This window comes from Streptomyces sp. NBC_01298 (assembly GCF_035978755.1).
Taxonomy (GTDB): domain Bacteria; phylum Actinomycetota; class Actinomycetes; order Streptomycetales; family Streptomycetaceae; genus Streptomyces.
Genome location: NZ_CP108414.1, coordinates 4,274,925 through 4,730,442 on the forward strand (window position 1 = coordinate 4,274,925; position 455,518 = coordinate 4,730,442).

410 protein-coding genes, 4 tRNA genes, 1 rRNA gene and 14 pseudogenes (2 of these 429 only partly in view) are annotated in these 455,518 nt (G+C 71.7%); 209 read left to right on the forward strand and 220 right to left on the reverse strand.

The features are described from left to right. Both OG730_RS19270 and OG730_RS19275 read left to right on the forward strand, forming a co-directional pair. A protein-coding gene (locus OG730_RS19270; protein WP_327305387.1) for a metal ABC transporter permease crosses the window boundary here: on the forward strand, positions 1-385 show its 3' portion. It extends 521 nt beyond the left edge of the window; 385 of the gene's 906 nt are visible here — the last part of the coding sequence; its start codon lies beyond the left edge, outside the window; it ends in the stop codon at positions 383-385. Continuing rightward, positions 325-1,173 (forward strand): ABC transporter substrate-binding protein, encoded by an 849-nt coding sequence (locus OG730_RS19275; RefSeq protein WP_327305388.1) that lies wholly within the window; start codon positions 325-327, stop codon positions 1,171-1,173. The genes OG730_RS19270 and OG730_RS19275 overlap by 61 nt, the downstream gene beginning before the upstream one ends. Before the next feature lie 86 nt (positions 1,174-1,259). On the opposite strand, the gene OG730_RS19280 is transcribed toward OG730_RS19275, so the two are convergent. After that, positions 1,260-3,113, reverse strand: coding sequence for a class I adenylate-forming enzyme family protein (locus OG730_RS19280; RefSeq protein WP_327305389.1), 1,854 nt, complete (start codon positions 3,111-3,113; stop codon positions 1,260-1,262). Next, entirely contained in the window at positions 3,110-5,167 is a 2,058-nt protein-coding gene (locus tag OG730_RS19285) for a CoA transferase (RefSeq protein ID WP_327305390.1), read from the reverse strand. The genes OG730_RS19280 and OG730_RS19285 overlap by 4 nt, the downstream gene beginning before the upstream one ends. A gap of 259 nt (positions 5,168-5,426) precedes the next feature. Between OG730_RS19285 and OG730_RS19290 the strand changes: the two genes are divergently transcribed. Beyond that, entirely contained in the window at positions 5,427-6,596 is a 1,170-nt protein-coding gene (locus OG730_RS19290) for an acyl-CoA dehydrogenase family protein (protein WP_327309336.1), read from the forward strand. A 495-nt stretch (positions 6,597-7,091) separates the two neighbouring features. Here the strand turns inward: OG730_RS19290 and OG730_RS19295 are convergent, their stop codons facing one another. Further along, positions 7,092-8,171: a sugar ABC transporter permease gene (locus OG730_RS19295; RefSeq protein ID WP_327305391.1), complete on the reverse strand. Its 1,080-nt coding sequence runs from the start codon at positions 8,169-8,171 to the stop codon at positions 7,092-7,094. Then, positions 8,168-9,283, reverse strand: a complete 1,116-nt coding sequence (locus OG730_RS19300; protein ID WP_442815203.1) for an MFS transporter — start codon at positions 9,281-9,283, stop codon at positions 8,168-8,170. Before OG730_RS19300 ends, OG730_RS19295 begins: the two co-directional genes overlap by 4 nt. A gap of 311 nt (positions 9,284-9,594) precedes the next feature. Here OG730_RS19300 and OG730_RS19305 point away from each other — a divergent pair, with 311 nt between their 5' ends. Both OG730_RS19305 and OG730_RS19310 read left to right on the forward strand, forming a co-directional pair. Beyond that, entirely contained in the window at positions 9,595-10,392 is a 798-nt protein-coding gene (locus OG730_RS19305) for a hypothetical protein (RefSeq protein WP_327305393.1), read from the forward strand. 212 nt (positions 10,393-10,604) lie between these two features. After that, the gene (locus tag OG730_RS19310) at positions 10,605-11,213 is read left to right on the forward strand and encodes a sigma-70 family RNA polymerase sigma factor (protein ID WP_327305394.1); all 609 of its coding nucleotides are present in this window, start codon (positions 10,605-10,607) and stop codon (positions 11,211-11,213) included. Between the two features lie 90 nt (positions 11,214-11,303). Here the strand turns inward: OG730_RS19310 and OG730_RS19315 are convergent, their stop codons facing one another. Continuing rightward, positions 11,304-11,693 (reverse strand): SHOCT domain-containing protein, encoded by a 390-nt coding sequence (locus OG730_RS19315; protein ID WP_327305395.1) that lies wholly within the window; start codon positions 11,691-11,693, stop codon positions 11,304-11,306. A 102-nt stretch (positions 11,694-11,795) separates the two neighbouring features. On the opposite strand from OG730_RS19315, the gene OG730_RS19320 reads away from it, so the two are divergent. Together OG730_RS19320 and OG730_RS19325 are read left to right on the forward strand one after the other, a co-directional pair. Further along, positions 11,796-12,926, forward strand: a complete 1,131-nt coding sequence (locus OG730_RS19320; protein WP_327305396.1) for a sulfite oxidase — start codon at positions 11,796-11,798, stop codon at positions 12,924-12,926. Between the two features lie 107 nt (positions 12,927-13,033). Continuing rightward, the gene (locus OG730_RS19325) at positions 13,034-13,480 is read left to right on the forward strand and encodes a DoxX family membrane protein (protein WP_250744887.1); all 447 of its coding nucleotides are present in this window, start codon (positions 13,034-13,036) and stop codon (positions 13,478-13,480) included. A 44-nt stretch (positions 13,481-13,524) separates the two neighbouring features. Here OG730_RS19325 and OG730_RS19330 read toward each other — a convergent pair whose 3' ends face one another. Genes OG730_RS19330 through OG730_RS19340 form a run of 3 tightly spaced genes read right to left on the reverse strand, consistent with a single transcriptional unit; the run spans position 13,525 to position 15,633 of the window. Beyond that, positions 13,525-14,133, reverse strand: a complete 609-nt coding sequence (locus tag OG730_RS19330) for an HD domain-containing protein (RefSeq protein ID WP_327305397.1) — start codon at positions 14,131-14,133, stop codon at positions 13,525-13,527. A gap of 6 nt (positions 14,134-14,139) precedes the next feature. Further along, complete coding sequence (gene codA, locus OG730_RS19335) at positions 14,140-15,447, reverse strand: cytosine deaminase (RefSeq protein WP_327305398.1); 1,308 nt, start codon at positions 15,445-15,447, stop codon at positions 14,140-14,142. A gap of 18 nt (positions 15,448-15,465) precedes the next feature. Further along, complete coding sequence (locus tag OG730_RS19340) at positions 15,466-15,633, reverse strand: hypothetical protein (protein ID WP_327305399.1); 168 nt, start codon at positions 15,631-15,633, stop codon at positions 15,466-15,468. A 140-nt stretch (positions 15,634-15,773) separates the two neighbouring features. Here OG730_RS19340 and OG730_RS19345 point away from each other — a divergent pair, with 140 nt between their 5' ends. Then, positions 15,774-17,591, forward strand: coding sequence for a S9 family peptidase (locus OG730_RS19345; RefSeq protein ID WP_327305400.1), 1,818 nt, complete (start codon positions 15,774-15,776; stop codon positions 17,589-17,591). Positions 17,592-17,669: 78 nt separating this feature from the next. Continuing rightward, positions 17,670-18,479, forward strand: coding sequence for an SURF1 family protein (locus OG730_RS19350; protein ID WP_327305401.1), 810 nt, complete (start codon positions 17,670-17,672; stop codon positions 18,477-18,479). A 95-nt stretch (positions 18,480-18,574) separates the two neighbouring features. On the opposite strand, the gene OG730_RS19355 is transcribed toward OG730_RS19350, so the two are convergent. The 7 genes from OG730_RS19355 to OG730_RS19385 all read right to left on the reverse strand — a co-directional run bounded on the left by OG730_RS19355 (position 18,575) and on the right by OG730_RS19385 (position 24,958). Then, entirely contained in the window at positions 18,575-19,798 is a 1,224-nt protein-coding gene (locus OG730_RS19355; RefSeq protein ID WP_327305402.1) for a hypothetical protein, read from the reverse strand. Beyond that, positions 19,795-20,538 (reverse strand): SigE family RNA polymerase sigma factor, encoded by a 744-nt coding sequence (locus OG730_RS19360; RefSeq protein WP_442814959.1) that lies wholly within the window; start codon positions 20,536-20,538, stop codon positions 19,795-19,797. The genes OG730_RS19355 and OG730_RS19360 overlap by 4 nt, the downstream gene beginning before the upstream one ends. 258 nt (positions 20,539-20,796) lie before the next feature. Further along, positions 20,797-21,891 (reverse strand): aspartate-semialdehyde dehydrogenase, encoded by a 1,095-nt coding sequence (locus OG730_RS19365; RefSeq protein WP_327305403.1) that lies wholly within the window; start codon positions 21,889-21,891, stop codon positions 20,797-20,799. Next, a complete protein-coding gene (locus OG730_RS19370; RefSeq protein ID WP_327305404.1) occupies positions 21,888-23,165 on the reverse strand; it encodes an aspartate kinase in 1,278 nt (425 codons plus the stop codon). The genes OG730_RS19365 and OG730_RS19370 overlap by 4 nt, the downstream gene beginning before the upstream one ends. Positions 23,166-23,312: 147 nt before the next feature. Further along, the gene (locus OG730_RS19375; RefSeq protein WP_327305405.1) at positions 23,313-23,960 is read right to left on the reverse strand and encodes a DUF5063 domain-containing protein; all 648 of its coding nucleotides are present in this window, start codon (positions 23,958-23,960) and stop codon (positions 23,313-23,315) included. Next, positions 23,953-24,552 carry a recombination mediator RecR gene (recR, locus tag OG730_RS19380; RefSeq protein WP_243330636.1) on the reverse strand — a complete coding sequence of 200 codons (600 nt, stop codon included), beginning with the start codon at positions 24,550-24,552 and terminating at the stop codon, positions 23,953-23,955. The genes OG730_RS19375 and recR overlap by 8 nt, the downstream gene beginning before the upstream one ends. 61 nt (positions 24,553-24,613) lie before the next feature. Then, entirely contained in the window at positions 24,614-24,958 is a 345-nt protein-coding gene (locus tag OG730_RS19385; protein WP_327305406.1) for a YbaB/EbfC family nucleoid-associated protein, read from the reverse strand. A 269-nt stretch (positions 24,959-25,227) separates the two neighbouring features. On the opposite strand from OG730_RS19385, the gene OG730_RS19390 reads away from it, so the two are divergent. Continuing rightward, complete coding sequence (locus OG730_RS19390) at positions 25,228-25,953, forward strand: SLATT domain-containing protein (RefSeq protein ID WP_327305407.1); 726 nt, start codon at positions 25,228-25,230, stop codon at positions 25,951-25,953. Between the two features lie 48 nt (positions 25,954-26,001). Here OG730_RS19390 and OG730_RS19395 read toward each other — a convergent pair whose 3' ends face one another. The 4 genes from OG730_RS19395 to OG730_RS19410 all read right to left on the reverse strand — a co-directional run bounded on the left by OG730_RS19395 (position 26,002) and on the right by OG730_RS19410 (position 31,624). Continuing rightward, entirely contained in the window at positions 26,002-26,652 is a 651-nt protein-coding gene (locus OG730_RS19395; protein WP_250744899.1) for a putative DNA-mimic protein, read from the reverse strand. Positions 26,653-26,770: 118 nt separating this feature from the next. Then, complete coding sequence (locus tag OG730_RS19400) at positions 26,771-29,233, reverse strand: glycosyltransferase family protein (RefSeq protein ID WP_327305408.1); 2,463 nt, start codon at positions 29,231-29,233, stop codon at positions 26,771-26,773. Continuing rightward, entirely contained in the window at positions 29,230-29,910 is a 681-nt protein-coding gene (locus OG730_RS19405; RefSeq protein ID WP_327305409.1) for a GntR family transcriptional regulator, read from the reverse strand. Before OG730_RS19405 ends, OG730_RS19400 begins: the two co-directional genes overlap by 4 nt. A 361-nt stretch (positions 29,911-30,271) precedes the next feature. Then, positions 30,272-31,624, reverse strand: a complete 1,353-nt coding sequence (locus OG730_RS19410) for an aspartate aminotransferase family protein (protein ID WP_327305410.1) — start codon at positions 31,622-31,624, stop codon at positions 30,272-30,274. 274 nt (positions 31,625-31,898) lie between these two features. On the opposite strand from OG730_RS19410, the gene OG730_RS19415 reads away from it, so the two are divergent. Next, positions 31,899-32,681 (forward strand): type 1 glutamine amidotransferase family protein, encoded by a 783-nt coding sequence (locus OG730_RS19415; RefSeq protein ID WP_327305411.1) that lies wholly within the window; start codon positions 31,899-31,901, stop codon positions 32,679-32,681. 391 nt (positions 32,682-33,072) lie between these two features. After that, complete coding sequence (locus OG730_RS19420) at positions 33,073-33,516, forward strand: MarR family winged helix-turn-helix transcriptional regulator (protein ID WP_327309339.1); 444 nt, start codon at positions 33,073-33,075, stop codon at positions 33,514-33,516. Between the two features lie 8 nt (positions 33,517-33,524). Here the strand turns inward: OG730_RS19420 and OG730_RS19425 are convergent, their stop codons facing one another. Continuing rightward, the gene (locus tag OG730_RS19425) at positions 33,525-34,055 is read right to left on the reverse strand and encodes a GNAT family N-acetyltransferase (protein ID WP_327305412.1); all 531 of its coding nucleotides are present in this window, start codon (positions 34,053-34,055) and stop codon (positions 33,525-33,527) included. On the opposite strand from OG730_RS19425, the gene OG730_RS19430 reads away from it, so the two are divergent. The 8 genes from OG730_RS19430 (at position 34,021) to OG730_RS19465 (ending at position 42,990) form a co-directional block, all read left to right on the forward strand. Further along, on the forward strand, positions 34,021-35,805 hold the full coding sequence (locus OG730_RS19430) for a serine/threonine-protein kinase (protein WP_327305413.1): 1,785 nt from the start codon (positions 34,021-34,023) through the stop codon (positions 35,803-35,805). The genes OG730_RS19425 and OG730_RS19430 overlap by 35 nt on opposite strands. A gap of 70 nt (positions 35,806-35,875) precedes the next feature. Further along, a complete protein-coding gene (locus tag OG730_RS19435) occupies positions 35,876-36,289 on the forward strand; it encodes a nuclear transport factor 2 family protein (protein ID WP_327305414.1) in 414 nt (137 codons plus the stop codon). A 221-nt stretch (positions 36,290-36,510) separates the two neighbouring features. Next, a complete protein-coding gene (locus OG730_RS19440; RefSeq protein WP_327305415.1) occupies positions 36,511-37,515 on the forward strand; it encodes an alpha/beta hydrolase in 1,005 nt (334 codons plus the stop codon). Then, positions 37,502-38,809, forward strand: a complete 1,308-nt coding sequence (locus OG730_RS19445) for an acyltransferase family protein (protein ID WP_327305416.1) — start codon at positions 37,502-37,504, stop codon at positions 38,807-38,809. The genes OG730_RS19440 and OG730_RS19445 overlap by 14 nt, the downstream gene beginning before the upstream one ends. Next, positions 38,802-40,247, forward strand: coding sequence for a sensor histidine kinase (locus OG730_RS19450; RefSeq protein WP_327305417.1), 1,446 nt, complete (start codon positions 38,802-38,804; stop codon positions 40,245-40,247). Before OG730_RS19445 ends, OG730_RS19450 begins: the two co-directional genes overlap by 8 nt. After that, positions 40,244-40,918 carry a response regulator gene (locus OG730_RS19455; RefSeq protein ID WP_327305418.1) on the forward strand — a complete coding sequence of 225 codons (675 nt, stop codon included), beginning with the start codon at positions 40,244-40,246 and terminating at the stop codon, positions 40,916-40,918. The genes OG730_RS19450 and OG730_RS19455 overlap by 4 nt, the downstream gene beginning before the upstream one ends. Before the next feature lie 90 nt (positions 40,919-41,008). Next, positions 41,009-42,334: a sensor histidine kinase gene (locus OG730_RS19460; protein WP_327305419.1), complete on the forward strand. Its 1,326-nt coding sequence runs from the start codon at positions 41,009-41,011 to the stop codon at positions 42,332-42,334. Next, positions 42,331-42,990, forward strand: a complete 660-nt coding sequence (locus OG730_RS19465; protein WP_327305420.1) for a response regulator — start codon at positions 42,331-42,333, stop codon at positions 42,988-42,990. The genes OG730_RS19460 and OG730_RS19465 overlap by 4 nt, the downstream gene beginning before the upstream one ends. 70 nt (positions 42,991-43,060) lie before the next feature. Here OG730_RS19465 and OG730_RS19470 read toward each other — a convergent pair whose 3' ends face one another. Both OG730_RS19470 and OG730_RS19475 read right to left on the reverse strand, forming a co-directional pair. Then, positions 43,061-44,671, reverse strand: coding sequence for an ABC transporter permease (locus tag OG730_RS19470; protein WP_327305421.1), 1,611 nt, complete (start codon positions 44,669-44,671; stop codon positions 43,061-43,063). Next, positions 44,668-45,585, reverse strand: coding sequence for an ABC transporter ATP-binding protein (locus OG730_RS19475; RefSeq protein WP_327305422.1), 918 nt, complete (start codon positions 45,583-45,585; stop codon positions 44,668-44,670). The genes OG730_RS19470 and OG730_RS19475 overlap by 4 nt, the downstream gene beginning before the upstream one ends. 93 nt (positions 45,586-45,678) lie before the next feature. On the opposite strand from OG730_RS19475, the gene OG730_RS19480 reads away from it, so the two are divergent. Together OG730_RS19480 and OG730_RS19485 are read left to right on the forward strand one after the other, a co-directional pair. Next, entirely contained in the window at positions 45,679-46,194 is a 516-nt protein-coding gene (locus OG730_RS19480) for a GbsR/MarR family transcriptional regulator (protein WP_327309340.1), read from the forward strand. A 97-nt stretch (positions 46,195-46,291) separates the two neighbouring features. Further along, positions 46,292-46,990, forward strand: a pseudogene (locus tag OG730_RS19485) (alpha/beta hydrolase). Here OG730_RS19485 and OG730_RS19490 read toward each other — a convergent pair. Next, positions 46,965-47,690 carry a hypothetical protein gene (locus tag OG730_RS19490; RefSeq protein ID WP_327305423.1) on the reverse strand — a complete coding sequence of 242 codons (726 nt, stop codon included), beginning with the start codon at positions 47,688-47,690 and terminating at the stop codon, positions 46,965-46,967. The pseudogene OG730_RS19485 and the gene OG730_RS19490 sit on opposite strands and share 26 nt — an antisense overlap. Positions 47,691-47,755: 65 nt before the next feature. Then, the gene (locus OG730_RS19495; protein ID WP_327309341.1) at positions 47,756-48,703 is read right to left on the reverse strand and encodes a diacylglycerol kinase; all 948 of its coding nucleotides are present in this window, start codon (positions 48,701-48,703) and stop codon (positions 47,756-47,758) included. Between the two features lie 184 nt (positions 48,704-48,887). On the opposite strand from OG730_RS19495, the gene OG730_RS19500 reads away from it, so the two are divergent. Beyond that, the gene (locus tag OG730_RS19500) at positions 48,888-50,171 is read left to right on the forward strand and encodes an adenylosuccinate synthase (RefSeq protein WP_327305424.1); all 1,284 of its coding nucleotides are present in this window, start codon (positions 48,888-48,890) and stop codon (positions 50,169-50,171) included. A gap of 101 nt (positions 50,172-50,272) precedes the next feature. Here the strand turns inward: OG730_RS19500 and OG730_RS19505 are convergent, their stop codons facing one another. From OG730_RS19505 to OG730_RS19550, 10 genes are all read right to left on the reverse strand, one after another. Further along, positions 50,273-51,199, reverse strand: a complete 927-nt coding sequence (locus tag OG730_RS19505) for an alpha/beta hydrolase family protein (protein WP_327305425.1) — start codon at positions 51,197-51,199, stop codon at positions 50,273-50,275. A gap of 170 nt (positions 51,200-51,369) precedes the next feature. Then, the gene (kynU, locus tag OG730_RS19510; RefSeq protein ID WP_327305426.1) at positions 51,370-52,587 is read right to left on the reverse strand and encodes a kynureninase; all 1,218 of its coding nucleotides are present in this window, start codon (positions 52,585-52,587) and stop codon (positions 51,370-51,372) included. Next, complete coding sequence (locus OG730_RS19515; protein ID WP_327305427.1) at positions 52,580-53,428, reverse strand: tryptophan 2,3-dioxygenase family protein; 849 nt, start codon at positions 53,426-53,428, stop codon at positions 52,580-52,582. Before OG730_RS19515 ends, kynU begins: the two co-directional genes overlap by 8 nt. 195 nt (positions 53,429-53,623) lie before the next feature. Next, positions 53,624-54,037 (reverse strand): DUF3151 domain-containing protein, encoded by a 414-nt coding sequence (locus tag OG730_RS19520; protein WP_327305428.1) that lies wholly within the window; start codon positions 54,035-54,037, stop codon positions 53,624-53,626. Between the two features lie 106 nt (positions 54,038-54,143). Beyond that, positions 54,144-55,166 (reverse strand): class II fructose-bisphosphate aldolase, encoded by a 1,023-nt coding sequence (fbaA, locus tag OG730_RS19525; protein ID WP_112446238.1) that lies wholly within the window; start codon positions 55,164-55,166, stop codon positions 54,144-54,146. A gap of 254 nt (positions 55,167-55,420) precedes the next feature. Continuing rightward, positions 55,421-55,960 (reverse strand): orotate phosphoribosyltransferase, encoded by a 540-nt coding sequence (gene pyrE, locus OG730_RS19530; RefSeq protein WP_327305429.1) that lies wholly within the window; start codon positions 55,958-55,960, stop codon positions 55,421-55,423. Positions 55,961-55,981: 21 nt separating this feature from the next. Next, a complete protein-coding gene (locus OG730_RS19535; protein ID WP_327305430.1) occupies positions 55,982-56,770 on the reverse strand; it encodes an aldose epimerase family protein in 789 nt (262 codons plus the stop codon). A gap of 110 nt (positions 56,771-56,880) precedes the next feature. Next, positions 56,881-57,765: an SRPBCC family protein gene (locus OG730_RS19540; protein ID WP_327305431.1), complete on the reverse strand. Its 885-nt coding sequence runs from the start codon at positions 57,763-57,765 to the stop codon at positions 56,881-56,883. A gap of 74 nt (positions 57,766-57,839) precedes the next feature. After that, the gene (locus OG730_RS19545) at positions 57,840-59,510 is read right to left on the reverse strand and encodes a polyamine aminopropyltransferase (protein ID WP_327305432.1); all 1,671 of its coding nucleotides are present in this window, start codon (positions 59,508-59,510) and stop codon (positions 57,840-57,842) included. 170 nt (positions 59,511-59,680) lie between these two features. After that, positions 59,681-60,262: a DUF2617 family protein gene (locus tag OG730_RS19550; RefSeq protein WP_327305433.1), complete on the reverse strand. Its 582-nt coding sequence runs from the start codon at positions 60,260-60,262 to the stop codon at positions 59,681-59,683. A gap of 783 nt (positions 60,263-61,045) precedes the next feature. Between OG730_RS19550 and OG730_RS19555 the strand changes: the two are divergent. Both OG730_RS19555 and OG730_RS19560 read left to right on the forward strand, forming a co-directional pair. Next, positions 61,046-61,804, forward strand: a pseudogene (locus OG730_RS19555) (aminotransferase class I/II-fold pyridoxal phosphate-dependent enzyme); the annotation flags it as partial. A 114-nt stretch (positions 61,805-61,918) separates the two neighbouring features. Continuing rightward, positions 61,919-63,076 carry a pyridoxal phosphate-dependent aminotransferase gene (locus tag OG730_RS19560; protein WP_327305434.1) on the forward strand — a complete coding sequence of 386 codons (1,158 nt, stop codon included), beginning with the start codon at positions 61,919-61,921 and terminating at the stop codon, positions 63,074-63,076. Between the two features lie 136 nt (positions 63,077-63,212). On the opposite strand, the gene OG730_RS19565 is transcribed toward OG730_RS19560, so the two are convergent. The 3 genes from OG730_RS19565 to OG730_RS19575 are packed head-to-tail and all read right to left on the reverse strand — an operon-like array spanning position 63,213 to position 67,261. After that, complete coding sequence (locus OG730_RS19565) at positions 63,213-64,328, reverse strand: ComEC/Rec2 family competence protein (RefSeq protein ID WP_327305435.1); 1,116 nt, start codon at positions 64,326-64,328, stop codon at positions 63,213-63,215. Beyond that, complete coding sequence (locus OG730_RS19570) at positions 64,325-65,035, reverse strand: ANTAR domain-containing protein (RefSeq protein ID WP_327305436.1); 711 nt, start codon at positions 65,033-65,035, stop codon at positions 64,325-64,327. Before OG730_RS19570 ends, OG730_RS19565 begins: the two co-directional genes overlap by 4 nt. A gap of 3 nt (positions 65,036-65,038) precedes the next feature. Beyond that, on the reverse strand, positions 65,039-67,261 hold the full coding sequence (locus OG730_RS19575) for an ATP-binding protein (RefSeq protein WP_327305437.1): 2,223 nt from the start codon (positions 67,259-67,261) through the stop codon (positions 65,039-65,041). A 142-nt stretch (positions 67,262-67,403) separates the two neighbouring features. Between OG730_RS19575 and OG730_RS19580 the strand changes: the two are divergent. Together OG730_RS19580 and OG730_RS19585 are read left to right on the forward strand one after the other, a co-directional pair. Then, a pseudogene (locus OG730_RS19580) lies at positions 67,404-67,544 on the forward strand (aminotransferase); the annotation flags it as partial. A gap of 194 nt (positions 67,545-67,738) precedes the next feature. After that, positions 67,739-68,719 (forward strand): helix-turn-helix domain-containing protein, encoded by a 981-nt coding sequence (locus OG730_RS19585; protein ID WP_327305438.1) that lies wholly within the window; start codon positions 67,739-67,741, stop codon positions 68,717-68,719. Positions 68,720-68,780: 61 nt separating this feature from the next. On the opposite strand, the gene rrf is transcribed toward OG730_RS19585, so the two are convergent. Together rrf and OG730_RS19595 are read right to left on the reverse strand one after the other, a co-directional pair. Continuing rightward, positions 68,781-68,897 (reverse strand): 5S ribosomal RNA (gene rrf, locus OG730_RS19590). A gap of 163 nt (positions 68,898-69,060) precedes the next feature. Further along, positions 69,061-69,467, reverse strand: a pseudogene (locus OG730_RS19595) (hypothetical protein); the annotation flags it as partial. A 115-nt stretch (positions 69,468-69,582) separates the two neighbouring features. Between OG730_RS19595 and OG730_RS19600 the strand changes: the two are divergent. Together OG730_RS19600 and OG730_RS19605 are read left to right on the forward strand one after the other, a co-directional pair. Continuing rightward, complete coding sequence (locus OG730_RS19600; protein ID WP_327305439.1) at positions 69,583-71,043, forward strand: Eco57I restriction-modification methylase domain-containing protein; 1,461 nt, start codon at positions 69,583-69,585, stop codon at positions 71,041-71,043. Then, entirely contained in the window at positions 71,040-72,017 is a 978-nt protein-coding gene (locus OG730_RS19605) for a BsuBI/PstI family type II restriction endonuclease (RefSeq protein WP_327305440.1), read from the forward strand. Before OG730_RS19600 ends, OG730_RS19605 begins: the two co-directional genes overlap by 4 nt. Before the next feature lie 276 nt (positions 72,018-72,293). Here the strand turns inward: OG730_RS19605 and OG730_RS19610 are convergent, their stop codons facing one another. Both OG730_RS19610 and OG730_RS19615 read right to left on the reverse strand, forming a co-directional pair. Beyond that, complete coding sequence (locus tag OG730_RS19610) at positions 72,294-72,734, reverse strand: hypothetical protein (protein ID WP_327305441.1); 441 nt, start codon at positions 72,732-72,734, stop codon at positions 72,294-72,296. Beyond that, positions 72,731-73,669: a DUF6192 family protein gene (locus tag OG730_RS19615; RefSeq protein WP_327305442.1), complete on the reverse strand. Its 939-nt coding sequence runs from the start codon at positions 73,667-73,669 to the stop codon at positions 72,731-72,733. Before OG730_RS19615 ends, OG730_RS19610 begins: the two co-directional genes overlap by 4 nt. Positions 73,670-73,955: 286 nt before the next feature. On the opposite strand from OG730_RS19615, the gene OG730_RS19620 reads away from it, so the two are divergent. The 7 genes from OG730_RS19620 (at position 73,956) to OG730_RS19650 (ending at position 80,816) form a co-directional block, all read left to right on the forward strand. Then, the gene (locus OG730_RS19620) at positions 73,956-74,618 is read left to right on the forward strand and encodes an HAD-IA family hydrolase (RefSeq protein WP_327305443.1); all 663 of its coding nucleotides are present in this window, start codon (positions 73,956-73,958) and stop codon (positions 74,616-74,618) included. 89 nt (positions 74,619-74,707) lie between these two features. Beyond that, positions 74,708-75,910, forward strand: coding sequence for a helix-turn-helix domain-containing protein (locus tag OG730_RS19625; RefSeq protein ID WP_327305444.1), 1,203 nt, complete (start codon positions 74,708-74,710; stop codon positions 75,908-75,910). 193 nt (positions 75,911-76,103) lie between these two features. Beyond that, positions 76,104-76,547 carry a recombinase family protein gene (locus OG730_RS19630; protein ID WP_327305445.1) on the forward strand — a complete coding sequence of 148 codons (444 nt, stop codon included), beginning with the start codon at positions 76,104-76,106 and terminating at the stop codon, positions 76,545-76,547. 156 nt (positions 76,548-76,703) lie between these two features. After that, on the forward strand, positions 76,704-77,825 hold the full coding sequence (locus OG730_RS19635) for a sugar-transfer associated ATP-grasp domain-containing protein (RefSeq protein WP_327305446.1): 1,122 nt from the start codon (positions 76,704-76,706) through the stop codon (positions 77,823-77,825). 13 nt (positions 77,826-77,838) lie between these two features. Next, positions 77,839-78,744: a hypothetical protein gene (locus tag OG730_RS19640; RefSeq protein ID WP_327305447.1), complete on the forward strand. Its 906-nt coding sequence runs from the start codon at positions 77,839-77,841 to the stop codon at positions 78,742-78,744. Between the two features lie 78 nt (positions 78,745-78,822). Further along, on the forward strand, positions 78,823-80,199 hold the full coding sequence (gene cysS / locus OG730_RS19645) for a cysteine--tRNA ligase (protein ID WP_327305448.1): 1,377 nt from the start codon (positions 78,823-78,825) through the stop codon (positions 80,197-80,199). Continuing rightward, on the forward strand, positions 80,196-80,816 hold the full coding sequence (locus OG730_RS19650) for a 2OG-Fe(II) oxygenase (protein WP_327305449.1): 621 nt from the start codon (positions 80,196-80,198) through the stop codon (positions 80,814-80,816). Before cysS ends, OG730_RS19650 begins: the two co-directional genes overlap by 4 nt. Before the next feature lie 162 nt (positions 80,817-80,978). On the opposite strand, the gene OG730_RS19655 is transcribed toward OG730_RS19650, so the two are convergent. The 8 genes from OG730_RS19655 to OG730_RS19690 all read right to left on the reverse strand — a co-directional run bounded on the left by OG730_RS19655 (position 80,979) and on the right by OG730_RS19690 (position 89,728). Next, positions 80,979-81,374, reverse strand: coding sequence for a hypothetical protein (locus OG730_RS19655; RefSeq protein ID WP_327305450.1), 396 nt, complete (start codon positions 81,372-81,374; stop codon positions 80,979-80,981). Between the two features lie 192 nt (positions 81,375-81,566). Then, the gene (locus tag OG730_RS19660; protein ID WP_327305451.1) at positions 81,567-83,300 is read right to left on the reverse strand and encodes a relaxase/mobilization nuclease domain-containing protein; all 1,734 of its coding nucleotides are present in this window, start codon (positions 83,298-83,300) and stop codon (positions 81,567-81,569) included. Further along, positions 83,297-83,692, reverse strand: coding sequence for a plasmid mobilization protein (locus OG730_RS19665; RefSeq protein WP_327305452.1), 396 nt, complete (start codon positions 83,690-83,692; stop codon positions 83,297-83,299). The genes OG730_RS19660 and OG730_RS19665 overlap by 4 nt, the downstream gene beginning before the upstream one ends. A gap of 313 nt (positions 83,693-84,005) precedes the next feature. After that, the gene (locus OG730_RS19670) at positions 84,006-85,358 is read right to left on the reverse strand and encodes a hypothetical protein (RefSeq protein ID WP_327305453.1); all 1,353 of its coding nucleotides are present in this window, start codon (positions 85,356-85,358) and stop codon (positions 84,006-84,008) included. A 316-nt stretch (positions 85,359-85,674) separates the two neighbouring features. Continuing rightward, a complete protein-coding gene (locus tag OG730_RS19675; RefSeq protein ID WP_327305454.1) occupies positions 85,675-87,213 on the reverse strand; it encodes a DnaB-like helicase N-terminal domain-containing protein in 1,539 nt (512 codons plus the stop codon). A 140-nt stretch (positions 87,214-87,353) separates the two neighbouring features. Further along, positions 87,354-87,542 carry a hypothetical protein gene (locus OG730_RS19680; RefSeq protein WP_327305455.1) on the reverse strand — a complete coding sequence of 63 codons (189 nt, stop codon included), beginning with the start codon at positions 87,540-87,542 and terminating at the stop codon, positions 87,354-87,356. Between the two features lie 287 nt (positions 87,543-87,829). After that, on the reverse strand, positions 87,830-88,021 hold the full coding sequence (locus OG730_RS19685; protein WP_327305456.1) for a hypothetical protein: 192 nt from the start codon (positions 88,019-88,021) through the stop codon (positions 87,830-87,832). A gap of 261 nt (positions 88,022-88,282) precedes the next feature. Beyond that, positions 88,283-89,728, reverse strand: a complete 1,446-nt coding sequence (locus OG730_RS19690) for a recombinase family protein (RefSeq protein WP_327305457.1) — start codon at positions 89,726-89,728, stop codon at positions 88,283-88,285. 23 nt (positions 89,729-89,751) lie between these two features. On the opposite strand from OG730_RS19690, the pseudogene OG730_RS19695 reads away from it, so the two are divergent. Further along, a pseudogene (locus OG730_RS19695) lies at positions 89,752-90,189 on the forward strand (aminotransferase class I/II-fold pyridoxal phosphate-dependent enzyme); the annotation flags it as partial. A 74-nt stretch (positions 90,190-90,263) separates the two neighbouring features. Here OG730_RS19695 and OG730_RS19700 read toward each other — a convergent pair. Together OG730_RS19700 and OG730_RS19705 are read right to left on the reverse strand one after the other, a co-directional pair. Then, entirely contained in the window at positions 90,264-90,614 is a 351-nt protein-coding gene (locus OG730_RS19700) for a hypothetical protein (RefSeq protein ID WP_327305458.1), read from the reverse strand. After that, positions 90,611-91,096, reverse strand: a complete 486-nt coding sequence (locus OG730_RS19705) for a prevent-host-death family protein (RefSeq protein WP_266935814.1) — start codon at positions 91,094-91,096, stop codon at positions 90,611-90,613. Before OG730_RS19705 ends, OG730_RS19700 begins: the two co-directional genes overlap by 4 nt. 122 nt (positions 91,097-91,218) lie before the next feature. Between OG730_RS19705 and OG730_RS19710 the strand changes: the two genes are divergently transcribed. Continuing rightward, complete coding sequence (locus OG730_RS19710; protein ID WP_327305459.1) at positions 91,219-92,100, forward strand: hypothetical protein; 882 nt, start codon at positions 91,219-91,221, stop codon at positions 92,098-92,100. A gap of 210 nt (positions 92,101-92,310) precedes the next feature. Continuing rightward, positions 92,311-93,498, forward strand: coding sequence for a mannosyltransferase family protein (locus tag OG730_RS19715; protein WP_327305460.1), 1,188 nt, complete (start codon positions 92,311-92,313; stop codon positions 93,496-93,498). A 25-nt stretch (positions 93,499-93,523) separates the two neighbouring features. Here the strand turns inward: OG730_RS19715 and OG730_RS19720 are convergent, their stop codons facing one another. Together OG730_RS19720 and clpB are read right to left on the reverse strand one after the other, a co-directional pair. Further along, positions 93,524-94,087 carry a type III secretion system chaperone family protein gene (locus tag OG730_RS19720; RefSeq protein ID WP_327305461.1) on the reverse strand — a complete coding sequence of 188 codons (564 nt, stop codon included), beginning with the start codon at positions 94,085-94,087 and terminating at the stop codon, positions 93,524-93,526. 187 nt (positions 94,088-94,274) lie between these two features. Beyond that, on the reverse strand, positions 94,275-96,860 hold the full coding sequence (gene clpB, locus OG730_RS19725; RefSeq protein WP_327305462.1) for an ATP-dependent chaperone ClpB: 2,586 nt from the start codon (positions 96,858-96,860) through the stop codon (positions 94,275-94,277). Between the two features lie 99 nt (positions 96,861-96,959). Between clpB and OG730_RS19730 the strand changes: the two genes are divergently transcribed. Next, positions 96,960-97,406, forward strand: coding sequence for a pyridoxamine 5'-phosphate oxidase family protein (locus OG730_RS19730; RefSeq protein WP_327305463.1), 447 nt, complete (start codon positions 96,960-96,962; stop codon positions 97,404-97,406). A 184-nt stretch (positions 97,407-97,590) separates the two neighbouring features. On the opposite strand, the gene OG730_RS19735 is transcribed toward OG730_RS19730, so the two are convergent. After that, complete coding sequence (locus OG730_RS19735) at positions 97,591-97,902, reverse strand: Rieske (2Fe-2S) protein (protein ID WP_266879787.1); 312 nt, start codon at positions 97,900-97,902, stop codon at positions 97,591-97,593. 282 nt (positions 97,903-98,184) lie between these two features. Between OG730_RS19735 and OG730_RS19740 the strand changes: the two genes are divergently transcribed. Continuing rightward, positions 98,185-99,219 carry a helix-turn-helix transcriptional regulator gene (locus tag OG730_RS19740; protein WP_327305464.1) on the forward strand — a complete coding sequence of 345 codons (1,035 nt, stop codon included), beginning with the start codon at positions 98,185-98,187 and terminating at the stop codon, positions 99,217-99,219. Between the two features lie 133 nt (positions 99,220-99,352). Here OG730_RS19740 and OG730_RS19745 read toward each other — a convergent pair whose 3' ends face one another. Genes OG730_RS19745 through dnaK form a run of 4 tightly spaced genes read right to left on the reverse strand, consistent with a single transcriptional unit; the run spans position 99,353 to position 103,597 of the window. After that, the gene (locus OG730_RS19745) at positions 99,353-99,805 is read right to left on the reverse strand and encodes a heat shock protein transcriptional repressor HspR (protein WP_327305465.1); all 453 of its coding nucleotides are present in this window, start codon (positions 99,803-99,805) and stop codon (positions 99,353-99,355) included. Between the two features lies 1 nt (position 99,806). Then, positions 99,807-101,009 carry a molecular chaperone DnaJ gene (gene dnaJ / locus OG730_RS19750; RefSeq protein ID WP_327305466.1) on the reverse strand — a complete coding sequence of 401 codons (1,203 nt, stop codon included), beginning with the start codon at positions 101,007-101,009 and terminating at the stop codon, positions 99,807-99,809. Positions 101,010-101,069: 60 nt separating this feature from the next. Then, positions 101,070-101,750 (reverse strand): nucleotide exchange factor GrpE, encoded by a 681-nt coding sequence (gene grpE, locus OG730_RS19755; protein ID WP_327305467.1) that lies wholly within the window; start codon positions 101,748-101,750, stop codon positions 101,070-101,072. Beyond that, positions 101,750-103,597: a molecular chaperone DnaK gene (gene dnaK, locus OG730_RS19760; protein WP_327305468.1), complete on the reverse strand. Its 1,848-nt coding sequence runs from the start codon at positions 103,595-103,597 to the stop codon at positions 101,750-101,752. Before dnaK ends, grpE begins: the two co-directional genes overlap by 1 nt. Before the next feature lie 304 nt (positions 103,598-103,901). On the opposite strand from dnaK, the gene OG730_RS19765 reads away from it, so the two are divergent. Both OG730_RS19765 and OG730_RS19770 read left to right on the forward strand, forming a co-directional pair. Next, positions 103,902-104,372, forward strand: coding sequence for a sugar transferase (locus tag OG730_RS19765; RefSeq protein ID WP_327305469.1), 471 nt, complete (start codon positions 103,902-103,904; stop codon positions 104,370-104,372). Positions 104,373-104,548: 176 nt separating this feature from the next. Continuing rightward, the gene (locus OG730_RS19770) at positions 104,549-107,275 is read left to right on the forward strand and encodes a (Fe-S)-binding protein (RefSeq protein WP_327305470.1); all 2,727 of its coding nucleotides are present in this window, start codon (positions 104,549-104,551) and stop codon (positions 107,273-107,275) included. 121 nt (positions 107,276-107,396) lie between these two features. Here the strand turns inward: OG730_RS19770 and OG730_RS19775 are convergent, their stop codons facing one another. Further along, positions 107,397-108,443: a hypothetical protein gene (locus tag OG730_RS19775; RefSeq protein WP_327305471.1), complete on the reverse strand. Its 1,047-nt coding sequence runs from the start codon at positions 108,441-108,443 to the stop codon at positions 107,397-107,399. Between the two features lie 245 nt (positions 108,444-108,688). Here OG730_RS19775 and OG730_RS19780 point away from each other — a divergent pair, with 245 nt between their 5' ends. Further along, entirely contained in the window at positions 108,689-109,624 is a 936-nt protein-coding gene (locus OG730_RS19780) for a Yip1 family protein (RefSeq protein ID WP_327305472.1), read from the forward strand. Between the two features lie 108 nt (positions 109,625-109,732). Here the strand turns inward: OG730_RS19780 and OG730_RS19785 are convergent, their stop codons facing one another. Beyond that, a complete protein-coding gene (locus OG730_RS19785; RefSeq protein WP_327305473.1) occupies positions 109,733-110,245 on the reverse strand; it encodes a phosphoribosyltransferase in 513 nt (170 codons plus the stop codon). Continuing rightward, on the reverse strand, positions 110,242-110,829 hold the full coding sequence (gene dcd, locus OG730_RS19790; RefSeq protein ID WP_243330723.1) for a dCTP deaminase: 588 nt from the start codon (positions 110,827-110,829) through the stop codon (positions 110,242-110,244). Before dcd ends, OG730_RS19785 begins: the two co-directional genes overlap by 4 nt. A gap of 467 nt (positions 110,830-111,296) precedes the next feature. Here dcd and OG730_RS19795 point away from each other — a divergent pair. After that, positions 111,297-111,367 (forward strand) — tRNA-Gly (locus OG730_RS19795). A 387-nt stretch (positions 111,368-111,754) separates the two neighbouring features. Here OG730_RS19795 and OG730_RS19800 read toward each other — a convergent pair. Beyond that, positions 111,755-112,231: a hypothetical protein gene (locus OG730_RS19800; RefSeq protein WP_327305474.1), complete on the reverse strand. Its 477-nt coding sequence runs from the start codon at positions 112,229-112,231 to the stop codon at positions 111,755-111,757. Positions 112,232-113,029: 798 nt separating this feature from the next. Here OG730_RS19800 and OG730_RS19805 point away from each other — a divergent pair. Further along, positions 113,030-113,203 carry a hypothetical protein gene (locus tag OG730_RS19805; RefSeq protein ID WP_327305475.1) on the forward strand — a complete coding sequence of 58 codons (174 nt, stop codon included), beginning with the start codon at positions 113,030-113,032 and terminating at the stop codon, positions 113,201-113,203. Positions 113,204-113,576: 373 nt separating this feature from the next. Here the strand turns inward: OG730_RS19805 and OG730_RS19810 are convergent. Then, positions 113,577-113,765, reverse strand: a pseudogene (locus OG730_RS19810) (tyrosine-type recombinase/integrase); the annotation flags it as partial. Between OG730_RS19810 and OG730_RS19815 the strand changes: the two are divergent. Then, positions 113,704-113,901, forward strand: a pseudogene (locus tag OG730_RS19815) (helicase-associated domain-containing protein); the annotation flags it as partial. The pseudogenes OG730_RS19810 and OG730_RS19815 sit on opposite strands and share 62 nt — an antisense overlap. Before the next feature lie 459 nt (positions 113,902-114,360). Here the strand turns inward: OG730_RS19815 and OG730_RS19820 are convergent. After that, on the reverse strand, positions 114,361-114,699 hold the full coding sequence (locus tag OG730_RS19820; RefSeq protein ID WP_327305476.1) for a type II toxin-antitoxin system PemK/MazF family toxin: 339 nt from the start codon (positions 114,697-114,699) through the stop codon (positions 114,361-114,363). Beyond that, positions 114,696-115,040, reverse strand: coding sequence for a hypothetical protein (locus OG730_RS19825; RefSeq protein WP_327305477.1), 345 nt, complete (start codon positions 115,038-115,040; stop codon positions 114,696-114,698). Before OG730_RS19825 ends, OG730_RS19820 begins: the two co-directional genes overlap by 4 nt. A 323-nt stretch (positions 115,041-115,363) precedes the next feature. On the opposite strand from OG730_RS19825, the gene OG730_RS19830 reads away from it, so the two are divergent. Both OG730_RS19830 and OG730_RS19835 read left to right on the forward strand, forming a co-directional pair. Next, positions 115,364-116,353 (forward strand): hypothetical protein, encoded by a 990-nt coding sequence (locus OG730_RS19830; RefSeq protein ID WP_327305478.1) that lies wholly within the window; start codon positions 115,364-115,366, stop codon positions 116,351-116,353. 246 nt (positions 116,354-116,599) lie between these two features. Then, positions 116,600-117,260: pseudogene (locus OG730_RS19835) on the forward strand (response regulator). 358 nt (positions 117,261-117,618) lie between these two features. On the opposite strand, the gene OG730_RS19840 reads toward OG730_RS19835, so the two are convergent. The 3 genes from OG730_RS19840 to OG730_RS19850 form a co-directional block, all read right to left on the reverse strand. Continuing rightward, positions 117,619-118,056 carry an NUDIX hydrolase gene (locus OG730_RS19840; protein WP_327305479.1) on the reverse strand — a complete coding sequence of 146 codons (438 nt, stop codon included), beginning with the start codon at positions 118,054-118,056 and terminating at the stop codon, positions 117,619-117,621. Positions 118,057-118,085: 29 nt separating this feature from the next. After that, positions 118,086-118,529, reverse strand: coding sequence for an SDR family NAD(P)-dependent oxidoreductase (locus OG730_RS19845; RefSeq protein ID WP_327305480.1), 444 nt, complete (start codon positions 118,527-118,529; stop codon positions 118,086-118,088). Between the two features lie 149 nt (positions 118,530-118,678). Beyond that, a complete protein-coding gene (locus tag OG730_RS19850; RefSeq protein ID WP_327305481.1) occupies positions 118,679-119,680 on the reverse strand; it encodes a hypothetical protein in 1,002 nt (333 codons plus the stop codon). Between the two features lie 168 nt (positions 119,681-119,848). On the opposite strand from OG730_RS19850, the gene OG730_RS19855 reads away from it, so the two are divergent. Further along, complete coding sequence (locus tag OG730_RS19855; protein WP_327305482.1) at positions 119,849-120,022, forward strand: hypothetical protein; 174 nt, start codon at positions 119,849-119,851, stop codon at positions 120,020-120,022. On the opposite strand, the gene OG730_RS19860 is transcribed toward OG730_RS19855, so the two are convergent. Continuing rightward, positions 120,019-120,516: a histidine kinase gene (locus tag OG730_RS19860; RefSeq protein WP_327305483.1), complete on the reverse strand. Its 498-nt coding sequence runs from the start codon at positions 120,514-120,516 to the stop codon at positions 120,019-120,021. The genes OG730_RS19855 and OG730_RS19860 overlap by 4 nt on opposite strands. Before the next feature lie 248 nt (positions 120,517-120,764). Continuing rightward, complete coding sequence (locus tag OG730_RS19865) at positions 120,765-121,481, reverse strand: DUF4232 domain-containing protein (protein ID WP_327305484.1); 717 nt, start codon at positions 121,479-121,481, stop codon at positions 120,765-120,767. Between the two features lie 320 nt (positions 121,482-121,801). Here OG730_RS19865 and OG730_RS19870 point away from each other — a divergent pair, with 320 nt between their 5' ends. The 10 genes from OG730_RS19870 to OG730_RS19915 all read left to right on the forward strand — a co-directional run bounded on the left by OG730_RS19870 (position 121,802) and on the right by OG730_RS19915 (position 131,566). Beyond that, the gene (locus tag OG730_RS19870) at positions 121,802-123,286 is read left to right on the forward strand and encodes a helix-turn-helix domain-containing protein (protein WP_327305485.1); all 1,485 of its coding nucleotides are present in this window, start codon (positions 121,802-121,804) and stop codon (positions 123,284-123,286) included. Positions 123,287-123,622: 336 nt separating this feature from the next. Beyond that, positions 123,623-123,826 carry a cold-shock protein gene (locus tag OG730_RS19875; protein WP_267034052.1) on the forward strand — a complete coding sequence of 68 codons (204 nt, stop codon included), beginning with the start codon at positions 123,623-123,625 and terminating at the stop codon, positions 123,824-123,826. Positions 123,827-124,144: 318 nt separating this feature from the next. Then, entirely contained in the window at positions 124,145-125,695 is a 1,551-nt protein-coding gene (locus OG730_RS19880) for a DEAD/DEAH box helicase (protein WP_327305486.1), read from the forward strand. A gap of 182 nt (positions 125,696-125,877) precedes the next feature. After that, entirely contained in the window at positions 125,878-126,189 is a 312-nt protein-coding gene (locus OG730_RS19885; RefSeq protein ID WP_327305487.1) for an SCO5918 family protein, read from the forward strand. 192 nt (positions 126,190-126,381) lie between these two features. Continuing rightward, positions 126,382-127,536: a N(5)-(carboxyethyl)ornithine synthase gene (locus OG730_RS19890; RefSeq protein WP_327305488.1), complete on the forward strand. Its 1,155-nt coding sequence runs from the start codon at positions 126,382-126,384 to the stop codon at positions 127,534-127,536. 800 nt (positions 127,537-128,336) lie between these two features. Further along, positions 128,337-128,675, forward strand: coding sequence for a MerR family transcriptional regulator (locus tag OG730_RS19895; RefSeq protein ID WP_327305489.1), 339 nt, complete (start codon positions 128,337-128,339; stop codon positions 128,673-128,675). 110 nt (positions 128,676-128,785) lie between these two features. Continuing rightward, positions 128,786-129,193 carry a hypothetical protein gene (locus tag OG730_RS19900; protein ID WP_327305490.1) on the forward strand — a complete coding sequence of 136 codons (408 nt, stop codon included), beginning with the start codon at positions 128,786-128,788 and terminating at the stop codon, positions 129,191-129,193. Positions 129,194-129,222: 29 nt separating this feature from the next. Then, positions 129,223-130,572 carry a hypothetical protein gene (locus OG730_RS19905; protein ID WP_327305491.1) on the forward strand — a complete coding sequence of 450 codons (1,350 nt, stop codon included), beginning with the start codon at positions 129,223-129,225 and terminating at the stop codon, positions 130,570-130,572. Between the two features lie 29 nt (positions 130,573-130,601). Beyond that, a complete protein-coding gene (locus OG730_RS19910) occupies positions 130,602-131,102 on the forward strand; it encodes a hypothetical protein (RefSeq protein ID WP_327305492.1) in 501 nt (166 codons plus the stop codon). A gap of 2 nt (positions 131,103-131,104) precedes the next feature. Then, on the forward strand, positions 131,105-131,566 hold the full coding sequence (locus tag OG730_RS19915) for a hypothetical protein (protein WP_327305493.1): 462 nt from the start codon (positions 131,105-131,107) through the stop codon (positions 131,564-131,566). A 75-nt stretch (positions 131,567-131,641) separates the two neighbouring features. On the opposite strand, the gene OG730_RS19920 is transcribed toward OG730_RS19915, so the two are convergent. Genes OG730_RS19920 through OG730_RS19935 form a run of 4 tightly spaced genes read right to left on the reverse strand, consistent with a single transcriptional unit; the run spans position 131,642 to position 135,351 of the window. After that, positions 131,642-132,913, reverse strand: coding sequence for a cation:proton antiporter (locus OG730_RS19920; protein WP_327305494.1), 1,272 nt, complete (start codon positions 132,911-132,913; stop codon positions 131,642-131,644). A gap of 16 nt (positions 132,914-132,929) precedes the next feature. Next, positions 132,930-133,115, reverse strand: coding sequence for a hypothetical protein (locus tag OG730_RS19925; protein WP_327305495.1), 186 nt, complete (start codon positions 133,113-133,115; stop codon positions 132,930-132,932). Between the two features lie 41 nt (positions 133,116-133,156). Continuing rightward, positions 133,157-133,996 carry a methyltransferase domain-containing protein gene (locus OG730_RS19930; protein WP_327305496.1) on the reverse strand — a complete coding sequence of 280 codons (840 nt, stop codon included), beginning with the start codon at positions 133,994-133,996 and terminating at the stop codon, positions 133,157-133,159. A gap of 11 nt (positions 133,997-134,007) precedes the next feature. Next, positions 134,008-135,351: a cytochrome P450 gene (locus OG730_RS19935; protein WP_327305497.1), complete on the reverse strand. Its 1,344-nt coding sequence runs from the start codon at positions 135,349-135,351 to the stop codon at positions 134,008-134,010. Positions 135,352-135,741: 390 nt separating this feature from the next. Here OG730_RS19935 and OG730_RS19940 point away from each other — a divergent pair, with 390 nt between their 5' ends. The 10 genes from OG730_RS19940 to OG730_RS19985 all read left to right on the forward strand — a co-directional run bounded on the left by OG730_RS19940 (position 135,742) and on the right by OG730_RS19985 (position 145,571). Continuing rightward, on the forward strand, positions 135,742-136,122 hold the full coding sequence (locus tag OG730_RS19940; RefSeq protein WP_327305498.1) for a hypothetical protein: 381 nt from the start codon (positions 135,742-135,744) through the stop codon (positions 136,120-136,122). Between the two features lie 44 nt (positions 136,123-136,166). Next, positions 136,167-137,114, forward strand: coding sequence for an ABC transporter ATP-binding protein (locus tag OG730_RS19945; RefSeq protein ID WP_327305499.1), 948 nt, complete (start codon positions 136,167-136,169; stop codon positions 137,112-137,114). A gap of 140 nt (positions 137,115-137,254) precedes the next feature. Continuing rightward, positions 137,255-138,013, forward strand: coding sequence for an ABC transporter permease (locus tag OG730_RS19950; protein WP_327305500.1), 759 nt, complete (start codon positions 137,255-137,257; stop codon positions 138,011-138,013). Between the two features lie 36 nt (positions 138,014-138,049). Next, positions 138,050-139,318, forward strand: coding sequence for a cytochrome P450 (locus tag OG730_RS19955; protein ID WP_327305501.1), 1,269 nt, complete (start codon positions 138,050-138,052; stop codon positions 139,316-139,318). Then, positions 139,311-140,558, forward strand: a complete 1,248-nt coding sequence (locus OG730_RS19960; RefSeq protein ID WP_327305502.1) for a flavin monoamine oxidase family protein — start codon at positions 139,311-139,313, stop codon at positions 140,556-140,558. Before OG730_RS19955 ends, OG730_RS19960 begins: the two co-directional genes overlap by 8 nt. Beyond that, positions 140,555-141,493 carry a Rieske 2Fe-2S domain-containing protein gene (locus OG730_RS19965; RefSeq protein WP_327305503.1) on the forward strand — a complete coding sequence of 313 codons (939 nt, stop codon included), beginning with the start codon at positions 140,555-140,557 and terminating at the stop codon, positions 141,491-141,493. Before OG730_RS19960 ends, OG730_RS19965 begins: the two co-directional genes overlap by 4 nt. Next, positions 141,490-142,341, forward strand: a complete 852-nt coding sequence (locus tag OG730_RS19970) for an alpha/beta fold hydrolase (protein WP_327305504.1) — start codon at positions 141,490-141,492, stop codon at positions 142,339-142,341. The genes OG730_RS19965 and OG730_RS19970 overlap by 4 nt, the downstream gene beginning before the upstream one ends. A 97-nt stretch (positions 142,342-142,438) precedes the next feature. Next, positions 142,439-143,314, forward strand: coding sequence for a hypothetical protein (locus tag OG730_RS19975; protein WP_327305505.1), 876 nt, complete (start codon positions 142,439-142,441; stop codon positions 143,312-143,314). Continuing rightward, positions 143,260-143,928 carry a VOC family protein gene (locus tag OG730_RS19980; RefSeq protein ID WP_327305506.1) on the forward strand — a complete coding sequence of 223 codons (669 nt, stop codon included), beginning with the start codon at positions 143,260-143,262 and terminating at the stop codon, positions 143,926-143,928. The genes OG730_RS19975 and OG730_RS19980 overlap by 55 nt, the downstream gene beginning before the upstream one ends. A gap of 221 nt (positions 143,929-144,149) precedes the next feature. Further along, entirely contained in the window at positions 144,150-145,571 is a 1,422-nt protein-coding gene (locus OG730_RS19985) for an NAD(P)/FAD-dependent oxidoreductase (protein WP_327305507.1), read from the forward strand. Positions 145,572-145,620: 49 nt separating this feature from the next. Here OG730_RS19985 and OG730_RS19990 read toward each other — a convergent pair whose 3' ends face one another. After that, complete coding sequence (locus tag OG730_RS19990) at positions 145,621-148,164, reverse strand: AAA family ATPase (protein ID WP_327305508.1); 2,544 nt, start codon at positions 148,162-148,164, stop codon at positions 145,621-145,623. Positions 148,165-148,442: 278 nt separating this feature from the next. Here OG730_RS19990 and OG730_RS19995 point away from each other — a divergent pair, with 278 nt between their 5' ends. The 6 genes from OG730_RS19995 to OG730_RS20020 all read left to right on the forward strand — a co-directional run bounded on the left by OG730_RS19995 (position 148,443) and on the right by OG730_RS20020 (position 158,801). Continuing rightward, positions 148,443-150,695 (forward strand): TOMM precursor leader peptide-binding protein, encoded by a 2,253-nt coding sequence (locus OG730_RS19995; protein ID WP_327305509.1) that lies wholly within the window; start codon positions 148,443-148,445, stop codon positions 150,693-150,695. A 67-nt stretch (positions 150,696-150,762) separates the two neighbouring features. Further along, positions 150,763-152,199, forward strand: coding sequence for a SagB family peptide dehydrogenase (locus tag OG730_RS20000; RefSeq protein WP_327305510.1), 1,437 nt, complete (start codon positions 150,763-150,765; stop codon positions 152,197-152,199). Beyond that, positions 152,196-153,008 carry an HlyD family efflux transporter periplasmic adaptor subunit gene (locus OG730_RS20005; RefSeq protein ID WP_327305511.1) on the forward strand — a complete coding sequence of 271 codons (813 nt, stop codon included), beginning with the start codon at positions 152,196-152,198 and terminating at the stop codon, positions 153,006-153,008. Before OG730_RS20000 ends, OG730_RS20005 begins: the two co-directional genes overlap by 4 nt. A gap of 70 nt (positions 153,009-153,078) precedes the next feature. Further along, positions 153,079-155,424 carry an NHLP family bacteriocin export ABC transporter peptidase/permease/ATPase subunit gene (locus OG730_RS20010; protein ID WP_327305512.1) on the forward strand — a complete coding sequence of 782 codons (2,346 nt, stop codon included), beginning with the start codon at positions 153,079-153,081 and terminating at the stop codon, positions 155,422-155,424. Beyond that, positions 155,421-158,420 carry an NHLP bacteriocin export ABC transporter permease/ATPase subunit gene (locus OG730_RS20015; RefSeq protein ID WP_327305513.1) on the forward strand — a complete coding sequence of 1,000 codons (3,000 nt, stop codon included), beginning with the start codon at positions 155,421-155,423 and terminating at the stop codon, positions 158,418-158,420. Before OG730_RS20010 ends, OG730_RS20015 begins: the two co-directional genes overlap by 4 nt. A 198-nt stretch (positions 158,421-158,618) precedes the next feature. After that, on the forward strand, positions 158,619-158,801 hold the full coding sequence (locus tag OG730_RS20020) for a hypothetical protein (protein WP_327305514.1): 183 nt from the start codon (positions 158,619-158,621) through the stop codon (positions 158,799-158,801). 44 nt (positions 158,802-158,845) lie between these two features. On the opposite strand, the gene OG730_RS20025 is transcribed toward OG730_RS20020, so the two are convergent. The 3 genes from OG730_RS20025 to OG730_RS20035 form a co-directional block, all read right to left on the reverse strand. Next, positions 158,846-160,639, reverse strand: a complete 1,794-nt coding sequence (locus OG730_RS20025; RefSeq protein WP_327305515.1) for a serine/threonine-protein kinase — start codon at positions 160,637-160,639, stop codon at positions 158,846-158,848. Positions 160,640-160,734: 95 nt separating this feature from the next. After that, complete coding sequence (locus OG730_RS20030; protein WP_327305516.1) at positions 160,735-161,070, reverse strand: YnfA family protein; 336 nt, start codon at positions 161,068-161,070, stop codon at positions 160,735-160,737. A 41-nt stretch (positions 161,071-161,111) separates the two neighbouring features. Beyond that, positions 161,112-161,894, reverse strand: coding sequence for a TSUP family transporter (locus tag OG730_RS20035; protein WP_327305517.1), 783 nt, complete (start codon positions 161,892-161,894; stop codon positions 161,112-161,114). A gap of 42 nt (positions 161,895-161,936) precedes the next feature. Between OG730_RS20035 and OG730_RS20040 the strand changes: the two genes are divergently transcribed. Next, positions 161,937-162,107 (forward strand): hypothetical protein, encoded by a 171-nt coding sequence (locus OG730_RS20040; RefSeq protein WP_327305518.1) that lies wholly within the window; start codon positions 161,937-161,939, stop codon positions 162,105-162,107. A 10-nt stretch (positions 162,108-162,117) separates the two neighbouring features. On the opposite strand, the pseudogene OG730_RS20045 reads toward OG730_RS20040, so the two are convergent. Both OG730_RS20045 and OG730_RS20050 read right to left on the reverse strand, forming a co-directional pair. Continuing rightward, positions 162,118-162,258 (reverse strand): annotated as a pseudogene (locus OG730_RS20045) (RNA polymerase subunit sigma-70); the annotation flags it as partial. Between the two features lie 12 nt (positions 162,259-162,270). Then, a complete protein-coding gene (locus OG730_RS20050) occupies positions 162,271-163,494 on the reverse strand; it encodes an NAD(P)/FAD-dependent oxidoreductase (protein WP_327305519.1) in 1,224 nt (407 codons plus the stop codon). Between the two features lie 193 nt (positions 163,495-163,687). Here OG730_RS20050 and OG730_RS20055 point away from each other — a divergent pair, with 193 nt between their 5' ends. Next, a complete protein-coding gene (locus tag OG730_RS20055) occupies positions 163,688-164,146 on the forward strand; it encodes a GtrA domain-containing protein (protein WP_327305520.1) in 459 nt (152 codons plus the stop codon). Here the strand turns inward: OG730_RS20055 and OG730_RS20060 are convergent. The 3 genes and pseudogenes from OG730_RS20060 to OG730_RS20070 form a co-directional block, all read right to left on the reverse strand. Beyond that, on the reverse strand, positions 164,136-164,735 hold the full coding sequence (locus OG730_RS20060) for an alkyl sulfatase C-terminal domain-containing protein (RefSeq protein WP_327305521.1): 600 nt from the start codon (positions 164,733-164,735) through the stop codon (positions 164,136-164,138). The genes OG730_RS20055 and OG730_RS20060 overlap by 11 nt on opposite strands. A gap of 70 nt (positions 164,736-164,805) precedes the next feature. Further along, a pseudogene (locus OG730_RS20065) lies at positions 164,806-164,982 on the reverse strand (GNAT family N-acetyltransferase); the annotation flags it as partial. Positions 164,983-165,011: 29 nt separating this feature from the next. Then, entirely contained in the window at positions 165,012-165,653 is a 642-nt protein-coding gene (locus OG730_RS20070; RefSeq protein WP_327305522.1) for a TetR/AcrR family transcriptional regulator, read from the reverse strand. Positions 165,654-165,820: 167 nt separating this feature from the next. Here OG730_RS20070 and OG730_RS20075 point away from each other — a divergent pair, with 167 nt between their 5' ends. Next, complete coding sequence (locus tag OG730_RS20075) at positions 165,821-166,858, forward strand: GlxA family transcriptional regulator (RefSeq protein WP_442814964.1); 1,038 nt, start codon at positions 165,821-165,823, stop codon at positions 166,856-166,858. 16 nt (positions 166,859-166,874) lie between these two features. Here the strand turns inward: OG730_RS20075 and OG730_RS20080 are convergent, their stop codons facing one another. Next, positions 166,875-167,831 carry an alpha/beta fold hydrolase gene (locus tag OG730_RS20080; protein WP_327305523.1) on the reverse strand — a complete coding sequence of 319 codons (957 nt, stop codon included), beginning with the start codon at positions 167,829-167,831 and terminating at the stop codon, positions 166,875-166,877. Between the two features lie 132 nt (positions 167,832-167,963). Here OG730_RS20080 and OG730_RS20085 point away from each other — a divergent pair, with 132 nt between their 5' ends. Beyond that, positions 167,964-168,602, forward strand: a complete 639-nt coding sequence (locus OG730_RS20085) for a TetR/AcrR family transcriptional regulator (protein ID WP_327305524.1) — start codon at positions 167,964-167,966, stop codon at positions 168,600-168,602. On the opposite strand, the gene OG730_RS20090 is transcribed toward OG730_RS20085, so the two are convergent. From OG730_RS20090 to OG730_RS20110, 5 genes are all read right to left on the reverse strand, one after another. After that, positions 168,556-170,079, reverse strand: a complete 1,524-nt coding sequence (locus OG730_RS20090; RefSeq protein WP_327305525.1) for an alpha/beta hydrolase — start codon at positions 170,077-170,079, stop codon at positions 168,556-168,558. The genes OG730_RS20085 and OG730_RS20090 overlap by 47 nt on opposite strands. 148 nt (positions 170,080-170,227) lie before the next feature. Further along, a complete protein-coding gene (locus OG730_RS20095) occupies positions 170,228-170,599 on the reverse strand; it encodes a hypothetical protein (RefSeq protein ID WP_327305526.1) in 372 nt (123 codons plus the stop codon). A 40-nt stretch (positions 170,600-170,639) separates the two neighbouring features. Then, a complete protein-coding gene (locus OG730_RS20100) occupies positions 170,640-171,392 on the reverse strand; it encodes a CbtA family protein (RefSeq protein WP_327305527.1) in 753 nt (250 codons plus the stop codon). Between the two features lie 30 nt (positions 171,393-171,422). After that, entirely contained in the window at positions 171,423-171,641 is a 219-nt protein-coding gene (locus tag OG730_RS20105; RefSeq protein WP_327305528.1) for a CbtB domain-containing protein, read from the reverse strand. A gap of 210 nt (positions 171,642-171,851) precedes the next feature. After that, positions 171,852-173,144, reverse strand: coding sequence for a phytase (locus OG730_RS20110; RefSeq protein WP_327305529.1), 1,293 nt, complete (start codon positions 173,142-173,144; stop codon positions 171,852-171,854). A gap of 127 nt (positions 173,145-173,271) precedes the next feature. Between OG730_RS20110 and OG730_RS20115 the strand changes: the two genes are divergently transcribed. Then, positions 173,272-173,775, forward strand: coding sequence for a histidine phosphatase family protein (locus OG730_RS20115; RefSeq protein ID WP_327305530.1), 504 nt, complete (start codon positions 173,272-173,274; stop codon positions 173,773-173,775). A gap of 66 nt (positions 173,776-173,841) precedes the next feature. Here the strand turns inward: OG730_RS20115 and pucL are convergent, their stop codons facing one another. From pucL to OG730_RS20135, 4 genes are all read right to left on the reverse strand, one after another. Beyond that, positions 173,842-174,759: a factor-independent urate hydroxylase gene (pucL, locus tag OG730_RS20120; RefSeq protein ID WP_327305531.1), complete on the reverse strand. Its 918-nt coding sequence runs from the start codon at positions 174,757-174,759 to the stop codon at positions 173,842-173,844. Between the two features lie 273 nt (positions 174,760-175,032). After that, positions 175,033-176,412, reverse strand: a complete 1,380-nt coding sequence (locus tag OG730_RS20125) for an aspartate aminotransferase family protein (RefSeq protein ID WP_327305532.1) — start codon at positions 176,410-176,412, stop codon at positions 175,033-175,035. Positions 176,413-176,480: 68 nt separating this feature from the next. After that, on the reverse strand, positions 176,481-177,233 hold the full coding sequence (locus OG730_RS20130; RefSeq protein WP_327305533.1) for an SDR family NAD(P)-dependent oxidoreductase: 753 nt from the start codon (positions 177,231-177,233) through the stop codon (positions 176,481-176,483). 468 nt (positions 177,234-177,701) lie between these two features. After that, positions 177,702-178,931 carry an RNA-guided endonuclease InsQ/TnpB family protein gene (locus OG730_RS20135; protein ID WP_327305534.1) on the reverse strand — a complete coding sequence of 410 codons (1,230 nt, stop codon included), beginning with the start codon at positions 178,929-178,931 and terminating at the stop codon, positions 177,702-177,704. Between the two features lie 143 nt (positions 178,932-179,074). On the opposite strand from OG730_RS20135, the gene kdpF reads away from it, so the two are divergent. The 4 genes from kdpF to kdpC are packed head-to-tail and all read left to right on the forward strand — an operon-like array spanning position 179,075 to position 183,597. Further along, positions 179,075-179,164, forward strand: coding sequence for a K(+)-transporting ATPase subunit F (gene kdpF, locus OG730_RS20140; RefSeq protein WP_215024204.1), 90 nt, complete (start codon positions 179,075-179,077; stop codon positions 179,162-179,164). Positions 179,165-179,169: 5 nt separating this feature from the next. After that, complete coding sequence (kdpA, locus tag OG730_RS20145) at positions 179,170-180,834, forward strand: potassium-transporting ATPase subunit KdpA (protein WP_327305535.1); 1,665 nt, start codon at positions 179,170-179,172, stop codon at positions 180,832-180,834. Beyond that, the gene (gene kdpB, locus OG730_RS20150) at positions 180,831-182,930 is read left to right on the forward strand and encodes a potassium-transporting ATPase subunit KdpB (RefSeq protein WP_327305536.1); all 2,100 of its coding nucleotides are present in this window, start codon (positions 180,831-180,833) and stop codon (positions 182,928-182,930) included. The genes kdpA and kdpB overlap by 4 nt, the downstream gene beginning before the upstream one ends. A gap of 34 nt (positions 182,931-182,964) precedes the next feature. Next, positions 182,965-183,597 (forward strand): potassium-transporting ATPase subunit KdpC, encoded by a 633-nt coding sequence (gene kdpC / locus OG730_RS20155; protein WP_327305537.1) that lies wholly within the window; start codon positions 182,965-182,967, stop codon positions 183,595-183,597. 199 nt (positions 183,598-183,796) lie between these two features. Here the strand turns inward: kdpC and OG730_RS20160 are convergent, their stop codons facing one another. Beyond that, the gene (locus OG730_RS20160) at positions 183,797-184,180 is read right to left on the reverse strand and encodes a Ser-Thr-rich GPI-anchored membrane family protein (protein ID WP_327305538.1); all 384 of its coding nucleotides are present in this window, start codon (positions 184,178-184,180) and stop codon (positions 183,797-183,799) included. A gap of 231 nt (positions 184,181-184,411) precedes the next feature. On the opposite strand from OG730_RS20160, the gene OG730_RS20165 reads away from it, so the two are divergent. After that, positions 184,412-185,353, forward strand: coding sequence for an SMP-30/gluconolactonase/LRE family protein (locus OG730_RS20165; protein ID WP_327305539.1), 942 nt, complete (start codon positions 184,412-184,414; stop codon positions 185,351-185,353). Between the two features lie 43 nt (positions 185,354-185,396). Beyond that, entirely contained in the window at positions 185,397-185,951 is a 555-nt protein-coding gene (locus OG730_RS20170; RefSeq protein ID WP_327305540.1) for a GNAT family N-acetyltransferase, read from the forward strand. A 95-nt stretch (positions 185,952-186,046) separates the two neighbouring features. Here OG730_RS20170 and OG730_RS20175 read toward each other — a convergent pair whose 3' ends face one another. Further along, complete coding sequence (locus OG730_RS20175; protein ID WP_327305541.1) at positions 186,047-187,513, reverse strand: NsdA family TPR-like regulatory protein; 1,467 nt, start codon at positions 187,511-187,513, stop codon at positions 186,047-186,049. A gap of 134 nt (positions 187,514-187,647) precedes the next feature. Here OG730_RS20175 and OG730_RS20180 point away from each other — a divergent pair, with 134 nt between their 5' ends. From OG730_RS20180 to OG730_RS20200, 5 genes are all read left to right on the forward strand, one after another. Then, positions 187,648-188,886, forward strand: coding sequence for a 3-oxoacyl-[acyl-carrier-protein] synthase III C-terminal domain-containing protein (locus OG730_RS20180; protein WP_327305542.1), 1,239 nt, complete (start codon positions 187,648-187,650; stop codon positions 188,884-188,886). A 135-nt stretch (positions 188,887-189,021) separates the two neighbouring features. Continuing rightward, positions 189,022-189,888 (forward strand): hypothetical protein, encoded by an 867-nt coding sequence (locus OG730_RS20185; protein ID WP_327305543.1) that lies wholly within the window; start codon positions 189,022-189,024, stop codon positions 189,886-189,888. Between the two features lie 445 nt (positions 189,889-190,333). Next, positions 190,334-190,981, forward strand: coding sequence for a class F sortase (locus tag OG730_RS20190; RefSeq protein ID WP_327305544.1), 648 nt, complete (start codon positions 190,334-190,336; stop codon positions 190,979-190,981). A gap of 178 nt (positions 190,982-191,159) precedes the next feature. Then, the gene (locus OG730_RS20195; protein ID WP_327305545.1) at positions 191,160-191,495 is read left to right on the forward strand and encodes a hypothetical protein; all 336 of its coding nucleotides are present in this window, start codon (positions 191,160-191,162) and stop codon (positions 191,493-191,495) included. A 97-nt stretch (positions 191,496-191,592) separates the two neighbouring features. Then, positions 191,593-191,751: a hypothetical protein gene (locus OG730_RS20200; RefSeq protein WP_266879589.1), complete on the forward strand. Its 159-nt coding sequence runs from the start codon at positions 191,593-191,595 to the stop codon at positions 191,749-191,751. Positions 191,752-192,005: 254 nt separating this feature from the next. Here the strand turns inward: OG730_RS20200 and OG730_RS20205 are convergent, their stop codons facing one another. Continuing rightward, the gene (locus OG730_RS20205; RefSeq protein ID WP_327305546.1) at positions 192,006-192,419 is read right to left on the reverse strand and encodes a hypothetical protein; all 414 of its coding nucleotides are present in this window, start codon (positions 192,417-192,419) and stop codon (positions 192,006-192,008) included. 370 nt (positions 192,420-192,789) lie between these two features. On the opposite strand from OG730_RS20205, the gene OG730_RS20210 reads away from it, so the two are divergent. From OG730_RS20210 to OG730_RS20225, 4 genes are all read left to right on the forward strand, one after another. Further along, positions 192,790-193,617, forward strand: coding sequence for a hypothetical protein (locus tag OG730_RS20210; protein ID WP_327305547.1), 828 nt, complete (start codon positions 192,790-192,792; stop codon positions 193,615-193,617). A 93-nt stretch (positions 193,618-193,710) separates the two neighbouring features. Continuing rightward, positions 193,711-195,762, forward strand: a complete 2,052-nt coding sequence (locus tag OG730_RS20215; RefSeq protein ID WP_327305548.1) for an FUSC family protein — start codon at positions 193,711-193,713, stop codon at positions 195,760-195,762. 91 nt (positions 195,763-195,853) lie between these two features. Beyond that, the gene (locus tag OG730_RS20220) at positions 195,854-196,579 is read left to right on the forward strand and encodes a hypothetical protein (protein WP_327305549.1); all 726 of its coding nucleotides are present in this window, start codon (positions 195,854-195,856) and stop codon (positions 196,577-196,579) included. A 15-nt stretch (positions 196,580-196,594) separates the two neighbouring features. Continuing rightward, a complete protein-coding gene (locus OG730_RS20225) occupies positions 196,595-197,851 on the forward strand; it encodes a sensor histidine kinase (protein WP_327305550.1) in 1,257 nt (418 codons plus the stop codon). 78 nt (positions 197,852-197,929) lie between these two features. Here OG730_RS20225 and OG730_RS20230 read toward each other — a convergent pair whose 3' ends face one another. Then, positions 197,930-200,032, reverse strand: coding sequence for a PhoX family protein (locus OG730_RS20230; protein WP_327305551.1), 2,103 nt, complete (start codon positions 200,030-200,032; stop codon positions 197,930-197,932). Positions 200,033-200,324: 292 nt separating this feature from the next. Here OG730_RS20230 and OG730_RS20235 point away from each other — a divergent pair, with 292 nt between their 5' ends. Both OG730_RS20235 and OG730_RS20240 read left to right on the forward strand, forming a co-directional pair. Beyond that, positions 200,325-202,073 (forward strand): VWA domain-containing protein, encoded by a 1,749-nt coding sequence (locus OG730_RS20235; protein WP_327305552.1) that lies wholly within the window; start codon positions 200,325-200,327, stop codon positions 202,071-202,073. A gap of 173 nt (positions 202,074-202,246) precedes the next feature. Further along, positions 202,247-203,314: pseudogene (locus OG730_RS20240) on the forward strand (RNA-guided endonuclease InsQ/TnpB family protein). Here the strand turns inward: OG730_RS20240 and aspS are convergent. After that, positions 203,298-205,103, reverse strand: a complete 1,806-nt coding sequence (gene aspS / locus OG730_RS20245; protein WP_327305553.1) for an aspartate--tRNA ligase — start codon at positions 205,101-205,103, stop codon at positions 203,298-203,300. The pseudogene OG730_RS20240 and the gene aspS sit on opposite strands and share 17 nt — an antisense overlap. A gap of 183 nt (positions 205,104-205,286) precedes the next feature. On the opposite strand from aspS, the gene OG730_RS20250 reads away from it, so the two are divergent. The 3 genes from OG730_RS20250 to OG730_RS20260 all read left to right on the forward strand — a co-directional run bounded on the left by OG730_RS20250 (position 205,287) and on the right by OG730_RS20260 (position 209,300). Continuing rightward, complete coding sequence (locus tag OG730_RS20250) at positions 205,287-207,512, forward strand: SpoIIE family protein phosphatase (RefSeq protein ID WP_327305554.1); 2,226 nt, start codon at positions 205,287-205,289, stop codon at positions 207,510-207,512. Between the two features lie 88 nt (positions 207,513-207,600). Continuing rightward, on the forward strand, positions 207,601-208,179 hold the full coding sequence (locus tag OG730_RS20255) for a hypothetical protein (RefSeq protein WP_327305555.1): 579 nt from the start codon (positions 207,601-207,603) through the stop codon (positions 208,177-208,179). Positions 208,180-208,262: 83 nt separating this feature from the next. After that, the gene (locus OG730_RS20260) at positions 208,263-209,300 is read left to right on the forward strand and encodes an AI-2E family transporter (RefSeq protein WP_327305556.1); all 1,038 of its coding nucleotides are present in this window, start codon (positions 208,263-208,265) and stop codon (positions 209,298-209,300) included. 13 nt (positions 209,301-209,313) lie between these two features. Here the strand turns inward: OG730_RS20260 and OG730_RS20265 are convergent, their stop codons facing one another. After that, on the reverse strand, positions 209,314-210,711 hold the full coding sequence (locus tag OG730_RS20265) for an APC family permease (protein ID WP_327309343.1): 1,398 nt from the start codon (positions 210,709-210,711) through the stop codon (positions 209,314-209,316). A gap of 106 nt (positions 210,712-210,817) precedes the next feature. After that, a complete protein-coding gene (locus tag OG730_RS20270) occupies positions 210,818-211,462 on the reverse strand; it encodes a TetR/AcrR family transcriptional regulator (protein ID WP_327305557.1) in 645 nt (214 codons plus the stop codon). Positions 211,463-211,587: 125 nt separating this feature from the next. Here OG730_RS20270 and OG730_RS20275 point away from each other — a divergent pair, with 125 nt between their 5' ends. Then, the gene (locus tag OG730_RS20275; protein WP_327305558.1) at positions 211,588-212,463 is read left to right on the forward strand and encodes an NAD(P)-dependent oxidoreductase; all 876 of its coding nucleotides are present in this window, start codon (positions 211,588-211,590) and stop codon (positions 212,461-212,463) included. Positions 212,464-212,531: 68 nt separating this feature from the next. Beyond that, entirely contained in the window at positions 212,532-213,203 is a 672-nt protein-coding gene (locus OG730_RS20280) for a phosphotransferase (protein ID WP_327305559.1), read from the forward strand. A 250-nt stretch (positions 213,204-213,453) separates the two neighbouring features. Here the strand turns inward: OG730_RS20280 and OG730_RS20285 are convergent, their stop codons facing one another. The 7 genes from OG730_RS20285 to OG730_RS20315 all read right to left on the reverse strand — a co-directional run bounded on the left by OG730_RS20285 (position 213,454) and on the right by OG730_RS20315 (position 219,999). Next, positions 213,454-214,233 carry a hypothetical protein gene (locus tag OG730_RS20285; RefSeq protein ID WP_327305560.1) on the reverse strand — a complete coding sequence of 260 codons (780 nt, stop codon included), beginning with the start codon at positions 214,231-214,233 and terminating at the stop codon, positions 213,454-213,456. Between the two features lie 52 nt (positions 214,234-214,285). Further along, positions 214,286-215,548, reverse strand: a complete 1,263-nt coding sequence (locus OG730_RS20290) for an ABC transporter permease (protein WP_442814965.1) — start codon at positions 215,546-215,548, stop codon at positions 214,286-214,288. Then, positions 215,545-216,249: an ABC transporter ATP-binding protein gene (locus OG730_RS20295; protein WP_442815204.1), complete on the reverse strand. Its 705-nt coding sequence runs from the start codon at positions 216,247-216,249 to the stop codon at positions 215,545-215,547. Before OG730_RS20295 ends, OG730_RS20290 begins: the two co-directional genes overlap by 4 nt. 53 nt (positions 216,250-216,302) lie before the next feature. Next, positions 216,303-217,817 carry a peptidoglycan-binding protein gene (locus tag OG730_RS20300; RefSeq protein ID WP_327305561.1) on the reverse strand — a complete coding sequence of 505 codons (1,515 nt, stop codon included), beginning with the start codon at positions 217,815-217,817 and terminating at the stop codon, positions 216,303-216,305. Positions 217,818-218,269: 452 nt separating this feature from the next. Beyond that, positions 218,270-219,268 carry a pirin family protein gene (locus OG730_RS20305; RefSeq protein ID WP_327305562.1) on the reverse strand — a complete coding sequence of 333 codons (999 nt, stop codon included), beginning with the start codon at positions 219,266-219,268 and terminating at the stop codon, positions 218,270-218,272. Positions 219,269-219,388: 120 nt separating this feature from the next. After that, positions 219,389-219,553 carry a hypothetical protein gene (locus tag OG730_RS20310; RefSeq protein WP_327305563.1) on the reverse strand — a complete coding sequence of 55 codons (165 nt, stop codon included), beginning with the start codon at positions 219,551-219,553 and terminating at the stop codon, positions 219,389-219,391. 83 nt (positions 219,554-219,636) lie between these two features. Next, a complete protein-coding gene (locus OG730_RS20315) occupies positions 219,637-219,999 on the reverse strand; it encodes a hypothetical protein (RefSeq protein ID WP_327305564.1) in 363 nt (120 codons plus the stop codon). 208 nt (positions 220,000-220,207) lie between these two features. Between OG730_RS20315 and OG730_RS20320 the strand changes: the two genes are divergently transcribed. Further along, positions 220,208-220,633, forward strand: a complete 426-nt coding sequence (locus OG730_RS20320; protein WP_327305565.1) for a hypothetical protein — start codon at positions 220,208-220,210, stop codon at positions 220,631-220,633. An 18-nt stretch (positions 220,634-220,651) separates the two neighbouring features. Here the strand turns inward: OG730_RS20320 and OG730_RS20325 are convergent, their stop codons facing one another. The 3 genes from OG730_RS20325 to OG730_RS20335 all read right to left on the reverse strand — a co-directional run bounded on the left by OG730_RS20325 (position 220,652) and on the right by OG730_RS20335 (position 223,148). Next, positions 220,652-221,611 carry an ArsR/SmtB family transcription factor gene (locus OG730_RS20325; RefSeq protein WP_327305566.1) on the reverse strand — a complete coding sequence of 320 codons (960 nt, stop codon included), beginning with the start codon at positions 221,609-221,611 and terminating at the stop codon, positions 220,652-220,654. Positions 221,612-221,633: 22 nt separating this feature from the next. Next, positions 221,634-222,098: an SseB family protein gene (locus tag OG730_RS20330; RefSeq protein ID WP_327305567.1), complete on the reverse strand. Its 465-nt coding sequence runs from the start codon at positions 222,096-222,098 to the stop codon at positions 221,634-221,636. Positions 222,099-222,227: 129 nt separating this feature from the next. Next, a complete protein-coding gene (locus tag OG730_RS20335) occupies positions 222,228-223,148 on the reverse strand; it encodes a helix-turn-helix domain-containing protein (protein ID WP_327305568.1) in 921 nt (306 codons plus the stop codon). A 113-nt stretch (positions 223,149-223,261) separates the two neighbouring features. On the opposite strand from OG730_RS20335, the gene OG730_RS20340 reads away from it, so the two are divergent. From OG730_RS20340 to OG730_RS20360, 5 genes are all read left to right on the forward strand, one after another. Continuing rightward, the gene (locus OG730_RS20340) at positions 223,262-223,471 is read left to right on the forward strand and encodes a hypothetical protein (protein ID WP_327305569.1); all 210 of its coding nucleotides are present in this window, start codon (positions 223,262-223,264) and stop codon (positions 223,469-223,471) included. Then, a complete protein-coding gene (locus OG730_RS20345) occupies positions 223,468-223,875 on the forward strand; it encodes an ATP-binding protein (RefSeq protein WP_327305570.1) in 408 nt (135 codons plus the stop codon). The genes OG730_RS20340 and OG730_RS20345 overlap by 4 nt, the downstream gene beginning before the upstream one ends. A 67-nt stretch (positions 223,876-223,942) precedes the next feature. After that, the gene (locus tag OG730_RS20350) at positions 223,943-225,769 is read left to right on the forward strand and encodes an acyl-CoA dehydrogenase (protein WP_327309346.1); all 1,827 of its coding nucleotides are present in this window, start codon (positions 223,943-223,945) and stop codon (positions 225,767-225,769) included. A 183-nt stretch (positions 225,770-225,952) separates the two neighbouring features. Further along, positions 225,953-226,696 carry a hypothetical protein gene (locus OG730_RS20355; protein ID WP_327305571.1) on the forward strand — a complete coding sequence of 248 codons (744 nt, stop codon included), beginning with the start codon at positions 225,953-225,955 and terminating at the stop codon, positions 226,694-226,696. A 99-nt stretch (positions 226,697-226,795) separates the two neighbouring features. Then, complete coding sequence (locus OG730_RS20360) at positions 226,796-228,094, forward strand: M18 family aminopeptidase (RefSeq protein ID WP_327305572.1); 1,299 nt, start codon at positions 226,796-226,798, stop codon at positions 228,092-228,094. A gap of 92 nt (positions 228,095-228,186) precedes the next feature. On the opposite strand, the gene OG730_RS20365 is transcribed toward OG730_RS20360, so the two are convergent. From OG730_RS20365 to OG730_RS20375, 3 genes are all read right to left on the reverse strand, one after another. After that, on the reverse strand, positions 228,187-230,016 hold the full coding sequence (locus OG730_RS20365) for an NHL domain-containing thioredoxin family protein (protein WP_327305573.1): 1,830 nt from the start codon (positions 230,014-230,016) through the stop codon (positions 228,187-228,189). Between the two features lie 94 nt (positions 230,017-230,110). Continuing rightward, positions 230,111-231,001, reverse strand: coding sequence for a hypothetical protein (locus OG730_RS20370; protein WP_327305574.1), 891 nt, complete (start codon positions 230,999-231,001; stop codon positions 230,111-230,113). Beyond that, the gene (locus OG730_RS20375) at positions 230,998-231,549 is read right to left on the reverse strand and encodes a SigE family RNA polymerase sigma factor (protein ID WP_327309347.1); all 552 of its coding nucleotides are present in this window, start codon (positions 231,547-231,549) and stop codon (positions 230,998-231,000) included. Before OG730_RS20375 ends, OG730_RS20370 begins: the two co-directional genes overlap by 4 nt. Before the next feature lie 273 nt (positions 231,550-231,822). Between OG730_RS20375 and OG730_RS20380 the strand changes: the two genes are divergently transcribed. Beyond that, a complete protein-coding gene (locus OG730_RS20380) occupies positions 231,823-232,284 on the forward strand; it encodes an SCO4225 family membrane protein (protein ID WP_327305575.1) in 462 nt (153 codons plus the stop codon). 29 nt (positions 232,285-232,313) lie between these two features. Here the strand turns inward: OG730_RS20380 and OG730_RS20385 are convergent, their stop codons facing one another. After that, positions 232,314-233,114: an ATP-grasp domain-containing protein gene (locus tag OG730_RS20385; RefSeq protein WP_327305576.1), complete on the reverse strand. Its 801-nt coding sequence runs from the start codon at positions 233,112-233,114 to the stop codon at positions 232,314-232,316. A 32-nt stretch (positions 233,115-233,146) separates the two neighbouring features. On the opposite strand from OG730_RS20385, the gene OG730_RS20390 reads away from it, so the two are divergent. After that, positions 233,147-233,656, forward strand: coding sequence for an LURP-one-related/scramblase family protein (locus OG730_RS20390; protein WP_327305577.1), 510 nt, complete (start codon positions 233,147-233,149; stop codon positions 233,654-233,656). A 33-nt stretch (positions 233,657-233,689) separates the two neighbouring features. Here the strand turns inward: OG730_RS20390 and OG730_RS20395 are convergent, their stop codons facing one another. Beyond that, a complete protein-coding gene (locus OG730_RS20395; RefSeq protein ID WP_327305578.1) occupies positions 233,690-234,469 on the reverse strand; it encodes a carbon-nitrogen family hydrolase in 780 nt (259 codons plus the stop codon). A gap of 172 nt (positions 234,470-234,641) precedes the next feature. Here OG730_RS20395 and OG730_RS20400 point away from each other — a divergent pair, with 172 nt between their 5' ends. Continuing rightward, the gene (locus OG730_RS20400) at positions 234,642-235,472 is read left to right on the forward strand and encodes a maleylpyruvate isomerase family mycothiol-dependent enzyme (RefSeq protein WP_327305579.1); all 831 of its coding nucleotides are present in this window, start codon (positions 234,642-234,644) and stop codon (positions 235,470-235,472) included. 60 nt (positions 235,473-235,532) lie between these two features. After that, on the forward strand, positions 235,533-236,165 hold the full coding sequence (locus OG730_RS20405) for a helix-turn-helix domain-containing protein (protein ID WP_327305580.1): 633 nt from the start codon (positions 235,533-235,535) through the stop codon (positions 236,163-236,165). Between the two features lie 136 nt (positions 236,166-236,301). On the opposite strand, the gene OG730_RS20410 is transcribed toward OG730_RS20405, so the two are convergent. From OG730_RS20410 to OG730_RS20450, 9 genes are all read right to left on the reverse strand, one after another. Further along, positions 236,302-237,813 (reverse strand): MFS transporter, encoded by a 1,512-nt coding sequence (locus OG730_RS20410; protein ID WP_327305581.1) that lies wholly within the window; start codon positions 237,811-237,813, stop codon positions 236,302-236,304. Then, complete coding sequence (locus OG730_RS20415) at positions 237,810-238,469, reverse strand: GntR family transcriptional regulator (protein WP_327305582.1); 660 nt, start codon at positions 238,467-238,469, stop codon at positions 237,810-237,812. The genes OG730_RS20410 and OG730_RS20415 overlap by 4 nt, the downstream gene beginning before the upstream one ends. Positions 238,470-238,575: 106 nt before the next feature. Next, positions 238,576-238,884, reverse strand: a complete 309-nt coding sequence (locus OG730_RS20420) for a protease inhibitor I42 family protein (RefSeq protein WP_327305583.1) — start codon at positions 238,882-238,884, stop codon at positions 238,576-238,578. A gap of 26 nt (positions 238,885-238,910) precedes the next feature. After that, positions 238,911-240,875: a C1 family peptidase gene (locus tag OG730_RS20425; RefSeq protein ID WP_327305584.1), complete on the reverse strand. Its 1,965-nt coding sequence runs from the start codon at positions 240,873-240,875 to the stop codon at positions 238,911-238,913. Positions 240,876-241,061: 186 nt separating this feature from the next. Next, on the reverse strand, positions 241,062-241,892 hold the full coding sequence (locus OG730_RS20430; RefSeq protein WP_327309348.1) for a hypothetical protein: 831 nt from the start codon (positions 241,890-241,892) through the stop codon (positions 241,062-241,064). Between the two features lie 132 nt (positions 241,893-242,024). Then, on the reverse strand, positions 242,025-242,930 hold the full coding sequence (locus OG730_RS20435) for a hypothetical protein (RefSeq protein ID WP_327305585.1): 906 nt from the start codon (positions 242,928-242,930) through the stop codon (positions 242,025-242,027). Between the two features lie 208 nt (positions 242,931-243,138). Beyond that, on the reverse strand, positions 243,139-243,624 hold the full coding sequence (locus tag OG730_RS20440; protein ID WP_327305586.1) for a GNAT family N-acetyltransferase: 486 nt from the start codon (positions 243,622-243,624) through the stop codon (positions 243,139-243,141). Beyond that, complete coding sequence (locus OG730_RS20445) at positions 243,621-243,797, reverse strand: DUF397 domain-containing protein (RefSeq protein ID WP_327305587.1); 177 nt, start codon at positions 243,795-243,797, stop codon at positions 243,621-243,623. The genes OG730_RS20440 and OG730_RS20445 overlap by 4 nt, the downstream gene beginning before the upstream one ends. Beyond that, on the reverse strand, positions 243,794-244,672 hold the full coding sequence (locus OG730_RS20450; protein WP_327309349.1) for a helix-turn-helix domain-containing protein: 879 nt from the start codon (positions 244,670-244,672) through the stop codon (positions 243,794-243,796). Before OG730_RS20450 ends, OG730_RS20445 begins: the two co-directional genes overlap by 4 nt. Positions 244,673-244,879: 207 nt before the next feature. Here OG730_RS20450 and OG730_RS20455 point away from each other — a divergent pair, with 207 nt between their 5' ends. From OG730_RS20455 to OG730_RS20465, 3 genes are read left to right on the forward strand one after another with little or no spacing between them, the layout of a single operon-like run. Then, a complete protein-coding gene (locus tag OG730_RS20455; protein ID WP_327305588.1) occupies positions 244,880-245,278 on the forward strand; it encodes an ATP-binding protein in 399 nt (132 codons plus the stop codon). A 10-nt stretch (positions 245,279-245,288) separates the two neighbouring features. Beyond that, positions 245,289-246,527 (forward strand): DUF1266 domain-containing protein, encoded by a 1,239-nt coding sequence (locus OG730_RS20460; RefSeq protein ID WP_327305589.1) that lies wholly within the window; start codon positions 245,289-245,291, stop codon positions 246,525-246,527. Then, entirely contained in the window at positions 246,524-247,102 is a 579-nt protein-coding gene (locus tag OG730_RS20465; protein WP_327305590.1) for a GNAT family N-acetyltransferase, read from the forward strand. Before OG730_RS20460 ends, OG730_RS20465 begins: the two co-directional genes overlap by 4 nt. Positions 247,103-247,116: 14 nt before the next feature. On the opposite strand, the gene OG730_RS20470 is transcribed toward OG730_RS20465, so the two are convergent. Together OG730_RS20470 and OG730_RS20475 are read right to left on the reverse strand one after the other, a co-directional pair. Next, positions 247,117-248,319, reverse strand: coding sequence for a DUF418 domain-containing protein (locus OG730_RS20470; protein WP_327305591.1), 1,203 nt, complete (start codon positions 248,317-248,319; stop codon positions 247,117-247,119). 27 nt (positions 248,320-248,346) lie between these two features. Further along, positions 248,347-249,315 carry a DMT family transporter gene (locus tag OG730_RS20475; RefSeq protein ID WP_327305592.1) on the reverse strand — a complete coding sequence of 323 codons (969 nt, stop codon included), beginning with the start codon at positions 249,313-249,315 and terminating at the stop codon, positions 248,347-248,349. Positions 249,316-249,443: 128 nt separating this feature from the next. Here OG730_RS20475 and OG730_RS20480 point away from each other — a divergent pair, with 128 nt between their 5' ends. Then, entirely contained in the window at positions 249,444-250,394 is a 951-nt protein-coding gene (locus tag OG730_RS20480) for a LysR family transcriptional regulator (RefSeq protein ID WP_327305593.1), read from the forward strand. A 106-nt stretch (positions 250,395-250,500) separates the two neighbouring features. On the opposite strand, the gene OG730_RS20485 is transcribed toward OG730_RS20480, so the two are convergent. Then, a complete protein-coding gene (locus tag OG730_RS20485; RefSeq protein WP_327305594.1) occupies positions 250,501-251,154 on the reverse strand; it encodes an FMN-dependent NADH-azoreductase in 654 nt (217 codons plus the stop codon). A gap of 98 nt (positions 251,155-251,252) precedes the next feature. On the opposite strand from OG730_RS20485, the gene OG730_RS20490 reads away from it, so the two are divergent. Further along, a complete protein-coding gene (locus OG730_RS20490; protein WP_327305595.1) occupies positions 251,253-251,621 on the forward strand; it encodes a winged helix-turn-helix transcriptional regulator in 369 nt (122 codons plus the stop codon). Between the two features lie 130 nt (positions 251,622-251,751). Next, on the forward strand, positions 251,752-252,162 hold the full coding sequence (locus tag OG730_RS20495) for a PPOX class F420-dependent oxidoreductase (RefSeq protein WP_327305596.1): 411 nt from the start codon (positions 251,752-251,754) through the stop codon (positions 252,160-252,162). Between the two features lie 8 nt (positions 252,163-252,170). Here OG730_RS20495 and OG730_RS20500 read toward each other — a convergent pair whose 3' ends face one another. The 4 genes from OG730_RS20500 to OG730_RS20515 all read right to left on the reverse strand — a co-directional run bounded on the left by OG730_RS20500 (position 252,171) and on the right by OG730_RS20515 (position 256,174). Continuing rightward, entirely contained in the window at positions 252,171-252,920 is a 750-nt protein-coding gene (locus OG730_RS20500; protein WP_327305597.1) for a hypothetical protein, read from the reverse strand. Positions 252,921-252,950: 30 nt separating this feature from the next. Further along, complete coding sequence (locus OG730_RS20505) at positions 252,951-254,420, reverse strand: MFS transporter (protein WP_327305598.1); 1,470 nt, start codon at positions 254,418-254,420, stop codon at positions 252,951-252,953. Between the two features lie 32 nt (positions 254,421-254,452). After that, entirely contained in the window at positions 254,453-255,436 is a 984-nt protein-coding gene (locus OG730_RS20510; RefSeq protein WP_327305599.1) for an NADPH:quinone reductase, read from the reverse strand. Between the two features lie 156 nt (positions 255,437-255,592). Continuing rightward, the gene (locus OG730_RS20515) at positions 255,593-256,174 is read right to left on the reverse strand and encodes an NADPH-dependent FMN reductase (RefSeq protein WP_327305600.1); all 582 of its coding nucleotides are present in this window, start codon (positions 256,172-256,174) and stop codon (positions 255,593-255,595) included. A 247-nt stretch (positions 256,175-256,421) separates the two neighbouring features. On the opposite strand from OG730_RS20515, the gene OG730_RS20520 reads away from it, so the two are divergent. Further along, on the forward strand, positions 256,422-257,324 hold the full coding sequence (locus OG730_RS20520) for a pirin family protein (RefSeq protein ID WP_327305601.1): 903 nt from the start codon (positions 256,422-256,424) through the stop codon (positions 257,322-257,324). 88 nt (positions 257,325-257,412) lie between these two features. On the opposite strand, the gene OG730_RS20525 is transcribed toward OG730_RS20520, so the two are convergent. Beyond that, positions 257,413-258,147, reverse strand: a complete 735-nt coding sequence (locus tag OG730_RS20525; RefSeq protein WP_327305602.1) for a TetR/AcrR family transcriptional regulator — start codon at positions 258,145-258,147, stop codon at positions 257,413-257,415. A 109-nt stretch (positions 258,148-258,256) separates the two neighbouring features. Here OG730_RS20525 and OG730_RS20530 point away from each other — a divergent pair, with 109 nt between their 5' ends. Continuing rightward, positions 258,257-259,351, forward strand: a complete 1,095-nt coding sequence (locus tag OG730_RS20530) for an alpha/beta fold hydrolase (RefSeq protein WP_327305603.1) — start codon at positions 258,257-258,259, stop codon at positions 259,349-259,351. Between the two features lie 46 nt (positions 259,352-259,397). On the opposite strand, the gene OG730_RS20535 is transcribed toward OG730_RS20530, so the two are convergent. Continuing rightward, complete coding sequence (locus OG730_RS20535; protein WP_327305604.1) at positions 259,398-260,048, reverse strand: TetR/AcrR family transcriptional regulator; 651 nt, start codon at positions 260,046-260,048, stop codon at positions 259,398-259,400. A 187-nt stretch (positions 260,049-260,235) separates the two neighbouring features. Between OG730_RS20535 and OG730_RS20540 the strand changes: the two genes are divergently transcribed. From OG730_RS20540 to OG730_RS20580, 9 genes are all read left to right on the forward strand, one after another. Beyond that, positions 260,236-260,772 carry an SRPBCC family protein gene (locus OG730_RS20540; protein WP_327305605.1) on the forward strand — a complete coding sequence of 179 codons (537 nt, stop codon included), beginning with the start codon at positions 260,236-260,238 and terminating at the stop codon, positions 260,770-260,772. Between the two features lie 173 nt (positions 260,773-260,945). Further along, positions 260,946-262,580, forward strand: coding sequence for a class I adenylate-forming enzyme family protein (locus tag OG730_RS20545; RefSeq protein ID WP_327305606.1), 1,635 nt, complete (start codon positions 260,946-260,948; stop codon positions 262,578-262,580). Next, positions 262,580-263,836: an FAD-dependent monooxygenase gene (locus tag OG730_RS20550; protein ID WP_327305607.1), complete on the forward strand. Its 1,257-nt coding sequence runs from the start codon at positions 262,580-262,582 to the stop codon at positions 263,834-263,836. The genes OG730_RS20545 and OG730_RS20550 overlap by 1 nt, the downstream gene beginning before the upstream one ends. Then, the gene (locus tag OG730_RS20555) at positions 263,833-265,830 is read left to right on the forward strand and encodes an FAD/NAD(P)-binding protein (RefSeq protein ID WP_327305608.1); all 1,998 of its coding nucleotides are present in this window, start codon (positions 263,833-263,835) and stop codon (positions 265,828-265,830) included. Before OG730_RS20550 ends, OG730_RS20555 begins: the two co-directional genes overlap by 4 nt. Continuing rightward, entirely contained in the window at positions 265,827-267,248 is a 1,422-nt protein-coding gene (gene pcaB, locus OG730_RS20560) for a nitrosuccinate lyase (RefSeq protein ID WP_327305609.1), read from the forward strand. The genes OG730_RS20555 and pcaB overlap by 4 nt, the downstream gene beginning before the upstream one ends. Before the next feature lie 119 nt (positions 267,249-267,367). Then, on the forward strand, positions 267,368-268,747 hold the full coding sequence (locus OG730_RS20565) for an MFS transporter (RefSeq protein WP_327305610.1): 1,380 nt from the start codon (positions 267,368-267,370) through the stop codon (positions 268,745-268,747). After that, the gene (locus tag OG730_RS20570; RefSeq protein WP_442814968.1) at positions 268,731-270,881 is read left to right on the forward strand and encodes a molybdopterin oxidoreductase family protein; all 2,151 of its coding nucleotides are present in this window, start codon (positions 268,731-268,733) and stop codon (positions 270,879-270,881) included. The genes OG730_RS20565 and OG730_RS20570 overlap by 17 nt, the downstream gene beginning before the upstream one ends. After that, positions 270,878-272,287: an FAD-dependent oxidoreductase gene (locus tag OG730_RS20575; RefSeq protein ID WP_327305612.1), complete on the forward strand. Its 1,410-nt coding sequence runs from the start codon at positions 270,878-270,880 to the stop codon at positions 272,285-272,287. Before OG730_RS20570 ends, OG730_RS20575 begins: the two co-directional genes overlap by 4 nt. Further along, complete coding sequence (locus tag OG730_RS20580; protein ID WP_327305613.1) at positions 272,284-273,495, forward strand: NAD(P)/FAD-dependent oxidoreductase; 1,212 nt, start codon at positions 272,284-272,286, stop codon at positions 273,493-273,495. Before OG730_RS20575 ends, OG730_RS20580 begins: the two co-directional genes overlap by 4 nt. Before the next feature lie 103 nt (positions 273,496-273,598). Here OG730_RS20580 and OG730_RS20585 read toward each other — a convergent pair whose 3' ends face one another. Beyond that, positions 273,599-274,972 carry an aldehyde dehydrogenase family protein gene (locus OG730_RS20585; protein ID WP_327305614.1) on the reverse strand — a complete coding sequence of 458 codons (1,374 nt, stop codon included), beginning with the start codon at positions 274,970-274,972 and terminating at the stop codon, positions 273,599-273,601. Between the two features lies 1 nt (position 274,973). Next, on the reverse strand, positions 274,974-276,077 hold the full coding sequence (locus OG730_RS20590) for a phenylacetate--CoA ligase family protein (protein WP_327305615.1): 1,104 nt from the start codon (positions 276,075-276,077) through the stop codon (positions 274,974-274,976). A gap of 226 nt (positions 276,078-276,303) precedes the next feature. On the opposite strand from OG730_RS20590, the gene OG730_RS20595 reads away from it, so the two are divergent. The 6 genes from OG730_RS20595 (at position 276,304) to OG730_RS20620 (ending at position 281,408) form a co-directional block, all read left to right on the forward strand. Continuing rightward, the gene (locus OG730_RS20595; RefSeq protein WP_327305616.1) at positions 276,304-276,927 is read left to right on the forward strand and encodes an NAD(P)H-dependent oxidoreductase; all 624 of its coding nucleotides are present in this window, start codon (positions 276,304-276,306) and stop codon (positions 276,925-276,927) included. Between the two features lie 128 nt (positions 276,928-277,055). After that, positions 277,056-278,072: a 3-oxoacyl-ACP synthase III family protein gene (locus tag OG730_RS20600; RefSeq protein ID WP_327305617.1), complete on the forward strand. Its 1,017-nt coding sequence runs from the start codon at positions 277,056-277,058 to the stop codon at positions 278,070-278,072. A gap of 165 nt (positions 278,073-278,237) precedes the next feature. Continuing rightward, positions 278,238-279,050, forward strand: a complete 813-nt coding sequence (locus OG730_RS20605; protein WP_327305618.1) for an arylamine N-acetyltransferase family protein — start codon at positions 278,238-278,240, stop codon at positions 279,048-279,050. Between the two features lie 7 nt (positions 279,051-279,057). Next, the gene (locus OG730_RS20610) at positions 279,058-279,459 is read left to right on the forward strand and encodes a YybH family protein (protein ID WP_327305619.1); all 402 of its coding nucleotides are present in this window, start codon (positions 279,058-279,060) and stop codon (positions 279,457-279,459) included. Positions 279,460-279,594: 135 nt separating this feature from the next. Continuing rightward, a complete protein-coding gene (locus OG730_RS20615; RefSeq protein ID WP_327305620.1) occupies positions 279,595-280,008 on the forward strand; it encodes a VOC family protein in 414 nt (137 codons plus the stop codon). Positions 280,009-280,010: 2 nt separating this feature from the next. Then, positions 280,011-281,408 (forward strand): FAD-binding oxidoreductase, encoded by a 1,398-nt coding sequence (locus OG730_RS20620; protein ID WP_327305621.1) that lies wholly within the window; start codon positions 280,011-280,013, stop codon positions 281,406-281,408. A 75-nt stretch (positions 281,409-281,483) separates the two neighbouring features. Here the strand turns inward: OG730_RS20620 and OG730_RS20625 are convergent, their stop codons facing one another. Next, the gene (locus OG730_RS20625; protein WP_327305622.1) at positions 281,484-282,338 is read right to left on the reverse strand and encodes an NAD(P)H-binding protein; all 855 of its coding nucleotides are present in this window, start codon (positions 282,336-282,338) and stop codon (positions 281,484-281,486) included. Between the two features lie 25 nt (positions 282,339-282,363). Next, the gene (locus tag OG730_RS20630) at positions 282,364-283,599 is read right to left on the reverse strand and encodes an acyltransferase family protein (RefSeq protein ID WP_327305623.1); all 1,236 of its coding nucleotides are present in this window, start codon (positions 283,597-283,599) and stop codon (positions 282,364-282,366) included. Positions 283,600-283,922: 323 nt separating this feature from the next. On the opposite strand from OG730_RS20630, the gene OG730_RS20635 reads away from it, so the two are divergent. Together OG730_RS20635 and OG730_RS20640 are read left to right on the forward strand one after the other, a co-directional pair. Beyond that, on the forward strand, positions 283,923-284,702 hold the full coding sequence (locus OG730_RS20635) for an alpha/beta fold hydrolase (RefSeq protein WP_327305624.1): 780 nt from the start codon (positions 283,923-283,925) through the stop codon (positions 284,700-284,702). A gap of 123 nt (positions 284,703-284,825) precedes the next feature. Next, positions 284,826-286,316: an MFS transporter gene (locus OG730_RS20640; protein ID WP_327305625.1), complete on the forward strand. Its 1,491-nt coding sequence runs from the start codon at positions 284,826-284,828 to the stop codon at positions 286,314-286,316. Positions 286,317-286,486: 170 nt separating this feature from the next. Here OG730_RS20640 and aroC read toward each other — a convergent pair whose 3' ends face one another. Genes aroC through OG730_RS20665 form a run of 5 tightly spaced genes read right to left on the reverse strand, consistent with a single transcriptional unit; the run spans position 286,487 to position 293,076 of the window. Next, entirely contained in the window at positions 286,487-287,671 is a 1,185-nt protein-coding gene (aroC, locus tag OG730_RS20645; RefSeq protein WP_327305626.1) for a chorismate synthase, read from the reverse strand. Next, positions 287,668-288,858 (reverse strand): 3-hydroxybenzoate 6-monooxygenase, encoded by a 1,191-nt coding sequence (locus tag OG730_RS20650; protein WP_327305627.1) that lies wholly within the window; start codon positions 288,856-288,858, stop codon positions 287,668-287,670. The genes aroC and OG730_RS20650 overlap by 4 nt, the downstream gene beginning before the upstream one ends. Positions 288,859-288,884: 26 nt before the next feature. Then, positions 288,885-290,195 carry a 3-phosphoshikimate 1-carboxyvinyltransferase gene (gene aroA / locus OG730_RS20655; RefSeq protein ID WP_327305628.1) on the reverse strand — a complete coding sequence of 437 codons (1,311 nt, stop codon included), beginning with the start codon at positions 290,193-290,195 and terminating at the stop codon, positions 288,885-288,887. Continuing rightward, positions 290,192-292,321: a transketolase gene (gene tkt / locus OG730_RS20660; RefSeq protein ID WP_327305629.1), complete on the reverse strand. Its 2,130-nt coding sequence runs from the start codon at positions 292,319-292,321 to the stop codon at positions 290,192-290,194. Before tkt ends, aroA begins: the two co-directional genes overlap by 4 nt. 53 nt (positions 292,322-292,374) lie before the next feature. Next, positions 292,375-293,076 (reverse strand): SDR family NAD(P)-dependent oxidoreductase, encoded by a 702-nt coding sequence (locus OG730_RS20665; protein WP_327305630.1) that lies wholly within the window; start codon positions 293,074-293,076, stop codon positions 292,375-292,377. A 223-nt stretch (positions 293,077-293,299) separates the two neighbouring features. Between OG730_RS20665 and OG730_RS20670 the strand changes: the two genes are divergently transcribed. Continuing rightward, a complete protein-coding gene (locus tag OG730_RS20670; protein ID WP_327305631.1) occupies positions 293,300-293,809 on the forward strand; it encodes an AtaL-like protein in 510 nt (169 codons plus the stop codon). A gap of 57 nt (positions 293,810-293,866) precedes the next feature. On the opposite strand, the gene OG730_RS20675 is transcribed toward OG730_RS20670, so the two are convergent. The 5 genes from OG730_RS20675 to OG730_RS20695 are packed head-to-tail and all read right to left on the reverse strand — an operon-like array spanning position 293,867 to position 298,708. Continuing rightward, positions 293,867-294,190 (reverse strand): hypothetical protein, encoded by a 324-nt coding sequence (locus OG730_RS20675; protein WP_327305632.1) that lies wholly within the window; start codon positions 294,188-294,190, stop codon positions 293,867-293,869. Continuing rightward, a complete protein-coding gene (locus OG730_RS20680; RefSeq protein WP_327305633.1) occupies positions 294,187-296,082 on the reverse strand; it encodes an anthranilate synthase family protein in 1,896 nt (631 codons plus the stop codon). The genes OG730_RS20675 and OG730_RS20680 overlap by 4 nt, the downstream gene beginning before the upstream one ends. Further along, positions 296,079-296,753 (reverse strand): isochorismatase family protein, encoded by a 675-nt coding sequence (locus OG730_RS20685; RefSeq protein ID WP_327305634.1) that lies wholly within the window; start codon positions 296,751-296,753, stop codon positions 296,079-296,081. Before OG730_RS20685 ends, OG730_RS20680 begins: the two co-directional genes overlap by 4 nt. A gap of 58 nt (positions 296,754-296,811) precedes the next feature. Next, positions 296,812-297,582, reverse strand: a complete 771-nt coding sequence (locus OG730_RS20690) for a 2,3-dihydro-2,3-dihydroxybenzoate dehydrogenase (protein WP_327305635.1) — start codon at positions 297,580-297,582, stop codon at positions 296,812-296,814. 28 nt (positions 297,583-297,610) lie between these two features. After that, the gene (locus OG730_RS20695; RefSeq protein ID WP_442814969.1) at positions 297,611-298,708 is read right to left on the reverse strand and encodes a 3-deoxy-7-phosphoheptulonate synthase; all 1,098 of its coding nucleotides are present in this window, start codon (positions 298,706-298,708) and stop codon (positions 297,611-297,613) included. Positions 298,709-299,085: 377 nt separating this feature from the next. On the opposite strand from OG730_RS20695, the gene OG730_RS20700 reads away from it, so the two are divergent. Then, the gene (locus OG730_RS20700) at positions 299,086-300,117 is read left to right on the forward strand and encodes a transaldolase family protein (RefSeq protein ID WP_327305637.1); all 1,032 of its coding nucleotides are present in this window, start codon (positions 299,086-299,088) and stop codon (positions 300,115-300,117) included. Here OG730_RS20700 and pabB read toward each other — a convergent pair. Together pabB and OG730_RS20710 are read right to left on the reverse strand one after the other, a co-directional pair. Continuing rightward, on the reverse strand, positions 300,038-302,155 hold the full coding sequence (gene pabB / locus OG730_RS20705) for an aminodeoxychorismate synthase component I (protein WP_327305638.1): 2,118 nt from the start codon (positions 302,153-302,155) through the stop codon (positions 300,038-300,040). The two genes, OG730_RS20700 and pabB, sit on opposite strands and share 80 nt — an antisense overlap. A 23-nt stretch (positions 302,156-302,178) precedes the next feature. After that, positions 302,179-302,928, reverse strand: a complete 750-nt coding sequence (locus tag OG730_RS20710) for a methyltransferase domain-containing protein (RefSeq protein WP_327305639.1) — start codon at positions 302,926-302,928, stop codon at positions 302,179-302,181. 284 nt (positions 302,929-303,212) lie between these two features. Between OG730_RS20710 and OG730_RS20715 the strand changes: the two genes are divergently transcribed. Further along, the gene (locus tag OG730_RS20715; protein WP_327305640.1) at positions 303,213-305,147 is read left to right on the forward strand and encodes a helix-turn-helix domain-containing protein; all 1,935 of its coding nucleotides are present in this window, start codon (positions 303,213-303,215) and stop codon (positions 305,145-305,147) included. Between the two features lie 56 nt (positions 305,148-305,203). On the opposite strand, the gene OG730_RS20720 is transcribed toward OG730_RS20715, so the two are convergent. From OG730_RS20720 to pdhA (OG730_RS20740), 5 genes are all read right to left on the reverse strand, one after another. Then, complete coding sequence (locus OG730_RS20720; RefSeq protein ID WP_327305641.1) at positions 305,204-306,358, reverse strand: IS701 family transposase; 1,155 nt, start codon at positions 306,356-306,358, stop codon at positions 305,204-305,206. A 310-nt stretch (positions 306,359-306,668) separates the two neighbouring features. Beyond that, the gene (locus tag OG730_RS20725) at positions 306,669-307,616 is read right to left on the reverse strand and encodes a GNAT family N-acetyltransferase (protein ID WP_327305642.1); all 948 of its coding nucleotides are present in this window, start codon (positions 307,614-307,616) and stop codon (positions 306,669-306,671) included. Positions 307,617-307,733: 117 nt separating this feature from the next. Then, positions 307,734-309,275, reverse strand: a complete 1,542-nt coding sequence (locus OG730_RS20730) for a dihydrolipoamide acetyltransferase family protein (protein ID WP_327305643.1) — start codon at positions 309,273-309,275, stop codon at positions 307,734-307,736. A gap of 13 nt (positions 309,276-309,288) precedes the next feature. Continuing rightward, on the reverse strand, positions 309,289-310,269 hold the full coding sequence (locus OG730_RS20735) for an alpha-ketoacid dehydrogenase subunit beta (protein ID WP_327305644.1): 981 nt from the start codon (positions 310,267-310,269) through the stop codon (positions 309,289-309,291). A 5-nt stretch (positions 310,270-310,274) separates the two neighbouring features. Then, positions 310,275-311,480, reverse strand: a complete 1,206-nt coding sequence (gene pdhA, locus OG730_RS20740; protein WP_327305645.1) for a pyruvate dehydrogenase (acetyl-transferring) E1 component subunit alpha — start codon at positions 311,478-311,480, stop codon at positions 310,275-310,277. A gap of 325 nt (positions 311,481-311,805) precedes the next feature. On the opposite strand from pdhA (OG730_RS20740), the gene OG730_RS20745 reads away from it, so the two are divergent. Continuing rightward, a complete protein-coding gene (locus tag OG730_RS20745; RefSeq protein WP_266906697.1) occupies positions 311,806-312,468 on the forward strand; it encodes a response regulator in 663 nt (220 codons plus the stop codon). A gap of 311 nt (positions 312,469-312,779) precedes the next feature. Then, entirely contained in the window at positions 312,780-313,196 is a 417-nt protein-coding gene (locus OG730_RS20750; RefSeq protein WP_327253906.1) for a pyridoxamine 5'-phosphate oxidase family protein, read from the forward strand. 90 nt (positions 313,197-313,286) lie between these two features. Here the strand turns inward: OG730_RS20750 and OG730_RS20755 are convergent, their stop codons facing one another. Beyond that, on the reverse strand, positions 313,287-314,876 hold the full coding sequence (locus OG730_RS20755; RefSeq protein WP_327305646.1) for a protein kinase domain-containing protein: 1,590 nt from the start codon (positions 314,874-314,876) through the stop codon (positions 313,287-313,289). A 251-nt stretch (positions 314,877-315,127) separates the two neighbouring features. On the opposite strand from OG730_RS20755, the gene OG730_RS20760 reads away from it, so the two are divergent. The 10 genes from OG730_RS20760 (at position 315,128) to OG730_RS20805 (ending at position 327,446) form a co-directional block, all read left to right on the forward strand. After that, positions 315,128-316,843, forward strand: coding sequence for a protein kinase domain-containing protein (locus OG730_RS20760; RefSeq protein ID WP_327305647.1), 1,716 nt, complete (start codon positions 315,128-315,130; stop codon positions 316,841-316,843). A gap of 86 nt (positions 316,844-316,929) precedes the next feature. After that, positions 316,930-317,517, forward strand: coding sequence for a hypothetical protein (locus OG730_RS20765; protein WP_327305648.1), 588 nt, complete (start codon positions 316,930-316,932; stop codon positions 317,515-317,517). Between the two features lie 108 nt (positions 317,518-317,625). Next, a complete protein-coding gene (locus OG730_RS20770) occupies positions 317,626-318,282 on the forward strand; it encodes a PadR family transcriptional regulator (protein ID WP_327305649.1) in 657 nt (218 codons plus the stop codon). A 33-nt stretch (positions 318,283-318,315) separates the two neighbouring features. After that, positions 318,316-319,047 (forward strand): ABC transporter ATP-binding protein, encoded by a 732-nt coding sequence (locus tag OG730_RS20775; protein WP_327305650.1) that lies wholly within the window; start codon positions 318,316-318,318, stop codon positions 319,045-319,047. Next, positions 319,044-321,893, forward strand: coding sequence for an ABC transporter permease (locus OG730_RS20780; RefSeq protein WP_327305651.1), 2,850 nt, complete (start codon positions 319,044-319,046; stop codon positions 321,891-321,893). The genes OG730_RS20775 and OG730_RS20780 overlap by 4 nt, the downstream gene beginning before the upstream one ends. Before the next feature lie 95 nt (positions 321,894-321,988). Continuing rightward, complete coding sequence (locus OG730_RS20785; RefSeq protein WP_266906713.1) at positions 321,989-322,528, forward strand: bacterial proteasome activator family protein; 540 nt, start codon at positions 321,989-321,991, stop codon at positions 322,526-322,528. A 525-nt stretch (positions 322,529-323,053) separates the two neighbouring features. Continuing rightward, positions 323,054-323,956, forward strand: coding sequence for an NTP transferase domain-containing protein (locus OG730_RS20790; RefSeq protein ID WP_327305652.1), 903 nt, complete (start codon positions 323,054-323,056; stop codon positions 323,954-323,956). Then, positions 323,953-325,326: a molybdopterin molybdotransferase MoeA gene (locus OG730_RS20795; RefSeq protein WP_327305653.1), complete on the forward strand. Its 1,374-nt coding sequence runs from the start codon at positions 323,953-323,955 to the stop codon at positions 325,324-325,326. Before OG730_RS20790 ends, OG730_RS20795 begins: the two co-directional genes overlap by 4 nt. Next, positions 325,314-326,414, forward strand: coding sequence for a potassium channel family protein (locus OG730_RS20800; protein ID WP_327305654.1), 1,101 nt, complete (start codon positions 325,314-325,316; stop codon positions 326,412-326,414). The genes OG730_RS20795 and OG730_RS20800 overlap by 13 nt, the downstream gene beginning before the upstream one ends. 54 nt (positions 326,415-326,468) lie before the next feature. Beyond that, a complete protein-coding gene (locus tag OG730_RS20805; protein WP_327305655.1) occupies positions 326,469-327,446 on the forward strand; it encodes an NAD(P)H-quinone oxidoreductase in 978 nt (325 codons plus the stop codon). 220 nt (positions 327,447-327,666) lie between these two features. Here OG730_RS20805 and OG730_RS20810 read toward each other — a convergent pair whose 3' ends face one another. From OG730_RS20810 to pdhA (OG730_RS20820), 3 genes are read right to left on the reverse strand one after another with little or no spacing between them, the layout of a single operon-like run. Beyond that, the gene (locus OG730_RS20810; RefSeq protein ID WP_327305656.1) at positions 327,667-329,109 is read right to left on the reverse strand and encodes a dihydrolipoamide acetyltransferase family protein; all 1,443 of its coding nucleotides are present in this window, start codon (positions 329,107-329,109) and stop codon (positions 327,667-327,669) included. Beyond that, the gene (locus tag OG730_RS20815; RefSeq protein ID WP_327305657.1) at positions 329,109-330,122 is read right to left on the reverse strand and encodes an alpha-ketoacid dehydrogenase subunit beta; all 1,014 of its coding nucleotides are present in this window, start codon (positions 330,120-330,122) and stop codon (positions 329,109-329,111) included. The genes OG730_RS20810 and OG730_RS20815 overlap by 1 nt, the downstream gene beginning before the upstream one ends. Then, entirely contained in the window at positions 330,119-331,273 is a 1,155-nt protein-coding gene (gene pdhA, locus OG730_RS20820; RefSeq protein WP_327309350.1) for a pyruvate dehydrogenase (acetyl-transferring) E1 component subunit alpha, read from the reverse strand. Before pdhA (OG730_RS20820) ends, OG730_RS20815 begins: the two co-directional genes overlap by 4 nt. Positions 331,274-331,450: 177 nt before the next feature. On the opposite strand from pdhA (OG730_RS20820), the gene OG730_RS20825 reads away from it, so the two are divergent. Continuing rightward, positions 331,451-332,026 (forward strand): Lrp/AsnC family transcriptional regulator, encoded by a 576-nt coding sequence (locus OG730_RS20825; protein ID WP_327305658.1) that lies wholly within the window; start codon positions 331,451-331,453, stop codon positions 332,024-332,026. Between the two features lie 185 nt (positions 332,027-332,211). After that, the gene (locus OG730_RS20830) at positions 332,212-332,400 is read left to right on the forward strand and encodes a hypothetical protein (protein ID WP_327305659.1); all 189 of its coding nucleotides are present in this window, start codon (positions 332,212-332,214) and stop codon (positions 332,398-332,400) included. A gap of 4 nt (positions 332,401-332,404) precedes the next feature. Here OG730_RS20830 and OG730_RS20835 read toward each other — a convergent pair whose 3' ends face one another. Further along, positions 332,405-332,992, reverse strand: a complete 588-nt coding sequence (locus OG730_RS20835; protein ID WP_327305660.1) for a TetR/AcrR family transcriptional regulator — start codon at positions 332,990-332,992, stop codon at positions 332,405-332,407. After that, the gene (locus tag OG730_RS20840; protein WP_327305661.1) at positions 332,989-334,569 is read right to left on the reverse strand and encodes a 3-hydroxyacyl-CoA dehydrogenase; all 1,581 of its coding nucleotides are present in this window, start codon (positions 334,567-334,569) and stop codon (positions 332,989-332,991) included. Before OG730_RS20840 ends, OG730_RS20835 begins: the two co-directional genes overlap by 4 nt. Positions 334,570-334,726: 157 nt before the next feature. Here OG730_RS20840 and paaN point away from each other — a divergent pair, with 157 nt between their 5' ends. Beyond that, the gene (paaN, locus tag OG730_RS20845; protein WP_327305662.1) at positions 334,727-336,409 is read left to right on the forward strand and encodes a phenylacetic acid degradation protein PaaN; all 1,683 of its coding nucleotides are present in this window, start codon (positions 334,727-334,729) and stop codon (positions 336,407-336,409) included. Between the two features lie 4 nt (positions 336,410-336,413). On the opposite strand, the gene OG730_RS20850 is transcribed toward paaN, so the two are convergent. The 3 genes from OG730_RS20850 to OG730_RS20860 all read right to left on the reverse strand — a co-directional run bounded on the left by OG730_RS20850 (position 336,414) and on the right by OG730_RS20860 (position 339,189). Further along, positions 336,414-337,181: a TrmH family RNA methyltransferase gene (locus OG730_RS20850; protein ID WP_327305663.1), complete on the reverse strand. Its 768-nt coding sequence runs from the start codon at positions 337,179-337,181 to the stop codon at positions 336,414-336,416. 143 nt (positions 337,182-337,324) lie between these two features. After that, positions 337,325-338,536 (reverse strand): HTTM domain-containing protein, encoded by a 1,212-nt coding sequence (locus tag OG730_RS20855; protein WP_327305664.1) that lies wholly within the window; start codon positions 338,534-338,536, stop codon positions 337,325-337,327. Continuing rightward, positions 338,524-339,189 carry a DUF5819 family protein gene (locus OG730_RS20860; RefSeq protein ID WP_327305665.1) on the reverse strand — a complete coding sequence of 222 codons (666 nt, stop codon included), beginning with the start codon at positions 339,187-339,189 and terminating at the stop codon, positions 338,524-338,526. Before OG730_RS20860 ends, OG730_RS20855 begins: the two co-directional genes overlap by 13 nt. A 145-nt stretch (positions 339,190-339,334) precedes the next feature. Here OG730_RS20860 and paaA point away from each other — a divergent pair, with 145 nt between their 5' ends. From paaA to OG730_RS20890, 6 genes are all read left to right on the forward strand, one after another. Then, a complete protein-coding gene (gene paaA, locus OG730_RS20865) occupies positions 339,335-340,396 on the forward strand; it encodes a 1,2-phenylacetyl-CoA epoxidase subunit PaaA (RefSeq protein ID WP_327305666.1) in 1,062 nt (353 codons plus the stop codon). Continuing rightward, a complete protein-coding gene (gene paaB / locus OG730_RS20870) occupies positions 340,393-340,677 on the forward strand; it encodes a 1,2-phenylacetyl-CoA epoxidase subunit PaaB (RefSeq protein WP_243331024.1) in 285 nt (94 codons plus the stop codon). The genes paaA and paaB overlap by 4 nt, the downstream gene beginning before the upstream one ends. After that, positions 340,674-341,432, forward strand: coding sequence for a 1,2-phenylacetyl-CoA epoxidase subunit PaaC (gene paaC, locus OG730_RS20875; protein WP_327305667.1), 759 nt, complete (start codon positions 340,674-340,676; stop codon positions 341,430-341,432). Before paaB ends, paaC begins: the two co-directional genes overlap by 4 nt. Beyond that, on the forward strand, positions 341,426-341,929 hold the full coding sequence (gene paaD / locus OG730_RS20880) for a 1,2-phenylacetyl-CoA epoxidase subunit PaaD (protein WP_327305668.1): 504 nt from the start codon (positions 341,426-341,428) through the stop codon (positions 341,927-341,929). The genes paaC and paaD overlap by 7 nt, the downstream gene beginning before the upstream one ends. Next, positions 341,930-343,072, forward strand: a complete 1,143-nt coding sequence (locus OG730_RS20885; protein WP_327305669.1) for a 2Fe-2S iron-sulfur cluster-binding protein — start codon at positions 341,930-341,932, stop codon at positions 343,070-343,072. It begins immediately after the preceding gene. Positions 343,073-343,170: 98 nt separating this feature from the next. Beyond that, entirely contained in the window at positions 343,171-344,322 is a 1,152-nt protein-coding gene (locus OG730_RS20890) for an acyl-CoA dehydrogenase family protein (RefSeq protein WP_327305670.1), read from the forward strand. A gap of 20 nt (positions 344,323-344,342) precedes the next feature. On the opposite strand, the gene OG730_RS20895 is transcribed toward OG730_RS20890, so the two are convergent. From OG730_RS20895 to OG730_RS20915, 5 genes are all read right to left on the reverse strand, one after another. Then, positions 344,343-344,687, reverse strand: a complete 345-nt coding sequence (locus tag OG730_RS20895) for a rhodanese-like domain-containing protein (protein ID WP_250738739.1) — start codon at positions 344,685-344,687, stop codon at positions 344,343-344,345. A gap of 126 nt (positions 344,688-344,813) precedes the next feature. After that, positions 344,814-345,653, reverse strand: a complete 840-nt coding sequence (locus OG730_RS20900; RefSeq protein WP_327305671.1) for a J domain-containing protein — start codon at positions 345,651-345,653, stop codon at positions 344,814-344,816. A gap of 96 nt (positions 345,654-345,749) precedes the next feature. Next, positions 345,750-347,195, reverse strand: coding sequence for a DUF2252 domain-containing protein (locus OG730_RS20905; protein ID WP_327305672.1), 1,446 nt, complete (start codon positions 347,193-347,195; stop codon positions 345,750-345,752). Between the two features lie 44 nt (positions 347,196-347,239). Further along, positions 347,240-347,899 (reverse strand): response regulator, encoded by a 660-nt coding sequence (locus tag OG730_RS20910; RefSeq protein WP_327305673.1) that lies wholly within the window; start codon positions 347,897-347,899, stop codon positions 347,240-347,242. Between the two features lie 8 nt (positions 347,900-347,907). After that, the gene (locus OG730_RS20915; RefSeq protein WP_327309351.1) at positions 347,908-349,545 is read right to left on the reverse strand and encodes a sensor histidine kinase; all 1,638 of its coding nucleotides are present in this window, start codon (positions 349,543-349,545) and stop codon (positions 347,908-347,910) included. Between the two features lie 292 nt (positions 349,546-349,837). Between OG730_RS20915 and OG730_RS20920 the strand changes: the two genes are divergently transcribed. Together OG730_RS20920 and OG730_RS20925 are read left to right on the forward strand one after the other, a co-directional pair. Further along, a complete protein-coding gene (locus tag OG730_RS20920) occupies positions 349,838-349,999 on the forward strand; it encodes a hypothetical protein (RefSeq protein ID WP_327305674.1) in 162 nt (53 codons plus the stop codon). Positions 350,000-350,087: 88 nt separating this feature from the next. Beyond that, the gene (locus tag OG730_RS20925) at positions 350,088-351,341 is read left to right on the forward strand and encodes a helix-turn-helix domain-containing protein (RefSeq protein ID WP_327305675.1); all 1,254 of its coding nucleotides are present in this window, start codon (positions 350,088-350,090) and stop codon (positions 351,339-351,341) included. A gap of 142 nt (positions 351,342-351,483) precedes the next feature. On the opposite strand, the gene OG730_RS20930 is transcribed toward OG730_RS20925, so the two are convergent. The 7 genes from OG730_RS20930 to OG730_RS20960 form a co-directional block, all read right to left on the reverse strand. After that, positions 351,484-352,467, reverse strand: a complete 984-nt coding sequence (locus OG730_RS20930; protein WP_327305676.1) for an LLM class flavin-dependent oxidoreductase — start codon at positions 352,465-352,467, stop codon at positions 351,484-351,486. Positions 352,468-352,525: 58 nt separating this feature from the next. Then, the gene (locus OG730_RS20935; protein WP_327305677.1) at positions 352,526-357,889 is read right to left on the reverse strand and encodes a type I polyketide synthase; all 5,364 of its coding nucleotides are present in this window, start codon (positions 357,887-357,889) and stop codon (positions 352,526-352,528) included. Further along, a complete protein-coding gene (locus tag OG730_RS20940) occupies positions 357,886-361,704 on the reverse strand; it encodes an AMP-binding protein (RefSeq protein ID WP_327305678.1) in 3,819 nt (1,272 codons plus the stop codon). The genes OG730_RS20935 and OG730_RS20940 overlap by 4 nt, the downstream gene beginning before the upstream one ends. A 110-nt stretch (positions 361,705-361,814) precedes the next feature. Next, positions 361,815-362,597 (reverse strand): ABC transporter permease, encoded by a 783-nt coding sequence (locus OG730_RS20945; protein WP_327305679.1) that lies wholly within the window; start codon positions 362,595-362,597, stop codon positions 361,815-361,817. Further along, the gene (locus OG730_RS20950; RefSeq protein WP_327305680.1) at positions 362,584-363,366 is read right to left on the reverse strand and encodes an ABC transporter permease; all 783 of its coding nucleotides are present in this window, start codon (positions 363,364-363,366) and stop codon (positions 362,584-362,586) included. Before OG730_RS20950 ends, OG730_RS20945 begins: the two co-directional genes overlap by 14 nt. Then, positions 363,359-364,327: an ABC transporter ATP-binding protein gene (locus OG730_RS20955; protein WP_327305681.1), complete on the reverse strand. Its 969-nt coding sequence runs from the start codon at positions 364,325-364,327 to the stop codon at positions 363,359-363,361. The genes OG730_RS20950 and OG730_RS20955 overlap by 8 nt, the downstream gene beginning before the upstream one ends. 18 nt (positions 364,328-364,345) lie before the next feature. Next, positions 364,346-366,442: a PhoX family protein gene (locus tag OG730_RS20960; RefSeq protein WP_327305682.1), complete on the reverse strand. Its 2,097-nt coding sequence runs from the start codon at positions 366,440-366,442 to the stop codon at positions 364,346-364,348. Positions 366,443-366,645: 203 nt separating this feature from the next. Between OG730_RS20960 and OG730_RS20965 the strand changes: the two genes are divergently transcribed. Genes OG730_RS20965 through OG730_RS20980 form a run of 4 tightly spaced genes read left to right on the forward strand, consistent with a single transcriptional unit; the run spans position 366,646 to position 371,215 of the window. Then, on the forward strand, positions 366,646-367,065 hold the full coding sequence (locus OG730_RS20965; protein ID WP_327305683.1) for a phosphopantetheine-binding protein: 420 nt from the start codon (positions 366,646-366,648) through the stop codon (positions 367,063-367,065). Between the two features lie 8 nt (positions 367,066-367,073). Next, positions 367,074-369,743, forward strand: coding sequence for a non-ribosomal peptide synthetase (locus OG730_RS20970; protein ID WP_327305684.1), 2,670 nt, complete (start codon positions 367,074-367,076; stop codon positions 369,741-369,743). Positions 369,744-369,750: 7 nt separating this feature from the next. After that, entirely contained in the window at positions 369,751-370,770 is a 1,020-nt protein-coding gene (locus OG730_RS20975) for a thioesterase domain-containing protein (protein ID WP_327305685.1), read from the forward strand. 7 nt (positions 370,771-370,777) lie between these two features. After that, positions 370,778-371,215, forward strand: coding sequence for an FAS1-like dehydratase domain-containing protein (locus tag OG730_RS20980; RefSeq protein ID WP_327305686.1), 438 nt, complete (start codon positions 370,778-370,780; stop codon positions 371,213-371,215). Positions 371,216-371,273: 58 nt separating this feature from the next. On the opposite strand, the gene OG730_RS20985 is transcribed toward OG730_RS20980, so the two are convergent. Further along, on the reverse strand, positions 371,274-372,275 hold the full coding sequence (locus OG730_RS20985; RefSeq protein ID WP_327305687.1) for a Gfo/Idh/MocA family protein: 1,002 nt from the start codon (positions 372,273-372,275) through the stop codon (positions 371,274-371,276). A 141-nt stretch (positions 372,276-372,416) separates the two neighbouring features. On the opposite strand from OG730_RS20985, the gene OG730_RS20990 reads away from it, so the two are divergent. The 8 genes from OG730_RS20990 to OG730_RS21025 are packed head-to-tail and all read left to right on the forward strand — an operon-like array spanning position 372,417 to position 380,393. Beyond that, positions 372,417-373,217, forward strand: a complete 801-nt coding sequence (locus OG730_RS20990; protein ID WP_327305688.1) for a class I fructose-bisphosphate aldolase — start codon at positions 372,417-372,419, stop codon at positions 373,215-373,217. Next, positions 373,210-374,325: a 3-dehydroquinate synthase II domain-containing protein gene (locus OG730_RS20995; protein WP_327305689.1), complete on the forward strand. Its 1,116-nt coding sequence runs from the start codon at positions 373,210-373,212 to the stop codon at positions 374,323-374,325. The genes OG730_RS20990 and OG730_RS20995 overlap by 8 nt, the downstream gene beginning before the upstream one ends. A 6-nt stretch (positions 374,326-374,331) precedes the next feature. Next, complete coding sequence (locus OG730_RS21000) at positions 374,332-374,574, forward strand: acyl carrier protein (protein ID WP_327305690.1); 243 nt, start codon at positions 374,332-374,334, stop codon at positions 374,572-374,574. After that, a complete protein-coding gene (locus OG730_RS21005) occupies positions 374,567-375,616 on the forward strand; it encodes a cysteine peptidase family C39 domain-containing protein (protein WP_327305691.1) in 1,050 nt (349 codons plus the stop codon). The genes OG730_RS21000 and OG730_RS21005 overlap by 8 nt, the downstream gene beginning before the upstream one ends. Beyond that, positions 375,613-376,857 carry an aspartate aminotransferase family protein gene (locus tag OG730_RS21010; protein ID WP_327305692.1) on the forward strand — a complete coding sequence of 415 codons (1,245 nt, stop codon included), beginning with the start codon at positions 375,613-375,615 and terminating at the stop codon, positions 376,855-376,857. The genes OG730_RS21005 and OG730_RS21010 overlap by 4 nt, the downstream gene beginning before the upstream one ends. After that, positions 376,850-378,271 carry a beta-ketoacyl synthase N-terminal-like domain-containing protein gene (locus OG730_RS21015; RefSeq protein ID WP_327305693.1) on the forward strand — a complete coding sequence of 474 codons (1,422 nt, stop codon included), beginning with the start codon at positions 376,850-376,852 and terminating at the stop codon, positions 378,269-378,271. The genes OG730_RS21010 and OG730_RS21015 overlap by 8 nt, the downstream gene beginning before the upstream one ends. Further along, positions 378,268-379,083 (forward strand): hypothetical protein, encoded by an 816-nt coding sequence (locus OG730_RS21020; protein WP_327305694.1) that lies wholly within the window; start codon positions 378,268-378,270, stop codon positions 379,081-379,083. The genes OG730_RS21015 and OG730_RS21020 overlap by 4 nt, the downstream gene beginning before the upstream one ends. After that, a complete protein-coding gene (locus tag OG730_RS21025) occupies positions 379,080-380,393 on the forward strand; it encodes a class I adenylate-forming enzyme family protein (RefSeq protein WP_327305695.1) in 1,314 nt (437 codons plus the stop codon). The genes OG730_RS21020 and OG730_RS21025 overlap by 4 nt, the downstream gene beginning before the upstream one ends. Before the next feature lie 91 nt (positions 380,394-380,484). On the opposite strand, the gene OG730_RS21030 is transcribed toward OG730_RS21025, so the two are convergent. Genes OG730_RS21030 through OG730_RS21055 form a run of 6 tightly spaced genes read right to left on the reverse strand, consistent with a single transcriptional unit; the run spans position 380,485 to position 386,334 of the window. Next, on the reverse strand, positions 380,485-381,750 hold the full coding sequence (locus OG730_RS21030) for a glycosyltransferase (RefSeq protein WP_327305696.1): 1,266 nt from the start codon (positions 381,748-381,750) through the stop codon (positions 380,485-380,487). After that, on the reverse strand, positions 381,747-382,682 hold the full coding sequence (locus OG730_RS21035) for an ACP S-malonyltransferase (protein ID WP_327305697.1): 936 nt from the start codon (positions 382,680-382,682) through the stop codon (positions 381,747-381,749). The genes OG730_RS21030 and OG730_RS21035 overlap by 4 nt, the downstream gene beginning before the upstream one ends. After that, the gene (locus OG730_RS21040; protein WP_327305698.1) at positions 382,679-383,419 is read right to left on the reverse strand and encodes an SDR family oxidoreductase; all 741 of its coding nucleotides are present in this window, start codon (positions 383,417-383,419) and stop codon (positions 382,679-382,681) included. The genes OG730_RS21035 and OG730_RS21040 overlap by 4 nt, the downstream gene beginning before the upstream one ends. Then, the gene (locus OG730_RS21045; RefSeq protein WP_327305699.1) at positions 383,416-384,564 is read right to left on the reverse strand and encodes a hypothetical protein; all 1,149 of its coding nucleotides are present in this window, start codon (positions 384,562-384,564) and stop codon (positions 383,416-383,418) included. Before OG730_RS21045 ends, OG730_RS21040 begins: the two co-directional genes overlap by 4 nt. A gap of 1 nt (position 384,565) precedes the next feature. Next, the gene (locus OG730_RS21050) at positions 384,566-385,369 is read right to left on the reverse strand and encodes an HAD family hydrolase (RefSeq protein ID WP_327305700.1); all 804 of its coding nucleotides are present in this window, start codon (positions 385,367-385,369) and stop codon (positions 384,566-384,568) included. Then, complete coding sequence (locus OG730_RS21055; protein ID WP_327305701.1) at positions 385,366-386,334, reverse strand: NAD-dependent epimerase/dehydratase family protein; 969 nt, start codon at positions 386,332-386,334, stop codon at positions 385,366-385,368. Before OG730_RS21055 ends, OG730_RS21050 begins: the two co-directional genes overlap by 4 nt. Before the next feature lie 28 nt (positions 386,335-386,362). Between OG730_RS21055 and OG730_RS21060 the strand changes: the two genes are divergently transcribed. The 5 genes from OG730_RS21060 (at position 386,363) to OG730_RS21080 (ending at position 392,058) form a co-directional block, all read left to right on the forward strand. Next, a complete protein-coding gene (locus OG730_RS21060) occupies positions 386,363-387,178 on the forward strand; it encodes an endonuclease/exonuclease/phosphatase family protein (RefSeq protein ID WP_327305702.1) in 816 nt (271 codons plus the stop codon). A gap of 239 nt (positions 387,179-387,417) precedes the next feature. Then, positions 387,418-388,257 (forward strand): hypothetical protein, encoded by an 840-nt coding sequence (locus OG730_RS21065; protein WP_327305703.1) that lies wholly within the window; start codon positions 387,418-387,420, stop codon positions 388,255-388,257. Beyond that, complete coding sequence (locus OG730_RS21070) at positions 388,254-390,626, forward strand: lantibiotic dehydratase (RefSeq protein WP_327305704.1); 2,373 nt, start codon at positions 388,254-388,256, stop codon at positions 390,624-390,626. The genes OG730_RS21065 and OG730_RS21070 overlap by 4 nt, the downstream gene beginning before the upstream one ends. A 2-nt stretch (positions 390,627-390,628) precedes the next feature. Then, entirely contained in the window at positions 390,629-391,489 is an 861-nt protein-coding gene (locus OG730_RS21075) for a nucleotidyltransferase domain-containing protein (protein WP_327305705.1), read from the forward strand. Then, on the forward strand, positions 391,486-392,058 hold the full coding sequence (locus tag OG730_RS21080; protein WP_327305706.1) for a P-loop nucleotide/nucleoside kinase family protein: 573 nt from the start codon (positions 391,486-391,488) through the stop codon (positions 392,056-392,058). The genes OG730_RS21075 and OG730_RS21080 overlap by 4 nt, the downstream gene beginning before the upstream one ends. 119 nt (positions 392,059-392,177) lie before the next feature. Here OG730_RS21080 and OG730_RS21085 read toward each other — a convergent pair whose 3' ends face one another. The 3 genes from OG730_RS21085 to OG730_RS21095 are packed head-to-tail and all read right to left on the reverse strand — an operon-like array spanning position 392,178 to position 394,934. Beyond that, positions 392,178-392,849, reverse strand: a complete 672-nt coding sequence (locus tag OG730_RS21085) for a 4'-phosphopantetheinyl transferase family protein (RefSeq protein WP_327305707.1) — start codon at positions 392,847-392,849, stop codon at positions 392,178-392,180. Continuing rightward, positions 392,846-393,625: a thioesterase II family protein gene (locus OG730_RS21090; protein ID WP_327305708.1), complete on the reverse strand. Its 780-nt coding sequence runs from the start codon at positions 393,623-393,625 to the stop codon at positions 392,846-392,848. The genes OG730_RS21085 and OG730_RS21090 overlap by 4 nt, the downstream gene beginning before the upstream one ends. A 46-nt stretch (positions 393,626-393,671) precedes the next feature. Further along, the gene (locus OG730_RS21095; RefSeq protein ID WP_327305709.1) at positions 393,672-394,934 is read right to left on the reverse strand and encodes a helix-turn-helix domain-containing protein; all 1,263 of its coding nucleotides are present in this window, start codon (positions 394,932-394,934) and stop codon (positions 393,672-393,674) included. 370 nt (positions 394,935-395,304) lie between these two features. On the opposite strand from OG730_RS21095, the gene OG730_RS21100 reads away from it, so the two are divergent. Then, complete coding sequence (locus OG730_RS21100) at positions 395,305-395,931, forward strand: helix-turn-helix transcriptional regulator (RefSeq protein ID WP_327305710.1); 627 nt, start codon at positions 395,305-395,307, stop codon at positions 395,929-395,931. A gap of 61 nt (positions 395,932-395,992) precedes the next feature. On the opposite strand, the gene OG730_RS21105 is transcribed toward OG730_RS21100, so the two are convergent. Both OG730_RS21105 and OG730_RS21110 read right to left on the reverse strand, forming a co-directional pair. Next, on the reverse strand, positions 395,993-396,277 hold the full coding sequence (locus tag OG730_RS21105; protein ID WP_327305711.1) for a hypothetical protein: 285 nt from the start codon (positions 396,275-396,277) through the stop codon (positions 395,993-395,995). Between the two features lie 243 nt (positions 396,278-396,520). Next, positions 396,521-396,603: transfer RNA gene (locus OG730_RS21110), tRNA-Leu, on the reverse strand. A gap of 293 nt (positions 396,604-396,896) precedes the next feature. Here OG730_RS21110 and OG730_RS21115 point away from each other — a divergent pair. From OG730_RS21115 to OG730_RS21145, 7 genes are all read left to right on the forward strand, one after another. Further along, entirely contained in the window at positions 396,897-397,745 is an 849-nt protein-coding gene (locus OG730_RS21115) for an FHA domain-containing protein (protein ID WP_327305712.1), read from the forward strand. Positions 397,746-397,755: 10 nt separating this feature from the next. Next, positions 397,756-398,259 (forward strand): FHA domain-containing protein FhaB/FipA, encoded by a 504-nt coding sequence (locus OG730_RS21120; protein WP_327305713.1) that lies wholly within the window; start codon positions 397,756-397,758, stop codon positions 398,257-398,259. A 147-nt stretch (positions 398,260-398,406) separates the two neighbouring features. Then, positions 398,407-399,882, forward strand: coding sequence for a PP2C family protein-serine/threonine phosphatase (locus tag OG730_RS21125; protein WP_327305714.1), 1,476 nt, complete (start codon positions 398,407-398,409; stop codon positions 399,880-399,882). A 31-nt stretch (positions 399,883-399,913) separates the two neighbouring features. After that, on the forward strand, positions 399,914-401,338 hold the full coding sequence (locus OG730_RS21130) for an FtsW/RodA/SpoVE family cell cycle protein (RefSeq protein WP_327305715.1): 1,425 nt from the start codon (positions 399,914-399,916) through the stop codon (positions 401,336-401,338). Then, the gene (locus OG730_RS21135) at positions 401,335-402,810 is read left to right on the forward strand and encodes a peptidoglycan D,D-transpeptidase FtsI family protein (RefSeq protein WP_327305716.1); all 1,476 of its coding nucleotides are present in this window, start codon (positions 401,335-401,337) and stop codon (positions 402,808-402,810) included. Before OG730_RS21130 ends, OG730_RS21135 begins: the two co-directional genes overlap by 4 nt. Positions 402,811-403,026: 216 nt before the next feature. Beyond that, positions 403,027-405,057, forward strand: coding sequence for a Stk1 family PASTA domain-containing Ser/Thr kinase (gene pknB / locus OG730_RS21140; protein ID WP_327305717.1), 2,031 nt, complete (start codon positions 403,027-403,029; stop codon positions 405,055-405,057). A gap of 139 nt (positions 405,058-405,196) precedes the next feature. Beyond that, positions 405,197-406,234, forward strand: coding sequence for a restriction endonuclease (locus OG730_RS21145; RefSeq protein WP_327305718.1), 1,038 nt, complete (start codon positions 405,197-405,199; stop codon positions 406,232-406,234). Between the two features lie 47 nt (positions 406,235-406,281). Here the strand turns inward: OG730_RS21145 and OG730_RS21150 are convergent, their stop codons facing one another. The 6 genes and pseudogenes from OG730_RS21150 to OG730_RS21175 all read right to left on the reverse strand — a co-directional run bounded on the left by OG730_RS21150 (position 406,282) and on the right by OG730_RS21175 (position 410,228). After that, positions 406,282-406,998, reverse strand: coding sequence for a class E sortase (locus OG730_RS21150; protein ID WP_327305719.1), 717 nt, complete (start codon positions 406,996-406,998; stop codon positions 406,282-406,284). Between the two features lie 10 nt (positions 406,999-407,008). Further along, positions 407,009-407,689: pseudogene (locus OG730_RS21155) on the reverse strand (class E sortase); the annotation flags it as partial. Between the two features lie 161 nt (positions 407,690-407,850). Beyond that, positions 407,851-408,489, reverse strand: a complete 639-nt coding sequence (locus tag OG730_RS21160; protein ID WP_254382122.1) for an aminodeoxychorismate/anthranilate synthase component II — start codon at positions 408,487-408,489, stop codon at positions 407,851-407,853. Continuing rightward, positions 408,486-408,686 carry a hypothetical protein gene (locus tag OG730_RS21165; RefSeq protein WP_266960486.1) on the reverse strand — a complete coding sequence of 67 codons (201 nt, stop codon included), beginning with the start codon at positions 408,684-408,686 and terminating at the stop codon, positions 408,486-408,488. Before OG730_RS21165 ends, OG730_RS21160 begins: the two co-directional genes overlap by 4 nt. Positions 408,687-408,751: 65 nt before the next feature. Further along, entirely contained in the window at positions 408,752-409,444 is a 693-nt protein-coding gene (locus OG730_RS21170) for a class E sortase (RefSeq protein WP_442814971.1), read from the reverse strand. Between the two features lie 7 nt (positions 409,445-409,451). Next, positions 409,452-410,228: a DUF881 domain-containing protein gene (locus OG730_RS21175; protein WP_327305721.1), complete on the reverse strand. Its 777-nt coding sequence runs from the start codon at positions 410,226-410,228 to the stop codon at positions 409,452-409,454. Between the two features lie 91 nt (positions 410,229-410,319). Here OG730_RS21175 and crgA point away from each other — a divergent pair, with 91 nt between their 5' ends. Next, positions 410,320-410,574: a cell division protein CrgA gene (gene crgA, locus OG730_RS21180; RefSeq protein WP_327305722.1), complete on the forward strand. Its 255-nt coding sequence runs from the start codon at positions 410,320-410,322 to the stop codon at positions 410,572-410,574. 106 nt (positions 410,575-410,680) lie between these two features. Here crgA and OG730_RS21185 read toward each other — a convergent pair whose 3' ends face one another. Beyond that, positions 410,681-411,553: a rhomboid family intramembrane serine protease gene (locus tag OG730_RS21185; RefSeq protein WP_327305723.1), complete on the reverse strand. Its 873-nt coding sequence runs from the start codon at positions 411,551-411,553 to the stop codon at positions 410,681-410,683. A 108-nt stretch (positions 411,554-411,661) separates the two neighbouring features. Next, positions 411,662-412,189, reverse strand: a complete 528-nt coding sequence (locus OG730_RS21190; RefSeq protein ID WP_327305724.1) for a peptidylprolyl isomerase — start codon at positions 412,187-412,189, stop codon at positions 411,662-411,664. A 176-nt stretch (positions 412,190-412,365) separates the two neighbouring features. On the opposite strand from OG730_RS21190, the gene OG730_RS21195 reads away from it, so the two are divergent. Next, on the forward strand, positions 412,366-413,121 hold the full coding sequence (locus OG730_RS21195) for a DUF5324 family protein (RefSeq protein ID WP_327305725.1): 756 nt from the start codon (positions 412,366-412,368) through the stop codon (positions 413,119-413,121). Positions 413,122-413,218: 97 nt separating this feature from the next. Here the strand turns inward: OG730_RS21195 and OG730_RS21200 are convergent, their stop codons facing one another. Together OG730_RS21200 and OG730_RS21205 are read right to left on the reverse strand one after the other, a co-directional pair. Beyond that, positions 413,219-413,725 carry a LysM peptidoglycan-binding domain-containing protein gene (locus OG730_RS21200; protein ID WP_327305726.1) on the reverse strand — a complete coding sequence of 169 codons (507 nt, stop codon included), beginning with the start codon at positions 413,723-413,725 and terminating at the stop codon, positions 413,219-413,221. Positions 413,726-413,839: 114 nt separating this feature from the next. After that, positions 413,840-414,322, reverse strand: coding sequence for a MarR family winged helix-turn-helix transcriptional regulator (locus tag OG730_RS21205; RefSeq protein WP_327305727.1), 483 nt, complete (start codon positions 414,320-414,322; stop codon positions 413,840-413,842). A 102-nt stretch (positions 414,323-414,424) separates the two neighbouring features. On the opposite strand from OG730_RS21205, the gene OG730_RS21210 reads away from it, so the two are divergent. Continuing rightward, positions 414,425-415,921 carry an MFS transporter gene (locus tag OG730_RS21210; protein ID WP_327305728.1) on the forward strand — a complete coding sequence of 499 codons (1,497 nt, stop codon included), beginning with the start codon at positions 414,425-414,427 and terminating at the stop codon, positions 415,919-415,921. A 138-nt stretch (positions 415,922-416,059) separates the two neighbouring features. Here OG730_RS21210 and OG730_RS21215 read toward each other — a convergent pair whose 3' ends face one another. Next, a complete protein-coding gene (locus OG730_RS21215; protein WP_327305729.1) occupies positions 416,060-416,878 on the reverse strand; it encodes an isocitrate lyase/PEP mutase family protein in 819 nt (272 codons plus the stop codon). 255 nt (positions 416,879-417,133) lie between these two features. On the opposite strand from OG730_RS21215, the gene OG730_RS21220 reads away from it, so the two are divergent. The 4 genes from OG730_RS21220 (at position 417,134) to OG730_RS21235 (ending at position 421,139) form a co-directional block, all read left to right on the forward strand. Beyond that, complete coding sequence (locus OG730_RS21220) at positions 417,134-417,871, forward strand: hypothetical protein (RefSeq protein ID WP_327305730.1); 738 nt, start codon at positions 417,134-417,136, stop codon at positions 417,869-417,871. A gap of 168 nt (positions 417,872-418,039) precedes the next feature. Beyond that, entirely contained in the window at positions 418,040-419,245 is a 1,206-nt protein-coding gene (locus OG730_RS21225) for an argininosuccinate synthase-related protein (protein ID WP_327305731.1), read from the forward strand. 68 nt (positions 419,246-419,313) lie between these two features. After that, positions 419,314-420,048 carry a 2OG-Fe dioxygenase family protein gene (locus OG730_RS21230; protein ID WP_327305732.1) on the forward strand — a complete coding sequence of 245 codons (735 nt, stop codon included), beginning with the start codon at positions 419,314-419,316 and terminating at the stop codon, positions 420,046-420,048. A 53-nt stretch (positions 420,049-420,101) separates the two neighbouring features. Continuing rightward, positions 420,102-421,139, forward strand: a complete 1,038-nt coding sequence (locus tag OG730_RS21235; RefSeq protein ID WP_327305733.1) for a DMT family transporter — start codon at positions 420,102-420,104, stop codon at positions 421,137-421,139. Here the strand turns inward: OG730_RS21235 and OG730_RS21240 are convergent. Next, complete coding sequence (locus OG730_RS21240; protein WP_327305734.1) at positions 421,074-422,087, reverse strand: LuxR C-terminal-related transcriptional regulator; 1,014 nt, start codon at positions 422,085-422,087, stop codon at positions 421,074-421,076. The genes OG730_RS21235 and OG730_RS21240 overlap by 66 nt on opposite strands. Before the next feature lie 244 nt (positions 422,088-422,331). Between OG730_RS21240 and OG730_RS21245 the strand changes: the two genes are divergently transcribed. Beyond that, positions 422,332-422,457 (forward strand): hypothetical protein, encoded by a 126-nt coding sequence (locus OG730_RS21245; protein WP_327305735.1) that lies wholly within the window; start codon positions 422,332-422,334, stop codon positions 422,455-422,457. 2 nt (positions 422,458-422,459) lie between these two features. After that, positions 422,460-423,305 (forward strand): hypothetical protein, encoded by an 846-nt coding sequence (locus OG730_RS21250; RefSeq protein WP_327305736.1) that lies wholly within the window; start codon positions 422,460-422,462, stop codon positions 423,303-423,305. A 65-nt stretch (positions 423,306-423,370) separates the two neighbouring features. Here the strand turns inward: OG730_RS21250 and OG730_RS21255 are convergent, their stop codons facing one another. Beyond that, positions 423,371-424,537 (reverse strand): epoxide hydrolase family protein, encoded by a 1,167-nt coding sequence (locus tag OG730_RS21255; protein WP_327305737.1) that lies wholly within the window; start codon positions 424,535-424,537, stop codon positions 423,371-423,373. Positions 424,538-424,633: 96 nt separating this feature from the next. After that, positions 424,634-424,709 (reverse strand) — tRNA-Ala (locus tag OG730_RS21260). A gap of 159 nt (positions 424,710-424,868) precedes the next feature. Between OG730_RS21260 and OG730_RS21265 the strand changes: the two genes are divergently transcribed. Further along, on the forward strand, positions 424,869-425,420 hold the full coding sequence (locus OG730_RS21265; protein WP_266879309.1) for a helix-turn-helix domain-containing protein: 552 nt from the start codon (positions 424,869-424,871) through the stop codon (positions 425,418-425,420). A gap of 59 nt (positions 425,421-425,479) precedes the next feature. Then, positions 425,480-426,775 carry a serine/threonine-protein kinase gene (locus OG730_RS21270; RefSeq protein WP_327305738.1) on the forward strand — a complete coding sequence of 432 codons (1,296 nt, stop codon included), beginning with the start codon at positions 425,480-425,482 and terminating at the stop codon, positions 426,773-426,775. Here OG730_RS21270 and OG730_RS21275 read toward each other — a convergent pair. From OG730_RS21275 to dnaA (OG730_RS44325), 12 genes and pseudogenes are all read right to left on the reverse strand, one after another. Next, positions 426,772-428,076 (reverse strand): hypothetical protein, encoded by a 1,305-nt coding sequence (locus tag OG730_RS21275; RefSeq protein ID WP_327305739.1) that lies wholly within the window; start codon positions 428,074-428,076, stop codon positions 426,772-426,774. The two genes, OG730_RS21270 and OG730_RS21275, sit on opposite strands and share 4 nt — an antisense overlap. Positions 428,077-428,200: 124 nt before the next feature. Next, positions 428,201-428,335, reverse strand: a complete 135-nt coding sequence (locus tag OG730_RS21280) for a DLW-39 family protein (RefSeq protein WP_208809277.1) — start codon at positions 428,333-428,335, stop codon at positions 428,201-428,203. A 157-nt stretch (positions 428,336-428,492) separates the two neighbouring features. Beyond that, positions 428,493-428,566: transfer RNA gene (locus OG730_RS21285), tRNA-Ile, on the reverse strand. Between the two features lie 107 nt (positions 428,567-428,673). Continuing rightward, a complete protein-coding gene (locus OG730_RS21290) occupies positions 428,674-429,318 on the reverse strand; it encodes a DUF3566 domain-containing protein (RefSeq protein ID WP_327305740.1) in 645 nt (214 codons plus the stop codon). Between the two features lie 2 nt (positions 429,319-429,320). Further along, a complete protein-coding gene (gyrA, locus tag OG730_RS21295) occupies positions 429,321-431,936 on the reverse strand; it encodes a DNA gyrase subunit A (RefSeq protein ID WP_327305741.1) in 2,616 nt (871 codons plus the stop codon). 40 nt (positions 431,937-431,976) lie between these two features. Beyond that, complete coding sequence (gene gyrB / locus OG730_RS21300; protein ID WP_327305742.1) at positions 431,977-434,034, reverse strand: DNA topoisomerase (ATP-hydrolyzing) subunit B; 2,058 nt, start codon at positions 434,032-434,034, stop codon at positions 431,977-431,979. 405 nt (positions 434,035-434,439) lie between these two features. Then, complete coding sequence (locus OG730_RS21305) at positions 434,440-435,000, reverse strand: DciA family protein (RefSeq protein WP_327305743.1); 561 nt, start codon at positions 434,998-435,000, stop codon at positions 434,440-434,442. Continuing rightward, positions 434,997-436,133: a DNA replication/repair protein RecF gene (recF, locus tag OG730_RS21310; RefSeq protein ID WP_327305744.1), complete on the reverse strand. Its 1,137-nt coding sequence runs from the start codon at positions 436,131-436,133 to the stop codon at positions 434,997-434,999. The genes OG730_RS21305 and recF overlap by 4 nt, the downstream gene beginning before the upstream one ends. 112 nt (positions 436,134-436,245) lie before the next feature. Next, on the reverse strand, positions 436,246-437,121 hold the full coding sequence (gene gnd, locus OG730_RS21315; protein WP_243331108.1) for a phosphogluconate dehydrogenase (NAD(+)-dependent, decarboxylating): 876 nt from the start codon (positions 437,119-437,121) through the stop codon (positions 436,246-436,248). Positions 437,122-437,418: 297 nt separating this feature from the next. After that, positions 437,419-438,549: a DNA polymerase III subunit beta gene (gene dnaN / locus OG730_RS21320; RefSeq protein ID WP_243331110.1), complete on the reverse strand. Its 1,131-nt coding sequence runs from the start codon at positions 438,547-438,549 to the stop codon at positions 437,419-437,421. An 878-nt stretch (positions 438,550-439,427) separates the two neighbouring features. Then, a pseudogene (dnaA, locus tag OG730_RS21325) lies at positions 439,428-440,834 on the reverse strand (chromosomal replication initiator protein DnaA); the annotation flags it as partial. 104 nt (positions 440,835-440,938) lie between these two features. After that, positions 440,939-441,239, reverse strand: a pseudogene (gene dnaA / locus OG730_RS44325) (chromosomal replication initiator protein DnaA); the annotation flags it as partial. A 359-nt stretch (positions 441,240-441,598) separates the two neighbouring features. On the opposite strand from dnaA (OG730_RS44325), the gene rpmH reads away from it, so the two are divergent. The 9 genes from rpmH to OG730_RS21370 all read left to right on the forward strand — a co-directional run bounded on the left by rpmH (position 441,599) and on the right by OG730_RS21370 (position 448,097). Next, a complete protein-coding gene (rpmH, locus tag OG730_RS21330) occupies positions 441,599-441,736 on the forward strand; it encodes a 50S ribosomal protein L34 (protein WP_100597229.1) in 138 nt (45 codons plus the stop codon). A gap of 22 nt (positions 441,737-441,758) precedes the next feature. Next, positions 441,759-442,133: a ribonuclease P protein component gene (rnpA, locus tag OG730_RS21335; protein WP_243331112.1), complete on the forward strand. Its 375-nt coding sequence runs from the start codon at positions 441,759-441,761 to the stop codon at positions 442,131-442,133. Next, positions 442,130-442,411 (forward strand): membrane protein insertion efficiency factor YidD, encoded by a 282-nt coding sequence (gene yidD, locus OG730_RS21340; RefSeq protein WP_076043740.1) that lies wholly within the window; start codon positions 442,130-442,132, stop codon positions 442,409-442,411. The genes rnpA and yidD overlap by 4 nt, the downstream gene beginning before the upstream one ends. A 3-nt stretch (positions 442,412-442,414) precedes the next feature. Further along, complete coding sequence (yidC, locus tag OG730_RS21345; RefSeq protein WP_327305746.1) at positions 442,415-443,521, forward strand: membrane protein insertase YidC; 1,107 nt, start codon at positions 442,415-442,417, stop codon at positions 443,519-443,521. A gap of 15 nt (positions 443,522-443,536) precedes the next feature. Then, on the forward strand, positions 443,537-444,046 hold the full coding sequence (locus OG730_RS21350; protein ID WP_327305747.1) for a Jag family protein: 510 nt from the start codon (positions 443,537-443,539) through the stop codon (positions 444,044-444,046). 174 nt (positions 444,047-444,220) lie between these two features. Beyond that, positions 444,221-444,931 carry a 16S rRNA (guanine(527)-N(7))-methyltransferase RsmG gene (rsmG, locus tag OG730_RS21355; RefSeq protein WP_327309352.1) on the forward strand — a complete coding sequence of 237 codons (711 nt, stop codon included), beginning with the start codon at positions 444,221-444,223 and terminating at the stop codon, positions 444,929-444,931. 265 nt (positions 444,932-445,196) lie between these two features. Next, entirely contained in the window at positions 445,197-446,288 is a 1,092-nt protein-coding gene (locus OG730_RS21360; RefSeq protein WP_327305748.1) for a ParA family protein, read from the forward strand. Next, entirely contained in the window at positions 446,285-447,379 is a 1,095-nt protein-coding gene (locus OG730_RS21365; protein WP_327305749.1) for a ParB/RepB/Spo0J family partition protein, read from the forward strand. The genes OG730_RS21360 and OG730_RS21365 overlap by 4 nt, the downstream gene beginning before the upstream one ends. A 100-nt stretch (positions 447,380-447,479) precedes the next feature. Then, the gene (locus OG730_RS21370; RefSeq protein ID WP_327305750.1) at positions 447,480-448,097 is read left to right on the forward strand and encodes a GNAT family N-acetyltransferase; all 618 of its coding nucleotides are present in this window, start codon (positions 447,480-447,482) and stop codon (positions 448,095-448,097) included. A 114-nt stretch (positions 448,098-448,211) separates the two neighbouring features. Here OG730_RS21370 and trxA read toward each other — a convergent pair whose 3' ends face one another. The 7 genes from trxA to OG730_RS21405 all read right to left on the reverse strand — a co-directional run. Further along, positions 448,212-448,550: a thioredoxin gene (trxA, locus tag OG730_RS21375; RefSeq protein WP_327305751.1), complete on the reverse strand. Its 339-nt coding sequence runs from the start codon at positions 448,548-448,550 to the stop codon at positions 448,212-448,214. Positions 448,551-448,603: 53 nt separating this feature from the next. Beyond that, positions 448,604-449,563 (reverse strand): thioredoxin-disulfide reductase, encoded by a 960-nt coding sequence (trxB, locus tag OG730_RS21380; protein ID WP_327305752.1) that lies wholly within the window; start codon positions 449,561-449,563, stop codon positions 448,604-448,606. 125 nt (positions 449,564-449,688) lie between these two features. Next, on the reverse strand, positions 449,689-450,651 hold the full coding sequence (locus OG730_RS21385) for an anti-sigma factor family protein (protein WP_327305753.1): 963 nt from the start codon (positions 450,649-450,651) through the stop codon (positions 449,689-449,691). After that, positions 450,648-451,349 (reverse strand): RNA polymerase sigma factor SigM, encoded by a 702-nt coding sequence (gene sigM / locus OG730_RS21390; RefSeq protein WP_327305754.1) that lies wholly within the window; start codon positions 451,347-451,349, stop codon positions 450,648-450,650. Before sigM ends, OG730_RS21385 begins: the two co-directional genes overlap by 4 nt. Before the next feature lie 25 nt (positions 451,350-451,374). Continuing rightward, positions 451,375-453,096 carry a protein kinase family protein gene (locus tag OG730_RS21395; RefSeq protein ID WP_327305755.1) on the reverse strand — a complete coding sequence of 574 codons (1,722 nt, stop codon included), beginning with the start codon at positions 453,094-453,096 and terminating at the stop codon, positions 451,375-451,377. A 117-nt stretch (positions 453,097-453,213) separates the two neighbouring features. Continuing rightward, positions 453,214-455,391 carry a murein biosynthesis integral membrane protein MurJ gene (murJ, locus tag OG730_RS21400; RefSeq protein ID WP_327305756.1) on the reverse strand — a complete coding sequence of 726 codons (2,178 nt, stop codon included), beginning with the start codon at positions 455,389-455,391 and terminating at the stop codon, positions 453,214-453,216. A 46-nt stretch (positions 455,392-455,437) separates the two neighbouring features. Continuing rightward, a protein-coding gene (locus OG730_RS21405) for a DUF6049 family protein (RefSeq protein WP_327305757.1) crosses the window boundary here: on the reverse strand, positions 455,438-455,518 show its final stretch. The gene runs 2,187 nt beyond the window's last position; only the last 81 of its 2,268 coding nucleotides appear in the window; the start codon falls outside the window, past its right edge — the gene reads right to left on this strand; the stop codon is at positions 455,438-455,440.

Genomic DNA, 455,518 nt, shown 5'->3' on the forward strand with positions numbered 1-455,518 from the left:
GCTCGCGCAGTGTTCGGGCGTGCCGGTGCGGGCGCTGACCACGGTCCTGCTGGTGCTCGTCGCGGTCGCGGTCGCCGGAGCCATCAAGCTCACCGGCGCCCTGCTGGTCGACGCGCTGACCCTGTTGCCCGCCCTGGCCGCGCGCCGGCTGGGCACCTCGCTGAAATCGATCACCGGATGGGCGGTGGGCATCGGCGTCTTCGTGAACCTGACCGGCTTCCTCATCGCCCTCCGGCTGGACTGGCCCCCCGGGCCCGTCCTCGTCCTGACCGCGGGGGCGCTCGTCCTCGCGGTGCACCTCGTACCCGAACGGAGAATCCGCTCATGGCGCCCCGAACCCGCGTCCGCAGCAGCTCGGCCCGCATCGCCCTCCTCCTCGCACTGACCCCGGCACTGGCCCTGGTGGCCGGCTGCGGCACCGAGGACGGGAAGGGCGGCGGTGGCGGCGGCGCCTCCGCCGGGGGCGGCGCGCCCTCCCGGACGACCGTCGTCGTGACGACCACCTGGGAAGGCGCCTTCGCCAAGGCCGCCGGCGCGCGGGACGTCAAGGTGATCGTGCCGCAGTCCGTGCACCACGCCCCGGACTACGACCCCAAGCCCTCCGACCTCGCGGCCGTCGCCGGGGCCGACTTCGTGCTCTACGCGCCCTTCGAGCCGTACGCCGCGAAGATCAAGGAGGCCGCCGGTTCGAAGGCGGAGCTGGTGGAGGTGAACCTCGACAACGACGCCGACAAGGTCAGGGCCGAAGTCACTCGGCTGGGCGCGCTGTTCGGCACGCAGGCCGCCGCCGCCAAGTGGACGGCCGACTTCGACGCCGAGTACGGGCGGGTCGCGCAGGACGTCCGGGCCGCCTGGCCCGGCGGCAAGAGTCCGTCGGCCGTGAGCCAGGTGTTCACCGCCTGGTCCGCGAAGCTGGCGGGCGCCACCACCGTGGGCACCTACGGCCCCGAGGCGGTGACCCCGGCGCAGCTGGCCGAGCTGTCGGCGAAGAAGCCCGCGCTGGTCCTGGACAACGCGCACATGTCGACCGGGACCGTGCTGCCCGACTCCGGCGCGCAGCAGGTGCGGATCGTCAACTACCCGGGGAACGACCTGGACCTGCTCCCGGTCTACCGCAACGCGGGGGCCGCGCTGAAGGCGGCCATGGGCAAGGTGGGCGGGTCCGCGGGGTAGGGGGAGCGGGGAGGCGGTGGGACGGGGGCGGCGCCCCCGGTACCGCTGGAGGGCGGGGCGGTCCACCGGGGCCGCCCCGCCCTCGTCTACGCGCCGACTCCGGCCGGGGTCTGGGCGGCGGGCTCGGTACGGGCCTCAGCGGCGGGCTCGGTACGGGCTTCAGCGGCGGATCCGGTACGGGCCTCAGCGGCGGGCTCGGTACGGGCCTCAGTGGCGGATCCGGTACGGGCCTCAGCGGCGGGCTCGGGGAAGGCCCGGGTGGTCCCCTGGCCGGGTGCGCCGGTCGCGAGGCGGGCGCGCAGTGCCGCGCGGTCGGGTTTGCCGGCCGGGGTGAGCGGGAGCTCCGCCAGCAGCAGCAGGTGCTCGGGGTGCTTGCGGAGGTCGAGGCCGCGCAGCGTGAGGTGTCCGGCCAGGGAGTCGAGGGTGGGGGGCTGCGCGCCGCGAGGGACGACGCAGGCGGCGAGGCGTTCGCCCATCACCGCGTCCGGGACCCCGACGCAGACGACGTCGCGGACGAGGGGGTGGGAGGAGAGCTCCCGTTCCACTTCGGCGGGGCTGATGTTGGCGCCGCCGCGGATGACGATGTCCTTGAGGCGGCCGACGACGTGCAGGACCCCGTCCTCGTCGATGAAGCCGAGGTCGCCCGTACGGACCCACCCCTCGGGCGTGCGGTACCGGGCGTCCAGGTCCGGGGAGGCGACGTAGCACATGGGGGTCATGGGGCCGCGCGCGATGATCTCCCCGATCGCCCCGTCGGGGAGCCGCTCGTGCGACTCGGTGTCGGTGATCCGGATCTCGGCGACCCGGGGATCGGGGCGGCCGGCGGCGACGCCCGTGCCCTCGGAGTCCGGGGTCGCCCGGCCCAGTCCGGTGTGGCAGTTGACCCCGTCGGCCGAGCCGTAGAGGTTGACGACCGGGCAGCCGAAGGCGCGGCTCGCGCTCTCGGCGGTGGTCTCGTCGAGGGGGGCGCCGCCGAGGATCAGGGCGGTGGGGGCGGGGAGCTGCTGCCCGTCTCCCCCGGCGGCCTCAGCTGCCTCCGCCTCGAGCCGGTCGAGCATCATGCGGAACATCGTGGGCACCCCGAGGACGTGCGTGGGCCGGTGCTCGCGCACCGCCGCGAGGGCCGCCTCCGGGGTGAAGTGGTCGAGGACGATCAGGGTTCCGCCGTGCCGGGCGAGGGTGACCGCGGTCCCGCTGGAGCCGAAGGCGGACGCGAGCGGTACGAGGAACAGGCAGCGCGGCGGCGTCCCGTCGGGCATCAGCGAGGCGAGGAAGTTGCCCCGGCCGCCGGCGAGGGCGTTGTGGGAGTAGGCGATCATCTTCGGCTCCGCCTCCGAGCCCGAGGACACCAGGATACGGGCGGCGCTGTCGGGATCGGGCCGGGCGGGGACGAAGGCGGCCGGGTCGGAGCGCAGCAGCGTCGCGAGCCGGATCGTTCCCTCGGGCTCCGTGCCCGCCGGTCCGCCGGCCGCGATGACATGGCGCAGCGCGGGCAGTTCGGGGGCCAGGTCGAGCAGTTCGGCGGCGTGCTGGTGGCCCCGGTGCTCCACCGCGGCGATCACCGCCACGGCCTCGGCGCGGCGCAGCAGGCAGCGGGCCTCCTGGCCGCCCCGGCCCACGGGGAAGGGCAGGGCCACCGCGCCGAGGGCGGCCAGGGCCAGGTCCGCGATGACCGCGTCGCGGCCGTTGGGGAGTTGGACACCGACCACGTCGCCGGGCCGTACGCCGAGGGACGCGAGGCCGGTGGCCAGACATCGCACCTTGCGGTCGAGCGCGGTGTAGCAGAGCTTGCCCTTGGCATCGATGACCGCGGTGTGGTGCAGGTCGGAGATCTGGCGGGCCCGGAAGAGGCTGTAGAGGTCGAGGTCGGGACAGGTTCCGTCGACCGCCCACGAGCGGCGCAGTCCCACGGGCAGCAGATCGTGCAGTGCGACGGTCATACGAAGCTCCAGGGGTCGGGAACGGCGGGGGCACCGTGCGCGTCCCGGCTGATCGAGCCGGCGAAGCGCGGGTCTTGGGGCGGGGTGTGGTGTGGGGCGGCTTGACGGTCTTGGGGCGGGGTGTGGTGTGGGGCGGCTTGACGGTCTTGGGGCGGGGTGTGGTGCGGGGCGGCTTGACGGTCTTGGGACGGGGTGTGGTGCGGGGCGGCTTGCAGGGTTGCTTGCCGGTCGTGGTGCGGGGCTGCGTGCAGGTCGGTGAGGTCGGTGGTGACGGCCGTCGCGGTGAGGCCGCGCGCGCGGAGTGCTCGTAGGGCCTCCTCGGTGGACAGGTCCGCGAGTCCCCGGGAGGCGTCGGCCACCGCGCGGGCGTCCGCGTCGGCCGGGGCGATCCAGCCGTCGGCGGTGCGCAGGGGCGTACGGAACCCCGCGGGCCGGCGGCCGCGTTCCCCGCGCCGCGCACGGTGCAGGGCGGGGGCGGTGAGCAGGTCGGCGGCGCCGAGCAGCGAGGAGTCCACGCGGACCCCCCGCCCGGTGCGCTCGCGCAGCAGCAGCCCCGCGAGGACGGCCTCGGCGCCGAGCAGCCCGCCCAGCACGTCGAGCAGGGTCATCAGGGACGGCGCGGGCGGCTCGCCCTCGGGGCGGGCCGCCTCGCCGACGCCGGTGCGGGCCTGGACCATGAAGTCCGTGCCCATCGGCGGATCGGCGATCCGGCCCGTGCCCCAGCCGCCGGTGTACGCGTACACGAGCGTGGGGTTCACCCGCGCGAGGTCGGCGCAGTCCAGGCCCAGCTCGGCCGCCTTCCCCGGGGCCCAGTTGTGCAGGAACACGTCGGCTCCGGCCGCCAGCGCGGCCAGCCGCAGCCGGTCGGCGGGCGACTTGATGTCGATCTCCACGGCGTGCTTGCCCCGGTTCAGGGCCAGCCAGCGGGCGGAGATCCCCGAGCAGGTGGGAGGCATGCCGCGCAGCGGGTCACCGCCCGGCGGCTCGATCCGGATCACCTCGGCGCCGAGCAGCCCCAGGAGGTGGGCGGCGAGCGGCGCCTGGACGCGCCGGCCGGCCTCCAGGACGGTCATGCCGCTGAGGGGGCCGGGGGTGGGCCGGCCGGGGACGGGCCGGCCGGGAGTGGGTGCCGCCTTCGCCCGGACATGGCCGCCGGGGCCGTACGGGGCCAGGGTCCAGGGGGCGGCTCCGTCGTCCTCGGCGGCCCGCTCGGCCAGGGTCCGCAGCCGGCACACCTCGGCCCCCGACACGGCCGCGGCATCGCGGATCCGCTGCCAGCCGTGGCCCCGGGTGGTGGCGTGCAAGGCTTCGGGGAAGGGCGCGCACGCGGTGGCGTACCGGAACTGGAAGGGCCGCCACCCGGCCCGTACCGCGTCGGCCGGGGCGTCCAGGGCCCGCCAGAACCCGGCCCAGGCACCCGGATCCAGCGTCTCCAGCTCGAAGAGCGTGCCGTCGGCGGCGGTGAAGGGCGGCCCTCCGGGAGCCAGTTCGGCGGCTTCGCCCTCATCGGCGCCGCTCGCGGCGAGGTACTGGGACACGACCAGCAGCCCGGCCCGGTCCACGTACGTGTGCGGCTGCGCGGCGGCGCCCTCGCACCCCCTGGCCCGGGCCAGCAGGGCGGCGAGCAGCCCCTGGGTGGTGAGGACGGCCGTCGCGGTGGTGGCGTAGTCCACGGCGAGCCCCCGCGGCAGACCGTCGCGGCGGCCGTGCACGGCCATGATCCCGGTCGCGGCCTGCACGGTCGCCTCGTCGGTGACGCCCAGCAGGGCCGCCTCCGGGGACGACCAGCGGAGGGTGGCGGTGGCGGGGGTGAGGGTGGGGAGGGAGGTGGTGGGGAGGGAGGTGGTGGGGGTGGGGGTGTTCCCGTAGCCGTCGTCCGTCAGCGTGATGCGGGCCGCATCGCCGCCGTCCGCGACCGGATCGGTGTCAGGGCCGACCGCTCCCAGCAGCCTCAGGTGTGCGGCCACCGGGCCGACGAGCCCGGGCGGTCCCGAGGTGGTGAAGCGCAGCCCGTCGAGCGGCCGAGCGGTGTGGGTGACGGCGGGTGACGCCATGCCTCTCCTCTTCTCCCGGCCCGGCGATCGGCCGGCGCCGCAGGTGGTCCCGTACGGGAACCAAGGGGCGGGCCCGCCCGACCAGTTCCACGGGAAGGCAGTCGCACTGCCGTTCCCACGGGTTCCCGGCGGGCTGAGGAAAGTGGTGGAGGAGCTAGTGGCAGAGCAGCTAGTGGCAGAGGAGCGAGTGGCAGAGGAGCGAGTGGCGGAGGGCGGAGGGGACGCGGCTCGCGGCTCGGACGAACCCGGCTGCAAAGAGCTGGAGTTGAGGGACCGGGTGGCGGGGTTCGTACGGGAGCGGGTGATGCCCCGCGAGCCCGTGCTCGACGCGGGCGGCCCCGCCGGGGCGGCGGCCCTGCGGGAGCTCCAGGCCGGGGCGAAGGAGGCGGGCCTCTGGGCCCTCCCGCTGCCCGTGGAACTGGGCGGCCAAGGGCTCGGTCTCGCGCGCTACGCGCGGATCGCCGAGGCCGAGGGGGCGAGCGACCACGGACCGGCGGCACTGGGGTCGGCGCCCCTGCTGGACGCCACGATGCTGTGGCGGCACGGCGGCGACCGGGTGCGCGCGCTGTACCCGCGCCGGCTGACGGCCGGTGAACTGCGCGCCTGCTACGCCATGACCGACCCGGAGACACCGGGCACGGACCCGTACCTCACCTCCACACGCGCGGAGGAGGCGGCGGACGGGAGCTGGACCCTGAGCGGCCGCAAGTGGTTCACCTCGCACGCCGCCGAGGCCGATCTGGTCACCGTACTGGCCCGCACCGACGGGCGGCCGGGCGACCGTACGGGGCTGTCGCTGCTCGTCGTCCCCACCTCCGCCCCGGGGTTCCGGGTGGTGCGGGAGCTGCCGGTGCTGGGTGCGGGCGGGCAGTGGGAGATCGAGTTCGACCGGGTGCGCGTGGCCGCCGACCACCTCCTCGGCGAGCGCGGCCGGGCCCTCGCCATCGCCGCGGAACGCCTCCAACTGGGCCGCACCCTGAGGTGTCTGCGCTGGCTGGGCCAGGCGCAGCGCGCGTTCGACCTCATGTGCGCACGCGTGAACTCCCGTACCGGGTCGCGCGGACCGCTCGGAGCACATCAGCTGGTGCAGAGCCACGTCTTCGAGTCGCTCCTGCTGCTGCGCAGCACCCGGCCGCTCGTCCACGAGGCCGTCGCCGCGATCAGCACGGGACGGGACGCGCACGTGGAGGTGGGCCTGGCCAAAGTGGCGGCCGCCCGGATGCTCCAGCAGGTGACCGACGCGGCCATCCAGATCCACGGCGCGGCCGGCCTGGGCCCCGACACCCCCCTCCCCGCCCTCTACCGCACGGGCCGCACGGCCCGGATCCTGGACGGGCCGGACGAACTGCACATCACGGCGGTGGCTCGGCGGGTGCTGGGGGGATACCGGGGTGGGGGCGGGGGTGGGGGCCAAGGCCAAGGCGGGTGACTTGTGCGGGCCCGTCGGTGGCGTTGGCATGGTGCGGTGGGAGCCCGGCAGTCCAGTGTCCTTTCGGTGCGGGCCGGTCCCTCAAGGGCGCTCCCTTCGGTCGCGTCGCTTCGCGATGGCCTTCGGCCACCCTTGACCGACCGACCCACCCCGAAACGCCACAAGACTTCCGGGATCCCCCCGAGGAACGGCCGGGAGGGAGATGAGGGAGGAGCGGCCCAGTTGCAGATACGCAGCCCCCTCCGGCCAGTGGGCATCCATACACGGCCCCGGCAGGACAGGAAGCTCAGCCGGTACGGACGCGCGGGGCGATCAGAGCATCCAGGGCCGGGCGCCTGGACACCCTTCCCGTGACGGTCGCCCGCCACCACGAGCGAGAGGGGGACGAGACGGCTCTCGGAGTCGGTGGGCGCGACAGATCGCTACACACTCCCCCTCGGCTTAGCGACTGACCACCGTCCCTGGCTGAATCAGACGAGGGGCGGGCGGTGAGGTTCAGACCGTGCGGAGGTCGGCTCGCCCGGTCAGGGCGGCCAGGCCCAGGGCCAGGAAGAAGTCGCCCCACACCAGTTCGTGGTGGGTCGCGACTCCCTTGTCCGCGTCGTAGCAGCCGTTCAGCAGGCGGCCCCCGGAGAGGTGGTGGTCCACCAGGTGCTTCAGGATCTCCGCCGCGCGGTGTGCGTACGCCGCGGCGCGGGGGCCGGGCAGCAGGGACAGCTTCAGGAGGGCGACGGCCGTCACGGCCGCGGCGGAGGTGTCCTGCGGGCCGTCCGGGCGGGCCGCTTCCGCGGGCGGTACGAGGGGGGTGCCCGGTCCTGTCCACGCGTCGGCAAGTCGTTCCGCCAGTGCCTGCGGGTGGCCCGGCAGGCAGGCGGCCACGGCGGGGCGGTGCAGTGCGTCGGCCAGTGCGAGGAGCAGCCAGGCCGGTCCTCTGCTCCAGCCCGGCGCCGGCTCCGCGCACTCCCGCCAGCCCGTCTCCGCCGCGTAGGACCAGGCCGGTACGAGGTCACGGGCGGGGCGGGCCTCCGTGCCGGAGCCGGGGAGGCACAAGGACAGGTGGCGCTGGAGGTGCGATGCGGCGGCCGCCGGGCCGACGGTGGAGAGCAGGGTGACCGTGCCCGGCAGGCCGTCCACCCGGGCCAGCAGTCGCGGACCGCCGAAGGCCGACCCCCAGGGCAGCAGGCCGAGTTCCTCGTCCACGGCTGACAGGCAGGCTCCGGCCGCGCGGGAACGCAAGTGCTCTGCTCCGGCGTCCTCGACGGCCAGGGCCGTTCCGTACCAGAGGATCAGCCCGCGGGTGGAGGTGTCGGCGTCTACCCAGCCGGTCAGGCGCGCGGTGCAGGCCGATGCCGCGGACCTGTCGGCCGCGGTTCCCGTGTGGCGGGCCCTCAGCCACAGCAGGCCTGCCCAGAAGCCGCCGGCCCAGGAACCCCGGCCGGTCGTCGTCCACTGCCCCGTGTGCGGATCCGCGTACAGCGGGAAGCGCTCCGCGTCGATTTCGGACGCTGTGACGGACACCCGCGCGAGGAGCCGCGCGAACGCCCGTTCCGCCCACGGATCCTTCCGCGTCGTCAACGTCCCCTCCCCCGCTCCCGCATCGCCCAGGTCAACCCGATGGCACCGGCCACGCCGAACTCGGCCGCCACCAGCAGCCAGCCCGTCCCGTAACGGCCGGCGTTCGCGAGGGGGCCGAAGAGGAGGGGGCCGACGGCGAAGCCGGTGAAGAAGCCGGCGGCCACGAGGGCGGAATCCTGGCCGGCCCGGCCGGGGGCGGAGCGCTGCATCACCAGGACCATCGAGACGGCGTTGGCCGATACCGCGAACACCCCGACGGCCACGGCCGCCACCCACACCAGCGGCCGTACGGTCGGAGCCGCGGCCAGGAGGACGGCCGCCCCCACGGCTCCCGCGGCCAGGGCTCCGGGCAGCCATTCGGCGCGCCCCGGCCGGGCGGCCTTCGACCAGCCGACCCGCCCGGCGATGCCCGCGACGCCGAGTACCGCGACCAGTGCGCCGGCCGCGGTGGGACCCATGCCGAGCCGCTGCGCGCCGAAGAGGGCCAGGTAGGTGTTGACCGAGGCGATGCCGCAGCCCAGGAACAGGGAGAACACCGCCAGCCAGGCGATGGCACCCCGCGGGACGAGCGGGGCGCGGGGCCCGGCCGGGGCCGTTGGCGGGTCCGCGGGCAGGGCGCGGCGCGCCCACAGCGCCGCCAGCGCGGCGGTGGCGGCGGCCGTCCACACCGCCCCGCGCCAGCCGATCCCGCCGGCCAGTGCCGTGAGCGGCAGCCCGGCGGCGAAGGCGCCCAGTTGGACGCCCGACTGCTTCATGCCGGTCACCGGGCCCCGGCGGCCGGGGGGCACCGCGGCGAGGACGGCCTTGTTGGTCGCCGGGTTGGCCAGGGCCTGGGGCAGTCCGCCCAGCGCGACGGCGGCGAGCAGGAAGCCGGTGCCGGGCGCGGCGCCGATCAGCGCGAGCGCCGCCGCGGACACCGACAGCAGGAGGACGAGGGAGCGGCGCGGCCCGATCCGGTCCACCAGCCTCCCGCCGAGCGGGGACAGCACGGCGGCCGTACCGAATCCGACCGTGGTGGTCCAGCCGAGCACGGCGGGCGAGACCCCCAAGTCCACGATCAGGCGCGGGCCGAGTGCGCCGAGGAGGAAGAGCTGGAGCATCGAGAAGGCCATGGCGCCGGTGAGCAGGGCCGTCAGCCCGCCCGCGCCGACGTTCGTAGGGCCCTCGGTTGCCACGCCGGGTGCCCCGGGTGCTCCGTGCGTCTTCGCCGAAACGGTTCGGTCCGCCACCGCTCGTCCACCCCGCTCTCGTCTCGCCGCTCAGCGTCAGGCTTAGTCCGGACAGGAGTCGGATCCTCGAACGGCCTGGTTCCCAGGGCCTGTTGTGGCGTGCACCACAAGGGGTGGGGGTTCGGTTTCCGGCCGATGGGAAAACCTGATGCCCTCTGTCGCCCCTGCCTGGCCGGTGCAACGATGGCCCGGCCATGACACCGGGTCGATGTTGCCGAGCCGTACGGGCCGCGATGTTCGCGGCCACCTGCGTGCTGCTCTCGTCCCTCGGGCACGTCCTCATGTCGGGGTCCTCCGTGCCCTGGTGGGGGATGACCGCGGCGTTCGCCGGAACCTCGGCGACCGGCTGGATCCTCGCCGGGCGGGAGCGCGGTCTCGCGGCCGTCGTCTCCGCGACCCTCGGTGTCCAGGCCGCCCTGCACGGCGGGTTCTCGCTCGCCCAGGCCGCGGCGGCGCGGGCCCCGGAGCAGGGGGCCTCCTTGGGCTCGCTGGGCCGCCGCTGGGGGCAGTACCTGCTCTGCGACGTCCCCGCCGCGCTCCGCCCGCGGGCGGACGTACACGGGATGGCCGGGGCGCACGGGGCTCACGGAGCGCACGGAGCGCACGGAGCGCACGGGGTTCATGGCGCGCACGGGATGGCCGGCATGGCCGGGATGGCCGACGGGTCCTCGTTCGGCGCGGGGGCCGTGCCGGTGCCGGGCGCGCACGCCATGGGTTCCATGTCGCCTGCGGGCATGCTCGCCGGCCACCTCCTGGCCGCCCTGATCTGCGGCCTCTGGCTCGCGTACGGGGAACGCGGCGCCTTTCGCGTGCTGCGCGCCGTCGCCGCCCGGTTCCTCGTACCGCTGCGGCTGCTCTTCCGGCTTCCCGCGCCCGCGCACCGGCCGCGGGTCCGCCCTGCCCGGAACCACCGGGTCCGGACGCCCCGCGGGCTGCTGCTCGCCGACGCCCTCACCTCACGGGGTCCACCTCACGGGATCGCTGTCGTCTGACAGCCGGCTCCCCGACGCGCCACGGGTACGCGTGCCCGTACCGCGCCTCGGGCATCGGTCATGCCGTCCGGCAGGCCGTACCACCCGTTCCCCGGCCTCGCCCCGCCCGCGCCGCGGGCGCACGTGGGTCGCCCTGCCGCCTCGGGCACCCGCACCCCGCGTCCCGCGTCGTGGCATCGCGTCCGGCCGGATTCCCCGAAGGACTCCAGGCGATGACCGCTGCCCTGCTCACCCGCCCGACCAGCGCCCCCACCCGCCGCACCGCCGGACCCGACGAGGGCGTCACGCTCCTCGCGCTGGCCGCCCGTGACGGCGACCCCGTCGCGGTGGACCGGTTCGTCCGCGCCCTGCACCACGACGTGCGCCGCTACGTGGCCTACCTCAGCGCGGACCCGCAGTCCGCCGATGACCTGACCCAGGAGACCTTCCTGCGCGCCCTCGGCAGCCTCCACCGCTTCGAGGGCCGCTCCTCCGCCCGCACCTGGCTGCTCTCCATCGCGCGGCGCACCGTGGTGGACAGCCTGCGCCACAAGGCGGCCCGCCCCAAGATCGCCGACAGAGACGACTGGCAGACCGCGGCCGAGCAGAGCCAGCCCCGCGGCGTACCCGGCTTCGAGGACGGCGTCGCGCTCGCGGAGCTCCTGGCGGCGATCCCGACCGAACGCCGCGAGGTCTTCGTCCTCACCCAGCTCATGGGCCTGCCGTACGCGGAGGCGGCGCTCATGCTCGGCTGTCCGATAGGCACCGTCCGCTCGCGCGTGGCGCGGGCCCGCTCGTCCCTGATCGACCTGCTGGAGGACACGGACCCCGCCAGGGCCTGACCGGCCCGGGACGCACCCGGAACGCACACGGACGGGGCAGGACCGCGGTCGCGCGGTCCGGTCCCGTCCGTGTGGGGTGGAGGAGAGTCCTCAGGTCAGGAGCTTCTCCTTGGCCTTGTCGAACTCCTCCTGGGTCAGGTGGCCCTTCTCCTTGAGGGAGGACAGCTTCGCGAGTTCCTCCGCGGGGCTGCTGCGGGGGCCCGCGGCCTTCTGGACGTAGTCCTGGAAAGCCTGTTCCTGCGCCTTCGCCTGCTTCACGTCCCGCTGCGACATGCTGCGGCCGCGGACGATGAGGTAGATGAGGACGCCGATGTAGGGCAGCAGGAGCACCAGGATCAGCCAGCCGGCCTTGCCCCAGCCGTGCAGCTCGTGGTCCCTGAAGATGTCAGTGATCACCTTGAACAGCAGGAAGAACCACATGACCCACAGGAAGAGCCAGAGCATGGTCCAGAACAGGTTGAGCAGTGGATAGTCGTCCACGCGTCACTCCGATCACATAAGGGACAGATCAATTCATACCGTCTGATTGAGTGATCCGCACGCGGAGTAGCCGGTCCGACGCGACCGCGGGACCATGAACCCATGGAGGAGCGCCCCCTCACCGGGATCAGCTCCCCGGGCCGGATCGCCGCCCCCGGGGAGGGCATCGGCCAGGACGAGCTGGCGCTCGCCGCGCGCAACCACGGGCTCCCTCTGGAGGCCATGCGGTACGAGGTCACCCCGGCCGGGCTGCACTACGTGCTCGTGCACTACGACATCCCCGACACCGGCACCGGCACCGAGGACGAAGCCGACCCGGATTCCGGCGGCTGGCGCCTCACCGTGCGCGGCCGCCTCCGGACCCCCCTGGAGCTGGGGCTGCGCGATCTGCGGAGCCTGCCCTCCGTGACCCGCCGGGTCACCATGGAGTGCGCCGGCAACGGGCGGGCCCGGCTGTCCCCGCGGCCGGTCAGTCAGCCCTGGCTGGTGGAGGCGGTGGGGACGGCCGACTGGACGGGGGTGCCGCTGCGCGCGGTGCTCGCGGAGGCCGGGGTGGCTCCGGACGCCGTGGAGGCGGTGTTCACGGGCGCGGACCACGGGCTGGAGCGGGGCGTCGAGCAGGACTACCGGCGCAGCCTGCCGCTGCCCGTCGGCGAGGACGTGCTGCTCGCCCACACGATGAACGGCGGGCCCCTGCCGCCCCAGCACGGGCATCCGCTGCGGCTGGTCGTCCCGGGCTGGTACGGGATGGCCCACGTGAAGTGGCTGCGCGACATCGAGCTCGTCGACACGGCCTTCGGCGGCTACCAGCAGGCCACCGCCTACCGGTTCAGGCAGGACGCGGAGGAGCCCGGCGAGCCCGTCACCCGGATCGCCCCGCGCGCCCTGCTGATCCCGCCGGGATTCCCCGACTTCATGTCCCGCACCCGGGTGGTGCGCCCCGGCCCGGTGCGGCTGGCCGGGCGCGCCTGGTCGGGGTACGGGCCCGTCGTGCGCGTGGAGTTGAGCACCGACGGGGGCGGCGGCTGGGCCGACGCCGAGGTGCTGCCGCAGGGCGGGCACCCGTACGCCTGGCAGGGCTGGCACGCCGACTGGACCGCGGTCGCGGGCAGTCACACCCTCCTGGTCCGCGCCACCGACGCCTCGGGGCGCACACAGCCGGTGCAACAGCCGTGGAACCGCGGGGGCTTCGGGAACAACCAGGTGCAGGCCGTCTCCGTCGTGTGCCACTGACCCCTGTCGGCCAACCTCGTCGGCCAACCCCTTGCCACACCCCTGCCCTTCCCTCGAAACTGACACATCGTCAGATCTTTGTGAGGGAACGAGGAAGGGAACCGAGGATGCAGACCATCTGGCTCGGCGGGCCCGAATGGGTCGCCGTTCTGCGGATCGGGCTCGGGCTGTGGTGGCTGGAGAGCTGGCGGCACAAGGACAAGAAGGACTGGTTCGGCGGAGGCGGCATCCGCTGGGCGGCCGGCGTCGCCGAGAAGCACCGCTGGGGGTTCGTCACGCGCGGCTTCGACATCGTCGTCAAGCCCTACCCGCGCTTCATGGCCTACCTCGTCGCCTACGCCGAACTGGCCCTCGGCCTGGGCCTGATCGTCGGGTTCCTGACCCCGATAGCCCTGCTCGCCGGGCTGCTGCTCAACCTGGTCTACCTGATCCTGATGATCCACGACTGGGGCGAGCAGGGGCAGAACCTGATGATGGCCCTGATCTCCGGAGTCGCCTTCTTCGCGATGGGCTGGCAGGTCTGGTCCCTGGACAACGCCCTGGGGCTCTTCTAGACGGATAGACGGGTAGCCGGGTAGCGGGATAGCCGGGTAGACCGCTAGACGGCCCGGCCGCGCCGGTCCAGCGGGTTCGCCGCGATGCGCTCCTTCGCGCCGCTCGCCACGTAGGCCGCCGCCGCGCACTGCGGCTTGCGCGCGGCCTGGTCGCTGACCAGCGCGAAGAAGGCGTCGCCGAAGCCGAGGCGCGGGTACTCGGTGAGCAGCGCGGACGTGAAGACGGGGTCGGCGTCCAGGACGCCGACCCCGGAGACGTCCGCGGTCGTACCGATCTGGAGCAGGTGGCTCTCCACGTCCTCGGCGGCCGTGACGTCCTCGCGCATGTGCCGCACGATGATCTCCTCGGCGCGCGCCCGCCGCTCCGCGGGCCAGCCCAGCCCGGCCGTCAGCACGCGCGCGACGTGGCCGCCCGCCTCCTCGAAGGGCAGGGTGTGGCTGTCGAAGGGCGCGGTCAGCCCGAGGTCGTGCACCAGCGCGCTGACGTAGAAGAGCTCCCGGTCGTACGACAGCCCGTGCCGGTCCGCGTGCTCGGCCCCGAAGGCGTACGAGCGGACGGAGTGGTTCAGCAGCGCCGCGTCCGTGTACTCGGAGGCGACCTCCAGCGCGGCGCGGGCCGACGGAGTGTCAAGAGTCCATGTCACATAGGTCATGGACGCTCACAGTAGGCGGACGCGGAAGTCCACCTCCGAGGGGCCCTCCTCTCCCGGCCAGGCCAGCAGCCGGGCCGGAGCCGCCGGGGTCTCCGCGAGGACGGTGCCGCGCGAGACCACGTAGCGCGGGCGGACCTGGCGGCGGACGGCCTCGGTAGGCGATTCGGCGGGCAGCAGCACGAAGGAGGCCGGGTTGCCCTGGCGGACCCCGTACTCCGAGGGCGACAGGCCCAGCACGCGCGCCGCGCGCTCGGTCACCATCTCGAAGGCCACCGGGATCTCGTCCGCTCCCGTGAGCTGGGCGGCGTAGATCCCGACGAGGGCGGTCTGGAGCGGGTTCCCGGTGCCGAGCGCGTTCCAGGGGTCCATCACGTCGTCGTGGCCGAAGGCCACGTTGACCCCGGCCGCCAGCATCTCCTTGACCTGGGTGAGGCCGCGCCGCTTGGGGTAGGCGTCGAAGCGGCCCTGGAGGTTGAGGTTGGCGAAGGGGTTCGAGACGAGGTTGATCCCGGAGCGGGACAGCAGCCGCTGGAGTTTGAAGCTGTAGGCGCCGCCGTAGGAGCCCATGGCCGTCGTGTGCGAGGCGGTGACGTGCCCGCGCAGCCCCGAGCGCAGGGCGTGCGCGGCAAGTACCTCCACGAAACGGGACTGCTCGTCGTCGATCTCGTCGCAGTGCGCGTCCACGCGCAGCCCCTGCTCCTCGGCCAGCCGGAAGGCGACGGCCAGCGAGGCCACCCCGTCCTCGCGGGTGTCCTCGAAGTGCGGGATCGCTCCGACCACGTCGGCCCCGCGCCGGACGGCCTCGCGCAGCAGCTTCTCGCCGCCGGGGAAGGAGACGATGCCCTCCTGCGGGAAGGCGACGATCTGCAGGGTCATCACGTCCCGGACCCGGTCGCGCACCTCCAGCAGCGCGTCGAGCGCGGTCAGCTCCGGGTCGGTGACGTCGCAGTGGGTGCGCACGTGCAGGACGCCCTGCGCCGCCTGCCAGCGCAGCACCTCGGTGGCCCGCGCGATCACGTCCTCGCGGGTCAGGGTCTTCTTGCGCTCGCTCCAGCAGGCGATGCCCTCCCAGAGGGTCCCGGAGACGTTGGGGCGCGGATCTCCGGCCGTCAGGGCCGTGTCGAGGTGGATGTGCGGCTCGACGAAGGGCGCGCTGAGCAGCCCGCCGTGCGCCTCGATCAGCACCCCCGTCGCCGGGGGCTCCTTCTGGTCGTCGTACGGGAGCACGCGCGCGATCCGCCCGTCCTCCGCGACCTCGACGTCGTGCAGGCCTTCGCTGTGCAGCAGCCGGGCGCCCCGGACGATCATCCGCATCGCGTCAGCCTACGGCTCTCAACCCCGCTTGGCCTGGGCCTTCTGCTGCATGCCCCGGGTCTTCGCGGCGACCGAGTGCACATCGCGGACGGCGGCCTTGGCGCGCGCCTCGGCCGCGGTGTTCTTCGCCATCGCACGCTCTGAATCCTGGTGGGCCGGCTTGCCGGTACGCGCCTTCTTCGCCATGACCGCCACTCCTCTACGCAGGTTCGCACGGCTCTACGCAGCCTCGTACGCGGGATCGCGTACGCACACCACCCTGCGCCCGTTCGGCCCCGTCGGCATCTCGGGGGACGGGCCCCGGCCGATCCGGTTACATGGGGTGCATGACTGACGCCAGCGCCGACACCGCCGCCACCACCGACGCCATGCCCGACTGGGAGAAGCGCTTCCGGGCCCCGCGCGTGGGACTGCCCGAATGGGCCGAGGACGCGCCCGACCGCTCGCTCTTCGTCTCCAACGCCACCGGGACCTACGAGCTCTACACCTGGGACCGCGCCACCGGCGCCCAGCGGCAGGCCACCGACCGGCCGAACGGGACCACCGACGGCACCCTCTCCCCCGACGGCGCCTGGGTCTGGTGGTTCTCCGACACCGACGGCGACGAGTTCGGCACCTGGGTCCGCCAGCCCTTCGCGGGCGGCCCCGACGAGCCGGCCACCCCCGGGCTGGAGGCCTCGTACCCGGCCGGGCTGGCCATCGGGCGGGACGGGACGGCCGTCGTGGGGCGCTCCACCGACGAGGACGGGACCACGATCCACGTGGTGCGGCCCGACGGGACGGAGCCGTGCGTGGTCTACCGGCACCGCGAGTCGGCCGGCGTCGGCGACCTGTCCCGGGACGGGACCCTGCTCGCCGTCGAGCACACCGAGCACGGCGACGCGATGCACTCGGCCCTGCGCGTGATCACCCTGGACGGCGCCACCGTCGCCGAGCTCGACGACTCCAAGGGCGGCACGGAGGAGCTGGGCCTCACCGTGCTCGGCTTCGCGCCCGTCGCCGGAGACACCCGGCTGCTGATCGGCCACCAGCGGCGCGGCAGGTGGGAGCCGATGGTGTGGGACGTGGCCGCGGGCACCGAGGAGGGGCTGGCCGTCGACCTGCCGGGCGACGTGGGCGCCGAGTGGTACCCCGACGGGTCCGCGCTGCTGATCGAGCACGAGTACGAGGCGCGCAGCGAGCTGCTGCGCTACGACCTGGCCGCACGGGAGCTCGTACGGCTGGACACGCCGCCGGGGACCGTGTCGGGGGCGACGGCGCGGCCCGACGGGTCCGTGGAGTACCAGTGGTCCTCCGCGGCCGAACCCTCCGTCATCCGGTCGACCGCGGGCGGGGTCGTGCTCGACCCTCCCGGTTTCCGGCCGCCGGGCTCCGTGCGGGTCGAGGACGTGTGGGTCGAGGGCCCCGGCGGGCGGATCCACGCCCTCGCCCAGCGCCCCGAAGGCCACGGCGACGGGCCCTTCCCCACCGTCTTCGAGATCCACGGCGGGCCCACCTGGCACGACAGCGACGCCTTCGCCGCGACCCCGGCGGCCTGGCTCGACCACGGTTTCGCCGTCGTCCGGGTCAACTACCGCGGCTCGACCGGCTACGGACGCGAGTGGACCGACGCCCTCAAGCACCGGGTCGGCCTGATCGAGCTGGAGGACGTCGAAGCCGTACGGGAATGGGCGGTGGGCTCCGGCCTCGCGGACCCGGCGCGCCTGGTGCTGTCCGGCGGTTCCTGGGGCGGCTACCTGACCCTGCTGGGCCTGGGCACCCACCCGGACGCCTGGGCGGTGGGGCTGGCGGCCGTCCCGGTCGCCGACTACGTGACGGCGTACCACGACGAGATGGAGGCGCTGAAGTCCCTGGACCGCACCCTCTTCGGCGGTACCCCGGAGGAGGTCCCGGAGCGCTTCGAGGCCTCCTCGCCGCTGACGTACGTGGACGCGGTGAAGGCGCCCGTGCACATCGCGGCGGGCCTCAACGACCCGCGCTGCCCCATCAAGCAGATCGAGAACTACGTGGACCGGCTGGCGGCGCGCGGGGCCGCGCACGAGGTGTACCGCTACGACGCCGGGCACGGCTCGCTCGTCGTGGAGGAGCGGATCAAGCAGGTCCGGATGGAGATCGACTTCGCGCTGAAGCACCTGCCGAGATAGGCCCGCGGCCCGGCCGGCGACGGCCCCCGCGGCAGCCCCGGCACCGGTGATCCGGTGCACCCCCCGTACGGTGGTGGGGTGCACCGGTTTCTCCTGACCCCGCGCTGGTGGGGGATCAACGTCTTCGTCGCGCTCGGCGTTCCCTTCTGTCTGTTCATGGGGACCTGGCAGCTCGGCCGGTTCGAGGACCGCGTCGACACCCACAAGGAGGCGACCAGCGCACGCCCCGCCGACCAGGCGGCCGCGCCGCTGGAATCGCTGCTCCCGGTGGACAAGCGGACCTCGGGACGGCTCGCCTCGGTCTCCGGGGAGTACGCCGACCAGCTCCTCGTCCCCGAGCGGCGGCTCGACGGGAAGTCCGGCTTCTACGTCCTGACCCTGCTCAAGACCGACACCGGCAAGGCCGTACCCGTGGTCCGTGGCTGGCTGCCCGGCAGCGCCGACGCGGGCCGGGCCCCGGCCCCGCCCGCCGGCCGCGTCGAGGTGACGGGCGCGCTCCAGGCCTCGGAGAACTCCACCAGCAAGGGCGTCTACTCCTCGGGCGGACTGCCGGCCGGGCAGCTCGGTGTCATCGGGGCCGCCTCGCTCGTCAACATCGTGCCGTACGGCCTGTACGACGCCTGGCTGACCGTGCAGACGCCCGCCGACGGGATGACTCCCGTACCGGCGCAGGCTCCGGCCAACACCGGGCTGGACCTGAAGGCCTTCCAGAACCTCGGCTACACCGGCGAATGGTTCGTCTTCGCCGCGTTCGTGCTCTTCATGTGGTTCCGGCTGTACCGGCGCGAGGTGGAGACCCTGCGCGACGCGGAGGCGGGCCTCGTCGAGGAGACCCCGGCGGAACGGGCCCCGACGGAGCCGGCCCCGGCCGGGGCGGGCTCGGCGTAATCGAGGGGTCCGGGGCCCGGTCCGGGCCCCGTCACGGGTCTACCCGAGCAGGTCTGCCCGAGCAGGTCTGCCCGAGCAGGTCTGCCTGAGCAGGTCTAACTGAGCGGGATGACGCCCGTCCGGTACACCGTTCCGCCGCACGCCTCGGCGATGGTCGTCTGCGTCCTCGGACCGTCGGTCCCCAGCGTGTTGGGCGTGTGCGTCACCACGGCACCGAGCGGCGGGGTCTCCGCCTGGACCTGGCCCGTGTCGGTGCCCGTCCCGGCGTCCGGGGCGGCCCCGGTGCCCTCGCCCGACGCGTTGTCCCCCTCGCCGCTCGCACCGGGACAGCCGCCCTCCGGCGGCACCCACGCGAAGCGGACCTCGTACGAGGCGTTCGGCGGGAGCACCAGCTTCAGGGTCTCCACCGACGGGTCGGGCAGCAGCCCGGTCGCCGGGTCGCCCGTGACGTGGTTGACGACCGTGACCCCGGCTCCGCCCTCGCTCGCCGGGCCGGCCGTCAGGCTCTCCGGACCGCGGACGGTGCAGCCCTTCGAGGACACGTTGGTGACCCTGAAGCTTCCGTAGATCTTGCCGCCGGCCGACGGGGCCCGGGTACTGGCCGCCACCCCGACCTGGCTCTCGGAGCAGAAGGGCGCGTCCGAGGACGCGGGCGGGGGCAGCACGCCGCCCCCGACACTGCCGGTGGAGCCGCTTCCGGGGGTCGCGCGGGGCGGGGTGACCTCCGAGCCGCCGGTGCTCGGGAAACCGCCGGGCGGGGTGGGCGACGCGCTGGCGCCGTTCTCCTCGTCCTTGTCCTTCTTGTCCTTGTCCTTGTCCCGGTCCTTGTCGGAGGACCTCTTGGGCTTCGGACGGGCGGAGCCGTTCTGGTGCAGCCCGGACCCGTCCTTCGCGTTGTCGCCCGTCTGGCCGTGCCCCGCCGTGACGGAACGACTGGAGTCCCCGCCCGCCCCGGAGGTCATGTACAGGCCCACCGGCACCGAGCCGCCCAACACCACCACGGCCGCCGCCGCGGCGACGAGGATCCTGTGGTTGCGGACCCGGCGCGCGGGGACCGCGTGCCGCAGGCGGTCCAGCGCGTCGCCGGAGGGCTCGATCCCACCGACGACCCCGTGCAGCAGAACGCGCAGCGCGTCCTCCTCGTCCAAGGGCTCCGAGTCCGCCGTGTCCGCCGCGTCCGCCGCGTCCGGAGTCTTCGCCGAGGTCGGCTTGCCGAACACGAGCTCCCGCAGTGCCTCCGGGCCCCCGGAGGCGGATCCGCCGGACTGGCCGGGCAGCTCCCGGGCTTCGCCGTCGTTCGTCTTGCGGTCCTCACTCATGACTGCGCAGCCTCCATCGCCACCCGCAGCGCGGCAATGCCCCGCGATCCGTACGCCTTGACCGAACCGAGCGATATGCCGAGGACCTCGGCGACCTGGCTTTCCGTCATGTCGGAGAAGTAGCGCAAGGAGAGCACCTCGCGCTGGCGTCGCTGGAGCCCGCGCATCGCCTTGATGAGATCTTCCCGTTCCAGCAGGTCGTACGCGCCTTCCTCGGCGCTCGCCATGTCCGGCATCGGCTTCGACAGAAGCTTCAGGCCGAGGATGCGGCGGCGCAGGGCGGAGCGCGAAAGGTTGACGACGGTCTGGCGCAGGTAGGCCAGGGTCTTGTCCCGGTCCCGGACCTTCTTGCGGGCCGAGTGGACGCGGATGAAGGCCTCCTGGACGACGTCCTCGCAGGAGGCGGTGTCGTCGAGGAGCAGCGCGGCGAGGCCCAGGAGCGAGCGGTAGTGGGCCTGGTAGGTCTCGGTGAGGTGGTCGACGGTGGTCCCCTGGACCACCTCGGCCGGCTTGTCCACCGCGACCGGCTCGGCCACCGCGGCCTGCTCGACCGGCTCAACCGCCTCAGCCGGCTCGACCGGCTTCGTGCTCCCGATGTCCTCCGCGCTGTCGCGCGGCCCGGGCACGCGGCCGTCCTTGGCCGGTCCGGGCGTGCGGACGCCGGGCGCGGGCGCGGCGGGCACCCCGGGCAGCGGGGGAGCTCCGGGCGCCGTCGCGGCGGGCGGAACGGGAACGATCACCGGGAACCCACCGGGCGTACGGGATCGCCGACGCGGCGGGACGGGGATCGTCCCGGTGCGCGCCGCAAGGACGGGGTGTTCGAGCAATGCTTCTGCCACGCCAGTTGGACTCGCGTGCCCCCGGCAGGGTTGTACGCGCACGGCAGATTCGTCGGCGGGATTCTCATCGTCTTCTTGCGTAGCCGCACACCCGGACGCGCGTCGTCGTACGACGACGGCCGTCGGGCCATCACCTCGATCAAGGTATTAACGATGATCCTACAAAGTGAAGGAGCTAAAACCAGCCGCGATCAGCTCCGCATTTTGTGTGGCATTCAGCGCAGCACCCTGGCGGAGGTTGTCCGCGCAGACGAAGAACTCCAGGGCGCGCGGGTCGTCGAGCGAGCGCCTTACTCGCCCCACCCAGGCCGGATCCGTACCCGCGGCGTCCGAAGGCGTCGGGAACTCCCCCGCGGCCGGGTCGTCCACGAGGACCACCCCGGGCGCCGATTCCAGGATCTCCCGGGCGTGCACCGCCTCGACGACGCTCTCGAACCGGGCCCGTACGGTCAGCGAGTGGCCGGTCAGTACCGGTACCTGTACGCAGGTCACGGACACCGGAAGCTCCGCCAGTTCCAGGATCCGGCGCACTTGCGCCCGTACGGCCAGCTCGTGCGAGGACCAGCCGTCCTCGCGCAGCTCACCGGACCACGGCAGCACGTTGAGCGCGAGCGGACCCGCGAAGGGACCGGTCTCCTCGCCCACGGCCCGGCGCACGTCCCCGGGAAGCTCCCCCAGGGAGCTGCCGGCGACGAGGGACAGCTGGCGGCGCAGCGCCTCGGAGCCGGCCCGGCCGGCCGCGCTCGCGGCCTGGTAGGTGGAGACGGCCAGCTCGGCCAGCGCGTACTCGGCGTGCAGCGCGCCCAGGGCCGCGATCATCGCCGCGGTCACGCAGTCGGGCCCGGCGACGATCCCGCGCGGCCGGATCCGGGCCGCGTGGCCGTTCACCTCGGGCACCACCAGCGGTACCTCGGGGTCCTCGCGGAAGGCCGCGGACTGGTCCACCACGACGGTTCCGCGCGCGGTGACGACGGGGGCCCACCGGGCCGAGACCTCGGCCGGGGTCAGGAAGACCGCGATGTCGCCCGCCCCGAGGCCGTCGAAGGCGTCTTCGGTGAGGGCGAGCACCTCGGTCTCCGTACCGCGCACGGTCAGCCTGCGGCCGGCCGAGCGCGCGGAGGCGATCAGGCGTACGTCGCCCCAGACGTCGGCCCGCTGGGACAGCATCTGGAGCAGGACGGTGCCGACGGCTCCGGTCGCCCCGACCACGGCGAGTGCCGGAGCCGGGGCGGACCGGGCCGCGGACGGGTTCAACGTCCCGTGCCGCCGTAGACGACGGCTTCGTCGCCGCTGTCGTTGTCGAGTCCGAAGGCCGTGTGCACGGCGCGGACGGCCTCGTTGACGTCGTCCTGGCGGGTCACGACCGAGATGCGGATCTCCGAGGTGGAGATGAGCTCGATGTTGACGCCCGCGTCGGACAGCGCCTGGAAGAACGAGGCGGTGACGCCGGGGTTGGTCTTCATGCCCGCGCCGACCAGGGAGATCTTGCCGATCTGGTCGTCGTAGCGCAGGGACTCGAAGCCGATGGTGCCCTTCGCCTTCTCCAGGGCGTCGATGGCCTTGTGGCCCTCGGCCTTGGGGAGGGTGAAGGAGATGTCCGTCAGACCCGTGGAGGCGGCGGACACGTTCTGCACGATCATGTCGATGTTGATCTCGGCGTCCGCGATGGCGCGGAAGATGGCCGCGGCCTCACCCGGCTTGTCCGGGACGCCGACGACCGTGATCTTGGCTTCGGAGACGTCGTGAGCGACTCCGGAGATGATGGCGTGCTCCACCGGCTCGTCCCCTTGCGGATTCTCGTTGCTGACCCAGGTGCCCGGCAGTCCCGAGAAGGACGAGCGGACGTGGATCGGGATGTTGTAGCGGCGCGCGTACTCGACGCAGCGGTGCAGCAGCACCTTGGAGCCGGAGGCCGCGAGCTCCAGCATGTCCTCGGAGTTGATCCAGTCGATCTTCCGGGCCTTCTTCACGACGCGGGGGTCCGCGGTGAAGACGCCGTCGACATCGGTGTAGATCTCGCAGACCTCGGCGTCCAGCGCCGCGGCGAGCGCGACGGCGGTCGTGTCCGAGCCGCCCCGGCCGAGGGTGGTGATGTCCTTGCTGTCCGCCGACACACCTTGGAAGCCGGCGACGATGGCGATGTTGCCCTCGTCCAGCGCGGTGCGGATACGGCCCGGCGTGACATCGATGATGCGCGCTTTGTTGTGGACCGAGTCGGTGATGACGCCTGCCTGGCTGCCGGTGAACGACTGGGCCTCGTGGCCCAGGTTTTTGATCGCCATGGCCAGCAGGGCCATGGAGATCCGCTCTCCCGCGGTCAGCAGCATGTCGAATTCGCGCCCGGCAGGCATCGGGGACACCTGCTCGGCGAGATCGATCAGCTCATCCGTCGTGTCGCCCATCGCGGAAACCACGACGACCACTTGGTGGCCGTTCTTCTTGGCATCCACGATCCGCTTGGCAACACGCTTGATGCCTTCGGCATCGGCTACGGAGGAGCCTCCGTACTTCTGCACGACAAGGCCCACGTGCGCTCCTCGCTCAGTCCGTCTCATTGCTGGTGCAGTCTAACTAGCGGCCGCAATACGACCGCTTCGTACCACATCATGAGACGAAAAGATCAGCAGACGGGTTCCCCCGCCGACGTGTTTTCCGGGATGTCGCGCTCGGGGACGTCACCGCCGGCCGAGTTGGCCGAGCTCCTCCGCCATGACCTGACCGGCCTGCTCGGCGAGCTCGTCCTCCGCCAGGTCCTCGTCCGTGTCCAGCCCGTCCAGGGCGGCCAGCGGCTGGTCGAGGCGGACGTGCGCGATCAGTGACTGGAGGGCGCGCAGCGTGGCCGACGCCGTCGGGCCCCAGTTGGTGAAGTACGAGAACTGCCACCACCACAGCGCCTCGGTGATCCGGCCCGCCTGGTGGTGGATGAGGCCGTGGCGCAGGTCGGCGACCACGTCGGCCAGGTCGTCGGAGATCCGGTGCGGGACCGGGGCCTTGCGCGGCTCGTAGGGGTCGAAGACCTCCGAGTAGACGTCGACCGGCTCCAGCATCACGGAGAACCGCTCGCGCAGGTCCTCGACGTCCGGCTCCGGGCCCAGGTCGGGCTCGTAGCGCTCGTCGGGCAGGACGTCCTGGTACGCGCCCAGCCGGCCGCCCGCCAGCAGCAGCTGGGACACCTCCAGGAGGAGGAAGGGCACGGCGCTGTCCGGGTCCTCGCCCTTGGCCACCTCGGTGACCGCGACGATGAAGGACTCGATCTGGTCCGCGATCGAAGCCGCGAAGTCGTCCGGATCCAGTCCCAGGGCGTGCAGCGTTGCGTCAGACATCGAGAAGTCGCCTTCCTTCAAAGGCCCGCCCCAGCGTGACCTCGTCCGCGTACTCCAGATCTCCCCCGACGGGGAGCCCGCTGGCCAGGCGGGTGACCTTGAGGCCCATGGGCTTCATCATGCGGGCGAGGTAGGTGGCGGTCGCCTCGCCCTCCAGGTTCGGGTCGGTCGCGATGATCAGCTCGGTGACCGAGCCGTCCGCGAGCCGCGCCAGCAGCTCCCGGATGCGCAGATCGTCCGGTCCGACGCCCTCGATCGGGCTGATCGCGCCGCCGAGGACGTGGTACCGCCCCCGGAATTCGCGGGTCCGCTCGATCGCGACGACGTCCTTCGACTCCTCGACCACACAGATGACCGTGAGATCGCGGCGCGGATCGCGGCAGATGTTGCACCGCTCCTCCTGCGCCACGTTCCCGCACACCGCGCAGAACCGGACCTTGTCCTTGACCTCCAGCAGCGCGTGCGCGAGGCGGCGGACATCGGTGGGCTCGGCCTGCAGGATGTGGAAGGCGATCCGCTGCGCGCTCTTGGGCCCGACGCCGGGCAGCCTGCCCAGTTCGTCGATCAGGTCCTGGACCACGCCTTCGTACAACGGACTGCCTTCTTTCGGTTCTGAGGACTGCTGGTGGGGAGTAGGGAAAGCGGGACGGGTCCTAGAACGGCAGGCCTGGGATACCGCTGCCGCCGCCCAGACCCTGCGCCAGCGGGCCCAGCTTCTGCTGCTGGAGCGCCTGCGCATTCTCGTTGGCCGCCTGGACCGCCGCGACCACCAGGTCCGCGAGCGTCTCGGTGTCCTCGGGGTCCACGGCCTTCGGGTCGATCACCAGCGCGCGCAGTTCACCGGAACCGTTGACGGTCGCCTTCACCAGGCCGCCGCCGGCCTGGCCCTCGACCTCGGTGCGCGCCAGCTCGTCCTGCGCCACGGCGAGGTCCTGCTGCATCTTCTGGGCCTGCTGGAGCAGCTGCTGCATGTCGGGCATGCCACCACCGGGAATCACAGGTCACTCACTCCGTAGCGTCGGGCCAAGCGCCGGCGGCTTGGTCAATCCGAGCCTACGTGCTCCCCGCGCGCCGCGCCCTACGCCGTGAGGACCAACTCTTTCGAGTGAGAGACGGGGCGTGCGCGTACCTGATGACGCCCCCCTTGCGGGCGGAAATCCCGGGAATCGTCGCCCATCGCGTCTCATTCGAAGGTAGGAAGAGCATGCGCACCATTGCGCACACGCGCACCACCACACGTTCAGCGCAGGCAAGAGGGAGTGCCCGGGTGAGTCAGCCGGAGATGCAGCCCGAGGGGCCACCCCGGGATCCCGCTGAGGACGGCGACCTTACCGGCCGGCCGTTTCCTCTCGGGGACTGGGGCGAGCCCGCCGAGCGGCTCGACGAGCTCTACCGACGGGTCGAGGCCGATGCGCTGCGCACCGCCGAGTGGTACCTGTCGGACCGGGCGTGGAAGCGCCGCGGGGCCCGGATCCTGCGGATCGGGGCCGCCGTCGGCGCGGTCACGGGCGCCGCGATGCCCCTGCTGGAACTGACCGGCTCGGTGCCGGGAGCGGCCTCGTACGGCTATCTCGCGCTGCTCCTGGGCGCGGCCTGCCTGGCCTGCGACCGGTTCTTCGGCCTGACCTCGGGCTGGATGCGGGACGTGGCGACGGCGCAGGCCGTGCAGCGGCGGCTGCAGACCCTGCAGTTCGACTGGGCCACGGAGAACGTGCGCGAGATCCTGGGCCCGACCGAGGGCACCGCCAGCGAAGCCGCGGAGCGATGTCTGACCGTGCTGCGCCGCTTCTCGGAGGACGTCACCGAGCTCGTGCGGTCCGAGACCGCGGAGTGGATGGTCGAGTTCAGCTCCGGCGCCGCCCCGCTGGTCATGCAGTCCCTGGGCGCGGGCGGATCCCGCTCGGAGGCGTACGTCCCGCCGGCCCGCTTCCCGCTCCCCCCGGGCACCCGCCCGAACATGCCCCGGCAGAGACCGCCGGAGCAGCCGCGCTGACCGGGTCGGGTCAGCGCGGCTGCGGGCCCGCGTGCGCGGGGGCCCGCGTCAGCTGAAGATGATCATCGAGCCCTGGCCCAGGCTCCGGGTCGCCGCCGCGTGCAGGCCCAGCCATACGTGCCGCTCCCGCGCGAAGGGGCTGTCGTCGTACGGGATCGGCCCGGCCGGCTCCTCCAGCGACGTCGGGCGCCCCGGGGGCGCCGGCGCCAGCGGCGGGTTCCGGGGGTCTATCCCGATCGCGGGAGCCACCAGCGCCAGCTCGCGCAGCAGGCCCTGTGCGGACCCCAGCGGCCCGCCCCCGGCCAGCAGCTCCTCGTTGGCCAGCGGGTACGCGAAGTCCACGGGGACGTAGGCCCCCGCGTGGTCGTAGTGCCACACCAGGTGCGACTGCTGAGCCGTCGGCTCGAACATCTCCAGCAGTTGCTCGTAGTCCCCGCCCAGCTCGTCCACCGGCGTCACCGGCAGCCCGCAGATCTGGAGCAGGTACGCCCGCCGCAGGAAGTGCAGGGCGTCGTAGTCGAAACCGGCCACCGGGGCGACGTCCCCGGAAAGCCCCGGCATGTACGCGAACACCGGCACGGACGGCAGTCCGGCCTCGCCCAGCGCCTTGTCGTACGAGGCGATCTCTTCCGCGAAGGGATTGTCGGGGCTGTGGCACAGCACGTCGACAAGGGGGACCAGCCACAGGTCACAGGCCACTCGGCCTCCGATCAGTCGTTGCCGCCGATCGGGCCAGCGTAGTGCGCCGGACACGCTCAGCGAAGGGGTGAGCAGAACCTTGGGGTGCGGAGGGTGCGGACCCGTACCGGATCCGCGCCTACGGCTCCCCCGGTCCCACCCTCCAGACCCATGCGTCGCGCACCTTCTCCGGGTCCCGGCCCAGCAGCCCGGTGATCAGATCCCGTAGCTCGGCGTCCCGGTCCTGGAAGGGCAGGACGACCGCGCCGGCCTTCCAGTACTCCAGGTCCTGGCGGGCCTGGAGCCGCCAGGAGTCGGTGATCTCGGGCGGCTGCCCGCCATAGCGGACGTCGCGCAGGAGGTTCGAGAGGTGCCGCGGGGTGGCTCCGTAGATGCCGACCCGGTCGGGGCCCCACGGGCCGTTGAAGTAGCCGCCGGCCAGCCGGAAGCCGAAGTCCGCCTCCACCTGCCAGTGCAGCGCGTCCGCCTGGCCCGGGTCCGGCAGCGGTACCGGAACGAGTGCCTCCCCGTCCTTGACGTAGCCCTTCCAGTCCCCGGAGGTGATGAAGGCGGGGACCGGCGCGCGGTCCCGTACGGTCAGCGGCAGCGGCAGGACCGGGATCAGCGCGGCCGCCACCCCCAGCAGGCCCAGCGTCCGGACCTCCCGCGCGGGCAGCCGCAGGATCCGGTCGAGCGCCAGGGCGAGCAGGATGCCCAGGACGGGGGCGCACACCATCGCCACGCGCCCCTCGATCACCGACTCGAAGAGCGGCAGCTTGATCATCAGGCGCCAGGGGCCCGGCAGCACGATCTCCGTGCGGGGTACGGGCACCCACGGCCCGAGGGACAGCAGCAGCGCGGCGAAGCCGGTGAGCGCGAGGGCCCGCACCGCCCTGCTCCGCCACAGCCACACGCACACGACGACGCCGAAGGCGAGCAGGGGCCAGCCGTAGAAGGCGTTCTGCTCGGTGGTGTTCAGGGAGAGCTTGCCGGCCGTCTCCGGGTCGCCGAAGAGCGAGCGGGAGGCGTACTCGATCAGCGCGCGCGGGCTGTTCCCGGCGTTGTCCCCGTGCAGGACCGAGTGGTAGCTCTGCGGGCCGAAGAACTGCCAGTACAGCGGTACGGCCACCAGCGGCAGGCACACGCCGAGCGCGACGAGCAGACCGGAGCCCAGCGGGCGGGCGGCCGCGAGGGCGCGGCGGGGGGCGACGACGAGGTAGGCGAAGCAGAAGACCAGCATGCCGAGCGCGGCGATGAGCAGCGGCTCCTCGCCGATGAAGATCTGGTACGTCGCGAAGAGGCCGAGCAGTACGCCGTCACGCGTCACACCGCGACCCTCGCGGTGGCCCTCGCACAGGCGCAGGGCCCGGTCGATGATCAGCGGGATCATGAAGAGGACGACGAAGTTCGGATGGCCGTTGGCGTGCGAGACCATCGGCGGCGCGAAGGCGGCGAGCGCCCCGCCCGCGGCGGCGGCCCAGCGGCTGCGCACGAACCGGCGGCGGATCAGCCAGTACCAGGCCCAGGCGCTGGCGGCCATGCCCAGCGTGAGGACCAGCGCGAAGGTGACGGTCTCGCCGAAGAGCAGCGTGACCGGGATCAGCGGGATGTTCAGGCCGAGCATCGTGGCGTTGGCCATCAGGTTCACGCCGTCGGGCATGCCCTGGGAGAGGGTGAAGAGCGGGTTGCGGAGGTGGGTGATGTTGTCGGTGGTGACGCCGACGAACCACTCCCACTGGTTCTGATCCTGGAGCGCGTCCGCGAGGTAGGCGCCGTCGAGGTCCCTCCACAGGCCCTGGAAGACGTAGAAGGAGAGCGCGAGGAAGGCGAGGGCCACGGCGAGGCCGCCGGCGTTGAGGCGGAACAGTTCGCCGAGGGCCCGGCGGCGGTCGGGGCGCGGGGTGTTCGGGGTCGGGGTGCCGGTGCGGCGGGCCGGGAGTTCGACCTCCGCGACCTGCCAGCCCTGGCGGCGGATCCACCGCAGGACCTCGGCGTCGATGGCCGGTCCGTCGAGGGTGGAGGCGCCGAAGGCGGCGCGGGCGCGGTCGCCGTCGAAGAGGGCGAAGGCGCAGGTGTCGGCGCGGAATCCCGGTATGCCGGGGATGCCCAGGGTGCGGACCAGGCGGTTCCGGGAGCGGCCGAGGACCACGGCGGGGTGGGTGTCCGGGTGGGCGTGGTCCGGGTGGGCGTCCTGGTCCAGGGCCTCTTCGAGGCGGGCCAGCTCGTCGAGCGGGGTGGTGAGGGCGGGGTCCGTGAGCAGCACCCGGTCGCCCGTGGAGGCGAGCACTCCGGCGCGCAGGGCCGCGCCCTTGCCGCTCCGGTCGTCGCCGCTGCCGGTGTCACCGGGGCGGATCAGCCGGATCCGGGGTTCCGCGGCGTCGGCAGGCGCCGCCGGGGCGGCCGCGTCGCCGGTGACCACGATGAGTTCCCAGGCGCCGGGGCCCGTGCCGCAGTGCGCGTCGAGGTGCTCGCGCAGGGCGGTGAGGTTCCGCTCCGGGACGGGAGCGGGGACGACGACGGACAGCCCGACCGCGCCGAGCCACCGCGTACCGGCGGCGGCCCGCGTCTCCTGGTCGCCGCTCACGGCGCTCTCCCCGCTCATGCGCCCGCCGCCTTCAGGCCCGCGGCCCAGTCGAGACCGTGCTGGTTGTACGCGTGCACGAGGCGTCGTACCTCCTCGGCGTCGGCGCGGGTCACCGCGTCCATGAGTTCGTTGTGACCGGACCACAGCTGGGCGCGCAGGTCCGGGTTCGCCTTCATGTAGGGCACGGAGAACACCCAGCACTGCACCCGGATCCGGTGCAGGAACTCGGAGATGTAGATGTTGCCGACCAGCCCGCTCAGCTCCCTCCAGAAGCGCAGGTCGTAGCCGATCAGCACTTCGAGTGAGCCGTTCAGCGCCGCCCGCCGCGCCTCTTCCGCCCGGCGGCGCACCGAGACGATCCGTTCCCCGGAGCCGGGGGCGGTGCCGCGTTCCACGAGCCTGCGGAAGATGCCTTCCACGATCAACGTACGAGCCTCGATCATGCCCCGGAAATCATCCACGGAGAAGACTCGGACGCGGAAGCCGCGGTGCTGGACCGAGTCGAGCAGGCCCTGCGCGGAGAGATCGACGAGGGCCTCGCGGACGGGGGTCGCGGAGACCTCGTACTGCTCGGCGATCTGTTTGACGGTGAACTCGCTGCCGGCCGCCAGGCGTCCCGCGAGCACCTCGTCACGCAGCGCGTCCGCGATCTGCTGGCGAAGTGTGTTGCGGGTGACAGCGCCGCTGCCTGGCATAGGGGTCCGTCTCCATCTGTGGGCTTCGGACACCTTAGGCCAGGCAGGACGGCTGAAACCGATCGGTTTGTGGCCGCTATATGGATTTAGCGCCCGTTATCCGGACGGACGCCGCCTCTCATCTTGATCGTTTTCCCCTGCGCGGGGTTGCTCGCGGGCACCCGCGCAGGGGTGTCCTTGCTGCTCAAAGCCTGTTCAGGGCCCCCGTGCGGCCCGGCTGGGTGGCGCACGCCGAAGCCCGGTCGGGTGTCGACCGGGCTTCCGCCGGGGCTCCGTACGCCGCCTGTACGCGCTCCGTAGGGCTCCGTACGACTCCGTACGGAGCTCCGCGCGCGCTCCGTACGAGCTCCGTACGCCTCCGTCAGGCCGAAACGTGCCGGTCCGCGACGGTCAGCGCGTCGTCCAGCAGGGCGAGGCCCTCCTTCGCGTCCGCTTCCGTGATGTTGCACGGAGGGACCACGTGGGTGCGGTTCATGTTGACGAACGGCCACAGCCCGGACGCCTTGCAGGCCGCGGCGAACTCGGCCATCGGCGCGTTGTCGGCGCCCGCGGCGTTGTAGGGGACGAGCGGCTCGCGCGTCTCCTTGTTCCGTACGAGTTCCAGGGCCCAGAAGGTGCCCAGACCCCGCACCTCCCCGACCGAGGGGTGCCGCTCCGCGAGCTCGGCGAGGGCCGGGCCGATCACGTTCTCGCCGAGGTGGGCGGAGTGCTCGACGATGCCCTCCTCCTCCATCGCGTTCATCGTCGCGACGGCGGCGGCGCAGGCGAGGGGGTGCCCGGAGTAGGTCAGCCCGCCCGGGTAGGGGCGCGTGGCGAAGGTCTCGGCGATCGCGCCGGAGATCGCGACACCGCCGAGCGGGACGTAGCCGCTGTTGACGCCCTTGGCGAAGGTGATCAGGTCGGGGGTGACGTCGAAGTGCTCGGCGGCGAACCACTTGCCGGTCCGGCCGAAGCCCGACATGACCTCGTCCAGGATGAAGACGATGCCGTAGCGGTCGCAGAGCTCGCGCACGCCCGCCAGGTAGCCGGGGGGCGGGGTCATGATCCCGGCCGTGCCGGGGACCGACTCCAGGATGATCGCGGCGATCGTCGCCGGGCCCTCGAAGGCGATGGTGTCCGCGAGGTGGGTGAGGGCGCGCGCGCACTCCTCGGCCTCGGTGGTCGCGTGGAAGGGCGAGCGGTAGAGGAACGGCCCCCAGAAGTGCACGACGCCCGCGGCGGCCGTGTCGGAGGGCCAGCGGCGCGGGTCGCCGGTCAGGTTGATCGCGGCGGAGGTGGCGCCGTGGTACGAGCGGTAGGTGGACATCACCTTCTGCCGGCCGGTGTGCAGCCGGGCCATGCGGACGGCGTTCTCCACGGCCTCGGCGCCGCCGTTGGTGAAGAAGATCTTGTCGAGGTCGCCGGGGGTCCGCTGCGCGATGAGGCGTGCGGCCTCGGAGCGGACGTCGACGGCGAAACCGGGGGCCAGGGTGCAGAGCGTGGCCGCCTGCTCCTGGATGGCGGCGACGACCTTGGGGTGCTGGTGACCGATGTTGGTGTTGACCAGCTGGGAGGCGAAGTCGAGGTAGCGCTTGCCGTCGTAGTCCCAGAAGTGCGACCCCTCGGCTTTGGCCACGGCGAGCGGGTCGATCAGGGCCTGGGCGGACCAGGAGTGGAAGACGTGAGCGCGGTCGGCGGCCTTGACGGTGGCGCCCGGGGTGACGTGAGGGGTCATGCCCGCCACCGTAGAAGTGCGCAGGTGGGGAGGGATATCGGCGGTCTGTATGCGGGTGGGGGGCGGGTCTCGGCAATCTGTCTGGGGAGGGATTGACAGTATGCTGTCGTGATGTCAGCATGCTGTCATAGAGTGAAGGTGGCCGGGAGGGACGGAACGGGACCCGTGGCCCGTACGACCCGACCCGACCCGACCCGGACCGGACCGGACCGGACCGGCAGGCAGACGCACGACGGCAGCAGCGGTGACGACGGCGACACTGGAGGCGAGCACGATGAGCGAGACCCAGACGAAGACGCAGGCGGAGACGGGCGCGGGGACGGGCACGGGCACGGGCACGGGGACGCAGGCGGGAATCGGGACCGAGTCCCCCACCACGCCCGCAACGCCCTCTTCGCCCTCCCCCGCTCCCCCCACGGTCCACGTGGCGGTGTACGACACGTACGCCGACTGGGAAACGGGCCACACCACCGCGCACCTGGCCCAGCACGGCTACGAGGTCCGCACGGTCGGCGTCGCCGCCGGACGGCCCGTCACCACGATGGGCGGCCTCCGCATCCAGCCCGACCTGGCCCTGTCGGACCTGCGCCCCGAGGAGTCCGCGCTCCTCATCCTGACCGGCGCCGGGCTGTGGGACGCGGGCGACGAGCTGGCTCCCTTCGCGGCGAAGGCCGAGGAGTTCCTCGCGGCGGGCGTCCCGGTCGCCGCGATCTGCGGAGCCACGGCCGGCCTGGCCCGCGCCGGAGTCCTGGACGGACGTACGCACACCAGCGCGGCCCCCTTCTACCTCGGCGGCCAGCCGGGCTACGGCGGCGCCGAGCGCTACGTCGAGGCCGACGCCGTCACCGACGGCGACCTGATCACGGCGGGCCCCACGGAACCGGTGGCGTTCGCCCGCGAGGTCTTCGCCCGCCTCGGGGTGTACGAGCCGCACGTGCTCGACGCCTGGTACCGCCTGTTCCACGACTCCGACGCGAGCGCCTACCCGGTCCTGATGGCGGCGGAAGCCGAAGCGGCGGAAGCGGAGTCGGCGGAAGCGGAGACGAGCGATGCGTAACGACCCCCCGGCCCCGACCGGCGGGCAGGCCTCCCCGACGGGCCCGCCGCCGCCCCGCGCGGACGGCGCCCCCGGGACCGACGCCGCCGCGCCCCCACAGGCCCCCTCGGCCCCGGCCGCGCACGCCGGCACCCGAGCCGCCTCGGGCGAGCCGGGCCGACCCGGCCCGGCCCCGGCCGGTGTTGCGGCATCCCACGCCGGGAGGTCCCGTACGACGGCCTCCACCATCCCCGCGCACACCGCGGGCGACGCGGGCGGATCCGCGGACCCGGGACCTGACCGGGGACCTGACCCGGGCCCGGTTCCGCCCGGGCCGGAGGCCGTCGGCGCGGCTCCGGCGGCGCGGGGCAGAGGGCCGCGGGACAACTCCCAGCGCGCCCGGCAGGACCTCCTGAGCCGCACCGCCCTCGGGGTGTTCCGGCTCAACGGCCAGTTTCTCTCCGTCTCGGAGGAGCTGGCCCGCCCGGCGGGACTCACCGCGGCCTGGTGGCAGGTGCTCGGCGCCGTACTGCGCGAGCCGCTGCCCGTCGCCGGCATCGCCCGGGCCATGGGCATCACCCGGCAGAGCGTGCAGCGCATCGCCGATCTGCTGGCCGCCAAGGGCCTCGCCGAGTACGTGCCGAACCCGGCGCACCGCCGGGCGAAGCTGCTGCGTCCCACGGACGCCGGCCGCGCCGCGGTCGCCAGGATCGGCCCGGGCCACGCGACTCTGGCCACCCGGCTCGTGGAGGCCCTCGGCGAGGACGGCTTCGCGGAAACGGTCCGCGTCCTGGAACGCCTGTCGGCCGCCCTGGACACCCTGCCGGCCCTGCCGCCCGACCCCCCGGCCGCCTAGCCGTCCCCTTATATGAGGGCGGTACTCGGGTCGATGGCCCAGTGGTTGGTCGACAGCACCCGGTCCGCGAACGTCACCTCGCGTCCGGCGACGAACCGGAAGCCGAGGGAACGGCAGATGCCGTTGGAAGCGCCGTTTCCCGTCGCGGGAAACGCGTGCACGAGTCCCCAACGGCCCTCGTCCCGGGCCTGTTCGAGCAGGGTACGGACGGCCAGTTTGGCCAGTCCCCGTCCCTGGTGTTCCGGCAGGACCATCCATCCGATCTCCGACGTGGGCCCGTCGTCGCTCTCGTGGGACCACAAGGTGACGGTTCCCGCGACCACTTCAGGCGCGGCCGGATCGAGGACGACCATCCACCCGGCCCAGTCAGCCCCTCGGGCCCACCTCCCACGCGTACGTCTGGTGCGGTCTCCGTATCGGGCCCGGCCCGGCCCGGCCCCCGGCATCGTGCCCGGTCGCACTATTGTCGGGCTCCGGCGAGTCCCAGGGGGAGGACCACCTGTCATGGAACAACTGCACTCGCGCGACGCGGAGCACATCGGTCCGTACCGCCTGCTCGCCCGCCTCGGAACCGGCGGAATGGGCCAGGTCTACCTCGGCCGCGCCGAGGACCACGGCCAGGGCACCGGCACCGGCACCGGCACCGGCACCGGGACGGGAACCGGGACCGCAGCCCCCACCCGTACGGGCAACCGCACCCGCACCGCCGCCGTGAAGCTGATCCACCCCCACCTCGCCGCCCACCCCGACTTCCGCACCCGCTTCCGCCGCGAGGCCGACGCCGCCCGCCTCGTCGGCGGGGACTGGACCGTCGCCGTCCTCGACGCCGACCCCGACGCGGAGATCCCCTGGCTGGCCACCGCCTACATCGCCGGGCCGAGCCTGCGTCAAGCCGTGGCCCGCGACTTCGGCCCGCTGCCGACCGGCTCCGTACGAGTCCTGGGCGAGGGGCTCTCGTACGCCCTCCAGGACATCCACCGCGCCGGCCTCGTCCACCGGGACCTGAAACCCGGGAACATCCTGCTCACCGCCGACGGCCCCCGCGTCATCGACTTCGGCATCGCCCGGGCCCTGGGGGCCACCGCCGATCCCTCCCTCACACAGACCGGCGAACTCCTCGGTTCCCCCGGCTTCCTCGCCCCCGAGCAGATCAACGGCACTCCCGTCACCGCGGCCTGCGACGTGTTCGGCCTCGGCACCGTGCTCGCCTACGCCGCCACCGGCCGGCTGCCCTTCGGGGACCCGGACCAGCCCGGAGGCATCGCCGCGCTCCTGATGCGGGTCACCGAAGCGGAACCCGACCTGGCCGGCGTACCGGCCGAACTGCGTGACCTCGTACGCGATTGCCTGCACAAGGATCCGGCCGCCCGGCCCCACCCCGCCGAGCTCCTCGAACGGCTCGCCCCGGACGGCCGGCAGGACCCTTCGGAGTCCTGGCTGCCCGCGCCGCTCGTCGCGCGGCTCGGACAGCACGCCATAGCCCTGCTGGACCGCGTGGACGCAGGCCCGTACCGCGCCGAGCCGGTGACCGTGCCCGCCCAGCGCACCGGAGCGGAACCGGAGCCGGCGCGGCCGGGCCCGGCCGCGCTCGCCCCCGCTCCGATGACCATGCCCGCCCCCGCGCCGACGCTCGCTCCCGCGCCCGGGGCGGACTCCGGCCACGCCCATGACTACGGCTACCGCCCGTACCCCGACCCGGGCCCCACCGCCGGCGCCCGTTCCCGCCCCGCGGCCGCCTCCACGGCCCTGCTCGTCGCCATCGCCGCGGTCGTCGCCGTGGCTGCGGGCGGCACGGTGTACACCGTCATGAGCAGCCCCGGTGTCGGTTCACCCGGCGGCGTCTCCACGGCCACCCCGTCCGGCTCCTCCGGCTCTTCCGGCCCGCAGGGCACCGGGGACACGACCGGTCCGAACACCGGCACCGGCACCGGCACCGGCACCACTCCGACCCCTTCCGTCACTCCGGCCACACTCCCCGAGGCCTACGCCGGCAGCTGGCGGGCCGTAAACGGCGAGCAGAGCTGGCAGCTCACCCTCAGCCCCGGCACGACCGGCGCCCGCGTGATGTCCCTGACCCTCCAGTCCCCCGGACTCAGCTGCGCCTGGACCGCACCGCTGCGCTCCGCCGCCACCGGCAGCGTGGAGCTCGACCCCTCCACGGTGATCTCCGGTACGCCGCCCTCGTGTTCGCCGGGCGGCCGGAGCACGCTGCGGCTGCTTCCCGACGGGAACCTGGTGCGGGAGCTGGACGGCAGCACGGCCGCTCCGCTCACGTACCGGCGACGCTGATTATTTCGAAGTCAATAAGCCTGCAAGCAAAGCTTGTTGCATTCCACGCTCCCCCCGCACACTGCGGCACATGGAGCCGTTGAAGGTAGTGGCACAACTGTGGGAGCGGATCGAGGCACGCGACTGGGACGGAGTGGCCCTGCTGATCGCCGCGGACGCGGTGATCGAGTGGCCCGTGAGCAGCGAACGCATCGTCGGTCGCGACAACTTCATCGCCGTCATCAGCGATGACGACTACGCGGACGAGAGATCCGTCGAGGTGCTCCGGATCCTCGCGGACGGGGATCTCGTCGTGACCGAGGTGGAAATACCTCAGGACCACGTCGTCTATCGTGCCGTCTCCCTGTGGACCGTACGGGACGGGCGGATCGCCGGCGCGCGGGAGTACTGGACCAGCCCCGGCCAGGACCCGGCCCCGCGCTGGCGTGCCGGTTTCGTCGAGCCGCTCCCGGAGCCGCTCGCCGAATCCCTGGCGGCCGACTGAGCGGGGCCCGCGGCTCCACTGACCCGGGTGTGGGCCAACCCGGGTGTGGGCCAACTCGTCAACTGGCCTTGGGCGACCCCTGAGTAGCCCCTGTCATACCTGAGAGCTACTCGGGAAGTGGGCTCTCCAGTGGGACGCCGACGAGGGCTCCTGATTCCTAACTTCGTGACCAGAGAACAACGCACCACCGCCCCTCTGGCACGAGCGAAGGAACGGACCCCATGAGCCGCCGACCCACCGCACGTCCCGACGGCCTCACCGGCGGCCGTACCGGCGGCCGCCTGCGCCGCACGCTGCTGGCCGGACTCGTCGCCGCGGCCGTGGTGTTCCCCGTCTCCGCCGCGGCTTCCCCGAACGTGCCCGCGCCGGCCCCGGCGGTCCTCGGCGAGGGCTCCGCCCTCCCCGACCGGTATGCCGCCAACCTCGCCAATCTCCACGAGGCGGCCCGTACGGCAGAGGGCGCCGGCCGCGGCGGCCGCGCGGCGAGGCTCAGAGCGATGGAGGCGGGCGGCGACGCCCGGTTCCTCGTCTTCGACGGGCGCGGCAAGGGCCGGGCGATAGAGGTGTTCGGCGATCTGGAGACCGCCGACCGGGTCGCGGTCCTGGTCCCCGGGTCGGACACGACGCTGGACACCTACCAGAGGTTCCGTGCCGGAGCCGTCTCCCTTCAGCAACGCCTCCAGGCCAAGCACTCCCGCTCCGCCGTGGTCGCCTGGCTCGGGTACGACACCCCCGGCACGGTCAGCCCGGCCGTCCTGACCACCGGCCGAGCCGACGATGCCGCCGCCGGACTTGGATCCTTCCTGCCCAGGCTGGCCCGGCTGGCCGCGCCGGAGGCCCACCTCTCGCTGCTCTGCCATTCCTACGGGTCCGTCGTCTGCGCCCGTACCGAGAGCGGGTCGGAAGTCACCGACATGGCGCTGTTCGGCAGTCCGGGCACGGGCGCCGATTCCGCCGCGCGGTTGCCGACCCGGGCCCGGGTCTGGGCCGGGCGGGGCGGCGCCGACTGGATCTCCGGCGTCCCGCACGTCCGCGTCCTCGGGGTGGGCTTCGGCGCCGATCCCGTGGACCCGGCCTTCGGAGCCCTGCCCTTCGCGGCCGGCTCCGGCGGTCACAGCGACTACCTCAAGCCGGGCACCGCGTCCCTGAACAGCCTGGCCGGGATCGTGCTCGGCAATTCCGCCGACTCCGTCGACTCCCCGGAGGTCTCCCATGCGCGTGCGTGAACCGCTCGTCCGCTGGTCCGCTCTCGCGGGCCGCATCGACGCCGGAACCCCCGCCCACCGGGACCGGTCCGTGGACGCGCTCCGGGCCTTCGCCATCCTCGGCGTGGTGCTCGGCCACTGGCTGGTCACCGCCCTCACCAGTACCGACGGCGGCCTCGACACCACCAGCCCGCTGGCCCACATGAGTGCGCTGGCGCCGGTCTCCTGGGTGTTCCAGACGCTGGCCGTCTTCTTCCTGGTCGGCGGCCACGTCGCCGCCCAGGGGTACGAGTCGGCGCGCGGCCGCGGGGTGCCGTACGGGCAGTGGGTCAAGCAGCGTCTCGGCAGGCTGTTCCGGCCGGTCGCCGCCGTGCTGGTCCTCTGGAGCCTCGCGTCCGGCGGCATGCTGCTCGGCGGGGTCGCCGCGGACACCGTGGGGACCCTGCTCAAGCTGGTCCTGTCCCCCCTGTGGTTCCTCCTCGTCTTCGCCGCGCTCACCGCCGCGACCCCGCTCGTCGCCAGGCTGAGCCCGCTGTGGCCGCTCGCCGTGGTGGCCGCGGTCGACGGCTGGCGCTTCGGCTTCGGCGGGCCCGCATGGATCGGCTGGGTCAATGTGGCCGCCGGCTGGCTGGTGCCCTACACCCTGGGCGCCGCATGGTCCCGGGGTGCCTTCGCCCGGCGCACCCCGGCCGCCCTGCTGCTGGGTGGCGGGATCGCCGCCACGGCGGCACTGATCCTCTGGGGCGGGTACCCCGCTTCGATGGTCGGGGTCCCCGGTGCCGCGATGTCGAACCTGAACCCGCCGACGCTCGCCGCCGTCGCTTTCGGCCTGGCCCAGTGCGGGCTGGCGCTGCTGCTGCGGGAGCCGCTGGCCCGGGTGATGAGGCGGCCGCGGGCCTGGGCCACGGTGGCGCTGGTGAATCTGTCCGCCATGACCATATTCCTGTGGCACCAGACCGCGATGATGGCCGTCACTGCCCTGGGACTGCTGGTCTCCACCGACCTGCCCGGCCTGCACACCGTGCCCACCTCCGCACAGTGGATAGCCGTCCGGCTGCTCTGGCTACCCGTGTTCGCGGCCGCGCTGGCGGTCTGCTGGGCCGCCTTCCACACCTACGAGCAGGACGGCCGCCGCTCCCGGGGCCGCGCCCGGCGCGGGTCCACCGGGACGCCGACCGGCCCCTCACGGATCGTCGCCTCGTCGGCCCCGACCCACGGGAACGCTTCCCTCACTGCCCAATCCGCCCCAACTCCGGCCGGGGACAGCACAGTCACCGGCCCGGCGGCTCCCGCCAAGGAGACCCTCCGTGCCTAGGCTGGACGACGTGGACGATCAGAGCGAGCCCTCACCCCCGGCCCAGGCCCAGGCCCAGGCCCCGGCCCCGGCCCCGGCACAGCGGGCGGCCGCTCCTGCGACCGCGCCCATGGCCGGCGGGGAACCGGGGGGCTCCCCCTCCAGGGCTTCGGCCGTGGTGCGGAGCGTAACCCTGGGGCTCCTGGACCTGAAGGCCGATCCCCTGCCGAGGATGTCGAAGCCCCGGTGGCTGGCCTGGCTCCCTCACCTCGTGGTCCTCTATCTGGCGGTGGCCTTCTTCGCCGTGACCACGGAGCAGCTCGGCAACCACTACGGGGTCCACGGCTCCGTCCGGCAGTTGCTGGCGATCCTGGTCGGCGGGTCCGTCGTGATCGCGATGCGGTGGCCGATGGCCGGGTACTGGCTCGGCCTGACCGCGGCGGGACTGATCGCCGCGCAGATCCACGGCCACGTGGGCCAGGGCCAGAGCTGGCCCTGGATGCCCGCGGGGATATTCGCCTTCGCCCCGGTACTGCTGCTGGTGGCCCTGCGGGTGCCGCCCCGGGTGACCGTCGGGGCGGTGACCCTCGTCGTCGCCTACACCGGCCTGGCCGAGGGCTTCTTCAAGCCCGAGCACAGCGGTACCACCGCCCCCGGGGCCATCCTCCTGTTCGCCTTCACGGGCCTCCTCGGCTACGCCCTGCGCGCCACCCGGCTGGCCCGCACGCAGCTCGTCCGACAGGAGACCCTCACCGAGGAGGAACGGGCCCGGCGCACCCTGCTGGAGGAGCGCAGCCGGATCGCCCGTGAGCTGCACGACGTCGTCGCGCACCACATGTCGGTGATCTCCATCCAGGCGCAGGTGGCCCCTTACCTCGTGGAGAACCCCTCGGAGGAACTGAAGGAGAACCTGGCCGGGATCCGCGCGAATGCCGTGGAGGCCCTGACGGAGCTGCGCCGTGTGCTGGGGGTGCTGCGCTCCGAGCAGCCGGACGAGGCCGCCGGCCTGCACCATCCGCAGCCCACGCTCGCCGAGTTGGACGGCCTCGTGGACAACGTGCGGGGGGCCGGGCTGGAGGTCACCGTGGAGACCGCGGGCATCCGCCGGCCGCTGTCGCCCGGCGTGGAACTGACGGCGTACCGGATCGTCCAGGAGGCACTCAGCAACTGTCTGCGGCACGCGCCGGGTTCCCGGGTGGAGGTCGGCATCGCCTACGGGCCCCGCGACGTGCACCTGTGCGTCGCCAACACGGCTCCCACCCGTCCGGCACCGCCGACCATGGGAGCGGGGCACGGGCTGCTGGGCATGCGGGAGCGAGCGGGCATGCTGGGGGGTGAGCTGGCCGCCGGGCCCCGCCCCGACGGGGGGTACGAGGTGAGCGCCGTGCTCCCGATGGATCCCGCGTCCCCGGACGGCGCGGCCGGACCGGGCCCCGAGACGAAGAAGAAGGACTCATGAGCGCTGCCCCGATCAAGGTGATGATCGCCGACGACCAGATGATGGTCCGCCAGGGCTTCACCGTGCTCCTCGACGCCCAGCCCGACATCCAGGTCGTCGGTCAGGCCGTCGACGGCGCCGAGGCCGTGGCCAAGGTCGCCGAGCTGGCCCCCGACGTGGTCCTGATGGACATCCGGATGCCCGGGATGGGCGGCATCGAGGCCACCTCCCTGATCACCGGCACGCCGGGCTCCACGGTGAAGGTGCTGGTGCTGACCACCTTCGACCTCGACGAGTACGTGTACGAGGCGCTGCGCGCCGGCGCCTCGGGCTTCCTCCTCAAGGACGCCTCGGCCGATCAGCTGGCCGAGGCGGTCCGCGTGATCGCCGCCGGGGAGGCGCTCCTCGCGCCGAACATCACGAGGCGGCTGATCACCGAGTTCTCCCGGCTGGGGGCTCCGCGGGCACCCTCGAAGGCGCGCCTGGACGAGCTGACGGAGCGTGAGACGGAGGTCCTGTCACTGGTCGCCCAGGGCATGTCGAACGCGGAGATCGCCGGGCACCTGATCCTGGCCGAGCAGACGGTCAAGACGCACGTGGGCCGGATCCTGGTGAAGCTGGGCCTGCGGGACCGCACACAGGCGGCGGTGTTCGCGTACGAGACGGGCCTGATCCGTCCGACGGGCTACTAAAAGTAGTCCGGGTAGTACTTGAGGGGGACCCCGGGAAATCCCCTTCAGCGGCGACGCGGACCAGGCGGGGGCCCGCCTACCGTGGGGTACATGACCGAGACCACATCCGGGGCGACCCCCCGGACACCCGAGATCCGACTGGCTTCGGGCTTCGTCCAGAGCTTGCGCCAGGCGCTGATCACCGACGCGTTCGCCTACCGGCCGCTGGCCCCGATGCGCACGGACGGGCCGCTGACCCGGCGGCTCCCGAAGCGGATACGGGTGGAGGCCGCGCACCTGCCGCACGCGACCGTCTGCCTGATCGCGTTCCTCGTGGTGGTCTTCACCTCGATCACCACCGGCCTGCCCCAGGCCGCCGCCCTGGTGATGGGGTTGCTCGCGGCAGCCCCCATCGCGATGACCCTGGTGCGGCCGCTGGGCGCCTTCTGGGTCGCCGTGGCGGTCACCATGGTCTTCTCGGTCATCAGCGGCTCCGATCCCAACTGGCCCTGGATCCCCGCCACCTTCTTCTCGTACCTCGCGACGGTGACGCTGGTGGCGATGCGGTCGAGTCCCCGGACGGCCGGCTGGATGTGGGTGGTCACGCTGTCGATCGGCATCGGGACGTCCATCGTCCTCGGTCACGGCCAGAGCATCAACGTCGGCCCGATGGCCTTCGCCTCGGCGCTCGCCCTGCTGGCGGTGAGCATCCGCAACATCCGCAAGCAGGCGGAGCAGGAGGTCACCGCACAGCAGGAGGTCACCGCCGTCGAGCGGGACCGGCGTACCTTGCTGGAGGAGCGGACCACGATCGCGCGGGAGCTCCACGACGTGGTCGCGCACCACATGTCGGTGGTGGCCATCCAGGCGGAGGCCGCGCCCTACCGGGTGAAGAACCCGCCGCCGGAGCTGGAGGCCGCGTTCGTCACCATCCGGGAGAACGCGGTGGCGGCCCTGACCGAGCTGCGCCGGGTGCTGGGCGTCGTCCGCTCCGCCGACTACGAGGCGCCGGACGCCCCGCAGCCGACACTGGCCTCGCTGGACGGGCTGTTGGCCAATGTGCGGGAGGCCGGGCTGAGCGTGGACAAGACCGTGACGGGCGCGGTGCGCGAACTGCCGCCGGGCGTGGAGCTGTCGGCCTACCGGATCATCCAGGAGGCCCTGAGCAACACCCTGCGGCACGCTCCGGGCGCGAGCGCCGGGGTCGAGGTCTCGTACGTGCTGGGCGGGCTGGGCCTGCGCATCGTCAACGAGGCCGGCACCGGGGACGTGCGGCCCTCGCCGGGGGCCGGGCAGGGGGTCACCGGGATGCGCGAGCGGGTGGCCATGCTGGAAGGGGAGATGACCGCCGGGGAGCTGGCCTCCGGGGGGTTCGAGGTGGCGGTTTTCATACCCGTGGCCGGCAGCCGCCCGGACCCGGCGAAGGATCCGGCATGACGATCCGTGTGCTCATCGTCGACGACCAGATGATGGTCCGTGAGGGTTTCTCCGTCCTGCTGAACGCGATGGACGGTATCGAGGTCGCCGGGGAGGCGGTGAACGGGCGGGAGGCCATCGCCCAGGTGGCGGCGCTGAGGCCGGATGTGGTGCTGATGGACATCCGGATGCCGGAGATGAACGGCCTGGAGGCCACACGGGAGATCGTGGCCGCCGACACGGACGCGAAGGTGCTGGTCCTGACGACCTTCGACCTCGACGAGTACGTGTACCAGGCACTGCGGGCCGGCGCGTCCGGCTTCCTCCTCAAGGACGCCTCCGCCCGCCAACTGGCCGATGGGGTGAGGGTGGTGGCCGCCGGGGAGGCCCTGTTGGCGCCTTCCGTGACCAAGCGGCTGATCACGGAGTTCTCGAAGTTGTCGGAGACCCGGACGCAGGTGGGCTCGGCAGGGGTCACGGAGCTGACGGAGCGGGAGACCGAGGTACTGGTGCTGATCGCACAGGGGTTGTCCAATGCGGAGATCGCGGATCGGCTGATCATCGCCGAGTCCACCATCAAGACGCACGTGAGCCGGATCCTGGTCAAGCTGGGACTGCGGGACCGCACACAGGCGGCGGTGTTCGCGTACGAGACCCGGCTGGTGACCCCCTCTTAGGGAGTGCGGAAAAGTTGTCCACAGCTGTGGACAACTTTTCGGACGGGCGCGGATCAAGGAATTTCGGGGCTCAGGCCGCCAGGTCCCGGCGGCGCAGGGCGGCCAGGGCAGCGGCCACCAGAGCCGCCGCCAGCGCGGTCAGGATGAGCAGAGGAGCCCAGGTCAGGGGCTCGGAGCCGGGGATCCGGGGCAGGCGGGCGAAGGGGGACAGGTCGAGGACCGTCCGGGGGAGGTTCAGTGCGGGGCCGATCCAGCCGAGGGTCAGCGCGGCCCCGGCCACCGCCCAGCCGGCCGACGCGTGGCCGGGGACCACGCCGTACAGGAGGGCCGCGACGGCCCCGATCACCCACACCGCGGGGAGCTGCGCGAGGGTGCCCCCGACGGTCTGCCCGAGGGCCCCGCCATGACCGAGGCCCAGGCCGAGCCCGCCGAGCAGCAGGATCAGCGCCGAGCCGCCGAAGGCGACGGCCAGGTGGCCGGCGGCCCAGCGCAAGCGGCCGACGGAGTGCGCCAGGACGGGTTCCGCGCGCTGCCCCGACTCCTCGGCGCCCAGGCGCAGTACCGCCGACACAATGAAGAGGGCGGCCACCAGTCCCAGCATCCCGGCCATCGTCGCCAGGAAGGCGTCGGTGAGGCCCGCCGGGCCGCCCGCGCCGCCCATCCGCTCGATGATCTCCCGGGTCTTGGCGTTGTCGCCGACCAGCTCCGTGGCCCCGTCCGCCATCCCCCCGAACACCGCTCCGGCCGCCAGGAATCCGAGGCTCCAGCCGAGCAGCCCGCCCCGCTGCAGCCGCCACGCGAGCGCACCGGCGCCGCCGAGCCGCCCCTCGGCCGGGCCCGGGCGGACCGCCAGGAAGCTCATGCCGAGGTCGCGGCGGCCGGCCAGCGCGTAGGCCGCGGCCGTCTGGACCGCGAAGGCCACCGCGAACAGGGCCAGCACCCACCAGCGTTCGGCCGCGAAGGCCCGTACGTGCTCCAGCCAGCCCAGCGGTGAGATCCAGGTCAGCACCGACGCACCGTCCGCGGAGCCCGCGTCGCCCGCCGCGCGCAGGACGAAGGCCGCCCCGAGCAGCGCCCCGGCGAGCCCCTTGGCCGACCGCGCGCTCTCGGTGAGCTGCGCCGTGACGGCGGCCGCCGACGCGAACAGCATCCCGGTGGCGCCGATCCCGAGCCCGAGGGCGAGCGCTCCGCCCGCGCCCCCTCCCGAGCCCCCTCCCGCACCCCGGCCCGCGAGCCCGGACGTGACGAGGAGGGCGACCAGGGCGTTGGCCACGAGGGCCGCCAGCAGGGCCGCCGTCAGCGGAGCCCGGCGCCCCACCATCGCGGCCGACAGCAGCTCCTGACGGCCCGTTTCCTCCTCCTCGCGGGTGTGCCGGATCACGACGATCAGGCTCATGACCCCGGCGAGCAGCCCGGCGAAGACCCCGCCGCGCCACGCGGTGAGCGCGCCGATCGAATCGCCGAAGGCGGGGCCGTAGAGGGCGCGGAGGGAGCCGTTCGCGTTCATGGTGGCGAGGACGCGGGCCCGTTCGGCCGGCGTCGCGTACACCGATTCGAGGGAGGCGGGCAGGCTGAGCACCAGGGCGGCCACGCCCAGGATCCAGACCGGCATCATGAGGCGGTCGCGGCGCAGGGCGAGGCGCAGCAGAGCTCCGGTCCCGGCCAGTTGACGGTGTTTCATCGCGGTTCCCCCGTCTCCTCGGCGGACCGTGCGTAGTGCCGCAGGAAGAGCTCTTCGAGGGTCGGCGGGGTCGCGGTCAGGGACCGCACCCCCGAGGCGGCCAGCGACCGCAGTACGGCGTCCAGCTTGTCCGTCTCGGCCTGGAGCCGGACCTTCCCGTCCCGCACCTCCACGTCGTGGACGCCCGGCAGGTGGGCGAGCCCGTCGGGCGGTCCGGCGAGTTCGGCCCTGATCGACGTACGGGTCAGGTGGCGCAGTTCGGCGAGGCTGCCGGTCTCGACCGTACGGCCCTTGCGGATGATGCTGACCCGGTCGCAGAGGGTCTCGACCTCGCTGAGGATGTGCGAGCTGAGGAGGATGGTGCGGCCGGCGGCCCGGGCCTCGGCGACGCAGCCCCGGAACACCTCCTCCATCAGCGGGTCCAGGCCGGAGGTGGGCTCGTCGAGGATGAGCAGCTCCACGTCGGCGGCGAAGGCGGCGACGAGGGCGACCTTCTGCCGGTTGCCCTTGGAGTACGTGCGCCCCTTCTTGGTCGGGTCGAGTTCGAACCGCTCGATCAGCTCGGCCCGGCGCGCCCGGTCGAGGCCCGCGCGGCCGCCGCGCAGGCGGCCGTAGAGGTCGATGACCTCGCCGCCCGAGAGGTTGCGCCAGAGGGTGACATCGCCGGGTACGTAGGCGATGCGGCGGTGCAGCTCGACGGCATCGGCCCACGGATCTCCGCCGAGCAGTGCGACGGCGCCGGAGTCGGCGCGCAGCAGGCCGAGCAGGACCCTGATCGCGGTGGACTTGCCGGCGCCGTTGGGGCCGAGGAATCCGTGCACCTCGCCGGTGGCCACCGCGAGGTCGAGACCGTCCAGTGCGTGGGTGCGACCGAACGCCTTGTGGAGTCCGGCGACGCTGATTGCCTTCGTCATGCTTCCGAACGTACGCTTCTTTCACAATTTTGTGAAGGTCGGGAATCACGTAAAGTCGGAAGGGTGGCGCACGACGTGAACGAAGAAGACGTGATGGCCGATGCGGGCCCCCGGGGCCTCCAGGGATCCCAGGGCCCCCGGGATGAAGAAGCGGTCTCCCGCTTCGTCGAGCGGTTCGCCGCGCAGCTGACCGAGGCGGGAATGCAGCGGATGGCGGCGCGCGTCTTCGCCCGGCTGCTCGCCAGCGACGGCGGCGCGATGACCTCGGCCGAACTGGGCGAGGCCCTGCGGATCAGCCCCGCGGCGGTCTCGGGAGCCGTCTCCTACCTGTCCCAGGTCAACATGGTCAGCCGGGAGCGCGAGCCGGGTTCGCGACGCGACCGCTACGTGCTGCACAACGAGCTCTGGTACGAGACCTTCACCCGCCGGGACCAGATCCTGACCCTCTGGGAGAAGACCCTCCGCGACGGCGCGGCCAGTCTCGGCCCCGACTCCCCCGCAGGCACCCGGATCGCCGAGACGGCGGCGTTCTTCGCGTTCATGCAGGCGGAACTCCTGAGCCTGATGGACCGCTGGCGCGACCACCGCGCGACCCTGAACCTGCCGTAGCCGGGACGGGCGGCGTCCGGTCCCTCCCCCTACCGTGGCCCGGGGGCCTGCGACCCGGCCACGGGACCCAGGAAACCGGACTCAGGAGCAGAACCTCATGGCCGACAGCCCCGTCCGCACCCCCGCCATCGTCCTCGTCCACGGCTTCTGGGGCGGCGCCGCCCACTGGGCCAAGGTCATCGGCGAACTCCACCGCCGCGGGTACACCGACCTGCACGCCGTCGAGAACCCGCTGACCTCCCTCGCCGACGACGCCGAGCGGACCCGCAAGATGGTCCGGCAGATCGACGGGCCGGTGCTCCTCGTCGGCCACTCGTAGGGCGGAGCGGTCATCACCGAGGCGGGCGACCTGCCCAACGTCACCGGACTGGTCTACGTCGCCGCCTTCGCTCCCGACGCCGGCGAGAGCCCCGGCGGGATCAGCCAGGAGAAGCCGCCCGCGGCCTTCGAGAACATCCTCCCCGACTCCGACGGCTATCTGTGGGTCAAGCGGGACAAGTTCCACGAGAGCTTCGCCCAAGACCTCACCCCCGAGGAAGCCCTGGTCATGGCCGTGACCCAGAAGGCCCCCCTCGCCTCCACCTTCGGCGACGCCGTCACGGCGCCCGCCTGGCGCGGGAAGCCGTCCTGGTACCAGGACTCCACCGCCGACCGCATGATCCACCCCGACAACGAGCGCCGCATGGCCGCCCGCATGGACCCCCGCAAGACCGTCGAGCTCGACGCGAGCCACGCCTCCCTCGCCTCGCGGCCCGGCCCGGTCTGCGACCTCATCGAGGCGGCCGCCTCCGCCTGAGCGCGCCCCGCAGCCACGGCCTGCGCGCCCGGCCCAGTTCCCGGGCCCCCGGGGCCCACACCACGGCCCCGGGCCCCGGTTCCCCGGCCAGCCACACGAACCGCTCCGGCGGCGGGCCGGGCGCGTCCGGCTCCGCCGGCGGAGCCGGCGGCGGGAGGGCCGGATCGGGGCGCCGCCACGCGCGCGGCGGCAGCACCCGCCGGCCCAGCGGCCCCAGGGCCAGCACGCGCTCCCCCGCCCCGGAGCCACCGGAGCCACCCGGGTCGCCGGAGCCGCCCAGAACGAGCAGCGGGGGCAGCCCGCGCCCGCGCACCACCTCCACCTCGTACGGGACCCAGCGCAGCTCCGGGTCCCGCAGGCGGCCCCGCACGCGCTGGGCCGCGTACAGCTCCCGGAGCGCGACGAGCACCGGGAGGCACAGCACCACCAGGAGCACCACCTTCAGCGGTGCCGGGCGGGTGACCAGCGCCCCGATCAGCGCGGGCCAGCACAACACCGGCAGCAAGCCGATCAGCGCGGCGTCCTGTCGCCAGTCCGCGAGCGCGTCCCGGACGGCCGCCTCCCCCGGCGGCCCGGGCACCGCCACCGAGCCCGGCGCGTCGGCCGGCCCCGACGAAACGGCCGAGCCCGGCGAAACGGCCGGACCCGGCGAGACGGCCGGATCCCCGCCGTCCCAGGTCACCACACCAAGCACCGGCACACCCCGATCCACCACGGAACGTCCGCCATCCCCGCCACCGATCCTCCCCCGGGTCAGCGCGAGCGTCAGCGCTGCAGCGGCAGTGTCAGCCCCCAGGCGCCCGGGTGCAAGGTCCACGTACGGCGCCGGACCGGGCCGGTGATGCCGACGTCCGACCGGTAGCGGAAGTCCTCCCCGGACACCGTCACGGCCGAAGCCCGCACCCGCACCACCCGTCCGGATCCGGGCCCGGGGACGAAGCCCACGCCCGACCCCGACCCCGAGCCCGACCCCGACCCCGCTCCAGCCGCCACCGCCCTCATCCGGACCAGCACGTCCGCGAGCCCGTCGCCCTCCCGGGCCGACACGGCGACGTCCTCCACCATCCCGTCCACGTCCGCCAGGACCACCCCGTCGGCCTCCACCCGCAGCCGGTGGCCGCCCCCGGCTCCGGACGGACCTCCCGCCGCCGGGCGGCCGAACGTACGGACCAGCGAGCGGTACGCGTTCCACACGGACGGCCCGGCCGGCCGCGGCACGCCCCCGGCCCCGGACCGGGAGCCGGATCCGGCCGCCGATCCAGGTCCGGGGGGCGGCGGGATGCCGATCCCGCCCAGCACCACCCCGTCACTGTCGTCTACCAGCAGGTCCCGCATGCCGACGGCCCCGTCCAGCACCGCCCGCGCGGCGGCCACGGCCGACAGCGGCACGCCGAGCTGCAACGCCAGGACCAGCGACCCCGCCGGCCCCACCGGAATCAGCGAAACGGCCCCCTCGGACAGCGCCCGCTCGCGGTGCAGCAGCCCGACGGCCCGTACGAGTGCGCGGTCGTCGCCCACGATCACCGGCTGCCGATGACCCCGGCGGGCGAGAGCCCGCGCAAACTCCTCCCGTGAGTCCGGGAGGCAAATTTTCGCCGCCGCTCCCGCTGACAACACATCTTTCGCGATTCGCACGGACTCGCCGTCAAGACGGCGGGCGACCGGGTCGACGAGCACGAGCAGGCCGCCTACCGGCGCGCCCGCATGGCTCATGGTGGGCTCTGGAGCCGACACCTCGGTCCTTCCTCGGGTAGCATCTTTGTGCAAGAGGCCCTTGCGCTATTGCGCCAGGGCCTTCGTCTATTCCGGGGTACCGGTCCGACGGCTCAGCCTGCGGTGTACATCGTCGTACGCCCCCTGACCTTGGACATGCCCCATCCGGAAGAGGTGTACGCCTGTGCCCGCTCTTGTGCTGCTCGGAGCTCAGTGGGGTGACGAGGGCAAGGGAAAGGCCACCGACCTGCTCGGTGGATCCGTTGACTATGTAGTGCGTTACCAGGGTGGCAACAACGCCGGCCACACGGTCGTCGTGGGCGACCAGAAGTACGCACTGCACCTTCTCCCTTCCGGCATCCTCTCCCCCGGATGCACCCCGGTCATCGGCAACGGTGTCGTCATCGACCCGGCCGTCCTGCTCTCCGAGCTGCGCGGTCTGAACGAGCGCGGCATCGACACCTCGAAGCTGCTGGTCAGCGGCAACGCGCACGTGATCACGCCGTACAACGTCACCCTCGACAAGGTCGGCGAGCGCTTCCTCGGCAAGCGCAAGATCGGTACGACCGGCCGCGGCATCGGACCGACCTACGCGGACAAGATCAACCGCGTCGGCATCCGGATCCAGGACCTCTACGACGAGTCGATCCTCACCCAGAAGGTCGAAGCGGCGCTGGAGGGCAAGAACCAGCTCCTCACGAAGCTGTACAACCGCCGCGCGATCGAGTCGGCGCAGATCGTCGAAGAGCTGCTCGGCTACGCGGAGCAGATCAAGCAGTACGTCGCCGACACCACCCTGATCATCAACAAGGCGCTCGACCAGGACAAGGTCGTGCTCTTCGAGGGCGGCCAGGGCACCCTGCTCGACGTCGACCACGGCACGTACCCCTTCGTCACCTCCTCGAACCCGACCGCCGGTGGCGCCTGCACCGGTGCGGGCGTCGGCCCGACGAAGATCAGCCGCGTCATCGGCATCCTGAAGGCGTACACGACCCGCGTCGGCGCCGGCCCGTTCCCGACCGAGCTGTTCGACGCGGACGGCGAGGCCCTGCGCCGCATCGGCGGCGAGCGCGGCGTGACCACCGGCCGTGACCGCCGCTGCGGCTGGTTCGACGCCCCGATCGCGCGCTACGCGACCCGCGTCAACGGCCTGACGGACTTCTTCCTCACCAAGCTGGACGTGCTGACCGGCTGGGAAGAGATCCCGGTCTGCGTCGCGTACGAGATCGACGGCAAGCGCGTCGAGGAGCTCCCGTACTCGCAGACGGACTTCCACCACGCGAAGCCGATCTACGAAAACTTCCCCGGCTGGTCCGAGGACATCACCAAGGCCAAGACCTTCGCGGACCTCCCGAAGAACGCCCAGGCGTACGTCAAGGCCCTCGAGGAGATGTCGGGCGCCCCGATCTCCGCGATCGGCGTCGGCCCCGGCCGCACCGAGACGATCGAGATCAACTCGTTCCTCTAGGAACGGCTGAGCACGACGGACACGACGGAAGGGGCGGTGCGCACCGTACGGTGCGCACCGCCCCTTCCGTCGTCCGGATCCCGGCCGGGACGCCGCCGGGGCTACCACCCCAGCTGCGCGATCTCCTCCGACACCACCGCGCACGCGTCCGCCGCCGGGTCGATGAGGGGGAAGTGGCCGACCCCGTCCAGCAGGGTCAGGCCCACCATCTCCCCCGCCAGCGCCGCCGCCGCGACGTACGCCTCCGACACCGCCTCCGGGACCACGATGTCGCTCCGCCCCTGAACCACCGCCGTCGCGATGCCGGTCGGGAGCAGCGCCGCCGGATCGGCGTACGGGCGCCGCGCGGCGAAGGCTCCGGCCCCGCCCAGGAGTTGCGCCGAGGCGCCCCCGCACACCCCGAGCTCCTCCGCCACCGCGAAGTCCGCGATCGGGGCCAGCGCCACCACACCGCGCAGCAGCGGCGGCGAGGGCAGCCGCCAGCCGGCCGGGGCGTCGGGCGGGAGCACGTGCCGGGCCGCGGCCCACAGCGCGAGGTGGCCTCCGGCCGAGTGGCCGGTGAGCACCATGCGGCGGGGGTCGGCCTCCGGCAGGGCGCCGGCGGCCAGCTCCGGGAGGGCGTCCAGTGCGGCGGCCACGTCGTCGAAGGTCTCGGGCCAGCGGCCGGCGACCGGGCCCTGGGCGTCCTGGTGGGGCAGGGGCAGTGATGCCCGGGACTGGCCGCGCCGGTACTCGACGTTGGCGACGGCGAAACCCTGCCGGGCCAGGAAGTCCGCGAAGGGGCTGATGTGCAGCCGGTCGTACGGGGCGCGCCACGCCCCTCCGTGCAGGACGACGACCAGCGGGGCGGAGCGCGCGACACCCGGCTGCGCGCGCTCTCCGCGCGGGGCGTGGAAGTCGACGATCTGGTCGGGGTGTTCACCGTAGGCGGCCGTGGCGTCGGGGGCCACGGGCGGGTGGGAGAAGGCCGAGGCGGCCTCGGCGGCGTCCCGTTCGGCTGCGTCCCGTTCGGCTGCGGGGTCCGTCATCGGCTCAACCTCCGGTAACGCGTGGGACGAGGGGGACTGGTGTTCCGGTGTCCCGGCAGAGCGGGACCGTATCAGGCCGGAACGGCCCCCTCCGTGGCGGGCCGGGGAGATACCGGCGCGGGCGGGGCCGTAGCCCCGCCCGCGCGGTGATGTGACGTTTCGCTACCGGTTCACCCGAAAATGTGACCCAGTGCGCGCGCCGCACGCTCCGCGTCCGCGAAGCCGACGTACAGCGGAGTGAATCCGAAGCGCAGGACGTCGGGGGCGCGGAAGTCCCCGATCACCCCGCGGGAGATCAGCTCGCGCATGATCCCGTCGGCGTTCTCCGTGCGCAGCGACACCTGGCTGGCGCGCTGGTCGTGCCCGGTCGGGGTGACCAGCTCGACCTTGCCCGCCGGGACGTACGCCGCCACGCAGTCGAGGAAGAAGTCGGTCAGCGCGAGGGACTTCGCGCGGACCTCCTCGACCGCGACCCCGTCCCAGGCGTCCAGGGCGGCCTCCAGCGCGAGCATGGACAGGATGTCCGGGGTCCCGACGCGGGCCCGCGCCACGCCCTGCGCGGCCTCGTAGGAGGGGGTCATCGCGAACGGGTCCGCGTGGCCGTTCCAGCCCGGCAGCGGGGAGTCGAAGGCGCCCTGGTGGCGGGCCGCGACGTACAGGTACGCGGGGGCGCCGGGGCCGCCGTTGAGGTACTTGTACGTACAGCCGACCGCGAGGTCCACCCCGTGCGCGTCGAGGCCCACGGGCAGCGCCCCGGCCGTGTGGCACAGGTCCCAGACGACGAGCGCCCCCGCGGCGTGCGCGGCCGCGGTGAGGGCGGGCAGGTCGTGCAGGCGGCCGGTGCGGTAGTCCGCGTGGTTGAGGAGCACCACGGCGGTGTCCGGGCCCATCGCCCCCGCGGCGTCGGCCGGGTCGACCGGGACGACGCGCAGGCCCGTCATCCGGGCGGCCGACTCGGCGATGTAGCCGTCGGTGGGGAAGGTGGCGGCGTCCACGAGCAGCTCGGTCCGGCCGGGCGCGGCCAGCCGGGCGGCGCCGACCAGGGCCTTGAAGAGGTTGACGCTGGTGGAGTCGCCGACGACCACCTGGCCGGCGGCGGCGCCGACCAGCGGGGCTATCCGGTCGCCGATGCGCTCGGGGGCGTTCCACCAGTTGGCCTCGCCCTCGGTCCAGGAGCGGATCAGGCGGGTGCCCCACTGCTCCGTGACGACCTCGGCGAGCCGGGCGGCCACCCCCGCGGGGAGCGCGCCGAGGCTGTTGCCGTCGAGGTAGACCACGCCCTCGGGGAGGCGGAAGCGGTCGCGGAGCTTGCCGAGGGGATCGGCCGCGTCCAGGGCTTCGGCGCGGGCCGCCAGGTCGGGGTTCACTTCCACGGCCGGCTCAGACATGGCTGCGCGCCGTCCAGAGCTCCGGGAACACGTTCTTCTGGGCCCGCTTCTCCAGCCAGGTCACGCCGGCCGAGCCGCCCGTGCCCGTCTTCGCGCCCATCGCGCGCCGGGTGGCGACCAGGTGGTCGTTGCGCCAGCGCCAGACCAGCTCGGCCACGTCGGTGAGGACCTCGCCGAGGCGGTGCAGGTCCAGGTGGGCGTCCGGGGCCGCGTACAGGGCCGTCCAGACGGCTTCGACCTCGGGCGAGGGCTCGTAGCGCTGCGAGAGGTCGCGGTCGAGGACCGACTGCGGGACCGGGAGGCCGCGGCGGGCGAGGAGGCTCAGCACCTCGTCGTAGAGGCTGGGCTCCTGGAGGGCCTTCTCCAGCTCCGCGTGGACGCGCGGGGCGCCGCGGTGCGGGACCAGCATGGAAGCGGCCTTGTCGCCGAGCAGGAACTCCATCCGGCGGTACATCGCCGACTGGAAGCCGGAGCCCTCTCCGAGGGCGGCGCGGTACGCGTTGAACTGGCCCGGGGTCAGCTGGGCAAGGGGGCGCCAGGAGGCGTTGAGGGCCTCCAGCTCGCGGAGGGATCGTTTCAGCGCATCCATCGCGACCGGGAGCCGGTCCTCGCGGAGCGCCTGCGCGGCGGTCTCCCACTCGTGGACGATGACCGTGAACCACAGCTCCATGACCTGGGTGGTGACCAGGAAGACCATCTCGCCCGGGTCGTCCGAGCGCAGGTGCTGGAGGTGGGTGAGGACGTCCGCCTGGACGTAGTCCTCGTAGGGGGTCGTGCCGGCGAAGTCGAGGTTCGGGGTGTCCGAACCGCCGTCTCCGGAGGCATCAAGGGCGTGCGACATCGCTGTCTCCTCGATACGTGCTTCCGGGTAGCGGTCCGCTCCTTCCGGTGAGGTGAGTGGAGCTCCGGTCCCCTGTCCGCATCATAAGACCGTCGTGCCGCAGGGCTTCAATAGTCAGTGGCGCACGTCACTTCCCGCGACCGGGCGGGCCCCTTCGGGAACCCGCCCGGTACGGGACGTCAAAGGTGTCGGGCCTCAGGCGCCGAGGACGTCCGCGGCCGTCTCGGAGGAGTCGCGCAGGAAGGTCGAGCAGCGCTCGTACTCCTCCTTCTCCTCGATCGCGCCGGCCGCGCGGGCCAGGGCGTTCAGGGCGCGCAGGAAGCCGCGGTTCGGCTCGTGCTCCCACGGCACCGGGCCGTGGCCCTTCCAGCCGGCGCGGCGCAGCGCGTCCAGGCCGCGGTGGTAGCCCGTACGGGCGTAGGCGTACGACTCGACCGTGCGGCCGGCCTCGAAGGCCTCGTCGGCGAGGAGGGCCCAGGCGAGGGAGGAGGTCGGGTGCGCGGCGGCCACCTCGACGGCGGGGGTGCCCGCGGCGAGGGCCGCGATGCCCGGCTCGTCGGGGAGGTGGGTGGGGGCGGGGCCCCCGAGGAGGTTCTGGTGAAGAGACATGCCCACAGTCTGGCCTACGGAAAGGGCCCGGCCCCGCCGTCCGTGGACGGTGGAGCCGGGCCCTTCCGGGAAACCACAGCCGGAGCTACTGCCGCGTGAGGCGCTGCTACTTGAGCTTGGTGCCCGTGGAACGCAGGTTCGCGCAGGCCTCGGTGACGCGCGCGGCCATGCCGGCCTCGGCGGCCTTGCCCCACGTGCGGGGGTCGTACTTCGACTTGGTGCCGACCTCGCCGTCGACCTTCAGGACCGCGTCGTAGTTGCGGAACATGTGGTCCACGACCGGACGGGTGAAGGCGTACTGGGTGTCGGTGTCGAGGTTCATCTTCACGACGCCGTTCTCCAGCGCGGTGGCGATCTCCTCGGCCGTGGAGCCCGAGCCGCCGTGGAAGACGAAGTCGAACGGGGAGGACTTGCCGTACTTCTCGCCGACGCCGGCCTGGAGGTCCTTGAGGAGCTCGGGGCGCAGGACGACGTTGCCCGGCTTGTAGACGCCGTGCACGTTGCCGAAGGAGGCGGCCAGCAGGTAGCGGCCCTTCTCGCCCAGGCCCAGGGCCTCGGCGGTGCGCAGCGCGTCGTCGACGGTGGTGTAGAGCTCGTCGTTGATCTCGTGGCTGACGCCGTCTTCCTCGCCACCGGTCGGGGTGATCTCGACCTCGAGGATGATCTTCGCGGCGGCGGCCTTGGCGAGCAGCTCCTGGCCGATGGCCAGGTTGTCGGCCAGGGTCTCGGCGGAACCGTCCCACATGTGCGACTGGAAGAGCGGGTTGAGGCCACGGGCCACGCGCTCGGCCGAGATCTCGATCAGCGGGCGGACGTAGGTGTCCAGCTTGTCCTTGGGACAGTGGTCCGTGTGCAGCGCGACGGTGATGTCGTACTTGGCGGCCACGATGTGCGCGAACTCGGCCAGGGCGGCGGCGCCGGTGACCATGTCCTTGTTGTACTGGCCACCCAGGAACTCCGCACCACCGGTGGAGATCTGGATGATGCCGTCGCTCTCGGCCTCCGCGAAGCCGCGCAGTGCAGCGTGCAGGGTCTGGGTCGAGGTCACGTTGATCGCCGGGTAGGCAAACTTGCCTGCCTTCGCCCGGTCGAGCATCTCGTTGTAGACCTCGGGGGTTGCGATGGGCATCTGTCCGCTCCTTGGATGTGCGGGGAGTGTGCTTATTGCGGGCCCTGACCTGGGGGCGACGTTGCCGTCGTCCCCATCTTTCCAGACTCGCGCCCCCACTCCACCTCCGTGACGGCGCCGCGCGGTCCGATCCGGGTGGAGTGTTTCACGTGAAACACTCCACCCGGCCGAAAAACCGCAGGTCAGGGCCTACTTCCGGACTTCCGGGGACCTAAGTCACCAGTTGTGCGGAAGCACGACCCGGTGTCCGAGGGTTAGGACAAACCGAGGTCACCGAGCTGGTAGCCCGTGAGGTAAGGCAGTCCGGCGGCCGCGATGGCGTCGGCCGCGCCGCGGTCGACGATCGTCGCGACGGCGACGACCTCGCCACCGGCCTCGCGGACGGCCTCGACGGCGGTCAGCGGGGAACCGCCGGTGGTCGAGGTGTCCTCGACCACCAGGCAGCGCTTGCCCTTCACGTCGGTGCCCTCGATGCGGCGCTGCATGCCGTGCGCCTTCTGCGCCTTGCGGACGACGAAGGCGTCCAGGCGCGCACCGCGCGCGGCGGAGGCGTGCAGCATCGAGGTGGCGACCGGGTCGGCGCCCAGCGTCAGGCCGCCGACGCAGTCGAACTCCAGGTCGGCGGTGAGGTCGAGCATGACCTGGCCGACCAGCGGGGCGGCCTCGCCGTCCAGGGTGATCCGGCGGAGGTCGATGTAGTAGTCGGCCTCACGGCCGGAGGAGAGGGTCACCTTGCCGTGCACGACGGCCTTGTCCTTGATCTGCTGCAGAAGCGCATCGCGTACGTCACTCATGGCCCCGAGCTTAATTGGGCGCTACCCGAGCCGCCGCCACGTCCACGTCGTGGAGATCTCCAGCGGGTCCACGGGGGTCACCAGCTGGGGGAGGCTGTTCAGGCCGTTGGGCGGGCCCGACTGCGGTTCCACGCAGACCGCCTCGGGCTCCTCGTCGTAGACGACCACCCATTCGGAGCGGCTGGTGACCTTCAGCTCCAGGGCGTCGGGCCACGTGAGGGTGACGTCCACCCCGTACGGCATGCCGAAGCAGTCGTCCCAGGGGCCCGGCTTCGGGTCGATGCGGTTGCCGGTGGGCAGGTGGTCGGCGCCGCGCTCCTCCTGCCAGGCGGCCTCGAAGTCGATGCGCACGTCCTCGCCGCCGTTGCCGAGGTTGCGGTGGAACCAGGGGTGCCAGCCGGCCTGCGCCGGGAAGGAATCCTGGTAGGTCTCGATGCCCATGGTCAGGGTCAGCGCGTTCTCGCCGAGCTCGAAGATCTGGGTGACCAGGCCCTCGTAGGGCCACGGGTCGGCGAGCGGGTACGTGAAGGCGGCCTCGGTGTCGGTGGTCCGGGCGCGGCGCCAGGCGGCGTCCCGGCCGAAGCCGTGGATGGCGTGCGGCGGGTGGTTGAGCGGCAGCTGGTGCAGGGTCGCGCCGTCCTGGAACTGCCCGTCCCTGGTCCGGCCGCACCACGGGACCATGGGGAAGGACCCGTAGTGGTCCCCCTGCCGCAGCAGTTCCGTCCCGTCGATGCGCAGACTGCTGATCCGGCAGCCGTTCTCCTGGTCGATGGTCACCTCGGCGCCGCCGGCGCGCAGTTGCGTACTCATGCCATGACCTTAGTCAGCCCGGCGGGGTGATCAGGTCCGCACGGGGAAGCGGGCGCGTTCCCCCGGCCCGGAGGGCGCGGTCCCCGGGCCGGGCGGGCGCGGTCCCCGGGTCAGCGGCGGCGGCGCAGGGCGCGGCCCAGGAGGACCGCCGAGGCCACGGCCACGGCGGCGGCCGGGGCGATCCAGCGGAGGTTGGCGTTCGCGGAGGCGGACGTCGGGGCCGGGACCGGGGCGTAGCGGCCGCGCGGGGGCGCGTGGTCCACCTCCTCCGCGCTGCGGCCGATCATCGTGCGGCGGGCGTGCGCGGCCTCGGCCGGCGGACGCGGGGGGCCGCCCAGGTCCCCGAGGTCGGCCATGCCTTCGAAGGTGCCCTCCAGGAACGGGTCCAGGGACGGGGGCGGGACCTCGGTGTCGAACACGGACGCGGTGACCTCGGTGAACCCCGGGCCGGGGTCCTGATCCGGGCCTTGGTCCGCGCCTTGGTCCGCCCCTTGGTCCGCGTCCACGTCGCCGCCCAAGTCCGCGTCGGTGTCCACAGCCTCGTCGGCCGGCCCGAAGGCCCCGTCGACCGCGACGGCCGCGAGGTGCCCGGCGGCCCGGTCCAGGAGGCGGTGTGCGGCCGTGGCGGCCGCGTCGGGGTCGAAGGCGGCGGCGCGCCCGTCGGCGGCGGACTCGGCGGTGAACTCCAGCCGGGTGCCGCCGTCCGCCTCGGCGAGGCGCAGCGCGAGGGTGAGCTTCACGACCCCGCTCCCCCGCACCTCGGTGCCTTCGCCCGCCAGGGTGAAGCGGTCCGGCTCCTGCTCGGTGACGGAGAGGGCGCCGCGGTAGGTGACGGTGTGCCCGCCGACCCGCACCTTCAGTCGGCCGGACAGCGGCCCGGCCTCGGTGTCGGCGTCCTGCTGGAGCCCCGGCACGCACCGCGCCAGCCGGGCGGGGTCGCGCAGCACGGCGCGAACGTCTGCGGAGGGGACCGGTACGAACACCTGATGCTCCATGCGGACGAGCCTACCGACGCGGCAGCCCCGCCACGAGTACCCCGGCTACGCGTACCCGGCCACGCGTACCCCGGCTACGAGTACCTCGGGTGCGGCAGCGTCGACGGCGGGAGGCCCCCCACCCGGGTGCGCTCCGTGTCCCGGGCCGCGTCGGCCAGCGACTGCGTGGACAGGGAGCGCAGGGCGGGCGTCTCCCGGTCCACCCGCAGCCGGGGCACGCCGTCGCGGGCCGCCAGGACGAAGCCCCAGTCCTGCGGGAGCTTCGCCGCGGAGGCGGAGGCGCCGAGCGCCCGGTCGGGGCCGGCGGCGAAGCCCGAGAGGCGGCCGCCGGCGCTGTAGGGGGCGGTGCGCAGGCCGGCCGCGCGCAGGGTGGCCTCGACGGTCCAGTAGGTACGGGGCCTGGTGCCGGGCGGCCCCGCGTGGACGGCGAGCCGCCCGCCGGGGCGCAGGGCCCGCGCGGCCAGCCCGTAGAACTCCTGCGAGTACAGCTTCGTGCTGGGCGTGATCCCGGGGTCGGGCAGGTCGGAGACGATGACGTCGAAGCGGGCCCGGGCGGCGGGTGCGCGCAGCCAGCGGAAGGCGTCCGCGGTGACGACGCCGAGCCGCGGGTCCTCGTACGCCCGCCCGTTCAGCGCGGAGAGCATCGGGTCGGTCCGGGCGAGCCGCACGACTCCGGGGTCGAGCTCGACGACGGTGACGGAGGCGACGTCGCGGTAGCGCAGCACCTCGCGGGCGGCGAGTCCGTCGCCGCCGCCGAGGACCAGGACCCGGCCGTGCGGGCCGGTCATCGCGGGGTGCACGAGGGCCTCGTGGTAGCGGTACTCGTCGTAGCCGCTGACCCGCAGGCGGCCGTCGAGGAAGAGGTCGAGGGAGCGCGGTGAGCCGTTCGGGGGACCGGTGAGGACGAGTTCCTGCACGCCGGTCTGGACGGCGACGCGCACCTCGCCGCCGTAGACGGCGCGGCGGGCGACGCGTTCGAAGTCGTCGGCGAGGACGGTGGCGCAGCCCAGGGCGGCGAGGACGGTGATGTTGACGGCGACGAGCAGCCAGCGGGCGCGGCGGCTCAGGTCCCGGCGGAACAGCCACAGGACGAGGCCGCCGCCCGCGACGACGTTGATGGTCCCGGTGAGCATGGCGCCGGTGAGCTGCCCGAGGACGGGCAGCAGCAGGAAGGGGAAGGCGAGGCCGCCGACGAGGGCGCCGACGTAGTCGGCGGCGAACAGGTCGGCGACGGCGCCGCCCGCGTCCTGTCTGCGGATGCGCTGGATGAGGACCATCAGGAGCGGGATCTCGGCGCCGATGAGGACGCCGATGGCGAAGGAGAAGGCGACCAGCGCGGGCCGGGACTCCCCCAGCCAGGCGAAGCTGGCGTAGAGCGCCATGGCCGAGAGCCCGCCGAGCAGGGCGAGGCCCGCTTCGACGAGGGCGAAGCCGAAGGCGGGGCGGCCGCGCAGGGCCTTGGCCAGCAGGGAGCCGACGCCCATGGCGAAGACCATGACGGACAGCACGACCGACGCCTGGGTGACGGAGTCGCCGACGAGGTACGAGCCGAGGGCGAGCAGCTCCAGTTCGTATACGAGCCCGCAGGCGGCGCAGACGAACACGGTGGCCAGGACGAGGAGTCGGCCGGTCCTGGGCCGTACGGGCAGGGCGGCCGGGACGCGGGCCACACCGCGCGGCTCCGGAGCCGGATGGCGGCGCCACCGGGTGCGAAGCACCCCGCGCGGGGCGGAACGGTCGATCATGAAGCGAACCGTACGTCACGGCCTGCTCGCATCCGGTCACCCACATGGGTGTAAGTGGCGCACTGGTTCGGGCAGTTGGCGTAACCATCCGGCAACTCCGCCACGCCGCGCCCCCGGCGCCGCCGGATCGGCGCCGGATCGGCGCCGGCGCCCCCAGCCAGGCGGACGGCCTAGATCAGCACCGGCGCCTGCGCGCCCAATTGCGCGGCGCCCGGCGCGCCCGCGTCGGCTCCGGCGCCCGCCGCGGACGTCCGTACGCCGACCCGGGTACGGGTGGCCACCAACTGCCCTTCCTGCGGATACGCGTGCCAGGTCCGCCATCGGACCTGGCCCTCGTAGCGCTGCGCGAGCATGGCGGTGAAGGCGTGCGGGCTGCCGGGGAAGGTGCCGGCGAGCCCGTTCGGGTGATCCGCGACCAGCGCGAGCAGTTCCTGGGCCCGCCCGGCGAAGGAGCCGCGCGAGAGGTTCTCGACCCGCGCGGCGAACTCGTACTCCCAGTCGCCGACGCGCTTGGCCACGCCGAGCGGTAGCGGGGTGCTGCTGCCGGGCATGCAGGCGACGGTCTCGGAGCAGAGCACGTCGCCCTCCTCCAGGAGCACCTGGTGGGAGGCGCCGAGCAGGCGCAACTCCACTTTCGCGCCACCCAGTTCGAGGTTCAGTACGGCCAGGGCGGGCAGCCGCTCCCGACCCAGGGCCCAGGCGAGATCGGCGGCACGCGTGTCGGTATAGGTGGTCTGGAGGGTCGTGAGCATGAGTCGGCTCCGCAAACGCGCGAGGGAGATGGGCCGGGGCCCGCCAGCGGTAGTCAACGGGTGGGGGGACACCGGCACGGGTCCACAGGAAGTCCAGGGAGGTCCGAGGACTGGTCTACTCAACCGAGGGAATCATGAAAGGCACGGCACTCACAGCGTTTTTACCCAAGTTGCAGGGGTTTACATCCCCTCGGGGGCTACACAGTTCACGTGTTCAACCGCATGCCGCCCGTACGCCGTAATGCGCGGCCGTGACGTCCGAACAAGAAGACGCCCGACGGAAGTTGTGCCCGGCGGGCGCCTCACGTATGCGGGACGCGGTACGAAGGATGGTCCGGCGTCGGAAGCCATGGATCCCATGGATCCATGCTGCCCCGTGTCAGCTGGAACCGCATCCTCCGCCGCCACCGCAGGACGAGGACGACGAACCGCAGCTGGACGAGGAGGAGCCACAGCTGGACGAGGAGGAGCCGCACGAGGAGGAGTGGCCCGAGGAACCGCTCCCGGCCCACCAGCCCACCGCACCGCCACCGGTGGCACTGCCGCCCCCGCGGCCACCGCGGCCCCCACCGCCACCTCGGGCCTTGACCGCCACCACGACGATCACCACGACCACCGCCACGAAGATCACTATTCCGAGGATCATCCCCCGACCCCTCTCTGCTGCCCCGGTTCCCCGGGGTGCGGGATCCCCTTCGTCCCGCGTGCTGGGGGGATGCCCGCGCCCTGCGCGACCCAAAGCACACTTGAGCAAGTCCAGAGCTTCCCCGCAGGATTGCGCCCATGAGCGATCCCGAACGCACCCATCGCCCCGCCCGCCCCTTCCTCAACCGCAAGCTGGCGGCCTTCGGCACCACGATCTTCGCGGAGATGTCCGCCCTGGCCACCGCCACGGGATCGATCAACCTCGGCCAGGGTTTCCCCGACACCGACGGCCCCGCCGAGATCGCCGAGGCGGCGGTGCGCGCGATCCGCGACGGCCGGGGCAACCAGTACCCGCCGGGCCCCGGCGTTCCGGAGCTGCGTACGGCGATCGCCGCCCACCAGCAGCGCTTCTACGGCCTGGCCTACGACCCGGACACCGAGGTGCTCGTCACCGCCGGAGCCACCGAGGCCATCGCGGCCTCGCTCCTGGCCCTGCTGGAGCCGGGCGACGAGGTCATCGCCCTGGAGCCCTTCTACGACTCCTACGCCGCCTGCATCGCGATGGCCGGGGCCGTCCGGGTGCCGCTGACCCTGCGCGCCCCGGACTTCCGCCTCGACCTGGACGCGCTGCGCGCGGCGGTCACCCCCCGCACCCGCCTCCTGCTGCTGAACACCCCGCACAATCCGACGGGCACCGTCCTGACCCCCGCCGAACTGGCCGCGGTCGCCGAGCTGGCCGTCTCGCGCGACCTGCTGGTCATCACGGACGAGGTGTACGAGCACCTGGTCTTCGAGGGCGTCCACACCCCGCTGGCGAGCCTGCCGGGCATGCGCGAGCGCACGGTCACCATCTCCTCCGCCGGCAAGAGCTTCTCCTTCACGGGCTGGAAGGTCGGCTGAGTCAAGCCTCATTCACCTAACCATTCTACGCCCGCGCGTGATCATGCCCTCTTGCCTCCGACAGGATGGCCGCAGACGATCGGCATCAGACGCGAGAGAGATGGTGGGGACATGGGCGACAGGCCACTGCTGAACCGCAGGCTGGACGGATTCGGCACGACGATCTTCGCGGAGATGTCGGCGCTGGCGGTGAAGACGGGAGCCATCAACCTTGGCCAAGGCTTCCCCGACACCGACGGCCCCGAAGCCGTCCGGGAGGCAGCGGTCCGAGCTCTGCGCGATGGTAGGGGTAACCAGTACCCGCCCGGCCCCGGCGTCCCCGAGCTGCGCACCGCGATCACCGACCACCAGCAGCGCTTCTACGGCCTGACCCTCGACCCCGACACGGAGGTCCTGGTCACGGCGGGCGCGACCGAGGCGATCGCCGCCACGGTGCTCGCGCTGCTGGAGCCCGGCGACGAGGTCATCGCCTTCGAGCCGTACTACGACTCGTACGCGGCCTGCATCAGCATGGCCGGCGCCACCCGTGTCCCCCTGACCCTCCGCGCCCCCGACTTCCGCCCGGACCTCGACGCGCTCCGGGACCTGGTAACCGACCGCACCCGCCTGCTGCTGCTCAACTCCCCGCACAACCCGACGGGCATGGTGCTGACCCGGGAGGAGCTGACCGCCATCGCCGAACTGGCGGTCGAACGAGACCTGATCGTGGTGACCGACGAGGTGTACGAGCACCTGGTCTTCGAAGGCGAGCACATCCCGCTCATCTCCCTGCCGGGGATGCGCGACCGCACCGTCTCGATCTCCTCTGCCGGGAAGACCTTCTCGTTCACGGGTTGGAAGGTTGGCTGGGTTACCGCGTCCGCACCGCTGGTCACGGCCATCCGCACGGCCAAGCAGTTCCTGACGTACGTGTCGTCCGGGCCGTTCCAGTACGCGGTCGCGGAGGCACTGCGCCTACCGGACGACTACTTCACCGGCTTCCGCGAGGATCTGCGCGCGAAGCGCGGCATCCTCGCCGACGGGCTCACGGCGGCGGGCTTCGAGGTCTTCCACCCCCAAGGCACGTACTTCATCACCACTGACATCGCCTCCCTCGGCGAGAAGGACGGCCTGGCCTTCTGCCGGAGCCTGCCGGAGCGGTGTGGCGTGGTCGCCGTCCCCAACGCGGTCTTCTACGACGACCCCGAGGCCGGCCGCAGCCAGGTCCGCTTCGCCTTCTGCAAGCGGGAGGACGTCCTGCGAGAGGCTGTTTCCCGCCTTCAGCAATGATGAGCGCCCCTGCCACTGACCGCCGAACCATCGCCCTGGCTTACGGCCCAGGGCGAACGGTCCACCATTTCTCTGGCCAAAGCTGGAAGCAGCCGGATTGACAGCTGGCGACAGCAGAGCTGTCTTCCTGGCTAGATCAACCGAGACCGGTATCTGAGGCGTTGGTTGCTGATGCCGCGAGAGCGGTGGATCGCTGCCGCGGCACCGGCAGAACGGCATGGCACAGGGGACTGCCTACCGACACCAGGACAAAGTCACGATGATTCTGCAGCGGTGGGTCGAAGAGCAGCCCCCCGGAGTCTGCGGTGACAGAGATCGTTCCCGCACAGCAGCGGCCGTGCTCGCGACCGGAGGCCGGCCTGGGGGCCAGGTGGTGGTCTGAGACGCGGAGATCCTTGTCGTGGCATTGGACGGACAGCTGAGTGCACGCGATATGCGCGCCGGGTGCCGCCGACCGGACGCCCGCCACGATCTCCTGGTTGGGGTTGCGAGGGCGCAGCACACTTCCGATGGAGAAGACCACAAGCTCGGGGGCGACGAGCTGAGTGAGCGAGTTGGCGAACTCCCCTGCCTTACGACTGCTTCCGGGCAGCCCGCCATGGTGCGGAAAGACCAGGACCGGTGCAGTCAAGTCCTGCCCGGAGTCCACAATGTGCGCGAGCCCGGCCGCATCGACATCAGCGGCGAGAAGCGCGACCGGCTGCTCGTCCAGGTGAACCCGAATCACCACGGACATCGAATTGCTGTCCAGCGGGCCGTGATCGCCGGGACGGGTCACGCTGCCCGCACCCACCATCATCAAATTGGGGTGGACGACCTCGAGCCGTGCCCGCCCGCAGCGTAGGACCTCCCCGGACGACGTGGTGATCATCTGGTGCCGGTCCAGGCCGCCCTTCCTCTGCCGGAGGTGCACGGCACGGAGAACGCGCTCCCAGATTGCCGTGTCCTTGCTCCAGTCTGGGTTGAACCAGACAGTGCCGACTGTGTACGTGTCGTCGAGGAGCAGCGTGGGCGATCCCCCTGCGTGGTCCTTGTCCGAATGGGAAAGGACCAGGTGAACAATCCTTGTGATCTTCCGCCGCTCCAGCTCTGCCTGGAGTGTGTCCGTTGGCGCGGCATCGATGACCGCGCACAGCGGTCCGTCATGGACCACTGCCGAATTGCCGTGCCCGACGTCGAGAATGGTGATGCCGAGCGAGTCGGCGATGCTGCCCTGCATACCCTGACTGGGCTCAGCGCGATCGTCGCTCACGCCGACATCCATCCCTGCGGAAGCTCGGGTGACAGTGCGATGTTGCTGTAATAGAGGTCTTCGGCCTTCCTCGCATAGCAGTTGACGTCCGCATCCAGCCACTGCCCGGCCAGGCTCTCACCTCGCAGACCAGTCACCTCCAGGATCGGGTCGAGCGGCATCCAGACGGGAGTGTTGACCCTCCAGCCGACCACGACGACCTTCGCCTGGCGAACCTCTCCCTCGGGGGCGACCTCGAGGATTTCGATGGGCGTGGGGAAGGTTCTGCGTTCGCGGGCGACGTCGCCGTTCAGTTCGGCCACTGTGTAATCGATGGCCGGCAGGATCTCCTCGGACAGATCGGTCTTGGCAACCACCTGGGGGATACCTTGCCGCCAGCGGCGGATCGACCCCTGCTGAGTGGTGTTGATATGGCTACTGATTAGTACCGCCGGAAGCGGCGCCTCGCCGTGCAGATTAGCCTTGCTAACCACCTCCGCGCCCGTAAAACGGACCCGCCCGTGGCTGCTGAGCACGTGGTCGCAGACGAGGGCGTCGTACCTCCCAACGAGCGAGGCCAGGAAGGCGTCAGCGTCCATGTCCGGATCGAACTCCGTGATGAGGGTGGTTCGGAAGCCGGCATCCTTGAGCCGATCCTCCGCAGCCATGGCATCCCGTCGGTCATCATCGGCGATAACGACCGACGCTCCCCTGGACAGCGTCAACACTTGCTACCAGCCCTCTTCGGTCGAACTGCCACCATGCCCCGCACGGGCCGGCAGTTGCACCAGGATACGCGCGCCGCCCAACTCGCCTTTCGCGCGCGCTTCCTGTTTACCCTTCAGGTCACCGACAATGTCGCGCACAATGGTCAGGCCCAGACCGGTCCCGTTGTCGAAGGTGGTCTTCCCAGGCAGCCAGATCGACTTGAGCGAGATGCCCAGGATGCCCGGGCCCGAGTCATCGACACACAGGGCGATGTCCTGGCCCAGCGCATCATCCCGGTCCACCAGGCGGGTTGTGATGCGAATGATCCGCTCAGGGCCCATGGGGGCGTCCGTGCGGGTGAATGCATGGGCTGCGTTGGCCAGCAGATTGGACAGGATGGACTCGATGTCAGCGATCGTGGTTCGGACTGTCGCACCCTCAGCCTGCAGGTCGAAGGCCACCTGGATGGCCCGCTCGTCGAGATACCGCTTGAACAGTTCTACGACGGAACGGCAGGTGACGTCGAGGTCGATGTCGTTCACCTCGCGCTTGTTCTTCTCCAGAAGGCTGAGCGGGAGCCTGGCGAACGTCTCCAAGGTCATCGCGCTGTCGATGGAGGAGTCGATGGGGTCCTTGAAGGACTCCTCGTACACCTCGGAGCTCACCTTCGGTTCGATCCTGCGCCTCAGGGTCTTCACCAGGTTGACGATCCTCGATGCAGGGCGGAGCGCTTCATGGGCGAAGACCGCGGTGCTCGTACCCACCGTGGCAAGGGATCGGTAGAGAAGCAGGTCTTCGCGAAGGGCTTCGATCTCCTGCTTCTGGATATTGACCACTTTGGTCGCGCTGTCGGCAAGTGAATGAAGGGTGGCCGGGTCGCTGGGCGCGTCAAGGGGAAGCATGTCGTCGTCTGGCGGCACGATGGAGGCCAGGATGCGCTGGAAGCGGGCATCGGCCTCCTCGGCCTCGTCGTGAGCCTTGACGGAGGCGCCGACCCGGGCCTGTTCGCGTTGCTCAAGCCGCTGTTCCGCGGCCCAGTCCATGGCGCACTTGGCGAACTCCTGAAGCTGGCCGAACTCGAAGGTCTCGACGAATCCGCTTCGGTCGGTCTTCGGACGGAGCACGTCCGCGGGGTCTACCACCATCAGGCGCCCCAGAGCAGTAGCTGTCGAAGGGCGTTTCTCGGGACTTCCGCTCCGGCGAAGGTTGATGTCCAGCCAGTCATTGCCCTTGTCCCCGTACGGCTGCACCCGCAGCTCACGGTGATAGAGGTGAACCCCACCGACGTGACGGAGCCAGCTACGGATGGCCGGCGTGTCCTGCTCGGCCAGCCGCACCTCCTTTTTGGCCGCCGAAGGGTTGAGGTTGAACATCCAGAGCTCGAGCGTCGCCTCAGGTGCACTGAAGGCGAGGGGCGGTGCTGCGTTCTTCGTCTTGCGTCGCGTTCCCTGGCGGTGACCGACCTCTGCATGGCCGCCGGTGAACTCCGCCTCGCCACGCCAGTTGTAGAGCGTGGCGGAGGCCAGTCCCTCGCTGTCCAGCACGGCTACGAGCCGGTACTCGTGGTATCGGAGCAGGGTGGAGTTCACCAGCCGTGAAAACCCGGCGTACTCAGGGGTGTCACACTCCACCCTGAAGGCAGTGTTGTCGGCGAAGGGTCCGCTGAGCAGGAGCAGTGATCTGGCCAGTCGCTCCCCTGCCTTTGCGGAGATGCTGTGCCGTAGCCCAGTGACGGTGACAGTGGTTCCCTGCTTCCACGCAGGCGTCCCGTCGGCGGCCGTTGAGTCAAGCGTTCGCGTCTCTATCCCCAAGGGCACATCCTCGACAGCATGCGAGGCATCTATGCGATCCCAGTCGATGCTGAGGACATGCTCGATCCCGGGCTCTGTACGGGACCGCGTGGTCACGGTCACCGTGGTGCCGAGCCGTAGAGCGGCGAGCCGACCGAGGCCCTTCTCACCGACCTTGCGCCGCCCCAAGCGGGAGTACCTGGAGGACGGCTTACTGGATCTGCCGATCAGAAGGAATCCTGATGCGAGTTCCGCCTCCGTCATCCCATCGCCGTCGTCCGACACAGTCAGCGTGCCGCCGACCTCTGCCGCGCCGCTCAGCTTGATGCGGCAGATCTCCGCATCCGCGTCATAGGAGTTGCGGACCAGCTCCATAATCCCCAGATCGGGATGCGGGACTAGCTCCTCACCCAGCCGGGCCAAGATCTCAGGAGCGAAGCGGAGTCGATGGTCCATCAAGCGAGCCTCCCCGGTGGGAACAATGCCGGGGCCGGGACGCTATCCCCTCGCGGGCATGTTAGCCGGGGATCGATGCACGGTAGGAGAGTTCAGCCGGGCCGCATTGGGGCAGCACCTCAGCAAAAGGCGCGGCCTGGTCTTCTGTCGGCGAAGTGGCGGGGTCGCCGTGCCTAACGCGGTCCATGACGACCCGGAGGCCGGTCGCAGCCGGGTCCGCTTCACCTTCTGCAAGCAGGAGGATGCCCTGCGAGAGGCTGTTTCTCGCCATCAGCCATGGTGAGCGCCCCATTACCGCCGCCGCCGAACCATCCCTCGACTACAGCTCAGGGCGAACGGTGCAGTAATTCTCAGGCCAAGGCTGGAAGTTGATGCCGAGCGCAAGCTACGCTCACGCACCCATAACCCTATAAACGCAGGTGACCCCGGCGGTGGTTGCACACCCCGGGGCCCGACACCGAAGAGGACTAGTCTTCGATGCGCATCAATCGTAGCGCGCGCACGCGCTACTTCACTGTCCTGGGCAACGAGGTCCTACGGGATCGCCGTCTCAGCTTCACCGCCCGCGGCCTCCTCGCCTATCTGCTGTCCCTGCCGGACGGCGCCCGTGAGGACGTCCGCACCCTCGCCGACAAGAACCCCGGCCTCGGCCGCAGAGGCGTATCCAAGGCCCTCGACGAGCTGGTCAAGGTCGGCTACTACATCCGCCGTACGGTCCGAGACGAGGACAGCGGCCAGGTCCGCACCGAGACGTACCTCTTCGACACCCCGCAGGCCAGCGGCTCGGCCCCGCTTCCCGCACTGGCGGGAACCGGCGAAGCGGAGGCCGGGAAGGCGGGAGCGTTCCCCAAGGGGAACAAGAACCCGGAGGAAGAACCCACCCACCCTGTCGCGGCGGCCACGAACGCCGAGCCGCCCGCTGGGCGGGCGGAGGAAACGACTCCGGACCAGCCCACCCCTGCCCCCGTACCAGCGGATATGGGGCGCGGAGCCGCGCTGCTGTCCCGCCTGGGCAGCGTCGAGCCCAAGCTGGCTCTGTGCGCCGCAGACGCCCTCACCCTCGCGCCGCTGGCCGCACGGTGGCTGGACGCCGGGGTGTCCGAGCTGGCAGCCCGCTCGCTCCTCACCGCCGGGCTACCCCCAGTGGTGCACAGCGCACGGGCACTCCTCGCGGACCGCCTCGTGCGCAAGCTGCCCGCACCGCGCGCCCGGCAAGATGCCGCCGCGTCGGCGGCGCCGCTGGCGGAGTGCGCCGAGTGCCGTGATCCCCTACCGCGTGGCCAGCAAACCGGCATCTGCGCCGTCTGCGCGGGGGCGACGGCCCGCGTCGGCGAGGCCGCACCCGTCATGGAGACGGTGACCGACCATGTGGCCGCTCTGCGGTCGGCGCTGCGCGCTCGGCCGACGACCGCCGCAGGCCCACTCCAGCCGTTCCTCAACCCAAAGGCGGTCAGATAACCGCTGGAGAGCACATATAGGTAGACCCCGCAGCATGCTGCGGGGTCTACCTATATGAAGAAACCGGCGGTGTCCTACTCTCCCACAGGGTCCCCCCTGCAGTACCATCGGCGCTATCGGGCTTAGCTTCCGGGTTCGGAATGTAACCGGGCGTTTCCCCAATGCTATGACCACCGAAGTGTTTTGGCAGGTAGCTACTCAGAGCAGCTCCTCTTTGCCTAGGCGACATCTTACATGCCGCTGATGGTGCCTCTGTGGCGGTTGTCGGACCATCGGCTCACGGAACCGGCAATGGCGGGCGTGAGAGGCACTCCAAGGATCTGGTGGCGCCAGCCCCCGCTTCACCACATGGTCATTTCCCCCTTCAGCAGCGCGTCGCGCGCCTTCGCCCCCTCGATCGGTCCGACGAACCGCTGGGACTCCATGAGGCCCCTCAGCCGCCCGACCTTGCGCTGAAGCACCGAGGTGGACCCGACCTGCGTCGAGACGCCAGCTCGGCCGCCTGGCACAGCAGCTCCCGGCCACGAAGGCGCTCTGTAGGTGGACCGGCTTGTTCGCCCCCCGGCAGGACCAGCCTGCCCCCCTTGCCGACCAGCTTCTCGGCGCCCGGCTGGTCCAGGTTCGCCCGGCTGTCGGCGAGGGAGGAGACGGCGAAGGCCAGCCACGAGAGCACATTCGCCTTGATCAGATCGGTCACCACGTCCACCGAGAGCCGGTGATCAACGAATGACACACGGTTCCCGGGCGCCGTGGGCTCTCGCGCGCTTCAGTAATTGCCTCCCGGGGTTGCCAGGGAATGGCGGACTTAGTATGTATCTCCATCAAACGACTTCACGGGGGTGCCCCGTGAGAGGATCGCTGACGTGAAACTGATCGAGAACACCGAGGCACGACGGGTGGAGGCGCTCAGTCTCCTTGACCCTCGGACCCAGGCCGCCCTGGGGCAGTTCTTTACCCCTGCCCCAGCCGCCGGCCTGATCGCCTCGATGCCTCGTCTAGGCGCCCTGAGCAATACCGTGCGCGTTTTGGATCCTGGCGCCGGCGTCGGCTCGCTGACCGCCGCACTGGTGACCCGGCTGCACGAAGAGCGCCCTGACCTGAACGTTCATGTCGTTGCTGTGGAGACCGACCCGCAGGTCATGCCTTACCTGCGGGCCACACTCGAGGAATGCAAGGCAACCTACGGCACCACGTTCGAGCTCGTGCAGGGCGACTACCTCATCGACGATGACGCACTCATCGACGGGCCGTTCGACCTCGTCGTCGCCAATCCACCCTATGGAAAGCTCGCCGCAGGCAGCCTGCACCGTACGCGCACTGCGCGGCACCTGGTCGATGCCAGCAACATCTACACAGCCTTCTGGGCCAGGGCCACAGCTGCCCTCGCACCCGGCGGCCAGATCTCGATCATCGTGCCCCGCTCCTGGGCCAACGGCACCTACCACCGAGCCTTTCGTCAGTGGATGCTCGACCGCACCAGCCTCGACCTCCTACACGTCTTCGAGAGCCGCAACACGGTCTTCGCCGACACTGGCGTTCTCCAGGAAAACGTCATCGTGGCTGGAACGCGGGGTGACCAGCAGCGACAGGTCGTCCTGTCGGCCTCGATTGCGCACCACGACGCCCCGCTGCGCCGCACCGTCCCGTTCGACGCGGTGGTCCTACCCGGGGACCGCGAGCAGTTCGTCCGCTTCGACGACTCCGCCGTCGTGCCGCCGGCCGTCTCGTTCACCCTGGCCGACCTGGGCTTGGGCGTCAGCACAGGCAAGGTCGTCGACTTCCGTAACCGCGAACACTTGACCGAAGACCTCGGCGCCGACGGTGTTGTGCCGATGATCTACCAGGCCAACGTGCGCGGTGGAGAGATCGAGTGGCCACAGCGCCCCGGGAAAAAGCCGCAGGGCTTCTTGCCCAGCACCGAGGCCGCCCGCAAGCTGCTCCTGCCCGAAGGGCACTACGTCGTCATCAAGCGCTTCTCCGCGAAGGAGGAGAAGCGGCGCGTGGTCGCGGGCGTCTGGAAGCACGACGGCCCGGTTGCCATGGACAACAAGACCAACTACCTGCACGAGAAGAAGGGGCCTATCGACCCTCAGCTCGCGCACGGGCTGATGCTCTGGCTGAACTCCTCGACGCTCGACGCGATCTTCCGCACCTTCTCCGGTCACACCCAGGTCAACGCCGGGGACGTCAAGACGCTCCCCTTCCCCTCCCGTGACGACCTGGTGCGCCTGGCGGAGAACGCGCCGGAATGGCTCCCAGAACAGGCTAAGCTCGACGCCCTCGTAGCTGACTTGTTCCCCGCTGTCGTAGGCTCCGCAGAGTGACCAGCACCTTAGAAGCATCCGTCGACAACGCCGGCGTCCTCCTGCAAGCCTTCGGCTTCGACAAGGTCCGCTGCAATAGCAGGTCCGCCCTGACAGCTCTCGTGCTGCTCGGCCTGGAACCTGGCGAGACGTGGGACGCGGCGACCAACCCGCGTCTCGGCGTCACAGAAGTCATGGGCGTCATTGCGGATAAGTGGGGTAAAACGTACGCCCCGAACTCGCGTGAGACGTTCCGCAAGCAGACGCTCCACCAGTTTGTCGACGCGGGGTTCGCCGAGCACAACTCCGACGCTCCCGAAGGGCGCGCGGTCAACTCCTCCAAGAACAATTACCGGATCGCTCCGGCCGCTCTGTCCGTAGTGCGTCTCTTCGGCACCCCGGGGTTCCAAGGCGCCCTCGACGCCTGGATAGCCGAGGCGCCCACCCAGCAGGCCGCTTACAAGGCCACTCGCGACATGCAGATGATCCCGGTCAAGCTGCCCGACGGTTCTGTGTTCCGGCTCTCTCCTGGTGGCCAGAACCCCCTGATCCGGGACATGGTCGAGGAGTTTTGCCCTCGCTTCGCCCGCGGTGGACAGTTGCTCTATCTGGGGGACGCCAAGGATCACCGCTACGACATCCGCCATGACGACGCCTTCGCACGTCTCGGGCTGACCTTCGACGAGCACGGCAAGAACCCGGACCTCGTGGTCTATGACGAGAAGCGCGGTTGGCTCTTCTTGATGGAGGCCGTCACTTCTCACGGACCGATCGACTTCGGACGGCGTGAGCACCTTAAGAAACTCTTCGCGACGGACAAGGCGGGGCTGGTGTTCGTGAACTGCTTCCCGGACCGCGCCACGATGCGCAAGTGGCTGGCCGACCTCGCGTGGGAGACCGAAGCCTGGGTGGCTGATGCGCCTGATCACCTGATCCACCTGAACGGCTCACGGTTCCTCGGCCCCTATGAGGGGCCTTTCAAGCTCGCCCTCTGACTGGGCGAACCCCAGGCCACGGTCGTGACCTGTCCGATGCACGCGAGGACAACCCGGCGGTCAGTGGCGCAAACAGCTCCTCTTTCAACAGAGTCTCGGGGAGCCGGCGGACATGACTGCCGGCCTATGCACCTCAGCCGGTCCGAGGTGCATAGGTATGCCGCTCAGCAGCAGGTGTAGGACGGGTTGGCCTTGTCCGCGGTAAGACGCTTGTCTGGAGTCGTCGTCTAGCTTCCCCGCCCGTGGACCGCCCTCAGCCTCGGGCCCCGAGCCAGCTCAGGCCCCTGAGCCGTGGCGGACCACGACGTCAGCCGAGAAGCCGGCGTGCCGCAGCGGCGCGGCGGCCTCGATCATGCCAGCCAGTGCGGTGTGTGCCACCCGGAGCTGTGGGCTTTGTCGGCCGCTCTCGCCGAGCGGGGCTATGGAGCTGCGGTGCAGTCGGACGGCGCGCCGGTAGAGCAGTTCGATCTCGCGGTTGAGGGCGAGGACGGACATCTGGGGGTCGCGGGTGATGAGGTACTGCCCGAGTACGTAGAGGAAGCACTCGTGCTCCTTCTCGCACATGTTGTCCCGGTCCCAGACCTTGGCGACTTCGAACTGGCTGGGGGTCATGTGGTCGAGAGCGGCCTCTCGCGGCATACCGTCTTCGCCGGCCTCCTTGACGAGGTCCCACAGTTCGAGGCCGAGATCGGACGGCGACCTGCGTCGGGAGTTCACAGCTGATCCCCTTCCCCGCCACCGAGGAGCCGGGCGAGTTCGTCGTCCATGTCCGTCTGGCCGGTGGTGACGACGTGCTCGCACCAGTCGCAAACCGCGCGGACCTTCTTGAGGCTGTCCAGCACCGCTTCCTCCTCCTCGGTGGTCAGCAGCTCCTCTTGCGCGAGAACGACGGCGTTCTGCATGGACACGCAGAAGCTGGTGCACTGGCCCAGGATCCTGAGGATGGAGGAGGGAGCGTCACGGTAGGAGACCGTGGGGCTTGGGGGCGTCGGCTGCTGGTTCTGGCCCGGCGCCTCTTCGGAGTGGGTGCCAGCCTCGACGTCAATGTGGGCCTGTTGCTCCAGGCGTTGACCTCGGTCACGGTTGGCATCGCGGACAGCGCGTCGGAACCCCGGGTCCTCCACGGCTTGGCGGAGTACTTCGGTGCGGTCGGCGAGTTGGGTGACAGCTATGGCGGCCTCGTCAGTGTTACGGAGGAGCCGCTTGGCCGTCTCGATCCGCTCTCCAGGCGTGGCGGGGTTGTTGGGCAGGGATTGGATGGCTCGCTGGGCTGTGTCGTAGTGCCAGACGCCCTGATCACGCGGATCCAGGTCGTCCGACGGCTCTTGCTGAATCAGTTGGAACCGGTTGGGCTTCCCAGATAGGACGAGATGGACACTCCAGGGGACGTCATCGCGTCGCGTCTCTGCCGGCCATGCCGTCGAGACGTATCGGTACTTCTTCAAGCTGCCCACGGAGGACCTGATCTGCTTGGCGATGAGGGCCGTGAGCTGGCCGATTTCTCCGTAAGGACGAGCCGCCATCATCTCGTTGAGCATGTCGCCCAACTCGAAGTTACTCGCGCTCTTGGTCCGGATGATGCGCCGGCCGCGGTGGACGTATCGGATCCACTCGTCGCGCGTAAAGCCGGGTGGGATTTCCAGGACAGGCATGCATGGCTCCTGTGCTTGTCGTCGAAGCCAGGTGCAGGAGAACGCCCCCGGGCGGCCGTAGCCGCGCCCACGAGACCTGACTGTGCCTGCTCGGCAGCGTCCTGCTCGTCAGCATCCGACGGGAGGCGTGCTTCTAGGCGCAGAGAGGGAAACTCGGTACATCAGCTTCAGGGGGAGCAATCGGGTGAGACCCCCGCGCGCCCGCAGGGCCTTGCCGAGTGCTCCCCGTGTCCGAGTGCGCGGTAGCGTCCCCTGTAGGACCAATCGCGGAAGGGACGGCCACCGGATGCCGCAGCGCACTGACAGCACCGACAGGCGTGAACAAGTCGGTCTGATCCTCGACTTCGCCGGAGTGCTTACTGCCAGCCCGCTCGCTGTCCACCGTGCGTGGTGCGTGTCCGAAGGGCTGGCCCCGGAGGCGTGGCGCAGCACCCTCAACGATCACCCGGAGGGTCGGCGGCTGTACGCGGCCCTGGAGGTCGGGGAGATAGGGCAGGCGGAGTGGAACGAGGGGACTGCCCCTCTGCTGGGTGCGCACGTGGACCCGGTGAACCTGATGGGCCGGGCGTGGGCCGGGGTGCCCGCGGCTCGTCGGATGGCTGCCCTTGCTCGTGCGGCACGGGCGGCTGGCCATCGGGTCGCCCTGCTGTCCAACAGCTTCGGCCTTGACCCGTTCAACCCGTACGAACACGTCGGGATCTGGGACCTGTTCGATGTGCACGTCGTCTCCGAGCTGGTCGGCATGGCCAAGCCTGATCCGGAGATCTACCGACTGACCCTGGATCGCATCGGCTTGCCTGCCGAGCAGTGCGTGTTCGTGGACGATCACGCGGTGAACCTTCCGCCGGCCGCAGAGCTGGGGATCACCACCGTCCACGTCACCAATGAGGATGAGGCCGTTGCGGAGCTTGAGGACCTCCTGGGGGTCAGCGCGGTTCTTGCCGCGTGACCCCAACTTCCGGCTGATCAAGGGCTGTCGGCCCCACTGCTCCTGCCAGTACCGTCCGTATGAGGCCAATCACACGGAGGTGCTGGAACATGCAGTGGTCGGAGTACACCACCTCTGAGCGGTTGAAGACGCTGCGCGGCGGGATGACGCAAGAGCAGTTAGCGGAAGCTGCCGCCGTGTCCGTGGGCGTGGTGCGCAAGCTGGAACGTGGAGGTACCGCGTCGCTCCCGTCGCTGCTGTCCATCGCCGACGCCCTCGGCACGGACATCGCCGTACTCCTCGGCCAGCAGGCACCCCGCCGGTCCATGGACCGCGACGAGCGGGCCGCGCTTCGGATGGTGTCCGCGGCTACCCATGACGCCGCCATTGGTATCCCCGCCGACGTCGAGCCGGGCACCGTTGAGGAGCTGCGCGCAGCCGTCCGCCGGGCGGATGAGGCCTACTGGGCAGGCCGGTACACCGAGCTCGGGACGCTCCTGGGCCAGCTCCTCCCCGAGGCGAAGGCCCGCTTCGATGCCGCCGACCACGCTGAGCGGGAGGCCGCTGGCGGTGTCTTGATCGACACCTTCCAGACGGCCGGTATGGCCGCCAACGTGCTGGGCTCCCGCGATCTGGCCTACGCGGCGCTGACGTACGGCCGTCAGATCGCTGTGCAGGCCGGGGACGACCTCCGCGACGCCCACCTGGCCGCCACGACGGCGTGGGTCAACCTGCGCGACGGCCGCACCACGCAGGGGTTCGCCCTTGCCGCGGCGCAGGCCGACCGGATCGAGCCCAAGATGAGCGAGCACGACCCCGACCGGCTGAGCGTGTACGGGCAGCTCGTCACGAACGCCGCCGTGGCCGCATCACGAGGCGGTGCGAGCCCGGACAGCGCCCGCGAGTACCTCTCCCAGGCCCATGCCGTAGCCGCCCGTATCGGGGATGAGCACGCCCGCGGCGACCACGCCCAGCCGTACGGGCCCATGTACGCCGCCACACAGGCCATGAGCATCGCCGTGGCCCTCGGCGATACCTCCGGCGCGCTGCGCCTGATGGACACCGTCCGCCTGGACGACACCGTGCCGCTGGCCACACGCGCCCGCTACGGCTTGGACGTCGCCCTCACCCACGTGGAATGCCGCCGCTGGGAGGCTGCCGCCGACACCCTCGAAGCCGTATGCACGATGGCCCCCGGCTGGGTGCGCCATCAGATGCTCCCCGGCGTCATCATCGGCCGGCTAGCCGGCGTTTCCGTCGGGCGTCTCCGCGGTCTCGCCAGCGTCGCCGGGGTCCCCCTCGGAGTGCGCTGACCCGAGACCCGACTACCACGCCCCGTAGCAGTCGGCAGGCCGCCACCTGCCTGACTACTACGGGGCGTTGCACATGCTCGACCGCCGGGCCCCACGCTGCCACGCTCCGTGGCACCGGAACCCGGCACGGACTGTCGGCGCTGCCACGGGCCGTGTCTGGGCCCGCGTACCTCTACGCAGCAGCCTTATGGGCATGCCGAACAACCCGATCGGCGGCCTCGGACACGTACCCGTCGCCGTCTACGCTTGCGCTCCCACCGCTGTCGCCGTCCGAGACGGTGAGAGACGCTGCCGCCACTACGCCGGCGCCCGGCACTGGCACGTTGCCGGTGCGTGGTCCGATCTCGACCCCGCGGTGCCTCTCGACGAGCGCCCCGGCTGGCAGGCCATAGCGTCCGCCCTGTCCACCGGAATGATCCGGGGAATCATCGTGGGCGCCTTCTCCCATGTCGCTGCCGACGCGGCCCAGTTCGCCGGCCTCGGAGTCCTCATCCGCGACAGGGGCGGATTCCTCGTGCACGCCGCCGGCACCCTGCCCCGCCGTACCCCCGGCGAGCTGCAGCGCCGCCGCGACATCACCGACGCCTCCTCGGGGTGGTCCCCGTGGGGCGACACGCCACAGGCAGACACCTCGTGAACGCCGGGCGCCTCCGGTCGACCGCGGTCGACGACGTCGGGCCTGCCCGATGAAGCAGTACTTAGCGGTCTTGGCCTACGTCATCACTGTCACCGCCTTGGTCCTTGCCCTGGCCATCGCCGGAACCCCGGACTACTGAGACATCAGAGGAGCGACATGACCCGCACTGCCAACCGTGGCTTCAACCACCGGCAGGCGATGAGCGAGGAGTGGTTCCGCACCCGGGTTCTTCCCCGTGTATCCGGCCTGCGCTTCCTCCCCTACCAGGTACGGCAGATGAGCCGCGAGCACCTCCCCACGATGCTGCGCTACAAGGGCCGGAAGAGCATGGCCCGTATCGCCGGGGATCTGCTGATGGTCTCCGCGCGGTGGCGCTGCCTGCCGTTCCACTACTTCCGCTACGGCGGGTACCGGCGCGAGGTTTCTTCCGAGCGGGCGTGTGCGTACCTGCCGGAGACCACCTTGTTCCACCGCCTCCTTCCCCGCGTGAACCGGGACACCATCGACCTGGACGACAAGGTGGTCTGCAAGAAGATCCTTGCTTCCGCCGGCATCCCGCAGCCCCCACTGATCGCGAGCGGTAACGGCCGTGCAGGCGTCACCTCCGAGGGCGACGAGGTTTCGCTGGAGGCCGTCCTCGATCACGCTTCCGGCTCCGGGCGCGTGGTGTTCAAGCCCTCCCGCTACTCCAGTGGCGGCTCGGGAGTCGTGATCGTGCGGCCCGGCGAGGACGGCTTCGATCTCGCGGCCTACGCGCAGCGGTGGGGCACCTGGCTGGTCGAGCACCACGTACCGCAGCACCACGACCTGGACGTGCTGAACCCGTACGCCCTCAACACCTTCCGGGTCATCACCCTGCTGACGAACGGTACCGCCGAGGTGCTCTACATGATGCTGAAGCTTGGCGGCGTCGACAGCACGACGGACAACTCGGCCGATGGCGGCTTGCAGATCCGGGTGCACCCCGACGGTGAACTGGACCGCCACGGCTACGACCGGTACCTCAACGCCCAGACTCGCCACCAAGTCAGCACCGTGCCGTTCGCCGGCCACAGGATCGCCCACATCGCCGCGGTCCGCGAGCTGGCCGCCCGCTGCGCCCGTCTGTTCCCGCAGGTGCCCTTCATCGGCTGGGACATCGCGGTCACTCCCGGGGGACCGGTGGTCATCGAGGGGAACAGCAGCCCTTCGCTCGCACATATCCAGCGCACCCATGGCGGTGTCGCTCCGGATCTCGTCCCGGCGCTCCGCGCCGTGATGGATCGCCCGATCATCTGACCAAGGAGTTCTCGTGGAAGACCTGAAAATGCAGGCCCGCGCCGCAGCCGCCGGCCTCCTCGACACCCTCCAGTCCATGCCCGAGGTCCAAGCGCTCTACGTCCTCTCCTCCTCTGCCGACGCGCCCAACAACGTCACACGGTTCAGCACCGACTCCGACTTCGACCTCGCCATCGTCCTCGACGTCCCGCTCAAGGAGGACGAGTGGAGGCCCTCCCCGGCGGACACGTACGCCCTGGTCCGCGAACGGCTCCCCGCCTGGGTCCCCGAGTTCAGCTTCTACCTGCCGGTCCCCTGGGGGCGCATGGAGGTCAACGTCCACCAGCTCCTGTTCCATTACGAGGCCGACCCGCGCACGACGTGGAACAGCGACAAGTGCGACGCCTACGCGAACAAGGGCGAACCGCTGCTCGACCGCGAGAACGCCTTCGAGGCGTTGATCCTCCGCAAAACGAAAGAGCAGCTCTGGCGGCTGGAGGGCGAGACCCACCGGCTCCACAACCGGATCACCTGGGACGTGCGCGAGATCCCCCTCCGCATGGCGCGCCGCGTCGGGACACCCACCGGCCACTTCGTCCTGTCGGGCGCCCTGGACGAGATCGTGGACTGGCTGTACGCCCGCTCAGGCCGGCTGCTGCCGAACATGAAGTGGAAGCTCCACTCCCTCGGCGCACTGGGCCTGATCAGCACCGAGCAGGAAAACCTCCTGATCGAGGCCCAGCAGTGCGACCCCCTGTCGATGGTCGACCTGGAGCGCCGGTGCGAGGCCCTGGAGGCGTTCTGCCGCTCGGCCGGAATGGACCTGAGCACCCGGGCCATCGAGACCGTGCGCAAGGCGTACCAGCGGGCCAACCACCACATCCTCGGGGAACACGCATCCGTCTTCGCTGACCGTCCCTTCCCCCGATTCGTCTCCTGAGGTGAGTACGACGATTCCAATTAGACGCTGTTGTCAGCACGTCAGTACGCTGCGTGATCCACGCACCCAGGAGGAACGATGGCGATCAAGGTCCACAACACACTGACCGGACGGACGGAGGATTTCCGCCCCGAGCGGGAGACCGAGGTGCGGATGTTCGTGTGCGGACCTACCGTCTACGGCCCCAGCCACGTCGGCCACGCGAAGACCTACACGCAGTTCGACTTCATCGCCGCGTACCTGGAAGCGAGCGGCTACAAGGTCACCTACCTCCAGAACATCACCGACGTGGACGACAAGATCATCCGGCGTTCCCGGGAGGAGAACGTGCCTCCGGAGGACATCGCGGCCTTGTTCGAGAAGCAATACCTGGAGGACATGGCCGCGCTGGGGAACACCCGCGTCGACGTCCACGCACGGGCCCACGATCACATCGACGCGATCGTGGACCAGGTCAAGCGGCTCATCGCCCGCGGCCACGCCTACCAGCTCGATGACGGCTGGTACTTCGACCTGGCCTCGTTCCCCGCATACGGCAAGCTCTCGGGCCGGACCGACCTGCGCCCCGAGGACTCGGTCTCGCGGATCGACGACCACTCCAAGAAGCGCAGCCCGGGCGACTTCGCTCTGTGGAAGGGACGCAAGGACGGCGAACCGTTCTGGGAGACCGAACTGGGGCCGGGCCGACCGGGCTGGCACATCGAGGACACCGCGATCACGGAGACCTTCTTCGGGCCCTCCTACGACCTGCACGGCGGCGCCGTCGACCTCATCTTCCCTCACCACGAAGCCGAGGTGGCCCAGATGGAGGCCGCCTCCGGCATCGAGCCCCTGGCCCGCTACTGGATGCACACCGGCCTCCTGCGGGTCGACGGCGACAAGATGTCGAAGAGCACCGGGAACTTCCTCACCATCCGCGACGCGCTCGCCCGCACGGACTCCCGCACCCTGCGGTACGCATTCCTCTCCCAGCACTACCGCTCCTCCATGGAACTGAACGACTCCACGCTGGAGCAGGCCCGAGCGGCACGCCGCCGGATCGAGAACTTCGCCCGGACCATCGACCCCGCGCACACGGACAGCCCGGCGAACACCTCACGGGCGACCGACACCTGGAAGGAGATGCGCGAGCACCTGGACGACGACTTCGACACCCCAGGCGCCCTCGCCGTCCTCTTCCAGTTCATCCGCGAACAGAACCGCACGCAGGAACCGTCCGGACCGGCCTCCCTGCGGCTGATCCAGGACGTCAACAACCTCTTCGGAACCTTCGACATCGCCGACGCGGACCAGGGCGACACCGCTGTCGACGACCTCGTCAAGGAACGCGACCGGCTCCGCGCCGCGAGGAACTTCGCCGAGGCCGACGCGATCCGCGACCAGCTCGTCAAGCAGGGCATCACCCTCGAAGACTCGCCCGAAGGCACCCGCTGGTGGAAGGAAAAGACCCAATGACCTGGAAGACCCGGTTACCCCTTCTCGCAGAGAGCGTCATACCCCTCAGCCTCTGCGGCGCCCTGATGGACCACGTGAAGAGCGAGACCGCCCGGCCGCGCACCTTCCAGGGCGTCGTCGACGAGACGCTACGCAAGAGCGAGTACGTGGAGATCCCGACGGCGCTGGAGGAAGCGGTCATCTCCCACTGCATCCCCTACATCCGCGACCATTTCCAGGCCGTTCCGAAGCGGATACCCACCCAGCCGGCGGTCGTCTACCGCTACGGTCCTGGCGTTGGGTTCGTGGCGCACCACGACGAGGTCACCGACGTCGAGCGCGAGCGGGCCCGGACCAACGGACAGCCCGTCGTCGGCGGCGACCTCACCCTGCTCGTCTGGCTCAACACGCCGGACTCCTACTCCGGGGGCGAGCTGTTCTTCGAGAACCCGGCCCAGGAGATCAAGCCTCCCTGCGGCACGCTGGTCGCCTTCCCGGCCACCCGCGACCACATCCACGGCGTACGGCCGATCACGCGGGGAGAGCGCATCACCCTCGTCATCCGCACCGATGCCGAGAGCCTTGAGGGCCGCCGTACCGCGGCGATCACCGTCGAAGGCGTCGCGGCTCACCGCTGACTCGCCAGCAGCGATGTCTCGGCCAGGGCACGTGGACCCCGGTGGGAAATGACCCGGCCAGGACAGTGCAACAGCCTCGGGGCCAACGCGATTCTGCGTTGGCCCCGAGGCTGCTCGCGTGTTCTCGGGGTTTGTGGTGGGACGTCGTTGGCGTGTGGCCGGTTAGTCCTCTGCGTGTTCGGCGAGGTATTCGAGGGTGTCTTCCGCGGTGACGATGGGGAGCAGGCGTTCGTACTCGGCGTAGTCCTTGTCGGTCATGATGTCGATGGCGTCGTCGACCACGGAGCCCTCGGGGAGCTTGGCGAGGTACTTCAGAACCAGGTCGACGAAGTCCTGCCGCATCGCGTCGATGTCGCGCAGCCAGTCGGCCTCACGTCGCAACTGCGCCAGCCCGGCGGCCTGCTCTTCCGGGGTGATGGTGTTGAGCAGGAGGTGCTCGGCGTGGGTGAACGGACGCCCGTCGCGATGGTAGGGGCGCTGGGGGTCGTCGAGGTGGCCGTACCAGTCGACGTCGGTGAAGAGGACGACGACGTCGGGGCGGATGGAAGGCTGGGGCATGGGTGGGTTCCTTCTGTGGTGTCGTGTGATCGGTTTGCGGTGGGATCGGTTCGGGGCGGTGTCCGTGGGGGCGAAGGGCTTTCACACCGGGGGTGTGGGGCGGCTGCTGTGCGGGTGACGCCTGCTGACGGCCCTGACCGATGGGTGGTCGAGCCCATCGGCCAGGTGGCGTCCCCTGCCGGATCGCCGTGATCAGTGCCGACGAGTGGCTTCGTTCGCTGCCCTGTTCGCGGGTTGCGCAGGTGTCGAGGACGGGGTCCTGTGCTTGCCTCGGGCGGGTGTGGCGTGGACGTTTCCGGGGTCGGCGGGCAGGTGGGCGAGGCGGCGCAGGCGCCAGGTGAGGACGTCGCTGATCGAGGTGGCGCTGTCCAGTTCTCGGTGCTGGGTGGCTTCGGTGAGCAGGGTGGTCGGATCGTGGCCGGCGGCGTGGGTGTCGGCGAGGGTGGCTGCCAGCGCGGGCCAGCCGGGCTCGGCCAGGACCTGTTCGGTGAGGTCGGGGACCACCTGGTGCAGAACGGCCGCTTGCCGGTGCTGCAAGGGCTGCGGCAGGAGGCGGCCTCGCTGGCGGAGCACAGCTATGGGCTGTGCGGCGGCGGCCTGGTAGGCGGCGCGCAGGTGCTCGGCGGCCTGTCGTGCGGCTTCGGCCTGCTGGGCGTGGTGCTTCTTGGCGTGCCAGTTCGCCGCTGCGGTGGCGAGGAAGAACGCCATGTCGATGAGCATGGCCGTGGTGGCGCCGTCTTCTCCGCGGCCGAGGGCCGGTCCGCTGTGGACGAGGTCCCGGGCAGCCTGCCGCAGGGCGCGGTCATGCCCGCGAGCGGCTCTCACGTGGGACCGGGTGGCCCGCTCGAACGAGGAGGCCGCGTCCCGCAGCTCCTTTCGGGTGTGCGCGGCGGAGGACTTGGCGAGCGCGTCGAGCACCTCCCCCATGGCTGCGATCTGCCCCGCGATCAGGCCGTCGTCGCCGCCGTTGTCGATGACGAGCAGCGCCTGCCAGGCGGCAGCGGTGGCGCGGCGTCGTGCGGACGCGGCGCCGGTCACCGGCGGCAGCGCGGGACGGTCCTGGTCGCTGCTGCCGTCGGCGGTCTCCGCCGGGGTGGTCCAGCGTTCACGCATGCGGGGCAGGGACAGGTCCGGGGCGAGCTTCGACCCGGAGAAGTAGATGGGTTCGCCGCTCTTGTTGCGGTCGTCGGGCAGGGCGACGGTGTAGCCGAGGACATCCCCGGACGGCGCCTTCCGCTGCCGTACGAGGAGGCCGGCGGAGGCGAGGCGGTCGAAGAACTCCTCTTCGCCCTGGGCGCCGGCCACGGCACGGCGGACGGTCTCGCGCAGTTCCTCCCTCGGGGTGCGTTCCCGCTGGTTGCGGTCGGCTTTGTGGCGTTCGGCGCTGGTGGGCCGCTGGGCGGCGGTCCCGTCACCGGTGCTGAGGCGGCGCAGGCCGTAGTCGGCTTCGATGAGACGGGCTTCGGCCTGGGAACGTTTGGCTTCGTTGTGCCGGCGGGGCCGGCGGCCGTCCTCGCGAACGATGGTGGCGATGATGTGGATGTGGTCGTCGGCGTGCCTGACGGCCGCCCAGCGGCAGGCGGCGGTGTCGCCCTCGGGGGCTATGCCGGTGGCGGCGACCATCCGGCGGGCAATATCGCCCCACTGCTCGTCGGTGAGCATCGGGTCCTCTGGCGCGGCGCGTACGGACAGGTGCCACACGTGCTCGGTGGGGCGCCGCGACTCGGGCAGGGCTTCGACGGGCTGGTCGAGGAGCCCTTGCAGGTCCTCGTAAGTGGCGGCTGGGTCGCGGCCGGGGTCGGGGACGAGGCCGTCCCAGGCGGCGACGAGGTGGGGGTCGGTGTGCTCTTCGTGGGTGCCGGGGCCGTAGAGGTAGCGGATCAGGCCGATGGTGCGGCTGCCCATCTTGTGGACGCGGGGGATCATCCGGTGGGAGCCTCCGTCTCCAGGTAGCGCTGGGTGAAGTCCTCCACCCGCTGGGCGGTCCGCTGGACAGCGTCGAGGACCGCCTTGGCGTGCGGGGCGTCGGCGCCGGAGTTCAGGACGGTGGCGACCTGGTTCAGGTTGTTGCCGATGGGGCCGAGGGCCCGGCGCAGCGCGAACAGCTCGCTGACGATCTCCCGGCGGGTGGCGATCTCGGCTTCGGTGCGGTCGAGATCGCGCGCGGCGTTCAGTGCGGCGTGGGCGAGGAAGCCGGCGACGCTCATGCGGCAGGCCGAAGCCGCGTGGACGAGGAGCTGGTACTCGGCGTCGTTCATGCGGCAGCTGGGCTGGTGCATGCGCTTGTTCTCGGCGCGCAGGCGTTCACGCTGGCGCACGTGCGACGTCGGTGCGGCGTGAGTGCAGCGCGCAGTGTGGCAGGTGTGCTGTCCGTCCCTGCCCGGGTGCGGTCCGCCCTCGGCCGCATCCCGAAGGACCGGCGCCCCCTGGTGCCGGTCCTCCCCCGCCACCCCTGGGGCGGGGGAGCCCAGAGCATTGCTCCCAACGGGAGCAATGCTCTGGGTACAACTTGCTCCTCCTGGTGCCTGGGTGGTGGATGACTGCTGCTGGGGCGTGACGGGTTCGTGGCGCGAGTCGTGCATGGGTCTCCTGTCGGGGTTGCGGGAGGGTGAGCGGTTGGCGAGGTGGTCGTCAGCTGGGGCGGGAGGCCTTCAGTTCGGCCTTGACCGCGCGGACGACGGCACCGGCGTCGTCGCTGGCGACGGTGTACCCGTCGCCCCGTACGACCTGCTCCAGAAAGTCGCGGGACAGCCGGCCTTGCTCCTCATGGAGACGGTGGGCGTAGTCGCGAAGGACATCGTGGGAGGCGCGGGCTTTGCGGCTCGGCCGCTTCGGCTTCGAGGTAGAGCGCTTGCCCGGTGGGGTACCGGAGCCGCTGCCCGTGGGCGGCGCAGCCGTCTCTTGCGGGCGGGCTGTCGGCGCCGGGTCGGAGCGGGCGGTGGGATTCGGGCGGGCGGACTGTGAGAGGGCGCCCGCGTGGGGTTCCTCATCGCCCGGGTCTGATGGGTGCGGGCGGGGTCGGTCTCCTGCCCGCCCGTTGCCTTCCGCCCGCCCGTCGGCGCCCGCCCGGGAATGGTCGGGCGGCGCTGCGGGCGGGCTGACGGGCTGCCCGGCGGGCGTGGTCCAGCGACCGGGCAGGTCGATGGTGGCCAGGGCTGCTGCTTGGCGGCGGGTCGCGAGCTGGCGCAGCAGCTGCTCGTTGCGGCCCGGGTCGGCGTCGATGCCGGAGCGGGCGAGAGCCTTGGATAGACGGCGCACAGTGCGCTGGCCCGCCCGCCGGGTGCGGTGCTCGGGCGGCATCTCGGCGAGGCGGGCGGCCAGGGTGACGGCCCGCTCCATGGCCCGGTCGCGGATGATCTGGGCGGCGCCCTGGTCCTGCTCGACGATCCCCAGACGGGCGAGCAGCCGCTCACGGGCCTGCCGTGTGAGGACCGCGGCGAGTCCACGGGATGCGGCGTCGGGGGTGCGCTGGCGGAGCTCGATGCCCATGGCCAGGTGCCACAGCACGGCCGCCATCACCGGGCCGGTGAACGCGCGCACGGTGCCGCCGACCGGGCCCGACTCGGCATAGGCGGGGATGGTCTGCATTGCGGTGATCACCCAGACCAGGATTCCCGGCAGGCCGGCTGCCTGCCTCGGTCCGTGCAGGTTCTGGCGAGCCATCAGCGCCAACGCGAACAGCGCGAGTTCTGCGGCGGCGAACATCACGGTGCGCTCGGTGGTGTTGCGCATGTCGAGGTAGTGGGCGGCGAACCGCCAGCTGGTGTCCGCGCTGTAAGCGGTACACACGAGCGCCGCCGCGGCGGCCGTAACGGCTGCGGCCGAGAGGCGCCGTGTCCGATCGCGGGGGCGGCGTTCGCTGCGTCGGGCGATCAGGCCCACCCCCAGTGCGCAGGCGGCGGCCAGCACGGACAGAGGCAGGAGCAGATCACCGGCGAACGGGAGCGCGGCGGTGGCGAGCGAGTCGGCTATGGCAGGCGGCATGGACGGGACTACTCCGAAGGATGGTGAGGAGGCGATCACGGACCGGGCCTACGTCTGGGCGGCCTTCACCAGGGGCCCACGCGGGTGGGCTGGTCGAGAGGCAGGCGCCCGTGCAGAGGGGCGGGTGCTGGGGGCGCTTACGCTTCCCCCTCCCTAAAGAGGGGGAAGCACGTAAGCGCTTTGGGGCGGACGAGCCGTTCGTTCGGCCGTACGCGTCTGACCTGCTGTTTTGTGGGATTCGTACGCGGTGGAAGCGGCCCGTAGGCGCCTTTGGTCGGCCGGTGCGCCTACGGGGGCGCGTACGCGGTTTCCTGGGTCAGGACACGGCGGTCATATGGCGGGCGGTGGCGTGCCAGCGGGTGGCCTGGCCGCCCCCGGTGCCGCCGCCCGCGCCGGTGTCCTGGGTGGCGTGGCCGCTCTTGGCCAGGGTCTCCAGCCGGCGCCGGGCCTTGGCGATGTCCGCCGGGCTGGGCTTGGCCTCCCCGGTCGTCTGCGCGGCGAGCTGGCGGGCGGTCAGCCCGTGGGCACCTGCTTGGCGCAGCAGGGTGAGCGGGTCGAGGCTGGTGTCGACGTGGGAGAGGCCGCGGGCGTGGTCGTGGAGGACCGGGAACGGGCCGATCTCATCGTCGACGGTCTTGAGCTGGTGGAAGTGGACCACCGGGTCGCCCGCCGCGCCGCTGAGGAAGAGGACGCTTCCGGCGCCGGCGGTGAACCAGGCCGACCCGTAGACCTGGTCCAGGACCGGGCGCTGTGTACGGGAGGCGTCGGCGCTCTGCTTGCGCTGGTGGTGCAGTTCCAGCAGCTCGACGCCGTCGCGCAGCAGCTGTTGGCGGGCGTTGTTGTAGGCGAGCCCGGCTTCGTCGTCGGTGAGCTTGCCGACCACGTCCTTGAGGCTGTCGATCACGACAGTGTCCGCGCCGTGCTCGGCGGCCAGCTCCGCGAGGAGCTGGGGCTCGGTGTTAAGCGAGGCGGGTAGCGGCCCGGCCCAGAAGACCAGGCGCTCGCCCAGGATGTGCCGGTCGGGCTGGTGCACGATGCGCTTGAAGGCGCGGGCGAGCTGGCTGGGCCGGTCCGCCGCGATGTAGAGGACCTTCTCGCCCTCCTGGACCGGCATCTCCAGGACCGCGCTGAGCAGGCCGAGACGGGCCAGGACGATCTGCTGGGCGATGGTGGACTTCCCCACGCCGGGCGGGCCGACCAGCATCAGGCTCTCGCCCGACGCCCAGGCCGCCTTCCCAGCAGTACCCCACAAGGGGGTGGCGCAGGCCGGGGTTTCGGTGACGAAGGACCAGCCGTCGTGGGCGTAGCGCTGAAGCCGGCCGCCCAAACTTTGGCGAGCGCGGTCGGCGGCGTCGTTCAGCGAGGCGGTCAGCAGCCCGCGAACCTCGACAGGGTCGGCTCCGGGTGCGGTGGCACCCTGGAGGACCCGCACCGCCGTGGCCTGCAGGACCCGCAGGTCGGCGTGGTGGCGCACGATGTCGGCGTAGTACTCGGCAGAACCCGTCGCCGCGTATGAGGCGAGGGTGTGCAGGTACGGAGGGCCACCGACGCGCGTCAGGTCGCCCGTCGTCCTCAGCTGGTGGGTCAGCGCGATCGCGTCGGTGGGCGCTTGCTGTTTCCGCAGCTCCAGCAGCGCGTGCCAGATGGTGGTGTGCGCCGGCCTGAAGAAGTCGCCCGGCTCCAGCACCTGGCGGACCGCGTCGATGACCGCACTGTGGAACATGCAGGCACCCAGCACCGCCTGCTCGGCCTCGGCGTCGTGCGGCGGCGTGGGCAGGTCGCGCCAACCAGGCGCCTGTGCGGCGCTGGTCTGCGGGGATGCCGTTTCGGGGCGCAGGGTCGTACCCTGGGGCACAGAGCTTCCTCACTTGGTGCCATAAGGGGCTGGCAGAGCCCTGGCACCGGGACAGATCGTTTATGGGCGGTCATCTGGGAGTCGCTACGGCCCTTTGGTGCTCCAACACCGAGGGGCCGGTCTCATATCTACGGCCGCGTCTACGCGGCCTTCACGTATGTCGTGGCCGACATCAGGTCGGCCAGCCTGGCCGCGCTGTGCGGGCTGATCGTCGTGGCGAAGCCCGCGCAGACACGGGCCAGGGCGCGGGCCCTCGCAGCCTCCTGCGCCGCGCAAGGGCGGGGCGGCGGGCTGGTCGCGGTCGTGCGGGGGCTGGGCAGCAGAGACACGGGGCAGGTCCTTGCCGACTGTGCGGGGCTGGCAGGCCCCACACAGTCCGTCGATCAATGGGCGGTCGGTCACACGCGGCGGTCCCAGGCGCTCCAACACCCAGGGCATCGCGTTGCGCATGCCGGCGGGACTGGCATGTCCCCTCGGCGATGCAAGACCAGGATTTCGGCGAATCCGGGATTATCGAAATCCCGCTTCCACCGATACATTCCGCCCGTTCGCTCGTCGCCCGGCAGGCCATGCGGACAGCTCCTCTCCTCACTCGGTACCGCGCTGGCCTGGCCCTCTACGCGGCGATCGCGTACGCGGGGGCCCTCATCAGGTCGGCCAGCCGCGCGGCACTGTGCGGGCTGATCGTCGTCCGGAATCCCTCGCAGACTCGAGCCAGGGCCTGCTCCCGGGCCGTCACCGGAGTCTGTCGGCGGCTCGACGAGCGGTCGGGATGGCGCGGAAGGCGGTCTGACAGGGGCTGCTGCATGCGCGGGTCCTCGCTGGCGGGCCGAACTGGCAGGCTCGGCACCGCCGGTGTTCATGGGCGGTCGGTCGGATGCGCCGTCTGGATCCCCAGGTGCTCCAACACCAAAGGCAGCGCACACCGAGCGAGGCGGACATGTAGGTCAGCCCCGCGTGGGCACTACCTACGATCCAGAGAATCCCCGGTTTGGCTGACCGGGGATCGTCGGCTATGTTCCGCCCTCCCCGCCGCCGCCCCCCGCTTTCCGGGGCAGCTCGCAGCTGTCTACAGCGGGTTCTGCTCGATGGCGATCCGGTCCCAGTCCATGTAGCGGCCGTACTTCTTCGGCTCGTCGATGACCACCCCGGAGAACAGGAACCGCAGCACCGCGTTGCGCCGCTCGTCCGTCATCGCCTCGGCCTCCCACGCAGCCCGAGCACCCTCCCCCGTCAGGCCGTCCAACAACACCAACGGCCTGACCACAACCTTGCGTTGTGTCTTGGCGATGCGATCGGTGATCTCCTTGCGCATCTTGCGGTACTCCGCCGTGGAGATCTCCTTGCCCGTCCACATCTCGTTCAGCTCGGCGAGTTGCCGCTGGTCGTCCGCCAGCGACTGCGTCGCGTCCTCGGACAGGTTGCTGCTGGCGAGCTGGCCATCCACCCTGAGCTTGCCGAGGAGCTTGATCGCGGCATCGGTGACGAAGCCCTCCAGCGACTCCGCCCGGATCGACCGAACGCACTTCTTCTCGTCGTTCCGGCCCCGGCGGTTGCACTGATAGGCCGGCCCTGTCCGCTTCGGGGTGCCGGACATCAGCGTCCCGCAGCGCCCACACATCACCAGGCCCCGCAGCAGGTAGAAACGTTGCGGGGGCTGGCTGAGCAGCTCCCGATGGACGGCGGAGCGGTACTGGCGACGCATCTGGGTCTCCTCCCAGACGCCCGCGTCGATGATGGCGGGCCAAGTACCGGGGCCGACTTCCTCGCCCTGGTGCATGCGAATGCCGGCCACATGCCGGGAATCCAGCAGGGCTCGGATGGTCCCGCTGTTCCACGCCTTGCCACCGGCGGTCTCGATCCCCCGGCTGTGGAGATCCTTCGCGATCGGCGCCGCCCCCTCCCCCTTCAGGTAGCGGTCGAACACCTCTCGGACAATCTCCGCCTCTTCCTCGACGATCGTCATCCCGCCCGGGGCGTACCCGAACCGCCGGACCCCGCCCTGCGGCTTGCCTTCCTTGGCCCGGTCCTGCATGGCCGACTTCAGCCGCCGCGAGGTGTCATCGGACGAACGGCAGGCATGCGCGACCTCGATACGCAGGATGAAGCGGTCGTCGGGGTCCGACAGATCCCGCCGGTTCGCCTCCCCGTGCAGCGTGATCGCGTGGTCGTCGGAGACCTGGAGCAGTTCTTCCAGGTCACGCGGCTGCCGCATCAGCCGATCAGGGTGGTACGCGATGATGTGTCGGAACCCGCGCTCACGCGCCGCCCGCAGCAGTTCGTCCCAGCCCGGCCGCTTCCGCTTCCGGCTCCACGCCGAGCGACTGTTGTCGACGAATACGTGGGCCTGGTTCACGGCGAACCCGCGACGCTCGGCGATCTCACGGCAGATCCGCTCCTGGCGGTCGACGCCGGTCTGGTCGTCGTCCTCCGCCTGGGAGATCCGGCAGTAGATCGCCGCCGGCTCGCCGGCTGTGGTGCCGGAGGCCCCTGTGGTGCCCTTGTTGCTGCGCATGCAAATGAGTGTACGAATACGGGGTGGCCTGGGTGACGGGCACGCCCGAGCTGGTCACGGCGGTCCGTTCCGCGAAGCAGTTCCTGACGTACGTGTCCTCGGGCCCGTTCCAGTACGCCATCGCCGAGGCCCTCGCCCTCCCCGACGCGTACTACGACTCCTTCCGCGCGGACCTGGCCGCCAAGCGCGACCTCCTCTCCGACGGCCTCGCGGCGGCGGGCTTCGAGGTGTTCCGCCCGCAGGGCACCTACTTCGTCACCACCGACATCACCCCCCTCGGCGAGCGCGACGGCCTCGCCTTCTGCCGGGCCCTGCCGGAGCGCTGCGGGGTGGTCGCCATCCCGAACCAGGTCTTCTACGACGACAAGGCCGCCGGCGCCTCCCACGTCCGCTGGGCCTTCTGCAAGCGAACGGTTGTATTGCAGGAGGCGGTTGAGCGCCTCGGTCGGCTGGCCCTCTGAGAGCGAGCCAGATGGACGTGCGGGCGTGGGGCAGGCCTTTTACAGCCGGCCCCGTGCCGCACGGGAGAGACGAGCTATTCAGTGTCCTTCGGGTGCCGAGTAGATGCGTAGACCAGAACGACGGTCGATGTCTCAGGGCTGACCAGGTAGCGCACGCGGCCGCCGCTTGTGACCTCGAACTCCCACTGGTCCAGAAGCGATCCCTTCCACTCCTTCGTGGCGAGTCTTCCACGGAGCTGATGCTGCCGGTTCCAGCTGTCACGCGACAACGGATCAGTGCGCAGCGACTCAAGGCAGCGGTGGGCACTGGGCAGCGCCACGCGGCACAACTCCTCCCACCCCGTCACCGCATCGGTTGTCCCGAAGACGACGTTCCATCCGCTCAGCGGCGGAACGCTGACACGATCGCCCTTCTTCGGGCTCACCCGCCCACCTCGACCGGACCCAGGTCCTCCCCGTCGAGCGGGCGCAGCGCTTCCTTGAGCTGCTCCGGATCGGCGTTGATCCGGGCCGTCGCCCTCCAGGAGACGAGCGCCCGGTGTACAGCCTCCCTTGCACCCAGTTCTGCCGCATCGGAAAGTGCTTCCAGGAGTTCCACCGTGAAAGCGCGCATCTCCTCGCCGTCCAGGTGCCGCACCCACGGAAAGACTTCCGGCAATGCCAGCAGGAGTGAGCGGGCTCCGTCGTCGTGCTTCATGAGCGCGAGGAAGAGGCGGGATGCCGTCGTGAGGTTCTCCTCGGTGCGCTCCGCGTGCACGGCAGTCGTCAGCACCATGTCGGGCGCGTCCCGATGGGTGACGCGCAGAGCACCAAGGGCTGCAGCCCGGGCGGCCACGGCCTTCGGGTTTCTTGACAGGTCAGTGAACGACACCGACTCGGGCTCGGCTCCCAGGTAAGCAAGGCTCATACTCAGACTGTACTCAGATTACAGTCTGAGTGCCAGTGATTCCTTCTTACCCGGACACACGCCAAGCTCAGGTTCTGATCAAGTCCCCGACTTCAGGTCGGCCCGGTGGCCAGCATTCCGTCATGCAGACACCCACCGCCCCGCTGGCGGAACCGACACGATCCCCAGCCGCGAAGGACGCGCTTCAGGCAATCGTCACCGTGTTGGGGCTCGGGGGAGTCATCCTGACGGGTATCCAGTACTGGGCAGTGGACCGGTATCTCGCCCAATTCGGCGTGACGCCCGAGGAAATCGGGCTGGACACGTCAGTCCTACTCACCCGCGCCGCTACCGCCCTGGTCTTCCTTGGGCTTTTGATCGTGCCGGCCCTGCTAGCACTCCCGAGCCTGTTTAGCATGGGCATGACTGAGGGGTCAGACCGCCGCCGTCTGGCAGCATTCCTATCGCGGCAGCTCCGGCAGCGCCCCGGGTTGCGGACCCTCGCGCTGTCAGCACTGGTGGGTGTGGCATGGGCGGCCGCATCCCTGGCTGAGAGCCCCATCATCATGCTGAGGGAAGGCTTGTGGGTCACGATGCTGGCGGCTGGAACCCTCATGGCGGCTCCCGCCCTGCACCTCGCGGGCAAACACAAGACCCTGGGACCACTGCTCCGCCTTTGCGTCATCGCCTTCATGATGACCGGCCTGTGCCTGATGAGCCTTGGTGATGTGATGGAGAAGCGCGGCATGAGAACTGCCGAGTCAGCCAATCTGGGATGGCTCGAGCAACTCCTTGGCATCCGTGCTCAGTACGTCCGGGCCGATTTCTCGGAGGTGGCCGGCAGTCCGACGCCCGAGGACGGGCCGATGCTCCATCTCGGCCAAGCAAGCGGAATTCACGTCCTCTACGACTGCTCATCTTCCACAGTGATCCGCAAAGCAGCCGTGCAGGTGCAGCTGACCACATACATCGGGCGAAGCCGGGATCTACTCGCCCACGAAGTCGAAGACTCGTGCCGACCCTGAGGCTGCACGCAGGTGCTCACGCCTTGCCCTTCTGCAAGCGCACCGACGTCCTGGAGGAGGCGGTGGAGCGGCTGCGGCGGCTCTGAGCCGGGTGCACGCCGAAAGCGGCCAAGCCGCCGCCGGTCCCGGGGCCCGGCGGACTCGTCGTCGTAGTGTTTCCCCATCGTGGCGGCTCCGACCGGGGGGCGAGCCCCCAGAAGGTCGGGACGCATGGCGACTCAGGCGACTCAAACGCTGTCGAGCGGTGCACTGCCCGGGCGGCGCACCGGCCGGGCCGGCCGGTTTCCGGGGGTCTTCCTCGCGCTCGGGGCGTACGCGGCCGTGCGCGCAGTCGGGGTGCTGGCGGTGGCCGTGGCGGCCTGGTGGAGCGGGCGCGGCCCCCTGCGGGTGCTCGGGGGGTCCTGGGACTCCGTCTGGTACCTGCGGATCGCCGAGCACGGCTACGGCCGGACCCAGGTCTACCCCGGCATCGGGTCCGTGCAGAGCGACTCCGCGTTCTTCCCGCTCTACCCCGTCCTGATCCGCTGCGCCTCCCTCGTGCTGCCCGGCTCCCTGACCGTCGCCGCGCTGGCCGTCGCCTGGATCGCCGCGGGCACGGCCGCCGCGGGGGTGTACCGGGTCGGGGAGCACCTGCTCGGGGCCCGCGCCGGGGTGCTGCTCGTCGCGCTGTGGGCCGCGCTGCCGCACGCCTTCATGCTGACCCTCGCCTACACCGAGCCCCTGCTGACCGCCTTCGCCGCCTGGGCCCTGTACGCGCTGCTGCGCGGCCGCTGGGGGTGGGCGGCGGGGCTCGCCGTCCTCGCGGGGCTGACCCGGCCCACCGGGATCGCGGTCGCCGCGGCCGTGACGGCGGCAGCCGCCTACGAGATCTGCCGGCGGCGGGGCCGCGCTCCCGCGCGGGTGTGGGCCGCCGGGGTGGCCGCGCCCGCGGGCTGGGCCTCGTACGTCCTGCTCGTCGGCGTGCACCGGGACGATCCGCTCGGCGGCTACTTCGCCGTCCAGAGCGGCTGGGGCTCGCGCTTCGACTTCGGCGCCGGGGCGCTGCGCTCCGCCCGGCACGCGCTGGGCTCGCCCGGGAGCGTGGAGCTCGCCACGACCGTGACGGTGGTCCTGCTGGTGGCGGCGCTGGTGCTCGCCGGGCTGCTGGCGGCCGACCGCCGGATCCCGCTGCCGCTGCTCGTGTACACCGGCGTGCTGCTGGTGATGACCTACGGCGGCGCCGGCTTCTTCGAATCGAAGCCGCGCTTCCTGCTGCCCGCGTTCACGCTGCTGCTGCCGGCGGCGGCCCTCATGGCGAAAGCCCGGCCGCGCACCGCGGTCGTGGTGACCGGGGTGCTGGCCGGGCTCTCGTACGCGTACGGGCCGTACCTGCTGCTCGTGTCCGGAGTGGCTCCGTGAGGGGTGGTACGCGAACCGCGAGGACCTAGTTGGTCTCGCTGTCGCCGCCCTCGGCGTCGTCGTCCTTCTTGTCGGCGGAGTCCGCCGAGTCGACGTCCTTCTCCAGTCCGAACTGCTCGACGAGCCACTTGTCGAACTCGATCGACGCGCGGACCCAGCTGACCGTGGAGGACACGAAGTGCTCCAGGTTCACGCCGGTGCCGATCAGCATCTGCGCCTCGCCGATCAGGCGGACGGAGCCGTCGTCGTGCGTGTGGCTGTAGACCTTGGGCCACAGCGTGCGGCGGTTCCAGTCGTCGATCGACTCGAGGAGCTGGGGCTTCTCGTCGATCTTGTGCGGGCGGTCGTAGAACGTCCGCACGGAGAAGACCTGCTGCTCGTCCTCGCCGCGGAACATGAAGTACGTGCGGAAGTCCTCCCACGGCGCCGCGAGGTCACCCTCGTCGTCGACGACGTACTTGAGCTCCATCTGCTCCAGGAGCTGCTTGACCAGGTCCTGGTCGGGGACGACGGGGCCCGCCGGTCCAGTGGCCTGCGGATCGGGCTGCTGCCCTCCGAAGTTCGGAATCGAGGCCGGGTCGATGCTCACCGTGTGACTTCCCTTCGTGCGGATGCCGCCATCCTCCCCCATCGCGCCCACCCCGTGTCCACCCCCGCAGCCACGATCCGCTCCGGGCGGACAGGAGTAGGGCCCCGGTAAGCCGGGCCCCGGGGATTCCGAGGCCCGGCTGAGGCGGTATTGCGCCGGATTGCAGTGCCTTGTTACCGCCGGGTCGCTACAGCGCCTTGCCGACCAGGAGGTCGTCGCCCGCTACCGAGACGCGGACCGTGTCGCCGTCGCGGACCTCGCCCGCGAGGATCTCCTTGGCCAGGCGGTCGCCGATGGCCGTCTGGATCAGGCGGCGCAGGGGGCGGGCGCCGTACGCCGGGTCGTTGCCCTTCTCCGCCAGCCAGGCCAGGGCTTCCGGCGTGACGTCCAGGATCAGGCGGCGTTCCGCCAGGCGCTTGGCCAGGCGGCCGATCTGGAGCTCGGCGATGTGGGCCAGCTCGGCCCCGCTCAGGGCGGAGAAGACCACCAGGTCGTCCAGGCGGTTGAGGAACTCCGGCTTGAAGGAGGCCCGCACCACGTCCATGACCCGGGCCTTCTTCTCGTCCACACCTGTGGACGGATCCATGAGGAACTGGCTCCCCAGGTTCGAGGTCAGGATCAGGATCGTGTTGCGGAAGTCCACCGTGCGGCCCTGGCCGTCCGTGAGGCGGCCGTCGTCGAGGACCTGGAGCAGGACGTCGAAGACCTCGGGGTGGGCCTTCTCGACCTCGTCCAGGAGGACGACGCTGTACGGGCGGCGCCGGACGGCCTCCGTCAGCTGGCCGCCCTCCTCGTAGCCCACGTAGCCGGGCGGGGCGCCGACGAGGCGGGCCACGCTGTGCTTCTCGCCGTACTCCGACATGTCGATGCGGATCATGGCCCGCTCGTCGTCGAAGAGGAAGTCGGCGAGGGCCTTGGCCAGCTCCGTCTTGCCCACGCCCGTGGGCCCGAGGAAGAGGAACGAGCCCGTCGGCCGGTCCGGGTCCGCGATGCCCGCGCGGGTGCGGCGCACGGCGTCGGAGACGGCGCGCACGGCCTCGCCCTGGCCGATCAGGCGCCGGCCCAGCTCCTCCTCCATGCGCAGCAGCTTCTGGGTCTCGCCCTCCAGGAGGCGGCCGGCCGGGATGCCCGTCCAGGCGCCGACCACGTCCGCGATGTCGTCCGGGCCCACCTCGTCCTTGACCATGGTGTCCTTCGACACCTCGGCCTCGGCCTCCGTGGCGTCCGCGAGCTCGCGCTCCAGGGCCGGGATCTCCCCGTAGAGCAGCTGGGAGGCGGTGTCGAAGTCCCCGTCGCGCTGGGCGCGCTCGGCCTGGCCGCGCAGGTCGTCCAGGCGCTCCTTGAGCTCGCCGACCCGGTTGAGGGACTGCTTCTCCTTCTCCCAGCGGGCGGTGAGGCCCCGCAGGTCCTCCTCCTTGTCCGCGAGGTCCTTGCGGATCTTGTCCAGGCGCTCGCGCGAGGCGGCGTCGGACTCGTTGTTCAGGGCCAGCTCCTCCATGCGCAGGCGATCGACCGAGCGCTGGAGCTCGTCGATCTCCAGCGGCGAGGAGTCGATCTCCATGCGGAGCCGGGACATGGACTCGTCGACGAGGTCGATGGCCTTGTCCGGCAGGAAGCGGGAGGTGATGTAGCGGTCGGAGAGGGTGGCGGCGGCGACGAGCGCGCTGTCGTTGATGACGACCTTGTGGTGGGCCTCGTAGCGGCCCTTGAGCCCGCGCAGGATCGCGATGGTGTCCTCGACGCTCGGCTCCGCCACCAGCACCTGCTGGAAGCGCCGCTCCAGCGCCGGGTCCTTCTCGATCCGCTCGCGGTACTCGTCGAGGGTGGTCGCGCCGACCATGCGCAGCTCGCCGCGGGCCAGCATGGGCTTGAGCATGTTGCCCGCGTCCATGGAGGAGTCCCCGCCGGCGCCCGCGCCGACGACGGTGTGCAGCTCGTCGATGAAGGTGATGATCTGGCCGTCGCTGGCCTTGATCTCCGAGAGGACCGTCTTGAGCCGCTCCTCGAACTCGCCGCGGTACTTGGCACCGGCCACCATCGCGCCGAGGTCCAGGGAGACCAGCCGCTTGTTCTTCAAAGACTCGGGGACGTCGCCCTTGACGATGCGCTGGGCCAGGCCCTCGACGACGGCGGTCTTGCCGACGCCGGGCTCACCGATGAGCACCGGGTTGTTCTTCGTCCGGCGCGAGAGCACCTGGACGACGCGGCGGATCTCGTGGTCGCGGCCGATGACGGGGTCGAGCTTGCCCTCGCGGGCGGCCGCCGTGAAATCGGTGCCGAACTTCTCCAGGGCCTTGTACTGGCCCTCGGGGTCGGGGGTGGTCACCCGCCGCCCTCCTCTTGAGTTCTCGAAGGCCTCGCGCAGCTTCTTCGCGGTCGCGCCCTGGGCTGAAAGGAGCTCGCCGGCCGCGCCGCCCTTGGCGGCGAGGGCGATGAGCAGGTGTTCGGTGGAGAGGTACTCGTCGCCGAGCTTCCCGGCCTGCGCGTCGGCCTCGGCCAGTACGGCGAGCAGCTCGCGGGTGGGCTGCGGGGGCGCGACCGTGGAGCCCGTGACGCTGGGCAGGGCGGCGAGCAGCCGGTCCGCTCCGGCGCGTACGGCGGCCTGGTCGGCGTCGGTCGCGGCGAGCAGGTCGGTGATGTTCTCGTTGTCCTCGCCGGCGAGCAGCGCCAGCAGCAGGTGTGCGGGCGTCAGGTCGGCGTGCCCGTCCTTGACGGCCCTGGTCGTGGCCGCGTTCAGCGCGTCCCGGCTCCGGTTGGTCAGCTCGGCATCCACGTGCGCCTTCTCCCTTCCTCTCCTGTGTGTGCTTTACATGAGTAACCTGCACAAAGTTGAGTCTATTCCACTCAAGGTGGAGGGACGTACCCTTCGCGCATGTCGACTCCCAGCCCGGCCGGCACGGCCCGCCCGCCCCAGGACGTACTCAACCCGACGCCGGAGTACCTCGCCTTCTGGCGGGAGCGGCACATCTGCACGCTGACCACCCACCGCCCCGACGGCAGCCCGCACGTGGTCCCGGTGGGCGTGACGTACGACCCGGAGGCCGGGCTGGCACGGGTGATCAGCAATAAGCACAGCAAGAAGGTCCGCAACGTGCTGGCGTCGCAGGGCGGTCCGCAGGGCGGGGCCCGGGTGGCGGTGTGCCAGCTGGAGGGGCGGCGCTGGGCGACCCTGGAGGGCCGCGCGGTGGTCCGTGACGACGAGGCCTCGGTCGCGGAGGCGGTACGCCGCTACGCGGAGCGCTACGGGCGGACGCCCTCGCCGAACCCGGACCGGGTGGTCGTGGAGATCAGCCTGGAGCGGGCGATGGGGCGCGCGTAGTCGCGCGGGCCCCGCTGGACCGCGTCCCGTTGGACGACGTCCCGTTCGGCCGGGCCCCGTTCAACTACGTCCGGTTCAAGGACTGGACACGAACATCACAGCGGCGCCATCGTGGTCAGGTCCACGATGGCGCCGCTGTGTGGGGGGTAGCACCTGAGCGATTTGCGACGACAGGGGAATCGCTTCAGGCACTGCGGGGGGTGGCGGCGGAGTCGGGTTCGAAAAGTTGGTGATCACGCTGGTCCAGATTGACGAAGACCATGCCGTACCGGATCTCGCAGCGGACGGGCTGCGGCGCGCCCCGGGGGCGACGCAGACAGCGGTAGGCGCGGACGTCCTCGTCCTCTTCCCGCACCACGACGATGGGCTGGCCGAAGAGGGTGACCTTCAGCGAGTCACCGGCGTAAGGAATGGCACTGGTCAGATCGATGAACTGCCAGCCGGAGCGGTATGCCGATGCCATTTCACGGCGGAATCCGTGGTCGTCGGGGGTCATCAGGAAACCTGCGCAGGGATGGTGTCCCAGCCGAAGTCGTTCCCGACCTTGTTCTCGACGGACGTACTGGCACTGGTGTCAGCGCTTCCCGTGTCCCCGTTGACAGCGGCGACTGCCCCAAAAATCGCGGCGACGGAGAAAACAACGGCAAGCGCCGAGCGAAGCATTCTCTTATACATGGTCGGCTTCGTCCTCACTTGATGGAATCTTCTCCCCCGCACTGACAGACGATGGCTCATTCAGGCACGTCAGTGCCACAGGGACGATGCATCATGTTCTTACATGTTCAGGACCCTGGGGGGTGGAGATTTGACGCAGAGCACAACAAACCCGACACATCACCACCCCGTCACAGAGATGTGCGCCGAGGGAACGCGGCTCTACGCAGCGGCCCTGAGCACCGGCCGCGTCGCCCGCGGTGAAGTGAAGAACGCCCCCTGCCTGCTCGAATTCGCGCTGCTGCGCCCCGACCCGGACGACGCGAACCAACTGCGCGCGGTTCCCCCGTCCGTCGCGCTCGCCCAGCGCCTCCACCCGATCGAACGCGAGATCCAGGACCGCCGGCGAACCGCCGTGGACCTCACCGACGCTTTCGAGCCGTTCCTCGCCCTCAGCGCCCGGAGCCCCGCCAACACCCACGCGATCACGGTGCTGGAGGGATTCGACCAGATCAACGCCGCCATCGACCTGGCCACCTCCGAGTGTCACACCGAGGCCCTGACCGTCCAGCCGGGTGGCGCCCGGCCGACGTTCAGCCTCAGCCAGTCCCTCGAGCGCGCCTCGCCGATGATCGACCGCGGGGTGAAGATCCGTACGCTCTACCAGCACACCGTGCGGCACAGCCAGGGCACGCTCGCCTATGTGGACAGGATCTCCACGGGCAAGGTCGAGATCCGCACACTGGAGGAGCTCATCGAGCGTCTCATGATCTTCGACCGTACCGTGGCCTTCATCCCCGCGAGCCATGATCGGCGCGTCGCCCTGGAACTGCGGCACCCGGGGCTGATCGAGTACCTCATCAAGGTCTTCGAGCAGCTGTGGCGCAGGGCCGTGCCGCTGAACGACAAGGTCACGTACACGCACAGCCCGGACGGGATCTCCGGCGTGCAGCGCTCCATCGCCCACCTCCTCATCGAGGGGCACGTCGACGAGGCCATCGCCCGGCGCCTGGGCATGAACGTGCGCACCTGCCGCGCGCACATCGCCAAACTGGCCACCGCCCTGGGCAGCGGCAGCAGGGCCCAGCTGGGCTACCTCATCGCCGAGTCCGGCATCCTGCACGACTCGGGCCCCGGGGACGCCGAGGGGCTGCCGTAGCCCCGCTGACGGCTGGGGGCGGGCCCGGGACGGGTCGCGGGCGGCTACGGCCGGCGGACACGCGCGGAGGCCCCGCCCAGACCCTTCGTGAAGGGTTCGGGCGGGGCCTCTGCGCGTGCGTGCGTGCGCCCGCTCAGCCCAGCGGCCGCTTCGGCGCCGGCCGCCAGACGACCAGGGCGCTGCCCGGCTGCGGAGCCTGGTACGGGACCAGGTCGCGCCGGTACGAGGCGTGCACCTGGGCCTCGCGCTGCTGGAGGACGGTGGCGGCGCCCTCGACGGCCGTCGAGAGCTCGGCCACGCGCTGCTGGAGCGCGGCGACCTGGTTCTCCAGTTCGATGATCCGCTTGATGCCGGCCAGGTTGATGCCCTCTTCCTGGGACAGCGCCTGCACCGTGCGGAGCAGTTCGATGTCACGGGCCGAGTAGCGCCGGCCGCGCCCGGCCGTACGGCCCGGGGAGACCAGGCCGAGGCGGTCGTACTGGCGCAGCGTTTGCGGATGGAGGCCCGAGAGCTGGGCGGCCACCGAGATCACGTAGACCGGGGTCTCATCGGTGAGCTGGTACTGGCTCCTACGGCGGCCGTCCATGTCATGCTCCCTTCGCGGACTCGAACAGCGCGGAGCGCGGGTCTTCGGACTCCGTCGCCTCGCGGTACAGCTCCATGGCCTCGCGGGCCTTGTCGTTCAGCTCGGTCGGGACCGCGACCTCCACCGTCACGAGCAGGTCGCCGCGGGTGCCGTCCTTGCGGACCGCTCCCTTGCCGCGGGCCCGCATCGTGCGGCCGCCGGGGGTGCCCGGGGGCAGCTTCAGCGTCACCGAGGGACCGTTCAAGGTCGGGACCTTGATGTCGGCTCCCAGCGCCGCCTCCGCGAAGGTCACCGGAACGGTCACCGTGAGGTTGTCGTCCTTGCGGCCGAAGACCGGGTGCGCGTCCACGTGCACGACCACGTACAGGTCACCGGCCGGGCCGCCGCGCTCGCCCGGAGCTCCCTTGCCGCGCAGCCGGATCCGCTGGGAGTCGGAGACCCCCGCCGGGATCCGGACCTGCATGGTCCGGGAGCTGCGGGCCCGCCCGCTGCCCTTGCAGATGTCGCACGGGGTCTCGGCGATGAGGCCGCGGCCCTTGCAGTCCGCGCAGGGGTCGGTCAGCGAGAAGCCGCCGCCGCTGCCGCGGGACACCTGGCCGGTGCCGACGCAGGTCGGGCACACGCGGGGCGTGCCGTTCTTGTCGCCGGTGCCCGAACAGGCCTTGCACGGGGACTGCGAGGACATCCGGAGCGGGACCGTGGCCCCGTCCACCGCCTCCGTGAAGGAGAGGGTGACCTCCGACTCGATGTCCTGGCCGCGGCGCGGCTGGGTACGGGTGCCCGGACCCGCGCCGGCGCCGCCGCGGTTGAACAGGCCGCCGAAGACGTCGCCCAGTCCGCCGCCGCCGAAGCCGCCGCCCGCGCCGCCCTGCTGCTGGCCTCCGAAGAGGTCGCCGAGGTCGAAGTTGAACGAGCCGCCGCCCCCGCCGGGACCGGGGCGGCCCCCCTGATTGAACAGCGTGCCGTTCCCGAACAGGGCGCGGGCCTCGTCGTACTCCTTGCGCTTCTTGGCGTCCCCGAGGATGTCGTTCGCCTCGGAGATCTCCTTGAAGCGCTCCTCGGCCGAGGCGTCGCCCTTGTTGGCGTCCGGGTGGAACTCGCGGGCGAGCTTCCGGTACGCCTTCTTGATCTCGGCCTCCGTGGCGTCCTTCGGGACACCGAGGACCTTGTAGTAGTCCTTCTCGACGAAGTCCTTCGTGCTCATCCCCGGTGTCCCTCCTCTCGCGCTTCTTGTCCTACGTGTCGTGCAAAGGGCGCCGCAGCGTCAGCCCTTGTCGGGGGCATCCGCGTCCTTGTCCGACGCGGACTCGCCTTCCGCCGCCTCGGACTTCGGCGCCGCGCCCGGCTGGGGCTCGGCCACCGCGACCCGCGCGGGACGGATCGTACGCTCGCCGATCCGGTACCCCGGCTGAAGGATCGCCACGCAGGTGTCCTCGGTGACGTCCGGTGCGTACGAGTGCATCAGGGCCTCGTGGATCGTCGGGTCGAAGGGCTCGCCCTCCTTGCCGAACTGCTGCAGGCCCATCTTGGCCGCGGCGGTCTCCAGCGATTCGGCCACCGACTTGAAGCCGCCGACCAGCTCGCCATGTTCCCGCGCCCGGCCGATGTCGTCCAGGGTCGGGAGGAGTTCCGTCAGGAGGGACGCGACCGCGATCTCCTTGACGGCGATCCGGTCCCGCTCCACCCGGCGGCGGTAGTTCTGGTACTCCGCCTGGAGGCGCTGGAGGTCCGCGGTGCGCTCGCCGAGCGCGGTGCGGGCCTGGTCCAGCTGGGCCAGGAGAGCCGTTTCCTGAACGCCCCGTGCTGCTGCTGCGGAGTCCCCGGCCGGGGCCGCGGCCTCCTCCTTGGAGGAAGCTGCGGCCTTCGGCTCGGCGGCGTCGTCGTCAGGCGTGCCGTCGGCGGGGACTTCGGGCTTCTCGTCGAAGCCCGGGGTCTCCTCCGACATCAGGCAGCGCCGCCCTTCGGCTTCTCGTCGTCCACGATCTCGGCGTCGACGACGTCGTCGTTGGCGTCGGCCTGGCCGGCGTCACCGGTCGGCGCGCCACCGGCGGCCTGGGCACCGGCGTCGGCGTAGATCGCCTGGCCGAGCTTCTGGCTGACGGCACCGAGCTTCTCGGTCGCGGTGCGGATCTCGGCGGCGTCCTCGCCCTTGAGCTTTTCCTTCAGCTCGGCGATGGAGGCCTCGACCTCGTCCTTGACCTCGGCCGGGACCTTGTCCTCGTTGTCCTTGACGAACTTCTCCGTCTGGTAGACGAGCTGCTCGCCCTGGTTGCGGGACTCGGCCGCCTCCTTGCGGCGGGAGTCCTCGTCCGCGTACTGCTCCGCCTCCTGGCGCATGCGGTCGACCTCGTCCTTGGCGAGGGAAGAGCCGCCGGTGACGGTCATCTTCTGCTCCTTGCCAGTGCCCAGGTCCTTGGCAGTGACGTGCATGATGCCGTTCGCGTCGATGTCGAAGGAGACCTCGATCTGCGGGACGCCACGCGGGGCCGGCGGCAGGCCGGTCAGCTCGAACATGCCGAGCTTCTTGTTGTACGCCGCGATCTCGCGCTCGCCCTGGTAGACCTGGATCTGCACGGACGGCTGGTTGTCCTCGGCCGTCGTGAAGATCTCGGACCGCTTGGTCGGGATCGTGGTGTTGCGCTCGATGAGCTTGGTCATGATGCCGCCCTTGGTTTCGATACCCAGGGACAGCGGGGTCACGTCGAGGAGCAGGACGTCCTTGACCTCACCCTTGAGAACGCCCGCCTGGAGGGTCGCGCCGAGGGCGACGACCTCGTCCGGGTTGACGCCCTTGTTGGCGTCCTGACCGCCGGTGAGCTCCTTGACGAGCTCGGCGACGGCCGGCATGCGGGTGGAGCCGCCGACCAGGACCACGTGGTCGATCTCGGACAGGTTGATGCCCGCGTCCTTGATGACGTTGTGGAACGGGGCCTTGCAGCGGTCGAGCAGGTCCGCGGTGAGCTGCTGGAACTGCGAGCGCGTGAGCTTCTCGTCCAGGTGCAGCGGGCCCTCGGCGGAAGCCGTGATGTAGGGCAGGTTGATCGAGGTCTCCGTGGAGGAGGACAGCTCGATCTTCGCCTTCTCGGCGGCCTCGCGCAGACGCTGGAGCGCCATCTTGTCCTTGGACAGGTCGACGCCGTGGCCGTTCTGGAACTGCTTCACCAGGTAGTCGACGACGCGCTGGTCCCAGTCGTCGCCACCGAGGTGGTTGTCACCGTTGGTGGCCTTCACCTCGACGACGCCGTCGCCGATCTCGAGGAGCGACACGTCGAAGGTGCCGCCACCGAGGTCGAAGACGAGAATGGTCTGGTCGTCCTTGTCGAGGCCGTAGGCCAGGGCGGCGGCGGTCGGCTCGTTGACAATACGCAGGACGTTCAGGCCCGCGATCTCGCCGGCCTCCTTCGTCGCCTGGCGCTCGGAGTCGTTGAAGTAGGCCGGGACGGTGATGACCGCGTCCGTGACCTTCTCGCCCAGGTACGCCTCGGCGTCGCGCTTCAGCTTCTGCAGGATGAAGGCGCTCATCTGCTGCGGGTTGAAGTCCTTGCCATCCAGGTTGATCTTCCAGTCAGTGCCCATGTGGCGCTTGACGGAGCGGATGGTCCGGTCCACGTTCGTGACCGCCTGACGCTTGGCCACCTCGCCGACGAGGACCTCGCCGTTCTTGGCGAAGGCGACGACGGACGGCGTGGTCCTGGCGCCTTCGGCGTTGGTGATGACGGTGGGCTCTCCGCCTTCCAGAACGCTGACGACGGAGTTAGTGGTGCCCAGGTCGATGCCGACCGCACGTGCCATTTTGATTCCTCCAGCTGACTTGAGTGGAACAGACTCAAGAGTGCATCACCGCTCCGACAGTGTCAACAGAGGTGAGTCGAGGGGACTCAACCTTTAGGCTGCGCTTACGCTCAGGAGCGCCATTCGGGGCACCTCGGCCGCGCGGCGCCCGCACACCGCCGGAGCCGTACGGCACCGTGCTGGCATGCACAAGCTGCTCGCGCCCCCCGCCCGGCCGGGGCCACGGACGCGGCCGCGGCCCGGGTCTTGGTCTTGGTCTTGGTCTTGGCCTTCGCCTTGGCCGACCAGGCCTTCGGCCAAGCGGGTGCTCGACCTCACCGGAGCCGCGCTCCTGCTCGGGGTGTTCCTCGTACCGCTGCTGCTGGCCGCCGGGCTGCTGTACGCGACCCAGGGCGCGGGCGTCCTCGTACGGGAGCCGGCGGCGGGCCTGGCCGGGCGGCCGTACCGGGCGTGGCGGCTGCGCGTCGGCAAGGGCCGGGTCGGGGCGGCGCTGGACCGGTGCGCCCTGGACGGACTGCCGCAGCTGCTCAACGTGGTGCGGGGCGAGATGTCGCTGGTCGGGCCTCGACCCGGGAACAGCGCGTCGGACCGGCCCGAGCGGCTCCTCGTACGCCCCGGGATGACCGGGCTGTGGCAGGTGAGCGCGCGTTCGGACCTGCCGTGGGAGGAAATGGACCTGCTGGACCGGCACTATGTGGAGAACCACTGGCTGGGAATGGACCTTGCGATCCTCGCGCAGACCCCCCGGGCGGCCTGGCGGCACGGGCGGCCCTGAGGCGGAGCCCGGGCGCGGACGCGGCGGGGTCCCTGCGGCGACGCGGCTGGTCACGGCGGGGGCGAGCGACGCAGATCACCGCGCGCTCGGCTACATTGCGGCGTCGAGACTGGGTAACCTCAAGCCTTGACTGGATAAGTTACTGCTTAGTAAGTGCCGCCCGAGGAGCCCTCCCGATGCAACTCGCCGCGATCATCGTGTCGCTGGTCCTGACCGTGGTCGGCGTCGCGCTGCTCGCCCGAGCCGTGGCGCAGATCTACCGTTTCGTGAAGCTCGGACAGCCCGTACCGGCAGGCAGCCGTACGGACGACCCGAAGTCCCGAACGATCACCCTGGTCCGGGAGTTCCTCGGCCACAGCCGGATGAACCGCTGGGGCCTCGTCGGCTTCGCGCACTGGTTCGTCGCGATCGGCTTCCTGACGCTGCCGCCGACGCTGGTGCAGGCGTACGGCCAGCTCTTCCAGGCCGACTGGGTGCTGCCGCTCGTCGGCGGCTTCCTGCCCTTCGAGCTCTACATCGAGTTCATCGGCCTGATGACCGTGGCCGGCATCCTCGTCCTGATGGGGATCCGCCTCGCGTCGCTGCCCTCGCGGGCCGGCCGCAAGTCCCGCTTCGCGGGCTCGAAGGCCTGGCAGGCGTACTTCGTCGAGTACATCATCCTGACCATCGGCCTCGCGATCCTGTGCCTGCGCGGCCTCGAAGGCGCGATCCACCACGTGGACTCGTACGAGCCCGCGTACTTCGTGTCGTACCCGCTGGTGCTCGCCTTCAAGGGCATGTCGCTCGGCGCTCTGCAGAACGCCATCTACTTCACCGCCATGATCAAGATCGGCACCTCGCTGATCTGGATGATCGTGGTTTCGCTGAATACCAACATGGGTGTGGCCTGGCACCGGTTCCTCGGTTTCCCGAATATCTGGTTCAAGCGGAACGCGGATGGCGCGGTCGCGTTGGGTGCGCTTCAGCCGATGACCAGTGGCGGTAAGGTCATCGACTTCGAGGATCCGGGTGAGGACGATGTCTTCGGGGTCTCGCAGGTCGAGCAGTTCTCGTGGAAGGGCATCCTCGACTTCTCCACGTGTACGGAGTGCGGCCGCTGTCAGTCGCAGTGTCCGGCCTGGAACACGGGCAAGCCCCTGTCCCCGAAGCTGTTGATCATGTCGCTGCGTGATCACGCGCACGCCAAGGCCCCGTATCTGCTGGCGGGTGGCGGCAAGGACATGGAGGGCAATGAGAGGGCGACGCCCGAGCAGCTGAAGGACGTCCCGGCTTCCGCGCTGGCGGAGGCGGAGCGCCCGCTGATCGGCACAGCCGAGGAGAACGGGGTCATCGACCCCGACGTCCTGTGGTCCTGCACGAGCTGCGGCGCGTGTGTCGAGCAGTGTCCGGTGGACATCGAGCACATCGACCACATCGTCGACATGCGCCGCTACCAGGTGATGATCGAGAGTGCCTTCCCGAGCGAGGCCGGGACGATGCTCAAGAACCTGGAGAAGAAGGGCAACCCCTGGGGCCTGGCGAAGAAGCAGCGCGTGGAGTGGACCAAGGAGGTGGACTTCGAGGTCCCGATCATCGGCAAGGACGCGGAGGACCTCTCGGAGTTCGACTACCTCTACTGGGTGGGCTGCGCGGGCGCGCTGGAGGACCGGGCGAAGAAGACCACGAAGGCCTTCGCGGAGCTGCTGAACATCGCGGGCGTCAAGTTCGCGATCATGGGCGGTGACGAGAAGTGCACGGGTGACTCCCCGCGCCGTCTGGGCAACGAGCCGCTCTTCCAGCAGCTCGCGCAGGAGAACGTCGCGATGCTGAACATGGCGTTCGGTGAGGACGACGAGGACCCGGCGACCAAGAAGCCGAAGGCGGCGAAGCGGATCGTCTCCACCTGCCCGCACTGCTTCAACACGATCGCCAACGAGTACCCGCAGCTGGGCGGCGAGTACGAGGTCATCCACCACACGCAGCTGCTCCAGCACCTGATCGACGAGGGCCGCCTCACGCCGGTGACCCCGGTCGACGGGCTGATCACGTACCACGACCCGTGCTACCTGGGCCGGCACAACAAGGTCTACACACCGCCGCGCGAGATCATGTCGGCGGTGCCGGGCCTGCGCCAGCAGGAGATGCACCGCCACAAGGAACGGGGCTTCTGCTGTGGCGCCGGTGGCGCGCGGATGTGGATGGAAGAGCGGATCGGCAAGCGCATCAACAACGAGCGCGTCGACGAGGCCCTGTCCCTGAACCCGGACATCGTCTCCACCGCCTGCCCGTTCTGCCTCGTCATGCTCACCGACTCGGTCAACGGCAAGAAGAACGAAGGCCAGGCAAAAGAACACGTCACCGTCGTCGACGTGGCGCAACTGCTCCTGGAATCGGTGAAGACGCCGGATCCGGTGGAGCCGGAGCCGGAGCCGGAGCCGGTGGCGGAGGCGGTGGCCGTCGCGGAGCCGGTGGCCGTCGCGGAGCCGGTGGCCGTCTCTGAGCCGAAGGCAGAGGCTGTGGCCGAGCCCAAGGCAGAGGCTGTCGCTGAGCCGAAGGCAGAGGCTGTCGCTGAGCCCAAGGCCGTCGCTGAGCCGAAGGCAGAGGCCGTCGCCGACCCCAAGGCCGCCGCTGAGCCGAAGGCAGAGGCCGTCGCCGACCCCAAGGCCGCCGCTGAGCCGAAGGCAGAGGCCGTCGCCGACCCCAAGGCCGCCGCCGAACCGAAGACAGAGGCCGTCGCCGACCCCAAGGCCGCCGCCGAACCGAAGACAGAGGCCGTCGCCGACCCCAAGGCCGAGGCTGCCGCGGAGCCGGAGGCTGAGGCCGTCGCCGAGCCCAAGGCAGAGGCCCCGGCCAAGACCGCGGAGCCCGCGCCGAAGGCGGAGGCGCCGGCGGAGGCGCCGGCGAGCGACGCCGAGGCGAAGTAGCTCGCGGCTCATAGCGCGTAGCTCGTAGCCCGCACAGTGCGGAACACCGGAGCGGCCCGTCCCCACAGGGGGCGGGCCGCTCCGGTGTTCGCGGTCGGTCGGTCGGTCGGTCCTGTCCGGGTCAGGACTGGTTGGACGACCGGCTGCGGCGCAGCATCGCGAAGCCGAGGCCCGCGGCGCCCACCGCCGCCATGCCCCCGCCGGCGGCGAGCAGCAGCGTGCCGTCGGCGTCGGCGGACACGGGCTCGACACCCTCCGCACCGGCCTTCACGCCGCCCTTCGGCACGACCCGCTCGACGGCCTTCTTCTCGACAGGCTTGGCGACGGGCTTGGCGACGGGCTTGGCGACGGGCTTCGCGTCCTTGCCACCCTTGTCGACCTTGTACGTCTCGATCAGCTTGCCGCTGGTGAAGTCGTAGACCCAGCTGTTCCCGCCGTTCTTGCCGTCGATGACGACGAACTTCACGCGCTTGCCGTCCTGGACGAGCTTGTACGTCCAGCCGTCGTTCGTCGCGGTCGGGTGCTTCAGGTCGATCGTCCCCAGGAGAGTCCCGTTCGGCATCGAGAGCTCGACGCGCTTGCCGTTCGGGCCGTCGATCAGCCGCGCGTTGCGCCCGTCGGGCATGGCGACCTGGACGGAGTTCTCCTCCACCGGCTTCGGCTTCGGCTTCGGCTTCTCGACCGGCTTGGTCGCACCCTCGACCCACGAGGTGACGGTGCCGTTCGGCTGGAGGACCACGTGCAGCCCGTTGTTCTGCCCGCCGGCGGCCTTGCCGTCCTTGCTGACCAGGGTGTCCAGCTTGTTGCCGCCGACGAAGATGTCGGCCTCGAAGTGGCCCTCGCCGATCTTGTAGACCCGGGCGATCGATCCGTCGGCCAGCTTCACGGTCGTGACGTAGGCCCGGACGGAAGGCTGCACCGGCGGGGTGGTGGGCGGCGTGGTCGGGGGCGTGGTCGGCGGGACGGTCGGGTCCACCTGGGGCTGCTGCGGGTCCACCTGCGGCTGCTGCGGGTCCACGGACGGCTGCTCGACGCCGGGCAGGACCGGCTGGTCGGGGACGGCCGGGGAATCCGCGAAGGCGGACCCCACCGGAAGGGCGAGGACGGCGGCCGCACCGGCCACGACTGCGGCGGTACGGAGGGTGGTACGACGGTGCGGGCTACGCATGACGGGGCTCATCTCGTGCTCGTTCGTGCTTCGTGGCGGTGGCTACGTCAACGAAGCTACGGAGCCGGTATGTCCGTATTCCGTCGGAGATGTAACAGCCATCGGCAGACTGCCGCGCAGCCACGTAACCCACCCTGAGAAGCCCCTCCAGGTACCCCCTAGGGGATGTCACAGCTCAGCCGCAAAGGGGACTTCTTCCGCCACCCCGGCCATCCACCCGCTCCGGAGCGGGTACTTTCGATCACGTGGCTGGATTCAGGATCGGACGCGGCCGGGACAACAACCGCACCCCGCAACAACCTCCGCGGCAGCAGCCGTACGGTCAGCAGCAGGCGCCCCAGGCGCCGCCGCCGTACGGCCAGCAGCCCTACTCTCCCCAGCAGTGGCCGCAGCAGGCCGCTTCCGGGGGCCAAGGCGAGCCCGAGTACTTCGACCCGCACGGCGGCCAGGGCGGCGGCCAGGGATACGGCCCCGGCCCTGGCTACGGCTACGACCACGGCCATCCCCCCGCCCAGGGAGCCGGCGGCCCGGGTGACTCACCGGGGTACACCCAGGCCTTCGCCATCGGCGAGGACCCGTACTCCTACAACCAGGGCGCGACCTACCAGGCGGGCGCGGCCCAGGCCGCCGCCCCCACCGGTCCGCGGCTGCCGTGGAAGGAACTGCTCCGGGGCATCGTGACCCGCCCGGGCCAGACCTTCCTGCAGATGCGCGACTACGCCGTCTGGGGGCCGGCGCTGATCGTGACCTTCCTCTACGGCACGCTCGCGGTCTTCGGCCTCGACGACGCCCGCAAGGACGTCATCGACAGCCCCTTCTCCCAGGCCGTCCCGATCGTCCTCTCGGCGGGCGTGGCCTTCGTGATCTGCGGCCTGATCCTCGGCGCCGTGACCCACACGCTGGCCCGCCAGCTGGGCGGCGACGGGGCGTGGCAGCCGACGGTGGGCCTGTCGATGCTGGTCATGAGCCTGACGGACGTACCGCGCCTGCTGTTCGCCATGTTCCTGAGCGGCGACAACATGCTCGTCCAGATCCTGGGCTGGGTCACCTGGGTGGCGGCCGGCGCGCTCTTCGCCTCCCTGATCAGCAAATCGCACGACCTGCCGTGGCCCAAGGCCCTGGGCGCGTCGGCGATCCAGCTGATCGCCCTGCTGTCGATCATCAAGCTGGGCACGATCTAGCGCACGCACGCACGTACGCACGCACGCACGCAGAACACGAAGGGGCCCGCCGCACGAACACCGCGCGGCGGGCCCCTCTCACGTCGCCCTCACATCTCAGGACGGATCTCAGGCGTCGAGAACCTGTCCCGCACGCGTCACCACGGGCGGCTTCGTGGACCACGGGAACTCGATCCACTCGTCGGTCTTCTTCCACACGTACTCGCACTTCACGAGCGAGTGGGACTTCTCGTAGATCACCGCGGACCGGACCTCGGCGACGTGCCCGAGGCAGAAGTCGTGCACCAGCTTGAGCGTCTTGCCGGTGTCGGCGACGTCGTCGGCGATCAGCACCTTCTTGTCGGTGAAATCGATCGCCTCGGGCACGGGCGCCAGCATGACCGGCATCTCCAGCGTGGTCCCCACCCCGGTGTAGAACTCCACGTTCACGAGGTGGATGTTCTTGCAGTCGAGCGCGTACGCCAGACCACCGGCGACGAAGACGCCTCCGCGGGCGATGCTCAGGATGACGTCGGGCTCGTAGCCGTCGTCGGCGATGGTCTGCGCCAGCTCGCGCACGGCCCGCCCGAATCCCTCGTAATCAAGGTTCTCACGCACTCCGCCACTCACTACGTCGCTCATGCCTCGTGCCTCACCTGGGTCCGGTGGAAGTTCTGGAAGGACCGCGAGGCCGTCGGGCCGCGCTGGCCCTGGTACCGCGATCCGTACCGCTCGCTCCCGTACGGGAACTCCGCGGGCGAGCTGAGCCGGAACAGACACAGCTGCCCGATCTTCATACCCGGCCAGAGCTTGATCGGCAGCGTGGCGAGGTTCGACAGCTCCAGCGTCACGTGCCCGGAGAACCCCGGGTCGATGAACCCGGCGGTCGAATGGGTCACCAGCCCCAGCCGGCCGAGACTGGACTTCCCCTCCAGTCTGGAGGCGATGTCGTCGGGCAGCGAGATGACCTCGTAGGTCGAGGCGAGCACGAACTCACCGGGGTGGAGGATGAACGCCTCGTCACCCTCGGGCTCGACCATCCGGGTGAGATCGGACTGCTCGACCGCGGGATCGATGTGCGCGTACCGGTGATTCTCGAAGACCCGGAAGAACCGGTCGAGACGTACATCGATGCTGGAGGGCTGCACCATCGACTCGTCGAAGGGGTCGATGCGAACCCGTCCGCTGTCGATCTCGGCCCGGATGTCTTTATCAGAGAGAAGCACGTCCCGAGGATACGCAGAGCGCGCGGGCCGCCCCAATCGAGGCGGGATCCCGCGCGCCGCTGTCTCCCTCTTTGTCTACCGCTTCGGCGCCGCCCCCACGGGCACGGCGTGCCGCAGCCGCGCACAGCGCGGACACCGCAACAGCCGCCCCGGCCCGATCCGGCCGGCACCGAGGTGCTGCAGCGGGAACGAAGCGGTGCTGAACACGTGCCCTTCGGCACAACGGACGACGGTGTGCTCCATCGAGTCCCTTTCCCCAACCAGCCGTACTGCGATGAATCGCCACATTAGGGGATGAACAAGACCCACTCCAGCCGCCGCTCCGCACACACAAGGTACGCCCCAACTCCCGCCCCCACGCCCCTCCGTGCACCCCACACGCGACACCACTCCCGGGACGAATTCACCAGGGGACGATCATGGGGTAGGGTGAGAAACGATAGCGCTCCAGGCAACTGGACGACTACGCGGATGTAGTTTAATGGTAGAACATGAGCTTCCCAAGCTTATAGCGCGGGTTCGATTCCCGTCATCCGCTCTTCTACGAAGCCCCAGGTCAGCGACCTGGGGCTTCGTTGTTGTCTAGACCTTCCTACCCCTCCCGTGCCAGATCCGTGCCAGAAGCTGAACCGGAAGCCTTGGCCCGCAAGGTCTGCACCCTGGCGTCGATCCCGGCGGCAACCTCGGCGGAAGGTGGAGGCCGCGCTGACTGCGGCTGAGGTCGAAGCGTGGCGGTGGCCGGTTCGCCGACCCCGGGGGCGGTGGAGGCCCTTCACGCTGCTCGTGCGTCGGGGCGGGCCGTTGCGGTGGTGAGCAACAACTCCGCCGAATGCATTGGGCCCTTCCTGGAGGAGCACGAGTTGGAGGGGTACGTCGAGAAGGTCGTCGCGCCAACAAGCCCCACAAGGCCGACCTGTTCGACCGATCATTTGCGGGTCTGGCCACGCATCACGTCGAGCACATCGCCCGGCGACAGCCTGTCACGGTACAAAAGCGCCCAGGCAACGGCGCCGACCACGGCAACGATCTGGGTGGACGCTGCGGCCGAAAGTTCCGTCAAGCCCGCTGTGATGGCAGCGCCAGTCATGGCCACGCCGAGGATGACCAATCGCACCCATTCCCTGTCAACCGCAGGCTCTACGCCTTCGACATCCGCGCGATCGAGCAAGGCCAGCGTGTTGCCGCTCGCATACCGTTCAGCAATCGTCACCAGCACACGCGCCATTTCCTCGAAGACTTGGCCCGTGTTGTCGTCGATGTTCTGCCGCGCCTCTAGCCGCCGGATTACCCCCACGACCTCGGCCGCGTGCTTCCGGTAGTCCCGCCGAAGCGCACCGCGTACCGGATCGTGCCTAACCTTCCATGCCGACCACACGACCCTCTCAGCCCCGGCAAGGTCCACGCGAGGAACATAAAGGGTGCTACGAGTTTGCGTAACCGTCTGGTAGTAGCGCCGCGCCGAGCCCACACGGGCAAGACAGTCAATCAAGACCGCAACCGGCCGGGTACGACTGGCCACCCCCGGGCGCAGACTCAACAGCGACCGCAGCCACCACCCACGGGGAAGGGGGTCAACGAAGCCTGGGTCGCGCCTATGGCCGTCCCGCGCTGGACCAGGGCGCCGACCGAGAAAGCTCATCCCGGCCCTCAGTGCAAGGAGTAGCACGAGGGCGAGAACAATTCCGGATATCGCGGTAACCACCTCGCCAACCCGGCCTTCCGGAGCTGCGAGGGCTGGAAGATACTGAGCGGCTTTCCCCCAGATCGCCTCCGCGAACGCCCGGAAGCTCGCCACTACCGTTACGACGACTCCCGGCGCCTCGCCGGTGTCGGCGACCCGCCGAGCTGGCCCCCACAAGCCGCCGCTAGGCGCCCACCACGGAACGGGAGCATGCTCACTCTCCGCCCACGTACGGGACGCCCATCTGGTGGCGGAATCGACAAGTCTCCCGAGGTTGAGCAACACCAGCAGTAGGATGTACGCCTTGACGATGTATGCGGCGGCGGCCAACGGGGCGGCCTGATGCCATGAGCGCAGAACTGTGCGCACTTGCCGACTGGCGGGGAACAGGCTGCCGGCATCCCGGCCGAAACCCCGCCGCGCCCAGACCAGATGCTGCGCAGCGCGGCGCCTGCTCCGACGGAGGTAGGCGCCGCCCAGGGTCTGCCTGTACACGCGCAGGCACACACCAAGCAGGAGATGTCCGACGCCTTCGGCAATAGCGGCTATCCGCTCAAGGATCCGCCGAAGCCGCAGTACATCGCGAGGATCCACCTGCATCGATATCGCCCAGATGAACACGCCCAGCAGCAAGGGCCAGAGGACCACTCCCAACACGGTCAAGACCGCATCGATGACCGCTACCAGGGCTGACCACAGAAGTTCGAGCACTCTGGCAGTCTCGCCGACGGCACTGACAGCCTGGACCCGGACGACAAAACCGCTTACGCTCCGCCGCCCCGCATCTTCGACTCAAAGTCGATCGACGCAACCACTTGCAGCTACAGCCGGTCGGCCGCGGCGTGCCATAACGTGCCAGTAGAGGCGGTGCACAGCGGTCAACAGGGCGTCGACCCAAGGCAGCCTCGATGAGGTTCCTAGCTCGCGTCTCCGCAGGTCAAAGGCCAAATTCATGGTCAAGTGCCGGGTGATTCCCAAGCTTACAGCGCGGGTTCGACTCCCGTCATCCGCTTCATGACAAAGGCCCAGGTCAATGACCTGGGGCTTGTTTGTTGTCTAGACCTCTCTACCCATCCCGTGCCAGATCCGTGCCAGAAGCGGAACCTGAAGCCTTGGCCCGCAGCGCCCGCACCCTGGTCGCGATCCCCGCGGCAACCTCTTTCTGCCGCTCAAGGTTGGAGTGCTGATAGATCATGGCCGCCTTCTCCGAGGACTGGCCAGCCCGCACCATCGTGTCCTTGAGTCCGGACGAGGTCTCGGCCGAGCTGACGGCCATTTCGGCGGGGCCCCTGCCACAGTCCCTGTCCTACCTCGTCGCCAACGCGACACGCCAGCACGGCCGGGTACACATCGCCCCCACCGCGTGCGTCATCCACGGCGACGAGCCGGCGCTCTTGGCCGAACTCGCCGCCCACCGAGGGCTCTTCCCACTCAGGCTGCGGCGGCTCGCGCCGACGGCGCTCGTCAGCGCCGCCGCGCCCGACCAGACACTTGCCGCGCTGTGCAACGAGGGCTACGCCCCGTCGCGGAAGACGCCGACGGAACCGTACGCATCGAGAGGGTCCCACCTCGGCGGGCCGCCGCTGTTCCGACGCGACGGACGGCCTCGGCAAAGCCGACACTGGGCGGCGTCGCACCGGACGGCAGAGGCATCGGCGACTCTCGACGCACACACTTCGGCAGCCCGGCTACTGAACGTCCCGCTAACCGCTCCCGAGCCCAACCCGTTCGGGACGGACACCGAGGAGATCGTCGCTGGGTACGACCCGCCCTACGCCGAAGCCTGGTGCCACCTGCGTAGCGCCGAGCGGGTCTTCACACTGTCCCGCATAGGTCAGGCCACGCACAGGTCAGCGCTGCAGTCCGAGAATCAGACGGACCGAGTCCTCCACCCGGTGCAGTTCGCCCGGAGCAAGCAGCCCCAGCTTCCTTCGCAACCGGGACTTGGCCACGGTGTGAAGGTCTGCGCAGTTCACGTACGACTCGTCGTACTTCGTCAGTCCGGAGTCAGGGCCGATCGGAACATGCGTGACCTGCGGACCGGATGTGCCAGTGATCAGCGCGACAGTCACCGAGGCGAGAGGCTCGGCGATCCGATTGACTGTGAGGACGACGACGGGGTGCGGTCCCACTGGTTGCGGCAGTGCGCAAACCCACACCTCGCCGCGGAACGCCGTGCCTGGACTCACCACTGCATCTCGTCCGCTGCCGCAAGCTCGTCGTCATCCGGCTCGACCACACCCTCGGGCAGAGGCGCACCCCGCTCCTTATAGAAGGCTCGGATCTCTTCGGCTGCCCCCAGCTCGGACGCTTCCCGCGCGAGGAGCCTCAGTCCTTCGCGAAGAGCATCCGAAGTCGAGTTGAGGTTCAGCGTCCGCATCACCTCTTGAAGCGCCTGCATCTCATCGCCACGGAGCCGGACCTGCGCCAGCCGACTGGGCCCGAGCACAGCCGCCGCCGCGTTTCGCTTCACCGCCGTGGCCGCAGCCTTCTTGGCTGCCCTCTTCTTGTGACTTGCTGTGGTCTCCACGCCTCCTCCAGCCTGTCGTACAAATGTCATACACCCAGTGTGGGGGTGAGTGACCAGACCAGTCAAGACGAGCGCGCAGGCAAGGCCGAGAGCCGCCACGAACGGGACCTGCAGAACCAGAATCCCGGACGACCGCACCTGGTCCACATCACTCCGCCGCCGTCGGAGCGGCCCCTGCCGAGCGCCGCCAGCAACACGCCTTATAGCACGCCGTCAAACATTGTTCACTCGATGGGGCCGAATCCCAGGAAAAATCTATAAAACCTAGTCGCCGAGCCCCACCATTTTCCGCAGGACCGACCTGATGGCGCGAAGGGAATGCCATGCACGATGTCTTTACGCTCGTAAATGAGCGCGTTCTGCTCGATTGTGGCGGGCAACCCATCTGCGCACATGCAGGAAACGTCCAAACCTGCATCATTAAACGCCACCCTACATATCAGAAGTTGCGCAAGGAATCCCGCCTTGGGCGATCTAAATCCGTAGCCAGCTTGCGCATCTGGGAGTCAGTGGGAACTTTGGCGCGAGAAGGCGGCGGACAGGAACGAGAAAAATGGCTGACCATCCTAGTAGATCTACTGACTCCATATTTCATGGGATGGTCAAAAGACTTGGCACGACAGTGGCACTACGACGTCTCTGACGTTAGGTCCGCGATGATGGAAGGCGTCCTGGAAGCATGGTTTTCCTTGGCAGGCGCCACACCGACCAAGGATCTCTTGGACGCGATGATGAATCGCGCGTTCAGCAACGCCCGGAACCTAGTGGGAGCAGGGAACTCGGAAACGTGCACAGAGGATTCGGAGTACTTGATTCCCGATGCGGCACACGAAGAAGAGTCCACACTGCGCGCGTCGTCAATCATTGACGCCGGAACGGTACGGGATCCGGATGCCGACGAGAGAATTCGCGGCGAACGCATTGGAGCCGTACTACAGCGCATGGGGGCCATGGATAGAGCCAATGCGTTTCACGAGAAAATCCGAACTGACCGTCGCGACGAGGGGGACGTTCCATCAATTACCCCGGAGCAGGTAGGGCGATCCTGGGTGGATGGGAAAAATCTTTACTATCGAATTTCCGATCTCTTGCCACAACATGTCGGATTCAGCGAAGCAGCGGGCATTGTCGGGCTTTCGGAATCACAAGCGTCAAGGATGGCCCGGAAGGGTTCCCTCCCATTCAGCGTGCTCTGGGTCGGCAACCGTCGAGCCGTTTCGGTCAAGTCCCTTATGCGCATCTTGGGCATCCAGGACTCGATCGTGCATCCTGATGATGTAGAGAATGGCGCCTCCCATGTCCGCCAACGCTAGAAACCCGGCTCTCCCTCGAACAACTGGAGCGGATACCAGGATTGACCCCGTGCAGCAGCGGAGCAGCGGAGTCTCACCTGACGGCCCACGGTCACTCGACAGCGATCGTGGTGGCCATGCACGGCCTGGTCGGCATGCGGGAGCGACGATGATGTACGGCGCGGCCCACGTCTCGGAGGGGGCTTCGCGGGATCCGCAGGACGGCACAAGGAGGACGCGACGCGCGTACCGGTCGTCGACGACCAGGTGCTGCTGCGGGGCTCCTCCCGGGTCCTCCTCGAGAACGAGCCCGGTCTCACCACCGTCGGCAAGGCCGGCGACGGGGGCGGAGGCCGTGGAGATGACCCTCCTGCACCGGCCGGACGTAGCGCTGATGGACGGCCGGATACCCGTCTTGGACGGCATCGAGGCGCCCCGGCGGATCTGCGACTCCCCGGAGACCGCCGGGGCACGGGTCCTGACCACCTTCGACCTCGACCAGTACGTCTACGCGGTCCTACGGGCTGGCGCCGGCGGGGCTTTCTCCTCAAGGACGCCCTGTCGGCGGGCGCGCTGTCCGCGATCCGAGTCATCGCCACGGGCGACTCTCTGCTGCCTCCCTCGGTGAACCGCCGCCTCATCGAGGAGTTCACTCGCCGCCCGGAGCCGTCCAAGGGCCGTGACCCGGGCGGCCCGACCTCGTCGACCACAGGCGTGACGGAGTCGGAGCGCGAGGTACTGGAGCCGATCGCGAGGGGCTGTCCAACGACGAGATCACGGCGCGCCCGCACCTGAGCATGGGCACGGTGGAACCCACATCAGCCGCCTGCTTGCCAAGCTCTCGGCCCGGGGCCGAGCCCAGTTGGTGATCGCAGCGTACGAATCGGAAGTCGTATCGGCCTCCGACGGCGCGCCGGGAGCACCTTGAGACGGCCCGTGCCCTATCCGTGCCCTTCGAAGCGGTGAAGAGCGGTCAACAGAGGTACGGGCGGACCCTCGAAAAGGGTTCTTTGACAGGCTGTTTCTACAGGTCAGACGCTACATGTGCGCCGTACGCGCCGTGGATTCCCAAGCTTATAGCGCGGGTTCGATTCCCGTCATCCGCTCTTCTACGAAGCCCCAGGTCAGCGACCTGGGGCTTCGTCGTTACAACAACAACCTCGCCGAAGCCAGCGGTAGCCCGAAGGCCGACATGTTCCCTGAAGGAACAGGACGTATCCGCCGATGTCACCGGGGCCAACGCGACTCAGCGTTGGCCCCGGTGGCATGTCCGCATGGTCGTACGGCTAGACCCCGACTCCGGCCCCGAGCGTGCCGGCGCCGATGGCGCCTCGCAGGACGCGGGCGATCTCCTCAGGCTTGAGGTCGATGCCGTCCAGCCCCTCCACGGTCAGCGGGATCTCCTCCAGCGCGTATTCACCGCTTCCCTCGGCGCTGAACTCGGGGCCGGTCCGGTCCTCGAAGGACCACGTCGCGATGCGGGCGAGGTAGAAGAGCTGACGCTCATCGTCGGACTCCACCATGTGCAGGAGGCGGACGATGTCGGCCTTCCCGGCGATCTCCTCATGGACCTCCCGGTGGAGAGCGGCCTCCCGGGACTCGTCACTCTCCTCGACCCCGCCGCCGGGTAGCACCCAGTACACGGGGATTCCGGGCTTGGTGCGGCGGATGACCAGCATCGTTTCGTCGGCGGTGACGAGAACGGCTCGGACTCGTTCGATCATTTCGCGCTGTCTCCTTGCTCGTTGACGTCTCAGTGCAGCAGCCAGCCGGCGCGACGTGGACGGATTGCCCAGTGATGAGCGAGGCAGAGGGGTCCGCGAGGAACGCGACCAGGGCCGCGACGTCTTTGGGGCGTCCGCGTCGCGGGACGCACTGGCGGTTGATCTGGTCTTCCGGGCGGGCCCCGGTGGTGGGCGGGGATGGAGGTTTCGGCTTCCGCCTCGATGGCGCCGGGCAGGACGGTGTTGACGCGGATGCCGTACGGGCCGAGCTCACGGGCCAGGGAAGGGGTCAGGCCCAGGAGGCCCGTCTTGGAGGTGCTGTAGGCGACGAGGTTGGTGCGGCCGGCGCGGGCGTTGACGCTGCCGATGTTCACGATCCGGCCCCAGCGGCGTTCGATCATGCCGGGGGTCAGGGCGTGGCAGGTGCGGTAGTGGGCTGCCGTGCATGTCTCCGCGCCCAGCGTGGACTGCATCCACGGCTTCCTCATGGACAAGTTCACCGAACGCCGCGAAGTCGTCGGATTCCGCACGTCCGTGATCTACCAGCACACCCACAGCCAGGTGCTCTCACCCCTCACGTCCTGACCCGCCAGGCGCGCGGGCGTCTTCCGCACGACCGCACCTAGCTCGCGAGCGCCTTGAACAGGTCGCGGATCTCGCCCTCGTCCGCGATCACCGGCAGGGTGTCGAAGGAGAGCTCCCACTCGCCCTTCGGGCCGATGCGCTCGACGATCCCGAAGGGGATGTCGGTGCCCTTGGGGTCGGTGCCGTCGGGGGCGGTCATCGTGCCGTGCCACTCGACGTAGGTGGTGGTGCGGCCGAAGGCGACCTGGCCCGCCTTGAACTTGACGTCGGCGTTCTCGAACAGCCTTTGCAGGTAAGCGGTCTTGCCCTCCTGGGTGGTCAGCGACCGGTCCAGGCCGGGCCCGGCCAGCTTGGCGTTGCCGGTACGGGCGGCCAGCGCGGCGGCGTCCCCGCTGTTCCAGGCGGCGAGGCGGGCGGGGATCTCCTGGGCGTGGAACCGGTCGGGGGCCGCTCCGCGCGGGCCGGGGCCGGCCGGGTCGGCGATGCCGGCGAAGAGGGGGCGGGGCCGCTGGGACTCGGGCAAGACCTGGACCAGCTCGTAGCGGTCGTAGTAGCGGCGGGCCTGGATGGTCTTGCCGTCATCGCCGAGGACGTTGCGGGCGATCTGCGGGTAGCTGACCTTGTGGCCCTTGAGGGTGACCGTGTTCTGCTGGCCGAACATCATCACGGCGCCGTCGGCGACCACGTTCGTACCGCGGTAGCGGAGGTCCGGCACAAGGCGGAGCGAGTTGCCGATCGAGGCACCGATCACTTCGTGGCCGCGCTGGGGCTTGCCGCCGGCCTCCCAGAGGCTGGCCTCCTCGTCGAAGATGTCCAGGTAGGTCTGGAGGCTGGGGGCCTCGCCGAAGAGGATCTGCCGCTTCATGAAGGCGCAGGCGTTCGGGGTGATCCGCCCTTCGAGCCGGTCCACCTTCTCGCGGACCTCGGCGCACTCGCCGCCCTCGGCGGTGGCGGTGGCCGGAGCGGCATCGAGGGTGAGGCCTGCGAGGAGAGTGGCCGCCGCGAGCACTCCGGTGCACGTGTACCGCCGCATGTTCATGTCGTTCCCCGTTCGTGGTCGCTTGATCGCTTGATCTCTTGATCGTTTCGATGGATCAAGCTTCTGCGAGGGCGCCGGAGAACACGATTACCTCAGGGATAACGAGGGGCAGTTGACAGTGCGGGGGCGACCCTTCAACCCGCTCCCCCTTCATCGGCGTGAGCCCCCATGCGGTCCTGGACGACAGCACGATGGCGCTATCGGGACCGGCAGGACTTCCTCACCCACCTCGGGGAGGTGTCCGGGACGGAATTCGACCCGGCGGATCACGTCCTGCACTTCGTCAACGGCGAGGACGACGACCTCATCGTCTGGCGCATTCCTGCTCATCGAGGTCCCTAGGTCGTCTCTCCTGCGGCCCGTTCGGCAGCGCGGAGCTGGGAGGCGAACTCCTTCGCGGTGAGCCGCTGCAGGGTTCCGCCGTGCCGACGGGCGAGGTCGTCGGCCGGCTGCGGATCGGACTCGCGCAGGTCGACGATGAGCAGCGCCGCCCCGTCCTCGACCCGGCTGCTCAACATGATCATGCCGGCGCCGCCCTCCTGCGCCCAGCCCTCTTCCGCCGCGTTGCCCAGGGCCACCCCGGCGGCCGCGCCGATGAAGACACCGATGGGGCCGCCCAGCAGGCCGAGGAGACCGCCGGCCAAACCCGCACCCGCCGTGGTCACGCCCGCCCCGGCGACGTGGCTCTCCGGCACGTCGAGGAGCCCTTCGGGTGACCGCTCCAGGACGGCGGCCTGCTGCAGACCCGGAAGACCGACCGCCTCCTCGTACGCCGGCCGGGCGGCCGGGGCGCTCGCGAAGGTGATCAGCAGCATGTGGTGGTGGCTGTCGGCCATGTCGGATGCCTTCCGCGGCTTCGATGGTGCCCGGTCGAGGGTGGAGGTCGAGGCGGAGGTGCGCCCGTCCTGGCTCCGCGCGGAGCGTGCGCACCCTCGACCAGTGGACCCCTCTCCGGCGCGTCCTGCCACCGAGGCGCCGGCGCCTACGGCCGCCGCCGGGTCATCCGGTGCCGAACTGCCGGAATGGCGACCCGTACGTATCGGCCGTACGGGTGACACGCGGCAGGCTCGATGGCGGAGACCCTTCAGAAGGCGCCGAGCGCGTCGCGGGTGTTGCCGCGGTACAGGCCGACCTTCGGGGTGGCGACGGTGCCCGGCTTGGTCAGCTTGAGGCTGACGCCGTCCGCGTTCGGCATGTGCTCCTTGTCGGCCAGGACGTTGACCTCGTCGGCCACGGGGCCCTTGCCGCCCGACGGGTTGAGGTCCACCGCCGCGTACGCGGTCGCGCCGGGACGCACCGGGTACGCCGGGGCGCCGCCCAGGCCACCGGGGGCGGTGGCCTGGAGACCGAGCGCGGCGCCCTTGGCGCTGAAGCCGACGGTGGGGAAGTAGTCCAGACCGCAGGAGGTGGACCCGTTGTTGGTCACGGTGATGACGCGGACGGTGGCCGGAGTGCCCGCCGGAGAAGTGACCTTGACGGTCAGGTTCCGCGCCGAGCAGGGGTGGGTGTAGGCGTAGGAGTCGCCGGTGGTGTCCCCCTTGGCGGCCTTCGCCGGGGTGGCGGTGGCCTTGCCCGTTCCGGTGACCTTGGCGGCGCCGGCTGACGGGGCGGCGGAGGCGCCTTCGCCGGACGGCGTCACGGTCCCGGTCGAGACCTGCTGGTCCGCGCTCTTGCTCGCGGCGGGGTTCGTGGTCGGGCCGCCGGCGCTGTCCGAGCCGCCGCAGGCGGTCAGGGCCAGAGCGAGGCCGGCGGTGGCGGTGGCCAGGGCGGTGGTGCGGAGGTGGAGTCGGTGGGTACGCATGGGGAACTCTCCGTGTGGGTGCGGTCGTCAGGCGGAGGCTTAGGGTTTCCGTCTGACGAGGTGGTGGGTTTGGCCGGTGTTCCGGTCGGCTGCTGCCGAGGGCGGTCGGGTGAGGCGGGTGGGGCCCTCACGTTGCGACCGCCGTATCCGGCCGCCGATCCGATCGGTGGACCGGCGGGCTGATGTCGCAACTGTGGGGGCGGTTTCGTTCCAGTGGCGTCCGGACCGGGATAGTAGGAACCCTGGAACGCTCCCGACCCCTCTCACCTGGGCGATCGGGCGAGCCTGGAACGTGCTTCCGGGATGAGGGGGAGGGTGGAATGGCCACGGAGACGGAGCGGTTCGCGGAGTTGATGCGCGGATTCAAGGAGAGTTCGGGGCGCAGCTACGGCACCCTCGCGAAGCGTCTGCACTCCAGCAACTCGACGCTGCACCGCTATTGCAGCGGCGCGGCGGTGCCCACGGACTACGCCCCGGTGGAGCGGTTCGCCCGGGTCTGCGGTGCCTCGGCCGAGGAACTGGTCGCGCTGCACCAGCAGTGGCTGCTGGCGCTGGTGGAGCGGCGGCGGGGGGCGACGGAGGGGCAGGCCCCGGGGGCGGCGGACCCGGCAGCGGTCGTGGTGGCCGGGGCGGCTTCGAAGGCGCGGCCGCAGGCGGAGACCGACCCCGCGCCGGCCCCGGCGGCAGCAGCAGCCGGGCCCGCTCCGGCGCCCGGACCCGCCGCTGCGGAGGCACCCGCCCCGGTGCCCACCCCCACGGTGCCTACCCCCGCCCCCGCGCCGGCATCGGCGGAGGCACCGGCACCGGACGCCCCCGCCGTCCTCGTCCAGCCGGGCCCCGCCCGGGCCTCCGTACCAAGGGCCCGGCGGCCTCGGCTGCTGCTCGCCGTCGCGGCCGCCGTGGCCACCGCCGCGGTGGCGGGGACCGCCGCCGCCGTCTCCGCCATGGGAGGCACGGGTGACGGGGACACGCGTCACGGCGCCGTCCAGTCGTCCTCGCGCGAGCGGGCGGCCGGGGGCCCGGCCCTGCCGTCCGGCGGGTCGTCGTCACCCACGCCCACGGCCACGGCCGATTCCGCACCTCCGGTCAGCCCCGGAGCGTCGCCCGCTTCGGCACCTTCCGCGTCCACCTCGGCAACGTCCGCGTCCACCTCGCCGGCCGGCGCCAAGGAGGGGTCCTCCTCCACCGCCCCCTTCACGGTCAACGTCCTGCCCGACAACTGGGACAGCCCCTGCGACCAGTGGTTCGCCCTGGACAAGGCGCCCGGCACGGTCCCCCCGCCCCCCGCCCGGCAGGCGACCGAAGGGTGGGCCCGGGCCCTGCGCGCCGTCCCGGCGGGGCACCTGCGCATGCAGCTGACCGTCCAGGGCACCGAGGGCAAGCCCGCGGTCCTGCACGCGCTCTACGTCCATGTCGTGAGCGGCCGCAAGGCTCCCGGCTGGAACGCGTACACGATGGGCTCCGGCTGCGGCGGCGCGCTGGTGCCGGCGTCCTTCGCCGTGGACCTGGACGACGCCTCCCCGAGGGCCAGGCCCGTACCCGGCAAGGAGGGCGAGCGGCCGACGGGCTCGACCGACTTCCCGTACAAGGTCTCCGACACCGACCCGCAGGTGCTGAACATCGACGCCGCCACCCTCGGTCAGGACGTCAGCTGGTACCTGGAGCTGGTCTGGAGCAGTGGCGAGCGCAAGGGCACCACCCGCATCGACGACCACGGCCGCCCGTTCCGGACGGTCGCCCTGAACGCCGGCCACGGCTACTGGTACAACGCGAACGACAACGCCTGGCTGCCGTACACGGAATGAGAGACCCCTCGCACCCTGCCCCCCGCCTCACAACACTGCGCTCGGGGCGAATCAATATCTGTTCCGGCGGTCAGAGAATTTAACGGGCACCGCGAGGAGAGTTTTTACCACGGCGCAGGGGTTGAATTTATTCGGCCCCTGCGTTCCACTGTGGCGTGCTACTGTCGATCTCGGTTGCAGTTTTGGTACCCAAAAAAACTTAAAGCACCTCCGGCCGGCCTCCGCGCCGCATGGCGGGGCTTCATATTTCCGGTCATTTTCCGGGCGGGGCATCATCGCGGCGACACGGTCTCCGCACTGTGCGGACGCCGGTGTACTGCCCCAAGGAGATATGACATGGCTGCTGGCACCGTGAAGTGGTTCAACGCGGCAAAGGGTTTCGGCTTCATCGAGCAGGAAGACGGCGGCCCTGACGTGTTCGCCCACTTCTCGAACATCGCCGCCCAGGGCTTCCGCGAGCTGCTCGAAGGCCAGAAGGTCACCTTCGACATCGCGCCGGGCCAGAAGGGCCCGACGGCGGAGAACATCGTTCCCGCCTGACGCCGACTCGCGTTTCGCGTTTCGTAGCTGGGGCCCGCATCCCTCGGGGTGCGGGCCCCAGCTGCACATCTCCCGCGGTGCGTCCACCCGCGGGACCCGGCACGGGATGCCGCAGCCCCGTAGCCACACCCGATTTCTTTTCTCCTTTTTCGCGTCCGTATGACGCGACCGCAACCCTCGTTGCAGCGCCCGCCCCCGTGCATATTCCTCGCGGGCGGATCCGCCTCCGCATTCCATTCGGTCCGTTCTCGCAATTCCCCGCGCCGCTCTTCCGCTGTGGGAATTCCTTGATGCGTGCCGTGTCAAGGAAGGTTTCTCATGAACCCCACACGTAGGAACGAACGCTCGTCCAGTACCCGCGGCCGCACCGGTGGCCCCGCTTTCGGCGCGAGCACCGGTTCGGAGCGGGGCGGCCGATTCGGCGCCCCGGCTCGGAGCCGTTCCGCGGGTCCGAGCCGCTCGGGCGGATCGGGCGGATCGAGCCGCTCGGGCAGCTCGGGCGGCTCGGGCCGACGCCCCGCCGCGCTTCAGGGCGAGTTCGCGCCGCCGAAGACGATCACGCCCGCGTTGGCCGCCGTCGAAGCCTTCGCCGATCTCGACATGCCGGCCGAGCTGCTGGCCGCCCTCGGCGCGCAGGGAGTGACCGTGCCCTTCCCGATCCAGGGCGCCACCCTCCCCAACACCCTCGCGGGCCGTGACGTCCTCGGCCGTGGCCGCACCGGCTCCGGCAAGACCCTGGCCTTCGGCCTCGCCCTGCTGGCCCGCACCGCCGGACAGCGCGCCGAACCGCACCAGCCGCTCGCGCTGATCCTCGTACCGACCCGCGAACTGGCCCAGCAGGTGACGGACGCGCTCACCCCGTACGCCCGCGCGGTGAAGCTCCGCCTGGCCACCGTCGTCGGCGGCATGCCCATCGGCCGCCAGGCCCACGCGCTGCGGGGCGGCGCCGAGGTCGTGGTGGCGACGCCGGGACGGCTGAAGGACCTCATCGACCGCGGCGACTGCCGGCTGAACCAGGTGGCCATCACCGTCCTGGACGAGGCCGACCAGATGGCCGACATGGGCTTCATGCCCCAGGTCACCGCGCTCCTCGACCAGGTGCGCCCCGAGGGCCAGCGGATGCTGTTCTCCGCCACCCTCGACCGCAACGTGGACCTGCTGGTCCGCCGCTACCTGACCGACCCCGTCGTGCACTCCGTCGACCCCTCGCAGGGCGCGGTGACGACCATGGAGCACCACGTCCTGCAGGTCCACGGCGCCGACAAGCAGCGGACGACGACGGAGATCGCCGCCCGCGACGGCCGCGTGATCATGTTCCTCGACACCAAGCACGCCGTGGACCGCCTCACGCAGGACCTCCTCGACAGCGGGGTCCGCGCCGCGGCCCTGCACGGCGGAAAGTCCCAGCCGCAGCGGACCCGCACCCTGGCCCAGTTCAAGACCGGACACGTCACCGTCCTGGTCGCCACGAACGTGGCCGCCCGCGGCATCCACGTCGACAACCTCGACCTCGTCGTCAACGTGGACCCGCCGACCGACCCCAAGGACTACCTGCACCGCGGCGGCCGCACCGCCCGCGCCGGCGAGTCCGGCAGCGTCGTCACCCTGGTCACCCCCAGCCAGCGCCGCGACATGACCCGCCTCATGCAGGCCGCCGGGATCAGCCCGCAGACCACCCAGGTCCGCTCCGGCGACGAGGCCCTCAACCGGATCACCGGCGCACAGGCCCCCTCCGGCATCCCCGTCACCATCACCGCGCCGGTCGTCGAACGCGCCAAGCGCGGTACGGCCTCCCGCGGCAGGCGCCGGCCCGTTTCGGCCGCACGGCGCGCGAGTGTGCGTCAGTCCGCCTTCGACGCGGCGGCCTGACCACCACGTGATCAGAAGACTGACCCATCTCTGCAGGCGGCACGTCGTGACGCTGGTCCGGATGGAGCTCCGCTCCATCACAGCCGACCCGACGCCCCCCGCGGTGCAACTCCTCGCCCTCGCCCGCTGATCGGCCTCATCGCCGCAGAACCGCCCCCCACTCCTTCTTCCTGTGAGGCAACATGCGCTGTGTCATCGCCCGCTTCCCGTTCGAGCTGACCAAGAGCGGCGTCCTGGAATCGATGAAGGACGTCAAGCCGGAGGAGGTCGTCGGCGACTCCGTGATCATCGGTCGCCGCGTCTACCCCGTGAAGCAGGTCGGCCAGGTGCTCACCCGCCAGGACAGGCGCGATTTCAGCATCGGTGAAGTCCTGCGGGCCATGACCCAGCTCGGCTTCACCTGCCGCGGACTCCCCCGGGCCGCCGCGCCCGCGCGCGCCCTCAGTCAGGTCCAGCACGCGTCCGCGATGCTCGGCGCCCCCGCGGCGGTCTGAACGACCCGACCGGTACGAGCCGGCGCCCGGACGGCGAAGAGGGCCCGACCGGCGCGTGCCGGTCGGGCCCTCCCGCGTACGGGCCCTCCCCCGTACGGGGCTTCGTACGTGGCGCCCGGCCAGGGGGCGCAGATCGCCGATTACCTCATCCTCGAACGCCTGAAAATCTATCGTGGCTGGAGTAAACCCATCATGCAGCAGCTCAAGCTCGGCATCATGTCGCAGACCCGCAAAGAGAACGAACACCGTCTGCCGATCCACCCGGCGCACTTCGAACGCATCGATGCCGACCTCCAGCCCCACATCTACCTGCAGACCGGTTACGGCGAGCACTTCGGCGTCTCGGACGCTCAACTCGCCCCGTGGGTCGCCGGTTTCCGCTCGCGCGAGGAACTCATCGCGGAGTGCGACGTCATCCTGCTGGCCAAACCGCTGCACGAAGACCTGGAGGACCTGCGGGACGGGCAGGTGCTGTGGGGGTGGCCGCACTGCGTGCAGGACGAGAAGGTCACGCAGGCCGCCATCGACCGCAAGCTCACGGTGATCGCCTTCGAGGCGATGAACCACTGGACCCGGGACGGGGGATTCAGCCTCCACGTCTTCCACAAGAACAACGAGCTGGCCGGATACTCGTCGGTCCTGCACGCGATGCAGCTGACCGGAGCGACCGGTGACTACGGGCGCCGGCGGCGTGCGGTGGTGATCGGCTTCGGCGCCACCGCCCGCGGCGCGGTAACGGCGCTCAGCGCGCTGGGCGTTCACGACGTGGATGTGCTGACCGCCCGCGGCATCGCCGCCGTCAGCTCACCGATCCACTCGGCACGGATCGTGCACTTCGATCACGACGAGGCCGACGACACCCTCGACCCTCGGCGCAGCATCGTGGTCACCGAGGACGGCCCGGAGCCGCTGGCCGACTTCCTCGCCGGGCACGACATCATCGTCAACTGCGTGCTCCAGGACACCGCGGCGCCGTTGATGTTCCTGATAGAGGAGGACCTGCCGAAGCTCGCGCCCGGCACCCTCGTCATCGACGTCTCCTGCGACGAGGGCATGGGTTTCGCCTGGGCTCGGGCCACCACCTTCGACGCGCCGATGTTCACCGTCGGCGACCAGGTCCACTACTACGCCGTGGACCACAGCCCCTCCTACCTGTGGGACGCCGCCACCTGGGAGAACAGCGAGGCGCTGATTCCGTTCCTGCGGTCGGTCCTCGACGGGCCGGCCGGCTGGGACGGCGACCACACCATTCGCCGGGCGATCGAGATCCGCGGCGGCACCGTCCAGAATCCGGCGGTCCTGGCCTTTCAGCAGCGCGCCGCGCAGTACCCGCACGCACTGATCTGAACCGATGCCACCTGGTCGGCGGCGCACCCACGCAGGGTCACCGCAGGCCAGGGGCGATCGATTACCTCTTCGCCGGCCGAACGAAAATCTATCGCGGCTGGAGTAGACATTGGGCCGTGGCGTGGTTATGGTTTTTCTCGTAGCCCAGAGAGACAGCAAGGCCCGGCAGAAACGAACTGCCGGGCAGTGGTACCAGCAGTACGAGCTATCGCAGTGCAGCAGTGCGGTGCGGTTGTGGAGTGTCGAAGCCAGAGCGGTTGCAGGACGGCGACGGGACTGACGACCGGACCGGGCGGCCCGCAGTGATCAGGGGCCGCCGGGAGTGCGCAGTACCCAGCAGTGCAGTCAGTGAGAGCAGCACCTCGGTGAAGGCGTCGGCTGCGGACGCGCGCACCGGGAAGTTCGGCAGTGGGGTTCCAAGCCAGAGCAGACGCACGATGGGCGACGGGGCTGGCTGCCGAAGAGGAGTGGCGCTGCCACAGGCCACCCGGCATCACCAGCGGTACGCATCACCAGCAGTGCAGTAATGAGCAGTTGATCACCGAGGGAAGAACGGAGGAGCCGAGCACCATCAGGATCGCCCGGGCAGCAGCCTGAGCCCGGGTACCGCAGGACATCGATAGCGAGGTGGTCTCCGGTCAAGCAATCGCGATCCCCGCACCCCCGGCAGCATCTCGGCCGGGTCGGCGGAATCACAGGGTCGGCGCAGTATCAGGGCCGACAGATGGTGTAGTAGTTCCTTCGGGGCCCTGGTGCCATAGGCGCCAGGGCCCCTCCACGCGTTCCACGAGAGAGGTTCAATGACAGCAGACGACTCGTTCGGCCGTCTCGACGACGACGACTACCCCGCCTACACCATGGGCCGGGCCGCGGACATGCTCGGCACCACGCAGGGATTCCTCCGGGCGCTCGGCGAAGCCCGCCTCATCACCCCGCTCCGCTCCGCCGGCGGACACCGCCGCTACTCCCGGTACCAGCTGCGCATCGCTGCCCGAGCCCGCGAACTCGTCGACCAGGGCACCCCCATCGAGTCGGCCTGCCGCATCGTCATCCTCGAGGACCAGCTCGAAGAAGCCCAGCGCATCAATGCCGCGTACCGCCGCGCCGCGGAAGCGTCCACACCGTCGGACTCGGCCTGAGGCGAACGCGCCCGTCCAGGACGGTGGCTCCCCGACCGGAGCACCCCGAGCCTTGCGGAGTGGGATGGCGTTCGTCCTAAGATCGCACTCTGCCGATACGGGGGGACACCATGGCCGGGGATTCTGCGGGCGGCGCGGACGGGCAAGTGGGTACGCGGTTGAACGGCATCCCGCCGGAGCCTTCGGGGCCGGGCGGCGGGAAACCGGACTTCGCTTCGACGCCGGCGGAGAAGAAGGCGGCGGCCGGCACCATCGAGAACGAGCTGGAGCCCGACACGAAGAAGGCCGCGGAGCACGCGGACGACTCCACCGGCTCCGCGCACAAGGGCTTCGCCGGCTGGGAGACCGCCGCGGGCCTGAAGACGGTCGCGGACACGTGGGACCAGCAGGTGAGAGCCCTGATGGGCCGGCTGGCAGCCGAGAAGAACGCGCTGCGCGGCGCCTCGGGGCTCTTCGTGCGCAATGACACCGGCGTGGGCAACCAGCTGCTGTCCCAGTCCAAACTGAACCATCTGTAGGGGCTGCGGTGCTGACCTACCACGAAGTCATGACCACGGACCTGGGCCTGCTGACGACGGCCGCCTCCCGGTGGGAGGCCATGGCGGCCGAGTTGAACAAGGTCGAGATCCGCTACGGCGACACCGTACAGAAGATCACCGTGGGCCCGGACTGGACCGGTGTGAGCGCCGGGGCCGCGCAGACCAAGTTCGCGGCCACCCGGTACGAGTACGCCGCGGCCCAGAGCCAGGCCAAGGCGATCGCGAGCCTGCTGCGGGACGCCCACGAGCTGTTCACCGATCTGAAGCAGAAGCTCGAGAGCGCCCGCGACGACGCGATAGCCGCCGGCATGACCGTGTCCGAGCAGGGGCGCATCGGCTTCGACTATTCCAAGCTCACCCCCGCCGAACGCAGCGCGTACCACCACGATCCCGACGGCCAGACCCTCATCCGCGAAGCCGTCGCCACGTGGCAGCAGCACATCGACGACCGCGTGAAGGCCGTCTCCGAGGCCGACCAGAGCGTCAAGACCGCCTTGAGCGCCGCCGTCGTGGACAGCAACAAGGACGCCTTCGGCAAGGGGAACGACGCCACCTTCAACGGGTTCAACGCCCACCCCGAGGGGGACCTGTCGAAGGCCGGGGCCCCCAAGGCGGACGAGGTCCCGACGAAGACCGACGGATGGACGTCCGAGGGCTCTGCCTCGGCGAAGGGGCCCGGGGCCGAGTTCAAGGTCACCGGCCCCAAGTACGGCAAGGAGGGCTCGGTCAAGGCCGCCGCCGACCTCTTCCACCTCAACGCCCAGGGGTCGACGGCCAACGGGGACTGGAAGCTCTCCGGGGTCGCCGACGCCTACGGAGGCGCCCGGGCCAGCGCGAACTTCGGTTTCACCGACGCGGGCCTGAACGCCAAGGCCGAGGCGTCCGCGGGACTCCGCGGGCTCGCCGAGGGGCGGGCCGAGTACGGGCCCTACGCCGGCGTCTACGGGCGGGCCGAGGGCTTCGCCGGCGCGGAGGCGAGCGCCGGCATCAAGGCGGGCAAGGACGGCGTCGTCGGCAGCGCGAAGGCGTTCGCCGGGGCGAAGGCGTCCGTCGCCGGAGGCGCCGAGGTCGCCGGCATCGGTTTCGGCGCCACGGCCGAGGGATGGGCCGGTCCCGGTGCGGAGGCCAAATGGGGCTGGGAGAAGAACGACGAAGGCGTGTACAAGATCGGCGGCAAGGTGGGGCTCTCCCCCGCCCTGGGCGGATCCGTGGGCATGGAGTTCACGGTCGACCCGGACAAGGTGGCCGAGAGCGTCGGCGACGCGGCCGACGCGGTGGGTGACGTGGTCGGGGACGGGGTAGACGCGCTCGGCGATGCCGCCGGTTCGGTCAAGGACACCGTCGGCGGCTGGTTCTGATGTACTTCCCCGCGTAAGGAGGGCCCACCATGCCCATGGCACTGCCGGTACCGATCGAGTTCCGCCTACCGGAAGGCTGGCTCCCGGCCGCGCCCCCGGAGGGCGTTGACGTCCCCGGGGTGGCCTTCGCCGCGGTGCGTCCCGACCCGGACGGCGGGTTCACCGCCAACATCACCATCGCCGGCGAGGTCCCGAAGGATTCGGTGACCCTGGCCGAACTCGCCGACGCGTCGGCGCAGCGCCTGCGCGAGTCCGTCGACCCGGTCGTGGTGGCCGGGCGCCGCGAGGTCGGGAACGCGCAGGCGCCCGCCCTGACCCAGCGGCTGATCTTCTCGGCCGTCGTCGGCAACGTGCGGCACGATCTCGTCCAGTCGCAGGTGTTCCTGACCTTCGCGGACGTCCACGACCCGCGCAGGCGGGCGGTGATCCGGCTGGCCCTGACCGCCACGGCGGCCCAGCACGACGAGGTCCTGGGGGACTTCCAGGAGTTCGTGCGCACGGTCCGCCCGGACACCGTGACGGGGGCATAGCGATGGGCCTCCTGGACCAGTACTTCGGCACCCGGCGCCCCGACGAGGGTGTCCCGCCGCGCACGCCTCTGGAGGTCCGGTCGGCGCTCCTGGCGCTCAACGGGCCGGGCGTCCCCTTCGCCGTGCGCAACGGGACCCCGAAGGAGGGCGACCTGGTGGCCGAGTGCCGGCTCCCGCACCTGCGCGTGCGGCTCTGGACCCGTATGCGGCTGGACCCGGCGAAGCGCGAGGTACGGGCCATGGACGAGCAGTGGGAGGTCTCGCTGAGCGAGCACGTCCTCGGGCAGCGCTCCCGCGGGCCGGCGAACGCGGTGTACCGGGTGTGGGGGAAGGAGACGGGGCCCGACGGGCGCGAGCACAGGGTCGAGACCTTCCGCTTCGAGACCCGGGAGATGAAGGACCCCCTGCGCCGGGCGGTCCTCGACGCGGGCTGGACCTGGCGCGGAGTGCTGTTCCGGCTCTGACCGTCCTTGACGGTCTCTGACCGGCTCTGACGGTCTCTGGCTGTCTCTGACGGTCTCTGGCTGTCTCCGGGGTGCTCAGTGGGTCGCGGTCGCGGGGTGGGGGGTGTCCGGGGCCGGGGTGGGGGGTGGCGGGGCCGCCAGTTTGAGCAGGGGGGCGGTCATCAGGGTGGTGATCAGGGCGATGGCCGTGAGTACCGCGAGCAGCGGGGCGTCGATGATGCCCGCCTCGTAGCCGATGCGCAGGACGACCAGTTCGGTCAGTCCGCGGGTGTTCAGCAGCACGCCCACTGTGAAGGACTCCCGCCAGGGCAGGCCCGCGTACCGCGCGGCCAGACCCGCGCCGCCGATCTTTCCGACGACGGCCACCGCCAACAGGGCCGGCAGCGCCGGCCCCCCGCCCGAGGACAGGTCCAGGGCCGACAGGTCCACTCCGAGGCCGAAGCCCAGGAAGAAGAAGGGCAGCAGGACGGTCTTGGACGTGGTGGCCAGCGGCTCGGCGGCGGCGACGGCGAACGGGTTGCCGGCCGGCCACACCAGGCCCACCAGGAAGGCGCCGATGAGCTGGTGCACGCCGAGGGCGGCGGTCAGCGCCGCGGAGGCGGCGATCGCGATGACGAGCACGACCCGGAGGGTGGCGAGGTCGGTGGTCTGGCCCCCGCGCGCGAACCACCGGGCCGCGGCCCTGCGCACCGGCCCCAGGTAGACGGCGACGACGACCACCACGATCAGCGCGCGCACGGCCGCGTCCCGGTGGTCCGAGCCCTGGGACAGCGCGAGGATCGCCGAGAGCGCCAGCCAGCTGCCGCCGTCACCGACGGCGGCGGCGAACAGGCTCAGCCGGCCGGGGCGGGTGCGGGAGAGGCCCAGGTCCTCGAGCATGCGGGCCAGCACCGGGAACGCCGTGATGCTGATCGCACAGCCGATGAACAGGACGAAGACGGACTCCGGCATGCCCTCGGGCGTGTAGCGGTCCGCGAGCGGCAGGGCGGCCAGCGCGCCTCCGGCGAACGGAACGATCAGGGATGCCTGGCTGACCAGCAGCCCCTCCCGGGCGGTGCCCCGCACCCGCATCGAGCAGAGCTCCTGACCGGTGAAGAACATGAACACCGCCAGGCCGATCTGCGCGAGCCCGGAGAACATGGGCAGCACGGCCTCCGGGAACAGCCACCCCGCCGCCTCGGGGGCGAGCGCGCCCAGGAGCGAGGGGCCGAGGGCGATGCCCGCGACCACCTCTCCCATCACGCGCGGCTGGCCCACCCGGACGGCGAGGCCGCCCGCGGCCCGGGACAGGGCGAGGACGACGGCAGCGCCGAGGAAGAAGTGGCCGACGGAGTCGAGGGGGAACATGCGGCGCCGGCCGCCGTCAGTGCCGGGGGCGGCGGCTGAGGGCGATGCCGGCGAACAGGAAGACCACGCCGAGGCCGCCGGCGATGACGGCCGCGGTGGTCTGGGCGGGCTGGTCGCTGGCGTGCAGGACGGCCGTCACGACGCCCATCACGGCGCTGATGTAGCAGAAGATCGTCAGGAAGATCTTGAGGCTCGGGTTCATGGGGGGGGTCCAATCGGATCGGGGCGGCCGTGCGGGCCGGGTCAGTGGGGGGCGGTGCCCGTGGCGGTGAAGCCGAGCAGCATCACGTACGCGTCCGGGTCGCTGCGGAAGCGGTTCCAGCGGTCGGCGGCCAGCGCGAACTCGCCCAGGCTCACCACGCCGGCGGCCACGAGCGGCTGGAGGCGGCCGGGGCCCAGGTGCGGGGCGAAGGCCTCGACGGGGTGGTCGTCGTTGGTGGTGGCGAACGGGCGCAGGGCCACGTCCTCGTAGCCCGCGCCGCGCAGCAGCCGGGTCAGGCGGCGTCCGACGGTCCGGTCCCCGCCCGCCGATGTCTGGGCGCGGGCCAGCTTGCCGTGGATCCCGGCCAGTTCGGGGTACGCGGGCTCGGCCAGGCCCCAGCAGGAGGCGTCGACCTCGGTCACGGCGATCCGCCCGCCGGGCCGCAGCACGCGCAGCGCCTCGGCGAGTACGGCCTGCGGGTCGGCCAGGTGCTGGAGTACGTAGCGCAGCAGCACGAAGCCGGCCGAGTCGTCGGGCAGCGGCAGGGCCGCGCCGTCGGCGACGAGGAGTTCGGCTCCGCAGCCGGCGGCGTGGGCCAGCAGGTCGCCGTCGATGTCGACGGCGGTGTGGGCGAGGTCGGGCAGGGCGGCGCGCAGCCTGCGCGTGACCGCCCCGGAACCGGCGCCGATCTCGAGGAACGGGCCGGACTGCGCGTCCAGCCCCGCCTCGCGCAGGATGCGCAGCTCGGCGCCGAACGACAGCTCGGCCTGGGCCTCCAGCCGGGCCAGTTCGCCGCTGAGCCCGCCGGCCGTGGTGGCGGCGGGATCGTAGGAGCCGCCGACCGGGCGGGCGCCCGTCAGAGGGGGCGCGGGTGTGGTCATCGGGAACGTGGTCATCGTGCCCTCGCAGTCATCCGCATGCCGTGCTTGGGGCGCAGGGTCACCAGGGCCTCCGGCTCCACCGGGAAGCCCGGCTCCAGTTCGAGGCGGGTCGCGCGCATCAGGACGGCCAGGACCAGCGTGGCCTCGATCAGGGCCAGGTGCTGTCCGATGCAGACGCGCTCGCCCCCGCCGAAGGGCAGGTAGAGGTGGCTGGGCAGGTCGGCGTCCTCGAAGCGGCCGGGTACGTACGCATCGGGCCGGTCCCAGTGGTCGGGGTGCCGGTGCAGCACCCACTGGCTGACGCACACCAGCGTTCCGGCGGGGATCTCGTAACCGCCCACGGTGTCGGGGCCCTTGGCGCGCCGGGAGATCAGCCACACCGGCGGGTAGAGGCGCATGGCCTCCTCGATCGCGCGCCGGCAGTGCACCAGGTCGGGCAGGTCGGCCGCGGTGGGGGTGCGGTCCCCGAGGACCGCGTCGAGCTCCGCCCGGACCTTCTCGGCTTCCTCCGGGTGCTGGTCGAGCAGGTACAGGGTCCACGTCAGGGCCTTGGCCGTGGTCTCGTGGCCCGCCATGACCAGGGTGAGCACCTGGTCGCGCAGTTCCTCGTCGTCCAGCTCGCCGATCATCGCGTCGAGCAGGGACGCGGACCCGTGCGCGGGGGGCTGTGCGCCGGCGACCGCCCTGCGGGAGGCGATGACGGTGCGGGTGATCAACTGGAGGAACATGCGCGCCTGTACGTATCCCTTGCGGCGCAGCGCCGTGTCCGCCGGGTCCGGGTCGGGGGTCGGTACGTAGTGCCCCATGAACCGGTTGGCCGCGTCGACGGCGCGCCCGAAGCCCTCGCCGGCCGCGCCCATGTCCACACCGAGCACGGCGCGGGTGAGGATCGCCAGGGTCAGCGAGGTCAGGTGGTGTTCGACGGGGAGGGCGCTGCCGTCCCGCACGGCCGGCTGCCAGCGCGCCAGGAGGGCTTCGGTCTCCTCGGTGATGATGCGGTCGAAGGTGGCGACCTCGGTGCGCCGGAAGGCCGGGGCGCACTGCTTGCGCTGACGGGCCCAGTCGGCTCCGTTGCTGGTCAGCAGCCCGTTTCCGAGGAGGGGCCGCAGCATCGCGTCGTCGGGGGTGCCGGCCTTCGTGTAGTTGGCGGTGTTGTCCTTCAGTACGTGCCGGGCCAGCTCGGGCCGGTGCAGCATGACCACCCGCTCACCGTCGCCGACGTGGCTGGTGATGTCGCCGTAGCTACGGTTCATTCCGGTCACGAAGGCCAGCGGGTCGGCACGCATGAGTGCCATGTCCACAGGGGTGTCCGGCCCCGGTGGGACGGTGCCCGCCGGTGCGGTGGTGGCTGTCACGTGAACCTCCGTGGATGACTTGATCCGATGTACGTACGCCCTCTACGCAATCCGGTCCCGCGATACGTACCGGCTGTCGGCAATTCCGTAATCGCCGCAGGAAATACCCCGGTTGCGCTTCCGGCAGGCTCCGTACGGCGATCTGCGTGAGAGCATGCCTACGCACGCAGGGCAGCCGGGCCTGCGGGCGCGGGTGGTTGGGCCACAGTAACTCCCGCAAAGAACAGGCTCAATGCTTATTAAAGGCAGCCGGATACTCATCGTCCGGCAGCCTTCGGATTACGTTTCATTGCGTCTTGGCCGGGCGGTTCCCGCCGTGTGAATCTTTTGCTGTCGCCGACACGACGACCGCATCGAATCCGCAGCAATCGCATGGAATGGAGAGTCCACATGGCACTCGACCCGCAGCAGCGCGCTGAGTTCGTGAACTCCTACACCCGGGTTCTCATCAGCGCCTGGTCCGACGAGACGTTCTCCGCCAAGCTCGCCTCCGAGCCGCGGACCGCGCTCGCCGAAGCCGGCCTCGAACTCCCGGCCGATGCCGAGGTCGTCATCGTCACCCAGGCCCCCGACGGCCACGAGCAGGGCAACCTGGACGTCCAGGTGGACCTGTGGGAGACGGGCCTGGAGACCGGCCGCTACGAGTTCCACATCCCCGCGACCCCGACGGTCGACGCCGTGGAACTCAGCGAGGGCGACCTGTCCGACGTCGCCGCCGGCGTGCTCGACGCCTGCAACTACTGCTGCTGCCCCTGCTGCTGCTGCACCTGACAGGTGCGGTGCCCGCAACCCTTCCCACTCCGCTGGAGCGTCGCATGCCCAATGCGCTGACGGAACACCCCGTTTCCGTGCGCGGACTTTCGAAGCGATACGGCGACGTCCAGGCAGTACGCGACATCAGCCTCGATATTCATCGCGGCGAAGTGTTCGCACTGCTCGGGCCCAATGGCGCTGGAAAGACCACGACCGTCGACATTCTGACGGGAGTGCGTAGACGCACCGGTGGGGAAGTGCGGGTCCTCGGCCATGATCCGGCCGAGGATCCGCGGGAATGGCGGGCGAGAATAGGCGTGGTGCCGCAGACGGCGGGCGCCTACTCGGATCTGACCGTGAAAGAAGTCGTCAGGCATTTCGCCGCCATGTATCCGGCCCCGCTGCCGGTCGGCGAGGTGCTGGAGATGGTGGGGCTCGGCTCCTTCCACTCCCGCCAGGCCACCGCGCTCTCCGGTGGCCAGCAACGCCGTCTGGACGTCGCGGTCGGGGTCATCGGCGACCCCGAACTGATCTTCCTGGACGAGCCGACCACGGGCCTGGACCCGGTGGCCCGCCGCGAGGCGTGGGAGCTCGTCCGCTACTTCGCCGACCGCGGCCGTACGACCGTCCTGACCACGCACTACCTCGACGAGGCGGAGGAACTGGCCCAGCGGGCCGGCGTCGTGGTGGGCGGCCGGCTCGTCGAGTACGGGCCGCTGGCCTCGTTCGGCGGGCGCGATCAGACACCGGCCACCGTCTCCTTCCGCCGCGGCGAAGCGCTGGCCGGCGTCGCGCTGCCCGCGCTGCCGCCCGCCACCGAGGTGGTGCGCTCCAGCCCCGGGACCGTGACGCTGCGCACCGCCGCGCCCTCGCACGCGCTGAGCCTGCTGCTGCCCTGGGCGCGCGAGGCGGGCTCGCTGGAACTCGCGGACCTGCGCGTGCACCGGCCCACCCTCGAAGAGATCTACCTGAGTCTGATCGACAGGGAGAGCAGGGAGACCGCCGCATGACCGCGATCGTGCCCGAAATCAGGTCCGGGAAGCCGGACTTATCCGGTGCCAGGGCGATCAGCCAGGCCGAGTCCGTGCCCGCGCGCCCTGCCGCGCGCGGCGCGCGAGGGTACGCGCGGGCCTGCGCGGCACGGTCGTCGGTGGAACTGAGAGCGTTCTTCCGCAACAAGCAGTCCCTGGTGTTCACCCTGTTCTTCCCGGTGATCCTGCTCGTCGTCTTCGGCTCGATCTTCGAGGGGAAGGTCGAGGGCACCGACACGGACTTCCGGCAGGTCTTCATGGCCGGGGTGATCGCGGCGGGCGTCATGAGCACCGCGTTCTCCGGCCTCGCCATCAACGTGGCCATCGAGCGGGACACCGGCACCATCCGCCGCCTGGCCCTGACACCGATGCCCAAGTCCGCGTACTTCGTGGGCAAGCTCGTCCGCGTGGTGGTCACCACCGTGCTGGAGACGGCCCTGCTCATCGGCATCGCCGTGACCGCGTTCGGGCTGCCCCTGCCGCAGAGCGCCGAGCGGTGGAGCACCCTCGCGTGGTGCCTGGCGCTGGGCACCGCGGCCTGCGCGCTGGCCGGCACCGCCTACAGCGCGCTGATCCCCAACAGCCGGTCCGCCGCCGCCGTGGTCACGCCCGTCTTCATGGTGCTGCAGTTCATCTCGGGCGTGTTCTACCCGTTCGAGAACCTGCCGCTGTGGATGCAGAACACCGCCGCCCTGTTCCCCGTGAAGTGGATGGCCCAGGGCTTCCGCTCGGTGTTCCTGCCGGACTCCTTCACCGCCGTCGAGCCGGCCGGCTCCTGGGAGCTGGGCCGCATCGCCCTGGTCCTGGCGCTCTGGGCCGTCGGCGGCCTGCTGGCGACCGGGCTGACCTTCGGCTGGCGCGGCCCGCGGGTGCGCTGAGCAGTGATGCCGAGCAGTGATGAGGAGAACGCATACATGACCACGGCTGCCGGGCTCCCCGCCCATCTCGCCCACCCCTTCAGCCCCGCCGGGCGGATCGACCCGTACCCGGCCTACGAGTGGCTGCGGGCCCACGACCCCGTGCACCGCGACCCGATGACCGGCATGTGGCTGGTCACCGGGCACGCCGACTGCGCGGCCCTGCTCAAGGACCCGGCCTTCTCCGCGGCCTCGGGGCAGCGCGAGCGGTCCCGGGACGACGACCTGCCGGTGTCCATGCTGACCACCGACGGCTTCGACCACACCCGGCTGCGCGCCCCCGGCGCCCTGCTGCTGGGCCCGGCCGCCCTGGCCTCCGTGGCCGACGCGATCGCCGCCGACGCCGACGCCCTGCTCGACCGGGCCGTGGAGCGCGGCGTGCCCCTCGACGCCGTGGAGGAGCTGGGCGCGCCGCTGGCCACCGCCGTACTGGCCCGGCTGTTCGGCCTGCCCGAAGACGCGCGGGAGACGCTGGCCGCACTGGCCCGCGCCGCGTCCGTCAACCTCGATCCGCTCGCCCCGCCGCACATCGCGCGCCTGGGCCGCGCCGCCATGGGCGAGCTGACCCGGTTCCTCGACGCCCACACCGACCGGGTGGACCCGCACTGCCCGCTCGGCCGGCTCGCCGCCGACACCCGGCTGACCCGGCAGGAGATGCTCGGCGTCCTCGGCCTGGCCGTCGTAGGAGGCTGGCAGCCGCTGGCCGAGGCCGTCGGCAACGCCCTGTACTGGCTGCTGCCGCGCCCCGGCGTACGCGCCGCCCTGCGCGCCGCCGGCCAGGACGCGGCCGAGACGGCCCTCGACGAACTGCTGCGCCTCGAAGCGCCGATCCCCTTCACCGCCCGCGTCACCGTTCGCGACGCCGAGCTCCCCGGCGGGCGCGTCCCGGCCGGGCAGCGGGTCCTCGCGGTGCTCGCCGCCGCCAACCGGGACCCCGCCGTCTTCGCCGACCCCGGCAGCCTGGTGTGGGACCGGCGGCCCAACCCGCACCTCGCCTTCGGCGGCGGACCGCACTTCTGTCTGGCCGCCCGCCTGGTCAAGCAGTCCGGCGCGGTGCTGCTCGGCAGGATCGTCCACCGCTTCCCCGAGGCCGTCATCGCCGGCCCGGACCCGCGCTGGGCGCCGTCCCTGATCCCGCGCCGCCTGACCGCTCTGCCCGTGGACCTGGGCGCGGAGGCGGAGGTACGGGAGGCCGGCGTACGGGAAACGGCCGTACGGGACGCCGGCGTACGGGAAACGGCCGTACGGGAGGACGCGCGTGCCTGAGGTGGTCGTGATCGGAGCCGGGGTCGCCGGGCTGGCCTGTGCCCAGCGCCTGGCGCAGGCCGGCGTCGACGCCCTCGTCCTGGAGGCCCGGCCCCGGATCGGCGGCCGGGTCCGCACGTTCCGCCCGGCCGACGGCGGACCAGCGCTCGAACTCGGCGCGCAGGTCGTGCACGGCGACCGGAACCCGGCCCACGCCGTCCTCGGCCCGCTGCCCGCCGCGCCCCGCCCGACGGCGGCGTACGTCGTGACCGGACGCGTCGCCCGCCCCATGGGCCTCCTGGCCCGCGGCGCGAACCCGCCGTGGCTGCTGGAGGGCAGGCTCGCCGGCTACGCCCCGGCCCCGGGCGGCCCCGGCGGCGGGCTCAGCGTCGGCGACTGGCTGGCGGCGAGCGGCGCCGCGCCCGCCGAAGCGGCCACCGCTCGCGAGTGGCTGCGCCAGACCTGGGCCGCGGACCCCGACCTGCTCGACGCGGCCGGGGTGGCAACCGCGGTGCGCCAGGACGGCGGCGGCCAGGGCGAGTTCACCGTGCCCGGCGGCCTGGACCTGCTGCCCCACACCCTCGCCGAAGGGCTGGACGTGCGCACCGGCACCCCCGTCCGACGGATCGCGGCCGACCCCGGAGGCGGCGTGCGCATCGTCACCGGTGACGGCGAACTCACCGCGGACCGGGCGGTCCTCGCCGTACCGCCCGCCGTGGTCGCGGGCGGCCTGCTCACCATCGACGGGCTCGGCCCGGAGAAGACCGCCGCCGCGAAGACGCTCGTACCCGGCGACGGCTTCTGCGCCGTGGTGACCCTGGCCGGCCCGGCCCCCGAAACGGCCGCCGTGTTCGACGCGGACGGCGTCGGCGGGTTCGTCTCCTGCCGGCAGGGCCGCCCCGAGGTGCTGATCGTCGCCAAGTCCGCCGCGGCCGCGTGCGTCCGGGAGGCGGCCGGGTCCGCGGTCCACCTCGCCGGGCTGCTGGCCGTGGCGCTGCCGTGGACCAGGGGCCTGGCGGTCGTGGACGTCGAGACCGCCGACTGGGCCGCGGACCCGTACAGCGGCGGGGCGTTCTGCGCACCGGGACCCGGTACGGACCGGGCGGCCCGGGACTGGGCCCGTCCCCTGCACGGGCCCGGCGGGCGGCTGTTCTTCGCGGGAGAGGCCGCCGTGACCGGGCGGGCACTGCCGTGGCTGCAGGGCGCGTACGCCGACGGGCGACGCGCCGCACAAGAGGTTCTGGAGGCGGGAAAGCAATGACCGTGAGCGTCCACTCGGGGTGGTACCTGGCCGCCTTCGCGTCCGAACTGGTCGGTGAGGTGGCCGCGTTGGACATCGGCGGGCGCCGTCTGGTGGCCGTGCGTACGCAGGAGCGCCTGCGCGTCCTCGACGCCGACTGCCCGCACCGCGGCGCCCATCTCGGCTACGGCGGCCGGCTCGAGGGCGGCTGCCTGGTGTGCCCCTTCCACGGGCGGCGCATCGGGCTGGGGCAGCCCTCGGGCGAGGGCAGCCGGCCCTGGGTGCGCGAGCACGAGGTCGTCGAGTGCGGCGACGCCGTCTTCGTACGCCTCACCGACGGGCCGGACGACGACCGCGGGCTGCGCACCGTGCTCAAGGAACTGGGCGGCTCGATGCCGCTGGTCAAGGCGGTGGAGCGGCCGGTGGCCGCGGCCGCGGACCTCATCGTCGAGAACGCCTTCGACACCGACCACTTCACCGCCCTGCACAAGGTCCACCGGATCCGCGGCATGCGGCATTCGACCGGCGTGCACGGCGAGTTGGTGATGGACGGGGAGTTCCCGATGGCGGCCTCGCCCTGGGCCGGCCGCGGCGGCGCGGCGGCGGCGGCTGCCAAGCCGTACGTTCCGCGCTTCCACGCGCGCGCCTACAGCCCTGGTGTCGTCGTCACGGAGTTCGGGCCCGCCGACGAGGTGCACGTCATCGTCACCGGCGCCGTGCCCGACGGGCGCGGGGGCTGTGTCGCCCGGGTCGCCGTCGGCGTGCGCGAAGGCCGCGAGAACCAGCTGCCCATGCTCGTCGCCGGCAGCGAGCGGGCCCTCGCCGAGGACATCGCCGTCTGGGAGCACCTCAACCCGCGGGTGACGCCCCGCTACGACGCGGCCGACGCGGCCGTCGTCGCGTACCGGGAGTTCTGCGCGGGCTTCGCCGAGCTCGGCGAGGGGGAGGCACCGTGACCGGGACCGCGACCGACCGGCGCCACCTCTCCCGCGAGCCGCTGCCCGGCGAGCGGGAGGGCGCGTACGACGGACTGCGCACCCTGACCTACGGCAGCGGCCCCACCGTGCTGTGGGTGCACGGCTACACCATGGACGCCACCCTGTGGCGGCCCTTGTGGCGGCTGCTCCCGGGGCTGCGCCACGTCGGTGTGGACCTGCCCGGGCACGGCGGCTCCGAGGCGCTGCGCCCCGGGCTGACCATGCCGGAACTCGCCGCGCGCGTCATGGGACTGGCCCGGGAGCAGGAGGCCCGGCGGTGGGTGGGCCTGTCCTTCGGGTCGACCGTCACGCTGGAGATGGCACTCGCCCACCCGGACGAGGTCGACCGCCTCGTCGTGGGGGCGCCGACCCCGGCCGGCGGACCGCCCGACCCGGCGGCCCGCAAGCGGTACATCGAGATGCTGATGCTGCGCCGGATGCGCGGGGCGGAGGCGGCCGAGCTGCTGGCCGATCTGTGGATGGCGGCGCCGCCGGACATCTTCCGGGGCACCGAGGCCCATCCGGTGCTCCGCGCCGAGCTGCGGTCCGTCGTGGCCCGCCACTCCTGGGCCGAGCTGGACAGCGGGGCGATGGCGGGGCTCAGCTCGCACGTGCACTCCGGGGAGGACCTGGCGCGGATCACGGCCTGTACGTTCGCACTAACCGGCAGCGCCGATATGCCCGCATTCCACGCCAACGCCGCTTTGTTGTCCCGGGTGGTGCCCCGCTGCCGCGTCCACGTGGTTCCCGACGCGGGCCATCTGCCCTTTCTCGAACAGCCGTGGGCCGTCGCGCCGCTGCTGCTGGATCACCTGTTGGCCTGTTAGTCACTTAATGGGCCTGTCGATGCCCGTATAAAGTGATCAAGGGAAGTAAATCGGGGGGCGGGGACACATGCCGATATTCACGCTCGAGTTCTTTGGGATGATCCTCCAAGTAATGGGGCTGGTCGAGCAGTCCGACCTCGCCTTTCACTTCGGCCGGCACCTGCTCGAGGAACGGGCGGAGCCGGTACGGACCGCGGTGAGCCTGCATTTCGCCTCCCAGACCGGGGTGGGCCAGGTGGGGCGCGAGGTGCGCGTGCTCGATGCCGAGGGGCGCGTACTACGCCGCTGGGCCTACCACGGCATAGGCGGAATCCCGCCAGTCCTGCCGCCCTTCGCCGTCATGCAGCACCCGTACGCGGTCGTCCAGGCCGCCGTACTGGCCAAGGGCGCCGCCGTGGTGGCGCTGGTCGGCGGCATCGGTTCGCCGCGGAACTCCGTGGCACTCGCCCTGGGCGCACGCGGGTGGCGCATGGTTTCCGGCCAATACCTGGTCGTCGACCGCGTCACCGGGGAGACCCTGCCCTACCAACTGCCCCTCGAACTGCGCGGACCCGCCCTGGAGGCCGCCCGCGCCGCCGGCCTCACCGACGGCTCCGGCAGCGACGTACGGACGGTCTGCTCGCCGCTCACGGGCACCTCCGTGATGGTCCGCCCGGAGCGGCTGACCGCCACGGCGGACATCCGCGAACGGCTCGGCCCGGCCACGCTGGTCCGGCTCTGCAGCAGGGGCGCGCAGCGGTCCCGGCTGGAGGACTGGCACTTCGCCGCCTCGGTGTGGCCCCCGGACGCCTCGGTGGACCCCGCCTTCAACGCCACCCCCCGGATGCGCCTTCTGCTGCCCGAATCGGGCGCCGCCGAAGAGGCCGCCGACCTGCTCGACGGACGACTCACCGCGACCACCCCGAAGGGAACAGCGCCGTGCCCCGCCGCACCTCGTACGTTGACGGAACTCCTTGCTGGATCGACCACGTAGGCGTCGACCCCACCGGTGCCAAGGACTTCTACGCGGCCCTCTTCGGCTGGGAGTTCCAGCCCGAGGGCGGCCGGGGCTACCACCTGGTGCTGCTCGGCGGCGAGATCGTCGGCGGCCTCGGACCGAGCCCGGCCGGCCCGCGCTTCGGCTCCGCGTGGACCGTGTACCTCGCGGCGAAGGACCTCGACGGCGCGGGACGGCGGGCCGAGCGGCACGGCGCCCGCGTGGTGGTGGCGGGCGTCCCGGCCGGCGGCAACGGCCGCCTCAGCCTCGCCGTCGACCCCCTGGGCGCGGCCTTCGGGCTGTGGCAGGGCGCCCACGACGAGGGCGTGGTGGTCGTCGACGAGGCCGGCGCGCTGACCGGCGCCGTGCTGCACACGCCGCGGCCCGACGAGTCGGGCGATTTCTACCGGGAGGTCTGCGGCGCCCGGCCCCGGACCGAGAAGACGGCGGAGACGGCCGACGCGCGCTGGGTGCCGCGGTTCGGCGTGGCCGACTCCGACGCCTTCGAGCGCCTCGCCTCCGCGGCGGGCGCCCGTGTCCTCGCCCCGGGACTGCTGGCCGATCCCTGGGGAGCGGTGTTCGGCGTGACGGACGGCTTCGGCTCAGCCTAGAGCCCCTCACCGACCGCCGCTTACGCAATCCGCCGGATACGTAATCCCCTCGCTGCGCATCCCCTCCTGTTCATTCGTGCCGCTCCTCGTGCGAAGGTCGCTTCGGCCGAAGAAATCCGATGCGAAACATCCACTGCGAAGAATTCCCGCGTTCGCGCGTGACGCATGGTGACGCATGGAATGCGGTGGAATTCCGTCGGGGAACGGGAAAGGCGAAAGCGATGGCATCCGAGATCGTGGTCATGGGTGGTGGGCCGGCCGGCTCCATTGCCGCGGCGCTGCTGGCCCGCCAGGGCAAGCGCGTGAGACTGCTGGAGCGTGCCCATTTCCCGCGCTACCACGTCGGGGAATCCGTGGCGACGTCCTGCCGGTCCATCATCGAGTTGGCCGGCGCGCTGGAGAAGGTGGAAGCACGCGGCTATCAGGTCAAGGAAGGCCTGCTGCTGCGCTGGGGCGCCGAGCGCGACTGGGTCGTCGACTGGCCCGAGATCTTCGGCACCAACGCCCAGACCTCCTGGCAGGTCGACCGCGCGGACTTCGACGACGTCCTGCTGCGCCACGCCGCCTCCCAGGGCGTCGAGGTCGTCGAGGGGGCCCAGGCCCGCAAGGTGCTCTTCGAGGACGGCCGCGCGGCGGGCGTCGAGTGGACCCACGAGGGCCGGGAGCACACCACCCGCGCCGACCACGTGATCGACGCGACCGGCCGGGCCGGCCTGCTGTCGGTGCGCCACCTCGACAACCGCACGCCCCACGACGTGTTCCGCAACGTGGCCGTCTGGGGCTATTACCAGGGCGGCACGCTGCTGCCGCGCACCCCCCGCGGCGGCATCAACGTCATCTCCGCCCCCGAGGGCTGGTACTGGGTCATCCCGCTCAAGGACGACGTGTACAGCGTCGGCTTCGTCACCCACCAGGACCACTTCCTCAAGCGCAAGCAGCGCTACGCCGGGGGCACCGCGGGCGCGGAGGCCCTGTTCCTGGACGCCGTGGAGGAGTCGCGGACCGTGCGCGAGCTGGTGGCGGACGGCGCCTTCCAGCACCACGTGCGCGTCGAGCAGGACTTCTCGTACACGGCGGACAGCTTCTGCGGGCCCGGCTACTTCCTCGCCGGTGACTCCGCGTGCTTCCTGGACCCGCTGCTGTCGACCGGCGTCCACCTCGGCATGTACAGCGGCATGCTCGCCGCCGCGTCGATCACGGCGACCGACGCGGGCGACGTGACCGAGGACGAGGCGCTGGCCTTCTACGAAGCGCTCTACCGCAACGCGTACGCCCGCATGTTCTCGATGGTGGCCGGGTTCTACGAGCAGTACCGCGGCAAGTCCACGTACTTCTGGCTCGCCCAGCGCCTCGCGCGCGGCCGCCACCCCGAGCTGATGGCCCCCCGGGAGAGCCCGGACCCGATGCGCTCCGCGCCGGACAGCGAGGCGTTCGCGGCGCTCACCGCCGGGGTGCTGGACCTGGACGACGCGCGGCGGGCGGGTGGCGCCGGTCCGCTGCCCGCCGACGTCCTGGCCGACCGGATGTCCGCCGGGCAGCACGACCTCGGCGGCCACGACGCGGCGACGGGGCTGTACCTGACGACCGCTCCCCGGCTGGGCATCGGCCGGTCCGGCCGGTCCGCGGAGGCGGCGCGCGCCTAGGCCGTCAGTCCGGTGGGCGGAGCTCGGCGGCTCCGCCCACCGGCCGTCGTCAGACCGGCAGTTCCTCGCCGATGGCGCGCGCCAGTTCGTGCCGGCTGTGGATGCCGAGCTTGCGGTAGATGCGGCCGAGGTGGGTGTCGACGGTGCGCTTGCTGAGGAACAGCTTCTCCGCGACCTCCAGGCTGGAGCTGCCCCGCACCACGAGCTCGGCCACCCGTTGCTCCGCCGGGCTCAGCAGGGTGCGTTCCCGTCCCGGCCGGAGCTGCGGCGCCGTGCCGCGCTGCCGGGGCGCGCCGTCCAGGATCGTGGCCGAGGCGGCCTCTTCGCCCAGGGCCCGGTACGAGGCGGCCGCCTGGGCCCGCCAGGTCACGCAGCCGGGGTGGGTGATGCCGCGCAGCGCGAGCCGGTGGCCGCAGTCGAGTAACAGGCGTACGGCGGTGGTGTGATCGCCGAGGGCGGCGGCGACGGTGCCCTGGGCCTGGAGGGACAGCGCCTTGATGAACGGGTGGGCGTCCCCGGCCGCCGGTTCGCCGGTCAGCAGGGCGGCCGCTTCGGCGGCCCGGCCCAGGCCCACGAGGGCGCGGGCCGCGGCCGCGACGGCCGCGACGGCCAGGGCGGGGGCGTTCAGCGTGCGGGCCAGGTGCAGCGCGGCCTCGGCGTCGGCGTGCGCGTCGGCGTGCGCGTCCCGGCGGTGGCGGACCTCGCCGCGCACGAGGTGGCCGAGCAGGGTGGTGGCGAGGTCGTCCGAGGCACGCGACATGCTGATCAGCCGGTCGGCGAGGGCCGCGGCCCCGTCGAGGTCGCCGGTCCAGGTCAGGGCCAGGGCCGCGCCCACCGGGCCGGCCGCCGACGCGGGCGCCGTCCCCTCCGCGCCCGCCGGGCCGGCCGCGACCCGCAGGGCCATCCGGCGCGCGGTGCCGAGCCGGCCGCTGGCGGCGGCGGCCGCGGCGAGCGCCCCGGCGAAGACGTGCGCGGCCGGGTCGCCGGGGTCGGCGGCGGCGAGCCGGGCCGCCCGGCGCAGGCCGGAGCGGTGTCCGGTGAGGAGGGTCTGTGCGGTGAGCCGCAGCAGGTGCTCGCGCGGCGGCGCGGGCAGTGCCGCCAGTTCGCCGCAGACCCGGACGAACGGGTGGGCGCCCTCGACCCGGGAGACGAGCGCGGGGGAGGCGAGCCGGGCCAGGGCCTCGGCGCGCCGGACCGGACCCAGCGGGCTGTCGGCCGCGACCGCGGCCTGCCGGGCGCAGGCGTCGAGGTCGCGGTGGAGTTCGACGGCGCCGAGCCGCACCGTCAGATCAAGAAAAGATTCTTCACGCTCCCGGGCCTCCTTCGCCGCACTCTCGCCGCCCTCCTCCCCGGGCGCTTCCCGCTGCTCCAGCAGGGTGAGCGCGCGGCGCAGGTAGCGGGCCGCGGACTCGTGGTCGCCGACCCCCGAGGCCTGGATCCCGGCGCCGCGCAGTACGTCGATCCCCCAGTCGCAGCCCGCCAGGATCAGCTGGTCCGCAGTCTGCCGGGCCGGGGCGCCGAGCCGTGCCAGTACGGCCGCGGCGCGCCCGTGCAGCACCAGCCGCTCATGCGCCGAGACCCGGGCGAGGACCGCGGGCCGGACGGCCGTGTGCGTGAAGCGGCCGGGCAGACCGGCTTCCAGGAGCCCGGCCCGTACGAGCGTTTCGCGGGCCTGCTGGTCGTGCACCTCGCCGTGCTTGGAGAGGGCGGCGCATACGGCCGGGTCGGTGTCGGGGCCCAGGACGGCCAGCTGCGTGAGCAGTTCGCTCGCGCACGGGTCGTCCTCGCCGAGCCAGGCCAGCACGGTCTCCGAGAGGGCCTGCGCCCCGATCGGCAGCACCTGGTCGGGGTCGGGCGAGCCGGGCGGCACGTGGGTGCGCCGCAGCCGGGTCACCAGGTCGTGCAGCACGAGCGGGTTTCCGTGCGCGAGGGTGTGGCAGAGCGCCGCCAGCTCCTGGTCGACGGGGCTCTCGAAGGCGCGGTCGACCAGCTCGGTCGTACAGGTCGGACACAGCGGCTCCGGCCACAGCCGCAGCAGGTACGGCAGCGGGCCGAGCTGCTCCGCCACCTGTGCGGCGGCCGAGGCGGGGAGCGTGGCCACCATCAGCACCGGCAGGTCGTCGAGCCGCCGGGCGATGTACGAGAACCAGCGCAGCGAGTGCGGGTCGGCGTTGGTCAGGTCGTCGACGAGGATGGCCACCGGCCGGTCGACGGCGAGGGAGCGGGTGGTCCGCAGGAGGCCCAGCAGGGCCTCGTGGGTGGGCCCGTCCTCTCCGAGCCCGGGTCCGGGCGTGCTTCCGGGCGTGCTTCCGGGCGCGCCGTGACCGCCGGCGCCGCCGAGCACCGGGTCGAACAGCTGGCTCACCATGCCGTAGGGGAACTGGCTCTCGCTCGGATGGCAGCGCGCCCGCAGCACCAGGGTCCCGGGGGGCAGCAGCCGGGGCACCGCGTTCAGCAGCGCGGACTTCCCGATTCCGTGGCACCCGTGAATGGTGGCCACCGTCGGTCGCCCCAGTGCCAGTTCACCGACGGCACCCTCAAGGAGGCCCATCTCACGCTCGCGGTGGTACAGATCCCCGTTGGGTGAATGCATGGGGTCAATGTCGCATTGCGCCGGGGGCAGATCAAGCCAAAGTGGCAGTAGTGACAGCCCAGTTGGGCCAGCTTTTTACATGTCAACCGGATGGCTGGATTCCGTGCGCGCCACTCCGCGTCCCGTGTGCCTCCCGGTACGTATGGAACATCCCGCCGGGCTACGTATTCGAAGGCCTTCCTGCGTATCAGGTGAAGCATTTACCCGGGATCGGCCCCGTGTTTGGGTTGCCGGTGTGATGCCACGTCAGGGCTGACCGCGAGAACCAAGGGGGACAGATGGAAAAGCCGCGCCTCAAGGCCCATTTCCACGTCGAGGTGGTGGAGGGCGAGCGGGTCTTCCTCTACGCGGAGGGCCAGGACTACCTGGTGCCCGGCAAGGCGGCCGCGGCCGTGCTCCCGCACCTGGACGGCCGCAAGACCGTCATGGAGATCGTGCAGGCCCTCGCCGGCACGCTGCCCATCCCCACCGTCCTCGCGGCCCTCACCCGCTTCGGCGCCGCCGGGCACCTGGCCGAGGGCCGGCCCGACCTGCCGGAGGCCACCCTCGCGTACTGGGACGCCCTGGGCATCGACCCGGCCGCCACCCTCGCCACCGCGCCCGTCACGGTCGCCGCGACCGCGGGGATCGACCCCGAGCCGGTCCTCGCGGCGCTGCGCGCGCTCGGACTGACCGCCCTCACCGGCGACTTCGACACCGTGCCCGAAGAGGGCATCTCCGTCGTCCTCGTCGACGACTACCTCGACCCGGCCCTCGAAGCCCGCAACGAGAAGCAGTTGGCGGCGGCCAAGCCGTGGCTGCTGGCCCGCACCGGCGGCATCTCGCCCTGGATCGGCCCGTACCTCGACCCGGACCACACCGGATGCTGGACCTGTCTGGCCCAGCGCCTGGCCGGCAACCGCCAGCTGGAGCGCTACCTGGCCGGCAAGCGCGGCGACTCCGTGCCCCGTCACCCGGCCCGCGCCTCCATCCCCGCCGGACCGCTGGCCGCCGCGGGCCTGATCGCCGCCGAGGCCGCCCGGATCGCCGCCACCGGCGAACCCGGCGCCCTGTGCGGGCAGATGGTCACCCTCGACCTCTCCACCCTCACCACCGACCGGCACCAGCTGATCCGCCAGCCCCAGTGCCGTTCCTGCGGCGACCCGACCCTGGTCAGCGAGCGCAGCCCCAAGATCGTCCTGGCCGCCGGCGACGCCAGCCACACCAGCGACGGCGGCTACCGCGTCAACAGCCCCGAGGCCACCCTCGCCCGCCTGGAGCGGCACATCAGCCCGCACCTCGGCGCCATCACCAAGCTGGTCTCGCACACGCCCGAGTCCAACACGCTGACCTACAGCTACGCCGCGGGCCACAACTTCGCGATGGTCAACGACAGCATGGACCTGCTGCGCCGCAACCTGCGCGGCCAGAGCGGCGGCAAGGGCCGCTCCGAGATCCAGGCCAAGGTCAGCGCCGTCTGCGAGGCCATCGAGCGCTACGCCGGCGTCTGGCGCGGTGACGAGGCCGTGCGGCGCGCCGCCTACCGCGACCTCGACCCCGCCACGGTCGTCCACCCCGCCTCCCTGCTGCACTTCTCCGAAGCGCAGGTCGCCGCCCGCGACACCTGGAACCAGGACCCCGCCAACCGCCTGCACAAGGTGCCGGACCGGTTCCCCGAGGACGTCGCGATCGACTGGACCGGCGGCTGGTCCCTGACCCACGACGAAGAGCGCCTGATCCCGGCCGCCTACTCCTGGTACGGCCACCCGGACCTCCAGGAGCACTTCTTCTGCATCGCCGACTCCAACGGCACCGCCGCCGGCAACTCCCTCGAGGAGGCGATCCTCCAGGGGCTGTGCGAGCTCACCGAGCGCGACGCCGTCGCCGTGTGGTGGTACAACCGGCTGCGCCTGCCGGCCTTCGACATGGACTCGCTCGAAGACCCGTACGTGGACCAACTGCGCACCTACTACGGCGCCATGAACCGCGACCTGTGGATGATGGACCTCACCACCGACCTCGGCATGCCGGTGTACGTGGCCGCTTCGCGCCGCCGCCACAGCGTCGAGGACATCATGGTCGGCTTCGGCGCCCACCCGGACCCGCGCGTCGCCGCCTTCCGCGCGCTCACCGAACTCAACCAGTTCCTGCCGATGATCGAGAACCGCGACGCCGACGGGAACACCACCTACCTCGTCGGCGACCTGGAGACCCTGACCTGGCTGAAGACGGCCACCGTCGCCGCGGAGCCCTGGCTGCTGCCCGACCCGGAGCTGCCGGCGACCAAGGTCGGCCCGCGGGCCGGGTTCGACCTCTCCGACCGCATCCGCGAGCAGGTCGAGCGGATCAAGGAGGCCGGCTCCGAGGTCATCGTCGTCGACCAGACGCGCCCCGACCTGGAGCTCAACGTGGTCAAGGTGATCGCCCCGGGCCTGCGCCACTTCTGGCGGCGGCTGGGCCCCGGCCGGCTCTACGAGGCTCCGGTCCGCATGGGCCGCCTCGCGGAGCCGCTCGCCGAGGCCGACCTGAACACCTGGAACGTCTTCTTCTGAGCCTGGCCATCCGTCACACCCGCGGGCCGGGGCACGACCCGGCCCGCGCCTCATCAGGGCTGGAGCCATGACCAGTACGAGCACACTCCCGGACGAGGCCGCGCCGGCCTCCGTGGTGTCCGCCACGTACACCCTGACCAGCCGGCTGGCCCGGGGCGGCACCTTCCAGGACGGCGCGATCGCCACCCGCCTCGGCGCCGTGCGCCTGGGCGCCATCACCCCGGGCGCCCAGGCCGCGCTGCGCGCCTACGGCGAGGGCGACCGGGACGAGGCCGCGATCAGCGCGCTCGTCGTGGCCCACGACGGCGAAATGGGCCTGCTGCGCTGGCAGATGCTGCGCTCCAGGCTCGAAGCCGCAGGCCTCCTGGAACACGCGGTGGCCGGCCCGGACGGCGTTCCCGTCGCCCGCCTGGTGCCCGTCGGCCGCGGCTCCACCGCCCTCAAGCCCGCCCCGCGAGGCCCCGTACGGCTGAGCCGGCACGCCCTGCTGACACCCGCCGAAGGCGCCTTCGCGCTGCGCGCCCCCGGCAGCCCGCTGGCCGTGGAGCTGGGCGCCGGTGCCACCGCGCTGCTCCCGCTGCTGACCACCTGGACCGAGGAGGTCCCCACCCCGCTGGTGCGGCTGCTCGCCACCGCCGGCGCGCTGGCCCCCGGCGGCCCCGACGCCGACCCGCAGGCCGAGGAGCGCGGCAGCCTCCAGTGGGACCCGGTCGACCTCGCCTTCCACGCCCGCACCCGCGTCCCGGCCTCCGCGCCCGGCTACGGCGGCACCTACCGGCACGCGGACCTCTTCGGCCCCGAGCCGGTCGCGGCCCCCGCCGCCGACGGGCCGCGCGTGGCACTGCCGGTCCCCGACCTCGAAGCCATCACCGCCCGGGACCTCACCCTCACCGAGGCCATCGAGCGGCGCACCTCCACCCGCGCGCACGACCAAGAGCACCCGCTGACCCTGGACCAGCTCGCCGAGTTGCTCTACCGGACCGTCCGCATCCGCCGCACGTTCACCGGAAGCGACGGCCAGGAGCTCGCCGACCGCCCGCTGCCCAGCGGCGGAGCCGTGCACGAGCTGGAGGTCTACCCGCTGGTCACCCGCTGCGAGGGGCTGGAGCCGGGGCTGTACCGGTACGCGCCCGACCGGCACGAGCTGGAGTTCGTCAGCGCGCCGGGACCGGCCACCGCGACCCTGGTCAAGGAGGCCCGCGGCGGCTCGATGATGGAGGACGATCCGCAGGTCGTGCTCCTGGTGGCGGCCCGCTTCGGCCGCGTCATGTGGAAGTACGAGACGGTCGCCTACCCGCTGATCCTCAAGCACGTCGGCGTGCTCTACCAGACCGTCTACCTGGTGGCCACCGCGATGGGCCTGGCCGTGTGCGGGCTCGGCGGCGGCGACACCAGCGCCTTCGCCGCCGCCACCGGCCGGGACCCGCTGCTGGAGGGCACCGTCGGCGAACTCGTCCTGGGCAGCCGCCCGGCCGGGTCCGCGAGAGGGGAGACGACGCCGTGAAGTTCCGCTACCAGGCCCTGCAGCGCAAGCGGGAGCCGGACGAGCTCGACGCCGCCGTCATGCTCGCGGCCCCGCGCGGCTGGATCGCCGTCTTCGTCGTGCTCATCGTGATGGCCGGGGCCTGCGTGTGGGCGGTGGTCGCCCGGCTCGACGTCACCGTCGCCGCCCCGGGCGTCCTGACCCACCCCGGCGGCACCAGCCAGGTCCAGAGCCCGTACACCGGCATGGCACAGGACCTCCTGGTCCGCCCCGCCGACGAGGTCCGCGCCGGGCAGCCCGTCGCCCGCCTCGCCGACGAGGCCGGGAAGATCCACACGATCACCAGCCCGTTCGCCGGCAAGGTCATCAGCGCCCCGCTTACCACCGGCCAGTTCGTCCCGGCCGGGGCCACCGTCGCCACCGTCGAGCGCACCGACCTCCCCGGCGACCGCCTCGTCGCGCTCGTCTTCGTACCCGCCGACCGGGCCGCCCGCCTCGTGCCCGGCCGCCCCGTCGACCTGAACGTGTCGACCGCTCCCCCGGCCGTGTACGGCCTGCTGCGCGGCACGGTCACCCGTGTCGACCCGTACCCGCTGACCCGCGAGGGCCTCGCGGCGATCGTCGGCGGCGAGCTGGCGGCCCAGAGCTTCGAGCAGGACCAGGCGCCGCGCCTGGTCACCGTCGACCTGATCCCCGCGGCGGGCTCCGCCTCCGGCTACGCCTGGAGCTCCGCCAAGCCTCCGCCCATCCGGCTCAGCTCGCAGACCTCCGTGTCGGCCTCCATCGAGCTGCGCACGCAGTCGCCGTTCGACCTGGTGCTGGGGCGCTGAGCGGTGCCCCCGACGCCGCCGCCGACGCCGCCGCTGAGACAACCGACGCCAAGCTGAGGAAACGGCAGCCATGACCGACACGAAGATCCGGCCCCCCGTGGCCGCCGCCTCCCGCCGGGACGCCCGCCGCACCAAGCGCACCGCGGCCCGCGGCCGCCGCTGGGCCCGGCGCCGCGCGCACCGGGTGCCCACCGTCCTGCAGATGGAATCGGTGGAGTGCGGCGCGGCCAGTCTGTCGATGATCCTCGCCCACTACGGGCGGCACGTCCCGCTGGAGGAGCTGCGCGCCCTGTGCGGCGTCTCCCGGGACGGCGCCCGCGCGAGTTCCGTGCTGGCCGCGGCCCGCTCGTTCGGGCTCGTCGCCAAGGGCTTCCAGGCGGAGACCAACCAGCTGGAGGAGAAGCTCCGGGTCGGGCCGGTCATGATCTTCTGGGCGTTCCAGCACTTCATGGTGGTCGAGGGCATCACCACCCGGTTCGGACGCACCCAGGTCGCCGTCAACGACCCGGCCAGCGGACCGCGCCTGATGGAGTGGTCCGAGTTCGACTCCGGGTACACCGGCATCGTCCTCACCTTCGAACGCGGCCCCGACTTCACGCCCGGCGGCCGCCGCAGCAGCACCGCCGCCGCCCTCCTGGACCGCCGGCTGCCGTCCGGGCGCGCCCTGCCCCTGGTGCTGCTGGCCAGCCTGCTGCTGGTGGTGCCGGGCATCATCGGCGCCGCCTACTCCCGGGTCTTCCTCGACCGGGTGCTCGTCTCCGACTCGCCCACGGCCGTGCTGCCGCTGGTCCTGGCGATGCTGGTGACGGCCGTGATGGTCTTCGTCCTGACCTCCGTGCAGCAGCACTACCTGCTGCGCATGGAGATCCGTACCGGACTGGTGGCGTCGGCGCGCTTCTTCCGCCATCTGCTGCGGCTGCCCATCGAGTTCTTCCTGCAGCGCCGCCCGGCCGAGGTCGCCCGACGCGTCGCGAGCAACGACACCGTCGCGATGATCCTCTCGCGCGACGTCGCCGCCACCACCATCAACAGCGTGCTCGTCGTCTTCTACGGCGCCCTGATGGTCCGCTACGACGTCCTGCTCGGCCTCCTGGGCCTGGCCACCGCCGGCTTCAACGTGCTGGTCCTGCAACTGGTCTCGCGCACCCGCAAGGACGCCGTGGACGCGCTGCGCGCCGACCGCGGCAACCTGATCGGCACCACCTTCGCGACCCTGTCCACCATCGAGTCCGTCAAGGCGACCGGCGCCGAGCCCGACGCCTTCACCCGCTGGGCCGGCTTCCTCGCCAAGGTCACCACCGCCCAGCAGCGGCTCGGGCAGACCACCGCGATGCTGACGGTCCTGCCGCCCCTGCTGGCCGTCGTCAACATCGGCGTCATGCTGCTCGTCGGCGGCCTGCGGGTGGCCGACGGCACCCTCAGCGTCGGCATCCTCGTCACCTTCCAGACCCTGCTGGCGGCCCTCAGCCGCCCCGTCACCCAGCTCACCAACCTGGGCAGCCGGCTCCAGGAGATGAACGCCGACCTCAAGCGCATCCACGACGTGGAGAAGTACCCGCAGGCCCGGGGCTTCCAGCCCGCGGCGGCCGGAACGGACGGACTGACGGGCGGCCTGACGGACGGCCTGACGGGCGGCGTCCCCGCCAACCGGCACGACCTCCCCGCCAACCGGCTCGACGGCGAACTCACCCTGGACAACGTCACCTTCGGCTACGGCCCGCTCTCCGACCCCGTCGTCACCACACTCAGCCTCACCGTCTCCCCCGGCTCCCGCACCGCGATCGTCGGCGGCTCCGGCAGTGGCAAGTCCACCGTGGGCCGGCTCGTGACGGGCCTGTACGAGCCGCGCTCGGGGCAGATACTCATCAGCGGACAGCCCCGCGAGGAGATCCCCCGTACCGTCCTCGCCGCCTCCATGGCCTACGTCGACCAGGACATCGCGCTCTTCGCCGGCACGGTCCGCGACAACCTGACCCTGTGGGACGACACCGTGCCCGACGAGGTCGTCCTCGCCGCCCTCCAGGACGCCGCCGTCTTCGACGAGGTCATGTCCCGGCCCGGCGGCATCAACGCCAGGGTGTGCGAACAGGGCAGCAACTTCAGCGGCGGCCAGCGCCAGCGCCTGGAACTCGCCCGCGCGCTCGCCTCCCGCCCCACCCTGCTCGTCCTCGACGAGGCCACCAGCGCGCTCGACCCGGCGACCGAGCGCACCGTCATGGACAACCTGCGCCGCCGCGGCTGCGCCTGCCTGATCATCGCCCACCGGCTGTCGACCGTACGCGACGCCGACGAGATCATCGTGCTCGACCGGGGCGTCATCGCCGAACGCGGCACGCACGAGGAACTGGTCGCCGCCCAGGGCAGTTACGCCGCCCTGTTCGACGCCAGCCGCTCCGAGGAGAAGGACACGCTGTGAGCACTTCTTCCGCCGCGGGCTCCCCCGCGGCCGCCCCCGCCCGCACCTTCTGCCTCGACGACCCCGCCACCCTGCTGTACGTGGAATCCGGCGCGGCCGACCTGTTCGCCGTGGACCGCGGACCGGACGGCGGCGACGGCGGTGAGCACGGCCGGCGCTACTTCCTGTGCCGCGCCGAGGCCGGCATGCTCGTGGTGTGCGGCACCGGCGGCGAGAGCCGCCACACCGTCATCGCCCGGCCCGTGCTCGACGCCCGGCTCACCCGGCTGCCGCTGTCCCTCCTCGACCAGATCCGCCAGGGCCGGGCCACACTGCCCCGGACGGTCGGCGAGCCCTCCGCCGCGCTCGACCACGCCCGGCTCCTCGCCGGCCTCACCGCCGGGCTCACCGCCCTCGCCGACGCGCTCCCCGGCGCCCTCGCGCCCCGCCAGTTCACCTCCCTGAGCACCACCGACGGCACCGAACTCGGCAAGGGCGACGTGGCCCGCTCCGTCGACGGGGTGCAGTTCGTCCGCGTGGAGTCCGGCCTCCTCGACCCGGGCGACCCGGCCACCGAGGGCGCCGCCGCCGAGGGGGAGGAGGAGACCGGCGCACTGGAGCCCGTCGGCCCCGGCGCCGAGCTCATCCTGACCGAGCAGGACTGGGTCCGGGCCCGCGGGGACGCCCGCCTCACCACCGCCTCCCTCCTCTCCGTCTACCGCGAGGGCCGGCTGACACACGCGCTGACCGAGCACTCCGCCCGGCTGCGCACCACCGTCGACCACCGCATCGCCGTCCAGCGGGCCCGCGAGCGCGCCGAACTCGCCGCGCGCCGCGCCCAGGACGGGAAGGTGCTGTCGTCCGCCGTCCGCACCTTCGACGCGGTGCTGCACGACACCGGCACGCGCCTGAAGCTCGCCGACGTCGCCGACGACGAGCCGATGCTCGCCGCGGTCCGGCTGGTCGCCTCCCGGCAGGGCTTCTCGGTCCGCCCCCCGGTCCGGAGCCCCGGCCCGGGCCGCCGCAACCCCGCCCAGGACCTGCGGGCCATCGCGCTGGCCTCCGGCTTCCGCACCCGGGGCATCCGGCTGGAGGACCGCTGGTGGACCCGCGACGTGGGGCCGGTGCTCGGCTACCACGTCACGGGCCGGCCCGTCGCGCTGCTGCCCCTCGGCCAGGGCTACGTACTCGTCGACGAAGGCCGGGTCTCCCTGCTCGACGCCGGGACGGCCGCCCGGCTGCGCCCCGCCGCCGTCGTGCTGTACCGGCCGCTGCCGGCGGCCGTGCGCGACGTCCCCAGCCTGCTGAGGTTCGGCCTCTCGCCCTCGCTGGGGCACGGCCGGGACCTGGCCCGGCTCGCCCTCACCGGCGTGTTCGTCGCCCTGGTCGGCCTGATCATCCCGGTCATGACCGGCAAGGTGCTCGGCGAGTTCGTGGCGGACGCCGACCGGAACCTGATCGTGCAGGGGTCCCTCGTCGTCGTCGGCTCGGGCCTGGTGACCGCCGCGCTGTCCGTCGTACAGAACCTCGCCGTCCTACGGCTGGAGAGCCGCACCGGCGCCGCCATGCAGGCCGGGCTGTGGAACCGGCTGCTGTCCCTGCCGGCCGCGTTCTTCACCCGCTACTCCACCGGCGAACTGGGCACCACCGTGCTCGGTGTCACCGCCGCCCAGGAACTCCTGTCCGGGATGCTCACCACGGCCACCCTGGCCCTGCTGACCGGCCTCGCCAACCTGGCCCTCGTCTTCTGGTACGACCTGACCCTGGCCCTGGTCGCCGCCGGTCTCACCGCCGTCGGCGTGCTGTTCGCCGCCGCGGCCGGGCGGCTCCAACTGCGGTGGGCCCGGCGCGAGTACACGCACGAGCAGGCGATGTCCGCGATGGTCTTCCAGATGCTCACCGCCATGCCGAAGCTGCGGGTGGCCGCCGCCGAGGAGCGGGCCTTCGCCGAGTGGACCCGGCTGGCCGCCCGCGGCCACGGCCTGTCCGCCCGCGTCCGCCGGGTGCAGAACAGCGTGACCACCTTCAACGCCGGTTTCCCCCTGGTGTGTTCGGCGGTCGTCTTCGGGGTGACCGCGGGCCCCCTGCACGGGGAGGTCCCGCTCACCACCTTCCTGCCGTTCTTCGCGGCCTTCAACCTGCTGCTCTCGGCCGGCCTGCAGTTCACCGCCTCCGCCGTGACCGCCGTCGGAACCGTTCCGATGCTCGAGCGGCTGAAGCCCATCCTGGAAGCGGAGCCGGAGAACGACGGCACCAAGGTCGACCCGGGCGACCTGTCCGGCCGGATCGCCGTCTCGCACCTGTCGTTCCGCTACGGCCAGGACGGCCCGCTCGTCCTCGACGACGTCAGCCTCACCGTGCAGCCGGGCGAGTTCATCGCCGTCGTCGGCGCCTCGGGCAGCGGCAAGTCCACCCTGCTGCGACTGCTGCTCGGCTTCGAGACCCCCATGTCCGGCAGCCTGCTGTACGACGGCCAGGACCTCGCCGAGCTGGACGTCTCGGCGGTCCGACGGCAGTGCGGAGTGGTGCTGCAGAACGGCTCGCTCCAGGCGGGCGACATCCTCGCCAACATCGTCGGCTCCGGCGGCCACACCCTCGACGACGCCTGGGCGGCCGCCGAGATGACGGGCCTGGCCGACGACATCCGGGCCATGCCGATGAGCATGAACACCGTGCTCTCCGAGGGCACCAACACCCTCTCCGGCGGCCAGCGCCAGCGCCTGATGATCGCCCGCGCCCTGGTGGCACGGCCGCGCCTGGTCTTCTTCGACGAGGCGACCAGCGCCCTCGACAATCCCACGCAGGGACTGGTCGCCGAGAGCACGCGCCGCCTGAACGCCACCCGGATCGTCATCGCGCACCGGCTGTCCACCGTGGTCGACGCGGACCGCATCGTGGTCATGGACCGGGGCCGGGTCGTCCAGCAGGGCACGTACGAGGAGCTCATGGCGGACACGGACGGACTCTTCGCCCGACTGGCGGGCCCGCAGATGGCCGACGCGGCGAACCGGCGCTGAGCAGCCTCGATATGACGACTAGTCAGTCACGGACGCCTATCGACCGCCGACGCGACCCGCCCCTCTGCGAACCACTCACGGCAACCGCTGCCAGGTGAGATGATCCTTCCGGAACGACGCGCTCCACGACCAATCCGCCCGCCGCGCACACGACGTGCGGCCGGGTACGACCGACCAACCGAGCAGGGGGACCCACCCATGTCACAAGGTCCGAAGACAGCCGCCACCAACCTGAACGTGCTGCTGCCCGTGGCGTACGCGCTGGCCGTCGTCGTCACCGCGAGCCTCGCCTCCGGAACGGTCACCACCGCCGTCGCCGTGGGCGGCGGGGTACTGCTGGGCCTCTGGTTCGCCTTCGGCCGCCGCGCCACCCGCGGCTGACGCGGCCGACTCGGCCGACGCGGCCTACGCCCCGACCGATACGGCTACGACCGGGGCTTCCAGAGCGTCACTTCGGTGCGGTAGGTCGGGATGTCGTGCAGCTTGTCGGGCGAGGGCTCGATGCCGACGATCTTCACCATCGCCAGGTTGCCCTTGGAGGTGACCGTGCAGAGCAGATCGCCCTTGACGATGGTGCTGTCCGCTCCGGTCAGGGCGGCCCCGTCCAGCCGGTCGGGAATCGGATCCGTGTCGGCGCCGGTCGCGCACTGCTCGGGGGTGGGGCCCTTGCTCTTGCCGAAGGGCGTTCCGCTCTCGACGGCGTCGAAGCCCATCTGCAGCTCCCGGTTGCCGCTCCCCATTTCCCCGAAGGGCGCCACCTTGGGGAAGTCGAGGTCGACGTCGTTGTACTTGCCGAACTCCCGGGGAGCCAGGAGCTTCAACGGCTTGGACTGGAACACCACCGTGTAGGCGGGGGCGGCGGGAGTCGGGGGCGCCGCCGACGACGGGGCCTGGCTCCGCACCGCGGGCGACGCGGAGTTCGACTGGTCCACCGCCTTGTCCCCGCCCTTGCCCTCCGCCCCTCCCTTGTCGTCGGGGCGCGTCAGGTACCAGGTGCCGCCCGCGGCCAGGGCGACCGCCAGGATGCCCGCGCCGACGATCAGGGGAACCCGCCCGCCGCCACGGTTCGCGGGGGCGGGCGCGGTGGTGGCGGCGGGGGCCGGAGCGGTGGTGGTGGGCGCCGCGTACATCGCCGCCTGGGGGTGGGGTGCGCCCTGCATCGGCTGGTGCACCGGGCCCGACGCCCGCGTCGGCGCGTAGGGCTGTTGGGCCTGGGCCGGTCCCGACGCCTGCGTCGGCACGTACGTCGGGTTGTACGAGGGGGCCGGCGGGGTCTGCGGCTGCGGGGGCACCTGTGCCAGCTGCTCCCGCCGCGTGATCTCCGCCGTGAGCCCGGCGGGGAGCCAGCCCTCGAAGTCGCGCAGGGGCCGCCCCGCCACCCGCTGGCACCACTCGACCAGCTCGGCCGGCGCGGGCCGCCGGGCGGGATCGGCCGCCAGGCACCGCTCCAGCAGGGGCCGTAGCGGATCGGGGTACCCGCTCAGGTCCGGGGCCTGCTGCGGGGTGTTGGCGATCGAGGCGGCGATCGAGGCGGCGATCGAGAGTCCGGCGCCGTCACCGTACGGGTGCCGGCCGGTGGCCACGACCGCGGCGATCAGGCCCAGCGCGAAGATGTCGGTCGCCGGGGTGACCAGGCGGCCCAGGGCGTGCTCGGGCGACATGTACTGCGGCGTCCCGATGAACCCGCCGCTGCGCGTGAGCTGGGTGGCGTCGGTGGCGCGCGCGATGCCGAAGTCGATCACCCAGGGGCCGTTCGAACTCAGCAGGATGTTGCTGGGCTTCAGGTCGCGGTGGATCACCGACGCGGCGTGTACGGAATGCAGGGCCTGTGCGGTGCAGCCGATCAGGTGGAACACGGCGGGCATCGGGAGCGGTCCGTGGGCCGCGAGCGCGTCGTCCAGCGCCAGTCCCGGTACGTACGCTCCGGCGAGCCAGGGCTGTTCGCCACTGGTGTCGTGGTCCACGACCGGCACGATGTGGTACCCCTGCACCCGGCGCGCCGCCTGGACCTCGTGCTCGAACCGGGCCCGGAAGTCCTGGTCTTGGGCGAACTCGCGGCGGATGACCTTCAGGGCGACCGGCTGGTTGCCGCGGGTCCGGGAGAGGTAGACCGATCCCATGCCGCCTTCACCGATCCGCGCGAGCAGCCGGTAACCGGCGATCTCCCGCGGATCGTTCGGCCCCAGTGGACTCAGCACGGCATGGTCGGCGGTCGCCATCAATTCCCCCTAGTCGATCAAGAAGTTGAGATCGTACCGGGGTTCGATTCACCCGCAGGTCGCCAAGGGAGGGCCACCGGCGGGGGGTCGCGTCGTCAGTGGCTGCGGGGCGCGTACATGATCACGGCCATGCCGGCGAGGCAGACCAGGGCGCCGATGACGTCGTAGCGGTCGGGACGGTAGCCGTCGGCGACCATGCCCCAGGCGATGGACCCGGCGACGAAGATCCCGCCGTAGGCGGCGAGGATGCGGCCGAAGTCGTCGTCGGACTGGAAGGTGGCCACCACCCCGTAGAGCCCCAGCGCGATGACGCCGGCGCCGGCCCAGATCCAGCCCTTGTGCTCGCGGATGCCCTGCCAGACCAGCCAGGCGCCGCCGATCTCGAACAGCGCGGCGACGACGAACAGGGCGATGGAGCGGGCGACGGTCATGCCGCCGACCCTAGGCCCTGGCGGCGGGGGCGAGGCCGGGGTCAGACGACCGCGTCGACCGCGTACACGGCGCCGAGCGCGGCGGCCAGCGAGCCGAGGAGGAGGCGCAGGCCCTTCTCCGGGAGGCGGGGCTGGAGGCGGGCGCCGAGGTAGCCGCCGACGAGTCCGCCCAGGCCGCAGGCCAGCCCCAGGTACCAGTGGGGCGCGATGTCGGCCCGCCCGGTCAGGGACAGCAGCGCGTACGTGGCGGCGCCGACCAGGGAGGTCGCGAACGTCGAGGCGAGGGCCGCGGGCGCGACCCGGGCGACCGGCAGGCCCCGGCCGACGAGGAGCGGGCCGAGGATGGAGCCGCCGCCGATGCCGTAGATCCCGCCGACCACCCCCACGGCCAGGGCGAGGCCCGTCACGGTGCGCGGCGAGGGCGGCGGCCCGTCGTCCGCCGGTACGGGGCGCAGGGTGCGCGCGCAGAGCCAGAGGCCGAGGGGCAGCATCAGGGCGGCCACCAGCAGGCGGAAGGCGGCCGGTCCCGGTACGGCGAACACGCGGATCGCCGCTCCGGCGACCACGCCGGGCAGGGTGCCCAGCACCATGCGCCGTACGAGCGGTCCCCCCAGGGCGCCGTCGCGGTGGTAGCGGAGCAGGGCTCCGGGCCCGGCGACCACGTTGTAGAGGAGGTTCGTCGGGGTGACGGCGGGGTTGGGAACGCCGAACACGCTGAGCTGCACCGGCAGCAGGAACACGGCCCCCGACACCCCGACCGGCGCCGTCACCAGCGCGATCAGCAGCCCGGCGGTGATTCCGGCGGCGCCGAGTGCCCACTCCATGCCGGTCGCCCCCCTCTCGGTCTGTGGTGTCGGGAGACGTCGATGAAGACGCTGGTCGCGGCTCGGGCCACGACTCGCGGCTCAGGCTACGACGTGCACCGCGGGGTCACGGCACCATCAGCCCTGTCCGGCCCCGGCGGCATCCACCCCGTGGACTTCGCCGTGGAGCACCACTGCACGTTCTGGAAGTCCCTGTATCCCACGGCCCCGTAGGCGCCGTGTTCAGCTCCGCGGCCGGCCCGGCGCCGTCGGAGAGAGCGACCACGTCGTCGGTGAGCAGCGCCACCAGCCGTTCGGTGCGGCCGGAGGTGGCGGCGGCCGGGAACTCCTCTACGATCCTGCGCGCCGAAGCCGGGTAGACCTCGATGTAGACGACCTAGGCGGCGGCCACGGACCGGTCGGGCACGGCGGTCAGGCGGCGTCGGCGCTTGGGCAGGCCGAAGGTCGGGTGGGAGGTGGTCCACAGCGACATCTTGAGGATGGCCGCCTTGATGCGCGCGGCCTTCCGGCCGCCCGTGTACGCGGGCTTCGCCCGGGCCGCGCCGTCGACCAGTTGCAGGATCGCGTCCTGGCGGCCGAGGCTGATGTGGTTGCCCTGGTAGGCCAGCTTGACGCGTCCGGTCCCGGTGCCGGTCAGGCTGCCCATGATGGCCTTCATCGCCTGCATGCCGGTGAAGCCCGCCGAAGCGCAGGACATGGGCAGCGGCAGGCCGTTCGCGCCGATGGTGTGGACGCTGTCACCGGCGGCGTAGACCTCGGGATGGGAGACCGAGCGCATGGTGGCGTCGACGAGGATCCGGCCGTCCGCGGTGACCGCCAGCCCGGCGGCTGCCGCGATGGGCGCGACCGCGAACCCGGCCGTCCACACGGTGGCGTCGGACGGCAGGGCCGTCCCGTCGGCGCACAGCACCCGGGTCGCCTCGACGGCTTCGACGCGGGTGTGTTCCACGACGGTGATGCCCAGCCGGTCACAGGCCCGGCGCAGATGGCCGCGGGCCCCGGTCGAGAGCCGGGCACCCAGTTCGCCGGGGGCGACCAGCGTCACCGACAGCCCGGGCCGGGATTCGGCGAGCTCGGTGGCGGTCTCGATGCCGGTCAGCCCGTCACCGACGACCAGGACCTCTCCGGCTCCGCCGAGGGAGTCCAAGCGCTCGCGCAGGCGCAGGGCCGAGGGCCGGGCGGCGACGTCGAAGGCGTGCTCGGCCACCCCGGGGACGCCTCGGTCGTCGCCATGGCTGCCGAGGGCGTAGAGCAGGGTGTCGTAGCCGAGTTCGCCGGTGCCGTGGTCGGCACCGGCGTCGGCGCCGGCACTGGCACTGGCACCGGCGGCCGTCACCGTGACGGTCCGGCGCTCGGGGTCGACGGCGGTGACGCGGGCCAGGCTCAGCCGGATCCCCGTCCCCGCGAAGACGTCGGCAAGCTTGCGGGTCCCGATCTCCTGGCCCGCCGCGAGCTGGTGCAGCCGCAGCCGCTCGACGAAGTCCGGCTCGGCGTTGACCACGGTGATCTCGGTGTCCGCCGGGGAGAGCCTGCGGGCCAGGTTCCCCGCCACGTAGGCCCCGGCATAGCCGGCACCCAGGACGACGATGCGGTGCTTCATTGCGATGCTCCTGTCAAGTGACGTGGGTCACATGCGGCGCCGACACTATCAGGAGCGGAGCGTGGTGCCACCAATTCCTAGAATTGGCGCCACATGTGTGCCAGACTGACACCAATGCGGCACACCCTGTGGTCCGCGACCGGAGTTCGAGGGGTTCGCGGGTTCCGGACGTCACCGTCGGAGGGGCTGGATCATGGAGACAGCGCAGAGCCGGAAGCAGGCGGCGTCCGGCGCCGTCACCGCCTTCTCCCGCTTCGTCGTCTGCGGCGGAGGAGTCGGGGTGGCCTCCAGCTTCGCCGTCGCGGGCCTCGCCTCCTGGATCCCCTGGATCCTGGCCAACGCCCTGGTCACCGCGCTCTCCACGCTCCTGGCCACCGAGCTGCACGCCCGCTTCACCTTCGGACTCGGCGGGCGGGCCACCTGGCGCCAGCACGCGCAGTCGGCCGGATCCGCGGTCGCCGCGTACGCGGTGACCTGCGCGGCGATGCTCGTCTTGCGGCAGCTCGAGCCCTCGCCCGGTGCCGTGCGCGAACAGGCCGTGTACCTGTCCGCCTCCGCGCTCGCCGGCGTCGCCCGGTTCGCGGTGCTGCGCCTCGTCGTCTTCGCGCAGCACCGCTCGAAGGCCGCGGCCGCCTACGGCCTCACGGCGTGACGATCGGGAACGCCGGGTCGGGCTTCGTGACGTAGGAGAACAGACGGCTGAGGAGGGCCGGGGATCCCTCGGTGGAGATGGAGTCCGGGGCCCGGCCCGCGAGGACGGCCAGGAGCTGCGGCTTGGTGAGCGTGAGGGTCAGGCCGGCCGGGGTGCGGGGGTCGGTGACGGTCCGGTGCGTGAGGGCGCCGTTGTGGAGGGTGAGGCGGTGGTGGCTGCCCTCGTCGGTGAGGACGAGGTCGATGGTGAGGTCCTCGTCCCAGGCCCGGGGGCCGTCGATCCGGACGGCGATCGAGTCGAGGAGCATGTCGGTGGTCAGGGCCATCGCCATCTCCGGGTTGGCGGTGTCGAGGAGGGCCGCGTTCTCGCCGTGGCGCAGTTCCATGGCGGAGGTCAGGTAGAAGTTGCGCCAGGGGCCGTTCTCCGCGCCCTGGCCGAGCTTGTCGTAGACACCGGCGAGGGCCTCCTTGGCGTCCGTACGGCCGGGCTCGGCGAAGACCAGGTGGTTCAGTAGGCCTCGAAGGGGAGGTTGGCCATCTGTCGCTCCATTCAGCGGGGGTCGACGCCGGACATCGCCCCATCTGAACATCAGAGCCGGTTGGGTGCACTTTGGGATGGTTTGCTCGGAAAGGTGGTTTACCGGAACGGCACCGGACCCTTCAGAGCGGGTCGAGCCGCGTCAGAACCCGGGGATGACCGGCCAGGACCGGGGTGGTGTCGGCCGCACGGGTGAACCCCGCACGTTCGAAGTCCTTCCGGATCCCGGCGTACGCCGTCGCCGGGTCGGCATGGGCATCACCGCTGCCGAGGGAAGGCGAGGGCGTCACAGCGGGGGCGTCACAGCGGGGGCGTCACGGCCGGGGTGTCACGGCCGGGGCGTCACGGCCGGGGTCGCCCCCGTAAGGGTGTCGACCAGTGCCTGGGCGAGGACGGTGGCGGCGCCGATCCTCGTGTCCTCCCGCTCGTCGCCGGTGACCTTCCCGATCACCGCGTCACGTACCGACTGCGAGATGTCCAGGTCCCCGTACAGCTCGGGGAAGGACAGCGCCATCAGGCAGACGCCCACGTTCGCCGAGAGGATCGACCGGGCCGCCAGCGCCGGGGCCGTCCGCAGCCGGCCCGCCGCGCGGCAGCGCTCCACGGCCGTCAGGAGCAGGGCCTGCGCCTCCGCGATCGCCTGCGGCTTGGCCGCGCCCGCCGGGGTGAACATCAGCCGGTAGAGGTGGGGGTTGCCGAGCGCGAAGGCGACGTGGCTGTCCCAGGCCGTGCGCAGGTCCGCCACCGGATCGCCGGTCTGCGGATTGCGCCGCTTGTTGGCGAGGAAACGCTCGAAGCCGAGGTCGGCCACCGCGGTGAGCAGCCCCTCCTTGTCGCCGAACTGGCGGTAGATCTCGGGCATGCCGACCTTGGCCCGGTCGCAGATGGCCCGGGTGGAGATCGCCGGCGCCTCCTTGCTGGCGAGCAGCTCCGCGGTGGCTTCCAGAATGCGATCTCGGGCCGTTGACATGGCATCGATGGTAGCAGCGCTAACAGATTTGACCTGGGGGGATGCAGCGCCCGGGACCGCCGTCTCACCGCATTTTGTAATCATCGATTACGCTTCCCGTTAGCGTTGTACACATCTGCGCGTGAGCGCCCGCCGAGAAGCACCCACGGAGACGTCATGGAGACCTCATGGAGACCTATGGACACCGGCTGGACCTCGATTCCACGCAGTGCGCGCCCCTGGAGCCCCTCGACCGGCTGATCGTGATCGTCCTCTTCGAGGGCGTCGACCTGCTCGACGTCACCGGACCGCCTGAGGTGTTCTCCCTGGTCCCGCGGGAGACGGACGACGCGGCCGGCTACCGGGTCGTCCTGGCCGCGCGGACCCTCGACCCCGTCACCACCTCGGCCGGGGTGCGCGTCCTGCCGGACCTGACCTTCTCCGAGGCCGCCGCGCGGAGCATCGACACGCTCCTGGTGCCCGGCGCCGTCGAACTGGACGCCGAGCGCCGCGTCCGCGCCCTCACCGACCCGGAGGTCGTCGACCGGGTGCGGACGCTCGCCGCGCGCTCCCGCCGGGTCGCCTCCGTCTGCGTGGGGGCACACCTGCTGGCCGCGGCCGGGCTGCTCGACGGCAAGCGGGCCACCACCCACTGGTCCACCGCGGAGCAGCTCGCCGCCGAGTACCCGGAGGTCGAGGTGGACGCCGACCCGGTGTTCATCCGGGAGGGCGAGGTGTGGACCGGCGCCGGGATCAGCGCCTGTCTGGACCTCTCGCTCGCCCTGGTGGCCGAGGACTTCGGCGAGGGCGTCGCGCTGCGCGTGGCGCGGCAGCTCGTGATGTACCTGAAGCGGCCGAGCGGGCAGAGCCAGTTCAGCGTCCCGCTGGAGCCGCCCTCCGCGACGCGGCGCGGCGAGGAGCTGCGGCATTTCGTCAGGCGGCGCCTCGGCGGCCGGATCAGCCTGGCAGAGCTCGCCGCGCACGCGCACGTCAGCGAGCGGCAGTTGGCCCGGATCTTCAAGTCCGAGCTGGGCACGACCCCGGCCGCCTACATCGAGTCGGCCCGCGTGGAACTGGCACGGGGCCAGCTCGAAGCCACCGATGCCACGCTCGACCGGATCGCCTCCGCCTGCGGGTTCGGCACCGCCGACACCCTCGTACGGGCCTTCCGCCGCACGCTCGGCACCACGCCGACGGAGTACCGGCTCCGCTTCCGAGCCGCCTGAGCAGACCCGAACCCTGCTACGCGGCCCTGCGCGCGGCCGGGTCGAGGGAGTCGACGTCCTCCATGAAGCTGAGCATCCGGGCGTTGACCAGCTCGGGGTGGTCGATCTGCGGGCCGTGCCCGGTCGCGGCGACGATCTCGGCGCGGGCTCCCGGGATCACCCGCGGCACCCGCTCCAGCTGGCGCTTCGGGTGCACGAGCAGGCTCCGCTTGCCCATGATCAGGTAGAACGGCGTGCGGATCGAGCCCAGTTCCGCGTCCGACAGCGGCAGCGGGGCGGGCCGGCGGATCCGGAAGGCGCGGACGCCCCTCTGGATCATCGTGCGCAGTTCGGGGTCGATCAGGACCGGCTGCTCGAGCCATTTGGCCAGGGCCGGGCGCAGCGCCTTGGGGGCGAAGGTCGCGAAGAGGCTGGCGAAGATCCACACGAAGAAGCGCAGCCCCACCTTCTCCAGGCCGCCCGGGTCCAGCGCGGTGACCGAGGCGAGGCGGCCGGGGCGCAGGTGCACCTGGTTGATGACGAGCCAGCCGCCATAGGAGGACCCGACCAGGTGGACGTGGTCCAGGCCCAGCGCGTCGAGGGCCTCGTCCATCCACTGGGCCGCGCGCTCGGGCTGCCACATCACCTCGCGCTGGACGCTGCGGCCCGGGTCGCCGGGGGTGTCGAGGGCGTAGACGGGCCGGTCGGCGCTGAGGGCGACGGTGTTGGGGTACCACTGGGCCGAGCAGCCGCCCGAACCGTGGATCAGGACGATCGGCGTACGGGACTCCGCCGCCGGGTTCGTGGGGCCGTACCGGTAGACGTGCGTGGTCCCGAAGCTCGTCTCCACGTCCGTCTCGGAGCGGGCGGGCGCTCCCTTCGCGTAGAGGGCGTCGCAGGCCGCGAAGTAGCGCCTCCGCAGCTCGTCGCTCACGTAGCGGCCGATGTCGCGGCGTACACGGGGCTTGTTCTCAGACGTAGGGGTCTCGGGCACGGGGGCACCTCCTGGAGGACCGGGGATCCGTTCTTCGTGATACGACCGTACCATGATGTTGATACGGCGGTACCATGAAAACGAGCCGCGGGCTCATCACCCACCGGCACCGACGGGCGGAGACACCAGAACATGCCGAAACGCGTGGACCACGAGGAACGCCGCACCCAGATCGCCGAGGCACTCATCCGCGTCGCCGGCCGGCGCGGGCTGCACGCGGTCGGCATGCGCGACGTGGCCGCCGAGGCCGGAGTCTCCCTGCGCCTGGTCCAGTACTACTTCCAGACCAAGGAGAAGCTGCTCTTCTACGGGCTCCAGCACCTGACCGACCGCTTCACCGCCCGGGTCGGCGCCCGCCTGGCCGCCGCCGGCCCCGCGCCCGGCCCGCGCGCCACGATCGAGGCGCTGCTGCTGGCCTCCCTGCCGACCGACGAGGACGGCCGCACCTTCCACCTGCTCTACAGCTCCTACTCGATCCTGTCCGTGACCGACGAGGCCCTCGCCGCCCAGCCCTTCATCGACAACCCCGACGCCGCCGAGAACGCGGTGGCCGGGCTGATCGGCCAGGCCCAGGAAGCCGGCCTGGCCGACCCGGACGTCGACGCGCGCATCGAGGCGATCAGCCTGCTGGCCATGGCCGCGACCATGGGCACCAGCATCCTGGTCGGCCAGCGCGGCCCCGAGTCGGCCGTCGCGGTCCTGAGCCACCACCTGGACCGGATCTTCAGGACGGGCACACCGAGTCCCGCAGGGGACGCTCCCCCGTCGTGAGGTACGCGGTGACCGTGTGGTCGGAGCAGGCGTTGCCGTTGCCCAGGTAGACCCCGTGGCCGCCGTGGTCGACGGTGAGCAGCCGGGCCCGCGAGCCGAGGGCCTCGCGCATCTTCAGCGAGCCGGCGTACGGGGTCGCCGGGTCGCGGAGGTTCTGGACCATCAGGATGTTCGAGGGACCCCGGTCGGTGATCCGGGCGGGGCGTTCGGCGGGGGCGTCCTTCCAGAAGGCGCACGGGGTGATGTTCGCCGGCATGCCGGCCGTCAGGGGGTGCGCGACCCGGTCCGCGGCCACCGCCCGCTCATAGCCGGAGACGTCCTTCGGCCAGGCCACGTCGTTGCAGATGACCCCCACCATCAGCGCCGCGTCCGAGTCGGACAGCACCCCGGCGAGCTCCTGGGGCAGCTCCGGGACCGCCTTGGGGTTCTGGGCCGCACGGACCAGGCGGGCGAAACCGGGGAACTGGGCGTCGCCGTACAGGGCGAGCTGCATGGCCTGGCGCAGCATCGTGCCGGTCAGCGGCAGGCCGGGCACGTTCGAGGGCTTCGGGGAACGGTCCAGTTCCTCGGCCAGCGCCAGGAACAACGGGCGTACGCTGTCCGGGTGTTCGGCGAGCCGCAGCCCCTGCGCCGCCCGCGCCGGGTCCGCCGCCCAGGCCGCGAAGTCGGGGAAGCGGTCCTCCGCGCCCCGCGCCATGTTCGCGAGCCAGCCCCGCTCGACCCGCGTCGGATCGGGGTCACCGCTGCTGTCCAGCACCAGGCGGTCGGTGCGGTGCGGGAACCTCTGCGCGTACACCGCCGTCACGTAGGTCCCGTAGGAGACGGCCCAGACCGAGAGCTTGCGCTCGCCGAGGGCCTCCCGGAAGCGGTCCATGTCGCGCGCCTGGTTGGCGGTGGTGAAACCGCGCAGCTCCGCGCCGCCGTTCGCGGCGCAGGCCTCGGCCACCCGGCGGGAGCGGTCGGCGTTCTCCGCGATCCCCCCGTCGGCGCCGGGCCAGGAGCGCAAGGTCGTCATGTGCCGGTCGGCCGCGTCCAGTCCGCACGCGGCGGTGACGCTGCCGCCGACACCGCGCGGGTCGAGCGCGACGAGGTCGTAGGCGCCGGCCAACTGCCCCGCCAGCGCGGCTCCCTTCTGCGAGAGCCGCTGCACGCCCGAGCCGCCGGGGCCGCCGGGCACCACGACCAGGGTCCCGCGCCGGGCGGCGGGACGGGTGCTGGGCAGCCGGGACACGGCGAGGTCCACCCGCGGACCGGCCGGGTCGGCGTAGTCGAGGGGGACGGACAGCTTGGCGCACTGCTGGCCTTCGAGGTGGTCCTTGTGCGTGCACTGCGCCCAGGCCAGCGCGGGCCGGGCCGGCGGGGCGGCCCGGGTGGCGGCGGGGGCCGCTGCGCCGGCGGTGCCGGCGCCGGTCAGCGTGGCCGCGACGGCCGTGGCACAGAGGGCCGCGAGTACGGCCTTGGTGCGGTAAGTGGTCATGAAACGAGGATGGTTGAACGTCCCGTACCGCCACATCCGGCAGCCGGGACAGTCGCCCGGGGGGATAACCCCCGGACCGCCCGCCTCGTCCCGCGCCGTCCCGCACGACCCCGCGCCGCACGACCCCGTCGCGTCCCGTCCCGTCCCGTCAGACCACCACGACCGTCACCGCCGCCGCACCCATGAGTACGGCGGCGCAGTGGATGGCCGCATGGCCGTAGTCACCCGACCAGAGGTGGCGGGCCAGGCCGCCGATGGCGGTCAGGCCCGCGATGATGCCGACCTGCGCGAGCAGGGTGACGCTGGTGAACGGGGTCAGCAGCAGGAGCAGCGCGTTGAGCCAGAACGGGGCGGCGCCCGTCCAGCCCCGCCACTCCCGCACACCCTGCCACTGCTGCCGGGTCGGCAGCCGAGGCAGGCGGAGCAGGCGGAGCAGGTGCGGCAGGTGGGGACGTCGCGGCCCCTCACGGCGGCCCTTGGGTCTTCGGTGGTCCCCGAGCTCTCGGGTCGCCGTCGTCACCGCGCCGTCACCAGCCTTTCAGTCACTCGCACGCAAGACGTCAACTCGCAGGCTGTACAGCCTCCTTGGGAGTGAGGGCGGGGGCAAGGGCCCGTTCGGCAAGAAATCCGAAAGCCAGGCCGAAAGTGGTCCACATCGCGGCCTGAATGGCGAGCGAGGCGAGCCGGAACTGCCAGACGAGCGCCGCCGGGAAGCCCTTCGGCACCTCGTTGATGCCCGGCAGCAGCGCGTAGGCGATGCCGACGGCCACCACGAAGGCGAGCGCGGCGACGACCGAGGCGTTCCAGTTGCCCAGGCGCGGCGCGAGGCGCCGCCCCAGGATCAGCGCGGCCGCCGCGAGCAGCAGGCCGAGTGCGAGCATCAGGACGTAGAGGGTGGTCCGCTGGACCGTGGTCTCGGGGTCTCCGACGGCCGGCGGGTTGGCCGGGTACTTGAAGAACGGCACCAGGGAGACGGTGACGAACAGACCGCCGGACACCAGCAGCGCCGTGGCCCGGGGGCCGAAGCGGCCGATCCGGCCCAGGGCGTAGCAGTAGACGAGCGCGGCGATGCCGCCGAGCGCGATGCCGTAGAGCAGGGTTCCGGTGCCCAGACCGGCCGTGGCCTGCAGGGCCCGGCTGACCGGGGCCGCCTCGGCGTCGCCGTGATCGTGGGATCCGGCTTCCTCGATGGCGATCGCCGCGTCGACCTGGGACTCGCCCAGGAGGTACGCGACGAGGAACGCGGCTACGCCCGCCAGCACGCCGGCGAGCATGCCCCGGACGAGGAGCGCGCGGGGGGAAATGGTGTTCATGGAGTTATCGGTCCCTTGCGGATCGGTGGATCAGTGGCAGGGGAAGCCGAGGAGGTGGCGACCGTCGTGCATCCACTCGTGGATGGTGTCGCCTTCGAAGATCGCGGTGGCGCCCTGCTCGGCGCCGACGAGGTAGAGCAGGACCAGCATCAGGACGCCGACGAACAGCGCCCAAGGGGCCAGGGCGGAAAGCGAGATGGGTGCGACAGCCAGCGGGGCGGCAGTCGTGGGCACGGCGGAGTCGGCCATGGCAGGAACCTCCAGAGGGAACACGCGTCCCGGTCAGTGGTGCTTGCGACGACGGTGGCGGGTCTGACTTTCCTCCCCCTCGGGGAGGATTCACAGTGGCGCGACCGTGCCGGATTTTCAACCGGACTTCCGTCATACCGTCGTCTTGTCGTCCGCTACCGTACCGCTCTTTATGGCGGCCTTACAGGGGCGTCTCAGGAGGGCTCCGCCTCAGCCGATGGCGTCGACCACGTCGCCGAGGTCGACGAACTTGAAGCCGGTCGCCTCGCGGTCGCCGTCGCCGGGGGTTTCCCGGCCGTCCTGGACGACGAGCAGGCCGCGGGGGTAGCGCCTGCCGAGGGGCGCGTTGAGGGCGGCGGCGCCGTCGCAGACCTCGGAGCCGTCGAGGGTGGCGGAGGCCGCCGTGATCCGGAAGGCACCCTCGAACTCGTTGCGGTCCTCGCGCTCGCGGTCGTAGGCGACGAAGGTGTCGTCGCCCTGGCTGGAGGCGAGCAGGTAGCCGTCACCGCCGGCTTCGGTGATCAGGGTCAGGCCCTCGACGTCGCCCTTCAGGCGCTTGCCGCCGTAGCCGGGATCGGCGCCGGGCGCGCACTCCTCGGTCTGCGCGTCGTAGGTGCCGGGGACTCCGTACTCACGCACCTTGTCGATCAGCTTCGGCGTGCCGGTCAGGCCCGCGTCGATGCGCCAGATGCCGACGTCCTCCTGCCCCGCGTACAGGGTGCCGTCCGCGGGGTCGACGACCATGCCCTCGACCTGCGGCAGCTCGCCCGGCTCGGCGCAGGGCTTCCAGGCGGCGCCGTTCGGCAGGCGGAAGGAGGACGGCAGGTCGAGCGTGCGCACCTGCCGGTAGCCGACCGTGCCGGCGGGGGTGGCGACCAGCTCCAGCAGGGCGATCCGGGTGCGGTTGCGCTGACTGACCACCGCGTAGGACCGGCCGGTCTTCCGGTCCGTCCAGGTGGCCAGGCCGTAGGCGGTCTTCTGCTCGTTGATCTCGGCCTGGTCGGCGGAGAAGACCGGTCGCGCCGCCGGGTCGGTGACGTCGGTGAGCGGGCCGCCGGGCCGGTTCCGGTCGATCCGGTAGATCCGCAGGCGGTCGTTGCCCCGGTCGCTGACCACCGCGACATCGGCGCGCCCGCCGCCCAGCCGCAGGCCGTGGACCAGGTCTACGTTGTTGAAGCGGCCGGGAGCGTCGTCGGCGCCCGGTCCGGCCGGGGCGGGCAGCGACTGCACCTGCCGGGCCTCCAGGTCGTAGACCCGCAAGCCGCCCTGCTTGGCGGTCGCGATCACCAGGCTGCGGCCCGGATCGGCGGCGTTGCGCCAGATCGACGGGTCGTCCGCGTTGGCGTCGCCGCCGGCCTCGTCGTCGAACAGCGGCGCGGTCTCGGCCTGGGGCCGGACGCTGCTGATCGAGAGGGCTTGCGCCGGGAGCGCGACGGACGCGGCGAGTGCCGTGCAGAGCACGAGGACGGAGGCACGGGCGGAGGCGCGGACAGCCGAACGCATGGTCAATGTTCTTCCTTTGCAAGGGTTTTGCCCTGAAGGAAAGACGCTCGCCGGGTTGATGGTCATGCGCACGCTCGGCAGATGGCCGGTGGTTGAACGCGGTGCGAACCCCCCGGACAATCGGACGGTGCACCCCACCATCGTACGAGTCCGGCTCGTGAACCCCCCGCTGGACGAGGCGGGCCGCCGCCGCCGCTTCCCCTACGGGGACCCCTGCCCGGGGCACGAGGGGCTGAGCGGGCAGGATCACGGCGCCTGGGCCGGCCGGGCCATGGACGACGTGGCCGCGGAGGACCCCGAGGGGCTGCGGCGGTGGATGACCGACACCGCGTACGCGCCTCCGGGCGGCGGGGAGTCGGTGGAGGCCCTGATCGCGCGGGTCGGCGCGCACCTGGGCGCCCTGGCGCCGGGGACGCACCGGGCGGTGGTCGGGCAGGGCGTCGTACGGGCGGCCGTGGTGTGGGCCCTGGAACTGCCCCCGGCGGCCTTCTGGCGGCTCGACGTACGGCCGGAGTCCGTGACGGCGCTCACGGGGCGCTCCGGACGCTGGAACCTGCTCGTGGGGCAGCTGGAGGAGGCCACGGAGGGCGAGTCCCCGGAGGGCGAGTCCCCGGAGGGCGCTTCCGCGTGAGGACGCGGAACGGCCCGGACCCCGCGACGCGGTCCGGGCCGAACCACCGTGGGTGCGGAGCGGCCGTCAGGCCACGATCCAGTCGCTCGTCGCGATCACCGGCTGCACGCCGTCGCGGTGCACGGTGCCCTCGATGAGGCCGTACGGACGGTCTGCCGCGAAGTAGACCTCGTTGTCGTTCTTGAGGCCGAAGGGCTCCAGGTCGACGAGGAAGTGGTGCTTGTTGGGGAGGTTGAGGCGCACCTCGTTGACCTTGGGGCAGTTGTCGAGCACGCGCTCGGCCATCTGGTTCAGGGTCTGCTGCAGGGAGTACGAGTAGGTCTCCGCGAAGGCTTCCAGCATGTTCTTGCGGACCTTCTTGTACGACTGGTCCCAGTCGTACTCGGCGTCGTCGGCGGCGAGCGCCGAGTGCGCCCAGCGCGCGGTGACCTTGGTCGCCAGGATGCGGTCGTACGCCTCCTGCAGCGTCGTGTACTTGTCCTTGATGAAGCCGTGGAACTCGGAGTTGGTCGAGTTCATCACGGTCAGGTCCTTCAGACCCGAGATCACCTGGAGACCGGTGGTCTCGCTGTACGTGATCTGCGCGGTGCGCACCTCGGTGCCCTTGAGGGCGAAGGAGTGCTGCTCCTTGCGCGTCGGGACCGGGATCCGCTCCCAGGCGTACTCCTCGACGCGGATCTGCGCCTCGCGGATCGGGGCCTGGGAGGAGACGAAGTGCTTGGCGAGCAGGATGCCGAAGGCCTCGGGGGAGGCGACGCCGTGCTCCTTGGAGAAGGCGTACACCGTGTTCTTGGTGGTGTCCGTGGGGAGGCAGTTGGCGTTGTCACCGGTGAGGTGGACGTCGCGGAACTCGCCGCGCAGCGCGACGGAGACGTTGAGGTCGCGGATCTCGTGCCAGGAACCGTCGCTGCCCTTGCGGGTGACCTTGACGATGCGGTTCTCGGCCTTGCCGTACTGGTTCTGGGCGAGGATGTGCTTGCTCATGCGCTGTCTTCCTTCGGGTACTCGGGAACACGGAGTCCGGTTGTCTGGATCCCGTACGCCCGGCGTCCGGCGGACGCGCAGCCCGCCCCCCGCCGTTCGGTCATGCGTCTCGGAAATCACAGATCTCAGAAAGACGTGGACCGCCCCGGGACTGACGTGCATCCCGGTCCGTAGGTGCCTGTTGATTCCAGCACGTCTCCATGCCGTTCGTAAGGGAGCGGATCCTCCGAGAACAGGCACCCACAGCTTGGGCAACCGTACGATCTGCGCAGGTCAGACCGTGTGCGCGTCGGCCACCGTCAGGGCCTCGTCGATGATCCGCAGGCCCTTCTCCACATCCTCGGCCGACACGTTGCAGGGCGGCGCGACGTGGATGCGGTTCCCGGCGAGCAGCGGCCACAGTCCGGCCTTCTTCAGGGCCGCACCGAACTCGGCCATCGGCGCGTTGTCCGCGCCGGCGGCGTTGTACGGGACCAGCGGCTCGCGCGTCTCCTCGTTCCGTACGAGCTCCAGGGCCCAGAACGTGCCCAGCCCGCGCACCTCCCCGACGGACGGGTGGCGCTCCGCGATGGCGGCGAGCCCCGGCCCGAGCAGCTCCGCGCCGGTGCGGGCGGACTGCTCCACGGTGCCCTCCTCCTCCATGACGTTGATCGTCGCGACGGCGGCGGCGCAGGCCAGCACGTGCCCGGAGTACGTCAGCCCGCCCGGGTAGGGCTGGCGGGCGAAGGTCTCGGCGATGGCGGCCGAGATGGCGACCCCGCCGAGGGGGACGTAGCCGCTGGTGACGCCCTTGGCGAAGCAGATGAGGTCGGGGGTGACGTCCCAGTGCTCGGAGGCGAACCACTTACCGGTGCGGCCGAAGCCGACCATGATCTCGTCGAGGATGAAGACGATGCCGAAGCGGTCGCAGAGCGCGCGGACCCCGGCCAGGTAGCCGTCGGGGTGCACGAGCACGCCGGGAGCGCCGCCGACGGTCTCCAGGATGATCGCGGCGATGGACCGCGGGCCCTCGAACACGATGGTGTCCTCGAGGTGGCGCAGCGCGCGCTCGCACTCCTCGGCGGGGGTGGCCGCGTAGAAGGGCGAGCGGTAGGCGAAGGGGCCCCAGAAGTGCACGACGCCGGCGGTGGCGGTGTCGTTGCCGAAGCGGCGCCCGTCCCCGGTGAGGTTGATCGCGGTGGAGGTGGCGCCGTGGTACGAGCGGTAGGCGGAGAGCACCTTGGCGCGGCCGGTGTGCACCCGGGCCATCCGGACCGCGTTCTCCACGGCCTCGGCACCCGCGTTGGTGAAGAAGATCTTGTCGAGGTCGCCCGGGGTGCGCTCGGCGATCAGCCGGGCGGCCTCGGAGCGCACGTCGACGGCGAAGCCGGGCGCGACGGTGCAGAGCTTGCCGGCCTGCTCCGCGATGGCCGCGGCCACCTTCGGGTGCTGGTAGCCGATGTTCGTGTAGACGAGGGCGCTGGAGAAGTCGAGGAAGCGGTTGCCGTCGTAGTCCCAGAAGTAGGAACCCTCGGCACCGGCCACGGCCAGCGGGTCGATGAGCTCTTGGGCCGACCAGGAGTGGAAGACGTGACTGCGGTCGTCGGCCTTCACCGTGGCCTTTGCGGAGAGGGCGAGTGCGGCGGCGTCGCGTGCGTCGGCTTCTGCGTTCATATTCCGAGGGTAGTTGTCCACGATGTGGAATCCCGTGGGGATGGCGGGGGCGCCGGACCGGGGCGGCCTCACACGACGTGCCGGCCGCCGTCGACGGTGAGCACGTCGCCGGTCGTGTAGGCGGCGTCGACCAGGTAGAGCGCGGCCTCGGCCACGTCCTCGGGGGTGCCCACGCGGCGCAGCGGGGTGTTCTCGGTGATCCACTCCCGCGAGCTCTCCCAGACCTGGTCCTCGCCCTCGTACCAGGGGGTGTCGATCAGGCCGGGCGCGATCGCGTTCACCCGGACGGCCGGTCCGAGCTGGGAGGCCAGCAGCCGGGTCATGTGGTTCACCGCGGCCTTGCTGACGGCGTAGGGAATCGAGCTGCCCAGCGCGCGGGTCGCGGAGACCGAGGAGACGTTGATGATCGAGGCCGCGCCGGAGTCCCGGAGGTGGGGAGTGGCGGCGGTGATCATCTGCCAGGTGCCGATGACGTTGACCTCGAAGATCTCGCGCCAGGCGTCGGCGTCGGCCGCGTCCAGGTCGGCCAGGGGGATGAACCGGGTGACGCCCGCGTTGTTGACCAGGATGTCGAGGCGTCCGTAGGTGTCGATCGCCGTCCGGACGATCCGCCGCGCGTCGTCGGCGTCCGCGACGTCGCCCCGCACGTAGACCGCGTCGGGCAGTTCGGCGGCGAGCGCCTTGCCCGCGCTCTCGCTGCGCGCCGAGTTCAGGACCAGGCGGATGCCGGCCGCGGCCAGCCGGCGGGCGATGCCGGCGCCGATGCCGGAGGAGGAGCCGGTGATCAGGGCGACACGGGTCTCGGTACGGGCCTCGGACATGGCATTCCTCCTGGCAGGGGTGCGCTGTGCGCGTGCGGACGCCCGGAGCATAACGCGGATACCGCATACCGGAACTACATTTCCACAATTCGGAATTCGATCGTCCACCCATGGTGCACGAATAGCCGGATACCAGGCATATCGGCGCACACCGGCTTAGCCTGAGCGCACGCCGTGCCCACCCGCGTTAGGGACCCGTCAAGGCCGCGCCACCGGGCGTATGGGCCCCGTCAAGGAAGCCTGTGAGGAGCCGAAAAGGCGTTCCACTCAGAGGTGTCCGAAAAACGCCCGCCCTCGAACCCTCCGGGAGCTCACGATGGCCGATCTGGCCTTCGTCGTCATCACGATCGCGGTCTTCGCGCTGGTGGTACTCGTCGCCAAGGGAGTGGCCAAGCTTTGAATCCTCCCCTCCCTTCCCTGAAGAGCAGGGGATTCCTCGCTCTCCAGGGTCGATCGGGGATCTCTGGCTCAGGCAGCCGCTTGGGGCAGCGCCCCAGGTGGTCTTACGCCCTCAGCACCAGCCGGGTTGAGACCAGCCCGGACCAGCATCACGCGGGCGGAGTTCTTGTCCCTGGGGGACACGGCTCCGCACACGGTGCAGGCATACGTTCGTTCCGAGAGAGGCAGCACGTGCTTGGTTCTCGCTCCGCACTGCGCACAGTCCATCGTGGTGTGCGCGGGGTTGACCAGGAACACGGCCCGGCCGTGCTTCCATGCCATCTTGACCAGATCCGCCTTCGTCGCGGAGATCGCCGCATCAGCCGCCTTGCGGGCCATGGTGGACTTGGCGAGGAACTTCGGGCGGAAGTCCTCAATGGCCAGAGCATCGTGGTCGCGGACGACAGCATTGGCCCACTTGCGGCCGGTGTCCTCGCGTTGCCGGGCCACCTTCTTGTGCAGCTTCGCCGCCAGCCTCTTCGCCCGCTGATACCCCTTCGACCCGGGCTTGCCCTTCGCCGGTTTCCGGCGGGCCATCATCCGCTGATAGCGCGCGAGGCCGGTGGCGGCCTTCTTGCCGTGCTCGGCATGCGGGAGGTCGTGGTCGTCGCTGGTGGTGGTCGCGGTCTCCTTCACGCCCCAGTCGATACCGATCACACGACCGGTCTCAGGCAGCGGCTCGACCTCGGCGGGGACCACGAACGAGCAGTACCAGTGCCCGAGACCGTCCTGATACACGCGCACGCTGGACGGATCGGCCGGAAGGTTCCGCGACCACACCACCGTCAGGGCGATCCCGCCCGCCAGGTACAGGCGGCCATCCTTCAACCGGAAACCGCGCTTGGTGTAGTTGAGGGACGGCAGCGCTTCCCGCTTCCTCTTCCACCTCGGCATACCGGCCCGCCGCCGCATCGGCATCCGGTCGTTGATGTCCTTCTGCGCCTTGGCGCGGGACTTCCCGAAATCCCGGATCACCTGCTGCTGCACAACCGAGGACCCGTCCCGCAACCAGGCCATCCTGTTCCGGGCCTCAGTCAGCATCTTGTCGAGCTGCCCCGGGCCGCAAGTCTGCTTGTCCGCCGCCTCGGGCCGAGCCTTGTTCCAAGCATTCGTCAGCTTCGATTTCGCGCAGCACTCATTCCACACCCACCGGCACCGGTCCCACTCCGCAAGGAGCCGAGCGACCGCGGTGGAAGACACACGCAGACGGAACGCCCACCGGGCATACCGGGCATCTCCCGCCATCGGTGTCATCACCATCCCGACAACCTAGCCCCGCCCACTGACAACAGCCGAAAGCACAGGTCAGATCAGATGCGAACCGAGCTCCGGCGCTCCGCGTCCACGCCCCAAGGGCCCCTCCCTCCCCGGCCTGAAGGCCAGAGCCTGCTCGGAGAAACGCTGTGAACGCCGAAAACGTCGTCGGCCTGCTGGTCGCCGTCGCCCTGCTGGGGTACCTCGTCGTCGCCCTCGTCTTCCCGGAGAGGTTCTAGCGCCGATGAGTCCCGTCCTCGCCGGGGTGCTCCAGCTGCTCGCGCTCCTCGCGGCACTGGCCCTCGCCTATCGCCCCCTGGGCGATTACATGGCCCGCGTCTACTCCTCGAAGAAGCACTACGCCCCCGAGAAGTGGATCTACAAGGCCGTCGGCGCCAACCCGAACGCCGAGATGCGCTGGCCGGCGTACCTGCGCTCGGTCCTCGCCTTCTCGGCGGTGAGCGTCCTCTTCCTCTACCTGCTCCAGCGCCTGCAGGGCCACCTGCCCGGCTCGCTCGGCTTCGTCTCCATCAAGCCGGACCAGGCCTTCAACACGGCCGCCTCCTTCGTGTCCAACACGAACTGGCAGTCGTACGCCGGTGAGCAGGCCATGGGGCCGCTCGTGCAGACCGGCGGCCTGGCCGTGCAGAACTTCCTCTCGGCCGCCGTGGGCATGGCCGTCGCGGTGGCCCTCGTACGGGGCTTCGCGCGCTCGCGCACCGGGGAGCTCGGCAACTTCTGGTCGGACCTGGTGCGCGGCACCGTCCGCATCCTGCTGCCCCTCTCCCTGATCGCCGCCGTCGTGCTGGTGGCCTGCGGGGTCATCCAGAACTTCTCCGGGATCCACGAGGTGGGCCAGTTCCTCGGGGCGAAGCAGCAGTGGAACGGCGGGGCGGTCGCCTCGCAGGAGGCCATCAAGGAGCTGGGCACGAACGGCGGCGGCTACTTCAACGCCAACTCCGCCCACCCCTTCGAGAACCCGACCCCCTTCTCGAACCTCTTCGAGATCTTCCTGATCCTGCTCGTCCCCTTCTCCCTGACCCGCACCTTCGGCCGGATGATCGGCTCGGTCCGCCAGGGCTACGCGATCCTCGCCACGATGGTCACCATCTGGCTCGGTTTCACCGCCCTGATGATGTGGACGGAATTCGGCCACCACGGCCCGGCGCTCCAGGCCGCGGGCGGTGCGATGGAGGGCAAGGAGGCCCGCTTCGGAATCGGCGCCTCCGCGATCTTCTCGGTCGCCACGACCCTGACCTCGACCGGCGCGGTCAACTCCTTCCACTCCTCGTACACGGGACTGGGCGGCGGCATCCAGATGCTGGGCATGCAGCTCGGCGAGATCGCGCCCGGCGGCGTCGGCTCCGGGCTCTACGGCATGCTGATCATGGCGATCATCGCGGTGTTCATCGCCGGCCTGATGGTCGGCCGCACCCCCGAGTACCTCGGCAAGAAGATCGGCACCCGCCAGATCAAGTTCGCCGCCTGCTACATCCTCATCACCCCGGCCCTCGTGCTCGGCTTCACGGCGCTGGCGATGGCCCTGCCGACCCCCGTCACCTCGATGTCCAACGGCGGCGCGCACGGCTTCTCCGAGGTCCTCTACGCCTACACCTCGGCCGGCAACAACAACGGCTCGGCCTTCGCGGGCCTGAACGCCAACACCCAGTGGTTCAACACGACCACCGGCCTGGCGATGCTGCTCGGCCGCTTCCTGCCCATGGTGTTCGTCCTGGCCCTGGCCGGCTCGCTCGCCGAACAGCAGCCGGTCCCCGCCACCGCGGGCACCCTGCGCACCGAGAAGCCGCTGTTCACCTTCCTGCTCGTCGGCACGATCATCATCGTCACGGGCCTCACCTACTTCCCGGCCCTGGCGCTGGGCCCGCTCGCCGAAGGGCTCGCCTCATGAGCACCGCCACCCCCACCCGAGCCCCGCACGGGGACCTGCCCAGCGGTCACAAGCCCGAGAAGGCAAAGATCGGCGGCGGCATCTTCGACCCGAAGCAGCTGCTGAAGTCCTTCCCGGACGCGGTGCGCAAGCTCGATCCCCGGGTGATGGTCAAGTCGCCGGTCATGTTCGTGGTGCTGATCGGCTCCGTACTGACCACCGTGCTGGCGATCTCCGACCCCGGCAGCCTCTTCGGCTGGGCGATCACCGCCTGGCTGTGGCTGACCACGATCTTCGCCAACCTCGCCGAAGCCGTCGCGGAGGGCCGCGGCAAGGCCCAGGCCGAGACCCTGCGCAAGGCCAAGACCGACACCGTCGCCCGCCGCCTGAACGGCTCGGCGGAGGAGCAGGTGCCCGGCACGGATCTCCGTATCGGCGACCTGGTCGTGTGCGAGGCCGGCGACATCATCCCCGGCGACGGTGACGTCGTCGAAGGCGTCGCCTCCGTGGACGAGTCCGCCATCACGGGCGAATCGGCCCCGGTCATCCGCGAGTCGGGCGGCGACCGCTCGGCCGTGACCGGCGGCACCAAGGTGCTCTCCGACCGCATCGTCATCAAGATCACGACGAAGCCCGGCGAGACCTTCATCGACCGCATGATCAACCTGGTCGAGGGCGCGGCCCGGCAGAAGACCCCCAACGAGATCGCGCTCAACATCCTGCTCGCCTCGCTGACGATCGTCTTCCTGCTCGCCGTCGTCACCCTCCAGCCCTTCGCGATGTACGCGCACGCCAAGCAGTCGATGATCGTGCTGACCGCGCTGCTGGTCTGCCTGATCCCGACCACCATCGGCGCCCTGCTCTCCGCCATCGGCATCGCGGGCATGGACCGCCTGGTGCAGCGCAACGTCCTGGCCATGTCGGGGCGCGCGGTGGAAGCGGCCGGCGACGTCTCGACCCTGCTCCTCGACAAGACCGGCACCATCACCCTCGGCAACCGCCAGGCCTCCGAGTTCGTCCCCGTCACGGGCGCCATCGCCGCCGAACTGGCCGACGCCGCCCAGCTCTCCTCGCTGGCCGACGAGACCCCCGAGGGCCGCTCGATCGTGGTCCTCGCGAAGGAGAAGTACGGCCTGCGCGAACGCCACCAGGGCGAGCTGGCGGGCGCCGAATGGATCCCCTTCACCGCGCAGACCCGTATGTCGGGCGTGGACGTGGACGGCCGCAAGGTCCGTAAGGGCGCGGCCGGTTCGATCATCGCCTGGGTCGGCGAACAGGGCGGTACGGTCGCCCCGGACGCGCGGGCCAAGGTCGACGAGATCTCCGGCGCCGGCGGCACCCCGCTGCTCGTCGCGCTGGAGGACGAGAAGGGCGCCCGGGTCCTCGGTGTCATCCACCTCAAGGACGTGGTCAAGGAGGGCATGCGCGAACGCTTCGACGAGCTGCGGCGCATGGGCATCAAGACCATCATGATCACCGGCGACAACCCGCTGACCGCCAAGGCCATCGCCGAGGAGGCGGGCGTCGACGACTTCCTCGCCGAGGCCACCCCCGAGGACAAGATGGCCCTCATCAAGCGGGAACAGGCCGGCGGGAAGCTCGTCGCGATGACGGGCGACGGTACGAACGACGCCCCGGCGCTGGCGCAGGCCGACGTGGGCGTGGCGATGAACACCGGAACCTCGGCCGCCAAGGAGGCCGGGAACATGGTGGACCTCGACTCCAACCCCACCAAGCTCATCGAAATCGTGGAGATCGGCAAGCAGTTGCTGATCACCCGAGGCGCGCTGACCACCTTCTCCATCGCCAACGACGTCGCGAAGTACTTCGCGATCATCCCGGCCATGTTCGCGGCGGTCTACCCGGGCCTCGACAAGCTCAACATCATGGGCCTGCACTCCCCCGACTCCGCGATCCTCTCCGCGGTGATCTTCAACGCGCTGGTCATCATCGCCCTGGTCCCGCTCGCCCTCAAGGGCGTCCAGTACCGGCCCACCAGCGCCGACAAGATGCTCCGGCGCAACCTCACCCTCTACGGACTCGGCGGCCTCGTCGCCCCGTTCATCGGCATCAAGCTCATCGACATGGTCGTCTCCCTCATCCCCGGCCTGCGCTGAACAGGGCTCTGCTGACTAGGAACGTAGTGACCTCATGAACAACTCCGTGGGCAACACCACCCGCCTGCTCGGCGCCGGGCTCCGCGCCCTCCTCGTCCTCACCGTGCTGTGCGGGGTCCTCTACCCGCTCGCCGTCACCGGCATCGCGCAGGCCGCCTTCGGCCGCAAGGCCAACGGCTCCGAGATCGAGGACGCGAGCGGCAAGGTCGTCGGCTCCTCCCTGATCGGCCAGTCGTACGGGGACGACCTGCGCTGGTTCCAGGGCCGCCCGGCGGCGGGACTCGCCAAGAACACCGTCAACGACCAGTACGAGCTGCTGGTCTCCGGCGCCACCAACAAGGCGGCGGACAGCCCGGAGCTGCTGAAGGCGGTGCGGGAGGCCAAGGCCAAGGTCCTGCTCGACAACACCGTCCCGGGCTACGCCCCGCGGCTCGACCGGATCCCGGCCGACGCGGTGACCTCCTCCGGATCCGGGCTGGACCCCGACATCTCGCCGGCCTACGCGGACCTCCAGACGGCCCGCGTCGCCCAGCGCAACGGACTCCCGGTCGCGGAGGTCGCGAAGCTGGTCAAGGCCTACACCGAGGGCCGCACCCTCGGCTTCATGGGCGAGCCCCGGGTCAACGTCCTGGAACTGAACACGGCCCTGCGCGACCTCAAGCGGTGAGGGCCCGGCGGAGCCACTGACCCAGTCACCCACTGATCTGCTGATCTGCTGACCCGCTGACCCGCTGACCCGCTGACCCGCTGACCTGCTGACCTGCTGACCTGCTGACCTGCTGACCTGCTGACCTGCTGACCCACGAAACGGCCCCGGGCCGGATCGAGACGCCCGACGGCGTCCGATCCGGCCCGGGGCCGACCGCTCACGCGGTGACGGTGACCGGCTGGCTGTAGGCGTCGAGCATGCCCGCGGTGGAGGTGACCAGGACGAGGTAGCGGCCCGGGGCGACCGCGGGGACCGTCACCGTGATGCCGGTGCGGTGGGTCTGGACGCCTCTCGCGAGGACGGCCTTCGTCACGGACCGCGTGCCGTCCATGGTGACGAGCTCGATGTCCACCACGTCCCCGGCCGGGCCCACCACGTACCAGGCGACGGCCTGCCTGCTGCCGCGCGGCCAGACCGTGCCGGGCCCGGGGGTCTTCACCAGGAGGTTGTCCGACTCCAGCAGGACCGCCGCTTCGGGGCGGTTCAGACCCTGCCAGACCCGCCGGGCGAGGGACTTGAGGGAGGGGGCGGTGATCGACATGGTGCTCCTTCGCGGGGTGCGGGCCGGGTGGTACTCCACCTTGAAGAATGACCGGCGGGGCCCCCGTCCCACCTCCCCCTTTCGGCCGCTCCCGGCCCGCCCGACGGCAGGGACGGCTGTTGTGATCCACACCTCTTCCTTCGGAACTGCATTGCATGCGCCATATTGCATCTTGCAGTCTTGGCATTGAGCCGAAGGAGATTCGGTCCAGGCGGGATGAGGGGGAATCTCATGTACGAGATGTTCGACGACCGGTTCCGGACCGGACGGTGCATGAACGGGGACGACGGGCCGGAGGTCCTGCACACCGGCTCCCGCTGGGCCGAGGGACCCGTCTACGTACCCGCGTGGCGGCAGGTGATCTGGAGCGACATCCCCAACGACCGGATGCTGCGCTGGGACGAGGAGACCGGGGCCGTCGCCGTCTTCCGGCGGGGCGCCGGGCACACCAACGGCAACACCCTCGACCGGCAGGGCCGGCTGGTCACCTGCGAGCAGGGCAACCGCCGGGTGACCCGGACCGAGCACGACGGCACGCTCACCGTGCTGGCCGACCGCTGGCAGGGCAAGCGCCTCAACAGCCCGAACGACGCCGCGGTCCGGTCCGACGGCTCGATCTGGTTCTCCGACCCGGACTTCGGCATCACCAGCGACTACGAGGGCTACGTCGCCGAGAGCGAGATCGGCTCCAACAACGTCTACCGGATCGATCCCGGCACCGGTGAAGTACGCCTGGCCGCCGACTGCTTCGAGGCCCCGAACGGCCTCGTCTTCTCCCCCGACGAGCGGCGGCTGTTCGTCTCCGACACCCGCGCCGGCCTCATCCGGGTCTTCGACGTGCGCGCGGACGGCACCCTCTCGGACGGCAAGGTCTTCGCCGACGCGGCGGCCCGCCCGGGGGCCCGCTTCGACAACCTCCGCTTCGACGACGGCGGCCGGCTCTGGGCGGCCGCCATGAGCGACGGGGTGCACTGCTACGACCCCGACGGCACCCTGCTCGGACGGCTCGACCTCCCCGAGACGGTGTCGAACATCGCCTGGGGCGGGGCCAAGCGCAACCGGCTCTTCATCACCGCCGAGACCAGCCTCTACTCCGTGGTCATGGGCGTCACCGGCACCCACCCGACCGGACCGGGGCGCAGGCCCTGGCTGGACGGGCCCGGCCGGCCCTGAAATCCCGGTGCCGGGTGCCGCGCCGCGCTGGCACACTCCCCGCATGGACGCCACCGCCGCGGGTGCACCCCGCTTTCGCATACGCGAGATGACCGGGCCCGACATCGACGCCGTCGCCGCCGTGCGCATGGACGCCTGGCGCCACGCCTACGCCGACCTGATGCCCCGGTCCTACCTGGACGGCCTCGACGCCGCCGCGTTCGCCGAGAGGAGGCGCGCCGCCTTCGCCGACCCGGACGGCGCCGTGAGCAACCTTGTGGCCGAGGGCCCCGACGGGGAGGTCCTCGGATGGGCCGCCTACGGCCCCGCCACGACCACGGACCCCGAGGGCACGGCCCCGGACGAGGGCGAGCTGTACGCCCTGTACGCGCGGCCCGACGTCATCGGCACCGGCGTCGGGCGGGCCCTGCTGACCGAGGTGCTGCACCGGGCGGCCTACCCCGCGGTACGGCTCTGGGTCGTCGAAGGCAACGCCCGGGCCCGCCGGTTCTACGAGATCGCGGGCTTCAGCCCCAACGGCGGGGAACTCGTCGAGTACGCGGACGGCTCCCCGGTTCCCGAGCTCTGCTACCGCCGGGCGGCCGCGGCCACAGGCTGAGCGGGCAGCCACCGGCGTTCCCACCGTCGCCGCCCAGGCCGTCGCGTATCCCGTCGCGCATCCCGCCGCGCATCCCGCCGCGCATCCCGTCGCGCTCACGGCAGCCGTTCCGCCAGCGCCCGGGCCATCGCGACGGTCGGGACCGCCTCCCTCGTGCGCCGGTACGGGGTCAGGTCGCGCAGCAGCCGGCCGAGCGCCTCGCGCACCGCACGCGACTGCACGGCCGGGGCGGCCGTGAGGAACGCCCGCCAGTGCTCGCACGCCCGGGTGAGGTGTCCGAGGCGCAGCAGGGTCTCGGCGAGCGCGGCGTGGGTGAGCGCGGTGGCCCGGTGCTGTCCGGCCGCGCGGCCGCGCAAGGACCGTTCCAGCGCCTCGGCCGCGGCCGGGAACTCGCCGAGGGCGAGGTGGGTGCGGGCCCGGGCGAAGTCCAGATCGGCCCGGGCGTACGAGTCGAAGGGCCCCTCAAGCGGGTCGACCGCGTGCCGCCCGTGCAACCGGTCGGCGGTGGCCAGATCCGCGGCGGCGGCGGCCCGTTGCCCGGCGTGGGCGTGCGCGGCCGCACGCTGGACCAGGAGGAACGCCAGCGTGCCGGGCTCCCCGTCCGCGGGCGCGGTCTCCACCGCCGTCCGGGCGAGCCGTACCGCGTGCGCGGGCTGCCCGAGCCGGCCGGCGTGCGCGCTCATCGCGCGCAGGGTGATGGCGTACATCCGCCGGTCCCCGGCCTGCCGGGCCAGCCCGAGGGCGATCCCGTGGTACTCCTGCGCGAGCCCGTGGTGCCCGGAGTCCGCCGTCATCTCCGCCAGCAGGTGCGCGAGTTGGGCGTACCCGCGCCATACGCCGGTCACCCCGCACCGCGGCCCGGACACCGCCCGGCCGGCCGCGCCCCGGACGCGTACGGCGGGCCCCGGGCCTTCCGTGTGGCGGGCCGCGAAGGCGCCGGCGTCCTGGGCCAGCCAGGCCGCCAGGGCCGTACGGGTGTGGACGCCGCCGTGGGTGAGGTAGAGGCCCGAGAAGCTTCCCGCGAGGGCCCTCAACTGCTCGGCGTGCGCCGCGAGATGCCGCCGCGCGGCGAGCTCCGACATGCCGGTTCCCGTACGGGTGCCCGGGCCCCCTCCATCGGGCCCGGCCCCCTGCGCCGGATCCGGGTCCCACACCGCCGCGGGCACCGGCACCGGCTGGTACGGGCTGCGCAGCAGCGGCGCCCTGCCGTGCGGGTCCCCGTCCGCCCTGGCCCGCAGCGCGAGCCGGAGCAGCCCTCCGGCCCCGTCTTCGGCGGGCGGCGCCGCGGGGCCGGGCCCCTCCGAGCCCGCGCCGAGGCCCGCCTCCGCCACCGTGACCAGCCGCCCGCACCGCTCCGTCAGCGCCGCCGCTATCAGCTCGGGCACGGGCCGGCGCGGCCGGGTGCCGGAGAGCCAGTGCGCGACGGCGGTCCGGTCGTAGCGCAGGGCCAGCCCGTGCAGGGTCCCGAGCGCGTTGACGGCCCGCGCCAGCTCCGCCCCGTTCCACCGCGCCTCGGCCAGCAGGTCGCCCAGCCAGGCATTGGCCACCCGTCGCCCGCTCACCTCGCCCGCCTCGGCAGGGACCGGGATCCCGTATTCAACGCTTTCACCACTGCACCCCCCGCATTCCCTTCTCCCCGCCCTCCCGCTGGTGTTCGCTGGAGCCGTCCCCATCGGATTCCACGGACCGGAGAAGCATGTCTGCCTCGGAAACGGCCAATCCCCCCGCCCCCGCCGCGTACGCGTACCCGTTCCCCTATCGGATTTCCGGTGTCGGCGCCCAGATCGGCGAAGTGATCTCCGTCGAGGACTGGGCCCGGCTCGCGCACATCCCGCACCGCAAGCAGGCCGGGAAGGAAATCAGCGGCGCCGATATCGAGCGCATACTCGGGGTCACTTCCAAGAGCTGGGACCGGGAGCGCTTCGCGTCGCTCGACACCGTCGTCGACGTCGCCCGCTCCGCCCTGCGCTCCGCCCTCGCCGAGCCCGGGGACATCGACGCCGTCTTCGTCGCCACGTGCACCCCGTACGAGATCATGCTCGACCAGGACGCCTTCAACCTGCTGCGCCGGCTGCGCATCCCGGACAGCGTGCCCCCCTTCCAGCTCGGCGCCGGCTGCGGCGGGCTCTCCCGCGTCGCCGCGCACCTGGCCCGGACGGGGGCCCGCCGCGCGCTGGTGATCTCGTACAACGCCGCGAGCCCCATCGGAATCGACGAGAACGGCATCATTTCCCAGTACAGCGGCGCCGACGGGGACCATCCTTTCGCGCACACCCTGTGGTGTTCCGGGGCGCTGTTCTCCGATGCCGCGACCGCCCTGGTATTCGAGCGGGACGACACCTTCGAGGCGGGCCTCGGTTTCTATTCGCGCGATTCCCTCGATTTCGGAGGCGAGCCCGGATTCAGCGATCCGCTCATCCATTACCCGGGAGGCGGGGCCGCCCACCCGCCGGGCTTTCCCGGATCCGCGGAGCTCTCCGCATTCGGACTCAACGGACCGGAACTGGCCCGCTATTACTCGCGCGGCATGATGATGAACCAGGAGACGATGGACGCCCACCGCCCCGGTTTCGTGGACGAGGTCCGGCGCGTCTACACGCACCAGGCCGGTCCGGCACTGGTCGAGAACTACCACCAACTCGCCGGCCTGGACACCGGGAAGGCCCCCGCGCACGCCCGCGAGCTCGGCAACCTCGTGACCTCCGCGACCCCGGTGCTCTTCTACACCGACGTGGTGAACGGCCTGGTCGGCGCGGGCGATTGCGTCTGCTTCTCCGTCATCGGCGCCGGGCCCGAACGCGGGGCCTTCCTCGTCCGGGTGGGGATCCCCGGCGAGGTCGCCGTGACCACACCGCTGCCGCCCGTCCCGGCCGCCGCCGAGACCGCCGGGGCCGCCCGGGCCGTCGGCGCCGCCAGGGCCACCGGGACCACCTGACCCGCCCGGACCGCCCGAGCCGCCCGAGCCGCCAGGACCGCCAGGGCCGCCAGGGCCGCCCTCGCACCCGGCGCCCCCCACGACACCGCCACCGCGTACCCGCACGCGCCCCACCTCCTTCGAAACGAGTCCGCCGTGCACATCGCCCTCGCCGGGGCCGCCAGCCCCACCGGCATCCGGCTCGCCGCCGAGCTGCTCGGCCGCGGCCACCACCTGACCCTGCTCACCGGCGGCGACGTCCGGCAGAGCAGGCTCCTGCTGGCCCGTCAGCTCGCGCTGATCGGGCTGTATCCCGAGTACGTGGACCTCCTCGCGGCCCGGCTCGACGCCCGCCGGGGCGCCGAGGTCCTGGCGCCTCCGGCGCCGACCGGCCCCGCATCCGTCGGCCGCTTCGACGCCGTGTGGTGCGTGGAGCAGCCCGCCGCCACCGCGGCCGCGCTGCTGCCCCTCGCCTCCGGAGGGGAGAGGCGTACGGCATTCCACCTGGTCACCGTCGGGGACGCGGGTCCGGCCGGGCGTACGGTCGCCGCCGCGGCCGTCCGGGACGGGTTCCCGGCCGGGGTGCACTGCCTGGCCCCGACGGTCAGCGACCTGGCCGACCACGCGGAGCTGCCCCGGCCGGCCTTCACCCGGCTCGCCGTCGCCGAGTCCGTCCGGCCGGATCCACCGGGAGCACCGGATCCGGGGGCTCCGGCCACGGTCGGGCTGCTGCCCCTGGCCCCGGCGGCCCGGGCCCTGGCGGAGGCCGCCGAGGAGCCGGGCTGGGCGGGGCTGCGCCACATCGGCTGGGTGCACGCGCACCCCACCGAGGCCTCGGCGCTGACCCGGGCGGTCGGCCCGGAGCTGGCCCCCGGCCTGCTGCGGCGGCTGTCGGGGCTCCAGCCCGCGGCCGCCACGACCGTGCTGGACGGCCCGCCGCTCGGCGCCGGGTACCTCACCCGGGCCGCCGCGCCTGTCCTGCCTCCCGCCCGGCGGCCCGCCCGGACACCGGAGCGGGTGTGAGCGCGGCGGCACCGGCCGGGACAGGGGCGGGGGCATCCGGGGCGGACCGGGCAGGAAGGCTGGGGACGTGAGGGGACCCCATGGCCAGGGCATATGCGTATGGATCATTCATGATCCAAGGACAAGCCGCCCGCCCCCGCCCCGCAACTCCGGCCGACGGCTCGTCATATCGTCCCGCTTGACAGGTTTTCGCATGGGGCAGAACGTGCCGCCGATGCGACACGCCCAAGGTCCGCCCTTGGCCTTCTCACCCGTTCGGGCGCACACCCCCCAGGCCGGCTGCGCCACGGGCCCACCGGCCTCCAGCTGCGAAGACGTGCCGGAAGACGGGTGACGGAGCGATGACTCGACGTCAGTTCGCCGTGTTACGCGCCCCACCGGGGGCAGGGGAAGGGTCCACTGCTCTCGGGACCCGGCCGCCCGAGCCGGACCAGGAGGGATTCCCATGCCCCGCGCCAAGTGGGTGGTCGGCGTACTGACGGTGGCTCTGCTGTGCACCGGCCTAGGGGTGTTGCGCACCACCGAAGGCGGCCGGCCGGCCGCCCCGACCGCGGGCGACGCCCTGCCCTCGCGGGTCCTGGGGCTGTCCGGGCCCCGCCGGCTGGCCCGGCAGCTGGAGCACTCCGGCGGCCACGTCACCGGCAAGGGCTCCCGGCGGCCCGGACGGACGGGGGTCACGGCCCTGCCGGCCTCGCCGCCGCTGCGCCTGGTCATCCCGGCCCTCGGAACGGACGTACCGCTGACGGGCGGCACACCGTCCGGCGGGCCGTACGCGGCGGAGCTCCAGCCCGGCGCCGCCGACGCCAAGCCTCCCGTCCCGGACAGCGCCGTGTGGGACTCCGCGGGCCCGCCCCCGGGCGCGGCCGGTACCGCCGTGGTCTCCGGAGACCTGCCCCGGCTCGGCGAACTGCGGCGCGGGCAGACGATCGAGGTCGCGCGCGCCGACCGGCGCACGGCCGTGTTCACCGTGACCCGGGTCTCCCCCGGGATCTCCGGGCGGGGCGGACCGTCCGGGCGGGCCCAACTCCGTTTGATCAGCGGTGAGACGGCCGTGCTGGCGCGCCTCACCGGCCACCGCCGGACCCTGTCCTGACCGGTGGCTGCCCCCGTAAGACGGACACCCCCTGCGGCCACCTGACAGCCGTGGGGGGTGTCTTCGTCCCCCGGTCGGGGGACGCTGCGGCCTGGGGGGAGAGTCCGCGCGCGCGTCGGGGCACACCCTCCGCATGAGCGGTACGCGGCGAGCGCGAACGGCACCGGACAGGGCCCTGATGACGGCCCTGACGGTGCTCTGCGCCGTGCTGCTGTGCCTGTTCGGCGTCGGCGGGGCCGGCCCGTCCACCGCGACGGCCGAAGGCCCCCGCTCCGCCCCCAGCGCCCCGGCCGAGCCCACGGAGGCGCCCTCCGATCCGGCCGGCGACCCCGAAGTGCGGGTGGCCGTACGCGTTCCGGCGCGAGGTGTCCCCGGCGTACGGGGACTGCAGCGGCCGGTGTTTCACGTGAAACCTCCCCGGTCCGGTCCCGCGGAGCCGGCCCCGCGTCCGGCGGGGGCCGGCGCACCGATGGCGTCCCTGCGGGCGGTACGGAGTGTGGTCCTGCGCTGCTGACCGGGCCGAGAGGCCGAGCAGCAGCACCGCGCGCCCGGCACACCGGTGCCCTTGGCGCGCGTTCCCCCACACACCCGAACCACCGTGAGGCTCCGCCATGTCCTTCGACCCGTACCTCGCCCTGAACGCCATGCTCCGCGCCGAGGCCGCCCGCTTCTCCCCGCCGGCCCCGCCCGTACGCCAGCCGGAACCCGAGTCCGCGAAGACCGCCCAGACCACCGCCGAGGCCCCGGCCGGGGACGACACGGCCGCGTAGGGGCTCGCGCGGGACACCGCGCGGGGGCGTCAGGACATGGGGAGGCACCGGTTCCCGCGCCCTCGGCAACGGAGAGTGGTCACGTGAGGTTCGACCACGGGGCACGGGAACCGGCGCCTCATTCAGTCTCCGCCACCACCCGCCGCCCCACCTCCGCCATTCGTCCGGATTCGCCCGGCCGAAAGTACCGAGCCCCGGCCCCCCGCACACGGCGGGGGCCGGGGCTCCGGCGTACGCGGGCGGGCCCGGGCGGCCTACGTGGCGTCGCGCGTGTGGTAGCGGTAGAAGGCCGCCGCGCCGACGGCCGCGCCGACGAGCAGGCCCAGGCCCGAGCTCTTCAGGATCGACTCGTCGGCCAGGCTGTACAGGTAGCCGAAGGAGACGCCGGCGAAGATCCCGTACGCCGCCGCGTGCGGCTCCTGCGCCAGCCGCGGGCCGATCCGGGCGAGGGCCACCAGACAGGCGGCGAAGATCGCGCCGCACAGGATCCCGTAGAAGACGTTGCCCGCGTCGACGGGCCCCGTCTGACGCTTCATGAAGGCGGCGTAGACGCCGTAGACCAGTCCCATGAGCAGCGGTCGCACGAGGGCCGACCTGCTCGTGTGGGCCGCCGTGCCGGTGGCCGCCTGCCGGTGCCCCCGGGGGGCGGTGGGTGCCGCATGTGCCATGACGGGCTCCTCTCTCCCATCCTCCAGGGCACACCCGCAACCGGGGACCGGCAACCGGAGCAGTCCGACGGCCTTGGCGCCGGGGGCCGCCCGCACCGCCACCGCGTCGATCTCGAAGCGCGAGGCGGAAGCCCTGCACAGCTGCCCCAACCCGGCCCGGAGCGGTGACGGCGGCCGAGCGGTCTCGGCGGCCCGGCGGGCGGCCCGCCGGGCCGCCCGCCGGGCCGCCCGCGGCGTACCTCGACAAGCAGCTCCGGGCACCGGCCCGCGCGGGCATCGTCACCTCCGCCCCCGACCCGCGGGGCGCCCGCACCACCCGGCCGCAGCAACCCGGCTCGCGCCGCGCGCCCGGCCCCCTTTCCCTGGTGACGTGCGGACCTTCCTCTCGGCGGTACTCATCGCGCTCGTGGCCCTGCTGGTGCCCGCGAGCGCCGTCGCGTACTGGGCCGACCACGAGCTCGGCAGCGCCGACCGCTACACCGCGGCCATGTCCCCGCTGGCCTCGGATCCCGCCGTGCAGAACCTCGTCGTCACCCAGGCCGGCCGGGCCCTCTCCGGGCAGATCGACGCCGGCCCCTTCCAGGGCGGGCTCGACGCGCTGCTCGGCGAGGCCCTGCGCTCCTTCGTCGGCACCCCGGCCTACCAGACCGCCTGGGACGCCGCGAACCGCGCCGCCCACGGCGCCTTCTTCCAGGCGCTCACCACGGGCGACGGCAACGCCGTGAGCATCGACCTCGCACCCGTGATCGCCAGCGTCAAGGGCGAACTCGTCGAGAACGGGGTGCCCCTCGCCGACCGCATCCCCGAGACCCACGTCTCGGTGAAGGTCATGGAGTACGACAACCTCGGCGCGCTCCGGAAGGGCTTCCGCATGCTGCAGATCGCCGGGGTCTGGCTCCCCGTGCTCACCGTGGTGCTGGCCGCGGTCGCCATCGTCGTCGCCGTCCGGCGCCGCCGGGCCGTCCTGGCCACCGGGCTGGGGCTGGCCGTCGGAGCCGTCCTGCTGTGGGTGGCCGTGGTCGTGTGCCGCCGGCTCACCCTGAACGACCTGCCGGCCGACATCGACCGGCCGGCCGCCGAGGCGGTGTACGACGCGCTCACCGCGTTCCTGCGGACCACCGCCTGGGTGGTGCTGGCCGTCGGGCTGGCCGCCGCGCTGGCCGCCTGGCTGGCGGGCCGACTGCGCCGCACCCCATAAGCTCGGAACCGGCGGATTGCCACGCAATTCCGTAGAAGAATCCTTAGAACAGCACAGAAGAACCGATTCACGAGCGGCGGCACGGAAGCGGGAATGAGCACCGAACGCACCGAAGACATACCGCCCGGGCGGGCCGGACGGCCCGGACGGACGGGACGGGCCGTGCCGGCGACGGCCGGACGGTTCGGTCCGCTGGCCCCGCCCGCCTGGCTGCTGAAGGGGCTGCGGCCGAGTTCCGCGCCGATCCCCTGGGCCGCCGCGCTGCGCGCGGCCATCGCCATGGCCCTGCCGCTGGCCGTCGGCTTCGCCGTCGACGAGCCCGAGTACGCCGCGCTCGTCTCCATGGGCGCCCTGTCCGGGGTCATCGGCGACACCGCGGACGCCTACCGGATGCGGATCCTGAACATCGCCGTGCCCCAGCTCTTCGGAGCCGTGGGCGTAGCGCTGGGCACCCTGGTCTTCGGGCACGGCTGGGTCGCGGTCGGCGTCCTGACCCTGCTCGGCCTGGTCTCCGGGATGATCTCCTCCATCGGCACGGTGGCCTCCGTCTCCGGGCTGCTGCTCCTGCTGAACGCCGTGGTCGGCGCGGGCCTCCCGATGCCCAGTCCCTGGTGGACGGCGCCCCTGCTGCTGAGCGCCGGCGGACTGTTCGTGCTGCTGCTGACCCTGCTGGGCTGGCCGCTGCGCGGCCGGCAGCCGGAGCGTGCCGCCGTCGCCGCCGCCTACCGGGCCCTGGCCGACACCCTGGAGGCCGCGGGCGCACCGGGACCCGCCTACGAGGAACGCCGCCAGCAGGTCACCCAGGCCCTGAACCACGCCTACGACCTGGTGCTGGGCCGCCGCGCCCGGGTACACGGCCACAGTCCCTCGCTCGTACGGATGCTGGCCCAGCTGAACGTGCTGATCCCGATCGTCGAGGCCGCGCCCGCCGCGCACCTGCGCCGCAGAGCCCTCTCCCCCGCGATCCCCGAGGCCGTACGGAAGCTGGCGACGGCGGTGGAGGAGGGCCGCACGGACACCCCCGTACTGGACCTGCCCGCGCCCGACGGCCAGTCCGAGCGGGCCATCGACGCGGCCCTGCGGCACGCCGCGACCATCGTTCCGCTGGCCGAGCCCGACATGCACAACGTGGACGACCGGCTCGGCCGGCCCGCCGCACTGCGGGTCCGGGCCCGCCGGGTGGTGCGCGACATGATGTTCTCCGAGGCCTCCTGGCGCTACGGGCTGCGGCTCGCGCTGTGCATCGGGCTGGCGCAGGCACTCGTCTCGGTGGTGGAGATCGAGCGCTCCTACTGGGTCGCGCTGACCGTCACCTTCGTCCTCAAGCCCGACTTCGGCTCGGTCTTCTCCCGCGCCGTGCTCCGCGCGCTGGGCACCGCCGGCGGGCTCGTCGTCGCGGCCGCCGTGCTCTCGGAGGTGCCGCGGGGGTGGTGGGACGTGCCGGTGATGGTGGTCCTGGCGGCCCTCATCCCCGTCTTCTCGGTCAAGGGCTACGCCTTCCAGACCGCGGCGATCACCCCGGTCATCCTGCTCCTCTCCGACCTGCTCAACCACCAGGGCTTCGACCTGGTCCGGCCCCGGCTGCTCGACAGCCTGATCGGCTGCGCCATCACCCTGATCGCCGGGTACCTGCTCTGGCCCGAGAGCTGGCACACCCGGATCGGCGACCGGCTCGCCGACACGGTGGACGACGCGGCCCGGTACGTGGAGCGCGCCTTCGGCGCCCACCCCGACACCGAGGAGGGCCTGCGGGCGGCCCGCACCGCCCGGCTCCAGGCCCGCCGCCGCATCTACCGGGACCTGTCGGGCGTGCGCAGCGAGTTCCAGCGGGCCCTGACCGAGCCGCCGCCGACCGGGGAACGGGCCGCCGCGTGGTGGCCCCTGGTGGTCGCCGTCGAGCGGATCGTCGACGCGACGACGGCCGCCCGGGTCCGGGTCAACCACGGCGCACAGCGCCCGGTCCCCGAGGAGGTCGAGGCCATCGCCGAAGACCTCCGGGCCCTGGCCCACGGCGTCCGCCGGGTCGACACCCCCGCCCTGCTCCGCCCCACCCCGCCCCCCGCCGTCGACGAAACCTCCGTCCTCTCCCCGGTCCGCCAGGAACTCGCGGCAGCCCGAGCCATCGCGAACCCGACCCACGACTAGGGCGTCTCTTTCGGATCTTGCCGGGCCCGCGCCGTCCCCCCAATGGCCCCGCCCCCGGGCCACCCCGCCGAAGGCGGGAGAGCATCAGGACATGAGGTCCATCCTCCGGCGCAGCCGGGCCCTCCTGCCGGCGGCCGCCCTGGCGGTCATCGCGGGCTGCGCCGACGTGGAGGGCCTGCGGAACGACGGCGACCTCGGCACCGCCCGCGCCCCCCGCACCCTGTGGAAGGAATTCCGCCCCGACCCCCCGGCCCCCGGCCAGCGGTCCGGCGCGGCCACCGCCGTCCCGGGTCTCGCCAAGGTCCCGGATCTGTCCATGAAGGGCGTCAACGCCGTGGACGTCGTACGGGCCGACATCACCGCCGCCACCGCCGCGGACGCCGGCACCGGCCGGCTCGTCGACCCCCGGGCGATCCAGCGCCTCGCGCTCTGTACACAGGCTGTGGACGGCGGCCCCGACTGCCCCGTCCGGCCCGCGGTCCTGGCCGATGTGACGGGCAACGGCGTCCCGGAACTGATCACCGCCCTGGACATCGACGGCCGGGTCAGCGAACTGCGCGTCTACACCGTCCAGGACGACGGGACGATCGCCCGCGTCCTGTCCCGGCGCGGGGTCCTGGAGGGCGTGGAGGTGGCCGCCGAGCACCTTGCGGTCCGCGAGCCGACCTCGAACCCGAAGAAGGTCTCCATCTCCGACTACGTGTGGGATCCGGAGGCCGGGATCATGAACCTCTCCCAGCTCACCCTCGACGAGTGCCCGGGCCAGGGCGACACCTCCCCCTGCCCGGCCGCGGGCGCCGGCGCCCGCAAGGGCTGAGGAGGCCGGACACCGATGCACCGCACGAGCAGCCTGCGCTGGAAGATCGCCATGACCACCACGGCGGTGTGCTGCGCCGTCGCGGCCGCGCTCGGCGTCCTCGTGCACAACGTGGTCGCCCGCCAGCTCGTCGGCGAGGTCCGCAAGGACGTGGACCGGGAGCTGGACTACGCCCTGAGCCAGTACGAGTACGGCACCGCGCACGGCGACGGGAACAGCGCCCTCGACCCGCCCGGCCTCCCGGCCCCGCTGCGCGACCTGGTCGCCCGCGGACTGACCGGCTCCATGACCGGCGCCCACGACGGAAAACCGGTCATGTGGGCGGCCGGACCCGCCGACGGCAAGCCCCTCGCGGTCTGGGTCCCCTACGACAGCACCCGCACCCGGCTGCGGGAGATCGACGCCGCCATCCTGGTCTCCGCCGTCCTCGCCGCCGGGGTGGTCGCCCTCGCCGGCATCTTCCTCGCGGGCCGCATCAGCCGCCGGCTCGCCACCACGGCCGCGGTGGCCCGCCGGATCAGCGCCGGGGACCTCGACGCGCGCGTCGGCTTCCCGGCCGACGGGGAGGGGCCCCGCACCCGCTCCCGCGACGAGGTGCGGGACGTGGCGCAGGCCCTCGACTCGATGGCGGCCTCGCTCCAGGCCCGGCTGGAGGCGGAGAAGCGGTTCACGGCGGACGTCGCGCACGAGCTGCGCACCCCGCTCACCGGGTCCCTGGCCGCCGCCGCGCTGCTGCCCGAGGGCAGGCCCAAGGAGATGATCAACGACCGGCTGGGCGCCCTGCACCTGCTCACCGAGGACCTGCTGGAGATCTCCCGGCTGGACTCCGGCGTCGAACGGGCCGACCTGGCCCGGGTGGAGCTCGGCCGCGCGGTGGAGCGGGCCGCGGCGAGCACCCGACTGCCCGTCGCGGTACGGATCGAGCGGGACGCGGTGGTGCTGACCGACCGGCGCCGCCTCGACCGGATCCTGGCCAACCTGCTGGTCAACGCCCACAAGCACGGGCGGCCACCGATCGAAGTGACCGTCACCGGCCCGCTGGTGACCGTACGCGACCACGGACCCGGCTATCCGGCCGAGCTGATCGAGCAGGGCCCGCGGCGGTTCCGCACCGGGGATCCCGGACGCGGGCGGGGCCACGGGCTCGGCCTGACCATCGCGGCCGGGCAGGCGGAGGTGCTGGAGATCGAACTGCGCTTCTCCAACGCCCCCGACGGGGGCGCCGTGACCACGCTCCTGTTGCCGGTCGGGCGGCTGCCGGACGGAAGTTGAGCGGGGGCGGTCGTTGTTTCACGTGAAACAACGACCGCCCCCGCACAGATCAACTCACCTCGGCCCAAACGTCAGACGTCAGACACCGATGTTCTTGCCGTCCTTGCGCCAGACCGAGACGACCGACGGGCGGACGATCTTGCCCGGACCGTCGGGCCACACCGACTGCGGCTTCTCGACGGACGCGCCGTCGATCTCACCCGGGTGCTGCACGGCCACCAGGACGCGCTTGTCCTGGATGATCGGGCCACAGGTCTCGGCGCCGCGCGGAACGGTCAGGAACTGCTTGAGCTCACCGCGGCGCTCACCGGCGGTCGCGACGCCGAACAGGCCGTCGTGCGAGCCGAGCTGGTTGCCGTCCGTGGAGATCCACAGGTTGCCGTGCGGGTCGAACGCCACGTTGTCCGGGCAGGAGATCGGGCTGACCTGGTCCTTCGGGAAGCCGGCGAAGTAGGTGGCCGGGTCGTTCGGGTCACCCGCGACCAGGAAGAGGCGCCAGGCGAACCCGTCGCCGGCCGGGTCGTCGAAGTTCTCGGCGAGCTCCAGGATCTGGCCGTGCTTGTTCAGGTTGCGCGGGTTGGCCTCGGTGGCGCCTTCCTTGCCCGGCTTGCCGCGGTCCGCGTTGTTCGTCAGCGCGATGTAGACGCGGCCGGTGCGCGGGGACGGCTCGACGTCCTCGGGACGGTCCATCTTGGTCGCGCCGACCTTGTCACCGGCGAGGCGCGTGAAGACGGACACCTCTTCGGCGGTCATGCCCTCGACGTGCGAGACGTTCCCCGTGGGGGACGAGGTCAGGAGCTTGATCCAGACACCGGAACCGTCGAACTCGCCGTCGGAGGGGAGCTTGCCGGTGCCGTCGAACTCGGTGACCGGGGTGTCACCGGTCAGCTTGGCGACGTAGAGGGTGCCCTCGTCGAGCAGCGTCAGGTTGTGCTCCTTCGCCGCGCGCGAGTCGCCCTTCTTCATCTGCTTCGACGAGACGAACTTGTAGAAGTAGTCGAAGCGCTCGTCGTCGCCCATGTAGACGACCGGGCGGCCGTCCTCGGTCAGACGGGGCTGCGCGGCCTCGTGCTTGAAGCGGCCGAGCGCGGTGCGCTTGCGCGGGACGGAGTTCACGTCGTACGGGTCCAGCTCGACGACCCAGCCGAAGCGGTGCGACTCGTTGGGCTCCTGCGCGACGTCGAAGCGCTTGTCGAACCGCTCCCACTTGCGCTCGGTGGCTGCGGCGGTCACACCGTAGCGCTTCAGGCGCGCGGCCTGGGTGGGCTCGGTGACCAGGCCGGCGTTGCCGAAGTACTGGTTGAAGTTCTCCTCGCCGTGGAGGGTGGTGCCCCACGGGGTGGTGCCGCCGGCGCAGTTGTTCAGGGTGCCGAACACCTTGGTGCCGGTGGCGTCGACCGAGGTCTTCACCAGCTCGGTGCCGGCGGCCGGACCGGTCAGCCGGAACTCGCTGGTCGCGGTCAGGCGGCGGTTGAGGCGGTGGCGGCTGACGGCCGTCAGCTTGCCGCTGCGGTGGTCCTCCTGGACCGCGACCACGGACAGGCCGTGCGCGGCCCAGGCGATCTCGACCTGCTCGCGGGTCGGGTTGGCCGGGTCGTACGCCTTGAACATCAGGTTCTCGTCCGTGTACTCGTGGTTGGCCACGAGCAGCTGCTGGCGCTCGTAGGCGCCGCCGAGCGGGAGCAGGCTCAGGAAGTCGTTGTTGTAGCCGAACTGACCGGCCTGGGCGGCGGCGGTCTGGTTGTCCGGGTTGAAGCCCGGCGCGCCCTTGACGATCGGGTCGCCCCAGCGGATGACCACGTTCTGCTCGTGGCCCTCGGGGACCGTGACCTGGTCCACGGTGTTCGGAGCGACCGGCGTGAAGCGCAGACCGCGGGCACCCTGGGCGTTGACCCCGGCGGCGCCGGCGCGCTGCGCCTCGACGGTGGGGTCGGCGGAGGCGGAGGAACCGTTGCCGCTCAGCGTGAGGGCGGTACCGGCGGCCGAGGCCACCGTGACGACCGCGGCGGAGCGGAGCATCGCGCGGCGGGAGTAGGCGCGGGCTATGACGTCGCCGACGTACTCGTTGTCGCTGGTGTTCGGCACCTCGTGGAAGCAGGCGTCGCCGCAGCGGTAGCGGCAGGTGAGAGCGGAACGGCCGCCCCCGTGAGATGAGCCGATGAGCGGCAGGAGCTTGCGCACGAGTGTCCTCCGTTGATGCACGGTCCCCGACAACGTGTCGGAACAATCCGTCGGTGACGCTATGGGCGGGTTGCGCCGAAGCGGCGGCCGCTGGATGAACGGCCGGTGAATCCGGCACGTCGGGGCGGCAGTTCGGGGACGGAACGGGCGCGTTTGCGCCGTGGGCGCCACGAAAGGTGCCCCTCCCGAAGTTCCAGCCAAGGGGCCGATAACCTTACGTGTCCACTCTGGGCAGGGATCTACCGCGCCTCACGGACAAATGACGCACGCACTCATGCGAAAGGCCTGGCCCATGGGTATTCGGAGCTTGTTGCGCAAGGTGTTCGGACGGACTTCGGAACAGGTTCCGGCCACGACCGGCACCACTTCGGCGGCCCTCCCGAGCCAGACCGAACGCACCCCCCTGGACGCGGCCGCCGAACTGGTCGCCGCCTCCTTCGACAACCCCACGGTTCCCCCGCAGTCCACCCCCAGGGACCGCGAACCGGGCACCGTCCTCACCGCCCCGGCCCCGGCCCCCAACCCGGACCCCACGGTCCCGGAGGCCCGCCGCTCCCCCACCGGGGGTTCCCCGTCCACCCCGAAGGCCCCGGCCCCGGCCGAAGCGGAACCGGCCGCCGTTGCCGAGCCCGCGGCCGAAGCGGAGGCCGTGACCGAGCAGGCCCCGGCCGCCGCCGCTGCCGCTGAGGCGGAGGCCGAGCCGGTCACCGCCGAGGCCGAAGCCGAACCGGCCCCGGCCGCCGCGCCCGAGGAGGAGCCCGCCGCCGAGGCGGACACCGAGCCGCAGGCCGACGCAGCCGCCCCGGAGGCAGAGCCTGCCGCGGCGGAGGCCGAGCCCGAGGCAGAGCCCGTAGCGGCCGAAGCCGAGGCCATCACCGAGCCGGAGCCCGTAGCCGCCGAGGCGGAGGCCATCACCGAGCCCGAGGCCGTCACCGAGGCGGAGCCCGTCGTGGCCGAGCCCGAGGCGGTCACCGAGGCCGTCACCGAGGCGGAGCCGGTAGCCGCCGAGGCCGAGGCCGCCCCAGCCGAGCCCGAGGCCGTCACCGGGGTGGAGCCGGAGCCCGTGGCAGCCGAGCCCGAGGTCATCACCGAGCCCGAGCCCGTCGTGGCCGAGGCCGAGGCCGAGGCCGCGGCCGAGGCCGAGGTCATCGCGGAGGTCATCGCCGAGGCGGAGGCCATCGTGGCCGAGGCGGAGGCCATCACCGAGCCCGAGCCCGTCGTGGCCGAGGCCGAGGTCATCGCCGAGGCGGAGGCCACCGCCGAGCCCGGGGCCGTAGCGGCCCTCACCGAGGCGGAGCCCATCGCGGCCGCCGCCGAGGCGGAGCCCACCCCGGCCGAGGCCGACCTCCTCCCCGCCGACGCCGCCGCAGGCGGCCCCGCGCACGACCTCGCCGCCCTCAAGCGGCAAGCGCCCCCGCTCGCGGCCGCGTACAAGGCCGCCGGGCAGGCCCTGCGCGCCAAGGGCAAGGCCGGCGCCCGCGCCACCGTGTTCCTCGTGCTCGACCGGTCGGGCTCGATGCGCCCGTTCTACAAGGACGGCAGCGTCCAGCACCTCGCCGACCACGCCCTCGCCCTCGCCGCGCACCTCGACGAAGAGGCCACCGTCCGTACGGTGTTCTTCTCCACCGAGCTGGACGGCGCGGCCGACCTGGCCCTGGACGCGTACGACGAGGCCTGGGTCGAGACCCGCCACGCCGAACTCGGCCGCATGGGCCGGACGAGCTACCACGTGGCGGTGGAGGCCGTCCTCGAGCGCTACCAGAAGGACGGCGGCGAGGGCCCGGCCCTGGTCGTGTTCCAGACGGACGGCGCCCCCGACAGCGTCCGCCCCGCCCGCCAGGCGATCGCCGACGCGGCCACCACCGCCCCCGGCATCCACTGGCAGTTCGTCGCGTTCGGCGAGCACGACGCCAAGGCCTTCGACTTCCTGCGGAAGCTGACCGCCGAGAACACCGACAACGCCGGCTTCTTCCACGCCGGCCCCGCCCCGGCCGAACTGACCTCGGCAGCCCTCCTGAAGGGCCTGCTGGAGCACATCTAGACCCAGCAGTTCAAGACAGCCGAATGAGACCGCCGCCCTCCCTGGAGGGCGGCGGTCTCATTCACGCTCAGCATTGACAAAGAGCGACCATCAGATACCCATTAGCGCAATGGTCCGCTCGGCAGCAATCAACACCCGGATTGCACCGGCACATCCCAGTACAGTCTTTTCGCATGCAGCTCCGCTACAACTACCGCATATACCCGGGCCCTTCGCAGCGAAGTGCGCTTGCGCGATCATTCGGGTGCGCCAGGGTGGTGTGGAACGATTGCCTCCGCGAACGCAAGGAAGCCCATGCGGCGGGGCTGCCGTATCCGTCGTCGGCCGAACTGTCCAAGACGCATCTCACCCAAGCCAAGCAGACCGAAGGGCGCTCCTGGCTGTCCGAGGTCTCGGCAGTGGTGCTGCAACAGTCGCTGCGGGACCTCGATACCGCATTCAAGAACTTCTTCGGATCGATCAAGGGCACACGTAAAGGCCGGAAGATGGCACCGCCCAGATTCAAGTCGAAGAAGGACTCCCGCCAATCTGTCCGATTGACGAGCACAGCCTTTTCGCTCCGGGGCAACGGGGCTGTATACGTGGCCAAGGTAGGCGACCTGAAGGTCAGGTGGTCGAGGCCCTTACCGGCCGCTCCCACCTCTCTGACCGTGATCAAAGACGCGGCAGGCCGGTACTAGTCGACCAACCAGGCAAAGGCCCGTATAAAGGTCGCTCGGCAGCACGCCAAAGTGGCCGACCGCCGCCGGGACTGGCATCACAAGGCATCCACACGGATCATCCGCAAAAACCAAGCGGTGTACGTGGAAGACCTCGCGGTGTCCGGCCTTGCCAAGACCCGCCTCGCCAAGTCCATTCATGACGCAGGCTGGTCGGCCTTCGTGAACATGCTGGAATACAAGGCCACCAAGCACGGTCGGTATTTCGGGAAGATCGGTCGCTTCGAACCGACGTCCCAGGTCTGCTCGACGTGCGGAATCAAAGACGGCCCCAAGCCCCTGCACGTCCGTACATGGACATGCAAGGGATGTGGGGCCGTCCACGACCGCGACGACAACGCATCCAAGAACACCCTGGCCGCCGGGCGGGCGGACAGGCTAAACGCCTCGCAGAGTGCAGGTAAGACCAGGGCGGAAGTCCCGGCGCAGCACGGAGAAGCAGGAAGCCACCGAGACGGCCACCCGGCCGTGGCAGGACTCACCGGCCGTCAGGCCGGTGAGCACGTCAATGGTGCGGCTTGACGGCCTTGTCGACCGGCTCGGTCGTCTTGGTCTCCACCGGCTTGCGCAGCGCGATGTTCAGCTCGCGCAGGCGGGACTCCTCCAGGATGGTGGGCGCGCCCATCATCAGGTCCTGCGCGTTGCCGTTGAGCGGGAAGGCGATGGTCTCGCGGATGTTCGGCTCGTCGGCGAGCAGCATGACGATGCGGTCGACGCCGGGGGCGATGCCACCGTGCGGCGGGGCGCCGAGGCGGAAGGCGCGCAGCATGCCCGCGAACTCGCGCTCGACGGTCTCGGCCTCGTAACCGGCGATCTCGAAGGCCTTCAGCATGACCTCGGGCTCGTGGTTGCGGATGGCGCCGGAGGACAGCTCGATGCCGTTGCAGACGATGTCGTACTGCCACGCCAGGATGTCGAGCGGGTCCTTCTCCTCCAGGTCCTTCATGCCGCCCTGCGGCATGGAGAACGGGTTGTGGGAGAAGTCGATCTTGCCGGTCTCCTCGTCCGCCTCGAACATCGGGAAGTCGACGATCCAGCAGAAGCGGAAGACGTCCTCCTCGAACTGTCCGGCGCGCTTGGAGGCCTCGACGCGGACGCCCGCCATGATCTTGGAGACCTCGTCGAACTCGCCCGCGCCGAAGAACACGGCGTGCCCGGCGGCAAGTCCGAGGCGCTCGGTGAGGACCTTGACGTTCTCCTCGGTGAGGAACTTGGCGATCGGGCCGGTCAGGCCGCCGTCCTCGCCCACGCGGACCCAGGCCAGGCCCTTGGCGCCCAGCGAGATCGCGTACTCGCCGAGGCCGTCGAAGAACTTGCGGGGCTGGGCGGCGGTGTCCGGGACGGCCAGGGCGCGCACGTGCTTGCCGGCGAACGCCTTGAACTCCGAGCCCTCGAACACGTCGGTGATGTCGACGAGCTCCAGCTTGGACCGCAGGTCGGGCTTGTCGTTGCCGTACTTCATCATCGACTCGCGGAACGGGATCCGCGGGAACGGCGAGGTGACCGGGCGGCCCTTGCCGAACTCGGTGAAGATCTCCGTCATCAGCCGCTCGATGGGCTGGAAGACGTCCTCCTGCTCGACGAAGGACATCTCGACGTCGAGCTGGTAGAACTCGCCCGGCGAGCGGTCGGCGCGGGCGTCCTCGTCGCGGAAGCAGGGCGCGATCTGGAAGTACCGGTCGAAGCCGGAGATCATCAGCAGCTGCTTGAACTGCTGCGGCGCCTGCGGGAGCGCGTAGAACTTGCCCGGGTTCAGGCGGGACGGGACGACGAAGTCACGGGCGCCCTCGGGGGAGGTCGCGGTGAGGATCGGGGTCGCCATCTCGTTGAAGCCGAGGGCCACCATCTTGGAGCGGATGGAGGCGATGACGGCCGAGCGCAGCATGATGTTGCGGTGCATGCGCTCGCGGCGCAGGTCGAGGAAGCGGTACTCCAGACGGCGCTCCTCGTTCACCCCGTCGTCGGTGTTGATGGTGAAGGGCAGCGGGGCCGCGGCGCCGAGCACCTCGACCGACGTGACCTCGACCTCGATGTCGCCGGTGGCGAGCTCGGGGTTGACGTTGTCCGCGCCGCGGGAGACGACCTTGCCGTCGATGCGGACGACGGTCTCCTTGGTGACGCTGCTGAGCGCCTCGTTCGCGGCGGTGCCGGGACGGGCGACGAGCTGCGTGATGCCGTAGTGGTCACGCAGATCGATGAAGAGGATGCCGCCCAGGTCTCGACGATTGTGCAGCCAGCCGCTCAGCCGGACGTCGGAGGCGACGTCGGAGGCACGAAGCTCGCCGCACGTGTGGGACCTGTACCGATGCATCAGTCATCCAGTTCTACGTGATACCAGGGTGGATTCAACCGTCCCAAGGTTACCGTCCGGGACGCGAGCCCGTGCGGGGCCGCCCGCCGGGGCGGTCACCGGGTGGTGACCGGGCCGGCGACCGGGGCCGTGACCGGGGTGGTGAACAGGCACGTCGGGCGGATGACCTGTAAAGATGACCGAGTGCGCACAGAGGACGTCCTGGCCGCCATCGCGACCGGTTTGTGGCGATGGGACAACGCCTCCGGGACGGTCACCCTCGACGGCGAGGCCGCCCGGCTGCTCGGGCTGCCCGCCGAGCCCGTCGCGCTGCCCGAGGTCGCCGTGCGCTCGCGCTTCCACCCGGTGGACTGGAACGAGATCAACGGCATCGTGAACCTCGCGGTCGCCGAGGGCACCCTCGCCGAGGCCCGGCTGCGGATCATGGACGAGGACGGGCGCGTGCTGCGCACCGTACGGAGCCGCTCGAAGCCGCTGGAGAACCGGGGCGCGGACGGCCGCGTCGACTACGAGCTGATCGGCACCATCCAGGAGATAGCCGAGGCCCAGCCCGGCACCACGGCCGCGCACACCCCCATCACCGGCGACTGGCGCCGCTCGCGCGAGGCGTTCCTGCTGGACGCCGGGCGGGCGCTGGCCGAGGCCCGGTCCACCGCCGAGGTCCTGCGGGTGGCGGCCTCGCTGTCCATGCCCGGGTTCATCCCCGACGGGCTGGCCGTCTTCGGCGTGTCCGGCGACCGGCTGTCGATCATCGGGCACCACGGGCACGATCCCGGGGACGAGGGCCCCTTCGCGGACATGCCGCTGCTGACCGACTACCCGGCCGCGGAGGTCGTCCGTACCGGCCGGGCGATCTACCTCCCCAGCCCCGAGGACTACAAGCGGCGCTTTCCGGCCACCTGGCCGCTCGCCCAGCGCTTCGACAGGATCTCCTGGGCCTTCCTGCCGCTGATCGTCGCGGGGCGCACCATGGGCGCCTGGATGGCCGCCTTCAAGCACCCGGTGTCCTTCTCCCCCGACGAGCGCTCCGTCCTGACGACGGTGGCCCGGATGCTCGCGCAGGCACTCCAGCGCGCCGGGGTGGCCGAATCCGAGCGGGAGCTCACCACCGGCCTCCAGCGGTCGATGATGCCGCAGCTCGGCCCCGAGATCCCCGGGATGACCCTCGCCGCGCGCTACGTGCCGACCGGCGGCGGGCTCCAGGTCGGCGGCGACTGGTACGACATGATCCCGCTGCCCTCGGGACGGTTCGCGCTGGTCATCGGCGATGTCCAGGGGCACGACGTCCGGGCGGCCGGTCTCATGGGCCAGCTGCGGATCGCGGTGCGCGCGTACGCCTCCGAGGGCCACCGGCCCGACGCGGTGCTCTCGCGCGCCTCCCGGTTCCTGGCGGGCCTGTGCTCGGAGCAGGAGGACACCGGGCCGGACCCGGGCCGCCCGGGCCCGGGCTCGGGCAGCGGTGCCGGGGACTCCGACTTCCAGAGCCCGCGCTTCGCGACCTGCCTGTACGTGGAGTGCGATCCGGCGACCGGACTGCTGGAGGTGGCCCGCGCCGGGCACCCCGACCCGGCGGTGCGGATGGCCGACGGCACCGTCCTGATGCGGCCCACGGCGGGCGGGCTGCCGCTCGGCATCGTGCCGGACACCGACTACCCGACGACCCGGTTCACCCTGGAACCCGGCGAGACGATGATGCTCTGCACCGACGGGCTCATCGAGACGGGCGGGCACGACCTCGACACCGGCTGGGCGCGGCTGCGGGCGATCCTGGAGTCGCAGACCCCCGACCCCGGGACGCATGGTTCTCAGGACATGGAGCCCCGCCACCTGGAACGGCTGGCCGACCTGCTGGTCCAGGCGGTGCACGGCCCGTCCTCGCACCACACCACGGGCCCGCTGGCCGACCGGCGCGAGGACGACATCGCCGTCGTCCTGCTCTGCCGGGAGGGCGAGGGCTGCGGCTGCGAGACCCCGCTGCTGCACCCGTCGCGGCCGGCCCGGCGCACCATGACGACGGTCGCCCAGGCGGAGCCGGAGCGGGTCGCGGGGGTCCGCCACCAGATCCGGGAGCTGCTGCACGACTGGGCGGACCCGGAGCAGGTCGACTCGGCGGTGCTGATGGTCTCCGAGATGCTGACGAACGTACTGGTCCACACGGACGGGGACGCGCTGCTGATCGCCGAGGCGGTGGGCGAACTCGGCTCGCGCCGGCTGCGGGTGGAGGTGGCGGACGCCTCCGACGAGCTGCCGCACAAGCGGCACCCGGGAGAGATGGCGTCGAGCGGGCGGGGCGTCCTGCTGCTGGAGATGCTGGCGGACGACTGGGGCGTCGACCCGCGCGGCGAGGGCAAGTCCACGTGGTTCGTGCTCCTCGAACAGTCGAAGCCCGACGAGCCGGAGACGGCTTAGGCCGTCTCTTTCGGATCTTGCCGGGCCCGCGACGCCTGGCACGAACAGCTCGTCCATCGGGCTCTTCTTCCCCGACAAGGACAAGACCGTGCAGGTGAGCGCCCTGTTCGACCGTGCCCAGATCCCGGCCGGCACCACCTCGCCGAAGGTGGAGATCCAGCACTCGGTGGACGGCAAGACCGGCTGGACCACCCGCAAGAGCCTCAACGCCCCCACCGACGCGGGCAGCAACACCTCGGTGAACATCGACACGAAGCTGCCCTACCCGGGCGCCGGCCACATCCGCCTGCTCGCCGCGGGCACGCCGGCCGTCCACGGCTCGGTCACCCCCGCCGTCAAGGTCGCCCGGGTCATGACCGCCATCCCGGACCTCAACGCCTCGCCGGAACCGGTCAAGAAGGGGCGGACCCTCACCGTCACCGGCAAGCTGACCCAGTCCCTCCCGGCCTGGCAGCCCTTCCCCCAGCAGACCGTCCACTACTCCTTCCGCCCGGCCGGAAGCACCACTTGGAAGCTGATGGGCCACTCCACGACGGGCGCCGGCGGCACCTTCACCAAGACGTTCACCGCGGGCGCGACCGGCTCCTGGACCGCCCGCTACGAGCAGCCCGAAGTCACCCACTTCGCCGCCTCCAGCCGCGTCGACGAGGTCGTCGTCACCCCGTAGCACCCGCGCCCCCGCCTGGCCCCCGGCCGCGCTCCCCGGCGGGGCGCGCCCGGGGGCGGCTTTTGCCCGTGTTTGTATGAGCCGTGCCGACAACTCCCCTGCTGCCCGAGCCCGTACGCCGCCTCGCCGCCTGGTGCGTCGTCGTCCTCCTCGCCACCGCCGTCCTCGCGCTCGTCGTATGGCTGTGCGCCGTCTTCCGGACGGTGGTCACGCCCGTACTGCTCGCCGTGCTCGGCACCGCCCTGCTCGGGCCGATGCACCGGTGGCTGGTCCACAGGAAGGTCAACCGCTCGCTCGCCGCGGCCCTCACCTGCCTGACCGTGGCCGCCGTGGTCGGCGGGGCCGGCTACATCGTGGTCCTCGCGCTCATCGAGACCGGCGACCAGATCATCGACTCCCTGCGGAAGGCCGGCACGGACCTCGCGAAGCACTTCGGGGCGCTCGGCACCTCCCTGGAGGACGTGGCGAAGAACTCCAAGGACCTGCTCACCAAGTTCGGCGGCACGGCCGCCTCGGGCGTGGTCACCGGGCTCAGCGTCGTCGCGACGATGCTCGCGACGGCCCTGCTGGCCATGGTGCTGATCTTCTTCTTCCTCCGCGACTCCGACCGCGCCGTGGGCACCCTGCGCTCGATGGTGCCCCACCGCTCGGGCGACCTCATGGAGGCGATGGGGCGGCGCGCGTACGGGGCCGTCGAGGGCTTCATGCGCGGGACCACCTTCGTGGCCCTGGTAGACGCCGTACTGATCGGCGCCGGCCTGCTGATCCTCCAGGTCCCCGGGGCCGTGGGGCTGGCCGCCCTGGTGTTCGTGACCGCCTACATCCCCTACCTCGGCGCCTTCCTCTCCGGCGCCGTGGCCGTCCTCGTCGCCCTCGCCGACCGCGGCTGGGTGATCGGCCTGTGGGCGCTGGGCGTGGTGCTGGCGGTCCAGATGATCGAGGGCTACATCCTCCAGCCCATGGTGCAGAGCCGCACCGTGCAGATGCACCCGGCGGTGGTGATGCTCTCGATCACGGCCGGCGCGAGCGTCGCCGGCATCCTCGGCATGCTGCTGGCCGTCCCCCTGACCGCGGCCTTCTTCGGGGTGGTCTCGGAACTGAAGTCCCGCTACGCGCCCTAGGCCTGATCCCAGGTCAGCCGGTGAAGGAGTCCGCCTCTCCCGGCTCGGTCTCCAGGGCCTGGCGGTCGAACCTCAGCATGCCGAGGTAGAACAGACCGCCGATCAGGAGGAGGCCCACCACGATCACCACGGAGACGAAGGCCTCCTTCGGGGCCACCAGGACGAACAGCGCGATGAGCGTCCACAGCAGTGCGCAGACGGCGACCGGCAGTTCGAAGCGTCCCAGGTCGAAGGCGCCCTTCCTGCGGCTCAGACGTCCGCGCACCGTCAGGTAGAGCACGATGGTCGCGCCGTAGGTGACCGCGGGGAGGATGGTCGAGGCCGTGATCAGCTCCAGCAGCGCGGCTCCCGGCAGCGCGACCATCAAGGCGACGCCCAGGGCGAAGACCAGCACGGTCGCCGGGATCGGCGTCCTCGTACGCGGGTTGACCCGTCGCATCAGCCGGTGGGCGGGGAAGCGCGCGTCGCGCGACATCGCGAAGACGAGCCGCGAGCACGAGACCATCACCACGATCCCGGCGCCGAAGAACGCGATGGTGATCGCGACCAGCAGCGTCCTCTCCATCACCGGACCGAGCTGGTCGCGCATGATCGCCGCGACCGGTGAGTCCTCGGCGCTGACGCGGGGGATGTCCTCGATCGCGATGGTGAGCGTGATCAGGAACAGCATGCCCAGAACCCCGGCCGCCACGACCGACCCCACGATCGCGCGCGGAACGGTGCGGAACGGATCCTTGGCCTCCTCGGCCAGGTTCGCCGCGGAGTCGAAGCCGACGAGGGTCGCCAGCCCCATGATCATCGCGAGCATCAGCCCGCCGCCGACCGAGAAATAGCCGGGGGCGTGCTCGACGACACCGCGCGAGGTGAGGTTGCCGACCGAGCCGTCGCCCGTGACGGCCACGGCGATGACGAGCCCGATCGCCACCACCACGACGAGGGCCAGTTCGAGCCCCACCGCGACCGTGTTGATCAGACTGACGAGACGCGTGGAAGCCACGGCCAGCACGGTCTGGACGAGCAGCACCACCAGGGTGATCAGGCGCGCGGTGCCCTCGTCCGGCGCGATGCCGGCGAGCGGCATGAACGCCTGGCTGGCGAGCGCGTTGTCGACGGCCACCACGCCGATCGCCAGGTAGCAGAAGGTCAGCCACCCGAACCACCAGCCGATCTTCGGGCTGGCCAGCCGTGAGGCCCACTGGTACGAGGAACCGCTGAGCGGGATGCGGGCCGCGAACTGGGCGACCACCAGCGCCACCAGGGTCTGTCCCACCGCGGCGACGATCCACAGCCAGATCCCCACCGGCCCGGCGGTCAGCAGGACCTCGTCGAAGGTCGCGAAGATGCCGACCGCCACCGAGATGAACGCGAACGAGATCGCGAACACCTGGAAGGAGCCGAGGGTCCGCTTCAGCTCCTGCCGGTAGCCGCCGGCCTCGACGGATCCCGCATCACCCTGCGCATCGGACGATCTCCTGCCGGGCGTACGTGCCGCGGGCGCCCGCCGAAGGTCCTGATGATCAGTCCGATCGCCCCTGCGCGGTGCCGGCGTCGGTGGCGTAGGAGGAAACCAGGCGCGAGAGGTGGCGGCCCGCCAGGAGGAGGGGGGTGCGGCTGCGGGTGACCTGGGAGGTCATCTCGGCACCCTCCAGGGTGTTGATCACGGTGACGGCCAGCTCGCGCGCCTCCGCCTCCGGGTGGCCGCAGGCCAGGAGCTTCGCGGCGACGAGCTCCTGCCAGTTCGCGAAGGCCCGGGCGCAGGCCGCCTGGAGTTCCGGCAGCCGGCCGACCGATTCCAGGGCCGTGGGCGTCACCGGGCAGCCGTCGCGCCAGTCGGATGCCTCGAGCGCCTCGGCGAGCAGTTCCGCGACGCCCTCGACCGCGCGCGCCGGGTCCGCGTGGGCGGACAGCCCGAAGCGCAGGCCCTCGGCGAACTCCTCGTCGCCGAAGTGGATCGCGGCGACCGCGAGCTCCTGCTTGCCTCCGGGGAAGAAGTGGTACAGCGAGCCGAGGGTGGCCTCCGCCTCGCGGACCAGCTGCTTGATCGGCGTGTTCTCGTACCCGCCGTGCTGGAGGAGGCGCGAGGCCGTGCGGACCAGCCGCTCCCGCGTCCCGGGTCCGTCCGCCTTCGCCGTCGCCGTCGCCTTCGCCTCTGCTGCTGCCATGAACGGAACGATACCCCGGGATCTAGATAGAGCGTTCGCTCTAGTGCGTGCTACGTTCGTTCCGAGCGCTGGATAGAGCGTTCGTTCTAGAGAACCGCAGGCATCGACCCGAGGAGAGCTCTGCCATGAACCAGGTCCCGAACCAGGTCACCGTCGTCGGCCTCGGCCCCATGGGCCGGGCCATGGCCGCCGCCTATCTGGACGCCGGGTACGAGGTCACCGTCTGGAACCGCAGCCCCGGCAAGGACACCGAGCTCGTGGCACGCGGTGCGCGGCGGGCCGGCAGCGCCGCCGAGGCGGTCGCGGCGAGCGGACTGACCGTGCTCAGCCTCATCGACGTGGAGGCCGCCCACACGGCCCTCGCCGATGCCGACCTCCACGGCCGGGTCCTGGCCAACCTGTCCTCCGACGTCCCCGACAAGGCCCGGGCCGCCGCCCGCTGGGCGCAGGAGCGCGGGGCCTCGTACCTCACGGGCGGGGTGAACGTACCGCCGACCGGCATCGGCCAGGAGGGCTCGTCGATGTTCGTCAGCGGCCCCGAGGAGGTCTATGCCGCCCACCGCCCGGCGCTCGACGTCCTGGCCGCCACGGACTACCGGGGCGCCGACGCCGGGTACGCGCAGCTCTACTACCAGCTCAACATGATCATGTTCTGGACCGCGTACACCGGCTGGTACCAGGCACTCGCCGTGGCGCGGGCCAACGGCCTGACGGCCGCGGACATCGTGCCGTACGCCGGCTACACGGCCGACACCATGCGCGGGTTCTACGAGGGCTCCGCGCCGCTGATCGACGCGGAGGCGCACGAGGGCACGTACGCCCGCCTGGCGATGTGCGCGGCGAGCGTCGAGCACATCCTCCACACCGCCGCCGACTCCGGTGTGGACACCGGGATCCTGACCGCACACGCCGACCTCTACCGCCGCGGAATCGCCGCGGGCTTCGGCGCCGACAGCAGCTCCCGGCTGATCGGCCTGCTGCAGGAGGCGGCAGCGAGGTGAACTAGTGCCTAGTCAGGCCACGTTCAACCTGTTGGCTAGGTCCGGGTCGTCCATGCAGACTGCACCGAATGGAGTTGATCGCACAGGGCCGGGATGCTGATGTCTATGCCCTGGATGAGTCCAGGGTGCTGCGGCGATACCGGCATGGGGGGCCCACCGGTCTGGAGTCACGCTTGATGACGCACCTTGCGGCATGTGGGTATCCGGTGCCGCGGGTGTACGAGATCACCGAGACCGACATGGTTCTTGAGAGGCTTGCCGGGCCGACGATGCTGGACGAGCTGGCCCGGCGCCCGTGGCGGGTGGGGTCTCTCGGCCGGGAGCTGGGCCGCCTGCACGACCGGCTGCATGCGCTGCCGGCACCGGAGTGGCTGCCCAAGCGGTTCAGCACGGCGGACGGCGACCGCGTGCTGCATCTGGACCTGCATCCGGGCAACGTCATTCTGACCCGGCGGGGCCCGGTAGTGATCGACTGGTGCAATGCGGGCGCTGGTGATCCGGCTGCCGATGTGGCGATGACCGTGGTGATCGTGCGCGGTGCGGACGTGCCGGGACTCGCCGCCCGCCTCGGGCGGGGGCTGTTGCTACGCGGTATGCGCAGCGGCTGCCGGACCGACCCGGCGGGACGGATGCAGGAAGCGGTCCGGGCGAAGCTGGATGACCCGAATCTGACGCCCACGGAGGCGGCGTGGTTGCGGCGGCATGCCGGCGTCGGCAAAGGTCATGGTGTGGGCAGGTGACACGGCACTCGCCGCCTGACGGCCGGGCGCGCCAGGCCGCCGTGTCCTGCTGGGGCTCGGGGATGTCCACCCCGTGTCCGTGGACTTCTGGGAGCTTCTCGCCGAAGCCGCGCGGGAGAGACCGCGGACGTTCGCCTGGCCCCCCTGCAGCCCGAGCAGTGGCGGCACCTGAAGCCCGGTGACGTGATCCTCATGCACGAAGCCCGGCCCGTCGCCGGCATCGCAGAGATCATCGAGGTCCTGCCGCCCCTCAACCTTGATCGTGTCCTTGATCCGGGAAAGGCAGCCTGAAGGCGGCGGGGACTTCCAGGTCCTCGAGGGGGTGCCAGGTGTTGCCGGCCTGGGCCGTGAGCACGATCAGGGCCGCCACGAAGACGAGGGAGGCCAGGACGAAGGAGCCCCCGACGACGTCGGGGTCGGCGGGGGCGACGGCGCGCAGGAGGAAGAAGGTGTGGACGGCGGGGGCCGCCGCGCCGATGCCGTAGGTCCACAGGGCCGCGTGATGACCGAAGGGGCTCATGTGCAGGCGGGTCGCCGGCGCGAGGGCGAAGAGCTCGTCGAGGTGGGCACGGACGGCGGCCTGGAAGGTCGGAACGCTGCCGTCGACGCTCAGGCGCGTCCCGTCCTCGTCCGACGTGTACCGGCGCAGCGCGTGGAACGCCGCCGCGGTGACGGGGTGGGGCGGCTCGGCGGCGCCCTCCCCCGCTTCTAGGGCGTTATCGCCGCCGCCGTCGCCGTCATCGCCGTCGCCGCTGTCGTCGCCGCCACGGAGTAGACCGTCCTCACGCAGCAAGCGCAGCGCCACCGCGGCCGCCCGGCAGGAGTTGCGCGTCAGCCTGTCTGGCTGGAAGTCCCTCGCGCACAACGGCGCGGCGGCGCCCAGCAGTTCCGCGTGGTAGGCGTCGAGTACCGGCAGGGCCCGTACCTGCCGGACCATCCGGGCCTCCACCGACCGGCGCCACAGCCGGATCAGGCCGAGCGCGATGTTCACCGCCGCCAGCGAGACCAGACAGGTCGTCAGTAACCCCATGGAGACGACGATCGGCGACGGGCGCGCGGCCCGCAAGAGCCCGGGGTCGCCCTCAGCGGCGCAGGGCCTCCGCCGGCTGGATGCGCGCGGCGCGCCATGCGGGGTAGAGGCCCGCGACGAGGCCCGTCAGCAGGCCGATGACCGGCGCAGCCGCCGCCGTGGCGGGGTGGACCACCGGGGTCCAGTCGCGGATCACGGCGACGCCCACCACGGTCAGGACGCCCAGGGAGGTTCCGACGAGGCCGCCCAGCGCGCCGAGCGCGCCCGACTCCGCCAGGAACTGCACGGTGATGTGGCGCCCGCGCGCGCCCAGGGCCCGGCGCAGGCCGATCTCCCCCGTGCGCTCCAGTACGGCGACCAGGGTGGTGTTGGCGATGCCGACGGCGCCGATCACCAGGCAGATGGAGGCCAGCAGGAGGAACAGCCGGTTCAGGTCGTCGCCGACCTGGCCCCGCAGCATCTTGGGGTCGGGCGGCGGAACGGCCTTGAAGTACTCGGGATGGTCGGGGCGCAGCGCCGTAGGGGCCTCGTGGCCGATCTGTGCGGCCGCGCCGATCCTGGTCGCGATCAGCATCTTCGCCCCGCCGGGGTCGGGCTCGCCCCAGATCCGTTCCGCCGTGGTGCGGGGCACGACGACCGACATCAGCAGGTCGGCCTTGCGGTCCGTGTCGGCGACGATGCCGATGACGGTGAAGGGCCGGCCGCCGATGAAGATCGCCGGGTTCGTCTCCAGCGTGGTGATGCCGAGCCGGTCGGCGACCCCCGTGCCGATGACGGCCACCGGCGCCTCGTTCTCCGAGGCGTAGGCGTCGTAGAGCCTTCCCTCGGCCAGGCGCGCACCCGCCGCGGCGAGCACCCCGGGCGAGGCGGCCACGACGTCGGTCGCGCCGCCCTGCGCACCTCGGTCCCCGACCACGGCGGAGGTGCTCACGGTCTCGTCGGACGACAGCCGCACCGGCCAGAACACCCCGGCGTGTTCGACCCCGTTGAGGCTCTCGATCCGTTCGTCGGCGTCCTTCGGGAAGGCGGGTCCGGCGAACTCGTTCTGCTCGTGGGCGATGTCCTCGACGTTCACCTCGGTCGCGCTGAGGGCGTTGAACCGGGTGTCGATCTGTGAAGAGGTGGTGGCGGTCAGCCCGAGGATCGCCACGAACGTGCCGACGCCGAGCACCGTCCCGAGGCCGGTCAGCGCCGAGCGGCCGGGCCGCTGGAGCATCCCGGCGAGGGATTCGGAGAGCACGTCGCGCCAGCCGAACACGGAGGGCCGGATGCGGCTGTCCCGCCGCGCGCGCCGCGCGCGCCGCACACGCCTCACCTGGCCACCTCCGACGCGGCCGGGTCCGAGACGCTCAGGACTCCGTCCCGGATCGTCACCGTGCGCTTGGCGCGGGCGGCGACGAGCGGATCGTGGGTGATCACCAGGACCGTCATGCCGTCCGCGTGCAGCCTCTCCAACAGGGCCAGCACCGCATCGGCGTTGGCCGTGTCGAGGTTGCCGGTCGGTTCGTCGCACAGCAGCAGGGAGGGCCGGGTCACCAGCGCGCGGGCGATGGCCACCCGCTGCCGTTCCCCGCCGGACAGCCGCGTGGGCAGCGAGTCGACGCGGTGGCCGAGTCCCACTTGCTCCAGCGCGTGCCGGGCCCGGGTACGCCGCTCCCGGCGCGGGGTGCCGTCGTAGACCAGGGCGAGCATGACGTTCTCCAACGCGCTGCGCTGGGGCAGCAGATGGAAGGACTGGAACACGAACCCGATGCGCAGCCCGCGCAGCGCGGTCCGGTCGGCGTCCCGGAGCGTGCCGGTGTCGATGCCGTCCAGGAGGTACGTTCCGCCGGTGGGCGCGTCCAGCAGTCCCACGATGTTGAGGAAGGTGGACTTCCCCGAACCCGACGGACCGACGACGGCGACGAACTCGCCCCGCCCGACGGTCAGATCACAGGCCTTGAGGGCGGCCACGGGAGGCGGCCCGGGATAGGTCAGCCCGATCCCGCGGAACTCGATGACCGGCTCGGGCTCAATGACCGGCCCAGGCTCGATGACCGGCCCGGAATCGGACTCCGTCACGCTCACGGTCACGGGGAGGCCTTCTCGCGGGCGACTCCGGTGATCACCCGGTCGCCCCCCGCCAGCGTGCCGTCCGCCACCGGGGTGACGGCCACGAAGCCGTCCCCGGCCGTGCCGGCGCGTATCTCCACCCGGCGCCGCACCCCGCTCGCCTCCAGCACGGTCACGGTGGTCCGGCCGTCGGCCCCGGAGCTGATCGCGGTGATCGGCACGACGAGCGCCTTGCCCTCCGTCGAGGCCGCGGTGACGGTGACCCGTACGTCCTGGCCGGTCAGTTCCGCCTTCAGGGGCGCGCCGGGGGTGATCTCCACGAGCCACCCGGTCTTCCCCTGGCCACCCGGCGCGGGCGCGTCCGCGCCGGGCTGCGCCGGTCCGGGCGCGGAGCCGGGCTCGGAGCGCTTGTCGGAGACGAGCGTGACCTGCCCCGTCGCGGACAGGCCGCTCAACTCGGAGTAGATCTCGGCCGCGCGTCCCGCCTGGATGAGGTCCTTCTGGTGCTCGGGGACGTACGCCTGCACCACCAGCTTGCCCGCGGACAGCGTCATCGCGGTGCCGGTCGCCTCGGCGCCCACCTTCGCGACCACCGAGTCCACCCGGGCGGGGAAGCTCTGCAGGAACACCACTTCGGCCGCGGGCAGTTTGGGCCCGGCGGCCGCTTCGGCGGCGGCGAGCTTCTTCTTCGCCTCGGCCAGGTCCTCCTGCGCCCTGCGCACGGCCTTCCCGCCGTCACCGGCGGCCGGGCGTACGGGTTCCACTGCTTCGGTGCTCGGCGCGGTGCTCGGCTTGCCACTCGGTGTGGCGCCGGGCTTCGCCCCCGGCTTCGCCCCAGGCCTCTCCCCCGGCTTCGAGGCCTCCGCCTGCGCGCTACGGGCGTCCTCCAGCGCCCGCTGGGCGGCGGTGACCTGGCTCCGGGCCTCCGCGACCGGGTCGCCCTCGGCGGCGTTCGCGGATACCGGGCTGTAGCCGACGGCCTTGTAGAAGGAGTTGAGCGCAGCCTTCGTACCGGCCCCGAAACTACCCGCGGCGTCGGGTCCCGACGAGTGACCGAGCGCCTTCAGTGCCCTCTGCAGCTGGGCGATGTCGTCGCCGGTGGCACCCGGGCTCAGGTCGCGGTAGACGGGCAGGCTGCCCTCCAGGACGAACACGGGCCGCCCGGAGACCTCCATCAGGACCTGCCCGGGTTTCACGGTGTCCCCCGGCCGGACCCGCAGCTTGGTGATGACGGGACGCGCTGCGCCCACCCCGGCGGTCACCTGGGGAATCACCTCGACCGTCTGACCCGCGACGACCTGGCCACGGGTGATGACGGACGAGGTGAGCACCCGGTGCTCCACCGCCGCGGTCAGCACATCGGCCCGGGGCGCGGCGGCGTCCGCGGCGACCTGCGCCGGCGACTTCACGAGCAGCGCCGCCCCCAGCCCGCCGAGCGTGGCGATCACGGCCCCCACGGCCACGGCGGCCAGCCACCGCCTCCGTCCGGCCGTACCGCTCGCCGCATCCACCGTCTCAGCGGTCACGGCCATCTCAGCTGTCTCGGCCGTCTCAGCTATCTCAGCCGTCTCGGCCGCATCAGCCGTCTCGGCCGCATCAGGTATGTCCGACTGCGGCACAGCCGCGCATCCGGGCACGGCCCGACGAACGAGCATGGAGACTCCGATGAGCGTGAGCGGGATGGACTGCCCCGGGCGTCGCTCCGGCGTCGCCCGGCGGCACCACCGGAGGCGGACCGGGGCATGGGCCTGCCGGCGCTTTTCCGGGCCGAGCGCCCAAAGAATAAGTCGTAGGGACGGGTACGTCCACCGTCCCACCGGGCATGGACAGTCGACTTCCGGCCGTGATCCACTTCGGCTGTTTTCCGGTGATCCCGACGATTTCGACGATCAATTCAGCTCATCGGGACGGCACGTGAATGCGTCTCAGGCGACACGGCGAAGCCCCGGCCGGTGGCCGGGGCTTCGCCGTACGAGAGCCGGGGTCAGTCCTCCGCAACCTCGCCCGTGCCGCGGTGGCCGAGGCCGGTGCGCTCCGTGGTGGGGATGCGGCCCAGCCGGCCGGCCTGGAAGTCGTCGAACGCCTGCTGCAGCTCGTGCTTGCTGTTCATCACGAACGGCCCGTAGTGCGCCATCGGCTCCCGGATCGGCCGTCCGCCGAGCAGGACGATCTCCAGCCCGGGGGCGTTGGAGTCCTGGCCCTCGTCCGCGCGCAGGGTCAGCGAGCCGCCCTCGCCGAAGACGGCGGTCTGCCCGGTCTGGATGGGCCGCCGGTCCTCGCCGACCGAGCCGCGCCCGGCCAGTACGTACGCCAGGGCGTTGAAGTCCTCGCGCCACGGGAGGGTGATCTGCGCGCCGGGTGCGACCGTTGCGTGGATCATCGTGATCGGGGTGTGGGTGATGCCGGGGCCCTGGTGGCCGTCCAGCTCACCGGCGATGACGCGGAGCAGGGCGCCGCCGTCCGGGGTGGAGAGCAGCTGGACCTGGCCGCCGCCGATGTCCTGGTAGCGCGGGGGCATCATCTTGTCGGAGGCGGGGAGGTTCACCCACAGCTGGAGGCCGTGGAAGAGCCCGCCGGACACCACGAGCGACTCCGGCGGAGCCTCGATGTGGAGCAGGCCGCTGCCGGCCGTCATCCACTGGGTGTCGCCGCCGTTGATGACTCCGCCGCCGCCGTTGCTGTCCTGGTGGACGAAGGTTCCGTCGATCAGGTAGGTGACGGTCTCGAAGCCGCGGTGGGGGTGCCAGGGGGTGCCCTTGGGCTCGCCCGGCGCGTACTCCACCTCGCCCATCTGGTCCATCATGATGAACGGGTCGAGGTACTGGTAGTTGATCCCGGCGAACGCACGGCGCACCGGGAATCCCTCGCCTTCGAAGCCACCCGGGGCGGTCGTGACGGCCAGCACCTTGCGGGCGGTCGTCTCCTGGGCCGGCTCCCCGACGCGCGGGAGCGTCAACGGGTTCTCCACAGTCACTGCAGGCATGGTCGGAACCTCCTTCTGGCGTCGAGTTTAGTTGAAACCCGAACTTTCTGCCACCCGACAGAACAGAAGGAGCCCCGGGGGAATTCCCCCGGGGCCCGTTGCTCAGTGTGCGCCGGTCGCTCAGCCGCTGCAGGACGGAGCGGGGTAGCGGCACAGCTGCGCCGTGGCGGCCTGGGCCGGAGCCGCGGCGAGGACGCCCACGCCCACCGCCAGGGCCACCGTGGCCAGGACCGCACCCGCCTTCGCGCGGAGCGCCTTGCGGGTGGTGGAAGTCGTACGGGTCATCGCTGTCTCCTCAGGTCGAGATCCGGATCGGAATCGAGCGGGGCCGTGGGGGACCCCCCGTGCGTCCCCCGCAGCCGCAGGGCCTACGGCTGGATCGAGACCGAGTTGAACGGGGTCATGTCGATCACCAGCGACTGTCCCGGCCACAACGCGTAGTCACAGTCGGTGCCGTTGGCGGCCCGGCACAGCCAGATCTTCCAACCGTCGGTCTGGCTGTTCGTGACCCGGTAACTGCCGTTGTAGAAGTAGATCTTGTAGACGCCCTTGTTCTGCCACGCGTTGCGGACCACGTCGTACTGGCTGGTGCCCCAGTGGATGCAGGCGAAGTAGGTCGGGCAGGTGGTCGCGGCCTGCGCAGGCGATGCCGCCAAGACCCCCGTACCCAGCGCCATCACCCCCGTGGCCGCCACTGCCGCGAGCTTCGTACGTAAGGACGTACGTGCCATCACAGTCCCCCTGTCAGTAGGAGCGGGTTTCCCCCGCAGCACTGATATTCGGGACTCCCGGCCGCCGCCGCGATCCTTTCGGGTACCGCCGAAACCTGCGCTCAGCCGTCATTCCCCGGGACAACCGGAGGCCCCGGACGAGCGTCCTCATGATCGACATCGTTGATGCGTACGGACCTCCGCACGCCGCAGGACAGGAGATCGATCGGTGACCATCTCGACGGACGGGGCCGACGGCGCGGAGCCGGCCACCGAGCCCGCGAACCCGCGGGCCGTGCTCGCCGCACTCGGCTGGTCCGGCGCCGTCACGGCCGTGGTCGTGGCCGTCGGGTACGCCACCTACCGGTGGCCGGCCACCGGTCTCCCGCTGGAGCCGCTCCCCGGCTCGCCGTGGGCCTACCTCGCCACCTGGGGCGCCCTCTGCCTGGCCCTGTGCATGCTGCTGCGCTGGTCGACGGGGTTCGAGGGCGTGGAGGGCGGTTCCCAGGCCATCGGAGCCCTGGCCTTCGCGGGCGTCCGGACCTCCCTGGCCCACCGCCCCGACCTCGCGCTCCTGTGGGCGTACGGCGGCCTCGCCATCGCGCTGGCCGCGGGGGCGGCGGCCTTCTGGCGGCTCCGCCACCACCGCTCCTGAGACACGTCGCCGAAGCGCTCAGCCGCCGCTGTGGAGGAGGTCCACGCCCAGGGCCGTCGCCGAGTGCAGGACGGCCTTGCCGTCGCGGGCCGTGGTGATCAGGCCCGCCGCGCGCAGGGTGCGGGTGTGCTCCGAGACCGACGGGAGGCTGATGTCGAGGTCGCGGGCCAGCTCGGAGGTGGTCCGCTGCTGGACCAGCAGCTGGAGCACCGCCGCCCGGGTCCGCCCCAGCAGCGCGTCCAGCGCGCCGTCCGCCCGGTCCGGGGACACCAGGGGGAGGGGGGTCAGCGCCGGGTAGAGGAGTACGTACGTCCCGTCCGGGGTGTCGTCCAGCAGCGGGCGGCCCGTCCAGAACGGCGAGGGCATCAGGACCAGCCCGCGCCCGCCGAGCCGGACCTCGTAGTCCGGCGGCCGGCCCACCTCGAAGACCAGGCCCGACCAGTCCGCCGCCGGGTGCGTGCTCGCCAGGCAGGCCTTGATCCCGTGGGCCGCCAGCAGCCGGGTCCGCCAGGCCACGTCCGCCTGGAAGGACTGCCGGATGCGCGGCCACTGCGGGGCGATCAGCACGTCGTACGCGGACCGGATCGCGGAGTCGAGCTGCTGCCAGGCCTCCCGGTCCTGCCCCCACAGGGCCCGCAGCCAGGACGGGGACCCGGGCGCGCGGGTGGCGGCGCGGGCCAGCCCCTCGGGCGTGAGGAAGGGGACCCGGTCCCGGATGACGCTGAGGCCCTCCTCCAGGCTGCGCGCGTACGGCTCCACGAAGTGGGGGTTGTCGCCGTCGGGGCGCAGGAGGTCGAACAGCGGCCGCACCCGCCCGGGCAGCTCCCGCGCGGCGAGGCTGCGCCAACGGCCGAAAACCGCCTGCTGGTCCGTGCGCTGCGATGCGACGAGCGCGAGGGCCAGCTCCACCAGGGGCAGCGGCTCGCTCGCGAAGGTGACGTTGAGCAGGTCCTCGGCCTCGAAGTGCACGCGCAGCATGTCAGCCCCCCGGCCTCGGCCTTTAGCCGTACATGCGGCGCATGGCGAAGTCGACCATCTGCTCGACCGCCTTCGCGTCGAAGACCATCCGGTGGTCGCCCTCCATGTCGAGGACGAAGCCGTAGCCGGTGGGCAGCAGGTCGATCACCTCGGCGCCGGTGATCACGAAGTACTTGGACTCCTTGCCGGCATAGCGGCGGAGCTCCTTGAGCGTGGTGAACATCGGGATGACCGGCTGCTGGGTGTTGTGCAGCGCGAGGAAGCCTGGGGTGTCGCCGCGCGGGCAGTAGACCTTCGAGGAGGCGAAGATCTGCTGGAAGTCCTCGGCGGACAGCGACCCGGTCGTGAAGGCGCGTACCGCGTCCGCGAGGGAGGGCGGCGAGGGCTCGGGGTACAGCGGCGGCTGTTGCTGCTGCGCGTAGCCCTGCTGGGGCTGGGCGTAGCCGCCCTGCTGCCCCGCGCTCACGTTCTGGTCATAGCCGTACATGGCCCGAAGCCTACCGAGGCGATGACCCGGCGGGACGACGAGTTCCGGTCAGTGGACCGAAGTGGGCCTCTCGCCCGGCGAGGGGAGGGCCCGGCCTCGGCCTTGCAGCGCGGAAGGGAGCGATTCCGGTCAGCCCACCGCCCGCCTGGACTCTGTGCCCCACGGGGGCGGTGCTGTAGCGAGGTGGCCGCGCTCAAGGCGCCGTGCGTGGTTGCCACTTCCATAATCCTCGGCTGCGGCTTCGATCATCTTCAGGGACGCCTCGGGCGGTAGCGCGAACGCCCGGAGGCGGTCGTACGCCTTCTGGTACTGCACCACAACGCCTGGGTCGTCGATCATCTGGCCGCTGTACGTGCTCTCCATGTACACGACCGGCGGAGCATCGCTGAAGCTCATGAAATGGGTCGACCCCATCATGAAAGGGTGCGCACCGGCATTGCACGGCAGGATCTGCGGAATGTAGCGGCGCCGTCGGGCCACAGCAGCCACGTGGGCCAGCTGCTCGGCCATCGCCTCGTCCCCACCGATCGGCTGCCGAAGGAGCGATTCGTGGATGACGACCCAGGACGCGGGCCCATCGGCATCCTCATAGACCCACGCTCGGTCACGCCGCGCGGCAACCAGCCGGGCGGTTCGCTCCTCGCCTGCCAGCGGTTCGGCAGCCCGGATGAGCTCCCTGATGTACGGCTCCAGCTGCAAGGGCCCCGGGAGGACCATGGGGCTCCACTCCGCGACTTCCTCCGCACGCGACTCCAGCTCCAGGGCTTCCGCAAAGTACGGCGCCACTGCATCGCTCCGTGCCTTCCGCACGTCCTCGCAGCGGCGCGTGAAGAACCCGTCCGTGCCCAGGATCCGGTCGAGGTGTTGGGCCAGGTCCAACGGGATCCGTCGGTTGCCCCGCTCGATCTCGCTCAAGTAGCTGACCCCGTAGTAGCTGCCCGCGACGGCCTGTCGGAGGGTGAGCCCCGCCGCCTCGCGCCGCCAGCGCAACTCAGCACCGTAGAAAGCCGGCACGCTCGCCGAGCCGTCAATGTCCTTGCTCTTACCCACCGTCAGAGCCTGCTTTCCACACTTCGCGCTGTGGACTCGAAACGCTTCCCAAGCTACGCCGGACCGCGCCAGCCTGTGAGCAGTTCGTCACTCCCCGCTGCGAAGGAATCCGCATGAGCGACCACCCCCACGACCACGAGGCCTCCATCGCCCTGGACAACCTCCGCTCCGCCCTCGCCGGACACGGCATCGTGCTCCCCTCCCTCGACCTCCACCTCCTCTCCTACGCCGGGCGGTACACGAGCCCACCCCTCATCGCCCTCGGCAACTGCAACCCGGCCACCGCCCAGCGCCTCGCCGAAGCACTGGCGGGCACGCCATGAGCAGCGACCTCACGCTCCGGCTCCTGGTCACCCCCGGTGCCGTCCCCCTGGCCCGCCACGCGGTGCGGGAGCACCTGGGGAGCCACACCGCGGAGCTCTGCGTCAGCGAGCTGCTGACCAACGCCCTCACCCACCTGGGCGAAGGCACGCCCGTCACGCTGCGGGTCACCGGAAGGGCAGCCCGTACGCGGGTGGAGCTCACCGACCCCGACCCGCGCGCATGGCCCGTACTGCGGGAGGCCCTGGACGACGCGGAATCCGGCCGGGGCCTAGCCCTGCTCGACGCGCTCGCGCTGCGATGGGGTGTCGTCCAGGGGCCCGGGAGCAAGACCGTCTGGTGCGAGCTCGAACTTGACCCTGGTCACAGTCGCCACGGAAGGGTTGCTCTTATTACCGGTGGGTAGCATCATTACGTTACCGATTGGTATGCACGAGGAACCACTCTCACCGAGCCTTAACGGAGCCGTCGCCATGGGGCACTACAAGTCGAATCTCCGCGACATCGAGTTCAACCTCTTCGAGGTACTCGGCCGCGACAACGTGTACGGCACTGGCCCGTTCGGTGAGATGGACACCGAGACCGCCAAGACGATCCTCAGCGAGATCGCCAAGCTCTCCGAGAACGAGCTGGCCGCCTCCTTCGAGGACGCCGACCGCAACCCGCCGGTCTTCGACCCGACGACGAACACCGCGCCCGTCCCGGCGTCCTTCAAGAAGAGCTACAAGGCCTTCATGGACTCCGAGTACTGGCGCCTGGGCCTGCCCGAGGAGATCGGCGGCACCACCTCGCCCCGCTCCCTGATCTGGGCCTTCGCCGAGACGATCCTGGGCGCGAACCCGGCCGTGTGGATGTACTCCTCCGGCCCGGCGTTCGCCGGCGTCCTCTTCGAAGAGGGCAACGAGGTCCAGAAGAAGATCGCCGCGCTCGCGGTCGAGAAGCGCTGGGGCTCCACCATGGTCCTCACCGAGCCGGACGCCGGCTCGGACGTCGGCGCGGGCCGCACGAAGGCGGTCCAGCAGGACGACGGCTCCTGGCACATCGAGGGCGTGAAGCGCTTCATCACCTCGGGCGAGCACGACATGGAGGAGAACATCCTCCACTACGTCCTCGCGCGCCCCGAGGGCCACGGCGCCGGCACGAAGGGCCTGTCCCTCTTCCTGGTCCCGAAGTTCCACTTCGACTGGGAGACCGGCGAGCTGGGCGAGCGCAACGGCGTCTACGCGACGAACGTCGAGCACAAGATGGGCCTCAAGGCCTCCAACACGTGCGAGATGACCTTCGGCGACCAGCACCCCGCCAAGGGCTGGCTGATCGGTGACAAGCACGACGGCATCCGCCAGATGTTCATGATCATCGAGTTCGCCCGGATGATGGTCGGCACGAAGGCCATCGCCACCCTGTCGACGGGCTACCTGAACGCCCTGGAGTACGCCAAGGAGCGCGTGCAGGGTCCCGACCTGGCCAACTTCATGGACAAGACGGCCCCCAAGGTCACCATCACGCACCACCCCGACGTGCGCCGCTCGCTCATGACGCAGAAGGCGTACGCCGAGGGCATGCGCGCCCTGGTGCTGTACACCGCCTCCGTCCAGGACGAGATCCAGGTCAAGCAGGCCGCCGGCGAGGACACCGCGTCCCTGGTGGGCCTCAACGACCTGCTGCTGCCGATCGTGAAGGGCTACGGCTCCGAGAAGTCCTACGAGCAGCTCGCGCAGTCGCTCCAGACCTTCGGCGGCTCGGGCTACCTGCAGGAATACCCGATCGAGCAGTACATCCGCGACGCCAAGATCGACACCCTCTACGAGGGCACCACGGCGATCCAGGGCCAGGACTTCTTCTTCCGGAAGATCGTCCGCGACCAGGGCGCCGCCCTGAACGTCCTCACCGAGACGATCAAGAAGTTCCTGGCCGAGGGCGACGGCGGCGAGGAGCTGGCCCCGGCCCGCGACGCGCTCGCCAAGGCGGCCGTCGACCTGGAGGCCATCGTCGGCCAGATGGTCGTCGACCTCACCGCCACCGGCGAGGACGTCAAGAACATCTACAAGGTCGGCCAGAACACCACCCGCCTGCTGATGGCCTCCGGTGACGTGGTCGTCGGCTACCTGCTCCTCAAGGGCGCGGCCGTGGCCGCCGAGAAGCTGCCGGCCGCCTCCGCCAAGGACGTGCCGTTCTACACCGGCAAGATCGCGGCGGCGAAGTTCTTCGCCGGCGAGGTCCTCCCGGGCGTCGCGGTGGCCCGCGCGCTCGCCGAGGCCGTCGACAACACCCTGATGGAGCTCGACGAGGCCGCCTTCTAGGCCCGTAGCCCCCATCCCACAGCTGTACGCGGTGTACGTACGCGCAGACGGCCGGGTCCTCCGCACGGGGGCCCGGCCGTCGGCGTGCGCGGGGGCCGGCCCGACGCCCCCGCCGGGGGCCCCGTACCGCCTGTGGGCTGCGGGGTTCCCGGGATGTCCGTGGTTCGTGGGACGCTCGTGGGTATGAGTCCACAGGAGCAGCAGCGCGGCAGCAGGGGGTACTCGGTCCCGACCGGGCGCCCCTATGCCCTCAAGGAGCTGCAGTCCGCCGTGGGCAGCCTCGGAGACCACCTGAAGGAGCTCTACGACGGCGCCCACCCCACCGAGTACGAATCGGTGGCCGACGCCCTCTACACCGCCTTCCAGACCGCCGCCGGGCTCGCCCCCGCCAAGAGCTACACCGGCTGCCCGGAGCACCCCAACGGCGCGCTGGACCCGGAGGCGCCCGACGGCTGGGGGCGCTGCTTGATCTGCAACGACCGGCGCCGCCTCGGACTGCGCGCCCAGGGCGCCCGCGCGGCGGCCGCCGCCACCCCGCCCGCCGGGGAGCAGCGGCGGCTCGGCTATCCCGTGCCCGAGCCCCCGTACACGCTCCAGGCGCTCCAGACCCGGCTGCGCACGGTCGAGGAGCGGCGCTTCCACCTGAGCCTGTCCTCGCCCCCCGAGGACTTCGTCGCGATGGCCGACGACCTGCACCGCGCCTTCATCGTGGCGCGCGAGCTGTCGCGCCCGCGCAACGCCTCCGGATGCTCCGAGCACCCCGGGGCACCCATCGATCCCGACGCTCCTCCCGGTGAGGCCTGTATCTTCTGCGCCGGACGCAAGAGACGCGCGCAGCGCTCCGCGCAGACCCCGGAGATGCTCCCGCGCATCCGCCGGGGCGAGCGCAGACAGTTGCAGCGCCGCTTCGACCGTCCGCCGGGCTGACCCAGCTCCGGGGCCCGGGCAACACCCCCGCGGCTCCTTCCTCCGGCCATCCGCCGCAGTCCGGCCATGACGAACACGACCGTCGTTAAGGTGACCCACATGAGCTCTCCCGCCGCCGCCCGCTTCGACCGCGGCCACACCGACGACCTGATGACCTTCCTGGCGGCGAGTCCGTCGCAGTACCACGCCGTGGCCAACGCGGCCGAGCGGCTGGAGAAGGCCGGATTCAGGCAGTTGGCCGAGACCGACGCGTGGGACGCGAGCACGGGAGGCAAGTTCGTACTCCGCGGGGGCGCGATCATCGCCTGGTACGTGCCCGAAGGCGCGGCCGCGCACACCCCGTTCAGGATCATCGGCGCGCACACCGACTCCCCCAACCTCCGGGTCAAGCCGCTGCCCGACACCGGCGCCCAGGGCTGGCGGCAGATCGCCGTGGAGATCTACGGCGGCACCCTGCTCAACACCTGGCTCGACCGCGACCTGGGCCTGGCCGGCCGCCTCACCCTGCTCGACGGCACCGAACGGCTCGTCAACATCGACCGTGCGCTGATGCGCGTGCCCCAACTCGCCGTGCACCTCGACCGGTCGGTGAACTCCGACGGCCTCAAGCTGGACAAGCAGCGGCACATGCAGCCGATCTGGGGCCTCGGCGACGTCCACGAGGGCGACCTGATCGCCTTCCTGGAGGACGAGGAAGAGCTGGACCGCGGCTCCGTCGCCGGCTGGGACCTGATGGTCCATTCGATCGAGCCCCCGGCCTACCTGGGCCGCGACCGCGAGCTCCTCGCGGGCCCCCGCATGGACAACCTCCTGTCGGTCCACGCGGCCGTCGCCGCCCTCGTCGCCGCCTCCACGGCCGACACGCTCACGCACATCCCCGTCCTGGCCGCCTTCGACCACGAGGAGAACGGCTCGCAGTCGGACACCGGCGCGGACGGGCCCCTGCTGGGCAACGTGCTGGAACGTTCGGTCTTCTCGCGCGGCGGCTCCTACGAGGACCGCGCGCGGGCCTTCGCCGGCGCCATCTGCCTCTCCTCGGACACCGGCCACGCCGTGCACCCCAACTACGCGGAGCGGCACGACCCCACGCACCACCCGCGCGCCAACGGCGGCCCGATCCTGAAGGTCAACGTCAACCAGCGCTACGCCACCGACGGCAGCGGCCGCGCGGTGTTCGTGAGCGCCTGCGAACGCGCCGGCGTCCCGTGGCAGACCTTCGTCTCCAACAACTCGATGCCGTGCGGCACGACGATCGGCCCGATCACCGCCGCCCGCCACGGCATCCAGACGGTCGACATCGGCGTGGCCATCCTCTCGATGCACAGCGCCCGCGAGCTGTGCGGCGCGGACGACCCGTACCTCCTGGCCAACGTGATGCTGGCGTTCCTGGAGAACTGAGCCCGCGTCATCGTGCGGTCGTGAGCGTGCCCGTGCCCGCCGGGGATCTCCCCGGCGGGCACGGTCGGTTCCGGGCACGGTCGGTTCCGGGGTCAGTCGTCCATGCCCGCCAGCACCAGCGGCAGTCGGGTCGCGCCGCCGGCGGTGATGTTCAGCGGCACGCCCCAGTCCTGCTGGTGGACGTGGCAGGCCGGGTACTCGTTCTCCGGGTCGTCGTCGCAGGACGCGGCCATCGCGGAGACGTGCAGGACGCCCTCGGTCAGGGCCGGGTTCAGCGCCAGCTCCCGGAACAGGTCGGTCCCGGCGCCGTCGCCCGCCGTCAGCAGCTCGGGCGGGGTCGAGGAGACCAGCAACCGGGTCGAGGGCCCGTAGCGGGTGTCGAGCTTCTGGCCGCTCGGGGCCCGGAAGACGATGTCGAGCCGGAGCGTGCCGGGGGCCACCTCGGTGGCGGCCCGCCGGGTCCGGTGGGCGACCGCGTCGACCCGTACGGCCTCCTCGGGGAGGCGCAGCCGGGTCAGCCGGTGCCGGGCGGACTCCACGACCACGATGTCGTCCCCGACCAGCACGGCGTCGCTGGGCTCGCGCAGGTCGGTGGCCAGGGTGGTGACCTGCCCGGTGGACGGGTCGAAGCGCCGCAGGGCGTGGTTGTACGTGTCGCACACCGCGACCGACCCGTCGGGCAGCGCGGTGACGCCGAGCGGGTGCTGGAGCAGCGCCTGGGCGGCGTCGCCGTCGCGGTGCCCGAAGTCGAAGAGGCCGGACCCGACGGCGGTGCGGATGGCGTAGCCGCCCTCGCCCGCCTCGACGTACCTCAGTGAGCTGGTCTCGGAGTCGGCGATCCACAGCCGGTCCTCCGTGGCCGCGAGCCCGGACGGCTGCGCGAACCAGGCCTCGGCGGCCGGACCGTCGTGCAGCCCCTCGTTGGTCGTCCCGGCGGCGACGGCCACGGTGTCGCTCTCGGGGTCCCAGGTCCACAGCTGGTGCACGCCCGCCATGGCGATCCACACCTTGCCCTGCCACCAGGCCACGTCCCACGGCGAAGACAGGTTGACTTCGAGGGCCGGCCCCGAGGTCGGGGACCCCTGCCACCACTGCCGCCCGGTCCCGGCGACGGTCTCCACGGCCCCGGTCTCGGGGTCGAACCGCCGCAGCGCGTGATTGACGGTGTCGGCGACGACCACGGACCCGTCGGGCAGCAGCGCCAGCCCCTGGGGCTCGCTGAAGGCATCCGGCCCCAAGCCGCGCTCCCCGCCACCCACACGCCGTACGACGCTCTCCCCGTCGGGAGCCAGCTCCACCAGCTGGTGCCGGGTCGTGTCGGAGACGAGCAGGTTCCCGGACGGCAGCACGAGCGCCTTCCCGGGGAACCGCAGGTCCCCCGCCACCGGCTCGGGCGCCACGTACGGCCCGTCCCCGCGCCGCAGCGTCCCCTTGGCCTCGTGCTCGGCCTCCAGCTCCTCCACGAGCTTCGCGATGGCGTGCGCGTGCCCCTCCCCGGCGTGCTGCGCGACGACGTACCCCTCGGGGTCGATCACCACGAGCGTGGGCCAGGCGCGGACGGCGTACTGCTTCCAGGTCGCGAGCTCCGGATCATCGAGCACGGGGTGGTGCACCCCGTACCGCTCGACGGCGTCGACGACGGCGGAGTGCTCGGCCTCGTGCACGAACTTCGGCGAGTGCACGCCGACGATCACGACGGTGTCGCGGTGCTTCTCCTCCAGCTCGCGCAACTCGTCGAGCACGTGGAGGCAGTTCACGCAGCAGAAGGTCCAAAAATCCAAGATCAACGTGCGACCTCGAAAGTCGGCGAGCCTGAGGTCCTTGCCGCCGGTGTTGATCCACCCCCCTGTGCCGATCAGCTCGGGGGCGCGGACACGGGTACGGCGGGGCGCGGGGGTGGGCGCCGGGGCAGCATCGTTCATCCTTCAAGCTTGCCATCCGCCTGTGAACCCAGGATCACGCCCGTACGAAGCGCCTGCTCAGGGCATGCGCGTCACCGTGCGGGCACGGTCCGGGTCAGCCGCCGCAGGAGCGGGTGATCTTCTCGTTCTCGTCGATCTCGATCGGGAAGGCGAAGGTGCCGCCGAGGTTCACCGTCCATCCGTGGGTGACGGTGCCGGACGAGGGGTTGCCGGCGAGCCAGAAGGGGGGCGTGGTGAAGGAGCAGGTGCCGGCGGTCGGACCCTGGGCCCCGGCCGATCGGAGCTGCGGGGCCACGAACCGCTTCCCGAGGGTCTCCAGGGCCGTGGAGTCACCGGCCTTGGTGGCCGCCACCAGTCCGCCGTAGAACCCGGACACCGTCGGGTCGCCGCCCTTGCCGCCTCCGGCGTTCGTCGTGCAGGTCGCGTCCACCACCTTCCCCGTGGTCACGTCGAAGGTGAGGGAAGGGCTCCGGTCGAGCGGTTCGGTCCCCCGGTACAGCAGCATCTGACCCGCCATCAGCACGCCGTCGACCGCCTCGCCGCAGGTCACGCCGAGCGAGTCGGTGCCCCAGATCCGCCGGTACGTGGGCTCGTTGGCGAAGAGCGCCGCCACCTCGGCCGGATCCACCTGGGAGCGGGTGGCCGGGTTCTGGTAGCGCAGGGCGGTGAGGAACAGGGTGTTCGTCGCCCGGGCCGGGTCGACCGGGGGCTGCGTGATGGGCGGGGTGGGGGCGGGAGGCATGTCGGGACTCGGCGCGGTCGCCGCCGGTGCCGGCCCCGAGGTGTGGTCCCGGCCCTCCTGCACGACGAAGCCGGCGCCCAGGGCCACGATCACCGCCGCGGCCGCCGCACCCGTCCGCAGGCGGCGCCGGCGCCGCCGCACCCGCCCGATGAGACCGTCCACGTCGTAGCCGCGGGGCGGTTCCGTGGCCGCGCGGTCGAGCATGGCCGCGGCCAGCTCCTCCTCCAGGTCGAAGTCCTTCATGCCGCCCCTTCCGAACCCGCGTGCAGTGGCTGTGTACCGACGGTCGACCGGAGCTTCGACAGGCCCCGGGCCACCTGGGACCGGACCGTGCCGGCCGAGATGTTCATCAAGCGGCCGATCTCCGCGTCGTCGAGGTCCTCGAAGTACCGCAGCACCAGCACGGTGCGCATGCCGACCGGCAGGGACTGCAGTCCGCGCATCAGCTCGTCGCGGGCCGCGAGCCCTTTGTACGGGTCTACGGCGTGCCCGCCTCCGACGCCCCCGGTGTCGTCGACGCCCCCGATGCCCTCGTCCAGGGGGACCTCGGCACGGCCGCGCAGCTTGCGCCAGCGGTCGTTCGCGAGGTTCACCAGGATCCGGCGGGCGTAGGCCTCCGGAGCGTCGGCGGAGCGGACCTTGCGCCAGTGCCGGCACACCTGCTCCAGCGTGGACTGCACCAGGTCGTCGGCCACGTGCCGCTCTCCGGTGATCAGCAGGGCGGTCCTGAACAGTGCCGAGGACCGTGCCTGTACGAAGGCCGTGAAGGCGGGAACATCAGCGGTTCGCATGGCCACCCGGCCCGTACCTCTTGGACATCCGCGCCCCTTCCGAAGCCCCCTTGGCTCCCCCGACGTACCTGACGGAGCCCGCCGCCCGGCTGCTGCACGCACCCCCCGACCGTGACCCAAGCGTTACCTCCCGGGCCCCTGTGCTGCGCATTGCACGGCTCTGACCAGGTACGCAAGGCGGTGCGGGATGAGTAGGCGTACTCAGGTGGCGGGGCCCGGCAGCTTCGAGACTGGCAACAGGTCGAACGAAGCGGAACGGGAACGGGGAACGTCATGATGCGACGCTGGTCGAAGGCTGAGCTGTGGGTGCCCGGTGCGTACCTGGCGGTGGTGGTCGCGATGCTGGTCTACGTCGTGGTCGGCAGCCGGACCGGGGACATCGGGTTCTTCGGGGTCTGGCCGGTCCTGGCCACAGCGCCGACCAGCCTCATCCTGCTGAGCGCCGTCGGACCCGCCGCCGACGCCCTGGACGGGTCGGCCCCCGTCACGGGGCCCACGTACAGCGGCTCGGAGCCGCCGCCCGAGCCGCCGCAGACGGAGTTCATGCCGGAGCCCGGCCCGCCCCCCTCGGACTGGGTGGCACCCGACACGTCCGTCGACACCTCGCTCGACGCGTGGTTCGAATTCGGCTTCCTCGGCGCGGTCCTGTTCTGCGCCCTGGTCAACGCCACGGCGATCTGGGCCCTGCTCCGCCACGTGGCCCGGCGCCGCGCCACGAGGACCGCGCTCGCCTAGGTCGCGCCCTTCGGATCACGCCCCTCGGATCACGCCCCGAAGCTGTGGAGGGAGGCGACCAGGGCGGTGACGAAGGCGTCCTGGACCTCGGGCGGGAGGAGGTCCAGGGAGAGGTACGGGTTGAGGTCCTCCAGCTCCACCAGGAGGAGGTCGCCCGAGGGGGCGCGGCAGGCGTCCACGCGCTGGATGCCGTGGGTGAGGGTGTTCCACGCGATGAAGGTGCGGGCGAAGGCCAGGTCCGCCGGGGTGGGGTCGTAGGGGACCAGTTCCCAGCGGCGGGCCGGGTCGGGGGCGTAGAGGGCGTACTGGAAGGTGTCGTCGACGAAGTAGAAGGAGACTTCGTAGGCGAAGTCGATGCGCGGCTGGATCAGGAACTCCCCCGGGGCGCAGTCCGGGTGCGGGGTGAAGGTCAGGCCTATCGAGTCCGCGCCCTGCTTCGGCTTCACCGCGTAGGAGGGGGATGCGGGGAGGAGGGCGAGGTCCGCCGGGTCGTCGATCGTGGGGATGACCGGGTGGCCCGAGGCGGTCAGGTCGACCAGGTACTGCTTGCCCGCCATGTCGCCCCGGCCCGTCAGCGGGTTGTAGACCCGGGTGCCGGCGGCGAGGGCGGCCGCGCGGAAGGAGTCGTAGGCCTCCTGGTGGTGGAGGACCGGGCCGCTGTTGCGGACGACGACCGTGTCGAAGGCCGGGAGGAGGGCCTCCGCGTCCAGGGGGTGGCACAGGGCCAGGGGGAAGTGCTCGCGCAGGCGTGCGGTGAGGAAGACGTCCTCGTCGCCGTAGCGGCGGCCGCGCGCCGGGTAGGCCAGGTCGGTCACGTAGAGGAGTGGCATGACCGGAACCTATCGCGGGCAGCGATGAGGGCGTGAAATACCTGGTACGGGACAAAATGCTGGCCATCGGGGACGACTACTGGATCGAGGACGAGGACGGCCGGCACGCCTTCCTCGTCGACGGGAAGGCCCTGCGGTTCCGGGACACCCTGGAGCTGAAGGACCCCGACGGGCGGCTCCTGATCACGCTGCGGGAGAAGCTCTTCGCCCTGCGCGACGCGATGACGCTGGAGCGCGACGAGCGGCGGCTCGCGGTGATCCGCAAGAAGCGGTTCTCGCTGCTGCGCAACCACTACCTGGTCACGCTCAACGAGGGCACCGAGCTCGATGTCAGCGGGCGGATCCTGGACCGGGAGTTCAAGGTCGAGTACGAGGGGGAGCTGCTCGCGCTGATCTCCCGCCAGTGGTACCGGATCCGCGAGACGTACGCCGTCGACGTGGTCCGCGAGGACGCCGACGCCTCGCTGCTGATCGCCGTCGCGGTGTGCGTGATCCGGATGGCGGAGAAGGAGCGGGAGGGCCCGGGCGGCGATGACGACTAGGGCCTGTCGTCGGCGCCGGGCCCCCCTGCGGGCTCAGCGGCCCAGGCGGCGGTCCTTCAGGGCCGGGAACTGTTCGCGGGTCTCGGCGACCTTCTTCGGGTCGAGGTCCACCGTGAGGACCTCCTCCCCCGGGCCCGCCTCCGCGAGGACCTCGCCCCACGGGTCCACGACCAGGCTGTGTCCGGCCTGCTCCACGCCCCCGTTGGTACCGGCCGTCCCGCACGCGAGGACGTACGACTGGTCCTCGACGGCGCGCGCCCGGTTCAGCAGGGTCCAGTGGCCCCGGCGGCGCGCCGGCCAGCCCGCCGAGACGACCAGCGTGGTGGCCCCCGCGTCGACCAGGCCGCGGAACAGCTCCGGGAAGCGCAGGTCGTAGCAGGTGGCGAGGCCGAGGGTCTGCTCCGGCAGGTCCACCGTGGTCAGGGACTCGCCCGCGGACATCAGGACGGCCTCGCCCTGGTCGAAGCCGAAGCGGTGGATCTTGCGGTACGTGGCGGCGAGCTCGCCCGTCGGGGAGAGGACGAGCGCGGTGTTGTAGAGCGAGCCGTCACCCGCGCGCTCCACGAAGGAGCCGGCGTGCAGCCAGACCCCGGCGTCGCGGGCGGCCGCGGCCATGGCCCCGTAGGTCGGACCGTCCAGCGGCTCGGCCTCTGTCTCGAACTGCTCGTAGGCGAAGGCGCCCACGGTCCACAGTTCGGGCAGGACGACGAGGTCCGAACCGGACTGTTCGCGCACGAGGTCGGCGACCCGGGAGCGGCGGGAAACCACCGACTCCCCCTCATTCACCGCGATTTGGATCAGGGAAGCGCGCACAGTACCACCGTCCTGGCTTTCAAGCCGTCAACTCGGGCCTACGATCGTCACACGAAAGCACTGCCGGGGTGCTCACCGGCAGCGTAGTTTTGAAGCCATTGCACAAGCTTCCAGAACGCCGCCAATGCGCCAACGCGCCAACAGGCCAATGAACAGCACGCGAGGGGTCCCGTTGACCGTCCATCCGCATCCCAGCCTTCAGCCCTATGCCGACGCGTGGACCCACTCCATCGAGGCGATATCCGAGCTGGTCCTTCCGTTGACGGAAGGCGAGTGGAGCCGGGCGACGCCCTGCCCGAACTGGTCCGTGCGCGATGTCGTGTCCCACGTCATCGGCATCGAGTGCGAGCAGCTGGGCGACCCGCGGCCGATCCACACCCTGCCCCGGGACCTGCGGCACGTGGTCGACGAGTTCACCCGGTACATGGAAGTGCAGGTCGACGTGCGGCGCCACCACACCGCGCCCGAGATGACCTCCGAGCTGGAGTACACGATCATCCGCCGCTCCCGGCAGCTGCGGAACGAGAAGCGGGATCCGGACACGATGATCCGCGGCCCGCTGGGCGAGCCGGCGACGCTGGAGCACTCGCTGCGGCTGCGCGCGTTCGACGTGTGGATGCACGAGCAGGACCTGCGGGCGGCCCTGGGGGCACCGGGGAACTGGGACTCGCCGGGTGCCTACGTGGCCAGGGACGTGCTGCTGTCCGGGCTGCCGAAGGTGGTCGCGAAGAAGGCGGGCGCGCCCGCGAACTCGGCCGTCGTCATCGACGTGCACGGGGCGCTGGAGTTCATGCGGACCGTACGGGTCGACGCGGAAGGCCGCGGCACCATCGACAAGGCCCCCTCGCTGGGGCCCGCGGTGACGCTGACCCTGGACTGGGAGACGTACGTGCGCCTGGCGGGCGGCCGGGTGCGTGCGCACACCGTCGCCGACCGGGTGAAGGTGGAGGGCGACCCGGCGCTGGCCGAGGCGATCCTGACCCACTTCTCCGTGACCCCGTAGGTCCGGGGCCGGGCCGGGTCGGGGCTGGTTCCTGTGTCGTCCATGTCGTCCATGTCGTCCATGTCGTCCCCTGAGATCCCTGCCGACCGGGGCATGGGGGCGATCCTCGCGCGGTACCTGCACTCCCTGGACGTGCACGGCGAGGAGTGCGCGCCGGCCGAGCTGGAGCAGTTGCGCTCCATCGCCCGCGACCTGACCGGTGCCTGCCTCGCCGGGGGCGGGGGCGGGGGCGGGCGTGGACCCAGCGCCGAGGAAGAGCCGTCCGAGGAACGCCGTACCCGGGCGCTGCTGGCCCGGATCGACGCGTTCATCGGGCACAACCTCGGCGATCCCGAGCTGAGCCCTTCCGTGGTCGCAGCCCGGCACGGCCTCTCGCTGCGCAGGCTCCAGCTCCTCTTCCGGGAGCGCGGGGAGGGCGTGGCGGCCGCGATCCGCCGGCGCCGGCTGGAGCGCTGCCGCGAGGACCTCACCGACCCCGAACGGCTCGCCGTCCCCGTCCACACCGTGGCCCTGCGCTGGGGATTCACCAACGCCTCGGTGTTCAGCCGGCTGTTCCGCGAGACGTACGGAGCCGGTCCCCGCGCGCTGCGCCGCGCGGCGGTGCGATCCGCCCCACCGGCCGCCAAACCCGCTGCGCGCATTGTCAACAGTCCCTGCGCGCACGGCACACTCGGCCGCGCGGGGCCCTCGTAGGCTCGGCAAGCGTTGGCCGGAACCCGACTCCGCGGAGTGGACGGACGGACGGGTGGGAAAGGACGGGGGTCTGTCCCGCCCGGGCCCGTCCCCCGCGGTACGGGGGCCTACGCGGATGCCGGGCCGGCACCGGACCTCACCGGGCCGGCCCCGGGTCGGCAGGGGTGCCGACGGGGGTGCCGACGGGGGTGCCGGCCCCGGAGGCGGCCGCGGCGGTGGTCGCCGGCACCGGGGCCGGCGGCAGCGGCGCCGACGGTGAGCCGAGGACCACGGGCGCGAGCGGGGTGACCGAAGCGAGCGGAGCCGCCCGCTCGCGTTCGCGGGCCAGGGCGCGGCCGCGCAGGCGCAGGATCTGGGCGATGCCCAGGAGTTCCAGGACGAAGACCGACGAGAACGCGATGCGGTAGTTGTCCCCGGTGGCGTCGAGCAGCAGGCCCACCACCAGCAGGGTCGTCATGGAGGCGATGAAACCGCCCATGTTGGTGATTCCGGAGGCGGTGCCCTGACGGTCCGCCGGGTTGGCGGGGCGGGCGAAGTCGAAGCCGATCATCGAGGCCGGCCCGCACGTGCCCAGCACCAGGCAGAGCGCGATCAGCAGCCACATCGGGGCGTGGTCCCCGGGGTAGACCAGGACCGAGCCCCAGAGCAGGGCGGTCAGGGCCACCGTGCCCAGGGCCAGCGGGATCCGGGAGGACTGGCGGCGGCCGACGACCTGGCCGTAGACCAGCCCGAGCGCCATGTTCGAGGCGACCACCAGTGTCAGCAGTCCGCCCGCGGTGGTGCGCGAGAGCCCCTGGGCCTCGACCAGGAAGGGCATGCCCCACAGCAGCAGGAACACCATCGCCGGGAACTGCGTCGTGAAGTGCACCCACAGGCCGAGCTTGGTGCCGGGCTCCTTCCAGGAGTCGGCGATCTGACGCCGTACGAAGCCCCCCGCGCCGGAGCTTCCCGCGCCGGCGGCCGGCCGCGGCGCGGGCTCGTGCCCTTCCGGGTGGTCGCGCAGGAACAGCACCAGCGGGACCAGGACGACCAGCCCCGCCACCGCGCTGCCCGCGAACGCCGGCACCCAGCCGACCCCGTGCAGCACGGGGGCCAGGACCAGCGTGGAGATCAGGTTGCCGGCCATCCCGACCAAGCCGGCCAGCTGCGCCATCAGCGGGCCCCGGCGGGCCGGGAACCAGCGGGTGCCGAGCCGCAGGACGGAGATGAAGGTCATGGCGTCCCCGCAGCCCAGCAGGGCGCGGGCCGCCAGGGCCATCCCGTAGGAGGGCGAGAGCGCGAAGCCGACCTGGCCGGCGGTGAAGAGCACGGCGCCGAGGGTGAGCACCTTCTTGGTGCCGAGCTTGTCCACCATCAGGCCGACGGGTATCTGCATGCCCGCGTAGACCAGGAGCTGGAGCAGGGAGAACGTGGACAGCGCCGAGGCGTTCACGTGGAAGCGGTCGGCGGCCTCCAGGCCGGCGACGCCGAGGCTGGTGCGGAAGATGACCGCCACGAAGTAGACGGCGACGCCGATCGACCAGACGAGCACCGCCTTGCGGCCGCCCGGCGGGTCCCTGAAGACGGCGTGGGAGGCGGCGGGGGAAGCGGCGGAGGGCGCGGAGGAGGAGGCAGCGGAGGAGGAGGACGCGGCGGACGCGGAGCTCATCGGGAAGACCCCCGCACCAGTTCCCCGACCCGGCCCACGTGGGCCCGTACCGCCGCGGCGGCCGTGTCGGCGTCGCCCGCGCGCAGGGCGTCGAGGATCTCCCGGTGCTCGGCCAGCGTCCGCTCCACCCGCTCGGGGTGCGCGTGCAGCAGGGCCACGCCCATGCGGAGCTGGCGGTCGCGCAGTTGGTCGTAGAGGCGGCAGAGGATCTGGTTGCCGGCGCTGCGCACGATCTCCGCGTGGAAGGCCCGGTCGGCGGCCATCATCGCCCCGAGCTCGCCCGCGTCGCCGAGCCGGCGCTGCTCCTCGACCAGTTCCGCGAGCCGTTCCAGCAGCCCCGCCGGGGCGGGCACGGCCCGGCGGACGGTGAACTCCTCGACCAGCAGCCGGGTTTCGATCACGTCGGCGATCTCCTGGGCGGAGACCGCGAGGACGAGGGCGCCCTTCTTCGGGTACAGCTTCAGCAGCCCCTCGGTCTCCAGCCGCAGCAGCGCCTCGCGTACCGGTGTGCGCGAGACCCCGACGGCGACCGCGAGCTCGCCCTCGGTCAGCAGCACGCCGCCCTCGTAGCGGCGGTCGAGCACGGCCTGCTTGACGTGTTGGTAGACGCGTTCGGCAGCGGTCAGGGCGGTACCGGCGGTACTGGCGGGTGGCATGCGCACAGCATAGATACAACAGAGGTGCAAGTCGGGGGGTGTCCACTATGTGGACCTCACGGCACCGTCACTATGTGGACCTCACGGCACCGTCACGATGTGGACCTCACAGCACGGTGACGTCCAGCACGAACTCGTCGTACGCGGCCTCCTCCGGATAGGGCGGCCGCACCTGCGCGAAGCGGATCCTGGCCCGGCCCGCCACCCGGCCCCGTACGACGTACAGCCGCTCCACCGTCGCCCCGGGCAGCGGCGGCCGTCCCGGGTCCAGCGGGGCCACCGGACCCTCCGCCACCGAGACGGCGTCCGCGTCGCCCGTCACCCGCCAGGTCCAGACGTAACCGCGCGCACCGCGCCCGGTGAGCCGCAGCTCGTACGGCTCGCCCGGCGCGAGCACCACCTCGCGCACCTCCACGCGGACCGCTCCTCTCCTGTGGCGGCCTACGCCGGGCCGATCACCGGCCCCTCCTGCCAGCCGGCGCCGTCGCGCCAGTAGTGCTGGAGCCGGCGGTCCGTGCGCAGGACGATCACCTCCAGGTTGAACCCGAAGCTGCCCTGGAGCATCCCGGTGACCGCCAGCACGTCGTGGCCGAAGACCGCGGAGCGCTGCCAGGCGGCGCCGCCCGCGTTGCCGCGCCACCAGTGCTCGACGCGGCCACCCCCGCCCGTCACGCACAGCTCGTAGTTCCCGGCGGTGTCCTCGTCGGCCGCCCCGTACTGCGCCTCGATCAGGCACGGCGCGGAGGTGATGCCGGAGCCGAAGACCTCGCCGGGGCGCCAGACGAACCCGTTCGGGTCGTCCCGCCACCACAGCTGCATCCGGCCGTCGGTGCGGGTGGCGACCAGGTCGAGGTGGCGGGCGCGGGTCTGGACCAGGGCCGGGCCGAAGTGGGCGATGCCGGAGGCGAAGCGGCCGCCGTCGTTCCAGGTCCAGGGGGCGCCGTTGATCCGCCACCAGTGGCCCAGGCGGCCGTCGGCGGTGCGGACGACCACCTCGAAGTTGCCGGGCGCCCCGTAGTCGCTCTGGATGAAGGCCGGGGTCGACCCGACCGCCGCGTCGCCGGGGCCGAAGGCGCCGCCGTCGCGCCAGGCGCCACCGAAGTGCTCGTAGTACCAGTGGCGCAGCCGGCCGCCCGTGGTGACGTGCAGCGACTCCATGTTCCGGTTGTACGTGGTCCCCGTGAAGGCGGGCTGGCCCGAGGCGTCGGAGCCGAAGGTCTGGGCGCGGGTCCACGCGAAGGGGGCGTCGCCCTCGCGCCACCAGTGCCGCAGCGAGCCGGCGGTGTCCCCGCCGTCCCCGCCTTCGCCGGCTTCGCCGCTGAGCGCCGCCAGCTCGAAGTTGCGGTGGGCGCGGCCGTTGCCGCTCTCGTAGACGTTGCCGGTGTGCAGGCGGCGCTTGCTCCACGGGTCGATGTTGGTGCCCTGCAGCCCGCACTTCGCCCAGTCGTCGATCCGCACCTCGCCGTACGCGATCCGGCCGTGGCCGCCCACGTGGTAGCCGGTCCCCCAGGAGTTCTTGAACAGCCAGCAGCCGGCCGCGTCGTCGTAGCCGGTGATCAGGACGCAGTGACCGCCCGCCAGGCGGTCGCTGGTGCGGTGGTAGACGCCGGAGCCGAGGCCGAAGAAGTCCTCGTACACGTCGAAACAGGCGGTCAGCGGGCCCACCGTGTCCAGCCACACCTTCTGCTGCTCCACGTCGCCGAGCCGGACGTACCCGCTGATGCGGACGGTCCGGCCGGAGCGGTCCCAGCTCGGGGTGTACTCCGCCCGCCAGGCCTCCCGGCGATCGACGGGGGTACCGGGCGGCGGCGGCGAGTACGGCCAGCAGCCCGGGTCCGCGAGTCCGCCGTTGGTCCGGATCCAGTCCAGGGCGGCCTCGGGGCTGCCCGTCTGTCCGCAGGTCGCCTTCAGCCCGTCGTGCACGTCCCCCTCGGAGCGCTCGGCCCACACGTGGTGCTCGATGCGGGCCATCGACTCCACCAGGCCGGCCGCCCCGAACGCCCAGCAGGAGCTGCACGGGTTCTGGTCCTTCACCTTGGTGAGCCAGGGCCGGCCCCACCGGCTGCGCCAGTCCACGGCGGACGGCCGGGCGGGGGCCGCGGGCGCGGGCTCAGGGGCGTGCGCGCCGGTGTCCGCCCCCCGGAGCAACCCGTGCGCCGTCCTGCGCCGGTTGAGGTGCGGATTGCCGCTGTAGTGGCCCACGAGGCTGCGCAGATCCACCGGCGGCGCCGCCCCGGCCGGGGTGAGACCGGCCTCCGCCGTGGCCGCACCGAGCCCCAGGGCGGGTCTCGGAACGGCATCCCCGTCACCGAGGTGCTCGCTCACCGACCACCGCGCCCCGCGCTCCGCGAGCAGGGCCCGCAGCTCTCCCGCCGTCTGGACACGCCCCTCCGACTGCTCCGGCATTCCGGCCCCCCAACGCACCCTACGGATCCGAGCCCCGGGAGCGTCCACCTGCGCGGAGGGCGCGTCAAGGGGGTCCGGACGGTCGCGCGGCGGCACGCGGGGGCGCTGGCCGCCCGGCGAACGGGTCCCGGGGCGGGCCCGGGCCTACGCCGTTGCCGTCCCGCACGCGCGATCTTCGGCGCCGGTTCAGCTACCGGTCACCCGCGCCGAGCGGGGCCGGGCGCGCAGGGCGGGGAGGCGGGCCCAGTCTTCGGCTCCGGACATGCCCTCGCCCAGGGCCAGGAGCGAGAGGAGCCGCACGGGCCGGCCGGCCGTGGCCGCGGCCTCCAGTTTGTGGTGGCCGTCGAGGAGGAAGTGGGTCAGGCACCAGTGCTCGCAAGGGTCCTCCGCCAGGCCGAGGGCGGACTGACACAGGTCCAAGGTGGAGATCGCCACCGCCGTGGGAACCGTTCCCCCCTCCATGAGCGCGACGTACTCCTCGACGCGCCCCTCCTTGTTCCACGTCGGGGGAACCATGGGAACGACGAAATCGTAGAGGTGGGCGTCCGCGTCGACGGCGGTCTCGAAGGTCCGGTAGTACGGAGTGTGCGGGTACTGCGGGAGGCCCCAGAACTGATCGACCCCCCACCCCGCGACCTGTTCGTCGCTGAAGTAGTCCCCCTCCTTGCCGGGGAGGACCAGCCGGGGTTCCACCTCCAGGAGCAGCGGAAGGTACTCGCCCTCCGGCAGCAACGCGCCGAACGCCTCGATCACGCCGCCGTCATCCAGATCATCCAGGGCTCCGGTCAGCCGTTCCTGCACGCTCTCCAGGGATAGCCTCTCCGTCGCGCCCTCCAACCGGCGGAACAGGAACGCGCACGTTCCACAGGGAAAGTTGAGCTCGAAAGCAGGCTCGTCGTCCACCGTCAGCACGTGGCGCCGCGGCCCGCCACCGAGCTCGTGCAGTTCCATACCGAAGCGCAACCGCGCCTCGGATTCAGGGACGCCGATGGTGCGAGGATTGTCCGTTCTGATCATCACGGACCGACCGTACGGGACACCGGGGATCGGCTCCGTCAACCACATGAGCGCCTGCCGTGCCCGCCCGCGAGGCCCCGGCGGGGCGCTGCCGCTCCTGGGCGGGCAGCGCCGGGCCGGAGGGTGGGTTCGCTACTGGACGGGAAGCGGTACCGGGAGGGGCGGGGCCGGGACCGGGAGCGGGGGGAGGCCCGGGAGGCCGAGGCCGGTGAGCAGGGAGACGAGGGCGGCGACCAGGTCGGTCACCACGTCCGTGGCCTTGGCCTTGGCGTCGGTGGAACAGCCGCACGGGCCGGCGGCCTTGGTGAGGCCGTCGAGGGAACCCTTGAGCTTGTCGACGGCGCCTGTGGCCAGGTCCAGGGGGCCGGCGGCGGGCTTGGCCTTGTGCGCGGAGACGGGGAGCGCGGGGGCCGCGACCGGCAGCGCCGGGGCCGCGACGGGGAGCTTCGGCGCGTCCACGGGGAGCTTCGGAGCCTCAACGGGCAGCGCCGGGGCCTCCACCGGCAGCTTCGGCGCCTCGACGGGCAGCTTCGGGGCCTCCACCGGGAGGGCGGGGGCCTCGACCGGCAGCTTGGGAGCCTCGACCGGGAGCTTCGGGGCCTCGACGGGCAGCTTGGGGGCCTCGGCCGGGAGCTTCGGCGGGTCCACCGGGAGGTTCGGCGCGTCCACCGGCGGGACCGGTACCGGCAGGGCCGGGGTGGCGGGCAGGCTCTTCTTCAGGTCCTCGATCGCGGCGGCGATCTTCTCCTTGAAGGCGGCCAGATCCGCTTCCGGGATCTTGCCGTCGGGGGACTTCAGGACGGCCGCCAGCAGATCGGTGATGGGTTTGAGCAGCCCGCCGAGCCCGCCCATCGCCTGTACCTGCGCGAGCAGGGCCTCGGTGCCGGGGATGGCCTTCCCGGCCGGGGCGGAAACGAAGGCCGCGGCGGCCTGCGGCTTCGCGGACGCGTGTGCGGCTGCCGACGCCAGACCGGGGGACGCGGTCAGCAGGGTCAGGCAGAGGGCGGCGGGGACGGTGTAGCGCGTGATGCGGTGCACGGATCTCTCCTGTCGGGCTGTCACCTCACGCCTCGGCATGGGACGTGCCGTGGCGTGACGCGACATGGGACGTGTCCCAGCCAACTCACCGACAGCCCGTCGGGCCCCGCAACCCGAGCCCCCGCACCGCCGAAGGGGACACGCCGCGCAACCGGCCTACGTACGCCCGTGACCTGCACGGACACCATCACCCTCGGGCGATGCCCCGTCAGGCGGGCCCCTCCCAGCGGACCTCGCCGTCCTGGACCCGGTCGGTGGCGGTCAGCCCGACCCGCGCGGCGACGGCCGCGGAGGCGGTGTGACCGGGGTGCACGTGAGCGATGACCGTGTGCACCCCGGCCCGCGTTCCGAGCCACCCGATCACCGCCCGGGTCGCCTCGACCGCGATGCCGCGGCGCTGCCAGGGCGTACCGATGACCCAGGCGACCTCCGCGACCTCCCCGGTCACGGTCGCCTGGACCGTGCCGGTCAGGCAGCCCTCGGCGTCGAGCCGGACCACCCAGTTGCACCAGGTGACGGCGGGGTCCGGCGAGCCGGCGCTCAGTCGCTCGTAGCGGGCGCGCAATGCCGTCTCGGTGAGCGGATCGCCCCCGATGAAGGCATGCAGCGCCGGATCGCCCAGCACCACGGCCATCTCCTCGGCGTGCGATGCCGCCAGGGGCAGCAGCGTCAGCCGCCCTGTTCGGATGATCACCCCGCCTGCGTCGCCGCGAAGTCGGCCCAGGCGGTGGCGGTGACCCGGATGACCGGCCCGTCGCCCTGCTTGCTGTCCCGGACGGCGACTGTGCCGACCACGTTCGTGGCCACCTCGACGCACTCACCGCTGGAGGCGCTGTAACTGGACTTCACAAAGTGGAACTGATTCACGCCTGGAATCCTTTGCCGATGCTGTCGATCAGGTTCATGGAGTCACGAGGGGCCAGACTCAACCTGGCCGTCCGGTCAAAGTACCGGCTGTAGACGGCGCTTTCCTGACCGCTCTCCACCCACACAGTAGATCCGATGACGTCCATGTGGGCGACGTCCATCGCCTCCGCTTCCGCGAAGGAAATCAAGCTGAAGGGACCGACGATGCACGGGTGCCCGCCTGAGCGGAACGGCAGTACCTGGACATGGACGTTGGGTAGCTTCGAAACCTCCATGAGGTGCTCCAGTTGCGCCTGCATGACCGCTGGTCCACCGATCTCCTGACGCAACGCCCCCTCCGAGACGACCGCATGAACGTGCAGAGGCATTTCGCTCCACAGCCGCTGCTGCCGCTTCATCCGCACCGCCACGACGCGCTCGATGTCATCCGGGTCCTGCCAGAACTCGTCGCTCACCGCCAAAGCACGCGCGTAGTCAGCGGTTTGGAGCAGCCCGGGCACCAAGGACAGCTGCCAGGTACGAATACGGGACGCGATGTCCTCCATCGCGATGTACTCGGCCATCGCACCGGCATCCAGGGAGTGCCACCACCCGTTTGCCTTACGCCGTTCTCTGTCCATGCGGGCAAGGTCCAGCAGCCCTCGCACGTCGGCCGCACCGTAGAACTCGCACAGCACCCGGATATCCGGGTCCCGCATGGGCACCCAGCCGCTCTCCATCTTCACGATCTTCGTCGCGGTGGCACTGATCTCCTGCGCCGCCTGCAACTGGGTCTTGCCCGCAGCCATCCGCAATCTGTGGAGCTCTCCGCCGAGCCTGCGCCCCAGCACCGTTGACGCCCGGTTGCCCTGACCCTCACGTGTTCCTCGGTTCACCGGGCCAGTCTGTCGCTCACGCGGCGCAGCGTCGACACCCGTAACCCACATGGGGAATATCTTCTCCATTCAGCTTGCCCCTGGAGTACCCCGCCCCCTACGGTCGGTAACGAACTACTCACCGCACGAAGCCAGTTGGCGGAAGCGCACCGGGCTGCCCACCAGGCGGCGCCGGCATGCCACCGCCCGTACCGGAGGTGCAAGGTCATGGAGCGTCACGACGTACGGAACTACCCGCCCCGCCAGGACTCCGTGCCCACCGCCCGCCGGCACACCGCGTGGCTCGCCGTGGCGTGGGGGCGGCCCGAGCTGGCGGCGGACGCGGCGTTGCTGACCAGCGAGCTGACGACCAACGCGCTGCTGCACGGATCGGTCTGGGACCGGTACTTCCGGGTCGAGGTCCACCTCACCGGAGCAGTGCTCCGCATCGAGGTCACCGATCCGAAAGGAGAGCGCCGACCCGAACCGCGAGCGGCCGTCACGGATCACGACCAGTTCGGGCGGGGGCTGCACATCGTCAAGGCCCTCGCGGACCAGTGGGGCTGCACCGACCGGATCGTCGGCAAGACCGTATGGGCCGAGCTGGCCCACAGGAGCCCCCGTTAGGCTGACCCGCATGGATGGGTGGACGGCGCCGAGTTCCATCGAGCGCGAGCTGTACGGGGCCAAGGCGCGCGGGGACTGGCCGGGGTACCTCGACGCCCTCGCACGGAGCGAGCTGTTCCTCGCGCAGTCCCGGGCCCACGTCGAAGCCGAGCCCACGAAGGTGCGGTTCCACCCCACCCCCGACCGGCGCTCCCTCGTCGTCCACACCCGCGGGATGCTCCCCGCCCCCGACCCGCACACCGTGTACCTGCCCAGGTCCCTCGCCTGGTTCGCGAACGCCTGGGACTCCGCCGACCCCCCGTACCTCGCGGTGAACCCCGGATCCCCCGCCGAGGCCTACCTCGCCACCACCCCCGCCGACCTCGCCCGCTGGCGCGCCCACTGGGACGCCGCCGCCCCGGTGTGGGGGCTCGCCCCCGGAGCCGTGCACTCCCTGCACGTCGGCGGCCCGCTGCACGGGCCGGTCGCGCACGGACTCGCCGTCGGAGCCCATCTCGCCGTCTCCAACGGGGAGTTCTGGAACGCGCTGGCCTACCACGGCAACGGCTACCTGCGAGAGCGCGAACGGCTGCGCAAGGGCTGGGGCATCACCACCGCCGCCGAGTGGCACGACACGCTGCGCCGCCTGCTCGACACCGAAATGGTCAGCCCCGTCTGGGAGTTCGCGCTGCGCGTGCGCCGCCTCCTCGCCTCCGACTTCGCCGGCCCCGTCGACGTGGAGCACTGGCGCCACGCCGCCGCCACCGCCCTGCGCCGCAACGCCGAGCGGGCCGCCGAACCGCTGCTCACCCCCGAAGGGGTCACCGTCGCCGCGCCCCGGCCCACCGCCGAGGTCGAGGGCGAGGTCGCGGGCATACAGCGGCTGATCGGCCGGATCGCCCGCTACGAGCAGCGCTTCCGCGCCGACGGGCTGCTGCCCGAGGACGGCTGGGTCCGCTCCGTGGAGGGCTGGGACCAGGGCCGGGCCTCGCAGATGGCCCGCTGGGGCCTCGGAACCCGCTACGGAACACAGGCCGACGCGGAACACGGCGTACGGCGGGCCGGGGAGGCGGCGCGGGCCACGTACCGCTCGTGGGAGGAGTTCTCCGCCGGGTACGTCCTGGGGCGCTGCCTGCACTTCGACGAGGAGGAGTTCGGCGAGTGGTACACGAGCGTGCTGGCCACCCACCTCACCCTGACCGGCGACCCGGCGAGCCCCTGGCGCAACATCCCCTGGCGGACGCCCGAAGGAGCCGAAGGAGCCGTATGACGCAGCAGGCAGGTCTCACGACCGAGCGCATGGACGGTCCGGCCGCCGTGCGGGTCGCGGAGGCGTTCGGGCTGGTCTACGCCGAGGCGTTCGCGGAGGCCCCGCACTACGAGACCGAGGAGGAGATCGCCGCCGCCTTCGGCCGCTTCCCGGAGCAGACGCGCAGGCCCGCCTTCCGCGCGGCCCTGGCCCGTACCCCGGAGGGCGAACCGGCCGGCATGGCCTTCGGCTGGACGCTCCAGCCCGACGCGGTGTGGTGGGACGAACTCACCGAGCCCGTGTCCGCCGCCATGCGGCGGGAGGACGGCCGCCGCACCTTCGGGCTCATCGAGCTCGCCGTGCGCGGGGCGTGGCGCGGACAGGGTGTCGCGCGGCGGCTGCACACGGCGCTGCTCGAAGGCCTCCCGGCCGAGCGGGTGCTGCTGAAGGTCCACCAGGAGGCGGCGGCCGCCTCGGCCGCCTACCGGGCGTGGGGGTACCGCAAGATCGGCGAGGCCCGGCCCCCGGGCGAGGGCGCGGGCGTAGGCCCGGAGCCGTACCTCCGTGACGTGATGCTGCTCGATCTGCGGCGCTGAAGGCGGGCCGGTCTTCAGCCCCGCGGAAGGCGGGCCAGGGTGACTGCGCGCAGCAGCCACTCCACCGGGCCGTAGCGATACCGGGCCATCAGGTGCTTGCTGAGGGCCAGTTGGGCCGCGTACAGGACGAGCGCGCCGAGTACGACGGTGGCCGTGCCGACGCGGTCGTAGAGGGCGAGGCCGTAGGCGGTGAAGACGAGGGCCATGACGAGGGACTGGCTCAGGTAGTTCGTCAGCGCCATCCGGCCCGCGGGGGCGAGGAGTTCCGCCGTGCGTCCGCCGCGGGCGGTCCTCATGAAGAGGAGCATCCCGCAGACGTACGCGGCGGTGAGCGCGGGGGCCGTGACCATGCCCACGACCGAACCGAGCAGGCTCCACCGCGGGCCGAGCGCGCCGCCGGTGGCCAGGGCCATGAAGAGGCTGCCGGGCAGGCCCACGGCGACGCCGAGCACGCAGATCCGGCGCATCCGGGCCGCGTACCCTCCCGTGTCGGCGAGGAGGCGGCGCTTGCCGCAGTACAGGCCGGTCAGGAAGGCGGTCAGGACGAAGCCGCCCATCAGCAGGATGGCGAGGAGCGTGTCGGGCAGCTGGCCGAGGTTGGCCCGCACGACGGAGGCGGGATCACCGCGGTAGTCGGCGACCAGCGTGGCGAACTCCGGTGGAAGCGCCGTGAGTTCCGCCGCCTCGGCGTCCGACATGAACAGGGAGCCCAGACCCGTGAGGAGCAGGAGGGCGCTCGCACAGCCGTAGACGACCCGGGCCGCGCGCAGGGCCGTACCGGGCGGGCAGTTCCGTGCGGCGACCAGGACCAGGCCGAGCAGCGCGTAGGTCATGAGGATGTCGCCGGTGTACAGCAGTACGGCGTGCAGCAGGCCCAGGACGAGCAGGCCGAGCGAGCGGCGCAGCATCCGGGGGACGGCGCTCGCGCCCTCGCGTGCGGCGGAGTCCTGCTGGAGGGTGAAGCTGTAGCCGAAGAGGAACGAGAACAGCAGGTAGAACTTGCCGACCAGCAGGGTCTGTACGACCCCTTCGGCGGCCCGGTCGAACGTCGTGGTGTCCGGGTCGACGGCGCCGGCCGCGGCGTACGGGCTCGCCATCACCGTCGCGTTGACCAGCAGGATGCCCAGGAGCGCGAAACCGCGCAGGGCGTCGACCTCCGGTATCCGTGCGGGCCGGTCCGTCCGTTCGTGCGTAGCAGCAGCAGCCGTTGCGGGCACCGCTTCCCCCAAGTGGTCGTAGGTGTGTCAGGCCTCCTGCCCCGGCTGCCGGACGGCGGCCCCGGCCTTGGTCTTGGCCGGGGTCGTTCGGTCGTCCGGGTGGTCACGCCGGGGAGAGGGGCTCTTCGCTTCCGTGACGACCGTAGCCCGGTGGCGGGTCAGGGCCACGCCCAGGAGGACGACGGCCATGCCGGCGACCACGCGCGCACTGAGCTCCTCGCCGAGTACGAGCGATCCCAGGGCCACCGAGACCACCGGCAGCAGGTAGCCGACGGTGGCGGCGTTGGTCGCGCCCTCGTCGGCGATGATCCGGTACGTGAGGTAGAAGGTGAGGCCGGTGGCGAAGACGCCGAGGACCACGACGGCCAGCAGGGGCACCGCCTGGAACCGGACCGCGGTCAGGCCGCCCACGGGCAGGGCCAGTGTCGTGAGCCCGGTGGCGGCCAGGAGCTGGGCGGTCGCGAGCGACAGGGTGGGCACGCCCTTGCCGACGAGGTGGCGGCCCATGTAGGCGAAGGCGTAGCTCGCGGCGGCCCCCAGGATGGCGAGGGCTCCCCAGCCCACCTGCCCCGACCGCTGCCACGGGGCGAAGATCAGCGCGGTACCGGCGAGCCCGACCAGCAGACCGGCCACCCGGATCGCGTGCGGGCGGCGCTCGGCGCGGGTGGCGAGCCCGATCAGGAGCGACCACAGCGGGGTCGTCGCGTTGAGCACGCCCGCGAGTCCGGAGTCGACGGATCGCTGGCCGATGCCGAAGAGGGCGAACGGCAGCGCGTTGCAGAAGAACGCCGCCACCAGGACGTGGCCCCACAACGCCCGTCCCCCGGGCAGCCGTTGACGCGCGATGCGGCACGCCGCCCCGAGGACGAGGGCGCCGAGCGCGCACCGGACGAGCGTGACCTGGACCGGGGTGAATCCCTCCAGGGCCAGGTCGATCCACAAGAACGTCGAGCCCCACAGGAGGGCGAGCACACCGACGCGTCCGGCACCGATCACGGTTCTTCTCCTCGGGTATCGGGCCGCGGGCCGCCGTGCGCGGGGTCGCGGTCTCCTCCTCCCACGGTGCGGGAACCGATACGACAGGACAAGCAAAGGGTTCTGCACCAACCGTTAACGTGTACTACATGCTCGATGTGCGAAGGATGCAGGTCCTGCGGGCGGTCGTCACCAGCGGATCGGTGACCGCCGCGGCGGCCCACCTGGGGTACACCCCCTCCGCGGTCAGCCAGCAGGTGGCGGCCCTGGAGCGGCAGGCCGGCATCCCCCTGCTCGAACGGGTCGGGCGGGGCGTCCGGCCGACGGCGGCGGGCCGGCTGCTCGCCGATCACGCGGCCGTCATCAGCCGCAACGTCGCCGAGGCGGAGACCGCGCTGGCCGACCTCAGGGCCGGGCGCACCGGCCGCCTCGCCGTCCGCTACTTCGCCACGGCGGGCGCGGCCCTGGTGGCCCCCGCCCTGGCGGGGCTGCGCCGCGCACACCCGGACGTGCGGATCGACCTGCGGATGACCGACCCCGAGGACCCGCTGCTGGAAGTGGAGCAGGGCCGCGCGGACCTCGCCCTGGTCATCGCACCCCGGACCCGGCCGCGCGAGGACGTGGAACTGGTCCACCTGCTCGACGACCCGTACGACGCCGTGCTCCCGGCCGGGCACCGGCTCGCGTCCCGGGAGACGATCGCCCTCGTGGAACTCGCGGACGAGCAGTGGGTCGGCAGCGAGCCGCCCGGCCCCTGCCTGGAGCCGGTGCTCGAAGCCTGTGCGGCGGCGGGCTTCAGCCCGGACTTCGTGGTGCGGAGCGAGGACTACCCGACGGCGCAGGGGTTCGTCGCGGCCGGCCTCGGCATCGGCCTGATGCCGCGCATGGGCCTGAACCCCGGCTTCGGGCCGGGGACGGCGGCCGTGTCGGGTGCTCGCCATCCGGGGGTCGTCGTACGCCCGGTCCGCGATCCGCGCCCGGTCCGGGCGGTCTACGCGGCGGTCCGCAAGGTGTCCCTGGGCCGGCCCCCCGTACGCGCCCTGCTCGAAGCGCTCCGGCAGGGCGCGGAGCCGACGGGGGCTGAGGCGACCGGGGGCTGAGGCGACCGGGGCGGAGGCGACCGGAGCTGAGGCGCCTTCGGCCTGAGGCCGGAGGCGGGAGGCGGGAGGCGGGAGGCGGGAGGCGGGAGGCGGGATCGGATGTGCCTCAGGCGGCCGAAGCCGCCGGCGTCTTCAGGGACTTGCCCTTCGACTCCGCGTCCGCGAGCGCCTGTGCGTACGAGGCCTCCGCGAGCGGGATGAGTCCGGCCATCGCGGGGACGGACGCGGCCAGGGTCAGCTCGGGGACGATGAAGTCGACCTCGGCGCCGAACATCTCGGTCAGCACCCCCTCCAGGTAGTTCGTCGCGAACTCCATGCCCGCGCGCGGTGCGCCCGGCGCGTACGAGCCGCCGCGGCTGGCGACGACGGTGACGGGCAGGCCCTTGAGGGGCGACTCGGGTCCGGCGGTGCGGCCCACCACGATGACCTGGTCGAGCCAGGCCTTCAGCGTGGAGGGGATCGAGAAGTTGTACATCGGGGCGCCGATCAGCACGGCGTCCGCCCCCTCCAGCTCCTCCACCAGCTTCAGCCGCTCGGCGAAGGCCGCGGCCTGCTCGGGGGTGTGGGTGGAGGGGTCGGCGTAGGCGGCGGACACGGCGAGGCCGTCGAGGTGCGGGACGGGCTCGGCGGCCAGGTCGCGGTAGACGACCGTGCCCTCGGGGTTCTCCTCCTGCCAGGCCTTGCGGAACGCGGCGGTCACCGCACGCGAGGTGGAGCCGGCGGGGTTCAGGGACGAGTCCAGGTGCAGAAGGGTGACCATGAGAGCCTCCAAGGTGGGTGCAATTTCGTACGTCACTATTATTAGCACAGTCACTTACTTTTTCTCACCCCCTAAGTCGGAGGTAGTACCCTGGGGCCATGGCGGACGAGGCGGTCAAGGCAAAACACCAGGACACCGGGGCCTGTAGCCGGGTGAGCGATGGCATCACCCAGGTCTTCGGGCTGCTCGGAAAGCGCTGGACCGGCGTGATCCTGGCCTCGCTGATGGAAGGGCCGGTGCACTTCGCGGACCTGCGCAGGTCCATCGCCGGCATCAGCGAGCGCATGCTGTCCGACCGCCTGGTCGAGCTCGCCGCGGCCGGTCTCGTCCTGCGCGAGGTCGATGAAGGGCCGCCCCTGCGCGTGGCCTACCGGCTGACGGACCGGGGCGCCGCGCTGAAGCCCGCGCTCACGGAGCTGGGCCAGTGGGCGGAGACGTGCCTCGTCAAGGACGAGGGCAGCTGCTGATCAGCGGACCGGCCCCGGCCGATTCGCGCCCGGGGCCGCCCCCGGTCCCGCCATCCGACTTGCCCTAGTCGGCCCGGGTCCGCGAGGAATCGGCCGCGGTCCGGCGCCCGGCCCCACTACCGTTCCCCACATGACTCCCGTGCTGAACGACACCGTGCGCAAGCTCCTCGACGCCCCCCATCCGGCGGTGCTCGCCACCCTCAACCCCGATGGCAGCCCGCAGAGTTCGGTGGTGTGGGTGACCCGCGACGGGGACGAGATCCTGATCTCCACCGAGCGCGGCCGCCGCAAGGAGCGCAACATCGTCCGGGACGCCCGGATCGGGCTCACCGTCTTCGACCTGGCCAACCCGTTCCTCTACGCCGAGATCCGCGGCACCGCCACCGTCACCGAGGACATCGGCCGGGCCGTCGCCGTCCGCATCGCGGAGGAGTACCAGGGTCCGGGCGCGGGCGCGGAGTACGCGAACGGCCCGGCCGAGAACGTACGGGTCGTCGTACGCCTCACCCCGGCCAAGGTGCTCGGCAACGCCGCGCGCTGACTCCCTTCCTACGGAAGCCCCGGCCGCACCGCGGTCCAGGCGTCGACCGCCGCCGCCAGGGGGTCGGTCGCCGCGAGGTACGGCCGGGCCGCTTCCGTGCAGCGGAGCAGGTTCTTGATGCGGCGCAGCCGCAGGATCTCGGGACGCCGCAGGTCCCGCCAGACCCGGGCCTGCGCCGCCGCCTGGTCCGGGGTCAGCTCGAAGCGGGCCAGTACCTCCCGGCACAGGGCGGCGGGGTCCCGGTCGGGGTCCCCGTCCTCGCCCGACCCGAGACTTCCGATCAAGTAGGCGTGTACGTACGGCCGTTCCTCCGGCCGGCCCAGCCGGTCGAGGGCGGCCAGCGCGATCCGGGCCCAGCGCAGCCGCACCCCGTCGGGCAGCTCCTCGTTCCGCATCGAGAGCGTGGCCAGGCACCGCAGCCGCTCCGAATGCGGCTCGTCCGACAAAGGGGGATCGGCGGCCAGCCAGTCCTCCAGTTCGGCCAGCGCGTGCCCGTCCGGCGGTACGTACGTCAGCACCTGCCCGGGAGCGAGCAGCGCGACCACGGGCCCGGTGAGGCGCACCTTCGCCACGTGCCCCGCGTCGAAGGACCCGACCGTGCGCCCGTACCGCTCGATCCCCCGCAGCCTGGTCCGCAGCGCGCCGGCCGCGAACACCTGCCCGGACCGCGCCACGCCGCCGATGCACCGCACCACGCACACGCCACCCGTGACATCGGCGGACTCGACGGCACACACCTGCAATTCGGCGATGGACACCCTGCCCCACCCCCCTCCTGGGCCGGGAGGCTACCGGGCCGGAGCCCGCTCCACCCGGTGTTCGCCCGCCGAGACCTCCGAGACCTCCGGGGCCGCGGCGGCGGACCGGCGCGGGGCGGGCCGGCCGGGGGCGGGCCGGCCGGGGACGGCCCGGAGTCCGTACAGGGCAAGGCCGATGGCCGGCAGGAAGACCGCACCGGCCACCTCGAAGCCGAAGGCGTAGCCGCCGGTCACGGCCGCCGGATCGCCGATGGCCAGCAGCGAGGCCGTACGGGCGTCGGCAGCGGAGGTGATCAGGGCGAGGCTGACGGTGGGCCCGGCCAGGATGGCCGTGTTCACGACGGCTCCGGCCAGGGCGGACCGCTCCTCCGGGACCCCGGCGACGGTCCCCACGACCGCGGCGGACATGACGGTGCCGATGCCCCCCGACAGGACGATCAGGCCCAGCAGCACCGTCGGCGTCGACCCCGTGCGCAGTCCCGCGCTCCCGATGAGGAAGAGGCCGGTGGCGATGACGGCCAGTCCCGCCACCGCCACCGTCCGGACGCCGTGGCGGGCGACGACCCGGCCCGCGAAGAAGGCGACGGCGAGGAGCGTCGCGCTGTAGGGGACGAAGGCCAGCGCGTTCTGCAGCGCCGAGTATCCGCGTACCTGCTGGAAGTAGAGGGCCAGCAGGAAGGCGGTGCTCGCGCCGATGGCCGGGCCCAGCAGCGCGCAGGCGAGCGCGGTCACGCGGTAGCGCGAGGCGAGGAAGGACAGCGGCAGCAGGGGGGCGCGGACGCGCTGCTGGGCGATGACGAAGGCGGCGAGGAGCACGGCGCCCGCGGCCAGGGGTACGAGGACCCGCGCCGAGGCCCAGCCCCGCGGCCCGACCATCACGAGGCCGTAGCCGAAGGTGGAGAGGCCGAGGGTGGCGAGTACGGCGCCGAGGAAGTCCACGGGCACCCGGACGGGCGCGGGACCGGTCGGCAGCACCCGGGGGGTGAGCGCGAGCACGGCCACGGCCGCCGCCGCGAACAGCCCGAAGGTCCACCGCCACGACAGCCAGGTCACGAGCGCCCCGCTGAGGATGATGCCGAGCGCCGCGCCCAGGCTGGACAGCAGGCCCCAGACGGCCAGCGCCCCGGCCCGGGCCCTGCCCTCGGGGAAGACCCCGCGCAGCAGTGCCATGGCGGGGGGCGCGGCGAGCGCGGCCCCGCAGCCCTGGACGAAGCGGGCGGCGAGCAGGACCCAGGGGGCGGGGGCCAGCGCCGCGGCGAGGGACGCCGCGCCGAACAGGGCCGTGCCCAGGGTGAACAGGCGGCGCCGGCCGATCCGGTCGGTGAGCCGCCCGCCGAGCAGCAGCAGCCCGCTGAAGGCCAGACCGTAGAAGGCGCTGACGAGGATCAGGTCGCCACGGCTCAGGACGAGTTCCCGCTGCATGGCCGGTCCGGAGGCGAAGGCCACCGAAACCGAGGCGTTGAGCAGGAGCTGCACCGCGGCGAGGGTCGCGAAGGGCACCCGCGTACCGGGCGTACCGGCCGTGCCGGGCACTACGGGGCCTTCGGCAGGAGCACCACTCGGCTGCCGTGCAGTTCCCCGTCCTCGATGCGCCGGTGGGTCCGGGCCCCCTCCGCCAGGGAGGCCCGCTCGACGGAGCGGGCCCGCAGCCGACCGCTCGCCAGCAGACGGTTGATCGCCACCGCGGCTTCGGCGAGTTCGGCCGTGGTGGCGTGGGAGATGACGAAGCCGACGACCGAGCCGTCCTTCATGTAGAGCGCTCCGGCGGGCAGGACCGGCTGGGAGCGGGCGCCGGCGAGGAGCACGATGCGGCCCCGGTGGGCGAGTACGTCGACGGCGCCGGTCAGGTCGTTCGTGCCGGAGGTGTCCACGTGGACGTCGATCCCCCGCGGGCTGATCTCGCGGATGCGGGCCGCCAGTTCGGGGTCCCGGTAGTCGAGCACCGCCGCCGCGCCGAGGCGGCGGCAGTGTTCGGCGTCGCGTGCGGAGGCGGTGGCGATGACCCGGGCGCCCGCCTCGACGGCCATGACGATGAGGGCGCTGCCCACGTTCCCGGCGGCTCCGGCGATCAGTACGGTCTCGCCGGCCCGGACCCGGCCGTGCGTGAACAGGGCGAGGTAGGCGGTGCCGGCGGGGTGCACCAGCGCGACCGCTTCCGCCGGGTCCACGCCGGCGGGCAGGTGGTAGAGGCGGTCGGCCGGAACCGCGGCCCGTTCGGCGGCGGCGCCCTGGCGGCCCCCGTGGCCGAGGCTGTTGGACCAGACCCGGTCGCCGGCCCCGAAGCCCGGGGCTCCGGGACCGGCCGATACGACCGTCCCGACGAGGTCGCGGCCGATGACGAACGGGAACTCGACCGGGGTCCGGAAGAGGCCCGACCGCACGAAGGTGTCGACCGGGTTGACGGATACCGCTTCGACCTCGACCAGAACGTCCGTCGGGCCCGGGGCCGGAGGGGCGATCTCGCCGTAGCGGATGTTCTCGGCGGGACCGAGTTCTTCGATGAAGGCTGCACGCATGGCCCGATCCTGCCAAGCGGCCCCGCCCCGCGCGCAGGGCGCGGAGGAGGCTTCGTCAACTCCAACTCCCGGACGGAAGCGGCCCGGACGCGACAAGGCCGAAGGGCCGCGCGGGGGAACGGGCGGCCCTTCGGAGGTGGGGGGAAGACCGGGGGATCAGACGGACGCGGACGCCCGCGTCTCGCGGACCTTCGCGGCGAGCGCGTCGAGCAGCTGCCGGAGCAGGTCGATGGTGGTCTCGTCGGTCAGGTTGCCGGACTCGTCGAAGCGCTCGTGGGCCCGGAAGATCTGGAGCTCCGGCTTGCCGACGACCTTGGAGTCCGTCCACAGGAAGGACTGGCGCAGCGAGAGCTGGGCGCGGACCGTGCCGAAGTTGGTCGGCGCGGCGCCCGCGATCGCGATCGGCTTGGCGGCCAGCGAGGAGACCGGCGAGGAGGCCGTCGGGCGGCTCGCCCAGTCCAGCGCGTTCTTCAGAACGCCGGGGATGCCGTAGTTGTACTCGGGGGTGGCGATGAACAGGCCGTCCGCCTCGGTGATGCGGCGGCGCAGGTCGGTCGCCGCGGCCGGCGGGGTGTCGTTGTCGAGGTCCGTATCGTACGGAGGGATCTCGCGCAGGCCCTCGTAGATCTCGATGGACAGGCCACTGGGGGCGAACTTCTGCGCGGCGCGCACCAGGGCGCTGTTGAGCGAGGCGGCACGCAGGCTGCCGGAAATGGCCAGAATCTTGAGATCGGGCATGAACTTCTCTTCCGTGAAGGTGACATGTGCGGTGAACGCCGTGCCCGGCAGGCCCGTGCGCAGAGGTCGGGGGGATGAGCGGGAGTCTGGCCGCACGCGCGGGCCGGCCTCAAGCACGCGCCGACGTATCTGTCAGCTGTCCGGGATGTGGGACCGGAGGACCTTGCGAGAGAACTGAACTGAACTGTATAGTTCAGAACTCGGGAGGGACGGCACAAGGCGTCCGACCAGCAAGAGAGAAGGCCTCATGACCACGCCCGCTTCCGCCAACGCCACGACCGCCACCACCACGAGCCGTTCGGTGGTCGACGTGCTGCCGCCGGTCCGCGCCCTGGAGGGTGAGGGGTACCCGGTTCGCCGCGCCTTCCCCACCCCGCGCATCCCGCGGCTGGACCCCTTCCTGACGGTCGACCAGGTCGGCCCGGTGGCCCTCGGACCGGGCGAGCCCAGGGGCAGCGGCCCCGAGCACCCGCACCGCGGCTTCGAGAGCATCACGTACGTCCTGGACGGGGACATCGAGTACGCGGACTCGACCGGCAGCCACGGCGTCGTACGTCCCGGCGGCGTGCGGTGGCTCACGGCCGGCGCGGGCGTGCTGGACACGGCGCAGCCGACCGCGGCCTTCCGCGCCGCCGGCGGCCTCCAGCACCAGCTGCAGATCTGGGTCAACCTGCCCGCCGAACTCAAGGGACTCCGCCCGCGCACCCGGAACCAGGGCGCCGAGAGGATCCCGGTGGTCCGCAGGCTCGACGGCTCCTGGTTCAAGGTCATCGCGGGCTCGGCGCTCGGCGCGACCGGCCCCTTCCGGACCCTGGTACCGGTGACCGTCGTCCACGCGTCGGTGGCCCCGGGCGCGAGCGCCGTACTCCCCGCGCCGGTGGGCCGCAACGCCGCCGTGTACGTCCTGTCCGGCAGCGGGAAGGTCGCCTCGCGCGAACTCGCCGACGGCGACCTGGCCGTCCTCGCGCACGACGGCGACAGCGTCCGGGTCGAGGGCGGGCCGGTCGGCACCGACCTGCTCTTCCTGTCCGGCGAACCGATCGGCGAACCCGTGGTCCGCAGCGGCCCGTTCGTCATGAACACCCCGCAGGAGATCGACCGCGCCTTCGACGACTACGCGAACGACCGCCTCGGCCGCTCCGAGGACTGACGTCCCCCTCCGCACCCACGCGGTTGCCGGTGGTGCGCGACGAGGAGGCGGATCGACCGGTACCCGGCCGGCGGCCACGACCGGCTCCTCAGACGAGCAGGGCCGCCACGCCGTCCATGATCCGCTCCAGGCCGAAGTCCAGCGGGTCCCCGCCTCGTGGCACGAAGGCACCCTCCGCGACCGCCGACGTGAGCGCGGGGAAGCGGTCCGCGTGGCGCTCCAGCACGTCGGCCGTGAGGCGGGCCCACTCCTCGTTCGCCGCTTCATCGTGTTCGACGGTCTGCTGGGCGATGTTGCGGACGTGGCCCACGAGCAGCAGGAACGTGTCATGCCGCTGCGGGGCCGACAGGCCGGTTCCGGCCAGCACGGCCAGCGCGGTGTCCAGCCAGCCGAGTTGATGGGGGCCCATGATCTGGCGACGCATGCCGGTGGCCGTCAGGATCCACGGGTGGCGGCGGTACACGGCCGAGCACTGGCGCGCCCACTCGGTCAACTGCGGGCGCCAGCCGCCGGGGATGTGAGCGACGGGGACCGGTGGGCCGATCGCGAGGTCGACCATCAGATCGACGAGTTCCGCCTTACCGGGGACGTACCGGTAGAGCGCCATCGCGGTGACGTCGACTCCCTTGGCGACCCGCGCCAGCGAGACCGCGTCCAGACCCTCCTTGTCGGCGATCCCGATCGCCACCTCGGCGATCCGGCCCGCGGTCAGCGAGGGCTTCGGGCCGCGGCTCGGCTGTCCCTTCTCGCCCCACAACAGCGCGAAGCTCGCTTGCGCGCCGCCCTGTTTCCCCGTCGGCTTCCGGGGCTCTTTCGCGTTCATCCTGAATCCCTCACCGTCACCCGTTGACACCCCACACTTACTGTTTATAGCATATAGCCAACCGCTTACGACATATACAGTTCGTGGACACGGACCTCAGGGAGTCGTCATGATCGCCGCCATCGTCGCCACCTCCGCCGCCGCACTCCTCGCCGCACCGACGGCCGGAATCCTCGGCCACCGCGCCCTCAGGCGCTTCCGCAACGCCTCCCTCATGAAGATCGACACCCCGAACGGCATCGACGAGCGGGGCTTCATCCGCATCGGAGGCATCGACCAGTGGATCTCGGTCCGCGGCGAGGACCTGGCCAACCCGGTCGTCCTCGAGCTGCACGGCGGGCCCGGCGGCTCGACCGCGATCTTCGGGCCGCGCACCAGATCCTGGGAGAAGCACTTCACGATCGTCCGCTGGGACATGCGCGGCACCCTCAAGACCCTCGGCCGCAGCGGCACCGAGGGCCAGGGAGAGATGACCTTCGACCGGATCTACGCGGACGCGGTCGAGGTCACCGACCACATCCGCACCCGCCTCGGCGTCGACAAGGTCGTCCTGCTCGGCCACTCCTACGGCAGCGCCTTCGCCCTGCGGCTCGCCCGCGCCTTCCCCGAGCGCTACTCCGCGTACGTCGGCACCGACCAGAACATCCACGACTCCGGCCGCGACGACTCCGTACACCAGGCGCTCCTGACCCGACTGCGGGCGACCGGAAAGCACAAGGAACTCGCGGCGGTGGAGGCCCTGGACGCCGACGAGCACCGCTGGACCGCCCGCGAGCGCGCGATGCACGCCAAGCTGCTGGCCACCAGCGATCCGCTGACCCTGGACACGATGAAGAAGGTCGTCATGGGGTCCCTGTGGCTCTCGCCGCTGCACTCGCTGCGCGAGCTGGGGCACTTCGTCAAGGGCATGAACTTCTCGGAACAGGTCACCACAGGCACGTCGGGCTTCGACGACTGGGCGGACGGTACCGAATTCGAGATCCCGTTCTTCATCTTCCAGGGCGAGAAGGACGTCATCGCGTCGCCCGACCTCGCCCGCCGCCTCTTCGACGACGTCCGGGCCCCGGTCAAGGGCTTCGCGCTGATCGACGACTGCAGCCACTTCGCGGCGTTCCGCCGGCCGGAGCGGTTCCTCGAGCTGCTGCTGGCTCACGTACGGCCGGTGGTCGTCGCCGACGAGTCGGCTGCCGCGGCAGGCATCTGACCGGGTTGCGGCCGGCGGGCCCGGGCCCGGAACGGGCCATCCAGACCTACTGGTCGACGCCGTACTGGTTCAGGAACATCTCCACACCGCCCTGCACGAGACGCTCCGTGAGGTCCTCGTTCAGGGCGGTTCCGTATACGCCGTACACCAGGTGCGGGGACAGCACCAGGCCCGAGAGCTGGAGCACCGCCAGCTCCATGTCCGGGATCCGGAGCAGTCCGCGGTCGTTGAGGCGGCCGAGGGCCGCGGCCAGGGTGGCGTGCTGGCGGCCCGGACCCTCCTCCTGCCAGGCGCTCCCCAGCTCGGGGAACCGGTGGCGCTCACCCGCGATCACGTTGCGCAGCGCCAGTACGTCGGGGGCGGTCAGGCCCGTGACCCAGGTGCGGCACGCCTCCACCAGGTCCGTGCGGATGTCCTCGGACTCGGCGAGCTTGGCCTGGATCACCGACTGGGCCACCTCCAGCGCCTCGTCGAGCGTCTGCCCGATCACGGCGTTGAAGAGGTTCTCCTTGCTGCCGAAGTGGTTGTAGACGGTCACCTTGGAGACCCCCGCCTCCGCGGCCAGCAGGTCTATGCCGGCCCCGAAGCCGTCGCGCAGGAACACCGTGCGCGCCGCCTCCAGGATGGCCTGGCGCTTGCGCGCGGCGCGGGCCCCGGTGGGGACAGCGGGCTGCTCTGCCGTGGTGCGCGCCTTCATGTCGATCCCCTACTCCTCAGCGGTGGAACCCCAGTCTAGGTCCCAACTGAACTGAACCGTTGCGTTCAACTGAACTGAACTGTATGGTTCAGTCATCGGAAGGCGCCGGAACGGGCACCGGCCGAGGCGGTCGAAGCGATTCGAAGCAGCCACAGCAATCGAGCGGACTTTCCAGGAGGCCATTTCCATGAGCGAGACCCAGCCGCCCCTCTTCGGGTCGCGAGCCCAGATCCACGTCGAGGCCACCCCGGCCGAGGTGTACGCGGTCGTCAGCGACCTGGCCCGCAGCGGCGAGTGGAGCCCCGAATGCCTCGGTGGCGCATGGGCCTCCGGCGCCCCCGGCGCGGTCGGCTCCGTCTTCCGCGGCGAGAACGAGCGCAGCGAGGACGTCGTCTCCTGGGCCCCGGTGGTGCGCGGCAAGTGGACGACGTACGCCGAGGTCGTCGAGGCCGAAGCCGGCCGCACCTTCCAGTGGGCCATGCACAACAGCTCCGGCGTGAAGCAGGACAGCGTCTGGGGCTTCTCCATCGAGGCCGAGGGCACGGGCAGCCTCCTCACGCACCACTTCCGGATGGGCACCGCCACGGAGGGCATCGTCGGCATCACCGCCGAGATGGACGCCGACGCCAAGCAGAAGTTCTTCGCCGAGTGGGGCCAGAAGGTGGCCGGCGACCTCGCCGAGACCCTGGAGCGCGTCAAGCCCGTGATCGAGAAGACCGCCTGAGCCCACCGGGCGAGCGGCGAACGGCGAACGGCGAACGGCGAGCGGCCCGAGATCGGCCGGCCCGGCCGGCCCGGCCGGCCCGGCCGGCCCGGCCGGCCCGGCCGGCCCGGCCGGAGATTACCCCGAGACCAGCAACTGACCTTGTCTGTAACTGACTTGAGAACGGCGAGACGATGATTCTGCAGCGCATCGGCAACAAAGGCATCCGGCTCGGGACGCTCTTCGAGCGGGCCGCCAAGAAGCACCCGACGAACGTGGTGATCCTGGACCACGACCTGGACATGGCCCCGGCACTGGGGCGCCGGGCCACCGTGGCCGAAGTGGCCGACCTGATCGACGACTTCGCGTCCCGGCTCTGGGCCGCGAAGGTCCGCCCCGGCCGGCGCGTGGTGGTCTACAAGTCCGACGGCTTCGACATCACCCTGCTGGCCTGCGCCGTGGCCCGCATCGGCGCCGTACCGGTGCTGCTGTCGCCGAAGCTCGACGGCGAGACCGTCGCGGAACTCGTCCGCCGCACCGACCAGCCGTACCTCCTCACCGACCAGAACAAGCTGGAGACCGAGCTGCCCGCCTCGGTGTTCGACGAAGCCGAGCAGGTCCTGCTCACCTCCGGCAGCTACCAGCAGGCGACCGAACTGGCCTCCCTCGCCGGGGTCGAGCGCGTCCCCTCCGTGACCATGCCGCCGGACTACCCGACCCTGATCACCCACACCTCGGGCACCACGGGCACCCCGAAGCTGGCCGTCCACACCGGTCACACCCTGCAGGCCCGCTACCTGCCGCAGGCGATGATCACCAAGCCGCTCATCCGGGGCCGCGAGACCATCGCGATGCACGTCTCCTTCGTCCACTCGCGGCTCATCACCGCGCTGGCCATCTCCCTCTTCCGCGGCTTCCCCATCGTCGTACTCGCCGACGGCGACCCCAAGCAGGCCGCCGACCTCTTCTCGCAGCTCCGCCCCGGCATCCTGGAGGCACACCCCAACTCCTTCATGGAGTGGGAGGAACTGGCCGACGACCCGCGCGGCCCCCTGGCGAACGTGAAGCTCTTCAGCAGCACCTTCGACGCCATCCACCCGCGGACCGTCCAGCGGCTCCTGGCCGCCACCCGCCGCAAGGCCCCGGTCTTCGGCCAGCTGTACGGGCAGAGCGAGATCGGCCCCGCCGTGGCCCGCTCCTTCTCCAAGCGCCGGAGCCTCGACGCGGACGGCCGCTGCGTGGGCATGCCCTTCCCGGGCATGACCGACGTCCGTGTCGTCAGCCGCAACGGCCTGCCCCCGTCGGAGACCAACCCCGGCTTCATCGAGGTCAAGAGCGACGGCCGGATCGTCACCTACCTCGGCGAGCAGGAGCGCTACGACAAGCAGGTCAACGACGGCTGGTGGCGCATGGGCGACGTCGGCTACCGCACCAAGTGGGGCTGCGTGCACCTGCTCGACCGCGAGGTGGACCTGATCGAGGGCTTCGGCTCGACCCTCGCCGCCGAGGACACCCTCTTCACCCGGCTGGACGAGCTCGCCGAGGTCATCATCATCCCCGACGAGAACGGCCGCGCCGTGCCCGTCGTATGCACCAAGGACGACAAGCCGCTGGACACGACGGCCTGGCAACTGGCCGTCGCGGGACTCCCGCAGATGGGCGAGCCCGTCCAGTGGCGCCAGTCCGACCTGCCGCAGACGGCCACCACCAAGATCAAGCGCCTGGAACTCGCCCGGCTGCTCGCCTCCGGCGCCTCCGCCTCCGCGTCCGCCTCCATCAGCGCCTCCGCCGGCGCCACCGCCGCCCGATCCCTTCAGGAGCAGATCTGATGTCGAAGCTGATCATCGTCGGCGGCGGAATCGGCGGGCTGGCCACGGCCCTCGCCGTCACCCGGCAGGGACACACCGCCCTCGTACTGGAACGCGCCCCCGAGTTCGCCGAGATCGGAGCGGGCATCCAGCTCGCCCCCAACGGGATCCACGCCCTGGACCGGCTCGACCTCGGCGAGAGCGTCCGCTCCACCGCCGTCCTCATGGACGAGCTGCGCTTCATGGACGGCGTCACCGGCGAACACGTCGTGAGCATGGACCTGACCGACACCTACCGGGAGCGCTTCGGCAACCCGTACGCCGTCGTCCACCGCGCCGAACTGCACACCAAGCTGCTGGAGGCCTGCCAGGCCTCGGAGTCGATCCAGCTGCGCAGCGGCGCGCCGGCCGCCGGGTACGAGCAGGACGCGTACGGCGCCTCGGTCGTCCTGGAGAACGGTGAGCGCGTCACCGGCGACGCCGTCATCGGCGCCGACGGCATCCACTCCGCCATCCGCGGACAGCTCGTCGGGGACGGCGCGCCCCGCAACACCGGGATCACCGTCTACCGGGCGATCATCCCGATGGAGCAGATCCCCGAGGACCTGCGCCACCTCACCTCCGTGACCTGGTGGACCGGGCCCGGCTGCCACTTCGTGCACTACCCGATCGCCGGCGGCAAGTACCTCAACCTCGCGGCCAGCAGCGACAACAAGGCCACCGAGACGGTGGCCGGAGTGCCCGCCTCCAAGGGCGACGTCCGCCGCGAGTTCGCCTCGCTGGGCGAGGACGCGCAGCGGCTGCTCGCCCTCGGCGAAGGGTGGAAGTCCTGGGTCCTCGTGGACCGGGACCCGGTCGAGAACTGGACCGACGGACGGGTCGTCCTGCTCGGCGACGCGGCCCACCCGATGCTCCACTACGTGGCGCAGGGCGCCTGCCAGGGCCTCGAGGACGCCGTGATCCTGGGCGACCTGCTCGACTGCGACACCTCCGAACTGCCGCTGCGCTTCGAGAAGTTCAACGCCGAGCGGCGTGAGCGCACCGGGAAGATCCAGCTCCTGGCCCGGGAGAGCATCAAGCTCTGGCACACCCAGGGCCCCGCCGCCTCGGCCAGGAACGCCCAGCTCTCCTCGTACTCCGCCGACCAGCTCCACGACTACGTGGCCTGGATGCACGGCGCCCGCACCACCGACTCCCCCGCCGGCGCCGCCGGCACCACCGACACCACCATCCGGACGACCGCGCAGGCCGCCCCCCAGAACGGAGACCACCGATGAGCACCAACGGACAGAGCCAGGTCGCGATCATCGGAGCCGGCCCGCGCGGACTCTCCGTACTGGAGCGGCTGTGCGCCAACGAGCGCGCCAACCCCTCGCACGCCGCGGTCACCGTCCACATCGTCGACCCGTCGGCGCCGGGCGCCGGACAGGTGTGGCGCCCGGACCAGTCCCAGCTCCTGCTGATGAACACGGTGGCCTCCCAGATCACCATCTACACGGACGACAGCGTGCGGACCGAGGGGCCGATCGAGCCGGGCCCGACCCTCTTCGAGTGGGCGCGGAGCGTCGCCGGGGGCGGCGCGGACGCCGTGGGCGTCCCCGAGTCCACCGTCGCCGAGGCCGGCCGACTGGGCCCGAACACCTACCCCACCCGCGCCTTCTACGGCGGCTACCTCCGCGCCACCTTCGAGCGCGTCGTGGCGAACGCCCCCGCCCACGTCACCATCGAGGTGCACGCCTCCCGCGCCGTGGCCATGGCCGACACGCACGGCGTGCCGGGCGGCCCGCAGGGCGTACGGCTGGAGAACGGGGTCCGCCTCAACAACCTGGACGCCATCGTGATGGCGCAGGGCCACGTACCGGCCCGGCTCACCCCCCGCGAGGCGAAGACCGCGAGCCTCGCCCGGATCCACCACCTCACCTACGTGACGCCCGCCAACCCCGCGGACCTGAACCTGCACGTCGTCAAGCCCGGCGAGAACGTCCTGCTGCGCGGCCTGGGCCTGAACTTCTTCGACCACATGGCGCTCTTCACCGCCGGCCGCGGCGGCAGCTACGTCCGCGGCGAGGACGGCCGGCTGACCTACCTGCCCTCGGGCAACGAGCCCAAGCTGTACGCCTTCTCCCGGCGCGGCATCCCGTACCACGCCCGCGGCGAGAACGAGAAGGGCGCCTACGGCCGCTACCTGCCGCGCCTGCTCACCCCCGAGGTGATCGCCGACATGCGCCGCCGCTCCGCGGACGGGGACGGCATCAGCTTCTCCGAGGACCTGTGGCCGCTCATCTCCCGGGAGACGGAGAGCGTCTACTACGGCGCCCTGCTGAAGAACAAGGGCCGCCGCGGCGAACGCGAAGGGTTCACCACGCGGTTCCTGTCACTGGAGCAGGAGCAGGACCGCGAAGCGCTGCTGGACGCCTACGGCATCGAGGCGGCGGAGCGCTGGAGCTGGGACCGGCTCTCCCGCCCCTACGGCGACCGGGAGTTCACCAGCCGCGAGGACTTCAAGGCCTGGCTCGTCGAGTACCTGGCCCAGGACGTCGAGGAGGCCAAGGCCGGCAACCTCAGCGGCCCGCTCAAGGCGGCCCTGGACACGATGCGGGACCTGCGCAACGAGATCCGCCTCGCCGTCGACCACGGCGGCCTGACCGCCGACTCGCACCGCGACGACCTGGAGGGCTGGTACACCCCGCTCAACGCCTTCCTCTCCATCGGCCCGCCGGCCTCCCGCATCGAGGAGATGATCGCCCTCATCGACGCCGGAGTCCTCGAACCGACCGGTCCCGGTACGGAGATCCGCGTCGACACCGCCTCCGGCGACCAGGCGACCTTCATCCTCCAGTCCCGGCTGGTGCCCGGCCCCGCGGTCCGCTCCACCGTCCTCATCGAGGCCCGGCTGCCCGAGCCCGACCTGCGGCGCACCGACGACCCGCTGCTGCGCCACCTGCTCGACACCGAGCAGTGCACCACGTACCGGATCTCCGGCGGCGACGGCTCCGGCTACGAGTCCGGCGGCCTGGCCGTCACCGAGCGCCCCTACCGGCTGCTCGACGCGCGCGGCCGTGCCCACCCCCGCCGGTTCGCGTACGGGGTGCCCACCGAGTCCGTGCACTGGGTGACGGCGGCCGGCATCCGGCCGGGCGTCGACTCGGTCACCCTCGGCGACTCCGACGCGATCGCCCGCTCCGTGCTCGCCCTGACGACCTCCGCCCCGGTTCCGGCGGGCGTCGCACCGATGCCGGCCGAGACCGACCTGACCGGAGTCCTGGTATGAGCACCCCGGAAGCCGGCCGGCAGGACGCGCTCACCGACGCGGGGCTGCTGTCCCCGGTACGCGCCGGCACCCCGGCCGAGGAGGCCGTCTGCGATCTGGCCTGGCTCCAGGCCATGCTCGACGCGGAGGCCGCCCTGGCCCGCGCCCAGGCGGAGCTCGGCACCCTCCCGAAATCCGCCGCCGACACCATCACCGCGGCCGCCCGGGCCGAGAACCTCGACCTGCGGGCCCTCGCCCTCGCCGCCCGGGAGACCGCCAACCCCGTGGTCGGCATGGTGCAGGCGCTGACCCGGGTGGTCGCCGCCGAGGACGCCGAAGCCGCCGAGTACGTCCACCGGGGCTCCACCAGCCAGGACATCTTCGACACCGGCGCCATGCTGGTGGCCTCCCGGACCCTGACCCTGATCCGGGCCGACCTGGCCCGTACCGCCGCCGCCCTGGCCGTACTCGCCGAGCAGCACCGGGACACCGCGATGGCCGGGCGCACGCTGGCCCTGCAAGCCGTACCCACCACCTTCGGGCTGAAGGCGGCCGGCTGGCGGGCCCTGGTCCTGGACGCCGACGAGCGGCTGGCCCGGGTCCAGGACGGCGGGCTGCCGGTGTCGCTCGGCGGAGCCGCCGGAACGCTCGCCGGATACCTGGAGTACGCCCGGATCGACGGCGCCGGCCGCTGGCCCGAGCCCGGCGAGTACCTGGACCGGCTGGTCGATGCCTACGCCGCACAGACCGGCCTCGCCCGGCCCGTACTGCCCTGGCACTCCCTGCGCACCCCGATCGCCGACCTCGGCGCCGCGCTCGCCTTCGCCTCGGGCGCCCTCGGCAAGATCGCCATCGACGTGCAGACCCTGGCCCGGACCGAGATCTCCGAGGTCGCCGAGCCCGCCGTGGCCGGCCGCGGCAGCTCCTCGGCCATGCCCCACAAGCGCAATCCGGTCCTGAGCACGCTGATGCGCAGCGCGGCCCTCCAAGTCCCCGCCCTGTCAGGCGCGCTGGTGCAGTGCCTGGTGTCGGAGGACGAGCGCTCGGGCGGCGTGTGGCACGCCGAGTGGCAGCTGCTGCGCGAATGCCTGCGCCTGGTCGGCGGCGCGGCCGCCACGGCCGCCGAACTCGCCGAGGGCCTCACCGCCAGGCCGGAGCGGATGCGGGCCAACCTGCTGCTGACCGGCAGCCAGGTGGTGTCCGAGCGGATCGCGGCCGTACTGGCTCCGCTGCTGGGCAAGGCGGCGGCGAAGCAGCTGCTGACCCGGGTCTCGGCCGCGGCCGAGCAGAGCGGCCGGCCCCTGCCCGAACTGCTCGCCGAGGAGCCCGTACTGCACGGCCGCTGGACCGCGGACGAACGCGCGCGGCTGTGTGATCCCGGCACTTACACCGGGGGCGCGGGTCCGCTGGTGGACCGGGCGCTGGCGCGGCGGACCTGAACCGGCTCCTGCTCCTGCTCCTGCTTCTGCTTCTGCTTCGGATTCACCATTGAATTCAACTGAACTGAACTGTACGGTTTAATCAGTGGAGCAGTCCCCAAGCAGGAAGCCGAGGAGCCATGACGCCCGCACGGACCGAGACCGGACGCTGGATCGAGGACTGGGACCCCGAGAACGAGGAGTTCTGGCAGCGGTCCGGCCGCAAGACCGCCCGCCGCAACCTGATCCTCTCGGTCCTCTCCGAGCACATCGGCTTCTCCGTATGGAGCATGTGGTCGGTCCTGGTGCTCTTCATGTCGCCCGAGATAGGCCTCGGCTTCACCCCGCCCGAGAAGTTCCTGCTCGTCATCGTCCCCACCCTGGTGGGCGCCCTGCTGCGGCTCCCCTACAGCTACGCGGTGACCCGTTTCGGCGGCCGCAACTGGACCGTGTTCGCCACCGCCGTCCTGCTCGTCCCGACGCTCGCCGCACTCTGGTTCGTCCAGCAGCCGGGCACCCCGCTCTGGGTGTTCCTGCTGATCGGCGCGGCCGGCGGAGTGGGAGGCGGCAACTTCGCCTCCTCCATGACGAACATCGCCGTCCTCTTCCCGCGACACCTCCAGGGCTGGGCCCTCGGCATCAACGCGGGCGGCGGAAACCTCGGCGTCGCGGCGATCCAGCTGATCGGCCTGCTGGTCATCGCCACGGCCGGCAGCTCCCATCCCGCCTACGTCATCTCCGCGTACCTCCCCCTGATCGTGCTGGCCTCGCTCCTCGCCGCGCTGAAGATGGACAACTTCACCGCCGTGCGCGGCGCACCCGGCGCCCAGCTCGAGGCCCTGCGCGACCCGCACACCTGGTGGATCTCCCTCCTCTACGTCGGCACCTTCGGCTCCTTCATCGGCTACGGCTTCGCCTTCGGGCTGGTGCTCCAGAGCCAGTTCGGAGCCACCCCGCTGGAGTCGGCCTCGTACACCTTCCTCGGACCGCTGCTCGGTTCCCTGGCCCGGCCACTGGGCGGGCTGCTGGCCGACCGGTGCGGCGGCGCCCTGATCACCCTCTGCACCTTCTGCGCGATGGCCGCGGGCACCGGGGTCCTGCTGCTGGCCTCCGCGCAGGGCTCCTTCGCGCTCTTCATCTGCGGATTCACCGCACTGTTCGTGCTGACCGGCATCGGCAACGGCTCGACGTACAAGATGATCCCAGCGGTGTTCGCCCAGAGGGCCGAGGAGGACGTGCTCTCCGGCCACGACGCGACGGAGGCCTTCGCCCGGGCCCGCACCCTCTCGGGTGCGCTGATCGGCATCGCCGGCGCGATCGGCGCCCTCGGCGGGGTCGGGGTCAACCTGGTCTTCCGCAGCGCGTACGGCGGCTCCGGGAAGTCCGGTGAGCCCGCGTTCCTCGCCTTCCTCGCCTACTACCTGGTGTGCGTCCTGGTCACCTGTGCGGTCTACCTCCGCAAGCGCCCCGCCGCCGAGCCGGCCCCCCGGCGCGTCCTCACCGGTGCCGGCCGTGGGTGAGGTCAGGACCCACTGCCCGTACTGCGCCCTCCAGTGCGGCACCGTGCTGGGCACCAGAGCCGGTCGTACGGCCGTCCGGCCCGACGCGGAATTCCCGGTGAACCAGGGCGGGTTGTGCCAGAAGGGCTGGACCGCTCCCGCCCTGCTGGGCACGCCCGACCGGCTGACCCGGCCGCTGGTGCGCGGGGCGGACGGCCGGCTCGCCCCCAGCACCTGGGAGGCCGCCCTCGACACGATCGCCGCGCGGCTGCGGGACATCCGCGAGGAGCACGGCCCCGACGCGGTGGGCGTGTTCGGCGGGGGCGGACTCACCAACGAAAAGGCCTACCAGCTGGGCAAGTTCGCCCGGGTCGCGCTCGGCACCAGCCAGATCGACTACAACGGCCGGTTCTGCATGTCCTCGGCCGCCGCCGCGGGCACCACCGCCTTCGGGCTCGACCGCGGCCTGCCGTTCCCCGTCACCGATCTCGGCGGGGCCGAGGTGATCCTCCTCGCCGGCGCCAACCCGGCCGAGACGATGCCGCCGCTGATGCGCCACCTGAACAAGGCCCGGCTCATCGTCATCGACCCCCGGCGCACCCCCACCGCCGAGGCCGCGGCCCTGCACCTCCAGCCGGCGCCCGGCACCGACCTCGCACTGGCCCTGGGACTGCTGCACCTCGCGGTCGTCGAGGGCCACGCCGACCAGCCCTTCCTGGACAAGCGCACCACCGGCTTCGACGCCGCCTGGCGGCGGGCCGCCGCCTGGTGGCCCGAGCGCGTGGAGCGGGTCACCGGGGTCCCGGTCGCCGAACAGCGCGAGGCGGTCCGCATGCTGGCCGGCGCGCAGCGGGCGTACGTCCTGACCGGACGCGGCGCGGAGCAGCACAGCAAGGGCACCGACACGGTCTCCGCCTTCATCAACCTCGCCCTCACCCTCGGCCTGCCCGGCCGCGAGGGCAGCGGCTACGGCTGCCTGACCGGCCAGGGCAACGGCCAGGGCGGGCGCGAACACGGCCAGAAGGCCGACCAGCTGCCCGGCTACCGCATGCTGACCGACCCCGCCGCCCGCGCCCACGTCGCCGGGGTGTGGGGGGTGGAGCCCGAGGACCTGCCGGGTCCCGGCCGCAGCGCCTACGAACTCCTCGACGCGCTCGGTACGGACGGCGGTCCGCGCGCCCTGCTCGTCTTCGGCTCGAACCCGGCGGTCTCGGCGCCGCACGCGGCCCGGATCGGCGACCGGCTCGCCTCGCTCGACCTGCTGGTGGTGGCCGACTTCGTGCCCTCCGAGACCGCGCTCCTCGCCGACGTCGTCCTCCCCGTGACCCAGTGGGCCGAGGAAGAGGGCACGATGACCAACCTGGAAGGGCGGGTGCTGCGCCGCCGCCGGCTGCTGACCCCGCCCGGCGAGGCCCGCAGCGACCTCGAGGTGCTGCACGGCCTCGCGGTCCGGCTCGGCCGGCCCGCCGCGCAGTTCCCCACCGAGCCGCGCGAGGTTTTCGAGGAGCTGCGCCGCGCCTCGCGCGGCGGGCGCGCCGACTACTCCGGCATCAGCTACGAACGCCTCGACGCGGGCGAGGCCCTGTACTGGCCCTGCCCCCAGGACGCGAGAGAGGACGGCCCGGCCGGGGACGGGCCCGCACCCCACCCGGGCACCCCCCGCCTGTTCCTCGACGCCTTCGCGCACCCGGACGGGCTGGCCCGGTTCGCCGAGGTCGAGCACCGCGACAGCGCCGAGACCCCCGACGCGGACTTCCCGCTGTACGCCACCACGGGGCGGGTGCTCGCCCAGTACCAGTCGGGCGCGCAGACCCGCCGGATCCCCGAACTGACCGCGGCGGCGCCGGAGATGTTCGTCGAGGTGCACCCCGACACCGCCGGGCGCCACGGGCTCGTCGAGGGCGCCGAGGCCAGGGTGAGCTCGGCGCGCGGCAGCACCGTGGCACGGGTCCGGCTGGTCGGGACCCTGCGTACGGACACGGTCTTCCTGCCCTTCCACTTCGCCGGGGCCGGCCGGGCCAACCTGATCACCAGCCCCGCGCTCGACCCGCGCAGCAAGATGCCCGAGTTCAAGGTGTGCGCGGTGCGCATCGGGCCGGCCACCGAGCCGGCCACCGAGCCGGTCCGCGAACCGCTCGCCGGGGCCCGGCCGTGAGCGCGGGCGAGGTGCTCGTGGTGGGCAACGGGCCCGCCGCGAACCGGTTCGTGGAGCGGCTCCACCACCACGGCCACCGGGGCGGCGTCACCGTGCTCGGCGCCGAGCACGGGGCCGCGTACAACCGGGTGCTGCTGACCTCCGTCCTGGACGGCACCCTGCCGCCCGACGCGCTCGCGCTGCCCTCGCCGCCTGCGGGCACCCGGCTGCACACCGGTGTCACCGTGACCCGGATCGACCGCGCACGCCGCCTCGTCCACACGCGGGACGGGGCCGCGCACCGCTACGACACCCTGGTCCTGGCGACCGGCGCCCGGCCCGCCGTCCCCCAGATCCCGGGACTCGCGGCGGGCGGCGCCTCCCCCGAGCACGATGTCCTGGCGCTCCGCACCCTCGCCGACGCCGAACGGATCGCCCGGACACCCCCGCTGAGCGCGGTGGTCGTGGGCGCCGGGCTGCTCGGTGTGGAGGCGGCCGCCGCCCTGCGCCGCGCGGGTCACGACGTGGCCCTCGTCCACCGCGGGCCGCATCCGCTGGACCGGCGGCTGGACTCCGTCGCGGGCACGCTCCTCACCCGGCGGCTCGAAGGCATGGGCATCGAGGTCCACGCGGGCCGCCGGGCGGCCGAGCACCACCACGGGAAACTGGTCCTCGACGACGGCAGGGTGCTGGCGGCCGACCTCGTGCTGCTGTGCACCGGAGCGGTACCGGACACCGGGCTCGCCCGCCGGGCCGGGCTCAGGGTCCGCTCGGGCGTCGTGGTCGACGGCCTGCTGCGCACCGACGACCCGCGCATCCACGCCATCGGCGACTGCGCGGAGCACCCGGGCGACACCGCGGGCCACCTCGAACCCGCCTGGGAACAGGCGGAGACCCTCGCCCGGCACCTCACCGGGACCCCCGTACGGCACCGCGGCACCCGCCAGGTCACCAGGCTGCGGATCCCCGGCACGGACCTCGTCCAGCTGGGCCGGGGCGGAGGGATCACCGACGACGACGCCGGTGAGCTGGTCGCCTTCACCGATCCGGCGGGCGGCCGGTACGCCCGGCTGACGCTGCACGGCGAGCGGATCACCGAGGCGGTCCTGCTGGGACTGCCGCGTGCCATCGCCGCGGTGACCCGGCTCTACGAACTCGACCTGCCGGTGCCGGCGGGGCGGCTGGAGCTCCTGCTCGGCACGTCGCCCGCCGCGGCGGGCGACGAGGAACTGCCCGACGACGCGGTGATCTGCCGCTGCAACAACGTCACGAAGCACGCGCTCGCCGAGGCCTGCCGGGCCGGAGCCCACGACCTGCCGTCGATCGCCGCGGCGACCCGGGCCACCACCGGCTGCGGCGGCTGCACGGACGCGGTACGCGCCCTGTGCGGAACACTTCGTCCTTCGGAAGGGACCGACACCCCGTGAACCGCACTCTCGTCCTGGCCGGGTACGGCATGGCAGGGCACCGCCTCGTGGAGGAGCTGCGCTCCCTCGACACGGCCGGTGTCTGGCGGATCGTGGTCCTGGCCGAGGAACCGCACCCCGCCTACGACCGGGTCGCCCTCTCCTCCTACCTGGACGGCCGCAGCGCGGCGGACCTCGCCCTCGCCGCACCGGGCTTCCTCGACGACCCGCTGCTGGAACTGCGCCTGAGCACCGGCGTCGACCGCGTGGACCGCGCCGCGCGGACCGTGACCACCACCACCGGTGAGGTGATCGGCTACGACGCCCTGGTGCTGGCCACCGGATCCCGGCCGTTCATCCCGCCGGTACCGGGCCACGACCTGCCGGGCTGCTACGCCTACCGCTCGTTCGGAGACCTCGACGCGATCCGCGCCGCGGCGCGGCCGGGCCGCCCCGGGGTGGTGATCGGCGGCGGCCTGCTCGGCCTGGAGGCGGCGAACGCGCTGCGGCTGCTCGGCATGGAGCCGCACGTGGTGGAGCTCGCCCCGCGGCTGATGCCCCTCCAGGTGGACCCGGACGGCGGCGAGGTCCTCGCGCGGCACGTCCGGGACCGGGGGCTGCGGATCCACTGCGGCGTCGCGACGGCGGCGATCGAGGCGGGTCCCGACGGGCGGGCGAGCGGCGTGGCCCTGGCGGACGGCTCCACCCTCGAAGCGGACGTGGTGGTGTTCTCGGCGGGTGTGCGCCCGCGGGACGAGCTCGCCGGTCCGGCGGGTCTGGCCACCGGCGAACGCGGCGGGATCCTGGTCGACGAGTACTGCCGTACGCAGGACCCGCACGTCTGGGCGATCGGCGAGTGCGCGGCGGTGGCCGGGCGCTGCTACGGGCTGGCCGCACCCGGCTACCGGATGGCCGCGTCCGTGGCCCGACAGCTGCTGGGCCTGGCCGGGGAGCCGTTCGGGGAGGCGGACATGTCCACCCGGCTGAAGCTGCTCGGCGTGGAGGTGGCGAGCTTCGGCGACGCCCACGCGAGCACCGCGGGCGCCCTGGCGCTCAGCCGGCGGGACGGGGCGGCCGGGACGTACGCGAAGCTCGTCCTGGACGCGGACGGCCGGACCCTGCTCGGCGGCGTCCTGGTCGGCGACGCCGGCGCCTACGGCGAGCTGCGGCCCTTCCTCGGCCGGGTGATGCCGGCCGCGGGGCACCGGCTGCTGGCCGGTGCGCACTGAGCGCGACCGGGTGGGCAAGCCCCGGAAAGCAGAACACCCCTCCCGGGCGTGGAGCGCCGAGAGGGGTGGACGGGAACCGGAGCGGGACCGGCGCGGGACCGGATCAGTCGCGGATGACGGTCTTGGTCCGCATCAGGAACTCGCCCAGGTAGGCGTCGTGGGGAACGCCCGGCCTGATCCAGTACGTCGGGTGGTCGCCGAGGTAGACGTTGCTGATCGTGGGCTCCGCGAGCAGCTCGTCGATCAGGGCCTCGTCGTCGGTGAACGCGGTCAGCACCAGGGAGTTGCGCAGCGGCCCGACACCGTCGGAGGGCGACCACGGGGCCACCCACACGCAGGGGAAGGGCAGTTCGATGGAGGCCTGCTCCGCGTCCGGGCGGTCCAGCTGGTGCACGGCCGGGCGCAGGACCGCGCTGCCGTCGCCGAGCTCCTCCACGACGCCGTCGCCGCCGAGGTGCGCCGTGGTGCCGGCCGCCTTGGCGAGCAGGAACTTCTCGATCGCCCGGGCCCCCTCCACCGGCTGCACCGCCAGAACGGCCTTGTCGTCCTCCGGAGGCAGGCTCGGGATCAGCGCGAGGCGCTCGGCGATGGCCCGCGCGAGCGGCGCCGGGTCCCCGTCGATGAGCACGGTGGTGGCGTTGATGCAGGCCACCCCGCCCTGGTGGCTGATGGAGTCCACGATGGTGTCGAGGTGGTCGCGCCAGTCGACGCCGGCCGGGACCAGCATCTTCGAGCGGCCCGGACCCTGCGGCAGCACCCGGGTGCCCGCGTACTTGCGGACGACGTCGTCGCCGCCGTAGACGAGGCCGTAGTCGGCGCCGCGCAGGATCTCGTCGGCCGCCTCGTAGTCCGTGGGCAGCAGCACGACCTGGTCCTCGCCGAAGCCCGCGGCCCGCAGGGCCGAGATCAGCCGGTGCGGGGTGAACGGCTCGCGGCGCGAAGGCCGCACGGCGACCCGGTAGCCCAGCGCGAGGGCCTCCACCCACAGCGAGTGCGGACCGGGGTGGTTGCCCGCCGCGTGCACCGCGAACACGTCGCCGCGCCGGGTCCACACGGCGCTGCCGTTGCGGGTCGCCTCGGCGCGCCAGTCGTCCACGGCGCCGACCGGCCGCGCCTGGAAGGCGGCGTACCGGGACTGCTCGGTGGCCTCGATGATGGCGGCCGTCGCGGCCCGGACGACACCGATCGGCACGCCGGAGACGCGGGCGACCGTGTGCTCGTACTCGGCGAAGGACAGTCCGTCGATGGTCTCCTCGGCGAAGATCCGTCCGGCCCGCTCCAGTGCCTCCGTCCGCTCGGCGAGGGGCAGCGAGGACGCCTTGCGCAGCGCGGTCATCGCCCGCGTCACGAACAGCTTGGGCACCAGGCTGAGTTCGGCGACCGGCGCACCCGTCACGTCCGTGACGGTCGTCCGCTTGCGTGCGCGGAAGGGGCCGGCGGGCCCGAGTGCGTCCAGCGTGATCAGGCCGGAACTCATTTTAATAGACCCCTTCGATGACGGTCTCGTTGTCGAACTCCTGGACCGGCGCGATGTCCGCCACGGAGTCGCCGAGCTGCCAGACGCCTTCGGGGCCGGGCACGCGCGTCGCGTAGTCGCGCTCCAGGTTGTTGGGCATGAACAGGCTCTTGCTGACGTGGTGCATGACCACCTGGCCGCGCTCGCCGTACCCGACGGTCTCGCGCGTCTGGGGGTCCACCACGTCGAAGACCATGTGCGGGGAGAACGGGTCGTAGATGCACGGGTCGTCGTCCGAGAGGCCGGGGCGCTCGGAGGCGTTGCCGAGGATCATCGTGGAGCCGTAGCCGCTGTAGAGGTGGGCCTTGGGGAAGACCTCGGTGCGGTACAGGTAGCGGGTGTCGGCGTCCATCTGGGTGCCGACCCAGTTGATCGCCTTGACCTTCTCGTCGATGAGCTTGGCGAGGTCGTCGCGGCGGGCGAGGCGCTCCAGGATCGGCGGCGTACACATCAGGACGCCGATGTCCTGGGTCTGGAGCAGGAACGCCACCTGGTCGACGATGTGCTCGGCGTAGGCGCCGGCGTCCGCGGCCCGGCCCTCGGAGATGAGCTTCTTGACCCAGCGCGGGTCCAGGTCGACGGTGAAGGCGAGGCCGCCGCGGAAGGCGGTCTGGCGCTTGATGACGTCGCCCACCATGTGGGGCCCGGTCGGGGCCACGACCAGCCAGTTCACGTTCTGCGGAACGCCGTGCCGGTCGAGCTGGGCGCTGCTCCAGGTGAGCAGGCGGTCCAGCCACTCCTGGAGCAGCACGATGCGCTTGGGGGCGCCGGTGGTGCCGCCGCTCTCGTAGACGCCGACGACCTCGGGGTGCGGGCCGTAGCCGCGGGGGATGAGGTCCTCGGCGCGCACGTCGCGCAGCTCGTTGGCGAGGTTGGGGAAGCGGGACAGGTCCGCGAATCCGTGAATGTCGGTCAGCGGATCGAAACCGAGAGTTCCTGCGCGTTCGAGCCAGAACGGCGAGCCCGTTTCCGGGGAGAAATGCCACCGCAGAGCGGCGCGCAGGAATGCGTCGGGGTCCGGCTGGGTGTCGAGTGGAAATTCCAGCAGGGGATCAACGGTTGACACGATGCTCCTTCCGGCGGGGCTGATTGGCGCCGTACCTTCCGCATGGTGCGCCGTGCCCCGGGACCGGTCCACGCCATGGCGACGAGTCCGTCAACTGACCGCCGTATCGGCCGCCACCTGACAGATTTCACTGCCGGCCATTGCCGGATTTCCGCCCGATCACCAGCATCCGATGGTCCGAATCACGCCCCGAACCCATCGATCTCGCCCCAGGAGATGTCTAGGCATGGTCAACATCGCCGTCGTCTATTACTCGTCCACCGGAAACGTCCACAAGCTCGCCGAAGCGGCCGCCTCGGCCGCCGGAAAGGCCGGAGCGGAGGTGCGGCTCCTGCGCATTCCGCGGTTGAACGCCGAGACCGTCGTTCCCGGCACCGAGGACGCCGTGGCCGCGCACGGGCACACCGACGGCGAGATCCCCGAGGTCCGGCTCGACGACCTGCTCTGGGCCGACGGCATCCTCATCGGCACCCCCGTCCGGTTCGGGCTGCCCGCCGCCCCGGTCGGCGCCTTCATCGACTCCACCGCGCCCGTGTCGATCCCGGGCAAGCTCGCCAACAAGGTGGTGTCCGCCTTCACCTCGGGCTCCGCGCCGCACGGCGGTCACGAGACCACCCTGCTCGCGGTCCACAACGCCGTCTGCCACTGGGGCTCGCTCATCGTCGCCAACGGCTCGACCGGCGAGGTCCTCTTCCGCCCGGAGAACGGCAACCCCTACGGCAGCTCCAGCGTCACCCGCAACCGCCCCGGAAACGTCCACGAGGACAATCTCGCCGCCGTCGAATTCCAGGCGCGCCGGGTGACCGAAGTCGCGGGAATCGTCGTACGCGGCCTTGCCGCCGCCCAGTAGGAAACCCGGGCCGCGCTTACGAGAATTCCGACGCGTTTCCAACCACCTGACAGAAACCGGGAAATGACGTGGCACCGCGCAGGACGGCGCGGAACCATGGGCGCCCGAGCACACCGAGGGGACGACAATTGATCACCACCGGACGCCGATTCGAAGAGGGCCCACAAGCGCCCGCCGTCGGAATTCTGGGAACGGGCTCCTGCCTGCCGTCCCACGTCGTCACCAATGACGAAGTCGGCGCCCCCGCGGGAGTCGACGGCGAGTGGATCCTCAGCAAGACCGGCATAAGGAACCGCCGGTGGGCCAAGCCGGACGAGGCCACTTCCGACCTGGCCATCGCGGCGGGCCGTGCCGCTCTCGAACAGGCCGGCATCCGCGGCTCCGAGCTCTCCCTGGTCATCGCGGCGACGTCCACCCCCGACTCGCCGCAGCCGCCGACCGCCGCCCTGGTGGCCGACGGGCTCGGCGCCGGCAGCGGCACCACCGCCTTCGACCTCAACGCGGTGTGCAGCGGCTTCATCTTCGCGCTGACCACCGCGGAGCGGATCATCCGGAACACGGGCGGCTACGCGCTGGTCGTCGGCGCGGACGTCTACTCCCGCATCCTCAACCCGGAGGACCGCCGCACCACCATCCTGTTCGGCGACGGCGCCGGCGCCGTCGTCATCGGCCCGTCCGAGGGCCGGACCCTCCTCAGCGCCCGCCTGGCCGGCTTCAGCTCCGAGCACGAGCTGATCGGGGTCCCGGCCGGCGGCAGCCGCCTCCCGGTCACCGAGGACACCCTGCGCGACGGGCTGCACTACTTCACGATGAACGGCCGCGCGGTCCGCGACTTCGTCGCCGAGATGGTGGCCCCGGCGATCTCCGCGTTCCTGGCCGACAACGGTGTGTCCGCCGCGGACATCGCGCACTTCGTCCCGCACCAGGCCAACGGCCGGATGATCGACGACCTCGCCGACCGGATCGGGATCCCGCGCGAGCGCACCCGGTCGACCTACGAGGAGTACGGCAACACCGGCTCCGCCTCCGTGCCGGTGACCCTCGACCATGCCGTGCACACGGTGGAGATGAAGGACGGGGACCTCGTCCTGCTGGCCGCTTTCGGCGGCGGGATGGCCATGGGCCTCGTCCTGCTCCGGTGGTGACCGCACCCGGGTAGCGGTCCCCGCCCCGGACACCGGCCCCCGGGGCCCCCTCCCCCGGGCGCCCTCCCCGCCCCCCCCACACACACCCCACACCCCACACCTCACACCCCAGGCTTCCTCCCCCCTCAGGCTCCAGCCCCTCCCACCCTGCCCATGGAGACAGACATGCTGAATGACGCCCAGGTCGATGCGTATCTGGACCGCATCGGTGCGACCCGCCCCGAGCGGGCGGACCTCGCCGCGCTGCGCCGCCTCCAGGAGCGGCACTGCCTGACCGTGCCGTTCGAGAACCTCGACTACCACTTCGCCGGGGCCACCGTCCACATGGACGAGCAGGTCCTGGAGAAGCTGGTGGACCGCCGTCGCGGTGGTGGCTGCTACGAGGTCAACCCCGCCTTCGGGTACCTGCTGAGCGCCCTCGGCTACGAGGTGGAGATCCTGCCCGGGCAGGTCTACCGCCCCGACGGCCCGGGCCCCTTCATGGGCCACCTGGCGCTCCGCGTCCTGCTGGACGGCGAGGCCTGGCTGGTCGACGTCGGCTTCGGCCGCAACAGCCGTACGCCGCTGCGCTTCGCCACCGCCGAGCCGCAGCAGGACGCCCACGGCAGCTACCGGGTCGTGCCCGGCGAGGGCGAGGCCGCCTGGGGGTTCGACGTGCTCCTCAACGACCGCCCGCTCTACCGGATCGACGACCGCCCGGTGCGCGTGGCCGACTTCGTGCCGACCCTGTGGTGGTGGCGGACCGCACCCGAGTCCCCGTTCCTGGCCGACGTGTTCTGCTCCCTGCCGACCGAGGACGGCGGGCGCATCACCCTCAAGGGCAACCGCCTCACCCAGATCACGGGATCGGAGCGCGTCGTGGAGGACCTGGCGGACGACGAAGCCGTGCTCGCGGCCTACCGCAAGTACTTCGGCTTCGACCTGGACGCGCTCCCGGCCACCCCCGAGCCCGGCCGCGCCGGGATCCAGACCGGCTGAGGGCGGCATGACCGAGGTCCTCGACGCCCTCCTGCCCCCGACCGACCCGGCCGAGCTTCCCGCGGTCTTCGAAGCGGCCTTCAACTCCGGCGAACTGGCCGCGGTGGACCGCCTCTTCGCGCCCGGCGCCGTCTTCGTCATCCGGCCCGGCGAGGCCGTCACCGAAGACGACCGGCGCGCGGCCAACGCCCAGTTCCTGGGACTGGGCGTCCCGATCGCGCTGACCCTGCGGCACACCTATGTCTGCGAGGACATCGCCCTGCTCGTGGGGGACTTCGTGATCTCGGGCACCGACCCGGACGGAAGGCCCGTGCACCAGGAGGGCTCGGCCACCGACGTGGCCCGGCGCGGCCCCGACGGCCGCTGGCGCTACGTGATCGACAACCCGTCCGGCACCGACCGCGGATAGCCCCGCATGTCCGACGCAGGCCCGATCCCGTCCGTCCCTGACCCCGTGCCTCCGGCGCGGGGTCAGGGCGTTTCCCGCCCCCCGACCCCAGACTTTCGACCCCCGCATCCCGCCCCCTAAAAAAGGCAGTCCTCCGTGGCCATCCGGCTCAACCACACCGTCCTCACCGCCCTCGACCGCGACGTCACCGCGGAGTTCCTGATCGACATCCTGGGGCTCGAACCGAGCCGCCGTTACGGGCCGTTCCGCGTGCTCCAGCTCTCGAACGACATCACCCTCGACGTCCTCGGCCGCGAACACGCCCTCCAGGGCGCCGGCCTGGGCGCCGACGGCACGGTCACCCCGCAGCACTACGCCTTCCTCGTGGACGACCACGAGTTCGACGAGATCTTCGCCCGGATCCAGGACCGCCGGCTGCCCTACTGGGGCGACCCCTTCCACCGCCATGCCGGCGTCACCAACACCTGGTACGGAGGCCGCGGCGTCTACTTCGACGATCCGAACGGCCACAGCATCGAAGTCATGACCGCCCCCTACGAAATGGACTGACCGTGCCCACACTTGAAGCACGAGAAGCACAGGAAGCACTGACCGCACCGGCCGCACTGTCCGCACCGGTCTTCAGGCCCGGGGACGAGGGCTACGACGAGGAGCGGCTCGGCTACAACCTGGCCCTCGATCACCGGCCCGCCCTCATCGTCCGCGCCCGGGACACCGCCGACGTCCAGGAGGCGGTCCGGTACGCGGCCGCGGCCGGCCTGGGCGTCGCCGTACAGGCCACCGGCCACGGCGTCTCCCGTTCGGCCGAGGGCCAGCTGATGATCAGCACCCGGCAGATGACGGGGGTACGGATCGACCCCGCGCGCCGCACCGCGACCGTCGCGGCCGGGACCGTGTGGCAGGACGTCCTCGCCGCGACCGCGCCGCACGGCCTGGCGCCCCTGAACGGATCCAACCCCGGTGTCGGCGCCATCGGTTACACCGTCGGCGGGGGCATGGGACTGCTCGGCCGCCGTTACGGATACGCCGCCGACCACGTCCGCGGTCTGGACGTGGTCACCGCGGACGGCCGGCTCCGCACGGTGACCCCCGACCGGGAGCCGGACCTCTTCTGGGCCCTGCGGGGCGGCAAGGGCAACTTCGGCGTGGTCGTCTCCATGGAGATCGACCTCTTCCCGGTCGCCGAGCTCTACGGCGGCGGACTCTACTTCGGCCCGGACATGGCGGCCACGGCCCTGCGCGCCTACGCGGAGTGGACCGCGACGGTCCCCGAGGAGATGTCCTCCTCCATCCAGCTGATCCGCTACCCCGACCTGCCGGTCCTGCCCGAGGCGATGCGCGGCAAGTACGTCGCCCACATCCGGATCGCCTGGTCCGGAGAGGACCACACCCGGGGCGAGCGCCTGGTGCGGCCGCTGCGCGCTCTCGGCCCGGTGCTCCAGGACACCGTCGCCACGATGCCCTACCTCGAGGTCGGGTCCATCCACCACGAGCCGCCGTTCCCGGTGGCGGCGTACGACCGCAACACGGCGCTGCGCGAGCTGTCCCCCGCCGCCGTCGAGGCCCTGCTCGAACTGGCGGGCCCGCGGGCGGACGCACCGTACTTCGTCGAGATCCGCCACCACGGGGGCGCCTACGCCCGCCCGCCCCGCACCGACAGCGCGGTCGCGGGCCGGGACGCCGGGTTCATGCTCTTCTCCACCTCGATCATGGAGCCCGGCCGGCTGCCCGCCATCCGTACGGCCCATGACCTGCTCCACCGCACGATGGAGCCGTGGGGCACCGGCGGGGCGTTCGTGAACTTCTTCGGCATCGACGACACCGGCGCCGACCGGGTCCGCAGCGCGTACACGGAGTCCGGCCACGCCCGGCTGACGGCGCTCAAGGCGGCGTACGACCCGGCGAACCTGTTCCGGGTGAACTACAACATCGAGCCGGCCGCGAGCTGACGGGGCCCGTGCCGACAGCACGGAGGGGGACGGACCATCCGGTCCGTCCCCCTCCGTCGTGTGCCCGGGCTCACCTCAGCCGGTGAACTCCCGCGCGTGATCGGCCGCCCACTCGGCGAACGTCCGCGCCGGGCGTCCGGTGATCTTCTCCACGTTGTCCGACAGGTGCGTCGGCACGCCGTCGGAGGCCGACCAGTAGCCGAACACCGCGTCGGCGACCCAGGCCGGCACGGTCGCGCTGAGATCCGTACGCGCCTGCTCCTCGGTGCGCTCCTCGAACTCCAGCTCCTTGCCGACGACCTCGGCGATGATCTCCAGCTGGCGGCGCTGCGTCACCGACTCGGGACCGCTGAGGAAGTAGCTCTGCCCCTCGTGGCCCGGCTCGGTCAGGGCCTTCACGGCGACCGCCGCGATGTCCTTCTCGTGAATGACGTCGCTGTGCGACTCCGGGTAGGGGAAGCGCACCTTCTGCTCCGCCCGGATGCTCTCGGGCCAGCCCCACATCAGGATGTTGCTGGCGAAGTTGTGCGGGCGCAGGAAGGTGTACGCGATGCCGGACTCGACGATCGCCTCCTCCACCGAACGGTGCATCTCGGTGATCGGCTCCTGCCCGGGGAAGCTCTCGGTCACCGTCTGGGACGACAGCAGCACGACGTGCTTCACGCCGGCCTGCTGTGCGGCCGCCAGGAACTCGCCGATGCCCTGCGGAACGGCGTACAGGAAGACCTTCTCGATGCCCGCGAGCGCGGCGGGCAGCGTCTCGGGGCGGCCGAGGTCGGCCTCGACGACCTCGACGGTCTCCGGGGCGGCCAGGCGCGAGGGGGTGCGGGCGCCGGCCCGGACCGGGACGCCGGCCCCGATCAGCTGGGAGAGGACCTCGCGGCCCACCTGACCGGTGGCGCCGGTGACCAGGATCTGCGTGCTGGACATGTTGCTCCTTGAAGTCTGAAGGTGCTCAGGCACCGGAGGAAACGCGGTCCGAGGTCCGGTCCGCACGACGCGACTTGGCGAAACGGCGGGTCAACGGCCGCTCGACGAAGGCGTAGAGGGCCCAGGACAGGACGACGGTGATGCCCGCGGCGGCGGCGAGCAGCAGGGTCGTGGCGAGCGCCGAGTAGGTCTCGGTCCCGAGCAGCTCGCGTCCGTAGGCGAGCACCACGAAGTGCAGGAGGTAGAAGGCGAAGGAGATCTCGCCGAGCCAGAGCATGGTGCGGTTGCGGAAGATGGTGAACCGGTTCTCCACGTCCGCGGTGGCGGCGGCGGCGATCAGCAGCACCACCGGGACGATGCAGGTGGCGCGCTGTCCGTACAGGTAGGGGACGTACGCGGTCAGGACGTAGCCGGCCACGAGCAGGAGCCCCGACCAGATCATGCCGATGTTCTTCCAGCGGCCGCGCTGCACGGCGTGCGCGACGAGCATGCCGAGCGCGAAGTCGACCATGCGGACGGGCGGCAGCACGTAGGTGACCCAGTACTGGATCACGGAGCTGGCCTCGCCGCCGGGGATCCCGGGGGCGTCCGGCAGCAGCGCGTAGGCGAGCATCGGGGTGGCGACGACCAGCGCGACGGTGCCGGCGATCCAGTACTTGAGGTGGCTGTCCCGGATCTTGCGGAAGACGTTGTTCAGCACGGGGAACGCGGCGTAGAAGAACGCCTCCGCACCGAGCGACCAGCTGGGCGGGGTGACGCTGAAGTAGGTGTTGAACTCCGGCGACCACACCTGGACCATCAGCAGGTTGGCGATCGAGGTGCCGACCGGGGTGTAGGCGGCGGCGAAGAGCACCATGCCCAGCACCCAGGCGACCACGTAGTTCGGGTAGATCTTCACGAACCGGCGGCGCCAGAACGCCCGCGCCGTGTCCTTCTGCCGGGCCGACCAGCTCAGCACGAAGCCGCTGAGCACGAAGAAGAAGGTGACGCCGAGCCCGCCCATCTGTCCGGCGGCCTTGTAGAAGTCCATGACGTCCGCGTCGTCCCCGAGCAGGCGCAGGGCGGGGATCGGCAGGGCCGCGTGGTAGAGGAACACCAGCAGCGCGGCGGGGAATCGGAGTCCGGTCAGTGAGGGAAGCCGGCTCTGGCCACGCTCCGGGGTCGTACCCCGGTCGGGGCTCGTGCCCCGGTCGGTCCGCGCGGTGGGAGCCTCGGCGGTCGCGGCCGCCGGTCCTTCCGCGATCATCTGGCCGTAAGCCATGAAATAACCGTCCTTGGAAATGGAGTTGTCGCGTTTCCTTTATGGATCAGTCGCTGATTAGACTGTGTCCGGCGGATTCCCGGCACGGCCGGTGGCTTAATCTGTCAGCTGCGTCCACGGTGCGGCTTCCCGTGCGGCATTGACCGGCTCCGACCTGCTCCGACCGGGTCCGCCCGGCCCGCCCGGCGCCGACCTGACAGATTGCCGGGGCCGAACTCCCGAACCCCTCGTTCCCCCCTTAGGTTTCCGAAGGCGTTGCCCATCTCTTGACGATGGCGGAACGCATCGTGATATCGGCAATGACGCACATCAAGGGGAGAAACATGCCCATCGTGTCCGCAGGTGACGCCCGCGTGGACTACCAGGTCCGCGGGTCCGGCACCGGCCTGCTCTTCGTCCACGGCACCGGCTTCGGCGCCCAGGGAACCTGGGGCCACCTCGCCGACGAGTTCGCCGGGAGCCGCACCGTGCTCCTGCCGGACCTCTCCGGCTGCGGTGCCACCGAGGACGACGGCACCGAGCTGACCGTGGAGCAGCTCGCCGCCCAGGTGATCGGCGTGATCGAGGAGGCCGGCAACGGCCCGGTCGACCTGGTCGGCTTCTCGCTCGGCGCGGTCATCTCCGCGACGGTCGCCGCCACCCGTCCGGACCTGGTCCGGCGCCTGGTCCTCACGGCCGGCTGGGCCGCCCCCGAGGACGAGTACATGCGCAACCTGATGAGCGTGTGGCGTGCGCTGGAGGACAAGCCGGACGCGTTCGGCCGCTTCGGCACCCTGACCGCTTTCAGCCGCTCCTTCCTCAACGGCGTCGGCCGGGAGCAGCTCGAGGGCATCATCGCCGGCAACCAGCCGAGCGAGGGCGCGCTGCGCCACATCGACCTCAACCTGCGCCTGGACATCCGGGACCTGCTGCCCAAGATCGAGGCCGAGACGCTGGTCATCGGCTGCACCCTGGACGCCACGGTCCCCGTGGAGCACTCCCGGGAACTGCACGCCGCCATCAAGAACAGCTCGTACGCCGAGCTGGAGAGCGGCCACGTGGTGGTCTACGAGAAGCCCGCCGAATTCGTCAAGCTCGTTCAGGACTTCATTCACCAGTCCTGAATCTTTCCCATCCCTGAACCCATGATTCCCACTCGACTAAGAGGGCGGGGCCGGTCACGACCGTCCCCGCCCTTTTCGTGGCCCCAACAGCCCGTTCAGTCGAGGGAACCGAAAGGACCCCCCATGTCGTCGGGCACAGATTCGAGAACATCGGCATCCCGTCGTCCCGCCCTCGTACTGGCGCTTCTCGCGCTGGCTCAGCTCATCACTTCTCTCGACTACAACATCGTTTATGTGGCACTGCCCGAAATCGGCGAAAGCCTCGATTTCTCCTCCCAGACGCTGCAGTGGGTCGTCAGCGCCTACGCCGTGATCTACGGCGGTTTCCTGCTGCTCGGCGGCCGCGCCTCCGACCTCCTCGGCCGCCGCCGCATGTTCGTCTTCGGCCTCTCCCTCTACGGCGTCGGCTCGCTCCTCGGCGGCCTCGCCAACGGCTCGGAGTTCCTGGTCGCGGCGCGAGCGGTGCAGGGCCTGGGCGGCGCGTTCCTCTTCCCCGCCACCCTCTCCCTGGTCATCACCTCCTTCAGCGAGGGCCGCGAGCGCAACCGGGCCCTCGCGGTCTGGGCAGGCGCCGGCGCCAGCGGCATGGTCCTCGGCTCGCTGCTCGGCGGCGTCCTGACCCAGGCCTTCGGCTGGGAGTCGGTCTTCTACGTCAACGTTCCGCTGGCGGTCGTCGCCATCGCCTCGGCCTACGTGCTGATCGCCCCGGACGGCAAGCGCGCCGCCGGCCGCTCCTTCGACGTGCCCGGCGCGCTGACCGGCACCGCCGGTGCCACCCTCGTGGTCTTCGCCCTGGTCCAGGGACCGGAGTCCGGCTGGGCCTCGGCCCCCGTGCTCGGTGCGGGCGCCGCCGCCCTGGTGCTGCTCGCCGTCTTCCTGGTGGTCGAGTCGCGCAGCCCCGAACCGCTGCTGCCGCTGCGGCTGTTCCGCAACCGCAACCTGTCCGCGGGCGTGGCCACCACCTTCATGTTCATGGCGACCTTCGGTTCGCTGCTGTACTTCCAGACCATCTACTTCCAGGGCGTGCACGGCTACAGCGCGCTCCAGACCGGTCTGGCCTTCCTGGTCCCGATGGTCGCGGGGCTGGTCGGCTCCACCCTCGGCGGCCGGCTCGCCACCCGCTTCGGCACCCGCAACACCATCCTGGGGGCCCTGGCCGTGGGCGCCGTGGGCACGCTGATGCTCGCCCTCGCGATGGATCCGTCGGCGTCGTACCTCGCCCTGGTTCCCGGCCTGATCGTGCTCAGCCTCGGCCAGGGGGCGCTCTACACCAGCATGTTCGCCGCGTCCTCGTCCGGCGTGGACCCGATGGAGCAGGGCATCGCCTCCGGCATCGTCTCCACCGGCCAGCAGGTCGGCGGCGCCGTCGGCCTCGCGCTTCTGGTGGCCGTCGCCAACTCGATCACCGGCGAGGAGGCCACCGCGGCGGCGACGACGGACGGTCTGCGCACCGCCGTCCTGATCGCGGCCGCCGCCATGGTCGTCTCGATCGGCATCGCGCTCAACTTCCGCCGTGTCGGGGCCGATGCGGCGGGTACGCCGGCCGGGGACCCGTCCCCGGAGGACGCGCGGACCGCCGAGGACGAGCAGTCCGTGGCCTCGGTCTCCGTCTGACCGTCCGGGCGACGTTCCGCCCGCCCGCCGACTACGGCCGGTGCCTCCGGGGGGAGGCACCGGCCGTAGTCGTACGCGGAGGGGCCGATGGGCGGGCAGCACGAAAGGGCGGTGGGGGCACGGATGTCCGTGCCCCCACCGCCCTTCGTGGCGCCCCGGCTTGCTCCAGATCAGCCGATCCGCAGGTTGTCGAGGTACGACCGCACGTTGCGGCGGGTCTCGGGAACCGAGTCGCCACCGAACTTCTCCACGACCGCGTCGGCCAGCACCAGAGCGACCATGGCCTCCGCCACGATGCCCGCCGCCGGCACCGCACACACGTCCGAGCGCTGGTGGTGCGCCACGGTCGCCTCGCCAGTGGCCACGTCCACCGTCGCGAGGGCCTTCGGCACGGTCGCGATCGGCTTCATCGCGGCACGCACGCGCAGCAGTTCACCGGTGGTCAGACCGCCCTCGGTACCACCGGCACGGCCGGTCGTGCGCTTGAGACCCTCAGGGGTGGACACGATCTCGTCGTGCGCCTGCGAGCCGGGCACCCGGGCCAGGTCGAAGCCGTCACCGACCTCCACCCCCTTGATGGCCTGGATGCCCATGAGCGCCGCCGCCAGACGCGCGTCCAGGCGCCGGTCCCAGTGCACGTGCGAGCCCAGACCCACGGGCACCCCGTAAGCCAGAACCTCGACGACGCCACCGAGGGTGTCACCGTCCTTGTGGGCCTGATCGATCTCCGCGACCATCTGCTTCGACGCGTCCGCGTCCAGGCAGCGCACCGGATCCGCGTCGAGCTTCTCGACATCGGCGGGCGTCGGGTACACGCCGTACGGGGCCTTCGCGGCCGCCAGCTCCACCACGTGGGAGACGATCTCGATGCCCGCGACCTCCTTGATGAAGGACCGCGCGATGGCACCCAGGGCCACACGGGCCGCGGTCTCACGGGCGCTGGCGCGCTCCAGGATCGGCCGGGCCTCCGAGAAGCCGTACTTCTGCATGCCCGCCAGGTCGGCGTGACCCGGCCGCGGCCGGGTCAGCGCCGCGTTACGGCCGGTCTCCTTCAGCAACGAGGGATCCACCGGGTCCGCCGACATGACCGTCTCCCACTTCGGCCACTCCGTGTTCCCGATCATCACGGCCACCGGAGAACCCTGCGACAAACCGTGCCGGACACCGCCGAGGAACGTGATCTCGTCCTGCTCGAACTTCATCCGGGCACCACGGCCGTAGCCGAGCCGGCGCCGGGCCAGGTGTTCGGCCACCAGCTCCGTGGTGACCGGAACGCCGGCGGGAAGCCCCTCCAGCGTCGCCACCAGAGCCGGGCCGTGGGATTCTCCGGCCGTCAGCCAACGCAACCTGCTCAATTTCCGTCTCCCCAAGCGAAGTCGTAGGCGCCGTGCAACCAGGCCGCCTTCTCGTACATGTCCTCGTCGGACAGCGCGGCCAGCATCGCGTTGCGCGCCACCCGCGCCTCCCCGGCCGCGTGGTAGAGCACGCGGCCCATCTCCCGCGCCACCAGCTGCACCCGGGCCGTACGCTCCCGGCGCGCCGCGTTGTACTTCTCCAGACGCTGGACGAAGTCGTCCTCGCTGCCGTCCAGCAGGACCGACAGCAGGACCGCGTCCTCGAGGGCCTGGCACGCACCCTGCGCCGCGTACTGGAGCATCGGGTGCGCGGCGTCACCGAGGAGCGCGACCCGGCCCTCGGTCCAGCGGTCCACCGGGTCCCGGTCGCACAGCACCCAGGACTTCCAGTCCCGCCCCAGCTCCAGCACCCTGCGGGCCGCGTCGGGCAGTCCGGGGAAGGAGTCCATCACGTGGCCGTGCTCGGCCGGGACCCCGGCCCGGGCCTCCGCGGCTCCGTCGTCCCGGGTCGCGGCCAGATTGAAATGGCTGCCACCCGTGACCGGGTAGTGCACGAAGTGCCACTTCGGGCCCGCCCACAGGACCACGGCGTTCCCCCGCAGGTCCTCGGGCACCTCCTCCACGGGGATCACCGAGCGGTAGATGGTGTGGCCGGAGATGCGCGGGGGCCCGTCGCCGACCAGCTGCCGGCGGACCGCGGAGTGCAGGCCGTCGGCGCCGATGAGGGCGTCGCCGGTGCGCCGCCTGCCGTCGGCGAGTACGGCCGTCACCCCGCCCGCCCACTGCTCGTACGCGACGACGTGGCACCCTCCGAGAAGCTCGATGCCGGGGGAACGGCGGGCGGCCTCCAGGAGCGGCAGGTAGAGGTCCACCCGGTGCACCACGGCGTACGGGTTGCCGAACCGGGCCCGGTACTTCTCCGTCACCGCAAGGGCCGCGACCCGCTCGCCGGTGGTGCCGTCCATGAAGCGCAGCTCGTCGATGAGGACGGCGCGTTCACGGACCTCCCGGCCCACTCCGAGCAGGTCGAGCGCGTGGAAGGCGTTCGGGCCGAGCTGGATCCCGGCGCCGACCTCCGTGAAGACGTCCCTGCGCTCCAGGACCGTGACCTGGTGGCCGCGTCGCGCGAGCCCGAGTGCCGCAGCGAGTCCACCGATGCCACCACCGGCGATGAGTATGTCGGCCATGGGTGTCCCACCCTTCCCTTTCCTGATCAGTGGCTGCCGGCGCTCGATCGACGCGCACGGTTCGTGTGGGCCGGGAAGAGCCGCTCCAGTTCGGCGTGGAAGCCGGGGAAGGTCTTGCCGACGCAGGACGGATCGTCCAGCGTGATGCCGGGGACGCGCAGTCCGAGCACCGAGAACGCCATCGCGATCCGGTGGTCGCGGCGGCAGGCGATCCGAGCGGCCGTGGGGCGGCCCGGATGGATGGTGAGCCGGTCCGGACCGGACTCGGTCCGGATCCCGCAGGCCCGCAGGTTCTCCTCGACCGCGGCGATCCGGTCGGACTCCTTGAGCCGGGCGTGCCCGATGCCGTGCACCGTGATCGGCGCGTCGGCGAGCGGGGCCACCGCGGCCAGCGTCATGAAGGTGTCGGAGATGTCGCCCATGTCGATGTCGAAGCCGCCGCGCAGCGGGCCGGTACCGGTGACGGTCGTCGCCCGGTCGGTGATCTCCACGCGGGCGCCCGCCCGGGCCAGCACCCGGACGAAGCCGAGGTCGCCCTGGACGCTGCCGGTGCCGAGGCCCGGCACGGTGACGCCGCGCCCCGTGATCGCGGCCGCGGCGAAGGCGTACGAGGCGGTGGAGGCATCCGGCTCGATGTCCAGGTCGGCGGCCCGGTAGCCGCCGGGCAGCACCTGGATCGCCCCGTCCCCTGACTCGCCCGCCGTGCCGAACTCGCCGAACTCGTCTACGTAGGCCCCAAAGTGGCGCATCAGCGCCTGGGTCATGGTGATGTACGGCCTGCTGACCAGTCCGGCGCCCCGTACGACCAGCGGCCCGCGCATCAGCGGCCCGGCCATCAGCAGACCGGTGAGGTACTGGCTGCTGAGCGAGGCGTCCACGGTCAGCTCGCCGCCGGCCAGACCCCGGGCGCGGACCCTCAGCGGCAGTCCGCCGACCGGCTCCGTCACCCGGGCGTCCGCGCCGAGCCCGGCCAGCGCGTCGGCCAGCGGCCGCAGCGGCCTGGCCCGCAGCTGGTCGGTGCCGTCGAAGGCGAACTCGCCCTCGCCGGCCGCCGCGAAGGGCGGCAGGAACCGGGCCGCCGTACCCGCGTCCTCGCACCACACGGAGCCGCCCCCGTTCGGGGCGCCGCCCGTTCCGGTCACCTTCCAGGCGCCGTCGTCGGCCGTGTCGATGTGCACTCCGAGCCCGGTCAGGGCCTCCCGGAAGGCAACCGTGTCCTCGCTGACCAGCGGATCCCGCAGCAGCGAGACGCCCTCGGCCGCGGCGGCCAGCAGCAGCGCCCGATTGGTGATGCTCTTGGAGCCCGGGATCCGGGCGATCAGCGCCGACTCGCTCACCGCGTGCCCCGCTGCGCCGCGACGCGGGCCAGGCTGGCCCGGGCGGTGGCGGCCACGTTGCCGGCGGTGAAACCATGGCGCTCGTACAGGGCGGTGTAGGGGGCGCTGGCCCCGAACTGGTCGAGCCCGACCGGGATCCCGGCGTCGCCGAGAAGCTGGTACCAGCCGAGCGCGGATCCGGCCTCGACCGAGACCCGGGCCCGCACAGAGCTCGGCAGCACCTGCTCGCGGTACTCGGGGGTCTGCTCCTGGAACCATTCCAGGCAGGGCATGGACACGACCCGGGTGGCGATGCCCTCGCGCTCCAGGACGGCGCGGGCGTCCAGCGCGATGTGCACCTCGCTGCCCGTGGCGATCAGCACCACGTCGGGGGCGCCGCCGGCGGCCTCGGCCAGGACGTAGCCGCCGCGTGCGGTGCCCTCGGCCGATTCCACACCGGAAGCGGCGGAGCGGTCGAGGACCGGCAGGTTCTGCCGGGACAGGCACAGGCCGGCGGGCCGGTCGTCGTGCTCCAGTACGGTGCGCCAGGCGACGGCCGTCTCGTTGGCGTCGGCCGGGCGGACGACGTCGAGGCCCGGAATGCCGCGCAGCCCCCACAGGTGCTCGATGGGCTGGTGGGTGGGACCGTCCTCGCCGAGGCCGATGGAGTCGTGGGTCCAGACGTAGGTGACGGGCAGCTTCATCATGGCCGCGAGGCGGACCGCGGGCCGCATGTAGTCGGAGAACACCAGGAAGGTGCCGCCGTAGGGGCGGGTCCCGCCGTGCAGGGCGATGCCGTTGAGGATCGCGCCCATGGCGTGCTCGCGGATGCCGAAGTGCAGGGTCCGCCCGTACTGGTGGCCGGGGAAGGTCTCGGTCGCCCGGTCGGCGGGGATGAAGGAGGGCTCGCCCTTCATGGTGGTCAGGTTGGACTCGGCGAGGTCCGCGGAGCCGCCCCACAGTTCGGGCAGCGTGGCGGCCAGCGCGCTCAGCACCTCGCCCGACGCCTTGCGGGTGGCGACCTGCCCGCCCGCCTCGAAGACGGGCAGCGCGTCCGTCCACCCCGCGGGCAGTTCGCGCACGCCGATCCGGTCGAACTCGGCCGCCCGGTCGGGGGCGCCGGCGCGCCAGTCCGCGTACCGCTTCGCCCAGGCCCGCACGTCGGCGCGGGCCCGTTCGCCGACCTGCCGGGCGTGCGCGAGCACCTCGTCCGGTACCTCGAAGGAGCGCTCGGGGTCCAGGCCCATGGCCTCCTTGGTGGCCGCGGCCTCGGCCGCGCCGAGCGCCGAGCCGTGGATCTTCCCGCTGTTCTGCTTGCCCGGCGACGGCCAGCCGATGATGGTGCGCAGCGCGACGAGCGAGGGCCGTCCGGTGTCCTCACGGGCGGCCGACAGGGCGTCGTGCAGGGCGGCCATGTCCTCCACGTACGACCCGGTCACGGTCCAGTCGACCTGCTGGACGTGCCAGCCGTAGCTGCGGTAGCGGGCGGGCACGTCCTCGGAGACCGCGATCAGCGTGTCGTCCTCGATGGAGATGCGGTTGTCGTCCCAGAGCACGACCAGGTTGCCCAGCCGCTGGTGGCCGGCGAGGGAACCGGCCTCGTGGCTGATGCCCTCCTCCAGGTCGCCGTCGGAGACGAACGCCCAGACGGTGTGGTCGAAGGGGCTCTCGCCCGGGGCGGCGTCCGGATCGAACAGGCCGCGCTCGCGGCGGGCCGCCATCGCCATGCCGACCGCGTTGCCCAGGCCCTGGCCGAGCGGACCGGTCGTGGTCTCGACGCCGGGGGTGTGCCCGTACTCGGGGTGCGCCGGGGTCAGGCTGCCCTCGGTGCGCAGTGCCTTGAGGTCGTCGAGTTCCAGGCCGTAGCCGGAGAGGTAGAGCTGGGTGTACAGGGTCAGGCTGGAGTGCCCGCAGGAGAGTACGAAGCGGTCGCGGCCGGCCCACTGGGGGTCGGCCGGGTTGTGCCGCAGCAGCTTCTGGAACAGCAGGTAGGCGGCCGGAGCCAGGCTCATCGCGGTACCCGGGTGGCCGTGTCCCGCGGCCTCCACGGCGTCGATCGCCAGCGCGCGGGCGGTGTCGACGGCGCGCCGGTCCAGATCGCTCCACTCGAAGGTACGGGGGGAGCTCTGCGCGGGGCTGCTCGTCATGGTGCTCGGGACTCCTCTGCTCGGCCGGGCCTCGGGGCTCGACTGGGTGCTGGTCACACGCTGGTCTTGCGGTCGAGTACGAGGTCGTGCCCGACGATGTACGCGGCCGCGTCGGAGGCCAGCCAGACGACGGTGTCGGCGATCTCCTCGGGGCTGCCTCCCCTGCCGAGCGGGCAGGGGCTGATGGCGTTGATGCGGATGGCCTTGGCGAAGTACTCCTTGGCCGCGGTCCGGGTGAGGGCGCTCACCGCGGCCGTCGAGGCGGCGTACGCGCCGAGGCCCGGGAGCATGCCCTGGGAGCCGATGTTGCTGGCCGTGTTGACGATGACCCCGCCGCCGGCCAGCTCCATGTGGGCGATCTCGTGCTTCATGGACAGCCAGACGCCGGTCAGGTTGGCCGTCAGGCTCTGGGCCCAGGCGCTCTCGCTGATGTCGGCCACGCTTTGGTGCGGGCCCAGCTCGGTGGTGTTGTTGAAGGCCACGTGCAGGGCCCCGTGGCGGCGCACCGTCTCGGCGACGATGTGGGCGGCGCCGACGTCGGCGCCTTCCGTGGCGTCCGAGACCTCGCCGACCACGCTGTCGGCCTTGCCGCCCTCGTCGAGGATCTGGCGGACCGTTCCTTCGAGCGTCTCCGGGTGGCGGCCGGCGACCACCACCGTGGCTCCGAGCCGGGCGAAGGCCACCGCCGCTGCCCGGCCGATGCCTTCGCCTCCACCGGTAACGAGGACGACCCGGCCGTCGAACCGTTCAGACATCAGTGTTCTCCTGATTCTCCGCAGGGGGATCCGCGAGGGCGTTCACTCACACCGAACGCATTCGACCAGCGGCCACCTTGCAAGGAACCGGGCCTCGCCGGGCAGTGCGTTTCGGGCACTTCGTCAGGTCCTGGAGCCATCTGACGGAGTGCGCGGGCCCCCTTTGACACCGCGTTCGGGCCAGCCGATGCTGCACGCCGGTAAGCGGCCGAAAGGGAGATCAATGCTGACGCTTTCGTGGACCCGTCCGGTCGTCGACGCAGGTCGGGAAGGTCAGGACGGTCCCACCCGGGAGAACCTGTGGCAGGCCCTGCTGCACAAGGCGGAGCATCCGACGGACTACGTGCCCGCCATCGTGGAGTGCCGGATCCACGAGCGGTACGCGGACGGACTCCTACGGGAGATCCGGCGCGGGCAGCACACGTTCCTCCAGCGGGTCACCGCCCAGGAGAGCACCGGACGCATCGTCTACCGCCACCTGGACCCCACCGACATCGCGGAAATACGCAACGAGATCGGCGAGGACGAACGGGGGCGGCTCACCCTCACGCTGAGCATCACCCTGACCGAGGGCAGGACGGCCGAGGTCCTCGTGCAGAACCCGTATCTGCGCGACCTGGACGGCGACTTCCACGGCACCCTGGACGCCATGACGGCCGTGCTGCGCAAGGTCTCGACGGAGCCCGCGGCGACGGGGACGCCAACGGCCCCTCCCGACCCGGACGGGTCGTGAGGGGCCGTTTCGTCCACGGCCCCGGTACGGGCCTCGTACCGGGCCCCGGACGGGGCCTCAGATCAGGCCGGGGCCCGGCAGCCCGGGCAGCGTGTGGACGCCCTCGACCGTCGCCTCCACGTCGAACACCGTGTACTGCACCGGTGCCCGCCCGATCAGCTCGGCGGCCCGCGGCGCGAGCGGCCGGGCCGCCGCCTCCGCGGACTCCCACAACAGCACCGCTCCCCAGCGCTCGGTCCCCGGATCCGCGATCCAGAACTTCAGCCGCAGGCCCTCGACCGAAGCGAACCGGTCGACCGCCTCGTCGCGCAGGTACGACCGCAGCGACTCGATGCTGTGCCCCGAGCCGGCGAGATCCCACCAGGCCACCGTCGCCTTCATACGAGCTGCTCCTGCTCCTGCTCCTGCAGCAGTCCGGCCAGGGCCTCGCCGACGATGCGGACGCCGTCCTCCGTGAGCACGGACTCGGCGTGGAACTGCATCGACCGGAAGCCGGGACCGCGCAGCGCGTGCACCTCGTCGGTGCCCGCCTCCCGGCACACCTGGACCGTGCCGACGCCGGGCACCTCGACCGTGTCCGAGGCGCTCTGCGCCGCGAAGGTGTTGTAGAAGCCGACGCGCTCGCGCCGCCCGAACAGCTCGATCTCCCGCTGCACCCCCTGGTTGGGCTGCTCCCTGCGCCGCAGGCCGAAACCGAGCTTGGTGCTGAGCACCTGGTGGCTGAGGCACACGGCGAGGAACGGCCGCCGCTCCGTCAGCAGGGTGTCGATCGCGGCCCGCAGGTGCGCGATCTTCGGGTGGTCCACCTCCCGCGGGTCACCCGGTCCCGGGCCCATGACGACGAGGTCGTACGGGGCGAAGTCGTAGGGCTCGTCGAAGCGGCTGACGGTGACCTGGGCGTCGAGGGCCCGCAGTTGGTGCTCGATCATCGCGGTGAAGGTGTCCTCCGCGTCGACCACCAGCACCTTGCGGCCCGCGAGCAGCGCGACCGGGCGGGCGCGGTCGGCTTCGTCGTCCAGCCAGAAGCCGGCGATCGTCTCGTTGCGCCGGCTGAGCGCCGCCCGCACCTCGGGGTGGTCGCCGAACCGGCTCGGTCCGGCCTCCTCGAAGACGGCCAGCAGACCGGACGCCTTGGCGCGGGTCTCGGCGACCTCGGACAGCGGGTCGGAGTGGCGCACCAGGGTGGCGCCGACGCCGATCCGCATCCGCCCCCCGTCGTCGATGTCGGCGGTCCGGATGAGGATCGCCGAGTCCAGGGTGCGCTCGCTGTTCTCGTCCTGGCCCATGAGGGCCAGGACGCCGCTGTAGTAGCCGCGGCCCTGGGGCTCGTACTTCTTGATGACCCGGCCCGCGCTCTCCAGCGGGGACCCGGTGACCGTCGGGGCGAACAGCGTCTCGTGGAGGATCTCGCGCGGGTCGCGGGAGGTGCGGCCCTCGATGAAGTACTCGGTGTGCGCGAGCCGGGCCATCTCCTTCAGATAGGGCCCGACGACCCGGCCGCCCGCATCGCAGATCCGGGCCATCATCTTGAGTTCCTCGTCGACGACCATGTACAGCTCGTCGGCCTCCTTGCGGTCGGCCAGGAAGTCCATGACACCGCTCAGTTCGGGACCCGAGGCGGGGAAGCGGTAGGTGCCGCTGATGGGGTTCATCACGGCCCGGCCGCCCGACACGCTCATGTGGCGCTCGGGAGAGGCGCCGACGAGCGTGCGGTCGCCGGTGTGCACGACGAAGGTCCAGTACGCGCCGGTCTCCCGCTCCAGCAGCCGGCGGAAGATCCGCAGCGCCGTGGCGACGGAGTAGTCCCCGACGTCGGCCACGAACGAACGCTTCAGCACGAAGTTGGCGCCCTCGCCGGTGCCGATCTCGTCCGCGATGACACGGCGCACCGTCTCGGCGTACGTGTCGTCGTCGATGTCGAAGTCGCCGCCGGGCAGGAGGCGGACGGGTGCGTCGGGGATCTGCCGCAGCACGGCGTCGAGCGGCACCCGCGTCTGCTCGTCGATCACCATGGCGAGCAGCGGGGTGCCGTCGTCCGGTGCCTCGAAGCCGCGCTCGGCGAGCTGCCGGTACGGGATCAGGGTGAGGACGTCCTGCCGCGCGCCGGCCCCTTCCAGGACCTCGCCGAGGGGTACGTCCGCCAGGGTCGCGGCCTCGGTGAACGAACCGAGGAACAGGTCGAGCCGACCGGTGGGGGCGGTCTCCGGACGGTGGATCAGCGCGAAGGCCGGCGGCCGGTCGCTCAGGATCCGGCCCAGCTGGTCCGCAGTCATGCCGAAACCCTTTCCGCGTACGCGTCCACCCGGTCCGGGAGGGCCGCCAGGAGCTGCTTCGTGGTGGTCAGGGCGGCGCACCGGCCGGCCGCGTACTCCAGCGCCATCCGGTGCTCCTCCCAGCTGAAGTCGGCGACGGCGTCGGCGACCAGGAAGGGCTGGATGTCGTTGGTGAACGCCTCCACCGCCGTCATCAGCACGCCCACGTGGGCGTACACGCCGCAGATGATCAGCTGGTCGCGGCCCTCCGCCCGCATCCGCTCCAGCAGATCGGTCTTGAAGAAGGCGCTGTAGCGCCACTTGGTGAGCATCCAGTCCCCGGCGGCCGGCGCCACCGGGTCCACGACCTGGCGGTGCTCGGGGCTCGGCCGCATGCCCGGGCCCCAGAAGTCGGCGAGCAGGCCGCGCTCTTGGGGGGTCATGCCGCCGGGCTGCGCCGTGTAGGCGACCGGGATGCCGAGGGCCGCCGCGCGTACGCGCAGCTCTCCGGCGTTGCGGGTCAGGTCCACGACGGGCTGTTCACCGGCGGGGAAGGCGGTCAGGAAGAACTTCTGCAGGTCGTGCACCAGCAGGACGGCGCGGTCCGGGTCGACTTCCCAGTCGACGGCGTTGGCGGGCAGGTCGGCTGCCGAGGGCATCGGATACGGGCTGATAGCAGGTATGCCTGCCATGCGTTTCTCCCTCTCGTTCACGGTCTCGTTGACGGTCGGTCGACTGGTCACACCGGTCTCAGGCACCCAGGGCCGCACCGCCGTCCACGGTGAGGTCGTGCATCGTGATGTGCGCGGCCTTGTCGGAGAGCAGGAAGACGACCGCCTCGGCGACGTCCTCGGGACGGGCGATCTTGCCCAGCGGGATGCCGACGCGGTAGGAGCCCGGCACCCCTTCGATGGAGGCCTTCGAACTGCTCGCTTCCTGCCACATCGAGGTGAGCATCGGGGTGTCCGTGGACCCCGGCGCCACGATGTTCGCGCGGATCCCGAACTTGGCGACCTCCAGGCCCAGACACTTGGTGAACATGGTCGCGGCCGCCTTCGAAGCGGCGTACGCGGCCATCTCCGTACGGGCGGTGCCGGCGGAGTTGGAGGCGATCGTGACGATCGCACCGCGTCCGCGCGGCACCATGCGGTTGACCACGGCGCGCGAGACGAGGAACACGCCCGTGGTGTTGACCGCGAACGTCGTGCTCCACTCCTGGTCGGTGAGTGCCCGGGCCTCGGCGAGCCGCAGCACTCCGGCGGCGTTGACGAGGAAGTCGAGGGGCCCCACGAGCGCCTCCACGTCGTCCACGAGCGCCTCGACGTCCGCACTGGAGGTGACGTCGCCCGGGAATGCTTCGACGCGGCCTCCTTCCTCGATCACCGACTTGGCCAGGTCGCGCAGCCGGGCCGCGTCCATGTCGACCGCGGCCACCCGGACGCCCAGGGCGGCCAGCGCGCGGACAATGGCCGCGCCTATGCCTCCGGCCGCTCCGGTGACGAGAGCGATTTTTCCTTCCATGACGGGAACGCCCCTCTTTATTTCAGCCTCAGCCGCGCCAGGCGGATACGACTTCGACAGCCTGGTCGGAATTGAGGCGCGGGTCGCAGAACGAGGTGTACTTCTCGCCCAGCTCACTGACGTGGTATTCGTCGCGCACGCATTCGCGCACGGCGTCGGGAGTGGTCTCCAGGTGAAGTCCGGCCGCGACTCCGCCGTTATCGACGACGGCCGCCTGGAATTCCTGGACCTCGCGCACGACCGCCGTGATGTAGCGGGTCTTGTAGCCGCCGGGCGCGCTGACGGTGTTTCCGTGCATCGGGTCGCACATCCAGAGCACGGGGTGCCCGGCCTCGCGGACCGCGCGGACCAGTGCCGGCAGCTTTTCGGCGGCCGTACCCTCTCCCATCCGGGAAATCAGCGTCAGCCGGCCAGGCTCGCGCAGCGGGTCGAGACGGCCGCACAGCTCGACCAGCTCGGCCGGGGTCATCTTCGGGCCGACCTTGGTGGCGACGGGATTGGAGATCGACGCGAACAGCTCGACGTGGGCGCCGCTCAGCTCGCGGGTGCGCTCGCCCATCCAGGGCCAGTGCGTCGAGGTGAGCAGCACCGAGCCGTCGGGCTGGGTGCGCAGCATCGGTCCCTCGTAGTCCAGCAGCAGGGCCTCGTGGCTGGTCCACACCGGGGCCTCGGCCGCGGACGGGCGCTGCTCGCCGTGCCAGCCCAGGGAGCGCATGGCGGCCGCGGCCGCGCGGTAGCCGCTGACCAGCCGCTGCGGGTCGGGCCGGCGCAGCTCGGGATCGGGCTCCGGGCTGTTGACCATGTGGCCGCGGTACACGGGGAGTTCCACGCCGTGGACGATCTCGGTGTTGCTGGAGCGGGGCTTGCCGAACTGCCCCGCGAGCCGGCCCACCCGCAGGACGGGCCCCAGCGTGCGCGTCTTCATGACGCCGGCCAGCATGTCGAGGAGCGCCGCCTTGCGGGCCACGTATCCCGGGGTGCACTCGGCGGTGTCCTCCGCGCAGTCCCCGCCCTGGATGATCTGCACCTCGCCCCGCGAGGCCGCGGCCAGCAGGACCCGCAGGGCCTCGACGTCCTCCGCGCGGACGAGAGCGGGCGAGTCCTCGATTTCGGCCCTCGCATTCATCAGAGCGTCTTCGTTGGGCCAAACGGGCTGCTGGCCCGCCGGCGCTGATTTCAAGCGCGCGACACCGTACATGTGGCACCTCCCGGTACTGAACCTGCCGTGACATCGGATGCAGCGAGAAGCCTGCGAAGAAAAGAATGAGTCAACCACCAGAGATTCACCGATTCGTCAGGTGGCGACACATTCGGTCACGTCGACCGGCCGGCCGGAAATTCGACATGACGCATTGCCCGCATTCATGGAAGGGACCGGCCGCGAACGCATTAAAGTCCCGCGCGCGTCCCGGAGGACGGACCGGAGACGGCGATCCGCCCCCACCTGACACAGAGCCGACCACTCCCCTACGCCTCAAGTCGTGGACGCCTAAGGTCGGGACCGTGGTGAGTCAAGAAGCGCGAGACCTGCTGAAACAACTGGTGTCCGAAGGCGTCTCGCCATGGCTGAGCGCGCGCGGCCCCGAAGAGTTCGAGACGAGCGTCCGGCCTCCGGTCCTGGGTGTGGATTTCCACAACGCCCTGGCACCCCCGGGCAGCGCCCTCACGCTGCTCCAACGGACCTGCGACCTGCTGCGGCCCGTGTTCGAGGCGACCGAAGGCGCCGTCGGCCACGTCTCCGTGCCGGTCTCTCCCCGGTGGGCCCACGACGCGCACTCGCTCCGGTCGGCGGCCCGCGCCCTGCACGGGCAACTGGCGCGCCCCAACGTGCTCGTACGGATTCCCGCGACCCCGGCGGGGCTGAAGGCACTGGCCGACTGCCTGGCCGAGGGCATCGGGGTGCACGCCTCGATGGTCTTCTCGGCCGAGCGGTACGCCGAGGTGCTCGACGCCTACGTCGACGGGCTGGAGCGTTCCCTCGCGTCCGGCCGGTCGCTGGGCGAGGCCTTGATGGTGGCCTCGTTCCCGGTGGGGGTGTTCGACGCGGAGGTCGAGTCCCGGCTGGACGGGCTGGGGGTCGGCCCGGGCGACGAGGTCCGGGGCGCGGCGGGTCTGGCCGTCGCCCGCGCGATGTACCGGCTCCGTGAACAGCGGCTGTCCGGCGGCTGGTGGCGGGTGCTGCGGGCCAACGGCGCGCCGCAGCCACGGCTGTTGTGGACCAGCGGGGGCACCGATGTGGGCGCGCTCATCGGCTGGAACACGGCGCTCGCGCTGTCGGTGGACACCCTGGAAGAGGCCGCGCGCGGGCCGAATCTGAGTGGGGACACCCTGCTCACGAGGGAACGCGAGGCGAAGGGGGCACTGGTCGCCCTGGAGCGGCTCGGCATCCCCTTAGCCCGGGTCGCGGACGTGCTGGAGACGGCGGAACTCGGCCGCCTCCAGCACGACTGGGACGTTATGACGAGATCTTCTGGCGCTGCCCCTGCCGCTCCGGGAAGCGGGCATTCGTCAGTGCCAGGAAAGGGGCAGCCTTGACCGCCGTCTCCTCGTACTCCGCGTCCGGGTCGGACAGGGCCACCACGGCGCCTCCGACGCCGTACCGGACCCGGTCCGGGGTGATCGTCGCGGTACGGATCACGATGCTCAGGTCCGCGGCGCCGGAGAGCGAGAAGTAGCCGATGGCTCCGGAGTACACCCCGCGCGGGCCCGCCTCCAGGCGGTCGATGATCCGCATCGTGCGGATCTTGGGAGCGCCGGTCATCGAGCCGCCGGGGAACGCGGCGCGCACGCAGTCCAGGGCGCTCAACTCCGGCCGCATCCGCGCCCGTACGGTGCTCACCAGCTGATGCACCGTGGCGTAGTGCTCGACCCGGAAGAGCTCGTCGGCCTCGACCGAGCCCGGTACCGCGCAGCGGCCGAGGTCGTTGCGCACCAGGTCGACGATCATCAGGTTCTCCGAGCGGTCCTTCTCGTCGCTCAGCAGGTCCGCCACCAGGGCCGCGTCCTCTTCGGGAGTGGCACCGCGCGGGCGGGTCCCCTTGATGGGCGAGGATTCCATCAGCCCGTCGCGGGAGACCCGCAGGAACCGCTCGGGCGAGCTGCTCAGCACGGAGAGCTCGCCGAACTGGAGCAGGGCGGCGAACGGCGCCGGGCTGGTGCGCCGCATCGCGCGGTACGCCGCCCAGGGGTCGACGGTGGTGTCGGACTCCGCCATGTTGGTCAGGCAGACCTCGTAGCTCTCCCCCGCGGAGATCTCCTCCAGGCAGGAGTCGATGAGCCCCAGGTAGGCGTTCCGGTCGTGGCGCAGCCGGATCTCACCGCCCGAGCCTTCGGAAGGGGGAGCCGGCAGCCGCAGCCCCGAGAGGTGCGCGAGGCGCTCCGCCGTACCGGTCAGCCAGCTCCGGGCCTCGGCGTCGTCCCCCTCCGCGAGCGCGAGGAGATGGGTGGTGTGCGTGACGTGGTCGAACACCAGGGCCCGGTCGGCGAAGACCATCGTGGCGTCGGCCACGGGCGAGCGGTGCACGAGGTCGCCGCCGCACTCGGCCTTCAGCTCGTAGCCGAGGTAGCCGACCCAGCCGAGGGCGAAGTCGAAGGGCAGCTCTTCGTCTCCGGTGGGGAGTTCGGTGCGGATGGAGCGCAGGTCGCGGTCGATCCACTCCATGAAGGGTCCCGCGACGAGGCCGCCGTCGCCGCCCCGCGACTCCACGGTCACGACCTTGCTCCACACGTCGGCCGTGGCCACCCGGGCGAGCGGGCCGGTGGCGTCGCCCATGACGGAGAACCGGCCGCGCTCGGCTCCGGGCAGGCTGCTGTCCAGCCAGTAGGCGTGGTCGTTGCCCCGGAAGAGCCGGTCGTACACGGCCTCGGCGTCCCAGTCCGTGGTCATGCGGCTGGTCACCAGCCGCAGCTCACGCGCCGGCGTCGGCGCGGGCACGGGTACGGGAGCGGGAGCGGGTACGGGTACGGACGCGGGTACGGACACCGCCCGGCGCGCTCCGTGGGCCCTGCTCAACCGGGCGAAGTTCGCCAGCAGTTCCCTGCCGTACTCGCTGCAGATCGACTCGGGGTGGAACTGCACCCCCCACATCGGGCGCGTACGGTGCCGCAGCCCCATCAGGATTCCGTCCGGAGTCCACGCGGTGGCCTCCAGCTCGTCGGGGAGGTCCGTCACGGCGAGGGAGTGGTAGCGCACCACCTCCATGGGCGAAGGCAGCCCGGCGAACAGGTCGATGCCCTCGTGCAGGACGGGCGAGGTGCGCCCGTGCCGCGGCTGCGGCGCGCGGTCCACGGTGGCGCCGTGCATCAGGCCGATCCCCTGGTGTCCGAGGCAGATGCCCAGCAGCGGAAGGTCAGTCCGCCGGATGGTCTCCGCGCAGATACCGAAGTCGGCGGCCCGGCCCGGGGTCCCGGGACCCGGTGAGACGACGATGTTGTCGAAGGCGGCGAGGTGCCCGGCCTTCCAGTGCGGGTCGTCGTTGCGGACGACTTCCGGCTCCCTGCCATTCACCTCGGTCAGCAGGTGGAACAGGTTGTACGTAAAAGAGTCGTAGTTGTCGATAAGCAGCGTACGCATGATGTAACTCCCCCGGTTTTGATTCAGACTCCGAACGGCAGGATCTCGAGGAGCATGTGCTCGACCATGTCCTCGCCGTACTCGCCCTCACGGACCCGCTGGCCCGCCACCAGGCGCAGCTCGCGTCCGCAGTCGGCGGCGATCTCGTGCAGGGCGGCCAGGTCCCCGCGGTCGCTGAAGTGCAGCAGTACGGAACCGCCCGGGGTGGTCCAGTGCACGGCCTGCTCCAGGAACCGGCGGTGCGTCTGGTAGCCGGTGTCCACGTAGGCCCGCTCGTGCACCGACTTGTACTCGTAGCTCTCGGGGCCCATGACGTAGTTGGAGCTCCAGAAGATGACGTCGAAGCGCTCGTCCTCGGCCAGCCCCGAGAACAAGTCGCTGTGCACGGCCCGCAGACGGTCGGCCACCCCGTGCCGGTCCGCGTTGACGTGCGCGTTCTCCACGGCGGAGGGGCTGATGTCGGCCGCCACCACACGGTCGTAACCCGCCAGCGCGCTCATCACGGCCACCACCCCGGTGCCGCAGCCGACCTCCATGAAGGCACCCGAACGCGGGGTCTCCTGCGGGTGGCCGAGCCCCAGGAGCTCCAGGGCGATCCCGGTGGAGGGGGAGTAGACGGGGGCGAAGACCTCGTCGAACAGGTCCCAGTTCCGGCCCGCCAGCGTGAACTCCTGCGGGCGGTCCTCCCGGGTCAGGGACAGGTGGCTGCGCAGCAGGGACCGCTCAAAGCTCTTGAGCCGGGCCGCGTCGTGGATCTCGGACACCTGGGGCATGGGACTTCTCCAACATCGGCAGTCATGGTCGCGCTGGTGACGGCACCGGAGCGCTCGGTGATCACATTGCCGTCGCGGCAGCGTCTGCCAGAAGGTGTCCAGATGACAGCATCGGTCATGGGGAGTGGTGGCCCGATCACCCTCCGCGTCTCTGACCTCGAGCAACACCCTAGAGATTCTTGACCAGATCTTGCCTAAAGAGCTACGTTCATGCAGGCCAGAGAGCAATTGGACCGTCAAAGGTCCGGTTGTGAACGGCTTGTTACCCGGGGGGCGGTATAGACGTGGTCGACCATGCCTACGAGATGCTGGAACTGCTGAACAGAGAGGCGCCTGCGGCCGCATTCGAGGAAGTAGTACGAAAGGCGCGCGAATCCGGCATGTCCGGGGCCGCCCTCGCCCAATTGACCAAGGCGAGGGACCAAAGCCTCGGAGTGCGGGCACTCTTCGTCCGGCGCCAGCAGCGCGAGGCCGGCCTCGCCGCGCTCGTGGACACCGCGCGCGACCTGACGCTTCCGTACGACGTGGACGCCCTGCTCAAGGTCATCACGCGGCGGGCCCGGCTGCTGCTGGGGCTCGACATGGCCTGGGTCGCCCTCGACGACGCCGAGAGCGGGTGCTCCCTGGTGCGTTCCGCGGACGGCCACGCCTCGGCGCTGACGATCGGGTTCGCCGTCCCGCTGGACGGCGGCGTCGGCAAGCGGGCCGTGGACGGAGCCTCGCCGTTCTGGTCGGCCGACTACATGAACGACCAGAGCTTCCGGCACAGCAAGGTGATCGACGAAGTGGTGCAGGCCGAGGGCCTGCGCGCCGTCATGGCCATCCCGCTCAGGCACGAGGGCACCACCTGGGGCTCTCTGTACGTCGCGGACCGCAACATCAGGCACTTCACGCCCGACGAGACCTCCCTCATGAGCTCCCTCGCCGACCTCGCGACGGTCGCGATCGAGAAGGCCCGGCTGCTGGAGCAGACCCGGTACGAGGTCGTCGAGCTGGAACAGGGCACCTCCCGCGCCCTGGACTCCTCCACCACCGCCCGCCGGCTCCGGGAGACGCACGGCCGCCTGCTCGACCTCGTGCTGAGCGGCGGCGGTCTCGGCAACCTGGCCGCCGAGGCGGCCAAGGACCTCGCCGGCACCCTCCTCGTACGGGACTCGGCCGGCCGGACCCTCGCCTGCCCGGGCGCCGGTCTCCCGGAACTCGACGAGACCCGGATCCGTACCGCCCTGCTGGACGCGCACACCGACCGACTGCCCCGGAACGCGGGCGACGGGGTGTGGGTCGCCTCGATCGCCGCGGGCGACGAGATGCTGGGCACGCTCGTCCTGGCCACCGACACCCCGGTCACCGACCACCGCCTGCAACTCCTCGCACTCACCGCCCAGGTGACCGCCGTCGTCCTGCTGATGAACCAGGGCATGGCCGCCGCCGAAGGACACATACGCGACGAGTTCTTCCACGACCTGCTGCGCGGCCCGTCGCTGTCGCCAACGCTGATCGCGGAGCAGAGCCGGCGCCTCGGGCTCAACCTCGACGAACCCCACGTCATCGTGATCGCCCGCCCCGAGGGCGGGGTCCAGGGCCGCGTGGCCGCCTGGGCCGCCTCGTACGCCAACCGCCACCACGGCCTCAAGAGCGTGGACGGCGACCTCGTGGTGCTGCTGCTCCCCGGCACCGCGGCGGGCGACATCGCCAGGACGGCGGCCAAGGAGCTTTCCGAGGTGCTCGGCAAGCCGGTGACCGCCGGTTCGGCCGGTCCCACCGACAGCCCGGCGGGGATCGTGCACCTCTACCAGGAGGCCCGGCGCTGCCTGGACGCGGTGGCCGCGCTCACCGGGCCCGGCAGCAGCGCCTCCCCCGAAGAGCTCGGCTTCCTCGGTGTCCTGCTCTCCGAGAAGCCGAACATCGCCGGGTTCATCAACGACACCATCGGTCCGGTGCTCGACTACGACGACCAGCAGTACACCGAGCTGATCCGCACCATGGAGGCGTACTTCGCCTCCGCCAACAGCCCGTCCCGGGCGGCGGAGTCGCTGCACGTCCACCCCAACACCGTCTCCCGCAGGCTGGAGCGGATCACCGAGATCCTCGGTGAGGACTGGCAGAAGCCGACCCAGGCCCTCCAGGTGCAGCTCGCCCTCCAGTTGCAGCGCACCCGGCAGGCCCTCAACCAGGAGCGGCGGCGGCAGAACAGGCAACCCATCAGCGGATCCGCCTGATCCGCCCGATCCCGGCCGGTTCCGGCCGGTCCCGGCCGGTCCCCGCGGCGGCCTCACTAGTGGTCCGCGGTCCGCTGGGTGAGGACCCGGACCGCGTGCGCGGCGGAGGCCAGGGTGGTGTGCCGGTGCCAGCCCTCGAAGGAGCGCCCGCCGAAGTCGGTGAGGCCCACCTTCTGGGCGACGCCGGTGAAGTCGGCTTCGACCTGCCGTGCCTGCTTCGCCAGCCGGAGCAGCGAACTCGGGTGCGCCTGTGTCATATCGGTGATCCAGCACTGGTCCGGCCAGCCACGCGGATCGCTCCACTCGCCGAACAGCAGCTGTGGCCGGGGAGCGTTCGGCAGCTCCACCCGTACGGCCACCACCAGGCTGACGCGAGGCCGCCCGGTGGAGGGGTCGCGCCAGCTCACCGGCCGGCGCAGGGTGCGGGCCATCAGGAGCAGCTGGTGCGCGGCGAGTTCGCGGTTGGCCGCGCCCGGCAGGACCGCGTCCACACACCGGACCCGCAGGGATCCGCGGGCCGTCGCCACGAAGTGCGTTCCGCTCGGCTCGAAGCGCCGGGCGACCGCCGCCGGATCGAGGTCGGGAAGGTCGAGCACCACGGGCCGGCGGGTCTGGCCCACCCAGCCCCGCAGTTCCTCCACGGCTCCTGCGATCAACTCCAGTGGGGTGGAGGCGAGTTCGGAGTCGTCGGTGGTCGGGGACAGCGGGCCGAGACTGTCCCGCCACTTCCGGGAGAGGGTCAGGCGCCAGTTCACCGGGCAGCTCTGTCCCTCGCCGACCGACCAGACCCCGTAGGCGGCCTGGCTGTTGACCACCTGGCCGAGCTCGGGCACGAACCGGCGGTCGACGCCCACCGACTCGGTGCCGGCCTTGGATATCACCATCGGCTGCACCACCCAGGCCTGCGGCCGCAGGGACCGCTCCAGGTAGCCGGCGAGCGCGGCCCGCACCCGGCCCCAGTCCCAGGTGGAGGAGACGACGAAGTGGTGCAGGCTCTGCTCGGCCGCCCGGTCTCCGACGTACGCGGCGATGTTCCGGATCGACTTGCGCCCCTCGGCCTGGAGCAGGCCCCGCAAGTACAGCTCCCCCTTGCGCCGCTGGTCGCTCCGCGGCAGCGAGGCGAACAGCTCGGCACAGAGCTCGCCCACGATCAGGTCCGGTACGAACCGGCTGCTCAGCGTGTCCGGTCGGTCAAGACTCGTGACGGTCATTGCGGATCCATCCCTTCCCCCGTGATCTCCGACGCTCCTCAACCCTGCGGCTGGGAGCGGTCCGAGAACCAGGTGGACCCGTCACACACATTCGCCCGTGCGTGCAGGGCGGACCATCAGACCGGCATGTCCCGCGGCGATCCGCGGATCGCCCGACGGGGACCGCGGTACGGGCTTTCGCCTGGCCGGAGGGGGTCCGGCCCGGCAGGCCCCGCCCGGACCGGCCGGCGGCTCCGGCGCATGGTGACCGGGCCACCATCCACACCGCCCGGGAGGCCGCGGCGTGGTGGCCCCGCCACCAGCGCCCAGGTCAGCCGGTCGCCGCGGCCGGTGCCTCGAGGACCAGGCGGATCTCCGTGACCTCGTAGCCGGCGCGGGTGAAGGCGGCGGCCATCGGGGCGTTCACGGTGTCCGTGGTGGCGGTGATGCGGTCGGCTCCCTCGGAGGCGTGGAAGCGGGTGATCTCGCCGAGGATCTCGTCGATCAGGCCCTTGCCGCGCTGCTCGGGGACCACGCCGAGATAGCCGACGTTGCGGTGGTACGGGGTCGCGGACGGGATCGCCAGGCCGGCGAGCGTGCCGTCGGGCAGGTGGGCCAGCCGCCACCAGGAGCGCTCGCCCGGGCAGTCGGTGTAGAACTCGATGTCGTCGCGCGCCAGTTCCTCGGCGTCGGTCGTGCGGAGCTCGTTCTGCGTGTGCAGGTCCAGGCTGCCGGCCGAGAGGCGGACGAAGGCTTCGAGGAACTCCTCGTCGGTGCCTTCGCGGAAGACGAGGCGGCCGGTGGGCTCGGCGGTACCGGCGGCCGGGGTCCACTCGAAGCGGAGCCGCTCGATCTCGCGGACCAGGCCGGAGGAGGCGGCGGCCTTCTGCCGCCAGGCGACCGCGTCGGCCAGGCCGTCCGGGGAGGTGCGCCAGTCTCGCGGGAGCGAGACGTTGTAGTCGGGGGCCTTGCCGAAGGCCTCGTGCCCGGCGGTGAGCAGCCCGGCGGCGACGGCGGCCGGGTCGGCCACGGAGCTCCGTACCTGAAGGCAGTCGAGCGCGATCGGGCGCTCGCTGTCGGCGCGGCCCCACCACAGGGCGCGGGCCAGGATCTCGCCGTTCTCGTCCTCGGCGAACCAGGTCCACTCGGGGCGCATCTGGCCGGCGGCGAGCTCTTCGCGGATCTTCTCGGGGGTGAGGGCGGGGACGGGGCCGTCGGCCGGGTAGGCGAGGGCGCGGTCCATGTCGGCGGTGTCTGCTGTGGCAGCGCGGAAGTGCATGGGCCGATGATCACACCGGATGACGGCGCTCCACAAAGAGTTTCCGCACGTCAGGGGCGGTTTGGTACGGAATTCCGGCCTCCGGGAGCACTACCCGGAGGCCGGTCCGCCGGGCCGTCAGGACCAGGTGATCAGACGGCGCGGGTGCTCCAGGACGGCGGCGATGTCCGCGAGGAAGCGGGAGCCGAGTTCGCCGTCGACGAGACGGTGGTCGAAGGACAGCGCCAGGGTGGTGACGTGGCGGGCCTTGACCTTGCCCTTGTGGACCCACGGCTGGAGCTTGATCGCGCCGACCGCGAGGATCGCGGACTCTCCGGGGTTCAGGATGGGCGTACCGGTGTCGACGCCGAAGACGCCGACGTTGGTGATGGTGATGGTGCCGTGCTGCATGTCGGCCGGGGAGGTCTTGCCCTCGCGGGCCGTGGCGACCAGCCCGGACAGGGCCTGCGACAGCTCGCCGAGCGTCTTGGCGTGCGCGTCCTTGATGTTCGGGACGATCAGCCCGCGGGGGGTGGCCGCCGCGATGCCCAGGTTGACGTAGTGCTTGAGCACGATCTCCTGGGCCGCCTCGTCCCAGGACGCGTTGACGTCGGGGTTGCGGCGGATCGCCACGAGGACGGCCTTGGCGATCAGGAGCAGCGGGTTGATCCGGAGCCCCGCGAGGTCCGGGTCCTCCTTCAGCTCCTGGACCAGCTTCATCGTGCGGGTCACGTCGAAGGTGATGAACTCGGTGACGTGCGGCGCGGTGAAGGCGGAGCCGACCATGGCCTGCGCGGTGACCTTGCGGACGCCCTTGACCGGGATACGGGTCTCGCGGGCGGAGCCGGCCGCCGCGGCCGGAGCCGAGGCCTGGGCCGGAGCCTGGGCCTGGGCCTGTACGGGAGCCGCCGGAGCCGCCTGGGCCACCGGGACCGCCGGGGAAACGGCCTGCGGGGCGATGGCCGCCGCGGCCGCCGCGTGCACGTCCTCACGGGTCACGACCCCGCCGTCGCCGGTCGGGACCACCGCCGCCAGGTCGATGCCGAGGTCCTTGGCGAGCTTGCGCACCGGCGGCTTCGCCAGTGCGCGGGCCGCGCTCGAACCGGCGACCGGGGTGGCCGTGCCGCTCGGGGGCTGCGCGCCGGTCGTCCCCGGCTGGGCCGGGACCGCTACGGACTGTGGGGCGGCGGGAGCGACCGGAGCCGACTGCGCGATACCCGTGCCGTTCTGCGCGGCGACCGCCGGCTGCGGTGCCTTGCGCGGGCGGCGCTTCGTGGAAGCGGTGGAAACTCCGTACCCGACCAGGACGGGCTGGCGGGCCGTGGGGGCCGCGTCCTCGGCGCCTCCGGCGGCCTCCGAGTCCGCCGTCGCAGCCGGAACGGCAGCAGCGGCCGGAGCACCGGCGACAGCCGAAGCAGCCTCCCCCGCGTCACCGCCGGAGGCAGTCCGCACCGAGATGATGACCTGGCCGACGTCGACCGTGACGCCCTCCTCGAAGAGGAGCGCGTGCACGACCCCGTCGAAGGGGATCGGCAGCTCGACGGCCGCCTTCGCCGTCTCCACCTCGCACACGACCTGGCCGTCGGTGACGGTGTCACCCGGCTGGACGTACCACTTGAGGATCTCGGCCTCGGTGAGGCCCTCGCCCACATCGGGCATCTTGAATTCGCGGATCGTCATCGCAGGGCTCTCCTCAGTACGCCAGCGAGCGGTCGACTGCGTCGAGCACCCTGTCCAGGCCCGGCAGGTACTCGTCCTCCAGGCGGGCCGGCGGGTACGGGGCGTGGTAACCGCCCACGCGCAGCACGGGCGCCTCCAGGTGGTAGAAGCACCGCTCCGTGATGCGAGCGGCGATCTCCGAACCCACACCGAGGAACACCGGCGCCTCGTGGACCACCACGAGCCGGCGGGTCTTCTCCACCGACGCCTGGATCCCGTCGAAGTCGACCGGGGACATCGAGCGCAGGTCGATTACCTCCACCGACTTGCCCTCCTCGGCGGCGGCCGCCGCGGCCTCCAGGCAGACCTTCACCATGGGCCCGTAGGCCGCGAGGGTGATGTCGGTGCCCGTACGGGCCACCCGGGAGCCGTGCAGGGCGTCGGGGATGGCCTCGAAGTCGACCTCGCCCTTGTCCCAGTAGCGGCGCTTCGGCTCGAAGAAGATCACCGGGTCGTCGCTGAGGATGGCCTGCTGGAGCATCCAGTAGGCATCGCTGGCGTTGGACGGCGAGACCACCTTCAGGCCCGGGACGTGCGCGAACAGCGTCTCCGGGGACTCCGAGTGGTGCTCGACCGCGCCGATGCCGCCCGCGTAGGGGATGCGGATGACGACCGGCATCTTGATGGTGCCGAGCGAGCGCGCGTGCATCTTGGCGAGCTGCGTGACGATCTGGTCGTACGCGGGGAAGACGAACCCGTCGAACTGGATCTCCACGACCGGCCGGTACCCGCGCAGGGCCAGGCCGATCGCGGTGCCGACGATGCCCGACTCGGCGAGCGGGGTGTCGATGACCCGCTCCTCGCCGAAGTCCTTCTGGAGTCCGTCGGTGATGCGGAAGACGCCGCCGAGCTTGCCGACGTCCTCACCCATGATCAGGACCTTGGGGTCCTCTTCCAGGGCCTTGCGCAGGGAGTCGTTGAGCGCCTTGGCGATGGTGAGCTTCTGTACGGCCATGACGGTCACTCCCCGCCTTCGAAGGACGCGAGGTAGGCGGCGAACTGCGCGCGCTCCTCGTCGACGAGCGCGTGCCCGTCCGCGTAGACGTTCTCGAAGATCGCCATCGTGTCGGGGTCGGGCATCGAGCGCACGACCTCGCGCACCCGCTTGCCGAGGGCCTCGCTCTCCACCTCCAGCTGCTCGAAGTACGCCTCGTCGGCGCCTCCGGTGGCCAGCAGGTGGGCCTTCAGGCGCAGGATCGGGTCCTTGGCCTCCCAGGCCGCCGTCTCCTCGTCGCGCCGGTACTTCGTCGGGTCGTCGGAGGTGGTGTGCGCACCCATCCGGTACGTGAAGGCCTCCACCAGGGTGGGCCCCTCTCCCCGGCGGGCCCGCTCCAGTGCCCAGCGGGTGACCGCGAGGCAGGCCAGCACGTCGTTGCCGTCCACCCGGACGCCCGGGAAGCCGAAGCCCTGCGCGCGCTGGTAGAGCGGTACGCGCATCTGGCGCTCGGTGGGCTCGGAGATGGCCCACTGGTTGTTCTGGCAGAAGAACACCACGGGCGAGTTGTAGACCGCCGAGAAGGTGAAGGCCTCCGCCACGTCGCCCTGGCTGGACGCGCCGTCGCCGAAGTAGGCGATGACGGCCGAGTCGGCGCCGTCCTTGGCCACGCCCATCGCGTACCCGGTCGCGTGCAGCGTCTGGGAGCCGATGACGATCGTGTACAGGTGGAAGTTGTTGGTGGTCGGGTCCCAGCCACCGTGGTTCACACCGCGGAACATGCCGAGCAGGTTGGTCGGGTCGACCCCGCGGCACCAGGCCACACCGTGTTCACGGTAGGTCGGGAAGACGTAGTCGTCGTCGCGCAGGGCCCGGCCGGAGCCGATCTGGGCGGCCTCCTGCCCGAGCAGCGAGGCCCACAGGCCCAGCTCGCCCTGGCGCTGCAGGGCGGTCGCCTCGCCGTCGAAGCGGCGGGTCATGACCATGTCGCGGTACAGACCGCGCAGGTCATCGGTGGTGATGTCGGCGACGAAGGGCGCGAACTCGGCGACGTCGGGATTATCCGCGACGTCGACGCGCACCCCCTCGGGCGTCAGCAGCTGTACGAGCTGAGGCTCGGCGTCATGCGTCTTCGCGGTGGCAGCGGCGGGCTTGGCGGCGCTTGCCGCGCCGGCCGGCCGCTTGGTGCCGCTGCGGCGCGGCTTGCGCGCGGCAGTGCTCTCCACGGTCACGATTGCTCCTCCGTCGGTCCGGCACCCGGGTTCTCCGGGGACCAGTGCGGCTCACCTGTATCTCTGCCCGCGCACGGGGTGGGTGCGCTTCGGGTCTGGGATTCAGGCGTGACAGGTGCCCCGGCGAGTGCCCTGCGCAATGCACGTTACCCAGTGCGTCGCATAACTGCGAAACCCCGTTTGACCTGCGATTTTGCTTGGATTTCCAAGTAAATCGGCGGAACCGGGAACAACCACTGGTCACAGCCTTGCAGGGGGCCGGAACAACGGCACGTTATCCCGCTCGTCTCCGGCAGGGAAGGGGTGAGTGTGTGAAACTGAGTTCGTGCGCGAAAACGGAAAAATCAAGGTATTCCTCCTGGACGACCACGAAGTGGTGCGTAGGGGTGTTCACGAGCTGTTGTCGATGGAATCGGACATCGAGGTCGTGGGTGAGGCCGGTACGGCCGCCGACGCGCTGGTCCGGATCCCCGCCACCCGCCCCGACGTGGCCGTCCTCGACGTCCGGCTGCCCGACGGCAGCGGCGTGGAAGTGTGCCGCGAGGTGCGCTCCCAGAACGAGGACATCAAGTGCCTGATGCTCACCTCGTTCGCCGATGACGAGGCGCTGTTCGACGCGATCATGGCCGGTGCCTCGGGCTACGTGCTGAAGGCGATCCGCGGCAACGAGCTGCTGAACGCGGTGCGTGACGTCGCGGCCGGCAAGTCCCTGCTGGACCCCGTCGCCACGGCCCGGGTCCTGGAGCGGCTGCGCGACGGCAAGAACGGCAAGGGCGACGACCGGCTGTCCAACCTCACCGAGCAGGAGCGCAAGATCCTCGACCTGATCGGCGAGGGCCTGACGAACCGCGTGATCGGCGAGCGGCTGCACCTGGCCGAGAAGACCATCAAGAACTACGTCTCCAGCCTGCTGTCGAAGCTCGGCATGGAGCGCCGGTCCCAGGCCGCCGCGTACGTGGCCCGCCTGCAGGCCGAGAAGGGGCGCTAGGTCGTCTCTTTCGGATCTTGTCGGCCGAGTCCGCGGCGCCTGGTGCCGTGCCTGGGCGTGCTGTCGGGGCGCTCGCGTACTGGGCGTACGTGGTCGCCTCGGCAGTGCGGCCAGGCGCGGTGCCAGGCGTCGCGGGCCCGGCAAGATCCGAAAGAGACGGCCTAGTCGCGCCTGGGATTTCGTAACCCAGTGTGACGCCCCGTGGTCGCACGATTCCACGGGGCGCACTGTTTAATTCGGGACCAACGTCCTTGATCTGCGGGGCGGGCTCCTCTTTCCCGGCAGGGTGTCGGTAGCCGACAGTGGATGACATGTCCCCAGAGGAACTCCACGCCATCGAACTGCTGCGCCGCGTGCCGTACGGCCGAGCCGCCACCAGCATGCGCGCGCTGCCCTTCCTCGCCGTCGCGCGCCACATCGTGGTGAACGGCAAGGTCGTCCTGAGAATGCACGCCGGTTTCGGATATCACCACGCCTGCAACGGCAGCGTGGTCTCGTACGGAGCCGACAACTTCAATTCCGGCGAGTCCCAGCTGTGGTCGGTGCAGTTCACCGGCACCGCGAACCTCGTCGAACCCACCACCGCCGAACTGGAACTGTTCGGACCCGGTCCGCACTTCGTGGACGGCGCGGTCTTCGACCCCGTCTACATGCGGATCGAGCCGCACCTGGTCACCGTCCACACCCTCGCGGGCAACCTGGACCGGCAGTACCAGCACGCGCTCTGAGCGGCACCCGCGGGACTTTGGTCCCGAGAGGAACGGCCCGGCGGCCCACTCATCGAGAGGGGCCGCCGGGCCGTTCTTCGTCACTCAGGGCTATTCCGAGCCTTCCTCGGGCCCATCGGGGTCAGGCGTCTTCGTCACGGGGGGCGGCGTCGGCTTCGGCGTGGGCGTCGGCGTGGGCGTCGGCGTGGGCGTCGGCGTGGGCGTCGGGGTCGGCGTGGGCGTCGGCGACGGGGTGTACGACGGCGAGTACGAGTAGCTCGGCGTCGAGGACTTGCTGCGGCTCGGACCGGGCGTGTACGAGCTCGGCGGCGCCGACTCGGAGTTCGACTTCTCCGGCGTCGGGCTGCTCTGCTCCGAGCTCGCCGAGGAGGACGGGGAAGTCGCCGGCGAGCTCGTGCTCGTACCGGGATCCTTCTTGTCGCCGCCGAAGTTGTTGACCGCGTACGCCACGCCGCCCGCGACCGCGAGGACGGCGAGCACCGCGAACAGCCACAGCTTCCAGCCACCGCCGCCGGAGGGGCGCTCGTCGTACGGGGCGTACCCGCCGTTCCCGCCGTGGCCGTTGCCGCCACCGCCCGGGTAGGCGGAGCCGTCGTCCGGGTTCAGCGGCGGCACCATCGGCTGCTGGAACTGCGAGGTGTTGGAGTGCGAGCCGTACGGCGGCTGGCCCTGGCCGGGCGTCGCCATGGCCGTGGTCTGCGCCGGGCCGCGCCCGTGCGGCAGCGCCATGGTGACCGGGCCGGTGTTCCAGGTGCCGGTGTTGGCCCCCTGGTCGTGCAGCATCTGCAGGGCGTACTGGACCAGCCCGCGCATCTCCTCGGCGCTCTGGAACCGGTCGTCCGGGTCCTTGGCGAGGGACCGCATGACGAGCCCGTCGAGCTCCTGCGGGATCTGGCCGCCCTCCGGCAGCTGCGAGGGCGGGATCGGCGCGTCCTGCACGTGCTGGTAGACCACCGACAGCGGGGTCTCCCCGGTGAAGGGGGGACGCAGCGAGAGGAGTTCGTAGAGCAGGCAGCCCGTCGCGTACAGGTCGGAGCGGTGGTCCACGGCCTTGCCGAGGGCCTGCTCGGGCGAGAGGTACTGCGGCGTGCCCATGACCATGCCGGTCTGGGTCATCGTCGACTGCGCGCCGTGCAGGGCGCGCGCGATGCCGAAGTCCATCACCTTGACCGCGCCGGTGTCCGTGATGATCACGTTGGCGGGCTTGATGTCGCGGTGCACGATGCCGTGCTGGTGCGAGTAGGCGAGCGCTTCGAGCACACCCGAGGTGATGATCAGCGCCTGGTCGGGGCCCGGGGCCTCGGCGCTGATCAGCAGGTCGCGGATGGTGCGGCCCTCGACCAGTTCCATGACGATGTAGGGGACGACGTTCGGGCCGACCCGGTCCTCGCCCGAGTCGTACACGGCCACCACGGCATGGTGGTTGAGGCCGGCGACCGACTGCGCCTCGCGCGTGAAACGGGCCTTGGACACCGGGTCCTCGGCCAGGTCGGGGCGCAGCAGCTTGACGGCGACGGTCCGGCCCAGCCGGACGTCCTCCGCGGCGAAGACCTCGGCCATGCCGCCCCGGCCCAGACGGTGGGTCAGCCGGTAACGGCCGTCTCCCACCAGGCCGCCCGCGCCCCAGTGCTCAGGACCCTCTGCCATCCCGGCGCCGCTTCCCTCGGGTTCGGGTGCCATCAGTCCTCACCGTCGTCTGTCTCGGCCGCCGCTCAGCGGATGGGTCCTCATCGTGTGCTCCGACGAACGCTACAGCCTCAGAACCGGTCACCGTTCGGACAAGGACCCTTCATAAGGCGCCTGTGGACCCCCTGTGGCCTTGTGGTCACGGAACGGGAACCTGGCTTGACGTGTGCTTGCCCTCCGGCAGACTGAGGCCGACATGCGCTCAGCCAGGGGCGTGGGGACCATCCCGAGGGGAAGCAACAGTCATGAGCCAGGACGGCACTCAGGGCCAGTACGCGGGCGGCTCTTTGGCCGGTGGCCGTTACCAGCTGAGGGACTTGCTCGGCGAGGGAGGCATGGCCTCCGTTTACCTCGCCTACGACTCGGCACTCGACCGCCAGGTCGCCATCAAGACCCTGCACAGCGAACTGGGACGCGAACAGTCCTTCCGCGAACGCTTCCGGCGCGAGGCGCAGGCTGTAGCGAAACTGTCGCACACCAATATCGTCTCGGTCTTCGACACCGGTGAGGGGGTCGTCTCCTTCGCGAACCCCGCGGCGGCCGACGGCTCGGTCATGCCCTACATCGTCATGGAGTACGTCGAGGGGCAGCCGCTCGGCTCCGTCCTCGACGGCGACATCAGGCAGTACGGGGCCATGCCGGCCGACAAGGCGCTGAAGGTGACGGCCGACGTGCTGGCCGCCCTGGAGAGCAGCCACGAGATGGGGCTGGTCCACCGCGACATCAAGCCGGGCAACGTCATGATGACGCGGCGCGGAGTGGTGAAGGTCATGGACTTCGGCATCGCGCGGGCCATGCAGTCGGGGGTCACCTCGATGACGCAGACCGGCATGGTCGTCGGCACCCCGCAGTACCTCTCCCCCGAGCAGGCGCTCGGGCGGGCCGTGGACGCCCGCTCCGACCTGTACTCGGTGGGCATCATGCTCTTCGAGCTGCTGACCGGGCGGGTCCCCTTCGTCGCCGACTCGGCCCTGGGCATGGCGTACGCGCACGTGCAGGAGGAGCCGGTCGCGCCCTCCACCATCAACCGCTCGGTCACCCCGGCGATGGACGCGCTGGTGGCGCGGGCCCTGAAGAAGAACCCGAACGAGCGTTTCCCCACCGCCGCCGCCATGCTCGACGAGGTCGCGCGGGTGGCGGGCGCCGGGCACGCCGGAGCCCCGGTCATCGTCCCGGGCGCGCACCCCACGAACAGCGGCGCCGGGTTCGGCTCGGCCGTGTTCCCGCCGGTGGACTCCGCCCTCCAGGCGCCGCCGCACTCGGTGCAGCAGCCTTACCAGGCACCGCACACCCCGGTGCCCTCCGCTTACGCGCCGACGCCGCCTCCGGGGCCGCAGTCGGGGGCGTACGGGTACCCGCAGCAGCACCAGCAGCAGCCGATGCACCAGCAGCCCCAGACCCCGGCTCCGTACGCGGCTTCGGCCTCGACCCCGCCTCCGTACACGCTCTCGCCGCAGGGCGGGCACGGCGGAACCGGTGCGGGCGGCGGGACCGGCCGGAAGAAGAGCAACCCGTTGGTGATCGGGGCCGTCGTGGTGGCGCTGGTCGCCATCGGCGGGCTGATCGCCGTACTGAAGATGGGCGGCGACGACGACAAGGACAAGGCCGGGCCGTCGACCCCCGGGTCCTCCGTTTCGGCGTCCGGTTCGGCCTCCGCTCCGGCGAAGGCCGGGCACAAGGGTCCGGACCCTTCGAAGACGATCAAGGAAGAGAAGTGCAAGGAGGCGTCGAAGGACGACCGCGACCCGGCCAAGGTGAAGGCACCGGACTTCCGGTACATCGACCAGGTCTCGGTGAAGGCGTGCATCCGGGCCGCGGGCTGGAAGTACGACCCCAAGCCCAAGGACGAGGCGATCTACGGCGAGGGGACCGTCGTCCAGCAGCAGCCGGAATACGGCTCGTCGTTCGACCCGACGAAGGACACCATCACCCTGTGGATCTCGACGGGCGACCCGGAATAGGCGCGGCGTCGACCTTCTGAGGGGGGCGGCGTCCCGAACGGCCTGTACGGGATGCCGCTTTTGTCCGGTTATGTAAATCTGAGTCCGTGACCTACGCCCGCGCGCTGCGCTGGACCGCCGGGGCAGCGATGGCAACAGCCGCGCTGCTGATCACGGCGCCCGCGCAGGCCGCGGCGTCGTCGGCGGCCCACGGCCTCTCCGCCGCCTCCGGTTCCTCCTCGGCTTTCTCCGCTTTCTCCTCCTCCGCAGCTTTCTCCTCCTCCGCCGCCCTCTCCGCCGCCCTCTCCGCCTCCGCCTCCGCCTCCGCCGCGTCGCCGTCGGGCGACGCCGCGGCGTCACCCGCGACCTCGGCCGACCGGGCCTTCGAGGACCTCGCCGGAACCGCGGCCGGATCCGGGCGGGACCGGCCCGGGCGGCCGGTGGGCGAACCCGCCAATCCCGAGACCGTGCTCGCCGCGCGCCCCGTCCCCGCACACCCGCGCACCGAGCCGCTCCCGCAGGTTCCCGCGATCCCCACCGAGCCCACGGCGACCCCGATGGTCGGCGCGCTCGGCACCGAACCGAACGAGCGGGCCGCCGACCTGGCCGCGCACATGCTGCCGCTCGGAACGGGATTCGCCCTGATGGGGCTGGGTCTCGGATTCATGGGAATGCGGCTGCGCCGGGGCATGTAGCCACCGCCCCGACCCCCGCTCCCACCCACGGCCGCACCCCCGGTCCCCCCTGGGACGTACGCCTCAGGATGGTTGCGGAGCCGGGCATACTCGGTATACATACTGAGTATGTCGATCCGCCACGGCCTTCTCGCCCTACTGGAACGGGGCCCCAGGTACGGCTCTCAGCTCCGCACCGAATTCGAGTCCCGCACCGGTTCCACCTGGCCCCTCAACGTCGGGCAGGTGTACACGACGCTCGCCCGCCTGGAGCGTGACGGCCTCGTCGCCCCCGGCGGCGAGGACACCGCCGGGCACACCCTGTACGCCATCACCGAGACCGGGCGCCACGAACTGCACGCGTGGTACGAGCGTCCCGTCGACCGGGCCAACCCGCCCCGCGACGAGCTCGCCATCAAGCTCGCCATGGCCGTCGGCGCACCCGGCGTGGACATCCGTGCCGTCATCCAGTCCCAGCGGCACGCCACCGTCCAGGCCATGCAGGACTACACCCGGCTCAAGGCGCAGGCGCTCGCCGCCATCGAGAGCGGGCGCTCCGGCGAGCGTGACGACATCGCCTGGCTGCTGGTCCTGGAACAGCTGATCTTCCAGACCGAGGCCGAGGCCCGCTGGCTCGACCACTGCGAGTCCCGGCTCGTACGGCTGTCCGCGCGCGGGGAGCGCGCGCCGGCCGAGGCCGAGCCGCCCGAGGCCGCCACCGACCCGACCACACCCACGACCACCGACCGGTCTCTTTCCCGTACCGCCCGTACGCGGCGGGTCTGAACCACCGCTCCACGTCCCAGGGGGGAACCCTTCATGCCCGACCAGCCCGTATTGCAGCTGGACCAGCTCGTCCGCACCCACGGCAGCGGCGCCACCGAGGTGCACGCCCTGCGCGGGATCAACCTCTCCGTGTACCCCGGCGAACTCGTCGCCGTCATGGGCCCCTCCGGGTCCGGCAAGTCCACGCTGCTGACCCTCGCCGGCGGACTCGACACCCCGAGCGGCGGCAGGGTGATCGTCGAAGGCACCGACATCACCACCGCCGGCCGCAAGCAGCTGGCCGCCCTGCGCCGCCGCAGCATCGGGTACGTCTTCCAGGACTACAACCTGATCCCGGCGCTCACCGCCGCCGAGAACGTCTCCCTGCCGCTCGAACTCGACGGCGTCTCCGCCCGCAAGGCCCGCGTCTCGGCGCTCGCGGCCCTGGAGGAGATGAACCTCGGACAGCTCGCCGACCGCTTCCCCGACGAGATGTCCGGCGGCCAGCAGCAGCGCGTGGCCATCGCCCGCGCGCTGGTCGGAGACCGCCGCCTGGTCCTCGCCGACGAGCCGACCGGCGCCCTGGACTCCGAGACCGGTGAGTCCGTGCTCGCCCTGCTGCGCTCGCGCTGCGACGCCGGCGCGGCCGGGATCCTGGTCACCCACGAGCCGCGCTTCGCCGCGTGGGCCGACCGCGTGGTGTTCCTGCGCGACGGCAGCGTCGTCGACGAGACCCTGCGCAGCCAGGCCGACTCCCTGCTCTCCGGGCAGGCGGCCGCTCAGTGATCTCCACGTACCACTCCTGGATCGCGGCGATCCGGATAGCCCGCCGCGACGCCTGGCGCTCCAAGGGCCGCAGCGCCCTCGTCCTGGCCATGATCGCCCTGCCGATCGTCGGCGTGAGCGCCGTAGACGTCACCATCCGCAGCTCGGAACTCTCCACCGAGCAGCACCTCGACCGGGTGCTCGGCGCCGCCGACGCCAAGCTGACCTCGTCCCACATGAACGCGCCCCTCTACCAGAGCCCCGACGCGCAGAACTACGCCCCGGTCGGCGGCTACGAGAAGTACAACGAGAGCTCCGGCGGCATGGACAAGCCCGCCGCCGAGCCCGAGCTCCCGGCCGCAATGCAGTCCGTCAAGGACAGCAAGACCTATGCCAAGGTCCGCAGCCGGTACGGCATCCTGGACGCCGAGCTCCGCGAGGTGGACCTGGCGAGCCCGCTGGTGAAGGGTCTGTGGACGCTGGAGCGCGGCCGGCTGCCGAAGGCTCCCGGCGAGATCCTCGCCACCGGCGCCTTCCTGAAGGAGTCCGGGTACTTCCTCGGCTCCAGCGTGACCCCGCGCGAGTCGACCGCCTCGTACAAGATCGTCGGCGTCTACGAGATGCCCGACGACCTGCACAACTCGCAGCTCCTGGCCCTGCCGGGGACCCTGCTCGCCCCCCTCGACCGGGACCGCAAGGCCGCCGGCGGCACCGGCCTGGACCCCCAGGACGTGTACCTGGTGAAGGTCGGCGGCGAAGGTTTCACGTGGAACATGGTCAAGGAGACCAACGCCAAGCTGCACCTCCTCGTCGAGTCGCGCGTCGTGCTCCTCGACCCGCCGGCCGACTCCGAGGTGCCGCTCTACACGCAGCAGCCCAAGGACCTGTGGCAGCCCGGCGCCACCCTCGGAGCCACCGAACTGGCCATCGTCTCCACCGTCGTGGGCCTGGCCATGCTGGAGATCTGCCTGCTGGCCGGACCCGCCTTCGCGGTCGGCGCCCGGCGCTCGCGCCGCCAGCTCGGCCTGGTCGGCGCCAACGGCGGTGACCGGCGGCACATCCGGGCCATCGTCCTCTCCGGCGGCCTCGTCATCGGCGCCGCGGCGGCCGTCATCGGCACCGCCGTCGGCATCGCCCTCACCATCGCGCTCCGCCCGGTGCTGGAGGACACGATCGGCAACCGGTTCGGCAGCTTCGACGTCCGCCCGCTGGAGCTCCTCGGCATCGGCCTGCTCGCCGTCCTGACCGGCCTGCTGGCCGCGATCGTCCCGGCCGTCAACGCCTCCCGGCAGACCGTACTGGCCTCCCTCACCGGCCGCCGCGGCGTGCGCCGGGCCAACCGGGTGCTGCCCGTCCTCGGCCTGATCGCCATCGCGGGCGGGGCCGCCATCGCCCTGTTCGGCTCCGTCTCCGAGATGGGCTCCACCGTCGTCGCGGGCGGCAGCGCCATCGCCGAGCTAGGCGTCGTCGCCCTCACCCCCACCCTGGTCGGCCTGTTCGGCCGGGCCGGCCGGTGGCTGCCGCTGTCGCCCCGCCTCGCGCTGCGCGACGCCGTCCGCAACCGGGGGCGCACCGCCCCCGCCGTGGCCGCCGTGCTGGCCGCCGTCGCCGGCACCGTCGCCGTGGCCACGTACCAGCACAGCAGGGAGATCCAGGCACGGCACGAGTACGTCGCCCAGCTCCCGTACGGCTCCGGCCTGATCGAGAGCAACGAGTTCACCGCCTACCGGGACGTGCCCGCGGTGCGCGAGACCCTCTCCAAGGAACTCCCGCTGGCCGTACGGGCCGACGTGGACCGTCTCGTCGTCGGCAAGCCGGGCTGCTCCCCGTACGGGGACGACGCGGAGTGCGGACAGGCCGAGATCATCATCCCGAAGGACCAGCGCTGCCCCCTTTACTCGGCCCCGAACGGATCGGAGTCCTTCTCCGTGGCCGAGCGGAAGAAGCTGATGGCCGACTGGCGGTGTCAGCACGACCGCTTCGGCGTCCAGTACTCCCTGGTCGTCGCCGACCAGAAGCTGATGTCGGTCCTGGGGGTCGAGGACCCGGGCGCCGCGGCCGCGCTGAAGGCGGGCAAGGCCGTCTCCTTCAAGAAGCAGCAGGTGCGCGACGGCAAGGTCACCGTGCGGCTGGTCAAGGGCCGCGGCGAGACCCCTCCCGGCTCCGCACCCGATGAGCCGCCGCCGGGCAAGGACAAGGTCTTCGCCGCGTACCAGGTCCCCGACTCGGTGAAGGGCTACGGCGTGGAGCTGGTGCTGCCGCCCGCGGCGGCGAAGAGCGCCGGCATCGCCACCGTCCCCTTCGGCTCGTACTTCACCCTCGACGGGGACGCGAGCTCCGAGCAGCGCCAGCGGCTCGAGGGGGCCCTCGACAAGCTGGGCGTGGACACCAGCGTCCGGATCGAGAAGGGCTACGAGGGCGACGACAGCCTGGTCATGCTCGTCCTGACCGTCTTCGCGGGCCTGGTCACCATCGGCGCGGCCGGTATCGCGACCGGCCTGGCCCAGGCGGACGCCGAGGGCGACCTGAAGACCCTGGCGGCGGTCGGCGCACCGCCGCGGGTGCGGCGCACGCTCAGCGGCTTCCAGTGCGGGGTGGTCGCCCTGATGGGCGTGATCCTCGGCTCGGCCGCCGGCCTCCTGCCCGCGGTCGGGCTCCGGCTCACCGAACGGCGGGCCGCGGCCGACATGGTCCGGTCCGGCATCGAGGGCGGGTACGAGCTGGCCACCGAGTCCCTCCCGTACATCCCGATCGCGGTGCCGTGGACCACGCTGGGCGGCCTGCTGATCGTCGTCCCGGTGGGCGCGGCGCTGCTGGCGGCCCTGGTCACCCGTTCGAGCGGAGCGCTGGCCCGCCGCGAGGCCTGACGATTCCGGCACCGGTTGGTGCCCCCGCACAGGGTGGATCACGCCCGTGCGGGGGCACACCGTGTGAATACGAAGGTGTGCGAGAGAATGACGGCATGGAGATGCCGAGGAGTGAACGGTCGCAGGACAGCCCCCCGCCCGGCCTGATCGTGGGGCAGGACGGGATGCCGGTCGGCGGCGCCGATGACGAGTCGCGCGAGGTCCCGGTGACGGAGATGGTCGAACAGCCCGCCAAGGTCATGCGGATCGGCAGCATGATCAAGCAACTCCTGGAAGAGGTACGCGCCGCACCTCTGGACGAGGCCAGCCGGGTCCGTCTGAAGGACATCCACGCGGCGTCCGTGAAGGAGCTGGAAGACGGCCTGGCTCCCGAGCTGGTCGAGGAACTGGAGCGCCTGTCCCTCCCCTTCACGGAGGAGGCGATCCCCTCCGAAGCGGAACTGCGCATCGCCCAGGCCCAGTTGGTGGGCTGGCTGGAAGGCCTGTTCCACGGCATCCAGACGGCCCTGTTCGCGCAGCAGATGGCGGCGCGGGCCCAGCTGGAACAGATGCGCCGCGCCCTCCCGCCGGGCTCCTCCCACGAGGACGACGAGGACGGCCCCCACGGCGCCATCCGCTCGGGCCCGTACCTCTAACCCACCCCGCCCCACCCCTCCGGGGCCGCCCACGGCGGCCCCGGCCCCATGTCCCGGTCCTGACCTTCCAGCCACCCAGCCTTCGAGCCCCGGGGTCTGGCCTGCCAGCCACCCAGCCTTCGAGGCCCAGGGCCTGGCCTTCCAGCCGCCCAGCGTTCGAGCCCCGGGTTCTGGCTTTGCAGCCGTCCGGCGTTCGGGGCCCGGGTTCTGGGGCGGAGCCCCAGAGGGGTCCGGGCGCAGCCCGGTACCCCTCCCAGCCCGCCCGTGCCAATCCAGCCGTCCGGCGTTTGAGGACCGGGGCCTGGGGCGGAACCCCAGAGGGGTCCGGGCGCAGCCCGGTACCCCCTCCAGCCCGTCCGGCGCTTGAGGACCGGGGTCCGGGCAGCGCCCGGGGAACGGGCGAAGGGCGGGTAGGGGAACTCCGCCCCGCGCAGCGGAACACCCCCAGCCACCCCGCGGGGACCGGGTTAAGAGCCCGGTAAACGCCACAGGCCATCCGGCCCCGACCCCCCGCATACTCGGGGAATGACCTACGACGCCATCGTCCTGGCGGGCGGCGCCGCAAAACGCCTCGGCGGAGCCGACAAGCCCGGCCTCCTCGTAGGCGGCCGCCCCCTCCTCGACCGCGTCCTGGACGCCTGCGCGGACGCCCGCACCACCGTCGTCGTCGCCGGCCGCAGGCCCACCGCAAGGCCCGTGCACTGGGCCCGGGAGGACCCCCCCGGCGGCGGCCCCCTCGCCGCGCTGGACGCCGGGCTGCGGCACACCACCGCCCCGCTGGTCCTCGTACTCTCCGCCGATCTGCCGTTCCTGGACCGGGACACGGTCGGCTCCCTGCTCGGTGCCCTCGACGCGCCCGGACAGCAGGCCCGTGACGGAGCCCTGCTCCGGGATCCGGGCGGCCGCGACCAGCCCCTGGTCGCCGCGTACCGCGCCGAGCCCCTGCGCAGGGAAATCGCCCTGCTGGCCACCGAACACGGCTCGGTGAACGGCCTCCCCCTGCGCGCCCTCACCGCCGAACTCGACCTCACCCCGGTCACCGCGGCCGCCCCGCTCGCCTCCTTCGACTGCGACACCTGGGACGATCTCGCCGCCGCCCGCGCCCGAATCAGAGAGCATGGAACCGTGCTGGAGCAATGGATCACCGCCGTCAAGAACGAGCTGGGCATCGACGTCGCCGTCGACACCAAGACCCTGCTCGACCTCGCCCGTGACGCCGCGCACGGCGTCGCCCGGCCCGCCGCCCCGCTGACGACCTTCCTCGTCGGCTACGCGGCGGCCCACGCCGAAGCCACCGGCGCAGACCCCGAACAGGCCGTGGCCGAGGCCTCCCGCAAGGCCGCCGAACTGGCCCTGCGCTGGGCCGCGGAAGCCCCGGAGACCACCGGGCCCGAAGCGACCGGCCCCGAAGCGACCGGCTCCGGATGACCGCCAACCCCGCCGCCGACCCCGCCGCCGCGGACGCCGACCGCGACCTCGACCAGGCCCTCGCCCTGGTCAGCCGCGCCCCGCGTGCCGACCCACGCGCCGACCCGCGCGCCGACACCGCCGGAGGCCCCGCCCCCGCCCCCGGCGGCCACCGCGCCGCGTCCTGGCTCCGCGCCCGGGAGACCGCCACCCGCGCCGGTTCGGCCGTCCGCGGCCGCACCCACCGGGTCCCCCTGGCGGCCGCCCTCGGCGAGGTGCTGGCCGCGCCCCTCGACGCCCTGGGCGACCTGCCGTCCTTCGACACCTCCGCGATGGACGGCTGGGCCGTCGCCGGGCCCGGCCCCTGGACGATCCGCCCCGGCGAGAGCGCCCTGGCCGGGAGCGAGCGCCCCGCACCCCTCGCGGACGGCGAAGCCGTACGGATCGCCACCGGCGCCCGGATCCCCGCGGACACCAGCGCCGTGATCCGCAGCGAGCACTCCCGCGAGGCCGGCACCCTGCTGTACGCCGAGCGGCCCGTCGTCACCGGACAGGACATCCGCCCGCGCGGCCAGGAGTGCCGCACCGGCGACCTGCTGCTGCCCCCCGGGTCCCTGGTCACCCCGGCCGTCCTCGGCCTCGCGGCGGCCGCCGGGTACGACGAGCTCACCACCCGGCCCCGGCCGCGCGTGGAGATCCTCGTCCTCGGCGACGAACTGCTCACCGAAGGCCCCCCGCACGACGGCCTCATCCGTGACGCCCTGAGCCCCATGCTGGGCCCCTGGCTGACCCGGCTCGGCGCCGAGGTCGTCTCCGTCCGACGGCTCGGCGACGACCCGCAGGGCGCCGAAGCGCTGCTGGCGGCCGTCACCGGCTCCACCGCCGACGTGCTCATCACCACCGGCGGCACCGCCTCCGGCCCCGTCGACCACGTCCACCCCGTGCTCGCCAAGGCAGGCGCCGAGCTGCTCGTCGACGGGGTGGCCGTACGCCCCGGGCACCCGATGCTGCTGGCCCGCATCGGCGGCGGGACCCCCGGCCAGGACCCGGTCCGCCACCTGGTGGGGCTGCCCGGCAACCCGCTGGCCGCCGTCTCCGGGCTGCTCACCCTCGCCGAACCGCTGCTGCGCGCCCTCGCCGGGCGGCGCCCGCGCCCCCGCTACGTGGTCCCGGTGGAGGGCGACGTCCCCGGTCACCCGCACGACACCCGGCTCGTACCGGTCCTGCTGACCGAGGACCACGCCGTACCGCTGCGCTACAACGGGCCGGCGATGCTCCGCGGGGTGGCCGCCGCCGACGCGCTGGCCGTCGTACCCCCGAACGGGGCACGGTCCGGGCAGGAGCTGGAGATCCTCGATCTCCCCTGGGCTTCGGGGGGATGTTTCACGTGAAACTTCACGGATCCGACGCGATGGCACGCGGCGCCGACGAGAAGCTCGTATCGCGCCGCATCAAACTGCCCAAGCGCATCGTCGAGAAACCGCTCCGGCAGGTCTCCCGGCGGCTGTTGATGGCGCTGTTCGTGATGTCCCTGACGGTCCTGATCGTCTGGATCGACCGCGCGGGTTACCACGACAACGCCAACGACAAGGTCGACTTCCTCGACTGCGTCTACTACGCGACCGTCACCCTGTCGACGACCGGCTACGGCGACATCGTCCCGTACAGCGACAGCGCGCGGCTGGTCAACGTCCTGCTGATCACCCCGCTGCGCGTGCTGTTCCTGATCATCCTGGTCGGCACCACCCTGGAAGTCCTCACCGAGCGCACCAGGGAAGAGTGGCGGCTCAGCCGCTGGAGGAAGAACTTGCGAGACCACACGGTCGTCGTCGGCTTCGGCACGAAGGGCCGCTCCGCCCTGCAGACCCTGCTGTCCACCGGGCTCAGCAAGGACCAGGTCGTCATCGTCGACCCCAGCGCCAAGGTGATCGACATCGCCAACGCGGAGGGGTTCACCGGGGTGGTCGGCGATGCCACGCGCTCCGACGTCCTGCTGCGGGCCGAGATCCAGAAGGCCCGTCAGATCGTCATCGCCACCCAACGCGACGACACGGCGGTCCTGGTCACCCTGACGGCCCGCCAGCTCAACCGCGGCGCGAAGATCGTGGCGGCCGTGCGGGAAGAGGAGAACGCGCCGCTGCTGAAGCAGTCCGGCGCGGACGCCGTCATCACCAGCGCGAGCGCGGCCGGCCGGCTGCTCGGACTCTCGGTGCTCAGCCCGAGCGCGGGCACGGTGATGGAGGACCTCATCCAGCAGGGCAGCGGCCTCGATCTGATCGAGCGTCCGGTGAACCGCGGGGAGGTCGGCAAATCGGTCCGGGACACCGACGACCTGGTCGTCAGCGTCCTGCGCGGCCACCGCCTGCTCCCGTACGACGATCCGCACGCGAGTCCCCTGCAACTGACGGACCGTGTCATCACGATCGTCCGCGCGGCCCCGTCGGCCACGCCGCCCGTGGTCCTGGGCTCGCCGGACTGAGCGGACCAACCGGACCGCGCGGGCCGAGGGGGCCGGGGGCGGTAACCTCCGGCCATGCATGCGATCACCATCGAACAGCCCGGCGGCCCCGAGTCCCTGGTGTGGGCCGAAGCACCCGACCCGGTGGCCGGTGACGGCGAGGTCCTCGTCGAGGTGGCGGCGAGCGCCGTGAACCGCGCCGACGTCCTGCAGCGGCAGGGGTTCTACAACCCTCCGCCTGGCGCCTCGCCCCATCCCGGCCTCGAGTGCTCCGGGCGGATCTCCGCGATCGGGGCCGGGGTCTCCGGCTGGTCGGTCGGCGACGAGGTGTGCGCGCTGCTCTCCGGCGGCGGGTACGCGCAGCGGGTGGCCGTCCCGGCGGGCCAGCTGCTGCCCGTCCCGGCGGGCGTGGACCTGGTGACGGCGGCGGCCCTACCTGAAGTCGTCTCCACGGTCTGGTCGAACGTGTTCATGGTGGCCGGTCTGCGCCCTGGCGAGACCCTGCTGGTGCACGGCGGATCGAGCGGCATCGGGACGATGGCGATCCAGCTCGCGAAGGCCGTGGGCGCGCGGGTCGCCGTCACGGCGGGCGGCAAGGAGAAGCTGGCGCGCTGCGCCGAACTGGGCGCCGACATCCTGATCGACTACCGCGAGCAGGACTTCGTCGAGGAGGTCCGGGCGGCCACCGACGGCGCCGGGGCGGACGTGATCCTGGACATCATGGGCGCGAAGTACCTGACCCGGAACGTGGACGCGCTGGCCGTGAACGGCCGCCTCGCGATCATCGGGCTCCAGGGCGGAGTCAAGGCGGAACTCAACCTGGCCGCCCTCCTCGCGAAGCGCGCGGCCATCACCGCCACCACGCTCCGGGCCCGCCCCCTGGAGGAGAAGGCCGCGATCGTCGCAGCCGTACGCGAACACGTCTGGCCCCTACTGGCAACGGGCCGCATCCACCCGGTGGTGCACGCGACGTACCCCATGAGCGAGGCCCCCGAAGCCCACCGTGTCATGGAAGCAAGCACCCACGTGGGCAAGCTGCTCCTGACCACCTGACCGAACCGGAGCCCCGGGCCGCCGCTGCGCGGGGCGAAGTCCCCTACCCGCCCTTCGCCCGTTCCCCGGGCTCCGCCCGGACCCGTTTCCGCGTGCGGCGCCGCTCCCGTGGCCAGCCCCCGGGGGTCCGGGCGCAGCCCGGGGAACGGTGGAAGGGCGGGTAGGGGACTTCGCCCCGCAGGGCCAACCCACCCGCACCCGCCCACCGGCTTCGTCGGAGCTACAAGCTGCGCAGCAGCACCGAGGGCGACTCGACGCAGTCGGCGACGTACCGGAGGAAGCCGCCCGCCGTGCCCCCGTCGCAGACACGGTGGTCGAAGGTCAGCGACAGCTGAACGACCTGCCGGACCGCCAACTCTCCCTGGTACACCCAGGGCTTCGGGATGATCCGCCCCACACCGAGCATCGCCGCCTCGGGATGGTTGATGATCGGCGTGGAGCCGTCGACCCCGAACACCCCGTAGTTGTTCAGGGTGAAGGTGCCACCGGTGAGGTCCGCCGGGGCCAGCTTCCCCGCCCGGGCCAGCTCGGTCAGCCGGGCGAACTCCGCCGACAGCGACTCCGCGCTGCGCGCCTGCGCGTCCCGGACCACCGGCACCATCAGCCCCCGCTCCGTCTGCGCGGCGAAGCCCAGGTGCACGGACGGGAGCCGGACGATCTCGTTCGCCGCGAGGTCCACCGTGGAGTTGAGCTCCGGGTGGCGGGCCAGCGCCGCCGTGCAGATCCGGGCGAGCAGCGCGAGGACCGAGATCTTGGGGCCGCCCGCGGCGTTCATCGCCGCCCGGGTCGCCATCAGTTCGGTGGCGTCCGCGTCCACCCAGCAGGTGGCGTCCGGAATCTCGCGCCGGCTGCGCGACAGCTTGTCCGCGACCGCCCCGCGCACCCCCTTGAGGGGGGTCCGCGTGGCGCCCTCCGGGGCGGTGGAACGGACGGAGGCCACCACCGGGGCCACGACGGGTGCCACCACGGGGGCCACCACGGGGGCCACCACGGGGGCCACGGCCGAAGCCTCCCGCGCCGGCGCGCGCAGCGCCGCGTCGACATCAGCGCGCAGGATCAGCCCCTCGGGCCCCGATCCGCGCAGGGCCCGCAGGTCCACCCCGTGGTCCCGCGCCAGCTTGCGCACCAGCGGCGAGATGACCGGTACCGGCCCGGCGACGACGGCGGCCGGTGCGGCGGCCGCCGGTGCCGTGACGGGAGGTGCCGTGACGGCAGGTGCCGTCACCGCCGCGACCGGGACCACGGCCGGAGCCGGACCCTCGGGAGCGGCCCCCGGCGCGGCGGAGCCGGGTCGCACCCGCCTCCGACGCGCCGGACGTGAAGGGTCGGAGCCGTACCCGATCAAGGGCCGGGGCGCGTTCGCGGAGTCCGGGGCCCCTTCGGGGGCAACGGCATCGGCATCGGCCGGCAGGCACGCCGCACCCACCGCCACCGTGATCAGCGGCGCGCCGACGGGCAGTTCCGTCCCCTCCTCGCCGAAGCGGGCGGTGACCACGCCCCCGTACGGACAGGGGACCTCCACCATCGCCTTGGCCGTCTCGACCTCGACGACGGGCTGGTCGATGGCGACGACGTCGCCGACCGCCACCAGCCAGCGGACGATCTCCGCCTCGGTCAGTCCCTCGCCCAGGTCCGGCAGCTTGAACTCCATGACCTGCGGCATCAGTTCTCCCACTGCAGACGGGCCACGGTGTCCAGGATCCGGTCCACGCCGGGCAGGTGGTGCTTCTCCAGCATCGGCGGCGGATACGGGATGTCGAAGCCGGTGACGCGCAGCACGGGCGCCTCCAGATGGTGGAAGCACCGCTCGGTGACCCGGGCGGCGATCTCCGCGCCCGGTCCGCCGAAGCCGCCGGACTCGTGGACCACCACCGCGCGCCCGGTCCGGCGTACGGAGGCCACGACGGTCTCCTCGTCGAAGGGGACCAGCGAGCGCAGGTCCACGACCTCCAGGTCCCAGCCCTCCTCGCGGGCCGCCTCGGCCGCCTCCATGCACACCGGCAGCGAGGGCCCGTAGGTGATCAGCGTCGCGCTCGTGCCGGTCCGCCGGACGAGTGCCTCGCCGATCCCGGGGACCACCGCGGGCGCCTCGGGCGACCAGTCGGCCTTGGACCAGTACAGCCGCTTCGGCTCCAGGAAGATCACCGGGTCGTCGCTGGCTATGGAGGCGCGCAGCAGTCCGTACGCGTCCTCGACGGTCGCCGGGGTGACGACGGTGAGGCCGGGGGTGGCCACGTAGTACGCCTCGGAGGAGTCGCAGTGGTGCTCCACGCCGCCGATCCCGCCGCCGTACGGCACCCGGATGGTGATCGGGAGCGGCATCGCGCCGCGCGTGCGGTTGCGCATCTTGGCCACGTGCGAGATCAGCTGCTCGAAGGCCGGGTACGCGAAGGCGTCGAACTGCATCTCCACCACGGGCCGCAGCCCGTACATGGCCATGCCGACGGCCGCGCCGAGTATGCCGGCCTCGGCGAGCGGGGTGTCCGTACAGCGGTCCTCGCCGAACTCCTTGGCGAGGCCGTCCGTGATGCGGAAGACCCCGCCGAGCGCCCCGACGTCCTCGCCCATGACGTGGACGGTCGGGTCCTCGGCCATCGCGTCGCGCATCGCGCGGTTCAGGGCCTGGGCCATGGTCGCCGGCTTCGTGGCCGCCGGCTTCACCGCCACCGTGGTCATGATCCGTCCCCCTCTTCTTCCTGCTCGGCCGCGTCCAGCTCGGCACGGAGCATGGCCGCCTGTTCGCGCAGTCGGCCGGTCTGCCGCGCGTAGACGTGTGCGAAGAGGTCCATCGGGTCGAGCACCGGCTCCGCGTTCATCCCGTCCCTCAGCGCCGCCGCCATCGCCTCGGCGGCGTCCTTGGCGGCCTTGATGCCCGACTCGTCCAGCAGGCCGCGCGCGGTCAGCTCGCGCTCCAGCAGCTCGATCGGGTCGTGCGCCTTCCAGGCCTCGACCTCGGCGTCGCCCCGGTAGCGGGTGGCGTCGTCGGCGTTGGTGTGGGCCTCTATGCGGTAGGTGACGGCCTCGATCATGGTCGGTCCGCCGCCGGACCGGGCCCGCCGGACCGCCTCGGACAGCACCTCGTGCATGGCGGCGATGTCGTTGCCATCGACGAGGCGGCCGGGCATCCCGTACCCCACGGCCTTGTGGGCCAGGGTCGGGGCGGCGGTCTGCTTGGCGAGCGGAACGGAGATCGCGAAGCCGTTGTTCTGCACGAGGAAGACGACCGGCGCCTGCCAGACGGCGGCGAAGTTCATGGCCTCGTGGAAATCGCCCTCGCTGGTGCCGCCGTCGCCGACCATGGCGAGGGCGACCACGTCGTCCCCGCGCAGCCGGGCGGCGTGCGCCAGGCCGACCGCGTGCGGCAGCTGGGTGGCCAGCGGCGTCGAGAGGGGGGCTATCCGGTGCTCGCGCGGGTCGTACCCGGTGTGCCAGTCGCCGCGCAGCAGCGTCAGCGCCTGTACGGGATCCAGTCCGCGGGCCACGGCCGCGAGGGTGTCGCGGTAGCTCGGGAAGAGCCAGTCCTGCTCCTCCAGGACCATCGCGGCGGCGATCTCGCACGCCTCCTGGCCGACGGTGGAGGGGTATACGGCCAGACGGCCCTGCCGGGTGAGGGCGGTGGCCTGGGCGTTGTAGCGGCGGCCGCGCACCAGCTCGGCGTAGCACCGGCGCATCAGCTCGGGGTCGAGCCGGTCGGCGGCCGGGGTGCCCAGCACCCGGTACGGCTCGGGGTCCGGGAGCAGCGGGGCGGCATCCGTACGGGGCCTCCAGGCGGGCGGCGGGGTGGAGCGGTGGGACGCACCGGCACCGGGCAGCTCTTGGACCGTCATGGCGGCGTACACCTCCTCGTGGGAAGCGGGCAGGGAGGCCTCGGGTGTGAGGCCCCTCACCTACCGATTGTTCGGTTGTCCCGGCAATTTGGCTACAGGCGGCGTCAGGCTGTGGACAAAGTGGCGTCGACGCCCTGGTATGGGTGCAGGACGTCCAGGAGAGGCAGGCATCGGGCGATGACGGATGAACAAATGGCCGGAGCGGGTTCCGGGGCGGGGGGCGCACTCGGGGGCGCGCCCGTACCGCCGGTATCCCCCGGGCCGCCCGCGACCCCGCCCCGCCCCCTCGACCCGATCGACCGGTCGATCGTGCGCCTGCTCCAGGCGGACGGCCGCGCCTCGATACGCTCGGTCGCCGAGCAGGTCCACGTCTCCCGGGCCAATGCCTACGCCCGGATCAACCGGCTCATCGACGACGGGGTGATCCGCGGTTTCACCGCCCGCGTCAACCACGAACGCGCGGGCCAGGGCGCCTCCGCCTACATCACCCTGAAGATCGTCCAGAACTCCTGGCGCACGGTCCGCGAACAGCTCCGCGAACTCCCCGGCGCCGCCCACATCGCCCTGGTCAGCGGCGATTTCGACGTCCTGCTCCTGGTCCACACCCCGGACAACCGCACCCTGCGCGAGCTGGTCCTGACCCGCCTCCAGTCCATCCCGGAGGTCCTCTCCACGCGCACCCTGCTGGTGTTCGAGGAAACGGATCTGCTGGCCCGCGACCCGGCCGCGGGGCCGACGATCTCGGAGGACTGAAGCCCGCCGCCGGGTACCGTCCAGCCCTTCCGGCGCGGGCCCTCGTCACGGCCCTGGGCTACGCGGCCCACCGCTGGGCGGGCGCCGGTACGGGCACGCCCCTGGAGCCCCTCCCGGGCTCCCCGTGGCCGTACCTCACCGCGTGGGCCGTCCTCGGCTTCTGGGCGTTCCTGCTCGTGCGCCTGGTGACGCACGACCGGGAGTGGGACGCCTGGATGACCGCGGGGCCCCTCTTCCTGGACCTGCGCGCGGGCATGGCCCACCGCCCCGGCCTCGCGCTCCTCTACGGGTACGGCGCCCTGACGCCGACCGTAGCGGCCGGCGCCGTCCTGGTGTGGCGGCTGCGGAGCCGCACCCCGCGCACCCCGCGCTGAGGGCTCAGCGGGCCGTGCGCAGGCCGTCCAGGGCCATGCTGACCACCGCGTCCGCGAGCTGGTCGGGGGTGGTGCCGGGGTGCGGGCGGTACCACTCGACCAGGGAGTTGACCATGCCGAAGAGCAGCCGGGTGGCGAGCCGGATGTCCACGTCCGCCCGCAGGTCGCCCTCGGCGGCGGCGGCCTTCAGCAGCTCCGCGACCTGGTGGTCGAACTCGCGGCGGCGCTCCAGGGCCCAGCGCTCGGTACGGGTGTTGCCGCGGACCCGCAGCAGCAGGGTCACGTAGGGCAGCTCGGCGACGAGGACCTCGACCGTGCGGCGGGTGACGTACTCGACGCGCTCGACCGCGCGGCCCCGTATCGCCCCCGGCTCCGCCAGGACGGCGAAGAGCTCGTCCAGGGCCCGGCTGACGGCGCGGTGGAGCAGCTCCTCCTTGCCGGCGACGTGGTGGTAGATCGAGGACTTCGAGATGCCGGCCGCCTTGGAGAGGTGCTCCATCGAGGTGCCGTCGTAGCCGCGCTCGTTGAAGACCTGGACGGCGACGGACAGGAGCGTCTCGGGCGTGTACGTGTCCCGCTTGGCCGTGGTCATTCCGACTCCCCCGCCTCGTCGTGGACCTCGTCGTGGACGGAGTCGCCCTCGTCGTCGCCCTCGTCGCCCTCGTCGTCGCCCGCCGCGTAGCCGAGCTTGTACAGCGCCAGCGAGGGCGCGTACCGGCCGCCGGGACACCGCTCGTCGAGGTGGTGCAGCAGGTCGTACGCCCAGTCGCGGCCGAGCCGGTCGTGCCATTCGGCCGGGCCCACCGGGTAGTTGACCCCGAGCCGCATCGCCGTGTCGATGTCCTCGGCGCCCGCGACCCCGCGCGCGACGGCATCGGCGGTGAGGTCGATCAGCATCGCGACCGTCCGGGCGACGATCATGCCCGGCACGTCGCCGATGACGGAGACCTTCTTGCCGAGCCTCTGGAACAGCCCGACGGCCTCTGCGAGCGTCCGCTCGCTCGTGTCCTCGCTGACGGAGAGCGCGATCCGGGTGGCGTCGCGATAGTCGAAGGCGAGGTCGAAGTAGACGACGTCGGCGAACTCGATCGCCGTCTTGCCGTCGGCGAGCACGAGCTGCCCCTCGCCGGGGAGCTGGATGTACGGGCCCCCGTGCTCGACGGGCGTGACCGCGATCCCGGCCTCCTCCAGGAGGTCGAGCAGGCCGGCCGCCGGTCCGAGGTCACCGACGACGGTCACCTTCGCGGGCACGTCGGACGGGTCGACGGGGGCGGCGGTGTGCGGGGCCGGGACCTGCGCGTCCGGGCCGTACGGGTACCAGCCGTGGCCCGACTTGCGGCCGAGGCGGCCCGACTGGACCAGCCGGCGCTGCGCGAGGGACGGGGTGAACTTGGGGCTGCGGAAGAAGGACTCCCACACCGAGCGGGTGACGGCCTCGTTGACGTCCTGGCCGATCAGGTCGGTCAGCGCGAAGGGGCCCATCTTGAAGCCGCCGCTCTCGCGGAGCACGGCGTCGATGGTGGCCGGGTCGGCGCCCTGCTCCTCGTACACCGCGAACGCCTCGGCGTAGAAGGGCCGGGCGATCCGGTTGACGATGAAGCCCGGGGTGTCGGCGCAGCGCACCGGCGTCTTTCCCCAGGCCAGGACGGTGTCGTACGCGCGGCTCGCGGCGGCCGGGTCCGTGGCGAAACCGGAGACCACCTCGACCAGCGGCAGCAGCGGGGCCGGGTTGAAGAAGTGCAGGCCCAGGAAGCGTCCGGGGTGCGCGAGTCCGGCGGCGAGCTCGGTGACCGAAAGGGAGGAGGTGTTGGTGGCCAGCAAGGTGTCCGGCGAAACCACCTCTTCGAGTGCCGCGAACAGCGCCCGCTTGACGGTGACGTCCTCGACGACCGCCTCCACCACGAGGGCGGTGTCGGCCAGCTCCGCCAGCTCGCTCGCCGACGCGATCCGGACGATCGCGTCCTCGGCCTCGGCGCGGTCCAGCCGGCCCTTCGCGGCCATCCGCTCGACCCGGTCCTGGACGAACCCGACCGCGTCGGAGGCGAGCGCGGCGTTGATGTCGTAGAGCAGCACGCGGTGACCTGCGAGAAGGGCGACCTGGGCGATGCCCTGCCCCATGGTGCCGGCGCCGACGACCGCCACTGTGCGGGACCGCTCGATTGCTGTCATGCCCAGATCCTCCCGCACCGACTTGTCCACAGGCCTGCCGGGCCCTCTTGTCCCGACCGATCGTTCGGTTACTCTAACTCCAGTCTGCTCTTGTTCATCCCTTCTTGCCTGCCCCGATCGCCTGATCCCGCCCGGCTCAAAGAGGAGTTGGTCCCTGATGGCCGCCGAGCTCACCGTCCCCCAGCTGTCCGCCAAGCACCGGCCCACTCTGGACCAGGCGCTGGCCACCATCCGCAGCCGCGCCTACTGGTCCCCGCACCCCGAGCACCCCAAGGCGTACGGGGAGACCGCGCCGGCCGACGGCCTCGCCGCCTTCGAGGCGCTGCGCGGCACCCGGCTCGACCTCGGACAGCCCGGCACCGACGGCTGGACGGGCGCGGAGACCTCCCCGTACGGCGTGGAGCTCGGCGTCGAGTACCCGCACGTGGACCCGGAGGTGCTGCTGCCCGCGATGCGGGCCGGCATGGGCGCCTGGCGGGACGCCGGCCCCGAGGCGCGCGCCCTGGTCTGCATCGAGATCCTGGCGCGGATCTCGGCGCGGACGCACGAGTTCGCGCACGCCGTCATGCACACCAGCGGCCAGGCCTTCATGATGGCGTTCCAGGCGGGCGGCCCGCACGCGCAGGACCGCGGTCTGGAAGCGGTGGCCTACGCCTACGAGGAGCAGACCCGCGTCCCCGGTCAGGCCGACTGGTCGAAGCCGCAGGGCAAGAAGGACCCCCTCGAACTGGGCAAGACCTTCACCGCCGTCCCGCGCGGCATCTCCCTGATGATCGGCTGCAACACCTTCCCCACCTGGAACGGCTACCCGGGCATCTTCGCCTCCCTGGCCACGGGCAACCCGGTGCTGGTCAAGCCGCACCCGCGCGCCGTCCTGCCGCTCGCGCTGACCGTCCAGGTGGCCCGCGAGGTCCTCGCCGACGCCGGGTTCGACCCGAACCTGGTCGCGCTGGCCGTGGAGCGCCCGGGCGAGGGCATCGCCAAGGAGCTCGCCGTCCGGCCCGAGATCAAGGTCATCGACTACACCGGGTCCACCGAGTTCGGCGACTGGCTGGAGACCAACGCCCGCCAGGCGCAGGTCTACACGGAGAAGGCCGGCGTCAACACCGTCGTCCTGGACTCCACCGACAACTACAAGGGCATGCTGTCCAACCTGGCCTTCTCCCTCTCCCTCTACAGCGGCCAGATGTGCACCACCCCGCAGAACCTGCTGATCCCGCGCGACGGCATCGAGACCGACGCCGGGCACAAGTCCTACGACGAGGTCGTCTCGGACCTCGCGGGCGCGGTCGGTGGTCTGCTCGGCGACGACGCGCGGGCCAACGCCCTGCTCGGCGCCCTGGTCAACCCGGACGTGAAGGCCCGCCTGGAGGCCGCGGCAGGGCTCGGCGAGGTCGCGCTGGCCTCGCGCGAGGTGACGCACCCGGACTTCCCGGGCGCGGTCGTGCGCACGCCGGTGATGGTCAAGCTGGACTCGGCCAAGCCGGACGACTCCGCCCCGTACCTCTCGGAGTGCTTCGGCCCGGTCTCCTTCGCGGTGGCGGTCGACTCCACGCAGAGCGCGCTGGACCTGCTGCGGCGCACGGTCCGTGAGAAGGGCGCCATGACGGTCGGGGCGTACACCACGTCCGCGGACACCGAGCGGGCCATCGAGGAGGTCTGTCTGGAGGAGTCGGCGCAGCTCTCGCTGAACCTGACGGGCGGGGTCTATGTGAACCAGACCGCGGCCTTCTCCGACTTCCACGGCTCCGGCGGCAACCCGGCGGCGAACGCCGCGCTGTGCGACGGGGCGTTCGTGTCCAACCGCTTCCGCGTGGTGGAGGTCCGCCGCCAGGGCTGACGCCCTACGGCTTGGGCCCGCCCCAGTGGAAGAGGGCCATGGCCACGCTGGTGGCCAGGTTGTAGCTGGAGACCTGCGGCCGCATCGGCAGGGACACCAGGTGATCGGCTCGGGCACGCAGCTCGGGCGAGATGCCGTGGCGTTCGGAGCCGAAGGCGAGCAGGGCCTCGTCCGGGAGGGTGAGGGCGCGGATGTCCTCGCCCTCCGGGTCGAGCGCGTACAGCGGGCCGGGCGGCAGCTCGTCGAGCTCCACCCGGTCCACGGTCGTGGCGTAGTGCAGACCGGCGCCGGCCCGCACCACGTTGGGGTGCCAGGGGTCCAGGTCTCCCCTGGTCACCACTCCGGTGGCGCCGAAGCCTGCGGCGAGCCGGACGACGGCTCCGACGTTGCCCAGGTTGCGCGGATTGTCGAGGAGCACGATCGGGGCCGTCCTGGGCCGTGCGTCGAGCCGGGCCCGTCCCTCGGCCCGCCCGGGCCGGACCGCGAGCGCCGCCACCCCGGTGGGGTGCACCCGCGGCAGCAGCCCCTTGAGCGGAGCCTCGCGCACGAGCCGCGCGACGTCCGCCTCCACGTCCCCGGCCAGCTCGCGCGCGAGGCCCCGTACGGCTTCAGGGTCGTCGGCGACGGCGATCCGCACGTCCGCCCCGAAGCGCAGCGCGTGCTTCAGCGCGTGAAACCCGTCAAGAAGCACCAGCTCCTCCCCCGCAACGGCTTCCCGCCACTGCCGTTCGGTGTCCTGGATGCCATCGGGGTTCCCGTGCCGCTCACTCATACCGCCGACCCTACGTTCCCTTTCAGCCCCTCCGGCGTTTGAGGAGCGGGGTCCGGGGCGGAGCCCCGGGGAACGGGCGAACCGGGGGTCCCCCCGGACGGAGTCTGGGGGAGGGTAGGGGACAAGCCCCGCAGGGCCGGGCCTCAGCGCGGGACGGGGCTGGGGAGCGCGGGCTCGGGGTCCGCGTAGGGCTCCGGATCCGGTCCGGGGTCCGGAACAGCCCGCCCCCCACGCACCCGCCGCGCAGCGACCACCGCTCCCAGCCACACCAAGAACCCGGTCGGCAGGAACACCGCGTCGGCGGCGATCATCGCCAGCGAGAAGAACGGCAGCCCCAACAACACCGCGATCCCCGCGTGCTCCAGCATCATCACCGCCAGCAGCACGTTCTTGATCCGCCGGTTGAACAGCGTGAACGGGAAGGCCACCTGAACCGCGACCGTCCCGTAGGACAGCAGCATCACCAGCGTGCCGCTGCTCGCGAGGAAGGCCGAGACACCGGGCCACGGGGTGAAGTAGTCCAGGTTCAGCGGGTAGTACAGCGCCGTGCCGTCCTGCCACCGCGAGCCCTGGATCTTGTACCAGCCGGCCGTCGCGTAGATCAGGCAGACCTCCACCATGATCACCAGCATCCCGGCGTTGTGCAGCAGGTTGGCCAGGACGTCGAGGACGGCCCGCCCCTCCCCCTGCGGCTCGTAGCGGTCGACCGTCCACCACAGCGCGGCGAGCACCCACAGGGCCACGCAGAACATCACCCAGCCGTTACTGAGGTCCCCCGTCACGACCCCGTACGCGAACACCGCGCCGAGCACGCCCCACAGCACCGGCCCCGCCGGCCCGGCCGAGGCCGTGCCGAGGCGGCGGGCGCGGCGGGCGTCCAGCGACCAGACCTGCGCGCAGCGGGTCAGCACGAGGTAGATCGCCATCAGGTGGATGACGTTGTCCCCGCCGTCGCCCATGAAGACGCTGCGGTTCTGCAGGGACAGCACGCCGACCATGAAGACCACGGAGGTCGCCCGGGTGCGCCAGCCCAGCATCAGCAGGGCGGACGACAGCACGGCCGCGACGTAGACGATCTCGAACCAGAGCGCCGAGTCCGACCACATCAGGACCGTGAAGGCGTGGTTCGAGTCGATCAGCCGCCGCGCCAGCTCCCAGCTCCACGGCCCGTCCGGCCCGTACAGCTCGTGGCGGTGGGGGAACTCCCGCAGCAGGAAGAACAGCCAGGTCCCGGCGAACCCGATGCGGACCACGGCGCTCTGGTACGGGCCCAGCGCCTGCCCGCTGACCCGGGCCAGCCCCCGCGCCCCGGAGTCCTTGAGCCGCTTCGCGCCGGACCCCGTCACACCGTCCACCACGGCAGCTCCCGGTAGTAGGTCTGGGTGTCGGCCTTCTCGTCGGACCACTGGGGTGCGGCGACCTCCGTCGTCGCCCCGCGCACCTGGATCCGCACGATCCGGCCCTCCGCGGCTCGGCCGGTCTCCAGCCGGTCCACGGCGATCCGGCGCAGGTACTCCTCGGCGAGTTCGCCGCGGTCGCCGGTGGACTTGTTGTCCTCGTCGTGGGAGGAGGTGAAGAAGTCCCAGGCCCGGCGGAGCTCGTTCTGCTCGGTGTGGCTCGGCAGCAGGCTGTGGCGGATGGCCGCGCCGTCCTCGGCGGACAGCCCGCGCCAGGCGCCCGTCACCAGGCGGCCGTCGTCGGTCCGCACTTCCGCGCGCATCTCCACGGCGATGTTCTGCTGGAGCGGGTTGGGGGCGAAGAGCTTCCAGTTCTGTTCGAACTCGGGGTAGATCCACCAGTCGATCCGGGCCGCGTGCCGCTTGCTGACCGTGTTGGACGGAGCCACGTGCAGGAAGACGAGGGCCAGGTGGAAGCAGGCGGCCACCGCCACCGCGCCGAGCGCGAGGGCCGTGACGACCCGGTACGGGGTGGACAGGCCGGCGATTCCGGGCGCCCTGGGCGGGGGTGGAGCCGCTCCTTCGAGGGGCTCCAGCGCGTTCGAATCCATCCCGCCCCGATCATCCGGCGTCCACAGGGTTGACCACAGAGGTTGACACCCTACGGGCCCTCGTCCCACCATTGAAGAGGATGAACCGAACGATCGGTCGGTCGGGCGGGACGAGGCGGGAAAAGACCTCTGACAGGGGGCCGTGATGGTGGCAGTGACCCCGGCAGCGACATCGGGGACGGGGGGCCGGGACGCGCAGCAGGGCGCCCTGCGGGACGCGGGGATCGGCGTGACCGCCGACCTCGGCGCACAGCTCGCGGCGGCCTTCGACGCGGCCGTGGCGGCCGACGAGCGGGTGGAACCGCGCGACTGGATGCCCGACGAGTACCGCGCGTCCCTGGTCCGCCAGATGGCCCAGCACGCCCACTCCGAGATCATCGGCATGCAGCCCGAGGCGAACTGGATCACCCGCGCGCCCTCCCTGCGCCGCAAGGCGATCCTGATGGCGAAGGTCCAGGACGAGGCCGGCCACGGCCTGTACCTGTACAGCGCCGCCGAGACCCTGGGCACCAGCCGCGACGAGCTCCTCGACAAGCTCCACGCCGGAAAGCAGAAGTACTCCTCGATCTTCAACTACCCCACCCTGACCTGGGCCGACGTGGGCGCGATCGGCTGGCTCGTGGACGGCGCGGCGATCACCAACCAGGTCCCGATCTGCCGTTGCTCCTACGGGCCGTACGCCCGGGCCATGGTCCGGATCTGCAAGGAGGAGTCCTTCCACCAGCGCCAGGGGTACGAGCTGCTCCTCGCCCTCTCCCGGGGCACCGAGGCCCAGCACGCGATGGCCCAGGACGCCGTGGACCGCTGGTGGTGGCCCTCCCTGATGATGTTCGGCCCGCCGGACGGGGAGTCCGCGCACTCCGCGCAGTCGATGGCCTGGCGGATCAAGCGCCACACCAATGACGACCTGCGCCAGCGCTTCGTGGACATCGCCGTCCCGCAGGCCGAGTCACTGGGGCTGACCCTGCCCGACCCGGACCTGAAGTGGAACGAGGAGCGCGGGCACCACGACTTCGGAGCCATCGACTGGACGGAGTTCTGGGAGGTCCTCAAGGGCAACGGCCCGTGCAACGAGGAGCGGATAGGACAGCGCCGCACGGCGCACGAGGAAGGCGCCTGGGTGCGCGACGCGGCCGCGGCGTATGCGGAGAAGCAGGCGGCGGCCACGGCCGCCGCGGCGACCATCGGAAGCGAGGCTCGGGTATGACGCAGAACTGGCCCCTGTGGGAGGTGTTCGTCCGCTCGCGGCGCGGCCTCTCGCACACGCACGCGGGCAGCCTGCACGCCCCCGACGCGGAGATGGCCCTGCGCAACGCCCGCGATCTCTACACCCGGCGCGGCGAGGGCATCTCCATCTGGGTGGTGCCCTCCACGGAGATCACCGCCTCCTCCCCGGACGAGCGGGACCCGTTCTTCGCCCCGTCCGCCGACAAGCCGTACCGGCACCCCACCTTCTACGAGATCCCCGAGGGGGTGCAGCACCTGTGACGAGCACCGACACGAGCACCGAGACGAGCACCGCATCGGGGACGGCCGCCGTGACGGCGGCCCTGGCCCTCGGCGACGACGCGCTGATCCTTTCGCACCGCCTCGCCGAGTGGGCCGGCCACGCGCCCGTCCTGGAGGAGGAGGTCGCCCTGGCCAACATCGCCCTCGACCTCCTCGGCCAGGCCCGCGTCCTGCTGTCGACGGCCGGAGACGAGGACGAGCTGGCCTACCTCCGCGAGGAGCGGTCCTTCCGCAACCTCCAGCTGGTCGAGCAGCCGAACGGCGACTTCGCCCACACCATCGCGCGCCAGCTCTACTTCTCGCTCTACCAGCACGAGCTCTACGGGGAACTCGCGCACGGCGACGGCCCGTTCGCGCCGCTCGCCGCCAAGGCGGTCAAGGAGACCGCCTACCACCGCGACCACGCCGAGCAGTGGACGCTGCGGCTCGGCGACGGCACCGAGGAGAGCCGGCGCCGGATGCGCGCCGGCCTGGACGGGCTGTGGAAGTACACCGGGGAGATGTTCCGGCCGGTGGACGGGCTCGACGAGCTCGACTGGGCCGCCCTGGAAGGCCGTTGGCTGGCCGCGCTGGGCGGCGTACTGGAGCGGGCCGGACTGGAGCTGCCCCAGGGCGCGCGGCACGGCGCCTGGGCCGCCGGAGCCGGCCGGCAGGGACTGCACACCGAGCCCTTCGGCCGACTGCTCGCGGAGATGCAGCACCTGCACCGCAGCCACCCGGGGGCATCGTGGTGACCAGCACCGAGCGGACCCGGCTGGAGGTGGAGCTGGCCGCGCTGGCCGGCTCCGTCCCCGACCCGGAACTGCCCGTGCTCACCCTCGAGGAGCTCGGCGTGATGCGCGGGGTGCGGATGCACGAGGACGGCCACGTGGAGGTCACCCTGACCCCCACCTACACCGGCTGCCCGGCCATCGAGGCCATGTCCGCCGACATCGAGCGGGTCCTGATCGACCACGGCATAGCGGAGGTCCGGGTCCGGACCGTGCTGGCCCCCGCCTGGTCCACCGACGACATCAGCGCCGAAGGCCGCCGCAAACTCGCGGAGTTCGGCATCGCCCCGCCGCGGCCGCACGCCGCCGGCGGACCGGTCCCGCTCACCCTGTCCGTCCGCTGCCCGAACTGCGGATCGACCGACACCGAGCTGCTCAGCCGGTTCTCCTCCACCGCATGCAAGGCGCTGCGCCGCTGCACCGCCTGCCGCGAACCGTTCGACCACTTCAAGGAGCTGTAGATGGCCGTGTCACCGCCGTCAGCCACACCGGTGTCCGCGAACCCGGTGCGCCCCGCGCGCCACGGCGCGTTCCACACCTTGACGGTGACGGCGGTCGACCGGCTCACCGAGGACTCCGTGGCCCTGACCCTGGCCGTCCCGCCGGAGCTGCGCGCCGAGTACCGGCACTCCCCGGGCCAGCACCTCACCCTGCGCCGGGGCGGGGCGGGGGGCTCCGAGGTGCGGCGCACCTACTCGATCTGCTCCCAGGCCCCGGCCGCGGACGGGCCCGGTCCCACCGCACTGCGGGTCGGGGTGCGGCTGGTGGAGGGCGGGGAGTTCTCCTCCTACGCCCACAAGGAGATCGCCGCCGGGGACGTCCTGGACGTGATGGTCCCGGCCGGCCGGTTCGTCCTGGACCCCGCGGCGGCGCCGCCCGCCGCGCACTACGCCGCGATCGTCGGCGGCAGCGGCATCACCCCGGTGCTGTCGATCGCCGCCACCCTCCTCGCCGCCCGCCCCGACGCACGGTTCTGCCTGGTGCGCAGCGACCGCAGCGCGGCCTCGACGATGTTCCTGGAGGAGGTCGCCGACCTCAAGGACCGCTATCCCGACCGGTTCCAGCTCGTCACCGTGCTGTCCCGGGAGGAGCAGGAGGCCGGGCTGCCCTCCGGACGGCTCGGCGAGGAGCGGCTGACGGAGCTGCTGCCCGCCCTGCTGCCGGTCGCCGAGGTGACGGGCTGGTTCCTGTGCGGCCCGTACGGCCTGGTGACGGGAGCGGAGCAGGCGCTGGCCGCGCTCGGCGTGGTCCGTACCCGGGTCCACGAGGAGGTCTTCCACGTCGAGGACACCGCCCCGCCCGCCCGCACCGCTTCGGCCGAGGTCACCAGCGGCCGGGTCACGGCGCGGCTCGACGGCCGCTCGGGCACCTGGCCGGTGCGCGACGGCGAATCCCTGCTCGACGCGGTGCTGCGGGCCCGCGCGGACGCCCCGTACGCCTGCAAGGGCGGCGTGTGCGGCACCTGCCGGGCCTTCCTCGTGACCGGCGAGGTGCGCATGGAGCGCAACTTCGCGCTCGAGGAGCAGGAGACGGAGGCCGGGTTCGTGCTGGCCTGCCAGTCGCACCCGGTGTCGGAGGACGTGGAGATCGACTTCGACCGCTGAGCCGGCTGCCTGCCGTCCCCCTGTCAAATTTCCAGAACGTGTTCTATCTTGACGCACCGTCAGACAGAGCGCGATCCGGGCACGCGGGAGGACAGGCAGTGGACTTCACCTTCACCGAGGAGCAGCAGGCCGCCGTCGAGGCGGCCAAGGCCGTGTTCGCGGACGTGGCCCCCGACGGCGTACCCAGCCCCGCGCTCACCCCGAGGGCGGTGGCCGAGGAGTTCGATCGCGAGCTGTGGGCCAAGCTCGCGGACTCCGACCTGCTGAGCCTGGTCCTCACCGAGGAGCACGGCGGCTCCGGCCTCGACGCCATCGCCCTGTGCCTGGTCCTGCGCGAGGCGGCGAGGGTGCTGGCCCGGGTGCCGCTGCTGGAGCACTGCGCCACCGCCATGACCGTCCAGGCCCACGGCAGCCCCGAGCTGGCCGGCGCCCTGCTGCCCGGCGCCGGGAGCGGCGGCCTCGTCCTCACCGTCGCCGCGCACGGCCGCAGCGGCCACGACCCGGCCGAACTGGCCGTCACCGCACGGCGGGAACGACAAGACGCCGACACCTGGCTCCTTGAGGGCGTGCAGACGACCGTCGCCTGGGCGCACAGCGCCGACTGGATCGCCGTCCCGGCCCACACCGGGGAGGGCGAGGCGGTCCTCGCGTTCGTCCCCCGGGGCGCCGGGGGCCTGTCCCTCGCGGAGCAGTACTCCACCAGCGGGGAGCGGCTCGCCGAGCTCACCCTCGACGGCGTGCGGGTCCCGGCCTCGCACCTGATCGAAGCGCCCGGCGCCTGGGACCACCTGCGCCAGCTCCTGGCCACCGGGACCTGCGCGCTCGCGCTGGGCCTCGGCGAGAACGTGCTCACCATGACCAGTCAGTACACGAGCAAGCGCGAGCAGTTCGGCTTCCCGGTGGCCAGTTTCCAGGCCGTGGCCGTCCAGGCCGCCGACCGCTACATCGACCTGCGCGCCATGGAGGTCACGCTCTGGCAGGCCGCCTGGCGGCTCGACGCCGCCACGGGCGGAGCGGGCGGACCGCTGCCCAGCGCCGGTGACGTGGCCGTGGCCAAGATCTGGGCCTCCGAGGGCGTACGCCGCGTCGTGCAGACCGCACAGCACCTGCACGGCGGCTTCGGCGCCGACACCGACTACCCGCTGCACCGCTACCACGCCTGGGCCAAGCAGCTGGAGCTCCAGCTCGGCCCGGCCGCGGCCCACGAGGAGGCACTGGGCGACCTGCTGGCCGCCCACCCGCTCGCCTAGCCCGTCACGGGGCCGCCGTCTCAGACGACGAAGCCCGGGGTGCCCGCGTCGGTGACGACCGGGCGGCCCGCGGCCTCCCAGTCCTGCATGCCGCCGGCCACGTTCACGGCGTCGATGTCCTGGCCCCGCAGGTACTGGGCCACCTGGGCGGAGCGCCCGCCGACCCGGCACATCACGTAGACCGGGCGCTCGTCCTCGATCTTCTCGGTCAGCTCACCGATGCGCGCCACGAACTCGCTCATCGGGATGTGCAGTGCGCCCTCGGCATGGCCGGCCGCCCATTCGTCGTTCTCGCGAACGTCGAGGACAAAGGCTTCGGAGGGCAGCGCGGAGGCGGCCACCGAGGGAAGCGGTCCGGAGTTCATGTCTGTCGCCTTCTCTCGTCACGGATAGCTGAGCCAACCTATCCGACCCGGCCTGCCGACCCGTCCGCGACGGCTTCACCCTCGGCCGGGGCCCAACCGACGCCCAGCCGACGCCCAGCCGGGGCCTCACTCGGCGGCGAGGGCCGCCAGCTCCGCCTCGCGCTTCTCGACGTCGCCGAGCAGCTGCTCGGCGATCTCCTCCAGCAGCCGGTCCGGGTCCTCCGGAGCCATCCGCAGCATCGACCCGATGGCGCTCTCCTCCAGGTCCCGGGCCACCACCGACAGCAGCTCCTTGCGGCGCGAGAGCCATTCCAGGCGCTCGTACAGCTCCTCGCTCTCGCTCAGCCGCTGTTCGGCGGGCGCCGGGCCCTCCGCCCACTCCTGCGCCAGCTCGCGCAGCACCTGCTCCTCGCCGCGTCCGTAGGCCGCGTTGACCCGCGCGATGAACTCGTCGCGCCGCTCGCGCTCGGCCTCGTCCTGGGCCAGGTCGGGATGCGCCTTGCGGACCAGCTCGCGGTACAGGCGGCGCACCTCCTCCGAGGGGCGCACCCGCTCCGGCGGCCGCACGGCGCGGTCCGTGAGCATCGCGGAGGCGTCGTCGGACATCCCGTCCGCGTCCAGCCAGTCGTGGAACAGCTCGTCCACCCCGGGCATCGGCATCACCAGCGAGCGGGCCTCGCGCGCACGGCGCAGGTCCTCCGCGTCACCGGTCCTCGCCGCCTTCGCCTCGGCGATCAGGGCGTCCAGCTCGTCGAGCCGCGAGTACATCGGTCCGAGCTTCTGGTGGTGCAGGCGGGAGAAGTTCTCCACCTCCACCCGGAAGGTCTCCACCGCGATCTCGAACTCGATCAGCGCCTGCTCGGCGGCCCGCACGGCGCGCTCCAGGCGCGCCTCGGGCCGCTCGTCGGCAGCGGGGCCGGGGCCGGAGCCGGGCTCGGACTCTTCGGGAACAGTCTGCTCGCTCACCCGGCCAGCCTAAGGCCCTCGGGCCCGGGTGTTTCACGTGAAACATCGACCGGTTTCACGTGAAACATCCCGCGCGCGGGCTCGGCCGCCGGCCGCTCAGACCCCGGACTCCGCCGCGATCCGCCCGGACCGCACCGCCTCCACCAGCACCGCGTGGTCGGCCTCGCTCCGGTCGGCGTAGGCCACGGCGAAGCCCGCGACGGCCTCGTCCAGCTCGTCGCTCTTGCCGCAGTACCCGGCCAGCAGCCGCGGATCCGCGCTGTGCGCGTGCGCCCGCGCCAGCAGGGCTCCGGTCATCCGCCCGTAGTCGTCGAACTGCTCGGCGGCCAGCGCCGCCGGGTCCACGCTGCCCTTGCGGTTGCGGAACTGGCGGACCTGGAAGGGCCGCCCCTCCACCGTCGTCCAGCCCAGCAGGATGTCGGAGACCACCTGCATCCGCTTCTGCCCCGCCACCACCCGGTGGCCCTCGTGCTCCTCCGGCGGGGAGACGAAGCCGAGCCCGGGCAGGTGCGGCAGCAGCGCGGAGGGCCTGGCCTCCTTCACCTGGAGGACCAGCGCCTCACCCCGGTGGTCCAGCAGCAGCACCACGTACGAGCGGGTGCCGACGCTGCCCGTGCCCACCACCCGGAAGGCCACGTCGTGGATCGCGTACCGGGCCAGCAGCGGCAGCCGGTCGCCCTGGAGGGTTTCCAGGTACGGGCCCAGCGCGGCCGCCACGGCCGCCGCTTCCCCGTCCCCGACCCGGCGCAGCACGGGCAGCGCGTCCACGAAGGCCCGGCCCCCGTCGGGCGTCGGCTCGGTGGACTTGGCCGCGAACCGGGCGGAGGTGTTGTTGCGGGCCTTCTCCGAGACCCGTTCCAGCGTGCCCAGCAGGTCACGGGCGTCGGTGTGCGAGACCAGTTCCTCGTCCGCGATGGCGTTCCACGCGTCGAGGGCCGGCAGTTTGGCCAGCAGGCGCATCGTGCGCCGGTAGGCACCCGCCGCGTCGTGCGCGGCCGCCCGGCAGGTGTCCTCGTCCGCACCGGCCACCCGGCCGGCCAGGACCAGCGAGGTGGCCAGCCGCTTGAGGTCCCACTCCCACGGGCCGAAGACGGTCTCGTCGAAGTCGTTGAGGTCGATGACCAGCCGGCCGCGCGCGTCCCCGTACAGGCCGAAGTTGGCCGCGTGGGCGTCTCCGCAGATCTGCGCGCCGATCCCGGTCACGGGACCGCCGGAGAGGTCGTGCGCCATCAGCCCGGCCGAGCCGCGCAGGAACGCGAAGGGGTTGGCGGCCATCCGGCCGGTCCGTATCGGCGCGAGTTCGGCGACCCGCCCGACGTTGGACTCCTCCACCGCACGCACCGCGTCCGGACGGTCGGCCGGGGCCTCGAAGAGCGCGTGCGCCGACCGGGGCACCCGCACGCGCAGCGCCCTGCCCGCCGCCCGGGGAGACACGGAGGGGGAAACGGCGGGAGATCCGGCCCGCGGAGCGAACCCCTCGACCGCCGGGATCCGTACCTTCGACTCCGGTCCCACGCCATGCTCCTGCGCTACCGCCGTCATGCGCCCCGCCCCCTGATCGCCATCGGATTTCGGCCCGACCGTACCTACAGCCCGGCGTCCCTGGCCAGCAGGGCCGCCTGTACGCGGTTCTCGCATTCCAGTTTCGCCAGGATCCGGCTGACGTACGTCTTCACCGTGGCCTCGCTCATGTGCAGCCGGCGCCCCGCGTCCGCGTTCGACAACCCCTCCCCGAGCAGCGCCAGTACCCCGCGCTCGCGCTCGCTCAGTTCGGCCACCCGGCGCCGCGCCTCCTCCTCGCGTCCGGCCGTCCGGCCGGACGCGATCTGGTCCACCACGTGCCGGGTCGCCGCCGGGGACAGGTAGGCGTCCCCCGCCGCGGCCGCCCGTACGGCGCCGATGAGTTCGCCGGGCGCCGAGTCCTTCAGCAGGAACCCCGCGCCGCCGCCGCTCAGCGCCCGCAGCACGTTCTCCTTCTCCCCGAAGGTGGTCAGGATCAGCGCCCGCACCTCGGGCACCGCCCGCCCGAGCTCGGCCAGTGCCGTCAGCCCGTCCATCACCGGCATCTGGATGTCCAGCAGCACCACGTCCGGGCCGTGGGCCCGCGCCAGTTCCACCGCATCCCGGCCGTTCGCCGCCTCGGCGACGACCTCGATGTCCGCCGCCGAGGTCAGGATCATCCTGATCCCGGCCCGGATCAGCGGTTCGTCATCAGCGATCACCACGCGGATCACCTTGGCTGTCACCCCTGCTCCTACTGCTTGGCCTGGTACGCCTGCTTGTCGACGAGCTTGCCGTCCTTGAAGCAGAACCGGAAAACGCTGTCGCTCCCCAGATCGGTGTCGTCGTCCGCCAGGAAGACCAGGCAGGCCGCGCCCTGCGGACGCGGCGGCCCCTTCCGGTCGAGCCCCTCGGTCAGGATGCTGTCCCCGCTGGGCAGCTGCGAACGTACCGCCTCCTCCGGGTCTCCCACGTGGATGGCGTCGTACTCGGCCTTGCCGAGCATCGCGTCGCCCACCGAGCCCACCAGCAGCGCCACCGCGGCCCCGATCACGATCAGCAGCACCACGACGGCCGCGACCGCGATCCCGCAGCCCAGGGTCACGCCCCCGGCCCGGCCGCTCCCGCTGAGCAGCTTCCGGTCGATCGCGTCCCAGTCCACCGGCCCGCCGCCCACGCCGGCGCCCGTACCCAGGGACCTGGCCTGCAGCTGCTGTCCGAAGTCGTCGGCGACCCCGTCCGCGCCCGCCTCCTCGGCCCCGGCCGGCTCGGTCCCGTACGGGAGCACCCCGGCCACCCGGAACCCGCCGCCCTCCACGGTCCCCGCGTAGACCATGCCGCCGACCAGCCGGGCCCGTTCGCGCAGCCCGGTCAGCCCCTGCCCGCCGGACACCACCTCGCCGGCGCCCGGACCGGCCGCCGCGCCGTTGGCGATCTCCACCACCAGGGAGTCGTCCTCGTAGCGCAGTTCCACCGTGATGGGCGCGCCCGGCGCGTGCTTGTAGGCGTTGGTCAGCGCCTCCTGCGCGATCCGGTACGCCGCGTGGTCACACGCCGCGACCAGCGGCCTGGGCTGCCCGGCGGTGGTGAGCCGTACGTCGGTCCCCGCACTCCGCGCCGATTCCACGATCCCGGCGATGCCCGCCACCCCGCGCGCGGCGGGCTGCGCCTCCTCGACCGGCAGCGGCGCCTCCACCCCGTCCCGCAGGATGCCGACGACCTCGCGCAGCTCGTGCATGGCGGCGACCGAGGCCTGGCGCAGGACGCCCACCGCCTCGCGCTGCCGGTCGGTCAGGACCGGATCGACCTCCAGCGCACCGGTGTGCACCGAGATCAGGGCGAGCTGGTGGCCGAGACTGTCGTGCATGTCCTGGGCGATGCGCTGGCGTTCGCGCAGCCGGGCCTGGCCCGCGACCATCGCCCGCTCGCGCAGCAGCTGGGCGTTGCGCTCCTGGAGGGCGCGCAGCAGCGTATGGCGCTGGGACCAGTAGCGGCTGGCCAGACCGGGCATGACCACCATGGCCAGGAACATCAGGGCGCTGAAGACGATGACCAGCACCGCACGGCCCTGCGACCACTCCTTGACCACATTGAGGGCGATGGCCAGGGCGAAGGCCGCGGTGAAGGCGCCGAGCGCCCGGCCGACGCCGACGATGCGCCGCCCGGCCGACCAGCCGAGCGGGATCGCCACCAGGAAGGCCCCCGGCAGGTAGACGCCCACCGCCGAGCCGGCCACGAGCGTGAACACCGGCAGCCGCCGCCGCAGCAGGGTCAGCACCACCACGGTCACGGCACTGGCCAGCATCCGCGCCGCGGAGCCCTTGTCCAGCTCCTCGACCCCGAGCCCGAGCAGCGCGAGCACCCCGGCCAGCGCCAGGTCCCCCGCCAGCATCCGCCGGGTCCAGGGCTCGGGCCCCTTCACCCAGTCCCATCCCGCACGCGCCCTCGCCGTCACATCCACCCGGCCGACCCTAGACACCGGACCACCACCCGGCTGCCCTCTTTGGTCGCGTCCCCCCGCTACGAAAGTCTCCCGGCGCAGCGCGGACCACCGTGATCAAGAGTTGTCAATTAATTGCCAACCCTTGTCATGTTTGATCGTCAATGGTTAAGTAGGCGCAGTTGAACGACCTGACGCCCTTGCCAGAGAGACGGCCGGGCGACCAGATCCCATGGGGGGAACCATGAAGAAGCACCTCGCGAAGATGACCGCTCTCGCCGGACTGATCACAGCGCTGGCGCTGGCCGCCGTCACCGTCGGGCAGCCGGGCCCGGACCAGGCGACCTCACAGGCCCGTGGCGAGAACTCGACCACGGTCGTCCCCTACGAGATCGAGTGGCCGTAACCCCACGGCCGGACAGGCCGAAGTCAAGGGTGTGACAATGTCAAGACCTAATTGACATTTTGCTGCCATCGACTACAAACTGCCTGTCATGTCCAATGGAGTCGACCAGATCCTTCAGCAGCCCTTGTTCGGACGTCGACTCCGAGCACTACGCCTTGCCCAGGGCTTCTCGCAGGTGCAGCTGGCCGGAACGGAGATCTCTCCGGCATACCTCTCTCGACTGGAATCGGGCGCCCGCCCTCCCACCGAGCGAGTGGTGGCCTACCTCTGCGAGAAGCTCAAGGTGTCGTCTGCCTCGTTCCAGACCACCACGGGCAGTTCGCTGGCCCGGGTGCTCGCCACCGTCATGACGGTCGGCGAGTCGCCCGCCATGGCCGCCGTACTGGAGGAAACCCTCCTGCAGGAGCAGGAGGAGGACGTCGACGCCGTGCTGCGCTGGCAGGCGCAGTGGGCACTCGCCCGCTGCTACCAGACGCAGGGCAGGATGACGGAGGAACTCGCGCTCCTCCACGAGATGACCGCACTCGGCGACCGCACCGGCCTGCCCGAGCTGCGCGCCCGCTCCCGGGTCAGGCTCGCCCGCCGACTGCGCGGTTCGGGCGACGTCGCCGGGGCACGCGCGCATGCGGAGGAAGGGCTCGCCCTCGCCGAGGCGAGCGGCCTGCCGCACCGCGACATCGTCGAGGCGCTGCTGACCCTCATCTCCATCGAGGCCGAGGAGGGGCAGCTCGCCCAGGCGCGCGCGGACGCCGACCGCATGGTCGGCACGCTCTCCGACGGCTCCGCCAAACTCCCCCTGCGCCTCCAGGTCGAGGTGCTGTGGACGGCGTCGAGCGTCTGCGCCCGCCAGGGCGACCACACCGCCGCCGCCGCGACGATGACGCGTGCGCTGGCGGCCCTGCCCGGCAACGAGGACCCCGTGCTGTGGATGCGCCTGCGCCTCGCGGCCGCGTCCATGTACCTGCGCATGGATCCGCGCGACACCCAAGAGGCCCGCCTCCGCCTCGACGAGGCCGAGGCCGTCAGCGTGCTTGTCGGCATGCCCGTCCACCAGAACGAGCTGCTCCTCCTGCAGTGCCAGCTCGCCTTCTGCGAAGGTCGGTTCGACGACGCCCACACGCTGAGCGGCCGGCTCGACGACAACCCCGAGGGGCTCAGCGTCCGCGACCAGCTGCGTCTGGACGTGCTGCGCGACCAGATCGAGATCGTCCGGGGTGACCACGCCGCGGCGGTGGCCGACCTCGAGCGCATCGCGAAGGAGGCCCAGAGGTCTGTCAACGTGGAACTGTCCGCCGAGGTCTGGCGCGCCCTCGCCGAAGCCCTGAAGCTGGCCGAGAGCTGACGGCGGCCCCGCCGGTCACACCTCCGGGGCCGCGCGGCCGGAACGCCGGGTGGCCCTGCACGGCCGCCCGGTCGTCCACGAAGACCAAACGGCCAAGTTCACGGACCGTTTCTCACCTGCCCAGCAGGAGTGACCAGCGGGATCACGCGGTTTCCCCTTGAGCGTGGCGCAGCGCGCGCATCGAGTGGTGCAGGTCCGCCTCTTCGGTGACCACGTCCAGGATGAGGGTCGAGACTCCGAGCGCCAGGTAGCGCGCAAGCAGCTTGCCGACCTGCTCGTAAGTGCCGACAAGGTAGGGGCAGAAGGTCTTGTAGGCGCGGAACGGATAGAGCCAGTAGGTGTCCTTGGGTGCGTGTGACTGGAACGCGTCTCGGGAAAGGCTGAGGTGCCACTGCGATTCGACGGTCTCGGCGGCGATTTCGTGCACCTCCTCACCCAGCGGGTCGGAGGGGAAGCGCGCGTGGGCGACGGCCCAGGCCTCCTCGGCGGTGTCGCGGGCGATGATGCCCAGGCGGAAACCGCCGTCGGCGAGCGGCTTCCCCTCTCCGTATTCGCCGATCTCACGGGGGTAGCTCAACCGGGTGGCACCGAGCCGCTGCTGAGCCGTGCGACAGGCTTCAGAGGTGCCGGAGACGAACACGCCGGGCTTCAGAGCGGGTTCGAGCGGCGGAGTGACGGTCGCGTGATCCAGTTGGTAGAACTCGCCGTCGTAGGAGACCGGGCGGTCGCCATCCAGGAGCTGCTGGACGATCTCCACGTATTCCGTGAGCCGGTCGTAGCGCCGGTCGTGGTCGAGTCCGCAACCGAGCTCCCGCAGGTGGCGCGAGAACCCGCCGATGACGTAGTTCAGGTCGACCTGGCGCTCCTGGAGGAAGCCGATGCTGCTGATCATCCGGGCCACGCTGAACGGGTGCATGTACACGGGGTTGACGGCCACGAGCGGGACGAACCGCACGGTGTTCTCAATGAGGAGCTGCGCGGCGGCCCAAGGGTCGAGAAGGGTGTTGTCGCTGTAGACGAGCATGCCGCGGATGCCCGCTGCCTCGGCCCATTTGGCCTCCTGGATCAGGCGTTCTTTGAATTCCCACGGGGTGCGACCAGCCGCCGACGGGAAGGTCGTGTACACGGTTACCACTGTTCTGACTACCTCTTCTCCACAGCACGGAATGACAAGTCGGCTCGCGTCAGCGCGCCCCGAGCCGACGCAGTTCCTCCGCCAGCGTGCGCGGCGTCGGGAAGTCGAACATCGCCGCGATGCTCAGGTCGATACCGAATTCCGCCCGCAGGTGCGACATCAGTTCCACGGCCGTGAGCGAGTTTCCGCCGAGCTCGAAGAAGTCGTCGTCCGGAGCGATGTTCCGGATGCCGAGCATGGCCGACCACAGGGCGGCCACCTGGTCGTCGACGCTCGCTGCGCCGGCAGCGGTCGCGGACGGAGCCGCGGTCGCGGACGGGGCCGCTGCGGGACCGGGATCCGAGGCAGGCACGGGAGCTTCACTTCCGCTCGCCGTCGCCACCGCGACCCGCTCGACCACGGGCGACACGGCCGCGTCCCCGAGGGGCAGGGGCTCCTCCTCCCGGAACGGCCGCACGGCCACCTGCCGCGGGGTGTGCCCGCCCAGCAGTTCGAAGAGCAGATCGAGACCCGTCCGCGGGGGGATGCCCTCCGGACGCGGACCGGCCGGTGCAGCCGCTTCCTGCGTGTCGGATCCGCCCAGTACGTCTCCGGTGATCCTGCGCATCATGAACCCGGTGATCTCGGCCACGACGCGGCCGTCCGGCGCGATCAGTTCGATGTCCGCCGCGATCGTGTCCCGCGCCGCGTTCTTGCGGCGCACCTTGCTGAACAGCTTCGACGGCAGCGCCTCGTGGACGATCAGCTCGCGGTAGAGGAACGGCAGGTGCGGGTCCTCGCGCTCGATGTCGCGGGCATAGGCGGTAGCGGCGTCCAGCAGCGTCGGGTGCACGGCGTGCTGCCCCGCCTCGTCCGCGAACTCCTCCGGCAGGGCCAGCGCGACCACGCGCAGCTCCCGGTCGGCGGAGGTGGTGCGGACCTCCTCGACGGTGTGCCAGCGGGGCCCCAGAGCGAAGGCCAGCCGGCCGGACTTCAACGCGGACGGACTGCTGTCCGGTACGGAGGCCAGCAGCGCCTCCAGGTCCACACGGCGTCGTTCGGTGGCGGACGGGCCGATCCGCCCGGTCACGTGCGTCAACACCGCGCCCGCCCCTCCCACCGGCGTCGACGTGATGGTGAACGCGTGCCCGCCCGCCGGGTCCGACACGAATGCGATCTCCAGGCGGCGGGCGGCCGGGACGGCGAGCGGACGGCGGAAGACGGCGTCCGAGACGCGTACGGAACCCTCGGCGACGCCCAGCACCTCGGAGCGGTAGGCCCCGATGGCCAGGTCCAGGTACGCCGTGCCCGGCATGACGGGGGTGCCGTCCATCCGGTGCTCGTCCAAGACGGGGAAGGCCTCGGCGCTGACGTCGACCGACCAGTGGACGTGCCCCTTCTCCGCGAGCAGGCGCCGCTCGTCGTCGGCCAGGCCCTCGACGGCCATGCCCACGTCGGTCCACGACGGCCAGTTGATGCTCAGCAGCCGGTCGGCGTTGATCCGGGCGGAGCGGATCCAGGCGTCGAGGAAGGCGTTGCCCGCCGCGTAGTCGGCGCTGCCCACGAGTCCGTCGAGCGCGGCGCGGCTGGAGAAGCCGACGAAGAAGTCGAGAGTGCGACGACCCTCGAAAACCTCGCACAGCGCGAGGGTGCCGGCCACCTTGGGGGCCAGCGTGCGCTGTGCGCGGGCCCGGTCGGAGAACTGGACCATGGCGTCACCGGCGATCCCGGCCAGGTGGAACACGCCGTGCACCGGGCCGTGTTCCGCGGCCACCTCGTCCACTACCGCCGTCAGCGCGGCGGTGTCCGTCACGTCACAGGACCGTGAGCGGACCACGGCGCCGAACTGCTCCAGTTCCTCCCGGTCGGCCTGGGCGAGCACACCGCCCCGGCCGATCAGCACCAGGCGCGGGCACAGCCCGCTGCGCGCCAGCCCCTTCGCGACGGACAGACCGAGGCCGCCGAGCCCACCGGTGATCAGGTAGACACCGCCCCGGCGAAGCGGATTCGCCTCAACGGGCTCGGGGCTGTAGCCGGTCTCCACCGGAAGCCAGCGGCGGTCCCCCCGCAGGGCGACCAGTCCGCTGTCGCGCCAGCGTCGCAGCTCCTGGACGGTCTCGTCCTCTCCCGCCCCGGTGCCGAGGTCGATCAGGCGCGCGGCCACCCGCGGGTGCTCCTTGGCCAGGGTGCGCACCAGGCCCGTCAGCATGGCGTGCGCGGCCTCGACGAGCTCGTCGCCGGCGACGTCCACGGACCGCTCGGTGACGACCATGAGCGCGGGCTGGACGGAGCCGCCCAGTGCCCGGACGGCCTGCCGGACGAGCTCGGTGACGGTGTGGAAACCGAGTTCGAGGGCCTGCTCCACGTCGACGGCCGAGGGGGCGGCCGAGGTGGCGGCGCCCAGCGTCCAGCCGTGCACGACCAGTTCCGGCACGGTCTGCCGATCGGCCAGCGTGCCGAACAGGGACCGCAGGTCCTCGGCGTGTGCCGGGCGGACGGTGAACCCGCCGGGCACCTCGCCGAAGCCCTCCCCGGCCCAGACCGGGACGACGCGCAGTCCCGCCCGGCTCAGACGGGCGAGCAGGTTGACCGAGGCGGTGCGGTCGGCGGGCAGCAGGGCGACGGCGTGGGCGCCCCCGCGGGGCCCCCGCGCCGGTTCCGGCCGGGCGGCCGTCGGCGGCTCCTCGGTCCACCGCCCGATCGAGAAGGGGCTGACGACCTGCGGCTCGGCCGGCCCGGCCGGGAGAGCGGCCGTCACGCCGGCCGTCACGCCGGCGCTCGGCCGGACGGCGTCCGGCTCCGCCCAGTAACGCTCGCGCTGGTACGGGTAACCGGGCACCTCGGTGCGCAGCCACGGTGCTCCGCCGCTCACCACGTCCCAGGCGAGGTCGTTTCCGTCGGTCCACACGGTGGCCAATGCGTTCAGGACCGACCGGCGGTCGCCCGGGGACTGCACGCGCCGCTGCGGCAGGGTGGCGGCGAGGACGTGGCCGCCGTCCTGCACCGCGGGGTGGCGCCTGGCGAGGGCGGTGAGCGTGCGGCCGGGTCCCACTTCGAGCAGCAGCCGGTCCTGTTCGGCGAGCAGGGTGTCGAGAGCGGCACCGAAGTGGACGGGAGCGGTGAGCTGGCCGGACCAGAAGGCGGGATCGGTGGCCTGGGCGTCCGTCATCAGGACGCCGGTGGCGGCGGAATAGACCGGGATCACCGGCGGTCGCAGCTCGATCTGTGCCACGGCGCGGTGGTACGCGTCGGCGGCCCCGGCCATGCCGGGGCTGTGGAAGGCGTGTGAGGTGTTGATCCGGCGGGAGACCAGGCCGGCCTCGCGCGCGGCCGCCGCGAAGGCGTGCAGGTCCTCCGTGCCGCCGGCCACCACGACCTGTTCGGGGCCGTTGACGACGGCGATCGTGACGCCGTCGGTCATCAGCGGCCGCACCTGGTCGGTGGAGGCGGCCACGGCGAGCATGGCGCCCTCGGGCTGCGCCTCCATGGCGCGGGCCCGGACGGCCACCGCGCGGACGGCGTCGGGCAGGGTCAGCACCTGGGCGACGGCCGCCGCGGTCACCTCGCCGATGCTGTGGCCGAGCAGCGCCGTGGGGCGCACGCCCCAGGACATCCACATCTGGGCGAGGGCGTACTCGACGGCGAACAGCAGCGGCTGGGCCTTGAGGGTGCTCTGCAGGTCGCCGTCCCGGGCCGCCTCGAGCCACCACTGCCGTAGGGGCAGGCCCTCGGCCTGGAAGCAGTTCAGCACCTCGTCGAACGGGGCGGCGAAGGCCGGCTCGTGGTCGTAGAGGTCGTGGGCCATGCCCGCATGCTGACTGCCCTGACCGGGGAAGAGGAAGGCGATCCCGCCCGGCCGGTCGCGGGAGGTGCCAAGGACCGCGGCGGACCGGGGGTCGGTGAGGACGGCCACCGCCTCTGCGGCGCTGGCGGCCACCGTGGCACCGCGGACCGGGTGGGCCGTCCGGCCGCGCTGGAGGGTGTCGACGCCGGCTGCGAACGAGCCCTCGCCGACGGCTGCGAAGTGATCCGCCAGGCGTTCCCGGTAGGTGTCGGCCGCCTGCGGGCTGCGGGCCGACCACACCACCAGGCGGGGACTGTCGTCGTGCCTCGGCAGCGGGCGCGGCGGCGCCTCCTCCAGTACGGCGTGGACGTTGGTACCGCCGATGCCGAGCGAGCCGACGCCGGCGAAGCGCGGCTTCCCGGGCGTGCTCGGCCAGTCCTGGGCCTCGACGGGAAGCCGGAAGGGGGAACCGTCCAGCTCCAGCTTGGGATTGGGCCGGTCGAGGTTGACGTTGCCCGGAATGCGCTCGTTGACCAGCGAGAGCACCACCTTGATCAGGGAGGTGACACCGGCGGCGTGACCGAGGTGTCCCACGTTCCCCTTGACGGAGGTCAGGGCGCAGCCGCCCGGCTCCAGATCGTCGGAGAACATCCGGAACGCCTTGTTGAGGGCGGCGACTTCGATCGGGTCCCCGAGTACGGTGCCGGTGCCGTGGCTCTCGACCAGGGAGATGTCGCCCGCGGCGATACCGGCCATGCTGATCGCCTCGGCCACGACGGCGACCTGTCCCGTCACGCTGGGCGCGGTGTAGCCGACCTTGTCGGCGCCGTCGTTGTTGACGGCAGTGGAACGCAGCACCGCCAGGACGTGGTCGCCGTCGGCCAGCGCGTCGGAGAGCCGGCGCAGGACCACCACTCCGGCACCGCTGCCGAAGACGGTCCCGGAGGCGTCGGCGTCGAACGGACGGCAGCGTCCGTCCTTGGTGAGCGGTCCGCCCTCGGCCCAGTAGTGGCCGTGACCGAGGGGGAGTTCCACGTCCGCGCCGCCGGCCAGCGCGAGTTCGCACTCACCCGCGCGGAGGGACTGGGCGGCGAGGTGCACGGCGACGAGGGAACTGGAGCAGGCCGTCTGCACGGTCATGCTCGGACCGTGCAGGCCGAGCTTGTACGAGACGAGGGTGGCGGCGGAGTCGGCGTTGTTGAGGGCACCGCGGGACATGCCCGTGGTGCTGCGCGCCCGCCCGCCGTCCGTGTCCGCCAGCCGCCCCTGATAGGTGTTGGTTCCGACCGAGCCGAAGACGCCCACGTCGGGCAGCGAGCCGGGAACGTGTCCGGCGTTCTCCAGGGCCGCGTGCGCCGTCTCCAGGAACAGCCTGATCTGCGGGTCGGAGATCTCGGCGTCCCGCGGGGTGAAGCCGAAGAACCCGGCGTCGAAACGGTCGAGATCGGCGGCCTGGGCGACCACCTTGACGTAGCCGGGATCGGTCAGCGCGGCCTCGGTCACACCGTTGGCGCGCAGCGTGTCGTCGTCGAGCGATTCGACGGAGTCGGTCCCCGCCATGAGGTTGCGCCAGAACTCGTCGGCGCTCCGTGCTCCGGGGAACCGGCCGGCGAGGCCGATGATGGCTATGGGCTCGGGCAGTTCGTTCATGAGTTTTCCCCAGTGTCCTGGTAAAGGTGTCGTCGGATGTCGAGTCGGCGCCGGGCCGCGGACCCGGCCCCGGACAGGGACGTCGCGGAGTGGGCAGGGCCCGGAACGCGGACCGCGGTACGGGCCGTACCGCGGTCCGCGCCCCCGGAGCGGCCGTCGGCGGGAGCGTCGAGCACTGCGGCGAGGCGGCCCAGAGTGGGATGGGCGAACAGCTCGGTCACCGGCACATCGAGTCCCAGCCGCTCCCGCAGCAGCCCGTGCAGCCGTACGAGCCCGATCGAGGTCAGCCCGGCGTCGAAGAAGTTCTCGTCGGGGCCCAGGTCCCGGCCGAGCACCTCCCGGGCGAGCGCCGCGAGGCGCCCGCCGCCACCGTGCTCGCCGCCACCGGGCCCGGTGGCGGCGAGCACGGTGGCGGCGGTGGTGACGTGCAGGACGGTGCTGCCGACGGCGGAGACCTTGTGGTTGTGGTCCATGCCGAGCCGGTCCACCACGCGTACGACGGCCGGGACGGCGTGGGCGGGCAGCAGACGGCGCAGGTAGGCGCGCAGCCGGCCGGGGTCGGGGAGGGCGGCGCCGTCCGGCACCACGTGGAGGGTCAGCGCACCGCCGACGGCGTTGGCCTCGAAGGTGGCCAACGCGCGGGCGACGGAGTCGTGGCTCAGGGCGGCGGCCTCGATCTCTTCCGGGGCCACCCGGAAGCCGTCGACGAGGAACTGCCGGTCCGCGCGGCCTTCGATGTGCACCCTGCCCGCCGGATCGCGTCGGCCCAGGTCACCGGTTCGGAACCGGCGGACGCCGGCTCCCGCCCCGGCCGTGAACGCGTCGCCGCGCTCGCCGTCGTCCACGTACCCCAGGGCCACCCTCGGCCCCTCGACCACGACGCTGCCCCGGCGCCCCGGTTCCACCGGGCGCCCCGCCTCGTCGAGGACGATGAGCCGGTTGCCGCCGAATCCGTCGCCCACGGGGAGCGCGGCGGTGTCGGGCAGGGCCGGATCGGGGTCCTGGCCGGGCTCGGCGACGGTGGCGATGGAAGCGATCTGCGGCGTCTCCGTGGCGCCGTAGGCGTTGACGATCCGGGCGCCGGTGAGGCGGCGGAGACGGCGTACGAGCCCCGCCGTCAGGGGGGCGCCGCCACAGACCACCAGCCGCAGCTCGTCGAGCCGGGCCGCCGGGCCGCCGAACGCGGTGACGAGTTCGAGGAGTGCCGGGGTGGCGTGCAGGATCGTGATCCGGCTCTCGCCCAGGAAGCGGACGAGCCGGTCGGGCGACCGGAACACGTCATCGGGCGGCACCACGAGCGTGCCGCCCGCGCGCAGCGGTACGAACAGGTCGCGCAGCAGGGGGTCGTGGCCCGGCCCGGCCAGCAGCGCGACCCGGTCGTCGGTTCCCGGCGCGAACTCCTCCGCGTACCGGTCGAGGGAGGCTTCGAGAACTCTGCGGCCGGCCACCACGGCAGCCGGACGCCCACTGGTACCCGAGGTGAACAGGATGTGGCTCGCGTCGGGCAGCCGCCGCCCCGGCATCGGGCCGGCCACGGTACGGGGGGCCGCCTCGGCCGTGGCACTGTCCAGGAGCAGGCAGGGCCGGACCAGGTCCCTCTGTTCGCTCAGCCGGGCGGCGGGCAGAGCGGCGTCCGACAGGGCGGGTACGGCGCCTGCCGCCCAGGTCGCCAGCAGGGCGACGGGCAGCCCGGGCGTGCGGCGCGAGGCCACGTCCACCACGGCGCCGTCGGCGGCTCCGGCCGACACCAGCCGGGCCGTGAGGGCGTCGACCCGGTCGACGAGTTCCCGGTAGGTCATGATCGGCGCGCCGTCCTGCTCCACGGCCACGGCGTCGGGTGTGTCGGCCGCCCTGGCCCGGACACTGTCCACCAGCGGCCGTGCGTCCGGGTGCGCGGGGAGCGCGGGGACCGGCTCCGGGCGGGGCGCGAGCAGTCCGGGAGCCGTGTCCGGCTCCTGTAGCAGACGTGTCAGCACGTGTCCGACCTGGTCGAGGACCTCACGGGCGACGTCCCCTGCCACCCGGTCGGTGGCGTGGACGAGCTCCAGGCGGTAGCCGTCCTGCTGGCGCAGGTAGAAGTTCAGGTCGAACAGGGCCGCATGGCCGGGCGGCTGATGGTGCGTGGCCTCCAGAGCCCCGAAGCGCGGGGGCGGCGGCGTGCGGGTGACGTCGTTGACCCAGACGTGGAAGAGGGGGTTTCGCGTGGGGTCGCCGGTCAGGCCCAGGGCATCCACCAGGACGTCGAAGGGCGGCGCCCCGTGTTCGTAGGCCTCCAGGTGACGCTCCGCCGCGTGCCGCAGCAGAGCGCCGGCGTCCGTCTGGGCGCCCACGTCGAGCCGGACGGGCAGCGTGGTGAGCAGGAACCCGAACAGGTCCTCGTCCCGGTGGCCGCGGCGCACCGAGGCCGGCATGCCGAGGACGACGCTCTCGCGGGAGGTCCAGACCGACAGGACCAGCCCCACACAGGCCAGCAGGAGGGTGGCCGGGGTGGCGCGGTGCGTGCGCAGCAGGGCGTCGATCCGCTCGGAGGCCCGGGCGTCGAAGTGGAGGCTGGTGCCGGAACCGGTGGAGTCGGGGACGGCGGAGGGCCGGGGGGCGAAGGGCAGCCCGCTCTGCGCGGGCACCCCGTCCAGGCGGCGCCGCCAGAACTCCAGGTCCTCCGGCCAGCCGCGGCCGGCGTCGGGGTCGGTGACGGCGCGGCGCGCGTGGTCGGCGAAGCGGGGGGCCTGGCCCGGTGGGGCGGTACCGGTATAGGCGGCTGCCAGACCGGCGAACATCAGGTCGAGGCTGTGCTGGTCACAGACCATGTGGTGGACGGAGAGCACCAGATAGACGGCGTCACTGTCGGTGCACTCCAGCAGCCCGGCCCGGAACAGCGGCGCCCGGTCCAGGAGAATGGTCTGACGCGCGATGCTCCGTACGAACGCGTCCGCATCGGCCTCGGGGCCGGTCGCGGTCTGCCACACGGGGGTGACGGGCCGGTCGTACACCAGATGGGCCTCGCCGTCGGCCGGGCCGCCGACCTCGGCACGCAGCAGGTCGTGACGCCGGACCACCGTGGCGAGGGCAGCGTCCAACCGGGCACGGTCGGGCCGCCCGGCCAGGCGCAGGGATCCGACCACGTTGTAGGCGGCGGGGTTCGGCATCACGTGGCTGAGCAGGTGCAGCCGCCGCTGCGCCGGGGTCAGGGGGCCGGTGCCGGGGGCGCGATTCCCGTCCGGGCCGGCCGCGAGGTCCGGATCCAGCGCAGGTTCCGGTTCCCCAGGGCGGGCGGTGCGGGGCGCATCGGCCACGTACGTCTCCAGCTGATCGAGGGAGACGTTCTCGGACAGCAGCATCCGGAGCGGGACGTCGACGCCCAGGTCCTCGGCGATCCTGGCAATCAGGCGTACGGCGAGCAGCGAGTGCCCGCCGAGGTTCAGGAAGCCGTGCCCGCTGTCCGACCGGTCGGCGTCACGGCCGAGTTCGCCCCACCACACCCCGGCGAGCGGGGTGTCCGCGGACAGGGCCGACGGGGTGCCCGGGGCGCGCTGCCACCACGCGGCGAGCGAGCGGACGAGCTCCTGTCGGTCGACTCCGTCCGGTGTCCGCGGCAGTTCGGGCAGCCAGCGGAACCCGTGGGGGTGCTCCGCCGCGGGCAGGTGGTCGGCCAGATGGTCGCGCAGCTCGGCGAGCGGCACGGTCGGGCCGGCGGCCACGAGCGCGGCGACGGTTTCCGGCGCACCGCCGGAACGGGCCGGCACGGTGACCACAGCGGCATGGTCGACGCTCGGGTGGGCGGCGAGCACAGCCTCAAGCCGCGAGGTGTTCTCCACGCTTCCTCCGTAGGAAGTCTCGGGGTGGGCAAGCCGGGGCGAGGGGACGGGTGGGGCGGACCGGGCGCGACCGGGTCGGGCGGCCCGGGCACACCGGGGCGGTCTGACTGTCAGGCGAAGTCGTCACCGCCGCCGGCCCGGGCCCGGCGCACCTGCAGGACGACGACCAGCCAGGCCAGTAGCAGCCAGCCGACGCCGACCGCCACCTCGGCGAGCAGGTGACCGGCCCAGGGTTCCCCGGCCATGCCGCTCCGGATGGCGAGCAGCCCGTTGCGCACGGGCAGGACGGTGCCGAGCGCGTCGACCCAGGACAGGCGGCCGGACGGGAGCAGCACCCCGCTGGCGAGGAGCACGAGGTAGGCGAGCAGGTTGCCCGCGAGGCCGTCGGCGCGCCGTCCGACGGCCAGGGCGGCGCCGGCCAGCCCGGCCGCGCTGGTCGTCCACGCCATCAGGAGGTAGACCGGCAGCCAGGGCACTAGCGCGGGCAGGGTGCCGGTGAGCCCGGTCAGGGGTGCCACGACGACCATGGCGGCGACGCAGTAGAGGAGTCCGAGCCCGGTGTAGGGCAGGGAGCGCACGAGGAAGACGTGGAAGACCGGGAGCCGTCCGCTGCGGATCCGGTAGAAGGTGCCGGACCATTTGTCGAGCATGGGGACGTCCATCACCGCCACCGCTCCCGACAGGGTCAGGATGACGGCGAGGGAGCCGGTGAACGCGAAGGCCGGATCGACGAGGCCCATGACCATGCCCAGCACGGTGAAGAACAAGCACTGCAGCACGGCGCGCGGGAGCAGGGCCGTCAACACGATGACGGGCGGGTTCTCCACCCGGAACTCCCACCAGCCGAAGCGTGCCACCACGGAGAACCGCCACAGCGTCTCAGACCAGTTCAAGGGTCCCCTCCTTGCGTGCGCGGTCCACGACCCGGACGAACGAGGCGATGGCCAGGGCGAAGTAGCCGGCGGTCAGCGCGGTGAGCATGCCGAGCGCACCGAGGTCAACGTGCCCGGCGGCCGTGTCGGCCAGGAATTCCTGCGCCCAGCGCAGGCTGATCAGCGTGGAGATCCAGCTGACGGAGGCAGGGAGCAGGTCGGAGGGGACGAGGAGACCGCCCAGCAGGAACACCGGGTACATGAGGGCCGCGGACACCTGGAACCCGTACTGGGTGAGCAGCAGCACGCAGGCCAGCAGCATGCCGAGCGCTGCCCCGGAGACGACGGTGACGGCACTGCCGAGAAGCAGCCACCCCGGATGGGCGAGAGTGATCCGCACACCCGTGAGGAGGACGGTCACGGTCACGGACGCGGCGATGACGGCGACTCCCCGCAGGGTGGCGCCGAGGCATTTGCCGAGGAGGACCAAGAAGCCCGGACGCACGCTGGTGACGCTGGCAGCGAGCGTGCCGTAGTGGAGTTCGAGGCGGAGGATGCCCCCGGCCACCCAGACGGTGCTGGCCCACAGTGAGGTGAGGAGCACGCCGATCGTCCACCGGGTCACGGTCTCGGCCGGCTGATCGGACCGTGAGCCGACGGTGACCAGGATGAGCACGACGGGCTGGACCACGCCGATGACGAGGCCGAGGTGGTTGCCGCTCATCTCCCGGATCTGCATCCGGGCACAGGTCCACAGGACCCAGGCGGTGCCCGCGATCCGGCTAGCCATGGCGCGTTCCTCCGAGTTCGAACCGGGCGTAGGCGTCCTCCAGGCGCAGCGGTGCCACGTCCATGCCGAGGATCTCGCTGCTGTCGACCAGACCGCTGAGCCGGCCGAGCGCCTCGGCGCCCCAGTCGCGGACCCTGAGCCGGGCGGTCCAGACGGGCCCGTCGGTGGTGACCTCGTCGACGACGAGGCAGTCCTCGTCGCCGGCGAGCGCGTCGCGGACGGGCGCGGGGCCCCGGCCGCGGACCGTGACGGTGGCGGTGTATCCGGCGGTCTTCGCGAATTCGGGGACGGTCATCGAGTCGATGACCCGGCCGCCGTCGAGGAGGACCACTCGTCCGGCGAGCCGCTCGATGTCAAGCAGGTAGTGGCTGGTGAGGAGGACGGACACGCCCTCGTCGCGCAGCCCGGCGACGACGGTGCGGACCCGCTCGGCCTCGACCGGGTCGAGACCGACCGTGGGCTCGTCGAGCAGCAGCAGCCGGGGCCGTGCCACCAGACCGATGGCCAGGTGCAGGCGCTGCTTCATGCCCTTGGAGTACGTCTGCACGGGCCGGTCGGCGGCGTCCGTCAGGCCCGCCTCGGCCAGCGCCTCGTCCACCCGTGCGCCGAGTCCGCGACGGCCGTGGCCGCCGAGCATGGTGAAGAACACGAGGTTCTCCCGCCCGGTGAGCCGCCGGTAGAGGCCCCGGTCACCGCCGAAGACGGCGACGGTGCTGCGCCGGGCGGCGTTCACGTCCCGGACGACGTCGTGGCCGAAGACCCGGACGGTGCCGCTGGTGGGCAGCAGGAGCGTGCTGATGATCTGGGTGAGGGTGGTCTTGCCGGCGCCGTTGCCGCCGAGCAGACCGACCACTTCGCCCTCGTCGATGTGGAAGGAGACCTCACTCAGCGCGGTGACCTCCTTGCCCTTGTCGCGGAACACCCTGCCCAGGTTGTCGATCTCCACGGTGGGTCGGGACATGTCGATACCTCCCTGTGCTCAGCGCCCGGCCGGACGGCCGTCGGTGCGCCAGGCGCAGATGACGGAGGGGCGCGGCACCCCGCCGTCCGGCCACGTGGAGGCGGGCTTCTCGTAGCTGGAGCCGCCGACCTCGCCGGGGTGCTGAATGGCGGCGAAGACGGTGCGGCCGTCGGCCGTGATGTACGGGCCGCACACCTCGGCGCCCACCGGGGCGCTGAGGAACCGGCGCACCTGCCCGGCCTCGGAGCCCGACAGCGCGGTGGCGTACAGGCCGTCGTTGGCGTCCAGGGCATAGGCCGAGTCGGTGGCGATCCAGAGGTTGCCGGACCGGTCGAAGGTGAGGTTGTCCGGCGAGGAGATCGGCGAGACCCCGTTCTTGTCCCCGCCCATGAAGTACGTGGTGGGGTCGGCGGGGTCACCGCAGACGATCGGCAGGGTCCAGCCGAAGGTCTCGGCGCTGTGGTCCCCGCCGTCCTCGGTGATCTCCAGGATGTGGCCGTGCTTGTTGACGGTTCGGGGGTTGGCCTCGTCCACACCGGCATACCCGGCGGCTCCGCGGCGCGTGTTGTTGGTCATCGAGGCGTACACCTTGCCGGTGACCGGGCTCGTCTCGACGTCCTCGGGGCGGTCCATCTTGGTCGCCCCGGCGCGGTCGGCGGCGTCCCGGGTGTAGATCAGCACCTCTTCGAGGGTCATGCCGGAGACCATGGACCGGCCGTTGTGCACCAGTGGGATCCAACGGCCCCGACCGTCGAAGGAGCCGTCGGAGGGCAGGGTCCCGCTGCCGTCGATCTCGCTGGGACTGCTCGCCGAGACTTCGGCGACGTACAGGGAACCCGACTCCAGGAGCGTCCTGTTGTGCGCGCGGGCGCGGGCCGAGAGCCCGGGGTCGTACGTGCGGTCGGAAACGAACTTGTAGAGGTACTCGAACCGGTCGTCGTCGCCCATGTAGACGACGACGCGCCCGTCGGGGGCGACGGTGACGGTGGCGCCCTCGTGCTTGATGCGGCCCAGCGCGGTGTGCTTGCGCGGCGCGGCCGTGGGGTCGTACGGGTCGATCTCGACGATCCAGCCGAAGCGGTGCACCTCGTTGGGGTGCTTGGAGAGATCGAGGCGCTCGTCCACCCGGGACCAGCCTCGGGTGGTCATGGGCGACTTCACGTCCACGCCGTAGCGGGCCAGGCTGGGCTTGAGCTCCTCGGGGGCCTGGGCGCCGTTGCTGAAGCAGTAGTTGAAATTCTCCTCGCCCGACAACACGGTGCCCCACGGAGTGACGCCGCCGGCGCAGTTGGCGAGGGTTCCCCACACGGTACGTCCGCGGGGGTCCTCGGCGGTGCGCAGCAGCGGGTGCCCGGCGGCCGCACCGGTGACGGTGAAGCGTGTGGTGAAGCGGGTGACCCGGCGGTTGTGGCGGCGGGCGCCCTCGCGGACCAGACGCCAGCGGCCGGTCCCGCAGTCCCGCCGGATCTCCACGACGGACATGCCGGAGGCCTCGATGGTCGCCCGGACCTCGTCCTCGGACAGCGCGTCCAGACTGGTGAAGCCGGGGAACATCAGCTCGGGGTTGGTGTACTCGTGGTTGCACACCAGCAGGGCGCGGTCACCGCCGTCGTCGCCGGGCAGCGGGAGCACGGCGACGTAGTCGTTGTTGTAGCCGAAGGTCCGGGCCTGAGCGGTGGCGGTGAGCCGGGTCGGGTCGAGCGGCGGGCTGCCCGGGGTGACGGGGTCACCCCAGGAGACGACGACGGCGTGCTCGTAGCCTTCCGGAACCTTGACCGCGTCCTCACGGGTGGGGGCCACCGGCGTGAACGACGGAGCGCGGGTCCCCGCGCCGGAGGTACCCGCCCCCGCCACCGGGGTTGCCGCGCCGGCCCCGGTGGCGGCCGCGGCGGGACCGGCCGCGAGGCCGCCCGCGGTGACCCCGAGGACCAGGGCACCCGCGCCGCGCAGGGCACCGCGGCGGCTCACACCCTCGGCCACCAGGTCGCCGAAGTACGAGTTGCCCGACGTGTTGGGTGCGGGGTGGGCGCAGGCGTTGCCGCACCGGTACAGGCAGGTCATCGCGGAACGACCGCGGTGCACTCCGAGGAGCGGCAGGAAACGTGGTTCTGCCATGGCCAAGGCAGCTCTCCCTCAAGAGGCACAAAGGTGGGTGTCATCGGCGGACTGCGAGAAGGGCAGTACCGGCGGTCCCCATGGAAGGCCAGGCCACAGGGGTGGTCAACGAGGGCGGCAACTTGTGGCCACGGTCGCAGGGGGCTCCGAGCCCGGATCCACGATGGGCCAGATCACCCGTCCGCACGAAGAAGGAGGGTCCCGTGCCGGAAGCAGATCTGCGCGCTTACCTCGAACAGCATCTTCCGCATTACATGGTGCCTGCACTGTTCGTCGAACTCGACGAACTGCCCCTGACGCCGAACAAGAAGGTCGACATCAAGGCGCTCCCCGAGCCGCTGACGGGCGAGGCCGCGGCCGGCCCGGTGGTCGCGCCGCGCGACGAGCTCGAGCGTTCCGTGATCGCGGTCTGGAGTGAGGTGCTGGGCCGTGAGGGCATCGGGGCCAAGGACCACTTCTTCCGGCTGGGCGGGAACTCGTTCCACCTGGTGCGCGTGGTCGCCCGGCTGCGCGACATCCACGGCGTGGCCCTGTCGTCACGCGCCTTCTTCGAGCGGCCCACAGTCGAGGCGCTGGCCACCCAGGTAAGGGAAGCGCTGCACGCGGGAGAGGCCTCCCGATGACGTTTCCGATGAGCGCACAGCGCCGGTTGTCCCTCGGGCAGGAACGGATCTGGCTGATGGAACAGCTGAATCCGGGCACGAACGTGGACCACATCGTGGTCAGTTACGAGACACACGGCCCACTGGACGAGAAGGCTCTCAAGGGCGCCCTCGCCGCCCTGACCGACCGTCACGTTCCCCTGCGCAGCGCGGTGCGCGGTGTGAACGGGGTGCCGCACGCGGTGGTGCACGACGGATATGTCCCGGAGCTGGCCGTCCTGCCGGTCGCCTCGGCGCAGGAGGCGCTGGAGCACGCCGCGCAGGACGTGTGCCGGCCCTTCGACCTCGCGGAGCCGGGACTGCTGCGTTCCACCCTGTACGAGGTGACTCCCGAGCACCACCTGATCGTCATGACCCTGCACCACATCGTCGGCGACGGCTGGTCGGTGGGGGTCCTGACCCGGGAGCTGGGCGAGGCGTACGCGGCTCTCGCCGAGGGGCGAGACTGGGCCCCGGAAGCGCTGCCGACCGACTACAGCGCCTGGGTGGAGGACGAGGCCGCCACTGACTGGGATCCGTCGCTGGCCTACTGGCGCAAGGAGCTGCAGGACGCCCCACCGGTGCTCGGCATGCCCCTCGACCGGGCCCGCCCGCCCCGCCTGTCCTACCGCGCCCACCAGGCGGACGGCACACTGAGCAGCGCCGACAGGGCCGCGCTGGCTGCCTTCGCGCGGCAGCATCGGGTCTCCCCCACGATGGTGCTGCTGTCCGCGTGGGCGGCGGCCCTCTACCGGCACAGCGGGCAGACGGACCTGGTGGTGGGCATGCCGGTGTCGGGTCGGGACGCCCCGGAACTGGCCGGCATGATCGGCCTGTTCATGAACGCCCTGCCGATCCGGGTACGGCTGGAGCCGGGGATCTCCTTCGCCGACGTGCTGCGCCGGGTGCGCGGCACCGTCACCGAAGGCCTGCAGCACCGCAAGCTGCCGTTCGCCAAGCTCGTCGCCGCCCTGCAGCCCGAGCGAAACCCCACGTACGCCCCGGTCTTCCAGACGGTCTTCAACCACGGCTCCTCCGGGGACGGACTGGTACTGCCCGGCGTGCGCGTGGCACCGGTCCACGTCGGCGCGGTGACCTCGGCCGTCGACCTCGAACTGATCGTGGTCGACAGCGCCGACGGCGAGACCACCCGGCTCACGGCCATCTGCGCGGCCGACGTCTTCGCCCCGGAGACTGCCGATCTGCTGCTCCGCCACCTCCGCGAGCTGCTGCGGCACGCCCTCCGGGCACCCGAGACCTCCGTGGACCGGCTGGAACTGGCCGGAGACGAGGAGATGGAGCGGACGTCCGCCCTCTGCGCGCCCCCCGCCGTCGAGGTCACCGTGGCCGACGGGGTGCTCGAACTGTTCGAACAACAGGTCGCCGAGCACCCGGACACCGTTGCCGTGAGCGCGGCGGGTCGCGATCTGACGTACGCCGAGCTCGACCGGGCGGCCGTCCGGATGGCGTCGGCCATGGCCGACGAGGGAGTGGGCAGGGGCGACGTGGTGGCCCTGTACCTGGATCGCTCGGTGGACATGCTGGTGTCGATGCTCGCCGCCTGGAAGGCCGGCGCCGTCTACCTGCCCGTGGATCCCGGCTACCCCCGCAAGCGCGCGGAGTTCGTCCTCGCCGACTCGGGGGCCTCCCTGGTGGTCACCACGGAACAGGGTGCGGCGGACCTGCCGGACACGGACCTGCCGGTGGTGGTCGTCGAGGAGGCGCTGGCCGGGCCGTACGCACCTGCCACGGCACGGACGACGAGCGGGGAGGACCCCGCGTACCTGATCTACACCTCCGGTTCGACGGGTCTGCCGAAGGGCGTGCTCGTGCCGCACCGGGCCGTGGTCAACTTCCTCGCCTCGATGGCCGTCGAACCGGGCCTGGCCGGCGACGACATCGTGCTGGCGCTCACCAGTCCGTCGTTCGACATCGCGGTCCTGGAGCTCTTCCTGCCACTGACGGTGGGGGCCCGAGTGGTGATCGCAAGCTCTCAGGACGCCCGCGACCCCGAAGCGCTGGCGGCCCTGATCCGTGACCAGGGAGTCACCACCGTTCAGGCGACACCCATCACCTGGCAGCACCTGGTGCCAGAACTGACCGGCGGCCCCCGCCTTCGCCGGGCCCTGTGCGGCGGCGAGGCCGTGAGCCGGGACCTGGCCAACGGTCTGTGCGAGGTGGCCGACACCGTGTGGAACATGTACGGCCCCACGGAGACGACCGTGTGGTCCCTCTGTGCCCCGGTCACTCCCGGCGTGCCGGGCGAGTCCGTCCCGATCGGCCGGCCCATCGCCAACACCACGGCCTTCGTGATGGACGATGAGCTGCGCGCCCAACCGGCCGGGGTCGTCGGCGAACTGTGCATCGGCGGTCACGGGGTGGCCCTGGGCTACCTGGGCCGTACCGAGCTGACCGCCGAACGGTTTCCCGGCGGGCGGCTGTACCGGACCGGTGACCTGGTCCGGATGCTGCCGGACGGCGCCTTCGAGTTCCTGGGCCGCGCCGACGGCCAGGTCAAGGTGCGCGGTCACCGGATCGAACTGGAGGAGATCGGAGCGGTCCTGCGGCGTCATCCGCGGGTGAAGGACGCGGTCGTGGTGACCCGCCGTGACGCCACGGGCGGCCGGCAGCTGGTGGCCTACGTAGTCGAGGGGAAGTAGCAGCGGTATGACGTCAGCCTTCCGGCCCCGCAGCGGTGTCGAGGCCGAACTGGGTGAGATCTGGAGCGAACTGCTCGGACACTCCGACTTCGGCGTGCACGATAGTTTCTTCCGCGTCGGTGGGACCTCCTTCGCCGCCATCCGTCTCCTGGCCCGTCTCAACAGCGCCTTCGGGTACGACATCCCGCTGGCCGAGCTGGTCCGCAGCCCCACGGTGGCGGACCTGGCCATGCTGCTGCGGGGCAGCGCGACGCCCGGGCCGGCCGTGCTCGTCCCGATCGACGCCACGGGCGACCGTCCACCACTGTTCTGCCTGCACCCGATCGGCGGGAACGTGTCCCGCTACGTCGCCCTGGCCCAGGCCCTGGGCGACGAGCAGCCGGTGTACGGACTGCAGTCGATCGGGCTCGGCGACGGTTCATCGGCCGTGTCGGACATCGAGGAGATGGCGGCCTCCTACGTCGAGGAGATCATCCGGCTCCGGCCCGAGGGGCCGTACCAGCTGCTGGGCTACTCGATGGGCGGCATGCTCGCCCACACGTGCGCCCGCATGCTGTTCGAGCGAACCGGGGAGCAGCCCTTCCTCGCGGTCGTCGACACCGACGTACGGAACCTCGCCCGCCTCGACCCGTGGGACGAGGTGGTCCGGATCGTACTGAAGGCGGACCGCTCCGACGTGGACGGTTCGGTACTGCGCGGCGCGGACCGGGACACGGCGGTGCGCACCTTGCACGGCCTGTGCGTGGAGAGGAACATCCTCAGCGCCGGTTTCCCCGTGGAGCGCCTCGGCGACATCTTCGACACGATCTGGGCGAACCTCGAAGCCGTGCAGTCCTTCTCGCCCGTACCGTACCCGGGCGAGATGGTGCTCTTCTGCTGCGGAGAGGACTCTGACCTGGGCTGGACTCCGTACGCGGGGACGATCCGGACCCATGTCCTGGAGGGCGGCCACTTCGGGGTGATGGAACTCGAAGGAGCCGCCGCGCTCGCCGCCGCCCTGCGTGGACTGCTGGCCGGCCGGGAATGAGGGCACGGTGCTGAACCGGTCCTACGCGGGGCGTGCGATCCGGCCCCTCCACGTGCACCGCGTGACGGAGGCCGAGCTGGTCGCGTTCGCCGACTCGGTCGGGGAACGCCATCCCGCCTGCCGGTGCGCGGCGGCCGCGGCCCGGCTCGGCCATCCCGCGGTGCTCGCCGTGCCGACGTACACCGGTGTGCTGGCGCTACGGGCGGAACGGGTCCTCTTCGATGACCCGGCATTCGGCGCGGACCCCGTTTCGCTGCGCCACCGCGAGTCGCGGATCACCGCGCACAGGCCGGTGTACGCGGGGGACCTGCTCACGTGTTCCGTCCGGGTGTCCTCGATCGAACGAGTCGGAGCGAGCGATCTGCTGGTCACGGAGGTGACGGTACGGGCGGAGGCCACACCGGTGGCTCTGGTGCGCAACACCGTCGTGATGGCCGGCGCCTGACAGCCCGACGCCGCACGCGAGGAGGTCGCGTGCGGCGCGGGACGGCCTCAGTACGGCCTCAGTCGATCTCGTCCAGGGCGACGCGCCTGCCTTCGCGCAGCGAGACCTGCACGGCGGCCACCGCGCGCATCGCGTCCAGCGCGGCCTCCGGCGGACAAGGGTTCTCGCCGCTCCCCCGGCACAGACGGAGGAAGTCGGCCATCTCTGCCGCGTAGGCGGGCGCGAAGCGGTCCAGGAAGCCCCGGTAGCCGTCCGCCGGGGCCGGTGCCCGCTGCGCACCGTCCAGTAGGGCCAGCGGGGTGCGGTCCGTCAGCCCGGCGGCGGCGGAGCCCTTCGTACCGAGCAGCTCGACACGGTGGTCGTAGCCGTGCGGGTCGGTCCGGCTCGCGGTCAGCACTCCACGGGCCCCGTCCTCCAACGTGAGCAGCACGGTCAGCACGTCGTGGTCATGCAGCTCCGCATAGGGCCCCTCGGTGAGCACGGCTCCGTCCGCGTACACCTCGGTGATCCGCTGGCCGGCGAGCCACGGCACGGCGTCCAGGTCGTGCACGACGCAGTCGGCGGCCATCCCGCCCGAAACGGCTAGGTAGGAGGCGGGCGGCGGTTCCTTGTCGAAGGCGGTGGCCCGCACCATCAGTACGTCACCGAGGTCACCCGCGGCTACGGCCGCGCGCAGCCGGACGTAGCCGGGGTCGCGCCGCCGCTGGAAGCCGATCTGCACACGGGCGCCGGTGCGCCGTACCAGTGTCGTGACCCGGCGAGCCTCGGCGAGCGCGGTGGCGACCGGCTTCTCGCAGAAGACCGCGAGGCCGCGCTCGACCCCCTCGGCGATCAGGTCGGGATGCGTGTGCGAGGGAGTGGCGACCACCAGCCCGTCGCGGACCGCGAGCGCGTCCGCGACGCTGTGCGCCACCCGGGCTCCGATCCGGTCTGCGAGGTCCTTGGCGGCGCCCGTGTCGGGATCGTGGATCACCAGGTCGAGACCTGGATCGGCGGCCAGGAGGTTGGCGGCGTGCAGGGAGCCGATGCGCCCCGCACCCAGCACTGCGATCTGTGTCATCCCCAAAGCGTGCGCGGCCGCTCTGACGGCCCCCCGCGCCCTGGCAGCTAACTGCCAGCCCCGTTCGGCCGCCGTGTGACCAGGCCGAAGCTGTTGCTCCATTCAGCCAACGGCCGGGACAGATCTCGCAGGAGTATGGACATGATCGTCAGCGGAAAAGAGCGCAGGCTGCGTAGGCTGTTCTCTCCGTTCTCCGGGCGCAGCGTCATGCTGCCCATCGACCAGCCCGTGTCCCTCGGACCGATCCGGGGGATCACCGACCTTCACAAGGCGCTTCCGACGCTCCTGGCCGGGGAGCCGGACGCCGTCATCGCCCATCGGGGCGTTCTCCAGCGCATACCGGCCGAACTGGCCGTCCGCACGAGCCTGATCATGCATCTCTCCGCAGGCACCGACCTGTCCGGCCGCGGCTACGCCAAGACCCTGACCGGCACGGTCGACGAGGCGGTCCGGCTCGGTGCCGACGCGGTCTCCGTCCAGGTCACCTTCGGCACGGCCGAGGAGAAGGCGATGCTCACCGACCTGGCCACGATCGCCGGCCAGTGCTCGCAGTGGGACATACCCCTGCTGACGATGGTGTACGTACGCGGCGCGGACCCGGTGGCCGAACCGGGCAAGGTCGCACACGGCGCTCGGGTCGCCGCCGAACTCGGCGCCGACATCGTCAAGGTGCAGTACACCGGAAGCCGGGAGTCCTTCGAGTCCGTCGTCGACGGCTGCTTCGTCCCCGTGGTCGTCGCCGGTGGCGAGCGCGACGGCGACGAGGGCTCCTTGCGCAGCACCGTCACCGACGCCCTACGGGCCGGTGCCGCGGGTGTCTGCGTCGGCCGCAAGGTCTTCCAGCACGACGACCCACAGCGTGTGCTCACCGAGCTGCGGGCAACCGTCCACTCCGATTCCACCCTGCTCCCCTACTCCGAGGATGTATCGACCCATGTCTAATGCAGGCGGCGCCATTCCGATCTGGTGCGACCTCTCACACCTCGGCGAGTCCACGCACGACCGTCTCACCCACGTCCTCCAGACGCCTGCCGAGGGCGTGCTCCTGAGCCCCGGCCAGGTCCCGTCGGCCATGCTGCCGGAGCGGGTGCGCACCGCGGTACTCGTCCAGAACCCCGCCGAGCTGGAGGGGCTGGACGCCCAGCTCCCGCTGACCGTCATCTCCAGGGACCTCGACGCGCTGGGCCAACTGCCCGCGGCCTGGCAGCGCGGTCTGTGGATCGAGGTCGAAGACGCGGACAGCATGAACGCCGCGGTCGCCGCGCTGGGCCTGGTGGACGTGCTCGTCGTCAGCTTCTCCGCCGAGACCAACATCCCGCTCGAACTGATCATCGCCGAGGCGCAGCACCACAAGACCACGGTCGTCAAGCGAGTGCGGTCCCTGGGCGACGCCCTGGTGACCCGCGGTGTCCTCCAGCACGGCCCGGAGGCCATGCTGCTCCGCGTCGACTCCCCGGGGGACGTGGCCGCGCTCGGCAACGCCTTCGCCGCGTTCCATGCGGAGCAGGTGGACCTGGTGGCCGCCGAGGTCACCGACGTGCGCTCCATCGGCATGGGGGTGCGGGGCTGCGTGGACACGGCGGACCTCTTTGACCCGGACGAGGGCATGCTCGTCGGATCGACTTCCTCGGGCGGCCTGCTGGTCTGTGCCGAGGTGCACTACCTGCCTTACATGAACCTGCGTCCCTTCCGTGTCAACGCGGGCGCCTCGCACTCCTACCTGTGGACGCCCGCCGGCCGCACCGCCTACATCACGGACCTGCGCGCCGGCGAGCCGGTGCTCGCGGTCAACACCTCCGGCCGGGCTCGCCCGGTGGTGGTCGGCCGCGTCAAGAGCGAGATCCGACCGCTGCGTCTGATCGAGTGCCGGATCGGCGACTCCACGATCAACACCATCGTGCAGGACGACTGGCACGTGCGGCTCTTCGACGCCGACGGCAAGGTCCGCAACTGCACCACGATCATGCCGGGCGACCGGATGATGGCGGTCGCCGCCAAGCCGGGCCGCCACGTGGGCATCTCCGTTTCCGAAACGATCGTGGAGGTCTGACGCCCCATGAGCACCAACATTCTCGACCGCGTCATCGAACTGCTCGCACAGCGCGACTCGGTCACCGAGACGGTCACCCCGGAGATCGGCCTGGCCGACCTGGGAGTGGACTCCATCGACCTCGTCTACCTGTTGACCAGCTTCGAGCGGACCGACGACGCCGAGTTCGAGGACACGGACTTCGACCTCGGCCGGTACGGGACCGTGAGCGACCTGGCAGGCACCATCGCGACCCGGATCAATGGCTGACCGGGTCCAGGCCGCCCCGGCCCGGCCGGTCTTCGACCCGGAGCTGTCGCTGGGCTGGCGCACCGGCCCGCTGGATGGTCTGAGCTGCCTGCTGCGATGTGCCGAATCGATCCTGCGGGCCCAGGACTTCGGCCCGCTGGACGTCGCCCGTGCGCTGGCCATGCCGCTCGACCTGAGCGGCGACCGGCGTGAGCCGGGCCGGTTCCGGGCCGGACGCCTGCAGTGGCACAACGCCGTCGACGGACGCGAGCACTGGGCAGAGCTGGAGCGCCTGGTCGCGGACGGGACCCCGGTCATCCTGATGCCGGACCGTTTCTACTGGCCCGGAGACGAGTTCGAGGGCAAGCGGCATTTCCTGGACCACATGGTGCTGGTCATCGGGCGTGCCGGGTCTCAGCTCGTGGCCCTCGACACCGACGCGCCGGCCGAGGACGGCTACGTCCGGCACATCGAGATCACGCCGGAGGTGAAGCGCAGCGCCTGCCGGTTCGCCACCGTCCACTTCGACCCCCCGGACGACACCGCGGAGTCGCTGCGCACCACGCTCCTGGAGCCGATGGCCCGCTGGACCGCCGACGACCTGGCGGCCCTGGACGGCTTCGCCGCGCGGTGGGAGCACGAAGGCCTGAGCGGGCCGATGGCCCGCGCGCTGCACGTCCTGGTCCTGGGCGAGCTGCAGCCCGCGCTGTTCCTGACCTCCCTGTCGGTCCAGGACACGGCACCGGCCGTCGCGGGCGCCGCGAAATCGGCGGCCGCCGCGGCCCAGCGCCTGGGCATGGCGCTGCTGGGCGCCCACCGGTTCGCCGGCGAGCAGGCAACGGACACCTCGTTCTACGAGCCGGTGCTGCCCGCCTTCGGCTCCGTCCGAACCGCCCTCGCCCGCCTCGTGACCACCGCCCACGCCGAACTGGGGATCATCCAGGCTCCGTCGGGCCGGCCTGACGACCGCCTGTGGCACCGCGTCGAGCGGATGCGCGACTGGTGCTTCGCCGAGGCAGTGGCCCCGCCCACCACCGCGACCTCCGAGGGAGACAACCGATGAGCGACACCGCTCCTCCGCTCAAGCTGAGCGGATCGAAGGACCTGCTGGCGCGGGCCGCCCGGGTCGACGCCACGCTGGCGTACTCCGGCTACGTCCTGCAGCGCGACCGGCTCGTGGACGGCGAGTACCCCGTCTTCGCCGAGCGCGCCGCCGGCGCGTACGTGTGGGACGTCGACGGCAACAAGTACCTCGACTTCATCCTCGCCTACGGCACGATCATCCTCGGCCACGCCGACCCGGTGGTCTCCGAGGCCGTCGGCAAGGAGATACGGGAGGGGTTCGCCGTCACCCTGCGCAAGCGGGTGCAGGTCGAGCTCGCCGAGCTGCTCACCTCCGTCATACCGGGCGCCGAGAGAGTGTTCCTGCTCAAGAGCGGGTCGGACGCGACCAGCGCGGCGGTCCGGGTCAGCCGGGCGCACACCGGTCGGCAACGCGTGGTCCGGTGGGGCTACAACGGCTGGCACGATTGGTGCGCCAACCGTCCGGGCGGGGTCCCGGAAGAAGCGCAGCAGGTCGTCAGCACCTTCACCTACAACGACCTGGACAGCCTGAGGGCGGAGTTCGAAGCCCACCCGGGCGAGATCGCCTGCCTCCTGATGATGCCGTTCGAGGTGGAACCGCCGGCCGAGGGCTTCCTGCGGGCCGCCGCCGACCTCGCGCACGAGCACGGGGCACTGTTCGTCCTGGACGAGATGCGCTCCGGCTTCCGGATGAGCCTGGGCGGCGCACAGGAGAAGTACGGCGTCACGGCCGATCTCGTCACCTTCAGCAAGGCCATGGCGAACGGCTACCCGATCTCCGCGCTGGTCGGTACCGAGCGGGTCATGCGCACCGTCGGCGAGGTCCACATCGGCTCCACCTTCCACGTCAACGGCGCCGAGATGGCCGCGGCCGTCGCCACCATCACCCAACTGCGCGACACGACCCTCCTCAAGCACGTGGAAGTCCTCGGCGAGCAGTTCCAGGACGGGCTGCGCGCCCAGGTCGCGGCCTCCGTGCTCGACGCGGAGGTGGTGGGCGTACCGCAAATGCCGTTCCTGCGCTTCACCCACCCCGATGACGCTGTGCGCGCCCGCATCCAGGACGCCTTCTACACGGAGACCGTGCGCCGCGGCGTACTGCTCCACCCCAACCACCACTGGTACGTGTGCGGAGCCATGACCGAGGAGGACATCAGGAAGGCCCTCGACGCCACGGCGGCCGGCTTCCGGGCGGCGGAGGCCGCCGTGCGCCGTGGCTGACACCACGGCACTGGTCCGGGCGGCGCTGGCCACCCGGACCGTGCCCGCGGACGTGGACAGGCTCAGCGACGAGGAGCCGCTGAAGAGCCTGGGACTGGATTCGGTGGCGCTGATCGCGCTCACCGCCGAACTCCAGCAGAAGACCGGCGTGGCGATCGACGACGAGGTGCTCTTCGCCCCGGACGTCTCCGTCGCCGCGCTCGCGCGGGCCGTCGCCGAGGCGGTCGGCTCGACCGCCGGCGAGGCAGACCCCGCCCCGTACGACCCGGTCCCGGACGGGACGGCGGCCGTCGAGGTCGCCGGACTCGGCGTCGTCGGACCCACGGGCCACGGTGTCGGCGAGCTGTGGCAGTCGCTGCTGGCGGGCCGCGCCCACCGGGTGCCGGTGCCCTACGGACCGGCGAAGGGCCACCGGGTCGGGGTGGTACCCGGCTCGTGGGACGAGGAGATCACCTCGCCCGACCGGCTGTTCACCCTGCTGTACGCCGCCGCCGAGGAAGCCCTCGGCGATGCCCAGGTCCAGGACCGCACCCGGGTCCACCTGGTGGTCGGCACCACCGACACCGGGGGCAACGCACTGGCCAACGCCCTGGAAGCGGGGCCGCCCCCCACGGGTTCGGCCTTCGTGGGCACTCTGGCCCGCCGGGCCGCGGCCGCCCTCGGACTCGGCGGCTCGGCCACCGTCATCGGCAGCGCCTCGGCCTCCGGTGCGGTGGCGCTGGGACACGCGTGGGACCTGTTGCGCGCCGGTGAGGCCGACGAGGTCCTGGTGGTCGGTGTCGACACCGTCTCCGAGTCGGGCTTCCACGGTCTGGCCGCCCTGCGCACGCTCAGTCCGCACGGCTGTCGTCCCTTCAGCTCCGAACGGCGCGGCATCGCCGTCTCGGAAGCGGCCGGCGCCCTGCTCCTGCGCCGGACCGGTACGGGCGCGGGCCGCCCGGTGCGCGGCCGGCTGGTGGGCTACGGTGCGTCGAGCCTGACCACGCACCTGGCCGCTCCCGAGGCACGTGGCATCGAAGTGGCGGTGCTCCGGGCGATCGCCGACGCCGGCATCGACGCCGCACAGGTGTCGTTCGTCAACATGCACGGCCCCGGCACCAAACTCGGTGACGTGGCCGAGGTCACCGCTCTGCGCGCCGTCTTCGGGGACCGGCTGTCCCGGCTGCCGCTGAACAGCTCCAAGGGCGTGCTGTGGCACTGCCAGGGAGCCGCCGGGATCATCGAGTCGCAGGTGTGCCTGCTGTCGCTGGCGCATGGCACGCTCACCCCGACCATCGGCGCGGAGCCCGTCGACGACGTGTTCGCCGACCTCGACATCGTCCGCGAACCGCGCGAGTTCCCGGCCCGGTACGCGCTGTCCGTCTCCTGCGGTCTGGGCGGCGTCAACACTGCACTCGTATGGGAGCGAGCATGACCGTCATCAGCCCGGTACGCACCGCCCGGGTCGCCGGGAGCGCCACCGCCGAATTCGACCTCGCCCCGCACTGGCGCGAGCGCGGCCGGGGCCGGGTGGGCTGGGAGCACGCCCCTGCCCTCACCAAGGAACTGTCCGGGCTGTTCACCGCCACGATCGCACGGGCCGTGCAGCACGCCGGCGGCCTCGCGGACCCCGCCCAGACCGAGATCGTGGCAGCCACCTGGTACGGCACCTCGCACGTGGCCGAGGTGATGCACGAGCAGCTGCGCGAGGCGGGCCCCAAGTGGCTCGATCCCGAGCAGTTCCTCTTCTACTCGCCGCACTCGCCGGTGTCGGCCGCCGCACTGGCGCTGGGGCTCGGCGGGGCGGGATCCACCCTCATGGGCCCGGACGCGGAACTTCAGGCGCTGACCCACGCGATGCGGCGGATCCGCACCGGCCGTGCCGCGGAGGTGATCGTCGCGGAGTACGAGGCGCTGACCCCGTTCGCCGCCGTGACGTGCGGCGACGGTCCGGAGCTGCCGGACGGCGAGACCCTGCCGAGGGGCCGGGCCACGGCGCTGGTGCTCCGCCCGGGCGGCCCCGCTTCCTCCGGCCAGGAGGAAACCGCGGGCCGGACGCGTGCGTTCGGCGACGTCCATCGCCACGTGGACGCGGCCGAGGTGGAACGGCTGGCCCGCCGGCACGCCGTCGACATCCTGTACGCGGCACCGGGACTGCTGCGGACCCTCGCCGGGGCGGACGAGCCGGTCCTCGTGGTCTCCCGCCCCGGCGAGGACGGACGCCGTGACGCGGTGGTGGTGCTGTGAACCCCACCGCCGAGCTGATCGCACGGATCGAGGACCTGGCCGCCGCCGCCCCCGATCGCCCGGCAGTGGTGTCGGCGGGATCCTCCGTCACGTACGCCGAACTGGCCCGGCGCGCCCGGCGACAGGCGGAGCGATGGCGGACGGAAGGCGGCTCCGGCCGTCAGGACCTGGTGGCCGACGAACCGGTGACGGTGGCCGTGGCCCTCGTGGCCGCCGCCATCTGCGGTGTGGGCCTGCTGCTGCTCGACGCGGAGGGCCGCCCCGCGGAGCACGAGCGGGCCCGCGCCCTCTTCCGGGGCGCGCCACCGACCGCCACGCCCGGCCTCGGGCTGACCACGTCCGGGGTGGACGGGCCGCCCAAGTGCGTCGAGCGTCCCTGGACGGCGGTCGCGGCCAACTCCGCCGCCTTCGCCGCCGCCCTGGGCCTGCGCGAGGGCGAGACCGTTCTGTGCACCACGCCGCCGCACCACAGCTACGCCGTGTGCGGCGGCATCGTCACGGCCTTGACGGCCGGGGCCACCTACCTGAGCGTGCCCCGGCGCACCGGGCCGCGGGCGCTCGCGGCAGCCGTGGAAACCCACCGGGTGGACGTCCTGCTCTCCGTACCGCTGCTCTACCAGTGGTACTCGGCCGGGCTACCGGCGCGCCACACCCCGCGCCTGTGCGTGTCGGCGGGGTCCCCGCTCACACCCGGCCACCGGTCGGCATGGGAGCGCGGCGTCGGCTGGCGGCTCGTCGAGCACTTCGGGACGTCCGAGTACGGGATGCTCACCGTCGACACCACGGGCCGCCCGGGCTCGGTCGGACCGGCGGTGGACGGCGTCCGCATCTCCGTGGAACCGGTCCGGCACGGCGTCGCCGACGGCGACGAGGTCGTCGTGACGGTGTCCGGTGCCCCCGCCCGGCTCCTCCACGCCGACGGGCGGGCCGAGCTCCTGGACGGCCCGCGCCGCACCGGCGACCTGGGCACCCTGGACCCGGCCGGACACCTTTCCCTGCTCGGACGGGTGGGCGGCGTCATCAACGTCGCCGGGAACAAGGTCTCCGCCACCGAAGTGGAGGCCGTGGTACGCGCTCATCCAACCGTCCGCGAATGCGCCCTGGTCGGTGACTCCTCGGTGCCGGGCGCCACGCGCCTCTGCCTGTTCGTGGAGGTCGACGGGGTCCTCGACCGCCAGGCACTACAGCAGCGCCTGGCGGTGACGCTGGCGCCGTACAAGGTCCCGCAGGCCGTGTACGAGGTGGAGGCACTGCCGCGCAGTGCGGCCGGCAAGGTGCTCCGCTCGGAACTGCTGCGCCTGGTGCGCTGACCGCGGGGCGGGCGGCGGTACGCACACGAGAGCGGGTGACCCGGTCGGGGTCACCCGCTCTCGTCGTCGTGGCCCCCGTGGGGGCGGGACGTCAGCGCAGGACGGAGGCGAAGATCTCCGACAGGTCGCCGGCGGCCCGGTCCCGGGCCAGTGCCTCCCGGGCGTACCCGGCACGCTCGGCGAATCCGCCGTCACCCAGCACCTCGTCCACGGTGCGGGCGATGTCCGCGGCCGGGACGACCGGATCGAAGGTGCGGCCTCCGTGCCGGTTGACGTAGGTGAGGGTGCCGTCCGCGGCATCGACCTCCGTGGTGCGGGCGACCAGTCCGGCGCCGTGCTGCTCGACGAAGTACCGGCCGTTCGCCTCCTGCTCGGACATGAACGGCAGCACGACCTGAGGCTTGCCCTGTTCGAGGGAGGCCAGCACGGTGGAGTAGCCGCCGTGGCTGAGGACGAGGTCGGCCCAGCCGATCGGTCCGGTGATCCCGGTGAACCCGCCGACCTGGACGTTGCGGTGTTCCCGCACCCAGTCGGCAGCCGCGAAGCCCGCCGACAGGAAGACCGTGAAGTCCGGCCGGTCCAGGGCCGTCAGCACCTCACGAAGCGCCCGCTCGGTGACCATGCCACCGCTTCCGATGGTGACGTAGACGTGGTGGGTTCCCGCCTTCCGCTCGGGCCGGAACGGGGGGCCCGGCGGGTCCCAGTAGAGCGGGCCCACGAAGACGGCCTCGCTCCGTCCGTCGGGCGCGCGGGGGGCCGGCTCCACCTCAGGCGAGCTCGGCACGACCGTCCGGTCGCCCCAGAGCAGGTCCCGTACGTGGCTGACGGGCGCGAGGCCGTGCTCCGAGGCGAGTTCGCCAATGGCTTCCATCGCGTCCGGGTGCGGCAGCATCTTCTTCGGGTCGGCGGTGTTCCACGGCATCCAGGGGTGCGGGGTGTCGTAGAGGAAGTCCGTGTCGGCCAGCGAGACGACCGGCAGGCCGCGCAGACGGGCGGCGAGTACCGCGGTGGGCTGCATGTCGGTGACGACGATGTGCGGACGGTAGGCGTCGATGGCGGCGAGGTCGCGGGCCAGATCATCGGCCAGGACGCTCTTGCGGTAGTAACGGGCGGTGACCGCGAAGACGCGCTCGACGTCGGTGAACGGCAGGAAGGCCGGAACCTTCTGCGGCGGGCCCCCGGGTGACGGCGTGCCCACCACGGAATAGCCGGCCTCGGCCACCATCCGGGTCACCGCCGAGGGCCCGAAGGCACAGGAGAAGCGCTCATCGAGCCGGTCGGCGGCGGCCAGTCCGCGGCCGGTGTACCCGGCGCCGCCGCCGGCGGACCAGGGGAAGAACAGCGTACGGATCGTCATGTCAGCAGAGCCTCCGGCCCTTGGGTCTTGTCGTTCGCGAGGACCTGGCCGTCGGGCAGGTCGCGGCGCAGCACCTTGCCGAGGGTCCGGCCGGGGCCGACGTCGAGCAGATGGCGCACCCCTGCCGAGCGGAGCGCGTGGACGCCGTCCCACCACAGGACCGGCCGGGTCATGTGGACGAGCAGGTCCGCCCTGATCTCGGCAGGGTCGCGGGTCAGGGTGCCCGTGGTGTTCAGCACCACGGGGACGGTGGGCTCCGCCAGGTGCAGCCGGCCGATCTCCCGTGCGAACTCCGCTTCGGCCTCGGCCATCAGGGCGGAGTGGGCGGCGATTCCAATGGCCAGCGGCACGACCCGTTCAGCGCCCGCGCGCCCGGCCTCCTCCAGGGTCCACGCCAGAGCGTCCCGCTCGCCGGAGACGACGATCTGGTCGGGGCCGTTGACCGCGGCGACGGCAACCGCGCCCTTGGGACAGTCCGCAACGATCTGCCGGACCCGGTCGAGGCCGAGGCCGATCACGGAGGCCATCGCACCCGGGTACCGGTGGGCGGCCGTGGACATGATCTCGCCGCGCCGGTGGACCAGGTCAACGGCGGTGTCAACGTCGAGCACGTCCGCCGCGACCAGGGCGGTGAAGTGGCCCAGGCTGTGCCCGGCCACGGCCGCCGGAGCGAGCTCGGCGCCCCGTTCGGCGAGGAACGCGCGCAGCGCGAACAGGCCTGCCAGCGACGCGGTCAGCACACAGGGCTGGGTCCAGTCGGTGCGGGCCTGGTCCTCCCGGGAGGTCCCGAAGCACAGGGTGCGCAGCGGCAGCCCCGTGCGTTCGCCGGCCCGGTCGAACAGCTCCCGGACCTCTTCGTGGTTCTCGTACCACCGCTGGGCCATGCCGGGGAACTGCGCCCCCTGGCCCGGGAACAGCAATGCGTACGTCACAGGCTCATCCCTCCGTCGACGGCCAGGACCTGGCCGGTCATGTAAGAGGCTCGGTCGGAGCAGAGGAAGGCGACCGCCGCCGCCACCTCTTGCGGCGTACCGGCCCGCCGCATCGGGGTCTGGGCGAGGATCGCCTCCCGAGCCCGGTCGCCGCCCGCCGCACTCATCTCGGACGGGACGTAGCCCGGGGCCACCGCGTTGGCGGTGACCCCGAAGCGCGCGGTCTCGCGTGCGATGGTCTTGGTCAGCCCGATCAGGCCCGCCTTGGACGAGGCGTACGCCGCCTGGAACGGCCAGCCGGTGAGCCCGGCGACGGAGGTGGTGAACACGATCCGCCCCCAACCGCGACGCGTCATCTCCGGCAGCGTGCCGCGGGCCAGCAGCATCGCGGCGGTCAGGTTCACCGCGAGCGTGCGCTCCCAGTCCTCCAGGCGGATGCGGTGCGCGGCACCGGTACGCAGCACGGCCGCGTTGCTGACCAGGACGTCCGGGAGGCCGGTGGTCGTCTCCAGGGTGCGCAGGAGGTCGGTGACGGCCTCGGGGTCGCCCAGGTCGGCACGGACCGTCTCGACCCGGGCGGCGCCGGGCCGCAGTTCGCGTGCCAGTGCCTCAGCCGCCTCCATGTCGCGGTTGCAGTGCAGCACGAGCGTGGTGCCGGGGCCGCTCAGCGCGGCGGCAACGGCGCCGCCGATCGCGCCGGTGGCCCCGGTCACCAGTACCGTTCTCGTGGTCGTCACGGCGCGAGGTCGGCCGAGCGGTCCAGGACGGTCAGCCACTGGCGCATCAGATGGGCCATCTGATGCACGAATCCGCGCAGTTCCTGGTTCCACATCGGACCGGTCATGGTCTCCACCGCGTCCTGCAGCTGGTGCGAGAGCGAGCGGTAGGCCTCGTGGTAGGTGGTGCCGTCGAGCTTGGCGCCCTGCAGCCAGGCCAGCACGTCGTCCAGGACGGCGATGGCCGGAAGCTCCTGCTGGAGGTCGCGCAGCAGGTTGTGGTCGTTGCGCTCGTGCACGGCCAGCGGGGTGCCGAAGCGGACGGCGTGGCCGAGGTGCTTGGCGCAGGCCTGCACGAAGTACCCGCTGAAGATGTCCGCGTAGCGGTCGATCACCTGGCCGGTGGCGCGGTAGCCCATCCGCGGGAAGTAGTACGCGGGGATGGCGTCGCGATGTACGGCGGTGTTCTGCGAGTTGACGGGAGCCCAGGTGCCGGGGGCGAGGACCGCCTCCTGTCCGGTGAGCGCGCGAACCTCGGGGCCCACCGCGATCCGGGTGATCGCGTCGACGTCGGGGTCGCCGAGCCACAGGCCGGCGTTGATGCGTACGTCGGCGAGGCCGGTGGTCACGGTGGCCCGGTCCGGGACGCGGTGCCGGTAGGGGTAGCCACGGGGGTAGACCTGCATCGGGGTTACGTCGAGCAGCTCGCAGGGGTTCCACCAGCCGGACTCCCCCTCGACCGTGCGGTACGAGCGCTCGCCCGCGACGACCTTCAGGTGCTCGGCGAAGAAGTCGTCGCCGTGGGGGAAGTTGTCGTCGTCCACGGAGATCAGCAGGTCCGCTCCCGCCGCCCAGGACAGCAGGTAGCCGATGTTGCGGCGGTTGTCGGAGTCGTACGGGACCAGCGTGGGTGCGCCGAGCCGGTTGAGCAGCGCGTCCTGCTCCGGCACGGTGGGGCTCAGGACGTCCAGGCCCTCTGCACGGGCCCGCTCGCAGACGTCGAAGAAGGCCTGGGGGGTCTTGCGGTCCGGGACGACGACGAGCCGGATGCGCTCGTCGCCGCGGTGTCGGGCGATGAGGCCCCGGTAGGCGTCGAAGAAGGCCGCGCTGTCGCCGATCGTGGTCATCACGATGTCGATGTGGCGGGGCCGGTCAACGGTGGTCATGTCAGGTCCTTGTGTGGGAGAGGGCGAGGGATGCCTCGAGGCGGCCGACCGCTCCGGGGCCGGCCAGGCGGATCATGCTGTCCAGCGCGCCATCACCGTCGAGGCCGGGCAGGACGTCCTCGGCCCCGGCCGCCAGGAGTTCCCGGGCGGTGGCGGCGCCGGTGGTAACGGCCAGGCAGCTGAGACCGGCCGCATGGGCGGCGGTGACGTCGCGGACGGTGTCCCCGACGAGCACGCCCGCCGAGGCCGCACCGGTCGGGGTCAGGCTCGCCACTCCGGCGCGTGCCACGTCCTCGCGTTCGGTGGCGGTGTCGCCGAAGCCGCCGTCGTCGAGCAGACCGGCCAGGCCGGCCGCGCGCAGCTTCCACGCGGCGACCGCACGGGCGTTGCCGGTGCTGGCACCGAGGGCGAAACCGGCCTCGGCCAGGGCCCGGAGGAGTTCGCGGGCGCCCGGGAGCAGATCACCGGCCGCGCTGCCCGCCCCGGGCAGCGGGGACCGCTCAAGCCGCCCGACCATGTCCGCGACGACCTCGGGCAGTCGCTCGGCGATCTCGTCCTCGGCGGCCCCGGCGAGCCGCAGGGCGGTCCGTACGGTTCCCGCGTCGGTGAAACCGGCCAGGTTCACGTCCCGGTAGAAGAGCTCGGCCCCGCGGTACTCGAAGGCGTCCTGCCGGCCCGTCGCGTGGGCGATGGCGGCGGCCATCGCGTCCATGTGCATGCGCTGCAGGGCGCAGCCGGGGCGGATCAGGGTGCCGTCCAGGTCGAACAGGGCGATCCGCCGAACCCTCTGGGCGGTCGTCGTCACGCGGCACCCCGGGCAGCGAGCTCGTCGGTGATCCACCGGTAGGTTTCCAGCAGGCCCTTCTCCAGCGTCACCGCCGGCTCCCAGCCCAGGATCCGGCGCAGCTGCGTGTTGTCGGAGTTGCGACCGCGGACCCCCTGAGGGCCGTCAACGTGCTCGATGCCGAGATCGTCGCGACCGGCGGCCTCGAACACCAGGTGGGCCAGCTCGTCGATGGTGACGAGACGGTCGGAGCCGATGTTCAGCGGCTCGCGGTGGTCACTTCGCATGAGCCGGTAGGTGCCCTCCACGCAGTCGTCCACGTAGCAGAAGGAGCGCGTCTGGCTGCCGTCGCCCCAGACCTCGACCGCGCCGCCGCCCGGCGCGAGCGCAACCTTGCGGCACATCGCCGCCGGGGCCTTCTCCCGGCCGCCGTCGTACGTTCCTTCGGGCCCGTAGATGTTGTGGTAACGGGCGACGCGGACCTCCATGCCGTGCTGCTCGTGGTAGTAGCGGCACAGCAGCTCCGCCATCAGCTTCTCCCAGCCGTAGGAGTCCTGCGGGTTGGCCGGGAAGGCGTCATCCTCGCGCAGTGCCGTGGCGTCCGGGGTGTCCTGGATGTGCTCGGGGTAGATGCAGGCGGAGGAGGCCAGGAAGTAGCGCCCGACCCCGGCCTGCTGCGCGGCGCGGATGGTGTTGAGGTTGATGAGCGCGTTGTTGTGCAGGATGGTCGCGGGGTCCCGGGAGATGAAGCCCATGCCGCCCATGTCGGCGGCGAGGGCGTAGACCTCGTCGATGCCCTCGCAGGCAGCGGTGGCGACCGCCGGGTCGCGGAGGTCGCCGACGAAGAACTCGTCGGCGTCGGTCTCGCCGAACTCGGGCCGCTTCTGGTCAACGCCGCGCACCCACCAGCCCTGTCGGCGCAGGTAGGTCACGAGGTGGCTGCCGATGAAGCCGCCGGCACCCGTGACGAGAGCTCGCTGGGACATGGGGTTTCCCTTCGTTAAAGTGTGGATCATGGGGTTGGGCAACGGGTTCCGCGTGGCGACGTACAACATCTGGGGCACCGGTCTGCCCGCTCGGTACTGGCGTGAGCGGGGTGTGCTCCGCGGTGCCGTCGAGGGGTCGCCCGTGCTCGGCATGCTGGACGAGCAGCAGGTCTGGCAGCGGCGCCGCGAGGGTCTGCACCACGAGCTGGCCGCCGTTTCCCCGGACCTCGTGGCACTCCAAGAGGTGGTCTCCTCGCCCGGCGCGGCCGAGAGTCGCGCCCATGAGCTGGCACGCCGGCTCGGCCTTCAGGAGGTTGTGCTCTCCGAGGCGGACGGGACCCTGGGCTCCCTCGCGGTGCTCAGCCGCCGGCCCGTGCTGAGCCGGGCCGAACTACCGCTGCGGTCGATGGCGGGCGCCTTCGGCGGCCACTCCACGGTCCTGGAGGTCGTGCTGGACTTCGTGCGGTTGTGGGTGGTGCACGTGCCGGTCGGACCGGAAGACGTGCGGGCGGCCGTGATCGGCGAGATCGGTGCACTCGCCGCCGAGGCTCCGGCGGACCGGCCGTTGCTGCTGTGCGGGGACTTCAACTGCCCTTCCGACGGCCCGCCGATGAAGGGGCTGCTGGCCGACGGCGTGCTGGCCGACTCCTGGATCGAGGCCGGTGGTGCGTCGGACGCGCTCACCATGCCGATGCCTGGTCCGACCTGGCGGCTGGACTATCTGCTGTACCGGCCGGCCGACGGACTCGTACCCCGGCCCGGGCCCCGGCTGCTGGGCGACTCGCCGAACGCGGACGGCCTCCACCCCTCCGACCACTGCGGGGTGGCGGTGGGTTTCGCATGACGTGCCCGTCAAGGGGTACGCACCTTTCGCTGGAGGGCAACGGCGCTCGGATCGCCGGGGTAGCGGCACATTAAGCAGCCCCCGACCAGGCAAAACAGGCACTGGCCACTTCATGCCACACGACGGCCGAGGCGCTTGCGGCAAGTTCTTGCCAGATCCTCGGAGGCGGTCGCGGTCCGGCTGCACCATGCTCTGACGTCGGGATCACCGACATCCGGCATTCGCGCATGAGGTGACCGATGACTTGGAGCAACTGGCGCCGTCTGGGGCCGGCGGAGGGTGGCACCACGGTGCTCACCATCGACTTCGGGCCGGGACGGGCAACCGCCGGGTTCGGCGAGCTGGCGCCCCGCCTCACCGGGGACTGGACGCTGTGGGAGCCCCGCACGTTCACGACCGGCTCCGCTGCCGGCACCGCCGGGAACGGCGACCCGCAGGAGCTGGTGCGGGAGTGGGCCGCGCACACCGCGGCACAGGGGACGAAGGTGGCGGCCGTGACCGGCTACTGCTCCGGGTCCACACTGGCCTGCGCGCTGGCCGACGCCCTCCAGGAACAGGGGCTGCCGCGGCCGCTGCTGATCATGTTCGACCCTGACGCCGCGGACGCCGGACTGATCCACGACTACTACACGACCGCCCTGCGTTCCTTCGAGGGCTTCTTGCCGGACGCCGAGCTGGAGCGGGCCGGCGACCTCGGCAGCCGCGTGCTTTCGGCAGCCGCGGCCGCAGGACCGAACGGACTCACCGCGCTCGCCCGCGAACTCGGCTCCGAGTACGAGCGGGTGGCCTCGGCGGCCTGCCGGGCCGCCGGCATGGGCCCGGAGTACGGACGGCAACTGAGCGAGCGGCTCGGCACCTTCCTCGGGTACCTGGCCATCACGGGCCGGGTTGAGGACTCCGTGCCGGAGCGGGCGACCGCCCGCGGACCCGTAGAGCTGATCGTGTCACGGCAGCAGACGGTTCCCGCCCGGTTCGGCGTCGCGACCCGCACCTTCGACGTGGCTCGTGCCGCGCTGCTGGACGACCAGGCCGTGGCCGATACGGTCACGGCTCTGCTGGAACGGGAGGCCGCGCGATGACGGGGCACGACGCACTGAACACGGACGACCACCTCGTACCGCTGGGCACGACGGGCTGGCAGCTGTGGCGCGACGTCGTCCTGCGCAGTGCGGGGTTCCCCGCCGACCGGGTGCTCGCGCTGACCGATCCCGCGCTCGCCACCGCGGCCGACCTCCGCAACGCCGCCGGCGCCAAGCCCGGCACACACGCGCACGAGACCTACCTGTCCGCCTTCGACGAGGCTGCCGGACGGCTCTCCGCCGCCGTCCGGGCCACCGCGCGGGAGCCGCTCTTCCGCGAGGCGGTGACCTGGCAGAACCGCAAACTGGTGGCGGACTGCTTGAACAAGGCGGCGGCCGGTGAACCACGCAACGTCCGCGGCCGCAATCACGAGATGACCATCACCAGTTACGTCCAGCGCTACTCGCTGAAGAACGACACGATCGGGTTCTTCGGGCCGGTGGGCTGGGCCGAGTGGAAGCCGTCCGCCGGGACCGGTCTGGAAGTCGACCACGGCCCCGGCCTGCTCGCCCGCCGGACGGTGTATTTCGAGTCCTGGGCGATCGACGCCGTGGCGCGGACCCTGTCCGAGGACCCGCGGATGCTGCCCTGGCTGGCACCGCGCACGGTGCCCTCCGACCGGCTCGACGGCCAGCTGCTGCACCGCCCCGGCAAGCCCCCGCTGGGTCTGTCCGAAGAGGAGGCCGAGGTCGTCGGCCTGTGCGACGGCGTACGCACCACCCAGGAGATCGCCCAGGAATTGCTCTGGTCGGGCCTGCCGGGCCTGGAGTCGGAGCGGGAGGTGTTCGCCGTCCTCGACTCCCTGCGCGACCGCGGACTGCTGGTGATCGACCTGGTGGGCCCGATCGAGGCGTTTCCCGAGCAGACCCTGGCCAAGAAGCTGGAGCTCGTCGGTGACCTGGACCTGCGCACCGGCGCTTTGGCGACCTTGAAGCGGCTCACCGACGCGCGCAACACGATCGCCGACGCCGCCGGGGACTCCGAGGCACTCGCCGCCGCGATGGACGGGCTCAACGCCGCCTTCGAGGAGATCACCGGCGGCTCCTCCGTCCGCCGCGCCGGCGCCACGTACGCCGGACGAACCCTGGTGTACGAGGACACCGTCCGCGACGTGCGCGCCGCTCTCGGCAAACCGCTGCTGGACGAACTCGCCCCGTCACTGGGCCTGATGCTGGACAGCACCCGCTGGCTGGTGAATCGGATCGCCGACGGCTACAGCTCTCTGTTCACCGGATTCCACGACCGCTGGTCCGAGCGCACCGGGGACCCGGCCATGCCCCTGCACAACATGGTCAGCATGGCCACGCCCCACCTGTTCTTCTCCATCCGGCAGTTGCCGGGACCGGTGAAGTCCGCCATCACGGACTTCCAGGAGCGCTGGACACGGATCCTCCAGATCCCGGACGGCGCACGCCACCATCAGGTGACCGTGGCGGAGATCGCCGACCGGGTCCGCGAAGAGTTCCCGGCCGCCCCGGTGGCCTGGGCCACAGCCGTGCACCACGCCCCCGACCTGATGATCACCGCCGCCGACGCCGAGGCGGTGACACGCGGGGAGTACCAGTGGGTGCTGGGTGAACTGCACACCGCGTTCAACTCGTTGGAGAGCCGGCTCTTCGTCGAACAGCACGACGTGCCCGCCTCGCTCCTTGCGGCCGACAGCGCCGACCACGGCTCCCGGCGCATCTACCTCGTCCCGCCCAAGGACTGGCCGGCGGTCACCTCACGGCTGGCCCCTCCCTCGACGCTGCTCGCCCCCGCCTACACCTACTGGTCGCTGCGGGACGGTGCGGTGGAGGCGCCCGGACGGATGCTGGCGCTGGCCGACCTCTTCGTGCACCAGGAGGAGGGACGACTGGTCGTACGGTCCCGGAGCGAGGCATTCAGCGCCGACCTGATGGAGATGATGGGCGAGCTCCTCTCGGCGGCTTCGGTGAACGCCTTCAAGCCGTTGGCCTCCGCCCCGCACCGGCCCCGGGTCTCCGTCGGCAAGATGGTGGTTTCGCGCGAGTCCTGGTCGTTCAGGGCCGCGGACCTCTCCTGGGCCACCGTCAAGTCGGAGCCCGAACGGTTCCGGGCCGCGCGGGCCTGGCGCGGCGAACAGGGGCTGCCGGAACGCGTCTTCTACAAATCCCCGGCCGAGGACAAACCGGCGTTCGCCGACTTCACGTCGATCGCTCTGGTCAATATGCTCGCCAAGATCATCCGCAAGACGGCGGAGGATCCCGACGCCGGCATCGGTCTGACCGAGATGCTGCCCGATCTCGAGGGGACCTGGCTCCAGGACCGTACCGGAGCCAGGTTCACCGCGGAATTGCGCACCGTGGCCGTCGACACCTACGGCCACCCGTCCCGACAGGAGAACTGACCATGGCCATCGCGCCCGAACTGCCCGAGCCCGCCTCCACTCTCGGCCGTATCAGGGACAGGCTGGCTACGCTGCCCGGCATCACGGGCATCGCCCTCGGCGGATCCCGGGCCCGCGGTGTGGCCCGCCCGGACTCGGACATCGACATCGGTCTCTACTACGACCCCGCCGCGCGGCCCGACTTCGAGCTGGTCCTGGCTGCCGCCGCGGACCTGGACGACGACGGTGAGCCGGCCGGGCACGGCTCGTACGGCGACTGGGGGCCGTGGATCAATGGCGGCGTGTGGCTGGTCGTGGACGGATTCAAGACCGACATCCTGCTGCGCGACCACGCCCGCGTGGAGAAAGTGGTCCGGGACACCGCTCAGGGCATCATCACCACTGCCTATCAGCCGGGACATCCCCATGGCTTCGTGTCGACGATCTACGCGGGCGAGGTCTGTCACAACCTGCCCCTCTACGACCCCCAGGGCCGACTCGCGGACCTGCGCGCGCTCGTTTCGCCGTATCCGGACGCCCTTCTGGAAGCGACGGTGAACCAGTTCGGCTGGGAGGCCGGATTCTCCCTGCACAACGCCCATTCCCCGGCTCGTCGTGGCGACCTGACCCAGGTCACCGGTCTGCTGTACCGGACCGTGGTCTGCATGAACCAAGTGGTTTTCGCCCACAACGGCCGCTTCGTCCTCAACGAGAAGGGCGCCTTGGGCGAGGCCTCGGGGATGCCCCGTACCCCCCACGACTACCAGTCCCGCGTCGAAGCGGCGCTGACGGGCCTTTCCTGCGAACCGCGCGTACTGCAGGCGGCCGTCGACAACCTGCGGGAGGTCCACGACGAGTTGGCGTCGTGGACGAAGGACGTGTGAGCGGGACCCCGGCCGGTTCCGCCGACGGCGGGGTTCCACCGGTCTGGCTGATCACCGGCATCCCCGGCGCGGGCAAGAGCACCGTGGCCCGCGCACTCGCGGAAACGGCCCCTCGCGGCGTACAGATCGAGGGCGACCGGCTGCGACGGCTGATCGTCAGCGGGGACGTACCGCCCCGCCCGGAGCACGATGAGGAGGCGGAGCGACAGATCGAGCTGAACGTCCGGAACCAGTGTCTGCTGGCCTCCTCCTTCCAGCAGGCGGGCTTCGAGGTCGTCATCGACTACGTGGTCACCTCGAAGGCCCGGCTCAACCTGTATCGGGCACTGCTGTTGTCCGGCCCACTGCGGCTGGTGGTGCTGGCTCCCGGGTCCGCCGTCGCCCTGCGCCGCGACGCGGCACGCGGCAAGCAGGTCCTGGGCGACTGGCTGCACCTGGAGGAGGAGATGCGCGGGGAGCTGGGAGGCGCCGGGCTGTGGCTGGACAACAGAGCGCTTTCCGTGGACGAGACGGTGACCCGAATCCTCGGCCGCACTCGCGAAGCGACTCTGGAGAAGTACGTCCCCTGACGGGACACCGTCCCGCCGCGTACGACGCGGTCGTGATCGGGGCCGGACTGCCCGCGGTGGCAGCCCGGCCCTTCCTGCTGGGTCGGGGACGGGCGGCACCACGGTGGTGAACGGCCTGATCACGGGCCTTGGTGGAAGGCCGGCAGCACGACCGACGTGAGCAGCAGACCATCGGCGTGCATCCAGCGGCCGTCGAAATCGGTCAGGGGTCTCCCCCGGTGGAGCGGTCCCTCTACCAGGAGCCGTGCGCTGAACCCGCCGTCGTCGGTGAAGTCGATCCGGGCGTCATGGAAACCGAGCCAGCGACGGGCGAGCGGATACCAGGTCTTGTAGACCGATTCCTTCGCACTGAACATCAGCCGGTCCCAATGGATTTCGGGCCTGCGGCGGGCCAGCACGCGCAGCGCCGCTTGTTCGGCCGGGAGAAGGACGGACTCGCGGACGTGCGCCTCCACCGGCTGGTTGGGCTCGGCGTCGATACCGAGGGAAGCGACCGCGTCGAGGGGGGCCACGGCAGCGGCGCGGTATCCGTCGCAGTGCGTGATGCTCCCTACGACACCGGCGGGCCAGCGCGGCCCGCCCTTCTCCATGGACAGCAGCGGAGCGTCGGCATGGCCGAGCTCCCGCAGCGCCAGCCTGGCGCAGTGTCGACCCGTGGCGTACTCGCGGCGGCGCTTGGCGACGGCACGGGTGACGGCCGCCTCTTCCTCCGGGAAGAGCGACGCTTCCGGATCCTCATCGTGCGTGGTGTCCGCGCAGGCGACGGACCGGGGCAGGATCCGCTCGATCATGCGGCGCCGGCCCGCAGGACGCCGGTCAGGTCGGCAGTGATCTGCCGGGCGACCTCCTGGCGGCGCGGGCGCAGGTAGAAGTGGTCGCCGGGGTGGAGGTGCAGACCGGTCAGACGGGGCAGGCGGTCGGCCAGGGCGACCAGCGCGTCGCAGGGCAGCAGGGCGTCCTCCTCTCCGCCGAAGAGCGACTGGGGCAGATCCTCCAGCGGCGTGTAGCAGTCGGGATCACAGCCGTCGATGAGCTGGAAGTCATTGCGTATCGCCGGTGAGAACAGCCGCCACAGGACAGGGCTCTCCAGGATCTCCGCGGGGGTTCCGCCCACGGCGTCGAGCAGCGAGCGCAGTTCCTCGTCGGGCAGCAGGTGACGGCCGGGGCCGCCGAGGAGCACCTCGTCCGCGGCCCATGCGGACAGCCCGAGCCAACAGGGGCCGGTGCCGCCGGTGGCCCGTAGCCGCCGTGCCAGCTCGGTCGCCACGAGTGCGCCCATGCTGTGTCCGAAGAAGGCGTACGGGGTCCGCAGGTAGGGCTCCATCTGGTCTTGGAAGTGTCGGACCAGGACGTGCAGGTCGCCGGCGTGCTTGCTCCGGCCGCCGTCGATCCCCCGGCCGGGCGCCTCCATGAGAACGACGTCCCAGTCAGCCGGGAAGAGACCATTCCAGTCCCGGAAGAACAGGTGGGAGCCGCCTGCGTGGTGGAAGAGGAACAGTCGTAGGGCCGGGTCCTCGACCGGCCACGGACGGATCACCGTGGTGAACGGTTGTGTGGGCAGAGCCATGCTGCGGGGATTCCCTTCGGGGGGTGGAGAGCGGACGTGCTGCTCGTCAGGGAGTCACTCGGCGGTGGTCCTTGCCTTCGGCGAGCTTCAGGGTTTCGGCGAGCGCGCGCCACACCTCGGCCGACAGTCCGACCCTGCCGGCCTCCTGTGCCTCCTTGGCGATGCGCTCCATGTCGGCCACGGCGTCCACCCGGTTGCCCTCGATGAGGGCGAGCTGGTTGTCGAGGACGCCCAGCCGTACGCGTTCCCGCACGCCGAGGATTTCGACCCGCTCGGCGAGCTCATCGCTGATCTCCCGCGCCTCGGAGAACCTGCCTTCATAAAACGCGAGTTGCATCTTCATGATGAGTAACTCGCACTGGTGCAAAGGCAGTCCCATGACCTTCACCACCGATCCGGCCTCCTTCAGGCACAGTCGTGCCTGAAGGGTGTCCCTCGGATCCATCTGGAGGTACATCGACGCGGCGGCGAGCCGAACCCGCATCCACAGCACCGGATCCTCGTTGCTCGGCATCCGGTCGAGCGCCTTCTGCATCGTCTCGTCGGCCGCGGAGCGGTCACCGTGGCGCACGCAAACGCCGGCGGCCGTCCACAGCACCTCCACCTGGAGCCGTACCGGGATCTCGTCGTCGAGCGTGTCGACCAGGCTTTCGGCACGCTCGCGCGCCTGCACGAGCTGCCCGTTCTCGGCGTCGAGTGAGACGAGGGTCATCAGCACCTCCACCCGGTCGCGGCGCGGCAGGTCCTCCTGCTCGGCCAAGGACAGGGCTTCGCTCGCGCAGTCGCGAGCGCGCGCGAGGTCGCCCGAGTCGCGCAGCATGCGGGCGAGCCTGACCCGGGACCGGACCCGGAGGTCCGGCAGGTCGATCTCGTCGCTGAGCTCGGTCAGCTCGTGGACCTGCCGGAGCCCCTCGGCCGCCCTGCCCTGCATCTGGTAGCAGCGGGCCAGCAGCCAATGGGCCTGCCAGCGCAGGACGGTGTCGCCGTCCTGCTCCAGCAGCAGGGCGTTCTCCAGGACCGCGGCCAGCTGAGCAGACTCGCCCACGGTGGCGACCGTGGCGAGCACCCGCGCCAACGGGCCGCCCGCGGAAGCGCGGAAGGCCGAAGACGTCACCTCCAGCCGGGTGCAGAGGTAGGACAACACCCTCGGCGTCGGAGGCCGCGCCCCAGACTCCAGCCTCGAGAGATAGGCGGCCGAGATCGTCGAACCGGCGAGCTCCGCCTGCGAGAGACCGCGGACCACGCGAAGTGCTCGGAGACGGCGCCCGAAGACCGGCTGCTCCGGGAGGCGGTCAGGGCGACTAGACATGGCGACCAGGCTGCCGGGCACACGACACTCTTGTCAATTTAGGCAACTTCCTGTCACTTCCTCGCCGCTTTGCTTTGCCTAACCATAGGAGTCAGGGAAGCTGACGGCGGCCGGGCAGTAGCGTCACGGCCAGTCGATCCGACGGGCGGAGGTGGCCTGTAGGGCACCGGCACGAGCCGATACGACACCGCCACTGCCGGGACCCAACCACGACCTTTCGACCGTGACAAGCTTTGTCAATTAATTGACACTTCTGGCAATTGATCTTTAGGATCCCTGGCAGCGGCTGCGCTGTCCGACTCCCAGGGGGATCCCGGGCACCCGCACAGCCGAAGCACGAGCAACACGCACGGGGGCATGTGAGATGAGGATGAACTTCGCTGGGCTGTCGCAGATCCGCCGCGCCATCCAGGGCGCGCGCCAGGAAGTGCTGCTGTCGCTTCCCGGGCACGACCCGTCCTGCGAGCAGCAGCTCGAACAGCAGGTGGACACCGCGGCGGCGCGCAGCATCACCGGTGACTCCGGTATCGCGGTGAGGATGTACGTGCCGTCGGCGGTACGCGGTACGGACCGGCTGCCGGAACGCACCCTGTCAACGCTGGCGATGGAAGGCCTGGAGATCCACTCGACCTCGGGCCGCAACCCTCGTATGGCGATCATTGACCGGTCTGTCGTCATCCTGGCCTGCAACCAGGCCGACTACGACGACGGGGCACTGATAGGCCACGGCCTGCCTTTCACCCCCATCCTGGTCCGCTCGCTCACCTCGCACCTGCCAGAGGACGACACCGTCCTCCCGGATGGCGGAGCGCTCAACCCGATCTCCCGCGAGGTGCTCCGCCAACTGACCCTGGGTACCAAGGACGAGGCCGCAGCGCGCGAAATGGGCATGGCTCTGCGCACATACCGTCGGACGGTCGCCCGGATCATGGACTCCCTCGACGCCCGCAGCCGCTTCCAGGCCGGTTACATGGCGGCGCAGCGCAACTTGCTCTGAGCCCCTGCCCGGAGAGCGCGTGCGGAAACCGCGGAGCCGGGCCGACGCCGTCGACCGGTGCCTATTGGTCTGGAGTCCCCGGCTCCGGTGCGAGTCCCTCCAGTTCGCGTACACGCTCAATCATTTCGCTGATGGACCGCAGGCTCTTGTGGGACAGCCCTGCCGTCCTGAGCGCCACGTGCTGCACCTGCGTGTCCCTGAGCGCCACGAGCAGGTTGAGCTCGGCATTCACAGTCGCCGTCACCTGGTCGTCGAAGAAGTACGCCGGCGGTACACCGAAGAACTCAGGCTCCGCGAACGACTCGAAGCCGGCGGCACCCGGCGAATCCGCGGCATCGCCGCCCACACCCTGCTCCTCCCCTCGGCACCTGGACCCCAGAGGGATACGCGTCACACATCTGACCGCACACCCGGCGGGTCACCCCCTACGAGAACGCGACTGCCGACGGCACCCCAGCCGTCGGCAGTCGCATGTCCGGAGCCAGGCATCCCGCCCGACCCGCACAGACAAAACAAAACGGTCGTCATCGTGATCACGATGACGACCGTTCCGTCGTTGCCAGGACACCGTTCTACCGGTGCCCATCTGTGCGCGAGGGGGGATTTGAACCCCCACGTCCCGAAGGACACTGGCACCTGAAGCCAGCGCGTCTGCCGTTCCGCCACTCGCGCAAAGTGACTACCAGCGGTTCTTCCCTTGCGGGCCGTTCCCCTGGCGACATCGGAACATTAGCACGTCGGAAGGGCTGGATTCACATCGCTTTTCGTGCTCTCCCGATGCCCGCCGACGACCGCCCCTCCCGCACTCGGCCGCCGGTGCGGGACACTGTCCTCGGGGCGCCCCTACGATCGCTTGTGAGGACCAACACTCATGCGCACGTGACCGATGGGGAACCACCCGAATCCGCCACGCGTGGATACGATCAGTAAGCAGTACAGGGCGACAACGACGGAGGAGGTGCCCCATGGGAGTCCTGAAGCGGTTCGAGCAGCGACTCGAAGGTCTGGTGAACGGCACCTTCGCCAAGGTGTTCAAGTCCGAGGTCCAGCCGGTGGAGATCGCGGGCGCCCTCCAGCGCGAATGCGACAACAACGCCACCATCTGGAACCGCGAGCGCACCGTTGTCCCCAACGACTTCATCGTGGAGCTGAGCACGGGCGACTACGAGCGCCTGAGCCCCTACTCGGGCCAGCTCGGCGACGAGCTCGCGGGCCTCGTCCGCGACTACGCCAAGCAGCAGCGCTACAGCTTCATGGGCCCCATCAAGGTCCAGCTGGAGAAGGCCGACGACCTGGACACCGGGCTCTACCGGGTCCGCAGCCGCACGCTCGCCTCCAGCACCTCCCAGTCCCCCGGCCAGCCCGGTCCGGGCCAGGGCAACCAGGCCCCCCCGGCCCAGCCCGGCGGCTACGGGTACCCCCCGGCCTCCCCGCCGCCCATGCCCGCGGGTCCGCCCCCGGGCGGACCCGGCGCACGCAGGCCGGCCGCGGGCGGTCCCGGCGGACCGGCTCCCGTACCCTCCGGAGGCGCCGTCCGGCGCCACTGGATCGAGATCAACGGCACCCGCCATCAGATCTCGCGCCCTACGCTCGTACTCGGCCGGAGCACGGAGGCCGACGTGCGGATCGACGATCCCGGCGTATCGCGCCGGCACTGTGAGATCCGGACCGGAACGCCCTCGACGATCCAGGATCTTGGGTCCACCAACGGCATCGTGGTGGACGGGCAGCACACCACCCGCGCTACGCTCCGCGACGGTTCACGGATCGTCGTGGGCAGCACCACCATCATTTACCGGCAAGCCGAAGGGTGAAGCGGGGGCAATGTCAGAGCTGACCCTGACGGTCATGCGGTTGGGTTTCCTGGCCGTTCTGTGGCTGTTCGTCATCGTGGCCGTCCAGGTCATCCGCAGTGATCTCTTCGGTACGAGAGTCACCCAGCGCGGTTCCCGCCGCGGCGGGGGCGCTTCCGGCGCCCCGGCGCAGCAGGGCCGCCAGGCCGCTGCTCCACCACAGCAGCGCCAGCGCCGCGGTGCGCCGACCAAACTCGTCGTCTCCGAGGGCACCCTCACGGGCACCACGGTGGCCCTCGCCGGCCAGACGATCACCTTGGGCCGGGCCCACGACTCGACGATCGTGCTGGACGACGACTACGCCTCCAGCCGGCATGCCAGGATCTACCCCGACCGTGACGGCCAGTGGATCGTCGAGGATCTCGGGTCCACCAACGGCACGTATCTCGACCGGACCCGGCTGACCACCCCGACGCCCATTCCGCCGGGCGCACCGATCCGCATCGGCAAGACCGTCATCGAGCTGCGGAAGTAGTACGAGAATGAGCGAGCGGAGCGAGCGAGCCGCAGCGGTCCGTCCCACCGGGGACACGGACCCGCGCGCGCTCCAGGCCGGAGGGTGGGCAGTGTGGCTCGAGACCGGTTGTATCCCGAGGCATCGTCGTCGACAGGGCAGGTGCGCATGAGTCTGTCCCTGCGGTTCGCCGCCGGATCGCACAAGGGCATGATCCGCGAGGGCAACGAGGACTCCGGCTACGCCGGCCCCCGTCTCCTCGCGATCGCCGACGGCATGGGCGGCCAAGCCGCCGGTGAGGTCGCCAGCTCCGAGGTGATCTCCGCCCTCGTGCAGCTCGACGACGACGTCCCGGGCTCCGACATGCTCACCGCGCTCAGCACCGCGGTGCAGCGCGCCAACGACCAGCTGCGCGTCATGGTCGAGGAGGACCCCCAGCTGGAGGGCATGGGCACCACGCTCACCGCCCTGCTGTGGACGGGCCAGCGCCTCGGCCTGGTCCACGTCGGCGACTCCCGCGCCTACCTGCTCCGCGACGGCGTCCTCACGCAGATCACCCAGGACCACACCTGGGTGCAGCGCCTCGTCGACGAGGGCCGGATCACCGAAGAGGAAGCCACCACCCACCCGCAGCGCTCCCTGCTGATGAGGGCCCTGGGCAGTGGCGACATCGTCGAGCCCGACCTCTCCATCCGCGAGGTCCGGGTCGGCGACCGCTACCTGATCTGCTCCGACGGACTCTCCGGCGTGGTCTCGCACCAGACTCTGGAAGAGACCCTCGCCGACTACCACGGCCCCCGTGAGACCGTGGCCTCGCTCATCCAGCTCGCGCTGCGCGGCGGCGGCCCCGACAACATCACCTGCATCGTGGCCGACGTCCTCGACACCGACAGCAACGACACCCTGGCCGCGCAGGTCAACGACACCCCGGTCGTCGTCGGCGCGGTCGCCGAGAACCAGCACCACCAGCTCTTCGACGGCGGCAACGCCATGCAGACCCCGGCCGGCCGCGCCTCCGGGCTCGGCCGCCAGAGCCCCCCGCCCGCAGGCTCCTTCGGGCCTCCCGGCAGCGGCGAGGCCCCGGGTTACGGCGGTTACGGCGCCCAGGGGCAGGGCGGCGGAGCCGACGCGTACGGCAGCTTCGGCGAGCCCGACCCGTACGACGGCGACTCCGGGTACGAGGACACGTACGACCACCCGCGCAGGCGCCGCGGCAAGGGCCGCAAGTGGACCACGCGCACGCTCACGCTGCTCGTGGTCCTCGGTGTCATCGGCGGCGGACTGTACGCGGGCTACCGCTGGACCCAGACGCAGTTCTACGTCGGGGTCAAGGACGAACACGTGGCACTGTTCCGCGGGATCAGCCAGAAGCTGGGCCCGCTGGAGCTCTCCAAGGTGGAGACCGACCGCCCCGACATCGAACTGAAGTACCTGCCGTCCTTCAAGCGCAAGCAGGTCGTGGACACGATCAGCGAAACCAGCCTCGACGCGGCCCGTACGAAGATCGACGAACTCGGCACCCAGGCCTCCGCGTGCAAGAAGGACGAGGAGCGCCGTGCGGCCGAGGCGGCGGGCAACCAAACACCCGGCCCCGTCCTGACTGCCGCCGAGCAGCAGGTCGCCGGCCAGTGCGAGAAGCAGTAGACATACGCGGGCACAGGGGGCCCGCCACACCATGAGCGTTGTCACCAACACGACCACCATCGGCGCCATCGAGCTGCCGAGCCGGCGGAACACCGAGCTCCTGCTGCTCGTCTTCGCCGTGGTCATCACGATGTTCGCGTACGCCAACGCGGGCCTGTCGATCGACGGCAAACTGCCCCCGGGCATGTTCACCTACGGACTCGGCCTCGGCGTCCTGGCGGGCATCGCCCACTTCGTCGTGCGGCGCTACGCCAAGTACGCCGACCCGCTGCTGCTGCCGATCGCCACGCTCCTCAACGGACTCGGCCTCGTCCTGATCTGGCGCCTCGACCAGTCCGAGCGCCTGCAGAACCTGGCGAAGCGGCAGTTCGGCGCCTTCACCGAGTCCGCGCCCCGGCAGATGATGTACACGGCCCTCGCCATCGCCCTGTTCGCCGGCGTGCTGCTGTTCCTCAAGGACCACCGCATCCTGCAGCGGTTCACGTACATCTCCATGGCCGCCTCGCTCGTGCTGCTGATCCTGCCCGTGATCCCGGGCCTGGGAGCGGACGTCTTCGGCGCCAAGATCTGGATCAGCGTCGGCGGGTTCTCGATCCAGCCCGGCGAGTTCGCGAAGATCGTCATCGCCGTCTTCTTCGCCGGCTACCTCATGGTCAAGCGCGACGCCCTGGCGCTCGCCAGCCGCCGCTTCATGGGCCTCTACCTGCCGCGCGGCCGCGACCTCGGCCCGATCCTGATGATCTGGGCGATGAGCCTGCTCGTCCTGGTCTTCGAGAACGACCTCGGCACCTCGCTGCTCTTCTTCGGCATGTTCGTGATCATGCTGTACGTGGCCACCGAGCGGACCAGCTGGATCGTCATCGGCCTGCTCATGAGCGTCGGCGGAGCCGCCGTGGTCGGCGCCACCGCCAGCCACGTCAAGGCCCGCGTCACCGCCTGGCTCGACCCCTTCGCCTGCTACCAGGACTCCAACGCCTGCGAGCAGATCGGCCAGTCGATCATGAGCTTCGGCTCCGGCGGAGTCCTCGGCACCGGCTGGGGACAGGGCAACTCCGACCTCATCGGCTTCGCCGCCAACTCCGACTTCATCTTCGGCACCGTCGGCGAGGAGCTCGGGCTCACCGGGGTCATGGCCTTCCTGCTGCTCTACGGCCTGATCATCGAGCGGGGCGTGCGCACCGCCCTCGCCGCCCGCGACCCCTTCGGCAAGCTCTTCGCGATCGGCCTCTCCGGTGCCTTCGCGCTCCAGGTCTTCGTGGTCGCCGGCGGAGTCATGGGCCTCATCCCCCTGACCGGCATGACCATGCCCTTCCTCGCGTCCGGCGGCTCGTCCGTCCTCGCGAACTGGATCCTCATCGCCATCCTCATCCGGATCAGCGACACCGCACGCCGCCCTGCCCCGGCCCCGGCACCGTCCCCCGACTCCGAGATGACCCAGGTGGTCCGCCCGTCATGAACAAGCCCCTGCGCCGCATCTCGATCTTCTGCGGGCTGCTCGTCCTGGCACTGCTCGTGCGGACCAACTGGCTGCAGTACGTCAAGGCCGAGGAGCTGAGCACCCGCAAGGAGAACCGCCGGGTCCAGATCGCCCAGTACGCCACCGAACGCGGCAACATCATCGTCGAGGGCAAGCCGATCACCGGGTCCGTGGTCACCGACGGCAGCGACTACAAGTACAAGCGGACCTACCTCAACGGTCCCCTCTGGGCCCCGGTGACCGGCTACGCCTCGCAGGCCTTCGGTTCCACCCAGCTCGAATCCCTCGAGGACGGCATCCTCACCGGCAACGACGACCGGCTCTTCTTCGACCGCACCATCGGCATGTTCACCGGCGAGAAGAAGCAGGGCGGCAACGTCGTCACGACGCTGAACTCCGCCGCGCAGGAAGCCGCCTTCAAGCAGCTCGGCGACAAGAAGGGCGCCGTCGCCGCGATCGACCCGCGCACCGGCGCGATCCTCGCCCTCGTCAGCACCCCCTCGTACGACCCGTCCAGCTTCGCCGGGGTCTCGCAGTCCGTGGACGGCAAGGCCTGGAACGAGCTCAAGGACAGCGAGGACAAGAAGCTCGTCAACCGCGCCCTGCGCGAGACCTACCCGCCCGGCTCCACCTTCAAGGTGGTCACCGCCGCCGCGGCCCTGGAGCACGGCGTCGTCACCGACATCAACGCGCCGACCGACACCGAGGACCCGTACATCCTCCCGGGCACCAAGACCGAGATGGTCAACCACGCCCCGAACTGCGGCAAGGCCACCCTCAACTACGCCCTCCAGGTCTCCTGCAACTCCGTCTTCGCCAACATGGGCGACAAGGTGGGGCGGGACAACATGGTGAAGACCGCCGAGAAGTTCGGCTTCAACAACGGCAAGATCGACACCCCGGTCCGCGCCTACCCCAGCGTCTACGACAAGACGATGGGCAAGGACGGCAACGCGCTCAGCTCGATCGGCCAGTTCAACACCGCGGCCACCCCGCTGCAGATGGCCATGGTCACCGCCGCCATCGCCAACAACGGCAAACTGATGAAGCCGTACATGGTCAGCCACCTGCAATCGCCCGGCCTCGACATCGTCGAGAAGCACGAGCCGGAGGAGATGAGCCGTCCCCTCTCTCCCGAGAACGCGGAGAAGGTCCGGGCCATGATGGTCAACGTCGTCGAGAACCCGAACGGCACCGGCCGCACCGCCCGGATCCCCGGCGTGACCGTCGGCGGCAAGACCGGCACCGCCCAGCACGGCGAGGGCAACAAGAAGCGCCCGTACGCCTGGTTCATCTCCTACGCCCAGAACCCCGACGGCAGCTCCCCGGTCGCGGTCGCCGTCGTCATCGAGGACAGCAGCGCGGACCGCGAGGACATCTCCGGCGCCGGCCTCGCCGCCCCCGTGGCCAAGGCCGTCATGCAGGCCGTGCTGAAGAGCAACAAGCAGTGACGGGTGGGGCCGGGCGCCACGCGAGAGCCGCACGGGGCGACAATTCTGTGATCCGGGACACCATTCCCGCCCGGATCGGAGCGTAGGGTACCGGTCCGGTATCAGCCTGTGGTCACGAACCGATCACCGGCGATCGGCCGGTAGCCTTTGCGCGAACAGCACACCGCCGGACCACACACGGGTGCGGTCGGGACTGACGGAGAGGGCTGCAACGTTATGGAAGAGCCGCGTCGCCTCGGCGGCCGGTACGAGCTGAGCCACGTGCTCGGCCGCGGTGGCATGGCCGAGGTCTACCTCGCCCACGACACCCGGCTCGGCCGTACCGTCGCCGTCAAGACCCTGCGCGCCGACCTCGCTCGCGACCCGTCCTTCCAGGCCAGGTTCCGCCGCGAGGCCCAGTCGGCCGCATCGCTCAACCACCCGGCGATCGTGGCCGTGTACGACACCGGCGAGGACTACGTCGACAACATCTCCATCCCGTACATCGTGATGGAGTACGTCGACGGCTCGACCCTGCGCGAGCTCCTGCACTCCGGCCGCAAGCTGCTGCCCGAGCGCACCCTGGAGATGTGCATCGGCATCCTCCAGGCGCTGGAGTACTCGCACCGCGCCGGCATCGTGCACCGCGACATCAAGCCCGCCAACGTCATGCTGACCCGCTCCGGCCAGGTCAAGGTCATGGACTTCGGCATCGCCCGCGCCATGGGCGACTCCGGCATGACCATGACGCAGACCGCCGCCGTCATCGGCACCGCCCAGTACCTCTCCCCGGAGCAGGCCAGGGGCGAGCAGGTCGACGCGCGCTCCGACCTCTACTCGGCCGGCTGCCTGCTGTACGAGCTCCTCGCCGTCCGGCCGCCGTTCATCGGCGACTCCCCGGTCGCCGTCGCCTACCAGCACGTGCGGGAAGAGCCCCAGCCCCCGTCGAACTTCGACTCCGAGATCACGCCCGAGATGGACGCGATCGTGTTGAAGGCGCTGGTCAAGGACGCCGACTACCGCTACCAGTCCGCCGACGAGATGCGCGCCGACATCGAGGCCTGCCTCGACGGCCAGCCCGTCGCCGCCACCGCCTCCATGGGCGCCGCCGGCTACGGCTACCCCGACCAGGGGCACGGCTACGGACACCAGGGCTACGACCAGCCCACCACCGCCCTGCGCACCACCGACCCGAACCAGACCTCCATGCTCCCGCCGATGTCCCCGGGCGACGGCGGATACGGGGGCCCCGGATACCCGGACCAGGGCGGCTACGACCAGGGCGGCCGCGGCCGGCGTCCGCAGAAGAAGAGCAAGGCCTCCACGATCCTGCTGGTCACCGCCGGCATCCTCGTCCTGGTCGGCGCGATCCTCATCGGACGCACCCTCTTCGAGACCAAGGCCGACAACCGGCCCACGGTGCCCAAGTTCATCGGCGAGACCCTCGCGGCGGCCAAGGCGAACGGGACCAACGTCGGCATCGTCGTCGAACAGGCAGGGGAGATGCCCTGCGACGCCGCCCCCAAGGGCAGCGTCTGCGAGCAGGACACCCCCGAGGGCACCAAGGTCGCCAAGGACTCCGTCGTCAAGGTGAAGGTCTCCACGGGCGCGCCCAAGGTCCTCGTCCCGAACGTCGTCAACCTGGCGATCGCCGACGCGGAGAAGGCGCTCCAGGAAAAGGGCTTCCAGATCGAGAAGAAGCTGGAAGAGTCCAGGCGCCCCGCCGGCACCGTCATCGATCAGACCCCGAAGAGCGGCGAGGCCGAGAAGGGCTCGACGGTCACCGTGACGGTCGCCAAGGAAGTCTCCAAGGTCACCGTCCCGGACCTGACCGGCAAGACCCGGGAGGAGGCCATCAAGCTCCTCACCGACGCCAAGCTGAAGCTCGGCAGCCAGACGGAGGTGGACGCGCCCGCCGGCACGGCCCCCAAGACGGTCGTCAACCAGGACCCCACCCCCAACAGCGAGGCCGAGGTCGGCGCGACGGTCAACATCTCCATCGCCAAGGAGATCAAGCAGCTCCAGGTCCCGAACCTGGTCGGCCGGACCATCAACCAGGCCAGGGCCGAGCTCGCTTCCAAGGGCCTGATCTTCGGATCCGTACTGTCGGGCTCCTCGGACGGCAAGGCGAGGATCCTGAGCACGGACCCGCCGGTCGGCAGCCCGGTGGACCCCAACGCGGTCATCAACGTGAACACGGTCCCCGACAACCAGCAGAACGGCGGCAACGACGGCGGCGGCTTCTTCGGAGGCCTCGGCGGCAGGTAGCCCCCGGCAGCGCGCACCAACGGCTGCGGCCCCTCTCCACGAGAGGGGCCGCAGCCGTTTCTCGTACGTGTCTTCATATGTACGAAATTCGTTAGCCCGGACGGGGGTGGGCAGCAGGCCCGCCCAGGAGGGACGGGTCATGATCAACGAATCGGTACTGCTGGAGTCCTGCACCATGCGCACGAGCGTCCTGGGACGGACGGAAGTCCTGGACAAGGTGAAGACGCTGTCACTGCTGCCGGACGGGCTGCATGTGACTACGGCGATGGTGGCGGCTTACTACGAGGTCGGCATCAAGGCCATCCGGTCACTTGTCCTCGACCACCGCGAGGAGTTGGCTGCCAGCGGCTATCGGACTTTGACAGGTACAGAACTGAGCTCCTTTAAGGAGCTCAGTTACATCCAGTCACAGGCTTCGTCACTCGCAGTATTCCCCCGACAGGCCATCCTCAACGTCGGAATGCTGCTCCGGGACAGCGAAGTCGCACGTCAGGTGCGTACGTACCTCCTCGACACCGAGTACGAGGTTCGCACACGCCCTGTGGATAACTTTGTCCACAGCCCCAACTGGGACGAGGTCGACGAGCGGATCGACAACCGGATCACCGATGTACTCGGCAGGACCGTCGTGCCCCTGCTGAACGTTCTCATCGAGACCTCGGGCGAACAGCGCCGCGAGCTAATCTCCCTCCGCGAGGACGTCGTACAGATCCAGATGAAGCTCGTCGAGCACGACCTCCAGCTCAGCCGCCTCCAGCGCGGCCAGGACGTGAGGGCCCTCACCGGGGTCATCGGGACCATCGACGCGATGAACTGGAAGGAGTTCGAGCTGCACGTCGCAGAGCTGCTGCGTCGCGACGGGTGCACCGACGTCGAGGTGTACGGCGGGCACGGCGGCGACCGCGGGGTCGACATCAGCGCCCGCACCGCCGACGGACGGACGGTCGCCGTGCAGTGCAAGAACTTCGCGCCCTTCCGGCACGTGCTCAGCGGTGAGATGCAGAAGTTCCTGGGCGCCGCGAAGGTGTTGCGACGGGCCGATGTGGCGCTCTACGTGGCCACCTGCGCCTTCACCCGGGAGTCCCTGGCCATCGCCGCTCAGGGGGGCGTCACGGCCGTCCACAGGGGGCTTCTGGAGGCCTGGAGCGCCGGGGTGCGGCTCCAGGTGCTGCGGTAATTTCGAGAGTGACAAGTTGTCACTCTCAAGTTGGGCTGCCCACAGTCTCAGCGCAGCTCCGCCGGAGGCGTCCGCTTCGCGTCGACGTGTTCCGCGCGGACCAGCTCGCCCCACACGATGTAGCGGTACTTCGAGGTGTACACGGGGGTACAGGTCGTCAGGGTGATGTAGCGGCCCGGGGCCGTGCGGCCGGATTCCTTGGGGATCGGGCTGATCGCGTCCACGTTGTACTTCGAGGTCTGGGCGAGGTCGGCGAAGACCTTGTACACGTACCAGGTGTCGCGGGTCTCGAAGACGATCGCGTCGCCGTTCTTCAGCTTGTCGATGTTGTGGAACTTGGCCCCGTGCCCGTCGCGGTGCGCCGCCAGCGCGAAGTTGCCGCCCGCCGGGTCCCCCGGAAGCGCCGACTTCACCGGCTCCGTGTAATACCCCGCGACCCCGTCGTTCAGGACCTCCGCGCCGGTGCCCCGTTTGACCAGCACCTCGCCGTTCTTCATCGCCGGCACGTGCAGGAAGCCGATCCCGCCCTGGGTGTCCAGCGCTCCCGGCGCCGCGGACGCCGCCTGCGAGGGCGCCCGGTCCCACTGCTGGCGCACCGCGTCCCCGCGCGCCGAGGCGTCCCGGTCCGCCAGGACGTTCGTCCACCAAAGGGAGTACGCCACGAACAGCCCGAGCACCAGGCCCACCGTGATCAGGAGCTCGCCCAGCAGGCTCAGGAACCCCGCGAGGGCGCTGCGGCGCGGGGGCGGTGCGACACGTGACACTGCGGATCCTCTACGGGCTGTTCAGCTCGGGCGGAGCACCCTGGCTGCGGGGGCGTTCAGCGGTCATCCTGCCCCATACGATCATCCGGTAGGTGCTGGTGAACTCCGGGGTGCAGGTGGTCAGCGTGATGTACCGGCCCGGGGAAGTGAAGCCCGAGCCGGCGGGCACCGGCTTGATGACCGACACGTTCGACGGCGGGGTCTGCGCGAGCTGCGAGGTCATCTCGTACGTGTAGTACGCGTCCCGGGTCTCCACCACGATCTTGTCGCCCGGCACCAGCCGGTTGATGTAGCGAAACGGTTCGCCGTGCGTGTTCCGGTGGCCCGCCAGGGCGAAGTTGCCCTGGGGATCGGCCGGCATCCCGGTCGCGAGCGGCCCTTCGCCGTAGTGGCCGACCAGGCCCTTGTCGAGGACCTTGGCCTTGTTCGTGCCCTCCGCGACCGGCACCTTCACGTCCAGCTTCGGGATGTACAGGATCGCGAAGCCCTGGCCCGGCTCGAACGCCGCCGCCACCGGCGGGGCGGCCGCCCCGGCCGGATCGCGGTCCCAGTTCTGGAGGAGGGAGCCGGCCGCGCTGTCGGCCGTCCGGCCCGCCAGGTAGTTCGTGTACCAGAGCTGGTAGCCGACGAAGAGGAGCATCACCACGCCCAGCGTGATGAACAGCTCCCCCGCGAGCCTGCTGACGACCACGACCGGCCCGCCCGACGCCGGCCGCCTGCGCCGCCGGCCCCGGCCCTGACCCCGGCTCTGGCCGCGGCCCCGGCCTCGCGTACGCGCGCGTTTCTCGGCCTCCTGCGCCGCCCTGCGTCGCGCTGCCCGGCCCTCGGTGGGCGCGGACGGCGCGAGCACCGTCACGCGACGGCCTTGCCCACCACCGGGGCGAGCCCCACCGAGCGCTCCACCGCGCCCGCGTCACCGCAGCGCACCAGCCAGTTCGCGAGCATCCGGTGGCCCCACTCGGTCAGCACGGACTCGGGGTGGAACTGCACGCCCTCGACGTCGTGCTCGCGGTGGCGCAGGCCCATGATGATCCCGTCCTCGGTCCGCGCCGTGACCTCGAGGGTGTCCGGGAGGGTCGGCGGCTCGGCCGCGAGGGAGTGGTAGCGGGTCGCGGTGAACGGCGAGGGCAGTCCCTCGAAGACGCCGAGGCCCTCGTGGACCACCGGAGAGGTCTTGCCGTGCAGCAGTTCCGGAGCCCGGCCGACCACGCCCCCGTAGGCGACGGCCATCGACTGCATGCCGAGGCAGACGCCGAAGACCGGTACGCCCGTGTCGGCGCAGTGGCGGACCATGTCCACGCAGACACCGGCTTCTTCCGGCGTGCCCGGGCCCGGGGACAGCAGGACGCCGTCGAAGCCGTCCTGGGCGTGGGCGAGCTCGACCTCGTCGTTGCGCAGCACCTCGCACTCGGCACCGAGCTGATAGAGGTACTGGACCAGGTTGAAGACAAAGCTGTCGTAATTGTCGACAACCAGAATGCGCGCGCTCACGGAGTCGCTCCCGATCCCTCGTCCACCGTCACATCGTTGAACGGAAGCAGCGGCTCGGCCCACGGGAAGACGTACTGGAACAGCACGAACACCACCGCGAGCACCAGCACGAGGGAGATCGCGACGCGTACCCACGCGTTGCCCGGCAAATGCCGCCAGATCCAGCCGTACATGCCGCCTGTGTCCTTTTCGTCCACGATCGTTCAACGCACCGCAGGGGCGGTACGTCCACAGCCTAAAGCCACCCGCCCGGCGCGGAGGGTCACCTTGCCAAACCCTCCGGTGAGCCCTGGGCGAGGGTCCGCGTACCGGTCAGTTCGGCCCAGACCACGAGCCGGTGGCTGTGGCCCCATTCCGGGTCGCAGGTGGTCAGCGTCAGGTACTTGCCCAGCCCGGTGAAGGGCGAACGGGCCGGCACCGGATCGACGACGCCGACCTCCGTGGGGAGGGTGCGCAGCACGTCGGCGCGGACGGTGTACGTGTACCAGCCGGCGGCGTCCTTGAGGATGACGAGGTCGCCGGGGCGCAGCTTGGGGATGTCCTTGAAGGGGTCCCCGTACGTGCGCCGGTGGCCGGCCACCGCGAAGTTCCCGGTGCCGCCGAGCCGGGCCGTGCCGGCGTAGTGGCCCAGGCCCTTCTTCAGCAGCTCCGTGCCCGTGCCCTCCAGGACCGGCTTGTTCCAGTCGGGCCCGAAGCGCGGGACGTACATCTCGGCGAAGGCCCGGCCCGGCGGGTACGCGGCGGTCTCGGGCCCGGCCGGGGCCTTCGGCGGCGCGGGCAGCGGGGCGGCCGCGGGCGCCGCGGACCAGCGGTCGCGCATGCGGGCCATCTCCCCGTCCATGGCCTGGTCGGCCTTGACCCCGGTCCACAGCAGGACGTAGGCCACGAAGAGCACGATGAGCGAGCCCGCGGTCAGGCACACCTCGCTGAACGTCCGTACCAGCAGGCGCGGCACGTCGACGTCACGGGGTCGCGGACTCCAGCGGCTTCGCATAGTGGAGGTCCACTGTGCCGGAGTAGCCCGGAAGTGTCAGCGCCTTGTGCTCGTCCACTTTCCAGCCGAGCCCGTACGCGTTCACGTACAGCTGGTAGTTCTGCAGCGCCGGGGAGGCCGCGAGGGCCTTCTTCAGGGCGCCCGGGTCGCCGACGGCCGACACCTTGTACGGGGGCGAGTACACCCGGCCCTGGAGGATCAGGGTGTTGCCCACGCAGCGCACGGCGCTGGTGGAGATCAGCCGCTGGTCCATGACCTGGATGCCCTGGGCTCCGCCCTGCCACAGGGCGTTGACCACGGCCTGGAGGTCCTGCTGGTGGATCACCAGGTCGTTGGGCTGCGGCTCGGGCACGTTGGGGATGCGCGCCGTGGCGTTGGGGGGCGCGTCGTTCAGGGTCACCGTCAGGCCCTTGCCGGAGAGCTCCTCGGTGCCGGAGGCGGCGCGCAGGGCGGCCAGCTTGGCGTCCTCGGCCTTGGTGCTCCCGTTGTCGCGGTCGGCGAGCGCGTCTACCTCGCCGCGTGCGGTGGCGGTGCTCTTCTCCAGCTCCAGATTGTTCTGGCTGCGCTCCTGGATCAGGTCGGACAGCTTGAGGAGCGAGGCGTCCGTCCGGATGTTCGTACCCTTGGAGGTGTTGAAGCTGGTGACGAAGATCAAGCCGGCGAGAGCGAAAACGGCGGCCGTGAGCAGCCGGACCGGTCTGGCACGGCGACGGGGACCCGCGGAGGAGTCGTCGGAATTGCTCAACGTACCCTTCTCCTTCAACGCCACAGGTCCACTACGCTAACGGACGCCCGGGGCAGGCCAGGTCCCCAGCCCATCGACAGGAGAGCCCCTCGTGCCGAAGTCACGTATCCGCAAGAAGGACGACTACACGCCGCCCCCCACGCGGACGCCGCAGTCGATCAAGCTGACGAACCGCAACTGGGTCGCCCCGGTCATGCTGGCGTTCTTCTTGGTCGGCCTGGCGTGGATCGTCGTTTTCTATCTGTCCGAGACCCAGCTTCCGCTCGAAGCCCTCGGAAATTGGAACATTGTGGTCGGATTCGGCTTCATTGCGGCAGGATTCGGCGTCTCCACGCAGTGGAAGTAGTCCGGCTCCGCAAGCTCTCCCCATGAGTTATCCACAGCGTCATCCACACCTGAGGAAAAGACAGAAGATCTGTGGATAACTCTGTGGAGAGTTGACGCCGGTGTGATCAGGTGAGTGCGGAAAGCTCGGCCGTCCGGAGCACGATCAGGGCTGTGGCCAGCAGAAACACCGCCACACAGGTGCCCCACTGGACGAATTTGCGATTCCGCGCGCCCATGTCCTTGGCGGGCCACAGGAAGCCCAGTGCCACCAGCGCACCGGTGAACAATCCACCGATATGGGCCTGCCACGACACGTTCAGCCCCGGCATGAAGGTCAGCACCAGCATGAACACCGCCATGGTGATCAGCGGGCGCATCTCGTACCGCATCCGCCGGAACAGCACCACGGTGGCGCCGAGCAGACCGAAGACGGCGCCGGAGGCACCGAGGGTCGGGACGTACATCGGGGTCAGCAGGTAGACCACAGCGCTGCCGCCCAGCGCTGACAACAGGTACACGGTGAGATATCGGGCCCGACCCAGCGCCTGCTCCAGCGGCCCGCCGATGAACCACAGGGCGAGCATGTTGCCCAGGATGTGCAGCGGGCCGACGTGCAGGAACGTCGAGGTCAGCAGCCGGTAGTACTCGCCGGCGGCGACGCCTTCGAGTGGGCTGCCCGCCAGTCCGAAGAGAAAAAGTCGGCGCTCCAGCCCGGGGAAGACGAGGGTCGCCAGGAACACCGCCACGTTGATCCCGATCAGGATCTTGGTGACCAGGTACGGATCGGCGGCGACCACCCCGCCCGCGATCGTCCGCGGAGCGTTGGCGGCGGGCCCGTGGCCCGTTCCCGAGCCTCCCCGGACGCACTCGGGGCACTGGAAGCCGACCGAGGCACTGATCATGCAATCGGGGCAGATCGGCCGCTCACAGCGCGTACAGCTGATCCCGGTCTCGCGGTCCGGGTGCCGGTAGCAGCCCGGAAGACGGTCGGTGTCCATCGGTCCCCTCGGTCGGGCGGAGAACGCAGCGGCGAGGCGGCGGATCCACCCGCGCCCGTCCGGTACGTATCGAGGACGGACGGGCGGGGCCGAAAGGTTCCCCTGCGGTCAGCGCTTCTCGATGACCACGGACTGGATGATCACGTCGTCGAGGGGACGCTCGGTGCGCGGGTTGGTGGGACCCGCGGCGATGGCGTCGACGATCTTCTGGCTGGCCTTGTCGCCGATCTCGCCGAAAATGGTGTGCTTGCGCGTCAGCCAGGCCGTGGGGGCGACGGTGATGAAGAACTGCGAGCCGTTGGTGCCCGGGCCGGCGTTGGCCATCGCGAGCAGGTAGGGCTTGGTGAAGGCCAGGTCGGGGTGGAACTCGTCGGCGAACTGGTAGCCGGGGCCGCCGGTGCCGTTGCCCAGCGGGTCGCCGCCCTGGATCATGAACCCGCTGATGACGCGGTGGAAGACGGTGCCGTCGTAGAGCGGGTCCGTGGTCTTCTGCCCGTCCGTGGGACGCGTCCACTCGCGCTCACCGGTGGCGAGTTCGACGAAGTTCCGCACGGTCTTCGGGGCGAAGTTCGGCAGAAGCTCGATCTCGATGTCGCCGTGGTTGGTCTTCAGGGTGGCGTAGAGCTTCTCGGCCACGGATCTGCCTTTCTCTCGTCGTCACTGTCGGTTTCAGATCCTCCCACGGAGAGCTGCACCGGACGGAAATCGTCCACTCGTATGCCCTGTCGCGCATGCCGGTCAGCGGTATGGGAGGCATGATCCGACAAAGGGTGGAAAGGTGAACTGTGTCCGCCACCGAGGAGGAGGATCCTGTGACCCGCAAGGAAAGCGTGCGCCTGGCAGCATCAAGTGCCAGGGATACGGCGCGGCACGCAGCGGAAGTGGTGGCGCCGTACGCGGAATCCGCCAAGCACGCTGCGGTGCATTACGCCCACGAAGCAAATGAACGGCTGGCGCCGAAGGTGTCGTACGCGGCCGGCGAGGCTGCCAAGCAAGCCCGCCAGACGTACGACTGCCACGTACAGCCCCGGATCAAGTCGGCGCGCTCCCACGTGCCGCCGAACGTCGACCGGGCGGCGTCCCATGCCGTGAAGCAGACCCGCCTGGCGGCCCGCTCCGCCGTGGACTACACGCAGCCGCGGCTGGAGAGCGCCCTCGCGGCGGCCCAGCCGGTGGCCGAAGAGGCCGCGTCCCGGTCGACGGCGGCGCTGGCGGCCCTGCGCGGCCAGGTGTCGGCCAAGGAAGTCCACAAGCTCGTGCGCAAGCACGAGCGGCGGGCGCGCTGCGGCCGGTGGTTCAAGGGCGCGGCCGTGGCCGGCGTCCTGGCCGGCGGGGCCTACGCCGCGTGGCGGTGGTGGGACCAGCAGTCGAACCCGGACTGGCTCGTCGAGCCGCCGGCCGCCACCGAGCTCTCGGCTCGGGAGGAGGCCCCGGCCTCCTTCGACGAGGAGCTGGCGGCGAAGAAGGCCGAGGGCGAGGGGTCTGATTTCGTGTCCGGCCTGGAAGCGGAGGCCGAGGCCGCGCAGGAGCGGATCGACGCGGAGGACGCGAAGCGCAAGCACCGCTGAGGACGCGTGAAGGAATGAACGTGAAGGAATGAACGAGAGCGGGGCCCGGATCCTTTTCCAGGATCCGGGCCCCGCTCTCGTGTGTTCGCCCCGGGGGCTAGCCGGGGAGGTTGAGCTTCATTCCGGGGTGGATCATGTCGGGGTTCGAGCCGATGACGCCCTTGTTCATGGCGTAGAGCTCGCGCCAGCGGCCCTCGTTGCCGAGTTCGCGGCGGGCGATCGCGGAGAGCGAGTCGCCCGGGCGGACGGTGTACGTCCGCTGCGCCTTGGGCGCGGGCTTCGGCATCGGGGCCGCGGGCACCGCCTTGTGCGCGGCTGACGCCGGGGTGGGCGTGTGCGGGGCGGGCTTCGCCGCGGGCGGCGCCGGTGCGGCCTTGGGGGGCATCGGGGCGATCTTCGGCGGCGCCGCCGCCGCCATGCGCTCGGCGGCCGCCTTGGTCGCCGCTGCCGAGTCGGTGTACTTGATCCCGGTGTCGGCGGGCATCGCGGACGGCGGCGCCGGGGCGGCCGCGGCCTGCTGCTGCACCTGCTCAGCCGCCTTTTCTGCGGCCTTCTCGGCTTGTTCCTTCTTCTTGTCGGACCTCATGAAGTCGAACAGTCCCATGTGCGTACGCCTCCGGCATGGTGGTGCCCCCCTGGGCTGATTGCCTTCTTCCACTGTCTGCCAGAAGGCGCGGGACGGCCCTGTGACGGGGCCATCCGGGGGATGGCCCCGGTTCTACTGGCGCGCCCGGCGGGCCGGCCTCGGGCTCTCCGACGGGGTCTCCAGATCGCCCTTGACCAGCAGGCTCAGCACCCGAACCACGGCCTCGCGGTCGGCGTCCGTGAGGGAGCCGAGCGCATCGGCGTGCACCTGGTCGACGATGCGGCTGCTCTCCTTCGCCAGGGCCGCGCCCTTCTCCGTGACCGTGATGACGCGGGCCCGGCGGTCCGTGCGGGATGGGCGCCGCTCGGCCAGTCCGGCCTTCTCCAGGGCGTCGACGGTGACGACCATCGTCGTCTTGTCCATGCCCCCGATCTCGGCGAGCTGGATCTGCGTCCGCTCCTCCCCCAGCGCGTGCACGAGCACGCAGTGCATCCGTGCCGTGAGCCCGACCTGGTCGAGCGCCGCCGCCATCCGGGTGCGCAGGACGTGACTGGTGTGGTCCAGGAGGAAGGAGAGGTCCGGCTCGTTCTCTGCTGCGGGCGCCATGGCTGTCATGTCCGCCAGTCTAGCAATTTCAGTCCCCAACAGATCGTCCGCAACGGAACTATCTGATACGGTCTTACCAAGTCAGCCCGCCGCTCACGACTGGGGACCCCGATGCCTGCCACCTCCGCTCCCTCCACTCCCGCTCCCGCCCCCTCCCTCACCGCCTCGGCCGCCTCCTCCTCCGCCGCCTCCGCCGCCCCGGCCGCACCGCGCGGGCTGCGCTCCCGCTGGACCGCCCTCGGGGTGCTGTCCACCGGCGTCCTGATGACCGTCCTCGACGGCAGCATCGTCACCGTCGCGATGCCGGCCATCCAGAAGGACCTGGGCTTCAGCCCCGCGGGACTGAGCTGGGTCGTCAACGCCTACCTGATCGCCTTCGGCAGCCTGCTGCTCCTCGCCGGCCGGCTCGGCGACCTCATCGGCCGCAAGCGGATGTTCCTGGCCGGCACCGGCATCTTCACCGGAGCCTCCCTGCTCGCCGGATTCGCCGGCTCGCCCGAGGTACTGATCGCCGCCCGGTTCCTGCAGGGCCTCGGCAGCGCCGTGGCCGCGGCCGTCAGCCTGGGCATCCTGATCACGCTGTTCACCGAACCGCGCGAGCGGGCCAAGGCCATCGCAGTCTTCTCCTTCACCGGAGCGGCCGGAGCCTCCCTCGGTCAGGTGCTCGGCGGGGTCCTGACCGACGCCCTCGACTGGCACTGGATCTTCTTCATCAACCTGCCCATCGGACTCGCCGCCCTCGCGCTGGCCTCGCCCGCGCTCCCCGCCGATCGGGGACTGGGCCTGCGGGCCGGGGCGGACGTCATCGGCGCCCTGCTGGTCACCGCCGGCCTGATGCTCGGCATCTTCACCGTCGTCGAGGTGGAGCGCTACGGCTGGCTCTCGGTGCACACCCTCGGCCTCGGCACGCTCTCGATCGCCCTGCTCGCCGGCTTCACCGCACGCCAGGCCAGGACCCGCACCCCGCTGGTACCGCTGCGCATCTTCCGTTCGCGAACCGTGGTCGGCGCGAACCTGGTCCAGATGCTGATGGTGGCCGCGCTGTTCTCCTTCCAGGTCCTCGTCGCCCTGTACCTGCAGAACGTGCTCGGCTACGGAGCCGCCGAGACCGGCCTGGCGATGCTCCCGGCGGCCGTGGTCATCGGCGGGGTCTCCCTCTTCGCCTCGGCCCCCCTGAACGCCCGCTTCGGCGAGCGGGCCGTCCTGCTCGCCGGACTCGGACTGCTCGTCGCCGCCCTGGGCCTGCTGACCCGGCTCCCGGTCCACGCCGACTACGTCACCGACCTGCTCCCCGTGATGCTGCTGGCCGCCGGCTTCGGTCTGGCCCTGCCCGCCCTCACCGCACTCGGGATGTCCGGAGCCGACGAGCAGGACGCGGGGCTCGCCTCGGGCCTGTTCAACACCACCCAGCAGATCGGCATGGCCCTCGGCGTCGCCGTCCTCTCCACCCTCGCGGCCGCCCGCACCGACTCCCTGCTCGGCACCGGCGCCGACCGCGCCGCGGCCCTGACCTCCGGCTACCACCTGGCCTTCGGTATCGGAGCCGGGCTGATGCTCACCGCGCTCGTGGTGGCGGCGACCCTGCTGCGGACCGGCCCGCGCCGGTGACTCCCGCCCGATGTTTCACGTGAAACACCGGATACGGCGAACACGCCCGGACGCACCGGGCGCGATGTTTCACGTGAAACACCGGAACACGACTGTGGGCCGCTCCACCGGAGCGGCCCACAGTCGTTCCACCAGGTCCTACTTCACGAAGAGGCCGTTCAGCGTGCCGTAGTCGACCGCCCCGTCCAGCGCCCCGTAGGTCCCCTGCTCCAGTACCTCCACCGCCGCGGCGCGGGCCGCCGTATACGCCGCCTGCGCCACGCCGGTGCCGACACTGACCCGGCGCACTCCGGCCTTCGCCAGCTCGGCGACGGAAGGACCACCCGGACCGGCCATGGCGTTGACCGGCAGCGGGCCCCGCGCGATCTCGCCCAGGACCTCCAGGTCCAGCAGCCCCGGCACGAAGATCCCGTCGGCCCCGGCGGCGGCGTACGCCTCCACCCGCGCCAGTACGTCGGCGAGGCGGCCCGACTCCTCGCCGATCCCGAACAGGAAGACGTCGGTGCGGGCATTGATCACCAGCTCCGGCAGCCCGGCCGCGGTGGCCGCCGCACGGGCGGCGCGGATCCGTTCGGCCTGCTCCGCGGCGGTGCGGAGCCTACCGTCGGACGACTTGGAGTCCTCCAGATTGATCCCGACGGCTCCCGCCGCCACCACCTCGCGCACGGTGGCCTCGACGTCCTCGTAGCCGCCCTCGATGTCCACCGTGACCGGGACGTCCACGGCGGCCACGATCCGGGCGGCCGCCGCCAGCATCTCCGCCTTCGTCGCGTGCTGCCCGTCCCCGCGCCCGATCGACCAGGCCACGCCCCCGCTGGTGGTGGCGATGGCCTGCGCCCCGGCCGATTCGATCACTGCCGCGCTGCCCGCGTCCCAGGCGTTGGGGAGAACGATCAGCGACGCACCCAGCTCCCGCAGCCGCAGCGCCTTCTCGGTGGTCTTCGCTTCTACGGTCATTCGAACTCTCCTCAGCCACAAGATTTCTAAGTGCTCGTCACATCGGCCCAACGGTAGAGGACACCTGCCGGAAAACGCCCTGGCCACCCAGCCGCTCCCCGTTACGCATCCATGACAGAAAGCCCACGTTCCAGTCGACGAGGATCCGTAGATTTCTCCTCAGCAGCCCCGCAGACCTGACCGGACGAACCCCGACAGCGACACCGCGGCATGCGACTCTCCGCCCCTTCACAGACAATGCTTCAAGGAGTCGTTATGCGTACCGCCCTCCGTACCTCGATCGTCACCGCCGCCCTCGCCGGAGCGCTCCTGGCGCCCGCCGCGACGGCCCTCGCCGCGCCTACCGCGCCGGCCGCGCAGGCCGCGCAGGCCGTGACCTCCACGTCAACGGTTACCGCGGTGTCGGCCGCGTCCGGGAACACCTCCGGCGTCGACCGCTACGACGGCGAGAAGCACCTCGTCGCCAAGGGCCGCCTCGCGGTGCTGCGCAACGGCGCCGAGGGCCCGGAGGTCTGGATCCGCGCCGTCGGACCCGACTGGAAGCCCGGCGACGGCTGGGCCGGCCGCGTGCTGGCCAAGCTCGACCCGGCCCACAAGCGGGCCGTCATCGACGGCATCCGGTACGACCTCAAGAAGATCACCTCCGGCCCGCACGAGGGCCGCTACGGCCTCGGCGTCCGCGTCCTGGGCGGGGGCACCGCCGACGGCTGGTACATCCTGCCGAAGGCCGCCAAGCCCACTCCGCAGGCCACCACCAAGCCCTCGGCGAAGCCCACCACCAAGCCCGCCGTGAAGCCCGCCTCCGTCACGCCGCAGACCGTCGTCGTCCCCCGGGGCCCGGTCGCCGCGGGCGCCGAGATCACCGGGGCCGCCTCCGCGGACACCGGCGACACCACCAGCACCGCCGCCGCCGGTGCCGCCCTCATCGCGATACTCGCCGCTGTCGGCACCGCGTTCATGGTCCGCGCCCGCAAGGCCCGCGCCCGCGGCTGAACCACAAAGGCCCTCTCGCCCCCGGGGCCTTTCACGTTCGGCCGGCCCTGGCGCCCGGCCACGTCCGGGACCGGTCATGGCCGGGCGCGGACGGCCGGAATCCATTGTCCGGAAGCCCGCCGCAGGGAAATCTCCTCTCTTGTGAACCGCGCCAAGGTTGGAGAGACCATGCAGTCCCCGCTCATACGTTCCTTCTCGCAGCTCGACACCCTGGACCCGAACCGTCCCGTCGTCACCCTGTTCAGCGGTGGCCTCGACAGCTCGTACCTGCTGCTGCGGCTGCGCCGCATGGGCGTCCGCGACGTGCACGCCGTCAGTGTCGACATCGGCGAGGACGAGTCGAGCCAGTACAAGCGCCAGGTGGCGGAGGCGCTCGGCGCGACCATCCACATCCTCGACCGGCGCGAGGAGTTCGCCGGCCAGTACGTCGCCCCCGCGATCGCCGCCCAGGCCGTCTACCTCGGCATCCACCCGGTCAGCTCCACCCTCAGCCGTCCGCTCATCGCCCGCAGCGCGGTCGAACTGGCCCGCACCCTCGGCGCCCAGACGGTCCTGCACACCGCGAACCGCTCGCAGAACACCCTGCGCCGGCTCAACGGCGCGCTGACCCTGCTCGGCTGGGAAGGCAGCTTCGGCAGCCCGTACGACCTCGACCCGGTCACCCGGGAGGAGAAGCTCGTCGAGCTGCGGTCCGCGGGGATCGACCTGCTCGCCGGCCGGATCGTCAGCGGGGACTCCAACCTGTGGTGCCGCGAGTTCGAGTCCGGGATCCTCGACGACCCGGAGCGCCACGCGGTCCCGGACGACATGTACACCTGGAGCCGCCCCACCGCTCTGCCCGGTGACTCCGAGACCCTGACGGTCTCCATCGAGCGCGGGCTCCCGGTCGCCATCGACGGTGCCCCGATGCAGCTCACCGACCTGATCGACCAGCTCAACCACCGGGTCGGCGCGTACGGCCTCGGCCGCTACTCCGGCCTGGAGCACCTCGACCACGGCGAGAAGGTGCTGGAGATCCGCGAGATGCCCGGCGCCTACCTGCTGCTCAGCAGCTACCGGCACGTCGAGAGCGCCTGCCTGGACGCCGAACTCATCCGGGAGAAGCGCCATCTGGAGCAGGTCTGGGTGCGCGAGGCGCTGGAAGGCCGCTGGTTCGGCGACCTGCGCCTCACCGTCCAGGCGTTCATGGACACCTGCGCCGCCCGCACCAGCGGCTCGGTGACCTGGCGGCTTCGGACCGGCGGGGCGGACACGCGCGCCATCACCGCCGCCAAGCCGCTGTACCTGCGGGACCGCGAAGCCTGGGAGGAGCGGGCGATCGAGGCCGAGTCCGCGCCGTTCGCCCGCGCCGGCTCCCTGCTCACGCCCGCCTGAGCCCCTCCGGCCCGGCCACCGCCCTTCCCCGTACCGACTGTTCTTCCTCGTTTCCCCGGAGCACTTCCATGACCACCGCCGCTTCCACCACGCACCCCGTCGCGCTCGACGCCACCGCCGCCCTCGCCGGCCCCGGCGGGCACCTGATGCCCTCCCGCGCCCTCTCGGACCTGGTCGACGCCGACGCCTCCGACTGGGCCCGCTTCGCCACCCACTGGGACGAGCTGACGCTCGACACGCACATGGCCGACGGGGGCACCTACCGCTTCCGCCGCTACGGCCAGTTCGAGCTCGACGCGGACTCCGGCGAGCTCAGCCTGCTCCCCCACGAGCCCTACCGGCAGGAAATGGACGTCAACCCGCTCAACGGCGGAGTGGAGCGCGTCTTCGACCCGCTGACCGGGGCCTTCGTGGGCGACCAGCTCCTGCGGTCGGTCCTGGTCGAACTGGGCCGGATCTTCACGGCGGTCGACGGTACGAAGACCTGGAACATCAAGCTCCACCCGTACCGGATCATCGCCTCCGCCGACCAGGAGGGGCAGCCGGCCCCCGAGGGCCGCCACCGTGACGGCGTCACCTTCATCACCTCGCTGATGATCGGCCGCACCAACGTCACCGGCGGCGAGAGCGGCGTCTACACCGACGCCGGCGAGCACCTGCTCACCACCACCCTGACCGAGCCCGGCGACCTCCTGCTGGGCGACGACCGCCGGACCCTGCACTCGGTGACCGGGCTGCAGCCCGTCGACCCGCTGTCCGCGTCCCACCGCGACGTCCTGGTGATCGCCTACACCGCCCGCTGAGCGCGACCCGCGCTCGCTCGCCCCTCCCCCACACCCCCGTAGGAGTAGTCCCGATGACCGCCACCGCCTCCGCCGCGGCCCGCCGTGCCTGGCTGACCGATCTGCCCGTACTGCTGGTCGCCGTGGTGTGGGGATCGAGCTACCTGGCCGCCAAGGGCGTCACCACCACCCAGACCGTGCTGGCGGTGCTGGTCCTGCGGTTCGCGGTGGCCCTGCCCGTGCTCGTCATCGCGGGGTGGCGCAAGCTGCGCGCGCTCAGCGGTGCGCAGGTGCGCGGCGGGGGCCTCCTCGGGCTGATCCTGGCCGGGATCTTCCTGCTGGAGACCTACGGGGTGGTGCACACCTCGGCGACCAACGCGGGGCTCATCATCAGCCTCACGATGATCTTCACTCCGATCGCGGAGAGCCGGATCCGCGGCACCGCGCTGCCGCGCCCGTTCATGGCGGCGGCCGGGCTGTCGGTGGCGGGCGTCCTGCTGCTGACCCAGGGGGCCGGCTTCACCGCGCCCTCCGTCGGTGATCTGCTGATGCTGGGCGCGGCCCTCGCCCGTACCGTCCACGTCCTCGCGATGTCGCGGATGAAGTCGGTCGAGGGCGCGGACTCGATGTCCATGACCACGGTCCAGCTGGGCGGCGCGGTCACGGTGTTCGCCCTGCTGTCCTTCGCACCCGGCACCGGCGCCACCCCGTGGGCGGCCGCCGCCTCGTTCGGCGTCTCCGACTGGCTCTGGCTGGTCTACCTGTCCGTGTTCTGCACGCTCTTCGCCTTCTTCACGCAGATGTGGGCCGTCCGCAAGACCTCGCCCTCGCGGGTCAGCCTCCTGCTGGGCACCGAGCCCGTGTGGGCCGCCGTGTTCGGCATCGCACTGGCCGGGGACCGGCCCGGACCGCTCGGCCTGGCGGGCGCGCTGCTGGTCCTCGCGGGCACCGCCTGGGGCCGCACGGCCGCCTCCGGCCCGGCCACCGCGGAGCCCGCGGTCACCTCCGAGCCCGCGGTCACCACGAAGCCCGCCGCGACCCCGGCTTCAGTCGTCGAGCCAGCCCAGCCGGACCGCGCACACACCGGCCTGGAACCGGCTGGCCGCGCCTAGCCGTTCGGTCAGCTCGGAGACGAGGCGGCGGACCGTGCGCTCGGACACCCCGAGCTTGCGGGCCATCGTCTCGTCCGTCAGTCCGCCCTCCAGCATCCGCAGCAGCTCGCGGTGGCGGCCGGTGGGCTGCCAGCCGCCCTCGCTCCCCGGGTCCGCCGGACTCGCCGCGGTGCCCGCCTCGCCCAGCACGCCGGCGGCCGCCCAGCAGTGTTCGAAGATCCCGCGCAGGACGCCGACCAGCGTCTCCCCGCGCAGGACGACAGCCGCGATGTCCCCGTCCACCGGCTCCGGAGCGGGGACGATGGCCAGGGAGCGGTCCACCACGATCAGCCGCAGGGGCAGGGTGTGCGCGGTGCGCACCTGGGCCCCGGCGGCGTTGAGCTCGCGCAGGTACGCGCTCATGTGCGGCACGGCGGCCGCCGAACCCAGGTGGATCGTACGGATCTGCACCCCCCGGCCGAGCGCCAGCCGGTCCCGCTCCAGGCCCGCCTCGATCATCCCGGCGGGCAGCGCCCGCCCCGGGTGCAGGGAGAGCACCTCGTGCTCCACGCGCTGCGAAGCGTCCTCCAGGGCGGCCGAGACGTTGGCGGCGCCGGTGACCACCTCCATCTGTACGGAGGACAGCTCCCGGGCGTGCACCGGCTGGAAGTCCGTGACGACCTGGGCCAGTGCGGCCCGGGTCTGCTGCACGGCCGAGAGCAGGGCCCCCGTGTGCTGCTCCTCCTCCAGCAGGAGGTTGCGCAGCGCGGTGTCCGGGGCCAGTGCCGTCCAGCCGTTGCGGGTCTCGGGCGAGGGGACGAACAGTCCGAGCCGGTTGAGCAGACGCAGGGCCTGCGCGAACTCCGGGTCGGTCCACCCGCGTTCGACGGTGACGAGCTCCGGCCGCCAGGACGCGTCGTCCAGTGCGATCCGGTACAGCTCCTGGGCCTTGGCCCGCACCTCGTCCACACCGCCCCCTCGGCTCGGCGAACCATCCCCCGCGGTTCGCACACGCGATCCTAGGAAGGGGTCCGCACTACGGCCAGCGGGGTCCGGCATGCGGACATCCAGCGAGGTCGGAGCGGCTGCCGCACCGCCCGCAGTGTCCGCCCCTGGCCATGTCCGGTCCCGGAACTTCGCATCCGTAGCCGCCGCGGAAGCCCTCGCAGCATGCTGGTTCCACACCACAGCACACGTCTTCCGGGGGTTCTCCATGTCTCGTGTCCGCACCGCTCTGCTCGCCGTCATCGCCGCCGCCTTCGTCCTCGGCGGAGCCCCGGCGGCCCTTGCCGCGGAACAGCCGGCCGCTGCCTCGACCGACTCCTTCATCTGGGGCTGACCATGACCAGGCGACCGGAAGTCGCGGTCGTGGCCCCGCTCACCGGCCCCCGGGCCGCCTGGGGGGCGGTGCTCCTCGGAGGGATCGAGCGGGCGAAGGCCGAGCACCCCGCGGCGGCCGACTGGCGCGTGCACGACGAGACCGCGGGGGTCGTGGACGACGTCGTGGCGGGCGATTACGCGGCGGTGGTCGGACACGGCGACCCGGCCCGCGGCCCGATGGCGGCGGCGGCCTACCGGGCGGCGGGGCTGACCTGCCTGCTGCCCTTCCTGCCGCCCGAGCCCGGCGCGCTCAGCTGGGCCCCCGACGAGGAGTCGCTGGCGCGTCTGATCGTCGAGGGAGCGGCCGCACTGGGGGCGGCCTCTCTCTCGACCCTGCACGACGGGGGCCCGCAGTGGACGGAGCTGGCCCTGCGGGTCTGCGAGCGGGCCGGCGCGGCCGGCCTGGTCGCGGCCCCGCCCCCGTCCGCGTCCGCCGGCGCCGGGGACGTCCTCGCGGTACTGGCCCCCCAGGAACACTGCCTGCGCCTCGCCCGCGCGGCGGCGCCCCGGGGCCCGGTGCTGATCCCCGCCGACCCCGGGCTCGGCACCTTCGCCTCCCTCGGCCCGGCCGCGGCGGGCCTCGACGTCTGGGCCGTCCACGCCCACTCCTGCGCGGTGCGCCGGGCCGACAGCGCCGTCACGGCCCTCGCCCGTACCCTCTCCGCAACCCCGGACCTGCGCGGCCCTGCACTGACCGAGGCGGTACGGGCCAACTCGGGCGTCCTCCTGACCCCCCGGGGCGTGCCCCTGGGCGAGGGCTGGCGCATCTCCCGGCTCCACGAACTGTGCGGCCGCCCGGTCCCCTGACACGAGTCGCGGGACCGCTGAGCGGGGCAGCGGGGCAGCGGGGACGGGAAACGGGGGGAGCGCGCTCAGAGGGAGCGGAAGAAGCCCCGGACGTCTCCGACCAGCAAGTCGGGCTCCTCCAGGGCCGCGAAGTGGCCGCCGCGCTCGAACTCGGTCCACCGCACGATGTTGTTGGTCTGCTCGGCGAGGTGTCGCAGCAGGACGAAGTTCTCGTGCGGGAAGTGGGCCAGGGCGGTGGGCGCCTTCGACGGCTCGGGCGGTGCGCCCCAGTAATCGGCGTGCGCGCGCTCGTAGTAGAGCCGCGCCGAGGAGCCCGCCGTGGCCGTCAGCCAGTAGAGCATCACGTTCGTGAGGAGCAGATCGCGGTCGACGGGAGAGCCCGTCCACTCCTCGAACTTCTCGGCGATCCAGGCGAGCTGGCCGACGGGCGAGTCGGTCAGGCCGTACGCGAGGGTCTGCGGGCGCGTGGACTGGATGTCCGCGTACCCCTGCCGGTCGCGGGCCCATTCCTTGAACCGCTCCCACGACAGCCGGGTGCGCGCGGCCTGGTCGGGGGACAGGCCCAGCAGGTCGGCCGGTTCCGGCTCCCGCGCCATGTAGGCGTTCGGGATCAGGTTCAGGTGGACGCCGATCACCTCGGGGCGGGTACGGCCTATCTCGCGGGAGACCGCCGCGCCCCAGTCGCCGCCCTGGACCCCGTACCGCTCGTACCCCAGCCGCCCCATCAGCTCGGCGAAGGCGGCGGCCACGCGCCGGAACTCCCACCCCGCCTCCCGGGTCGGCCCGGACAGACCGAAGCCGGGGATGCTCGGCAGGACCAGGTGGAAGGCGTCGGCCGGGTCGCCGCCGTGGGCGGCCGGGTCGGTGAGCGGCCCGACGACATCGGTGAACTCGACGATCGAGCCCGGCCATCCGTGGGTCATGAGCAGCGGGGTGGCGTCCGGCTCCGGGGACCGTATGTGCGCGAAGTGGACGTGCGCCCCGTCGATCTCCGTCGTGAACTGCGGCCATGCGTTGAGCTTGGCTTCGGCGGCCCGCCAGTCGTACGCGTGGCGCCAGTACCGCACCAGTTCCTTCAGGTGCCCGCCCGGAATCCCGTACGCCCAGCCCGAGCCGGGTATCTCGTCCGGCCACCGGGTGCGGTCCAGGCGTTCGTGGAGATCGTCCAGATCGGCTTGGGGGATGTCGATCCGGAACGGAATGAGGTTCTCTTCGGGGATCACGCGACGCATCCTCACTTCGACCGCAGGGTCGGCTCGTGGCCGGGCGCAGGTACTAAAAAAAGGTCTCCTGATCCGCGTTGTCGCAGATCAGGAGACCTTTGTGCATGGTGGAGCCTAGGAGATTCGAACTCCTGACATCTGCCTTGCAAAGGCAGCGCTCTACCAACTGAGCTAAGGCCCCGGATGTGGACGTACCGGTCCCCCGCGAGCGAGTGACCGTTCCGTAGGACAGAGTACCGGGTGTACCCCCTCATCCCGCAAAATGATAGGGACTCCCGCCCCGCGACCACTCTCCGTAAGATGCTCGCGAGGTTCGCACCAGCGAAGGGGAGTAGTAAGAGTGGACGCAGTACAGCAAGAGGCGACCGCCAGAGCCAGGGAACTCCAGCGGAGTTGGTACGGGGAGCCGCTCGGCGCGCTGTTCCGCCGGCTCATAGATGACCTCGGCTTGAACCAGGCCCGCCTCGCTGCCGTCCTCGGACTGTCGGCGCCGATGCTGTCCCAGCTCATGAGCGGGCAGCGGGCCAAGATCGGCAACCCCGCCGTGGTCCAGCGGGTCCAGGCGCTCCAGGATCTCGCCGGCCAGGTGGCCGACGGGAGCGTCAGCGCGGGAGAGGCCACCGACCGGATGGACGAGATCAAGAAGACCCAGGGAGGTTCCGTCCTCAGCAACAGCACCAGCCAGACCGCCACCGGCTCCGGCGCACCCACCGTCAAGCGCGTCGTGCGCGAGATCCAGTCGCTGCTGCGCTCGGTCTCCGCGGCCGGAGACATCATCGACGCGGCGGACACCCTCGCCCCGACCCACCCGGAACTGGCAGAGTTCCTCCGGGTGTACGGAGCGGGCCGCACCTCCGACGCCGTCGCGCACTACGAGGCGCACCAGAACTGACACGCGACGATCGCGACGCACGCGACGGACACAGCTGACGACGGGGGACGGGCGCAGCAATGGGTGAGATCTTCGCCGGCCGGTACGAACTGATCGACCCGATCGGACGTGGCGGCGCAGGCGCCGTATGGCGAGCCTGGGACCACCGGCGCCGCAGGTACGTCGCAGCGAAGGTCCTCCTGCACAGTGATGCCCACACCCTGCTGCGGTTCGTCCGCGAGCAGGCACTGCGGATCGATCACCCGCACGTACTGGCCCCGGCCAGCTGGGCGGCGGACGACGACAAGGTCCTCTTCACCATGGACCTCGTCGCCGGCGGCTCCCTCGCCCATGTGATCGGGGACTACGGGGCCCTGCCGCCCCGGTTCGTGTGCACGCTGCTCGACCAGCTCCTGTCGGGGCTGGCGGCGGTGCATGCGGAAGGTGTCGTGCACCGCGACATCAAACCGGCCAACATCCTGATGGAGGCCACCGGAACCGGGCGGCCGCACCTGCGGCTGTCCGACTTCGGCATCGCCATGCGCAAGGGCGAGCCCCGGCTGACCGAGACCGCCTACGTGGTCGGCACCCCGGGCTATCTCGCCCCCGAGCAACTCCTCGGCTCCGAGCCTGACTTCACCGCCGACCTGTTCGCCGTCGGACTGGTCGGCCTCTACCTGCTCCAGGGCAGCAAGCCCGACTCCCAGGCCCTCGCGGAGCAGTTCTTCACCCACGGCACCCCCAACGCCCCCGAGGGCGTTCCCGCGCCGCTGTGGGACGTCCTGGCCGCGCTGCTCCAGCCGGACCCCCGGAGCAGGTTCCAGACCGCCACCGGGGCGCGCAGGGCCCTCGCCGAGGCCGTGGAGCTGCTCCCGCCGCCCGGCCCGGACGGGGATCCGGTCGAGGTGTTCGACCAACTCGGCCCGGTGCCGCACGATTTCACGCCCCGGGCACTGCGGGGGACGGCCCACGAGACCCCGCCGACGGCCGGTCCGACGGGCCGGGCCACCCCGCCCACCGTGCCCGCGCAGCCCTCCGCCGCCCCCGCGCCGGTCACCTCTCCCCCCGGCGCTCCCCTCGGCGTGTTCGGCCCCTCGGAGACGGGCAGCTTCCACCTCCCGCCACCGCAGTCGGCCAACGCCCCGGCTCCGCAGAGCCCTCAGACGGCGCAGACCGTGCCGACCGGCCCGACGGCCCCGTATCCACATCCGCACCCGCATCCGTACGCGCGGCCGCAACCGCAGCCGCAGCCCGTCCCCCCGGCCGTACCCCGCGCGGGCACCCTCGCGCCCCCGCCCGCCAAGGTCACCGCCGGGATCCTGCTCGCCGCCGTCCTGTGCTTCGCCGTCGGGATCTGGGCCCTGACCGGGCTCTAGGAGGCCCGCCGCCGGGACAGCAGGATCCAGCCGCCCAGGACCAGCAGCAGCAGCGTCCCCGTACCGAAGCCGGCGCCCGCGACGACCCGCATCACCGACCGCTGGTCCGCAGCCGCTTCGGCCTCCACGACCGTGCTGCCGTCCTTGGCGGCCGTACGGTCCCCGGCGCCCACCCCGAACCCGCCGGCCGCAAGGTCCTCCTCATAGGCCGGCGCCTTGCCCGGCGTCCCAATGATCTGCGTGCGCAGGGTCAGCGGGACGGGCACCTCGTCCCGGGTGAACTCCCCGACCTTGCCCGCCATGGTCACCGCGACGTAGTACCAGCCGGCCACCCGGACCGCCCCGAGCTTCCGGTCGGAGGCGAAGCGGTTCTCGTAGGCCACCGGCGCCGTCCGCGGCAGGGTGAGCCCCGCCTGCTTCCCGTCGTAGGAGGCGTCCTCACTGTCGATCAGCGACCGGTAGGGGCTGTACAGCGTGACGGAGAGCCCGGGCGAGGCGTACCCGGAGTCCTTCGTCAGCGTGGCGGCGGAGAGTTCGGCCGCGAGGCCGAGCTGCTGCCCCCAGTCGAGCGGCACCCGGTAGAAGCGGGTCTGCCCGGGCCGCAGCTCGTCGTTCCAGACGCCGCTGTCCAGCGCCCGCGCGTCGTTGAAGCCGGTCCCGCCGGCCCGCGGGGCCGCGTCGCCGCCCGGCAGGGTCGGGGAGGCCGAGGGCCAGACGCTGGGGGCGGCGGTGGGCGCGTTGCTGCCGCCGAGCTTCGGCTCGCGCTGGACCCGCAGCTCCAGGGGCCACGGCGACGGGTCCCCGTCCTTGGCCGTCTCGCGGGTGACCTTGACGTAGTAGGGGCCGCTCCCCTGGCATTCCCCGTCCTCCCGCATGATCCGGCCGCCCACCGCGCTGATGGGGACGGGGTCGTAGCCGAAGGACGCCCGCCCCGGACCGCTCTGGCAGGAACGGTTCTCGATGGTGAGGACCTCCACCTCCAGGCCGTCGCTGTAGCTCACCTTGGCGCCGCCCGGGGGCTGGAGCACCGCGGAGACGTACACGCTGGAACTGTCGTCGAGGTCGAGCGCGTAGTACCGCTCCCCCGGCGCCATCGAGTCCCTGTAGACGGCCCCGGTCTTCAGTTGCGGCGCTCCGGCCGTGGAGGGCTTCCCCTTCACCGCCACCGCTCCGTCCGCGCCCCGGTAGGAGGGCACCGGCTGCGGGCTCCCCGCCGCGCCCGCGGCCCCCGGCAGGGCCGCGACCAGCCCGAGGGCGGCCAGCGTCGCCGCGGCCGTCCGTACCCGACGTACCCCACCCATCACACGCACCCACCCCGAGTTTGCCAACGCAAGCAACTTCTTTGCATACCGCAACAATTCGTCACAGAGCAGCACAAAGCCCCGACCGCAGCGGCAGTCGGGGCTCTGGGATCAACCTCGGGTCTCACACACCGGAACCAGAAGGCACGGAGTCGGTTGCCTCCGTCCACAGGTCCTGCTCCGCACGGTCCGCCTGGATCTGGCGGTACACGAGGAGCCCGCCGATGGCGGCCAGTGCGACCAGGAGCAGCTTCTTCACCGCGCGACCTCGTCTTTCGTTGACGTAGGGGACTTCTGGCGCCCAACAATACACACCGACCGATACCGATCGGTGACCTACCACCGGACCAACCGACCCACCAACTGGCCCAACGACAAAGACCCCCAGGCCATGGGCCTGAGGGTCTTCGACACTGTGGGGCTAACAGGATTTGAACCTGTGGCCTCATCCTTATCAGGGATGCGCTCTAACCAACTGAGCTATAGCCCCATCCGCGCTGCGCGCTGACTTCTGAAGGTTAGCGCACAGACCCGGTGACTCCAAAATCGGTTCCCGTGACCCGTCTGCGCAGGTCACCAGCCCCGTTTTCGAAGCTCTTACTCGTCCTCGGCGAGCGTCAGCTCCACACCGCCGACGAAGCCCGCCGACAGGTTGTAGATGAACGCGCCCAGGGTCGCCAGCGCCGTCATGAGCACCACGTCGATGACCGAGATCACCGTCGTGAAGATCAGAACGCGCGGCAGCGACAGGAAGGTCTGGAGGTCGAAACCGTTGCTCTCGTTCGAGCCGGTCGCCTCACTGATCGTGCCGCCGACGCTGGAGAAGATGCCCATGGCGTCCATGACCATCCACAGCACCACCGACGCGACGATCGTGCACACGCCCAGCGCGATCGACAGCAGGAAGCTGACCTTCATCACCGACCAGGGGTCGGCCTTGGCCACCCGGAGCCGCGCCTTGCGCGTCCTGGGTGCCATACGGGCCCCCGTGCGCGGCTTGCGCTGCGCACCGGAGTCGCCCGCCCCCCGCGGCGCACCGGGGCCCTGGGGCACCGCGTACGCCTGCGGCGGGTGGTAGGGCTGCTGAGGGCCGGCCCCCGCCTGAGTCTGAGGCGACTGAGGCGATTGGGGCGGCTGCGGTCCTCGGGTGTCCGTCACGGTTCCCCCCTGCGAGTCCGCGGCGGGGCCACGGGCACCGTTCGCTCCAGTGTGGGCCGGTCCGGCGCCCGTGGCTCCGCTCACGCTTACTCCTCGTGCTCCCCAGCCGAGGGCTCCGTGCCCTCGGCAGCCTCGGCGGCCTGCCCTTCGACGGCCGCCTCGGTCCCGATCTCGTTCTCGCTGTCGTCGGCCTCGTCAGTTTCCTGACCGGCCTCCGCGTTGCGGGCGATGCCGACGACGGCATCGCGCTTGCCCAGGTTGATCAGCTGGACGCCCATGGTGTCACGGCCGGTCTCCCGTACTTCGTTGACGCGCGTACGAATCACACCACCGCTGAGCGTGATGGCGAGGATTTCGTCCGTTTCGTCGACCACGAGAGCCCCGACCAGCGAGCCTCGGTCCTCCACGATCTTCGCGGCCTTGATGCCCAGGCCACCACGGCCCTGGACGCGGTACTCCTCCACCGGCGTCCGCTTGGCGTAGCCGCCGTCGGTCGCCGTGAACACGAAGGTACCCGGCCGGACCACGCTCATGGAGAGCAGTTCGTCCCCTCCGCGGAAACTCATGCCCTTCACGCCCGAGGTGGCGCGGCCCATCGGGCGCAGCGCGTCGTCGGTCGCCGTGAAGCGGATCGACTGCGCCTTCTTGCTGATGAGCAGCAGGTCGTCCTCGGAGGACACCAGCTCGGCGCCGATCAGCTCGTCGTCGCTGCCGTCCTCGGTCTCCCGGAGGTTGATCGCGATGACGCCGCCCGACCGGGGCGAGTCGTAGTCCTTGAGCGCCGTCTTCTTCACCAGGCCGCCCTTGGTGGCCAGGATCAGGTACGGGGCGATCTCGTAGTCGCGGATCGCGAGGATCTGGGCGATCTTCTCGTCCGGCTGGAAGGCCAGCAGGTTCGCCACGTGCTGCCCGCGGGCGTCACGGCCGGCGTCCGGGAGCTCGTACGCCTTGGAACGGTAGACCCGGCCCTTGTTCGTGAAGAACAGCAGCCAGTGGTGCGTGGTGGACACGAAGAAGTGGTCGACGAGGTCGTCCTGCTTCAGCTTCGTGCCGCGCACGCCCTTGCCGCCGCGCTTCTGCGAGCGGTAGTCCTCGGTCTTGGTCCGCTTGACGTACCCGCCGTGGGTGATCGTGACGACGATGTCCTCTTCGGCGATCAGGTCCTCCATGGACATGTCGCCGTCGAAGGGCACCAGCTTGGAACGCCGGTCGTCGCCGAACTTCTCGACGATGGCGGCCAGTTCCTCGCTGACGATCTGACGCTGACGCTCCTCGGAGGCCAGGATCGCGTTGTACTCGTTGATCTTGGCCTGGAGCTCGTCGTGCTCGGCGACGATCTTCTGCCGCTCCAGGGCCGCGAGGCGGCGGAGCTGCATCTCCAGGATCGCGTTCGCCTGGATCTCGTCGATCGACAGCAGGCCCATCAGGCCCTCGCGGGCGATCTCGACCGTGTTGCTGCGCCGGATCAGCGCGATGACCTCGTCGATCGCGTCCAGCGCCTTGAGCAGACCGCGCAGGATGTGGGCGCGCTCCTCCGCCTTGCGCAGGCGGAACTTCGTGCGCCGGACGATGACCTCGATCTGGTGCGTCACCCAGTGGCGGATGAACGCGTCGATCGACAGCGTGCGGGGCACGCCGTCCACCAGCGCCAGCATGTTCGCGCCGAAGTTCGTCTGCAGGTCGGTGTGCTTGTACAGGTTGTTCAGCACGACCTTGGCGACGGCGTCGCGCTTGAGGACGATCACCAGGCGCTGGCCGGTCCGGGACGAGGTCTCGTCGCGGACGTCGGCGATGCCGCCGACCTTGCCGTCCTTGACCAGGTCGGCGATCTTCTGCGCCAGGTTGTCGGGGTTGGTCTGGTACGGAAGCTCCGTGACCACCAGGCACTGGCGGTTCTGGATCTCCTCGACCTCGACCACCGCGCGCATCGTGATGGAGCCGCGACCGGTCCGGTACGCCTCCTCGATGCCCTTGCGGCCCACGACCAGGGCGCCCGACGGGAAGTCCGGGCCCTTGATCCGCTCGATGAGCGCGTCCTGGAGCTCCTCGTGCGAGGCCTCCGGGTGCTCCAGCGCCCACTGGGCGCCGGCCGCAACCTCGCGCAGGTTGTGCGGCGGGATGTTGGTGGCCATGCCGACCGCGATGCCCGCCGAGCCGTTGATCAGCAGGTTCGGGAAGCGCGCCGGCAGGACCGTCGGCTCCTGGTTGCGGCCGTCGTAGTTGTCCTTGAAGTCGACGGTCTCCTCGTCGATGTCGCGGAGCATCTCCATGGCCAGCGGCATGAGCTTGCACTCGGTGTAGCGCATCGCGGCCGCCGGGTCGTTGCCCGGGGAGCCGAAGTTGCCGTTGGAGTCCACGAGCGGCATGCGCAGCGACCACGGCTGGGCCAGGCGGACCAGGGCGTCGTAGATCGAGGAGTCACCGTGCGGGTGGTACGTGCCCATGACGTCACCGACGACGCGGGCGCACTTGTAGAAGCCCTTCTCGGGCCGGTAGCCGCCGTCGTACATCGCGTACAGCACACGACGGTGGACCGGCTTGAGGCCGTCCCGTACGTCGGGCAGCGCGCGGGAGACGATGACGGACATCGCGTAGTCGAGGTAGGAGCGCTGCATCTCGGTCTCGAGCCCGACGGGCTCGATGCGCATGACGGGCTGCTCCTCCGCGGATTCCGCGGCGGTGGGCGTGGTTTCGTCGGCCATTGCTGGTCAAAGGTCCTTTCAGGCGGTCAGCTGAGCCGACTCAGATGTCGAGGAAGCGAACGTCCTTGGCGTTGCGCTGGATGAAGGAGCGCCGGGCTTCGACGTCCTCACCCATCAGCACCGAGAACAGGTCGTCGGCCTGCGCGGCGTCGTCCAGGGTGACCTGGCCGAGCACGCGGTGGTCCACGTCCATCGTGGTGATGCGCAGTTCCTCGGCGTTCATCTCGCCCAGACCCTTGAAGCGCTGGATCGAGTCTTCCTTGATCCGCTTGCCCTGCGACTTGCCGAGCTCGACCAGGGCGTCGCGCTCGCGGTCCGAGTACGCGTACTCGAAGTCGTCGCGACCCCACTTGATCTTGTACAGCGGCGGACGCGACAGGTACACGTGCCCGGCCTCGACCAGCGGCCGCATGAAGCGGAACAGGAAGGTCAGCAGCAGGGTGTTGATGTGCTGGCCGTCGACGTCGGCGTCCGCCATCAGGATGATCTTGTGATAGCGGAGCTTCTCGATGTCGAAGTCCTCGTGCACACCCGTGCCGAAGGCGCTGATCAGCGCCTGGACCTCGGTGTTCTGGAGGATCTTGTCGATGCGCGCCTTCTCGACGTTCAGGATCTTGCCGCGGATCGGCAGGATGGCCTGGTACATCGGGTTGCGGCCGGACTTGGCCGAGCCGCCGGCCGAGTCGCCCTCGACGATGAAGATCTCGCACTTCGTCGGGTCGTTGGACTGGCAGTCCGACAGCTTGCCCGGGAGCGAGGCGGACTCCAGCAGACCCTTGCGACGGGTCAGGTCACGGGCCTTGCGGGCCGCGACGCGCGCCGTGGCCGCCTGGATCGACTTGCGGATGATGTCCGCGGCCTCGTTCGGGTTCCGGTCGAACCAGTCGTTGAGGTGCTCGTGCACGACCTTCTGCACGAAGGTCTTGGCCTCCGTGTTGCCCAGCTTGGTCTTCGTCTGGCCCTCGAACTGCGGCTCGCCCAGCTTCACCGAGATGATCGCCGTCAGACCCTCGCGGATGTCCTCGCCGGCGAGGTTGTCGTCCTTCTCGCGGAGGAACTTCTTCTCGCGCGCGTAGCGGTTCACCAGACCCGTCATCGCCGCGCGGAAGCCCTCTTCGTGGGTACCGCCCTCGTGCGTGTGGATCGTGTTCGCGAAGGAGTAGACGCCCTCGGTGTACTGCGAGTTCCACTGCATCGCGATCTCGACCGAGAGCATGCGCTCCTTGTCCTCGGCCTCGACGTCGATGACCGTGGGGTGGATCAGCTCGCCCTTGCGCGCGTTCAGGTACTTCACGAAGTCGACGATGCCGCCCTCGTAGTGGTACTTGACCGTCCGCGCCTGCTGGTCGTCGGTCTCCTCGGCGGTGTCCGCGCCCATCGTGGCCTTCGCCGACTCGCGCTCGTCCGTCAGCGAGAGCGTCAGGCCCTTGTTGAGGAAGGCCATCTCCTGGAAGCGGCGCGAGAGCGTCTCGAAGGAGTACTCGGTGGTCTCGAAGATGTCGCCGTCGGCCCAGAAGGTGACCGAGGTGCCCGTCTCGGACGTCTCCTCGTTCTGCAGCAGCGGCGCCGTCGGGACACCGAGCTTGTAGTCCTGGGTCCAGCGGGAACCGTCGGTCTTGACCTCGACCGCGACCTTGGTGGACAGGGCGTTCACGACGGAGACGCCGACGCCGTGCAGACCGCCGGAGACGGCGTAACCGCCGCCGCCGAACTTGCCGCCCGCGTGCAGGACCGTCAGCACGACCTCGACGGCCGGCTTCCCCTCGGACGGCACGATGCCGACCGGGATACCGCGGCCGTTGTCGACCACGCGCACGCCGCCGTCGGCGAGGATCGTCACGTCGATGGTGTCCGCGTGCCCGGCCAGGGCCTCGTCGACCGAGTTGTCGACGACCTCGTAGACGAGGTGGTGGAGCCCGCGCTCACCGGTCGAGCCGATGTACATGCCGGGCCGCTTGCGGACCGCGTCCAGGCCCTCGAGGACCTGGATGGCACTGGCGTCGTACGAGGAGGTGACCTCGCCGTTCTGGCCGACTGTGGACTGGTTGTCGTTGGGGTTGCCGGAATCGGCCACGAAGCGCCCTTTCTGGCACAGCACAGGCCGTACTCCGGGCCGGCATGCATGCAAGCGGGAGCGGCTGCGTCGATCTGCGTTGTCAGCGGTGGTCAGCTTTACTCGACTGAATCCCGCGCGTGCGCGGGATTCTCGTTCAGTCTACCGGTATCACCCCCATGAATGGGCGTTTGCCGGTACCTGAGTCCGCATGTGCCGCCCGGAAACTCCTCTCTCCGACTCCCCATATCCGGGGAGGGGCTCGAAGAGGCTCACACGGGCATTGAGCGCTTCGGGCTGTCAACCTCCCGCTACCGTGAGGGACACCACCCGCGGAGCCGTCCGTACGGGTGACCGCCGGATCCCTACTCACCCGTACGGGTGTGCGTGCCGGCGGGCACGCGAAGCCGCCCGCACGTGGTGAACCACGCCGGGTCGGGCTTCGTCCGCTCACCCGTAGGTGTCCCCCGGGCCGGTGCTCCCCGGCGCCCGCCAGGGCCCGTACCGCTTCGGCCCGCCGCCCGGGCCGTGGACCTTGATCAGCCGCACGGTGCCCTGCCCCAGGTCCGCGTTGAGCCGCGCCACCAGCTGCGGGGCCAGCAGCTTCAGCTGCGCCGCCCACGCCGAGGAATCGCAGCGCACCACCAGCTCGCGGTCCTCGTACCGGTCCGGCACGCAGTGCGTGGCGATGTCCTGGCCGACGATCTCCGGCCAGCGCTCCATCACGCCCGCCACCGCCATCGGCATCTCCCAGCCGCGCTCCGTGCGCAGCCGGTCCAGCGCCGCCATCAGCGGCATCGGGTCCCGCCCGTCCGCCCGGGCGCCCGAGCGCAGGCCCGGCCGGTAGGCACCCTTCTTGTTCTGCGCCGCGTTGCCGCGGGCCCGCGCCTGCTCGCGCGCGGCCGCCAGCGCCTGGCGCGCCAGGTCCACCCCGGAGGGCTCGGCCGCCTTGCGGGGCGGCTCCTGCGGGTCCCGCCGGTCCTGTGGGGGGTCCTGCTCCTTGCCGCTCACAGCCGGGTCACCTCGCCGCCGGCCACCGCGAACCGGGTCCCGACCAGTACCCCGGGCACGTCGTCGTCCACCGCCGCCGTCACCAGCACCTGCTCGCCCGGGGCCACCAGCTCCGCCAGCCGCTCCCGGCGCCGCGCGTCCAGCTCCGCGAACACGTCGTCGAGGATCAGCACCGGCTCGCTGCCCTCCGAGCGCAGCAGCTCGTAGGAGGCCAGGCGCAGCGCCAGCGCGTACGACCAGGACTCGCCGTGGCTCGCGTACCCCTTGGCCGGCAGCTCCCCGAGGCGCAGCACCACGTCGTCGCGGTGCGGGCCGACCAGGGTCACCCCGCGCTCGATCTCGCCCTTGCGCACCTCGGCCAGGGAGGCCAGGAGAACCTCGTACAGCGCCTCGCGGGTACGCGCCTCGCCGCTGTCCACCTGCTCGCCCGCGGAGGACTTGTAGGCCACCCCGAGCGGGCCGCCGCCGGGTGCGAGCTGCTCGTACGCCTTGTCCGCCAGCGGCAGCAGCGTCGCGAGCAGGTCGAGCCGGTGGGCCATCAGCTCCGCGCCCGTGCGCGCCAGGTGCTGGTCCCAGACGTCGAGGGTGGACAGGTCCATGGAGCGACCGCCGTGCCGGCGGGCCATCGCCGCCGACTTCAGCAGGGTGTTGCGCTGCTTGAGCACCCGCTCGTAGTCCGAGCGGACGGCCGCCATGCGCGGCGAGCGCGCCGTGACGAGCTCGTCGAGGAAGCGGCGCCGCTCCCCGGGGTCGCCCTTGACCAGGGCCAGGTCCTCGGGCGCGAACAGCACCGTGCGCACGATGCCCAGCACGTCACGCGGCCTGACCTGCGAGGACCTGTTGATCCGGGCCCGGTTGGCGCGGCCCGGGTTCAGCTCCAGCTCCACGAGCTGCTGCCGCTCGCCCTGGGTGACGGCGGCCCGGATGACGGCGCGCTCGGCGCCCATCCGCACCAGCGGGGCGTCCGCGGAGACGCGGTGGCTGCCGAGGGTGGCGAGGTAGCCGATCGCCTCGACGAGATTGGTCTTTCCCTGCCCGTTGGGGCCGACGAAAGCGGTGACGCCCGGGTCGAGGGGAACCTCGGCCCGGGCGTACGAGCGGAAGTCGGCCAACGAGAGATGCGAAACGTGCATGTGGCGCCGACCTCCCCCGGCTTCCTGCTGCTCTGCCGTGCTCCGCTCCACAGGCTGTGGACCTACAAGCCGTGGTCCCTGAGAAACCGTGGGCCTGTGGAGCGGTTGTGGATTACTTCTTCTCGACCGCGTGGCCGCCGAACTGGTTGCGCAGCGCGGCGATCATCTTCATCTGCGGGGAGTCGTCCTGGCGCGACGCGAAGCGCGCGAAGAGCGAGGCCGTGATCGCGGGCAGCGGCACGGCGTTGTCGATCGCGGCCTCGACCGTCCAGCGGCCCTCGCCCGAGTCCTGCGCGAAGCCGCGCAGCTGCTGCAGGTGCTCGTCCTCGTCCAGCGCGTTCACGGCCAGGTCCAGCAGCCAGGAACGGATGACCGTGCCCTCCTGCCAGGACCGGAACACCTCGCGGACGTCGGTGACCGAGTCGACCTTCTCCAGGAGCTCCCAGCCCTCGGCGTAGGCCTGCATCATGGCGTACTCGATGCCGTTGTGGACCATCTTCGCGAAGTGCCCGGCGCCGATCTTGCCCGCGTGCACCGCGCCGAATTCACCCTCGGGCTTGAGGGCGTCGAAGACCGGCTGGACGGCCGCGACGTGCTCCTTGTCGCCGCCGTACATCAGCGCGTAGCCGTTCTCCAGGCCCCAGACGCCGCCCGAGACTCCGCAGTCCACGAAGCCGATGCCCTTGGCGGCCAGCTCGGCGCCGTGCTTCTCGTCGTCGGTCCAGCGCGAGTTGCCGCCGTCGACGACGATGTCGCCGGGCGAGAGCAGGCCCGCGAGCTCGTCGACGGTGGACTGGGTCGCCGCGCCGGCCGGGACCATCACCCACACCACGCGGGGGGCCTGCAGGCTGTCCACAAGTTCCGACAGGCTGTGGACATCGGCGAGGTCCGGGTTGCGGTCGTATCCGATGACGGTGTGGCCGGCGCGGCGGATGCGCTCGCGCATGTTGCCGCCCATCTTGCCGAGACCGACGAGACCAAGCTCCATCAGGTGGTTCCTTAAGCGTTGTGGCCGTCTGTGCCGGGGTGCTCCCCTGCCCGGGGACATCCCCCCGTGCCGAGCCTACGCCGGGCCGTGGCGCCCGGCGCCACGGGCACTCCGGGGTGTCGGCGCCCAGGCGCGCGGCGGGCCGCGCACGAGGCTCCGTACGGACTCCCGCGAGGCCACTGGGGGGCCGCTACGGGGCCGCTACGGCGCTTCGCGGGCGGGAGGCGGAACGCCCTCGGGCCCGGTCCCGCCAGGAGCGGGGACGGGCCCGAGGGGCTTGCCGCGTCGAGTCCGGACTCAGCCGGAGAGGCGGACCGGCATGATCAGGTACTTGTACGCCTCGTCGGCCTCGGCGTCGACCGCCGGGCGGCCGCTGAGCAGCGCCGGCTTGGTGGACGTGGTGAAGCTCAGCTGCGCGGCCGGCGAGTCGATCGCGCTCAGGCCGTCCAGCAGGAAGGTCGGGTTGAAGGCGATCGAGATGTCGTCGCCCTCCAGCTTCGCGTCGACGCGCTCCACAGCCTGTGCGTCGTCGGAGGAGCCGGCCTCCAGGATCAGCACGCCCTGCTCGAAGCTCAGGCGGACCGGGGTGTTGCGCTCGGCGACCAGGGCCACGCGCTTGACGGCCTCGACGAACGGGGCCGTCTCGATCACGGCGACCGAGTTGAACTCCGTCGGGAACAGCGTGCGGTACTTCGGCAGGTCGCCCTCGAGGAGGCGGGTGGTGGTGCGGCGGCCGGCGCCCTCGAAGCCGATGAGGCCCTCGCCCTGGCCGGAGCCCGACAGCGCGATGGTGACCGTGTCGCCGCTGGTGAGCGACTTGGCGGTGTCCAGGAGGGTCTTGGCGGGTACCAGGGCCACGGCCGAGGCCTCGGGGTCCTCGGGCTTCCACAGGAACTCGCGGACCGCGAAGCGGTAGCGGTCGGTGGAGGCCAGGGTGACCTTGTCGCCCTCGATCTCGATGCGCACACCGGTCAGCACGGGCAGCGTGTCGTCGCGGCCCGCGGCGATGGCTACCTGGGCGGCGGCGGAGGCGAAGACCTCGCCGGGCACGGTGCCGGTCGCGGTGGGCATCGTCGGCAGTGCCGGGTACTCCTCCACAGGCAGGGTGTGGAGTGTGAATCGCGAGGAGCCGCAGACCACGGTCGCCCGTACACCGTCTGTGGAAATCTCCACCGGACGGTTGGGGAGTGCGCGGCAGATGTCGGCGAGCAGCCGGCCGGAGACCAGGACGGTGCCGTCCTCCTCGACGTCCGCCTCGACGGAGACGCGGGCCGAGACCTCGTAGTCGAAGCCGGAGAGGGACAGCTTGCCCTCCTCGGCCTTCAGCAGCAGGCCCGCGAGAACGGGCACCGGCGGCCGGGCCGGGAGGCTACGAGCAGCCCAGGCCACCGCCTCCGCGAGTACGTCGCGCTCCACCCGGATCTTCACCGGAAACCGCCTCCTGCTGTTGCTCGCTCGTCTGCCGGCCTTCGTCGTCGGCTCGTCGATGCCTCGACCGATGCCGGGGACCAGTCTGACGTACGGCGCCGACAGTCGTCGCTGCTGGCGGTCAAGTCGGGAGCGAGGTGTCGGGGAGGGCGATCCACCGAGTTGTGCACAGGACCTGCTTGAAAACCGAAACCGGGCTAACTCTCTATGGGGGTAGTAGTAGGGCCTGTGGAAACGGTGGATAACAGTGTTTCTGCTGGTCAGCACCGGTTTTTTATGCACACACCCTGTGGGCGGTACCGGTGGACAACCACGTGTCTCTGTGGAGAACGAAAACTTCTGCACAGGCCATCCCCAGATGACCCCGACTACTCCACAGGTGTGTCCCCAGGTTTTCCCGAGTACTCCACAACCCAAACGTCGACTTCGGTGTGACCGCTTTCACTCGGGGCGGTGATGGAGGGTTCCCTGTTGCCGAACAGTGGACAACGGTGTGGGGAAGTCGTCTGATCCTGTGCACAGGACCCGGGAAGCTGTGGACCGCCGGTGGACAACGCGGTGGACAGACCTGTGGACGAATATTTCGTCCACAGCCTGTGGATAGTCGTTGCGCACAATTCCACAGGGGTCTGACCAGCCCTGATGGTGCCTCACACCAGGGGCCTGTGGACAGTCTTGTGGGTTGTGGAGCCCGTCCCCAGGGTGTGGACGGAAGAAAGTCGCCCAATCTGTGGATGACTTGCCTCCAAGGGGGCGTATTCGAACAACCCAGGGGCGCACGCACGAAGAAGGGCGCCCCCGAAGTGACCCGGGAGCGCCCTCTAAAAGCGTTTTGAAGGGCTCGGCGGCGCCCGTACGGCACGTCCACAGAGCCGGCGTCAGCCGTTCTTGATGCGGTTGGTGAGCTCGGTCACCTGGTTGTAGATGGAGCGGCGTTCCGCCATCAGAGCGCGGATCTTGCGGTCCGCGTGCATGACGGTGGTGTGGTCGCGGCCGCCGAACTGCGCCCCGATCTTGGGCAGCGAGAGGTCCGTGAGCTCCCGGCACAGGTACATGGAGATCTGCCGGGCGGTGACCAGCACGCGGCTGCGCGAGGAGCCGCACAGGTCGTCCACGGTCAGCCCGAAGTAGTCGGCGGTGGCCGCCATGATGTCGGTGGCGGTGATCTCGGGCGAGCTGTCCTCGCCGCCCGGAATCAGGTTCTTCAGGACGTCCTCGGTCAGGCCCAGGTCGACCGGCTGCCGGTTCAGGCTCGCGAAGGCCGTGACCCGGATCAGCGCCCCCTCCAGCTCGCGGATGTTGCGCGAGATGCGGGAGGCGATGAACTCCAGCACCTCCGGCGGGGCGTTGAGCTGCTCCTGGACGGCCTTCTTGCGCAGGATCGCGATGCGGGTCTCCAGCTCGGGCGGCTGGACGTCGGTGATCAGGCCCCACTCGAAGCGGTTGCGGAGCCGGTCCTCCAGGGTGGCGAGCTGCTTGGGCGGCCGGTCGGAGGAGAGCACGATCTGCTTGTTGGCGTTGTGGAGCGTATTGAAGGTGTGGAAGAACTCCTCCTGCGTCGACTCCTTGCTCGCGAGGAACTGGATGTCGTCGACGAGCAGGATGTCCATCTCGCGGTAGCGCTTGCGGAACGCGTCGCCCTTGCCGTCGCGGATCGAGTTGATGAACTCGTTGGTGAACTCCTCGGAGCTCACGTACCGCACCCGGGTGCCGGGGTAGAGGCTCCGCGCGTAGTGCCCGATGGCGTGCAGCAGGTGCGTCTTGCCGAGGCCCGACTCCCCGTAGATGAAGAGGGGGTTGTACGCCTTCGCCGGCGCCTCGGCGACGGCCACCGCGGCGGCGTGCGCGAAGCGGTTGGAGGCGCCGATGACGAAGGTGTCGAAGAGGTACTTGGGGTTCAGCCGGGCGGTCGGCTCCAGCGGTCCCGAGGTGGAACCGCCGGACGGCGCCGAGGGCGCGGGCCGGCTGGGCACCGGGCGCGGGGAGGACTGCTGCTCGTACTGCTGCTGCTCGTACTGGCGGGAGGAGCGCTGCTGCTGGCCCTCGTACTGCTGCTGCTCGTACTTCTGCTGTTCGTAGGAGCCCTGGTCGTAGGAGGAGGGCTCGGACTGCTGCATGTAGCCCGGCTGCGGGGAGGCGTACGGGTCGCGCTCGGGGAAGCCGCCGAGGCGGGGCTGCTGCCAGCCGTAGTCGTCCTGCTGGCCGCCGCGGGGCCAGGCGCCGGGCTCGGAGCGCTGCTGCTGGTAGTCCGGGTAGGCGGGGCGGGCGCTGGGGAGCTGGTCGTCGGCGGGGCCGTTGTGGCCGCCGGGGCCCGTGTGACCCATGGGTCCGGTGTGCCCGCCGGGGCGCTGACCTCCGTACGGTTCGTAGTCGTCGCGGGAGGAGGACCCGGACGGGGCCGGGGGCGAGGGCTCGCCGGCGGAGTCGTCGACGGTGATGGCGATCCGGATCGGGCGGCCGCACTCACGGCTCAGGGCGTCGCTGATGAGCGGGGCGAGCCGGCCCTCCAGGACGCGCTTGCCGTACTCGTTCGGCACGGCGAGCAGCGCGGTGTCCGCGACCAGGGCCAGGGGCTGACAGCGCTCGACCCACTGCTTGTCCTTGGGCTCGATGCTGTTCTGTCCCTCCCCGAGGAGCTTTTCGAGCACCCTTGGCCACACTGCGGCAAGATCGGCAGGTACGTCAGCCACAGAGCACGCTCTCTCAGAGGGGGTCCCACGAATGTGTGGTTCTTTGGGACGGTCGGGACAAAAAATCCGGGGTCAGGCAACGGTAGTCAGGCCAGCGGGTACGGTTCAAGTCGTTGTCCACAGCCTGTGCACAGTGTGGGGCACCGTCGACTCGGTTTGACCGGATGGCGTAGCCGCGCGTACCGTAACGAGGTCGAGTTGTCGATGGCTGCTGCCGCCTGCCTACCGATGGGCGAAGATCACTGGTTGTGATCGTTTTGCGGTGCCACTCGGGCGAACACGCGAGTTTTCTCCTCGTGGGCGCACGGTGACAGCCAGGCGATGTCCCGCCTAAACGATTTATTCTCTGGAGCCCTCGAGTGAGCAAGCGCACCTTCCAGCCGAACAACCGCCGTCGTGCCAAGACCCACGGCTTCCGTCTCCGGATGCGTACCCGTGCCGGCCGCGCCATCCTCGCGAACCGTCGTGGCAAGGGCCGCGCCGAACTCTCCGCGTAACTGACGGGCGGATCGTGACGTCGTGCTGTCTCCCGACAATCGGCTGAGGCGGCGCGAGGACTTCGCGAGCGCGGTACGTCGAGGTCGCCGGGCTGGTCGCCCGCTCCTCGTCGTCCACCTACGTACAAGCGGTGCAACGGACCCGCACGAGCCGGGGGAGATCGATCCCTCGACGCGTGCGGGTTTCGTCGTCAGCAAGGCTGTCGGCATCGCCGTCGTACGCAACCGGGTCAAGCGCCGTTTGCGCCATCTCGTCCGCGAGCGGCTGTCCCAGCTGCCCGAAGGTAGCCTGATGGTGGTACGGGCTCTGCCCGGAGCGGGTGATGCCGGTCTCGACGAGCTGGCCCGGGACCTCGATGCCGCACTGCTGCGGCTCTTGGGAGGCGTGGCTCGATGAAGTACCCGCTGCTCGCATTGATCAAGCTGTACCAGTGGACGATCAGTCCGCTGCTCGGGCCGGTGTGCCGCTACTACCCCTCGTGTTCGCACTACGGGTACACGGCCATCGACCGGCATGGTGCGGTGAAGGGGACGGCTCTGACCGCCTGGCGGATCCTGCGGTGCAATCCGTGGTCCCCGGGTGGCGTGGACCACGTCCCACCCCGGAAACGCCCGCGTTGGCACGAGCAGCTGCGCAGTGCGTTGCGTAGATCTCGCAATGCTCAAGGAGCCTGATTAGTGGACACGATTGCCAGTCTGTTCAGCTTTATTACCACGCCTGTCTCGTGGATCATCGTCCAGTTCCACAAGGTGTACGGCGCCATGTTCGGCGCCGACAGTGGCTGGGCCTGGGGCCTGTCCATCGTCTCCCTGGTGATCTTGATCCGTATTTGCCTGATCCCGCTCTTCGTGAAGCAGATCAAGGCGACGCGCGGCATGCAGGCGATCCAGCCGAAGATGAAGGCGATCCAGGAGCGCTACAAGAACGACAAACAGCGCCAGTCCGAAGAGATGATGAAGCTGTACAAGGAGACGGGTACCAACCCGCTCTCCTCGTGCCTTCCCATCCTGGCGCAGTCACCGTTCTTCTTCGCGCTCTACCACGTGCTCGCCGGCATCGCCAACGGCAAGCCGATCGGTGAGATCGACGGCCCGCTGCTGGAGAGCGCGCGTAACGCGCACATCTTCGGCGCCCCGCTGGCGTCCAAGTTCACGGACAGCGCGGACAAGGTCGCCGCTCTCAATGCCTCGATCACCGACGTGCGGATCGTCACCGCGATCATGATCGTGATGATGTCGCTGTCGCAGTTCTACACGCAGCGCCAGCTGATGCAGAAGAACGTCGACCTCTCGGTCAAGACGCCGTTCATGCAGCAGCAGAAGATGCTGATGTACGTCTTCCCCCTGATCTTCGCCTTCATGGGTATCAACTTCCCCGTCGGTGTCCTCGTCTACTGGCTGACCACGAACCTGTGGACCATGGGCCAGCAGATGTTCGTGATCAACCGGAACCCCACCCCGGGCAGCCTGGCCCAGGACCAGTACCTGACGCGCCTGCTGAAGCAGATCAGCTCGCACGGCGAGCTCAAGAGCCGGGGCAAGAAGAAGATCGTCGCGGCGATCGTGGCCAAGGGTCCGGACCGCAACGACAACGAGCGCAAGTTCATCACCGGTCTGAGCAAGCAGGGCCTTGCCGCGCAGGCGGACGGCTCCGTGGCGAAGAGCGTCGAGGCGACCGTCGATTCCGATGCGGCCGGCGGTGGCGGACAGAAGCGTCAGCAGCCCAAGCGGCAGTCGAAGTCGCAGCGTCAGACGCCCCCCAGCAAGCCCTCTCCCAAGAAGTAAGAAGGAGTCCCTCCCGTGACGGAAGGCACCACCACCGCCGCCGCTGAGAGTGGCGACACCCTGACCCGCCTCGAGCAGGAGGGTGAGATCGCGGCCGACTACCTTGAGGGTCTGCTGGACATCGCCGACCTGGACGGCGACATCGACATGGACGTCGAGGCGGACCGCGCCTCGGTCTCCATCGTCAGCGAGTCCGCGCGCGACCTGCAGAAGCTCGTCGGCCGCGATGGCGAGGTGCTGGAGGCTCTGCAGGAGCTGACCCGCCTCGCCGTGCACCGCGAGACCGGGGACCGCAGCCGGCTGATGCTGGACATCGGCGGCTTCCGGGCGAAGAAGCGCGAGGAGCTGACGGCGCTCGGCGCCAAGGCCGCGGAGGACGTGAAGACGTCCGGCGAGCCCCTGAAGCTGGAGCCGATGACCCCCTTCGAGCGGAAGGTCGTCCACGACGCCGTGGCCGCGGCCGGTCTGCGGAGCGAGTCCGAGGGCGAGGAGCCGCAGCGCTTCGTCGTCGTGCTTCCGGCCTGATCGGAAGCCTGAGTGTCCGGCCCCGTCTGTCTCGCAGGCGGGGCCGATCTTTGTCAGCCTGGCAGTGCCGGCTGACGGCAGCGACGGCAGCGACGGCAGCGACGTCGTCCGGTATTCACAACCATGCGGTACGGAAGGACGGTCCCCGTGACGGAGGCAGCTGAGCTTCCCCCGATGCCCGAAGAAGCGCCCCCGGCACCTGAAGAGGCGCGTGCGGTGTTCGGTGAGCATTTCCCGGAAGCTGTGCGGTACGCGGAGCTGCTGGCGGACGCGGGTGTCAAGCGGGGCCTGATCGGGCCGCGCGAGGTGCCGCGGCTCTGGGAGAGGCACCTGCTGAACTGCGCCGTGCTCTCGGAGGTGGTGCCCGAGGGCGTGACCGTGTGCGACGTGGGCTCGGGCGCCGGCCTTCCCGGTATTCCGCTGGCCCTGGTGCGCAGGGACCTGAAGATCACCCTGCTGGAGCCGCTGCTGCGCCGGACGAACTTCCTTCAGGAGGTCGTGGAGCTGCTGGGGCTCGACCACGTGACGGTGGTGCGCGGGCGGGCCGAGGAAGTCCTCGGCAAGCTCCCGCCGGTGCACGTGGTGACGGCGCGCGCGGTGGCCCCGCTGGACCGGCTCGCCGGCTGGGGCGTGCCCCTGCTGCGTCCGTACGGCGAGATGCTGGCGCTGAAGGGCGACACCGCCGATGAGGAGCTGGTGGCGGCGAAGGCCGCGCTGACCAAGCTCGGTGTGGTGAAGACCTCGGTGCTGCACGTCGGCGAGGGGGTCGTGGACCCGCTCTCCACCGTGGTGCGGGTCGAGGTCGGGGAAAGCCCCGGCGGGGTGCGGTTCGCGGCGAAGCGGGCCAAGGCCGCCCGTACCAGCCGTACGCGCCGGCGTCGCTGAGGCCCCTTCCGGGGAGCCCTCGCAGGCGTCGCACAGGGGTGTTGAGCCCTATAGGTATGGATTTCGGAGTGTCGTAGCGGCCGGATGACTCCGTCCGGGCATCGTGTTTCACGTGAAACGTCGCTCTCTGCTGCACGGAATCATCAGCCGCGGTCGTGCGGCCACGTCCCCCCGTCTCCTCAAGGGCGAAGGGGGGACGGAGTTGTCCACATCGGTGGATTCATCCACAGGAGTACGGGCCCCGCTGGTTCGCGACCCTGGTGACATGGCAGGCTCTGTTCATCGCGAGCCTGATGCCGAGGAGAGTGACACCGTGCGGTCAGACGCCAACCTTGCGGGGCCGATGGCCGATCCGGTCCCCGGTCCCCGCTCTGAATCCCCGGGCGACGATGTTTCACGTGAAACATCCGCCCCGCCCCTAGTGGACAACGAAGACACGCCCATCGGCCGGGCCGCCCAGATCGCGGTCGAGGCCTTGGGCCGTGCGGGTGAGGGCCTGCCCAGGCCCCCGAAGACCCGGATCATGGTGGTGGCCAACCAGAAGGGCGGCGTGGGCAAGACCACGTCGACCGTGAACCTGGCGGCCTCTCTGGCCTTGCACGGTGCTCGGGTCCTCGTGGTCGATCTCGACCCGCAGGGCAATGCCTCGACGGCGCTGGGCATCGACCACCACGCGGACGTGCCGTCCATCTATGACGTGCTGGTCGACAGCCGCCCGCTGATGGAGGTCGTCCAGCCGGTGGCGGACGTGGAGGGCCTCTTCTGCGCGCCGGCCACGATCGACCTGGCGGGTGCCGAGATCGAGCTGGTGTCCCTGGTCGCCCGGGAGAGCCGTCTCCAGCGGGCCATCCAGGCGTACGAGCAGCCGCTCGACTACATCCTGATCGACTGCCCGCCCTCGCTGGGCCTGCTGACCGTGAACGCCCTGGTCGCGGGCGCGGAAGTGCTGATCCCGATCCAGTGCGAGTACTACGCGCTGGAGGGGCTGGGTCAGCTGCTGCGCAACGTGGACCTGGTGCGGGCCCACCTGAACCCGACGCTGCACGTGTCCACGATCCTGCTGACGATGTACGACGGCAGGACCCGGCTGGCCTCGCAGGTGGCGGAGGAGGTGCGCACCCACTTCGGCAAGGAGGTGCTGCGCACGAGCATCCCGCGGTCGGTCCGCATCTCCGAGGCTCCGAGCTACGGGCAGACGGTGCTGACCTATGACCCGGGTTCCAGCGGTTCCCTCTCCTATCTGGAGGCGGCGCGGGAGATCGCGCTGCGCGGGGCCGGATTCCAGTACGACCCCCAGCACTCCCATCAGGGTGCGGGCATGAACAACACGCAGAGCATGGCGGAGGGGATCCAGTGAGTGAGCGACGTAGGGGTCTGGGGCGGGGGCTCGGCGCGCTGATTCCCGCGGCTCCCCAGGAGAAGGTGCCGCCGGTGATCGGTGCCGGGTCGACGTCTCCGTCGGCGGTGCCGGTGCTGCCCTCGGAGCGGGGCATCGCGGCGGCGAAGCTGGCTTCGCTGGCGCAGGCCGATGTTTCACGTGAAACATCGTCGGCGGCCGCGTTGGTGAGCGTGCCGGATCCGGTCGCCGCTCCGGAGGCCGGTGAGGTGGCGGGGGCCACGTTCGCGGAACTCCCGATGGACTCCATCACGCCGAACCCGCGGCAGCCGCGCGAGGTGTTCGACGAGGACGCGCTGGCCGAGCTGGTGACCTCCATTCAGGAGGTGGGTCTGCTCCAGCCGGTGGTGGTGCGCCAGTCCGGTCCCGGCCGCTATGAGCTGATCATGGGCGAGCGGCGCTGGCGGGCGTGCCGGGAGGCCGGCCTCGAGCGTATTCCGGCGATCATCCGGGCCACGGACGACGAGAAGCTGCTGCTGGACGCGCTCCTGGAGAACCTGCACCGGGCGCAGCTGAACCCCTTGGAGGAGGCGGCCGCGTACGACCAGCTGCTCCAGGACTTCAACTGCACGCACGACCAGCTGGCGGACCGGATCGGGCGGTCCCGCCCGCAGGTCTCGAACACGCTGCGGTTGCTGAAGCTCTCCCCGCCCGTGCAGCGGCGGGTGGCGGCGGGCGTGCTGTCGGCGGGGCACGCGCGGGCCCTGCTGTCGGTGGACAACTCCGAGGAACAGGACCGCCTGGCCCACCGGATCGTGGCCGAGGGGCTGTCGGTGCGTGCGGTCGAGGAGATCGTGGCGCTGATGGGTTCGGAGTCGCCGAGTGCGGTGAAGCCGAAGGGTCCGCGAGCGGGTGCCCGGGTCGCGCCCGCGCTCAACGAGCTGGCGACGCGGTTGTCGGACCGGTTCGAGACGCGGGTGAAGGTGGATCTGGGCCAGAAGAAGGGCAAGATCACCGTCGAGTTCGCGTCGATGGAGGACCTGGAGCGGATTCTGGGGACCCTGGCGCCGGGCGAGGGCCGGGTGCTGGACCAGGGCGTCGCCGGGGAGTGACCCACGTCTGGGGGCGGGTCGTGCCGGTGTGAGCCGGTGCGGCCCGCCCCTTTGCCTTGTCGCGGTTTCGGGTGATTCGAGCTGTGGATACGATGCGGTCATGGGTCGTCGGCTGGTACCGCTCACGCTGGACAACCTTCAAGACCTGCCCCGGCGTTGCCGGTCCTGTGTCTTCTGGGAGCTGGACCCCGTCAGCGGCGAGGCCGCTGTGAAGGCGGGGAACCCTGCCGAGGAGAAGGAGGCGTGGATCTCCGCCGTCCTCCTGGAGTGGGGCTCGTGCGGCCGGGTGGTCTACGTGGACGAGGTCCCCGTGGGGTTCGTCCTGTACGCGCCGCCGGCGTATGTGCCGCGTGCGACAGCCTTCCCGACCAGTCCGGTGTCCCCGGACGCCGTCCAGCTCATCACCTCGTGGATCATGCCGGGGTATCAGGGCCAGGGGCTGGGGCGGGTGATGGTCCAGACGGTGGCCAAGGACCTGTTGCGCAGGGGGTTCCGGGCGATCGAGGCGTTCGGCGACGCCCGGTGGGAGGGCCCGGCCTGTCTGCTGCCCGCGGACCACCTGCTGGCCGTGGGCTTCAAGACGGTACGCCCGCATCCGACGCGTCCCCGGCTGCGTCTGGAGCTGCGGTCCACGCTGTCGTGGAAGGAAGACGTGGAACTGGCCCTGGACCGGCTGCTGGGCGCGGCCCGCAAGGAACCGGCACTGCGTCCGCTGTAGGACGAGGGCGAGGACGGGTGCGGCCCGGTACCGGGCGGGCATGCGAACGGGGCCGCTCCCGGCAGGGGGCGGCCCCGTGTCACGCGATCGCGTCCGGTCTCGGACGCGGGTGCGTCAGGCCTTGGCGGTGACGAAGCCGTCGAGGTCGCGCAGGATGGCGGCCTTCGGCTTGGCGCCGACGATGGTCTTGACGACCTCGCCGCCCTGGTAGACGTTCAGGGTCGGGATGGACATGACGCCGTACTTGGCCGCCGTCTCCGGGTTCTCGTCGATGTTCAGCTTGACGATCTCGATCTCGTCGCCGTACTCGGCGGCGATGGCCTCGAGGGACGGAGCGATCTGGCGGCACGGACCGCACCAGGCGGCCCAGAAGTCCACCAGGACGGGCTTGTCGCTCTTGAGGACGTCGTCATCGAAGCTTGCGTCGGTGACGGTCTTGAGGGTGCCGGCCACAGCGGCCTCCTTCTTTTCCTGCGGGGAGTGGGGTGTGGTGCTGCTTGAGGGTGTCAGACCGCTGCGTGCGCCTTCTCGGCGTCCGCGAGGGCGGCGAGGAAGCGCTCGGCGTCGAGGGCCGCGGAGCAACCCGTGCCCGCGGCGGTGATGGCCTGACGGTAGGTGTGGTCGACCACGTCGCCCGCGCCGAACACACCGGGGAGGCTGGTGCGGGTGGAGGGGGCGTCGACCGTGAGGTAGCCCTCCGCGTCGAGGTCGAGCTGGTCCTTGAACAGCTCGGTGCGCGGGTCGTGGCCGACGGCGATGAAGAGGCCGGTCACGGGCAGCGCGGAGGTCTCACCGGTCTTGGTGTTGCGCAAGGTGAGACCGGTGAGCTTCTGCTCGCCGTGGATCTCCGCGACCTCGCTGTCCCAGGCGAACGAGATCTTCGGGTCGGCGAAGGCGCGGTCCTGCATGGCCTTGGAGGCGCGCAGGGAGTCGCGGCGGTGGACGATGGTGACGGACTTGGCGAACCGGGAGAGGAAAGTGGCTTCCTCGATCGCGGTGTCACCGCCGCCGATCACGGCGATGTCGTGGTCCTTGAAGAAGAATCCGTCGCAGGTCGCGCACCAGGAGACGCCGCGTCCGGAGAGGGCGTCCTCGTTGGGCAGGCCGAGCTTGCGGTGCTGGGAACCGGTGGTCACGATCACGGCCTTGGCGCGGTGCACGGTGCCGGCGGTGTCGGTGACGGTCTTGATCTCGCCGGTGAGGTCCACGGACACGACGTCGTCCGGAATCAGCTCGGCGCCGAAACGCTCGGCCTGCGCGCGCATGTTGTCCATGAGGTCCGGACCCATGATGCCGTCCTGGAAACCGGGGAAGTTCTCGACCTCGGTGGTGTTCATCAGTGCGCCACCAGCGGTGACGGCGCCTTCGAAGACCAGGGGCTTGAGCGAAGCGCGTGCGGTGTACAGGGCGGCCGTGTAACCGGCCGGCCCGGAGCCGATGATGATCACGTTTCGTACGTCGCTCACGGGTTGATTCCTCGTCTCTGCGGACTGCCTGCTGCCTACCGGGGGGCCGGTGTGGACTCTCACCCCACCCAACGGATCCTACGGCGCCCGCATTCCCGAGTTGTCCCCCCGGCCTTCCGGGTCTGTCAGCTCCTGGGATAGGTGCTGGTGAGCAGGGGCTTCCCGGGAGCGGCCGAGGGATCGGTGACGCAGGCGGAGCCGATGAGATAGGCGTCCACGGAGGAGGGGTCCCCGGGGTGGGGCAGGACGAGGAGGAAGACGTCCTTGCCCTCGTAGGTGCCGGACTCGAAGCCCAGCGGGGTCTCGGTGCGGCCGGTGGCCTGCTCGACGCAGGCGGGTGCCCTGGGCGCCCTGCCGTCGGCCGGGGCGGGGCTGGGTTCGGAAGGAGGGCTGTTCTCCACTCCGAAGGTGTTGTTCCGCTCCCCCGTCGTCTTGTCCCCCTTGTCTCCCCGGGCGCCGGAGGCGAGGAGCTCGCGCACCGTGCCGGGAAGCCCCTGGGCCGTGTACTCGGGCGAGCCGGACCCGGACTGGGTGCTGGAGGCGTCGCTCCGTACGGACAGGTCGTGTGCGGAACGGTCGCCGGACATCAGGCCGAACACCATGACGCCGGCGGCGCACGCCGCGAGCAGCCCGCCCGCGAGGGCGATCCGGCGGCGTGCGCGACGGCGTCCGGGGCCGGTTGGGCCGGTCGGGTGACCGGAGGGGCGCGGGGCTCCGCTCCGATCGACCGGGGCGGGGGCGGTTTCACGTGAAACATCGGGACCGGGTTCCCCGTCGGCGGCCCGGGCGGGGCTGACGGGCCCGGACTCCCCGCGCGGGGTGGTGGCGTCGAGGAGTGCCTCGGCGGCGAGGGCCGCGTCGATCCGGCCGGCGACGTCGGCGGGCATCCGGGCGGGGCCGGGCAGGGTGCCCAGCAGGGCCCGGATCTCCTCCAGGGAGGCGCGGACGTCCGCGCACAGGGGGCAGCCGCCGAGATGGCTGCGGACCTCCATGGTGCGGGACGGGGAGAGGAGGCCTTCCGCCAGCTCGGAGATCTCCGAGACGTCGGGGTGCCCGATCGTGCCGGTCGCGCCGGTTGTGGGGGTCACGCTCGTCCACCTCCGCCCTTCACTGCGTTGGGATCCGGGGCCGGATCCCCGCGGTCTGCCGCCGGTGGGACGGTTGTCCCCGGTGTCCGGTTCCTTCCCCGCTCGGGATCGGTGTTATCCCCGGTATGTGCGCGCAGATGAGTGAGGAGCGGGACGAGTTTCGCCCGGCCGCGGGCGCAGCGGCTCTTCACGGTGCCGACGGGGACGTCGAGGAGGGCGGCGGCCTCGGCGACGGGGTAGCCCTGCATGTCGACGAGGACCAGGGCGGCCCGCTGATCGGCCGGGAGGGTGCCCAGGGCGGCCAGGAGCTGCCGGTGGAGGTCCTGGCGCTCCGCGGGCGCCTCGGCGGACTCGTGGGGCTCCAGAAGGCGCTCCAGGCGGTCCGTGTCGTCGAGGGGGGAGGTCCTCCGGGAGGCGGCCTTGCGGGCCCTGTCCAGGCAGGCGTTCACGGTGATGCGGTGCAGCCAGGTCGTGACGGCGGATTCGCCGCGGAAGGTGTGGGCGGCCCGGTAGGCGGAGACGAGGGCGTCCTGCACGGCGTCGGCGGCTTCCTCCCGGTCGCCGAGGGTGCGCAGGGCCACGGCCCACAGCCGGTCGCGGTGCCTGCGTACGAGCTCACCGAAGGCGTCCGGGTCTCCGGCGGCGTGCAGCGACAGGAGTTCCTGGTCGCTGCGGCCCCCGGGTGTGGCTTCGTCCAATGCCGGCCCCCTCCCCTGCTGTCCGTCAGCCCGCGAACTTCACGTCCGTGATGGCCTGCTTGTACCCGGCTCCGGTGTAGGTGTCGGAGGGTGCCCAGGGCATCGCGGTGATCCAGAGCAGGACGTACCGGGTCTTGACCGGCTTGTCCGCGGTCAGGCTGAAGCTGCTGTTCGAGGTCGTGGCCGTGGCGATCTTCGGCATGCCGGAGATCTTGCCCGACGGGTCCAGGGAATCGACCGCGTAGAGCGTGGTGGTGGTGTGGTTGCCCGCGAACCGGAGCGCTATCGAGGCGCTGCTGACCTCGTGTTCGGCGCCGAGGTCGTAGACGATGCCGACGCCGCCCTTGTAGTCCGTGATGTCGGGGCCGTCGACGTAGTACTTGGTCCGCCAGTAGGTGGAGGAGTCCCCGTCGAAGGTGTTCTTGGCGCCTCCGGGGTCCTGGTCCTTGCCGTCCGGGGAGTACTCGCGGGCCCGGGAGATGGCGAGGGGACCGGGTGCCACCTTCTCCGGGGTGTCGTCGGCCTTCTCGTGCGTGGTCTGACTGCCGCTGGTGCTGCCCTGGTTGTTCCGGTTGAGCAGCGTGTCGGCGAGCTGCCAGCTGCCCAGTCCGAGGGCGGCGATCAGCAGGGCCGCGACGCCCCACTTGAGGACGCGGCCGGTCCGGCTCTGCAGGGGCGGCGGCGGGGGCACGACGGTGACCTGCGTGGTGGGCCTGCCGGGGCCCTGGGGCCTGCCGTAGCTGCCCTGCTGGTAGGTGGTGTGCTGGTACTCCGGAGGCGCGGTGAAGGTGGGCTCCGGCGGCCTGATGCGGGGCATCGCGGCCACGGCCTTGGACAGTTCCTCCGGGGTGGTGCAGGCGGGTTCCTGACGCGAGGCGGTGGCCCCGTCGTTGGCGAGGGCGCGCATGGCCAGCTCGCCCAGACCCCGGTGCACGCCCGCGCGGACCTGGTCGGGGGCGATCAGGCCGACGCCCTTGGGCAGGCCGGTGAGGCCGTAGGCGTCGCTCTCGTACGGCCAGCGCTGGGTCAGCGAGGCGTACAGCAGGGCGCCGATGGCCTCGGTGTCCGCGCGCTGCGGGGTCTCGCTGGTGATGCCGCGCAGGGCGGCGTTCACGGCGAGACCGCGGATGCGGTACTGGCCGGTGGAGGTGCGCAGTATCGCGCTGGGGGTCAGGCGCAGGTGCGCGAGGCCCTCGCGGTGTGCGGCGGCCATGGCCTGGGAGACCTGGCTGACGAGCTGGTAGGCCTCGTGCGGCTCCATGGGGCCCGCGGCGAGGATCGCGGTGAGTTCCGTGGCGTCGGGGAGCCACTCGTGGACGACGTAGACGAGGTCGTTCTCCTCCACGGCGTCGAGGACTTGGACGAACCGGGGGTCGCCGAGCAGGGCCGAGGAGCGGGCGGCGGCCAGGACGGCGCGGGCCCGTGCGTGGTCGGCGGGCAGCAGGTGGACCCCTACGGCCCGGCGCAGCTTCTCGTCCATCGCGCGCCAGCTGCTGAATCCGTCCAGACGGGTGACGCACTCCTCGAGCCGGTAGCGTCTGGCCAGTTTGTGGCCGCTGTGCAGCTCGGGCGCGGCAGCGGGTGCCGCGTTCCTGCGATCGCCGTCCTTCTCGGGCATGGTTCCGTCCGCGGCTCGTCCGTTCTGGGTGTCCACCCCGTCGGCCGTGGCCTGGGCCGTCTCCGCGGCCAGCGGCTCGTCGCCACTGTTGTCGGCCACGTCGACGGCAGCCGTGCTACGTTCCGCCACCGTCGTCCCCGCCTCCCCATCCGTTGCGCGCTGTCGGCCAGTCTGCGAAGCCATGCCAATTGTGCCCACAGTCCACCGATCTGCACGACACGCCAGAGGGGAGGAAGGTTGTACGCATCAGCGTCCCAGGCGTCCGCGGACCATCCCGACCATGGCGTTGAGCTCTTCGATCCGCATCCGCTTGGCGGCGACGAGGAACACCGCCGCCAGGGCGATGCCGCCGGCCACCAGGGCGGTGAGGGAGCCGAGGGCTCCGCTGCCGATGAAGTGCAGGACGGCGAAGGCGACGGCGCCGGCCACCGCGGCGGCGGGGACGCAGGCGCCGATGAGCCGGGTGTAGGTGCGCGCCACGTGCGCCCCGTCGAGGTCCCCGCCGAGGCGGGTGCGCAGGCGGCGCCAGGCGACACCGACGCCCACGGCGTAGCCGAGGCCGTAGGCGGCGGCCATGCCGACGACGGCCCAGCGTGCGGGGAGCACGAAGAAGGCCACGGCGGACATGCCCGCGTTGACCGCGGCCACGATGACCGTGTTGTAGAAGGGCGTCCGGGTGTCCTCGTAGGCGTAGAAGCCGCGCAGGACCACGTACTGGACGGAGTAGGGGATCAGTCCGAGGCCGAAGGCCATCAGGATGAAACCGATGTTCTGGGCGCTCTCCGAACCTGAACCGGCGTACAGCAGACCGGCCATGGGGACGCCCAGGGCCAGGAACGCGAAGGCGCAGGGCACGATCGCGACGGCCGAGGTGCGCAGCCCGTAGGAGATGTCGTCACGGACGGCGGCGGCGTCGCCGTCGTGGGCGGAGCGGGAGATGCGCGGCAGGACGGCGGTCATGACGGAGACGGTGATGATGGCCTGCGGCATCTGCCAGAGCAGCAGGGCGTAGTTGTAGCCGGTGATGCCGGTACCGCCGTGGCCCTGCTTGTCGGCCACCTCGCCCGCCCAGGTGGCGAGCTGGGTGACGACGATGAGGCCGAGCTGGTTGGCGAGGACGAAGAAGAACGTCCACTTGGCCAGACCGGCGGCCTTGCCGAGGCCGTGGCCCTTCCAGTCGAACCGCAGGCGCGGCCTGAAGCCGGCGTCCCGCAGGTAGGGAAGCATCGCCAGGGACTGGACGACCAGTCCGAGCAGAGTGCCCAGGCCCAGCAGCCGCACGCCGTCGGGGGTGATGCCGGCCTCGGTGACGCCCGTGGTGGTGAAGCCGCCGAAAGCCCAGATGAAGGCGCCGAAGGTGGCGATGACGACGATGTTGTTGAGGACCGGGGTCCACATCATCGCGCCGAACCGGCCGCGGGCGTTGAGGATCTGACCGAGGACCACGTGCACGCCCATGAAGAACATGGTGGGCAGGCAGTAGTGGGCGAAGGCGACGGCGACGTCCAGCCGGGCCGGGTCGTCGGCGATCTTCTGCGACATCATGCCGATGAACAGCGGTGCCGCGAGTACGCACACCACGGTGACGGCGCCCAGCAGGACCATGACGAGGGTCAGCAGGCGGTTGGCGTAGGCCTCTCCCCCGTCCTCGTCGTTCTTCATCGCCCGCACCAGCTGCGGGATGAAGACGGCGTTGAGGGCGCCGCCGCCGACCAGGACGTAGATCATCGTCGGCAGGGTGTTGGCGACCTGGTAGCTGTCGTTGAGGGTGGCGACGCCGATGGCCCCGGCGATCACCAGGGTCCGCATGAAGCCGGTGATGCGGGAGACGATGGTGCCGGCGGCCATCAGGGCGCTGGACTTGAGCAGGCTGGAGGCGCGTCCGGCGGGCTTGCTCGGTGCCGGGGCGGCCACCGGGGCGTCCTCCGCGGGGGTGCGCGGCGCCGCGTCCTGGTCCCGGTACAGGTGGGCGAAGGCGTCGGGGCGGGGGTCCTGGTCGGCGGCCTTGGTCACGAGGGAGTCCACGCCGACGAACTGCGTGGTCGTCGCGTGGTCGCCGTAGGGCAGGTGCCGGGACGGGCCGTCCGGCTCGGGCGGCGGAGTCTGGGCCCATACCCGGGGGTCCGGGGCGTACGAGGGGGCCGCCGGGGCCGCGTAGAGCGGACCGGGCTCCTGGAAGGTGCCGGGCGGTGGCGGCGGGTGCGAGGCCCGGTCGTACAGGACCTCCGCCACGGGGTCCTGGGCGGAGAGGTCCTGCGCCCGGTACGGGTCGTAGGCGTAGGCGTCCTGGACATAAGGGTCGTGGTCCGGCGCTTGCGCGGGCGCGGGAACCTGTCCCGGCACCTGGGCGCCGGGGGCAGTGCCCTGGGAGGGCGCGGGCCCGCCAGTGCCCTGCGCACGGTCACCTTCGTACGGCGCGTTCATCGAAACCCCACCTCATCGTCCCCAGGCCGACCGGCCACGGCGTCGCTCAACGGTCCACTGTCTCACCCGTGCCGGACGGGTCCGCGCTTTGCGGTCCGGTGTCCGGGGACTCGTCACTCTGCTGCGT

Excerpts from the sequence above, each read along its gene's own strand:
- OG730_RS19910 (WP_327305492.1), top strand. The coding sequence starts at position 130,602 with ATGCCCATGGCACTGCCGGTACCGATCGAGTTCCGCCTACCGGAAGGC.
- OG730_RS21225 (WP_327305731.1), top strand. The coding sequence starts at position 418,040 with ATGCAGTCCCCGCTCATACGTTCCTTCTCGCAGCTCGACACCCTGGAC.
- OG730_RS19655 (WP_327305450.1), bottom strand. The coding sequence starts at position 81,374 with ATGCCCCAGCCTTCCATCCGCCCCGACGTCGTCGTCCTCTTCACCGAC.
- aspS (WP_327305553.1), bottom strand. The coding sequence starts at position 205,103 with ATGCATCGGTACAGGTCCCACACGTGCGGCGAGCTTCGTGCCTCCGAC.
- OG730_RS20805 (WP_327305655.1), top strand. The coding sequence starts at position 326,469 with ATGCATGCGATCACCATCGAACAGCCCGGCGGCCCCGAGTCCCTGGTG.
- OG730_RS20455 (WP_327305588.1), top strand. The coding sequence starts at position 244,880 with ATGGAGCGTCACGACGTACGGAACTACCCGCCCCGCCAGGACTCCGTG.
- OG730_RS21070 (WP_327305704.1), top strand. The coding sequence starts at position 388,254 with ATGACGGGGCACGACGCACTGAACACGGACGACCACCTCGTACCGCTG.
- OG730_RS20555 (WP_327305608.1), top strand. The coding sequence starts at position 263,833 with ATGAGCACCAACGGACAGAGCCAGGTCGCGATCATCGGAGCCGGCCCG.
- OG730_RS20060 (WP_327305521.1), bottom strand. The coding sequence starts at position 164,735 with ATGTTCAGATGGGGCGATGTCCGGCGTCGACCCCCGCTGAATGGAGCG.
- OG730_RS20860 (WP_327305665.1), bottom strand. The coding sequence starts at position 339,189 with ATGGATTCGAACGCGCTGGAGCCCCTCGAAGGAGCGGCTCCACCCCCG.
- OG730_RS19405 (WP_327305409.1), bottom strand. The coding sequence starts at position 29,910 with ATGCCAGGCAGCGGCGCTGTCACCCGCAACACACTTCGCCAGCAGATC.
- OG730_RS19860 (WP_327305483.1), bottom strand. The coding sequence starts at position 120,516 with ATGGCCGACAGCCACCACCACATGCTGCTGATCACCTTCGCGAGCGCC.
- OG730_RS19880 (WP_327305486.1), top strand. The coding sequence starts at position 124,145 with ATGAACCCCACACGTAGGAACGAACGCTCGTCCAGTACCCGCGGCCGC.
- OG730_RS21095 (WP_327305709.1), bottom strand. The coding sequence starts at position 394,934 with ATGTCTAGTCGCCCTGACCGCCTCCCGGAGCAGCCGGTCTTCGGGCGC.
- OG730_RS20635 (WP_327305624.1), top strand. The coding sequence starts at position 283,923 with ATGCCCATCGTGTCCGCAGGTGACGCCCGCGTGGACTACCAGGTCCGC.
- OG730_RS19930 (WP_327305496.1), bottom strand. The coding sequence starts at position 133,996 with ATGACCACACCCGCGCCCCCTCTGACGGGCGCCCGCCCGGTCGGCGGC.
- OG730_RS19445 (WP_327305416.1), top strand. The coding sequence starts at position 37,502 with ATGCGCGTGCGTGAACCGCTCGTCCGCTGGTCCGCTCTCGCGGGCCGC.
- OG730_RS20970 (WP_327305684.1), top strand. The coding sequence starts at position 367,074 with ATGAGCGCACAGCGCCGGTTGTCCCTCGGGCAGGAACGGATCTGGCTG.
- OG730_RS21245 (WP_327305735.1), top strand. The coding sequence starts at position 422,332 with ATGTCTCGTGTCCGCACCGCTCTGCTCGCCGTCATCGCCGCCGCCTTC.
- OG730_RS20325 (WP_327305566.1), bottom strand. The coding sequence starts at position 221,611 with ATGCTGCGCGTGCACTTCGAGGCCGAGGACCTGCTCAACGTCACCTTC.
- OG730_RS20750 (WP_327253906.1), top strand. The coding sequence starts at position 312,780 with ATGTCCCCAGAGGAACTCCACGCCATCGAACTGCTGCGCCGCGTGCCG.
- OG730_RS19785 (WP_327305473.1), bottom strand. The coding sequence starts at position 110,245 with ATGAGCGACGTAGTGAGTGGCGGAGTGCGTGAGAACCTTGATTACGAG.
- OG730_RS20405 (WP_327305580.1), top strand. The coding sequence starts at position 235,533 with ATGTCGTCCCCTGAGATCCCTGCCGACCGGGGCATGGGGGCGATCCTC.
- OG730_RS19945 (WP_327305499.1), top strand. The coding sequence starts at position 136,167 with ATGCCCAATGCGCTGACGGAACACCCCGTTTCCGTGCGCGGACTTTCG.
- OG730_RS20985 (WP_327305687.1), bottom strand. The coding sequence starts at position 372,275 with ATGACACAGATCGCAGTGCTGGGTGCGGGGCGCATCGGCTCCCTGCAC.
- OG730_RS20665 (WP_327305630.1), bottom strand. The coding sequence starts at position 293,076 with ATGTCTGAACGGTTCGACGGCCGGGTCGTCCTCGTTACCGGTGGAGGC.
- OG730_RS19275 (WP_327305388.1), top strand. The coding sequence starts at position 325 with ATGGCGCCCCGAACCCGCGTCCGCAGCAGCTCGGCCCGCATCGCCCTC.
- OG730_RS21100 (WP_327305710.1), top strand. The coding sequence starts at position 395,305 with ATGAACTTCGCTGGGCTGTCGCAGATCCGCCGCGCCATCCAGGGCGCG.
- OG730_RS20640 (WP_327305625.1), top strand. The coding sequence starts at position 284,826 with ATGTCGTCGGGCACAGATTCGAGAACATCGGCATCCCGTCGTCCCGCC.
- OG730_RS20090 (WP_327305525.1), bottom strand. The coding sequence starts at position 170,079 with ATGACCACTTACCGCACCAAGGCCGTACTCGCGGCCCTCTGTGCCACG.
- OG730_RS20375 (WP_327309347.1), bottom strand. The coding sequence starts at position 231,549 with ATGCGAACCGCTGATGTTCCCGCCTTCACGGCCTTCGTACAGGCACGG.
- OG730_RS20540 (WP_327305605.1), top strand. The coding sequence starts at position 260,236 with ATGAGCGAGACCCAGCCGCCCCTCTTCGGGTCGCGAGCCCAGATCCAC.
- OG730_RS19900 (WP_327305490.1), top strand. The coding sequence starts at position 128,786 with ATGGCCGGGGATTCTGCGGGCGGCGCGGACGGGCAAGTGGGTACGCGG.
- OG730_RS19730 (WP_327305463.1), top strand. The coding sequence starts at position 96,960 with ATGTCGACTCCCAGCCCGGCCGGCACGGCCCGCCCGCCCCAGGACGTA.
- OG730_RS20650 (WP_327305627.1), bottom strand. The coding sequence starts at position 288,858 with ATGGCCGACATACTCATCGCCGGTGGTGGCATCGGTGGACTCGCTGCG.
- OG730_RS19805 (WP_327305475.1), top strand. The coding sequence starts at position 113,030 with ATGTCCGACGCCTTCGGCAATAGCGGCTATCCGCTCAAGGATCCGCCG.
- OG730_RS19635 (WP_327305446.1), top strand. The coding sequence starts at position 76,704 with ATGACCCGCACTGCCAACCGTGGCTTCAACCACCGGCAGGCGATGAGC.
- OG730_RS19305 (WP_327305393.1), top strand. The coding sequence starts at position 9,595 with ATGACACCGGGTCGATGTTGCCGAGCCGTACGGGCCGCGATGTTCGCG.
- OG730_RS20270 (WP_327305557.1), bottom strand. The coding sequence starts at position 211,462 with ATGGCAGCAGCAGAGGCGAAGGCGACGGCGACGGCGAAGGCGGACGGA.
- pcaB (WP_327305609.1), top strand. The coding sequence starts at position 265,827 with ATGAGCACCCCGGAAGCCGGCCGGCAGGACGCGCTCACCGACGCGGGG.
- OG730_RS19985 (WP_327305507.1), top strand. The coding sequence starts at position 144,150 with ATGGCATCCGAGATCGTGGTCATGGGTGGTGGGCCGGCCGGCTCCATT.
- OG730_RS19615 (WP_327305442.1), bottom strand. The coding sequence starts at position 73,669 with ATGCCTGTCCTGGAAATCCCACCCGGCTTTACGCGCGACGAGTGGATC.
- tkt (WP_327305629.1), bottom strand. The coding sequence starts at position 292,321 with ATGACGAGCAGCCCCGCGCAGAGCTCCCCCCGTACCTTCGAGTGGAGC.
- paaA (WP_327305666.1), top strand. The coding sequence starts at position 339,335 with ATGGTGGCAGTGACCCCGGCAGCGACATCGGGGACGGGGGGCCGGGAC.
- dnaK (WP_327305468.1), bottom strand. The coding sequence starts at position 103,597 with ATGGCACGTGCGGTCGGCATCGACCTGGGCACCACTAACTCCGTCGTC.
- OG730_RS21030 (WP_327305696.1), bottom strand. The coding sequence starts at position 381,750 with ATGACGATCCGTACGCTGTTCTTCCCCTGGTCCGCCGGCGGCGGCGCC.
- OG730_RS20000 (WP_327305510.1), top strand. The coding sequence starts at position 150,763 with ATGACCAGTACGAGCACACTCCCGGACGAGGCCGCGCCGGCCTCCGTG.
- OG730_RS19770 (WP_327305470.1), top strand. The coding sequence starts at position 104,549 with ATGCAACTCGCCGCGATCATCGTGTCGCTGGTCCTGACCGTGGTCGGC.
- grpE (WP_327305467.1), bottom strand. The coding sequence starts at position 101,750 with ATGTCGGAGGAGACCCCGGGCTTCGACGAGAAGCCCGAAGTCCCCGCC.
- OG730_RS19625 (WP_327305444.1), top strand. The coding sequence starts at position 74,708 with ATGCAGTGGTCGGAGTACACCACCTCTGAGCGGTTGAAGACGCTGCGC.
- OG730_RS20775 (WP_327305650.1), top strand. The coding sequence starts at position 318,316 with ATGCCCGACCAGCCCGTATTGCAGCTGGACCAGCTCGTCCGCACCCAC.
- OG730_RS19915 (WP_327305493.1), top strand. The coding sequence starts at position 131,105 with ATGGGCCTCCTGGACCAGTACTTCGGCACCCGGCGCCCCGACGAGGGT.
- OG730_RS20990 (WP_327305688.1), top strand. The coding sequence starts at position 372,417 with ATGATCGTCAGCGGAAAAGAGCGCAGGCTGCGTAGGCTGTTCTCTCCG.
- OG730_RS20525 (WP_327305602.1), bottom strand. The coding sequence starts at position 258,147 with ATGAACGCGAAAGAGCCCCGGAAGCCGACGGGGAAACAGGGCGGCGCG.
- OG730_RS20125 (WP_327305532.1), bottom strand. The coding sequence starts at position 176,412 with ATGAACGCAGAAGCCGACGCACGCGACGCCGCCGCACTCGCCCTCTCC.
- OG730_RS19850 (WP_327305481.1), bottom strand. The coding sequence starts at position 119,680 with ATGAACATGCGGCGGTACACGTGCACCGGAGTGCTCGCGGCGGCCACT.
- OG730_RS20695 (WP_442814969.1), bottom strand. The coding sequence starts at position 298,708 with ATGAATGCGAGGGCCGAAATCGAGGACTCGCCCGCTCTCGTCCGCGCG.
- OG730_RS20340 (WP_327305569.1), top strand. The coding sequence starts at position 223,262 with ATGAGCGACCACCCCCACGACCACGAGGCCTCCATCGCCCTGGACAAC.
- OG730_RS19775 (WP_327305471.1), bottom strand. The coding sequence starts at position 108,443 with ATGCGTAGCCCGCACCGTCGTACCACCCTCCGTACCGCCGCAGTCGTG.
- OG730_RS21005 (WP_327305691.1), top strand. The coding sequence starts at position 374,567 with ATGGCTGACCGGGTCCAGGCCGCCCCGGCCCGGCCGGTCTTCGACCCG.
- OG730_RS21065 (WP_327305703.1), top strand. The coding sequence starts at position 387,418 with ATGACTTGGAGCAACTGGCGCCGTCTGGGGCCGGCGGAGGGTGGCACC.
- OG730_RS19540 (WP_327305431.1), bottom strand. The coding sequence starts at position 57,765 with ATGGAGCATCAGGTGTTCGTACCGGTCCCCTCCGCAGACGTTCGCGCC.
- OG730_RS19830 (WP_327305478.1), top strand. The coding sequence starts at position 115,364 with ATGCACGATGTCTTTACGCTCGTAAATGAGCGCGTTCTGCTCGATTGT.
- paaN (WP_327305662.1), top strand. The coding sequence starts at position 334,727 with ATGGCCGCCGAGCTCACCGTCCCCCAGCTGTCCGCCAAGCACCGGCCC.
- OG730_RS21130 (WP_327305715.1), top strand. The coding sequence starts at position 399,914 with ATGAGCGTTGTCACCAACACGACCACCATCGGCGCCATCGAGCTGCCG.
- kdpC (WP_327305537.1), top strand. The coding sequence starts at position 182,965 with ATGAACAACTCCGTGGGCAACACCACCCGCCTGCTCGGCGCCGGGCTC.
- OG730_RS19560 (WP_327305434.1), top strand. The coding sequence starts at position 61,919 with ATGGGCGACAGGCCACTGCTGAACCGCAGGCTGGACGGATTCGGCACG.
- OG730_RS21060 (WP_327305702.1), top strand. The coding sequence starts at position 386,363 with ATGGGGTTGGGCAACGGGTTCCGCGTGGCGACGTACAACATCTGGGGC.
- OG730_RS21210 (WP_327305728.1), top strand. The coding sequence starts at position 414,425 with ATGCCTGCCACCTCCGCTCCCTCCACTCCCGCTCCCGCCCCCTCCCTC.
- OG730_RS20180 (WP_327305542.1), top strand. The coding sequence starts at position 187,648 with ATGTCTGCCTCGGAAACGGCCAATCCCCCCGCCCCCGCCGCGTACGCG.
- fbaA (WP_112446238.1), bottom strand. The coding sequence starts at position 55,166 with ATGCCCATCGCAACCCCCGAGGTCTACAACGAGATGCTCGACCGGGCG.
- OG730_RS20520 (WP_327305601.1), top strand. The coding sequence starts at position 256,422 with ATGACCACGCCCGCTTCCGCCAACGCCACGACCGCCACCACCACGAGC.
- cysS (WP_327305448.1), top strand. The coding sequence starts at position 78,823 with ATGGCGATCAAGGTCCACAACACACTGACCGGACGGACGGAGGATTTC.
- OG730_RS20840 (WP_327305661.1), bottom strand. The coding sequence starts at position 334,569 with ATGACAGCAATCGAGCGGTCCCGCACAGTGGCGGTCGTCGGCGCCGGC.
- OG730_RS20010 (WP_327305512.1), top strand. The coding sequence starts at position 153,079 with ATGACCGACACGAAGATCCGGCCCCCCGTGGCCGCCGCCTCCCGCCGG.
- recF (WP_327305744.1), bottom strand. The coding sequence starts at position 436,133 with ATGCACGTTTCGCATCTCTCGTTGGCCGACTTCCGCTCGTACGCCCGG.
- OG730_RS20550 (WP_327305607.1), top strand. The coding sequence starts at position 262,580 with ATGTCGAAGCTGATCATCGTCGGCGGCGGAATCGGCGGGCTGGCCACG.
- OG730_RS20025 (WP_327305515.1), bottom strand. The coding sequence starts at position 160,639 with ATGGCGACCGCCGACCATGCCGTGCTGAGTCCACTGGGGCCGAACGAT.
- OG730_RS20935 (WP_327305677.1), bottom strand. The coding sequence starts at position 357,889 with ATGAACGAACTGCCCGAGCCCATAGCCATCATCGGCCTCGCCGGCCGG.
- OG730_RS19505 (WP_327305425.1), bottom strand. The coding sequence starts at position 51,199 with ATGACGGACCCCGCAGCCGAACGGGACGCAGCCGAACGGGACGCCGCC.
- OG730_RS20300 (WP_327305561.1), bottom strand. The coding sequence starts at position 217,817 with ATGGCCGTGACCGCTGAGACGGTGGATGCGGCGAGCGGTACGGCCGGA.
- OG730_RS20975 (WP_327305685.1), top strand. The coding sequence starts at position 369,751 with ATGACGTCAGCCTTCCGGCCCCGCAGCGGTGTCGAGGCCGAACTGGGT.
- OG730_RS19955 (WP_327305501.1), top strand. The coding sequence starts at position 138,050 with ATGACCACGGCTGCCGGGCTCCCCGCCCATCTCGCCCACCCCTTCAGC.
- OG730_RS20785 (WP_266906713.1), top strand. The coding sequence starts at position 321,989 with ATGGAGATGCCGAGGAGTGAACGGTCGCAGGACAGCCCCCCGCCCGGC.
- OG730_RS20165 (WP_327305539.1), top strand. The coding sequence starts at position 184,412 with ATGTACGAGATGTTCGACGACCGGTTCCGGACCGGACGGTGCATGAAC.
- OG730_RS20075 (WP_442814964.1), top strand. The coding sequence starts at position 165,821 with ATGGAGACCTATGGACACCGGCTGGACCTCGATTCCACGCAGTGCGCG.
- OG730_RS19515 (WP_327305427.1), bottom strand. The coding sequence starts at position 53,428 with ATGTCGCACGCCCTTGATGCCTCCGGAGACGGCGGTTCGGACACCCCG.
- OG730_RS20460 (WP_327305589.1), top strand. The coding sequence starts at position 245,289 with ATGGATGGGTGGACGGCGCCGAGTTCCATCGAGCGCGAGCTGTACGGG.
- OG730_RS20730 (WP_327305643.1), bottom strand. The coding sequence starts at position 309,275 with ATGACGATCCGCGAATTCAAGATGCCCGATGTGGGCGAGGGCCTCACC.
- OG730_RS19975 (WP_327305505.1), top strand. The coding sequence starts at position 142,439 with ATGATCCTCCAAGTAATGGGGCTGGTCGAGCAGTCCGACCTCGCCTTT.
- OG730_RS20345 (WP_327305570.1), top strand. The coding sequence starts at position 223,468 with ATGAGCAGCGACCTCACGCTCCGGCTCCTGGTCACCCCCGGTGCCGTC.
- OG730_RS19400 (WP_327305408.1), bottom strand. The coding sequence starts at position 29,233 with ATGAGCGGGGAGAGCGCCGTGAGCGGCGACCAGGAGACGCGGGCCGCC.
- OG730_RS20160 (WP_327305538.1), bottom strand. The coding sequence starts at position 184,180 with ATGTCGATCACCGCCCCCTCCCTCAAGTCCCTCGCCCGGCGGGTCTGG.
- OG730_RS20610 (WP_327305619.1), top strand. The coding sequence starts at position 279,058 with ATGACCGAGGTCCTCGACGCCCTCCTGCCCCCGACCGACCCGGCCGAG.
- OG730_RS19355 (WP_327305402.1), bottom strand. The coding sequence starts at position 19,798 with ATGAGTGAGGACCGCAAGACGAACGACGGCGAAGCCCGGGAGCTGCCC.
- OG730_RS20670 (WP_327305631.1), top strand. The coding sequence starts at position 293,300 with ATGCTGACGCTTTCGTGGACCCGTCCGGTCGTCGACGCAGGTCGGGAA.
- OG730_RS20315 (WP_327305564.1), bottom strand. The coding sequence starts at position 219,999 with ATGGCACGTACGTCCTTACGTACGAAGCTCGCGGCAGTGGCGGCCACG.
- OG730_RS20685 (WP_327305634.1), bottom strand. The coding sequence starts at position 296,753 with ATGGCAGGCATACCTGCTATCAGCCCGTATCCGATGCCCTCGGCAGCC.
- OG730_RS19875 (WP_267034052.1), top strand. The coding sequence starts at position 123,623 with ATGGCTGCTGGCACCGTGAAGTGGTTCAACGCGGCAAAGGGTTTCGGC.
- OG730_RS20515 (WP_327305600.1), bottom strand. The coding sequence starts at position 256,174 with ATGCCCGATCTCAAGATTCTGGCCATTTCCGGCAGCCTGCGTGCCGCC.
- OG730_RS19740 (WP_327305464.1), top strand. The coding sequence starts at position 98,185 with ATGTTCAGGACCCTGGGGGGTGGAGATTTGACGCAGAGCACAACAAAC.
- OG730_RS20725 (WP_327305642.1), bottom strand. The coding sequence starts at position 307,616 with ATGCACTTCCGCGCTGCCACAGCAGACACCGCCGACATGGACCGCGCC.
- OG730_RS20350 (WP_327309346.1), top strand. The coding sequence starts at position 223,943 with ATGGGGCACTACAAGTCGAATCTCCGCGACATCGAGTTCAACCTCTTC.
- OG730_RS19660 (WP_327305451.1), bottom strand. The coding sequence starts at position 83,300 with ATGATCCCCCGCGTCCACAAGATGGGCAGCCGCACCATCGGCCTGATC.
- OG730_RS20380 (WP_327305575.1), top strand. The coding sequence starts at position 231,823 with ATGATGCGACGCTGGTCGAAGGCTGAGCTGTGGGTGCCCGGTGCGTAC.
- OG730_RS19320 (WP_327305396.1), top strand. The coding sequence starts at position 11,796 with ATGGAGGAGCGCCCCCTCACCGGGATCAGCTCCCCGGGCCGGATCGCC.
- OG730_RS20200 (WP_266879589.1), top strand. The coding sequence starts at position 191,593 with ATGTCCTTCGACCCGTACCTCGCCCTGAACGCCATGCTCCGCGCCGAG.
- OG730_RS21010 (WP_327305692.1), top strand. The coding sequence starts at position 375,613 with ATGAGCGACACCGCTCCTCCGCTCAAGCTGAGCGGATCGAAGGACCTG.
- OG730_RS19330 (WP_327305397.1), bottom strand. The coding sequence starts at position 14,133 with ATGACCTATGTGACATGGACTCTTGACACTCCGTCGGCCCGCGCCGCG.
- OG730_RS19940 (WP_327305498.1), top strand. The coding sequence starts at position 135,742 with ATGGCACTCGACCCGCAGCAGCGCGCTGAGTTCGTGAACTCCTACACC.
- OG730_RS20305 (WP_327305562.1), bottom strand. The coding sequence starts at position 219,268 with ATGCCTGCAGTGACTGTGGAGAACCCGTTGACGCTCCCGCGCGTCGGG.
- OG730_RS20085 (WP_327305524.1), top strand. The coding sequence starts at position 167,964 with ATGCCGAAACGCGTGGACCACGAGGAACGCCGCACCCAGATCGCCGAG.
- OG730_RS20170 (WP_327305540.1), top strand. The coding sequence starts at position 185,397 with ATGGACGCCACCGCCGCGGGTGCACCCCGCTTTCGCATACGCGAGATG.
- OG730_RS19340 (WP_327305399.1), bottom strand. The coding sequence starts at position 15,633 with ATGGCGAAGAAGGCGCGTACCGGCAAGCCGGCCCACCAGGATTCAGAG.
- OG730_RS19705 (WP_266935814.1), bottom strand. The coding sequence starts at position 91,096 with ATGAGCCTTGCTTACCTGGGAGCCGAGCCCGAGTCGGTGTCGTTCACT.
- OG730_RS20030 (WP_327305516.1), bottom strand. The coding sequence starts at position 161,070 with ATGACCGTCGCCCGCTCCATCGCCCTGTTCGTCGTCGCCGCGCTGTTC.
- OG730_RS20950 (WP_327305680.1), bottom strand. The coding sequence starts at position 363,366 with ATGGCTAGCCGGATCGCGGGCACCGCCTGGGTCCTGTGGACCTGTGCC.
- OG730_RS20895 (WP_250738739.1), bottom strand. The coding sequence starts at position 344,687 with ATGAACTCCGGACCGCTTCCCTCGGTGGCCGCCTCCGCGCTGCCCTCC.
- OG730_RS20100 (WP_327305527.1), bottom strand. The coding sequence starts at position 171,392 with ATGAACACCATTTCCCCCCGCGCGCTCCTCGTCCGGGGCATGCTCGCC.
- OG730_RS19535 (WP_327305430.1), bottom strand. The coding sequence starts at position 56,770 with ATGAGTACGCAACTGCGCGCCGGCGGCGCCGAGGTGACCATCGACCAG.
- OG730_RS20995 (WP_327305689.1), top strand. The coding sequence starts at position 373,210 with ATGTCTAATGCAGGCGGCGCCATTCCGATCTGGTGCGACCTCTCACAC.
- pyrE (WP_327305429.1), bottom strand. The coding sequence starts at position 55,960 with ATGAGTGACGTACGCGATGCGCTTCTGCAGCAGATCAAGGACAAGGCC.
- OG730_RS19885 (WP_327305487.1), top strand. The coding sequence starts at position 125,878 with ATGCGCTGTGTCATCGCCCGCTTCCCGTTCGAGCTGACCAAGAGCGGC.
- OG730_RS21250 (WP_327305736.1), top strand. The coding sequence starts at position 422,460 with ATGACCAGGCGACCGGAAGTCGCGGTCGTGGCCCCGCTCACCGGCCCC.
- OG730_RS19965 (WP_327305503.1), top strand. The coding sequence starts at position 140,555 with ATGACCGTGAGCGTCCACTCGGGGTGGTACCTGGCCGCCTTCGCGTCC.
- OG730_RS20485 (WP_327305594.1), bottom strand. The coding sequence starts at position 251,154 with ATGGTCACCCTTCTGCACCTGGACTCGTCCCTGAACCCCGCCGGCTCC.
- OG730_RS19460 (WP_327305419.1), top strand. The coding sequence starts at position 41,009 with ATGACCGAGACCACATCCGGGGCGACCCCCCGGACACCCGAGATCCGA.
- OG730_RS21275 (WP_327305739.1), bottom strand. The coding sequence starts at position 428,076 with ATGGGTGGGGTACGTCGGGTACGGACGGCCGCGGCGACGCTGGCCGCC.
- OG730_RS19895 (WP_327305489.1), top strand. The coding sequence starts at position 128,337 with ATGACAGCAGACGACTCGTTCGGCCGTCTCGACGACGACGACTACCCC.
- OG730_RS21370 (WP_327305750.1), top strand. The coding sequence starts at position 447,480 with ATGGGTCGTCGGCTGGTACCGCTCACGCTGGACAACCTTCAAGACCTG.
- OG730_RS20850 (WP_327305663.1), bottom strand. The coding sequence starts at position 337,181 with ATGAGTGAGCGGCACGGGAACCCCGATGGCATCCAGGACACCGAACGG.
- OG730_RS20280 (WP_327305559.1), top strand. The coding sequence starts at position 212,532 with ATGGAGTTGATCGCACAGGGCCGGGATGCTGATGTCTATGCCCTGGAT.
- OG730_RS20675 (WP_327305632.1), bottom strand. The coding sequence starts at position 294,190 with ATGAAGGCGACGGTGGCCTGGTGGGATCTCGCCGGCTCGGGGCACAGC.
- OG730_RS19585 (WP_327305438.1), top strand. The coding sequence starts at position 67,739 with ATGCGCATCAATCGTAGCGCGCGCACGCGCTACTTCACTGTCCTGGGC.
- OG730_RS19870 (WP_327305485.1), top strand. The coding sequence starts at position 121,802 with ATGGCCACGGAGACGGAGCGGTTCGCGGAGTTGATGCGCGGATTCAAG.
- OG730_RS20925 (WP_327305675.1), top strand. The coding sequence starts at position 350,088 with ATGTCCAATGGAGTCGACCAGATCCTTCAGCAGCCCTTGTTCGGACGT.
- OG730_RS20835 (WP_327305660.1), bottom strand. The coding sequence starts at position 332,992 with ATGACCACGGCCAAGCGGGACACGTACACGCCCGAGACGCTCCTGTCC.
- OG730_RS21360 (WP_327305748.1), top strand. The coding sequence starts at position 445,197 with ATGGCAGGCTCTGTTCATCGCGAGCCTGATGCCGAGGAGAGTGACACC.
- yidD (WP_076043740.1), top strand. The coding sequence starts at position 442,130 with ATGAAGTACCCGCTGCTCGCATTGATCAAGCTGTACCAGTGGACGATC.
- OG730_RS19345 (WP_327305400.1), top strand. The coding sequence starts at position 15,774 with ATGACTGACGCCAGCGCCGACACCGCCGCCACCACCGACGCCATGCCC.
- OG730_RS19715 (WP_327305460.1), top strand. The coding sequence starts at position 92,311 with ATGGCGACTCAGGCGACTCAAACGCTGTCGAGCGGTGCACTGCCCGGG.
- OG730_RS20385 (WP_327305576.1), bottom strand. The coding sequence starts at position 233,114 with ATGCCACTCCTCTACGTGACCGACCTGGCCTACCCGGCGCGCGGCCGC.
- OG730_RS20370 (WP_327305574.1), bottom strand. The coding sequence starts at position 231,001 with ATGAAGGACTTCGACCTGGAGGAGGAGCTGGCCGCGGCCATGCTCGAC.
- OG730_RS20815 (WP_327305657.1), bottom strand. The coding sequence starts at position 330,122 with ATGACCACGGTGGCGGTGAAGCCGGCGGCCACGAAGCCGGCGACCATG.
- OG730_RS19920 (WP_327305494.1), bottom strand. The coding sequence starts at position 132,913 with ATGTTCCCCCTCGACTCCGTCGGCCACTTCTTCCTCGGCGCTGCCGTC.
- OG730_RS20510 (WP_327305599.1), bottom strand. The coding sequence starts at position 255,436 with ATGCGTGCAGCCTTCATCGAAGAACTCGGTCCCGCCGAGAACATCCGC.
- OG730_RS21230 (WP_327305732.1), top strand. The coding sequence starts at position 419,314 with ATGACCACCGCCGCTTCCACCACGCACCCCGTCGCGCTCGACGCCACC.
- OG730_RS20425 (WP_327305584.1), bottom strand. The coding sequence starts at position 240,875 with ATGCCGGAGCAGTCGGAGGGGCGTGTCCAGACGGCGGGAGAGCTGCGG.
- OG730_RS21045 (WP_327305699.1), bottom strand. The coding sequence starts at position 384,564 with ATGACCACCGTTGACCGGCCCCGCCACATCGACATCGTGATGACCACG.
- OG730_RS19650 (WP_327305449.1), top strand. The coding sequence starts at position 80,196 with ATGACCTGGAAGACCCGGTTACCCCTTCTCGCAGAGAGCGTCATACCC.
- gyrA (WP_327305741.1), bottom strand. The coding sequence starts at position 431,936 with ATGGCCGACGAAACCACGCCCACCGCCGCGGAATCCGCGGAGGAGCAG.
- OG730_RS21115 (WP_327305712.1), top strand. The coding sequence starts at position 396,897 with ATGGGAGTCCTGAAGCGGTTCGAGCAGCGACTCGAAGGTCTGGTGAAC.
- OG730_RS21120 (WP_327305713.1), top strand. The coding sequence starts at position 397,756 with ATGTCAGAGCTGACCCTGACGGTCATGCGGTTGGGTTTCCTGGCCGTT.
- rsmG (WP_327309352.1), top strand. The coding sequence starts at position 444,221 with ATGCCCGAAGAAGCGCCCCCGGCACCTGAAGAGGCGCGTGCGGTGTTC.
- OG730_RS19495 (WP_327309341.1), bottom strand. The coding sequence starts at position 48,703 with ATGAGCCATGCGGGCGCGCCGGTAGGCGGCCTGCTCGTGCTCGTCGAC.
- OG730_RS19905 (WP_327305491.1), top strand. The coding sequence starts at position 129,223 with ATGACCACGGACCTGGGCCTGCTGACGACGGCCGCCTCCCGGTGGGAG.
- OG730_RS19865 (WP_327305484.1), bottom strand. The coding sequence starts at position 121,481 with ATGCGTACCCACCGACTCCACCTCCGCACCACCGCCCTGGCCACCGCC.
- OG730_RS19415 (WP_327305411.1), top strand. The coding sequence starts at position 31,899 with ATGAGCGAGACCCAGACGAAGACGCAGGCGGAGACGGGCGCGGGGACG.
- OG730_RS20465 (WP_327305590.1), top strand. The coding sequence starts at position 246,524 with ATGACGCAGCAGGCAGGTCTCACGACCGAGCGCATGGACGGTCCGGCC.
- OG730_RS19855 (WP_327305482.1), top strand. The coding sequence starts at position 119,849 with ATGCGGTCCTGGACGACAGCACGATGGCGCTATCGGGACCGGCAGGAC.
- OG730_RS20690 (WP_327305635.1), bottom strand. The coding sequence starts at position 297,582 with ATGGAAGGAAAAATCGCTCTCGTCACCGGAGCGGCCGGAGGCATAGGC.
- OG730_RS20135 (WP_327305534.1), bottom strand. The coding sequence starts at position 178,931 with ATGGTGATGACACCGATGGCGGGAGATGCCCGGTATGCCCGGTGGGCG.
- OG730_RS20825 (WP_327305658.1), top strand. The coding sequence starts at position 331,451 with ATGACGGATGAACAAATGGCCGGAGCGGGTTCCGGGGCGGGGGGCGCA.
- OG730_RS20235 (WP_327305552.1), top strand. The coding sequence starts at position 200,325 with ATGGGTATTCGGAGCTTGTTGCGCAAGGTGTTCGGACGGACTTCGGAA.
- OG730_RS20040 (WP_327305518.1), top strand. The coding sequence starts at position 161,937 with ATGAAGACGCTGGTCGCGGCTCGGGCCACGACTCGCGGCTCAGGCTAC.
- OG730_RS19690 (WP_327305457.1), bottom strand. The coding sequence starts at position 89,728 with ATGCGCAGCAACAAGGGCACCACAGGGGCCTCCGGCACCACAGCCGGC.
- OG730_RS19710 (WP_327305459.1), top strand. The coding sequence starts at position 91,219 with ATGCAGACACCCACCGCCCCGCTGGCGGAACCGACACGATCCCCAGCC.
- OG730_RS21215 (WP_327305729.1), bottom strand. The coding sequence starts at position 416,878 with ATGACCGTAGAAGCGAAGACCACCGAGAAGGCGCTGCGGCTGCGGGAG.
- OG730_RS19925 (WP_327305495.1), bottom strand. The coding sequence starts at position 133,115 with ATGAACCCGAGCCTCAAGATCTTCCTGACGATCTTCTGCTACATCAGC.
- OG730_RS20595 (WP_327305616.1), top strand. The coding sequence starts at position 276,304 with ATGGTCAACATCGCCGTCGTCTATTACTCGTCCACCGGAAACGTCCAC.
- OG730_RS20755 (WP_327305646.1), bottom strand. The coding sequence starts at position 314,876 with ATGGCACCCGAACCCGAGGGAAGCGGCGCCGGGATGGCAGAGGGTCCT.
- OG730_RS19620 (WP_327305443.1), top strand. The coding sequence starts at position 73,956 with ATGCCGCAGCGCACTGACAGCACCGACAGGCGTGAACAAGTCGGTCTG.
- kynU (WP_327305426.1), bottom strand. The coding sequence starts at position 52,587 with ATGTCTGAGCCGGCCGTGGAAGTGAACCCCGACCTGGCGGCCCGCGCC.
- OG730_RS20760 (WP_327305647.1), top strand. The coding sequence starts at position 315,128 with ATGAGCCAGGACGGCACTCAGGGCCAGTACGCGGGCGGCTCTTTGGCC.
- OG730_RS20680 (WP_327305633.1), bottom strand. The coding sequence starts at position 296,082 with ATGACTGCGGACCAGCTGGGCCGGATCCTGAGCGACCGGCCGCCGGCC.
- kdpA (WP_327305535.1), top strand. The coding sequence starts at position 179,170 with ATGAGTCCCGTCCTCGCCGGGGTGCTCCAGCTGCTCGCGCTCCTCGCG.
- OG730_RS19280 (WP_327305389.1), bottom strand. The coding sequence starts at position 3,113 with ATGACCGTCGCACTGCACGATCTGCTGCCCGTGGGACTGCGCCGCTCG.
- OG730_RS20195 (WP_327305545.1), top strand. The coding sequence starts at position 191,160 with ATGACGGCCCTGACGGTGCTCTGCGCCGTGCTGCTGTGCCTGTTCGGC.
- OG730_RS20215 (WP_327305548.1), top strand. The coding sequence starts at position 193,711 with ATGAGCACCGAACGCACCGAAGACATACCGCCCGGGCGGGCCGGACGG.
- OG730_RS20605 (WP_327305618.1), top strand. The coding sequence starts at position 278,238 with ATGCTGAATGACGCCCAGGTCGATGCGTATCTGGACCGCATCGGTGCG.
- OG730_RS20795 (WP_327305653.1), top strand. The coding sequence starts at position 323,953 with ATGACCGCCAACCCCGCCGCCGACCCCGCCGCCGCGGACGCCGACCGC.
- OG730_RS20205 (WP_327305546.1), bottom strand. The coding sequence starts at position 192,419 with ATGGCACATGCGGCACCCACCGCCCCCCGGGGGCACCGGCAGGCGGCC.
- OG730_RS20035 (WP_327305517.1), bottom strand. The coding sequence starts at position 161,894 with ATGGAGTGGGCACTCGGCGCCGCCGGAATCACCGCCGGGCTGCTGATC.
- OG730_RS20360 (WP_327305572.1), top strand. The coding sequence starts at position 226,796 with ATGAGCTCTCCCGCCGCCGCCCGCTTCGACCGCGGCCACACCGACGAC.
- OG730_RS20800 (WP_327305654.1), top strand. The coding sequence starts at position 325,314 with ATGTTTCACGTGAAACTTCACGGATCCGACGCGATGGCACGCGGCGCC.
- gnd (WP_243331108.1), bottom strand. The coding sequence starts at position 437,121 with ATGGAGCTTGGTCTCGTCGGTCTCGGCAAGATGGGCGGCAACATGCGC.
- OG730_RS19995 (WP_327305509.1), top strand. The coding sequence starts at position 148,443 with ATGGAAAAGCCGCGCCTCAAGGCCCATTTCCACGTCGAGGTGGTGGAG.
- OG730_RS21075 (WP_327305705.1), top strand. The coding sequence starts at position 390,629 with ATGGCCATCGCGCCCGAACTGCCCGAGCCCGCCTCCACTCTCGGCCGT.
- OG730_RS20790 (WP_327305652.1), top strand. The coding sequence starts at position 323,054 with ATGACCTACGACGCCATCGTCCTGGCGGGCGGCGCCGCAAAACGCCTC.
- OG730_RS21085 (WP_327305707.1), bottom strand. The coding sequence starts at position 392,849 with ATGATCGAGCGGATCCTGCCCCGGTCCGTCGCCTGCGCGGACACCACG.
- OG730_RS20535 (WP_327305604.1), bottom strand. The coding sequence starts at position 260,048 with ATGAAGGCGCGCACCACGGCAGAGCAGCCCGCTGTCCCCACCGGGGCC.
- OG730_RS20585 (WP_327305614.1), bottom strand. The coding sequence starts at position 274,972 with ATGAGTTCCGGCCTGATCACGCTGGACGCACTCGGGCCCGCCGGCCCC.
- OG730_RS20915 (WP_327309351.1), bottom strand. The coding sequence starts at position 349,545 with ATGCTGGCGGGGGACCTGGCGCTGGCCGGGGTGCTCGCGCTGCTCGGG.
- OG730_RS21000 (WP_327305690.1), top strand. The coding sequence starts at position 374,332 with ATGAGCACCAACATTCTCGACCGCGTCATCGAACTGCTCGCACAGCGC.
- OG730_RS20225 (WP_327305550.1), top strand. The coding sequence starts at position 196,595 with ATGCACCGCACGAGCAGCCTGCGCTGGAAGATCGCCATGACCACCACG.
- murJ (WP_327305756.1), bottom strand. The coding sequence starts at position 455,391 with ATGAACGCGCCGTACGAAGGTGACCGTGCGCAGGGCACTGGCGGGCCC.
- codA (WP_327305398.1), bottom strand. The coding sequence starts at position 15,447 with ATGCGGATGATCGTCCGGGGCGCCCGGCTGCTGCACAGCGAAGGCCTG.
- OG730_RS20285 (WP_327305560.1), bottom strand. The coding sequence starts at position 214,233 with ATGGGGTTACTGACGACCTGTCTGGTCTCGCTGGCGGCGGTGAACATC.
- OG730_RS19325 (WP_250744887.1), top strand. The coding sequence starts at position 13,034 with ATGCAGACCATCTGGCTCGGCGGGCCCGAATGGGTCGCCGTTCTGCGG.
- OG730_RS19840 (WP_327305479.1), bottom strand. The coding sequence starts at position 118,056 with ATGATCGAACGAGTCCGAGCCGTTCTCGTCACCGCCGACGAAACGATG.
- OG730_RS19285 (WP_327305390.1), bottom strand. The coding sequence starts at position 5,167 with ATGGCGTCACCCGCCGTCACCCACACCGCTCGGCCGCTCGACGGGCTG.
- OG730_RS20720 (WP_327305641.1), bottom strand. The coding sequence starts at position 306,358 with ATGACCGTCACGAGTCTTGACCGACCGGACACGCTGAGCAGCCGGTTC.
- OG730_RS20480 (WP_327305593.1), top strand. The coding sequence starts at position 249,444 with ATGCTCGATGTGCGAAGGATGCAGGTCCTGCGGGCGGTCGTCACCAGC.
- paaB (WP_243331024.1), top strand. The coding sequence starts at position 340,393 with ATGACGCAGAACTGGCCCCTGTGGGAGGTGTTCGTCCGCTCGCGGCGC.
- OG730_RS19440 (WP_327305415.1), top strand. The coding sequence starts at position 36,511 with ATGAGCCGCCGACCCACCGCACGTCCCGACGGCCTCACCGGCGGCCGT.
- pknB (WP_327305717.1), top strand. The coding sequence starts at position 403,027 with ATGGAAGAGCCGCGTCGCCTCGGCGGCCGGTACGAGCTGAGCCACGTG.
- OG730_RS19480 (WP_327309340.1), top strand. The coding sequence starts at position 45,679 with ATGGCCGATGCGGGCCCCCGGGGCCTCCAGGGATCCCAGGGCCCCCGG.
- OG730_RS21235 (WP_327305733.1), top strand. The coding sequence starts at position 420,102 with ATGACCGCCACCGCCTCCGCCGCGGCCCGCCGTGCCTGGCTGACCGAT.
- OG730_RS19670 (WP_327305453.1), bottom strand. The coding sequence starts at position 85,358 with ATGCCGCCTGCCATAGCCGACTCGCTCGCCACCGCCGCGCTCCCGTTC.
- OG730_RS19745 (WP_327305465.1), bottom strand. The coding sequence starts at position 99,805 with ATGGACGGCCGCCGTAGGAGCCAGTACCAGCTCACCGATGAGACCCCG.
- OG730_RS19375 (WP_327305405.1), bottom strand. The coding sequence starts at position 23,960 with ATGTCTGACGCAACGCTGCACGCCCTGGGACTGGATCCGGACGACTTC.
- OG730_RS19475 (WP_327305422.1), bottom strand. The coding sequence starts at position 45,585 with ATGACGAAGGCAATCAGCGTCGCCGGACTCCACAAGGCGTTCGGTCGC.
- OG730_RS20905 (WP_327305672.1), bottom strand. The coding sequence starts at position 347,195 with ATGACGGCGGTAGCGCAGGAGCATGGCGTGGGACCGGAGTCGAAGGTA.
- OG730_RS20410 (WP_327305581.1), bottom strand. The coding sequence starts at position 237,813 with ATGAGCTCCGCGTCCGCCGCGTCCTCCTCCTCCGCTGCCTCCTCCTCC.
- OG730_RS20565 (WP_327305610.1), top strand. The coding sequence starts at position 267,368 with ATGACGCCCGCACGGACCGAGACCGGACGCTGGATCGAGGACTGGGAC.
- pdhA (WP_327309350.1), bottom strand. The coding sequence starts at position 331,273 with ATGACGGTCCAAGAGCTGCCCGGTGCCGGTGCGTCCCACCGCTCCACC.
- OG730_RS19430 (WP_327305413.1), top strand. The coding sequence starts at position 34,021 with ATGGAACAACTGCACTCGCGCGACGCGGAGCACATCGGTCCGTACCGC.
- OG730_RS21090 (WP_327305708.1), bottom strand. The coding sequence starts at position 393,625 with ATGGCTCTGCCCACACAACCGTTCACCACGGTGATCCGTCCGTGGCCG.
- OG730_RS20810 (WP_327305656.1), bottom strand. The coding sequence starts at position 329,109 with ATGCCGCAGGTCATGGAGTTCAAGCTGCCGGACCTGGGCGAGGGACTG.
- OG730_RS20955 (WP_327305681.1), bottom strand. The coding sequence starts at position 364,327 with ATGTCCCGACCCACCGTGGAGATCGACAACCTGGGCAGGGTGTTCCGC.
- OG730_RS20495 (WP_327305596.1), top strand. The coding sequence starts at position 251,752 with ATGACTCCCGTGCTGAACGACACCGTGCGCAAGCTCCTCGACGCCCCC.
- OG730_RS20710 (WP_327305639.1), bottom strand. The coding sequence starts at position 302,928 with ATGCCCCAGGTGTCCGAGATCCACGACGCGGCCCGGCTCAAGAGCTTT.
- OG730_RS19845 (WP_327305480.1), bottom strand. The coding sequence starts at position 118,529 with ATGCAGTCCACGCTGGGCGCGGAGACATGCACGGCAGCCCACTACCGC.
- OG730_RS20070 (WP_327305522.1), bottom strand. The coding sequence starts at position 165,653 with ATGTCAACGGCCCGAGATCGCATTCTGGAAGCCACCGCGGAGCTGCTC.
- OG730_RS19410 (WP_327305410.1), bottom strand. The coding sequence starts at position 31,624 with ATGACCCCTCACGTCACCCCGGGCGCCACCGTCAAGGCCGCCGACCGC.
- OG730_RS20545 (WP_327305606.1), top strand. The coding sequence starts at position 260,946 with ATGATTCTGCAGCGCATCGGCAACAAAGGCATCCGGCTCGGGACGCTC.
- OG730_RS20735 (WP_327305644.1), bottom strand. The coding sequence starts at position 310,269 with ATGGCCGTACAGAAGCTCACCATCGCCAAGGCGCTCAACGACTCCCTG.
- OG730_RS19465 (WP_327305420.1), top strand. The coding sequence starts at position 42,331 with ATGACGATCCGTGTGCTCATCGTCGACGACCAGATGATGGTCCGTGAG.
- kdpB (WP_327305536.1), top strand. The coding sequence starts at position 180,831 with ATGAGCACCGCCACCCCCACCCGAGCCCCGCACGGGGACCTGCCCAGC.
- OG730_RS19520 (WP_327305428.1), bottom strand. The coding sequence starts at position 54,037 with ATGTCTCTTCACCAGAACCTCCTCGGGGGCCCCGCCCCCACCCACCTC.
- OG730_RS19685 (WP_327305456.1), bottom strand. The coding sequence starts at position 88,021 with ATGCAGCAGCCCCTGTCAGACCGCCTTCCGCGCCATCCCGACCGCTCG.
- OG730_RS20310 (WP_327305563.1), bottom strand. The coding sequence starts at position 219,553 with ATGACCCGTACGACTTCCACCACCCGCAAGGCGCTCCGCGCGAAGGCG.
- OG730_RS19550 (WP_327305433.1), bottom strand. The coding sequence starts at position 60,262 with ATGCTCACGACCCTCCAGACCACCTATACCGACACGCGTGCCGCCGAT.
- OG730_RS20050 (WP_327305519.1), bottom strand. The coding sequence starts at position 163,494 with ATGAAGCACCGCATCGTCGTCCTGGGTGCCGGCTATGCCGGGGCCTAC.
- OG730_RS19425 (WP_327305412.1), bottom strand. The coding sequence starts at position 34,055 with ATGTGCTCCGCGTCGCGCGAGTGCAGTTGTTCCATGACAGGTGGTCCT.
- OG730_RS20220 (WP_327305549.1), top strand. The coding sequence starts at position 195,854 with ATGAGGTCCATCCTCCGGCGCAGCCGGGCCCTCCTGCCGGCGGCCGCC.
- OG730_RS20055 (WP_327305520.1), top strand. The coding sequence starts at position 163,688 with ATGGAGACAGCGCAGAGCCGGAAGCAGGCGGCGTCCGGCGCCGTCACC.
- OG730_RS19300 (WP_442815203.1), bottom strand. The coding sequence starts at position 9,283 with ATGGCCTTCTCGATGCTCCAGCTCTTCCTCCTCGGCGCACTCGGCCCG.
- OG730_RS21200 (WP_327305726.1), bottom strand. The coding sequence starts at position 413,725 with ATGGGACTGTTCGACTTCATGAGGTCCGACAAGAAGAAGGAACAAGCC.
- OG730_RS21145 (WP_327305718.1), top strand. The coding sequence starts at position 405,197 with ATGATCAACGAATCGGTACTGCTGGAGTCCTGCACCATGCGCACGAGC.
- OG730_RS20430 (WP_327309348.1), bottom strand. The coding sequence starts at position 241,892 with ATGATCAGAACGGACAATCCTCGCACCATCGGCGTCCCTGAATCCGAG.
- OG730_RS19575 (WP_327305437.1), bottom strand. The coding sequence starts at position 67,261 with ATGGACCATCGACTCCGCTTCGCTCCTGAGATCTTGGCCCGGCTGGGT.
- OG730_RS20130 (WP_327305533.1), bottom strand. The coding sequence starts at position 177,233 with ATGTCCGAGGCCCGTACCGAGACCCGTGTCGCCCTGATCACCGGCTCC.
- pabB (WP_327305638.1), bottom strand. The coding sequence starts at position 302,155 with ATGCGTACGCTGCTTATCGACAACTACGACTCTTTTACGTACAACCTG.
- OG730_RS20920 (WP_327305674.1), top strand. The coding sequence starts at position 349,838 with ATGAAGAAGCACCTCGCGAAGATGACCGCTCTCGCCGGACTGATCACA.
- OG730_RS20365 (WP_327305573.1), bottom strand. The coding sequence starts at position 230,016 with ATGAACGATGCTGCCCCGGCGCCCACCCCCGCGCCCCGCCGTACCCGT.
- OG730_RS19990 (WP_327305508.1), bottom strand. The coding sequence starts at position 148,164 with ATGCATTCACCCAACGGGGATCTGTACCACCGCGAGCGTGAGATGGGC.
- OG730_RS20355 (WP_327305571.1), top strand. The coding sequence starts at position 225,953 with ATGAGTCCACAGGAGCAGCAGCGCGGCAGCAGGGGGTACTCGGTCCCG.
- OG730_RS20960 (WP_327305682.1), bottom strand. The coding sequence starts at position 366,442 with ATGGCAGAACCACGTTTCCTGCCGCTCCTCGGAGTGCACCGCGGTCGT.
- OG730_RS20770 (WP_327305649.1), top strand. The coding sequence starts at position 317,626 with ATGTCGATCCGCCACGGCCTTCTCGCCCTACTGGAACGGGGCCCCAGG.
- OG730_RS19455 (WP_327305418.1), top strand. The coding sequence starts at position 40,244 with ATGAGCGCTGCCCCGATCAAGGTGATGATCGCCGACGACCAGATGATG.
- OG730_RS20530 (WP_327305603.1), top strand. The coding sequence starts at position 258,257 with ATGATCGCCGCCATCGTCGCCACCTCCGCCGCCGCACTCCTCGCCGCA.
- OG730_RS21270 (WP_327305738.1), top strand. The coding sequence starts at position 425,480 with ATGGGTGAGATCTTCGCCGGCCGGTACGAACTGATCGACCCGATCGGA.
- OG730_RS19545 (WP_327305432.1), bottom strand. The coding sequence starts at position 59,510 with ATGATCGACCGTTCCGCCCCGCGCGGGGTGCTTCGCACCCGGTGGCGC.
- OG730_RS21055 (WP_327305701.1), bottom strand. The coding sequence starts at position 386,334 with ATGTCCCAGCGAGCTCTCGTCACGGGTGCCGGCGGCTTCATCGGCAGC.
- OG730_RS20020 (WP_327305514.1), top strand. The coding sequence starts at position 158,619 with ATGTCACAAGGTCCGAAGACAGCCGCCACCAACCTGAACGTGCTGCTG.
- OG730_RS20110 (WP_327305529.1), bottom strand. The coding sequence starts at position 173,144 with ATGCGTTCGGCTGTCCGCGCCTCCGCCCGTGCCTCCGTCCTCGTGCTC.
- OG730_RS20885 (WP_327305669.1), top strand. The coding sequence starts at position 341,930 with ATGGCCGTGTCACCGCCGTCAGCCACACCGGTGTCCGCGAACCCGGTG.
- OG730_RS21220 (WP_327305730.1), top strand. The coding sequence starts at position 417,134 with ATGCGTACCGCCCTCCGTACCTCGATCGTCACCGCCGCCCTCGCCGGA.
- OG730_RS20630 (WP_327305623.1), bottom strand. The coding sequence starts at position 283,599 with ATGGCTTACGGCCAGATGATCGCGGAAGGACCGGCGGCCGCGACCGCC.
- OG730_RS20415 (WP_327305582.1), bottom strand. The coding sequence starts at position 238,469 with ATGCCACCCGCCAGTACCGCCGGTACCGCCCTGACCGCTGCCGAACGC.
- dnaJ (WP_327305466.1), bottom strand. The coding sequence starts at position 101,009 with ATGAGCACGAAGGACTTCGTCGAGAAGGACTACTACAAGGTCCTCGGT.
- OG730_RS21205 (WP_327305727.1), bottom strand. The coding sequence starts at position 414,322 with ATGACAGCCATGGCGCCCGCAGCAGAGAACGAGCCGGACCTCTCCTTC.
- OG730_RS20490 (WP_327305595.1), top strand. The coding sequence starts at position 251,253 with ATGGCGGACGAGGCGGTCAAGGCAAAACACCAGGACACCGGGGCCTGT.
- OG730_RS19470 (WP_327305421.1), bottom strand. The coding sequence starts at position 44,671 with ATGAAACACCGTCAACTGGCCGGGACCGGAGCTCTGCTGCGCCTCGCC.
- OG730_RS19310 (WP_327305394.1), top strand. The coding sequence starts at position 10,605 with ATGACCGCTGCCCTGCTCACCCGCCCGACCAGCGCCCCCACCCGCCGC.
- OG730_RS21255 (WP_327305737.1), bottom strand. The coding sequence starts at position 424,537 with ATGCGTCGCGTGATCCCCGAAGAGAACCTCATTCCGTTCCGGATCGAC.
- OG730_RS20105 (WP_327305528.1), bottom strand. The coding sequence starts at position 171,641 with ATGGCCGACTCCGCCGTGCCCACGACTGCCGCCCCGCTGGCTGTCGCA.
- OG730_RS21135 (WP_327305716.1), top strand. The coding sequence starts at position 401,335 with ATGAACAAGCCCCTGCGCCGCATCTCGATCTTCTGCGGGCTGCTCGTC.
- OG730_RS19890 (WP_327305488.1), top strand. The coding sequence starts at position 126,382 with ATGCAGCAGCTCAAGCTCGGCATCATGTCGCAGACCCGCAAAGAGAAC.
- OG730_RS21020 (WP_327305694.1), top strand. The coding sequence starts at position 378,268 with ATGACCGTCATCAGCCCGGTACGCACCGCCCGGGTCGCCGGGAGCGCC.
- OG730_RS21125 (WP_327305714.1), top strand. The coding sequence starts at position 398,407 with ATGAGTCTGTCCCTGCGGTTCGCCGCCGGATCGCACAAGGGCATGATC.
- OG730_RS20190 (WP_327305544.1), top strand. The coding sequence starts at position 190,334 with ATGCCCCGCGCCAAGTGGGTGGTCGGCGTACTGACGGTGGCTCTGCTG.
- OG730_RS19435 (WP_327305414.1), top strand. The coding sequence starts at position 35,876 with ATGGAGCCGTTGAAGGTAGTGGCACAACTGTGGGAGCGGATCGAGGCA.
- OG730_RS21185 (WP_327305723.1), bottom strand. The coding sequence starts at position 411,553 with ATGGACACCGACCGTCTTCCGGGCTGCTACCGGCACCCGGACCGCGAG.
- OG730_RS19630 (WP_327305445.1), top strand. The coding sequence starts at position 76,104 with ATGCCGAACAACCCGATCGGCGGCCTCGGACACGTACCCGTCGCCGTC.
- OG730_RS19735 (WP_266879787.1), bottom strand. The coding sequence starts at position 97,902 with ATGACCCCCGACGACCACGGATTCCGCCGTGAAATGGCATCGGCATAC.
- pucL (WP_327305531.1), bottom strand. The coding sequence starts at position 174,759 with ATGAGCAAGCACATCCTCGCCCAGAACCAGTACGGCAAGGCCGAGAAC.
- OG730_RS20330 (WP_327305567.1), bottom strand. The coding sequence starts at position 222,098 with ATGTACGGCTATGACCAGAACGTGAGCGCGGGGCAGCAGGGCGGCTAC.
- OG730_RS20275 (WP_327305558.1), top strand. The coding sequence starts at position 211,588 with ATGAACCAGGTCCCGAACCAGGTCACCGTCGTCGGCCTCGGCCCCATG.
- OG730_RS20625 (WP_327305622.1), bottom strand. The coding sequence starts at position 282,338 with ATGTCCAGCACGCAGATCCTGGTCACCGGCGCCACCGGTCAGGTGGGC.